The sequence below is a fragment of the Stenotrophomonas sp. NY11291 genome (assembly GCF_023277365.1).
Taxonomy (GTDB): domain Bacteria; phylum Pseudomonadota; class Gammaproteobacteria; order Xanthomonadales; family Xanthomonadaceae; genus Stenotrophomonas; species Stenotrophomonas geniculata.
The window spans coordinates 1,625,236-2,075,744 of the sequence record NZ_CP096975.1; the positions used below are offsets into that span (position 1 = coordinate 1,625,236).

427 protein-coding genes, 14 tRNA genes, 1 other RNA gene, 4 pseudogenes and 1 riboswitch (2 of these 447 only partly in view) are annotated in these 450,509 nt (G+C 64.2%); of the genes and pseudogenes, 266 read left to right on the plus strand and 180 right to left on the minus strand.

The genetic code is table 11. The features are described from left to right. The 9 genes from M1L61_RS07560 to M1L61_RS07600 form a co-directional block, all read left to right on the plus strand. Positions 1-1,356: the 3' end of a TonB-dependent receptor gene (locus tag M1L61_RS07560; protein WP_248854517.1), read on the plus strand. Its footprint begins 1,893 nt before the window's first position; the window shows 1,356 of its 3,249 coding nt (coding positions 1,894-3,249); the start codon falls outside the window, past its left edge; the stop codon is at positions 1,354-1,356. 252 nt (positions 1,357-1,608) lie between these two features. After that, entirely contained in the window at positions 1,609-2,997 is a 1,389-nt protein-coding gene (gene ppnN, locus M1L61_RS07565; RefSeq protein ID WP_010486098.1) for a nucleotide 5'-monophosphate nucleosidase PpnN, read from the plus strand. Positions 2,998-3,158: 161 nt separating this feature from the next. After that, positions 3,159-3,674 (plus strand): Tfp pilus assembly protein FimT/FimU, encoded by a 516-nt coding sequence (locus tag M1L61_RS07570; protein ID WP_248854518.1) that lies wholly within the window; start codon positions 3,159-3,161, stop codon positions 3,672-3,674. Then, the gene (pilV, locus tag M1L61_RS07575; protein WP_043400479.1) at positions 3,671-4,141 is read left to right on the plus strand and encodes a type IV pilus modification protein PilV; all 471 of its coding nucleotides are present in this window, start codon (positions 3,671-3,673) and stop codon (positions 4,139-4,141) included. Before M1L61_RS07570 ends, pilV begins: the two co-directional genes overlap by 4 nt. Positions 4,142-4,149: 8 nt before the next feature. Further along, positions 4,150-5,322: a PilW family protein gene (locus tag M1L61_RS07580; RefSeq protein ID WP_308822315.1), complete on the plus strand. Its 1,173-nt coding sequence runs from the start codon at positions 4,150-4,152 to the stop codon at positions 5,320-5,322. A 7-nt stretch (positions 5,323-5,329) separates the two neighbouring features. Continuing rightward, the gene (locus tag M1L61_RS07585; RefSeq protein ID WP_043400485.1) at positions 5,330-5,821 is read left to right on the plus strand and encodes a PilX N-terminal domain-containing pilus assembly protein; all 492 of its coding nucleotides are present in this window, start codon (positions 5,330-5,332) and stop codon (positions 5,819-5,821) included. Next, positions 5,818-10,497, plus strand: a complete 4,680-nt coding sequence (locus M1L61_RS07590; protein ID WP_100051432.1) for a PilC/PilY family type IV pilus protein — start codon at positions 5,818-5,820, stop codon at positions 10,495-10,497. Before M1L61_RS07585 ends, M1L61_RS07590 begins: the two co-directional genes overlap by 4 nt. Positions 10,498-10,520: 23 nt before the next feature. Continuing rightward, complete coding sequence (locus M1L61_RS07595) at positions 10,521-10,934, plus strand: type IV pilin protein (RefSeq protein ID WP_043400488.1); 414 nt, start codon at positions 10,521-10,523, stop codon at positions 10,932-10,934. A gap of 73 nt (positions 10,935-11,007) precedes the next feature. Next, positions 11,008-11,084: transfer RNA gene (locus M1L61_RS07600), tRNA-Asn, on the plus strand. Positions 11,085-11,144: 60 nt separating this feature from the next. On the opposite strand, the gene M1L61_RS07605 is transcribed toward M1L61_RS07600, so the two are convergent. Continuing rightward, positions 11,145-11,669, minus strand: a complete 525-nt coding sequence (locus M1L61_RS07605) for a GspH/FimT family pseudopilin (protein ID WP_043400494.1) — start codon at positions 11,667-11,669, stop codon at positions 11,145-11,147. Between the two features lie 128 nt (positions 11,670-11,797). Between M1L61_RS07605 and uvrB the strand changes: the two genes are divergently transcribed. The 3 genes from uvrB to M1L61_RS07620 all read left to right on the plus strand — a co-directional run bounded on the left by uvrB (position 11,798) and on the right by M1L61_RS07620 (position 14,177). Continuing rightward, positions 11,798-13,822 (plus strand): excinuclease ABC subunit UvrB, encoded by a 2,025-nt coding sequence (uvrB, locus tag M1L61_RS07610; RefSeq protein ID WP_057503595.1) that lies wholly within the window; start codon positions 11,798-11,800, stop codon positions 13,820-13,822. A gap of 107 nt (positions 13,823-13,929) precedes the next feature. Next, positions 13,930-14,004 (plus strand) — tRNA-Val (locus M1L61_RS07615). 98 nt (positions 14,005-14,102) lie between these two features. Further along, positions 14,103-14,177: transfer RNA gene (locus tag M1L61_RS07620), tRNA-Val, on the plus strand. A 96-nt stretch (positions 14,178-14,273) separates the two neighbouring features. Here the strand turns inward: M1L61_RS07620 and M1L61_RS07625 are convergent. From M1L61_RS07625 to M1L61_RS07635, 3 genes are all read right to left on the minus strand, one after another. Next, positions 14,274-14,606, minus strand: coding sequence for a hypothetical protein (locus tag M1L61_RS07625; protein WP_134958928.1), 333 nt, complete (start codon positions 14,604-14,606; stop codon positions 14,274-14,276). A 259-nt stretch (positions 14,607-14,865) separates the two neighbouring features. Beyond that, on the minus strand, positions 14,866-15,054 hold the full coding sequence (locus M1L61_RS07630; protein ID WP_019337168.1) for a hypothetical protein: 189 nt from the start codon (positions 15,052-15,054) through the stop codon (positions 14,866-14,868). 110 nt (positions 15,055-15,164) lie between these two features. Then, positions 15,165-15,734 (minus strand): TlpA disulfide reductase family protein, encoded by a 570-nt coding sequence (locus M1L61_RS07635; RefSeq protein ID WP_109813805.1) that lies wholly within the window; start codon positions 15,732-15,734, stop codon positions 15,165-15,167. A 162-nt stretch (positions 15,735-15,896) separates the two neighbouring features. On the opposite strand from M1L61_RS07635, the gene M1L61_RS07640 reads away from it, so the two are divergent. Beyond that, positions 15,897-16,037, plus strand: coding sequence for a hypothetical protein (locus tag M1L61_RS07640; RefSeq protein WP_010486087.1), 141 nt, complete (start codon positions 15,897-15,899; stop codon positions 16,035-16,037). Between the two features lie 45 nt (positions 16,038-16,082). Here M1L61_RS07640 and M1L61_RS07645 read toward each other — a convergent pair whose 3' ends face one another. Together M1L61_RS07645 and M1L61_RS07650 are read right to left on the minus strand one after the other, a co-directional pair. After that, a complete protein-coding gene (locus M1L61_RS07645; protein WP_010486086.1) occupies positions 16,083-16,367 on the minus strand; it encodes a hypothetical protein in 285 nt (94 codons plus the stop codon). A 30-nt stretch (positions 16,368-16,397) separates the two neighbouring features. Then, the gene (locus M1L61_RS07650) at positions 16,398-17,165 is read right to left on the minus strand and encodes a MipA/OmpV family protein (protein ID WP_248854519.1); all 768 of its coding nucleotides are present in this window, start codon (positions 17,163-17,165) and stop codon (positions 16,398-16,400) included. A gap of 145 nt (positions 17,166-17,310) precedes the next feature. Between M1L61_RS07650 and M1L61_RS07655 the strand changes: the two genes are divergently transcribed. The 19 genes and pseudogenes from M1L61_RS07655 (at position 17,311) to M1L61_RS07750 (ending at position 37,112) form a co-directional block, all read left to right on the plus strand. Beyond that, positions 17,311-17,982, plus strand: coding sequence for a response regulator transcription factor (locus tag M1L61_RS07655; protein WP_010486084.1), 672 nt, complete (start codon positions 17,311-17,313; stop codon positions 17,980-17,982). 1 nt (position 17,983) lies between these two features. Next, positions 17,984-19,327, plus strand: a complete 1,344-nt coding sequence (locus M1L61_RS07660) for a HAMP domain-containing sensor histidine kinase (protein WP_126560704.1) — start codon at positions 17,984-17,986, stop codon at positions 19,325-19,327. Positions 19,328-19,386: 59 nt separating this feature from the next. Next, the gene (locus M1L61_RS07665; protein WP_248854520.1) at positions 19,387-21,783 is read left to right on the plus strand and encodes a DNA internalization-related competence protein ComEC/Rec2; all 2,397 of its coding nucleotides are present in this window, start codon (positions 19,387-19,389) and stop codon (positions 21,781-21,783) included. Between the two features lie 3 nt (positions 21,784-21,786). Continuing rightward, positions 21,787-22,449, plus strand: coding sequence for a MotA/TolQ/ExbB proton channel family protein (locus M1L61_RS07670; RefSeq protein ID WP_019337175.1), 663 nt, complete (start codon positions 21,787-21,789; stop codon positions 22,447-22,449). 3 nt (positions 22,450-22,452) lie between these two features. Continuing rightward, on the plus strand, positions 22,453-22,875 hold the full coding sequence (locus M1L61_RS07675; RefSeq protein WP_010486080.1) for a biopolymer transporter ExbD: 423 nt from the start codon (positions 22,453-22,455) through the stop codon (positions 22,873-22,875). Next, positions 22,872-24,620 carry a lipid A export permease/ATP-binding protein MsbA gene (gene msbA, locus M1L61_RS07680; protein ID WP_010486079.1) on the plus strand — a complete coding sequence of 583 codons (1,749 nt, stop codon included), beginning with the start codon at positions 22,872-22,874 and terminating at the stop codon, positions 24,618-24,620. Before M1L61_RS07675 ends, msbA begins: the two co-directional genes overlap by 4 nt. Beyond that, a complete protein-coding gene (gene lpxK / locus M1L61_RS07685; RefSeq protein WP_248854521.1) occupies positions 24,620-25,639 on the plus strand; it encodes a tetraacyldisaccharide 4'-kinase in 1,020 nt (339 codons plus the stop codon). The genes msbA and lpxK overlap by 1 nt, the downstream gene beginning before the upstream one ends. Positions 25,640-25,713: 74 nt before the next feature. After that, positions 25,714-26,487: a 3-deoxy-manno-octulosonate cytidylyltransferase gene (gene kdsB / locus M1L61_RS07690; RefSeq protein WP_248854522.1), complete on the plus strand. Its 774-nt coding sequence runs from the start codon at positions 25,714-25,716 to the stop codon at positions 26,485-26,487. Continuing rightward, positions 26,484-26,972, plus strand: coding sequence for a low molecular weight protein-tyrosine-phosphatase (locus tag M1L61_RS07695; protein WP_248854523.1), 489 nt, complete (start codon positions 26,484-26,486; stop codon positions 26,970-26,972). Before kdsB ends, M1L61_RS07695 begins: the two co-directional genes overlap by 4 nt. Beyond that, positions 26,969-28,381: a hypothetical protein gene (locus tag M1L61_RS07700; RefSeq protein ID WP_248854524.1), complete on the plus strand. Its 1,413-nt coding sequence runs from the start codon at positions 26,969-26,971 to the stop codon at positions 28,379-28,381. Before M1L61_RS07695 ends, M1L61_RS07700 begins: the two co-directional genes overlap by 4 nt. Continuing rightward, a complete protein-coding gene (uvrC, locus tag M1L61_RS07705; RefSeq protein WP_010486074.1) occupies positions 28,378-30,222 on the plus strand; it encodes an excinuclease ABC subunit UvrC in 1,845 nt (614 codons plus the stop codon). Before M1L61_RS07700 ends, uvrC begins: the two co-directional genes overlap by 4 nt. A gap of 18 nt (positions 30,223-30,240) precedes the next feature. Continuing rightward, a complete protein-coding gene (gene pgsA, locus M1L61_RS07710; protein WP_010486073.1) occupies positions 30,241-30,867 on the plus strand; it encodes a CDP-diacylglycerol--glycerol-3-phosphate 3-phosphatidyltransferase in 627 nt (208 codons plus the stop codon). 114 nt (positions 30,868-30,981) lie between these two features. Continuing rightward, a tRNA-Gly gene (locus M1L61_RS07715) sits at positions 30,982-31,057 on the plus strand. 138 nt (positions 31,058-31,195) lie between these two features. Continuing rightward, positions 31,196-32,295: pseudogene (locus M1L61_RS23155) on the plus strand (NAD(P)/FAD-dependent oxidoreductase). A gap of 116 nt (positions 32,296-32,411) precedes the next feature. Next, positions 32,412-32,487: transfer RNA gene (locus M1L61_RS07730), tRNA-Gly, on the plus strand. Between the two features lie 369 nt (positions 32,488-32,856). Then, complete coding sequence (locus M1L61_RS07735) at positions 32,857-34,320, plus strand: efflux transporter outer membrane subunit (protein WP_248854527.1); 1,464 nt, start codon at positions 32,857-32,859, stop codon at positions 34,318-34,320. Continuing rightward, on the plus strand, positions 34,317-35,456 hold the full coding sequence (locus M1L61_RS07740) for an ABC transporter permease (protein ID WP_248854528.1): 1,140 nt from the start codon (positions 34,317-34,319) through the stop codon (positions 35,454-35,456). Before M1L61_RS07735 ends, M1L61_RS07740 begins: the two co-directional genes overlap by 4 nt. Before the next feature lie 10 nt (positions 35,457-35,466). Continuing rightward, positions 35,467-36,195 (plus strand): ABC transporter ATP-binding protein, encoded by a 729-nt coding sequence (locus tag M1L61_RS07745; RefSeq protein WP_010486064.1) that lies wholly within the window; start codon positions 35,467-35,469, stop codon positions 36,193-36,195. Then, on the plus strand, positions 36,192-37,112 hold the full coding sequence (locus tag M1L61_RS07750; protein ID WP_191851032.1) for an HlyD family efflux transporter periplasmic adaptor subunit: 921 nt from the start codon (positions 36,192-36,194) through the stop codon (positions 37,110-37,112). Before M1L61_RS07745 ends, M1L61_RS07750 begins: the two co-directional genes overlap by 4 nt. Positions 37,113-37,134: 22 nt before the next feature. Here the strand turns inward: M1L61_RS07750 and M1L61_RS07755 are convergent, their stop codons facing one another. Both M1L61_RS07755 and M1L61_RS07760 read right to left on the minus strand, forming a co-directional pair. Further along, positions 37,135-37,563 carry a hypothetical protein gene (locus tag M1L61_RS07755; protein WP_010486062.1) on the minus strand — a complete coding sequence of 143 codons (429 nt, stop codon included), beginning with the start codon at positions 37,561-37,563 and terminating at the stop codon, positions 37,135-37,137. Beyond that, positions 37,556-37,957: a hypothetical protein gene (locus tag M1L61_RS07760; RefSeq protein WP_010486061.1), complete on the minus strand. Its 402-nt coding sequence runs from the start codon at positions 37,955-37,957 to the stop codon at positions 37,556-37,558. The genes M1L61_RS07755 and M1L61_RS07760 overlap by 8 nt, the downstream gene beginning before the upstream one ends. A gap of 130 nt (positions 37,958-38,087) precedes the next feature. Here M1L61_RS07760 and M1L61_RS07765 point away from each other — a divergent pair. From M1L61_RS07765 to M1L61_RS07775, 3 genes are all read left to right on the plus strand, one after another. Next, positions 38,088-38,163 (plus strand) — tRNA-Gly (locus M1L61_RS07765). Between the two features lie 142 nt (positions 38,164-38,305). Continuing rightward, positions 38,306-38,381: transfer RNA gene (locus M1L61_RS07770), tRNA-Gly, on the plus strand. Positions 38,382-38,447: 66 nt separating this feature from the next. Further along, positions 38,448-38,521 (plus strand) — tRNA-Cys (locus tag M1L61_RS07775). Between the two features lie 72 nt (positions 38,522-38,593). Here M1L61_RS07775 and M1L61_RS07780 read toward each other — a convergent pair. After that, the gene (locus M1L61_RS07780) at positions 38,594-39,052 is read right to left on the minus strand and encodes an NUDIX domain-containing protein (protein WP_029380061.1); all 459 of its coding nucleotides are present in this window, start codon (positions 39,050-39,052) and stop codon (positions 38,594-38,596) included. Positions 39,053-39,109: 57 nt separating this feature from the next. Here M1L61_RS07780 and M1L61_RS07785 point away from each other — a divergent pair, with 57 nt between their 5' ends. Together M1L61_RS07785 and M1L61_RS07790 are read left to right on the plus strand one after the other, a co-directional pair. Beyond that, entirely contained in the window at positions 39,110-39,508 is a 399-nt protein-coding gene (locus M1L61_RS07785; RefSeq protein WP_010486059.1) for a GNAT family N-acetyltransferase, read from the plus strand. 154 nt (positions 39,509-39,662) lie between these two features. Next, positions 39,663-40,193, plus strand: coding sequence for a GNAT family N-acetyltransferase (locus M1L61_RS07790; protein ID WP_224329178.1), 531 nt, complete (start codon positions 39,663-39,665; stop codon positions 40,191-40,193). 4 nt (positions 40,194-40,197) lie between these two features. On the opposite strand, the gene M1L61_RS07795 is transcribed toward M1L61_RS07790, so the two are convergent. Continuing rightward, positions 40,198-40,752: a flavin reductase gene (locus M1L61_RS07795; protein ID WP_248854529.1), complete on the minus strand. Its 555-nt coding sequence runs from the start codon at positions 40,750-40,752 to the stop codon at positions 40,198-40,200. Positions 40,753-40,857: 105 nt separating this feature from the next. Between M1L61_RS07795 and M1L61_RS07800 the strand changes: the two genes are divergently transcribed. The 3 genes from M1L61_RS07800 (at position 40,858) to M1L61_RS07810 (ending at position 41,956) form a co-directional block, all read left to right on the plus strand. Then, complete coding sequence (locus tag M1L61_RS07800; protein ID WP_248854530.1) at positions 40,858-41,343, plus strand: winged helix-turn-helix domain-containing protein; 486 nt, start codon at positions 40,858-40,860, stop codon at positions 41,341-41,343. A gap of 16 nt (positions 41,344-41,359) precedes the next feature. Beyond that, the gene (locus M1L61_RS07805) at positions 41,360-41,563 is read left to right on the plus strand and encodes a hypothetical protein (protein WP_248854531.1); all 204 of its coding nucleotides are present in this window, start codon (positions 41,360-41,362) and stop codon (positions 41,561-41,563) included. A gap of 123 nt (positions 41,564-41,686) precedes the next feature. Next, on the plus strand, positions 41,687-41,956 hold the full coding sequence (locus M1L61_RS07810) for a hypothetical protein (RefSeq protein ID WP_029380059.1): 270 nt from the start codon (positions 41,687-41,689) through the stop codon (positions 41,954-41,956). Between the two features lie 15 nt (positions 41,957-41,971). Here the strand turns inward: M1L61_RS07810 and M1L61_RS07815 are convergent, their stop codons facing one another. From M1L61_RS07815 to M1L61_RS07825, 3 genes are all read right to left on the minus strand, one after another. Beyond that, positions 41,972-42,736, minus strand: a complete 765-nt coding sequence (locus M1L61_RS07815; protein WP_248854532.1) for a thioesterase family protein — start codon at positions 42,734-42,736, stop codon at positions 41,972-41,974. 118 nt (positions 42,737-42,854) lie between these two features. After that, complete coding sequence (locus M1L61_RS07820) at positions 42,855-43,055, minus strand: hypothetical protein (protein WP_043402170.1); 201 nt, start codon at positions 43,053-43,055, stop codon at positions 42,855-42,857. A gap of 90 nt (positions 43,056-43,145) precedes the next feature. Further along, the gene (locus tag M1L61_RS07825; protein ID WP_248854533.1) at positions 43,146-44,219 is read right to left on the minus strand and encodes a hypothetical protein; all 1,074 of its coding nucleotides are present in this window, start codon (positions 44,217-44,219) and stop codon (positions 43,146-43,148) included. Between the two features lie 261 nt (positions 44,220-44,480). On the opposite strand from M1L61_RS07825, the gene M1L61_RS07830 reads away from it, so the two are divergent. Next, the gene (locus M1L61_RS07830) at positions 44,481-44,987 is read left to right on the plus strand and encodes an ATP-binding protein (protein ID WP_241874929.1); all 507 of its coding nucleotides are present in this window, start codon (positions 44,481-44,483) and stop codon (positions 44,985-44,987) included. Positions 44,988-45,005: 18 nt separating this feature from the next. On the opposite strand, the gene M1L61_RS07835 is transcribed toward M1L61_RS07830, so the two are convergent. Beyond that, positions 45,006-45,500 carry a DUF6265 family protein gene (locus M1L61_RS07835; protein ID WP_248854534.1) on the minus strand — a complete coding sequence of 165 codons (495 nt, stop codon included), beginning with the start codon at positions 45,498-45,500 and terminating at the stop codon, positions 45,006-45,008. Positions 45,501-45,634: 134 nt separating this feature from the next. Between M1L61_RS07835 and M1L61_RS07840 the strand changes: the two genes are divergently transcribed. Further along, complete coding sequence (locus M1L61_RS07840) at positions 45,635-46,465, plus strand: AraC family transcriptional regulator (protein ID WP_248854535.1); 831 nt, start codon at positions 45,635-45,637, stop codon at positions 46,463-46,465. A 4-nt stretch (positions 46,466-46,469) separates the two neighbouring features. Here the strand turns inward: M1L61_RS07840 and crcB are convergent, their stop codons facing one another. Both crcB and M1L61_RS07850 read right to left on the minus strand, forming a co-directional pair. Then, positions 46,470-46,862, minus strand: coding sequence for a fluoride efflux transporter CrcB (gene crcB / locus M1L61_RS07845; RefSeq protein ID WP_010486048.1), 393 nt, complete (start codon positions 46,860-46,862; stop codon positions 46,470-46,472). An 82-nt stretch (positions 46,863-46,944) separates the two neighbouring features. Next, positions 46,945-47,008: riboswitch (Fluoride riboswitch) on the minus strand. A 22-nt stretch (positions 47,009-47,030) separates the two neighbouring features. Further along, entirely contained in the window at positions 47,031-47,432 is a 402-nt protein-coding gene (locus tag M1L61_RS07850; protein ID WP_010486043.1) for a transcriptional regulator, read from the minus strand. 111 nt (positions 47,433-47,543) lie between these two features. Here M1L61_RS07850 and M1L61_RS07855 point away from each other — a divergent pair, with 111 nt between their 5' ends. Together M1L61_RS07855 and M1L61_RS07860 are read left to right on the plus strand one after the other, a co-directional pair. Next, a complete protein-coding gene (locus tag M1L61_RS07855) occupies positions 47,544-47,753 on the plus strand; it encodes a hypothetical protein (RefSeq protein WP_010486042.1) in 210 nt (69 codons plus the stop codon). 353 nt (positions 47,754-48,106) lie between these two features. Then, a complete protein-coding gene (locus M1L61_RS07860; protein WP_019337197.1) occupies positions 48,107-48,343 on the plus strand; it encodes a hypothetical protein in 237 nt (78 codons plus the stop codon). Position 48,344: 1 nt separating this feature from the next. Here M1L61_RS07860 and M1L61_RS07865 read toward each other — a convergent pair whose 3' ends face one another. After that, on the minus strand, positions 48,345-49,394 hold the full coding sequence (locus M1L61_RS07865) for a 4Fe-4S dicluster domain-containing protein (protein WP_248854536.1): 1,050 nt from the start codon (positions 49,392-49,394) through the stop codon (positions 48,345-48,347). Continuing rightward, positions 49,391-49,678, minus strand: coding sequence for a hypothetical protein (locus tag M1L61_RS07870; protein WP_010486039.1), 288 nt, complete (start codon positions 49,676-49,678; stop codon positions 49,391-49,393). The genes M1L61_RS07865 and M1L61_RS07870 overlap by 4 nt, the downstream gene beginning before the upstream one ends. Before the next feature lie 179 nt (positions 49,679-49,857). Here M1L61_RS07870 and M1L61_RS07875 point away from each other — a divergent pair, with 179 nt between their 5' ends. After that, on the plus strand, positions 49,858-50,298 hold the full coding sequence (locus M1L61_RS07875) for a group III truncated hemoglobin (protein WP_248854537.1): 441 nt from the start codon (positions 49,858-49,860) through the stop codon (positions 50,296-50,298). Between the two features lie 44 nt (positions 50,299-50,342). Continuing rightward, entirely contained in the window at positions 50,343-51,752 is a 1,410-nt protein-coding gene (gene hemN, locus M1L61_RS07880) for an oxygen-independent coproporphyrinogen III oxidase (RefSeq protein WP_049455351.1), read from the plus strand. A 23-nt stretch (positions 51,753-51,775) separates the two neighbouring features. On the opposite strand, the gene M1L61_RS07885 is transcribed toward hemN, so the two are convergent. Continuing rightward, positions 51,776-51,862, minus strand: a tRNA-Leu gene (locus M1L61_RS07885). A 131-nt stretch (positions 51,863-51,993) separates the two neighbouring features. Between M1L61_RS07885 and M1L61_RS07890 the strand changes: the two genes are divergently transcribed. The 4 genes from M1L61_RS07890 (at position 51,994) to M1L61_RS07905 (ending at position 56,103) form a co-directional block, all read left to right on the plus strand. After that, positions 51,994-52,428: a BLUF domain-containing protein gene (locus M1L61_RS07890; RefSeq protein ID WP_010486035.1), complete on the plus strand. Its 435-nt coding sequence runs from the start codon at positions 51,994-51,996 to the stop codon at positions 52,426-52,428. Positions 52,429-52,570: 142 nt separating this feature from the next. Then, the gene (locus M1L61_RS07895) at positions 52,571-53,857 is read left to right on the plus strand and encodes a nucleotide sugar dehydrogenase (protein WP_248854538.1); all 1,287 of its coding nucleotides are present in this window, start codon (positions 52,571-52,573) and stop codon (positions 53,855-53,857) included. A 55-nt stretch (positions 53,858-53,912) separates the two neighbouring features. After that, on the plus strand, positions 53,913-55,535 hold the full coding sequence (locus M1L61_RS07900) for an FMN-binding glutamate synthase family protein (RefSeq protein WP_248854540.1): 1,623 nt from the start codon (positions 53,913-53,915) through the stop codon (positions 55,533-55,535). 106 nt (positions 55,536-55,641) lie between these two features. Then, positions 55,642-56,103: a GNAT family N-acetyltransferase gene (locus M1L61_RS07905; RefSeq protein WP_071305438.1), complete on the plus strand. Its 462-nt coding sequence runs from the start codon at positions 55,642-55,644 to the stop codon at positions 56,101-56,103. 122 nt (positions 56,104-56,225) lie between these two features. Here the strand turns inward: M1L61_RS07905 and M1L61_RS07910 are convergent, their stop codons facing one another. Then, positions 56,226-57,473, minus strand: coding sequence for a TIGR03862 family flavoprotein (locus M1L61_RS07910; protein WP_248854541.1), 1,248 nt, complete (start codon positions 57,471-57,473; stop codon positions 56,226-56,228). After that, positions 57,460-57,894 (minus strand): FKBP-type peptidyl-prolyl cis-trans isomerase, encoded by a 435-nt coding sequence (locus M1L61_RS07915; RefSeq protein WP_049430655.1) that lies wholly within the window; start codon positions 57,892-57,894, stop codon positions 57,460-57,462. Before M1L61_RS07915 ends, M1L61_RS07910 begins: the two co-directional genes overlap by 14 nt. 70 nt (positions 57,895-57,964) lie before the next feature. Here M1L61_RS07915 and M1L61_RS07920 point away from each other — a divergent pair, with 70 nt between their 5' ends. From M1L61_RS07920 to M1L61_RS07935, 4 genes are all read left to right on the plus strand, one after another. Then, positions 57,965-58,330, plus strand: a complete 366-nt coding sequence (locus M1L61_RS07920; RefSeq protein ID WP_010486017.1) for a DUF6164 family protein — start codon at positions 57,965-57,967, stop codon at positions 58,328-58,330. Between the two features lie 185 nt (positions 58,331-58,515). After that, positions 58,516-59,283, plus strand: a complete 768-nt coding sequence (locus M1L61_RS07925) for a sulfurtransferase (protein WP_010486015.1) — start codon at positions 58,516-58,518, stop codon at positions 59,281-59,283. Positions 59,284-59,476: 193 nt separating this feature from the next. Beyond that, on the plus strand, positions 59,477-60,472 hold the full coding sequence (locus M1L61_RS07930; RefSeq protein ID WP_248854542.1) for an LLM class flavin-dependent oxidoreductase: 996 nt from the start codon (positions 59,477-59,479) through the stop codon (positions 60,470-60,472). A 69-nt stretch (positions 60,473-60,541) separates the two neighbouring features. After that, positions 60,542-61,039, plus strand: a complete 498-nt coding sequence (locus M1L61_RS07935) for a pyridoxamine 5'-phosphate oxidase family protein (RefSeq protein WP_241874935.1) — start codon at positions 60,542-60,544, stop codon at positions 61,037-61,039. Between the two features lie 57 nt (positions 61,040-61,096). Here M1L61_RS07935 and M1L61_RS07940 read toward each other — a convergent pair whose 3' ends face one another. Together M1L61_RS07940 and M1L61_RS07945 are read right to left on the minus strand one after the other, a co-directional pair. Next, positions 61,097-61,756: an exopolysaccharide biosynthesis protein gene (locus tag M1L61_RS07940; RefSeq protein WP_010486010.1), complete on the minus strand. Its 660-nt coding sequence runs from the start codon at positions 61,754-61,756 to the stop codon at positions 61,097-61,099. After that, complete coding sequence (locus M1L61_RS07945; RefSeq protein ID WP_032952709.1) at positions 61,740-63,044, minus strand: hemolysin family protein; 1,305 nt, start codon at positions 63,042-63,044, stop codon at positions 61,740-61,742. Before M1L61_RS07945 ends, M1L61_RS07940 begins: the two co-directional genes overlap by 17 nt. A 292-nt stretch (positions 63,045-63,336) precedes the next feature. Between M1L61_RS07945 and M1L61_RS07950 the strand changes: the two genes are divergently transcribed. Then, the gene (locus M1L61_RS07950; protein ID WP_004152833.1) at positions 63,337-63,963 is read left to right on the plus strand and encodes a DUF47 family protein; all 627 of its coding nucleotides are present in this window, start codon (positions 63,337-63,339) and stop codon (positions 63,961-63,963) included. 13 nt (positions 63,964-63,976) lie between these two features. Next, positions 63,977-65,098: an inorganic phosphate transporter gene (locus M1L61_RS07955; protein ID WP_019338433.1), complete on the plus strand. Its 1,122-nt coding sequence runs from the start codon at positions 63,977-63,979 to the stop codon at positions 65,096-65,098. 330 nt (positions 65,099-65,428) lie between these two features. Here the strand turns inward: M1L61_RS07955 and M1L61_RS07960 are convergent. The 3 genes and pseudogenes from M1L61_RS07960 to parE form a co-directional block, all read right to left on the minus strand. Beyond that, positions 65,429-66,862, minus strand: a pseudogene (locus M1L61_RS07960) (S10 family peptidase). A gap of 172 nt (positions 66,863-67,034) precedes the next feature. Then, positions 67,035-67,610 (minus strand): GNAT family protein, encoded by a 576-nt coding sequence (locus M1L61_RS07965; protein WP_049447770.1) that lies wholly within the window; start codon positions 67,608-67,610, stop codon positions 67,035-67,037. A 153-nt stretch (positions 67,611-67,763) separates the two neighbouring features. Next, complete coding sequence (parE, locus tag M1L61_RS07970; protein WP_010486000.1) at positions 67,764-69,653, minus strand: DNA topoisomerase IV subunit B; 1,890 nt, start codon at positions 69,651-69,653, stop codon at positions 67,764-67,766. Between the two features lie 172 nt (positions 69,654-69,825). Between parE and M1L61_RS07975 the strand changes: the two genes are divergently transcribed. From M1L61_RS07975 to truD, 10 genes are all read left to right on the plus strand, one after another. Continuing rightward, a complete protein-coding gene (locus M1L61_RS07975; RefSeq protein WP_010485998.1) occupies positions 69,826-70,059 on the plus strand; it encodes a hypothetical protein in 234 nt (77 codons plus the stop codon). Positions 70,060-70,459: 400 nt separating this feature from the next. Beyond that, positions 70,460-72,124 (plus strand): CTP synthase, encoded by a 1,665-nt coding sequence (locus tag M1L61_RS07980; RefSeq protein WP_019338186.1) that lies wholly within the window; start codon positions 70,460-70,462, stop codon positions 72,122-72,124. Between the two features lie 89 nt (positions 72,125-72,213). Beyond that, positions 72,214-73,044, plus strand: a complete 831-nt coding sequence (gene kdsA, locus M1L61_RS07985) for a 3-deoxy-8-phosphooctulonate synthase (protein ID WP_010485995.1) — start codon at positions 72,214-72,216, stop codon at positions 73,042-73,044. Then, positions 73,041-73,388, plus strand: coding sequence for a hypothetical protein (locus M1L61_RS07990; RefSeq protein WP_049482990.1), 348 nt, complete (start codon positions 73,041-73,043; stop codon positions 73,386-73,388). The genes kdsA and M1L61_RS07990 overlap by 4 nt, the downstream gene beginning before the upstream one ends. Then, positions 73,388-73,717, plus strand: coding sequence for a hypothetical protein (locus tag M1L61_RS07995; protein ID WP_049435948.1), 330 nt, complete (start codon positions 73,388-73,390; stop codon positions 73,715-73,717). The genes M1L61_RS07990 and M1L61_RS07995 overlap by 1 nt, the downstream gene beginning before the upstream one ends. Positions 73,718-73,812: 95 nt before the next feature. After that, complete coding sequence (gene eno, locus M1L61_RS08000; RefSeq protein ID WP_019338190.1) at positions 73,813-75,105, plus strand: phosphopyruvate hydratase; 1,293 nt, start codon at positions 73,813-73,815, stop codon at positions 75,103-75,105. 4 nt (positions 75,106-75,109) lie between these two features. Then, entirely contained in the window at positions 75,110-75,463 is a 354-nt protein-coding gene (ftsB, locus tag M1L61_RS08005) for a cell division protein FtsB (RefSeq protein ID WP_019338191.1), read from the plus strand. Further along, positions 75,460-76,158 (plus strand): 2-C-methyl-D-erythritol 4-phosphate cytidylyltransferase, encoded by a 699-nt coding sequence (ispD, locus tag M1L61_RS08010; protein ID WP_019338192.1) that lies wholly within the window; start codon positions 75,460-75,462, stop codon positions 76,156-76,158. The genes ftsB and ispD overlap by 4 nt, the downstream gene beginning before the upstream one ends. Positions 76,159-76,192: 34 nt before the next feature. After that, positions 76,193-76,690, plus strand: a complete 498-nt coding sequence (ispF, locus tag M1L61_RS08015; protein ID WP_043402123.1) for a 2-C-methyl-D-erythritol 2,4-cyclodiphosphate synthase — start codon at positions 76,193-76,195, stop codon at positions 76,688-76,690. Continuing rightward, positions 76,687-77,718, plus strand: a complete 1,032-nt coding sequence (gene truD, locus M1L61_RS08020) for a tRNA pseudouridine(13) synthase TruD (RefSeq protein ID WP_248854543.1) — start codon at positions 76,687-76,689, stop codon at positions 77,716-77,718. The genes ispF and truD overlap by 4 nt, the downstream gene beginning before the upstream one ends. 99 nt (positions 77,719-77,817) lie before the next feature. Here truD and M1L61_RS08025 read toward each other — a convergent pair whose 3' ends face one another. Then, complete coding sequence (locus M1L61_RS08025) at positions 77,818-78,357, minus strand: Smr/MutS family protein (RefSeq protein ID WP_005409007.1); 540 nt, start codon at positions 78,355-78,357, stop codon at positions 77,818-77,820. Positions 78,358-78,566: 209 nt separating this feature from the next. On the opposite strand from M1L61_RS08025, the gene surE reads away from it, so the two are divergent. The 4 genes from surE to M1L61_RS08045 are packed head-to-tail and all read left to right on the plus strand — an operon-like array spanning position 78,567 to position 81,435. Next, entirely contained in the window at positions 78,567-79,346 is a 780-nt protein-coding gene (surE, locus tag M1L61_RS08030) for a 5'/3'-nucleotidase SurE (RefSeq protein WP_248854544.1), read from the plus strand. Next, the gene (locus M1L61_RS08035) at positions 79,343-80,020 is read left to right on the plus strand and encodes a protein-L-isoaspartate(D-aspartate) O-methyltransferase (protein ID WP_049435940.1); all 678 of its coding nucleotides are present in this window, start codon (positions 79,343-79,345) and stop codon (positions 80,018-80,020) included. The genes surE and M1L61_RS08035 overlap by 4 nt, the downstream gene beginning before the upstream one ends. Before the next feature lie 18 nt (positions 80,021-80,038). Then, the gene (locus tag M1L61_RS08040) at positions 80,039-80,653 is read left to right on the plus strand and encodes a YqaA family protein (RefSeq protein ID WP_043402113.1); all 615 of its coding nucleotides are present in this window, start codon (positions 80,039-80,041) and stop codon (positions 80,651-80,653) included. After that, the gene (locus tag M1L61_RS08045) at positions 80,650-81,435 is read left to right on the plus strand and encodes a peptidoglycan DD-metalloendopeptidase family protein (RefSeq protein ID WP_049455329.1); all 786 of its coding nucleotides are present in this window, start codon (positions 80,650-80,652) and stop codon (positions 81,433-81,435) included. The genes M1L61_RS08040 and M1L61_RS08045 overlap by 4 nt, the downstream gene beginning before the upstream one ends. 143 nt (positions 81,436-81,578) lie before the next feature. Here M1L61_RS08045 and M1L61_RS08050 read toward each other — a convergent pair whose 3' ends face one another. Next, a complete protein-coding gene (locus tag M1L61_RS08050; RefSeq protein WP_010485970.1) occupies positions 81,579-81,953 on the minus strand; it encodes an Mth938-like domain-containing protein in 375 nt (124 codons plus the stop codon). 13 nt (positions 81,954-81,966) lie between these two features. After that, on the minus strand, positions 81,967-82,272 hold the full coding sequence (yhbY, locus tag M1L61_RS08055; protein WP_004152868.1) for a ribosome assembly RNA-binding protein YhbY: 306 nt from the start codon (positions 82,270-82,272) through the stop codon (positions 81,967-81,969). Between the two features lie 65 nt (positions 82,273-82,337). On the opposite strand from yhbY, the gene rlmE reads away from it, so the two are divergent. From rlmE to M1L61_RS08130, 15 genes are all read left to right on the plus strand, one after another. Then, positions 82,338-82,970, plus strand: coding sequence for a 23S rRNA (uridine(2552)-2'-O)-methyltransferase RlmE (gene rlmE, locus M1L61_RS08060; protein ID WP_005409014.1), 633 nt, complete (start codon positions 82,338-82,340; stop codon positions 82,968-82,970). 69 nt (positions 82,971-83,039) lie between these two features. Then, a complete protein-coding gene (ftsH, locus tag M1L61_RS08065) occupies positions 83,040-84,974 on the plus strand; it encodes an ATP-dependent zinc metalloprotease FtsH (protein WP_057502978.1) in 1,935 nt (644 codons plus the stop codon). A gap of 102 nt (positions 84,975-85,076) precedes the next feature. Continuing rightward, entirely contained in the window at positions 85,077-85,262 is a 186-nt protein-coding gene (locus tag M1L61_RS08070) for a hypothetical protein (RefSeq protein WP_005416039.1), read from the plus strand. A 581-nt stretch (positions 85,263-85,843) separates the two neighbouring features. Then, positions 85,844-86,740: a dihydropteroate synthase gene (folP, locus tag M1L61_RS08075; RefSeq protein ID WP_248854545.1), complete on the plus strand. Its 897-nt coding sequence runs from the start codon at positions 85,844-85,846 to the stop codon at positions 86,738-86,740. Then, a complete protein-coding gene (miaA, locus tag M1L61_RS08080; protein WP_049412635.1) occupies positions 86,740-87,693 on the plus strand; it encodes a tRNA (adenosine(37)-N6)-dimethylallyltransferase MiaA in 954 nt (317 codons plus the stop codon). Before folP ends, miaA begins: the two co-directional genes overlap by 1 nt. A gap of 95 nt (positions 87,694-87,788) precedes the next feature. After that, positions 87,789-88,064: an RNA chaperone Hfq gene (gene hfq / locus M1L61_RS08085; protein WP_004152891.1), complete on the plus strand. Its 276-nt coding sequence runs from the start codon at positions 87,789-87,791 to the stop codon at positions 88,062-88,064. A 14-nt stretch (positions 88,065-88,078) separates the two neighbouring features. After that, on the plus strand, positions 88,079-89,389 hold the full coding sequence (hflX, locus tag M1L61_RS08090) for a ribosome rescue GTPase HflX (protein ID WP_019338214.1): 1,311 nt from the start codon (positions 88,079-88,081) through the stop codon (positions 89,387-89,389). 103 nt (positions 89,390-89,492) lie between these two features. Beyond that, positions 89,493-89,987, plus strand: a complete 495-nt coding sequence (locus M1L61_RS08095) for a nicotinamide-nucleotide amidohydrolase family protein (protein WP_005409020.1) — start codon at positions 89,493-89,495, stop codon at positions 89,985-89,987. Between the two features lie 34 nt (positions 89,988-90,021). Beyond that, positions 90,022-91,704 (plus strand): 2-polyprenylphenol 6-hydroxylase, encoded by a 1,683-nt coding sequence (gene ubiB, locus M1L61_RS08100; RefSeq protein WP_248854772.1) that lies wholly within the window; start codon positions 90,022-90,024, stop codon positions 91,702-91,704. Positions 91,705-91,869: 165 nt separating this feature from the next. Then, positions 91,870-92,505, plus strand: coding sequence for a transcriptional repressor LexA (gene lexA / locus M1L61_RS08105; RefSeq protein WP_010484251.1), 636 nt, complete (start codon positions 91,870-91,872; stop codon positions 92,503-92,505). Positions 92,506-92,709: 204 nt separating this feature from the next. Beyond that, positions 92,710-93,747, plus strand: coding sequence for a recombinase RecA (recA, locus tag M1L61_RS08110; RefSeq protein WP_010484252.1), 1,038 nt, complete (start codon positions 92,710-92,712; stop codon positions 93,745-93,747). 110 nt (positions 93,748-93,857) lie between these two features. Continuing rightward, positions 93,858-94,349, plus strand: a complete 492-nt coding sequence (recX, locus tag M1L61_RS08115; RefSeq protein ID WP_248854546.1) for a recombination regulator RecX — start codon at positions 93,858-93,860, stop codon at positions 94,347-94,349. A gap of 110 nt (positions 94,350-94,459) precedes the next feature. Then, a complete protein-coding gene (alaS, locus tag M1L61_RS08120; protein WP_010484254.1) occupies positions 94,460-97,108 on the plus strand; it encodes an alanine--tRNA ligase in 2,649 nt (882 codons plus the stop codon). A gap of 147 nt (positions 97,109-97,255) precedes the next feature. Then, positions 97,256-97,459 (plus strand): carbon storage regulator CsrA, encoded by a 204-nt coding sequence (gene csrA, locus M1L61_RS08125; protein WP_004152909.1) that lies wholly within the window; start codon positions 97,256-97,258, stop codon positions 97,457-97,459. 78 nt (positions 97,460-97,537) lie between these two features. Continuing rightward, positions 97,538-97,630: transfer RNA gene (locus M1L61_RS08130), tRNA-Ser, on the plus strand. 95 nt (positions 97,631-97,725) lie between these two features. Here M1L61_RS08130 and M1L61_RS08135 read toward each other — a convergent pair. Both M1L61_RS08135 and M1L61_RS08140 read right to left on the minus strand, forming a co-directional pair. Then, positions 97,726-98,181, minus strand: coding sequence for a DUF4189 domain-containing protein (locus tag M1L61_RS08135; RefSeq protein ID WP_032953406.1), 456 nt, complete (start codon positions 98,179-98,181; stop codon positions 97,726-97,728). A gap of 114 nt (positions 98,182-98,295) precedes the next feature. After that, positions 98,296-100,626 (minus strand): TonB-dependent receptor, encoded by a 2,331-nt coding sequence (locus M1L61_RS08140; RefSeq protein WP_248854547.1) that lies wholly within the window; start codon positions 100,624-100,626, stop codon positions 98,296-98,298. Between the two features lie 139 nt (positions 100,627-100,765). Here M1L61_RS08140 and M1L61_RS08145 point away from each other — a divergent pair, with 139 nt between their 5' ends. Further along, entirely contained in the window at positions 100,766-101,701 is a 936-nt protein-coding gene (locus M1L61_RS08145) for a helix-turn-helix transcriptional regulator (protein ID WP_248854548.1), read from the plus strand. Positions 101,702-101,812: 111 nt separating this feature from the next. Next, complete coding sequence (locus tag M1L61_RS08150; protein WP_248854549.1) at positions 101,813-103,984, plus strand: TonB-dependent siderophore receptor; 2,172 nt, start codon at positions 101,813-101,815, stop codon at positions 103,982-103,984. 17 nt (positions 103,985-104,001) lie between these two features. Here M1L61_RS08150 and M1L61_RS08155 read toward each other — a convergent pair whose 3' ends face one another. The 4 genes from M1L61_RS08155 to M1L61_RS08170 form a co-directional block, all read right to left on the minus strand. Then, on the minus strand, positions 104,002-105,108 hold the full coding sequence (locus tag M1L61_RS08155) for a YdcF family protein (RefSeq protein ID WP_248854550.1): 1,107 nt from the start codon (positions 105,106-105,108) through the stop codon (positions 104,002-104,004). After that, positions 105,108-107,603 (minus strand): TonB-dependent receptor, encoded by a 2,496-nt coding sequence (locus tag M1L61_RS08160; protein ID WP_248854551.1) that lies wholly within the window; start codon positions 107,601-107,603, stop codon positions 105,108-105,110. Before M1L61_RS08160 ends, M1L61_RS08155 begins: the two co-directional genes overlap by 1 nt. A gap of 86 nt (positions 107,604-107,689) precedes the next feature. Continuing rightward, positions 107,690-108,847 (minus strand): ROK family protein, encoded by a 1,158-nt coding sequence (locus tag M1L61_RS08165; RefSeq protein WP_126560112.1) that lies wholly within the window; start codon positions 108,845-108,847, stop codon positions 107,690-107,692. Further along, positions 108,844-110,073 carry an MFS transporter gene (locus tag M1L61_RS08170; RefSeq protein ID WP_248854552.1) on the minus strand — a complete coding sequence of 410 codons (1,230 nt, stop codon included), beginning with the start codon at positions 110,071-110,073 and terminating at the stop codon, positions 108,844-108,846. The genes M1L61_RS08165 and M1L61_RS08170 overlap by 4 nt, the downstream gene beginning before the upstream one ends. Before the next feature lie 191 nt (positions 110,074-110,264). Between M1L61_RS08170 and M1L61_RS08175 the strand changes: the two genes are divergently transcribed. Next, on the plus strand, positions 110,265-110,747 hold the full coding sequence (locus M1L61_RS08175; protein WP_010484263.1) for a hypothetical protein: 483 nt from the start codon (positions 110,265-110,267) through the stop codon (positions 110,745-110,747). A 51-nt stretch (positions 110,748-110,798) separates the two neighbouring features. On the opposite strand, the gene aceE is transcribed toward M1L61_RS08175, so the two are convergent. Together aceE and M1L61_RS08185 are read right to left on the minus strand one after the other, a co-directional pair. Further along, positions 110,799-113,471: a pyruvate dehydrogenase (acetyl-transferring), homodimeric type gene (aceE, locus tag M1L61_RS08180; protein WP_248854553.1), complete on the minus strand. Its 2,673-nt coding sequence runs from the start codon at positions 113,469-113,471 to the stop codon at positions 110,799-110,801. A 244-nt stretch (positions 113,472-113,715) separates the two neighbouring features. Next, a complete protein-coding gene (locus M1L61_RS08185) occupies positions 113,716-114,015 on the minus strand; it encodes a hypothetical protein (RefSeq protein WP_043402433.1) in 300 nt (99 codons plus the stop codon). A gap of 139 nt (positions 114,016-114,154) precedes the next feature. Here M1L61_RS08185 and M1L61_RS08190 point away from each other — a divergent pair, with 139 nt between their 5' ends. The 4 genes from M1L61_RS08190 to M1L61_RS08205 all read left to right on the plus strand — a co-directional run bounded on the left by M1L61_RS08190 (position 114,155) and on the right by M1L61_RS08205 (position 120,370). Beyond that, positions 114,155-114,670 (plus strand): sigma-70 family RNA polymerase sigma factor, encoded by a 516-nt coding sequence (locus tag M1L61_RS08190; protein WP_043402430.1) that lies wholly within the window; start codon positions 114,155-114,157, stop codon positions 114,668-114,670. Then, positions 114,667-115,689, plus strand: coding sequence for a FecR domain-containing protein (locus tag M1L61_RS08195; protein ID WP_191851096.1), 1,023 nt, complete (start codon positions 114,667-114,669; stop codon positions 115,687-115,689). The genes M1L61_RS08190 and M1L61_RS08195 overlap by 4 nt, the downstream gene beginning before the upstream one ends. A gap of 141 nt (positions 115,690-115,830) precedes the next feature. Further along, on the plus strand, positions 115,831-118,764 hold the full coding sequence (locus M1L61_RS08200) for a TonB-dependent receptor (RefSeq protein ID WP_248854554.1): 2,934 nt from the start codon (positions 115,831-115,833) through the stop codon (positions 118,762-118,764). 10 nt (positions 118,765-118,774) lie between these two features. Beyond that, complete coding sequence (locus tag M1L61_RS08205; RefSeq protein WP_241877072.1) at positions 118,775-120,370, plus strand: alkaline phosphatase D family protein; 1,596 nt, start codon at positions 118,775-118,777, stop codon at positions 120,368-120,370. Positions 120,371-120,470: 100 nt separating this feature from the next. On the opposite strand, the gene M1L61_RS08210 is transcribed toward M1L61_RS08205, so the two are convergent. Both M1L61_RS08210 and M1L61_RS08215 read right to left on the minus strand, forming a co-directional pair. Beyond that, entirely contained in the window at positions 120,471-122,579 is a 2,109-nt protein-coding gene (locus M1L61_RS08210; RefSeq protein WP_248854555.1) for a phospholipase C, phosphocholine-specific, read from the minus strand. Positions 122,580-122,587: 8 nt separating this feature from the next. Then, complete coding sequence (locus M1L61_RS08215) at positions 122,588-124,966, minus strand: TonB-dependent receptor (RefSeq protein ID WP_248854556.1); 2,379 nt, start codon at positions 124,964-124,966, stop codon at positions 122,588-122,590. A gap of 150 nt (positions 124,967-125,116) precedes the next feature. On the opposite strand from M1L61_RS08215, the gene M1L61_RS08220 reads away from it, so the two are divergent. Further along, on the plus strand, positions 125,117-126,643 hold the full coding sequence (locus M1L61_RS08220; protein WP_248854557.1) for an OmpA family protein: 1,527 nt from the start codon (positions 125,117-125,119) through the stop codon (positions 126,641-126,643). Between the two features lie 12 nt (positions 126,644-126,655). Here M1L61_RS08220 and M1L61_RS08225 read toward each other — a convergent pair whose 3' ends face one another. Together M1L61_RS08225 and M1L61_RS08230 are read right to left on the minus strand one after the other, a co-directional pair. Further along, positions 126,656-127,582: a c-type cytochrome gene (locus M1L61_RS08225; RefSeq protein ID WP_248854558.1), complete on the minus strand. Its 927-nt coding sequence runs from the start codon at positions 127,580-127,582 to the stop codon at positions 126,656-126,658. Further along, positions 127,579-128,925, minus strand: coding sequence for a cytochrome c (locus M1L61_RS08230; RefSeq protein WP_248854559.1), 1,347 nt, complete (start codon positions 128,923-128,925; stop codon positions 127,579-127,581). Before M1L61_RS08230 ends, M1L61_RS08225 begins: the two co-directional genes overlap by 4 nt. Positions 128,926-129,108: 183 nt before the next feature. Between M1L61_RS08230 and M1L61_RS08235 the strand changes: the two genes are divergently transcribed. After that, on the plus strand, positions 129,109-130,227 hold the full coding sequence (locus M1L61_RS08235; RefSeq protein WP_049434734.1) for an alpha/beta fold hydrolase: 1,119 nt from the start codon (positions 129,109-129,111) through the stop codon (positions 130,225-130,227). 81 nt (positions 130,228-130,308) lie between these two features. On the opposite strand, the gene M1L61_RS08240 is transcribed toward M1L61_RS08235, so the two are convergent. Beyond that, the gene (locus tag M1L61_RS08240; RefSeq protein WP_010484275.1) at positions 130,309-131,448 is read right to left on the minus strand and encodes an MFS transporter; all 1,140 of its coding nucleotides are present in this window, start codon (positions 131,446-131,448) and stop codon (positions 130,309-130,311) included. A 184-nt stretch (positions 131,449-131,632) separates the two neighbouring features. Here M1L61_RS08240 and M1L61_RS08245 point away from each other — a divergent pair, with 184 nt between their 5' ends. Beyond that, positions 131,633-132,328: an alpha/beta hydrolase gene (locus M1L61_RS08245; RefSeq protein ID WP_043402402.1), complete on the plus strand. Its 696-nt coding sequence runs from the start codon at positions 131,633-131,635 to the stop codon at positions 132,326-132,328. Between the two features lie 132 nt (positions 132,329-132,460). Beyond that, the gene (locus tag M1L61_RS08250) at positions 132,461-134,659 is read left to right on the plus strand and encodes a TonB-dependent siderophore receptor (RefSeq protein ID WP_043402399.1); all 2,199 of its coding nucleotides are present in this window, start codon (positions 132,461-132,463) and stop codon (positions 134,657-134,659) included. A gap of 113 nt (positions 134,660-134,772) precedes the next feature. Here M1L61_RS08250 and M1L61_RS08255 read toward each other — a convergent pair whose 3' ends face one another. Further along, a complete protein-coding gene (locus M1L61_RS08255) occupies positions 134,773-135,474 on the minus strand; it encodes a pirin family protein (RefSeq protein ID WP_043402397.1) in 702 nt (233 codons plus the stop codon). Positions 135,475-135,614: 140 nt separating this feature from the next. Between M1L61_RS08255 and M1L61_RS08260 the strand changes: the two genes are divergently transcribed. After that, complete coding sequence (locus M1L61_RS08260) at positions 135,615-136,535, plus strand: LysR family transcriptional regulator (RefSeq protein ID WP_248854560.1); 921 nt, start codon at positions 135,615-135,617, stop codon at positions 136,533-136,535. Positions 136,536-137,072: 537 nt separating this feature from the next. Here M1L61_RS08260 and M1L61_RS08265 read toward each other — a convergent pair. From M1L61_RS08265 to M1L61_RS08310, 10 genes are all read right to left on the minus strand, one after another. Beyond that, a tRNA-Arg gene (locus M1L61_RS08265) sits at positions 137,073-137,149 on the minus strand. 32 nt (positions 137,150-137,181) lie between these two features. After that, a tRNA-Arg gene (locus M1L61_RS08270) sits at positions 137,182-137,258 on the minus strand. Between the two features lie 58 nt (positions 137,259-137,316). After that, positions 137,317-137,393, minus strand: a tRNA-Arg gene (locus M1L61_RS08275). After that, entirely contained in the window at positions 137,384-138,310 is a 927-nt protein-coding gene (locus M1L61_RS08280; RefSeq protein WP_248854561.1) for an alpha/beta fold hydrolase, read from the minus strand. Before M1L61_RS08280 ends, M1L61_RS08275 begins: the two co-directional genes overlap by 10 nt. Beyond that, on the minus strand, positions 138,307-139,116 hold the full coding sequence (thiD, locus tag M1L61_RS08285) for a bifunctional hydroxymethylpyrimidine kinase/phosphomethylpyrimidine kinase (RefSeq protein WP_019338316.1): 810 nt from the start codon (positions 139,114-139,116) through the stop codon (positions 138,307-138,309). Before thiD ends, M1L61_RS08280 begins: the two co-directional genes overlap by 4 nt. 65 nt (positions 139,117-139,181) lie before the next feature. Beyond that, complete coding sequence (locus M1L61_RS08290) at positions 139,182-139,850, minus strand: YoaK family protein (RefSeq protein WP_010484284.1); 669 nt, start codon at positions 139,848-139,850, stop codon at positions 139,182-139,184. 12 nt (positions 139,851-139,862) lie between these two features. Further along, complete coding sequence (locus tag M1L61_RS08295; protein ID WP_248854562.1) at positions 139,863-140,369, minus strand: hypothetical protein; 507 nt, start codon at positions 140,367-140,369, stop codon at positions 139,863-139,865. Next, entirely contained in the window at positions 140,366-141,766 is a 1,401-nt protein-coding gene (locus M1L61_RS08300) for a PhoH family protein (protein WP_010484287.1), read from the minus strand. Before M1L61_RS08300 ends, M1L61_RS08295 begins: the two co-directional genes overlap by 4 nt. 84 nt (positions 141,767-141,850) lie before the next feature. Continuing rightward, on the minus strand, positions 141,851-142,330 hold the full coding sequence (locus M1L61_RS08305) for a peroxiredoxin (protein ID WP_054171461.1): 480 nt from the start codon (positions 142,328-142,330) through the stop codon (positions 141,851-141,853). Positions 142,331-142,409: 79 nt separating this feature from the next. Then, positions 142,410-142,970: a glycine cleavage system protein R gene (locus tag M1L61_RS08310; RefSeq protein WP_005409051.1), complete on the minus strand. Its 561-nt coding sequence runs from the start codon at positions 142,968-142,970 to the stop codon at positions 142,410-142,412. Between the two features lie 164 nt (positions 142,971-143,134). On the opposite strand from M1L61_RS08310, the gene dapA reads away from it, so the two are divergent. Both dapA and M1L61_RS08320 read left to right on the plus strand, forming a co-directional pair. Further along, positions 143,135-144,028: a 4-hydroxy-tetrahydrodipicolinate synthase gene (gene dapA / locus M1L61_RS08315; protein ID WP_049434211.1), complete on the plus strand. Its 894-nt coding sequence runs from the start codon at positions 143,135-143,137 to the stop codon at positions 144,026-144,028. A gap of 32 nt (positions 144,029-144,060) precedes the next feature. Continuing rightward, positions 144,061-144,576 carry a hypothetical protein gene (locus M1L61_RS08320; protein WP_010484296.1) on the plus strand — a complete coding sequence of 172 codons (516 nt, stop codon included), beginning with the start codon at positions 144,061-144,063 and terminating at the stop codon, positions 144,574-144,576. Between the two features lie 196 nt (positions 144,577-144,772). Here M1L61_RS08320 and fdxA read toward each other — a convergent pair whose 3' ends face one another. Next, complete coding sequence (gene fdxA / locus M1L61_RS08325) at positions 144,773-145,096, minus strand: ferredoxin FdxA (RefSeq protein ID WP_004153066.1); 324 nt, start codon at positions 145,094-145,096, stop codon at positions 144,773-144,775. 192 nt (positions 145,097-145,288) lie between these two features. On the opposite strand from fdxA, the gene M1L61_RS08330 reads away from it, so the two are divergent. Further along, positions 145,289-146,713, plus strand: coding sequence for a sugar porter family MFS transporter (locus M1L61_RS08330; RefSeq protein ID WP_053442820.1), 1,425 nt, complete (start codon positions 145,289-145,291; stop codon positions 146,711-146,713). A gap of 448 nt (positions 146,714-147,161) precedes the next feature. Here M1L61_RS08330 and M1L61_RS08335 read toward each other — a convergent pair. Continuing rightward, positions 147,162-147,236: transfer RNA gene (locus M1L61_RS08335), tRNA-Glu, on the minus strand. A gap of 52 nt (positions 147,237-147,288) precedes the next feature. On the opposite strand from M1L61_RS08335, the gene pcnB reads away from it, so the two are divergent. From pcnB to M1L61_RS08380, 9 genes are all read left to right on the plus strand, one after another. Next, a complete protein-coding gene (gene pcnB, locus M1L61_RS08340) occupies positions 147,289-148,668 on the plus strand; it encodes a polynucleotide adenylyltransferase PcnB (RefSeq protein WP_032128849.1) in 1,380 nt (459 codons plus the stop codon). A gap of 3 nt (positions 148,669-148,671) precedes the next feature. Next, positions 148,672-149,157: a 2-amino-4-hydroxy-6-hydroxymethyldihydropteridine diphosphokinase gene (gene folK / locus M1L61_RS08345; protein WP_043402536.1), complete on the plus strand. Its 486-nt coding sequence runs from the start codon at positions 148,672-148,674 to the stop codon at positions 149,155-149,157. A gap of 34 nt (positions 149,158-149,191) precedes the next feature. After that, the gene (panB, locus tag M1L61_RS08350; protein WP_004153072.1) at positions 149,192-150,007 is read left to right on the plus strand and encodes a 3-methyl-2-oxobutanoate hydroxymethyltransferase; all 816 of its coding nucleotides are present in this window, start codon (positions 149,192-149,194) and stop codon (positions 150,005-150,007) included. Beyond that, a complete protein-coding gene (gene panC / locus M1L61_RS08355) occupies positions 150,004-150,843 on the plus strand; it encodes a pantoate--beta-alanine ligase (protein ID WP_043402539.1) in 840 nt (279 codons plus the stop codon). Before panB ends, panC begins: the two co-directional genes overlap by 4 nt. Before the next feature lie 66 nt (positions 150,844-150,909). Continuing rightward, positions 150,910-151,407, plus strand: coding sequence for a hypothetical protein (locus M1L61_RS08360; RefSeq protein ID WP_248854563.1), 498 nt, complete (start codon positions 150,910-150,912; stop codon positions 151,405-151,407). Positions 151,408-151,494: 87 nt separating this feature from the next. Next, positions 151,495-151,875, plus strand: coding sequence for an aspartate 1-decarboxylase (panD, locus tag M1L61_RS08365; protein ID WP_005409061.1), 381 nt, complete (start codon positions 151,495-151,497; stop codon positions 151,873-151,875). Then, positions 151,872-153,386 carry a glucose-6-phosphate isomerase gene (gene pgi, locus M1L61_RS08370; RefSeq protein WP_248854564.1) on the plus strand — a complete coding sequence of 505 codons (1,515 nt, stop codon included), beginning with the start codon at positions 151,872-151,874 and terminating at the stop codon, positions 153,384-153,386. The genes panD and pgi overlap by 4 nt, the downstream gene beginning before the upstream one ends. 315 nt (positions 153,387-153,701) lie before the next feature. Continuing rightward, entirely contained in the window at positions 153,702-153,908 is a 207-nt protein-coding gene (locus M1L61_RS08375; RefSeq protein WP_043402549.1) for a DUF6229 family protein, read from the plus strand. An 82-nt stretch (positions 153,909-153,990) separates the two neighbouring features. Further along, positions 153,991-156,888 carry a type 2 lanthipeptide synthetase LanM family protein gene (locus M1L61_RS08380; protein ID WP_248854565.1) on the plus strand — a complete coding sequence of 966 codons (2,898 nt, stop codon included), beginning with the start codon at positions 153,991-153,993 and terminating at the stop codon, positions 156,886-156,888. Positions 156,889-156,909: 21 nt separating this feature from the next. Here the strand turns inward: M1L61_RS08380 and M1L61_RS08385 are convergent, their stop codons facing one another. Next, positions 156,910-157,473, minus strand: a complete 564-nt coding sequence (locus tag M1L61_RS08385; RefSeq protein WP_005409063.1) for a response regulator transcription factor — start codon at positions 157,471-157,473, stop codon at positions 156,910-156,912. After that, entirely contained in the window at positions 157,470-158,696 is a 1,227-nt protein-coding gene (locus tag M1L61_RS08390) for an ATP-binding protein (RefSeq protein ID WP_049453348.1), read from the minus strand. The genes M1L61_RS08385 and M1L61_RS08390 overlap by 4 nt, the downstream gene beginning before the upstream one ends. A gap of 114 nt (positions 158,697-158,810) precedes the next feature. Between M1L61_RS08390 and ispG the strand changes: the two genes are divergently transcribed. The 3 genes from ispG (at position 158,811) to M1L61_RS08405 (ending at position 161,655) form a co-directional block, all read left to right on the plus strand. Beyond that, on the plus strand, positions 158,811-160,076 hold the full coding sequence (gene ispG, locus M1L61_RS08395) for a flavodoxin-dependent (E)-4-hydroxy-3-methylbut-2-enyl-diphosphate synthase (RefSeq protein ID WP_049483053.1): 1,266 nt from the start codon (positions 158,811-158,813) through the stop codon (positions 160,074-160,076). Next, the gene (locus M1L61_RS08400) at positions 160,057-160,806 is read left to right on the plus strand and encodes a phosphatase PAP2 family protein (protein WP_019338327.1); all 750 of its coding nucleotides are present in this window, start codon (positions 160,057-160,059) and stop codon (positions 160,804-160,806) included. Before ispG ends, M1L61_RS08400 begins: the two co-directional genes overlap by 20 nt. Before the next feature lie 201 nt (positions 160,807-161,007). Continuing rightward, a complete protein-coding gene (locus M1L61_RS08405) occupies positions 161,008-161,655 on the plus strand; it encodes a response regulator (protein ID WP_004153112.1) in 648 nt (215 codons plus the stop codon). Positions 161,656-161,753: 98 nt separating this feature from the next. Here the strand turns inward: M1L61_RS08405 and eda are convergent, their stop codons facing one another. The 5 genes from eda to zwf form a co-directional block, all read right to left on the minus strand. Beyond that, complete coding sequence (gene eda, locus M1L61_RS08410; protein WP_054171470.1) at positions 161,754-162,413, minus strand: bifunctional 4-hydroxy-2-oxoglutarate aldolase/2-dehydro-3-deoxy-phosphogluconate aldolase; 660 nt, start codon at positions 162,411-162,413, stop codon at positions 161,754-161,756. A 205-nt stretch (positions 162,414-162,618) separates the two neighbouring features. Next, positions 162,619-164,535, minus strand: a complete 1,917-nt coding sequence (gene edd, locus M1L61_RS08415; protein WP_248854566.1) for a phosphogluconate dehydratase — start codon at positions 164,533-164,535, stop codon at positions 162,619-162,621. A gap of 58 nt (positions 164,536-164,593) precedes the next feature. Then, positions 164,594-165,316, minus strand: coding sequence for a 6-phosphogluconolactonase (gene pgl, locus M1L61_RS08420; protein ID WP_248854567.1), 723 nt, complete (start codon positions 165,314-165,316; stop codon positions 164,594-164,596). After that, entirely contained in the window at positions 165,313-166,320 is a 1,008-nt protein-coding gene (gene glk / locus M1L61_RS08425; RefSeq protein ID WP_010484331.1) for a glucokinase, read from the minus strand. Before glk ends, pgl begins: the two co-directional genes overlap by 4 nt. Beyond that, entirely contained in the window at positions 166,317-167,753 is a 1,437-nt protein-coding gene (zwf, locus tag M1L61_RS08430) for a glucose-6-phosphate dehydrogenase (protein ID WP_010484333.1), read from the minus strand. Before zwf ends, glk begins: the two co-directional genes overlap by 4 nt. A 352-nt stretch (positions 167,754-168,105) precedes the next feature. Between zwf and ugpC the strand changes: the two genes are divergently transcribed. Beyond that, complete coding sequence (ugpC, locus tag M1L61_RS08435) at positions 168,106-169,188, plus strand: sn-glycerol-3-phosphate ABC transporter ATP-binding protein UgpC (protein WP_248854568.1); 1,083 nt, start codon at positions 168,106-168,108, stop codon at positions 169,186-169,188. 103 nt (positions 169,189-169,291) lie between these two features. Here the strand turns inward: ugpC and M1L61_RS08440 are convergent, their stop codons facing one another. Beyond that, on the minus strand, positions 169,292-170,167 hold the full coding sequence (locus M1L61_RS08440) for a folate-binding protein YgfZ (protein WP_019338329.1): 876 nt from the start codon (positions 170,165-170,167) through the stop codon (positions 169,292-169,294). 39 nt (positions 170,168-170,206) lie between these two features. Between M1L61_RS08440 and M1L61_RS08445 the strand changes: the two genes are divergently transcribed. From M1L61_RS08445 to M1L61_RS08490, 10 genes are all read left to right on the plus strand, one after another. Continuing rightward, the gene (locus M1L61_RS08445) at positions 170,207-170,377 is read left to right on the plus strand and encodes a DUF1674 domain-containing protein (RefSeq protein WP_005409075.1); all 171 of its coding nucleotides are present in this window, start codon (positions 170,207-170,209) and stop codon (positions 170,375-170,377) included. A gap of 56 nt (positions 170,378-170,433) precedes the next feature. Then, positions 170,434-170,826, plus strand: a complete 393-nt coding sequence (gene sdhC, locus M1L61_RS08450) for a succinate dehydrogenase, cytochrome b556 subunit (protein ID WP_005409076.1) — start codon at positions 170,434-170,436, stop codon at positions 170,824-170,826. Further along, complete coding sequence (gene sdhD, locus M1L61_RS08455; RefSeq protein WP_005409077.1) at positions 170,823-171,209, plus strand: succinate dehydrogenase, hydrophobic membrane anchor protein; 387 nt, start codon at positions 170,823-170,825, stop codon at positions 171,207-171,209. Before sdhC ends, sdhD begins: the two co-directional genes overlap by 4 nt. A 31-nt stretch (positions 171,210-171,240) precedes the next feature. Beyond that, positions 171,241-173,031, plus strand: a complete 1,791-nt coding sequence (gene sdhA, locus M1L61_RS08460) for a succinate dehydrogenase flavoprotein subunit (RefSeq protein ID WP_010484342.1) — start codon at positions 171,241-171,243, stop codon at positions 173,029-173,031. A 66-nt stretch (positions 173,032-173,097) separates the two neighbouring features. Beyond that, positions 173,098-173,883: a succinate dehydrogenase iron-sulfur subunit gene (locus M1L61_RS08465; RefSeq protein WP_005409079.1), complete on the plus strand. Its 786-nt coding sequence runs from the start codon at positions 173,098-173,100 to the stop codon at positions 173,881-173,883. Positions 173,884-173,956: 73 nt separating this feature from the next. Beyond that, positions 173,957-174,205, plus strand: coding sequence for a succinate dehydrogenase assembly factor 2 (locus M1L61_RS08470; protein ID WP_005409080.1), 249 nt, complete (start codon positions 173,957-173,959; stop codon positions 174,203-174,205). Then, complete coding sequence (locus M1L61_RS08475; RefSeq protein WP_049434178.1) at positions 174,156-174,605, plus strand: hypothetical protein; 450 nt, start codon at positions 174,156-174,158, stop codon at positions 174,603-174,605. Before M1L61_RS08470 ends, M1L61_RS08475 begins: the two co-directional genes overlap by 50 nt. 23 nt (positions 174,606-174,628) lie before the next feature. Beyond that, positions 174,629-175,870 (plus strand): lipoprotein-releasing ABC transporter permease subunit, encoded by a 1,242-nt coding sequence (locus tag M1L61_RS08480; protein WP_019338333.1) that lies wholly within the window; start codon positions 174,629-174,631, stop codon positions 175,868-175,870. Then, positions 175,863-176,576, plus strand: a complete 714-nt coding sequence (lolD, locus tag M1L61_RS08485) for a lipoprotein-releasing ABC transporter ATP-binding protein LolD (RefSeq protein WP_005409083.1) — start codon at positions 175,863-175,865, stop codon at positions 176,574-176,576. The genes M1L61_RS08480 and lolD overlap by 8 nt, the downstream gene beginning before the upstream one ends. Before the next feature lie 221 nt (positions 176,577-176,797). After that, on the plus strand, positions 176,798-177,256 hold the full coding sequence (locus M1L61_RS08490; protein WP_049434174.1) for a DUF6491 family protein: 459 nt from the start codon (positions 176,798-176,800) through the stop codon (positions 177,254-177,256). A gap of 74 nt (positions 177,257-177,330) precedes the next feature. Here the strand turns inward: M1L61_RS08490 and M1L61_RS08495 are convergent, their stop codons facing one another. The 3 genes from M1L61_RS08495 to ftsY form a co-directional block, all read right to left on the minus strand. After that, positions 177,331-177,600: an oxidative damage protection protein gene (locus M1L61_RS08495; protein WP_014036808.1), complete on the minus strand. Its 270-nt coding sequence runs from the start codon at positions 177,598-177,600 to the stop codon at positions 177,331-177,333. 5 nt (positions 177,601-177,605) lie between these two features. After that, positions 177,606-178,730 carry an A/G-specific adenine glycosylase gene (gene mutY / locus M1L61_RS08500; protein ID WP_109814987.1) on the minus strand — a complete coding sequence of 375 codons (1,125 nt, stop codon included), beginning with the start codon at positions 178,728-178,730 and terminating at the stop codon, positions 177,606-177,608. Between the two features lie 91 nt (positions 178,731-178,821). Continuing rightward, entirely contained in the window at positions 178,822-180,144 is a 1,323-nt protein-coding gene (gene ftsY, locus M1L61_RS08505; RefSeq protein ID WP_248854569.1) for a signal recognition particle-docking protein FtsY, read from the minus strand. Between the two features lie 129 nt (positions 180,145-180,273). Here ftsY and M1L61_RS08510 point away from each other — a divergent pair, with 129 nt between their 5' ends. Next, positions 180,274-180,573: a hypothetical protein gene (locus M1L61_RS08510; RefSeq protein WP_043402581.1), complete on the plus strand. Its 300-nt coding sequence runs from the start codon at positions 180,274-180,276 to the stop codon at positions 180,571-180,573. Positions 180,574-180,741: 168 nt separating this feature from the next. On the opposite strand, the gene htpG is transcribed toward M1L61_RS08510, so the two are convergent. After that, positions 180,742-182,631: a molecular chaperone HtpG gene (gene htpG, locus M1L61_RS08515; protein WP_248854570.1), complete on the minus strand. Its 1,890-nt coding sequence runs from the start codon at positions 182,629-182,631 to the stop codon at positions 180,742-180,744. A 647-nt stretch (positions 182,632-183,278) separates the two neighbouring features. On the opposite strand from htpG, the gene rsmD reads away from it, so the two are divergent. The 6 genes from rsmD to M1L61_RS08545 all read left to right on the plus strand — a co-directional run bounded on the left by rsmD (position 183,279) and on the right by M1L61_RS08545 (position 188,094). After that, complete coding sequence (rsmD, locus tag M1L61_RS08520) at positions 183,279-183,857, plus strand: 16S rRNA (guanine(966)-N(2))-methyltransferase RsmD (protein WP_019338335.1); 579 nt, start codon at positions 183,279-183,281, stop codon at positions 183,855-183,857. Between the two features lie 26 nt (positions 183,858-183,883). Continuing rightward, entirely contained in the window at positions 183,884-184,393 is a 510-nt protein-coding gene (coaD, locus tag M1L61_RS08525; RefSeq protein WP_010484372.1) for a pantetheine-phosphate adenylyltransferase, read from the plus strand. Between the two features lie 60 nt (positions 184,394-184,453). Further along, positions 184,454-184,945 carry a hypothetical protein gene (locus M1L61_RS08530; protein ID WP_004153167.1) on the plus strand — a complete coding sequence of 164 codons (492 nt, stop codon included), beginning with the start codon at positions 184,454-184,456 and terminating at the stop codon, positions 184,943-184,945. 132 nt (positions 184,946-185,077) lie between these two features. Next, positions 185,078-185,359 (plus strand): YfhL family 4Fe-4S dicluster ferredoxin, encoded by a 282-nt coding sequence (locus tag M1L61_RS08535; protein WP_004153175.1) that lies wholly within the window; start codon positions 185,078-185,080, stop codon positions 185,357-185,359. Further along, positions 185,356-187,086 (plus strand): gamma-glutamyltransferase, encoded by a 1,731-nt coding sequence (gene ggt / locus M1L61_RS08540; protein ID WP_248854571.1) that lies wholly within the window; start codon positions 185,356-185,358, stop codon positions 187,084-187,086. Before M1L61_RS08535 ends, ggt begins: the two co-directional genes overlap by 4 nt. A 120-nt stretch (positions 187,087-187,206) precedes the next feature. Beyond that, a complete protein-coding gene (locus M1L61_RS08545; protein WP_019338337.1) occupies positions 187,207-188,094 on the plus strand; it encodes an MBL fold metallo-hydrolase in 888 nt (295 codons plus the stop codon). Positions 188,095-188,178: 84 nt separating this feature from the next. Here the strand turns inward: M1L61_RS08545 and M1L61_RS08550 are convergent, their stop codons facing one another. Next, positions 188,179-188,472, minus strand: a complete 294-nt coding sequence (locus M1L61_RS08550) for a PsiF family protein (RefSeq protein ID WP_019338338.1) — start codon at positions 188,470-188,472, stop codon at positions 188,179-188,181. Between the two features lie 57 nt (positions 188,473-188,529). Here M1L61_RS08550 and M1L61_RS08555 point away from each other — a divergent pair, with 57 nt between their 5' ends. Together M1L61_RS08555 and M1L61_RS08560 are read left to right on the plus strand one after the other, a co-directional pair. Continuing rightward, the gene (locus M1L61_RS08555) at positions 188,530-188,964 is read left to right on the plus strand and encodes a metalloregulator ArsR/SmtB family transcription factor (RefSeq protein ID WP_224329208.1); all 435 of its coding nucleotides are present in this window, start codon (positions 188,530-188,532) and stop codon (positions 188,962-188,964) included. Then, positions 188,936-189,415, plus strand: coding sequence for an SRPBCC family protein (locus tag M1L61_RS08560; protein WP_248854572.1), 480 nt, complete (start codon positions 188,936-188,938; stop codon positions 189,413-189,415). The genes M1L61_RS08555 and M1L61_RS08560 overlap by 29 nt, the downstream gene beginning before the upstream one ends. A 59-nt stretch (positions 189,416-189,474) precedes the next feature. Here M1L61_RS08560 and upp read toward each other — a convergent pair whose 3' ends face one another. After that, on the minus strand, positions 189,475-190,107 hold the full coding sequence (upp, locus tag M1L61_RS08565) for a uracil phosphoribosyltransferase (RefSeq protein WP_004153184.1): 633 nt from the start codon (positions 190,105-190,107) through the stop codon (positions 189,475-189,477). A 167-nt stretch (positions 190,108-190,274) separates the two neighbouring features. Here upp and M1L61_RS08570 point away from each other — a divergent pair, with 167 nt between their 5' ends. The 6 genes from M1L61_RS08570 (at position 190,275) to M1L61_RS08595 (ending at position 198,280) form a co-directional block, all read left to right on the plus strand. Beyond that, a complete protein-coding gene (locus tag M1L61_RS08570; RefSeq protein ID WP_248854573.1) occupies positions 190,275-192,836 on the plus strand; it encodes a TonB-dependent receptor in 2,562 nt (853 codons plus the stop codon). Continuing rightward, the gene (locus M1L61_RS08575; RefSeq protein WP_043399245.1) at positions 192,836-193,951 is read left to right on the plus strand and encodes a phytase; all 1,116 of its coding nucleotides are present in this window, start codon (positions 192,836-192,838) and stop codon (positions 193,949-193,951) included. The genes M1L61_RS08570 and M1L61_RS08575 overlap by 1 nt, the downstream gene beginning before the upstream one ends. Before the next feature lie 14 nt (positions 193,952-193,965). Beyond that, the gene (locus M1L61_RS08580) at positions 193,966-195,315 is read left to right on the plus strand and encodes a metallophosphoesterase family protein (protein WP_224329389.1); all 1,350 of its coding nucleotides are present in this window, start codon (positions 193,966-193,968) and stop codon (positions 195,313-195,315) included. Positions 195,316-195,325: 10 nt separating this feature from the next. Continuing rightward, positions 195,326-195,940: an inorganic diphosphatase gene (locus M1L61_RS08585; RefSeq protein WP_109813845.1), complete on the plus strand. Its 615-nt coding sequence runs from the start codon at positions 195,326-195,328 to the stop codon at positions 195,938-195,940. A gap of 89 nt (positions 195,941-196,029) precedes the next feature. After that, positions 196,030-197,445, plus strand: coding sequence for a deoxyribodipyrimidine photo-lyase (locus M1L61_RS08590; protein WP_043399254.1), 1,416 nt, complete (start codon positions 196,030-196,032; stop codon positions 197,443-197,445). A gap of 139 nt (positions 197,446-197,584) precedes the next feature. Then, positions 197,585-198,280: an OmpA family lipoprotein gene (locus tag M1L61_RS08595; RefSeq protein ID WP_010484399.1), complete on the plus strand. Its 696-nt coding sequence runs from the start codon at positions 197,585-197,587 to the stop codon at positions 198,278-198,280. A gap of 330 nt (positions 198,281-198,610) precedes the next feature. Here M1L61_RS08595 and M1L61_RS08600 read toward each other — a convergent pair whose 3' ends face one another. Continuing rightward, the gene (locus M1L61_RS08600) at positions 198,611-199,642 is read right to left on the minus strand and encodes a LysR family transcriptional regulator (RefSeq protein WP_005409107.1); all 1,032 of its coding nucleotides are present in this window, start codon (positions 199,640-199,642) and stop codon (positions 198,611-198,613) included. A 147-nt stretch (positions 199,643-199,789) separates the two neighbouring features. On the opposite strand from M1L61_RS08600, the gene M1L61_RS08605 reads away from it, so the two are divergent. The 6 genes from M1L61_RS08605 (at position 199,790) to M1L61_RS08630 (ending at position 207,599) form a co-directional block, all read left to right on the plus strand. Further along, positions 199,790-200,017, plus strand: a complete 228-nt coding sequence (locus M1L61_RS08605; protein WP_248854575.1) for a hypothetical protein — start codon at positions 199,790-199,792, stop codon at positions 200,015-200,017. Then, positions 200,014-200,784 carry an SDR family NAD(P)-dependent oxidoreductase gene (locus M1L61_RS08610; RefSeq protein ID WP_019338346.1) on the plus strand — a complete coding sequence of 257 codons (771 nt, stop codon included), beginning with the start codon at positions 200,014-200,016 and terminating at the stop codon, positions 200,782-200,784. The genes M1L61_RS08605 and M1L61_RS08610 overlap by 4 nt, the downstream gene beginning before the upstream one ends. 91 nt (positions 200,785-200,875) lie before the next feature. Further along, positions 200,876-202,099: an efflux RND transporter periplasmic adaptor subunit gene (locus M1L61_RS08615; RefSeq protein ID WP_005409110.1), complete on the plus strand. Its 1,224-nt coding sequence runs from the start codon at positions 200,876-200,878 to the stop codon at positions 202,097-202,099. 112 nt (positions 202,100-202,211) lie between these two features. Further along, positions 202,212-205,382 (plus strand): multidrug efflux RND transporter permease subunit, encoded by a 3,171-nt coding sequence (locus tag M1L61_RS08620; protein WP_248854576.1) that lies wholly within the window; start codon positions 202,212-202,214, stop codon positions 205,380-205,382. A gap of 64 nt (positions 205,383-205,446) precedes the next feature. Continuing rightward, positions 205,447-206,184 carry an SDR family oxidoreductase gene (locus tag M1L61_RS08625; protein WP_049483068.1) on the plus strand — a complete coding sequence of 246 codons (738 nt, stop codon included), beginning with the start codon at positions 205,447-205,449 and terminating at the stop codon, positions 206,182-206,184. Continuing rightward, on the plus strand, positions 206,178-207,599 hold the full coding sequence (locus M1L61_RS08630) for an efflux transporter outer membrane subunit (RefSeq protein ID WP_248854577.1): 1,422 nt from the start codon (positions 206,178-206,180) through the stop codon (positions 207,597-207,599). Before M1L61_RS08625 ends, M1L61_RS08630 begins: the two co-directional genes overlap by 7 nt. A 41-nt stretch (positions 207,600-207,640) precedes the next feature. Here M1L61_RS08630 and M1L61_RS08635 read toward each other — a convergent pair whose 3' ends face one another. Continuing rightward, entirely contained in the window at positions 207,641-208,018 is a 378-nt protein-coding gene (locus M1L61_RS08635; protein ID WP_071305806.1) for a VOC family protein, read from the minus strand. A gap of 139 nt (positions 208,019-208,157) precedes the next feature. Here M1L61_RS08635 and M1L61_RS08640 point away from each other — a divergent pair, with 139 nt between their 5' ends. Then, positions 208,158-208,421, plus strand: coding sequence for a hypothetical protein (locus tag M1L61_RS08640; protein WP_010484415.1), 264 nt, complete (start codon positions 208,158-208,160; stop codon positions 208,419-208,421). 19 nt (positions 208,422-208,440) lie between these two features. On the opposite strand, the gene M1L61_RS08645 is transcribed toward M1L61_RS08640, so the two are convergent. The 6 genes from M1L61_RS08645 to M1L61_RS08670 form a co-directional block, all read right to left on the minus strand. Further along, positions 208,441-209,304 (minus strand): endonuclease/exonuclease/phosphatase family protein, encoded by an 864-nt coding sequence (locus M1L61_RS08645; RefSeq protein WP_248854578.1) that lies wholly within the window; start codon positions 209,302-209,304, stop codon positions 208,441-208,443. Positions 209,305-209,442: 138 nt separating this feature from the next. Then, positions 209,443-209,688: a hypothetical protein gene (locus M1L61_RS08650; RefSeq protein WP_071305804.1), complete on the minus strand. Its 246-nt coding sequence runs from the start codon at positions 209,686-209,688 to the stop codon at positions 209,443-209,445. A gap of 26 nt (positions 209,689-209,714) precedes the next feature. Beyond that, positions 209,715-209,954, minus strand: a complete 240-nt coding sequence (locus tag M1L61_RS08655; protein WP_019338353.1) for a hypothetical protein — start codon at positions 209,952-209,954, stop codon at positions 209,715-209,717. 87 nt (positions 209,955-210,041) lie between these two features. Beyond that, a complete protein-coding gene (locus M1L61_RS08660; RefSeq protein WP_010484423.1) occupies positions 210,042-210,746 on the minus strand; it encodes a PA1136 family autoinducer-binding transcriptional regulator in 705 nt (234 codons plus the stop codon). Between the two features lie 5 nt (positions 210,747-210,751). Beyond that, positions 210,752-211,624 (minus strand): glyoxalase III HchA, encoded by an 873-nt coding sequence (gene hchA, locus M1L61_RS08665; protein ID WP_248854579.1) that lies wholly within the window; start codon positions 211,622-211,624, stop codon positions 210,752-210,754. A gap of 70 nt (positions 211,625-211,694) precedes the next feature. Beyond that, positions 211,695-212,627 (minus strand): AraC family transcriptional regulator, encoded by a 933-nt coding sequence (locus M1L61_RS08670; RefSeq protein ID WP_239519153.1) that lies wholly within the window; start codon positions 212,625-212,627, stop codon positions 211,695-211,697. 98 nt (positions 212,628-212,725) lie between these two features. Here M1L61_RS08670 and M1L61_RS08675 point away from each other — a divergent pair, with 98 nt between their 5' ends. Continuing rightward, a complete protein-coding gene (locus M1L61_RS08675) occupies positions 212,726-213,418 on the plus strand; it encodes an alpha/beta hydrolase (RefSeq protein ID WP_248854580.1) in 693 nt (230 codons plus the stop codon). A 75-nt stretch (positions 213,419-213,493) separates the two neighbouring features. Here M1L61_RS08675 and M1L61_RS08680 read toward each other — a convergent pair whose 3' ends face one another. Then, positions 213,494-215,515, minus strand: a complete 2,022-nt coding sequence (locus tag M1L61_RS08680) for an alpha/beta fold hydrolase (RefSeq protein WP_248854581.1) — start codon at positions 215,513-215,515, stop codon at positions 213,494-213,496. A gap of 153 nt (positions 215,516-215,668) precedes the next feature. On the opposite strand from M1L61_RS08680, the gene M1L61_RS08685 reads away from it, so the two are divergent. Further along, entirely contained in the window at positions 215,669-216,130 is a 462-nt protein-coding gene (locus M1L61_RS08685) for an isoprenylcysteine carboxylmethyltransferase family protein (RefSeq protein WP_248854582.1), read from the plus strand. A 14-nt stretch (positions 216,131-216,144) separates the two neighbouring features. Here the strand turns inward: M1L61_RS08685 and M1L61_RS08690 are convergent, their stop codons facing one another. The 9 genes and pseudogenes from M1L61_RS08690 to ssrA form a co-directional block, all read right to left on the minus strand. Then, entirely contained in the window at positions 216,145-216,630 is a 486-nt protein-coding gene (locus M1L61_RS08690; protein WP_248854583.1) for a hypothetical protein, read from the minus strand. Between the two features lie 143 nt (positions 216,631-216,773). Further along, the gene (locus M1L61_RS08695) at positions 216,774-218,273 is read right to left on the minus strand and encodes a S8 family serine peptidase (protein WP_227200222.1); all 1,500 of its coding nucleotides are present in this window, start codon (positions 218,271-218,273) and stop codon (positions 216,774-216,776) included. A 368-nt stretch (positions 218,274-218,641) separates the two neighbouring features. Next, on the minus strand, positions 218,642-219,886 hold the full coding sequence (locus M1L61_RS08700) for an HlyD family efflux transporter periplasmic adaptor subunit (RefSeq protein WP_019338362.1): 1,245 nt from the start codon (positions 219,884-219,886) through the stop codon (positions 218,642-218,644). Further along, a complete protein-coding gene (locus tag M1L61_RS08705; protein WP_237707043.1) occupies positions 219,883-222,003 on the minus strand; it encodes a peptidase domain-containing ABC transporter in 2,121 nt (706 codons plus the stop codon). Before M1L61_RS08705 ends, M1L61_RS08700 begins: the two co-directional genes overlap by 4 nt. Positions 222,004-222,179: 176 nt before the next feature. Further along, positions 222,180-222,899, minus strand: a complete 720-nt coding sequence (locus M1L61_RS08710; RefSeq protein WP_329834583.1) for a type II CAAX endopeptidase family protein — start codon at positions 222,897-222,899, stop codon at positions 222,180-222,182. Beyond that, the gene (locus tag M1L61_RS08715) at positions 222,899-223,102 is read right to left on the minus strand and encodes a hypothetical protein (protein WP_019338366.1); all 204 of its coding nucleotides are present in this window, start codon (positions 223,100-223,102) and stop codon (positions 222,899-222,901) included. Before M1L61_RS08715 ends, M1L61_RS08710 begins: the two co-directional genes overlap by 1 nt. 32 nt (positions 223,103-223,134) lie before the next feature. Beyond that, positions 223,135-223,335: pseudogene (locus tag M1L61_RS08720) on the minus strand (hypothetical protein); the annotation flags it as partial. 70 nt (positions 223,336-223,405) lie between these two features. Continuing rightward, complete coding sequence (locus M1L61_RS08725) at positions 223,406-223,735, minus strand: Arm DNA-binding domain-containing protein (protein ID WP_019338367.1); 330 nt, start codon at positions 223,733-223,735, stop codon at positions 223,406-223,408. A 165-nt stretch (positions 223,736-223,900) separates the two neighbouring features. Further along, positions 223,901-224,293, minus strand: a transfer-messenger RNA (tmRNA) gene (gene ssrA / locus M1L61_RS08730). A 510-nt stretch (positions 224,294-224,803) separates the two neighbouring features. On the opposite strand from ssrA, the gene M1L61_RS08735 reads away from it, so the two are divergent. After that, on the plus strand, positions 224,804-225,235 hold the full coding sequence (locus M1L61_RS08735; protein WP_248854584.1) for a GNAT family N-acetyltransferase: 432 nt from the start codon (positions 224,804-224,806) through the stop codon (positions 225,233-225,235). A gap of 141 nt (positions 225,236-225,376) precedes the next feature. After that, entirely contained in the window at positions 225,377-225,949 is a 573-nt protein-coding gene (locus M1L61_RS08740; RefSeq protein WP_010484444.1) for a hypothetical protein, read from the plus strand. A 126-nt stretch (positions 225,950-226,075) separates the two neighbouring features. On the opposite strand, the gene smpB is transcribed toward M1L61_RS08740, so the two are convergent. Further along, a complete protein-coding gene (smpB, locus tag M1L61_RS08745; protein WP_099560525.1) occupies positions 226,076-226,579 on the minus strand; it encodes an SsrA-binding protein SmpB in 504 nt (167 codons plus the stop codon). Positions 226,580-226,636: 57 nt separating this feature from the next. Here smpB and M1L61_RS08750 point away from each other — a divergent pair, with 57 nt between their 5' ends. Then, positions 226,637-227,062, plus strand: a complete 426-nt coding sequence (locus M1L61_RS08750) for a type II toxin-antitoxin system RatA family toxin (protein WP_010484449.1) — start codon at positions 226,637-226,639, stop codon at positions 227,060-227,062. Between the two features lie 3 nt (positions 227,063-227,065). After that, entirely contained in the window at positions 227,066-227,323 is a 258-nt protein-coding gene (locus M1L61_RS08755; RefSeq protein WP_010484451.1) for an RnfH family protein, read from the plus strand. A gap of 36 nt (positions 227,324-227,359) precedes the next feature. Here M1L61_RS08755 and bamE read toward each other — a convergent pair whose 3' ends face one another. Next, positions 227,360-227,752 carry an outer membrane protein assembly factor BamE gene (gene bamE, locus M1L61_RS08760; protein WP_010484453.1) on the minus strand — a complete coding sequence of 131 codons (393 nt, stop codon included), beginning with the start codon at positions 227,750-227,752 and terminating at the stop codon, positions 227,360-227,362. Between the two features lie 103 nt (positions 227,753-227,855). Between bamE and fur the strand changes: the two genes are divergently transcribed. Continuing rightward, positions 227,856-228,263, plus strand: coding sequence for a ferric iron uptake transcriptional regulator (gene fur, locus M1L61_RS08765; protein WP_005409235.1), 408 nt, complete (start codon positions 227,856-227,858; stop codon positions 228,261-228,263). Positions 228,264-228,321: 58 nt separating this feature from the next. On the opposite strand, the gene M1L61_RS08770 is transcribed toward fur, so the two are convergent. Further along, the gene (locus M1L61_RS08770; protein ID WP_248854585.1) at positions 228,322-229,566 is read right to left on the minus strand and encodes an SGNH/GDSL hydrolase family protein; all 1,245 of its coding nucleotides are present in this window, start codon (positions 229,564-229,566) and stop codon (positions 228,322-228,324) included. A gap of 97 nt (positions 229,567-229,663) precedes the next feature. On the opposite strand from M1L61_RS08770, the gene M1L61_RS08775 reads away from it, so the two are divergent. Continuing rightward, positions 229,664-230,581 carry a LysR family transcriptional regulator gene (locus M1L61_RS08775; RefSeq protein ID WP_241873883.1) on the plus strand — a complete coding sequence of 306 codons (918 nt, stop codon included), beginning with the start codon at positions 229,664-229,666 and terminating at the stop codon, positions 230,579-230,581. Positions 230,582-230,681: 100 nt separating this feature from the next. Here M1L61_RS08775 and recN read toward each other — a convergent pair whose 3' ends face one another. Beyond that, positions 230,682-232,343 (minus strand): DNA repair protein RecN, encoded by a 1,662-nt coding sequence (gene recN / locus M1L61_RS08780; protein ID WP_049483096.1) that lies wholly within the window; start codon positions 232,341-232,343, stop codon positions 230,682-230,684. 115 nt (positions 232,344-232,458) lie between these two features. On the opposite strand from recN, the gene hrcA reads away from it, so the two are divergent. The 4 genes from hrcA to dnaJ all read left to right on the plus strand — a co-directional run bounded on the left by hrcA (position 232,459) and on the right by dnaJ (position 237,486). Next, positions 232,459-233,523 (plus strand): heat-inducible transcriptional repressor HrcA, encoded by a 1,065-nt coding sequence (gene hrcA, locus M1L61_RS08785; RefSeq protein WP_010484463.1) that lies wholly within the window; start codon positions 232,459-232,461, stop codon positions 233,521-233,523. A 63-nt stretch (positions 233,524-233,586) separates the two neighbouring features. After that, positions 233,587-234,102 carry a nucleotide exchange factor GrpE gene (grpE, locus tag M1L61_RS08790; RefSeq protein ID WP_010484465.1) on the plus strand — a complete coding sequence of 172 codons (516 nt, stop codon included), beginning with the start codon at positions 233,587-233,589 and terminating at the stop codon, positions 234,100-234,102. A gap of 182 nt (positions 234,103-234,284) precedes the next feature. Further along, positions 234,285-236,210: a molecular chaperone DnaK gene (dnaK, locus tag M1L61_RS08795; RefSeq protein ID WP_010484469.1), complete on the plus strand. Its 1,926-nt coding sequence runs from the start codon at positions 234,285-234,287 to the stop codon at positions 236,208-236,210. 154 nt (positions 236,211-236,364) lie between these two features. Continuing rightward, on the plus strand, positions 236,365-237,486 hold the full coding sequence (dnaJ, locus tag M1L61_RS08800; RefSeq protein ID WP_241873885.1) for a molecular chaperone DnaJ: 1,122 nt from the start codon (positions 236,365-236,367) through the stop codon (positions 237,484-237,486). A gap of 59 nt (positions 237,487-237,545) precedes the next feature. Here dnaJ and M1L61_RS08805 read toward each other — a convergent pair whose 3' ends face one another. Further along, positions 237,546-238,343: a helix-turn-helix transcriptional regulator gene (locus M1L61_RS08805; RefSeq protein ID WP_053442852.1), complete on the minus strand. Its 798-nt coding sequence runs from the start codon at positions 238,341-238,343 to the stop codon at positions 237,546-237,548. Positions 238,344-238,415: 72 nt separating this feature from the next. Here M1L61_RS08805 and M1L61_RS08810 point away from each other — a divergent pair, with 72 nt between their 5' ends. From M1L61_RS08810 to M1L61_RS08820, 3 genes are all read left to right on the plus strand, one after another. Continuing rightward, on the plus strand, positions 238,416-239,615 hold the full coding sequence (locus M1L61_RS08810; RefSeq protein WP_043399330.1) for an MFS transporter: 1,200 nt from the start codon (positions 238,416-238,418) through the stop codon (positions 239,613-239,615). Between the two features lie 581 nt (positions 239,616-240,196). Beyond that, a complete protein-coding gene (gene pdxY, locus M1L61_RS08815; protein WP_049411460.1) occupies positions 240,197-241,105 on the plus strand; it encodes a pyridoxal kinase in 909 nt (302 codons plus the stop codon). Next, complete coding sequence (locus M1L61_RS08820; protein WP_010484480.1) at positions 241,102-242,226, plus strand: prephenate dehydrogenase; 1,125 nt, start codon at positions 241,102-241,104, stop codon at positions 242,224-242,226. Before pdxY ends, M1L61_RS08820 begins: the two co-directional genes overlap by 4 nt. A 227-nt stretch (positions 242,227-242,453) precedes the next feature. On the opposite strand, the gene M1L61_RS08825 is transcribed toward M1L61_RS08820, so the two are convergent. From M1L61_RS08825 to M1L61_RS08845, 5 genes are all read right to left on the minus strand, one after another. Beyond that, positions 242,454-242,648: a hypothetical protein gene (locus M1L61_RS08825; protein WP_005409247.1), complete on the minus strand. Its 195-nt coding sequence runs from the start codon at positions 242,646-242,648 to the stop codon at positions 242,454-242,456. A 70-nt stretch (positions 242,649-242,718) separates the two neighbouring features. Next, complete coding sequence (locus tag M1L61_RS08830) at positions 242,719-244,491, minus strand: ABC transporter transmembrane domain-containing protein (protein WP_010484484.1); 1,773 nt, start codon at positions 244,489-244,491, stop codon at positions 242,719-242,721. Next, positions 244,484-245,080 carry a YigZ family protein gene (locus M1L61_RS08835; protein ID WP_043403374.1) on the minus strand — a complete coding sequence of 199 codons (597 nt, stop codon included), beginning with the start codon at positions 245,078-245,080 and terminating at the stop codon, positions 244,484-244,486. Before M1L61_RS08835 ends, M1L61_RS08830 begins: the two co-directional genes overlap by 8 nt. Positions 245,081-245,120: 40 nt before the next feature. Continuing rightward, complete coding sequence (locus tag M1L61_RS08840) at positions 245,121-246,128, minus strand: hypothetical protein (protein ID WP_049411455.1); 1,008 nt, start codon at positions 246,126-246,128, stop codon at positions 245,121-245,123. Further along, complete coding sequence (locus tag M1L61_RS08845; protein WP_229301621.1) at positions 246,125-246,643, minus strand: RNA polymerase sigma factor; 519 nt, start codon at positions 246,641-246,643, stop codon at positions 246,125-246,127. Before M1L61_RS08845 ends, M1L61_RS08840 begins: the two co-directional genes overlap by 4 nt. A gap of 247 nt (positions 246,644-246,890) precedes the next feature. Between M1L61_RS08845 and M1L61_RS08850 the strand changes: the two genes are divergently transcribed. Continuing rightward, positions 246,891-249,731, plus strand: a complete 2,841-nt coding sequence (locus tag M1L61_RS08850) for an EAL domain-containing protein (RefSeq protein ID WP_248854586.1) — start codon at positions 246,891-246,893, stop codon at positions 249,729-249,731. Positions 249,732-249,750: 19 nt separating this feature from the next. On the opposite strand, the gene M1L61_RS08855 is transcribed toward M1L61_RS08850, so the two are convergent. Continuing rightward, positions 249,751-250,344 carry a TIGR00730 family Rossman fold protein gene (locus tag M1L61_RS08855; RefSeq protein ID WP_010484495.1) on the minus strand — a complete coding sequence of 198 codons (594 nt, stop codon included), beginning with the start codon at positions 250,342-250,344 and terminating at the stop codon, positions 249,751-249,753. A gap of 264 nt (positions 250,345-250,608) precedes the next feature. After that, a complete protein-coding gene (locus M1L61_RS08860; RefSeq protein WP_248854587.1) occupies positions 250,609-252,105 on the minus strand; it encodes an aminotransferase class III-fold pyridoxal phosphate-dependent enzyme in 1,497 nt (498 codons plus the stop codon). A 210-nt stretch (positions 252,106-252,315) separates the two neighbouring features. On the opposite strand from M1L61_RS08860, the gene queA reads away from it, so the two are divergent. From queA to fabV, 6 genes are all read left to right on the plus strand, one after another. Next, positions 252,316-253,383, plus strand: coding sequence for a tRNA preQ1(34) S-adenosylmethionine ribosyltransferase-isomerase QueA (queA, locus tag M1L61_RS08865; RefSeq protein WP_010484499.1), 1,068 nt, complete (start codon positions 252,316-252,318; stop codon positions 253,381-253,383). A gap of 177 nt (positions 253,384-253,560) precedes the next feature. Beyond that, positions 253,561-254,691, plus strand: a complete 1,131-nt coding sequence (gene tgt / locus M1L61_RS08870) for a tRNA guanosine(34) transglycosylase Tgt (RefSeq protein ID WP_029379947.1) — start codon at positions 253,561-253,563, stop codon at positions 254,689-254,691. A gap of 134 nt (positions 254,692-254,825) precedes the next feature. Next, on the plus strand, positions 254,826-255,170 hold the full coding sequence (gene yajC, locus M1L61_RS08875; protein WP_005409257.1) for a preprotein translocase subunit YajC: 345 nt from the start codon (positions 254,826-254,828) through the stop codon (positions 255,168-255,170). 61 nt (positions 255,171-255,231) lie between these two features. Next, positions 255,232-257,088, plus strand: a complete 1,857-nt coding sequence (secD, locus tag M1L61_RS08880; protein ID WP_010484504.1) for a protein translocase subunit SecD — start codon at positions 255,232-255,234, stop codon at positions 257,086-257,088. 16 nt (positions 257,089-257,104) lie between these two features. Then, positions 257,105-258,085, plus strand: a complete 981-nt coding sequence (secF, locus tag M1L61_RS08885) for a protein translocase subunit SecF (RefSeq protein ID WP_010484505.1) — start codon at positions 257,105-257,107, stop codon at positions 258,083-258,085. 669 nt (positions 258,086-258,754) lie between these two features. Beyond that, positions 258,755-260,014 (plus strand): enoyl-ACP reductase FabV, encoded by a 1,260-nt coding sequence (gene fabV, locus M1L61_RS08890; RefSeq protein WP_248854588.1) that lies wholly within the window; start codon positions 258,755-258,757, stop codon positions 260,012-260,014. Between the two features lie 114 nt (positions 260,015-260,128). On the opposite strand, the gene M1L61_RS08895 is transcribed toward fabV, so the two are convergent. From M1L61_RS08895 to M1L61_RS08905, 3 genes are all read right to left on the minus strand, one after another. After that, positions 260,129-262,198: an EAL domain-containing protein gene (locus M1L61_RS08895; RefSeq protein WP_248854589.1), complete on the minus strand. Its 2,070-nt coding sequence runs from the start codon at positions 262,196-262,198 to the stop codon at positions 260,129-260,131. Between the two features lie 91 nt (positions 262,199-262,289). Then, on the minus strand, positions 262,290-263,474 hold the full coding sequence (locus tag M1L61_RS08900) for an NAD(P)/FAD-dependent oxidoreductase (protein WP_197646834.1): 1,185 nt from the start codon (positions 263,472-263,474) through the stop codon (positions 262,290-262,292). Then, positions 263,471-264,019, minus strand: a complete 549-nt coding sequence (locus M1L61_RS08905; RefSeq protein ID WP_043403207.1) for a YaeQ family protein — start codon at positions 264,017-264,019, stop codon at positions 263,471-263,473. The genes M1L61_RS08900 and M1L61_RS08905 overlap by 4 nt, the downstream gene beginning before the upstream one ends. A gap of 124 nt (positions 264,020-264,143) precedes the next feature. On the opposite strand from M1L61_RS08905, the gene M1L61_RS08910 reads away from it, so the two are divergent. Then, the gene (locus M1L61_RS08910; protein ID WP_241872504.1) at positions 264,144-265,022 is read left to right on the plus strand and encodes a pseudouridine synthase; all 879 of its coding nucleotides are present in this window, start codon (positions 264,144-264,146) and stop codon (positions 265,020-265,022) included. A 6-nt stretch (positions 265,023-265,028) separates the two neighbouring features. On the opposite strand, the gene M1L61_RS08915 is transcribed toward M1L61_RS08910, so the two are convergent. Then, complete coding sequence (locus tag M1L61_RS08915; RefSeq protein ID WP_248854590.1) at positions 265,029-265,517, minus strand: YaiI/YqxD family protein; 489 nt, start codon at positions 265,515-265,517, stop codon at positions 265,029-265,031. A gap of 302 nt (positions 265,518-265,819) precedes the next feature. Between M1L61_RS08915 and M1L61_RS08920 the strand changes: the two genes are divergently transcribed. The 4 genes from M1L61_RS08920 to M1L61_RS08935 all read left to right on the plus strand — a co-directional run bounded on the left by M1L61_RS08920 (position 265,820) and on the right by M1L61_RS08935 (position 269,650). Further along, the gene (locus tag M1L61_RS08920) at positions 265,820-266,029 is read left to right on the plus strand and encodes a cold-shock protein (RefSeq protein WP_004153307.1); all 210 of its coding nucleotides are present in this window, start codon (positions 265,820-265,822) and stop codon (positions 266,027-266,029) included. A 185-nt stretch (positions 266,030-266,214) separates the two neighbouring features. Then, on the plus strand, positions 266,215-266,904 hold the full coding sequence (locus M1L61_RS08925; protein WP_010484523.1) for a glutathione S-transferase: 690 nt from the start codon (positions 266,215-266,217) through the stop codon (positions 266,902-266,904). A gap of 32 nt (positions 266,905-266,936) precedes the next feature. Beyond that, positions 266,937-268,502: a protein adenylyltransferase SelO gene (locus M1L61_RS08930; protein ID WP_248854591.1), complete on the plus strand. Its 1,566-nt coding sequence runs from the start codon at positions 266,937-266,939 to the stop codon at positions 268,500-268,502. 611 nt (positions 268,503-269,113) lie between these two features. Continuing rightward, positions 269,114-269,650: an adenine phosphoribosyltransferase gene (locus M1L61_RS08935; RefSeq protein ID WP_197577345.1), complete on the plus strand. Its 537-nt coding sequence runs from the start codon at positions 269,114-269,116 to the stop codon at positions 269,648-269,650. Positions 269,651-269,728: 78 nt separating this feature from the next. Here M1L61_RS08935 and dbpA read toward each other — a convergent pair whose 3' ends face one another. Beyond that, positions 269,729-271,105, minus strand: a complete 1,377-nt coding sequence (gene dbpA / locus M1L61_RS08940; protein WP_248854592.1) for an ATP-dependent RNA helicase DbpA — start codon at positions 271,103-271,105, stop codon at positions 269,729-269,731. Positions 271,106-271,218: 113 nt separating this feature from the next. Beyond that, complete coding sequence (locus tag M1L61_RS08945) at positions 271,219-272,298, minus strand: YeiH family protein (RefSeq protein ID WP_248854593.1); 1,080 nt, start codon at positions 272,296-272,298, stop codon at positions 271,219-271,221. A 102-nt stretch (positions 272,299-272,400) separates the two neighbouring features. Here M1L61_RS08945 and M1L61_RS08950 point away from each other — a divergent pair, with 102 nt between their 5' ends. Beyond that, entirely contained in the window at positions 272,401-273,276 is an 876-nt protein-coding gene (locus M1L61_RS08950) for a LysR family transcriptional regulator (RefSeq protein WP_049454745.1), read from the plus strand. Positions 273,277-273,622: 346 nt separating this feature from the next. Further along, a complete protein-coding gene (locus M1L61_RS08955; RefSeq protein ID WP_010484548.1) occupies positions 273,623-275,506 on the plus strand; it encodes an ATP-binding cassette domain-containing protein in 1,884 nt (627 codons plus the stop codon). Positions 275,507-275,748: 242 nt separating this feature from the next. Here the strand turns inward: M1L61_RS08955 and M1L61_RS08960 are convergent, their stop codons facing one another. Both M1L61_RS08960 and M1L61_RS08965 read right to left on the minus strand, forming a co-directional pair. Next, positions 275,749-276,210, minus strand: coding sequence for a cytochrome c (locus tag M1L61_RS08960; RefSeq protein ID WP_019661289.1), 462 nt, complete (start codon positions 276,208-276,210; stop codon positions 275,749-275,751). Between the two features lie 9 nt (positions 276,211-276,219). Continuing rightward, positions 276,220-276,609, minus strand: coding sequence for a c-type cytochrome (locus tag M1L61_RS08965; RefSeq protein WP_005413034.1), 390 nt, complete (start codon positions 276,607-276,609; stop codon positions 276,220-276,222). 206 nt (positions 276,610-276,815) lie between these two features. On the opposite strand from M1L61_RS08965, the gene M1L61_RS08970 reads away from it, so the two are divergent. The 3 genes and pseudogenes from M1L61_RS08970 to M1L61_RS08980 all read left to right on the plus strand — a co-directional run bounded on the left by M1L61_RS08970 (position 276,816) and on the right by M1L61_RS08980 (position 284,562). Further along, positions 276,816-277,967, plus strand: coding sequence for a MexH family multidrug efflux RND transporter periplasmic adaptor subunit (locus M1L61_RS08970; protein WP_010484552.1), 1,152 nt, complete (start codon positions 276,816-276,818; stop codon positions 277,965-277,967). A 62-nt stretch (positions 277,968-278,029) separates the two neighbouring features. Further along, a pseudogene (locus M1L61_RS08975) lies at positions 278,030-281,485 on the plus strand (efflux RND transporter permease subunit); the annotation flags it as partial. Next, entirely contained in the window at positions 281,482-284,562 is a 3,081-nt protein-coding gene (locus M1L61_RS08980; protein WP_248854594.1) for an efflux RND transporter permease subunit, read from the plus strand. The pseudogene M1L61_RS08975 and the gene M1L61_RS08980, both read left to right, overlap by 4 nt. A gap of 163 nt (positions 284,563-284,725) precedes the next feature. On the opposite strand, the gene M1L61_RS08985 is transcribed toward M1L61_RS08980, so the two are convergent. The 6 genes from M1L61_RS08985 to ykgO all read right to left on the minus strand — a co-directional run bounded on the left by M1L61_RS08985 (position 284,726) and on the right by ykgO (position 289,225). Next, a complete protein-coding gene (locus M1L61_RS08985; protein ID WP_010484557.1) occupies positions 284,726-285,958 on the minus strand; it encodes a TraB/GumN family protein in 1,233 nt (410 codons plus the stop codon). Continuing rightward, positions 285,951-286,481 carry a GNAT family N-acetyltransferase gene (locus M1L61_RS08990; RefSeq protein ID WP_005409279.1) on the minus strand — a complete coding sequence of 177 codons (531 nt, stop codon included), beginning with the start codon at positions 286,479-286,481 and terminating at the stop codon, positions 285,951-285,953. Before M1L61_RS08990 ends, M1L61_RS08985 begins: the two co-directional genes overlap by 8 nt. A gap of 13 nt (positions 286,482-286,494) precedes the next feature. Beyond that, positions 286,495-287,382, minus strand: a complete 888-nt coding sequence (locus M1L61_RS08995; RefSeq protein WP_014646847.1) for a carbon-nitrogen hydrolase — start codon at positions 287,380-287,382, stop codon at positions 286,495-286,497. A 165-nt stretch (positions 287,383-287,547) separates the two neighbouring features. Continuing rightward, positions 287,548-288,585: an agmatine deiminase family protein gene (locus M1L61_RS09000; protein WP_010484562.1), complete on the minus strand. Its 1,038-nt coding sequence runs from the start codon at positions 288,583-288,585 to the stop codon at positions 287,548-287,550. 39 nt (positions 288,586-288,624) lie between these two features. Further along, on the minus strand, positions 288,625-288,954 hold the full coding sequence (locus tag M1L61_RS09005) for a hypothetical protein (protein WP_005416228.1): 330 nt from the start codon (positions 288,952-288,954) through the stop codon (positions 288,625-288,627). Positions 288,955-289,099: 145 nt separating this feature from the next. Further along, positions 289,100-289,225, minus strand: coding sequence for a type B 50S ribosomal protein L36 (gene ykgO, locus M1L61_RS09010; RefSeq protein WP_005409283.1), 126 nt, complete (start codon positions 289,223-289,225; stop codon positions 289,100-289,102). A gap of 197 nt (positions 289,226-289,422) precedes the next feature. Here ykgO and cmk point away from each other — a divergent pair, with 197 nt between their 5' ends. The 8 genes from cmk to galU all read left to right on the plus strand — a co-directional run bounded on the left by cmk (position 289,423) and on the right by galU (position 297,709). Continuing rightward, the gene (cmk, locus tag M1L61_RS09015; RefSeq protein ID WP_010484566.1) at positions 289,423-290,100 is read left to right on the plus strand and encodes a (d)CMP kinase; all 678 of its coding nucleotides are present in this window, start codon (positions 289,423-289,425) and stop codon (positions 290,098-290,100) included. A 198-nt stretch (positions 290,101-290,298) separates the two neighbouring features. Next, a complete protein-coding gene (gene rpsA, locus M1L61_RS09020) occupies positions 290,299-291,984 on the plus strand; it encodes a 30S ribosomal protein S1 (protein ID WP_005416230.1) in 1,686 nt (561 codons plus the stop codon). An 87-nt stretch (positions 291,985-292,071) separates the two neighbouring features. After that, entirely contained in the window at positions 292,072-292,377 is a 306-nt protein-coding gene (locus M1L61_RS09025; protein ID WP_005409286.1) for an integration host factor subunit beta, read from the plus strand. A gap of 77 nt (positions 292,378-292,454) precedes the next feature. Then, positions 292,455-292,739 carry a LapA family protein gene (locus tag M1L61_RS09030; RefSeq protein ID WP_049423675.1) on the plus strand — a complete coding sequence of 95 codons (285 nt, stop codon included), beginning with the start codon at positions 292,455-292,457 and terminating at the stop codon, positions 292,737-292,739. A 6-nt stretch (positions 292,740-292,745) separates the two neighbouring features. Further along, positions 292,746-293,924, plus strand: a complete 1,179-nt coding sequence (gene lapB / locus M1L61_RS09035; RefSeq protein WP_005416232.1) for a lipopolysaccharide assembly protein LapB — start codon at positions 292,746-292,748, stop codon at positions 293,922-293,924. A gap of 3 nt (positions 293,925-293,927) precedes the next feature. Next, entirely contained in the window at positions 293,928-294,917 is a 990-nt protein-coding gene (locus tag M1L61_RS09040) for a glycosyltransferase family 4 protein (protein ID WP_053442862.1), read from the plus strand. A 3-nt stretch (positions 294,918-294,920) separates the two neighbouring features. Further along, the gene (locus tag M1L61_RS09045) at positions 294,921-296,834 is read left to right on the plus strand and encodes a nucleoside-diphosphate sugar epimerase/dehydratase (protein WP_043397011.1); all 1,914 of its coding nucleotides are present in this window, start codon (positions 294,921-294,923) and stop codon (positions 296,832-296,834) included. Continuing rightward, positions 296,831-297,709 carry a UTP--glucose-1-phosphate uridylyltransferase GalU gene (gene galU / locus M1L61_RS09050; RefSeq protein WP_019336276.1) on the plus strand — a complete coding sequence of 293 codons (879 nt, stop codon included), beginning with the start codon at positions 296,831-296,833 and terminating at the stop codon, positions 297,707-297,709. The genes M1L61_RS09045 and galU overlap by 4 nt, the downstream gene beginning before the upstream one ends. A gap of 637 nt (positions 297,710-298,346) precedes the next feature. On the opposite strand, the gene M1L61_RS09055 is transcribed toward galU, so the two are convergent. From M1L61_RS09055 to M1L61_RS09065, 3 genes are all read right to left on the minus strand, one after another. Beyond that, positions 298,347-299,555, minus strand: coding sequence for an acetyl-CoA C-acyltransferase (locus tag M1L61_RS09055; protein ID WP_005409292.1), 1,209 nt, complete (start codon positions 299,553-299,555; stop codon positions 298,347-298,349). Positions 299,556-299,664: 109 nt separating this feature from the next. Beyond that, complete coding sequence (locus M1L61_RS09060) at positions 299,665-302,037, minus strand: 3-hydroxyacyl-CoA dehydrogenase/enoyl-CoA hydratase family protein (RefSeq protein ID WP_111174251.1); 2,373 nt, start codon at positions 302,035-302,037, stop codon at positions 299,665-299,667. A 39-nt stretch (positions 302,038-302,076) separates the two neighbouring features. Next, positions 302,077-302,730 carry a TetR family transcriptional regulator gene (locus M1L61_RS09065; protein WP_019338406.1) on the minus strand — a complete coding sequence of 218 codons (654 nt, stop codon included), beginning with the start codon at positions 302,728-302,730 and terminating at the stop codon, positions 302,077-302,079. Between the two features lie 346 nt (positions 302,731-303,076). Between M1L61_RS09065 and ndk the strand changes: the two genes are divergently transcribed. The 7 genes from ndk (at position 303,077) to der (ending at position 309,708) form a co-directional block, all read left to right on the plus strand. After that, positions 303,077-303,502, plus strand: a complete 426-nt coding sequence (gene ndk / locus M1L61_RS09070; protein WP_008265389.1) for a nucleoside-diphosphate kinase — start codon at positions 303,077-303,079, stop codon at positions 303,500-303,502. Positions 303,503-303,512: 10 nt separating this feature from the next. After that, positions 303,513-304,718: a 23S rRNA (adenine(2503)-C(2))-methyltransferase RlmN gene (rlmN, locus tag M1L61_RS09075; protein WP_005409296.1), complete on the plus strand. Its 1,206-nt coding sequence runs from the start codon at positions 303,513-303,515 to the stop codon at positions 304,716-304,718. Beyond that, positions 304,705-305,490, plus strand: coding sequence for a type IV pilus biogenesis/stability protein PilW (pilW, locus tag M1L61_RS09080; protein WP_248854595.1), 786 nt, complete (start codon positions 304,705-304,707; stop codon positions 305,488-305,490). The genes rlmN and pilW overlap by 14 nt, the downstream gene beginning before the upstream one ends. Before the next feature lie 18 nt (positions 305,491-305,508). After that, a complete protein-coding gene (locus M1L61_RS09085) occupies positions 305,509-306,381 on the plus strand; it encodes a RodZ domain-containing protein (protein ID WP_019338408.1) in 873 nt (290 codons plus the stop codon). 65 nt (positions 306,382-306,446) lie between these two features. Further along, entirely contained in the window at positions 306,447-307,085 is a 639-nt protein-coding gene (locus M1L61_RS09090; RefSeq protein WP_010484590.1) for a tetratricopeptide repeat protein, read from the plus strand. Further along, positions 307,085-308,293, plus strand: coding sequence for an outer membrane protein assembly factor BamB (gene bamB / locus M1L61_RS09095; RefSeq protein ID WP_010484593.1), 1,209 nt, complete (start codon positions 307,085-307,087; stop codon positions 308,291-308,293). Before M1L61_RS09090 ends, bamB begins: the two co-directional genes overlap by 1 nt. A 17-nt stretch (positions 308,294-308,310) precedes the next feature. Further along, on the plus strand, positions 308,311-309,708 hold the full coding sequence (der, locus tag M1L61_RS09100) for a ribosome biogenesis GTPase Der (protein ID WP_197602307.1): 1,398 nt from the start codon (positions 308,311-308,313) through the stop codon (positions 309,706-309,708). A 132-nt stretch (positions 309,709-309,840) separates the two neighbouring features. On the opposite strand, the gene M1L61_RS09105 is transcribed toward der, so the two are convergent. The 3 genes from M1L61_RS09105 to M1L61_RS09115 all read right to left on the minus strand — a co-directional run bounded on the left by M1L61_RS09105 (position 309,841) and on the right by M1L61_RS09115 (position 312,222). Then, entirely contained in the window at positions 309,841-310,602 is a 762-nt protein-coding gene (locus M1L61_RS09105) for a lysine transporter LysE (RefSeq protein ID WP_134958375.1), read from the minus strand. Between the two features lie 94 nt (positions 310,603-310,696). Next, the gene (locus M1L61_RS09110; protein ID WP_049483138.1) at positions 310,697-311,332 is read right to left on the minus strand and encodes a LysE family transporter; all 636 of its coding nucleotides are present in this window, start codon (positions 311,330-311,332) and stop codon (positions 310,697-310,699) included. 74 nt (positions 311,333-311,406) lie between these two features. Further along, positions 311,407-312,222, minus strand: a complete 816-nt coding sequence (locus tag M1L61_RS09115) for an AraC family transcriptional regulator (protein WP_100050096.1) — start codon at positions 312,220-312,222, stop codon at positions 311,407-311,409. Positions 312,223-312,311: 89 nt separating this feature from the next. Between M1L61_RS09115 and moeB the strand changes: the two genes are divergently transcribed. The 12 genes from moeB to M1L61_RS09175 all read left to right on the plus strand — a co-directional run bounded on the left by moeB (position 312,312) and on the right by M1L61_RS09175 (position 329,122). Continuing rightward, positions 312,312-313,448 (plus strand): molybdopterin-synthase adenylyltransferase MoeB, encoded by a 1,137-nt coding sequence (gene moeB, locus M1L61_RS09120; protein WP_049410936.1) that lies wholly within the window; start codon positions 312,312-312,314, stop codon positions 313,446-313,448. A 304-nt stretch (positions 313,449-313,752) separates the two neighbouring features. After that, positions 313,753-315,585 carry a monovalent cation:proton antiporter-2 (CPA2) family protein gene (locus M1L61_RS09125; RefSeq protein ID WP_248854596.1) on the plus strand — a complete coding sequence of 611 codons (1,833 nt, stop codon included), beginning with the start codon at positions 313,753-313,755 and terminating at the stop codon, positions 315,583-315,585. A 168-nt stretch (positions 315,586-315,753) separates the two neighbouring features. After that, the gene (gene folD, locus M1L61_RS09130; protein ID WP_010484605.1) at positions 315,754-316,629 is read left to right on the plus strand and encodes a bifunctional methylenetetrahydrofolate dehydrogenase/methenyltetrahydrofolate cyclohydrolase FolD; all 876 of its coding nucleotides are present in this window, start codon (positions 315,754-315,756) and stop codon (positions 316,627-316,629) included. A gap of 327 nt (positions 316,630-316,956) precedes the next feature. Continuing rightward, entirely contained in the window at positions 316,957-318,414 is a 1,458-nt protein-coding gene (gene guaB / locus M1L61_RS09135) for an IMP dehydrogenase (protein ID WP_005416248.1), read from the plus strand. 107 nt (positions 318,415-318,521) lie between these two features. Further along, positions 318,522-319,001: a hypothetical protein gene (locus tag M1L61_RS09140; RefSeq protein ID WP_308822328.1), complete on the plus strand. Its 480-nt coding sequence runs from the start codon at positions 318,522-318,524 to the stop codon at positions 318,999-319,001. Next, entirely contained in the window at positions 318,998-320,563 is a 1,566-nt protein-coding gene (gene guaA / locus M1L61_RS09145; protein WP_014646866.1) for a glutamine-hydrolyzing GMP synthase, read from the plus strand. Before M1L61_RS09140 ends, guaA begins: the two co-directional genes overlap by 4 nt. Positions 320,564-320,757: 194 nt before the next feature. Further along, complete coding sequence (locus tag M1L61_RS09150; RefSeq protein ID WP_248854598.1) at positions 320,758-320,970, plus strand: helix-turn-helix domain-containing protein; 213 nt, start codon at positions 320,758-320,760, stop codon at positions 320,968-320,970. Further along, positions 320,967-322,526, plus strand: coding sequence for a type I restriction-modification system subunit M (locus M1L61_RS09155; protein ID WP_248854599.1), 1,560 nt, complete (start codon positions 320,967-320,969; stop codon positions 322,524-322,526). Before M1L61_RS09150 ends, M1L61_RS09155 begins: the two co-directional genes overlap by 4 nt. Then, positions 322,523-323,797 carry a restriction endonuclease subunit S gene (locus M1L61_RS09160; RefSeq protein WP_248854600.1) on the plus strand — a complete coding sequence of 425 codons (1,275 nt, stop codon included), beginning with the start codon at positions 322,523-322,525 and terminating at the stop codon, positions 323,795-323,797. Before M1L61_RS09155 ends, M1L61_RS09160 begins: the two co-directional genes overlap by 4 nt. A 1-nt stretch (position 323,798) precedes the next feature. Then, on the plus strand, positions 323,799-324,917 hold the full coding sequence (locus M1L61_RS09165) for an anticodon nuclease (RefSeq protein ID WP_248854601.1): 1,119 nt from the start codon (positions 323,799-323,801) through the stop codon (positions 324,915-324,917). A 3-nt stretch (positions 324,918-324,920) separates the two neighbouring features. Beyond that, positions 324,921-328,019 (plus strand): type I restriction endonuclease subunit R, encoded by a 3,099-nt coding sequence (locus M1L61_RS09170; protein ID WP_248854602.1) that lies wholly within the window; start codon positions 324,921-324,923, stop codon positions 328,017-328,019. A gap of 182 nt (positions 328,020-328,201) precedes the next feature. Next, positions 328,202-329,122: a restriction endonuclease gene (locus M1L61_RS09175; RefSeq protein WP_283102631.1), complete on the plus strand. Its 921-nt coding sequence runs from the start codon at positions 328,202-328,204 to the stop codon at positions 329,120-329,122. Positions 329,123-329,213: 91 nt separating this feature from the next. On the opposite strand, the gene M1L61_RS09180 is transcribed toward M1L61_RS09175, so the two are convergent. Both M1L61_RS09180 and M1L61_RS09185 read right to left on the minus strand, forming a co-directional pair. Continuing rightward, positions 329,214-329,570 (minus strand): hypothetical protein, encoded by a 357-nt coding sequence (locus M1L61_RS09180; RefSeq protein WP_248854604.1) that lies wholly within the window; start codon positions 329,568-329,570, stop codon positions 329,214-329,216. Between the two features lie 556 nt (positions 329,571-330,126). Further along, entirely contained in the window at positions 330,127-331,044 is a 918-nt protein-coding gene (locus M1L61_RS09185) for a LysR family transcriptional regulator (protein WP_248854605.1), read from the minus strand. A gap of 96 nt (positions 331,045-331,140) precedes the next feature. Between M1L61_RS09185 and M1L61_RS09190 the strand changes: the two genes are divergently transcribed. The 4 genes from M1L61_RS09190 to M1L61_RS09205 all read left to right on the plus strand — a co-directional run bounded on the left by M1L61_RS09190 (position 331,141) and on the right by M1L61_RS09205 (position 334,249). After that, on the plus strand, positions 331,141-331,980 hold the full coding sequence (locus tag M1L61_RS09190; protein ID WP_248854606.1) for a type 1 glutamine amidotransferase domain-containing protein: 840 nt from the start codon (positions 331,141-331,143) through the stop codon (positions 331,978-331,980). Between the two features lie 98 nt (positions 331,981-332,078). Then, positions 332,079-332,816 carry a hypothetical protein gene (locus tag M1L61_RS09195; protein ID WP_248854607.1) on the plus strand — a complete coding sequence of 246 codons (738 nt, stop codon included), beginning with the start codon at positions 332,079-332,081 and terminating at the stop codon, positions 332,814-332,816. A gap of 85 nt (positions 332,817-332,901) precedes the next feature. After that, complete coding sequence (locus tag M1L61_RS09200; RefSeq protein ID WP_248854608.1) at positions 332,902-333,381, plus strand: hypothetical protein; 480 nt, start codon at positions 332,902-332,904, stop codon at positions 333,379-333,381. 85 nt (positions 333,382-333,466) lie between these two features. Next, positions 333,467-334,249, plus strand: a complete 783-nt coding sequence (locus M1L61_RS09205) for a 3-hydroxybutyrate dehydrogenase (protein ID WP_248854609.1) — start codon at positions 333,467-333,469, stop codon at positions 334,247-334,249. Here M1L61_RS09205 and M1L61_RS09210 read toward each other — a convergent pair. The 7 genes from M1L61_RS09210 to M1L61_RS09240 form a co-directional block, all read right to left on the minus strand. Next, complete coding sequence (locus tag M1L61_RS09210) at positions 334,246-335,010, minus strand: hypothetical protein (RefSeq protein ID WP_248854610.1); 765 nt, start codon at positions 335,008-335,010, stop codon at positions 334,246-334,248. The two genes, M1L61_RS09205 and M1L61_RS09210, sit on opposite strands and share 4 nt — an antisense overlap. Positions 335,011-335,107: 97 nt before the next feature. Next, positions 335,108-335,485, minus strand: coding sequence for a DUF4180 domain-containing protein (locus tag M1L61_RS09215; RefSeq protein WP_053442876.1), 378 nt, complete (start codon positions 335,483-335,485; stop codon positions 335,108-335,110). Further along, a complete protein-coding gene (locus M1L61_RS09220; RefSeq protein ID WP_248854611.1) occupies positions 335,478-336,344 on the minus strand; it encodes an alpha/beta fold hydrolase in 867 nt (288 codons plus the stop codon). Before M1L61_RS09220 ends, M1L61_RS09215 begins: the two co-directional genes overlap by 8 nt. Further along, on the minus strand, positions 336,341-336,760 hold the full coding sequence (locus tag M1L61_RS09225; protein WP_248854612.1) for a helix-turn-helix domain-containing protein: 420 nt from the start codon (positions 336,758-336,760) through the stop codon (positions 336,341-336,343). The genes M1L61_RS09220 and M1L61_RS09225 overlap by 4 nt, the downstream gene beginning before the upstream one ends. A 133-nt stretch (positions 336,761-336,893) precedes the next feature. Further along, positions 336,894-337,352 (minus strand): SRPBCC family protein, encoded by a 459-nt coding sequence (locus M1L61_RS09230; protein WP_235651676.1) that lies wholly within the window; start codon positions 337,350-337,352, stop codon positions 336,894-336,896. Positions 337,353-337,354: 2 nt separating this feature from the next. Further along, entirely contained in the window at positions 337,355-337,669 is a 315-nt protein-coding gene (locus tag M1L61_RS09235) for a metalloregulator ArsR/SmtB family transcription factor (RefSeq protein WP_010484635.1), read from the minus strand. 11 nt (positions 337,670-337,680) lie between these two features. Then, positions 337,681-338,136: an SRPBCC domain-containing protein gene (locus M1L61_RS09240; RefSeq protein ID WP_248854613.1), complete on the minus strand. Its 456-nt coding sequence runs from the start codon at positions 338,134-338,136 to the stop codon at positions 337,681-337,683. A 163-nt stretch (positions 338,137-338,299) separates the two neighbouring features. Between M1L61_RS09240 and M1L61_RS09245 the strand changes: the two genes are divergently transcribed. Further along, the gene (locus M1L61_RS09245; RefSeq protein WP_248854614.1) at positions 338,300-338,824 is read left to right on the plus strand and encodes a GNAT family N-acetyltransferase; all 525 of its coding nucleotides are present in this window, start codon (positions 338,300-338,302) and stop codon (positions 338,822-338,824) included. A 140-nt stretch (positions 338,825-338,964) separates the two neighbouring features. Then, on the plus strand, positions 338,965-340,734 hold the full coding sequence (locus tag M1L61_RS09250; protein ID WP_248854615.1) for an oleate hydratase: 1,770 nt from the start codon (positions 338,965-338,967) through the stop codon (positions 340,732-340,734). Between the two features lie 43 nt (positions 340,735-340,777). Here the strand turns inward: M1L61_RS09250 and ftrA are convergent, their stop codons facing one another. Then, on the minus strand, positions 340,778-341,779 hold the full coding sequence (gene ftrA, locus M1L61_RS09255; protein WP_248854616.1) for a transcriptional regulator FtrA: 1,002 nt from the start codon (positions 341,777-341,779) through the stop codon (positions 340,778-340,780). Between the two features lie 316 nt (positions 341,780-342,095). Here ftrA and M1L61_RS09260 point away from each other — a divergent pair, with 316 nt between their 5' ends. From M1L61_RS09260 to M1L61_RS09305, 9 genes are all read left to right on the plus strand, one after another. Further along, positions 342,096-344,672, plus strand: a complete 2,577-nt coding sequence (locus tag M1L61_RS09260) for a TonB-dependent receptor (RefSeq protein ID WP_248854617.1) — start codon at positions 342,096-342,098, stop codon at positions 344,670-344,672. 52 nt (positions 344,673-344,724) lie between these two features. Then, entirely contained in the window at positions 344,725-345,306 is a 582-nt protein-coding gene (gene msuE / locus M1L61_RS09265; RefSeq protein ID WP_029379957.1) for an FMN reductase, read from the plus strand. A gap of 157 nt (positions 345,307-345,463) precedes the next feature. After that, entirely contained in the window at positions 345,464-345,826 is a 363-nt protein-coding gene (locus tag M1L61_RS09270) for a DUF3088 family protein (protein WP_010484654.1), read from the plus strand. Positions 345,827-345,840: 14 nt separating this feature from the next. Then, entirely contained in the window at positions 345,841-346,818 is a 978-nt protein-coding gene (locus tag M1L61_RS09275; RefSeq protein WP_248854618.1) for an MsnO8 family LLM class oxidoreductase, read from the plus strand. Between the two features lie 18 nt (positions 346,819-346,836). Further along, positions 346,837-348,180: an LLM class flavin-dependent oxidoreductase gene (locus M1L61_RS09280; RefSeq protein ID WP_248854619.1), complete on the plus strand. Its 1,344-nt coding sequence runs from the start codon at positions 346,837-346,839 to the stop codon at positions 348,178-348,180. A gap of 4 nt (positions 348,181-348,184) precedes the next feature. Then, positions 348,185-349,405, plus strand: a complete 1,221-nt coding sequence (locus M1L61_RS09285; RefSeq protein ID WP_248854620.1) for a M20 aminoacylase family protein — start codon at positions 348,185-348,187, stop codon at positions 349,403-349,405. Then, complete coding sequence (locus M1L61_RS09290; RefSeq protein WP_248854621.1) at positions 349,402-349,953, plus strand: GNAT family N-acetyltransferase; 552 nt, start codon at positions 349,402-349,404, stop codon at positions 349,951-349,953. Before M1L61_RS09285 ends, M1L61_RS09290 begins: the two co-directional genes overlap by 4 nt. Further along, positions 349,950-351,695, plus strand: coding sequence for an amino acid ABC transporter permease/ATP-binding protein (locus M1L61_RS23120; RefSeq protein ID WP_283102632.1), 1,746 nt, complete (start codon positions 349,950-349,952; stop codon positions 351,693-351,695). The genes M1L61_RS09290 and M1L61_RS23120 overlap by 4 nt, the downstream gene beginning before the upstream one ends. A gap of 16 nt (positions 351,696-351,711) precedes the next feature. Next, positions 351,712-352,689: an ABC transporter substrate-binding protein gene (locus tag M1L61_RS09305; protein WP_248854622.1), complete on the plus strand. Its 978-nt coding sequence runs from the start codon at positions 351,712-351,714 to the stop codon at positions 352,687-352,689. Positions 352,690-352,748: 59 nt separating this feature from the next. Here the strand turns inward: M1L61_RS09305 and M1L61_RS09310 are convergent, their stop codons facing one another. Further along, the gene (locus tag M1L61_RS09310) at positions 352,749-355,868 is read right to left on the minus strand and encodes a discoidin domain-containing protein (RefSeq protein ID WP_248854623.1); all 3,120 of its coding nucleotides are present in this window, start codon (positions 355,866-355,868) and stop codon (positions 352,749-352,751) included. 165 nt (positions 355,869-356,033) lie between these two features. Then, entirely contained in the window at positions 356,034-357,110 is a 1,077-nt protein-coding gene (locus tag M1L61_RS09315; protein ID WP_053442892.1) for an MBL fold metallo-hydrolase, read from the minus strand. A 104-nt stretch (positions 357,111-357,214) separates the two neighbouring features. On the opposite strand from M1L61_RS09315, the gene M1L61_RS09320 reads away from it, so the two are divergent. Further along, positions 357,215-357,826: a TetR/AcrR family transcriptional regulator gene (locus tag M1L61_RS09320; RefSeq protein WP_053442893.1), complete on the plus strand. Its 612-nt coding sequence runs from the start codon at positions 357,215-357,217 to the stop codon at positions 357,824-357,826. On the opposite strand, the gene M1L61_RS09325 is transcribed toward M1L61_RS09320, so the two are convergent. From M1L61_RS09325 to M1L61_RS09335, 3 genes are all read right to left on the minus strand, one after another. Beyond that, complete coding sequence (locus M1L61_RS09325; RefSeq protein ID WP_248854624.1) at positions 357,823-359,769, minus strand: EAL domain-containing protein; 1,947 nt, start codon at positions 359,767-359,769, stop codon at positions 357,823-357,825. The genes M1L61_RS09320 and M1L61_RS09325 overlap by 4 nt on opposite strands. A 96-nt stretch (positions 359,770-359,865) precedes the next feature. Then, a complete protein-coding gene (locus M1L61_RS09330) occupies positions 359,866-360,582 on the minus strand; it encodes an SDR family oxidoreductase (protein WP_049410845.1) in 717 nt (238 codons plus the stop codon). 28 nt (positions 360,583-360,610) lie between these two features. Beyond that, positions 360,611-360,793, minus strand: coding sequence for a hypothetical protein (locus tag M1L61_RS09335; RefSeq protein ID WP_053442896.1), 183 nt, complete (start codon positions 360,791-360,793; stop codon positions 360,611-360,613). Between the two features lie 75 nt (positions 360,794-360,868). Here M1L61_RS09335 and M1L61_RS09340 point away from each other — a divergent pair, with 75 nt between their 5' ends. After that, a complete protein-coding gene (locus M1L61_RS09340; RefSeq protein WP_053442897.1) occupies positions 360,869-361,672 on the plus strand; it encodes an APH(3')-II family aminoglycoside O-phosphotransferase in 804 nt (267 codons plus the stop codon). Here M1L61_RS09340 and M1L61_RS09345 read toward each other — a convergent pair. Next, a complete protein-coding gene (locus M1L61_RS09345) occupies positions 361,645-362,070 on the minus strand; it encodes a DoxX family protein (RefSeq protein ID WP_029550851.1) in 426 nt (141 codons plus the stop codon). The genes M1L61_RS09340 and M1L61_RS09345 overlap by 28 nt on opposite strands. A gap of 143 nt (positions 362,071-362,213) precedes the next feature. Between M1L61_RS09345 and M1L61_RS09350 the strand changes: the two genes are divergently transcribed. The 3 genes from M1L61_RS09350 to M1L61_RS09360 all read left to right on the plus strand — a co-directional run bounded on the left by M1L61_RS09350 (position 362,214) and on the right by M1L61_RS09360 (position 364,942). Beyond that, entirely contained in the window at positions 362,214-362,804 is a 591-nt protein-coding gene (locus M1L61_RS09350; RefSeq protein WP_019338464.1) for a TetR/AcrR family transcriptional regulator, read from the plus strand. Beyond that, on the plus strand, positions 362,801-363,835 hold the full coding sequence (locus M1L61_RS09355) for a heparan-alpha-glucosaminide N-acetyltransferase domain-containing protein (RefSeq protein WP_248854625.1): 1,035 nt from the start codon (positions 362,801-362,803) through the stop codon (positions 363,833-363,835). Before M1L61_RS09350 ends, M1L61_RS09355 begins: the two co-directional genes overlap by 4 nt. 99 nt (positions 363,836-363,934) lie before the next feature. Then, on the plus strand, positions 363,935-364,942 hold the full coding sequence (locus tag M1L61_RS09360) for an aminoglycoside phosphotransferase family protein (protein WP_043397135.1): 1,008 nt from the start codon (positions 363,935-363,937) through the stop codon (positions 364,940-364,942). A 142-nt stretch (positions 364,943-365,084) separates the two neighbouring features. Here M1L61_RS09360 and M1L61_RS09365 read toward each other — a convergent pair whose 3' ends face one another. From M1L61_RS09365 to M1L61_RS09470, 22 genes are all read right to left on the minus strand, one after another. Continuing rightward, a complete protein-coding gene (locus M1L61_RS09365) occupies positions 365,085-365,972 on the minus strand; it encodes a DMT family transporter (protein WP_248854774.1) in 888 nt (295 codons plus the stop codon). A 32-nt stretch (positions 365,973-366,004) separates the two neighbouring features. Further along, the gene (gene murB / locus M1L61_RS09370) at positions 366,005-367,066 is read right to left on the minus strand and encodes a UDP-N-acetylmuramate dehydrogenase (protein WP_248854626.1); all 1,062 of its coding nucleotides are present in this window, start codon (positions 367,064-367,066) and stop codon (positions 366,005-366,007) included. Between the two features lie 8 nt (positions 367,067-367,074). After that, on the minus strand, positions 367,075-368,130 hold the full coding sequence (locus M1L61_RS09375) for a quinone-dependent dihydroorotate dehydrogenase (RefSeq protein ID WP_019338469.1): 1,056 nt from the start codon (positions 368,128-368,130) through the stop codon (positions 367,075-367,077). 8 nt (positions 368,131-368,138) lie between these two features. Then, positions 368,139-368,909 (minus strand): class I SAM-dependent methyltransferase, encoded by a 771-nt coding sequence (locus M1L61_RS09380; protein WP_248854627.1) that lies wholly within the window; start codon positions 368,907-368,909, stop codon positions 368,139-368,141. A gap of 5 nt (positions 368,910-368,914) precedes the next feature. Then, positions 368,915-369,199, minus strand: coding sequence for a DUF4190 domain-containing protein (locus tag M1L61_RS09385; RefSeq protein ID WP_010484694.1), 285 nt, complete (start codon positions 369,197-369,199; stop codon positions 368,915-368,917). Positions 369,200-369,359: 160 nt separating this feature from the next. Next, positions 369,360-370,169, minus strand: coding sequence for an SDR family NAD(P)-dependent oxidoreductase (locus tag M1L61_RS09390; RefSeq protein ID WP_248854628.1), 810 nt, complete (start codon positions 370,167-370,169; stop codon positions 369,360-369,362). A gap of 40 nt (positions 370,170-370,209) precedes the next feature. Then, entirely contained in the window at positions 370,210-371,742 is a 1,533-nt protein-coding gene (locus tag M1L61_RS09395) for an aldehyde dehydrogenase family protein (RefSeq protein WP_049436290.1), read from the minus strand. Between the two features lie 158 nt (positions 371,743-371,900). Further along, complete coding sequence (gene galE, locus M1L61_RS09400) at positions 371,901-372,944, minus strand: UDP-glucose 4-epimerase GalE (protein ID WP_248854629.1); 1,044 nt, start codon at positions 372,942-372,944, stop codon at positions 371,901-371,903. Positions 372,945-372,993: 49 nt separating this feature from the next. Next, positions 372,994-373,920 carry an acyltransferase gene (locus tag M1L61_RS09405; protein ID WP_248854630.1) on the minus strand — a complete coding sequence of 309 codons (927 nt, stop codon included), beginning with the start codon at positions 373,918-373,920 and terminating at the stop codon, positions 372,994-372,996. Beyond that, the gene (locus tag M1L61_RS09410) at positions 373,917-375,119 is read right to left on the minus strand and encodes a glycosyltransferase (RefSeq protein WP_248854631.1); all 1,203 of its coding nucleotides are present in this window, start codon (positions 375,117-375,119) and stop codon (positions 373,917-373,919) included. Before M1L61_RS09410 ends, M1L61_RS09405 begins: the two co-directional genes overlap by 4 nt. Next, a complete protein-coding gene (locus tag M1L61_RS09415; RefSeq protein ID WP_248854632.1) occupies positions 375,100-376,860 on the minus strand; it encodes a heparinase II/III-family protein in 1,761 nt (586 codons plus the stop codon). Before M1L61_RS09415 ends, M1L61_RS09410 begins: the two co-directional genes overlap by 20 nt. Before the next feature lie 64 nt (positions 376,861-376,924). Beyond that, positions 376,925-378,214, minus strand: a complete 1,290-nt coding sequence (locus M1L61_RS09420; protein ID WP_248854633.1) for a Gfo/Idh/MocA family oxidoreductase — start codon at positions 378,212-378,214, stop codon at positions 376,925-376,927. Positions 378,215-378,235: 21 nt separating this feature from the next. Further along, positions 378,236-379,093, minus strand: coding sequence for an aldo/keto reductase (locus tag M1L61_RS09425; protein WP_248854634.1), 858 nt, complete (start codon positions 379,091-379,093; stop codon positions 378,236-378,238). After that, entirely contained in the window at positions 379,083-380,447 is a 1,365-nt protein-coding gene (locus M1L61_RS09430; protein ID WP_248854635.1) for a hypothetical protein, read from the minus strand. The genes M1L61_RS09425 and M1L61_RS09430 overlap by 11 nt, the downstream gene beginning before the upstream one ends. Then, the gene (locus tag M1L61_RS09435; RefSeq protein ID WP_248854636.1) at positions 380,447-382,117 is read right to left on the minus strand and encodes a lipopolysaccharide biosynthesis protein; all 1,671 of its coding nucleotides are present in this window, start codon (positions 382,115-382,117) and stop codon (positions 380,447-380,449) included. The genes M1L61_RS09430 and M1L61_RS09435 overlap by 1 nt, the downstream gene beginning before the upstream one ends. Before the next feature lie 49 nt (positions 382,118-382,166). Further along, positions 382,167-383,063: a glycosyltransferase family A protein gene (locus tag M1L61_RS09440; RefSeq protein ID WP_248854637.1), complete on the minus strand. Its 897-nt coding sequence runs from the start codon at positions 383,061-383,063 to the stop codon at positions 382,167-382,169. Then, the gene (locus tag M1L61_RS09445; protein ID WP_248854638.1) at positions 383,060-383,959 is read right to left on the minus strand and encodes an NAD(P)-dependent oxidoreductase; all 900 of its coding nucleotides are present in this window, start codon (positions 383,957-383,959) and stop codon (positions 383,060-383,062) included. Before M1L61_RS09445 ends, M1L61_RS09440 begins: the two co-directional genes overlap by 4 nt. Before the next feature lies 1 nt (position 383,960). Continuing rightward, positions 383,961-384,539 (minus strand): dTDP-4-dehydrorhamnose 3,5-epimerase, encoded by a 579-nt coding sequence (gene rfbC, locus M1L61_RS09450; RefSeq protein WP_248854639.1) that lies wholly within the window; start codon positions 384,537-384,539, stop codon positions 383,961-383,963. A gap of 27 nt (positions 384,540-384,566) precedes the next feature. Further along, entirely contained in the window at positions 384,567-385,634 is a 1,068-nt protein-coding gene (gene rfbG, locus M1L61_RS09455; protein ID WP_248854640.1) for a CDP-glucose 4,6-dehydratase, read from the minus strand. Between the two features lie 4 nt (positions 385,635-385,638). Continuing rightward, a complete protein-coding gene (rfbF, locus tag M1L61_RS09460) occupies positions 385,639-386,415 on the minus strand; it encodes a glucose-1-phosphate cytidylyltransferase (protein WP_248854641.1) in 777 nt (258 codons plus the stop codon). 133 nt (positions 386,416-386,548) lie between these two features. Next, positions 386,549-387,715 carry a glycosyltransferase gene (locus M1L61_RS09465; RefSeq protein ID WP_248854642.1) on the minus strand — a complete coding sequence of 389 codons (1,167 nt, stop codon included), beginning with the start codon at positions 387,713-387,715 and terminating at the stop codon, positions 386,549-386,551. Between the two features lie 81 nt (positions 387,716-387,796). Beyond that, positions 387,797-389,218, minus strand: a complete 1,422-nt coding sequence (locus M1L61_RS09470) for an undecaprenyl-phosphate glucose phosphotransferase (protein ID WP_248854643.1) — start codon at positions 389,216-389,218, stop codon at positions 387,797-387,799. 315 nt (positions 389,219-389,533) lie between these two features. On the opposite strand from M1L61_RS09470, the gene M1L61_RS09475 reads away from it, so the two are divergent. Both M1L61_RS09475 and M1L61_RS09480 read left to right on the plus strand, forming a co-directional pair. Next, positions 389,534-389,974, plus strand: a complete 441-nt coding sequence (locus M1L61_RS09475) for a low molecular weight protein-tyrosine-phosphatase (protein ID WP_010484736.1) — start codon at positions 389,534-389,536, stop codon at positions 389,972-389,974. Between the two features lie 38 nt (positions 389,975-390,012). Beyond that, a complete protein-coding gene (locus tag M1L61_RS09480) occupies positions 390,013-392,241 on the plus strand; it encodes a polysaccharide biosynthesis tyrosine autokinase (protein ID WP_248854644.1) in 2,229 nt (742 codons plus the stop codon). A gap of 182 nt (positions 392,242-392,423) precedes the next feature. On the opposite strand, the gene M1L61_RS09485 is transcribed toward M1L61_RS09480, so the two are convergent. The 6 genes from M1L61_RS09485 to M1L61_RS09510 form a co-directional block, all read right to left on the minus strand. Beyond that, the gene (locus tag M1L61_RS09485; protein WP_248854645.1) at positions 392,424-394,544 is read right to left on the minus strand and encodes a YjbH domain-containing protein; all 2,121 of its coding nucleotides are present in this window, start codon (positions 394,542-394,544) and stop codon (positions 392,424-392,426) included. Further along, complete coding sequence (locus M1L61_RS09490; RefSeq protein ID WP_248854646.1) at positions 394,544-395,317, minus strand: capsule biosynthesis GfcC family protein; 774 nt, start codon at positions 395,315-395,317, stop codon at positions 394,544-394,546. Before M1L61_RS09490 ends, M1L61_RS09485 begins: the two co-directional genes overlap by 1 nt. Continuing rightward, on the minus strand, positions 395,314-396,006 hold the full coding sequence (locus tag M1L61_RS09495) for a YjbF family lipoprotein (protein WP_010484744.1): 693 nt from the start codon (positions 396,004-396,006) through the stop codon (positions 395,314-395,316). Before M1L61_RS09495 ends, M1L61_RS09490 begins: the two co-directional genes overlap by 4 nt. Before the next feature lie 13 nt (positions 396,007-396,019). Further along, a complete protein-coding gene (locus tag M1L61_RS09500; RefSeq protein ID WP_010484747.1) occupies positions 396,020-397,126 on the minus strand; it encodes a polysaccharide biosynthesis/export family protein in 1,107 nt (368 codons plus the stop codon). Positions 397,127-397,214: 88 nt separating this feature from the next. Beyond that, complete coding sequence (locus tag M1L61_RS09505; protein WP_010484749.1) at positions 397,215-397,523, minus strand: hypothetical protein; 309 nt, start codon at positions 397,521-397,523, stop codon at positions 397,215-397,217. 109 nt (positions 397,524-397,632) lie between these two features. Beyond that, complete coding sequence (locus tag M1L61_RS09510) at positions 397,633-398,223, minus strand: phosphatase PAP2 family protein (RefSeq protein WP_010484750.1); 591 nt, start codon at positions 398,221-398,223, stop codon at positions 397,633-397,635. An 869-nt stretch (positions 398,224-399,092) separates the two neighbouring features. On the opposite strand from M1L61_RS09510, the gene M1L61_RS09515 reads away from it, so the two are divergent. The 6 genes from M1L61_RS09515 to M1L61_RS09540 all read left to right on the plus strand — a co-directional run bounded on the left by M1L61_RS09515 (position 399,093) and on the right by M1L61_RS09540 (position 404,566). Beyond that, positions 399,093-400,262, plus strand: coding sequence for a DUF6161 domain-containing protein (locus tag M1L61_RS09515; protein ID WP_138927572.1), 1,170 nt, complete (start codon positions 399,093-399,095; stop codon positions 400,260-400,262). A 180-nt stretch (positions 400,263-400,442) separates the two neighbouring features. Beyond that, positions 400,443-400,823 carry an H-NS family nucleoid-associated regulatory protein gene (locus M1L61_RS09520; protein ID WP_248854647.1) on the plus strand — a complete coding sequence of 127 codons (381 nt, stop codon included), beginning with the start codon at positions 400,443-400,445 and terminating at the stop codon, positions 400,821-400,823. Between the two features lie 56 nt (positions 400,824-400,879). Then, complete coding sequence (locus M1L61_RS09525) at positions 400,880-401,554, plus strand: hypothetical protein (RefSeq protein ID WP_180872409.1); 675 nt, start codon at positions 400,880-400,882, stop codon at positions 401,552-401,554. Between the two features lie 120 nt (positions 401,555-401,674). Continuing rightward, complete coding sequence (locus M1L61_RS09530; RefSeq protein WP_161771355.1) at positions 401,675-402,400, plus strand: hypothetical protein; 726 nt, start codon at positions 401,675-401,677, stop codon at positions 402,398-402,400. A gap of 691 nt (positions 402,401-403,091) precedes the next feature. Then, a complete protein-coding gene (locus M1L61_RS09535; RefSeq protein WP_138927569.1) occupies positions 403,092-403,283 on the plus strand; it encodes a hypothetical protein in 192 nt (63 codons plus the stop codon). A gap of 77 nt (positions 403,284-403,360) precedes the next feature. Then, positions 403,361-404,566 (plus strand): hypothetical protein, encoded by a 1,206-nt coding sequence (locus M1L61_RS09540; RefSeq protein WP_138927568.1) that lies wholly within the window; start codon positions 403,361-403,363, stop codon positions 404,564-404,566. Between the two features lie 97 nt (positions 404,567-404,663). Here the strand turns inward: M1L61_RS09540 and M1L61_RS09545 are convergent, their stop codons facing one another. From M1L61_RS09545 to umuD, 5 genes are all read right to left on the minus strand, one after another. Continuing rightward, positions 404,664-405,407 carry an NYN domain-containing protein gene (locus tag M1L61_RS09545; protein ID WP_217497379.1) on the minus strand — a complete coding sequence of 248 codons (744 nt, stop codon included), beginning with the start codon at positions 405,405-405,407 and terminating at the stop codon, positions 404,664-404,666. A 59-nt stretch (positions 405,408-405,466) separates the two neighbouring features. Further along, on the minus strand, positions 405,467-406,297 hold the full coding sequence (locus M1L61_RS09550; protein ID WP_161771351.1) for a hypothetical protein: 831 nt from the start codon (positions 406,295-406,297) through the stop codon (positions 405,467-405,469). Positions 406,298-406,395: 98 nt separating this feature from the next. Further along, on the minus strand, positions 406,396-407,685 hold the full coding sequence (locus M1L61_RS09555) for a Y-family DNA polymerase (protein WP_161771349.1): 1,290 nt from the start codon (positions 407,683-407,685) through the stop codon (positions 406,396-406,398). Then, positions 407,682-408,452: a hypothetical protein gene (locus M1L61_RS09560; RefSeq protein ID WP_161771347.1), complete on the minus strand. Its 771-nt coding sequence runs from the start codon at positions 408,450-408,452 to the stop codon at positions 407,682-407,684. The genes M1L61_RS09555 and M1L61_RS09560 overlap by 4 nt, the downstream gene beginning before the upstream one ends. A gap of 3 nt (positions 408,453-408,455) precedes the next feature. Continuing rightward, entirely contained in the window at positions 408,456-408,911 is a 456-nt protein-coding gene (gene umuD, locus M1L61_RS09565; protein ID WP_161771345.1) for a translesion error-prone DNA polymerase V autoproteolytic subunit, read from the minus strand. 137 nt (positions 408,912-409,048) lie between these two features. Here umuD and M1L61_RS09570 point away from each other — a divergent pair, with 137 nt between their 5' ends. The 7 genes from M1L61_RS09570 to M1L61_RS09600 all read left to right on the plus strand — a co-directional run bounded on the left by M1L61_RS09570 (position 409,049) and on the right by M1L61_RS09600 (position 415,320). Further along, positions 409,049-409,273, plus strand: a complete 225-nt coding sequence (locus tag M1L61_RS09570; protein WP_161771343.1) for a hypothetical protein — start codon at positions 409,049-409,051, stop codon at positions 409,271-409,273. Between the two features lie 32 nt (positions 409,274-409,305). Continuing rightward, positions 409,306-409,884 (plus strand): hypothetical protein, encoded by a 579-nt coding sequence (locus tag M1L61_RS09575; RefSeq protein WP_161771341.1) that lies wholly within the window; start codon positions 409,306-409,308, stop codon positions 409,882-409,884. A 3-nt stretch (positions 409,885-409,887) separates the two neighbouring features. Next, positions 409,888-410,832 carry an SOS response-associated peptidase family protein gene (locus M1L61_RS09580; RefSeq protein ID WP_161771339.1) on the plus strand — a complete coding sequence of 315 codons (945 nt, stop codon included), beginning with the start codon at positions 409,888-409,890 and terminating at the stop codon, positions 410,830-410,832. Next, positions 410,829-411,383: a hypothetical protein gene (locus M1L61_RS09585; protein WP_161771337.1), complete on the plus strand. Its 555-nt coding sequence runs from the start codon at positions 410,829-410,831 to the stop codon at positions 411,381-411,383. Before M1L61_RS09580 ends, M1L61_RS09585 begins: the two co-directional genes overlap by 4 nt. Beyond that, on the plus strand, positions 411,380-412,021 hold the full coding sequence (locus tag M1L61_RS09590; protein ID WP_248854649.1) for a hypothetical protein: 642 nt from the start codon (positions 411,380-411,382) through the stop codon (positions 412,019-412,021). The genes M1L61_RS09585 and M1L61_RS09590 overlap by 4 nt, the downstream gene beginning before the upstream one ends. Before the next feature lie 84 nt (positions 412,022-412,105). Beyond that, positions 412,106-413,986: a DUF262 domain-containing protein gene (locus M1L61_RS09595; RefSeq protein ID WP_248854650.1), complete on the plus strand. Its 1,881-nt coding sequence runs from the start codon at positions 412,106-412,108 to the stop codon at positions 413,984-413,986. Continuing rightward, on the plus strand, positions 413,983-415,320 hold the full coding sequence (locus M1L61_RS09600; RefSeq protein WP_248854651.1) for an RES domain-containing protein: 1,338 nt from the start codon (positions 413,983-413,985) through the stop codon (positions 415,318-415,320). Before M1L61_RS09595 ends, M1L61_RS09600 begins: the two co-directional genes overlap by 4 nt. 19 nt (positions 415,321-415,339) lie before the next feature. Here the strand turns inward: M1L61_RS09600 and M1L61_RS09605 are convergent, their stop codons facing one another. Genes M1L61_RS09605 through M1L61_RS09615 form a run of 3 tightly spaced genes read right to left on the minus strand, consistent with a single transcriptional unit; the run spans position 415,340 to position 417,140 of the window. After that, positions 415,340-415,888, minus strand: a complete 549-nt coding sequence (locus tag M1L61_RS09605; RefSeq protein WP_138927558.1) for an ankyrin repeat domain-containing protein — start codon at positions 415,886-415,888, stop codon at positions 415,340-415,342. After that, positions 415,885-416,925, minus strand: a complete 1,041-nt coding sequence (locus M1L61_RS09610; protein ID WP_138927557.1) for a zincin-like metallopeptidase domain-containing protein — start codon at positions 416,923-416,925, stop codon at positions 415,885-415,887. Before M1L61_RS09610 ends, M1L61_RS09605 begins: the two co-directional genes overlap by 4 nt. Then, positions 416,922-417,140: a hypothetical protein gene (locus tag M1L61_RS09615; protein ID WP_248854652.1), complete on the minus strand. Its 219-nt coding sequence runs from the start codon at positions 417,138-417,140 to the stop codon at positions 416,922-416,924. Before M1L61_RS09615 ends, M1L61_RS09610 begins: the two co-directional genes overlap by 4 nt. Before the next feature lie 222 nt (positions 417,141-417,362). On the opposite strand from M1L61_RS09615, the gene M1L61_RS09620 reads away from it, so the two are divergent. Continuing rightward, positions 417,363-417,548: a hypothetical protein gene (locus M1L61_RS09620; RefSeq protein WP_138927555.1), complete on the plus strand. Its 186-nt coding sequence runs from the start codon at positions 417,363-417,365 to the stop codon at positions 417,546-417,548. A 55-nt stretch (positions 417,549-417,603) separates the two neighbouring features. Here M1L61_RS09620 and M1L61_RS09625 read toward each other — a convergent pair whose 3' ends face one another. Beyond that, the gene (locus M1L61_RS09625; protein ID WP_138927554.1) at positions 417,604-417,843 is read right to left on the minus strand and encodes a hypothetical protein; all 240 of its coding nucleotides are present in this window, start codon (positions 417,841-417,843) and stop codon (positions 417,604-417,606) included. A 26-nt stretch (positions 417,844-417,869) separates the two neighbouring features. After that, positions 417,870-418,334 carry a hypothetical protein gene (locus tag M1L61_RS09630; RefSeq protein ID WP_138927553.1) on the minus strand — a complete coding sequence of 155 codons (465 nt, stop codon included), beginning with the start codon at positions 418,332-418,334 and terminating at the stop codon, positions 417,870-417,872. A gap of 490 nt (positions 418,335-418,824) precedes the next feature. Here M1L61_RS09630 and M1L61_RS09635 point away from each other — a divergent pair, with 490 nt between their 5' ends. Then, on the plus strand, positions 418,825-419,745 hold the full coding sequence (locus tag M1L61_RS09635; protein ID WP_161771326.1) for a hypothetical protein: 921 nt from the start codon (positions 418,825-418,827) through the stop codon (positions 419,743-419,745). 477 nt (positions 419,746-420,222) lie between these two features. Here the strand turns inward: M1L61_RS09635 and M1L61_RS09640 are convergent, their stop codons facing one another. After that, on the minus strand, positions 420,223-420,369 hold the full coding sequence (locus tag M1L61_RS09640; RefSeq protein WP_248854653.1) for a hypothetical protein: 147 nt from the start codon (positions 420,367-420,369) through the stop codon (positions 420,223-420,225). A 151-nt stretch (positions 420,370-420,520) separates the two neighbouring features. Here M1L61_RS09640 and M1L61_RS09645 point away from each other — a divergent pair, with 151 nt between their 5' ends. The 4 genes from M1L61_RS09645 (at position 420,521) to M1L61_RS09660 (ending at position 424,397) form a co-directional block, all read left to right on the plus strand. After that, positions 420,521-420,688 (plus strand): hypothetical protein, encoded by a 168-nt coding sequence (locus M1L61_RS09645; protein ID WP_175422529.1) that lies wholly within the window; start codon positions 420,521-420,523, stop codon positions 420,686-420,688. Between the two features lie 8 nt (positions 420,689-420,696). Then, positions 420,697-421,275, plus strand: coding sequence for a ParA family protein (locus M1L61_RS09650; protein WP_248854654.1), 579 nt, complete (start codon positions 420,697-420,699; stop codon positions 421,273-421,275). A 999-nt stretch (positions 421,276-422,274) separates the two neighbouring features. Next, positions 422,275-423,333 carry an ankyrin repeat domain-containing protein gene (locus tag M1L61_RS09655; protein WP_161771318.1) on the plus strand — a complete coding sequence of 353 codons (1,059 nt, stop codon included), beginning with the start codon at positions 422,275-422,277 and terminating at the stop codon, positions 423,331-423,333. Next, the gene (locus M1L61_RS09660) at positions 423,333-424,397 is read left to right on the plus strand and encodes an ankyrin repeat domain-containing protein (protein WP_248854655.1); all 1,065 of its coding nucleotides are present in this window, start codon (positions 423,333-423,335) and stop codon (positions 424,395-424,397) included. The genes M1L61_RS09655 and M1L61_RS09660 overlap by 1 nt, the downstream gene beginning before the upstream one ends. A gap of 51 nt (positions 424,398-424,448) precedes the next feature. Here M1L61_RS09660 and M1L61_RS09665 read toward each other — a convergent pair whose 3' ends face one another. Then, positions 424,449-425,684, minus strand: a complete 1,236-nt coding sequence (locus M1L61_RS09665) for a HEPN domain-containing protein (RefSeq protein ID WP_248854656.1) — start codon at positions 425,682-425,684, stop codon at positions 424,449-424,451. 343 nt (positions 425,685-426,027) lie between these two features. On the opposite strand from M1L61_RS09665, the gene M1L61_RS09670 reads away from it, so the two are divergent. From M1L61_RS09670 to M1L61_RS09680, 3 genes are all read left to right on the plus strand, one after another. After that, the gene (locus tag M1L61_RS09670) at positions 426,028-426,261 is read left to right on the plus strand and encodes a hypothetical protein (protein WP_248854657.1); all 234 of its coding nucleotides are present in this window, start codon (positions 426,028-426,030) and stop codon (positions 426,259-426,261) included. Positions 426,262-426,353: 92 nt separating this feature from the next. Next, complete coding sequence (locus tag M1L61_RS09675; RefSeq protein WP_138927545.1) at positions 426,354-426,572, plus strand: hypothetical protein; 219 nt, start codon at positions 426,354-426,356, stop codon at positions 426,570-426,572. Between the two features lie 13 nt (positions 426,573-426,585). After that, positions 426,586-426,939, plus strand: coding sequence for a hypothetical protein (locus tag M1L61_RS09680; RefSeq protein WP_138927544.1), 354 nt, complete (start codon positions 426,586-426,588; stop codon positions 426,937-426,939). An 84-nt stretch (positions 426,940-427,023) separates the two neighbouring features. Here M1L61_RS09680 and M1L61_RS09685 read toward each other — a convergent pair whose 3' ends face one another. Next, positions 427,024-427,437 carry a hypothetical protein gene (locus M1L61_RS09685; RefSeq protein WP_138927543.1) on the minus strand — a complete coding sequence of 138 codons (414 nt, stop codon included), beginning with the start codon at positions 427,435-427,437 and terminating at the stop codon, positions 427,024-427,026. A gap of 183 nt (positions 427,438-427,620) precedes the next feature. Here M1L61_RS09685 and M1L61_RS09690 point away from each other — a divergent pair, with 183 nt between their 5' ends. The 5 genes from M1L61_RS09690 to M1L61_RS09710 all read left to right on the plus strand — a co-directional run bounded on the left by M1L61_RS09690 (position 427,621) and on the right by M1L61_RS09710 (position 431,905). Then, complete coding sequence (locus M1L61_RS09690; protein ID WP_161771307.1) at positions 427,621-428,037, plus strand: hypothetical protein; 417 nt, start codon at positions 427,621-427,623, stop codon at positions 428,035-428,037. A 1,006-nt stretch (positions 428,038-429,043) separates the two neighbouring features. Beyond that, positions 429,044-430,447: an RES family NAD+ phosphorylase gene (locus tag M1L61_RS09695; RefSeq protein ID WP_138927541.1), complete on the plus strand. Its 1,404-nt coding sequence runs from the start codon at positions 429,044-429,046 to the stop codon at positions 430,445-430,447. A 41-nt stretch (positions 430,448-430,488) separates the two neighbouring features. Further along, positions 430,489-431,001, plus strand: coding sequence for a hypothetical protein (locus M1L61_RS09700; RefSeq protein ID WP_138927540.1), 513 nt, complete (start codon positions 430,489-430,491; stop codon positions 430,999-431,001). 176 nt (positions 431,002-431,177) lie between these two features. After that, the gene (locus M1L61_RS09705) at positions 431,178-431,465 is read left to right on the plus strand and encodes a hypothetical protein (protein ID WP_161771303.1); all 288 of its coding nucleotides are present in this window, start codon (positions 431,178-431,180) and stop codon (positions 431,463-431,465) included. Further along, positions 431,462-431,905: a hypothetical protein gene (locus M1L61_RS09710; RefSeq protein ID WP_248854658.1), complete on the plus strand. Its 444-nt coding sequence runs from the start codon at positions 431,462-431,464 to the stop codon at positions 431,903-431,905. Before M1L61_RS09705 ends, M1L61_RS09710 begins: the two co-directional genes overlap by 4 nt. Here M1L61_RS09710 and M1L61_RS09715 read toward each other — a convergent pair. Then, positions 431,902-432,972: an HNH endonuclease signature motif containing protein gene (locus M1L61_RS09715; protein ID WP_248854659.1), complete on the minus strand. Its 1,071-nt coding sequence runs from the start codon at positions 432,970-432,972 to the stop codon at positions 431,902-431,904. The two genes, M1L61_RS09710 and M1L61_RS09715, sit on opposite strands and share 4 nt — an antisense overlap. A gap of 383 nt (positions 432,973-433,355) precedes the next feature. Between M1L61_RS09715 and M1L61_RS09720 the strand changes: the two genes are divergently transcribed. The 11 genes from M1L61_RS09720 to M1L61_RS09770 all read left to right on the plus strand — a co-directional run bounded on the left by M1L61_RS09720 (position 433,356) and on the right by M1L61_RS09770 (position 445,886). Beyond that, a complete protein-coding gene (locus M1L61_RS09720) occupies positions 433,356-433,811 on the plus strand; it encodes a hypothetical protein (protein ID WP_161771297.1) in 456 nt (151 codons plus the stop codon). A gap of 14 nt (positions 433,812-433,825) precedes the next feature. Then, positions 433,826-434,437 carry a hypothetical protein gene (locus M1L61_RS09725; protein WP_161771295.1) on the plus strand — a complete coding sequence of 204 codons (612 nt, stop codon included), beginning with the start codon at positions 433,826-433,828 and terminating at the stop codon, positions 434,435-434,437. A 43-nt stretch (positions 434,438-434,480) separates the two neighbouring features. Continuing rightward, positions 434,481-435,296 (plus strand): hypothetical protein, encoded by an 816-nt coding sequence (locus M1L61_RS09730; RefSeq protein WP_248854660.1) that lies wholly within the window; start codon positions 434,481-434,483, stop codon positions 435,294-435,296. Between the two features lie 17 nt (positions 435,297-435,313). After that, positions 435,314-435,856: a hypothetical protein gene (locus M1L61_RS09735; protein WP_161771291.1), complete on the plus strand. Its 543-nt coding sequence runs from the start codon at positions 435,314-435,316 to the stop codon at positions 435,854-435,856. Then, a complete protein-coding gene (locus M1L61_RS09740; RefSeq protein ID WP_180872402.1) occupies positions 435,853-438,666 on the plus strand; it encodes a type IV secretion system DNA-binding domain-containing protein in 2,814 nt (937 codons plus the stop codon). The genes M1L61_RS09735 and M1L61_RS09740 overlap by 4 nt, the downstream gene beginning before the upstream one ends. A 103-nt stretch (positions 438,667-438,769) precedes the next feature. Continuing rightward, positions 438,770-439,276, plus strand: coding sequence for a hypothetical protein (locus M1L61_RS09745; protein WP_248854661.1), 507 nt, complete (start codon positions 438,770-438,772; stop codon positions 439,274-439,276). Positions 439,277-439,377: 101 nt separating this feature from the next. After that, on the plus strand, positions 439,378-439,947 hold the full coding sequence (locus M1L61_RS09750) for a hypothetical protein (RefSeq protein WP_248854662.1): 570 nt from the start codon (positions 439,378-439,380) through the stop codon (positions 439,945-439,947). Next, the gene (locus M1L61_RS09755) at positions 439,944-440,573 is read left to right on the plus strand and encodes a hypothetical protein (RefSeq protein WP_248854663.1); all 630 of its coding nucleotides are present in this window, start codon (positions 439,944-439,946) and stop codon (positions 440,571-440,573) included. Before M1L61_RS09750 ends, M1L61_RS09755 begins: the two co-directional genes overlap by 4 nt. A 478-nt stretch (positions 440,574-441,051) precedes the next feature. After that, positions 441,052-442,425 carry a type IV secretion system DNA-binding domain-containing protein gene (locus tag M1L61_RS09760; RefSeq protein ID WP_248854664.1) on the plus strand — a complete coding sequence of 458 codons (1,374 nt, stop codon included), beginning with the start codon at positions 441,052-441,054 and terminating at the stop codon, positions 442,423-442,425. Between the two features lie 91 nt (positions 442,426-442,516). Next, positions 442,517-445,339 (plus strand): MobF family relaxase, encoded by a 2,823-nt coding sequence (gene mobF, locus M1L61_RS09765; RefSeq protein WP_248854665.1) that lies wholly within the window; start codon positions 442,517-442,519, stop codon positions 445,337-445,339. A 61-nt stretch (positions 445,340-445,400) separates the two neighbouring features. Then, entirely contained in the window at positions 445,401-445,886 is a 486-nt protein-coding gene (locus M1L61_RS09770) for a hypothetical protein (protein WP_161771277.1), read from the plus strand. Positions 445,887-445,931: 45 nt separating this feature from the next. Here M1L61_RS09770 and M1L61_RS09775 read toward each other — a convergent pair whose 3' ends face one another. Beyond that, a complete protein-coding gene (locus tag M1L61_RS09775) occupies positions 445,932-446,354 on the minus strand; it encodes a hypothetical protein (protein WP_161771275.1) in 423 nt (140 codons plus the stop codon). Between the two features lie 1,001 nt (positions 446,355-447,355). Here M1L61_RS09775 and M1L61_RS09780 point away from each other — a divergent pair. Then, positions 447,356-447,541, plus strand: coding sequence for a hypothetical protein (locus tag M1L61_RS09780; RefSeq protein ID WP_248854666.1), 186 nt, complete (start codon positions 447,356-447,358; stop codon positions 447,539-447,541). Beyond that, positions 447,534-447,881: a hypothetical protein gene (locus M1L61_RS09785; RefSeq protein ID WP_161771271.1), complete on the plus strand. Its 348-nt coding sequence runs from the start codon at positions 447,534-447,536 to the stop codon at positions 447,879-447,881. The genes M1L61_RS09780 and M1L61_RS09785 overlap by 8 nt, the downstream gene beginning before the upstream one ends. Positions 447,882-447,971: 90 nt before the next feature. Here M1L61_RS09785 and M1L61_RS09790 read toward each other — a convergent pair whose 3' ends face one another. Together M1L61_RS09790 and M1L61_RS09795 are read right to left on the minus strand one after the other, a co-directional pair. Further along, on the minus strand, positions 447,972-448,964 hold the full coding sequence (locus tag M1L61_RS09790) for a hypothetical protein (protein ID WP_248854667.1): 993 nt from the start codon (positions 448,962-448,964) through the stop codon (positions 447,972-447,974). A 261-nt stretch (positions 448,965-449,225) separates the two neighbouring features. Further along, positions 449,226-450,509 carry the 3' portion of a YadA-like family protein gene (locus tag M1L61_RS09795; protein WP_161771267.1) on the minus strand. 774 nt of this gene lie beyond the right edge of the window, so 1,284 of the gene's 2,058 nt are visible here — the last part of the coding sequence; its start codon lies beyond the right edge, outside the window; the stop codon is at positions 449,226-449,228.

Consider the following 450,509-nt stretch of genomic DNA (forward strand, 5'->3'; position numbering starts at 1 on the left):
ACCCAGCTGCGCGGCGGCGTGGGCCTGTTCGGCGGCGCCGCCCCGAACGTGTGGCTGGCAGGTGCCTACCAGAACACCGGCCTGAACTACGTCGAGTACAACGTTCCGGGTAATCCGGGTGGCTTCAGTGTCGATGCCGATAATCCGTTCATTCCGGACCCGTCGCGTATCGTTGCGCGCCAGAACGTCGACATCATCAATCCGGGCACCCGCCTGCCGTCGGTGTGGAAGGCCAACCTGGCGTTCGATCACGAGCTGCCGTGGTACGGCATCGTGGCGTCGGCCGAACTGCTGTTCACCAAGGTCAAGGATGGCCTGTACTTCGAGCGTCTGGACCTGACCAATGGCAAGGGCAATGGCCCGACCTACGTGTCCGCACAGGACGGTCGTGAGATCTACTGGAACGACAAGGGCCTGAACCAGGCCAACAGCAAGATCGACAGCCGCACCGGTGACAATCTGGGCATGGAGAACGGCACCAATGGCGTGCTGAACCGCAACTACCGCCCGAACAACATCGGCGACGTGCTGCTCCTGCGCAACACCAACAAGGGCCGTGGCAGCCAGGCGACCTTCTCGCTGGCCAAGCCGCTGACCGAGAACTGGGGCTGGTCGCTGGGTTACACCTACACCCAGTCGAAGGAAGTGAGCCCGCTGACCAGCTCGCAGAACACCTCGAACTGGAACAACACCCAGATCCTGAACGCCAACGAGAACATCGCGTACAACTCGCGCTATGCGATCAAGGACCGTATCACCGGTACCCTGGAGTGGAAGCACAACTTCTTCGGTGACAACGCCACCCGCGTCGGCCTGTTCTATGAAGGCCGTTCGGGCCGTCCGTACAGCTACGTGTTCTACAACGATGCCAACGGTGACAGCGCAATCGGCAACGACCTGTTCTACGTGCCGAAGGGCCCGGGTGACGTGCTGTTCGTGGGCGGCGTGGACATGGAGAAGAAGTTCTTCGACTGGCTGGCGCAGAACCCGGAACTCGATGCCTATCGTGGCAGCACGGTGCCGGCCAACCAGCACCGCGCCAAGTGGGTCAACAGCTTCGATGTCCGCATCAGCCAGGAGTTCCCGGGCTTCGCGAAGACCCACAAGGGTGAGATCGCGCTGGACATCATGAATGTCGGCAACCTGCTCAACAAGAAGTGGGGCCTGATCGACGACTACGGCTTCTATGCCACCCGTCGCGTGGGCAACTTCGCGGGTATCGATCCGGCCACCGGCAAGTACGTGTACTCGTTCACCGGTGCGGACGATTCCTCGGTCCAGGAAAACAACAACGACAAGGGCAACACCGCCGTGTCGCGCTGGTCGATGCAGCTGACCGTGAAGTACAAGTTCTGATCCATCAGAGCTTGAAGCAGTAAGTGAAAACGGCCGGGGAAACCCGGCCGTTTTCCGTTCAGGCGAAAGTCCTTGCAGGTCACCTGGCATCGGCGTAGCATCCAGAGATGTGCGCGGTGCCAACGCCGCCGATGCGGTCCCGGAAAGGCGAACGCGGGAAGCACACATCCAACGGTCGGGCTTCCCGGCCGTTTTGCTTTTTAAGGGGGCGGCAGTACAGTCGGAAACCTTGAAGGAAGCGAAAAATTGGACATGACCACGAACGAAAAATCAGCCCGTGCACTGCCGGTGCAGGACGCGCGGATCTACCCGCGCGGTGGGCTGGATGTGCTGTCGCGGGCCGAAGTGGCCCGGCTGCGCGATGCGTCTGCCGGCGGCATGCACGAGCTGCTGCGCCGCTGCGCACTGGCTGTGCTGACCAGCGGCAGTGCTTCTGACGATCCGCGCGCGGCGCGCGATCTGTATCCCGATTTCGACATCCAGGTGGCGCAGCAGGATCGAGGCGTGCGCATCGACCTGGTCAATGCACCGGCGATGGCTTTCGTCGACGGCGAGATCATCCGCGGCGTCGCCGAACTGTTGTTCGCGGTGGTGCGTGACCTGGCCTACATGGCCATCGAGATGGGCCCGGCCTACGCGGCCGAGCTGGAGTCGTCCGAGGGCATCACCAATGCGGTGTTCGGCCTGCTGCGCAACGCGCGCATCCTGAACCCCGGTGACCCGAATCTGGTCGTCTGCTGGGGCGGCCACTCGATCTCGCGCGACGAGTACCTGTACACCAAGCAGGTGGGCTATGAGCTGGGCCTGCGCGGCCTGGACATCTGCACCGGCTGCGGTCCGGGCGCGATGAAGGGCCCGATGAAGGGCGCCACCATTGCCCATGCCAAGCAGCGCCGTACCGTGACGCGTTACATCGGCCTGACCGAGCCGGGCATCATCGCGGCCGAGTCGCCGAATCCGATCGTCAACCACCTGGTGATCATGCCGGACATCGAGAAGCGCCTGGAGGCCTTCGTCCGCATCGGCCACGGCATCATCGTGTTCGCCGGTGGTGTAGGCACGGCTGAGGAAATCCTGTACCTGCTCGGCATTCTGCTGCGCGAGGAAAACAAGGACCTGCCGTTCCCGCTGATCCTGACCGGCCCGACGGTGGCGGCGCCGTACTTCGAGCAGATCGACCGGTTCATCCGCCTGACCCTGGGTGATGCGGCCGCCGAGCGCTACGAGATCGTCATCGGCGACCCGGTGGCGGTGGCAAAGAAAATGGCCAACGGCATCAAGCGCGTGCGCGAGCACCGCCTGGCGCAGAAGGACTCGTTCTTCTTCAACTGGTCGATCGAGATTCCGTGGGAGTACCAGCAGCCGTTCGTGCCGACCCACGAGGCGATGGCCGCGCTGGACCTGCACCACGGGCGTGCCCCGCACGCGCTGGCGGCCGACCTGCGCCGGGCGTTCTCGGGCATCGTGGCCGGCAACGTGAAGGAAGACGGCATGCGCCGCATCGAGCAGTTCGGGCCGTTCCAGATCCATGGCGACCCGGACATGATGCAGGCCCTGGACGCGCTGCTGCGTGCCTTCGTCGAACAGCGCCGGATGAAGATCTCCGGCGAATACCAGCCCTGCTATCAGGTGCTGGCCTGAGTCTGCGCCGGCGCGATGGGGATCGCGCCGGTACAGGCAGGGGAGGGCGGGTCGTCAAGGCCTTGACGCCCGTCGCCCCGGAATGACCGTTCATCCTGCCGCCGCTTGCCGGTGGCAGGGCGATGGCCCATCGTGGCCATCAACACGCTGGGGAGCGTCCAATGTCTTTGCGCCGGCAAAACGGCTTTACGCTGGTTGAGTTAATGGTCACGGTTGCCGTCCTGGCGATCCTGAGCACCATCGCGTATCCCAGCTTCCAGAGTACGATCCGCTCAAATCGTGTGGCCACGACGACCAACGAACTGATCGCGTCGCTGGCACTTGCCCGTTCCGAGGCAATAAAGAACACGCGTGGCGGGGCTGTATGCGCATCCACAGCGGGCAAAGAATGTGATGGCAGCAGCTGGGCCGACGGCTGGATGGTCTGGGAGGATCGCAACGGGAACGGGTCGCTTGATTCCGGTGAGAACGTGCTGCGCTACAGCGAAGGTCGCCCAACGATGAAGTCCGCAACCGAAACGTTGAGCATCGGCTTCGATGGCCGTGGCCGCAATCGCGCCAACGCGGAAGTGGATGTGACACTGCGCCCTGAAAAGTGTGGCGACCAGCCCCTGCAGCGAACGCTGCGCATATCGCCTACGGGACAGGTGAGGCTGTTGAAGGAGAGTTGCTCATGAGAAAGATCGGCTTCCAGCCGCACCGTACGGCGCAGGGCGGTTTCACCCTGATCGAGGTCATGATCGCGATCCTGGTGATGGGTATCGGCCTGCTGGGCTTCGCGCTGCTGCAGACGATGAATGTGCGGTTCGTCCAGAGCGCGAACTACCGCACCCAGGCCACCAACCTGGGGTACGAACTGCTTGATCAGATCCGGGCTAACCGGATCAACGCGCTCAGCTATGCCGGTACCTATGCTGCTACCACCGGCAAGGGTGACTGCGCGCCGTCCATTGGCAAGGATATCGGCAAGGATGACTTCACCCGCGACTGGCGCTGCCGCCTGGGCCGCGCACTGGGTGACTCGGCATCCGGAACGGTAACCGTCAATGACGGCCGGGTACGGGTGTCGGTCAGTTGGGGCGATGAGCGTTGGAATCCCGATTCGAAGGCTGACACCACCTTTGCTGCGGAGAGCCTGCTGTGATGACCAGAATGCGCTCCCGCCAAACGATGAGTGGCCTGTCGCTGATCGAGTTGATGATCGCCCTGACCATCGGCCTGATCATCATGCTGGGCGTGGTCCAGGTGTTCGCCGCTTCACGCACGGCCTACCAGCTGTCTGAAGGGCTGGCGCGGGTCCAGGAGAACAGCCGTTTCGCGATGGATTCCCTGCAACGCGAACTGCGCATGGCGGGACACTTCGGCTGCGTGAACGATCAGGCGCATGATCCGCAGGGCACCTTGGCAACCACCTTCGCTGCGGGAGGCCACCCCGCGCTGGACTTTGCGCGGTCGATCCAGGGCTACGAAGCAACGAATACCAAGCCGGGCGACGCGGTGACGTTGGCGGCAACGCCGTCAACGGGGGGCGACAAGTACTCCCCGGCGTTGCCGAGTGAGTTCGCCGCGGCCATCAAGAACCGGGTCGACGGCAGCGATATCGTCGCTCTGCGCTATCTGGTGCCCACCGGTGTGCCGGTCACGGCGGTAGCCGGTACGGTTGCCCAGCCGGTTTTCAGCTTTGATCCCAAACGTCTTGCCGTGCTTGATAGCGGAGTTACCGACCCGGGGCTGTTCGGTGTGGCCGACTGCATTTCCGCCACGGTCTTCCAGGCTCGTGCGATCGATGCAAAGGCCGGCACCGTGACGGTGGGCACCGCACCCAACAACGACGTGGCCATCGCCCGCAACTACCAGCCCGGCCAGGCGGTGCTGTATCGCGCCGAGACGTCGATCCTGTACGTGGGCTACGACGCTACGACCAAGCAATCGTCGCTGTATCGCCTTCGATTCACCGCCAAGCCCGGTGCTGCCTTGGTCGCGGGACCAGCAGAGGCGCTGGTCGAGGGCGTGGAGAACATGCAATTGCTGTATGGCCAGGATCACGGTCTGAGCACGGTGTCGCCGACCGGCTACATTGATCGCCAGGGTACCGCGACCGATGTTCAGGCCTCCATCGTGCCGGCCTCGCGTGGCTGGCAGCGCGTGGGCACGGTGCAACTGGGGCTGGTGGTGTCCAGTCCAGACCCGGCCGCATCTGTCCAGGCCAGTTCAAGTACGCCGCTGACCGCGCTCGGCGTGACCTACACCGCGCCTTCTGACGGCCGCATGCGCGCCGCCTACCAGAGCACGATCGCTCTGCGCAATCGCCTGTATGGCAACTGAGGCCACCATGCGTACCCATCCCGCCCGCCGCCATTCTCTGCATTCACCGCGTTCCCAGCGCGGCGCGGTGCTGTACGTCGTGCTGATCATGCTGGTGCTGATGGCCCTGCTGGGCATCGCCGGCATGCAGGTCACAAGCATGCAGGAACGGATGGCTGCCAACTATCTGCGCAGCAACGTTGCCTTCCAGAACGCTGAGGCCGACGCCCGGCAGACCGAGAAATCCATCGAGAAGGCGCTGGCTGACGGGGGCATCTTCAAGGCCAGCCAGGAGGAATGCAGTCCCTCCTACGATCCGCAGACGTGGGCCGATGGTCTCAGTGAGACCAAGTCCACCTATACGCGTCGCATCGACAAGTGCTTTGCAGCGTCCAGCCGGCGCACCGGCGGCCGACAGAACGAAGAAACCGGGAACATCTACCAGGTCACGGCGCTTGCCAGTGACGATCCCTCCAATGCGTCCGCCAGTGCGGTCATCGATACGATCTTCATCCCATGAACAGCGAGCGCCGTTTCCTTCGACTTCGTTCCTCCACCTGGCTGCGGGCCGGTGTGGGTGTTGCTGCGCTTGCCGGCCTTGCCGCGTTGATCATTCCGCTGCAGGCTGCGCTTGGTGACTACGACATCGCGCAGGAGCCGCTGTACAGCAAGCAGAGCCAGCCGCCATTGATGATGATGGTGATGTCGCGTGACGAGCAGCTGTTCAACAAGGCCTACAGCGATTACAGCGACCTGGACGGGGACGGGGTGCTGGACACCACCTACCAGGACAAGTTCGATTACTCAGGCTACTTCGATTACAACCTCTGTTACTCGTACAACAGCGGTGTCTTCAAGGCCAGTGCAGAGGCAAAGGGCGCCAACAAGCACAGCTGCAGCGGCGCGTGGTCGGGCAACTTCCTCAACTGGGTGACGATGAGTCGCCTGGATGTGATGCGCTACGTGCTGTACGGCGGCCAGCGCTTCACCGATACGAAGGAAAAGACGGTGTTGGAGCGGGCGCCGATCCCCAGCGATCTGCATGCGTGGGTCAAGGTCTACAGTGGATCGGATCTTCGCGAGTTCGCCAACCTTGCTGGAAGCGGGACAACCTTCAGCTTCTGCAGTGTGACCCGTTCTGCAACCGGGGCGCCGCTGATGCGCGTGGCCGAAGGTGCACTGGGCGAGTGGGCCTCGACAGCCAGCAACCAGTGCGATACCGGACGAGCCAGCAACGCCGATGGCTACGCGGACATTCCCCGCTCAGCCACGGACTACACCGTGCGCGTGGAAGTGTGTGATGCCAGCTCAACGGTGCGTGAGAGTTTCTGCCGGAAATACAACGATGGCATCACCGACCGTTTCAAGCCGGCCGGGCTGCTGCAGACCTACGGTGAGAGCGGGCGACTGCGCTTTGGGCTCGTGACGGGAACCTACGCCAATCCGCGGGATGGCGGTGTCCTGCGGCGGAACATCGGCAAGATCGCGGGCAACGGGACGAAGTTCTGCGGCGTGGGTGATGAAATCGACCTGTCTACGGGGCAGTTCTGCTACCTGAATCTGACGGGAAACGCCAAGGCCGACGATGAGGGCGTGATCAACGCGATTTCAAGCTTCCGTCTGGACAACTGGAACTGGTCCAACAACTGGAATGACTGCAACACCTACGGCATTCTCAATCGCCAGGACCAGAAGGGAAATGGCAATCTGACCGATCCGGGGACCGGAGGCCAGAAGTGCAGTGCCTGGGGCAATCCATTGGCGGAAATGTATGCGGAGGCGCTGCGCTACATCACTGCGGGTTCCAAGGTCTATAGTGACAGCGGAGATCTCAGTGGGCTGCCAACCAATATCAGCTGGAAGGATCCCTACCGCCTGCCCGCAGAAGGTGGCAACTCTTATTGTGCGACCTGCAATATCCTGGTGCTATCGTCGGGCCTGCCGTCCTTTGACAGCGACAACGTCGGTTCCGTGACCGGCCTTGCGTCTGCGGTGTCCGCGACGGATGCAGTCGGCACGGCCGAAGGAATCGCTGGCAAGAGCTACATGATCGGTCGCGTGGGTGATACACCGCGCGGTGCTTCGCTTGATACCCACAGTGATATCTGCCAGGGCCAGACAATCGGTAGCCTCAGCAAGGCGCGCGGCATCTGCCCGGACATTCCCTCCATGGAAGGCAGCTTCCTGATGGCGGGGCTGGCCAAGGCGGCCGCGGAGACCGATCTGCGTCCCAACGTGCAGAACAAGCCAAGCACGTACAAGGTCACCGCCACCACCTACGCCGTTGCCATGGCGGAAAATCTCCCGCAGTTCGAAATTGCGGTGGGCAACAGCAAGATCGGACTGGCCCCGCTCTGCCAGGCGAACAACACCGGCGGCGCAACGGCAACAAGTGCTGGCTGGCGCAGCTGCTTCCTGGGCTCGGTCGGCATTGGCACCAAGCAGGCCAACGACACTGGCGGGAAGCTGGTCTATGGCCGTCCCTACCGGACAGATGCGAAGTCCGGCAGCTTCTCGCTGGTGTGGGAAGACTCGCTGTGGGGCAATGACCATGACAACGACGTCGTTGCCATGCTGAGCTACTGCGTGGGCGCCGCGTGCAACGATACCGGCACCTTCAACAACATCTGCTGGCGTGCTGATGCGAAAGTGAGCAACAGTGCCGCGGGCAATACGCGACTGTGCGACTACACAACTGCAAACAAAGGGGTGGATTGGATCGGCACGACTTTGGCCGGCAAGGTCGAGGAGGATGAAGTGCTCATCCGGATCGAGAACCTGTCGGCGTACGCTGGCAACGCAATGCTGACGGGCTACACGATCACAGGGTCAAATGCCTCCAGCACCGTGCAACGTCTGGCGCTGCGTCCTGGCAATAGCAATGGCTCCGTGCTGACCAGCACAAACAACTTCCCGAGCAACTGGCAGAGGCCGGTAGTCATCAAGTACAAGGCCTCTACCACTGCGGCGGGCCAGCTGCAGAGCCCGCTGTGGTATGCCGCCAAGTACGGTGTCCCGGCCGGTAAGAAGTGGGACAGCAAGAAGCCAGGGGTGCCGGATAACTACTTCCTGGCACGCAATCCGACCAAACTGAAGGAGGCGCTGGAGGCGATCTTCAACAGCGCAGCGGAAGGTGATGCGCCGGTCGGTGGTAGCGGCAGTGGCGCGCGCATTTCGACCAACTCGTTCACCGTATCGTCCCATTACAGCGTGCCCTCTGGCACTGTGGACTGGACCGGTGATGTCATTGCCACCCAGGTCGACGGCCAGGGTGCGGACGGAGCCGTGCTGTGGAAGGCGTCCAGCAACATCGGCAGTGCCACGCGCCGCATCTACATGGCGACGTCCCCGACCAAGACCGCGTCCGATGGCACGGTGACCCCGGTCAATGCGAACGAGTTCCTGGCCACCAATCTGCCGGGCAATGATGAGCGGGCGAAGCTGTCGGCATTGGGATTCAGTGACTCGATTCCTGCATGGTTCGCGAATCAGACCTCGACCACCCTGGTCAACTATCTGCGCGGCGCGGCGGTGAGCGGGCTCCGTTCGCGTACTTCGCCGTTGGGTGACATCGTCAATTCCACCACCGAGATCGTCTCCAAAACGGATGACTTCGGCTATGCAGGCTGGGCGAGGCAGTCGACAGTCAAGTGGAAGGCGACGCTGGGCACGTCTTATGACGTCTTCCTGAAAGCGAAGCGCGCGACATCGGGGCCGCCGACGATGATCTATGTTGGCGCCAATGACGGCATGGTGCATGGTTTCAACGGTTCGAATGGAGCATCCGGCGGTACCGAAGAACTGGCCTTCATTCCGTCAGCTGCCATGCAGCACATTGCCGAGCTGGCCAACCCCAAGTATGGGCATCGCTACTACGTGGATGGCCCACTGACGTCGTCCGACGTCTACTACGGGGATGCCTGGAACACGGTGCTGGTGGGCACCACGGGTGGTGGTGGTTCCAGCAAGGCGCCCAATGCGACGAGCGTAGGCAATGGCTCCGTGTTCGCGCTGAATGTCAGCGATCCGACCGCGTTCGGTGCATCGAGTGTGTTGTGGGAAGTCTCGGGGAAGACAGAGTCGGATCTCGGGTTTGTGCTGGGCAAGCCGGCTGTGGTGGCGGTAAAGGGCGCCGATGCCAACGCTTCGCCACGCTTCGTTGCGATCTTCGGCAATGGCGTCAACTCCACCAGCGGCAAGGCAGCGCTGTTCGTGGTTGATATCCAGACCGGCAAGGTGCTCAAGCGGCTTTCGCCGGTAGGTGCCAAGTACGCGGCACGCAATGGCCTGATCAACATCGCCACGGTGGCGTTGAAGAACAATGATGGCATCACCGACACTGTGTATGGCGGTGACATGCAGGGCAATATCTGGAAGTTCGATCTTTCCAGCACCGATCCGACCGATTGGAACATCGCCCTGTCTGGAACGCCGCTGTTCACCGCTACGCGCAATAACAGCCCGCAGCCGATCATGAGCGGCATCGAGATCAGCACGGGTCCGGGCGGCGGCATCAGTCTGTTCTTCGGTACCGGCCAGTATTTCGCCGCCGATGACAATGCGGTGAGCAGCACCTCGCCAGTGCAGTCGCTGTATGGCATCTGGGATAACCTTGCCAGTGCGGTTGGCACGCGCGACAACCTGGTACAGCAGGTGATCACTACCGGCACATCGGCCAGCGGCTATCAATTGCGTGATGTCACCCGCAATGCGGTGAACTACGGTTCGGCCCGCGGCTGGTATGTGGACCTGCAGGCTGGATCGGCAGTCGAAGGCGAACGCTTCGTCGGCAACCCCCGTGTGCAGAACGGCATCGTGTTCTTCACGTCCTATGTGCCAGGTACCGCCATCTGCGGCAGCGGCGGTGGCGTGAACTGGCTGTACGGTCTCAATCTGCTGACCGGTGGTGGCCAGATGTCCGGCTTGAGCCCAACCATCGGCGGGGAAGCGCTGTGCACAGGCAACTGCGGTGGTGTCGCCCTGACCAAGAAAGGTGACCTCAGCCAAGGGCCGCCAGTGAAGGACACCAACATCTTTGTGCCCAAGCTTACGCCCTGCAAGCCTGGCGACACGGGGTGCACGGTCGACAAGATGCTGCAGGCCAGCCAGTGTACGTTCGTGCTGCGTGCGGCCGGCGCTGATCCGCTTTACATGCCACGGCCCTGTGGGCGGCAATCGTGGCGGCAGATCCGTTGATGAATCCGATATCGAGGTTGCCCATGCATCTGTACAGCAGGCGTCGAACCACCGCCGGCTTCACCCTGATCGAGCTGATGATCACCGTGGCCGTGGTCGCCATTCTTGCTGCCATCGCGTTGCCTTCGTACCAGGCCTATGTGCGCAAGGCCAATCGTGCCCAGGCCAAGGCCGATCTGGTCGAGCTGGCGCAGATGCTGGAGCGGCGGCATACCGTGGAGAACACCTACGCGGGCATGACGCTGCCGTTCTCGCAATCGCCACGGGACGGTGCCGCCAGATACACGCTTTCCTACGTGGGAACGCCGAATGGCACCTCCTTTACCCTCCAGGCGGCACCGACCGAGATCCAGAAGAAGGACGACTGCGGCACACTGACCCTGGACCAGGCCGGACGAAAGACGCCGAATGCCAGCAAGGGGCCCGGATGCTGGTGAAGGGCGGGCCGTTTCGCCACATCGCATAAAAGGCTTGCACTCTCCGGCGAACGCTGGCTAAAATGCGCACCCCGCCCGAATAGCTCAGCCGGTTAGAGCACTTGACTGTTAATCAGGGGGTCGTTGGTTCGAGTCCAACTTCGGGCGCCAGATTCGAAAAAGCCGCGAGAAATCGCGGTTTTTTTCGTTTCCGCGATGGCATTTCAGTTTTCAGCAGGGGATCGGCCTGCGCGGGCGCTGGCTCCTGACCCGCCCGGGGACGCTGATGATGACGCGGCTGTGCTCCTGTCCATTCATGCACAGCACGATGGACTGGTTGGTGCCGGCATTGCGGCCGTCGGGCCGGAACCGGATGTCGGGCCGATGATCGCTGGTGCGCAGGTCGACATGACGCCGGCGTGCCCTGTGCACGCGGAGTTCCCTTGCGGCGCCGGTCGCGCTGTTGGCCGGTTCGACCTGCACCCGCCAGCCCTGGCTCCATGCCTGGTCACATCTCATGCCGTCCGACGAACCGCAGACCGTCACACGGCGGCGTTCGGTGATGGCGGCGTTGCGTGCCATCGACAGGCTGGCGACCAGTTCGGCGCGCAGCGTTTCCGCCTGGAAGTGCCGCAGCGTGCGTTGCCAGGGGCCCCACGCCAAAGCCAGCAGGACCGACAGCACCATGACAGCGATCAGCAGCTCGATCAGATGGAGGCCGCGGTGGAGCCGGGCAGGGCGAAGATGAAGGGACATGCCTCCAGCCTCGTTCCGTGCTCGCGCATTCACCATCGGCCAACGCCGCGGCTGCCTGCCCGGAAACCCCTCAGCTGGCCGTCACCGCTTGCCCCGTATACTCACCCTTCCCGGGAACTGGCAACACCATGAGCGACCGTTTTGAACTCGTCTCGCCGTATTCGCCGGCGGGCGACCAGCCTGATGCCATCGCAAAGCTGACCAGCAACTTCGAAGCGGGCATCGCCAAGCAGACCCTGCTGGGCGTCACCGGTTCGGGCAAGACCTACACCATCGCCAACGTCATCCAGAACGTGCAGAAGCCGACGCTGATCATGGCGCCGAACAAGACGCTGGCGGCGCAGCTGTATGGCGAGTTCAAGGCATTCTTCCCGCACAACGCGGTGGAGTATTTCGTCAGCTATTACGACTACTACCAGCCGGAAGCCTACGTGCCGTCGTCGGACACCTTCATCGAGAAGGACAGTTCGATCAACGAGCACATCGAGCAGATGCGACTGGCGGCGACCAAGACCCTGCTGTCGCGCCCGGACGCGATCGTGGTGGCGACGGTATCGGCGATCTACGGCCTGGGCGCGCCGGAAGACTACCTGTCGTTGCGCCTGATCCTGTCCAAGGGCGAGCGCATCGACCAGCGCGACCTGATCAACCACCTCACCCAGCTGCAGTACACGCGCAACGAGTACGAGCTGCAGCGCGGTACGTTCCGCGTGCGTGGTGAAGTGATCGACGTGTTCCCAGCCGAGTCGGACAGCGAAGCGCTGCGTCTGGAACTGTTCGATGGCGAGGTCGAGAAGATCACCCTGTTCGACCCGCTCACCGGCGAGACGCTGCGCAACATGCAGCGCTTCACGGTCTACCCGAAGACCCACTACGCCACCACGCGCGAGCGTGTGCTGGCAGCGATCGAGACGATCAAGGTCGAGTTGAAGGAGCGGCTGGAGCAGCTGTACGCGCAGAACAAGCTGGTCGAAGCGCAGCGCCTGGCGCAGCGCACCCAGTTCGACCTGGAAATGATGGCCGAAGTCGGCTTCTGCAACGGCATCGAGAACTATTCCCGGCACCTGACCGGCAAGAATGCCGGCGAACCGCCGCCGACCCTGTTCGACTACCTGCCGGCCGACGCGCTGCTGGTGATCGACGAATCCCACGTGACCATTCCGCAGATCGGTGCCATGTTCAAGGGCGACCGTTCGCGCAAGGAGACGCTGGTCGAATTCGGGTTCCGTCTGCCCTCGGCGCTGGACAACCGGCCGCTGCGCTTCGAGGAGTGGGAAGAGCGCTGCCCGCGCAGCATCTATGTGTCGGCCACGCCGGGCCCCTACGAGTACCGCGAGGCCGGTGACGAGATCACCGAGCTGGTCGTACGTCCCACCGGCCTGATCGACCCGGTGGTGGAGATCCGCCCGGTGGGGACCCAGGTCGACGACCTGATGAGCGAAGCCAACGCGCGCATCAAGGCCGGTGACCGGGTGCTGGTCACGACGCTGACCAAGCGCATGGCCGAGAACCTCACCGAGTACCTGACCGAGCACGGCATCCGCGTGCGCTATCTGCACTCGGATGTGGACACGGTCGAGCGCGTGGAGATCATCCGCGACCTGCGCCTGGGCAAGTTCGACGTGCTGGTGGGCATCAATCTGCTGCGCGAAGGCCTGGACATGCCGGAAGTGTCGCTGGTGGCGATCCTGGATGCCGACAAGGAGGGCTTCCTGCGCTCGACCGGCTCGCTGATCCAGACCATCGGCCGTGCCGCGCGCAACGTGCGCGGCAAGGCGATCCTGTATGCGGACAAGATCACCCGTTCGATGCAGGCCGCGATCGATGAGACCGACCGTCGTCGCGCCAAACAGGTCGAGTACAACGAGGAGCACGGCATCGTGCCGCGCTCGGTGGCGCGCCCGATCGTCGACGTGCTGGAAGGGGCGCGTTCGGACGCCGCCGAGAAGGAAGCAAAGAAGGGCAAGGGCAAAGGCAGGCCCGGCGTTGCCGAGGAGGGGAGTGACTATCGATCGCTCAGCCCGGCCCAGCTGGCGTCCCGTCTCAAGGCACTGGAACAGCAGATGTACCAGCACGCCAAGAACCTGGAGTTCGAGGATGCCGCCCGCGTGCGTGACCAGATCCGGCAGCTGAAGGAAGCGAGTCTGGGCTGAACGCGGCAGTGCAGCATCTTCTTCACAAAAGTGTTGCGCTTCACGGCCGGCATCCGTAATATACGCGGCCTGCACCGACGCAATCGCGGACGTTCAGAAGCAAAAACGGGCGGTTAGCTCAGCGGTAGAGCACTACCTTGACATGGTAGGGGTCACAGGTTCGAACCCTGTACCGCCCACCACGAAGTCTCCGAAAGGGGGCTGTCGTGAACAGCAAAGCCCGGCCCTGGCGCCGGGTTTTTACGTAGCAAGGCCAGCTTTCGGGCGGCAAGAACAAGATGGGCGGTTAGCTCAGCGGTAGAGCACTACCTTGACATGGTAGGGGTCACAGGTTCGAACCCTGTACCGCCCACCACCTGGCTCCCGGCATTGCCGGTGCAGCGGTGGATCACGATGGAAGCCGGCCCTGGGCCGGCTTTTTTCGTTTGCGCCGGTGGGTTGCAACCCGCGATCAGTGTTGGGCCACCCATTCGTCGATGCTGATCATGCGCTGCAGCCGCCAGTGCCCGTCCACGCGTTCCCAGACCTGCGCGAATCGCGCCGAGCCGGCGTGCCGCTGTGGGGCGTCGGCCTGCAGCGGCTGATTGCCCACGCGCAGTACGCGATCCTGGCGCAGCCGGTACAGCTGCAGGGGGGCCGGGGCCGCTTTCCGATCCGGCATCGATGATGTTTCTGCCTGCCCAGCGTCGGCCTGCAGGATCTGGCTGCGCAGGGAGGGATCCCCTGCGTCGGTATCGCAACCGAACAGGCCAGCGCACAACAGCAGCAGGGCAAGCATCGGCATGGCACGGTGCTCCGGAGAAGGGAGTCCAGCGTGGCACTGCCCCCTGCGGTGTGAAACCGGTATGCGACGAAAGCCGGTAAAGCGCGCGCCAAGGCGCCCGGGGAAGGATGAATCCGGGGCCGGAAGTGCCGGGCCGCCCCTGGAGGCGGCCCGGCGCGGTGCCCAATGTGCGGGTGGGCACCGATCATCGCCGCAGGGCTGGCTCAGCGCTGCGGCACCTGCAGCAGATCAGCGGGGCCGACCTGCGGTGCGGCTTCGATTACAGCGGATCACAGCACAGCAGCTGGCCAGGCTTGCCCGAGTTGCCGAACGGGCAGCTCGGATGCGGCTCGCACCCGGGCGCATAGCCGGTTTTGGGGGCGACGGCGAAGGCCTGGCTGGCACCGAATGCCAGGGCCGCAACAACGACGATACCGGCGACGGACGAAAGTACGTTCTTTCCGATCATGTGTATCTCCTTGGTTGGCGTTGTGGTGTTGCAGTTGCCGCAGGCACCGGGGTGCCGGTTGTGGCGCGGATGCGGTGAACGATGACGCGCGCCGACGCGGCGCGCGGCAATCAGGGCAGTGCAGGGGCTGGCGTCAGCGAGTTCATGGCGGCGCGCACCACCTGCTCATCGAGCTGGCCCACATGCTTGTAGGTCACGCTGCCATCGGTGGCCAGCACCATCAGCATCGGCGTGACCGTGGCGCGGTAGCGCTTGGACGCATCGCCTTCACTGTCAATGGCGATCGGGAACTGCAATACATGCTGTCCGGCGTAGTCGGCCAGTTGGTCGTAAGGGGGGAGTCCCACGCCGATCAGTTCACTGCGGCCGCGTGCTGCTGCGATCTGTTGCAGCTGTGGCATCGAGGCCAGGCAGTAGCGGCAGGTGGTGGAGAAGAAGTAGAGGATCTGAGGTGCGTCGCGCGCGCCGCCGATGTTGACGTGAGTGTGCTGGGTCGTGCGCAGCGCCAGTGCTTCCGGGCGACTGCCCAGGCCGAGACCATGTGCTTCCAGCCGCATGTTCTGCAGTTGGGCAGCCATCTGCGCGTTGATCTGCCGGAGCTGGTGGTTCTGCCATCCCAGCGCGACGATCAGCGCGGACAGCAGCAGGGCGACAACGGGGAACAGGACGCGCTTGAGCATCGATCATCCTTGAACACAGCGTTGGGCCGAACATACCGGAACGGGCGCGCGGATTGTTAAGGTGATGTTGCCCGCACGTCCGCAGAGGCGCCGCGTGTACTAGAGTGGTGCCTGCGCGGTCAGGCACGCGCACCCCGCAACCACCACCAGGACCAAACACCGATGAGCGATCACGTTCCGGTTTCCCGGCCCAATCCCATCCTTGAGCTGCTGTTCGGCGGCAACATGCTGGAGGGTACCTTCAAGGCGGTGATCTGGGTGGCCCTGCTGGCGGCCGTGCTGGCGTGGACCACATTCCGCTGAGTCTTCCCGCTGCCCTGCAGCGCCGGCGGCGTTGCTGGCCTGCGCTCAGGCGCTGAAGGCCTGGCGCAGACTGCGCAGGGTGGCCTGGCGATGTTCCTTTGCGGTTGCTTCGCCCATCTCAAGCTCCTGCAGGCGCAATCCCACCAGCATCATCGACAACGCATAGCCGCGTGCCGCATCGGCAGCACGCGAAAGGCCAAGTGCGCGGCGCGTCAACGCGTTTACGTGTTCCAGGTCCGGCAGCAGCCCCAGGTAGGCGCGCTCGGCGCTGTCCAGGTCCGGGGCACGCAGGATCGCGTGCGCTTCAGCAGCAGGGGAGACGGAGGCCATGGGGGGTCCTTGTCCGTTGCGGGCGCTCGATCAGAACGAGCGCATCAGGGAAATGAAGGCCGACGTCTGCGTGCCGCGACGGGCCATCGGGCTGTCCTCTACGGCATCGCCGAACCACTGGTTGGCGACGACGCCGGTCGCGCGCCACTTCGTGCCCAGGGGCGTGCTGACCGCGATCTGCAGGTTCGGTGATGTCGCGCTGCCCGGGTTGTACGCGGCAAGTCCCGAGCGCAGCGCTTCTTCGTCGGTGATGCCGTAGTAGTAGTCGAGCAGGCGCGCACTGGAGTGCACCACGCCGACCTTGGGCACCCAGGTGAAGCGACCGGCCTGGATCGGATAGCTGTAGTGCAGGCGCGATTCCATGCCACCTCCGTGGCCCGTGACCTCGCGCATCACGCTGGCCTCGACGATGCCCCAGTCGGCGCTGTATTCACCATTGATGCCGGCCATGGCGGACATCTGCCGGCTGTGCAGGCGACGCAGCTGAGGATCGTTCACGTCGTCGGTCTTGAAGCGCAGCGTGTAGGGCGTGACCGCCGCCGACAGGCGCAGGCCTTCGCGCTTGTACAGATACATGTCCAGCGAGCCCGGGCTGGCGAAGAAGCGCTCGCCCTGCCAGGCAATGGACGGTACGACCAGCGGCTTGACGTCGTAGTGGGCGTAGGCCCCTGAGGTCGCGCCGGCACTGATACCGGCCTGCACCCCCGGGTTCCGGTCGGCGGCGTGGGTGATCAACGGGAGGCCGATGGCAGCGGAGAACAGCAACGGGCGCAGCAGGGTCGGGGACAGCGACGGCATCGATCAGCCACTTTGCGGGGGATGGCTGTGCATGGTGCGGGCATAACATTGTCAGAACATTGCGCCTTGGCATTCGGCACGCGAAGGCGCCCAAAGCCGGCGCCAGGCACTATGATCGGCACCGTTTCCGGTAGCCGAGCCCCTGATGCGCATCCTCCTGGTCGAAGACGATCCCGATCTGTCCCGTGCCCTGCAATCGGGCCTGGAGCGGCAGGGCGTGGTCGCCGACGTGGTCGGCAGCCTGGCCGAAGCCGCGATCGCGCTGCGCGAGCCGGTGCACCAGCTGATGCTGCTCGACCGCCAGCTGCCCGATGGCGATGGCGTGGCTTTCGTCGCCACCGCGCGCGCGCTGCGCCCGAACCTGGCGGTGATCATGCTGACCGCCAAGGGCACGCTGTCGGACAAGGTCGAGGGGCTGGACGTCGGTGCCGATGACTACCTGGTGAAGCCGGTGGCGATCGAGGAGCTGATGGCGCGGATCCGCGCGGTCTCGCGCCGGCCCTCGGCGATGGTGACGCCAAGCCTGCATCTGGGCCGGCTGGAATTCGACTTCGAATCGCTGCAGGCGCAGGTGGAGGGCCAGCTGTTGGCGCTGCCCCGGCGCCAGGTGCTGGTGCTGCAGGCGCTGGCGATGCGACAGGGACGCACCGTCACCCGCAGCGCGTTGGAGGCGGCAGTGTACGGCTTCGATGACGAGATCCAGTCCAATGCACTGGACGCGCATATCTCCAAGCTGCGCAAGGCGCTGCAACAGGCCGGGGCCGGCGTGGAGATCCATGTGATCCGCGGCGTCGGCTACCTGCTGGCGGAGGCCTGAGATGGCACGTCCGATCCGCTCCATCACCCTGGGCCTGGCCTGGCGATTGTTCCTGGCGCAGGCCTTCACCGTGCTGTTCGCTGTGGTTGCGTTGATCCTGACCTGGGGTGACAAGGACACTTGGGGCATGGACATGTTCATGGCCGAGGCGGTGGCCAAGGCGGTGCACAGCGATGGTGGCCGGCTGGTGCTGGACCAGGCGCGCTGGGAAAAGCTCGATGCCAGTGCCGGCGGCAACCTCTGGTTCGCGGCAGTCGACGACAAGGGGGGCTGGTTGGAGCGCGGCACGATTCCGGCGATCCACGCGCCGCTGCTGGCGCGGTTGCCGACGCTGGGCGCGACCGAACTTGGTTCGCTGGTGCCGCCCTACCTGGATGTGGCGCGGGTGATGATCCGCAACGAGGATGGACGGCGCATCACGGTGATGGTGGGCGGGGCACCGAAGGGCGGGCTGCTGGATGGCGCGCTGATGGTGCTGCGTCTGATCGGCCTGTGGTTCTTCCTGCCGCTGATCGTGGTCACGCTGCTGGTGATGCCGACCGTGATCCACCGCGCGATGCGTGGCGTGCGCCGCTCCGCGCAACAGGCCAAGGAGCTGGATATCGGCCAGCCGGGTGCGCGGCTGGATGCGCAGCTGGTGTCGACCGAGGTCGCGCCGTTGGTCGAAGCCTTCAACGACGCGATCGACAAGGTGCAGCAGGGCTATGCGGCGCGTGACAAGTTCCTTGCCGATGCCGCGCACGAGCTGCGTGTGCCGATCGCGGTGGTGCAGGCGCGTCTGTCGCAGCTGCCGCAGGGCGAGCTGAAGTCGCAGCTGCTGACCGACGTAGCGCGGCTCGGCAACGTCGCCGAGCACCTGCTTGACCTGCAGCGACTTGATCGCAATGTCGGCGCACTGCAGCGGCTGGATCTGGCGCTGCTGGTGCGTGAAGCGGCCGCCGATCTGGCGCCGCTGGTGGTCGGTGCCGGCTACGGCTTCGAAGTGGATGCACCTGAGATGCCGGTGTGGATCCACGGCGACAGCCTGGCGTTGGGACGGGTGATCGCCAACCTGGTGCACAACGCCATTGTCCACGGCGGCGGACGCGGCACCATCTGCGTGCGCCTGGATGCACGTGGCCTGCTGGAAGTCAGCGATCAGGGTGCCGGTATTCCGGTGAGCGATCGTGAAGCGATCTTCGAGCCGTTCCATCGCCTGCGCGCGGCGGGCAGTGGCAGTGGCCTGGGCCTGCATCTGGTGAAGGAAATCGTGCAGCACCACGGCGGCTCGGTCAGTGTCGGCGAGGCCGCTGGCGGTGGTGCCAGCTTCCGGGTCAATTTCCACCGCGGCACCGTCCGGCGCTGACAGCCGCGCGGGGAAAACCCCGATAGGCAACCTGTCGCGCCCGGCGGCAGGCTGCTGGAATGGTTTCCGAACGTTCCGCGCCGGCCCTGTTCGGCCCCGGCTGCGCCGCCGGCCTGGTGCTGGGCGCGCTGGCCTGCGTGCAGATGCCGGCGTTGCTGCCGCTGTGGCTGAGCGTGCCGATGGCGGTTGCAGGCGGCGCTGGCTGGCTGCTGCGCTGGCGAGGCCGCACCTGGGCTGCAGTCATGCTCGGCCTGGCATGGGCAACAGTGCAAGGGCAGTGGGCCCTGCACGACCAGCTTCCACCCGACGCGCCGCCGCAGGATGTGCAGGTGCGCGGGCGGGTGGCCGATCTTCCGCAGAGAGGCCCCGGTTACACGCGTTTCGTGCTGCACGTGGAGGAGGCCGATACGCTGCCAGTGCTGCGCGGCAAGCGCCTGCAGGTCACCTGGAACGACCCGTGGCGCGGATCGTCAGCGCACGAGGCCGGCGGGCGCCATGCGGTTCGTGCCGGGGCGCATTGGCAGTTGTCGCTGCGCGTGCGTGCGCCACGCTCGCGGATCAATCCCGGCGGCTTCGATGGCGAACGCCATGCATTGCTGCGTGGTATCTCCGGCAATGGCACGGTGCGCGACCCGGGCGCTGCCCGTGAGCAGGCGCCTGCGCAGGGCCTGCCGGCCTGGCGCGAGCGCAGCAGTGATGCCATCGCCACGCAGGTGGCACATCCTGCCGCGCGGTTCGTGCAGGCCTTGGCCCTGGGCGACACCCGCGGCCTGTCCGATGCCGACTGGGAACACCTGCGCGCGCTGGGCCTGACCCATCTGGTCGCCATTTCCGGGTTTCACGTGGGCGTGGTGGCGGGTTTCGGCGTGCTGCTGTGCCGCGTGTCGTGGTGGCTGTGCCCAGTGCTGGGACGGTACTGGCCACGGCCGCAGGCGGCGGCATGGGGCGCGGCGCTGGCCGCAGCCGCCTATGCCGTGGCAGCCGGCGGCGCGCTGCCAACGGTCCGTGCGGCGCTGATGATCGGGCTGGTGGCACTGGCCCGTGCCGGACGTCGCCCGGTGGGTGCGGGGCAGGGGCTGGCCCTGGCCGCGATGGTGATGCTGCTGCCGGCGCCGCTGTCGGTGCTGTCGGCAGGCTTCTGGCTCAGCTTTGGCGGCGTGCTGTGGCTGCTGTGGTGCCTGCCGCGAACCGGGCCGGAGGGCGCCGGTGGGGGCCTGCGTGGCTTCCTGGCCGCCCAGGGCGTGGCCAGCCTTGGCCTGTTGCCGCTGTGCGTGGCCCTGTTCGGCGGCACCGCGCGCTTGGGGCCGCTGGTCAACCTGCCGATCATTCCGTGGTGGACCCTGCTGGTGGTGCCGTTGTCGTTGCTGGGTACTGCGCTGCAGGTGCTGCACGACGGTGCCGGGCGCTGGGCCTGGCGTGCCGCGGCCTGGCTGTTCGAGCTGAGCTGGCAGGCGCTGCAGCCACTGGCGCTGCATCCGCAGGCGATGTGGTGGTTGGCCGAGGCGCCGCGCTGGGCGGTACCGGCGGCACTGGCCGGGGTGTTCTGGTGGCTGCTGCCACGCGGCGCCGGCGGTGGCCTGGCGGGCCTGCTGCTGTGCCTGCCGCTGCTGTGGCCCGCCCGGCATGCACCGGCCGAAGGAGAACTGGAGCTGCTGGTGCATGACGTAGGGCAGGGCACTGCGGTGCTGGTGCGTACGGCGCGGCACGCGCTCTGGTACGACGTGGGGCCGCCGACCGGCGGCGAAGGCAACGAACGGATTCTGGTCCCGGCCCTGCGCGCGCTCGGCCAGGGGCCGCCCCGGCAGGTGATGCTCAGCCATGACCATCTTGATCACACCGGCAGCCTGTCCAGCCTGCGACGGCAGCTGCCAGGACTGCAGCTGCTGGCGCCACCGGGCAGCACCATCGCTGGCGCCACGCCCTGCCAGCAGGGGCTGCGCTGGCGGTGGGACGGGGTTGATTTCCAGGTCCTGCACCCGGCGCCGGGCAGCCGTCAGGCCGAAAACGAGGACAGCTGCGTGCTGCGCATCGCCAGCCGCCACGGCGTGGTCCTGCTGCCGGGTGACATCGGCCGGCCGGCCGAGCGGACGCTGCTGGAGGCGTCTCCGGCAGCGCTGAAGGCGGATGTGGTGCTGGTGCCGCACCATGGCAGCGGCGGCAGCTCCAGCGCGCCGTGGGTCGAGGCTGTGGCGCCACGGCTGGCGGTGGTCTCGGCCGGGCACCGCAACCGCTTCGGGCACCCTCGCCAGGACGTGGTCCAGCGCTGGCAGGCGCAAGGGGCCGAGGTACTGGCCACGGCCGATTCCGGGGCGATCCGCATATGGCTTGGCGCACAAGGGCTGCAGCTGCGTGAACAGCGCATCGACGCATTCCGCTGGTGGGATGCCGCTGGGCGGGCGCGGTCGGCTGCTATCCTATCGCCGATCGAACAAGCGGCCGTTGGGCCGGAGGGTTGAAACGTGTGGGAACTGGTCAAGGCCGGTGGCTGGCCGATGGTGCCGCTGCTGCTGTTGGGCGTACTGGCTTTGGCGATCATCCTGGAGCGTTTCTGGTCCCTGCGGCGTACTGAAGTGCTGCCGCCCGGCCTCGGCCAGGAAGTGCGCAACTGGGCGGCACGCGGCAAGCTCGACCCGGCCCACCTGCAGACCCTGCGCGCGAACTCGCCGCTGGGCGCGCTGCTGGCTGCCGCACTGGAAGCCCGCAACCGCCCGCGCGACCAGATCCGCGAGCGCATCGAAGACACCGGCCGCCACCTGGTGCACCGCATGGAGCGTTTCCTCAACGCGCTGGGTACCATCGCTTCGGCCGGGCCGCTGCTGGGCCTGCTGGGCACGGTGATCGGCATGATCCAGATGTTCCTGGGCATCCTCGACCACGGCGTGGGTGATGTGAACCAGCTGGCCGGTGGTATCGGCAAGGCGCTGGTGTGCACCGCCACCGGCATGATCGTCGCCATTCCGGCGCTGATGTTCCACCGCTACTTCAAGGGCCGCATCCACGGTTACGTGGTGGAGATGGAGCAGGAAGCCAGCGCGCTGCTGGATACGCTGGATGGCCGACCCGGGGTGATGAATCCTGCCGCTGCCACGCGCCCGGCCGGCGCGGCGACGGCGAAGGCCTGATCGATGCGTATCGGCAACGACCGATCCCAGGATGAGCCGCATATCGACCTGGTGCCACTGATCGACGTCATCCTGGTGTTGATCATCTTCTTCGTGGTCACCACCACCTTCGACGCGCGCTCGACACTCCAGGTGGAGCTGCCCACGGCCAGCCAGCAGCCCAGCAATGAGCCACCGCGCTCGTTGAGCGTGCTGATCAACGCCGAAGGCCGCTACTTCATCAATGACCAGGAAGTGCTGCGCAACGACGTCGAGTCGGTCAAGCAGACCATCGCGGCCGTTGCCGGCAGCGACCGCACCCAGCCGGTGCTGTTGCGTGCCGATGCCCGCACGCCCTATCAGGCCGTGGTGACCGCGCAGGATGCGCTCGGTCAGCTCGGCTTCCGCCGTATTGCCATTGCAACAGCACCCGAGGTGCGTCCATGAGTTCCAAACACGCGCCGGTGTGGCCGATCTACAAACGTCTGCTGGGATACACCCGTGCCTACTGGGGCATGATGGTCGCCGCTGTCATCGCCATGGCAGTGGAGTCGGTGGCCGGCTACCACTTCACCAAGCTGATGGAGCCGCTGGTCAACCGCGGCTTCGTCAACCCCGAACCGAAAATGGCGGTGATCCTGCCGCTGACCATCCTTGGTCTGTTCCTGATGCGCAGCGCCGCCACCTGGGTGAGCGACTACGCGCTGGCCAAGACCGGTCGCAGCGTGGTGCGTGACCTGCGTGAACAGGTGCTGGCCAAGTACCTGCACCTGCCGTCCTCGCATTTCGATACCGAATCGACGCCGGTGATGGTCAGCCGCCTGAACTTCGATACCGAGCAGGTCACCCAGGCCAGTGCCGATGCGCTCAAGACCGTGGTTGCCGACACCCTGACCATCATCGCCATGCTGGCGGTGATGCTGCAGATGAGTGTCAAGGTGACCGTGGCCATGCTGGTGGTGGTGCCGATGATCGGCGTGATCGTGTCCTACGTCGGCAAGCGCTACCGGCGCATCAGCCGTGGCATCCAGGACGGCATGGGCACGATGGCGCAGACCGCCGAGCAGTCGCTGGCGGCCCAGCAGGAAGTGAAGGTGCACGGCACGCAGCAGCACGAAATGTCGCGCTACTCGCGCTTGGCCAACCGCATGCTGGCGCTGAACATGAAGGTGGAAATCACCCGTGCCGGTGCCTCCAGCGTGGTCCAGTTCCTGGCCGCGCTGGCGCTGGCGGTGATCGTCTGGGTGTCGACCCGCGAAGCACTGGCGGGCCGCCTCAATGCCGGCCAGTTCATGGGCCTGATGATCTCGATGACGGCGATCATCCCGTCGCTGCGCCGCCTGACCAGCGTGCAGTCCTCGATCTCCCGCGGTGTGTCCGCCGCCGAGCGCCTGTTCGACATCCTCGACATGCCGGTCGAGCGCGACGATGGCCGCAACACGGTGCAGCGCGTGCGTGGCGAACTGGCCTTCGAGCACGTCATGCTGCGTTACCGCGAAGACAGTGGCATCGCCCTGGACGACATCAGCTTCGTGGCCAAGCCGGGTACGGTCACCGCCATCGTCGGTCGGTCCGGCAGTGGCAAGACCAGCCTGATCCGGCTGGTGCCGCGCTTCTACGAACCCAGCGGCGGGCGCATCACCCTCGATGGGGTGGCGCTGGATGACTATCCGCTGGCCGACCTGCGTCGCCAGGTGGCGATGGTCGGGCAGAAGGTCATGCTGTTCGATGACACCATTGGCGCGAACATCGCCTATGGCATGGACGCGACCGATGAACAGATCCGAGCGGCGGCCGAAGCCGCAAACGCCTGGGAGTTCATCGCGCGCATGCCGCAGCAGCTGCAGACCCCGGTGGGCGAGAACGGCGCGCTGCTGTCCGGCGGCCAGCGCCAGCGCCTGGCGATCGCCCGTGCGATCCTGCGCGACGCGCCGATCCTGATCCTCGATGAAGCCACCGCAGCGCTCGACAACGAATCGGAGCGCCTGGTGCAGGACGCGCTGCAGCGATTGATGCCCGAGCGCACCACGCTGGTCATCGCGCACCGCCTGTCGACCATCGAGCATGCAGACCAGGTGCTGGTGATGGACCACGGTCGCATCGTCGAGCGCGGTACCCACAAGGAGCTGCTCACCATGGGTGGCCTCTACCAGCATCTGCACAGCATGCAGTTCCGCGAAAGGCAGGACTGATGGCCGGCAAGGGTACCCAGACCCCGCCGTACTGGTACGACGGCAGCCCGGTTCCGTGGGCGATGCGCCTGCTGGCGCCGCTGTATGCCGGCGTCACCGCGCTGCGCCGGCGCGCCTATCGGCGTGGCTGGCGCAAGCGCTACACGCTGCCGGTGCCGGTCATCGTGGTTGGCAACATCACCGCCGGTGGTACTGGCAAGACGCCGCTGACCATCGCGCTGGTGGAGCGCCTGCGTGCCGCCGGCTGGAAGCCGGGCGTGGCCAGTCGTGGCTACGGCCGCGAAGATGCGGACAAACCGCTGTGGGTGAAGGCGGATACGCCGACCGCCAAGGGCGGCGACGAACCGGTGCTGATTGCCTGGAAGACAGGCGTACCAGTGCGCGTGGACCGTGATCGCGTTGCTGCCGGCAGGGCGCTGATCGAGGCCGGCTGCGATGTGATTGTCTGCGACGACGGCCTGCAGCACTACCGGCTGGCGCGCGACATCGAGATCGAAGTGGTCGATGCGCAGCGCCGCTACGGCAATGGCCGGATGATTCCGGCCGGACCGCTGCGCGAGCCGGTCAGCCGCGCCAGCGAGTGCGATTTCCGTGTGGTGAATCTTGGCCAGGCCAATGAGGAATCTGCGGCCCAGGCCTGTGGTTTCGGCCAGTGGCCGATGGCCCTGCACATCGACAGCGCGCAGCCGCTGGCCGGTGGCCGTGCCCGTCCACTGTCGTACTTCAAGGGCCAGCGCGTGCACGCCGTGGCCGGCATTGCCCACCCGCAGCGCTTTTTCGACATGCTGCGCGCGCGAGGCATCGGCGTGGTGCCGCACGCCTTCGCCGACCATCAGGCCTATCAGCCGCAGGACCTGTCCTTTGGCAGCCAGCTGCCGGTGCTGATGACCGAAAAGGACGCGGTGAAATGCCGGGCGTTCGGCAATGACTGGCACTACGCGGTCCCGCTGCGCGCCGAGCTGCCTGCCGCGTTCTGGGTGGCGCTGACCGACCGCCTGGACAAGCTGCGACCGAACTGAGTGGCACGGCGGCGCTTGCATTCATGCGCCGCCGGCCGCATTCCCGTTGTAACGAGCCTGCCGAGTACCGCCCCATGACCGAATTCGTCGTCGCCATCCCGGCCCGCTATGCCGCCTCGCGGCTGCCGGGCAAGCCGCTGCGCCTGCTGGGCGGTGAGCCGCTGGTGCTGCATGTGGTGCGCCGCGCGCTGCAGGCCGGTGCCGGCGAGGTCTGGGTCGCGACCGACGATCAACGCATTGCCGACGCACTGTCCGGCCTGGCCGAAGTGAAGGTGGCAATGACCGCCACCTCGCATGCCTCCGGCACCGATCGCCTGGCCGAGTGCGCGCGCATCGCCGGCTGGGCCGATGACACCGTGGTGGTCAACCTGCAGGGCGACGAGCCGTTTGCACCCGCTGCGGGTATCCGTGCGGTGGCCCAGGCGCTGGTTGACGGCAATGCGCCGATGTCGACCCTGGCGACCGCGGTGGAGGATGCAGAAACCCTGTTCGATCCGAACGTGGTGAAGCTGGTGCGCAACGTGCGCAACGAGGCGATGTACTTCAGCCGCGCACCGATCGCCTGGCACCGCGATGGTTTCGCGCGCAGCCGCGACACGCTGCCGGAAGGGCATGCCTGGCTGCGCCACATCGGCATCTATGGCTACCGCGCCGGTTTCCTGCAGCAGTTCGCGGCGATGCCCCCGGGCCAGCTGGAGCAGGTCGAATCGCTTGAGCAGCTGCGCGTGCTGGAAGCGGGCCATCCGATCAGTGTGGCGATCTCGCCGGAACCGTTCCCGCCCGGCATCGACACGCCCGAGGATCTGGAACGCGCTGAAGCGCTGCTGCAGACGCTGGCCGCGCGATGAGGCTGCTGGTCGTCTGCCTCGGCAACATCTGCCGTTCGCCGATGGCCGAAGGTGCGCTCCGCGCACGCCTGGACGCTTCACCGCTGGCGGGGCGGGTGCAGGTGGATTCGGCCGGCACCGGTGACTGGCATGTCGGCGAGCCGCCGGACCGGCGTGCCATAGCTTGCGCAGCCGGGCACGGTGTGGACATCGGCGGCCTGCGTGCGCGCCAGCTGCACGCCGCGGATTTCGACCGCTTCGACTGGATCCTGTGCGCCGACGAGGCGAACCTGCGGGATGCGGGACGCTTGGTGGCACCTGCCCAGCGTGAGCGGCTGGCGCTGTACCTGCCCTGGTCGGGCGGGGAGGGGCAGGTGGCCATCCCGGATCCCTACACCGGCGGCAGCGATCACTTTGAACAGGTCTGGACGCTGGTCGACAATGCTGCAAAACGTGCAGTGGCACGACTGTTGCATGACGCCGACTCCGGCATAATCGGGCCATGAACGTCCAGCCCGTCCCGGACCTGCCCGAGTTCGCCACCTGGCTCAATGCCGCCCCCTGCACCCTGACCGAACTGCGCGGTCGGCCGGTGGCACTGTTGTTCGTCAACGCCGCTTCTGCCTGGAGCGCACAGCGCCTGGCCGAATTCGGTCAATGGCTGTCGCGTCACCCCGGCATGCTGCAGCCGCTGGTGTTGCAGGTACCCCGCTTCGATTTCGAGCGTGACGCCGGCGCCGCACTGAAACTGCTGCGTCGCCAAGGGCTGTCAATGCCGGTCCTGCTCGATGCCGACTGGGATGGCTGGCGTCGCTTCGGCATCACATCCTGGCCGACCGTGGTGCTGCTGGACGCGCAGGGGCGCGAACAGCAACGGCTGGTCGGGCTGGGGGCTCCAGGAGACCTTGAGCGTGCGTTGAATGCGCTGTGCCACGGAGCGCCGTCGGCACCGCCGCGCGGCGGTACCGAGCTGCATCCGGAGCCGCGCCAGGCACTGCGTTTCCCGCTGGGCCTGGCGGTCAGCACCGAACGCCTGTACATCGCCGACAGTGGCCATCACCGCATCCTCGAATGCAGCCACGGCGGGCGCATCCTGCGCCAGTTCGGGTTGGGGACCGCCGATTTCATGGACGGCAACCTCGCCGAAGCGGCGTTCCATCGTCCGCATGCGCTGGTGCTGGAGCGCGACGCGCTGTACGTGGCCGACACCGGCAACCATGCCGTGCGTCGCATCAACCTGCTGACCGGCATCGTCGACACGCTGTGCGGCAATGGCCGCCCCGGCGCGCCGGTGGAGGGCCCGGTCGCGCAGGCACGGCAGGTCTCGCTGGACCACCCGGTCGGCCTGGCCATCGCTGACAACCAGCTGCACATCGCCATGGCCGGCGACAACCGCATCTGGAGCTACCACCTGGGTCAGCGCAGCCTGCAATGGCGCGCTGGCAGCGGTGCCATCGACGAGCGTGATGGCAGCGGCCATCTGGCCGCGTTCGCACAGCCGACCGCCCTGGCGGTGGTGCAGCAGGTGCTGTACGTGGCCGATGCGCTGGGCTCCTCGATCCGCGCACTGCAGCTGCGCGGGGATCTGGTGCAGACGCTGGTCGGGCAGGGCCCCTGGCGTTTCGGTGACGAAGATGGCCCGCGCGCACAGGCCAGCCTGCAGTTCCCACAGGCGATCGCGCTGAGTCCGGATGCACCGTTGCTGTGGATTGCCGATACCGGCAATGGCCGCCTGCGCACGCTGCGCCTGGGTGGTGGCGAACTGACCACCCAGCCGCTGCCGCGCCGCCTGCATGGCCCGGCTGGACTGGCCGTGGGCGCAGGTGCGGTGTGGATCGCCGAGACCGACGCCCATGCCGTGCTGCGCTTCGATCCCGACAGCGGCGTGCTCAGCGAAGTGCCGATCAGCGAATGACCGACGTTCCCGCTCCGGTCTTCGACGGCAAGGCCTTCGCGGCCCAGCTCAGCACCGCTCCCGGCGTGTACCGCATGTACGCGGCCGACGACACCCTGCTGTACGTCGGCAAGGCGCGTGCGCTGCGCAACCGCGTCGGCAGCTATTTCAACGGCAGCCCGAAGAACGCACGGATCATGTCGATGATCTCGCAGATCACGCGCATGGACGTGACCGTGACGCGCTCGGAAGCCGAGGCGTTGCTGCTGGAAAACCAGCTGATCAAGTCGCTGTCGCCGCGTTACAACGTCTCGCTGCGCGACGACAAGACCTATCCGCATGTGCTGTTGACCCGCGAGGACTGGCCGCGCATCGCCCTGCATCGCGGCCCGCGCGCCATTCCCGGTCGCTATTTCGGGCCCTATCCCGGCGTTACGGCGGTGCGCGAAACGCTGAACCTGATGCACAAGCTGTTCAAGCTGCGCAGCTGCGAAGACAGCGTGTTCCGCAACCGCTCGCGGCCGTGCCTGCAGTACCAGATCGGCCGCTGCAGCGCGCCCTGCGTGGAGCTGGTACCGGCGCCGGACTACGCCGAGTCGGTGCGCCGCGCTGCGCTCTTCCTGGAAGGCAAGAGCGACGAACTGACCCGCGAGCTGGGCGAGCAGATGCAGGCCGCCAGCGAGGCGCTGGAGTTCGAGCAGGCCGCGCGCCTGCGCGACCTGATCTCCTCGCTGCGCAGCATGCAGACCCGCCAGTACGTGGACGGCCGCGCCGCAGATCTGGACGTGCTGGCGGTGGCCATGCAAGGGTCTCAGGCCTGCGTGCTGCTGCTGGCCTTCCGCGATGGCCGCAATCTCGGCACCCGCCCATTCTTCCCGCGCACCAACGGTGAGGAGAGCCCGGAGGAAGTGCTGGCCGCCTTCGTCTCGCAGTACTACATCGAATTCGAGCCACCGCGCGAGATCCTGCTGGATCGCGAGATTCCCGACGCCGACCTGCTGGTCGCCGCGCTGTCCGCCTCGGCCGAGCGCAAGGTGCAGTTGAAGTGGAACGTGCGCGGCGAGCGTGCCGGCTACGTGGAGCTGGCCAGTCGCAACGCGCAGCTGACCCTGGCCACCGAGCTCAACAGCCGCAACGCGCAGCACGCGCGCAGCGATGCACTGCGCGACATGCTGGGCCTGGCCGAGCCGGTCAAGCGTGTCGAGTGTTTCGACATCAGCCATACCCTGGGCGAGGCCACCGTGGCCTCATGCGTGGTGTTCGATGCCGCCGGCCCGGTGCGCGCGCAGTACCGCCGCTTCAACATCAGCGGCATCGAGCCGGGCGATGACTACGCCGCCATGCGCCAGGCCATCGACCGCCGTTTCCGCCGCGCGGTGGAAGAGCAGGGCGTGCTGCCGGATGTGCTGCTGATCGACGGCGGCGCCGGCCAGCTGGCACAGGCGCAGGCCGCACTGGCCGACCTGGGCGTGGAGGGCGTACTGCTGGTGGGCGTGGCCAAGGGCGTGGAGCGCCGCGCCGGCCACGAGGCGCTGGTGATGCCCGACGGCCGCGAGCTGCGCCCGGGCGCGGCCAACCCGGCGCTGCAGTTCATCCAGCAGGTGCGCGACGAGGCGCACCGCTTCGCCATCACCGGCCACCGCGGCCGCCGCCAGAAGGCGCGGATGACCAGCAAGCTGGAGGACATCCCCGGTATCGGCCCCCGCCGCCGCGCCAGCCTGCTCAAGCATTTCGGCGGCCTGGTCGGCCTGAAAGCCGCTGGCGAAGCGGAAATCGCCAAGGTGGAAGGCATCAATGACGCCCTCGCGGCACGTATCTACGCTAACCTGCACGGGTTGGCCACGCCTGATGCGGCCGAGTAGAGAGAGAAGCACGCAAGCATGAAGTTGACCCTGCCCACCTGGCTGACGTTGTTGCGGATCGTGATGATCCCGGTGCTGGTGCTGGTGTTCTACCTGCCCTACACCTGGACCAACTTCGCTTCGGCGGCGATCTTCGGCCTGGCCGCGATCACCGACTGGCTCGATGGCTGGATCGCACGCCGTTACCAGCTGGAGTCGGCCTTCGGTGCCTTCCTCGACCCGGTCGCGGACAAGCTGATGGTGGCAGTGGCACTGTTCCTGATCGTGCAGGGCCACCCGACGCCGTGGATGGCGTTCTGGGCGGCGGTCATCGTCGGCCGCGAGATCGCGGTGTCGGCGCTGCGCGAATGGATGGCCGAACTGGGCCAGCGCGCGAAGGTACGCGTGGCGATGATCGGCAAGGTCAAGACCACCGCGCAGATGGTCGCGCTGCTGTGCCTGCTGTATTCGGTGGCCCCCAACGTGCCGGTGGAAGACATCTGGATGGGCTGGCCGGTGTTCCACATCGGCGACTGGACCCTGGCGATTGCCGCGGTGCTGACCCTGTGGTCGGGCCTGCAGTACCTGCACGCCGCCTGGCCGAGCCTGCGCGAAGACGAGCGCGCCGCACGCGAGCGCTCGCGGCAGAAGAAGCTGGGCAACTGACCCCATCGATGCGCGTATCCACGCATGGCGCGGATACGCGACGCCGGGCACCTCGCAGACCCTGAAAAAAGCGCTTGACGGCATCCTTGGAATAGGTAAAATTTCGCCTCCCAAGCGGGAATAGCTCAGTTGGTAGAGCGCAACCTTGCCAAGGTTGAGGTCGCGAGTTCGAGTCTCGTTTCCCGCTCCAGATTCAAGAAAGACGCTCCCGCAAGGGGGCGTTTTTCGTTTGCGTAGAACCCGCTTCATCCCCACTTCACCGTCACTCCTTCGCCTCACCACGCGGCAGTTCGAAGCTGCATCTCCGTTCCTCCAGGACGATGCAGCCATGCTCCACACTCCTTCCGCCTACGATCACGACGTGGTCATCGTTGGCGCCAGTTTTGCCGGTGCCGCCTGCGCACTGGCTGCTGCCCAGTACGGCCTGCGCGTCTGCGTGCTGGAACGCAAGGCCGACCCCGGCGAGCGCCTGCACACCACCGGCATCGTGGTGAAAGAGGCGATGGAGCAGACCTGGCTGGGGCGCATGCCCGAACATCTCGCGCAACGCGTCGCAAACGTGCGCCTGTATGCGCCGAATCTGCGCAGCGTGTTGCTGGCCGCGCCGGGCTATTACTTCCTCACCACCGATACGCCGAACCTGATGCGCTGGCTGGCCAGCGAGCTGCGCGCGAACGGTGTCGACCTGCGCCTGCAGCAGTCCTTCACCGATGCACATCGCAATGGTGACGGCTGGCTGGTGGATGGCGATGTGCCTATCTGGTTGGCGCTGATGGCGCACGCTCACGTGTAGCACAGCGCACCGGGCTCGGCCAGGTGCGTGACAACCTCTACGGCGTCGAACGTGAGTTCGCCGGCCTGCAGGTCGCGCAGGGCGACGCGCTGCATTGCTTCGTCAGCAAGTGCTACGCGCCGGGTTACATCGGCTGGGTCGCGCAGAATCCGACCGGCCTGCAGGTCGGGTTGGCGTTGCGTCATGACCCGCAACAGGTGCGGCCGCCGGATATTGAAGGTTTCCTCGGCCACGTGCGCGATGGGGTCGGCATTCCGCCTTCGGCGCGTCCCTCGGCCACCCGCGCCGGACTGGTGCCCTGCGGCCGGCCGGATGGGCCGATCACCGGCCAACGCGTGATCCTGACCGGCGACGCGGCGGGCATCGTCTCGCCGCTCTCCGCCGGGGGCATCCACTCCTCGTGGCGGCATGGCTGGGCGGTCGGCGAGGCGATGGCCCGCCATCTGCGTGGGCAAGGACCGGAAGCGGAACGGGTGGCGCGGCAGGTGGCGCCGGCGTTCCATGGCAAGCGCATGCTGCGCTGGGCGATGGATCATCTGCAGGCCGATTGGCCGCTCGATGCACTGCTGCATACAGCGGCCATGCGCCGCATCGCCGAACAGGTCTACTTCCATCGCCGCGGGCTGCGCACGTGAAGGGAACAGGCAGGCGCGCCTGAACGCCATCCTTCACGTCACGTGAAAATTCCTGTTGACGCCGTGCAGCAATATCGACACAATAGCGCTCCTTCGACGCAGGTCGAACGAAATCTGCGGGAATAGCTCAGTTGGTAGAGCGCAACCTTGCCAAGGTTGAGGTCGCGAGTTCGAGTCTCGTTTCCCGCTCCAGATTCAAGAAGAACGCTCCCGAAAGGGAGCGTTTTTCGTTTGTCATGAAGTTGGCCGGCAGGGCCGCTACAGTCGCGCCACGGCATCTTCATGGCGGGCGTGATATCAGTGGCCCGGCGTGACGAATCCGACGTCAGTGTCGCAATCGGAATGGCGGGGCGTATCGGTCGTGGGGATGGCCGCAGGCGCGGGGCTCGGGGAAGGTGGCAACAAGACGCAATGGCCTGGATGTCGCACCAGCGTTCCGTGCGTCGCATGCAGTGAAAGGCTGGCGAAAGGCCAATGCCATCGTTGCCTGAACCGCACGCGTGCTGTGACCTTTTTCGGACCATTTCTCCATGTTCGCTCCACAATCGCACGGTAGCCTTCATGCTCCTTCTACACGTTGGCGGGCTGGTGGTCAGGCGTATCACTTCAGTGGCAGTGCCCAGGACAGGGCGTGGACTCTCCCTGCAGGCAGTGCTGCGCCCCGGCGCGTTGTTGGCAACCCTGGCCCTGGCGGGTTGCATGTCGGTGTCCGTCCCGGACCTGCCTGATCGCACACCCAGCGCCTGGACCCAGGTGCCGCAGGGGCAGGGTGTGGCGGTGGACGCCAGGCAGTGGTGGAAGGTGCTGGCCGACCCGGCGCTGGACGGCCTGGTGGACCAGGCCATCGCCGGCAACCTCGACCTGCAGCAGGCCACGCTGCGGCTGCAGGCCGTGCGGATCGTCGCCGGCACCTCCGACTCGCGTTTCCTGCCGGAAATCTCGGCCAGCGCCAAGCAGGTGCAGGACGCCGCCGCCGTCGATACCTACTTCCATGCCGGCATCGAAGCGATCTGGGACCTGGGCCTGTTTGGCGCCGCCGAGAGCGCGCAGCTCAGCGCGCAGGCCTCGGCCGGCAATGCCGAGGCGCTGCGCAATGCCGCGCAGGTGGCGGTGATTGCCGACGTGGTGCGCAGCTATCTGGACCTGACCGTGGCACAGGCCCAGCAGGACCTGCTGGCCCGGCAGCAGACCGTGGACGACCGCGGTGAACAACTGGCCCTGGTCCGCCAGCGCCTGCGCCTGGATGAGCCCGGCGAGCTGGACCGCCTGCGTGCACGCCAGGCCGCCACCCGTGCCGCCATCGCGCAGGCTCGGGAAAACGCCGACAACGCGGCTCGCGCGCTGGCATTGCTGCTGGGCCGTGACGGCCCGGATCCGGCCTGGCGCGCGTATCGCACGCCGCCGAAGCTGGGCACGTTCTCGCTGCAGCAGGTTCCCGCGGATCTGCTGCGCCATCGTCCGCAGATCCTGCTGGCCGAGTCGGAGGTGATGCAGGCTGCGGCCAGCAAGGGTTCGGCACGCGCCGCGATGTATCCGCGGGTCAGCCTTGGCGGCTCCATCCTGTATGCCTACAACCTTACCCAGAACGCCCGCTCCAATTCCGATTCCAGTCCGTCGATCGGCCCGTACGTCGATATTCCGCTGTGGGACTGGGGTCAACGCCGCGCGCGTTTCCAGGCCGATGAGAAGCAGCTGGACGCCGCATTGCTCGGTTACCGCAAGGCGGTGCTGGAAGGCGTGAGCGAAGTGGAAGGTGCGCTCGGCAGCCTGGCGCGCCAGGGCAGCAGCATCCAGTCGCTGCGTGTGGCCAATGATGCCGCCGACCAGCAGGTCAAGCGCCATGCGCGGCAGGTGCAGCTGGGTTTGTCCAGCGAGTTCGATGGGCTGGACACGCAGCGTGCGGCAATCGCCTCGCAGGCCGACCTGATCGGCGCGCAGGGTGCACGCGTGCTGGCCTTTGCGTCGCTCTACCGTGCCCTTGGCGGCGCACCGCTGCCGGTCGAGGGGGAGGGCGAGCAGCAATGATCGCGCTGGCCCGCAAGACCCTGGTCTATGAGTGGCGCCGGTTCCTGCCGGTGGTGCTGGCGATGTGCTTTGCAGGTGTGCTGCTGATCGTGCAGGCGGCACTGGTGCTGGGCATCTTCGGTACCGCCGCGATCTATGTGAAGGCATCGTCGGCCGACATCTGGGCCGGTTTCCCCGGCACCCAGAGTGTCAACTACGGTCATGCGATCAGCGCGGATGTGGAAAGCCACCTGCGCATGGATCCGGATGTCACCCGCGTCGAACCCTACGAGTGGGTTGATGGCGAATGGCGTTCCAGTGCGCAGGGCACCGGCAATGTGTCGGTATACCTGTCCGGCATTTCCACCCGCGACGACGCGATGATGTTCGCTCGCATCCTGCCGGCCGATCTGCGCGCGCAGCTGCGCGAGCCGGGTGCGGTGATCGTCGACAGCGCCGATCTGGATACGCTCGGCGTGGACCTGCAGAACAACCGTGCCTGGATCAATGGCAAGGCCGTGCGCGTGGTTGCCGCGCAGCCGGGCCTGCGTGGCCTGGGTGGCGTAAACGTGCTGGCCTCGCTCGACACCGCGCGCGCCATCGCCGGTACCGACCCGCATGAAGGCAGTACCTACTTCTTGGCCGGGCTGCGCTCGCCCGATCTGGCTGACCGGGTGCGAGACCGCTTGTCCGCGTCGATGGGCCGGGCCATGCCGGTCGAGTTCTGGACCGCGCCGGCGTTCGCCAGCCGCTCGCAGCAGTACTGGCTGTTCGATACCGGCGCCGGCATCGCGGTGTTGTTCATGGCCGTCATCGTCTGCTTCGTCGGCGCGGTGATCACCAACCAGTCGTTCGCCTCTGTGGTGGCCGGCTCGGTGCGTGAGTACGCCACGCTCAATGCACTCGGTGCAGGCCGCTATGCGCTGGCGCGGGTGGTGTTCGAGCAGGCCTTGCTGATCGGCGGCGTGGGTATGTTGCTGGCGGCGGCCTTCAGTACGGTGGTGCTGTTGATCGCGCAGACCCAGCGCGTTCCGGTGCAGCTGACACCAATGGTGATCCTCGGCTGCGTAGCGCTGGTCGCCGTGATGGCCATGCTCTCGAGCATCATGGCGGTACGCAGTGTCGTCCGCTCCGATCCATCGTTGCTGCTGCGTTGAGGACCGGCCAATGACTTCCTTGCGCGCCGTCGCCCCGACCCTGCAGGCCGATGCACTTGAAAAGGGCTTCATGTCCGGCGACGTGCAGGTGCCGGTGTTGCGCGGGCTGTCGCTGGACATCTACCCCGGCGAGCTGACCCTGGTATCGGGCCCGTCGGGTTGCGGCAAGAGCACGCTGCTGTCGCTGCTGTCCGGCCTGTCATCGCCCGATGGCGGTCGCGTGCACGCACTCGGCCACGATGTGGGCCACATGAGCCGCAGCGAAGTGGAGCGCTTCCGCCTGCATCATGTCGGCTTCGTGTTCCAGGGCTTCAATCTGTTCCCGGCACTGACTGCGCTGGAGCAGGTGCAGCTGCCGCTGGGCTACCGCGGGATGAGCAATCGCGAAAGCGAGCCGCTGGCCCGCAAGGCGCTGGAAGAAGTGGGCCTCAGCCATCGCAGCCACATGCGACCGGCGCAGTTGTCCGGCGGTGAGAAGCAGCGTGTAGCCGTTGCCCGCGCCTTCGCCAAGTCGCCGACGCTGATCTTCGCCGACGAACCCACCAGCGCGCTGGACGCCGAGAACGGCCAGCGCGTGATCGACATCCTGCATCGCTACGCACGTGCGCATGGCGCCACCGTGCTGTGCGTGAGCCACGATCCGCGCCTGATCCGGCATGCCGATCGGGTGATCGCCATGGAAGACGGCATGGTCCGTGGTGACCGCCGCCAGAATCAAACTGTAGAGTCCGCCCCATGACCAAGATGTCGCACCTGCTTCCCCTCAGCCTGGCCCTGTCGGCGGCATTGCTGCTCGGTGCCTGCTCCAGGGAGGCGCCCACCCCGGCATCTGCACCCTCAGGCAAGGCGGACACTGCCGTCGCCAGCAAGGTCGCCGTAGCGCGGGGCATCATTGACGTCGAAGGCGGGCTGATCGCACTGGCGCCGCCGGTGGATGGCTCGATCACTGCCGCACCGGTGAAGGAAGGTGCCACGGTGAAGAAGGGGCAGCTGCTGCTGTCGCTGGATGGCGCCCTGCTGCAGCAGGAAGTGGCAATGGCCACCGCCGATCTGGCGTTGGCCAATGACCGCCTGAAAGGCAGCCAAGTGCAGCTGCGCGAACTGGAGCGCAACGCCACCCGCCTGTCCACGGGCGCCAGCGAAGGTGTGTCCTCGAACCAGCAGGCCGATGCGGCCAAGCAGCAGTTGGCCGGTGTGCGCGCCGACGTCGACGTGGCCGGTGCGCAGGTCGACATGGCCCAACACAAGCTGGAACACGCCAGGCTGAAACTGCAGCAGATGTCGTTGAGTGCACCGGAAGCCGGCACCGTGGTCGGCCAGGTACCGGGCCTTGGCGCATTCGTGCAGGCCGGCAAGCCGGCGATCTCGCTGTTGCCGGCGCGTCCGCTGCAGGTGCGTGCCGAACTGAGCGCCGCCTATGCCGATGCCGTGCAGGTGGGCATGAAGGCTACCGTCGTGCCGGACAGCGATGGCGCCGAGAACACCGGCACGCTGCCGCCGGCACGCGTGGTGCGCATCAGCCCGGTGTTCGCGCAGGCGCGCCTGCCTGAAGACGCAGGGCGTGGCGTGGCCAAGGTGGTGGAGTGCGTGCTGGAGTTCGACGGGCAAGCCAAGGCGCGCTTCGGCCAGCACGTGCGGGTGGAGTTCCTGAAGTAGGCCTGGCGTTGGGTGGGGCCGTCTATGGGCCCTTTCGATGCCTGAGTGCCCGCCACGCGCTCACCGCCGACACCGCGCACAGCGCCAGTAGCAGGCCCACGTCCAGCAGCAGCAACCACAGCAGGTGCATGCCATGCACCGGCGGCTGGTGCATGGCCGACAGCATCCACGGTACCGACCACGCCAGCAGCAGAACGAAGGCGATCAACAGGCGCAGCCACAGTCGTTTCAGTCTCCACGGCCGCACGATCAAGGCGGCCACCACCAGTTCAACCGTACCCAGCAACGCGAACACGATGACGGTGCTGGTCGGGTAGGGCAGCTCGGCGCCTTCCAGGTGATGCAGCAGCCAGTAGTCCGGGGTGAAGCCGGCATTGACCAGCGCGGCGATCAGCGCCAGCCATGTGAGCGCGACCAGCAGCCAGAACAGGCGGACGTAGCGTCTAGGCATCGGCGGTGCCCGTGGTGGTGGGCAAGTGGCTACGTGATGCATGGCGCACGGATATGGCGATCGCGGCCAGTGCCAGCAGGCCGGGCCCGACCGTGAAGTACAGCAGACGCAGCGGGTGGTTGTGCATCAGTGTCCAGGTTGCGAATGCCAAGGGAATGGCCAGCACCAGCAGCTTGGCGAAGAGCGGCCGCAGCACTGCGATCAGCGGCTGCGCGCCAATGAACATCCAGAACAGATAAAACTGGGCGATGCCCAGGCCGATGTCCCGATGGGAAGTGAAGCCGAAATGGTCGCGATACCCGTTCATTCCCAGTGGTATCAGTGCCCAGTACAGCAGGGCCACCAGCAGATGCAGCAGCAGGGCGATCAACAGGGGCGAGCCGCGAAGGAGCATGGGCGCAAGGGGCTGGGCGGGGCAGCGTACCTCAGTGCGGACGCCTGTGACCGCATGGTGTGAAGACTGTTGACGGCGTGAAGGAATTTGGACACAATAGCGCTCCTTCGACGCAGGTCGAACGGAATCTGCGGGAATAGCTCAGTTGGTAGAGCGCAACCTTGCCAAGGTTGAGGTCGCGAGTTCGAGTCTCGTTTCCCGCTCCAGATTCTACAGGGCCCCGGTAGGGGCCTTGTTTTTCTCCCGCCATGGCAAGGCGGGGCACGTTGGGCCACAAGGCTTTACGCGCAGTCAGAAAAGTGAAATCGCTGGTGTGTTTTCCGGATTTCCGGTAGCATGTCGGCTTACGCGGGAATAGCTCAGTTGGTAGAGCGCAACCTTGCCAAGGTTGAGGTCGCGAGTTCGAGTCTCGTTTCCCGCTCCATGTTCCGACAGGCCCCATCTTGGGGTTTTGTCTTGTCAGGGCTACGTTCCTGGCGTGAAGTACGTTGGCCTCATGGCAGAGTGGCTATGCACCGGATTGCAAATCCGTTTACAGCGGTTCGATTCCGCTTGAGGCCTCCAATTGAAAAGCCCTGACCTCGGTCAGGGCTTTTTGTTTGCCTGGATACCGGCACGCGCCCGGATCGATACCCGCTACAGCCGGGCCAGCGCCTGCACCGTGGCCTGCGTGAGCGGCTGGGGCAGAGCATCCAGCGCGAACCAGCCCAGCCCGGTCTGAACCCCCGGCTCTTGGATGGAGGCCTCGGCACCCGCAGCTGCCCGAGCCTCGAAGATCGGCGCGACCCAGTGCTGCGCGAGCGCAGGCTCGAAATGATCGGCCACGCACAGCAGGCGCAGCAGCGTCACTTCCAGCGCCGTTTCCTCGCGGATTTCGCGGACCACGGCGGCCTCCACCGTTTCCATCCAGTCGACTTTGCCGCCGGGCAGGCCCCAATGCCCGCGCTCCGGATCGCGTCCGCGCTGGATCAGCAGGATGCGGCCGTCGGCATCACGGACGACGGCGCCGCATCCAACGCGGGGAATCTGCAGTTCAGTCATGGCGGAGAAGGAGAATGAAAAAGGACGTTCCACATTCTTGCATGCACGCCGCATCAGTGGACCCGCGCTACGCTGGGCACCTGTGCATCAACAGCTTCACGAGGGTGTCGCATGCTTATCCGGCAACTCAGCGCTGAAGACGCCGAGATTCTCTGGCAAGCGCGGTTGCAGGCGCTTTGCGAGTCGCCTGCGGCGTTCCTGTCCACGCTGGCCGAGGCGCAGAATGACTCGGCGGAGGTGATGCGCGCCCAGCTTGCTGATCCCGGCACGCGCTACTTCGGCGCTTTCATCGACGGCATGCTTGCGGGCTTCCTGCGTTATGTACGCCCGATGCGAATGGCGCGACGGCATACGGCAAAAGTGCACAGTATCCACGTGGGCACCGACCATCGTGGCCAGGGTGTCGCCCGCCAGCTTCTTCTTGCAGCGTTCGCGGCTGCGCGCGCGGAAGGCATTGAATCGCTCTCCCTCACGGTGCTGGCGGACAATACTGCCGCGCGCGCTGTATGAATCGCTGGGCTTCAGCGCAATTGGCACAGAGCCGCGGGCAGTCAAACGCGCGGGCAGCTACGCGGTTATCGTCTCGTACTGGATCTCGCTGCACTGACGGTGAAATGTTGCCGCAGGCACGGTCATGTTTCCGTGGCACGATGAGGCTGGACACATGTTCCAGGAAGACAGGGCAATGCACGTTCAGGTATCCAGCAGGGAGCGCGTGGCGCCGGATCACCGTCACCAAGCGGAGGATCTGCTCCGCGAGGCGTTCCCGGACATGCAGGGCGACGGCTATGCCATCCCGGGGCCGGTCGCTCTGGTCCTGGCGATGGAAGGTGATCAGGTGGTCGCCCACCTCGCACTGTACGAACGCAACGTACTGCTGGACGGCGAGCCGGAACGCATAGGCTTGATCGGCGGCGTGGTGGTACGCGTTGACGTTCGCAGGAAGGGCATCGCGTCACGCTTGATCGAAGCTGCGCACGCCGAGTTGCGCCAACGCGGTATCGATTTCGCCGTGCTGTTCGCCCTGGATCATCGGCACTACGCCTCTGCGGGCTATGTGCCAATGCAGAACGAGACCTGCTTCATCGAAGACGGTCACGCGCGCCGTTTCGTCTATCGAGGCGGCATGGTGGCCGCGCTGGGGGAGCGCCGCTGGACCACGGCCTTGCTCGATCTGCAGGGCGAAACGGTCTAGAGAGCTAGACAGAAGCCCCCACGGGCGTCTCCGCGCGGAAGTTGCGCCCGACCGGTTCGCTTACGCCCAGGTAGTGGCGGAACAGGTAGATCAGCGGTTTCCAGTGCGCAACGTCGATCTCGCCGGGCGGGTGCATCGCCATCACGCTGACTTCCACCTGCAGCGGGCACTCGGCAATCGCCTCTGGCGCGACGTGGGTGGAGGCGACTGCACTGAATCCACCCAGCGCGAACTTGTCGCGCACGTGCACGTAGCCCATCGCCTGTTTGGCAGTGGGCACCGGATCGCAGCCTGTCGCCCGCGCGATGGCCTCGACCTGTGCGGCCTGTGCGGATGAGGGGAAGTTCAGTACGCACTCGTTGCGCAACTGCAGGTTGCGATAGCCCTGACCCTGCACGCCGAGGCCCAGCACCACCCGGTCGCCCAAGGCCCAGAATGAAGACAACGGACTGATGTTGCTGCTGCCATCGTCGTTCAGCGTGGTCATCAGCAGCACTGGTGTGCCGGGATACAGGACCGAAGGGGTGATGCGGCGGCGGGGGATCGGAGCGGCTTTCACGGCAGGCCTTGCGCTATCGGGGTGTCCACTGTGCCGTGGCAGCGGGTGCCGATGCTTCGGCCTGCATCGAACTGTCGGCGCGCAACGGCGTGCCACAATGCGGGCATGGTCCACACCTCCGGTTCCCTTGTCAGCGTCGGTGCCCTGGTCGGTGACCAGGCACGCGCGGCCATGCTGCTGCAGCTGATGGATGGGCGTGCGTATACCGCGACGGAGCTGGCTCGTGTGGCCGGAGTGACACCGCAGACGGCGAGCACGCATCTGCGCAGGCTGATTGAGGGCGATCTGCTGGTCGCCGTCGCGCAGGGGCGACACCGCTACCACCGGCTGGCCTCGCACGAGGTTGCCGACATGCTGGAGGGCATCCTGCGCGTTGCCGACCGCACGCCGTCCTGCACGGTTTCCGCATCACGCAGCATGCCGGCGTTGTGTCAGGCGCGGAGCTGCTATCGGCATCTGGCTGGCGTGCACGCAGTGGCGATCACCGACCGCTTGCTGGGGGGCAGGACACCTGGTCCCGCACGAGGGGCATTGGCAGGTGAGTGTGGAGGGTGCAGCGTTCCTGCGGGAGCTCGGCCAGCCGCTGACTGAACTGTTGCGGCTTCCCGTGACGGTCAAGCCTGCACGCTATTGCCGAGGATGCCTGGATTGCACCGAGCGGCGCCCGCATCTGGCCGGGCTGGTCGGCGAGGCGATGCTGGACAGCTTCGTGAAGAACGATTGGCTTCGGCGGATTGAGGGCCGACGCGAACTGCGGCTGACGCAGCCGGGGCGCGAAGCACTGTGGAAGCGGTTCGGCCTGGCGACATAAGTGCCCTGCCAGTCTCATTCGCCCACGACATGGCAAGGCGCTATGGTCGAGTTCCAAGTCTTAGGGAGCTGCAATGGCGAGCAAGGACATGAACGATCGCGGCACGCTGGCGGTACGTCGGCAATGAGCAAATCTTCTGTGGAAGTACGTTGGCTGACGTTCCGGCTGATGAACGGCCAGTCGATTGGACCGGATCGACTGAAGGATGGATGGGTGATTGCTTCGGAGACCCGCCACTGCGGGGTGCGCCGCGAGTCCATCGAAGGCGCGGGCGTGGTTTACGCGCTGTATGCACCGGCCAACCTCGCCTCACCGCGGCGCGCTGAGATGCGCATGCGCGAATTCCTGATGAGCTCCGGCTACACCTTCACCATGGGCACGCTGGGCGGCTGACGCCGCCCGTTGGGATCACGGGCGCACGGTCAGTGCCTGGCCGAGCATGCCGATCGGACCGCGTGCATCGTGCAGCACCGTGCTGGTCAAGCCGAGACCCTGGTGGCCAAACGACACCGACGTGTCGAAGCCCAGCCACTCGCTTTCGGGCATGCCGAACAGGTGCGCGGTCAGATCGAGGTTGGGGAAGGCGACCTCCTTCGGATCGGCGCGCACGGCCATGCCATTGGACAGATCGAACAGGGTGGCGGCACGGGCCAGTGGACTGACCGGCTCGCCGTCCAGCAGCGCATGCTTCGCGCGCGCCCAGTAGGTGGCACGGCCTGGCCCCTGATCGTGCCGGCGGATCTCCACGCTCTTGATGAATCCGCCTGGCCAGACCGTACCTGGATCCCATGCGGGCATTGATTCCGGCGCTGCAATGGCAGCGATCGGCGTGCCGGCGATGGCCTGCGTATCGTTCGGGCGCATCAACCATGCACGCACGCGCAGCGCCGGGCGATCGTCATGACGCAGCGTAGCTTCGACCAGTTCGATGGTGCGACCAGCGCGCAGCACCTGTACGTTGGCCTCCATCGCTTCGATCGGAATGGTGCCAAGGATGTCGTAGGACAGGCGTGCGATCAGGAAACCGTGCCCGCGCGCTGCGGCGTCGCGTTCCAGGTGGTGCGCCAGCAGTCCGATCGCAGGTGCGATGTGTTGTTCGCGGATGTTCCAGGCGCCGCCAGTGTGTTCGGTCGGCAGGTAGCGGGTGTCGCTCAGTCGTTCGAAGAAGGCCATCGTATGCGTTGTGTCAGCAGGGAAGGGCGGCGGCAGGCATTGCACCGATCCCTGCATCGTAAGCGTTTGGCCGCATGGCGGGCTGAGCCGGCCCCCGAAGGAGCCGGCCGGACACCGGTCAGGGCGACGGGCAGTCCATTTCACGGCACAGCTTGTACTCGGCCAGACACTGCTCGGAGGTCTTTCCCAATGGCCCATGGGTTGCACGCAGGCACTGTTCGTACCTCAGGGTGCAGAACTCGCAGGAGTCTGCGGCGAAGGCCAGGCCGGTCACGGCCATGCCAAGGAGCATCACGGTCTTCAAGGTCGTCTTGATCATCACGTCAGTCCTTTGTGTGCCCGTCAATGGGCCGGGCCACCATAGCAGCACTTGCTGGATGGTCCTGATGCGCTGCGGCACGCGGTGGTCTCAGTGCTGTACCGCCTTCAAGGCGTCGACCACCTGCGCTTCCGAAAAGCCACAATGCCCTTCGCCCACTGGCGGCAGCACGCGCGGCAATGGTCGCGCGCCAACCCGTGCGGCCATCTGCGGATACACCGCCTGCATGTGCGGCACGATGGTGGGGTCGTTGTGGTTGAACTGGATCGCCAGCGGTCGCTTCACCGCGCCGGTCAATGCGAGCGCATTGCGGACATGCGCCTGCGCCGCAGGCACGGGATCGATGCGTTGCACGCCGGCATTGAACGCGGCGTCGTCACCGAATCCGCTGTACATCACACCAAGGTTGCCGACCGGCATGCCGCCGCTGCGCGTGGCCAGTTCATGCAGGACCAGTGCGTGCAGGCTGATCGTGCCGGCCAGTGCATCAGCGGAGACCTGCAGCCGCTGCGCCAGCAATGCAGCGTGCAACGGATCGTGTTGCAGAGCATTGGCGATGCCCTGGTACAGCTCACCCTGCGGCAGCATGGCGGCTTCGCGCGATACCAACCCGGTGCCCGGCAGCCCCTCCGCCTTGGGGAAGAAGTAATCGAATGCGACCAGCGTGGTCAGCAGATCGGTCGCGATCTGTTCGCCACTGAGATTGGCGCCGCATAGCGACACACCACCGGCGTAGTGTTGCGGGAAGCGCTCGAGGCTGCCAATGGTCACGGCACCGCCCATCGAGAATCCCAGCATCCAGGTGTGGCGTACATGCTTGAGTTCAGCCACTACCTGCTGGCGCAGGCGTTCCGTATCGGTGATCGCATCGGCCACCGCCCAGCCCTGGCTGGCATAGGCACTCTGCGCGACCGCGTAACCTGCTGCCAATAGTGGCGCAGTGCTGTCATTGGCCGCCATGGGTACGGTGCGCGGCACGCCGACCGGTTCATAGCCATGGGCCAGCATCACCAGCTCGCCATTCCAGTTCGCTGGCACATCCAGCCGCCAGGGCGCGCCCTGCAGTTCGCCGCTGAGCATGCGTGCCGCCGTCGGCGGTGCAGCCAGCGATGTCATCCAGGGCAGCAGGCAGAGGGCAACAGCGCATCGAAGCAAGGGACGCATCGGGGTCATTCCATGCGGGAATGGCGCCGAGCATAGATCCCCGAGCCACCTTGCGCGCGCTGCACTGCCGCAGGGCATTGCCGGCCGACCGTGCTGCGCTCTACGCTGGCGGCATGGCCCTGCACAGCACTGCGTCGATTATCCGCATTCCCCACGGGAAGGCGGGGTAGCGCGCGGTCGTCACGGCCATGCAGCCCGCCCGGGAAGGCGGGCTGCACGCAGCGCTCTCCGGGGTAGATGAATCCACCAAGGAGAACGCAGATGCACGACTCTTCATCGAACGACCCTGCGCCGACCCTGCACCTGGTGTGTGGCAAGATCGGTGCCGGCAAATCCACCCTGTCTCAGCAGTTGGCATTGGCGCCGCGCCACGTATTGATCAGCGAAGACGCATGGCTGGCGGCGCTGTACCCGGGCGAAATCCATTCCATTGCCGACTATCTGCAGCGCGCAGCTACGTTGCGCACCGCGCTGGCCGATCATCTGCGTGCATTGCTGCAGGCGGGTGTTTCGGTGGTGCTCGATTTTCCATTCAATACGCCAGCCAGCCGCGCGTGGGCACGTGAAGTGTTCTCGCCGGCTGGCGCTGCATATCAACTGCATTTCCTCGATGTTGCCGACGAGGTCTGCAAGGCGCGGCTGCGCGCGCGCAATGCACTCGGCGAGCATCCGTTCCAGGCCAGCGACGAGGAGTTCGCACAGATCACCCGCCACTTCGTGGCACCGGCCGCGGAAGAGGGCTTCGTGGTGATCCGCCATACGGCGTAGGACTGGGCGCGGTGCCGGTCAGGTGGTGGGCGCCGGTCCACCGCAGGCGACGCGATGCATGGGAAAGTCCATTGCCTGCTTCGGATTGTCCTGCGCGATCTCGATGCGCGCATGCGCGCGCTGGTCGTCGAGGCGCCGATAGTGGATACGCTGCGGGAAGTCGTTGGCGGGATTCTCGAACACGGCTTCATTGCCATCGACCCGGGTAGCGTTGAAGTCTGTGGCGTTCTGGCCGGAGGACAGGGCGGTCAGCACCAGGCGGCCGTCGTCATGCTGGCGCAGCTGCATGAACTCGAAACCCACCGTGCGGCCGTCCCGCAGGCTGCGGCTGCTGCCGAACAGGGTGTTGCCAGCCAGGGTGGACCACTGCTCGCCGGCACCGGCCGGCTGGCCATCAAGCTGCCAGCAACCGGCCAGCCAGGCCAGGTGTTCGATCTTCGACGGTGGAGCGGCCTGTGCGTGCGCGGCCGCGAGCAGCAGTGGCAACAGGGCCAGGGCGATGCGGAGCGACATCGGTGCCTCCATGCGCGGGGATGTGCGGCCTGTATAGCGCCCGGGGGGCGAGGCGGCCAGTGCCGTCCTTTCCGGTGTCGATTCCGATACGATCTGTCGCATTGAGCCATTTTTGATTGACCCGGAGTCCCGCCATGGTCGACCGCCTCGCCATCCTTCTTGAACGCTTCGCGGTCACGGCTTCGGTGTTCCATGCCGGCGCGCTGTGCGGCATCAACACGCTGGGTGAGGATGAGGCGGGTCAGTTGCACCTGGTGCGGCGCGGGCCGCTGCAGGTCAGTCACGGGCAGCAGACCGTGCAGGTCGAAGTGCCGAGCCTGCTGCTGTATCCGCGGCCGATGCCACATCGCTTCAGTACCGACCCGCAGCAGGGCGCCGACATGGCCTGCGCCAACCTGCATTTCGAGGGCGGACGGCTCAATCCGATCAGTGCTGCGCTGCCCGATTTCATCTGCTTGCCGCTGGCCGACCTGTATGGAGGCAACGCGGCGCTGGAACTGCTGTTCGAAGAGGCGTTCGAGCAGCGCTGCGGGCGGGCAGCGATGGTCAACCGGCTGTTCGAGGTGGTGATGATCCAGGTGCTGCGCCAGCTGATGGAAGGTGGCGAGATGCGCGGCGGCCTGTTCGCCGGGCTGGGTCATCCGCGGCTGCGGCTGGCATTGGTGGCGATGCATGAAGCGCCCGCACAGTCCTGGACCCTGGAAGACCTGGCCGAGGTCGCCGGCATGTCACGCAGCGTGTTCGCCGCCAGCTTCCGCGAGGCGATGGGCACCACGCCAGGCCAGTACCTGCAGGGGTGGCGGGTTGGGCTCGCGCAACAGGCGCTGCGGCAGGGGCGGCCGCTGAAGCGGATCGCCGACGAAGTGGGCTATGGCAGCGAAGCGGCGTTGTCGCGCGCGTTCAAGGCGCATACCGGGCAGTCGCCACGGGAATGGCGCGGGCAGGCGCGGGCCAGCGCGGCCTGATCGGTCAGCCCAGCGCCAGCCGGGCCAGCTTCATGCCACCAAACAGACCGGCCAGGCCCAGCGCCACCGAGCCACCGGCATACAGTGCCGCCAGCCCATGCTGGCCACGCTGCAGCAGCAGGCCGATCTCCAGCGCGTAGGTGGAAAACGTGGTGTAGCCGCCGAGGATGCCGGTGGCCAGCAGCAGGCGCAGCTGCGGCGAGGCGCCATTGCGCATGGCAAAGGCCTCGACCACCACGCCCATCAGCAGCGCACCGCTGATGTTGATCAGGAAGGTCGACCAGGGCCAGGGACTGCCGACCGCCACCCGCGCGCCGATCAGGTTGCAGGCGTGGCGCAGGCAGGCGCCGATGCCGCCGCCGACGAAGACCAGGAAATAATTGTTCAATGCTTGCATGGCGTGCCTCGAATGCGGGTTCGCAGGGTCAATGGCGAACGCCGAGGGCAGGCACGACCTGCCGTCGACGAACACCGGGTTCGTCCTGGCAGGAGCCATCAGCCTTCTCAGGCGGTTATCGGGGGAGCCCCATCCCCATCGCGGTCCATGCTACCAGCGGCGGTGCATTCACGTCATCGAGGTCGTCAGAACGCGAGCCACCTTGCTGCGGCTGAAGCCATCCATCAGCAGTTCGAACGCGAGCAGATCCAGCGCCGCATGGCGGCGGTGGTCGATCTCCAGCCCGTTCTCGGCCACCAGATGGCTGACCAGCTCGTAGGCGTCCTGCCAGACATCCAGATGGGCCTGGCTGGGGATGTAGGCACTGCCGGGCTCACCGACGCCGAGCCCGCTGACCCCGTACAGCAGCTCGCGGGCGTCCAGCTTGGCCGCATCTGCGATGCGGAACAGCTGTTCGGCTTTCACGTGCGAGGCGCTCACGTGATCGTTGAGCCAGTTGCTGATGGTTGCTGTCGTTGATTTGGCGGCGCGTGCCAGATCGGCCGGGCGTGGGTGCCCGGCTTTCTTCATGGCTGCCGCGAGTCGTTGGCCGAGAGTATTCATCTATGCAAGCCAGCTTAACGCGTGGATTGCGAAGAAGCCTTGTCGCAAGAATCAGTCTGGTTAACAGAAGGACCGCCCGTGACCGAATTCTGGAGCAAGCGGCAGGTGCGCACCCGGCTGGGATTCCGCACCGACGCCGAACTGGCACGCTTCTTTGGCATAAGCCGTTCCGCAGTGTCGCAATGGCCGAGGGACTTCCCGATTCCGGCCCTGCGGCAATACATCCTGCATCAGCGCTATCCGAACCTGTTCCCCACGACAGAAGCGTCGGCGGGCGAATCCATCTGACTTGCGCCGCCTTTTGTCGCATCTAGCACGCTAAGCGCCTTTTGCTAAGTATGCTTAGCAAAATAGGTAAGATCGATCGATCTGAGAATCACAATTGGCGCCATCTACTGGAGGTGACGGTTCCTGGGTCCCGCTTACTGTCGGCTTCACCCCATCCGGGGGGGGCGGGTCCCCGTATGTAGTTTCGTGAACGATTAATAATTTCAATCACGAAAGTCGCTGCATGTAATTGACCTGTCGTGAAATCTATGACTAATTGGAGTCAACCAAGCGTGAAGCCTGGGAGTCTTTCAGTAGCACGCAAGTGAGTCGGTAGACCGTCAACAATGCAGAACAAGTCCAACGGAGGTCGTATGGAATACGGCATGCATGGCTTGGCTGAACGGGTACGCCGCGAACTGGAAGCCAGTTACCACAAACACGGATGCGGTCCGGCGTTCTGGGATACCTACCAGCAGGTGCTGGACCGTCTGGTCCCGCAGGGGACCGAGCGTACCGAAGTCACCAACGAAATGGCGCTGATCATCGAACAGCTGGGCATCGTCCGGCGTGCGCAGCTTGTGCCGCCGCACGCCAACGGGTCGCGTTGATTCAGAGCAGGCGCCAGGCGCCGCAGGCAAGCAGCGCCAGCAACAAGGACAGCAGGGCCAGGGTCCGGGGTCGCCACAGGCGCTTCGATTGTCCAGCCATCGCCTGCGGACTGCAGTAGCGCACCAGCCCCGGACCGAAACCGGCCCGGTGCTGTTGTTGTGCGCAGGCCTCCAGGCAGGCGCCGCAGGCCAGGCAATCGGCCTGCGGCCCCTGGCGGATGTCCAGCTGCATCGGGCAGGCGCTGACACAAGCAGCGCAGTCGATGCAGTCACCGAGGCGGTCGGCGCTGAAGGTCGGCATCGGTCCGGCCAGCAGCGGATGCGCGGCGCGGAATACGTAGTCCTGCGCAGTGGTCGGGTCGAGCAGGCCGCGGCCACGGCCCAGTACTCCGCCAAGCCCGGACGGACGTGGCCCGCGCGGCTCACCGCGACGGGCGTCGTACAGCATGCGCGGTGTGTGCGGATCGGTCAGCAGCGGCTGCATGCGTGCGAACGGGCACAGCGAACGGCAGACCTGCTCGCGCAGGAAACCGGCATTGCCCCAGGTCGCAGCTGCATAGAACAGCACCCAGAAGGTTTCCCAGCGGCTCCAGCCGACGTGGGGCGCAGCGGTCACCAGTTCGGCGATGGGGCTGAACAGGCCGACGAAGGTGATCCCGGTCCACAGCGACAACAGCCCCCAGGCCAGCTGGGTGGCCGGGCGTACAGCAGGTGCAGGCAGCATGCGGGCCGCGCTGCGGGCGATCCCGTCGAAGGCGCGCCGCCACAGGGTCTGCGGGCAGGCATGGCCGCACCAGATGCGCCCGGCGAGGTGGGTAAGCAGCGCAAGGCCCACCGCCAGCACCGCCAGCAGTCCGATCAGCACGCCGGCGTCGCTGGGCCACAACGTCCAGCCAAACAGGTCGAATCGCCGCGCGTTGATGTCCAGCAACAGCGCCTGGCGACCCTCCCAGCGCAGCCACGGCAGTGCGTAGAACAGCGCCAGCAAGGCGGCGCTGAGCGTGCCGCGCCAGTGCCAGGGACGAGGGATCCGGGTGCAGGACGTGCTCATCCCAGCGGCAGCTCGTCGTCGTCATCGCTCGGCATCGGCCGCTGCAGGTACCAGGTGACCGCGCTGGACAGTGCCGTCACCGACCAGAACATGAAGAATCCCGCCGTATAGCCCAGTTCGCGACTGATGGCCGTGCCCGGGAAACTGATGGCCTGCAGGCGCAACGGATCGACGAAGGCGAAGAACACCACGCTGGCAACGCCGGCGGCGATGAAGCTGGGCCAGAGGATGGCGCCCCACTGCTGGATCAGCCTCTGGCGGCGGTTGGGAGAAGGTCTGTTCATGCTGTCCCGGATCGAAAAGTGGGCGGCGCGTATACTTCGCCAAGGCTGGCGCGGCATCCGCAGGGCATGCTTCCTGCAAGCGTGCCAGCCTAGGTGCAGCGGACTGCGCCGACATTGATCTGGATCAACGGCGCTGCCGCCTGGGTGCGGCACACTGCCGGCACGCTTTGGGTACCCCGATGAACGCAACACCGCCGCCTGTCCTCCCCGTCGCCTCGCCCGGGTTGTGCACCGAGCAGGAAGTGACCCGCCTGGTTCACGATTTCTATGCCCGCGTGCGTGAGGAAGAACGGCTGGGACCGGTGTTCGAGGCGCACGTCCACGATTGGCCTGAGCATCTGGCGCAGCTGGTCGACTTCTGGTCGGCGATGCTGCGCGGTACCCGCCGCTTCAAGGGCTCGCCGATGTCCAAGCACATGGCCATCGAGCTGGACAAGGACCTGTTCGACCGCTGGCTGGTGCTGTTCCGGATCACCACTGCCGAACGCAACAACCCGCCGATGCAGGAACTGGCCAACGACGTGGCCGCGCGCATCGGTGACACCTTCTGGAAGCGCTACCAGATGCTGCGCTGGCCGCAGGTGGGTCTGCCGGTGCTGGGGATCCCCGGCAAGGATTGATCTGGGTCAAGGCGGCGCAGGCCGCCCGGCGCGATGCTGGCGGCATGGACACGTTCTCTCCCGCCGCCGGTGGCCTGGCCTGGACCTTCGACCCCGACCTTCTGCGCCGGCACGACCGGCCGGGCCCGCGCTACACCTCGTATCCGACCGCGCCGCATTTCCATGATGGCTTCGACGCGCCGGCGCTCCGCCAGGCGATCTCCGACAGCAACCAGCTGGCCCGCGCGCTGTCGCTGTATGTGCATGTGCCGTTCTGTTCCAGCCCCTGCTTCTACTGCGGCTGCAACCGGGTGATCACCCGCGATCGCGGTCGTGGCCACAGTTACGTCTCGCGCGTGCTGGCCGAGGCCGACCTGTTGGCGCCGCAGTTCGATGACGGCCGCGAGGTGATCCAGCTGCACCTGGGTGGTGGTACGCCGAACTTCCTCGATGCCGAGGCGATGACCACGCTGGTGGAAGGGTTGCGCCGGCGCTTCGATTTCAGTGATTCGCCGCAGCGCGATTTCTCGATCGAACTCGATCCGCGCTTCATCGACACCCGCGACGTCGCCATGCTGGCGCGGCTGGGCTTCAACCGGGCCAGCCTGGGCGTGCAGGATTTCGACCCGCAGGTGCAGGAATCGATCAACCGCATACAGGGTGTGCAGCAGACGCTGGACATCCTGCGCGCCTGCCGCGACAGCGGCATGCGTTCGGTCAACGTCGACCTGATCTATGGCCTGCCGGGGCAGAGCCTGGAAGGATTCGGCCGCACCCTCGAACGGGTGCTGGCGCTGCGCCCGGATCGCCTGGCGGTGTATGGCTACGCGCATCTGCCGCATCTGTTCCGCGCGCAGAAGCAGATCGACGAAAGCCGCTTGCCTTCGCCGGAAGACAAGCTGGCGCTGCTGGGCCTGGCGGTGGAGAAGCTCTCCGCGGCTGGCTACCAGTACATCGGCATGGATCACTTCGCACTGCCGGAAGAGGATCTGTCGCGCGCGCAGCGTGCCGGCCAGCTGCATCGCAACTTCATGGGCTACACCACTCACGCCGATACAGATCTGCTCGGCCTGGGCGTGAGTGCGATCAGCCACATCGGTGCCACCTACAGCCAGAATCCGCGCGATCTGCCGTCGTGGGAGGATGCGGTGGACCAGGGCCAGCTGCCGGTCTGGCGCGGCGTGGCGTTGAGTGCCGACGACCAGCTGCGTGCGGAACTGATCCAGCAGCTGATGTGCCAGGGCGAGGTGGATGGCGTGCTGCTGGGGCAGCGTCACGGCGTGGATTTCGAGCAGTACTTCGCCGAGGACCTGCGTTCGGTGCAGCGGCTGCAGGAAGACGGCCTGGCCGAATACCGCGATGGCGTGGTGCGTGCCAGCGAACCTGGGCGGCCATTGCTGCGGTTGCTGGCGATGTGCTTCGACCCGTATCTGCGTGCCGCACATGAGCAACCGCGTTACTCGCGGGCGATCTGAAGGTAGCGTGTGCTGCGCTCGCGTGGTGCCCGGAGCCGGAATCGAACCGGCATGGGGTTGCCCCCGGCGGATTTTAAGTCCGATGCGTCTACCAGTTTCGCCATCCGGGCCTGCAGCGCGGCGCCGATTGTAGCCCACCTGCGGTGCCGCGACCGGATTGCATCACGGCGGCGGCGTGCTTAACTGTCGATCGCATTCATGTCATAGTCCCTGCCATCGTTCCCAGGGGGGGAGCCACCTGATGTCGCTGCACGCGATTGCCTATGCCAGTGAGGCCCGCGCCGATCTGCAGACAACCGATCTTGACCGCCTGCTGGCCGACGCCACGGCATTCAATCGTGTAGCCGGTGTCACCGGTGTCCTGATGTTCGACGGAGCACGCTTCCTGCAGTATCTCGAGGGCCCGGAGGATGGCATCGATTCGGTGTTCCAGCGCATTCTCAACGCGCGCAGCCACGTGCAGCTGAAAGTGCTGTGCCGTGCACCCGTGGTGCAGCGCGCATTTCCGCGCTGGTCGATGGGCACGCGGCGGATCGAGCCGGAGCTGCTGGCGCAGATTGTCGATGCCGCGTGGCCCGGCTTCCTGCTTGGCAGTGGTGGATTCGAGCGCCTGCTGCAGGCCTGGACCGGCGCCGACGGTGAACTGGAACCGGCCGCGGTGGCGTTGGGGTCCTGAGCCTGCCTTGGCGGCAGGGCGCCGGGGCCGGTAGGCTGTAGCCTTTCTGGCGCAGGTTTTCCGGAGTGGTGCAGCAGATGAGTGTGTTGGCCGAAGCCATGGCAGCGTATGTGCGATCGCATCCGTTGCACGGGATGTGCCGATGAGTGCGCCGGTTGCGGCGGCCAGCGCCCCCCGGTTTGCCGTGATCGGCCTGGGTTATGTCGGCCTGCCTTTGGCGGTGGCGTTTGGCCGGCAGTGGCCGACGTTGGGCTTCGATATCGATGCCGGTCGCATCGCCGAGCTGCGCAGCGGCCAGGACCACACGCTGGAAATGGAAGCCGACGAGCTGGCCAGTGCGCAGCGGCTGCAGTTCGGCAGTGATCCGGCATTGCTCGATGCCTGCAATGTCTACATCGTCACCGTGCCGACCCCGATCGATGCATACGAGCAGCCCGACCTGGAGCCCCTGCGTTCGGCGACACGACTGATTGCCAGTCATCTTCGCGCCGGCGATCTGGTGATCTACGAGTCCACGGTGTACCCCGGCACCACCGAGGAAGTGTGCGTGCCGCTGCTGGAGCAGGGGTCGGGCCTGCGCTTCAACGAAGACTTCTATTGCGGCTACAGCCCGGAACGGGTCAGTCCCGGCGACCGCCAGCGGCGCCTGGCCGACATCCGCAAGATCACGTCCGGCTCGACACCGGAAGTCGCTGCGGTGATTGATGGTCTGTACCAGCGCATCATCGCCGCCGGTACGTTCCCGGCACCTTCGATGCGCGTGGCTGAGGCGGCCAAGGTGGTCGAGAACATCCAGCGCGACGTCAACATTGCGCTGGTCAACGAGCTGGCCCTGATATTCGATCGGCTCGGCATCGATACCCAGGACGTGCTCGACGCCGCCGGCAGCAAGTGGAATTTCCTGCCGTTCCGGCCGGGGCTGGTCGGCGGTCACTGCATCGGCGTCGATCCGTATTACCTGCTGCACAAGTCCGAGAGCGTGGGCTACCACCCGGACCTGATCCACACCGCACGGCAGGTCAACAACCGCGTCGGCGAGCATGTGGCGGCGCGGGTGCTGGCGATGCTGGCCGAGCGTGGCCGTGTGCCGGCGCACGCACGCATCCTGGTGCTGGGCGTGACCTTCAAGGAGGATTGCCCGGACCTGCGCAACAGCCGCGCGCTGGAACTGGCGCAACGGCTGCGCGATGCCGGCGCGCAGGTAGAGGTCAGCGACCCGTGGGTCGGCCCGGCGGCATTGACCGGCGAGGGCCTGGATTGGGTGGCCGAGCCCGGGGCAGGGCGCTATGACGCAGTGGTGCTGGCGGTGGCCCACGCCCGTTTCAAGGCGATGGATGAATCCGCAATCCGGGGGCTGTTGGCGCCGGGTGGCCTGGTCTACGACGTGAAATCGGCCTGGCCGCGCAACGTGGTTGACGATCGCTTGTAAGCCCGGGCAGTGAACGGCGCGGTAGACTCGGGGGCAGTTGCAACCGAGGAAAGCCATGCACCGGTATATCGTCTACCTGCTCGCCATCCTGATGTTCCCGATATGCCTGTGGCTGGCCACGATCTGGCCGGCCTGGTATTGGGGCGTCGGCCTGACTGCCGCGATGGTGGCGCTGGGGACCTGGGATCTGCTGCAGAAGCGCAGCACGCTGCGCCGCAACTATCCGGTGATGGCGCACTTCCGCTACGGGCTGGAATCGATCGGCCCGGAGATCCGCCAGTACTTCGTGCAGAGCGACCTGGAAGACGTGCCGTTCTCGCGCCAGCAGCGGGCACTGATCTACCAGCGCGCCAAGAACGAGATGGACACGGTGCCGTTCGGCACCCTGCGCAGCACCTATGCGGTGGACTACGAGTGGATCAATCATTCACTGGCACCGACCGCCATCGCCAAGCATGACTTCCGCGTGTTGATCGGCCCGAACTGTGCCAAGCCCTATTCGGCCAGCGTGTTCAACATCTCAGCGATGAGCTTCGGTTCACTGTCGGCCAATGCCATCCGCGCGCTGAACGAAGGCGCGCGCCGGGGCGGCTTCTATCACGACACCGGCGAGGGTTCGATCTCGCCCTACCACCGCGAGATGGGCGGTGACCTGGTATGGGAGATCGGCTCGGGCTACTTCGGTTGCCGTGACGAGAAGGGCGGTTTCAGCGAGGAGCGCTTCGTTGCCAATGCCACCCATGACCAGGTCAAGATGATCGAGATCAAGCTGTCGCAGGGCGCCAAGCCGGGCCACGGTGGCGTGCTGCCGGCGCCGAAGGTGACCGCCGAGATCTCGGTGACGCGTGGCGTGCCGATGGGGGTGGACTGTGTGTCGCCGTCGCGTCACTCGGCGTTCTCGACGCCGGTCGAGCTGCTGCAGTTCGTCGCCCGCCTGCGCGAGTTGTCCGGTGGCAAGCCGGTCGGCTTCAAGCTGGCCATCGGCCATCCGTGGGAGTGGTTCGGCATTGCCAAGGCGATGCAGGAAACCGGGTTGCTGCCGGATTTCATTGTGGTCGACGGCGCCGAGGGCGGCACCGGTGCGGCACCGGCGGAATTCGTCGACCATGTGGGTGTGCCGATGCACGAGGCGCTGCTGCTGGTGCACAACACCCTGGTCGGCCTCGATCTGCGCGATCGCATCCGCATCGGTGCGGCTGGCAAGATCACCAGTGCGTTCGACATCGCGCGGACCATCGCGCTGGGGGCTGACTGGTGCAATGCCGGCCGAGGCTTCATGTTCGCGCTGGGCTGCATCCAATCACTGAGCTGCCATACCGACAAGTGCCCGACCGGTATCGCGACCCAGGATCCCGCGCGCTGGAGGCATCTGGATGCACCGGACAAGGCCACCCGTGTGTACAGCTACCACGAGCACACGCTGCATGCCTTGAAGGAACTGTTGTGTGCCGCGGGCCTGAATGATCCGGCTGAACTCGGGCCGGAACACATCCTGCGCCGTGTTTCGCCGGTGGAGATCCGTTCGCTGGCCTCGCTGTACCGTTACCTGGAACCGGGCGAGCTGCTGCACAAGGTGCCGGACCATGCGGTGTTCCATGCGTTCTGGGCCGATGCGCGCAGCGATTCCTTCCAGCCGCCGCCGAAGATCCAGGCACTGCGTGCCAGCAAGTCGCGATAACGTGATGTTGTAGAGCCGAGCCCATGCTCGGCTGCTTCTCGATCACGCATCGCGATGTTGGAACGAAGATCAGCCGAGCATAGGCTCGGCTCTACAAGGAGATGTCATGCAGTTCAGGACCGGCACCATGGATGACGTGGCCATGTTGTGGGCGCTGCGCACGCGTTGCGTGCGGGAGACCTGCAGCAGTCATTACCCGCCTGAGGTCATTGCGCCCTGGTCTGCCTCGCCGCCACCGTCGCAGTACGCGCGGCTGTTGTCGCAGGGTCGCTGCGTGGTGGCCGAGGACGAGCAGGGCGGTCTGCTCGGCTTTGGCGTGTTCGATGCCGATGCCAATGAAGTCGATGCGTTGTTCGTCGATCCGGATCGTGGCGGCAAGGGCATCGGCCAGGCGCTGATGCAGCGCCTGCTGGCGATGGCCGATCCTGAGCGCGAGGTGGTGCTGTCAGCCTCGCTCAACGCCGTGCCGTTCTATCAGCGGCAGGGGTTCATCAGCGTGCGCGAAGAGGCCTACCCGCATCCCAGCGGCGTGGCGCTGGCTTCGGTGAGCATGCGCCGGCCGTGGTGAGCGCCCGTTTTCTGCGTTCTGTAGAGCCGAGCCCACGCTCGGCTGCTTTTGATTCAAGCCGAGCGTGTGCTCGGCTCTACAGGTAGCGCAGTCGAGCATGGCTCGACGCTACAAGGCAGGCGTCACCGCTCCGCCAGCCACCCGATCACGCCTTCCGCAGCACGCAGGCCACTGGCGTAGCACGCGGTCAGCAGGTAGCCACCCGTTGGTGCCTCCCAGTCCAGCATCTCGCCGGCACAGAACACCCCGGGCACTGCCCGCAGCATCAGGCCATCATCCAGCGCACCCAGGCGCACGCCACCGGCGGTGCTGATCACTTCGGCCATTGGCCGGGGACGCAGCAGGCGCAGCGGCAGGCGCTTGAGCGTAGCCGCCACAGCCGGCAGGTCGTTGCCCGCTTCTTTACCCAGAATCTCGAACACCAGTGCGGCTTTCACTGCATCCAGGCCGGCCTGGCGGCGCAGGTGCTCGCCGAAGCTGCGGCCCTTGCGCGGGCGTGACAGATCGGCCAGCAGGCGCGTCTCGTCACGGCCCGGCACCAGGTCCAGCCACAGCATCGCGTGGCCATCGCGGTTGATGGTCTCACGCAGGTCCGCCGCCAACGCGTAGATCAGGCTGCCTTCGATGCCGTACTCGCTGGCCACGCATTCGCCCTGCAGCGACTGTGGCTGTCCGGCCAGGTCGATCCAGTGCGCGACCACCGGCTTCAATGGCGCGCCGGCATTGCGCTGGGCGAAGAATGGGGTCCAGCCCACGTCGAAACCGCAGTTGGCCGACTGCAGCGGTGCGATGTCCACGCCATGGGCCTGCAGTGGCGCGACCCAGGCGCCGTCGCTGCCCAGCTGCGGCCAGCTGCCGCCGCCCATGGCCAGCAGGGTGGCATCGGCATGTACTTCAACGGCGCCGTCTTCGGTTTCAAAGCGCAATGCGCCTTCATCACTCCAGCCGATCCAGCGGTGGTTGGCGTGCAGGCGCACACCCTGCTCCTTCAACCGACGCACCCAGCCGCGCAGCAGCGGCGCTGCCTTGCGGTCGACCGGGAACACGCGGCCAGAGCTGCCCACGTAGGTCTCCACGCCGAAGCCGGCGGCCCAGTCACGCAGTGCCTGCGCGTCGAAGCCATCCAGCCAGCTGCCGACCACGGCAGCCTGCTCGCGGTAGCGGCTGTCGAACAACGGCCGCGGATCGGAATGGGTGAGGTTGAGCCCGCCCTTGCCGGCGATCAGGAACTTGCGGCCGGGTGACCCCTTGGCCTCGTACAGGTCGACCTCCAGCCCAGCGGCGCACAGGCGCTCGGCGGCGAACAGGCCGGCTGGGCCGCCGCCGATGACGGCGACCCGCTGGGGCAGTGCAGTATTACGGTTTGACATCGAGCAGCTCGACGTCGAACACCAGCGACGAGCCAGCCGGAATCGGGCCAACCCGGCGGTCGCCGTAGCCGTAGTCCGGCGGGATCATCAGCGTGCGCTTGCCGCCGACCTTCATGCCGGCCACGCCCTCATCCCAGCCGCGGATGACCTGGCCGGCGCCGAGTGCGAAGGTGAACGGTTCGCCACGGCTGACCGAGCTGTCGAAGGTCTTGCCGTGCTTGGTTTCGGTGCGGTTGTCGTAGATCCAGCCGGTGTAGTGCACGGTCACCTTGCTGCCGGAGACGGCTTCGGCGCCGGTGCCGGGCACAGTATCGATGCGCTCGAAGGTGGTCAGGGTGCCGCCGGGCGGCGGGCCGGACGGTTCGGTCGTGCAGCCAGCGGCGGCGAGGGACAGCAGCAGGGGAAGCAGCAGGCGGCGCATCGGGCGTCTCCGGAAGGGCGCAGGGCGAGGGCGGCAAGGGTAGCGCATCGGCGCCGGGTATCATGGGTACATGGCAAAACTCCTGCTCAATCTGCGCAATGTCGGTGACGACGAATATGCCGATGTCTGCACGCTGCTCGACCAGCACGGCATCGCCTGGTATCGCACCGAACCCAGCCCCTGGGGCATTTCCAACGGCGGCCTGTGGCTGCGCGAGGACGCCGATCATCCGCGTGCGAAGGCGCTGATGGCGGAGTATCAGGCCGAACGCGGGCCGCGGATCCGTGCCGAGCGCGAGCAGGCGTTGCGCGAGGGGACGGCGGAGACGTTCGGCAGCCTGTTCCGGCGCCGACCGGGGTATGTGGTGCTGGTGCTGCTGGCGATGGCCGGTGCGGCGGCGCTGGTGCTGCTGCCGTTCGTGTTATTGCGGGGGTAAGGGGGTTCGGCCGGGTTGCACCCGGCACCCGCAGAGGCAACGGCAACGTCAACGTCAAAAGCTGGTTCCCGTGGGATGGCGCGGCTGTTGGTAGGTATCGACCTTGGTCGACACAGCAGACCCACCCCATGCGTGGATGAACGGGTAAATCTGACCCTGGGGCACTCTGGCGCTAAAATGGCGGGATGATCGCCAATACCGCTGCCTACCATTTCGCCGTCATCGACGCTCCCCAGGCCCTCTGCGACCAGCTGCTGGCGTGTGCCGAGGCGGCGGAGCTGCGCGGCACGATCCTGGTGGCGGGCGAGGGGCTGAACCTGTTCCTGGCAGGTGCGCCAGAGGCGGTCGAGGGTTTCTACGTGGCACTGCGTTCCGACGCGCGCTTTGCCGATATGCGGGTCAAGACCAGCCTCAGTGAGCACCAGCCGTTCGCGCGGCTGAAGGCCAAGGTGAAGGACGAGATCATCAGTTTCCGCCGCAATGATGGCCAGCCGCTGGACTATCCGCGTGCGCCGGCGGTCGATCCGGCCACGGTGCAGCGGTGGCTGCGCCAGGGGCATGACGACGCCGGCAAGCCGGTGGTGATGCTCGACACGCGCAACCTGCAGGAAGTGGAGTACGGCACCTTCAAGGACGCGCTGGTGCTGCCCATCCACAAGTTCACCGACCTGCCCGAGGCGTTGGCGCCGCATCGCGAGGCGCTGAAGGGCAGCACCGTGGTCAGTTTCTGCACCGGCGGCATCCGCTGCGAGAAGGCCGCGCTGTGGATGGTCAATGACGGCATGGACAATGTACTGCAGCTCGATGGCGGCATCCTCGGCTACTTCGAGGAGGTGGGCGGCGAAGGCTACGAAGGCCGCTGCTTCGTGTTCGATGAGCGCGTGGCGCTGGACGCCGAGCTGAAGCCGATGGTGGACCAGCCGCTGCCGGAGCCGCGCCCCAGCGCGTTCTGACCGCGCCTCTGTAGCGCCGAGCCCATGCTCGGCCGCTGTTGGTCGACGAACGGCAGCCGAGCATGGGCTCGGCTCTACACGATCCGGTGGGCGCTGAACCTGCCCCCACGGGAATCAGCATCCCGCCACCGTCACTGGCCGCGGCGCCGGGCCGTCCCCATGCATGGGGGATCCTGTGACGGAAAAACGCCTGATGATCCCGTTGTCGATCCTTGACCTGGCCCCGGTCTGCGAGGGCAGTGACACCACAGCCGCTTTCGCCAACATGCTGGAACTGGCCCAGCACGCCGATGCGCTGGGCTACCGCCGCTACTGGCTGGCCGAACACCACAACATGCCCGGCATCGCCAGCGCGGCCACCGCTGTGCTGATCGGCCATGTGGCCGGGGGTACAAAGCGCATCCGCGTCGGTGCCGGCGGCATCATGCTGCCGAACCATGCCCCGCTGCAGGTGGCTGAGCAGTTCGGCACGCTGGCCTCGCTGTATCCGGATCGCATCGACCTCGGCCTGGGCCGCGCGCCGGGCACCGATCAGCCGACCGCGCGTGCACTGCGCCGCTACTTCGACAGCGCCGACCAGTTCCCGCAGGATGTGCGCGAGCTGCTGCACTACTTCGAGCCGGTACAGCCCGGGCAGGCGGTGCAGGCGGTTCCAGGTGGTGGCCTGCGGGTGCCGACCTGGATCCTCGGTTCCAGCCTGTTCGGTGCGCGCATGGCCGCCTCGATGGGCCTGCCGTATGCGTTCGCCTCGCACTTCGCGCCCGACGTGATGGACGAAGCGCTGGCGGTGTACCGCCGCGAGTTCCGCCCTTCGGCCACGTTGAAGCAGCCGCACGCGATGCTGGCCCTGAACGTTGTCGCCAGCGACAGCGAAGCCGAGTCACGCCGCCTGTTCACCAGCCAGCAGCAGAGTTTCGTCAATCTGCGCCGTGGCCGGGCGGGCAAGATTCCGGCGCCCATCGACGACATCGAATCGTTCTGGGAACCGCATGAAAAGCTGGGTGTGGAGCGGGCATTGGCCTGCACCGTGCTGGGTGATCCGCAGCAGGTGGCCGAGGGCATCGCCGCCTTCGTCGAACGGCACAAGCCCGACGAACTGATGCTCACCGCCAATCTGTACGACCACCGCGCACGCCTGCGTTCGTTCGAACTGGCGATGCAGGCCTGGCACGCCCGCCACGCGGGCTGAACAATTGCGTCACGGCCTGTTGCGGCCGATCCGCGTCTGATGGGGGCTCCCACTTCTGGAGTCCCCACCATGGCCGAGACCCGTGCCGAACACATTGCCCAACTGGCCGAGCTGATCAAGGACGTGGAGGTGGCCATGTTCACCACCACCGGCGTCGACGGGCGACTCTACAGCCGGCCGCTGGCCACCCAGCAGGTCGCCTTCGACGGTGACCTGTGGTTCGTGATCACCGGCGATAGCCCGAAGGTGGCCGAGATCGCGCTCGATCCGCGGGTCAACGTGGCCTACGCCTCGCCCTCGAAGAACACCTACGTGTCGGTGGCGGGGCGGGCACGCGTGGTCGATGATCGCGCGAAGATCGAGGAGCTGTGGTCACCGGTGATGAAGCTGTTCTTCCCCGGTGGCAAGGATGACCCCAACCTTCGCCTGATCCATGTGCGCGCCGACAGTGCCGAATACTGGGATGGCCCGGGCACTCTGCTGGGCACGGCGCTGAGTTTCGTTCTGTCGGCGGTGCAGGACGAACCGGCGGCGTTGGCCGACAACGGGTTCATCGACCTTCGGTGATGGCCGATGTCCGGTAGTGGTAGTGCTGGCCAGCGGCCGGCTCTACCGGCTTCCGGCTCAGAACCAGCGCTGGAACAGTTCCACCGTATAGCCCACCAGCTGCCCCGAACTGAAACCGAAGAATGCGATCGCTGCCAGCGCCGCGATCCAGTTGAACAGCATCAGCGCGCCATCGCGTTCCAGCAGCGCCAACGAGAACAGCAGCAGCTGGAAGCCGAACAGGAAGTTGGTGAAGGGAATCGGCAGCGACAGCAGCAGGCCCAGCAACACCAGCAGCAGGCCGCTGAAGGCGTGGGCGGGCAGCGGTGTCAGCAGTTGCGGCATGCGTGGTTTCAGCATCTTGTCCAGGCGCCGAAGCGGGCGGTCGATGCGGTCCAGGAAACGGTGCATGGTGCCGCGCTTTGGCCCGCGGCGGGCGATGAAGCCCGGCAGCCAGGGGCGGCGCAGGCAGCACAGCATCTGCAGGCCGATCAGGATCACCAATGGACCGCTGACCGCGCCGCCCATGCCCGGAATCGGAATGAACGAGGGCAGGATCGCCACGAACAGGAACACGCCGAACGCGCCCTGCTGCAGGTTGCACAGGATCTGGCCCAGCGGCATGTGCTCGGCCGGATCGCCGGAGGCGAACATCTCCAGCAGGGTGCGGATGCCCTCGTTGCGGTAGGCCGGGCGCTGGGCGCCCGGGCCCTGGCCGGCCTCAGGCGGTGAGCTCATCGGCCTGCTCGTCGGACAACGTGCGCAGCAGCAGCTTGTCCACCCGCGCACCGTCCAGGTCGACCACCTCGAAGCGCCAGCCGGCCCAGTCGAAGTACTCGCCCGCGTGCGGAATGCGGCCGAAGTAGTGGATGCACATGCCGGCCAGCGTGTAGTAGTCGCCGTCCTCGGCGTCGGGCAGGTCGTTGCTGCCGATCAGTTCGCGCACGTCTTCGATCGGCAGTGAGCCGTCCACCAGCAGCGAGCCGTCCTCGCGGGTCACCACCAGTGCATCTTCGTCGGCGTTCTCCACCGCCTGCAGGCGGCCGACCACGGCACCCATCAGGTCACTGATGGTCACCAGGCCCTGGATCTCGCCGTACTCGTCCACCACCAGCGCCATCGACTGCTGTTCCTCGCGGAAGATCTCCAGCAGCTTCATCGCGTGGGTTGATTCGGAAACGTACAGCGGTTCCCGCAGGGTCTGGAACAGCGCGTTGTCGCCGCGCGCCATGCGCGTGGCCAGCGATTTCAGTTCGAGCACGCCGACCACGTCCATGTCGTTGTCGCGGTACACCGGGTACCGCGAGAACTCGTGCTCGGCCATGATTTCCAGGTTGCGCTCCAGCCCGGCCTGGGTGTCGAGCCAGGCGATGCGGTTGCGCGGGGTCATCAGGCTGTCGGCGGTGCGGTCGCCCAGGCGCATCACGCGGTTCATCATGTCGCGCTCGTGGGCGTCGATCACTCCGGCCTCGTGGCTCTCGGCCACCAGCATGCGGATCTCTTCTTCGGTCACCGAGGCGACTTCATCCTTGCCCAGGCCGAACAGGCGCAGGACCAGCTGGGTCGTCTTGGACAACAGCCAGACGAAGGGCAGGGCCAACCTGGCCAGCCAGCTCATCGGCATGGCGACCAGGCCGGCAATGGCCTCGGAGCGGGTCAGGGCCAGGCGCTTGGGAACCAGTTCGCCGAAGATCAGCGTGATGAAGGTGATCAGCGAGACCGCCAGGGCGGTGCCTACCTCGCGCGCGTACGCAAAGCCGGGCATCAGGCCCTGCAGCCAGCCGGCGATCGCGTCGCCGATCGCATCACCGCCGAGGTAGCCGGTCAGCACGCCGATCACGGTGATGCCGATCTGCACGGTGGACAGGAAGCTCTCCGGCTTCTCCGACAGCTCCAGTGCCTTGGCGGCGCGCTTGGAGGTGGCGGCCATCTGCTTCAGGCGGCTCTTGCGCGAGGTCATGACCGACATCTCGGACATGGCGAAGAAGCCGTTCAGGAGAACCAGCGCGAAGACAATCAGGATCATTTCAAACACGGGCATCGTCCCCGGTTGGTGGCAGGGAGGGCGGGTGCTTGCGATGGCGGCTGGCGCTCAGGAACAGGGTCCGGCGCGGCGCAGGGGGATAAGGGTCGTCGTCCATAAGGTGCGCCCGAGGGCGCGCTGGCATCTTAGCAAAGGGGCGTGGCAGGGTGGCAACCGCCTGTTCAGGTTGGGGGCTCCAGAGCCCCGAAAGGGTACGGGGATACCCGTGATGGTCATCTAGCCGTCATAATTCCGTCTGGTGCCGTCCTTCCCGCGACGGCTGACAGGTTTCTCAATGTTCTCTCTGCAGACCATTTTCGGTTCCGGCAAACAGTTCTACACCCTGCTTGATGAGGCTGCCGTCGCGGCCTCCGACGCCGCCAAGGCGCTGCATTCCATGCTGCGCGAGGCCGACCGCCAGCCCGCGCTGGACGCCTTCAAGCTGGCCCGCCTGCGCGAGCGCGCGGCCTCGGACAAGATCAGCCAGGCGCTGGTAGACAGCTTCATGACCCCGATCGAGCGCGAAGACATCGAAGCGCTGGGTTCGGCCCTGTACAAGATTCCGAAGCAGATCGAGAAGTTCGCCGATCGCTATTCGCTGGCCACGACCCACCTGGAGCACATCGACTTCGCTCCGCGCGCGGCGATGCTGGAACAGGCCGCCGGCGTGGTGGTGGAGATGGTGGCCGACCTGCGCCACATGAACCTGGACCGGATGACCGCGCTCAACGAGAAGCTGCGCTCGCTGGAGAACGAGGCCGACCGCCTGATGCTCGAGCTGTACCGCGACATCTATTCGGGCCGCCTGGACAACCTGCAGATGTTCCTGCTGAAGGAATTCTTCGAGATCCTGGAAAAGGCCATCGACCGTTGCCGCGAGGCCGGCGTGGTGGCGTACCAGATCGTGTTGAAGAACAGCTGACGGACGCCGCCGCATGTTGACCCTTGTCCTGGTGGTGATCCTGGCCGCGCTCGTTTTCGAGTTCATCAACGGCTTCCACGACACCGCCAACTCCATTGCCACCGTGGTGGCGACCAAGGTGCTCTCGCCCGGCTGGGCGGTGATGCTGGCCGCCTTCATGAACCTCATCGGCGCGTTGACCGGTACCGCGGTGGCGCTGACCATCGCCTCGGGCCTGCTCAACACCAACGTGGTCGACGTCACCCCGCAGGTGATCCTGTGCGCCCTGCTGGGCGGCATCATCTGGAACCTGATCACCTGGTGGAAGGGCCTGCCGTCCTCGTCCTCGCACGCCCTGATCGGTGGCCTCTGCGGCGCCGGCCTGGCTGCGGCCCACAACAACTGGGACGCCCTGATCTGGTCCGAGCGGCTGGGCAGCTGGGCGCAGAACAAGGGCCTGCTGTGGAAGGTGTTCGTGCCGATGATCACCTCGCCGATCGCCGGCTTCCTGCTCGGCATCGTGGTGATGGTGCTGCTGTGGGCGCTGATCGCCGGCCTGGCCAAGATCGGTGGTGCCATCGGCCGCCTGGCCCGCCCGCGCATCGTCAACGCGTTCTTCGGCAAGGCGCAGATCGCCTCGGCGGCCTACATGGGCTTTGCCCACGGCCACAACGATGCGCAGAAGACCATGGGCATCATCGCCATGACACTGATCGGTGCAGAAGCCACCGGCGCACTGAACGACCTGCCGTCCTGGCTGGCCTTCATGCACCCGGATGCGCATGCCGGTGACGGCATCGCGATGTGGATCGTGCTGACCTGTGCGGTGGTGATGGCTGCCGGTACCGCCTCGGGGGGCTGGAAGATCATCAAGACCCTGGGCCACAAGATGGTCAAGCTGCACCCGATCCACGGCTTCGCCGCGGAGACCAGCTCGGCCACCATCCTGACCCTGGCCGCCCACTTCGGCATGCCGGTCTCGACCACGCACAGCATCTCCACCGCGATCATGGGCGTTGGCTTCGCCAAGAACCCGCGCTCGCTGAAGTTCGGCGTGATCGAACGCATCGTCTGGGCCTGGATCCTGACCATCCCGGCAGCAGGCGGTTGTGCGTACCTGATCCTGAAGCTGTTCGAGCTGGTCGGCTGGACCTGATCTGCACGCACACGTTGCACAAAAAAAGCCCGCCGTATTCCGGCGGGCTTTTTTCATGGGCAGATCATTCTTCCGTATCAAGCGTGTCGACCAAGGTCGACACCCACCAGAGCAGTGCACGACGCCGTTCCGACAGTTCGCGGAGATCTGTCGAAGGCGGGGCGGGGCCGGTTGTGGGGGTGTCCGCGGCATGGATGCCGCGGCCAAGCCCCCAGGGACGGGTTTACGGCGTCCCCCGCAACCGGCCCCACCCCGCCCAACCACGGAAAGCCCGCTTTTGCCGTTGCCGTTGATTCGGCGGGTGCCGGGCCGCAGGCCCGGCCGAACCCCTCAATTACGCTGGAACAGCGCCTGCACATCCTTGCGGAACGCCGCCTGGCTGTCGGCCCGGCTGTAGAACATGTGCCCACCCGGATAACTACGCACCTGCACCCGGTCCGGATTGCTGCCCATCGCCGGCATCTGGTCCACTGTCAGGATCGACCCCATGAACGGGCACGACAGGTCGTTCCACCCATGCACGATCAGCACCTGGAGGTGCGGGTCGATCGCCACCGCCTGGCGCAGCTGGGTCACCGCGCCCTGGCGCAGCTCGCCGTTGCGGTCCCACAGCCGGTTAACGTCGTAATTCAGCGCCTGGTAGCGCGCATCCACCTTCCAGCCGACCACGCGCGTCACGAAGTCGACCATCGCCGTGGTGGTCGGCGCAATGATGCTGTCCAGCAGCGGATCATTGGCGCGCTGCTCCGGATCATTCGGGAACGGATCGAACGCGGTCACGTTCGAGTCGTAGCGGCTGCCCAGCGTGCCCTTGTCGCGGAACACCTCACGCAGATAGGCCTGCGTCTCCAGGCGGCCACCGGCGCGGCGCACGAACTGCGGGTCCAGCCCGGTCAGCTCGGTTACCCGGCGCAGCATCGCCTCGGTCGCCTGCGGGTCGCTGCGGCCCTTCATCAGCGCGGTGGCGTAGTCGCCACGGGTGTACTCCACCACGTCACGCATCGCTGCATCGGTCAGCTTGCCCTAGCGCTCCAGGTGCGCGGCGGCGATCGACGGCAGTGTCTGCATCCATGCCATCGGCGAGACATCGGCGTTGTCTTCCAGGGTCGGGCTCAGGTAGGGCGAGACCAGCACCAGGCCATTCATCGCCACGCCCAGCCGCGTCTGCAGAAAGTGGGTGATGCGGGGGCCACGGTAGCCACCGTAGCTCTCGCCGGTAAGGTACTTGCGTGCGCCCATGCGCTGGTTGCGCAGCAGCCAGTCGTAGATCGAGCGCGACAGGTACTCGATGTCAGCGCTGGGGTTGTACAGCTGCTTCTTCGCTTCGTCATCGCCGATGCGCGCGCGGCTGAAGCCGGTGCCGACCGGATCGATGAACACCAGGTCGGTGAAGTCCAGCCAGGTGCCGGGGTTGTCGTGCAGCGTGGCGGGTGCCGAGGCGCTGTCACCCTCGGAGCCGAAGGTCACCACCTTGGGTCCGATTGCGCCCATGTTGAGGTAGACCGACGATGCCCCCGGGCCGCCGTTGAGCGCGAAGGTCACCGGCCGGTCCTTGCCCGGCATCGTATAGGCGGTGAACACCACATCGGCGACCACCTTGCCTTTCGTATCACGCACCGGCAGGGTGCCGACGGTGGCGGTGTAGTCCAGGGTGCGGCCGGCCAGGCGCATGCTCTGGCGGACCGACGCATCGGCGGGCAGCGCAGGCGCTTCGGTCTTGTCGTCCTTCGGGTCGGGCTTGGCGTCGGCGGCGGGCGCGGCCAGTACCGTGGCAGGGGCGATGAGCAGGCCGACGCAGAGCGCGGCAGTGTGCAGCAGGGACTTCATGGCACCGGATTGGCAGCGGAAGGGGGTTCCGATGCTAGGCCGGTGGCGGGCATGCCGTATGTGTCCAAAGGCATGCCCGCCGGTCGAGGCCGCCACTGGCCAGATTGGGTCAAGCGGGCAGGGGTGTGCGCACGTCGTCGGCCAGCAGGCCGTATACCGCCGAATCGGACAGTTCACCCTGGATGCGCCAGCGCTGCCGCAGCACGCCCTCCAGGTGGAAGCCCAGCCGTTCAAGCACGCGTGCCGAGGGCTGGTTGCGCGGGTCGACCTCGGCTTCCACGCGATGCAGGTGCAGGGTCTGGAACAGGTAGTCCAGCAGGTGCTGCAGCGCTTCGTGCATGTAGCCCCGGCCCTGCCTGTCGGGGGCCAGCAGGTAGCCGATCTCGGCACGTGCGGCATCGCGGTCCAGGGCGAACACCACGCAGATGCCCAGCAACGGACCGTCCAGCGTTTCGCGCACGGCCAGCTTGAGCTGGGTGCCAGTGGCCTGTGCGGCCAGATCATCGTCGATCTGCGCGCGCGACTCGGCCGGTCGTGTCCACGCCGGGTGGTTCCAGAACCGCATCACGTCCGGATCGGACTGGATCGCGAACAGGGCGGCCGCATCGTCGCGGCGGATCGGGCTCAGGACCAGGCGTGCGCTGTGCAGCGGCAGGCCCGGGAACAGCAGCGAGTGGCTGGCCAATACGATGGTCCACGCGGATGGACGCGCATTATGGCGCCGCCGGGTTTGCCGATGGGGGCGGGATCTCTGTAGAGCCGAGCCGATGCTCGGCTGCCCGGCACGGCGCGGAATGCAGCCGAGCGTGGGCTCGGCTCTACAGGAGGGCTGCGGGAGTCAGACTTCCAGGGAGGCGAGATCGCCCTTCGACTCCAGCCAGCCCTTGCGGTCGGACGCACGCTTCTTGGCCAGCAGCATGTCCATCAGCGAGCTCGTCTGCTCGCGATCGTCCACGGTCAACTGCACCAGACGGCGGGTGTCGGGGTGGATGGTCGACTCGCGCAGCTGTGGCGGATTCATCTCGCCGAGGCCCTTGAAGCGGGTGACGTTGATCGCGCCCTTGATCTTCTCGCGTTCGATCTTGTCCAGCATCGAGCGCTTTTCTTCCTCGTCCAGGGCGTAGAACACCTGCTTGCCCACGTCGATGCGGAACAGCGGCGGCATGGCCACGAACACGTGGCCGGCATCGACCAGCGCCGGGAAGTGCTTGAGGAACAGCGCGGTGAGCAGGGTAGCGATGTGCAGGCCGTCCGAGTCCGCGTCGGCCAAGATGATGACCTTGCCATAGCGCAGGCCGGCAATGTCGTCCTTGCCCGGGTCGCAGCCGATGGCCACGGCCAGGTTGTGCACTTCTTCCGACGCCAGCACGCTGTTGGAGGACACTTCCCAGGTATTGAGGATCTTGCCGCGCAGCGGCAGGATCGCCTGGAAGTCCTTGTCGCGGGCCTGCTTGGCGCTGCCGCCTGCCGAGTCACCCTCCACCAGGAACAGCTCGGTGCGCGACAGGTCCTGGCTGATGCAGTCGGCCAGTTTGCCGGGCAGGGCCGGGCCTTGGGTGACCTTCTTGCGGACCACCAGCTTTTCGGTCTTCAGGCGCGCACTGGCGCGTTCGATGGCGATCTGGGCGATCTTCTCGCCCAGTTCCACGTTCTGGTTCAGCAGCAGGCTGAAGGCATCGTGGGCGGCGCCTTCGATGAAGCCAGCAGCCTGGCGCGAGGACAGGCGTTCCTTGGTCTGGCCGCTGAACTGCGGGTCGGTCATCTTCAGCGACAGCACGAACGACACGCGGTCCCACACGTCTTCCGGGGCCAGCTTGACGCCACGCGGCAGCAGGTTGCGGAAGTCGCAGAACTCGCGCAGCGCCTCGGTCAGGCCGGTACGCAGGCCGTTGACGTGGGTGCCGTGCTGGGCAGTGGGAATCAGGTTGACGTAGCTTTCCTGCACCAGCTCGCCTTCCGGCAGCCAGGCCACGGCCCAGTCAACAATTTCGGTGTCCTTCTTCAGGTTGCCGACGAACAGCTCGGCCGGCAGCATCTCGCGATCGCCCAGTTCCAGCTTCAGGTAATCGCGCAGGCCGTCTTCGTAGTACCAGGTATCGACTTCACCGGTGGCTTCGTCGGTCAGCTTCACGGTCAGGCCCGGGCACAGCACGGCCTTGGCGCGCAGCAGGTGCTTGAGCGCGCGCACCGCGAACTTGGGCGTGTCGAAGTACTTCGGGTCGGGCCAGAAGCGCACGCGGGTACCGGTGTTCTTCTTGCCGACGCTGCCGACCACTTCCAGCGGGGTGGCACGGTCGCCGTTGCGGAAGGTGATGCGGTGTTCGGCACCTTCGCGCTTGATGTGCACTTCCACCAGGGTCGACAGCGCGTTGACCACGCTGACGCCGACGCCGTGCAGGCCGCCGGAGAAAGTGTAGTTGTTGTTGCTGAACTTGCCGCCGGCGTGCAGGCGGGTGAGGATCAGCTCGACGCCCGGGATTTTCTCTTCCGGATGGATGTCCACCGGCATGCCGCGGCCGTCATCGCTGACCTCCACGCTGCCGTCCTTGTACAGGGTGATCTCGATCGAGCGGGCGTGGCCGGCGAGGGCCTCGTCCACCGAGTTGTCGATCACTTCCTGCGCCAGGTGGTTCGGGCGCGCGGTGTCGGTATACATGCCGGGACGGCGCTTGACCGGGTCAAGGCCGGACAGGACTTCAATATCGGCGGCGTTATAACGGGCGTTCATCTGTCTTCGAAAGCTTGGAGCGACGGGCAAGTGTGGGGTCTGGCACGGGATTTTGCACGCCTGCGGTTCAGTCTCGGCGACGCAGAGGGGGTAAAATGGCAGCCGCTGGAATCTGAACGCCGGCGACCCCCGTTGGGTCGAAACATCCAAGCCACACCGCGAGGAGGACCTCATGAAGAAGTTGCTGACCATTGCGATCCTGGCCGCTGCCGCCGTTGCTGTGCCGCTGGTGATGGCGCAGAACGCCGGCCAGCCGGCCCCGCAGCAGGGTGACCAGGCCGACAAGGCGCAGGCCGAGGCCGATGCCAAGGCCAAGCGTCGGGCCCAGGCCAATGCCGAAATGAAGGCGCAGGGCCAGCCGGCCCCGCAGCAGGAAGAGGAAGAGGAAGCGCGCAAGAAGCGCTGATCCCGCAACCTGCCAGGCGCCCTTGCGACAAGGGCTGCGCTCCGGAACGCCCCGCATTGCGGGGCGTTTCTTTTTAGTGGCGTGCCATCTGCCTCTTGGGTTGGCGGCCATCAATCTGTAAACTATGGCTTTCCGGGAGTAAGTGCGTGTCCACCCTTTGCGAATGGGCTGGAGCGGCCAAGCGTGGCTTCCAGCATGGCGGGTCGCAGGTGACGGTCGATTTGGCCGGCACGGCCGCCCCGACCTCGCACGATGGTTCCGGTCCGGCGCCTGCCGCCGCACGGATCCGCACCTCCCTCGCTGCCTCAGCGAACCGGAAAACCCCCTCTGAGCACCATGCCCGCCCTCCGGGTGCGCGTGGTGCTGCCGTTTTCCATTTCCAGACAGGATGCTTGCAGCCATGACTCCCTTGATTTTCGTAACCGGCGGCGTGGTGTCCTCGCTCGGCAAAGGCATTGCCGCTGCGTCACTGGCCGCCATTCTTGAAGCCCGTGGCCTGAAGGTCACGATGATGAAGCTCGACCCGTACATCAACGTCGACCCGGGCACCATGAGCCCGTTCCAGCACGGTGAGGTCTACGTCACCGACGACGGCGCCGAGACCGACCTCGACCTGGGCCACTACGAGCGCTTCGTGCGCACCCGCCTGAGCCGCAAGAACTCGGTCACCACCGGCCGCATCTACGAGAACGTGATCCGCAAGGAGCGCCGCGGCGACTACCTGGGCGCGACCGTGCAGGTCATTCCGCACATCACCGATGAAATCCGCCGTTGCATCGACGAAGCCACCGAAGGCTACGACGTGGCGCTGGTCGAGATCGGCGGTACCGTCGGCGACATCGAGTCGCTTCCGTTCCTGGAGGCGATCCGCCAGGTGCGCACCGAGCGTGGCCCGGAGAAGGCGCTGTTCATGCACCTCACCCTGGTGCCGTACATCGGCGCCGCCGGTGAGCTGAAGACCAAGCCGACCCAGCACTCGGTGAAGGAACTGCGCTCGATCGGCATCCAGCCGGACGTGCTGCTGTGCCGCTCCGAGCAGGCGGTGCCGGATTCGGAGCGCCGCAAGATCGCCCAGTTCACCAACGTTTCCGAGCGCGCGGTGATCAGCGTGCCGGACGTGGACGTGCTGTACCGCATTCCGTCGGGCCTGCACGCGCAGGGCCTGGACGAAATCGTGGTCAACCAGCTGAAGCTGGCTGACAAGGCGGGTCCGGTCGACCTGTCGATGTGGGAAGACGCGGTCGACGCGACCCTGCATCCGTTGGACGAAGTGACCATCGCCGTAGTCGGCAAGTACGTGGACCATCAGGACGCCTACAAGTCGGTCGGTGAAGCACTCAAGCATGGCGGCCTGCGCCAGCGCACCAAGGTCAACCTGAAGTGGCTGGAAGCACAGGACCTGGAAGGCACCGACATGGCCGCACTGGCCGATGTTGACGGCATCCTGGTGCCGGGTGGCTTCGGTGACCGTGGTTTCGAAGGCAAGGTGCAGACTTCGAAGTTCGCCCGCGAGCAGCACGTGCCGTACTTCGGCATTTGCTACGGCATGCAGGCGGCCGTGGTCGATTACGCGCGCAACGTGGTCGGCCTGGAGGGCGCCAACAGCACCGAGAACGACCGCCAGTCGCCGAACCCGGTGATCGGCCTGATCACCGAATGGCGTACCGCCACCGGTGATGTCGAGAAGCGCGACGACAAGAGCGACCTGGGTGGCACCATGCGCCTGGGCCTGCAGGAGCAGCGCCTGAAGCCGGGCACGCTGGCCCGCGAGCTGTACGGCAAGGACGTGGTCGCCGAGCGCCACCGCCACCGCTACGAGTTCAACAACCGTTACCGCACCCAGCTGGAAGACGCCGGCCTGGTGATCGCCGGCAAGTCGATGGACGACACCCTGGTGGAAGTGGTTGAGCTGCCGCGCGATGCGCACCCGTGGTTCCTGGCCTGCCAGGCGCACCCGGAATTCCTGTCCACGCCGCGTGACGGCCACCCGCTGTTCATCGGTTTCATCCGTGCCGCGCGCGAGCGCAAGGCCGGTGGCAAGCTGCTTTCCGAAGCGCGCGCCTGACTTGTGAATGGGGGCTTCGGTCCCCATCCTGCATGCTTCAACCCCCATCGCACCGGCCCGGCCGGTGCTGCGGACAACAAGGAAACGCCATGAAACTGTGTGGATTCGAGGTCGGGCTGGACCAGCCCCTGTTCCTGATCGCCGGCCCCTGCGTAATCGAGTCGATGCAGCTGCAGCTTGATACCGCCGGCAAGCTGAAGGAGATCACCGACAAGCTCGGCGTCAACTTCATCTTCAAGTCCAGCTTCGACAAGGCCAATCGCACCTCGGGCACCGCCTTCCGCGGCCCGGGCATGGAAGAAGGCCTGAAGGTCCTGGCCGAAGTGAAGAAGCAGATCGGCGTGCCGGTGCTGACCGACGTCCACGAATACACCCCGATGGATGAAGTGGCCTCGGTGGTGGACGTGCTGCAGACCCCGGCGTTCCTGGTCCGCCAGACCGACTTCATCCGCAAGGTGTGCTCGGCCGGCAAGCCGGTCAACATCAAGAAGGGCCAGTTCCTGGCGCCGTGGGACATGAAGCCTGTCGTGGAGAAGGCCAAGGCCACCGGCAACGAGCAGATCATGGTCTGCGAGCGCGGTGCCAGCTTCGGCTACAACAACCTGGTCAGCGACATGCGTTCGCTCGCGGTGATGCGCGAGACCGGTTGCCCAGTGGTGTTCGACGCCACCCATTCGGTGCAGCTGCCGGGCGGGCAGGGCACCAGTTCCGGTGGCCAGCGCGAGCACGTGCCGGTGCTGGCCCGTGCCGCGGTGGCGGTGGGCATCTCCGGCCTGTTCGCCGAGACCCATCCGGACCCGTCCAAGGCGCTGTCCGATGGCCCCAATGCATGGCCGCTGGACCAGATGGAAGCGCTGCTCGAGACCCTGATGGAGCTCGATGCGGTGACCAAGAAGCACGGCTTCTCGCGCTTCGCGTGAGTCGTGACCCGTGGCTGGCGCTGGAAAACCAGCGCCGCCGCCGGCACTGGAAGCAGTGGCCGTGGGGCCTGATTGCACTGGGCCTGGCCGTGCTGTTCACCGTGGGCATGTTCGGGCTGGTGCTGATCGGCGCAGCGTCTGTGCGGCCACCGGGTGATGGCGGCAGCGCGCTCAATCTGCGCGCGTACTTCATCGCGCTGCTGGTGGCGGAGCTGCTCGGCGCCGTGGGATGCGTCGCTGCCGCCGTGCTGGCCTGGCGCCTGAATCGCGGCAAGGTGGCCGCTGGCCTGGCGATCATCCTGCTCTCGCTGTGGCTGGGCGCCCTGTTCTACGGAGTGCTTTGATGAATACGACCACATCGGCGCGCGGCTGGCCTTGGGGCCTGATCGCCCTGGGGCTGTCCGTGTTGACCTGGATCGCGCTGGTGGTGGGCGTGCTGGCCTTCACCGCCAGTTTCCGGCCGCCGGGGGACGGGAACAGCGGCGTGCAGGCCACGCAGTGGTGGTTGCTGGGCGCGCTGGTCACGATGGTGTTGTCCTTCCTGGGCAGTCCGGTGGCGATGGTGCTGGCCTGGCGACGGCGGCGTGGCCCCATCCTGGCGGCGATTGCCGGTGCGTTGCTGGTGATGTTGGTGTCGCTGGTGCTGATCGTGATCGGGTCCAGCTGGGGCTGAAGCCGCCCATTCCATTTGGCAAGTGGCGGGCAGCCGGGGATAATCACGCGGCATTCGTTTTGTCGCCCCTCTCCAGACAGGTAACCGGCCCGACCATGAGTACGATCCGCAGCATCCACGCCCGTGAAATCCTCGACAGCCGTGGCAACCCCACGCTGGAAGCCGAAGTCATCCTGGAGGACGGTTCGTTCGGTCGTGCCGCGGTTCCCTCCGGCGCCTCGACCGGCACCAAGGAAGCGGTCGAGCTGCGTGACGGCGACAAGACCCGTTACCTGGGCAAGGGCGTGCGCAAGGCCGTCGACAACGTCAACACCACGATTGCCGCCGCGCTGAAGGGCTTCGAGGCCACCGACCAGGCCGGCCTCGACCGTCGCCTGATCGACCTCGATGGCACCGAGAACAAGGGCCGCCTGGGCGCCAACGCACTGCTGGGTGTTTCGATGGCCGCCGCGCACGCCGCCGCCGCATCGAGCAAGCAGGCACTGTGGCAGTATCTGGCCGCCAAGACCGGCGTGAGCCCGTCGCTGCCGGTGCCGATGATGAACATCATCAACGGCGGTGCGCATGCCGACAACAACGTCGACTTCCAGGAGTTCATGGTGCTGCCGGTCGGCTTCACCTCGTTCTCCGAAGCGCTGCGCGCCGGTACCGAAATCTTCCATTCGCTGAAGTCGGTGCTGAAGGGCCACGGCCTGAGCACGGCGGTCGGCGACGAAGGCGGCTTCGCGCCGGACTTCCGCAGCAACGTCGAAGCGCTGGACACCATCCTCGAAGCGATCGGCAAGGCCGGCTACACCGCCGGTGAAGACGTGCTGCTGGGCCTGGACGTGGCTTCCAGCGAGTTCTTCGAGAACGGCAAGTACAACCTGGTCGGCGAGAACAAGCGCCTGACCTCCGAGCAGTTCGTCGACTTCCTCGCCGACTGGGCCGCGCAGTACCCGATCATCACCATTGAAGATGGCCTGGCCGAGAACGACTGGGCCGGCTGGAAGCTGCTGACCGACCGCATCGGCAAGAAGGTGCAGCTGGTCGGCGACGACCTGTTCGTGACCAACCCGAAGATCTTCCAGGAAGGCATCGACTCGGGCACCGCCAACGCGATCCTGATCAAGGTCAACCAGATCGGCACCCTGAGCGAAACCCTGGAAGCGATCGCCATGGCCGATCGCGCCGGCTATGCCGCCGTGGTCTCGCACCGTTCGGGCGAAACCGAAGACACCACCATCGCCGACATCGCCGTGGCCACCACCGCCACCCAGATCAAGACCGGCTCGCTGTGCCGCAGCGATCGCGTGGCCAAGTACAACCAGCTGCTGCGCATCGAGGAAGCCCTCGGCGCCGGCGCGCGTTACGCCGGTCGTGACGCGTTCGTTTCGCTGAAGCGCTGAGCCGATGCGCGACTGGCGCTGGATGCTGCTGGTGCTGGCCCTGCTGCTGGGCTGGCTGCAGTACCGCTTCTGGTTCGGTCCGGGCAATTCGGGTGAAGTGATGATGCTCGAAGCCCAGGTCGCCAACCAGGAGCGGGACAATGAGGGCCTGCAGCAGCGCAATGATGCGCTGGCTGCCGAAGTGAAGGACCTCAAGGAAGGCCAGTCCGCCATCGAGGAACGCGCGCGCAGCGAGCTGGGCATGATCAAGCCTGGCGAAAAGTTCTACCGCGTGGTCGAGGATGCGCCGGTGCATCCGGCGCAGCCTGCGGCGAGCGTCAGCGCGCAGGTCGGCGAGCACCCGGCGGACGTGCCATGAGTGCGGCCATCTGGGTCGTGGTTCCGGCTGCTGGCCGTGGCACCCGCTTCGGCGCGCCGTTGCCCAAGCAGTACCTGCAGGCAGGTGGACAGATCCTGCTCGCCCATACCCTGGACGCCCTGCTGGCGCACCCGGCTGTGGCCGGTGCGATGGTGGTGATCGGCCAGGACGACGCCGACTGGCCGGGCTGGAACGAGTGGGCGGGCAAGCCGGTGCTGACCTGTGTCGGGGGGGCGACCCGTGCAGCCTCGGTGCTGGCCGGGTTGCAGGCGCTGCCGGAGTCGGTGCGCGCCGATGAGTTCGTGCTGGTGCATGACGCAGCCCGACCGAACCTGTCCCTGGCCGATCTCGGCCGCCTGCTTGAAGTCGGCCGTGCCGACCCGGTTGGCGCGATCCTGGCCGCCCCGGTGCGCGACACCCTCAAGCGTGCGGGTGACGACGGTGGCATCGACCGCACCGAGCCGCGCGAGCGCCTGTGGCGCGCACTGACCCCGCAGCTGTTCCGTCGCCATCAGCTCAGCCGCGCGCTGTCCGAAGCTGCCGCCGCCGGTGTTGAAGTCACCGACGAGGCCATGGCCATGGAGCGCCAGGGCCAGCGCCCGCTGCTGGTGGAAGGCAGCGAGGACAACTTCAAGGTCACCACCCCGGCCGATCTGGACCGGTTCGAATTCGTACTTTCCCGCCGCGCCAGCTGATTGCCCGCGCGGCCCTGCTGCAAGGGTTGCATCCATGAGCACCGCACCTTTCCCGCCCGTCCGCATCGGCCAGGGCTATGACGTCCATGCCTTCGGTGAAGGCGATCACATCATGCTCGGCGGCGTGAACGTACCGCACAGCTGCGGCGTGCTCGCACACAGCGACGGCGACGTGATCCTGCACGCTCTGTGCGACGCGATGCTGGGCGCACTGGCGCTGGGTGACATCGGCCAGCATTTCCCGCCAAGCGACAGCCGCTGGAAGGGCGCCGACAGCAGTGATTTCGTGCGCCACTGCGACAGCCTGCTGCGTGAGCGTGGCTGGCGTGTCGGCAACACCGACATCACCGTGATCTGCGAGCGGCCCAAGGTTGGCCCCCATGCGCTGGCCATGCGTGAGCGCATCGGCGAGCTGCTGCAGTTGCCGCTGGATGCGGTCAGCGTCAAGGCCACCACCTCGGAAAAGCTGGGCTTCACCGGCCGTGGTGAAGGCATCGCCGCGCAGGCCGTGGTGCTGCTGGTGGCCGCATGATTCCGCTGCCGCTTGCATTCGGTGCGCCATTGCTCACGGCGCGCATCCGCACCACGCCGGACGATTTCCAGGTGGACGAACTGCCGGCCTTCGAGGCCACCGGCGAAGGTGAGCACCTGCTGCTGCACATCCGCAAGCGCGGTGCCAACACCGTGCATGTGGCCAAGGTGCTGGCCAAGTGGGCCGGCCTGCCGGAAATGGCGGTCAGCTACGCCGGCATGAAGGATCGTCACGCGGTCACCACCCAGCGTTTCAGCGTGCACCTGCCCAAGCGCATTGCGCCGGACCTGGCCGAGTTGGCCAGTGATGAGATCGAAGTGCTCGAAGCGACTTGGCATAACCGCAAGCTGCAGCGTGGCGCACTGGCCGGCAACCGTTTCAAGCTGGTGTTGCGTGAAGTGCAGGGCGATGCCGCAGCGATCGGCGAACGCCTGCAGCAGGTTGCCGAGCGCGGCCTGCCGAACTGGTTCGGCGAACAGCGCTTTGGCCGCGACGGCGGCAACGTGCCGGCGGCACTGGCGATGTTCGGTGGCCGCCGCATGCGCAAGGATCAGCGTTCGCTGCTGCTGTCAGCCGCGCGTTCGGCGCTGTTCAACCGCGTGCTGGCCGCGCGCGTGGAGCAGGGCAACTGGGATCAGCCGCTGGAGGGCGAAGTGTGGATGCTCGATGGCAGCCGCAGTGTGTTCGGACCCGAGCCGTACACCGACGTGCTGGCCGAGCGCCTGGCGCGTTTCGACATCCATCCCAGCGCGCCGCTGTGGGGCGAAGGCGAGCTGCGCAGCACCGATGCGGCACGCGAGCTGGAGCTGGCCGCGCTGGACGACGAAGAGTCGAAGGCACTGCGGGCCGGCCTGGAAGACGCGCGCCTGAAGCAGGAGCGCCGCGCGCTGCGCCTGCGCCCGGCGCTGCTGCAGCACCAATGGCTGGCCGATGACGTGCTGGAGTTGTCGTTCGCGCTGCCGCCGGGCTGCTACGCCACCGCCGTGCTGCACGAGCTCGGCCCGGTCGAAGACGCCTCGCAGGCCTGACAGAAAAAGGGGACGGAGGCGAAGAGCATCCACGCATGGCGTGGATCTACTTTCCTCCGCTCACCACAGTAGATCCACGCCATGCGTGGATGCGTTACCTCACCGCCGTGCCAGCAGCACCAGTACCGCGCCGGTGCCGCCTTGCCCGGTTGGCGCCGAGTGGAACGCCAGCACATCGTTGCGCAGCCGCAGCAGGCGGTCGACCAGGTTCTTCAGTACCGGCGCACCGCCATCGGACTGCAATCCTTTGCCGTGGATGATGCGCACGCAGCCATACTCGTGTGCATGCGCCTCCAGCAGGAACTGGCGCAGCAGCGTCTCCGCCTGCGCGGCGGTGGCGCCGTGCAGGTCCAGTTCGTCCTGTACCGAGTACTGGCCACGCTTGAGGCGCTGGAACAGGCGTGGTGGCAGGTTGTCGCGGCGATAGCTGGCCACGTCGCCGGCTTCCAGCGGCGTGCTGTCGCGCAGCAGCCGGGCGAACTCGCCGGCGGCTTCGGCCTCGTCACGTTCGGCCATGCGCGCGCGCGGCTTCGGCCGGGGCGCAGCCGGTGCCGGCTCGGCATCCTTGCGCAGCGGCGTCACTTCGCCGATGGCTGCACGGAACAATGCGGCCGGATCTTCATCTTCAGGGTGCGACATGCGCACAGGGTAAACCGCCGGCGCAGGTCTGCCTATGACGGTTCGATGTCGGCCGTGACCGCCGGCAGGGTAGGACCAGCGGCTCGCATGCGGCACAATAGACGATGCCCTTGCAGGGTCGACGGCTTCCGCAGGGGAGTACGACGGTCCCGCCCACACTGCACGGTGATGGAATCGAATTCTTGGAAAATCAAGCGGTTAAATCGAAGATGCGAATCCTGGTCAGTAACGACGATGGCGTCGACGCCGCAGGCATCCGGATGCTTGCTTCGGTGCTGCGCGAGGCCGGACACGAAGTCACGGTGGTGGCACCCGACCGCGATCGCTCCGGCGCCAGCAACTCGCTGACCCTGGACCTGCCGATCCGCCTCAAGCGCATCGACCATTACACCGTCTCGGTGGCCGGCACCCCGACCGACTGCGTGCACCTGGCGCTGACCGGGCTGCTCGAGTTCGAACCCGACATTGTCGTGTCCGGCATCAACAATGCCGCCAACCTCGGCGATGACGTGATCTATTCCGGCACCGTCTCGGCGGCGATGGAAGGTCGCTTCCTCGGCCTGCCGGCGGTGGCGGTCTCGCTGGTTACCCGCAACCATGATCCGAAGCACTTCGAGACTGCTGCGCGCGCCGCGGTGGAGATCGTCGCCCGGCTCAAGACCGATCCGTTGCCGGCTGACACCATCCTCAACGTCAACGTGCCGGATCTGCCGTGGAGCGAGGTCAAGGGCTTCGAGGTCACCCGCCTGGGGAACCGCCATCGCGCCGAAGGCTGCATCGCGCAGAAGGATCCGCGCGGCAACGAGGTGTACTGGATCGGCCCGGCCGGTCGTGAGCAGGACTCCGGTCCCGGCACCGATTTCCATGCGGTGCGCACCGGCCACATCTCGATCACTCCGATCCAGGTCGACCTGACCCGCTACCAGGCACTGGAGAAGGTGGCCAGCTGGGTTGGCGGCCTCAGTGCGGCGCTGGACCAGCCGGCATGAGCCCACGCCTGCGCCTGCAACCGGAAGCCGTCGGTATCGGCATGACCTCGCAGCGCGTGCGTGACCGCCTGGTCGACCGCCTTCGCGAAGCCGGGATCGTCGACGAGCCGACCTTGAACGCGATCCGGGTGGTGCCGCGCCATCTGTTCATCGACGAGGCACTGGCCTCGCGCGCGTATGAAGACACCGCGCTGCCGATCGGCCACGGCCAGACCATCTCGCAACCCTGGGTGGTCGCGCGGATGACCGAGGCGGTGCTCCAGGTCGCGCCGAAGCGGGTGCTGGAAGTCGGCACCGGTTCCGGTTACCAGGCCGCCATCCTCGGTGCGCTGGGCCTGGAGGTCTACACCGTGGAGCGCATCGGCGATCTGCTGCGCCAGGCCCGCAAGCGCTTCCGTGCGCTGGGCATGAACATCCGCACCAAGCATGACGACGGCCGCGTCGGTTGGGCCGAGCACGGTCCGTTCGATGCCATCGTGGTCACTGCGGCGGCGCCGGCACTGGTCGACGCCCTGATCGAGCAGCTGGCCGGGGGCGGCCGCCTGGTGGCGCCGGTCGGTGGCCCCGGAGCGCAGTCGCTGGTACAGCTGGACCGCAAGGCCGACGGCAGCATCGAACAACACGTGCTGGCGCCGGTCACGTTCGTGCCGCTGCTGTCTGGCATGCTCGACTAATCCACGGAGCAGGGTTGCATGAAGATTTTCGGGCCGCTGTACGAGCGGGCGATGAAGTGGGCGGCGCACGAACGCGCGCCGACCTACCTGACGGTGTTGAGCTTCTTCGAGGCGATCATCTTCCCGGTGATGCCGGAGGTGATGCTGGCGCCGATGTGCGTGGCCCAGCCCAAGCGCGGCTGGTGGTTCGCCACCCTCAGCCTGGCCGGCTCGATGGTCGGCGCGCTGGTTGGCTATGCACTGGGTCATTACGCCTTCGAGGCGATCAAGCCGCTGTTCGAAGCGCTGGGCATGCTGCCGGCGATCGAGCAGGGCATCATCACCGTGCAGGCGAAGATGGCCGAGTCGCCCTGGGCGGTGTTCACCTTCCTGGTGCTGGGCGGATTCATGCCCATCCCGATGAAGGTCTTCACGTGGGCATCGGGTATCGTCGGCGTACCGATGCCGCAGTACCTGCTGAGCATGCTGATCGGTCGCGGCAAGCGCGTGTTCGTGCTGGCTGCGGTCATCCGTATCGGTGGTGCGCGTGCCGAAGCGGCACTGCGTCGCTGGATTGAACCGCTGGGCTGGATCGCCACCGCGTTGGTGGTGGTGCTGATCGCCTGGCTTGTATGGAGGTCGAAGTTCGCATGAGTCCTGATCGTCAGAGCAAGGGAGTGCGCATCGGCGCGCTGGCGTTGCTGGTTTCCACCCTGGCCGCCTGCGGCACCGCCACTGTGGTCCGCCCGGGTGGTGGCAGCACCGCCAGTGGTGTGACCACGCCGAAGACCTCGGTGCCCAAGCCCGGGCAGACCGTGGTGGTGCGCAAGGGCGACACCATCTATGCGCTGGCCCGCATCCATGACATCACCCCGGCCGACCTGATTGCCTGGAATCGTCTGGACAACCCGTCGACCATCTACCCCGGCCAGGTGATCCGCCTGTATCCGCAGGGGGCCACCAGCGGCCGTGCGCCGACCACGGTGGTCACCCCGCCGCGTTCGGCTGGCAGCAGTGGCGGCAGCACCGCGCCGGCCCCGGCGCCGGTCGGGCCGGTGAAGAGCAACATCGCCTGGCGCTGGCCAGCCGATGGCGCGATCGTCGGCCGCTACGTGGCCGGTGACGCGACCAAGCAGGGCGTGGACATCGCCGGCACCAGCGGCCAGCCGGTCAAGGCCACCGCCAATGGCGTGGTGGTGTACTCCGGTGCCGGCCTGGTCGGCTACGGCGAACTGATCATCATCAAGCACAGCGACCAGTGGCTGTCCGCCTATGGTCACAACCGCAAGCGCCTGGTCAATGAAGGGCAGAGCGTGAAGGCTGGCGAGCAGATCGCCGAAATGGGCCGTACCGGTGCGAACCGCGACATGGTCCACTTCGAGATTCGTTACAACGGCAAGCCGGTCGACCCGCAGCAGTATCTGCCGGCACGCTGATCACCGTGTGATCGGGTAGCGCCGGGTCACGCCCGGCGGCTTTCCGCGCCGCGCCGCGACGCGGCGCCGCCCGAGCATGGGCTCGGGCGCTACAGAGTAGGTGTGATCCAGGGCACTGCCGGGCCATGCCCGGCGACGCCACGTCAGCCTTCGAGAATGAAGGCGGCGGCGACCTTGCGGCCTTCGCCAGCCAGGATGTTGAAGGTGCGTGCGGCGGCCGGATTGTTCATCACTTCCAGGCCGATGCCGCGTGACAGGCAGGCGGCCATCACCACCGCCGGCGGGAACACCTGGCGGTCACCGGTGCCGAGCACGATCAGCGCCGGGTTCAGCGCCAGGATCGGCTCCAGGTCGGCCAGCTGCAGTTCGGTGGCCTGCTTCACCGGCCAGCGCTCGACCAGCTGGTCCGGGGTCAGGAAGAAGCTGCTGCCCAGCACCAGCTCGTTGACCCGGGCCGAGCGGCCATCGGCGGCGCGCAGGCTGTAGGCGTAATCCGGCGGTTCGTGGTTCAGCTGCATGGCAGTAGGGCGATCAGCCGCGCGGCAGCACGATCTGTCGCTGTTCCTTGCTCGGGCGGTACAGCACGGCGACGTGGCCGATGCGCTGCACCAGCGCGCTTTCGGTGGCTTCGACGATCTCGCCGATCATCACGTCACGGGCGTCGCGGTCTTCGGCAGCGACCTTCACCTTGACCAGCTCGTGGCGCTCCAGCACTTCGTTCAGCTCAGCGATGAAGGCCGGGGTCACACCCTTGCCGCCGGTCTGCAGCAGGGCCTTCAGGTCGTGGGCTTGGCCGCGCAGGAAACGGGTCTGGGAAGCGGTCAGGGCGATGGACATGCAGGAAAACACGGTTGAATGGGGCGATCAGGGTATCATGAGGACCCCATCAGCCCCTATTTTCAATGGCTACCCGCAGCAAAAGCAGCCAGCGCTGGCTCAAGGAACACTTCTCCGACCCCTTCGTGAAGAAGGCCCAGGCCGAAGGCATGCGCTCGCGCGCCGCCTACAAGCTCGAAGAGCTGCTGGAACGTGACCGGTTGCTGAAGCCGCACATGGTGGTGGTCGACCTTGGCGCGGCCCCGGGCGGCTGGTCTCAGCAGGTGCGGAGACAGATCGGCGACACCGGCCGCGTGCTGGCCCTGGACATCCTGGACATGCCGCCGCTGGCCGGTGTGGAGTTCCTTCATGGTGACTTCAGGGAAGAAGCGGTTCTATCGCAGTTTGAAGCCATGCTCGGGGATCAGCCGGTAGACCTTGTGCTGTCGGACATGGCCCCCAATAAGAGTGGTGTGGGCGCGGTCGACCAGCCGCGGATGATGCACCTGGCGGAGCTGGCCTTGGATTTTGCCGACAACCACCTGAAAACCGGTGGGGCATTCCTGATCAAGCTGTTCCAGGGCGAGGGCTTTGACGACTACGTGCGCGACATGCGCCGCCGGTACGACAAAGTCTCCATCCGCAAGCCGGAGGCCTCGCGCAAGCGCTCTCCCGAGGTGTATGCCTTGGGTCAGGGAAAACGCGCCCACATGAAGTAAGCTCGCAACGTACGCAAGTTCGACCCCAACGCAACGCCAGCACTGAGAGGAACACCGGAGCCAATGAGGATGAACGACTTGACCAAGAACCTCCTGCTATGGGTGGTCGTCGCCGTCGTGCTGATGGTGGTCTTCCAGAGCTTCTCGCCCAAGTCCTCCGGGGCCGGGGCGCAGGGCGCGTCGTATTCGCAGTTCCTGGACCAGGTGGACAGCGGCAACGTGCAGAAGGTCGCCTTCGGCGGCGACATGCGCGGCGGCACCAGCCAGCTGACCTACACCACCCGCGGTGGGCAGTCGTCCACCATCACCGCGCCGTTCGATCGTGACCTGATCAACGTGCTGCGCACCAAGAACGTGGAGATCGTGCAGGAGGAGCCGTCCAGCGGCATTTCCCTCGGCGCGATCCTGATGAATTTCCTGCCGGTCATCCTGATCATCGGCTTCTGGTTGTTCATCATGCGCCAGATGCAGGGCGGTGGCGGCGGTGCCAAGGGCGCGATGTCCTTCGGCAAGTCGCGCGCCAAGCTGCAGGGCGAAGACCAGATCAAGGTCACCTTCGCCGACGTCGCCGGCTGCGACGAGGCCAAGGAAGAAGTGGGTGAACTGGTCGACTTCCTGCGCGACCCGTCCAAGTTCACCAAGCTGGGCGGCAAGATTCCACGCGGCGTGCTGATGGTGGGCCCGCCGGGTACCGGCAAGACGCTGCTGGCCAAGGCCATCGCCGGCGAAGCCAAGGTGCCGTTCTTCTCGATCTCCGGTTCGGACTTCGTTGAAATGTTCGTCGGCGTCGGCGCCAGCCGCGTGCGCGACATGTTCGAGCAGGCCAAGAAGCACGCGCCGTGCATCATCTTCATCGACGAAATCGACGCCGTCGGTCGCCACCGTGGCGCCGGCCTGGGCGGCGGTCACGACGAGCGCGAGCAGACCCTGAACCAGCTGCTGGTCGAGATGGACGGGTTTGAAGGCGGCGAAGGCGTGATCGTGATCGCCGCGACCAACCGTCCGGACGTGCTGGACCCGGCGCTGCTGCGTCCGGGCCGTTTCGACCGCCAGGTCGTGGTCGGCCTGCCGGACGTGAAGGGCCGCGAGCACATCCTGAAGGTCCACATGCGCAAGCTGCCCCTGGCCGACGATGTCGAGCCGATGGTGATCGCGCGCGGTACCCCGGGCTTCTCCGGCGCCGACCTGGCCAACCTCTGCAACGAGGCCGCCCTGTTCGCTGCGCGTGGCAACGAGAAGGAAGTCCGCATGGACCACTTCGACCGTGCCCGCGACAAGATCCTGATGGGTGCCGAGCGCCGCTCGATGGCCATGAGCGAAGAAGAGAAGACGCTCACCGCGTACCACGAGGCCGGTCACGCCATCGTCGGCCGCCTGGTGCCCGAGCACGACCCGGTCTACAAGGTCACCATCATTCCGCGCGGCCGTGCGCTGGGTGTGACCATGTACCTGCCGGAAGGCGACAAGTACTCGATGAATCGCGTGGCGATCAAGTCGCAGCTGTGCTCGCTGTACGGTGGTCGTGTGGCGGAGGAGCTGATCTTCGGTGCCGACAAGGTCACCACGGGCGCTTCCAACGACATCGAACGCGCCACCAAGATGGCCCGCAACATGGTCACCAAGTGGGGCCTGTCCGACCAGCTCGGCCCGATCGCCTACGGCGAAGAGGATGACGAGGTGTTCCTGGGCCGTTCGGTCACCCAGCACAAGAGCGTGTCCAACGACACCGCGCGCCGCATCGATGAGGAAGTGCGCAAGATCCTCGACGAAGCCTACGCGCGCACCACCGAGCTGATGACGGCCAACCTGGACAAGCTGCACGCGATGTCCCAGCTGCTGCTGCAGTACGAGACCATCGACGCGCCGCAGATCGACGCCATCATGGAAGGCCGCGATCCGCCGCCGCCGGCCGGCTGGAGCAAGTCGAACAAGGATGGTGGCAACGACAAGGGCGGCGACGCCCGTCCGCTGCCGCCGATCGCAGGCCCGGCCGAATCGCACTGACGGCCCGCTGCACGTGACACCAGACGAGGCCGGGGTAACCCGGCTTCGTTGTTTATGGGCCATCGGCCCATCCTGAAGAACCGATCTGACGCTGGAGCCCGCATGTCCGCCCCGAAGCCCGAACCGATTTCCCACACCGCCGAAATGGTCATCGCCACCGTGGTCGGCGTGGGTGTGGGCCTGGGGGCCGACAATCTGCTGCTGGGCTGCGTGGTGGGTATCGCCGTTGGCATCGTGCTGAGCATCGCCAGGACCCTGTACGTGGATCGCAAGCGCCGCCGCCGTTGAGGGGTATCGGCAGGGCTGCGCCCTGCACCCGCGGTAGTGCCGGCCGCTGGCCGGCAACCTCAGCAGCAACAGCAACAGCAACAGCAACATTCCGTGGTTTGGCGGGGCGGTGTCGGAGGGCGGGGACGCCGTGAACCCGTCCATGGGGGCTTGGCAGCCGCATCCATGCGGCTGACACCCCGCCCTCCGACACCGCCCCACCTCTGACAGATTTCTGCTGCTGTTGGTGGGTGTCGACCTTGGTCGACACGGTGGATCCACGCCATGCGTGGATGAATTTCGATTCCAATTCGAAATATTCGATTCCGATGGAGATTCATCCACGCATGGCGTGGATCTACTGCAGATCGCGGAAATCTGTCGAAGGCGGGGTGGGTCCGGTTGCGGGGGCGTGAGCCGCATGGATGCGGCGACCGAGCTTACATGGACGTACTTGCAGCGGCCCCCGCAACCGGACCCACCCCGCCATTCTTCAGTGAACCCGCTGTTGCTCCGGCTGTTGCTGTCGCTCTGGCCTCTGCGGGTGCAGGGCGCCGCCCTGCCGAACTAAACTACCTTTCGTTGTCCCAGCAGGATTGCCCATGTTCGATACCTCGCCCCAGCTCGACTGCGCCGGCCGCATCCTGCGCCTCGACCGTGCCCAGGTCATGGGCATCGTCAACGTCACCCCGGACTCGTTCTCCGATGGCGGCGCGCACGACACCACCGAGGCGGCCGTCGCCCACGGTCTGAAGCTGGTCGAGGAGGGCGCCGACCTGCTCGACATCGGCGGCGAATCGACCCGCCCGGGCGCTGCGCCGGTGTCGATCGAGGATGAGCTGCGCCGGGTGATTCCGGTGATCGAGCAGCTGGCCACCCGCACCCAGGTGCCGATCAGCATCGACACCTTCAAGCCGGAGGTGATGCGCGCGGCGGTGGCCGCTGGCGCCGGCATGATCAACGACATCTTCGGCCTGCGTCAGGACGGGGCGCTGGACGCCGCCGCTGAAACCGGCGTGCCGGTGGTGCTGATGCACATGCAGGGCGAACCGGGCCACATGCAGGCAGATCCACACTACGGCGACGTGGTCGCCGAGGTGCACGGTTTCCTGGTGCAGCGCCTGTTCGCCGCCGAGATGGCAGGTATCGCGAAGAAGAACCTGCTGATCGACCTCGGTTTCGGCTTCGGCAAGACCACCGCCCACAACATGACCCTGCTGGCGCGCTCGGAACGCTTCCTGGAACTGGGCGTGCCGATGTTGGCTGGCCTGTCGCGCAAACGCAGCCTGGGCGAACTGACCGGCCGCGATACGCCATCCGAACGGGTGGCGGCGTCGGTAGCCGCACATCTGATCGCGGTGCAGCGCGGTGCGCGCATCGTGCGCGTGCATGACGTGGCGGCCACCGTTGATGCGCTGAAGATCTGGCAGGCCGTCGACGCCGTGCCGACGCCGCGCGCCGATGCCACGCCGTCGATCCGCTGGCCGGACGAAGACTGATGGGCATCGACCGGCGGCCGCTGGCGATCGCCGTGATGGGGCCGACTGCCAGTGGCAAGACCGCCACGGCGATCGCCCTGGCGCGGCAACTGGACGGCGAGATCGTCAGCGTCGATTCGGCGCTGGTCTACCGGTATCTGGATATTGGTTCGGCCAAGCCCGACGCCGCCGAGCGTGCGCAGGCGCCGCATCATCTGCTGGACCTGCGCGATCCGTGGCAGACCTATTCGGCGGCCGAGTTCGCCGCCGATGCCAGCCGGGTCGTGGCCGACATCGTGGCGCGTGGCAAAACGCCGATCCTGGCAGGTGGTACGGGGCTGTACTTCCGGGCCCTGCTGCAGGGCCTGTCGCCGATGCCGGAGGCTGACCCGGTGATGCGCGAGGCGCTCAGCGCCGAGGCGGCCGAGCGTGGTTGGGCGGCACTGCATGCGGAGCTGGCCGAGGTCGATCCGGCAGCGGCCGCGCGCATCCATGCCACCGACCCGCAACGCATCCAGCGGGCGCTGGAAGTCTACCGCCTGACCGGTACCCCCATCACCGAATGGCAGCGTCGGCCGGGCGTGGCGCCGTTGCCGGTACGCACCCTCAAACTGATCCTGGCACCGCGTGACCGCGCCGTCCTGCACCAGCGCATCGAGGCCCGCTTCGACGCCATGCTGGCGCAGGGCTTCCTGGACGAGGTGCGGGCACTGCGTGCAATGCCGGAAATGGCCGCCGTGACGGCGCCGCTGGACCTGCCGGCGGTGCGTGCGGTCGGCTACCGCCAAGCCTGGGAATACCTCGACGGCGAGGGCGATGCCGCCCGTTTCCGTGACAAGGCGATCTTCGCCACCCGCCAGCTGGCCAAGCGCCAGCTGACCTGGCTGCGTGGCGAGCTTGATGCGCGCTGGTTCGACCCCCATATGGACAGGGAGCGCCTGGCCGGCGCGGTGTCGACCTTCGTCGCACGCTGAACCCCGCCAGCCGTGTAACATCATCGGTCGGCGGGCGGCTCGGGGGCCGTGGCAACCGTCGGCAACCCAATAAGAACAATAATCAGGAGTGTGCAATGTCCAAGGGGCAATCGCTGCAGGATCCTTTCTTGAACGCACTGCGGCGCGAACGCGTGCCGGTTTCGGTGTACCTGGTCAACGGCATCAAGCTGCAGGGCACAATCGAGTCGTTCGACCAGTTCGTGGTCCTGCTGCGCAACACGGTCAGTCAGATGGTCTACAAGCACGCCATTTCCACGGTCGTTCCGGCACGCAACGTGAAGGTCGGTCCGGGCGGTGGTTACGTGCAGTCGGGTGAAGGTGGTCAGGCAGGTGATGAAGCAGACGAGTAATACCGGAGCGGTGAATGTTTGACCGCTCGAAGAAGGGCGAACACGCCCTGTTGATCCAGCCCCATTTCGGCAAGCTGGAAGACGATGTGCTGGAAGAATTCGGTGATCTGGCCCGCTCGGCTGGGGCCAGCATTGCCGCGACGATCACCGCGCGCCTGGACCGTCCGAATCCGTCGACCCTGATCGGCAGCGGCAAGCTGGACGAGATCAAGGCGGCGGCCGACGCCAGTGGTGCCGATCTGGTCCTGGTCAACCATGCGTTGAGCCCGGGCCAGGAGCGCAACCTGGAACGGTTCCTGGAGCGCCGGGTGATCGACCGTACCGGCCTGATCCTGGACATCTTTGCCCAGCGTGCGCACAGCCACGAGGGCAAGCTGCAGGTCGAGCTGGCGCAGCTGCGTCACCTGGCCACGCGGCTGGTGCGCGGCTGGACCCACCTGGAGCGCCAGCGCGGCGGTTCGATCGGCCTGCGCGGCCCGGGTGAAACCCAGTTGGAAACCGACCGGCGCCTGCTGCAGAAGCGGGTCGAGCAGCTGCAGAAGCGCCTGGAAAAGGTCGAGGTGCAGCGTACCCAGATGCGCCGTGCGCGTGTGCGCAGCGAGCTGCCGCGCGTGGCCCTGGTGGGCTACACCAACGCTGGCAAGTCGACCCTGTTCAACGCCATGACCGGCGCCGAGGCCTATGCCGCCGACCAGCTGTTCGCCACGCTGGACCCGACCGTGCGCCGCATCGCGGTGCCCGGTGGCAACGTGGTGCTGGCCGACACTGTCGGTTTCGTCCGTGACCTGCCGCATGACCTGGTTGCCGCCTTCCGCTCGACGCTGTCGGAGGCACGCGAGGCCGATTTCCTGCTGCACGTGGTCGACGCCGCCGATCCGCACCGCGAGGAGCGCATCGCCCAGGTGGACGAGGTACTGACCGCAGTCGGTGCCGGTGATCTGCCGCAGTTGCTGGTGTTCAACAAGATCGACCGCATTGAAGGCGCCGACGTCCGTCACGACGGCCAGGACGGTATCCCGGACGAGTCGCGCCGCGAGCGGGTGTGGATTTCCGCGCGTGACGGGCAGGGCCTGGACCTGCTGCAGGCGGTGCTGGGCAAGCGCCTGGGACTGCAGCACGTCACCGGCGAACTGCGCCTGCCGCCGGATGCGGGCCGCCTGCGCGCGCGCCTGCACCAGCTGGAAGTGATCCGCAGTGAGCAGGCCGACGAGGAAGGCTGGCTGCTGCAGGTCGACCTGCCGATCGCCGAAGCCGAAAAGCTGGCCGCCAGTGCCGACGGCGCACCGATCCGGGCGCTGCTGCCGGAGAAGCTGCCGGAGTGGTGAGGCAGCGCCGGGCCATGCTCGGCGACTGCTATCGCGGCGGCGCGCGACATCAGCCTGTCATCTGCGGTACAACGTGCAGGCTCTTCACCCCACCGTCATGCCGATGTCCATTCCCACCGACGCCGATCTCAATGCCCAGTCCGCCGCGCTCGGGCAGCGCCTGCAGCAGGCCTCGCTGCAGCTGGTGACCGCTGAAAGCTGCAGTGGTGGCTGGATCGCCAAGTGCATGACCGACATTGCCGGTTCCTCGGCGTTCTTCGACTGCGGCATGGTGGTCTACAGCTACGAAGCCAAGCAGCGCCTGCTGGGCGTGCGTGCGCAGACCCTGGAGCAGTTCGGTGCGGTCAGCCGCGAAACCGTGCTGGAAATGGTGTCCGGTGCCCTGGTCAACTCCGGCGCCGGTATCGCCGTCGCGGTGACCGGGATCGCCGGCCCCGGTGGCGGGAGCCCGGACAAGCCGGTCGGCAGCGTCTGGATCGGCTGGAAGCGCCGTGGCGGCTACGCCCGCGCCGAGCTGTTCCAGTTTGATGGTGACCGCGAAGCCATCCGCCGGCAAACCGTGGCGGCGGCATTGCGCGGTATCGACGCCCAGCTGTGACATGCTGCTCCGGTAATCGTCCGGAGCACGCATGATGTGGGAAACGCTGGGCACGGTCCGTGACCTGGGCCGACTGCAGGAAATCGCCGTTGTCCTGATCCGCTATGGCTTCGGCGACGTGGTGCGGCGCATCGGCTTGGCCACCACGCTGGAGCGGGCAGGGCGCCTGCTGCACTGGAACGAGGACCGCCAGGAGCTGCTGCGGATGACCGCACCGGTGCGCGTGCGCAGCGCAATGCAGGATCTTGGTCCGACCTTCGTCAAGCTCGGCCAGGTGCTGGCGACGCGCGTCGACCTGCTGCCGCCGGAATGGATCGCCGAGCTCTCCGAACTGCAGAACGCAGTACCGGCGCTGCCATATGCGGATATCCGCGAGCAGCTCGAAGCCGATCTTGGTGCGTCTCCGCAGGACGTGTTCGCGTTCCTCGACGAAACCCCGATGGCGGCCGCCTCGCTGGCGCAGGCCCATCGTGCGCGCCTGCATGACGGTCGCGAGGTGGTGCTGAAGGTACGGCGCCCCGGCATCCGCGATGTGGTCGAGGCCGACCTGCGGTTGCTGGCCCGTCTGGCCGAGATCGTCGAGGCCCGACTGCCGGATCTGCGACGTTACCGCCCGGCCGAAGTCGTGCAGCAGTTCACCGTGTCGCTGCGCCGCGAGTTGGATTTCGCCGCCGAATGCCGCAATGCCGAGCGCATCGCGCGCAACTTCAACGGCCGTGACGACATCCTGATACCCAGCGTGCACTGGCAGTGGACCTGCGAGAGCCTGAACGTGCAGGATTTCGTCGACGGCATTCCCGGCCGGGACCTCGCCGGTGTCGATGCGGCTGGGCTGGACCGCCGCGAACTGGCGCGACGCGGTGCCGACATCGTGTTGAAGATGGTGCTGGAGGACGGCAGCTTCCATGCCGACCCGCACCCGGGCAACATCATCTACCTGCGTGACGGCCGCATCGGCGTGATCGATTTCGGCATGGTCGGCGCCTTGTCGGAAGTGCGGCGTTTCCAGGTGGCTCAGCTGCTGCACGGGCTGGTCGAGCAGGACCCGCAGGGCGTGGCCGACGTGCTGCTGGACTGGGCCGGCGGTGTCGAGGTGGACGAGAACCGGCTGCAGCACGACATCAGCCAGTTCGTCGACCAATACCGTGGCGTGCCGCTGAAGGACCTGCGCATCGGCCTGATGCTGGGCGACATCACCCAGCTGCTGCGCAGCTACAGCCTGACCCTGCCGGCTGACCTGGCGTTGATGATCAAGGCGTTCCTGACCCTGGAAGGGATGGGGCGGCAGCTGGACCCGGATTTCGACATGGCCAGCGCCGCGCGCCCGTTCCTGGAACGGGTGGTGCTGCAGCGCTATGCCCCCAAGGCGCTGCTCAAGCGTGGCCGACGCAGCTTGTTGGGCCTGGTCGACTTCGCCGGCGAACTACCGCGCGACCTGCGCAAGCTGGTACAGGCAGCGCGCCGTGGGCGCCTGCAGCTGAAGGTGGAAACCACCGCACTGCAGGGCTTTGGCGAACAGGTGAACCGGGCCGCGAACCGGCTGGTGATGGGCATCGTCACCGCCGCGTTGATCATCGGGTCGTCGATCGTGATGCACAGCGTCGGCGGCGTCTCCAGCCGCTGGCTGCTGGCGTTGGGGGTCTGCGGCTTCATCGGCGCCGGCTTCTGCGGTGTGTGGATCCTGTTCTCGATCTGGAGAAGCGGCAAGCACAACTAGTGTGCTTGCCGCAGCGATTCCTGTAGAGCCGAGCCATGCTCGGCTGCTCTCGCCCAGGTCAGCCCAGCCATTCGCCACATTGCCGAGCACGGCTCGGTACTACAGATGTCGCCGTGTCGTCTCCGGCACTTGCAGTCCTGTGAGTTAGTAGTAATACTACTAATCATGGACCTGACCGACACCCAGCAGGCGATCCTGCAGTTGATCGCCGAGCGTATCGAGAGCGAAGGCGCACCGCCGTCGCAGACTGAAATCGCACGTGCGTTCGGCTTCAAGGGCGTGCGCGCGGCCCAGTACCACCTGGAGGCCCTGGAGCAGGCCGGTGCGATCCGTCGCATCCCGGGCCAGGCCCGCGGCATCCGCCTGGTGCAGGCGCCGCCGGTCGAGAAGCTGGCCGAGCCAGGCCTGCCCGACAGCGTGCTGCGCCTGCCGGTGCTCGGCCGGGTTGCGGCGGGCCTGCCGATCGGCGCCGATATCGGCTCGGACGATTTCGTGGTGCTGGACCGGGTGTTCTTCTCGCCAGCGCCGGACTACCTGCTGAAGGTGCAGGGCGATTCGATGATCGACGAGGGCATCTTCGACGGTGACCTGATCGGCGTGCACCGCACCCGCGACGCCCATTCCGGGCAGATCGTGGTGGCCCGCATCGATGACGAGATCACCGTCAAGCTGCTGAAGATCGCCAAGGATCGTATCCGCCTGCTGCCGCGCAACCCCGACTACAAGCCGATCGAGGTGCAACCGGACCAGGACTTCTCGATCGAAGGCCTCTATTGCGGCCTGTTGCGACCCAACCGTTGACCCGTTCCATAGCGCATTACCCCGCGGTCTTTTGTGGCGATTCTCTGGTTCCACTGAGGTTGGTACGGATGTCCGATAATTCTTTTCAGAGCGCCGGGCAGAATCTCAGCCTGTGCGATACGTCCGACTTAAAGTGAGCCCATGGCAAAGAAGACCCCCAAAGACAGCACCTCGAACGACACGACCTCTGCAAGGACCCAACCGATGGACGAGAACAAGAAGCGCGCCCTCGCTGCAGCTCTGGGCCAGATCGAAAAGCAGTTCGGCAAGGGCTCGGTGATGCGCATGGGCGACCGCGTGGTCGAGCCCGTCGAAGCCATCCCGACCGGTTCGCTGATGCTCGACATCGCACTAGGCATCGGCGGTCTGCCGAAGGGCCGTGTCGTCGAGATCTACGGGCCGGAATCCTCGGGCAAGACCACGCTGACCCTGCAGGCCATCGCCGAATGCCAGAAGATGGGCGGCACCGCGGCCTTCATCGATGCCGAGCACGCGCTGGACCCGATCTACGCCGCCAAGCTGGGCGTGAACGTGGACGACCTGCTGCTGTCGCAGCCGGATACCGGTGAGCAGGCGCTGGAAATCGCCGACATGCTGGTCCGCTCGGGTTCGGTCGATATCCTGGTGATCGACTCGGTCGCCGCACTGACCCCGAAGGCCGAAATCGAAGGCGAGATGGGCGATCAGCTGCCGGGCCTGCAGGCCCGCCTGATGAGCCAGGCGCTGCGCAAGCTGACCGGCAACATCAAGCGCTCCAACACCCTGGTGGTCTTCATCAACCAGCTGCGCATGAAGATCGGTGTGATGATGCCGGGCCAGAGCCCGGAAACCACCACCGGCGGCAACGCGCTGAAGTTCTATGCCTCGGTGCGCCTGGACATCCGCCGTATCGGCGCGATCAAGAAGGGTGACGAGATCATCGGCAACCAGACCAAGATCAAGGTCGTCAAGAACAAGCTGGCGCCTCCGTTCAAGCAGGTCATCACCGAGATCCTGTACGGCGAGGGCATCAGCCGCGAGGGCGAGCTGATCGACATGGGGGTGGATGCCAAGCTGGTCGAGAAGGCCGGTGCCTGGTACAGCTACGGCGAAGAACGCATCGGCCAAGGCAAGGACAACGCCCGCGGTTACCTGCGCGACAACCCGACAGTTGCTGCGAAGCTCGAAGCCGAGCTGCGCGAGAAGTTCCAGCCGACCGAAGCCAGCCGTGAGGAAGGCGACGACGAAGGCGACGACGAGTAAAGCTTGCTGTGGGGCAGGGCGGCGCCGTCAGTGACGTCGCCCTGTCCCGCAGGTTCGAATCGCCCAGGGATGGGCTGGGCGCCACGGATGGCGCCACCCTTGGAGTACGCATGTCCGACGCCGACGACATTCCCAACGGTCGCAAACGCCGGCCGCGTGAGCAGACCCCCGTGCAACGGGCGCTGGGCCTGCTGGTTCGCCGCGAGCACTCGCGCAAGGAACTCACCCGCAAGCTGACCGCACGCGGCATCGAAGACGATGCGGCGCAGGCGGCTGTCGCCAAGCTCACCGAGGCCGGCTGGCAGGACGACACCCGTTTTGCCGAGAATCTGGTGCGGATGCGTGCCAACACCGGCTATGGGCCGATCCATGTCCGCGCCGAGCTGGGGACCCACGGCCTGGACAGTGCCGCGATTGCCGCGGCGATGGACAGCTACGAAGGCCACTGGCAGGAAAACGCCCGTGACCTGGTCCGCCGACGCTTTGGCGAGGCCGGCCCGCAGGACCTGACGCAGCGGCGCAAGGCCGCCGATCTGCTGGCCCGACGCGGCTTCGACGGCGACAGCATCCGCCGCGCGACCCGCTACGACCCGGATGACTGAGACTGGCGGCGCCGGGCCTGATACCCTTTAGGTTTTCGGCGGTCCCTCGCGACCCTGGCCAATGCGGCCGGTGGTCCGGGCCCGCCGGCCCGCAGACTGCCAGCCCCCCAATGAACGCATCCGCCAAATTCACGACTTCCCAGATCCGCAGCGACTTCCTTGAATTCTTCAAGGGCAAAGGCCACACCATCGTGCCGTCGGCGCCGCTGGTGCCGGGCAATGATCCGACCCTGCTGTTCACCAACTCCGGCATGGTGCAGTTCAAGGACGTGTTCCTTGGTGCGGAGAAGCGCAGCTATGTGCGCGCGGCCGACGTCCAGCGCTGCCTGCGCGCCGGCGGCAAGCACAACGACCTCGACCAGGTCGGCTACACCGCACGCCACCACACCTTCTTCGAAATGCTGGGTAACTGGTCCTTCGGCGACTACTTCAAGAAGGACGCGATTGCCTGGGCCTGGGAACTGCTGACCCAGGTCTGGAAGCTGCCGGCCGAGCGCCTGCTGGTCACCGTCTACCAGACCGATGACGAAGCCTACGAACTGTGGCGCGACATGGTCGGCATTCCGGAAGCGCGCATCGTGCGCATCGGTGACAACAAGGGCGCGCCGTTCGCTTCGGACAACTTCTGGCAGATGGCTGACACCGGCCCCTGTGGCCCGTGCACCGAGATCTTCTACGACCACGGCGACCATATCGCCGGTGGTCCCCCGGGTTCCCCGGATGAGGACGGTGACCGCTTCATCGAGATCTGGAACCTGGTGTTCATGCAGTTCGACCGCCAGCCCGACGGTACCCTGGTGCCGCTGCCGGCGCCGTGCGTGGATACCGGCATGGGCCTGGAGCGCCTGGCGGCGATCCTGCAGCACGTGCACACCAATTACGAGATCGACCTGTTCCAGGCCCTGATCCGCAAGGCCTCCGAGCTGACCGGCACCGCCGACCTGGAAAACAAGTCGCTGCGTGTGATCGCCGATCACATCCGTGCCTGTTCGTTCCTGATCGTCGATGGCGTGCTGCCTTCCAACGAAGGCCGTGGCTATGTGCTGCGCCGTATCATCCGCCGCGCCCTGCGCCATGGCTGGATGCTGGGTGTGCGCCAGCCGTTCTTCAGCAAGCTGGTGCCGACCCTGGTCGAGCAGATGGGCGAGGCCTATCCGGAACTGCCGGCAGCGGTTGACACCGTCACCCGTGCGTTGCAGGCCGAGGAGGAGCGTTTCGCTGAAACCCTCGACGCCGGCATGAAGATCTTCGAAGACGTCGCGGGCAAGGCCAGCAATGGCGTGATCCCGGGCGTTGACGCCTTCCGCCTGTACGACACCTATGGCTTCCCGCTCGACCTGACCCAGGACATCGCCCGCGAGCGCGACCTGACCGTCGACATCGCCGGCTTCGATGCTGCGATGGAACAGCAGCGCGAAACCGCACGTGCGGCCGGCAAGTTCGGTGGCGGCGTGACCCTGCCGGCCGAGCTGGTGGCGACCCTGAGCCCGACCCGGTTCCTCGGCTACGACCGCCTGCAGGCCGACGGCCTGACCGTGCTGGCCGTGCTGAAGGACGGTCGTCCGGTGCAGTCGGCCGATGCCGGTGACGCAGTCATCGTGATCACCGACCAGACCCCGTTCTACGCCGAATCCGGTGGCCAGGTCGGCGACACCGGCGTGCTGACCGGCAACGGAGTGCGCCTGGCGGTGGACGATACCCAGAAGTTCGCCGGCCAGTTCCATGGCCACGTCGGCACCCTGTCCGACGGCGGCCTGAAGGTCGGCGACGTGCTGTCCGGCCAGGTCGATGGCGAGCGCCGCGGCGCCACCATCCTCAACCACTCGGCCACCCATCTGCTGCATGCCGCCCTGCGCGAAGTGCTGGGCACCCACGTGCAGCAGAAGGGCTCGCTGGTCGCTCCGGACCGCCTGCGTTTCGACTTCTCGCACTTCCAGCCGATCAGCGCGGAAGAGCTGGCTGTGATCGAGCGCAAGGTCAACCAGCAGGTGCGCGCGAACAACGCTGCCGAAGTGCACAACATGGGCATGCAGGAAGCGCTGGACTTCGGCGCCATGGCCCTGTTCGGCGAAAAGTACGGTGAGCACGTGCGCGTGCTGAAGATGGGTGACTACTCCACCGAGCTGTGCGGCGGTACCCACGTCAACCGCACCGGCGACATCGGCCTGTTCAAGATCACCTCCGAGGGCGGTGTCTCGGCTGGCGTGCGCCGTATCGAAGCGGTCACCGGCCAGGGCGCCCTGGACTACGTGGACGCCGAAGAGGCCCGCCTGGCCGAGGCCGCCGACCTGCTCGGTGGCAGCGCTGCCGACGTGGTCGAGAAGATCCGTGCCCTTGGCCAGCGCCAGAAGCTGCTGGAGCGCGAGCTGGAGGCCGTGAAGGCCAAGGTCGCCGCCGGTGCCACGGCCGACCTGTCCGGCCAGGCTGTCGAGGTTGCCGGCGTGAAGGTGCTGGCTGCCCGCCTGGAGGGCTTCGATGCCAAGGCCCTGCGTGACGCCATGGACCGCCTGAAGCAGCAGCTGGGCGATGCGGTGATCGTGCTGGCCGGTGCCCAGGACGGCAAGGCTGCCCTGGTTGCGGGCGTGAACGGCAGTGCAATGGGCAAGGTCAAGGCCGGGGAACTGTTGTCCCATATCGCCAGTCAGATCGGGGGCAAGGGCGGCGGACGCCCGGACCTCGCCCAGGGTGGTGGCGAGGACGGGCCCGCCCTTGCCACTGCGCTGGCTGCAGTCGTCGAGTGGGTCAGCCCCCGCCTGTGATGAACCTGGCCGTCCCCCTCCTTGTAGGAGCGGGACGGCTGACGGTACCATTGCGAATCTTTTCCCTTTGTCGTGGTAGCGCTTCTTGACGGAGCGTCAAGCCGGTGGGGGATACCCTTCCACACGGTTCCATGGAGACTTACAAAAATGTTGATCCTGACTCGCCGCGTCGGCGAAACCCTGATGATCGGTGACTCGGTGAGCGTCACCGTGCTTGGCGTCAAGGGTAACCAGGTGCGTATCGGCATCACCGCGCCGAAGGACGTCGCTGTGCATCGCGAAGAGATCTATCAGCGCATCCAGCGTGGTGATGAAGCCGGTGGCACCGGTAGCGAAAATTCTGCCGAATAACGCTTTACCTTCGCACTCGATTAACGTTATGATTCACGCCCCGCTGAGGTGCAACGCACCAGACGCGGAGAAAACCCCGGAGTGATGCCCGAGTGGCCGAAGGGGCTCCCCTGCTAAGGGAGTATAGGGTCAAAAGCTCTATCGAGGGTTCGAATCCCTCTCACTCCGCCAGATACAAAGAAGCGCCTGCAGATCCTCGATCTGCAGGCGTTTTTCTTTGTTCAACGCGGTAACACACGGCCGCGCCGCACGGGCGATGTGCAGGCCTAGTGGGTGGTGCCAGCCGCGTCCTGCCCGACTTCGGGCGAGGAATAGAGCCTGGGCTCCGGCACCGCATGACCCGGATGAGCGGGCGGCGCAATGCCGCTTGGCGTTTCGCGCCAGAGAATTGCCAGTGTGCAGTCATTGGCACGTTGCCTGCACATTCTTTCCGCTTTGCGTTGTGCTGCGTCCGCCGTCTTTTCCCCGAGTGCAAAGCCCATGGCGACGGTGCCGGTAGCGATCGCCGAATATCCCACCGCGGTGGTCGTGGCAGTCTGCGCGCAGTTGCGGGACCGAACGGCGCAGTGCTGCAGTGCGCGCTGCATCGCAGCCGACAGCGTGCTGTGGTTCATGGCGTAGCCGTAGCGGCCATCGTCGTCGTAGACGATGGCGGAGGCCGCGTTGGCGCCGGATGACAGGCACAGCAACAGGCCAAGTGACAGGGGGCGCATCCAGTTCATTCCCATCTCCATTTTCTGCTGATGGTGGATCAGACCGGGTTTGAAGCGCAACGTTGCCGCCACTACGCCGAGCCCGCAGTTCATCGAACCGCGGGCGGCGCCATCGGTTGACCGTCAGAGCCTCACCGTCACCCCCACCTGGAAACCACGCCCCGGCAACGGCGCGATGTACTTCAACGGCGAGTTGTGCGGGCGTGCTTCTTCATTGAGCAGATTGCTGCCGTTGACGAACACCTCCATGCCGGCGATGTAGCTGTTGCGTACCGGCAGCTCACGGCTGACCTGCAGGTCGACCAGGTTGAAGGCATCCAGTGGCACTTCCTCGCTGACGTTGCGGCCGAGGTACTTCTGCGTGTCGTAGTAGGTGCTGGACAGCTGCGCCTTCCAACCCTCGTGTTGCCACTGCAGATTGGCGCCGTAGCGGTTGGTCGGCATGTTCGGCAGGTACTCGCCGTCGTTGTGGGCACGCAGCGAATCGGGGTGATCGGCCTTGTTCTTCACCAGGTCGGCGAAGGCGGAGATGTTCAACGTGCCATAGCGGCCAAGGTCCAGGGCCTGCGATGCGTCGATCTCGAAGCCCTTCACCGTGGTGTCGGTCTGCTTCCAGTATTTCAGCGGCAGGCGGTTGGCGGTCTGCACGCCCGAGTAACCCAGGTACAGATAGTTCTCGTACTTCATCCGATACGCGGTGGCCGACAGTTCGAACCCTCCGATATGGAACAGGCCGGTCAGCTCCAGGTTTTTCGCGCGCTCTGGCTCGAGGTTCTGGTTGCCTTCTTCCTGGGTCATCACCGAGTAGTGCGCGTTGCTCGCATACAACTCATTGATCTCCGGTGCGCGCTGCGAGGACGAGTAGCGCACCTTGGCGGCGAACAACGGACCGAGCTCGACGTACGAACCCAGGCCGTAGCTGTTGAGCCGGTAGGAACGATCCTGCAGTTTCGTGTTGGCGGCATTGCGCGCGGTCTTGAAGCGGCTTGGTTGCAGGTCATGGTCAATGCGCTCGTGGCGCACGCCAGCGTCGAAACTGGCCCAGCCGAAGTCCAGCGTCTCCTTCAGGAACACCGCGTTGCTGCGGGTGTCGACGTCAGGCAGGTAGCGCAGCGAGCCGCTGCCGGTGACATCGCGCGACTGGTGGCTGTAACCGAGCAGGCCGCTGAGTGGACCGACGCGCTGATGGCTCAGCAGCAGTTCGGCCTGGGTGCTCTCGAAATCGTAGTCGTTGGCCCGGGTGGCACCCAGCCGTTCGCCCGAGGTGTTGTCCAGCTTCGAAACACGCAGTTCGGCGCGCTCGAACCACGGCAGCGGGTCGCGCAACAGGGCTTCCAGTGCGTAGCGTTCCTGCTTGATCACCACGCCCACCGGCAATGCGTTGGCGTAGTTGGAACCGAACGACAGGTTCTGCATCGAGAACCCGGGCACGCCGTATTCGCTGTCCTTGGCATCGATGCTGACACCCACGTAACCACGGTCGAAGAACAGGGTCGACCCGAACGCCACCTGCGAATTGCGCGCGTAACTGTTGCCCAACCGGTGATGGTAATCGGGCGTCACATCATTGTTGATCTGCTTCTGTACGTATGACGGCGTGCCGGCGACATAGGCCGGATTGACCGGATTGATATAGGTACGGCGTTGCCAGACCGAAGTCGGGTTGTTGGTGTAGAACGAGAAATCACCATCGGCCCAGTCCGGGTTTTCGGTCATGAACTGGTCGATGTAAGGCTGCGAGGCCTTGTTGTAGATCTGCTGGACGCGCGCCTCCTTCTGGCAGCTGTCGGCCAGCGCCGAGTTGACGCCGCCGGTCGGCGGAAACAGTCGGGTGTTGCAGACACTGGCCTTGCTGTTGCCGGGGATGTCGTAGTGCGAGATGCGCTGCCGAGAGACCTGCAGGTTGGTCGAGAGGTTGCGCTGGTTGTTGAAGTTCATGCGGAAGCCCTGCGCGTCGGCGGCATTGAAGCCCTTGCGCAGGACCAGTTCCATCGACTGGTCCCTGTCTTCCATGCTGCGCGAGATCAGGCCCGGATCGATCTCCACGCTGCCGCCGATCGCATTGCCGCCGTAGCGCACGGTGTCGGAGGACTTGTTGACGGTCACACTGCGTACGAACAGCGGATCGAACGGAATGTTGATGTCGCCGCTGATCGCGTTCATGCCGAGGATGGACTGGCCGTCCTGCAGGATCTGCACGCGGTTGCCGCTGAGGCTGCGGATGACCGGAGCGCCCGCGTTTGGCCCGAAGGCGCTGCTCTGCACGCCGGAGACGTGTTCGAGCAGGCCGCCGAGGGTGCGGTTCTGCGCCTGTGGGTTGTCGACAGTGACCCGGGTGTCGATGCGCGAGGGCTGGGAGGCCTGGACTTGGAGGGTGGGGAGGGTGGGTTCGTCCGCGGCCTGGGCGGTGTGGACGGCGAACAGAATGGCAGCAGCAAGCAGGTGGCGACGCATGGCATGATCCGTGAAAACAATGTGAAATGTTATAACGTAACTATTTGTATCGACAAGGGCGAAATGGGCCTTGCGGCAGGCGGTGGATATGAGAATGGTTCTCATATGAAAATGCGGGACGATCCCCTCTGGTCCCATCATGCTCAACCTCACCCTTGCCGACCTTGATCGCCTGGGCCGCAGCAGCGGCTTCCGCTATCGCCTGCCGGTGTCGGCCGCCGATCTGTCGGGTGAACAGTGCGTGGTGCAAGGCAGGGTGGAGCAGCGTCGCCTGCGCCCGGGCATGACCCTGGCGCTGTCGGACGTGATCGCCCATCAGCCGTTCGAGGCAACTTCGGAATCGCCGCCGGCCTTCTCGGCGATCGTGATGCTGGAGGGACGCGCAGGGGCGCGGCTGGCGGGGCAGGCAGTGATCGGCATGAACCCGGGTGCCGGCACGATGGTGCTGGCCGAGGCAGCACCGATGACCGCGATTCATCCCGCCGGGCAGCGGATGCGCAGCCTGAATGTCTCGTTGGACGCACCTGCCGGGATTGACGACCCGATGATCAGCGAACTGCTATCCACCGCGCATCGCACCGGTCACCCGCGGTTGCGTGGCTGGCAGGTTCCCGGGCATCTCGAGCACGCCGCTGACCAGCTGCTGTCGGGCAGCTGGCACGGCGCGATGCATGCACTGCTGTGCGAGAGTATCGGCCTGCAGATGCTGGCCCTGGCGCTGGGGGCGCCTGCGAGGGAGGCATCGCCGGACCTGCGTGTTTCAGCACGTGACCGCCGCATGCTGCAGCGGGTGATCGATTGCCTGCAGGCGGCACCGGCCGCCGAACACAGCCTGGAGGATCTGGCGGGCCTGGCCTGCATGAGCCCAAGCAGCCTGCGCCTGAAGTTCCAGCAGGTGTATCAGTGCTCGGTGTTCGGCTGGCTGCGCGAGCATCGCCTGCAACTGGCCTGCGCGCAGCTGCGGCAGGGCTGCAGCGTACAGCAGGCCGCGCATTTCGTCGGTTACCGGCATGCCACGAATTTCGCCACCGCGTTCCGTGCGCGCTACGGCATCGCGCCCAGCCAGCTGCGCTGACGCCGGATCAGCGTCGGCAGTGCGCATACATCTGCTGCGTCTACGCATACGTGTGCTCACGCTCAAATGACAATAATTCTCATCCAGCCTTTCTCTCCTGCTGGATCTCCCATGCCCGCCTGTATCCGCCCGCGCGCCCTGGCAACCGCCATCGGCACGACCCTGGCGCTGTTCAATACTGCCCACGGCGCCGAGCGCGCCCCCGCCGCGAACACCTCGCAGCTGCCCACCGTGCAGGTCACGGCCGATCTCGATGGCAGCACCGAATCCTCACGTTCCTACACCACCGACTCCATGGGCACGGCGACGGGGTTGTCACTGACCTCGCGGCGGACGCCGCAGTCGGTCAGCGTCATCACCCGCCAGCAGATCGAGGACCGCGGCCTGCTCAGCACCGCCGATGCGCTGGCCACTGCTCCGGGCATCTCGGTCACGCGCAGTGATGCCAACCGCTACTCATTCTCGGCGCGCGGCTTCGACATCGACAACTATCAGTTCGATGGCGTGGTGATGCCGGTGCTGTCGCCGTGGAATTTTGGCGAGAACAACCTGGACATGGTGGTGTACGACCGCATCGAGATCGTGCGCGGCGCCAATGGCCTGATGACCGGTGCCGGCAATCCGTCGGCGGCGGTGAACTACGTGCGCAAGCGCCCGCTGCGCGACGTTGCTGCCAGTGGCGGCATCAGCCTCGGCAGCTGGGACGCGCGCCGTGCCTGGGTGGACGTGTCCAGCCCACTCAGCCGGGAAGGGCGCGTGCGTGGCCGCATGGTCGCTGCGCAGGCCGAGGGCGACAGCTACACCGCTGGCCTGGACAGCACCACGAAGACGCTCTACGGCGTGGTCAGCGTGGACCTGGGCGAGGACACCGGATTGATCGCCGGTATCTCCTACCAGGCCAACGACAATCGTGGCTTCGGCAGCGGCTTTGCGCTGTTCAACGCCGACGGCACGCGTACCCGCTTCGACCGCTCGGCATCGGCCACCGCGCCGTGGGCACGGATGAGCACCGATACCCGCAACGGCTTCTTCGATTTCAACCATCGCTTCGGCAACGACTGGCAGGCACGCGTGTCCTACAGCCGCTCGCATACCGATATGGAGATGAAGCATCTCTACCGGGGCGGCTATCCCGATCCGGTGACCGGGGCGATGCCCAATGGCAACAGCTTCACCCGCTACGACGGTCCGGTGCGCCGTGAGGCGGTCAGTGTCAGCCTGACCGGTCCCTTCCAGCTGTTCGGCCGCCAGCACACGGCGTCCGTCGGCTGGTCGCGCTCACGCGACGAGATCGCACTGGGGCAGTACCGCGCACTGGCCCCGTTGCCGCCGTTGGCCAGCTATTTCGAATGGCACGGGCCGGGCACGCCCGAGCCGGTGTGGGCCAGCAACAAGACCCAGGCCGATGATCTGGACAATCATCAGAGCGGTGCCTATGCCGTGGCGCGGCTGTCGCTGGCTGATCCGCTGCATGTGATCGTCGGTGGCCGCCTGAGCAACTGGGAGACCGACCAGGTCTACTTCGGCAGCAAACGGAAGTACCGCTACCGCAACGAGTTCGTGCCGTATGCCGGCGTGGTCTGGGACCTCAACGACTACAGCAGCGCCTACGCCAGCTACACCGGCATCTTCAAGCCGCAGAACAACCGCAACGAATCCGGGCAGATCCTCGACCCGGTCAGCGGCCGCAGCTATGAGCTGGGCGTCAAGGGCAGCTGGCTGCAGGGGCGCTTGAATGCGTCGGTGGCGCTGTTCCGCACCCAGCAGGACAACCTGGGCGAGGCCACCGGTGGTCTGGTCGAAGGCAGCACGCAGGCGGCCTACCGCGCAGTGAAGGGCGCAACGGTAGACGGCCTGGAACTGGAACTGGCCGGTGAGCCGCTGCCGGGGTGGAGCCTGGGCACCAGCTTCACCACCTTCATCGCGCAGGACGCGCAGGGCAGGGCGATCAACACCGCCAAGCCGCGCAGCCTGTTCAAGCTGTTCACTACCTGGCGGCTGCCGGGTGCCTGGGACCGGCTGACCATCGGCGGTGGCGTGGACTGGCAGAACCGCATGTACCAGACCGCCACCGCACCCGGAAATCGCCGGGTGCCGGTGCAGCAGCCCAGCTATGCGCTGGTCAACCTGATGGCGCGATACCAGTTCAGCTCCAACGTGTCGGCGGCGGTCAACATCAACAACCTGTTCGATCGCCACTACTACTCGCAGATCGGCTTCTACAACCAGGGCTGGTACGGGGCACCGCGAAACGTGATGTTCACGGTGAAGGTTGGCTACTGAGGATGCCGTCGCGCGGTTCAGGGATCCAGCGGATCCATCGGGTCGATGCGCAGCGATTCAAGAGCCGGCACGAACGGGATCGCGTAGGGCGAAACACGTGAACCGACCTTGCCCGGAACGTAACCCAGTTCATGGCGGTTGCGCTCGCTGAAGGCGCTGCTGGCGACCGAATCGATATGCGACGGACTGCTGACCACCAGTGCCGGTTGCCGCGGCGGTGCCTGCAGGGCCGCCAGCAACCGGGCTGCATTGCGCAGGTTGGTGGTGGTGTGGCGGGCATACGGCTCGATGATGATTGCATCTGCGGGAATGCCGAAGCGTGCCATCAGCGCTTCGCGCATCTGCACCGCTTCGACGCTGCGGGTGCCGCGTGGGTGTACCGCACCACCCGAGACGATGAGGAAGGGTGCATCACCTGCCGCGTAGCGCTGCGCGGCCGCCTTCAGGCGCAGCTTGCTGCCGGCGCTGAGCGGGGTGGTCAATTCGTCCGGTCCCTGGCCCAGCACGATGATCGCGGTGTACGGATGCGCATTCCAATCGAGCTGCCGCGCACGCGCAAACGGCGCGGCGTTCATTCCCGCGCTGATCGGCTCGAAGCGGATCGCATCGAGGCGGTCATTGGCATCGAGCAGGCCTACCGCCACCGCGATGCTGCGATCGAAGGCGGTGTAGGCCGCGCTGGCGTCCACCTCGCTCATTTGCACGGCAATGGCGACGTCGCCGGCCAGTCGCGTGCTGCCCGCCGCGCCGACCGGGCCGTCGATGGCGTCGTAGCGGGGCGGCTGGCCCTGGCCATAGACGGAGAGAATGTTGTTGAGGCCTGCCAGTTCCCGTTCGATGGCTTGGGCGTGCGCGGGAGCCGCGGCGATCAACAGGCCGGCCTGCGTGGGCGTCCAGTGTGCGGACGCGAGCGTGCAGGTGGCGGTCCGGCAGTCGGCCAGCTGCTGCATGCGTTCGGCCAGGAGGGCGCGCGCATCACCGGGCAGCGTATCGGGCTTCAACTGCATGAGGGTCGGGAACAGTCGTGCGGCCAGCGCGGCGCTGTCGCGGTCGTCGGCCGCCGCCGCAAGCGGCAGCGCCGCCGCGGCAAGCAGGGCAAGGGACAAGGCAAATCGTCGATGCATCACCAGCTCCTGCTCACCATCAGGCGGACGTTGCGGCCGAACAGCGGCCGTCCATAGATTGCCTCGGCCGAACCCTGTCCGGCCAGGGCATCGGTGCGGGTGTTGCCCTCGGTGAGTCCCTTTTCATTGGTCAGGTTGTCGCCCACCAGCTGTGCGCCCCAGTTGCCGCGTTTCCATGAAACGCCCAGCCCCAGGGTCTGGTAGGCAGGCAGCGCCGTCTGGTTGAACAGATCAACATAGGATTTGCCGACCACGTCATAGCGCAGCCAGGTCTCGAACTGGTCCTGGCCGTGCTGGAAGCTGAAGGTCGGGCGGAGGTTGCCGTAGAGCTTGGGCTCGCGAACGATCTGCTTGCCGTTGACGGCGGCCGGATCGGCGCCGGAATCGTTCTGCAGGCTGTCGTACTGCGGATCGCTGACCGTGATCGAACCGGCAATGCTGAACCAGTCGAGCGGCCGGAACAGCCCATCCAGTTCGATGCCCTTGGAGACGGCGGTACCGATGAACGGCACCGACTGGTCATTGCGGCCGGTCGTCGGGTTGAACGCCACGAACGAGGCGTTGAGCGGGTCGAACTTCGTGTAGAACGCAGTCAGGTACAGGTAGGACCGGGCGAATCCGGCCTTCAGGCCCAGCTCGTACTGGTCCAGCTGGGTCTGCACGATGGTGGGATCGATCGAGCGTGCCACTGACGAGTTGGGAACGATCTCCATGTGCGAGACGCGGGCGTAAGCACCCACCGAAGAGGTGAAATCGAAGTTCGCACCGACGGTCCAGTTGGTCGCGGACGGATCCAGGCGATGGTTCTGGACGACGCCGGTGAACTGGCGCGTGGTGTTGTCGGCCAGTGTGGTGCGGTCGCCGAGGTCGACCTGGGCGGTCTGCTCTGCATAGCCTTCATAGCGGTAGCGTTCATGGCGGATACCTGCGTCGAGCTTGAAGCGGTCCGTCAGTGCCCACGTGTCATTGGCATACACCGCGAACATGCGGGCATCCACTTTGCCGCGATTGAGGGTAGTGGTGTAACGCAGCGCGCCCTTGTCGGTGACGTATCCCAAGGGGGCGCCATCGTTGCCGTAGGCCACCAGATCCAGCAGGCGTGGCTTGCCGCGCATCTCCATCAGCATATCCTGGTACAGACTGAAGGCCGTGGTGCCGAAGAAGGCCGTATATGCGCCGATGTTCAGATCGTGGCTGCCCCAGGCCGTTTCAAACAACCGCGTCGCACTGAAGTCGGCCTGGCCGGAGTAGAAGTCCGAATCTGCGGCCCGGTACTGGGCCGAGATCACCAGGCCGGAGTCGGCATAGGGGTCGTAGGCGCTCGCCCCGTTGCTGCCGGCCAGAGCGTAGCCCATCCGCGCGACGCCGGCGCCGAAGGCGCTACGGGCCGCGCCCAGATAGCCGTTGGCGAAAGTGCGTGCGTCGACCGGGTTGGTGGTCGAGTACAGTGCGTCGAAGGTGTTGCGGCCCTTGGTGTAACCGGTTTTCAGCGAGATCGTCCAATCGCTGGCGGTATTCTCGTACTGGAAGCCGATGTTGCCGAAGCGCATGTGCCGGCCATCGGCCAGGTCGCGGTTCATGCCCTGCAGGACGCCGCCGCCATCGAGGTATTTCAGGTTGACACTGCGCAGCGACGGCGAGTTCAGCGTACCGTCGAAGTAGTCGATGTACGGGTCCAGCGGGACGCTGGGATTGCGCGGATCGGCGACCGGGATCGGCAGGTAGAACGTATTGTGGTCATCGACGAAGGTACCGCTGACCTTGAACCAGCTGGTGTCATCGAAGTAGTGCTTGATGTTGCCCCTGATCTGCCCGCCCTTGTCGTTCGGGAAGCCGTTGTCGCGGTAGCCATCGTGCTGGCGCAGGAATCCACCGACCGCATAGAAGGTGTCCTTGCCGAGGGCGCCGGACTGGTACATCTCGCCACGGTACAGCCCGGTGTCACCGACGGTCAGCTGGGCCTTGCCGTGGGTCTGTTCCGAGCCCTCGGCCAGGATGTTGTTGACGATGGCGCCGCCACTGCTCGCATAGATCGGCGCCGGACCACCACGCACGATCTCCACCCGCTGGTTCATCACGTCGAACCGGTTCATGCCGTCGCCGGAATTGAAGAAGTGGCCATCCAGCTCCTGGTAGAGCGGCAGGCCGTCCTGCTGGAAGGCGATGAAGCCACGATCGGTGGGAATGCCGCGCAGCCGGGTGATGTTCTGCACCTCGCCGCCGGTGGCTTCGACATGGATGCCGGGCACGGACCCGAGCAGGTCGGCATAGCTTTTCGGTGCGAGTTTCTGCACGTCTTCGCGGCTGAGCGAATTGACTGCGAAGGACGCATCGAAACGACGCTGGGTGCGCGCCGCACCGGTGACGACCACCGCATCCAGCGTTGCGGCGTCGACGCTGCCCTGGTTCTGGACCGGGGCGTCCTGCGCAGAAGCGTTGCCGTGCAGGGATATCAAGGCCAGGGAGATTCCCAGGACCAGGGGGCTGATGTTCATCGGAGGGCGGCCATGCAGGGAAGGGGGACCGCTGCACGGTAGGTCCGGGCGATGACGGAATTGTTTACTTCGGCGGAAATAAACAATTAAACGATGGCATCGGCGCCCAGCTGGTGGATCGGCAGCAGCGCCGCGCCCACCGATACCGCAGATCCTCCCAGCCGTGACACATGCACCTGCGGCAGGCGCAGGCTGTCCAGCGCGCTGCTCCAGCGTGCCGGCTGCTGCAGGTGTTGCCCCAACGCTTCCAGTACCTGGCGGGGCAGCGAACCGGACAGGATCACGGCGCCCGGATCGAGCCACGCCACGCCGGTATTGGCCGCTGCGCCCAGCTGGTTTCCCGCGCGTTCGGCCCAGGCACTGATGATGCCGGCATGGCTTTCCAGGCAGGCCTCCAGCTCGAACAACGAAGGAATTCCGGCGCCGGCCTCGCGCAACGTGGCCAGCAGGTCGATACCCGAGGGGCGCGGTGCGTCCATGCGGAACAGGCGGCCGATGTCGCCTGCATTGCCGAACTCACCGCGCATCACATCACGCCGGTGGATCACGCCGCCACCCACGCCGTGGCCGACATACAGCAGCAGCGCCGAAGCGCAGTCGCGGATCAGACCGCTGTCGTAATACTCTGCCAACGCCGCCAGGGTTGCATCGTTCTCCACCCACACCGGGAAGCCGAAGTAGTCTTCGAAGAACTGGTCGTTGTCGATGTCGCGCCAGCCATGCAGCCAGTCCACCGCGTGCCGGCGTGCCGGACCGGTTTCGACCACGGGCCCCGGAACGGCCACGCCGAGGCCAAGGAACCGCGCGCGCATCAGTCCGGTGCTGCTGGTGAGGCTGCGCAGGCGCTGGTCCACGCAATGGACGAAATCGTGGGGATCTGCGCTGTCGAATGCGGTGGCATCACGGGCGATGAGCTGACCGGCGAAATCCACCAGTGCGATCTCCAGCCAACCGGGATGCACCGTGGCACCGGCGGCATAGCCGCCCCGGCCGGACAGCGCTAGTGGCACCGACGGACGGCCGCGCTGGCCATCGGACAGCTGTTCCTGCTCCTCGATCACTTCCAGCATCAGCAGCTCACGCGCCAGGCGGGTCAACGCGCCGTTGTGCATGCCCAGCTGGTGGGCGATGGTGATGCGGGGAACCGCGCCCATCGTGCGCAACAGCCAGATGATGCGCTTATGGTCGGCCTCCAGCGCGATCAGCGGCTTGCGGCGCAGCCGCGATGTCGGGGCCAGGCTCACGGGCGCAGGCCCTCGGTGCGTGCTGGAGGGATGGGCCAGGCCAATGCAGCCAGCGAAAGCAGGCTGCCGATGGCGACCAGCGAGACCAGGGTGACCGAGGTGTCCAGATCGCCCGCCTGTATACCGGGCAGCACTTCGCCCAGCAGCAATGAAGAGGCCGCGATGGATAGCTTCATGGTTCCGGTGAGCAGTGCAAAGCAGCTGAGGTCATCGTCGCGTCCGCCATGGATGGCGTGGCGACGGGCGATCAGCGCGGTGCGTCGCCACAGTACCAGGCCGACGCTGGCCACCGCCGTCCCGTGGGTCGCGGCACATGCAATCGCTATGGGCGTGGAGGGGAGGGCCAGGTACACGCCGACGGCTCCGACGGCCAGCACCGACATCAACGCGAGCATCCCGGTCTCGCTGTGCAGCGTTGTACGCAGGCGCAGGCAGAGCCAGGGGGCAACCACCATGCCCGCCACCATCGCGAAGGTCAGCGCTGCCCCATGTTCGGCGAAGGGGAACAGACGCCCTGCCAGGCCGACCAGCGTCGTCTCCGCCGCCGCGGCCAGCAGAACCGGCAGCAGCGCTGGCAGGGGCAGGGCAAAAGCAGCGGGCGTCCTGGTTGCGCTGGGCCGTGGGGGCGTTGCGACGCAGGCCAAAGGAAGCGCAGCGGCCGCGATCAGCACGCCGATGACCATGCACATCAGCAACGCGTTGCCACTGCCCTGGGACGCAGGCGTACCGACCACGACGAACAGCGCCGAGGCAATGCACAGCTTGGAGATCGGCACTACCACGGCGCGGGTGGAGACATAGCGCATGGCCTCGACCTCGTCACGGGGCAGCAACGACGTCAACGCGTTCTGGGCCACGTCGTAGACTGCATAGCAGGTACGGAACAGCAACGATGCGACCAGCAATGGCAGGAAGGCGGGCTCGGTTGCGTTGCCCGGGCTGAACAGCAGGCAGGCGCTGGCCGCCGTGCCGAGCCCGCCGATGAGCTGCAGGCGCAGGGCGAGGCGCTGCTGGTTGCGCAGGCGGGTGAACACGGCGGCCAGCAGCAGATCGAGCAGGCTGCTGTAGGCCAGTGAAATGGCCAGCAGCTGGCCGGTGTGGGCCGCCGACAGCCCCAGCCGGGCGTGCAGGTAGTAGCCCAGCACCAGATCCACGAATGACCAGGCCAGGGTGCGGGCAAAGTGGCCGGCGGCATAGAGGTGCCGTGGCGAGGGCTGCGCGTTCAACGCCGTGTACTGGGGGAGAAGAGCCGGAGATGCTGGATCGTTCTACTACCCCTGTGTGACATGGTCCTGACATGGCGGGTGGCCGGGCATTCAGCGCGTGGCTTGCACCCCCTGCCGCGGGCGTGCAGCATTTGCCCTGCTGCCCCCACCACGCGTCACGCAGCGCTTTCTTCACTGGAACGGAGCAACGTATGAAACTGTTGTCCGCTGTGTTGTTGTCTGCGCTTTCGCTCTCCGCCGTTCCGGCGCTGGCAGTGGAAGCTTCGCCCTCACCGCTGCTGGGGCGCTGGTCGCTGGATATCGCCACGTCTGCACTTCCCGAAGCGCAGCGCCCGAAGCATGTGGTGCTCGAGTTCAAGGACGCCGGTGCAGGGCGTTGGAGTTCACATGTGGACATCGTCCTGCACGACGGCAAGACCATGAAGTCCGACGGCACGCTGGCGCTGGACGGCACGCCGGGGCCCTTGTCCGGTACTTACGGCGCGGACAAGGCCAACCTGAAACTGCCGGCGCCGAACACCCTGGTGATGCAGCTGGTGGACCACGGCACGCCGGCCTCCACCCGCATCTATACCGTGGCGGCCGACCGTACGACGATGACCGAGACCAAGGCGTTCTACGGCCACGACGGCACGCCGATCCTGCAGACCAATCTGTTCAAGCGGATACCGTAGCGGCACCGCCTGGACCACGCCCGCACAGCGGGCGTGGTGAATGCAGCAGCCTTATACCGCGGCCGGGTCGCGCTTGCCGGCGTCGATGTCGTACCTGTCGATGGCCTCCTGCATCCGCGAGCGTTCGATGCGACCTTCGTCAGCCAGTGATTTCAGGGCGGCCAGCACGATGAAGTGGCGATCCACTTCGAAGAAGGTGCGCAGCGATTCACGTGTGTCGGAACGGCCGAAGCCATCGGTGCCGAGTGCGGTGAAGCGGCGGTCGTTGATGAAGGGACGGATCTGGTCGCCTACGATCTTCATGTAGTCGGTGGCCACCACCACCGGGCCTTCATGGCCCTGCAGGCACTGCTGCACGTAGGGTACGCGCGGCTCCTCGGCCGGATGCAGCAGGTTCCAGCGTTCGGCGGCCAGGCCGTCGCGGCGCAGTTCGGTCAGGCTGGTGGCGCTCCACACATCGCTGGCGACGCCGAAGTCCTGCTGCAGCAGTTCTGCCGCGGCTTCCACTTCGCGCAGGATCGAGCCGCTGCCCATCAGCTGCACGCGTGGCTGCGAGGCGGTATCGGCGGCTGCCGGATGCAGCAGATACAGGCCCTTCAGGATGCCCGCTTCCACGCCCTCCGGCAGCGCCGGCTGCGGGTAGTTTTCGTTGAGCACGGTGATGTAGTAGTAGATGTCTTCGTGGTCGACATACATGCGGCGCAGGCCGTCATGGATGATCACCGCCAGCTCGTAGTTGTAGGTCGGGTCGTAGGACACGCAGCTCGGAATCACCGACGACAGCACGTGGCTGTGGCCGTCATCGTGCTGCAGGCCTTCGCCCATCAGCGTGGTGCGGCCCGACGTGGCACCGAGCAGGAAGCCGCGGGTACGTGCATCGGCAGCGGCCCAGGCCAGGTCACCGACACGCTGCAGGCCGAACATCGAATAGAAGATGTAGAACGGAATCGTGGCCAGGCCGTGGTTGCTGTAGGCGGTGCCGGCGGCGATCCACGAACAGATCGCTCCGGATTCATTGATGCCTTCCTGCAGGATCTGGCCGTCCTTGGCTTCCTTGTAATAGCTCAGCTGGCCGGCATCCTGCGGGGTATACAGCTGGCCCAGGTAGGAGTGGATGCCGATCTGGCGGAACAGGCCTTCCATGCCGAAGGTGCGCGATTCATCAGGCACGATCGGAATCACCAGCTTGCCCAGGTCCGGGTCCTTCAGCAGGCTGGTGAGGATGCGCACGAAGCCCATCGTGGTGGACTGGCCACGATCGCCGCTGCCCTGCAGCTGGGTGTTGAAGATCGACAACGGCGGCAACGGCAGCGGATCGACCTTCGCCAGCCGCGCCGGCAGCTGGCCGCCCTGGATGCGGCGGCGCTCGGCGAAGTAGGCGGCCTCGGCGCTGCCCGGCTCCGGACGCAGATAGGGCATCTCCTCCAGCTGCTCGTCGCTGACCGGCAGGTTGAAGCGGTCGCGGAAGGCGCGCACCGCATCGGCGCTCATCTTCTTCAGCTGGTGGTTGATGTTCTGGCCTTCGCCGGCTTCGCCCATGCCGAATCCCTTGACCGTCTTGGCCAGGATCACCGTCGGCCGGCCGCGGGTGTTCACCGCCTGCTGGTAGGCGGCGTACACCTTCTGCGGATCGTGGCCACCACGTGCCAGCGCCCAGATCTCGTCGTCGCTCATGTGCGCGACCCGCTCCAGCAGCTCGGGGTAACGGCCGAAGAAGTGTTCGCGCACATAGGCGCCGCTCTGCGACTTGAAGGTCTGGTAGTCGCCATCCACGCATTCCATCATGCGCTGGCGCAGCAGGCCGCTGTGGTCGCGGGCCAGCAGGTCGTCCCAGCCGCTGCCCCAGATCAGCTTGATCACGTTCCAGCCGGCCGCGCGGAAGGTGCCTTCCAGTTCCTGGATGACCTTGGCGTTGCCGCGTACCGGACCGTCCAGGCGCTGCAGGTTGCAGTTGACCACGAACACGAGGTTGTCCAGCCGCTCGCGGCCAGCCAGGGAAATTGCCGCCAGCGATTCGGGCTGGTCCATTTCGCCGTCGCCGAGGAAGGCCCAGACCTTGCGGCCCTGGTGTTCTTTCAGGCCGCGGTATTCCAGGTAGCGCATGTAGCGCGCCTGGTAGGCGGCGGTCAGCGGGCCCAGCCCCATCGATACGGTGGGGAACTGCCAGAACTCCGGCATCAGGCGTGGGTGTGGATACGAGGACAGGCCTTCGCGGCCGGCTTCGCGGCGGAAGTTGTCCATCCGTGCCGGATCGATGCGGCCCTCCACGTACGCGCGGCCGTAGATGCCCGGCGCGGAGTGGCCCTGGATGTAGATCATGTCGCCGTCGAAGGTGTCGGTGCGGCCACGGAAGAAGTGATCGAAGCCGACGTCGTACAGCACTGCCGCGGACTGGTAGGTGGCGATGTGGCCGCCGACATTGGAATGCTTGCCGGCACGCAGCACCATCACCATCGCGTTCCAGCGGATCATCGCGTTCAGGCGGCGCTCGATGGCCAGGTCACCCGGGTAGGCCGGCTGGCGCTCGGGCGGGATGGTGTTGACGTAGGCGGTCCAGGCACGGGTATGCAGGTCGCCGTGCTGCTGCGCGTCCAGATCGCTCAGCTGGTCGATCAGGTAGTGCGCGCGCTGCCGGCCGCCGGCCTGCATCACCGCCTCCAGCGATTCACGCCACTCCCGCGTTTCCAGCGGGTCGGTATCGAAGGGGATCAGGGCTTGGTTCATGACGGTCTCCAGAGGGCGCCGGTCGGACTTCTGCCTGGGCGACAACACCGGCAGGGCGCACAGCACTGGAGCGGGGTCGCAACGGCGGGGCCGTGACGCGAAGGGCGACCGTGGCGGCCACCGAGAAGACAAGCGTAGGCCGGGCCCCCTGGCTTCGATAGGCGGGCCCGGCTTGGGTCTCTGGCAAGCAAGGGTTGGCACCGCGCGCCGTATCATGCGCGCATGCGCTGGGTGCGGCCGCTGATCAGGCCGGGGACAGCCCAGGCAGGAACACCGGGATGATCGCCACGCCGACGCCCAGCAGGCACCAGGCGACAATGGGCAGCCAGCGCGCCAGGCGTTGGGCGGGTTCCGGTGCACGACGGCCACCGATCCACAGCAGCAGCGTGAGCAAGCCCAGTGCATAGGCGAGAGCGACGATCACCGGATGCACATGGATGACCCGGCTGGGCGGCCACATCTGCTGCTGGTAGGCGGTGGTGTGGGCGACCAGCAGCAGGAACAGCAGGCTGCTGAGGGTGTTGATGGCGGTGCGTGCGTTCATTGCTGGGCACTCCTTGTGCCGGCTGCCGGGACATTGCAGGGGCGGCATTCTAGCGGCTGCCTGCCGGTCGTTGAAACGCCACTGTCATCGATGGCGGTCACCCTGCGGGGCTTTCCAGCCTCGGGGTGGTTGGCCGGCCGTGAACAGCGTGAGGATCTGGGAGAAGAGCTACGCGCTGCGGCGCCGGCTGCTGCGTGGCTTCTTCCTGCGTCGCGGTTCGGCCAGCGAGGATGCCGAAGACCTGGCGCAGGAGGTCTACCTGCGCCTGCTGCGCAGCACCGGCGAAGATGCCGATGCGGTCGAGAACCCGGAAGCCTACCTGTTCACCGTGGCGGCCAACCTGGCGCGCGAGCATGCGCGCGCGCGGTCGTCGCTGCCGCCGCTGGAAGACGTCGACCTGCTGGCCGAAGTGCTGAAAAGCGAAGAAGACATCGAAGGCGAATTCGAGCGTGCGCAGCGCTGGAACGATATCCGCAGCACCATCGCACGACTGCCGGCGACCACGCGTCGGGTGATGGAGCTGCACTACCGCGACGGGCTGGATTGCCCGGGAATCAGTCAGCAGCTGCAGGTGTCGGTGCACATGGTGCGCAAGCACATCGGCAAGGGGCTGGAGGCCTGCAGGAACGCGCTGGGCGCCAGGGAGCACACATGAGCCGGAACTCATCGACCGTGGCCGACGACACGATCACCTGCGAGGCCATGGACTGGTTCCTGCGCAATCGCGACGGAACACTGGGTGAGGCCGAGCGGGTTGCGTTCCTGGACTGGATGAAGTGCTCGCCGGAGCATGTGCGCGCCTATATGCACGCCCTCGCGCTGCACCGGCAGGTCGGTGAGGCGCTGCAATCGCCGTTGCCTGAAGAGGCGCCGGTGCCACCGCGGCAGGTCGCCGCCAAGGTGGTGCCGCTGTTCGGTAGCATGCATGCGCCGCCGCGCGCTGTGCGGCCTCGGGGGCGTGCGCGCTGGTGGGTGATGGCTGCCGCAGCCTGTACGGCCCTGCTCGGCGTGGGCCTGGTTCCGCAGCTGATGCCCACCGCGCAACTTTACAGTGCCGGACAGGGTGAGCTTCGCGACCTGGTGCTGCCCGACCAGACCCAGGTGCGGCTCAACGCGGACAGCCGCCTGCGGGTACGCATGGGCTGGCTCAGCCGCAAGGTGGAGCTGTTGCAGGGTGAGGCCACGTTCGACATCGCCCGCGACCGCCGTCCGTTCGAGGTGGAGGTGAACGGCCTCGAGATTCGAGACATTGGCACGGTGTTCGATGTCGCGCGACGGTTGAAGAGCACGCGCATCGGCGTGGTTTCCGGCGAGGTGGAGATCTGGAGCCAGGGTGCGGACGCCCGGCGTCTTGCGCAACTGGGCGAAGGCCGGGTGGTGCAGGTCGACGCGCGCAGCCATGCGGTGGAGTCGCTGGATGTACCGTTGTCGATGCTGCTGGACTGGCAGCAACGCAAGGTGTCCTTCCTGGATGAGCGGCTGGACGAGGTAGCCGCGGCCTTCAACCGGCACAACCAGGTACAGGTCCGCGTGCTGGACGAAGGCGCGGCATCGGCACGACTGTCGGGCAGTCTCGATGCGCATCGCATCGGTGCGCTGCAGGCCTTCCTCGAACGCGACCCGCGTTTCCTGGTGAGGCGCGAAGGCGACACCGTGCGGGTCGGAAGTCGCTGAGGCCGACGTGGCCGTGGACTGTCAGAAAAAATTCATCGAATCCGCGTTCTCCACTTCGGTGGATGCCGGCTCTTACTTGGGAGAAGCCGCTGCCGAGCCACGCAGCGGCGCCTGCTGCCTTCTCTCTTCCAAGGACCCGTGATGCGCAACACGCTCTACCTGTCGATCATCCTTGCCCTGTCTCCCTGCAGCGTGCCGCTGGCGGTCGCGGCCACTGCCGATGGCCTGGAGGCCCGCGTTTCGGCGCCCATCACGGCGCAGCCGTTGGCACGTGCGCTGGAGCAGTTGTCGCGCAGTTCCGGTGTGCAGTTCCTGTATTCGGGCAGTGGTGAAGTGCACATGGCCGGTGCGGTGCCGCGCGGTGCCACCGTCAAGCAGGCGCTGGACGCACTGCTGGCCGGGACCGGCCTGGGCTACACCGTGGTCGATGGCAACGTCATCGCCATCGATCCGGCGCCCGTAAGCAACGCGCCGAAGCCGGCCGCGCCGAAGCCGCGCGAGGCAGAGGCGGTGGTGGCGCCGACCCTGGACACCGTCAAGGTGATTGCCGCGCACGAGGTGATCGACCAGAAGAAGTCGTCGCCAGTGATCAAGGATTCGGTGGTCTACGACGAGATGGACAGCTACGGCGACGAGACCCTGGCCGAGAGCCTGATGGCCGCTCCAGGCCTGAGTGCGGTGGAGGATGCCGGCGAGCCACGTTACGTGACCGTGCGCGGCGTACAGGCCAACCTCAACTACACCACCATCGATGGCATCGCGATTGCCAGCGTGGGAGGCAGTGGCTCCGGCGAGCGAATGAACAACCTGCAGCTGATTCCCAGCGACATCGGCACCCGTACCGACATCTACAAGAGCTTCAGTGCGGAGCAGGCACCGGATGCGATCGGCGGCGTGATCGACATCATCAGCCGCAGTGCTTTCGACCGGTCCGGCAAGTACGTGTTTGCCGATGTGGCGGGCATCTATTCCACCGCCGAGACCAACGTCGAGCGCAGCGCAGGCGGAAACCACGAGACTCTGGGCCACTTCGGCAAGAGCGCCAAGATGGTGTTCTCCAACCAGTTCGGCGCCGACCAGGAGTTCGGCATCGTTGCGGTGGCACGCTACGAGCAGCGTTCACGCAACAGCGTCAAGCGCTGGGTGGAGTCGAACTACTACTACAACGACGCTGGCAAGTACCTCACCGACGGTACCACCGGTCCGGACGAGGCCAAGGGCTGGAACGGGCTGCGTGCGCCTGGCAACTTCAGCACCGGCACCTATACCAACTTCATCACCAACTTCGGTGGCTCCGCCAAGCTTGAGTGGAAGCCCTCGGATGATCCGTTCTACGCATCGCTGCTGCTGTACTCGTACCGGTTCTACGAGAACTCGACGATGAACAAGACCGATCTGTACGGCAATGCCAAGTTTCCGATCCGCAACCAGACCGAGGACAGCGGCACCACCCAGATCAACAGCATCTACATCAAGAACCGTCACGACCGCTGGGATCGCAGCAACCGTGGTGCCATCGCCAGTTTCAACTGGGACATGGGCGACCGTTCGCGGCTGACCCTGCGTGGCGGCCATACCGAAGAGACCTTCCACAACAACCAGGTCTACTGGGGTGTGCGCGCCTACCCAAGCAATCTGTTCGTCGACTACGAGAACGACAGCCACGGGTTCCCCAACGCGGTGGCGGTTTCCGATTCCAGCCTGCTGACCAGCTCCGCGTTCAAGCTCAATCCGGCGCAGGCCTATGTCTCCCCGCGCGATGCCAAGGAGAGCATCGACAACCTGCGCGCGGATTTCAGCTACAACATCGACGCCGATGCGCGTGGCTTCGGCCTGGCCACCGGCGCCGAGTACCGCCATCTGAAGATCTGGCAGGACATCGACTTCGACTACTTCAAGAGCAATGCCACGCTCAACGATTACCTGTATCCGGGTTCGACGCTGCTGGGCAGCGTGCCGGGCTTCCCGCTGATCGACAACCGCAAGTGGAACGAGGAGCTGCTGCCGAAACTGGGCAACAACAATGCGGCGTATCCGAATGCCAACTTCACCAGCGACTACACGTATGTGGAGGACATCACCAATGCCTATGTATCCGCGCACTACGCCTGGGACCGGCTGCTGCTGATCGGCGGCCTGCGCTACGACCACACCCGCTTCGATGCCTACAGCCCGTTCAGCGATGATGGCGGCACTACCTATACCTCCGCCTTCCGCAATACGAGCGGTGGCTACAACAACCTGCTGCCTTCATTGAATGCGACGTTCAGGCTGAGCGAGGACCAGCGCCTGCGCTTCTCCGCCAGCCGCACGCTGGGCCGGCCGACGCCGAGCAACATCGCCCAGGCCACCAGTACCAGTTGTGGCGATGACGAGGAGGGCAGGGGCTTCTGCAGCATCAAGCAGGGCAATGCCGATCTGCAGCCGCGACGTTCCACCAACATCGACCTGGCGTGGGACCTGTACTTCAACGGAAACAACGGCCTGGTCTCGGTGGCGCTGTTCGACAAGGTGATCAAGGACGACATCTACACCCTGACCACCTTCGAGAACGTGGGCGATGCCCGCTACCGGGTCACCCAGCCGATGAACACCGACGAGTCCACGCTGCGCGGCGTCGAGTTCGCGGTGGCCAACCGCAACCTGCAGTGGGGACGCCAGCGCTTCGACATGTACTTCAACGCTACACGGCTGGAAGGCCAGACCAACTACCGCATCAGCGATGGCACCGAGCGCCGCCTGGATCGCCTGCTGTACCAGCCGGACTGGTCGCTCAACGGTTCGGTGATCTGGCGCATGCCCTGGAAAAGCGCGCAGCTGCGCCTGTCCGGCACCTACCGCAGCCGGATGCTGGTCGACTTCGGTGACACCGAATGGCTGGATTCGTACTACGACCCGTACATGACCTTCAACATGGCCTTCAGCCACAAGGTCAGCAGGCACGTGACGCTGAAGTACGAAGCCAAGAACCTGTTCAACACCCAGCCGACCTACAGCACCGGCCCGAACGGGCGCTTCCGTACCGAGATCGACGACTACGGCCGCTTCTTCTACTTCCACATCATCTACAACTGAGGGCACAGCCGTGGAGACGATCAATCGCAGGCGATTCCTGGCCCTGGCCGGCCTGTCCGCTGCCGGTGCCTGGATGGGCACGGCACACGCGCTGGCCGCGCAGGCCGATGCCACCGCGCTGAACCCGCGCAACCTGCTGGCCAAGCCGCGTTTTGCCAGCACACCCTTCACCCTGGGCGTGGCCTCGGGTGATCCCTCGGCCGATGGCATGGTGCTGTGGACGCGCCTGGCGACCGAACCGCTGGTGTTCGGCGGTGGCATGCCGACCCGGCCGATGGCGGTCGAGTGGCAACTGGCAGCAGACGATGGCATGCGCAAGGTGGTGCGCCAGGGTTCGGCAATGGCGCATCCCGAACTCGGCCACGCCGTGCACGTGGAGCTGGACGGGTTGGCGCCCGGACGGCCCTACTGGTACCGCTTCACCGTAGGCGGCCACGCCAGTGCGGTCGGTTGTACCCGCACGCTGCCCGCAGCCACGGCCGCAGTGGATCGTGTGCGTTTTGCGGTGGCCGGTTGCCAGCACTACGAAGAAGGCCACTACACCGCGTGGCGGCGCATCGCCGAGGAACCGCTGGATTTCGTCTTCCACTACGGTGATTACATCTACGAAGGCGAAAGCCAGCCGGGCCTGCGGAAGATGAACGGCCAGCCGTTCACCAACCTGCGCAACCACGTCGGCCCGCAGATCTACACGCTGGATGATTACCGCCGCCGCTACGCCCAGTACAAGAGCGATCCCGACCTGCAGGCCGCGCATGCGGCGGCACCGTGGTTCGTCACTTTTGACGACCATGAAGTGGACAACAACTGGGCTGGTGCCGAAGACCAGGATGACACGCCCAGCGAAGTGTTCCTGCTGCGTCGCGCACAGGCGTTCCAGGCCTACTACGAGAACATGCCACTGCGCCGCTCGGCATTCCCGCGCGATGGCCACATGCAGATGTACCGGCGCGCACGCTACGGCACGCTGATGGACCTGCACCTGCTCGACACCCGCCAGTACCGCAGCAAGCAGGTGAACATGGCGTTGCGTGAGGAGGTGGAATCGCCGGAGCGCAGCATTGTGGGGGCGAAGCAGGAGCGCTGGCTGTTCGACGGCCTGGCCGATGCTGCACCACGCTGGCACACGATCGCCCACCAGGTGGCGCTGGGCAACTACATGCGCGAGAAGGACGGCGTGGTGCAATCGTCCGACGACCAGTGGTCAGGCTATCTGGACAGCCGCCGGCGCCTGCTTGACCACATCCAGAAGGTGGGCTTCGGCAACGTAGTGACTGCCTGCGGTGACGCGCATCGCCACTATGCGAGTGATCTGGTGCAGGACCACCGTGACTCGGGCGTGATCTCCAGCGAGTTCCTCGCCACGTCGATCACTTCCGGCGCCGATGGCCAGGGTGTGGACGCGTATGCCAGGAACCAGCTTGCGCACAGCCCCTATCTGAAGGCGACCATCGACAAGCGTGGCTACGTGCTGTGCGATGTCACCCGCGATGCGTGGATCGGCGATATGAAGACGCTGGATACCGTGATGCAGCCGAATGGCGCGGTGCAGAGCTGGAAGCGCTACGCGGTGGAGCACGGCCGGCCGGGGCTGCAGGAGGCCTGATCCTACCGGTCTGGCCTGTAGAGCCGAGCCCATGCTCGGCTGCTTTTCCGGTCAGTTATCGAAGAGCAGCCGAGCATGGGCTTGGCTCTACAGAGATCCTTCAATCGTGCTCGAACCGCAATGGCTCGCTGCCCATCGCCGGATCACTGGTGCCGGGGCGCCCATCCTCGGCGCGGCCGGCCAGGCGCAGGGCACTGTCGCCCGCACCGACGAGCAGGTCGTACCAGCCTGCGGTGGGCGTTGCGTCCCACGCCAACGCGGTCTCTGCATGTGCGGGCAGCACCAGCGTCTGCTCGGGCATATGCCCGGCATAGGCGCCCGGCTGCACACGCACCTGCTGCGCGCTGTCACCCAGATTGCGCAGGCGGAGCCGCAGTTGGCCATCCGCACGATCGGTTGAAGCCTGCACGGCAGGACCCGTGGCCGCTCCCTGGAAGTGGCGGTGGAAGCCGTTCGGGCCCAGCAGCCACAGGTCATAGCGACCCTGGGCGTCCAGCGGCCAGCGCTCGCGCAGCGGCATGCCCGGCAGCAGCGTGTAGCGGCGTGGCACCGCATCCAGCCGCAGCCGGTCGTAAACATGCAGCACTGCTGCTGCGCCTTCGCAGGACAGCGCCAGATCCACACCCGAGGCGTCGACAGCGGCAATCGATGCCTGCGGCCGGTAGGGCAGGGCACGCGCCGGGCGCACGCCGCTTTCCTGTTTCGCCGGCTTCAGTCCCTCGGGCAACGCGGGCACGGTGCGTCCCGGCAGGGCGGCGGCGCGCGCGGCCACCGCGCTCACGTCCGGCAGGCCGCGTACGAACGGGCGGGTATCGCGCTGGGCGAAGTCGAACGCGTTGCTCAGGTCGCCGCAGACCGCGCGGCGCCACGGCGAGATGTCCGGTGCGGCCACACCGAAGCGACGTTCGATCAACCGTATGACCGAGGTGTGGTCGTACACCTGCGAATCGACCCAGCCACCGCGGCTCCACGGCGAGATCACATACAGCGGCACGCGCGGACCCAGCCCATATGGGCGGCCACGCAGTTCGGCGAGGTCGTACTTCTCGTCGCCCGGTGCCGGATGGCGGTGGTACTCGCCCTCGGTACTGACCGAAGACGCACCGGCCCAGCCGGAGCCCAGCGGTGAAGGCGGTGCCGGTGGCGGCATGTGGTCGAAGAAGCCGTCGTTCTCGTCGAACATCAGCAACAGCGCGGTGCGGCTCCACACCTCTGGATCGGCGGTCAGCGCGTCCAGCACGCGCGCGGTATAGGCCGCGCCCTGGGCGGGGCTGGAGGGGCCGGGATGCTCGCTGCCGGCCGCGTCGGCAATGATGAAGCTGACCTGCGGCAGGCGCCCACCGATCACGTCCTGGCGCAGCTGCGCCAGGCCACGGGTGCTGACGCCGCGTGCGCGCAACTGCGGGTCATGCCCCGGCGCGGCGCGATGGGCCTGGCGGAATACCTCGAAACCGGCCAGCGGGTTGTCGGTGAAGTTGTCGGCCATGTCCTGGTAGATCTGCCAGGACACGCCCGCCTTCTGCAGGCGCTCGACATGGCTGGTCCATCGGTACGACGCCGGATGCCCGCCCTGTTCCGGGAAGTTGTCGTGCGAGTTGGCGATCACCGGGCCACCTGCACGCGCGTGTGCATCATTGTGGCCAGTCCACAGGAACACCCGGTTCGGGTTGGTGCCGGCCTGCATCGCGCAGTGATAGGCGTCGCAGATGGTGAAGGCGTCGGCCAGCGCGAACTGGAACGGCAGGTCGCTGCGCTGGAAGTAGCCCATCGAGTGGTTCTGCTTGGCCTTCGGCCATTGCCCCATGCGCCCGTGGTCCCAGGCACGCTGTGCGTCCGGCCAGGTGTGCGGTGTGCCTTCCACCCGCATGTAGCCGAAGTGCGCGGCGGTATCCAGCGGGAACGGCGCGATCGCGCGCGCGCCGCTCGCGTCGGGCTGCAGCCACAGGCTGCGGGTGCGGCCACCGGCCAGCAGGGCCGCGGCAGGGGCCACGAAGCGATCACCGAAACCACGTACCCCAGGCAGCGTGCCGAAGTAGTGGTCGAACGAACGGTTCTCCTGCATGAACACCACGATGTGCTGCAGGTCTTCGAGGCTGCGCGTCTGCGCCGCAGGCGCGATCGCTGCGGCCCGGGCGATGCTGGGCAGCAGCGGGGAAAGGCCGGCGGCAACGCCGGCCTGCAACAACCGGCGTCGGCCGATATCGGTCACGGGCTCACTCACAGGTCCACACGGAAGGAGATGCCGACGGTGCGCGGGGCGCCGATGAAGGCGTTGTCGCGGCCGTCCACCCCTGCAAGATACCGCTTGTCGGTGAGATTGCTCACCACCAGGTTGGCACCCATGCCCTTCAGGCGCGGCGACAGCCCCTGCAGGTCGAAGCCGATGTTGGCGTTGAACACGGTGGCCGAGGGCAGCTTGTTGACGTTGGCGGCGTCGAGATAGCGCGTGCCCAGGTAACGGCCGGACAGGCCGAAGTTCCAGTTCTCGCCCTGCCAGTCCGCCGACAGCACCAGGGTCTGTTCGGGCTGGCCGATCACCTTGGCGCCATCGACGATGCCCAGCTGGGTATCGCGTGCTGCATCGCCACTGCCCAGGTACTTGGAGCGGTTGTAGGTGTAGGCGGCGTTGAGCCGCCAGCCGTTGTCCCAACCATAGCCGAACGCGGCTTCCAGGCCGTTGCTTTCCACGCCGCCGAAGTTCTCGTAGACACCATCGGTCTCGCCCAGGTAGTCGATGCCGCTGACGAAACCTGCCGGCAGATAGACGATGCGGTTGTCGAACTTGATGTTGTACAGGGTCACCGAGGCGGTCAGCGGCCAGCGGCTGATGCGCATGCCCACTTCGATGTTGTCGGCGGTTTCCGGTTCGACGTTGCGGAAGCGCTGCGGGTCGGTCTCACCGAGCACACCGGACGGGATGGCGGCGAAGTTCTGCGAGAAGCCGGCGAACAACTCCATGCCTTCCACGCCTGGCGCCCAGGTGAAGCCGGTGGACAGCAGCGGATCTGACCTGGAATCGGAGGTCACGTGCTCGCTGGCACCGATCACGCGGCGGCGCGACTGGTCGACGAAGAACTGCTTCACGCCCAGGCGCGCGCTGAACGGACCGAAGCGGGCCATGTCCTCGACGTAGTACATCTGCTCGTCGACCTTGTACTTGTCCTCGAACTGCACCCAGTACGGCTGGTGGTCGAAGTCGATGCTCTGGCCGACAGCGAGCAGGCGATGCCAGTCGCGGCGCGCCGAACGGTCCAGCTTCTCCACCCACAGGCCGCCACGGATGGTGTTGTCGACCGCGCCGAAGGTCTGGCGCCACTCGACGTCGGCGGTCACGCCCATGCGGTCGTTGTCGTAGTGGGTATGGCGATACGACTGCGCGCCCAGCACGTTGCCGGCGTAGCAGTTCGGATCGTACTCGGCGGTGAAGGCCAGCCGCGGCGTGCAGCTGGCCAGGCGCTGTGCGGCGCTGCCATCGGGATTGACGAAGAAGATCTGGCCACGGTTGCTGCCGCCGTACACGGTTTTTCCACCGATGTACTCCGACTCGGGGCGGCCCGCGCCATCGTCGTTGACCTGCGCCAGGTACGGCGGCAGCCAGTCGCCGCGGCCCTGCATGCGGTGGCCATAGGCGGCCACCGAGGCTTTGAAACCATTGCCGCCGTCAAAGGCCGCACGCAGGTAGCCGAAGGTGTTCTCGCGCAGGGCGCGTGAACCGGAGCGGTAGTTCTGGTCCAGGTAGGGAATGCCGGTGAGGGTGCCGACCAGGTTGTCGCGCTCCGGGTTGGTTGCGAAGCCCGTCGGCGAAACGCTGGTGTATTCGGGCTCGTCGGCGTCGTTGTAGGACAGGTAGCCGGTCAGCGTCCAGCGGTCCAGTTCGGTGATGAACTTGCCGGCGATGTGGTCGTTGCTGGCGTGGCCGGTGCCGTCGATCCAGTCGTGCACCTTCGACGAGGAGGCACTGACCCAGGCGCGGGTGTGGCCGCCGAGCAGGCCGGTGTCGTAGCGCACGTAGTACTTGCGTGCCTCGTTGTCACCGGCACCGACCACGAAGCGCAGGCGGCTGTCCTGCAGCGGATCGCTGGTGAGGAAGTTGAGCGTGCCGCCCAGCGCCTCGTTCGAGCGCGAGGAGATATCGGCGGTGCCCTGGCTCACTTCCACCGTCTCCAGATCAAGGGTGTCGATGTAGCGGTTGGCCAGCGATCCACCGCCGTAGCCCGAACCACCGTTCGGCAGCCCGTCGATGGTGGTGCCGATCTGCTGCGTATCGCGGTTGGTGACGAAGCCGCGCATGCTGATCTGCGTGCCCCACACCGACGAACCGGTGGCATCGGCCTCGCTGACCACCACGCCCGGCACTTCATTGAGCGCATCGTTGACGCTGCTCATCACCGTCTGCCGGTTCAGTGTTTCTGCGCGCACCGACGTCTTGGCGTAGCTGGTGGCCTGGCCGATCACCTGCACCTGGTCGAGGGTGCGGGCATCGCTGCTGCGCGCTTCGGCCGTCTCGCCCTGCGGTGCTTCGGCCAGGGCGTCCAGGGCGGGGGCGATCAGCAGAGCCAGCAGCGAGACACGGGGAAAACGCGCAATCGTTCGCATCGAAACCGGACCTTCAGAGGGAGGAAACCCCGGAGTGTCGGCAGCGGCAATGACATCGGCATGACGTGCCGGCGCAGGAACGATGGCACTGTGGGGGCGGTCACGGCGTTCGGGTATGCTCGGCGCTTCAATGGACCTGAGGTGGTGGCGATGCAGAAGCGATCGAAGATCTGGCTGGGCGGTGCAGCCCTGGTACTGCTGGCAGGATGCAACCGGACGCCCTCGGATGGAGGAGTGGCACCGCCTGCGCCAGCCACGGCGGATGAGACCGCAGCAGCGGCCGCCGCCCCAGTCGGTTCAACAGCCGCCGCCGATGGCGCCGCACTCACCGACCGTGAGGGCAAGGCTGTGCCGCTGGTGTCCTTCGACCCAGCCAGCGTGCCGCTGAGCGACGCCCCGCTGGGCAAACTGCCGTTCTTCAGCTTGCCGCAGGGCTATGCGTCGCAGAACGCCCACCCACGCGCCTGGGCGCGCTTCCCGTTCCGGATGGGCAACGGCGTGCATTGGGTGGAAGGCCCGAGCTGGTCGGCACGTATCGTGACCGACGGCGATGGCGCACCGGACAAAACGTTTTCCGCACTGGAAGTGCAGCGCAACTTCGACGGTGTGATCACCGCCGCCGGCGGCCGCAAGGTTTTCGAAGGCGCGCTGCTGCGCGACATCTACTACGGCCCGCAGCTGGAAGCCGAGATCGGAGGTGGTTTCATCGATGCGGTGAACGGTGAGCAGGAAGCTCCCACTACGGTGTACGTGCTGCGCCAGGCCAATCGCACCGTGTGGGTGCAGCTGGCAGTGGACAGCAATGGCGCTGGACTGGTGGTCGTGGATGAAGTGCCGTTCAAGGCCACCGCGCAGTGGTCGGACAGCTTCCCGCACCTGTCCCCGCCGGCCGGTTATCGTGACCGGAACAAGCCCGAGCAGCGTGATTTCGATGCCTTCCCGTTCTGGACCGGCGATCAGTTCGAACAGGTTGAGGGCCGCACCTTCGCTGCCGATTTCGACAAGGGCGAGCGCGAGTACTCGATGCATGAAGTACGTCGCAACCTGCAGGCGATGATGGCCCAGGTCAACGGCACCAAGGTGTTCGAGGGGCGCATCCCGCACGAAGCGGCCGAGGGCGTGCCGAAGCAGGTGCAGTCGTCCTACGGCAATGCGGCCAGCTACAGCTGGGACAACTACGACACCGTGGTCTACCGTGTCGATCTGGCTGATGGTCGCCAGGTGTGGGTGCACGCGCGCCTGGAATACCTCAGCGCAGGCTGGGTGGTGGCCGAGCGCAAGGGCTTCACCCAGACCGCGGCGCTGCTGCCGGCCGATGCGTTGAAGAAGAAGCTGGACAGCGACGGCCGCGTGGCGATCCAGGTCAACTTTGCCACCGACAAGGCGCAGATCCTGCCAACGTCCGAACCACAGCTGGCGCAGGTGCTGGACCTGCTGCGTGCCGATCCCTCGCTGAAACTGTCGATCGAAGGTCACACCGACAACAGCGGTGCCGCGGCACGCAACCGTAGCCTGTCGGAGGATCGCGCGGCCTCGGTGGTGGCCGCGCTCACCGCAAAGGGCATCGCCGCCGACCGCCTGCAGGCGGCCGGCTTCGGCGCCGACAGGCCGGTGGCTGACAACGGCAGCGAAGAAGGCAAGGCACGTAACCGGCGCGTCGAGCTGGTCAAGCGCTGACCCACGGGGTGGTCAGTATCGCGCGTCCTTGGGTTTCGGGTCGCGCGGCCAGTCCTTGGCCTTGTTGGCGAAGTCCGGCCGGGGCTGGTTGATGAAGTAGCTGGCGATGTCCACCGCATCCTGGTCGGGCATCGCCTGCTGGCCCAGTGGTGGCTCGCGGGTCACCGCCGGCGGCATGTTGTGCTTGACGAAACCGGCGGCCTTGTAGAGGCGTGCCATGCCGGCGCCGATGTTGAAGCTGTGGTCACCCCACAGCGGCGGGAAGGCGATGTCACCGCTGGCGTCGCGCCGGCCTTCGCCGTTGTCGCCATGGCACGCTGCGCACTGCACGGCGTACAGCGCCTGGCCACGGATCGGGTCCGGGGTCAGCGTGCTGTCGATGGGCCCCTCACTGGGGGCGGCCACCTTTGCACCCTCTGGCACAGGACTGCTCAACCACGCCATGTAATCGAGCATCGCGCGCATCTGCGGCGAGTCCTTCGGCAGCGGTTTGCCGTTCATTGAACGCTGCAGGCAGCCGTTGATGCGCTCGGTCAGCCCGATCATCTTGCCCGGGCGCGGCATGTAGCGCGGATAGGCGCCGCCGCCGGTATTGAAGTAGTGATTGCCGAACGGCCGCTTGCCTTCGGCCATGTGGCACGAGTTGCAGTTCAGATCGTTGCCGACATTGTCCGGCAGCAGCCGTGCGGTCTCGTTGAGGATGCGGCGGCCGAGCATCACCGATTCGGCATTGCCGAGCCCGGCGATCTCTTCGGCGCTGGGCGCGCGGTAGTGGCCGACCACCTTGCCCTGCGCATCGAGGATATCGATCGTGCTGGCCACAGCGGCATCCAGGTCCGGGTACAGGTGGCGATAGGCGAGGGTACCGGCGCCGGCCAGCACCACGAGGCTGATCGCACTGCCGATCAGCAGGCGGGAACGCGTGCGCGAACGCTTCATTGTGCGGCCTCCTGCGGAACGTAGTGCACCGGCTTGTCGCGCACCACCCGGCGCATGCGCGCCACGTCGACCTCGCTCACCGCGCTGGCCTGGTTGCCCCAGCTGCTGCGGATGAAGGTCAGGATCTGTGCCAGCTGCGCGTTCGGCAGCTGCTCGAAGCCCGGCATGGTGAAGGCCATGCGGTCATGCGGGGTATGCGGCGTGCGGCCGCCGATCAGGGTCACCTGCACCAGCGAGCTGGGGTCATCGGCGAACACGATCGAGTTGCCGGCCAGGGCCGGATAGACGCGGGGCATGCCGCGCCCGTCGGCACGGTGGCAGGCCTGGCAGTGCTCGGCATAGGCCAGCGAACCGGCGACACGGTAGTCGCCGCTGCGCAGTGCGGCGGTGGTGGTGTCGGTACCGGGGGACCACTGCGCACTACGGCCCTCACGCGCTGGCAGCTGCTTCAGGTAGCGGGCCATGGCCAGCAGGTCGGCGTCGGACAGGTACTGCGTGCTGTGCTCGACCACGTCGGCCATGCCACCGAAGGCCGCCGATCGATCGGTGCGACCGGTGCGCAGGAAGTCGACGATCTCGCCCTCGCTCCAGCTGGCCAGGCCGGTCGATTCATTGCGCAGGTTCTTCGCATACCAGCCTTCCAGCACCGAGCCGGACAGGAACTGGCGGCTGCCATCATCGGCCATCGCCTTTTCCTGGAACGCCAACCCGCGTGGCGTGTGGCAGGCGCCGCAGTGGGCCAGGCCTTCCACCAGTTCGGCGCCGCGCTGCTGGCTGGCATCCAGCGACGGATCAGGGTTGAACGTGCGCGGGCGTGCGAACAGCAGCTGCCACCAGGCCAGTGGCCAGCGCATGTTGGCCGGCCACGGGATCGTGCTGTCGGCGTTGTCCTGCTTCACCGGTTGCACCGAGCCCATGAAGTAGGCGTACAGCGCCTTGATTTCGGCGTCGCTGGCGATCACGTACGAGGCGTACGGCATTGCCGGATACAACGGCTGCCCATCGTGACGGATGCCGCGACGTACCGCGCGCTCGAAGTCGGCGTAGTCGTAGGCGCCAATGCCGGTGTCCGGATCGGGCGTGATGTTGGTCGAGTAGATCGTACCCATCGGCGTCTGCATGCCGAGGCCACCGGCGAACGGCTTGCCGCCTGGCGCGGTGTGGCAGGCCGCGCAGTCGGCCGCGCGCGACAGGTACTGTCCCTGCGTGATCAGCGTCGGATCGTGGATGTCGACCTGCGCCGTCTGTCGCGGTGCGAACCAGTAGGGCGTGGTGCGGGCGATGCCGTAGGCGGCGGCCAGCGTCGCGGCCAGGGCAATGGCGAGCTTGAACGAGGTGCGCATGGCGGCACTGTGGGCAATCCCGCGCGCGCGTTCATTGATCCGGATCAATGACTGAACGGATACAGCTTTTACACCAAGCTGAATCGTTCCTGCGTTGTCATCAAGCCGTCATCCGCGCGCGATAGATGGCCCACGCCCGCGTCGCTAACCTGCCACGCTGTCGCACCCTTTCCCCGATTGCCCATGAAGCGCCTGCTGCTGTTGTTGCTGGCGTGCGCCGGCCTGTGGCTGGCTGCATGCTCGTCCTCGATCAATGCCTCGTCCACCTCGCTCGCCGATCGGCTGATCGCACCGGGTGGCGTATCGACCCTGCTTGATCGCCCGCGCATCGCTGCGGCCATCGCCGAACTGCCCAACCGCCACGGCTTCGCGCCGGGCCGCGATGGCGTGCCGATCTTCTGGCGTGTGTTTGATCCCGGCGATTACGGCGCGCGTTACCACTATCTGCCGCAGCGCCACGAGAACGGCTTGCCGCTGGATACCGGCCTGAGCCTGGCAGTACCGCGACCGTTCCGCGCGCAGGCACCGCGCGGCACCGTGGTGCTGCTGCACGGCTGGATGATGAACGGTGATTCGATGCTGCCGTGGTCGTTGCAGCTGGCCGAATCCGGCTACCGCGTGGTCACGCTCGACCTGCGCAACCATGGACAGTCCGGCGCTGGCCCGTCCGGCTATGGCACCTATGAATCGGATGACGTGGTCGATGTGATCAGCGAGCTGCGCGCACGTGGTGAAGTGACCGGCCCGCTGTACCTGTTCGGCGTGTCCTATGGCGCGGCCACAGCGGTATTCACCGCCGACAAGCTCGGCGACCAGGTGGAAGGCGTGGTGGCGATGGAATCGTTCGCCAATGCCGGTGTGGCGATCCGCACGATGATCCCGCACCTGATGGGACTGCAGCCGGAAGGCCTGAAGGCGCAGGCGGTGGCGTCGTACGCGCGCTGGCGCTACGGCGGCCAGGACATCAACCAGGTGATCGCCGCCGCCAGCCGCCGCATCGACGTCGATCTGGACCGCGTGGATGTAGCGCGCGCGCTGGCTGATACCCGCGCCTGCGTGCTGCTGCTGCACGGGCAGGGCGACCAGCACATACCCGTCAGCCAGGGCCGCGAGCTGGCCCAGGCCAATCCGCGCGCCCACTACATCGAGATGCGCGGCGAGGACCACATCACCCTGCCGCTGCGGCTGGATCTGCTGGCCGGAGTGGTCGGCGACTGGATGGCGCGCGACGAGCACCATCCGCAGAGCGCCTGCCCGGCACCGCAACTGCCGGCCCAGGCCGAGTGGCTGACGCGCAGCTGAGAAAAGGGGACGGAGGGGATCAAGTCGTTTCCCGCACACCAAGGCAGGAAACGACTTGATCCCCTCCGTCCCCTTTTTCTGTCAGGCCACCCGTCGTGCCAGTGCTCGCGCGGATGCGGCTACGCCCAGCAGCAGCGCGGCCACGCAAAGGAAGGCGAATCCGAGGCTGGTGCCGTGTGCCAGTGCACCGATCGCTGCCGGGCCGGCGAGGATGCCGGCGTAACCCAGCGTGGTCACCGCAGTGATGGCGATGCTCTCCGGCATCACCCGTTGCTGGCCGGCCATCGAGAACAGTGCCGGTACGATATTGGCGCAGCCCAGCCCGACCAGCACATAGCCCGCCAACGCCACCGGGAACGACGGTACCAGCGTGGCCAACGTGAACCCGGCTGCGGCGGTGATGCCGCCGAAGACCAGGGTGCGGGTGCGGCCGAGGCGCTCGACGATGCCGTCGCCGAACAGGCGCATCGCGGTCATCGCCAGCGTGAACAGCGCGAAGCCGGCGCCGGCCTGGTCACGCGGCACCTGCCGCACTTCGGCCAGGAACACCGCGCTCCAGTCCAGCATCGAGCCCTCGGCGAGGAACACCACGAAGGCCAGCACGCCGATGAACAGCACCACGCCGTGCGGCAGCGCCAGCAGTGGGCCTTCGTGCAGGATCCGTTGCGGTCGCCAGTGCGGCGCCGACAGCACCGCAACCAGCAGCAGTGCCGCCACCGACACCAGCGCGGCCAGCCACAGCGGTGTACCCAGGATCAGCAGGCCGGTCATGCAGCCGGCGCCGACGAAGCCACCGATGCTGTAGAAGGCGTGGAAGCCGGACATCATTGCGCGCCCGGCGTCGCGCTCGACCGCGACCGCCTGCATGTTCATCGCACAATCCAGCGCACCGACGCCGGCGCCGAACACGAACAGGGCCGCGCCCAGCGCCACCGGCGAGGGCGCCAGCACCAGCAAGGGCAGGGCGCACAGCATCATCGCGCAGGTGATCACCATCACCCGTCGGCAACCCAGCCGCCCGGTCAGCGCGCCCGCCAACGGCATCGCCAGCAGCGAGCCGAGCCCGAGGCACAGCAGCACGGCGCCAAGGCTGGCGTCGGACAGCCCGGCCTTGGCCTTGGCGTAGGGCACCATCGGCGCCCACGCGGCGGTGGCGAATCCGGGAATGAAGAAGGCGGCACGGGTGGCGTGCTGCTGGGCACGTGGGGATGAAGGCGTCATGCGCGATGCGAAGCTCCAGGGGGTTTTTATGAAAACGTTTTCAGGCCGGATCGGCAAGTGCCATGCGTGACATCGGGCGACGCATACGATTGCAGTGACCCGATCGCGTCACCAGCGATTAACGTCGCCCACGGACAGTGGCTGCACGGTCGGCACCCCGCCGGCCGCTGCCGGAGATCCGTACATGAGCACGACACCGACCATCCTCCTCGTCCATGGATTCTGGGGCGGGGCCGCACACTGGGCCAAGGTGATCCTGGAACTGCATCGCAACGGCCACGACCGGGTGCAGGCGGTGGAATTGCCGCTCACGTCGCTGGCCGACGACGCAGGACGCACCCAGAAAATGATCCGGCAGATCGACGGTCCGGTGCTGCTGGTCGGCCACTCCTACGGCGGTGCGGTGATCAGCCAGGCCGGTAACGAGCCCAACGTGAAGGGCCTGGTCTACATCGCTGCCTTCGCGCCTGATGCCGGCGAGAGCCCGGGTGGCATCACCCAGCAGCACCTGCCGGAGGCGGCGCCGAATCTGGCACCGGACAGCGATGGCTACCTCTGGCTGCGTGCGGACAAGTTCCATGAGAGCTTCTGCCAGGACCTGAGTGCCGACGAGGGCCGGGTGATGGCGGTGACCCAGAAGGCGCCGCTGGCCAGCACTTTCGGCGACACGGTCAGCGATCCGGCGTGGAAGCACCGGCCGAGCTGGTACCAGCTGTCCCGCCACGACCGCATGATCGCGCCGGAAAACCAGAAGGCCATGGCCGCAAGAATGCAGCCCAAGCGCCTGCTGGAGCTTGATGCCAGCCATGCCTCACTGGCCTCGCAGCCGAAGGAAGTGACCGCGCTGATCCTGGAGGCCTGCGCCGCCATCGGCGCCTGATCCCGCACCAGCACACCGCACGACAGCCGGGGCGCAGGGGAGTACACTCCTGCGCCTGCGGCCATCCGGCCGCGTCCCTCTCTTCCCTCCAGCCGCCGCCAGAGGATCCCACCCTATCGTGGAGGTCCCGCCGTGCTGTCTGTGCCTGTCCGTTTTCCGCGCTTGTTTCCGCGTCGCCTGCCGCTGCCGCATGCACTGGCTCAAGGCCTGCTACTGCTTGCACTGAGCAGCGGCACCGCTGCTGCCCAGTCCACCCAGGACGAGGACAAGGCCAAACCGGCACCCGCCTCGCAGACCCTGCAGACCGTGCAGGTCACCGCCAACCTGCTCGGTACCATCACCGAGGGCAGCGGCGCCTACACGCCCGGCACCATCGCCACCGCCACCCGCCTGGTGCTGACGCCGCGACAGACGCCACAGACCATCAGCGTGATCACCCGCGCACAGATGGATGACTTCGGCCTGCACGGCATCGATGACGTGATGCGGGTGACCCCCGGCATCAGCATCGTCACCTACGACAGCGAACGCACCGAGTACTACGCGCGTGGTTTCGCGATCCAGAACTTCCAGTACGACGGTATTCCGATGTCGCGTGACTCGGCCTACTCGGCGGGCAACACGCTCAGTGATACCGCGATCTATGACCGCATCGAAGTGCTCAAGGGCGCCACCGGCCTGCTGACCGGCATGGGTGATCCGGGCGCGACCATCAACCTGGTGCGCAAGAAGCCGGGCGAGGACTTCGCCGGCAGTGCCTCACTGGGTGTCGGCCGCTGGGATGACTACCGCGCCGAGCTCGATGTCGGTGGTCCGCTGACTGCCGATGGCCGCGTGCGTGGCCGAGCAGTGGGGGCCTGGGAAGACAAGCACTCCAACCTGGACAACTACCAGCGCACCAGCAAGGTCGGCTATGCCGTGCTGGAAGCCGATCTGGGCGAACGCACGCTGCTGTCGGTCGGTGGCGACGTGATGGACAGCGACCCGAAGGGCTCGACATGGGGCGGCATTCCGCTGCTGGACAGCGCCGGCAACTTCAACCGCATGCCGCGCTCGTTCAACAATGGTGCGCAATGGGCCGGCTGGCGCCAGTACGTGCGTACCGGTTTCGCTACGTTGGAGCACACGTTCGCCAACGATTGGATCGCCAAGCTGCAGCTCAACCACCAGGTCAACGGCTATGACGCCGCACTGGCCGGTGCCGCCGCCGGCAATCCCGATCCGTTGACTGGCGAGGGCGTCAGCCTGTGGCTCGGCAAGTACGTCGGCAAGACCGTCAGCAATGCCGCCGACTTCTATGTGAGCGGGCATTTCGGCCTGTTCGGCCGCGAGCATGAGCTGGTGGTCGGTGGCAGTGCCTCGCGCAAGCGCTGGACCAATACCGGCTACGGCCCGCAGGCGGGGTTCCCGGATACGGTGCCGGACTACCGCAGCTGGAATGGCGACATTGCCGAGCCGCAATGGCAGCGCAGCTACGAGAACAATGAAGTGACCCGCGAAAACGGCCTGTACGTGGTCGGCCGCTTCGACGTGGCCGATCCGTTGAAGCTGATCGTCGGCAGCCGTCTGGCCAGCTACCGTTCGCCGGACACGCGCGAGACCGGCGTCTATGTGCCATATGCCGGCGTGGTCTACGACCTCGGCGAGCACTATTCGGTGTATGCCAGCTACAGCACCATCTTCAAGCCGCAGGGCCAGCGTGACGAGCAGGGCAAGGCACTGGATCCGCTGGAAGGCCGCAGCTACGAGATGGGGCTGAAGGCCGAGTTCTTCGATGGACGCCTCAATGCCAGCGCGGCGCTTTTCCAGCTTGATCAGGACAACTTCGCCCAGCCCACCGGCGGCAAGACGCCGGATGGCCAGGATGCCTACCGCGCGTTGATGGGCGTGCGTACCAAGGGCTATGAGCTTGAAATGTCGGGTCAGCTGGCCGAGGGCTGGCAGGTGCAGGGTGGGTTCTCCCACAAGATCGCCCGCCAGGCGGGAACCAAGGTGACCACGCTGGAACCGGAGAACCAGTTCAGCCTGCACACCAGCTACCGCCTGCGCGGTGCCTGGCAGGGGCTCACGCTGGGCGGTGGCGCGCGCTGGCAGGATTCCACGTTTGGCGAGATCACCAACCCGGCCACCAGCGCGCAGGTCGTGCATCGCACCCAGCCGTACTGGCTGCTTGATGCGATGGCGCGCTACCAGTTCAACGATCGCCTGTCGGCCACGGTCAACGTCAACAACCTGCTCGACAAGCGGTACTACACGATCTTCAACTGGTACAGCACCTACACCTGGGGTGAGCCGCGCAATGTGCGGCTGACCTTGAACTACAGGTTCTGACACGGGTTTTGTAGAGCCGAGCCCACGCTCGGCTGCGGTTTGACAACCAGCCGAGCGTGGGCTCGCCTCTACTAGTACGCCCGCGATGCTGGATGGCATCGCGGGCGTTGTCGTTACAGCGGCAGGTCGAACACCAGCACTTCGGCATCATTGCCGTTTTCCAGCGTCAATTGGGCTTCGTCGCTGACCTGCAGTGCATCGCCGGCTTCCAGGGTGATGCCGTTGACCTGCAGCTGGCCACGCGCCACCTGCACATAGGCGCCACGGCCGTTGCCGAGCGCATGGTGCAGTTTCTGGCTGCCATCGAGGATGGTGGCGAAGATGCGGGCATCCTGGTGGATGCGCAGCGAACCGTCGGCACCGTCCGGCGAGGCGATCAGGCGCAGCTGGCCGCGCTTGGTCTCCGGCGCGAAGTGGGTCTCCTCGTAGGACGGCGTGATGTTCTCGGTGTCCGGGAAGATCCAGATCTGCAGGAAGTGCACGGTTTCGTCGGCCGAGTGGTTGAATTCGCTGTGGGTGACGCCGCTGCCGGCGCTCATGCGCTGCACGTCGCCATAGCGCAGTACCGAGCCGGTGCCCATCGAGTCCTTGTGTTCCAGCGCACCGCCCAGCACGTAGGAGATGATCTCCATGTTGCTGTGGCCGTGGGTGCCGAAGCCCTGGCCGCCGATCACCTTGTCTTCGTTGATCACCCGCAGCGGGCCGAAGCTGACGTAGCGAGGGTCGTAGTAGTTGGCGAAGGAGAAGGTATGGCGCGAGGACAGCCAGCCATGCTCGGCCAGGCCACGGGTAGCGCTCTTGCGGATCTGCAGCATGATGGAATCTCCTTGTTCGATGGTTTCGATAGGGCGGGGTGGGCCGGTAGCCGCTGTGTTTCCCCGTTGAAGAGAAGTATCCGCTTGCGCCCGGGGTTTGAAAAACGGATAGTTTTGACAGCCATCATCGAAAAATTCGAATGCTCAAGCTCAGCCTCGATGCCCTGCAGATCCTGGATGCCATCGACCGTCGCGGCTCCTTTGCCGGCGCCGGCAAGGCCCTGCACAAGGTGCCCTCGACCATCTCCTACACCGTGGCCAAGCTGGAGGAGGACCTGGGCGTGCAGCTGTTCGACCGGGTTGGCCCGCGCGCCGAGCCGACCGACGCCGGCCGCGCGCTGCTGGACGAGGGGCGGCACCTGCTGCGCGCCGCCCGCGAGCTGGAACTGCGGGTACGCAGGGTGGCGTCGGGCTGGGAGACCGAACTGACCCTGGCGGTGGACTCGGTGTTCCCGACCTGGCTGCTCGGCCCGGACATCGCCGCGTTTCGTGAGGCCGAGGCACCGACCCGGCTGCGATTGATCGGCGAGGCCCTGTCCGGCACCTGGGAGGCCCTGCTGGACCGCCGTGCCGACCTGCTGGTCGGTGCACCGGGCGAGGGCCCCAGTGGCGGTGGTTACGTGGTCGAGCCGCTGGGCACGGTGGAGTTTGTGTTCGCGGTCGCACCCGAACATCCATTGGCTGCAGTACCGGGCGTGCTCGGGCGCGAGCAGCTGGTCGAGCACTGCGCGATCGCCGTCTCCGATTCGGCGCGCCGGCTGTTGCCACGCACGGTCGGCCTGTTGATGGGGCAGGAGATGCTGACGGTGCCTGACATGGCCAGCAAGCTGAAACTGCAGTGCGAAGGCGTGGGCTTCGGTTTCCTGCCCGAGCCGTGCGCGCGCGCCGCGGTCGCGCGCGGCCAGCTGGTGATCCGTGAGGTGGAGGAGCACAAGCCGGAAGAGACCTTCTGGCTGGCCTGGCGCACCGGTGAAGATGGCGCGGCACTGAGCTGGTGGCGCGAGCGCCTGCGCAGGCCGGAGCTGCTGTCGCAGTGGTGGCAGTCAATGGCACGGGGTTAGGGGTACGGCAGGGCTGCGCCCTGCACCCGCCGAAGCAACAGCCAAAGCCGAAGCAAAAGCTGGTTTCCTGAGGGATGGCGAGGTGGGTCCGGTTGCGGGGGCCGCTGCAAGTACGTCCATGTAAGCTCGGTCGCCGCATCCATGCGGCTCACGCCCCCGCAACCGGACCCACCCCGCCTTCGATAGTTTTCCGCGAACTGTCCGCACTTCGGTAGAGCCGATCTGACGGATATCGAAACATTCGAATTCGATGGAGATTCATCCACGCATGGCGTGGATCCATCAGATCGCGGAAATCTGTCAGAGGTGGGGCGGCATGGGCAGGCAGGACCGTTGGCGGCATGGATGCCGCCATCGAGCCCCCATGGATGGGTTTACGGCGTGTCCTGCCTGTCCATGTCGCCCCGCCAAACCACGGAATGCCAGCTTTTGCTGTTGCCGTTGCCTTGGCTTGAAGCCTCTGCAGGTGCAGGGCGCAGCCCTGCCGAAAAACACACATAAAAAAACAGCAGGCCGAGGCCTGCTGTTTCGGTGTAATGGTGCGCCCGGAGAGATTCGAACTCCCGACCGCCTGGTTCGTAGCCAGGTACTCTATCCAACTGAGCTACGGGCGCCAATTACATAAACTTGTTGTGTTGACTGTGTATGGTGCGCCCGGAGAGATTCGAACTCCCGACCGCCTGGTTCGTAGCCAGGTACTCTATCCAACTGAGCTACGGGCGCGCGGTACACAATCAAATTTTAAAACATTTCCAGCGGCGGATGCTGAAAACCTGTCGAGTGGTGCGCCCGGAGAGATTCGAACTCCCGACCGCCTGGTTCGTAGCCAGGTACTCTATCCAACTGAGCTACGGGCGCCCTGCGACAGGAGCGGAATTATGCGGATGTCGGCGCGAACCGTCAACAGTTTTGTGAAAATTTTCATCCAACTGAATGAAAAAGCTGTCAGCCACGGCGTCCGGCGCCTTCAGCCACGCGAAATGATCGGCGCGCGTGCCCAGTTCCTGCGCGGACAGCACGCGCAGCTGCGCGTCCACATTCGGCAGCTTCGCCAGCAGCGTCTGCATCGATCCGGTGGGCGCCAACCAATCGTGCTCCATCAGCACGGCCTGTGCGCTGCCATGCACGCGCGCCATCTGCGCATCGAGGTCTTCGTCCATGCCGGTCGCGGCGTAGTGGTTGTTCAGGCCCACGCGCGCCCAGTCGGCAATCAGCCCGCGCGCTTCGGTGCCACCAAAGCCGAGGCGACGACCATGCAGCACGCCCTGGCGCCGCGCGATCCACGGCAGGAAGCGGTAGACCAGTGGCAGCAGCCAGCCACGCGGTGGCGGGAACCCGCGCCAGAACGGTGAGCCACTGGCGGCCAGCCATAGCCGGTTGAAGTAGTGCGGGTTGCGGCCGGCATGCACGCAAGCCAGCTGCCCACCGAGACTGTGTCCACCGATGATCCAGGGCAGGGCGCCGGCGTCGTCATCCGCTGTGGCCATGACCGCCTGGCTGGTTGGCAGATCCTGTTCGAGTACCTCGCGATAGCCCCAGTCCTGCGTGCGCGACGGGCGCAGTGAACTGCTGCCGTTGCCGCGCCACTCGTGCAGGTAGACCGCCACGCCCTTCGCCGCCAGCGCCCATGCCAGTGGCAGGTAGTGGCGCGCGGCCACGCCCAGTGCCGGCAGCCACAGCAGGCGCGCGACGGGATGTGCAGGCACGCAGGCGATCACTTCGTAGCGATGGCCATCAGCGCACTGCACGGCAAGGACGTCCGGTGTGAGGCTCATGCGTGTGGCGCCGCGCCGAAGTGATCGAGCACCAGCACCTCGCTGCGGCCGGGGGCATAGCCCTGCTGCAGGCCGCGCGCAACGTAGTCGATGCCGGCTTCGCAGGCATTGGCCAGGCTCAGGCCGTTGCATAGCTGCGCGGCGATGGCCGAGGCCAGCGTGCAGCCGGTGCCGTGTGCGTCCAGCGGCAGGCGGGCGTGGATGAATTCTTCGCTGCTGACGCCGTCGAAGTAACGATCGATCACGCGATTGCCCTCATGCAGGTGGCCGCCCTTCAGCAGCACGGCGCCGGCACCGAGGTCGAGCAGGGTGGAGGCAGCCTGTTCGGCGTCATCGCCGTTACCGATCTTCCGGCCGATCAGGAGTTCCGCTTCCGGCGTATTCGGCGTAACCAGCGTCGCCAGCGGCAGCAGGCGCTCACGCATGGCCTTGAGCGCACTTTCCTCCAGCAGGCGCGCGCCGCTAGTGGCGACCATCACCGGGTCCAGAACCACGTGTGGCGGGCGGTGCTTTTCCAGTGCGTCGGCAACGGCATGGATCACCTCGGCGTTGGCCAGCATGCCGAGTTTCACCGCATGGATATCGAAGTCATCGAAGCAGGCTTCGATCTGCGCCTGCAGGAATGCGATCGGTGGCACATGCACGGCGGTGACGCCACGGGTGTTCTGTGCGGTCAGTGCGGCGAACACGGCCAGACCATGCACGCGGTGCGCGGCGAAGGCCTTGAGATCGGCGGGGATGCCAGCGCCGCCACCGGAGTCGGAGCCGGCGATGGTGAGGGCGGAAACGGGGGTGGTCGGGCTCATCCAACGATTGTGCCGTGGTCCCGCAGGGGAAGGTAGACCCACGCCATGCGTGGATGCGCTTCACCTCAATGCCGCCAGCGCGCCCACTGCTGGTACAGCACATAGCCCAGCCCGGTCAGGCCGGTCAGCAGGGCGGGGGCGAGCAGGGCGTCGTACTGCCAGCGCATGAACAGCCAGGCGCCGATGATGCCGCCGGCGAGGAAGCCGCTGATGATCAGGCCGCTGAGGGTCAGGCGTCGTACCTGCAGCGGCAGCCCACGCAGCAGGTGGCCCAGGCCGATGCCGAGGTCGGTGAACATGCCGCTGAGGTGGGTGGTGCGTACCACCGCGCCACTGAAGGTGGTGGCCATCGCGTTCTGCAGGCCGCAGGCCATGGCGGCGGCCAGTGCGCCCCAGATCTGGTGCTGTTCGAACAGCGGAATGGCCACCAGCAGCAGCGCCGATTCCAGTGCCAGGGCCACGCCGTAGCGACGGCCCAGCTGCAGGGTGCTGTCCTGGATCAACAGGCCGCTGAGCATCGCGCCCAGCGAGAACGCGATCAGCAGTCCCCACAGGTGGCCGACCGCGCGCCAGTCACCCTGGGCCAGCGCCATGCCCAACTGGCTGGTGCTGCCGGTCATGTGGCTGACGGCCTGGTGTTCGAAACCGAGGAAGCCGACGACATTCACCATGCCGGCCACGCACGACAGCGCGACCGCGCCGATCCAGACCCAGGTGGGCAGGCGAATTCCCATCGGCGGGGCCCCTCAGGGCCCGCCGAAGCCGCCGTTGAACTGCAGCTCGCTGAAGGTGTTGTTGGCCGGGTCGAACACCGCGCCCCAGAACTGCGTGCCGCCGTCACAGACGCGGATCGCTTCCCGTGCCGGATTGATGCCGCTGTCGTCGGGCAGGTGGAAGGCGTTGATATAGATCAGCCGCTTGCCGGCGCTTTCGATGCCGACGTACTGGCGGTCGAAGTCCAGCACCTTCGGTACCTGTGCTTCCAGCGAGGACAGCTGCGCTTCCAGCTGGTCGATCTGCTGCCGGCTGGGCGCCCAGTAGCCGCTGACCCGCCCGGCCTCGCGGCCGGGGCTGGCGCGCGAGCAGGTGTCGAGCACCTGCGCGGCGATGATCGGGCGGGTGACCACCCATGACTGGCCGGTACGCTCGGCGGTCGGCACGCTGGCCGGGCCGCGTGTGGTGGTGCAGGCGCCGAGCACGGCTGCGAGGGTGATCGCAGCCGTGGGCAGCAGCAGGCGGGTGCAGCGTTTCACAACACCTCCGAAGCGTAATCGGCCAGGCGCGAGCGCTCGCCACGGCGCAGGGTGATGTGTGCGCTGTGCGGCCAGTTCTTGAAGCGATCCACCGCGTAGGTCAGGCCCGAGGTGGTCTCGGTCAGGTACGGCGTGTCGATCTGCTCGACGTTGCCCAAGCAGACGATCTTGGTGCCGGGGCCAGCACGGGTGATCAGCGTCTTCATCTGCTTCGGGGTGAGGTTCTGCGCCTCGTCCAGGATCAGGTAGCGCGACAGGAAGGTGCGGCCGCGCATGAAGTTCATCGAGCGGATCTTGATGCGGCTGGCCAGCAGGTCGTTGGTGGCCTGGCGGCCCCAGGTGCCGCCTTCCTGGTTGTGCGTGAGCACTTCCAGGTTGTCGGTCAGCGCGCCCATCCACGGCGTCATCTTCTCTTCCTCGGTGCCGGGCAGGAAACCGATGTCCTCGCCGACACTGACCGTGGCGCGGGTCATGATGATCTCGCGGTAGCGCTGCTGGTCCATCGTCTGCGCCAGGCCGGCAGCCAGCGCCAGCAGGGTCTTGCCGGTGCCGGCGGTGCCCAGCAGCGTGACGAAGTCGATCTCCGGGTCCATCAGTGCATTGAGCGCGAAGTTCTGCTCACGGTTGCGTGCGCTGATGCCCCATACGGCGTGACTGCCGTGGCGGAAATCATCCACCAGCGACAGCACCACCTTGCCGTCGCCGACCACGCGGCTGACACGCAGTTCGACCTCGTCTTCGCCGGGCAGGTAGACGTACTGGTTCGGGTACCACTCCTCGCCATCCTGCGCGAGGATTTCGTAATGCGTGCGGCCCTTGTCGCTCCAGCTGCGCAGGTCGTCGCCGTGGCGCTTCCAGAAGTCTTCCGGCAGCTCGGTGGCGCCGGTGTAGAGCAGGCTGAAATCGTCCAGCGCACGGTCGTTCTCGTAGTCTTCGGACACGATGCCGGCGATGGCGGCCTTGATCCGCAGGTTGATGTCCTTGGAAACGAACACCACCGGCAGGTCCGGGGTTTCTTCCTTCAGCGCCAGGATCGCGCCGAGGATGGCATTGTCGGGAATGACCTTGCCAAAGCTCTTGCCCGCGTCGAAATGACTGGTCTGGAAGCGCAGCTTGCCGGCGCTCTGCTTGCCGCGCAGCTGCAGGCCATTGGGGCGCTGCAGCGGAATGCCGTCGGCCAGGTTGTCCAGGCCGGATTCCTGCACCAGTTCGTTGAGGAAGCGGCTCACCTGGCGGGCATTGCGGCTTGCCTCGGAGGTGCCCTTCTTGCCGTTGTCCAGCTCTTCGATCACCTGCATGGGCAGGTAGACGTCGTGCTCCTCGAATTTGAACAGCGCGGTGGGATCGTGCATCAGCACGTTGGTATCCAGCACGTAGATGCGCTTGCCTCGGGTCATCGTCGATTCCTGGTTACGGACAGGGAAAAACCACCACGGCCTGCTGCGGGGCAGGGTGATGGCAGACACAGTAGGCAGTGGGACTCACTTGGACTGGGAGGCCTTCAGTTCGGCGAGAACCGCATCGGCATGGCCGGCAACCTTGACCTTGCGCCAGGACTGCACGATGCGGCTGTCGGGGGAAATCAGGAAGGTGCTGCGTTCGATGCCACGTACCTGCTTGCCGTACATGTTCTTCATCCTGATCACGTCGAAGGCGCTGCACAGCGCTTCGTCGCCATCACTGACCAGCGGGAAGTTGAAGCCCTGCTTGGCACAGAAGTTGTCGTGCGACTTCACTGAGTCGCGCGAGACACCGAGTACCACCGCGCCTGCCTTCCTGAACTTCGGCAGCAGCGCGTTGAAGTCGATGCCTTCGGTGGTGCAGCCGGGGGTGCTGTCCTTGGGATAGAAGTACAGCACCAGCCAGTGGCCGGCGTAATCGCCGAGAGTGGCCTGTTCGCCACCGGACAGTGCCAGCGGCAGGGAGAGGGTGGTGCTGTCCAGGGTATCGCCGTTGTTCATGAGGTCCTTCTGTCGAGCCTGGGTTCTTTCTACGACAATTGCATGAAACGCCACGCGCCCGTGAGGGACGCGCGAAAAATCAGAACTTCATCGGGTCCATGATCGCGTCCAGGTTCAGGTGGTCGCAGAACTCGAGGAAATCGTCGCGCAGCGCGGCGATGTGCATGTTGGCCGGCACGCCGATGGTGACCTGCGCGCTGAACATTTCCGCACCGGTCTGCATGGCGCGGTAGCGCGTGCTCTGCAGGTTCTCGATGGTGATGCCCTGGCGGTCGAAGAAATCGGCCAGCTGGAACAGGATGCCCGGCTTGTCGGCGGCGATCACCTCGACGATGTACGGCAGCAGGTTGGACTGCGCCTGCTTGGCGGCGGTGCGGTACCAGACCAGCTTCAGGCCTTCCTCGCGCTCGAGCCGGGTCAGCATCGCTTCCAGCTTGGCCACCGAGTCCCACGAGCCGGTGGCCAGGGCGGTGACCGAGACATCGCGGCCGACCGTGGCCAGGCGTGCGTCCACCAGATTGCAGCCGCTGTCGGCGATGCGGCGGGTGACGGACAGCAGGGGGGACTCCGGATGCGTCGTATAGGCGTTGATCAGGAGGTGGTTTTCGCTCGGCGCGGGGCGCGGGGTGGTGTCGGTCAAGGCGATTCCGGGTAATGCATGCGTTAGTCTGAATGCCCGCCAGAGGCGGGGATCCACCGGTGTCCAGCATACTTGCCCGTGCTTTCGCGCCGCAAGTAACATTCAAGTCGCCCCCGGCCTTTCGTGGCGGGCGTTTTCCCTTCCCAGCCAAGAGCAGCACGTCCTTGTCCCTTTCCGGCCTCATCACCGCGCTGGCGACCCCGTTCCGGGCCGACGGCGCCCTCGATCCCGACGGTTGGCAGCGCCTGCTGCACCTGCAACTGGAAGGTGGCGTCCATGGCGTTGTCGTTGCCGGCTCGACCGGCGAAGCGGCGACCCTCACCGATGCCGAGTACGACCTGCTGCTGGCCAGCGCGGTCGAGCGCATCGGCGGTCGCATCCCGGTCATGGCGGGAACCGGCCTTTCGGGCACCGCCAAGACCATCGAACAGACCCGTCGTGCCGCCGCGCTCGGCGCCAGCCACGCGCTGGTGGTCACCCCGCCTTACGTGCGGCCGACCCAGGCCGGTCTGATCGCGCACTACCGCGCGGTGGCCGACCAGGGCGGGCTGCCGGTCGTGCTGTACAACGTGCCTGGCCGCACCGGTTGCGACATGCAACCGGAGACCGTGGCCGAACTGGCCAGCCATCCCAACATCGTCGGCATCAAGGAGGCGGTGGGCGACACCGGCCGGGTGCAGGCGCTGCTGGCCCTGCGCAGCCCGCAGTTCGCCGTGCTCAGCGGTGACGACGGCACGGCGGCCCGGTCGATCCAGGCCGGCGTCGATGGCCTGATCTCTGTCGGTTCCAACGTGCTTCCGGGCGCCTACCGCCGGATGTGCGAACTGGCCGCCGCGCACGATCACGAAGCCACCGCGTCGTGGGATGCGCGCCTGCATCCGTTCCATGATTTCTGTGGTGTCGAACCGAACCCGATTCCGGTCAAGGCGCTGCTGCGCCGCATCGGCATCGGTCACGACCTGCGCCTGCCGCTGCTGCCCCTGTCGGCGCCGCATCATCCGGCGGCCGACCACCTTGCCGGCGACATCGCCGCCCTCGAAGCCCTTTCCAGCCACTGACCTTCCGTCTTGGTCTGACCCAGGAGATTCACATGCGTCAATCCGTATCCACCGTCCGCGTGCTGTCCTACGCCCTGCTTGCGGTGGCCGTTGCCGCCGGCACCACCGGCTGCTTCAAGCGTGGTGTCAAGGGCGACTACGCCCTGGCCCCGGAAATGCGTCCGCTGGAAGTGCCGCCGGACCTGAACCTGCCGACCACCACCGGTGACAACAAGGTGCCGACGCTGGCATCGGCGACCAAGCCGGCCGCGCCTGCGGCTGCGGCCCCGGCCGTGGGCAACACCGGTTTCACCATCGCCGGTGGCAAGGACGAGGCTTTCGCCAAGGTCGGCACCGCGCTGGAAGGCGTGGAAGGTGTGACCATTGCCAGCCGCGCGCAGCTGCTGGGCTCGTATGACGTGGCCTACGAAGGCAGCAACTTCCTGGTCCGCGTGGTCGCCGTCGATGCTGGCGCCTACATCTCCGCGGTCGACCCGCGTGGCCTGCCGGCCACCGCCGAAGCGCCGGTGAAGCTGATCGCTGCGCTGAAGGCGAAGCTGGCGCAGTAAGGGCTGGTCGGGTGGGGGCGGGCCTTGGTCCGCACCCGCTCTGGTGGAGGCCGACCTTGGTCGGCGCTTCTGTGCCAACCAAGGTTGGCACCTGCCGGATCGCAAGGTTGGCATACCGGATCTTGCGGTTGGCGTTTACCGGAAAACAGAAAAGGGCGCCCGTGGGCGCCCTTTTCGTTGCCGCCGTGGGCGCTTCTCAGCGCTCCAGCAGCTTCAGCTTGTCCGGCTTGCCGTCCCATTCGCCGGCATCGGCGGGCGGGTCCTTGCGCACGGTCAGCACCGGCCACTCCTTCGCCAGCTCGGCGTTGAGGGCCACGAAACTTTCCTGGCCGGCAGGAACATCGTCCTCCGGGAAGATCGCGTTGACCGGGCATTCCGGTTCGCAGAGGGTGCAGTCGATGCACTCATCCGGGTCGATCACCAGGAAGTTGGGGCCTTCGTGGAAGCAATCCACGGGGCACACTTCCACGCAATCGGTGTGTTTGCACTTGATGCAGTTTTCGGTGACGACAAAGGGCATGGGCTGGGGGTGGATCGATTCCTGAACCCCCCAATTCTAGAACAGGTTGGCCCCCGGTGTCGGTGCGGGGCGGAAATCGGGCGTCTGGCAGGCGCGGCCGTGGCGGTCATTGGCGGCAGGGCGAGGCCTGTGCGACGCTGCGGGTCAGCCGGCTGCGTCGGATGGCCGGACCCCTTCCCAGCAGGATCGTCCATGTCCCCAGCCCAGCCCAACATCGCCTCCCATGGCGGTGAGAACACTGCATTCATCGTCCTGATCAGCTGCGTGGCCACCCTGGGTGGATTCCTGTTCGGCTTCGACAGTGGTGTCATCAATGGCACGGTCGATGGCCTGCGCCAGGCTTTCAACTCCAGTGAGGCGGCGCTCGGTTTCGAGGTCGCCTCGATGCTGCTGGGCTGCGCGATCGGTGCCTTCCTGGCCGGCTGGCTGGGAGATCGCCTGGGCCGTCGTGGCGTGCTGATCGCCTCGGCGCTGATGTTCCTGGTTTCGGCGCTGGGTGCCGGTGCCGCACACGCCTCCTGGTTGTTCATTGCCGCACGCGTGCTCGGCGGCTTCGCGGTGGGCGCGGCCAGTGTAATGTCGCCGGCCTACATTGCCGAGGTGGCTTCGGCGCGCTATCGCGGGCGTTTGGCCACGGTGCAGCAGATGGCGATCATCTGCGGCCTGTTCGCCGCCTTCCTCAGCAATTACCTGCTGGCCCGTGCCGCTGGGGCGTCGACCGAGCCGCTATGGCTGGGCCATGAGGCCTGGCGCTGGATGTTCTGGATGCAGGCGCTGCCGTCGGGGCTGTTCCTGCTGTTGTTGCTGGTGATTCCGGAAAGCCCGCGCTTTCTGGTCGTGAAAGGGCGTCAGCAGCAGGCGAGGGCGGTACTGTCGCGGCTGTACGGCGAGGCCGCTGCGGCGGCCAAGCAGGCCGAGATCGAAGCCAGCCTGGCGCAGGACCAGCACAAGCCGCGCTTTGCCGACCTGCGCGACACGGTCAGCGGCAAGCTGCGCCCGATCCTCTGGGTGGGCATCGGCCTGGCCATGTTCCAGCAGCTGGTCGGCATCAACGTGGTGTTCTATTACGGCGCGGTGCTGTGGCAGGCGGTGGGCTTCTCGGAAAGCGATGCGCTGCTGATCAACGTGCTGTCCGGCGCGCTGAGCATCGGCGCCTGTCTGCTGACGGTGCTGTTGATCGACCGCATCGGGCGCAAGCCGCTGCTGTGGATCGGTTCGGTCGGCATGTCGGTGGCGCTGGTGCTGATGGTGGTTGCCTTCGCCAGTGGCAGCCTGGCCGACGGTCGCCTGCAGTTGTCCGACGGCATGGGCCGACTGGCGCTGGTGGCAGCCAACGTCTACGTGGTGTTCTTCAACATGTCCTGGGGCCCGGTGATGTGGGTGATGCTGGGCGAGATGTTCCCCAATCAGATCCGTGGTCCGGCGCTGGCGGTGGCCGGCGCCGCGCAATGGACCTCGAACTTCGCGATCACCGTGACCTTCCCGATGCTGCTGGCCGGCATCGGCCTGGCCGGCGCCTACGGCATCTATACGGTGGCGGCCATCCTCTCGATCTTCTTCGTGGTCCGCTACGTGCGCGAGACCAAGGGCAAGGAGCTGGAGCAGATGGAAGGCTGACGGCGACTGGCTTCGGTTGCATTCCGTTGGCGCCTGCCTGTCCAGAGTGTGAGGGGGCAGGCCGCCCTCTCCAGGACACGCAAAAGCCCATCCATGGTGCTCGATGGCGCCATCCATGGCGCCAACGGTCCTGGAGAGGGCGGCCCGCCCCCTCCTGACAGTTTCATGGTGCGTGCGGATGCGGCGAAGTGCTGGTCGGTTATTGCCGCAGCTCGCGGGAAACCGTCCAGAGTCGGTGGGGTCACCCAGGGCAGGACCGTTGCGCCAAGGATGGCGCCATCGAGCCCCCATGGATGGGTTCACGGCGTGTCCTGCCCTGGGTGACCCCACCGGCTCAAGCCGATTGCAGGCAGGCGCCAAAGCGACCAAGCCGATCGATGCCATTGCAAACCCCGGAAAACAGAAAAGCCCACACAAGGCGGGCTTTTTCGGTTCCTGCTGCGGCGACTGGCGCTCCCTAGGGGACTCGAACCCCTGTTTTAGCCTTGAGAGGGCCACGTCCTAACCACTAGACGAAGGGAGCGTAACTGTGTCGCTGCCGAGGCAGGAGCGCTAGTATATGCACCTCGATGCCATTGGGCAATCCCGAAACTTCAACCGGAAGCGCCAACATCATTTCCTCTGCTACATCACCGTTCAGCCTGCGCGTCATCCCGCGCGACCAGCACACGATCTCCCGCAAGGACATCAGCCCGAACGCCCTGCGCGTGCTTTATCGCCTGCGCGATGCCGGCTTCGGCGCCTACCTTGTCGGCGGCGCGGTGCGCGATCTGCTGGTCAATGGCCAACCCAAGGATTTCGACGTGGCCACCGATGCCACGCCCGAACAGGTCAAGCAGCTGTTCCGCAACTGCCGCCTGATCGGTCGTCGGTTCCGCCTCGCCCACGTCGTGTTCGGCCGCGAGATCATCGAAGTCGCCACCTTCCGTGCCAACAGCGATGACGGCAGCGGCGACCGCGAGATGGAAAACGGCATGCTCGTGCGCGACAACGTGTACGGCACCATCGAAGACGACGCCATCCGCCGCGACTTCACCTGCAACGCCCTGTACTACGCCATCGAGGACTTCTCGGTGCGTGATTACACCGGCGGCTTCGAAGACGTCCAGGCGCGCCTGATGAAACTGATCGGCGACCCCGAGCAGCGTTATCGCGAAGACCCGGTGCGCATGCTGCGTGCGGTGCGCCTGGCGGCCAAGCTCGGCTTCCAGATCGAAGAGGGCACCGCCGCGCCGATCCCGCACCTGGCTGGCCTGCTCAACGAAGCCGCACCGGCACGCCTGTTCGAGGAGGTGCTCAAGCTGTTCCTGTCCGGGCACGGCGTGGCCAGCTTCGAAGGCCTTGAGCGTTACGGCCTGCTCGACGTGCTGTTCCCGGAAAGCGCCAAGGCATTGAAGTCCAACCGCACCGGTGCGCTGCGCCGCATGCTGGTCGAGGGCCTGGCCAACACCGATGCGCGCGTGGCCAACGACGAGCCGGTCTCGCCGGCGTTCCTGTTCGCGCTGCTGCTGTGGCCGGCGTTCTGCCGCGCGCAGGCGACCCTGCTCAAGCAGGGCGTGGCACCGGAGGAGGCACAGCGCCGTGCTGCCGACCGTGTGACCGTGCAGCAGCTGAGCACCATCGCATTGCCGCGCCGCTTTTCGCTGCCGATGCAGGAAATCTGGCTGCTGCAGTCGCGCTTCAGTTCGCGCCAGCGCAAGCGCGTGTTCCGTACCCTGACCCACCCGCGCTTCCGCGCCGCGTTCGACTTCCTCAGCCTGCGTCAGGTGGCCTCGGCCGAGCACGCCGCCGATGTCGAGTTCTGGCGCGAGGCACAGGCGCAGTCCGGCCGCGAGCTGGAATCGTCGCTGGACGTGATGCACAGCGAAGAGGGTGATGACGAGAGCGGGGCACCGCGCAAGCGCCGCCGTCGCCGCCGTCGTCCGGGCGCCCCGGCCGGTGCGGCTGGCGAGTAAACGATGACTCTTGCCTGGATCGGCCTCGGCGCCAACCTTGGCGACGCGGCCGCGACCGTGGGCGCGGCGATTGCCGCGCTCGACGCGCTGCCCGGTACCCGCCTGCGCCAGGCCTCGCGGCTTTATGCCACGCCGGCCTGGGGCAATGAAGACCAGCCGCCGTTCGTCAACGCGGTGGCCTCGGTCGAAACCACATTGCCGGCCGATGAGCTGCTGCAGGCGATGCTTGCGCTGGAGCAGGGTTTTGGCCGCGTGCGCGACCCCGCGATGCACTGGGGCCCGCGCGCGCTGGACCTGGACCTGCTGCTGTATGGCGCGCAGGTGCTCGACCATCCCGGCCTGCAGGTACCGCATCCCTACATGCACGAGCGTGCCTTCGTGCTGGTGCCGCTGGCCGAAATCGCGCCGGATCTGGCCATTCCCGGCCATGGCCGCGTGCAGGATGCAGTGATGCGGGTGGATGCCTGCGGGATCGCGCCGATAGGGTGATAATGCCCGGGTTATCTCCCCCGGTTATCAGCACATGAGCACCCACGCAGACAGCAAGCCCTGGACCGTTCCCGCCCTGGCCGAGGCCAAGCGCAATGGCCAGAAGCTGGTCATGTTGACCGCCTACGACGCCGGCTTTGCCCGTACCTTCGATGCCAATGGCGTCGACCTGATCCTGATCGGCGATTCGCTGGGCATGGTCGTGCAGGGCCATGATTCGACCCTGCCGGTGACCGTGGCCGACATGGTCTACCACACCCGCGCCGTAGCCCGCGTGCTGCAGCGTGCGCTGCTGGTGGCCGACCTGCCGTTCGGTGCCGATGCCACCCCGGAACGCGCGCTGGATGCATCGCTGCAGCTGCTGCAGGCCGGTGCCGAGATGGTCAAGATCGAAGGTGCCGGCTTCAAGGTCGACATCATCCGTTACCTGGTCGAGCGTGAGATTCCGGTCTGCGCTCACCTGGGCCTGACCCCGCAGTCGGTGCTGCGCCTGGGCGGCTTCAAGATCCAGGGCCGTGGCGATGCCGCGCGCCAGCTGGTGGAAGATGCCAGGGCCGTGGCCGCTGCCGGCGCCAGCATCATGGTGCTCGAATGCGTGCCGACCCCGGTCGCCGCCGAAGTGACCGCGGCGGTGGATGTTCCGACCATCGGCATCGGTGCCGGCCCGCAGTGCGACGGCCAGGTGCTGGTGCTGCACGATTTCCTCGGCCTGGACAGTGGCCATCGCCGTCCCAAGTTCGTCAAGGATTTCCTTGCCGAAGGCGGTTCGGTGGCCGGTGCCACCCGCGCCTATGCCGACGCCGTGCGCGACGGCAGCTTCCCCGACGAACAGCACGCCTACGCCCAATGATCCAGACCTTCAACGAGCTCGGCGCGCTGCGCGAGCAGATCGCCCAGTGGAAGCGCGAGGGCCTGCGCGTGGCGCTGGTGCCGACCATGGGCAACCTGCATGGTGGCCACCATTCGCTGGTGACCCTGGCCCGCCAGTACGCCGACAAGGTGGTGACGAGTATCTTCGTCAACCCGACCCAGTTCGGGCCGAACGAGGACTTCAGCCGCTACCCGCGCACGCCCGAGGCTGACGTGGCCGGGCTGGAGCAGGCCGGCTGCGATGCGGTGTGGCTGCCCAGCGTCGAGGCGATGTATCCGCTGGGCGTGGACAAGACCACGCAGATGCACGCGCCGGGTGTCAGTGAAGTGCTGGAAGGCGCCAGCCGCCCGGGCCACTTCGACGGCGTGTGCACGGTGGTGGCGCGCCTGTTCCTGCAGGTGCAGCCGGATGTGGCCGTGTTCGGCCGCAAGGATTACCAGCAGCTGGCCGTGATCAGGCAGATGGTGGCCGAGCTGTCGTTCCCGATCCAGATCGTCGGTGCCGAGATCGTGCGCGACGAGGATGGCCTGGCCAAGAGTTCGCGCAACCAGTACCTCAACGCCGAACAGCGACCGGTTGCGACGACCATTCACCGCACGCTGCTGGGCATGCGCGAAGGCTACGTGGCCGGGCACACGCGGGTGCAGATCGAGGCCGACGCCACGGCGGCGCTGCAGGCGGCCGGTTTCCAGGTCGACTACGCCGTGCTGCGCACGCCCGAGCTGGCCGAGCCGACCTTCGACGGCGGTGGCCGCGTGGCGCTGATCGCCGCGCGCCTGGGCACGACGCGCCTGATTGACAACCTGGAGTTCTGAGCCGCACGCGGCTTGGGGGCGCCCGCAACGGGCGCCTCTGCACTTCCCACGGACGGGAGACCGGAAATGAAAGCCCCCAGCACTGATACCGGCCGCCTCGCCCAGGCCTCGATCCTGGCGGTGCTGGCGGCAGGCATGTTGCCGGCCCAGCTGTTTGGCGGCCTGTTGTTCGCGCTCGAATTCAGGCGTACGCCGATGCCTGCGCTCACCGGTGGTGGGCTGATGTTCGTACTGGCCGTCTGCAATGCCATCGCGGTGTTGCTGCCGATGGCGCTGATCCTGCAGTCTCAGCAGCCCCTGCGCCGGGCCGGCTTCGTGCTGGTCGGCTTCGGGCTGGGCGCGCTGGCCATGGCCACCTGCGCCTGGCCGGGAGAAAACCAGGGGCCCTGGCTGCAGCGCCTGCGCTACGTCGATACCTTCGATGTGATCAGCTATGCCTTGCAGGTGCTGGCCGCGGGAGGCTTCGGGCTGGTCGCCGGGCTGGCCTTCCATACGGTGTTCCGGCTGTCTCTGGAAGGCAGTTCCGGGCACGCAGCGCCGCCGCCGCCGCGGGAGGGCACCTGAACAGCCTTCAGCGTCCTGCTGCAGCCCCCTGACGATGGTCAAGCGGGTGCTAGAATCCGCTCTTTCCTTTGCCGTTGCAGCGCCCCCATGCACCTGTCCCTGCTCAAGACCAAGATCCACCGCGCCACCGTCACCCATTCCGAGCTGAACTACGAAGGCTCGATCGCCATCGATGACAACCTGCTGGCTGCCACCGGCATCCGCGAGTTCGAACAGGTGCACATCTGGGACGTGACCAACGGTGCGCGCTTCTCGACCTATGCCATCCGCGCCGAAGCCGGCAGCGGCGTTGTCTCGCTCAACGGTGGCGCCGCGCGCCACGTGCAGGTCGGTGACATCATCATCATCGCCGCGTTCGCCAGCATGACCGAGCAGGAAGCTGACAGCTTCAAGCCGAAGCTGGTGTACGTTGATGGCAAGAACCAGATCACCCACACCAACGACACGATCCCGACCCAGGCCGCATGACAACGAACAACGGATTCGACTCGCTGCATTCCCATGCCCAGCGCCTGAAGGGCGCAAGCATCCCCAGCCTGCTCGCCGCCGAACCCGGCCGCGTGCAGGATCTGGCGCTGCGGGTCGGTCCGTTGTACGTCAACTTCGCCCGGCAGAAATACGATGCCGCGGCGCTACAGGCATTGCTGGCTTTGGCCGCCGAGCGTGATGTCGGCGGTGCCATCACCCGCCTGTTCCGTGGCGAGCAGGTCAATCTGACCGAACGTCGCGCCGCGCTGCACACCGCGCTGCGTGGCGATGTGGTCGATGCGCCGGTGGCAGCCGAGGCCTATGCCACCGCGCGCACGATCCGCCAGCGCATGGGCGTGCTGGTGCGCGCGCTGGAAGACAGCGGCGTCACCGACGTGGTCAGCGTCGGCATCGGCGGTTCCGATCTCGGTCCGCGCCTGGTCGCCGATGCGCTGCGCCCGGTCAGCGGCGCGCGCCTGCGCGTGCATTTCGTGTCGAACGTGGACGGCGCCGCCATGCAGCGCACGCTGGCCACGCTGGATCCGGCCAGGACCGCCGGCATCCTCATTTCCAAGACCTTCGGTACCCAGGAAACCCTGCTCAACGGGCAGATCCTGCACGACTGGCTGGGGGGCAGCGAGCGCCTGTACGCGGTCAGCGCCAACCCCGAGCGTGCGGCCAAGGCCTTCGCCATCGCCGCCGATCGCGTGCTGCCGATGTGGGATTGGGTCGGTGGCCGTTATTCGCTGTGGTCGGCCGTCGGTTTCCCGATTGCACTGGCCATCGGTTTCGAGCGTTTCGAACAACTGCTGGAAGGTGCCGCGCAGATGGACGCGCATGCACTGGATGCGCCGCTGGAGCGCAACCTGCCGGTGCTGCACGGCCTGACCGACATCTGGAACCGCAACGTGCTGGGCCATGCCACGCACGCGGTGATGACCTACGACCAGCGCCTGGCGTTGCTGCCGGCCTACCTGCAGCAGCTGGTGATGGAAAGCCTGGGCAAGCGCGTGCAGCGTGATGGGCAGCCGGTCACCACCGACACCGTGCCGGTGTGGTGGGGCGGGGCGGGCACCGACGTGCAGCACAGTTTCTTCCAGGCGCTGCACCAGGGCACCAGCATCGTGCCGGCCGATTTCATCGGCTGCGTGCACAACGATGATCCCTACACGATCAATCATCAGGCGCTGCTGGCCAACCTGCTGGCACAGACCGAGGCGCTGGCCAACGGCCAGAGCAGCGACGACCCGCACCGCGATTATCCGGGCGGCCGCCCGAGCACGCTGATCCTGCTCGACGCGCTGACCCCGCAGGCGCTGGGCGCACTGATCGCCATGTACGAACACGCTGTGTACGTGCAGTCGGTGATCTGGAACATCAATGCCTTCGACCAGTTCGGTGTCGAGCTTGGCAAGCAGCTGGCCAGTGGCCTGTTGCCGGCGCTGCAGGGTGAGGATGTGGCGATTGCCGATCCGATGACCCGCGAGATCCTGGCGCAGCTGAAGGGCTGATACGGGGTGCGGATGGGCCGGCGCCAGCCGGCCATCCCATGTCTCTCCGGTTGCCTTCGATCCGGTCGCGCATGAAGGCTGCGCGGCCACTCATTCCGTCCTGTTTCCGTGCTGCACATGCCGCGCTTCCGCGTGCCTGCCGCAGCGCAGCTTGACTGTGCATTGCGTGCCAATGCAGTGTGCACGGGCGGCTGTACCTGTCATCCAGTATCGCTCGCAGCATGATGTTGATGCCAGGGACTGGCCGTATCCGAAGGAACGTGGAATCGATCCACGTTCTCAACGCCTCATGTTGTGAATGACAGGAGATTGCGAATGGATCTGAATGACGATGTTGTGTCCGGCTGGCTCAACGGCGCGGACGATGTGGATGGGTGCGCCAACCCTGCGGGTTCGCTGTTCATCTACGGTGCGGCAGCCACCGAAGCGGCCCTCACCGGAGCTTCGGACACCATGATCACCGGGGGCACCAACGAGTGCACCACCACGGTATCGGTGATCAACCACTGCCTGTGTTGCTGATGTAACCCGAGCCGGCACGCAGAGGCATGCAGCTGCGTGCCGGCGACTGGAACAGACTTCCCGATACCTTGCAGGGGGCGTAATGACCGCTTCTCCGGCTGCGGCTGCGTTTGCGCGCATCACCGAACATTTCCTTGCCCATGCGCGCGCCGCGTTGGCGACTGGCCTGCATGACCCTGCCATTGCGCTGCAGCCCGGTGAGCGTGAACTGCTGCACGCGCAGGGCGACGCGGCGCTGCGTGAGCATGCCCAGCTCAAGCTCAACCGCGTGCTGCTGCTGGAACTGCACGCCGCTGCACGCAGTGGTGACATCGGCCCGCTGGGCAGTGCGGGTGCGCTGGACGAATTCGTTGCCCTGGCCACGAGCGAGGGCTTCCGTACGCATCTGCAGCGACGCTATCCGGTGCTGCTGCCGCGCCTGACGCGCATGCTCGAAGGACAATGTGCGGCGGTGGTGGAGCTCGCTGTGCGCATCGGCAGTGATCGTGCGGCGCTGGCGGGGTTGCTGGGCGCGCCGGCGGGCACGCTGCATGCCGTTGCATTGGGACGGGGTGACCTGCATGGTGGCGGCCGGACTGTGGCACGGCTGCAGTTCGAAGGCGGCACGGTGATGTACAAGCCACGCTCATTGCGCATCGATGCGACGCTCGACGGCCTGTTGTGCACGCTCTTCGGTGACGGCCCTGACCGCGTATGCGTGCCGAAGGTGATTGATCGTGGCAGCCACGGCTGGGCCGCCTTCGCCGCGCACCGCTACTGTGCCGATGACGTTGAACTGCGTGCCTACTATCGCGGTCTTGGCCATTGGCTGGCGATCCTGCGCCTGGTGGGTGGCACCGACATCCATCTGGAGAACCTGATCGCGGTCGGGCCGGTGCCGGTTGTGGTCGACGCCGAAAGCGTGTTCTCCCGGGTAATCGAAATCGAGCCATCAGGACTTGGCGATGCGTACGACACCGCCGTCAAGCTGATGCGCAATTCAGTGCTGCGTACCGGAATCGTGCCGTTCCGTACTGCCGGCCTGGGCATGGAAGGCGTGGATCTGTCTGCAGCCGGCGCACTGCCGGGCGAGCAGCCGCGGGTGCAGGTGCCGGTGATTGTCGAGGGCGGGACGGAACCGGCCCGGTTGGGCATGGTCGAGGCCGAGGTCTCCGTTGCGCAGAATCATCCCAGCGCGCAGCCCGATGTGTCGTTGTACTGGGACCACATCAGCGAGGGCTTCATCGACGCCAGTGGGCGCCTGCGCGCGCTCGATGCCAAGGGCGAACTGATGCCACTCCTGGCGGCTTTCGAAGGCTGTCAGGTGCGCGACGTGCGGCGGCCGACAATGGCCTACGCAGAGCTCGGGCGGATGCTCTGGCATCCAGCCTCGCTGCACAACGAAGCCCAGGCGGTTGAACGCGCGATCGATCTGCTGGTGCGCAATGCGGCGGTGTCGCCGGCTGCGCCATCGGACCTGGACACCGTCCGCGGCGAAGTGGATGACCTGCGCCACGGCGATATTCCGATTTTCACCTCGCAGCTGGATGCGGCCCGTATCCGCGCCATCGCCGACAACTGGCGCGCGATGCGCATCGACCTGGAAGACGTGACCATCCGCAGCACGCTGGTGGCCACCGACCTGAACCAGCATGCGCTGGCCCGCGCCGAGGCTCGATCCGGCTACAGCTATGCCGCACAGCATCCGCGTGCGGACGACCTGGACGCGCGCCGTCGTACGCTGGCCGCGCGCGCGGTGGAGAGCCTGCTGCGGCTGGCGGTGCATGGTGAGGACGGTTCGATGACCTGGATCACCCCCGAGGTGACCCGTACCGGATGGACCGTCCAGCCGGTGCAGCCCGACCTGTATTTCGGGCTGGGAGGTATTGCATTCGCATTGGCGGCTTATCACCGGGAAGTGGAGCAGGGGCGTGCCGACCCGGTAGCGGGGCTGGGCCCGGCCATCGATGGCGCCCTTGCGGTGTTCCAGACCATGTGTGAGCAGCACCCCGCCGAGATCGATGGTGGATTCGTCGGAACCGGTTCACAGATATGGACATTGCTGGCATTGCACGACCTGTTGCAGCGACCGGCGTTGCTGGTGCTGGCGGAACGTTGTGCGGAAGCCGCAGAGCGTCGCGGCTTCCAGGAGGCGACAAAGTTCGAACTGATTGATGGCGTGTCCGGCATGATCCTGCCGTTGCTGTCGCTGGCCGCGGCTACCGGGAACGCACGCTGGCTGGAGCTGGCCGCCGCAGCGGGGCGTCGCATGCAGGAAGCGGCGATCGTCGATGCCGACGGCGCACGCTGGCCGACGCCACAGTTCCGCGAGCCGATCGGTGGCTTCGGCCACGGTGCGATGGGCATGGGCTGGGCGCTGGCACGGCTGGCGCGTTCGGATGCCGGCAGCGTGCCTGAGCGAGCGGCCTGGCGGCAGTTGGCTGAAGGAGCGTTTGCGTTCCAGGCGGCGCTGTTCGAACCGCATACCGGGCACTGGCGTGACATCCACCTGCAGGATGGGCAGAAGAACTTCCCGACCTGGTGCCATGGCAGCGTTGGTATCGGTCTGGCGGCGGCGGATCTGTATGCCCGCACCGGCGATCCCGCGCAGTTGCGTGACATGCGGCGGGCTGTGGCCGACGCGCGCGGCAAATGGGGGTTCAGCCACACCCTGTGCCACGGCGATGTGTCCACCCGGGAGCTGCTGGTGCTGGCGGCTGCGCTGGATCCGGAGGGATGTCCCTATCCGCAGGATGAGGCGGCCATCGAGATCGTTTCTTCAATCGAGGAGCACCAGGGCATGGTCGGCGGACTGACCCGCGCGGCCTTCACTCCGGGCCTGATGATCGGCCTGGCAGGTGCGATCTATGGTTTCCTGCGCATGCATCCGGCCTGCGCGCTGCCGTCGCCGTTGCTGCAGGAGACGACAGTGGCCCGGGTCGATGCACCGGCATCGCGTTCCATTACCGCGCAGGACCGAGCGGTGCTGGCCGAGGTCTGAGCCGGACGGGGCCGGCCGCGATCAACGGCTGGGATCGCGTTCCGGGCTCGGTCGCTTGGCCAGCTTGCGCTGCAGCGAACGCCGGTGCATGCCGAGCAGGCGTGCGGCCGCCGATACGTTGCCACCGGTCTCGTGCATCGCCTGCTGGATGTGTTCCCACTGCAGGCGGCTGATCGGCGTCATCGCGTCCGGCACTTCCATTTCGCCATCGTCGGCCGGGCCGTCATCTTCCTCGCCGAGGGCGCGCAGGATCATCGGCACCGTGGCCGGCTTCGGCAGGTAGTCGTCGGCGCCGAGCTTGATCGCCTCCACGGCGGTGGCGATGCTGGCGTAGCCGGTCACCAGCAGGATGCGCATGTCCGCGCGCAGCGCGCGCAGTGGTTGGATCAGTGCCAGGCCGGAGTCGCTGCCCAGCTTCAGGTCGATCAACGCGAAGGCGGGCGGATGCTGGCGGGCCAACGCCAGTGCGCTGGCGGCATCCTGCGCGGTCTGCGTTTCCAGCCCCTTGCGGGCCAGGCTGCGCTGCAGCGTGCGCAGGTACAGTTCGTCGTCGTCGACCAGCAGGCCGAGGGTTGAGGCGCTCATGGGGTTTCCTCGCGTAGGGCCAGCGGCAGGCGGAAGCCGACGCGGCTGCCGGCCCCTTGGGCCGGGCGCATCCACATCTCGCCGTCGAGGCGTTCGATGGTGGCATGGGACAGGGCCAGGCCGACCCCCATGCCTTCACTCTTGCTGCTGCCGAACAGCTTGCCCGGCAGCACCGCGGCGCGCGCGTTGAAGCCGTGGCCGTAGTCACGCACCTCGCCGATCAGATCGTTGCCTTCGATGCGCAGGTCCAGGTCCACGCGCGGCCGGCCGGCCTGTTCGCCGGCATCGGCGGCATTGTTGAGCAGGACCATCAGCAGATGGCCCACGCCGGGATCCAGCGGCAGCCGCAGCGGTGCATCGTCGTTGCGGTGCAGATCGATGGTCGGACGCACCAGTCGCCACTGTTCCAGCACCTGCTGGGCCGTGGATACCGCCCGGCCCGGGCCGTCCGCCGAGGCCGGTGCGGCCAGCGCCAGCACACGCTCGCGGCACTGCACCAGCAACTCGCGCAGGGTTTCCATGTCCTCGCGCACTTCCGGCTCTTCACTGCGCTCGGCCACGTCGTCGGCGAGCAGGGTCATGGTGGCCAGCGGTGTATTCAGTTCGTGCGCCACCGACGCGGCATGGGTCGCCAGGGCGACGATGCCCTCGTTGCGGGCGAAGCGTTCGCGCAGCGCCGACAGTTCCAGTTCGCGCTGGCGCAGCGCCAGTGCCAGGCGGGTGGAGAAGGCCAGCACCACTGCGGCGGAAATCAGGAAATTGGCGACCACGCCCCAGCGGTTGAGGTCCTGCGCACGGAAATAGCCATCCGGCAGCGACTGGCCGAAGATGCCGCTGGCGGCGTAGCCGAGCAGGCAGGCCAGCGCGACCGCCAGCGCCCAGCGCAGGGGCAGGGCGAAGGCGGCCAGTGCGATCAGGATCAGGAACAGTGAACTGAACGGGTTGGCCATGCCACCGCTCCAGCCCACCATCCAGGTCAGGATGATCACATCCACCAGGATGTGGCCGAATGCGGTCAGCGGCGCGGTGTCGGCCGCTTCCGGGCGCAGCTGGGTATAGACGTTGAACAGGGTCAGCACGGCCACGCCGGCCCACAGCGGCAGCTGCGGCAACGGCAGGCCCAGCACCCAGGTGGCGACCAGGATGGTGGCGGCCTGGCCACCTACGGCAAGCCAGCGCAGGCTGCACAGGGTTCGGAGAAACGGGGCGTCGGGACCGGTCATTCACGCTCATCCTATGCGTTCACGCGTGACCGTGCCTGCGACAATCGGCCGCAGCCGTGCCGCCGGCTGAATGCGAGTCACCCGGAATGCGGGAGCGGGCGGTAGAATGCGCCCATGCACGACGCCGTCACCCGCCCGACCCCCCCCTCCGATGCCACCTCCTGGCCCCGCCGCCAGACCCATGCCGTGCAGATCGGCGGGGTCACCGTAGGTGGAGGCAAGCCGGTGGTGGTGCAGTCGATGACCAACACCGACACGTCCGACGTGGCCTCCAGCGTGAAGCAGGTGGCCGAGCTCTGGCGTGCCGGTTCGGAAATGGTGCGTTTGACCGTCAACACCGTTGAAGCCGCTGCGGCGATCCCGCGCATCGTCGACAAGCTGGCGATGATGGGCATCGACGTGCCGCTGATCGGTGACTTCCATTACAACGGCCACCAGTTGCTGACCGCCGAACCGGCGTGTGCCGAAGCGCTGGCCAAGTACCGCATCAACCCGGGCAACGTCGGCTTCGGCAAGAAAAAGGACCTGCAGTTCGCCCAGCTGATCGAGTTCGCGATCCGCTACAACAAGCCGGTGCGCATCGGCGCCAACTGGGGCTCGCTGGACCAGGCCCTGGCGGCGAAGCTGATGGACGAGAACAACCTGCGCGAACAGCCCTGGGACGCCGGTCGCGTGCTGCGCGAGGCGCTGATCCGCTCGGCGCTGGATTCGGCCGAGCAGGCAGTGGAACTCGGCCTGCCGCGCGACCGCATCGTGCTGTCGGCCAAGGTCAGCGGCGTGCAGGAGCTGATCGCGGTGTACCGCGACCTGGCCCAGCGCTCGGACTTCGCCCTGCACCTGGGCCTGACCGAGGCCGGCATCGGCAGCAAGGGCATCGTCGCCTCGTCCGCGGCGCTGAGCGTGCTGCTGCAGGAAGGCATCGGAGACACCATCCGCATCTCGCTGACCCCGGAACCGGGCCAGTCGCGCACGCAGGAAGTGATCGTCGCCCAGGAACTGCTGCAGACCACCGGCCAGCGTGCCTTCACGCCGCTGGTCACGGCCTGCCCGGGCTGCGGCCGCACCACCTCCGAGTTCTTCCAGGAGCTGGCCAAGGTGGTGCAGAACCACGTGCGCGAGAAGATGCCGCTGTGGAAGATCCACCACCCGGGGGCGGAGAACATGACCCTGGCGGTGATGGGCTGCATCGTCAACGGGCCGGGTGAGTCGCGCCATGCGAACATCGGCATCTCGTTGCCGGGCACGGGTGAAACGCCTGCAGCGCCGGTGTTCGTCGATGGCGAGAAGAAGGTGACCCTGCGTGGCGACAACATCGCCCAGGAGTTCGTCGCCCTGATCGACGATTACGTCGAACACACGTATGTCCGAAGCGCCGGATAAGCCTGCGATCCTCGCTGCACCGGAGTCCGCCTCCGGCTTCCGCCACTGGATGGCGCGCAACGCCTGGCGCCTGGTCCTGCTGTTCGGCGGTGTGTTGCTGCCGCTGGCCGGCTTCGTCGCCCTGGCTGACGAGGTGCACGAGTTTGAATCGTTCCATTTCGACGCGCCGCTGCTGTGGCAGATGCATGGCCTGCATTCGCCGCTGCTGGACCGCTTCTTCATGCTCATCTCCAAACTGGGCTACGAATGGTTCCTGATCCCGGCCGACGTGCTGATCATCGGCGCGCTGCTGGGCTACCGGCGTTGGCGCGAGGCCACCTTCGTGGCGGTCAGCTTCGTCGGCTCGGCGCTACTGAACATGGGCAGCAAGCACTTCTTCCAGCGCCAGCGCCCCAGCCTGTGGGAATCGATCGCGCCGGAATCGACGTTCAGCTTCCCCAGCGGCCACGCGATGGGCTCGATGACCCTGGCGGTGACCCTGGTACTGCTGGCCTGGAACACCCGCTGGCGCTGGCCGGTGCTGCTGCTGGCGCCGGCATTCAGCCTGCTGGTCAGCGTGTCCCGGGTCTATCTGGGGGTGCATTACCCCTCCGATATCCTGGCCGGGTGGTGTGCCGCGCTGGTTTGGGTGGTAGGGTGCTATCTGGTCATGTTCAGTCGCCGGCACCCTTGGCGACGTCACGGCCCGCCGCCAGCGAAGGCCAGCGAAGCATCATCACAGGGGGATTGACGTGGATGGCCCTTGAGGGACGTCTACGTGATAGATCAGTTGTTTCGTTGCAGCAGGTTCTGCAAGACAGGGGGCAAGCACAACGCGCGGTACTGTGATGCGCAGGGCAGATTGCCGGGGTCGCATTCCGAACGCGCTTGCAGGGGTATCGGCACCCCACCTAGCTTGACCTGCAATGGCCGCATTCGAAGAGGTACGTGAATGACGATTCGAGTCTACCTGGTGGATGACCACGCACTGGTCCGCACCGGTATGAAGATGATTCTGTCGGGGGAAACCGACATCGAGGTGGTGGGCGAAGCCGAGACCGGCGAGGACGCGCTGCGCGAGGTCCGCCAGCTGCTGCCGGACGTAGTGCTGTGCGACCTGCATCTGCCGGGTGTGAGCGGCATGGAAGTGACTGAGCGCATCGTGCGCAGCCACCGCAATACCCGCGTGGTGATCGTGTCGGTGCTGGAAGATGGCCCGCTGCCGAAGCGGCTGCTCGAGGCTGGTGCTGCCGGTTACATCGGCAAGGGCTGCGATGCGCAGGAGCTGCTGCGCGCGGTGCGCGACGTGGCCGGTGGCCGTCGCTACCTGGGTACCAGCATCGCGCAGAACCTGGCGCTATCGACGGTGGAAGGCAACGGTTCGCCGTTCGACAGCCTGTCGCCGCGCGAGCTGGAAGTGGCGTTGCTGCTGACCCAGGGCCTGCGCCAGGAAGACATCGCCCGCCGTCTGAGCCTGAGCGCGAAGACGGTGAACACGCATAAGGCGCGGTTGTTCGAGAAGATGGGGATCCACGACAACATCGCGTTGGCGCGGATGGCCAGCCAATACGGGCTGGTGGATCCGGCACGGCCGCTGTAAGGGATTCGGCCTTCGGTAGAGCCGAGCCCATGCTCGGCTGCGCTTCATTCCGCTGGAGTGGAGCCGAGCGTGGGCTCGGCTCTACAGCTGCGTTGGGCTCAGTGGCCGCGAACGCGCTGGATGATCTTCGCGGCGTCGGCGGCGCTGGCGCGCACCTTGTCCCATTCGCCGCCGGCGATCCAGTTGCCCGGCACCATCCACGAACCACCAATGCAGACCACGTTCTTCTGTTCGAGGTACTCGGCGGCGGTGTTTTCGGTGATGCCGCCGGTCGGGCACAGCTTCAGGTCGGCGACCGGGCCGGCCAGGCCCTTGATCATCGCCAGGCCACCCACGGCCGTGGCCGGGAACAGCTTGCACACGCGGAAGCCGCGCGCATAGAGCGACAGAAGCTCGGTCGGCGTGGCCGCACCCGGCACCACCGGTAGCGGCGCAGCGGCCAACGCATCGGCCAGCGTCGGCGGCGTACCAGGCGTCACCAGGAAGTCCGCGCCCGCATCGATCGACTGCTGCATCTGCTCCACGGTCAGCACCGTGCCCGCGCCCACCACCACATCCGGCAGCTCGCGCTTGAGCATCGCCAGCGCTTCCATCGCCACCGGTGTCCGCAGCGTCAGCTCGATGGCCGGCAAGCCACCTTCCAGCAGCGCCGCACTGACCGCCCGCGCCTGGTCCAGCGTATGAATCGTTACCACCGGCAGGATGCCCGCCGCATGCAACAGCTCCGCCGCCTTCACCTGATGTTGTTCGATACCCATGCTTTTGCCCTTGCCTTTGCTCTTCTTGATTCAGTGGCCGCAGCGCAGATGACGCGTCGGGAATTGTCCAAGGGCAGTAGAGCGCCCTGGCCGGGACCGTGAGCGGCATGGATGCCGCGATCGAGCCCCCATGGATGGGTTTACGGCGTGTCCCGGCCAGGGCGCTCTACTGCCCAAGCCGGGAAGCCTGCCGCGGCTTTTCGCTTCAGGCGTCCTTCGCCTCATGCGGCGCTGCCGCCGCCGCGGCATCGTGTCCCAACTCATACTCCGCGTCGTAATCCCACGGCCCGCCATCAGCCGCCGCCGGCCCGCACGAAATCGAAATCGCCCCCTGGTCGGCCGGACCCACCACGCGGCGGTTGATCGCGAACAGGTTGCGGCCCAGGTCATGCGCGGCCGGCGCGGTGTTCGGCGCCAGCGGACGTGCTGCCCATTCCGCCGCATCCACCAGCACTTCCAACGTGCCGGCCTCGCCATCCAGGCGGATCATGTCGCCCTCGCGGACCTTCGCCAGCGGACCGCCGCGGGCAGCCTCCGGCGTCACGTGGATCGCCGCCGGAATCTTGCCCGAGGCGCCGGACAGGCGGCCGTCGGTAACCAGCGCCACGCGCCGGCCCTGGTTCTGCAACAGGCCCAGCAGCGGCGCCAGCGAATGCAGTTCGGGCATGCCGTTCGCACGCGGGCCCTGGTAGCGCACCACCGCCACAAAATCCTGCGGCAGCAGGCCACCGGCGTGCAGCTTGTTCAACACCTGCGGTGCATCCACCACCACCGCCGGTGCTTCGATCGTGCGGTACTGCGGCTTCACCGCCGACAGCTTGATCAGCGACTTGCCCAGGTTGCCGCGCAGCAGGCGCAGGCCGCCCTGATGCTCGAACGGATTGTCGACACCACGCACCACTTCGTCATCGGCGCTGCGTTCCAGGCCCGGCAGATAGACCAGCTGGCCATCGCGCAGCTGCGGTTCGCGTGCGTAGTCGGCCATGCCGCCACGCGCGACGCTGACCAGGTCGCCATGCATCAGGCCCGCCTTGATCAGCTCGCCGAACACGAAGGCCGGGCCGCCTGCGGCCGCAAAACGGTTCACGTCGGCGTCGCCGTTCGGATAGACGCGGGCCAGCAGCGGGATCAGCTGCGACAGCTCGTCGAAGTCGTCCCAGGTCAGCACGATGCCGGCGGCGCGTGCCACGCCGATCCAATGGATGGTGTGATTGGTCGACCCACCGGTTGCCATCAGCGCGATGACCGCGTTGATGATCGCGCGCTCGTCGATGATCCGGCCCAGCGGACGGAAGTCATCGCCCAGCGCGGTGATGTCCAGCGCACGTTCGGTGGCTTCGCGGGTCAGTGCATCACGCAGCGGCGTGCCCGGGTTGACGAACGACGCACCCGGCAGCTGCACGCCCATCGCTTCCAGCAGCACCTGGTTGGAATTGGCGGTGCCGTAGAAGGTGCAGGTGCCAGCGCCGTGGTACGACGCGGACTCGGCTTCCAGAAGCTCTTCGCGGGTAGCTTCGCCGGCGGCGTAGCGTTCGCGCACTTCGGCCTTCTGCTTGTTCGGAATGCCCGGGGTCATCGGGCCGGCCGGCACGAACACCGCCGGCAGGTGGCCGAAGGCCAGTGCACCGATCAGCAGGCCCGGCACGATCTTGTCGCACACGCCGAGGTAGACGGTGGTGTCGAACATGTCGTGGCTGAGACCGATGGCGGTCGCCTGTGCGATCACATCGCGCGAGAACAGCGACAGTTCCATGCCGCCTCGGCCCTGGGTGACGCCGTCGCACATCGCCGGCACGCCGCCGGCCACCTGTGCGGTGGCGCCCAGCTCGCGGGCGATTTCGCGGATCTGCTCGGGATAGGTCTCGAACGGCTGGTGCGCCGACAGCATGTCGTTGTACGCGGTGATGATGCCCAGGTTCGGCGTCACGCCACCGCGCAGGCGGCTCTTGTCGGTGCCGCCGCAGGCGGCGAATCCGTGGGCGAGGTTGCCGCAGCTCAGGCGGCTGCGGAACGGGCCCTCACGCAGGGAGGCATCGATCGCGGCCAGATAGGCGGCACGCGAGGCGGCGCTGCGGCGGATGACACGCTCAGTGATGGCTTGCAGTTGCGGATGGAGGCTCATTGGCTACCGGCGTTCGTGGTGGCGAGAGGCAAGCGGCGGCGCGGCGCCGCCGCCGACATCAATCAGCCCAGTGCACGCGCAGGCGCGCGCCGTCCAGGTTGATTGCATTGAGGATCGGGTACTGCTGGGCGTCGTTGCTGTCCAGCGCCTGGCGCAGCACCTGCAGCTTCTGCTTGCCGCGCAGCAGCAGCAGGCGCTGGCGGCACTGGTCCAGCCCGTGCGGGGTCAGCGTGATGCGCAGCGGCCACTGGTTCGCGCCCGGGCAGCCGGTGGCGTCCAGTGCCGCGTAGGGCAGGGTGCTTTCCAGTGCGCGGGCCAGGTCCTTCGAGCCCGGGAACAGCGAGGCGGTGTGGCCGTCGTTGCCCATGCCCAGTGCCACCAGGCTCGGCGGCTGGCTGTGCTGGGCCTGCAGGTTGGCGGTGTAAACGCATTCCGGCAGCGGCTTTCCGATCCGTACCAGCGGATCGAAATGCGCACCTTCGGCGCGCTTGAGCAGGTGCTCGCGCACCAGCCAGGCGTTGCTGTCGCGATCCTGCGGCGACAGCCAGCGCTCGTCGGCCAGGCTCACTTCCACCCGGTCCCAGTGCACGTCCAACTCGGCCAGCGCCTGGTAGACCGGCGCCGGCGTAGTTCCGCCCGACAGCAGGATGCGGGCGCGGCCCACTTCGTTGATGTCGTGGTTGAGAGTCTGCGCCATCTCGGCGGCCACGGCTTCGATCCAGCCATCGGCATCGCCGTGCGGGATGAACTCGATGCGGTCGTCGTGGAAGCTGGGGCTCATGCGGCAACTCCTGGTGCGTCACGTTCGGCGTCGGCGGCATAGGCGGCAGCGCCCAGCAGTCCGGCGTGGGGATGCATCACGGCCAGCGAGGGAACCCGCGCCATGATCGAAGAGAAGCGGCCCTTGTGCTCGAAGCGCTGGCGGAACCCGGAGTGCTGCAGCGAATCGAGCATCTTCGGGGTCAGGCCGCCGGTCAGGAACACGCCGTCCCAGGCGCCCTGGGTCAGCACCAGGTCACCGGCGATGGCGCCGAACACCGCGCAGAACACATCCACGGTGCGCATCGCCTGCGGATCGCCGTGCAGGGCGCGCGCGGTCACGTCCACCGGCTGCAGCTGGCCGGGATCGATACCGGCCATCTCGCACACCGCGCGATGGATGTTGACCAGGCCGGGGCCGCAGATCAGTCGCTCGTTGGAGACGCGGCCGAACTGCTCGGACAGGATTTCCAGGATGCGGATCTCCTCCGGAGTTCCCGGCGGGAAGCTGACATGGCCGCCTTCGGTTTCCAGCGGATAGCAGCGTCCGTGGCGCAGGATCAGGCCACCGACACCCAGGCCGGTACCCGGGCCGATCACCGCGTAGTTGCGCGGCTGGCCCGGCTTGCCCGGCACCCAGGCGGCACCACCGACCTGGACCACGTCATCGGGCTGCAGCAGTGAAATCGCCATCGCCTGTGCGGCGAAATCGTTGATCAGGTGCAGTTCGTCGAACCCGAGCATCGCTGCGGTGCGGCTGCGCGAGATCACCCACGGATGGTTGGTGATGCGCGCTTCGTCACCATCAACGCGACCGGCCACTGCGAACACGCCGCGGCTGGCGGTGGCGCCGATCTGTTCCAGATGGTGGCGCGCGGCATCACCCAGCGATGGGAACTCCGCCACCGCGTACTCGCGGATGCTGTCCTTCTGCAGCGGTGCGTCCTGCGAGGTGTCGGCCAGGGCGAAGCGGGCGTTGGTGCCGCCAATGTCGGCGACCAGCACCGGCTGCGAGCTGGCACTCATGCCGAGGCTCCGCTGTCCGGCGCGTCCACGCCCTGCGGCAGGAACTCGCCCGCATTGCTCGGGCCCCATTGGCCGGCGGGGTAGGGCTCCAGCGGCAGCTTGGCGTCCTTCCAGGCATCGGCCACGCTGTCGATCCACGCCCAGGCGGCGCGCACTTCGTCATCGCGCACGAACAGCGTGTGGTTGCCGTTGAACGCATCCAGGAACAGGCGCTCGTACGCGATGCGGCGGTGCAGGCCGGTCGGCACCGACAGCTCCAGCTCCAGCGGGTGCAGTTCCAGCGCGCCCCATTCCGGGCCGGCCAGGCTGCTCATCAGGCCCAGTTCGATGTTTTCCTGCGGCTGCAGCTGGAACACCAGGCGGTTTGGTGCGGCCTGCGCGCGCTGCGGGCGCTCGAACAGCCAGTGGGTGACCGGCTTCAGCGTGACCACCACGCGGGTGGTGCGCTCGGGCAGGCGCTTGCCGGTGACCAGGTGGAACGGCACGCCGCTCCAGCGCCAGTTGTCGATGTGCGCGGTGACACCGGCGAAGGTCTCCACGTCGCTGCCTTCCGGCGGCTGGTAGGCCTGTGCCGGCTGGCCGTTGATGGTGCCGGCGGTGTAGCGGCCGCGGATGCTGTCACGCGCGGCGTGCTTGGCATCAAGCGGACGCAGGGCGCGCAGCACCTTGACCTTCTCGTCGCGGATGCGGTCGGCTTCCAGCGACGCCGGCGGTTCCATCGCCACCATGCACAGCAGCTGCAGGATGTGGCTCTGCACCATGTCGCGCAGCGCGCCGGAGCGGGCGTAGTAGGCGTCGCGGCCATCCACGCCTTCGCTCTCGGCCACCAGGATGTGCACCGATTCGATGTAGTTGCGGTTCCACACTGCCTCCAGCAGCGTATTGCCGAAGCGCAGCGCGATCAGGTTCTGCACTGCCGCCTTGCCCAGGTAGTGGTCGAGGCGGAACACGCGGTCCTCGTCGATCCACTGGCCGATGGTAGAGATGATCTCCTCGGCGCTCTCGCTGTCGCTGCCGATCGGCTTCTCCAGCATCAGGCGTGCCGGTGCGGCAAGTGCGCCGCCCTTGGCAAGGCCTTCGCAGGTGGAGATGTACAGACCCGGCGGGATGGCCAGGTAGCTGACGCACTTGCGGTGCACCAGGTCGGAGACCGCGGCGGCAACCGAGTCGACGTCGCGCAGGTCCACCGAACGGTAGTCGATGCGGCGCAGCAGGGCACTGATGTCGTCCTGCGTGGCCATCGGCATGGCCTGCTGCAGGCGCGGGCGCAGGATGTCATGGAAGGCTTCGGTGTCATGCCCGGACAGGGCCAGTGCGCGGATGCGGAAGTCCTCCGGCAGCAGGCCGTCGCCAAGCAGGCGAAGCAGCGAAGGGAACAGGTAGCGCTGGGCCAGATCACCTGTGGCACCGAACAGGAAGAGGGTGTCGTGCATCGCTCGAGTTTCAGATCCGGGTGACATCGTTGTCAATCGCTTCATGGCTGGGTTCGGGGGACATCCGCGCAACTGCCTGTCCGAGGTTCGTCAGGGGCGATCTCCGGGGTAGCGGGAGACCGTTCCATTCGAAACCACTGCCCCGGCGGAAGCTTCGTTCCACCGCCGACGCAGATCGGTGCGCACCGATCATCGGATAGTGCCACGTGAAAACGTTTACATGGCAGAATGGGCAACTGTATTCGATTGCAGTGCTCGCCGTCATGCCGCAAGCGCGCAATCATCACTGCCATCGGGAGGGCCGAGGCAGTCCCAAAAGACAGCCCGGCTTCGGGCGGACCGGATAGGTGATATGGCAAAAGTGCAGTTGCAGGGTGTGCGCAAGGTCTATGACAACGGCCAGGTCGCGGTGAAGGACGCCAGCTTCGAGGTCGCCGATGGCGAGCTGATGGTGCTGGTCGGTCCGTCCGGCTGTGGCAAGTCGACCCTGCTGCGGATGGTGGCTGGCCTTGAAGAAATCAGCGGCGGCACGCTGACCATCGGTGATCGCGTGGTCAACGACGTGGCGCCGAAGGATCGCGACATCGCGATGGTGTTCCAGAGCTACGCGCTGTATCCGCACATGACCGTGGCCGAGAACCTGGCCTTCGGCCTGAAGCTGCGCGGGCATGACAAGGCGACCATCGACAAGCGCATCGCCGAAGCGGCGCAGACGCTGGGCCTGACCGAGATGATGGACAAGCTCCCCAAGGCGATGTCCGGCGGCCAGCGCCAGCGTGTTGCGCTGGGCCGGGCGCTGGTGCGCGAGCCGGCGGTGTTCCTGCTCGACGAACCGCTGTCCAATCTGGATGCCAAGCTGCGCCACAGCGTGCGCACCGAAATCGCGCAGCTGCATCGCAAGCTGGGCACCACCATGATCTACGTGACGCACGACCAGGTTGAAGCGATGACCCTGGGCCAGCGCATCGTGGTGCTGAAGGACGGCATCATCCAGCAGATCGATACGCCGATGGCGCTGTACGACCGCCCGGCCAACTTGTTCGTGGCGGGTTTCCTCGGCAGCCCGGCGATGAACGTGCTGCGTGGCACGCTGCAGGGCGATGCCGGTGGCGTGACCGTGGTCGACGGCGACTGGCGTGCACCGCTGGGCCAGGCCACGATCGATCCGGCGTGGCTGCAGAAGCCGATCGCGGTGGGCGTGCGCCCTGAGCATCTGCAGCCGGCGGGCGCTGATGATGCGCATGCGTTCAGCGCGCGCATCGAAGGCATCGAGCCGGTCGGCAATGAAATCTTCGTCAACCTCAGCAGTGGCCAGCATGCGCTGACCATGCGCGTGGCGCCGCAGGCGCTGCCGGCGGTGGGCGAGCAGATCCGCGTGGCGATCCACCCGCAGGGGTTGCATTTCTTCAACCCGGAAACCGGCGAGCGGCTCTGACTCTGTAGAGCCGAACCCACGCTCGGCTGCTTCGTTGCGGTGCGGACCAACGGTCCGCACCCACCATGGCGGCGGTAGCGCCGGGCCGTGCCCGGCGTGAACCTCAGCGCGCCAATCCATCCAGTAGCGGCACACGCTGCGCCACCGCACCACCCACCTGCAGCTCGGCGTCGCTGGCCTCCAGCGGCAGCACCGCCAGCGCCAGTTCACCGGCCACGCTGGCAATCGTGCCCAGCGCTGCGCCGTCCTGTTGCACGCCATCGCCGGCCTGCGCCGGTGCTGCGGCATGCAGCAGCTGCACCGCGCGCTTGGCCTTGCCGAGGAAGTGGGTGCGCGCGACGATTTCCTGGCCGGGATAGCAGCCCTTCTTCACGCTGTAGCCGTTCAGGCGGTCCAGGCCCAGCTGCTGGGGGGTCCACACTTCGCGCTGGCTTTCTTCCAGTCGCGGCAACCCGTAGCGCAGGTCGGCCTGGCGCCAGGCCAGGGCGAAAGCGGCCTCATCGGTTTCGCTGCCGGCGGCAAATGCATCAGCTGCGCCAATGCGCAGGGTGCGCGGCAGCGCATCGCTGCCCAGGTCAAGTTCCCAGCCGTCCGCTGCGGCGTGCGCAATCGCGGCGTTGCTGGCGGCTTCGGGCGCGGTGAAGGCGCCGGCCACCGCCAGATCGCTGCGCACCTGCACCTTCACCTTGCGACGGAACACGAAGCGCTGCAGTTGCGACGCAATCGCATCGGCATCGCCGTCGGCCAGCACCAGCATCACGTGGTCGTCGGCCAGCCGAAGCAGCTGGAACACCGCCAGGGTGCGGCCTTTTGCGCTCAGCCAGGCGCTCCACTGCCAGTGCAGCAGGGGCAGGGCAGTGACGTCGCCGCTGAACTGGGCGTGGGCGAAAACGGCCGCATCCGTGCCCTGCAGGCTCAGCAACTGGTGGCCGGGCAGGCGCGGATATCCGACGAAAGCAGGGGGCAGGTTGTCAGGCACGTGAACGAGGTCTAAAATTTGTGCGTTGCGAGACCGAACATGATAGGCCAAACAACCCCCACTCCCGACGACGAATCTGAAGCCCCGCTGGTCCCCGCGGCACCCGTGCCCGTGGAACAGGAAAAAGCAGAGGAATTCGGCGGCCGCGGCGGACTTGATCCGGTGCGGTATGGCGATTGGGAGAAAAACGGACGCTGCATCGATTTCTGATCAGCATTGAGCCAACGCGGCCGTGTGCCGCCCAGCCGAGACAACGAGCCCAGCGAATGGCGACCAGACAACGCCCACTTTCCCCGCACCTTCAGGTGTATCGCTGGCAGATTCAGATGGCCACCTCGATCCTGCATCGAGCCACTGGCGTCTTTCTGTCTGTTGGTGCCCTCATCATCGCCGCCGGCCTGCTGGCCCTGATGATGGGGCCCGAGTCCTGGAACTGCTTCACCGGCCATGCCGGGGCCTGGTATGGCCGCGTGTTCCTGTTCGCGTGGACATGGTCGTTCGCCTATCACCTGTGCAATGGCATCCGCCACGTGGTGCAGGACTTCGCTATCGGCTTCAGCATCCCCGCCTTCATCCGCAGCAGCTGGCTGTCGGTCACCGGCAGCCTGGTGATCACCCTGCTGGTGTGGGCCTATGTGATGTTCGGAGGTGCCGCGTGAGCAAGTTCCGTACCCCGCTGAAGAACGTGCGCGGCCTTGGCTCGGCCAAGACCGGCACCGAGCACTTCGTGCACCAGCGCCTGACCGCCGCCGCGCTCGTGGTGCTGGGCATCTGGTTCCTGGTCTTCGTGCTGGGCCTGCTGGGCTCGGACTACGCGACCGCCGCCGCCGCCGTGGCCAAGCCGTGGAACGCAGTGCCGCTGATCGGCCTGCTGATCGCCATGTTCTGGCACGCGCAGCTCGGCATGCAGGTCGTGCTGGAAGACTACATCCACGAATCGCTGCTGGCCCTGGTGCTGCAGACCGCGGTGAAGTTCGTCGCCGTGCTCGGCATGATCGTCAGTGTGTTTGCGGTGGGCCGCATCGCCCTCGGCGTTGCCTGAGCCCAGGCACCAACACAGGAATCCAGATTAGATGTCCGCTTACAAGATCACCGAACACAAGTACGACATGGTCGTGGTCGGCGCCGGCGGCGCCGGCCTGCGCGCCACGTTCGGCCTGGCCGCCAAGGGCCTGCAGACCGTGTGCCTGACCAAGGTCTTCCCGACCCGTTCGCACACCGTTGCCGCCCAGGGTGGTATCTCGGCCGCACTCGCCAACATGGGCGAGGACGACTGGCGTTACCACTTCTTCGATACCATCAAGGGTTCGGACTGGCTGGGCGACCAGGACGCCATCGAATACATGTGCCGTGAGGCCATCCCGGCCATCATCGAGCTCGAACACTACGGCGTGCCGTTCTCGCGCACCGCCGAAGGCAAGATCTACCAGCGTCCGTTCGGTGGCATGACCACCAAGTACGGTGAAGGCCCGGCGGCGCAGCGTACCTGCGCGGCGGCCGACCGTACCGGTCATGCGATGCTGCACACCCTGTACCAGCAGTCGCTGAAGCACGACGCGCGCTTCATGATCGAGTACTTCGCGCTCGACCTGATCTTCGACGAGGAAGGCGCCTGCCGCGGCGTGCTGGCCCTGGACATGTCCGATGGCACGCTGCATCTGTTCCGCGCCCAGGGCGTGGTGCTGGCCACCGGCGGCTACGGCCGTGCCTACTTCAGCGCCACGTCGGCGCATACCTGCACCGGCGACGGTGGCGGCCTGGCCATGCGTGCCGGCATCGCCATGCAGGACATGGAGTTCGTGCAGTTCCACCCGACCGGCATCTACGGCGCCGGCTGCCTGATCACCGAGGGTGTCCGCGGTGAAGGTGGCATCCTGCGCAACAGCAGTGGCGAGCGCTTCATGGAGCGCTATGCACCGCACTACAAGGATCTGGCCTCGCGCGACGTGGTCAGCCGTTCGATGACGATCGAGATCCGCGAAGGCCGCGGCGTCGGCGAGCACAAGGATCACATCCTGCTCGACCTGACCCACCTCGGCCCGGGCGTGATCGACGACAAGCTGCCGGGCATCGCCGAAAGCGCCCGCATCTTCGCCGGCGTCGACGTGCACAAGCAGCCGATCCCGGTCATCCCGACCGTGCACTACAACATGGGCGGCATCCCGACCAACTACCACGGCGAAGTGGTGCAGAAGGTCGGCGACAACGACAATGCCGTAGTGCCGGGCCTGTACGCGATCGGTGAAGCGGCCTGCGTCTCCGTGCACGGCGCCAACCGACTGGGCTCGAACTCGCTGCTGGACCTGGTGGTGTTCGGCCGTGCGGTGGCCAACCGCTGCGCCGAGACCATCAAGCCGGGCGCGTCGCACAAGCCGCTGGCGTCTGATGCCTGCGACAAGGCGCTGGGCCTGCTGGACAAGCTGCGCCACGCCAACGGCGATACCCCGACCTCGGTCATCCGCGATCGCATGCAGCGCACCATGCAGGCCGACGCCGCCGTCTTCCGCACCAGCCAGACGCTGAAGGAAGGCTGCGAGAAGATGGACAAGATCTTCGATTCGTTCCAGGACGTGAAGGTCTCCGACCGTTCGCTGGTGTGGAACTCGGACCTGATCGAGACCTACGAGCTGAACAACCTGCTGCTCAACGCGGTGGCGACGATCAACTCGGCCGAACAGCGCAAGGAAAGCCGCGGCGCGCATGCGCACGAGGACTTCCCGGACCGCGACGACGTCAACTGGCAGAAGCACACCCTGGTCAGCGTCGACGAGAAGGGCAAGTGCAGCTTCGACTACCGTCCGGTGCACATGTACACGTTGACCGACGACGTGTCCGTGGTGCCGCCGAAGCCGCGCGTGTACTGATCCGACCCCGCCTACCATGCAATCCGCGCCCAAGGGCGCGGGCCGCCTGAGCCAACGAGAGCAGCCATGGCCGAGTTTTCACTCCCCAAGAATTCCAAGATCACGAAGGGCAAGCACTTCCCCGTCAAGAACGGCGGCAAGAACGTGCGCACCTTCAAGATCTACCGCTGGAGTCCGGACGACGACAGCAACCCGCGCACCGATACCTATGAAGTCGATCTGGACGCCTGTGGCCCGATGGTCCTGGACGCCCTGATCAAGATCAAGAACGAGATCGACCCGACCCTGACCTTCCGCCGCTCCTGCCGCGAAGGTATCTGTGGTTCGTGCGCGATGAACATCGACGGCACCAATACCCTGGCCTGCACCCGAGCCATCTCGGACTGCGGCAAGAAGGAAGTGCCGATCTACCCGCTGCCGCACATGAACGTGGTCAAGGATCTGGTTCCGGACCTGACCCACTTCTACGCGCAGTACGCCTCGATCAAGCCGTGGATCCGCACCCAGACCCCGGCACCGCCGGACCGCGAGCGCCTGCAGTCGCCGGAAGACCGCAAGAAGCTGGACGGCCTGTACGAGTGCATCCTGTGCGCCTGCTGCTCGACCAGCTGCCCGAGCTACTGGTGGAACGGCGAGCGTTACCTGGGCCCGGCGATCCTGCTGCAGGCCTACCGCTGGATCATCGATTCGCGCGATGAGGACACCGGTGCGCGCCTGGACGACCTGGAAGATCCGTTCAAGCTGTACCGCTGCCACACCATCATGAACTGCGCCCGGACCTGCCCGAAGGGCCTGAACCCGGCGTTGGCGATCGCCGAGATCAAGAAGCTGATGATGGAACGCCGCGCCTGATACGGCGCAGGGTAGTTGCATGACCCCAGTAGAGCCACGCCATGCGTGGCTTTGCTGTGTCTGGAGAAGCACGATGGAAGAAGACGTTCTGCTGAAGAAGCTGCGCTGGCGCTGCCGCCGCGGCATGCGCGAGCTGGACCAGCTGTTCGGCCGTTACCTCGACCACGAATGGAGCACTGCGCCGACCGAAGAGCGCGAGGTTTTCCTGTTCCTGCTCGACTGCGAGGACGATAAGTTGTGGCGCTGGTTCATGGGTTATGAGGCCTGCCCGCATGCGCACGCGATCCCCCTCATGCAGAAGATCCTCGCCCTCAAGCCTTGAGTGGCGCCCCTCGCGGCTGCAGGCCGCCGCCCAGCTGGCGGTGCTGCTGGCCGCACCCTGGCTGCTGCGCGCATCGGATCTGCCGCCGCGGCTGTTGATTCCCGCGGTGTTGCTGGCCTGGGGCATCGGGTTGGCCGAACTGGCCTGGCGCCAGCGCAGGCCACGCGTGCAGGTGCTTCTGCCGGTACCGTCCGAGCCGCTGCAGGTGGCCGGGCAGGACGTCGATGCACCACAACTGGTCGTGCGCGGCCCCTGGCTGCTGTTGCTCTGGCGTGAGGATCGGCGCCGCCGGCGCCTGCTGTTCTGGCCGGATGTGCTCGATTCCGGGCAGCGACGTGAACTGCGACTGGCCGTCGCCGCACGCAGCGTTTCCCGTCGGCCCCGGTCGATGGCACCATAAGCTGAATTGACTGGCGTGCCTGCATGTTCAAACCCATTCCCGTGGCGATCGGCCTGCGCTACCTGCGCGCCAAGCGCCGCAACGGCTTCATCTCCTTCATCTCGATGGCATCGATCCTGGGCATCGCGCTCGGCGTGACGGTGCTGATCACCACCTTGGCCGTCATGAGCGGTTTCCAGAAGGAAATCCGCAGCCGCCTGCTGCAGATGACCGCGCACACCACCATCAGCCGTGACGGCGAGCCGATGCCGGACTGGATGCGGGTGGTCGACGTGGCCAACAAGGATCCGCGCGTGGCCGGTGCCGCGCCGTACATCGAGATCCAGTCGATGATCAGCGGTCCGCGCGTGCAGGGTGCGATCATCCAGGGCATCGATCCGGCGCTGGAGCCGAAGGTGTCGGTGATCGACAAGAAGATCACCAAGGGCAGCTATGACAGCCTCACGCCGGGCAGCTTCAACGTGCTGCTGGGCAAGGAGCTGGCGCTCTGGCTGGGCGTGGACGTCGGCGACCAGGTGCTGGTGACCTTTGCAGAAGTGCAGGGCACGCCTGCCGGCGCGGTGCCACGGATGAAGCGCTTCACCGTCAGCGGCATCTTCGAGGCCGGTTACAACGAAGTCGACCGTGGCGTGGGCTTCGCCAACATGCAGGACCTGGAGCGCGTACTGCGCAGCGACGGTGCCACCGGCGTGCGCCTGAAACTGCACGACATGGACCGCTCGCTGGAAGTGGGCGTGGACCTGGCGCAGAACCTCGGCGGTGCCTACCGCGTGAGTGACTGGACCCAGCAGAACGCCAACCTCTACCACTCGCTGCGCATGGAGAAGGTGGTGATGGGCATCCTGCTGTCGCTGATCATCGCCATGGGCGCCTTCAACCTGGTGTCCTCGCAGGTGATGCTGGTGACCGACAAGCAGGCCGACATCGCCATCCTGCGCACCCTCGGCCTGACCCCGGGCGGCGTGATGCAGGTGTTCATGGTGCAGGGCTCGCTGATCGGCATCTTCGGCACGCTGGCCGGCCTGATCGGTGGCATCACCCTGACCCTCAACCTGGAGCGCATCCTCGGCGCCATCGAGAGCGTGTTCAACGTCAAGCTGATGCCGGAGGATGTCTACTACATCACCGGCCTGCCGACCGACATGCAGACCGGCGACGTGGTGGCGATCACCGTGGTCGCACTGCTGATGAGCTTCCTGGCCACCCTGTACCCCGCCTGGCGGGCAGCACGCACCCAGCCGGCGGAGGCCCTGCGTTATGAATAAGGTCTTCAACCGCGGCGATGAAGTGATCCGCGCCGAAGCACTGGGCAAGACCTACGCCGAAGGGCGCATGCAGACCCCGGTGTTCGATGGCCTGGACCTGACCGTGACCGCCGGCGAAACCGTGGCGATCATCGGTGCCTCCGGCGCCGGCAAGAGTACGCTGCTGCACCTGCTGGGTGGCCTCGACATTCCGACCGCGGGCGAGGTCTATGTGACCGGCCAGCGCATGTCGGCGCTGTCGGACACCGCGCGCGGCCTGCTGCGCAACCAGGCGCTGGGCTTCGTCTACCAGTTCCATCACCTGCTGCCGGAGTTCACCGCGCTGGAAAACGTGATGATGCCGGTGCTGCTGGCTGGCACCGCGGTGGCCGAAGCGAGCAGCCGCGCCACCACGCTGCTGGAAGCGGTTGGCCTCGGCCATCGCCTGGACCACAAGCCGGGCGAGCTGTCCGGCGGCGAGCGCCAGCGTGCTGCGGTGGCGCGAGCACTGGTCAATCATCCGGCCTGCGTGCTCGGTGACGAGCCGACCGGCAACCTGGATGACCGCACGGCTGCAACGGTGTTCGAACTGATGCTGGAGCTGAATCGTGCACGTCACACCAGCCTGGTGCTGGTAACCCATGACCGCAGCCTGGCGCGTCGCCTGGACCGGGTGCTGGAACTGCGCGAAGGGCGCCTGCACGCACTGGCCCACGCCGACGTCTGAGCGGTCGGACGGACTCTGGTAGAAGCCGACCTTGGTCGGCTGCTCCTGCAGGGCAAGCGCCAACCAAGGTTGGCGACTACCGGAATCCGACGTTCTGGACCCGCTTTGGCAGAGGTCGACCTTGGTCGACCGCCGACCGGCGCCTGAATGGGGCCGTCGGCCGTCGCGCCGGCATTGCCAGGCCAGGCGCATGATGGCGACAGTTCCCCGAGGAGATCGCCATGAAGACCCCGCTTCTGCTGGCCGGCCTCTGCCTGGCCCTGGCCGCCTGTGCCACCACCGGCCGGCTCAGCAGCGCCGAGAAGCTTGACCTTTACCGTGCCCACGCCGGTGCGCCGCAGAACGACATGCAGTTCTTCGGCACCCTCAATGGCTGGACCGAGCTGGGTGACAGCGCGCTGGCGGTGTGGACGCGTCCCAGCGAGGCCTACCTGCTGGAGCTGAGAGGCCCCTGCCAGGACCTGCCGTATGCCACCGCCATCGGCCTGACCAGCCAGATGAACCGTGTCTCGGCGCGCTTTGACAAGGTGCTGGTGCGCGACCCCACCGGCGGCCCGCGCATGCCGTGCTTCATCAACAGCATCCGCAAGCTGGACGTGAAGGCACTGCGTGCCTCCGAGCAGGAGCTGCGCCAGGCGCAGGTGCAGGAGCGCGAGGCGGAGACCTCCCCGGCCAAATGATCAAAAAAGGGGACGGAGGGGATTAAGTCGTTTGTGCCACAAACGACTTAATCCCCTCCGTCCCCTTTTTGTTGTCAGGCTTCCGGAGTGAAGCCGGCCGGCTTTTCCGCGTCCTTCTCGAACAGGAACTTGACCAGTTCGCCTTCAAGGAACGCGCGATGCTCCGGCGTGCGCGGTGACAGCCGGTTCTCGTTGATCAGCATGGTCTGGTGCGCCAGCCACGCGGCCCAGGCCTGCTTGCCGATGTTGTTGAAGATGCGCTGGCCCAGCTCACCGGGGTAGGGCACGAAGTCCAGGCCCTCGGCATCGCGTTGTTCGTACTGGCAGAAGACGGTTCGGGGCATGGCACTCACTCGTGGTTGCGGGATTTCTTGGAGGTTCGTTTCGGCGTCTTGATCGTGGCGCCGTCGAGCAGCTTGCGGATCGGCGCCGGAAGGCCCAGCGCGGGCAGTTCGTCGGCAGCCACCCAGCGCAACGTGGGTTCTTCCACGCGCAGGCCGTGTACCTGCCGCGACAGTACCTGCAGATGCAGCTTGTAGTGGCTGAAGGTGTGCTGCAGCACCGGCAGTTCGTCGGCATCTTCCAGCGAGCCGTCCACATGTGTGTCGAACCAGTCCTGCAGGTCGCTGCCCGTCTCGGCCTGCGGCAGCGTCCACAGCTGCGCCCAGATGCCAGTATCCGGCCGCTTCTGCAGCAGCACGCGCTGCTGGGCGTCGCGCAACAGCAGGGCGACCGCTTCGCGTTCGGGCAGGGTCTTGCTGGGCTTGGGCGTCGGTAACTCAGCGGTGCGGCCTTCGCGGCGTGCCACGCAGTTGTCCTGCAGCGGGCAGATCACGCATGTCGGCTTGGCCCGACTGCAGACGGTGGCGCCCAGATCCATCTGCGCCTGGGTGTAATCGGCCATGCGCCCGGCCGGGACCTGCGCAACGTGCGCCTCGGCGATGGCCCACAACTGCTTCTCGATGGCCGGCAGGGCGGGAAACCCGTCGATGCCGTGGTAACGGCTCAGCACGCGCTTGACGTTGCCATCCAGGATCGCGAACGGGTCGTTCCAGGCTTGGCTGAGGATCGCGCCGGCAGTGCTGCGGCCGATGCCGGGTAGGGCGTGCAGTGCATCGAAATCTCGCGGCAGGTCGCCGTCATGCAGTTCCACGCAGCGCTTTGCGGCGGCATGCAGGTTGCGTGCGCGGGCGTAGTAGCCGAGCCCGGCCCACTGCGCCATCACCGCGTCGTTGCTGGCGGCGGCAAGGTCGGGCAGGGTCGGGAAGTGCTGCAGGAACCGCTGGAAGTACGGGATGACGGTGGCCACCTGGGTCTGCTGCAGCATGATTTCCGACAACCACACCCGGTAGGGGCTGCGCGGGTGTTGCCAGGGCAGGTCGTGGCGGCCGTGGTCGTCGAACCAGTGCAGCAGGCGGGCGACGAAGTCGTCGTGCTGGGCAGTGTCGGCGCTGGCGTGCGGCTGGCGGGGCATCGGTGTTCCAGAGAGGCAGCCACCCGTGGGTTCACCCTTGTAGAGCCACCCCATGGGTGGCTGCACCAGAGTGCGGTGGCTGCACGGTATATCAGGCACCCAGCGCTTCAGGCAGCAGGGCGTCGACGAAGGCTTCCGGATCGAACACGCGCAGGTCTTCCGGGCGCTCGCCGATGCCGGCAAAGCGGATCGGAATGCCGAACTCGCGGGCCAGCGCGAACACCACGCCGCCCTTGGCGGTGCCGTCCAGCTTGGTCACCACCAGGCCGGTCACGTTCACTGCGGCATTGAACTGGCGCAGCTGCGACAGCGCGTTCTGGCCGGTGGTGCCGTCGATCACCATCAGCACTTCGTGCGGTGCGGTGGGGTCGATCTTGCCGAGCACGCGGCGGATCTTGCCCAGCTCGTTCATCAGGCCGGACTGGGTATGCAGGCGGCCGGCGGTATCAGCGATCAGCACCGAGGTGCCGCGGGCCTTGCCGGCCTGCAGTGCGTCGAACGCCACCGAAGCGGCATCGGCGTTCTGCCCCTGGGCGACCACGGCCACGCCATTGCGCTCGCCCCAGGCCTGCAACTGGGCCACGGCGGCGGCGCGGAAGGTGTCACCGGCGGCCAGCATCAGGCTGTGGCCTTCGTCCTTGAAGCGCTTGGCCAGCTTGCCGATGGTGGTGGTCTTGCCGACGCCGTTGACGCCGACGGTCAGCACCACGAAGGGCTTGGCAGTGCGGTCGATCACCAGCGGCTTGGCCACCGGCTGCAGGATTGCGATCAGCTCGGCGCGCAGCGCGGCCAGCAGTGCATTGGCGTCGGCGAACTCGCGCGACTTCATGCGCTTGCGCAGGCCCTCGACCAGATCGGTGGTGGCACCTACGCCGACATCGGCGGTGATCAATGCAGTTTCCAGCTCGTCGAGCAGGTCGTCGTCGAGCTTGGGATTGCGCGAGAACAGGCCACCGAAGCTGCGCGCGATGACGCTGTTGCGCAGGCGCTCGCGCCAGCCGGGTTTGCCGGCCGGGGCCGGAACGGCGTCGACCGACGCGGCGGCAGGCAGATCGTCGGTGACCGGTGCCGGTGCCGGGGTGGGCCCAGGCAGCGGCGCGGGTGCCGGTTCGATGGCCGGGGGCGCGATGGGGGCGACGTCGATCTGCGCCGTCGGCGCTGGAGCTGCCGGAACCGGTGCGGCTGGAGCCGGAATCACCAGGGTGGGTTCGACAGCGACTGGAACGACGGCTGCGGGGGGCGACTCGACCGGTGCAGGCTCGGCCGCTACGGCTGCCGGTGCCGGCTCTTTGTCCTCGACCGGCGCGGCCGACGGAAACGCCGCCGCCAGCTCTTCAGCCGAGTAGTGCTGGGTCTTGGGTGCCTCCGCTGCGGGGGCATCCTGGGGCTTCTTGCGGCGGAAAAAACTGAGCATTGGCAAAAGGCGCTGAAATCAGAGGGATATGCTACCACTCGGGCCTGTCGGGCCGATGTAGGCTCAAGGTTGCGGCCTGCCGGCCGTTAACCGGTCCGGAGGGCTGCGCAGTGCGGCCCGGAGACCGCCATGAACAACGTGATGGGAATCGCCCTCGGCGGGATGCGTGCGGCCCAGCAGGGCGTGCAGGTGGCCGCGCACAACGTGGCCAACCTGGCGACCCCCGATGCCCGGCGTCTCCAGTTGCAGCGCAGTGCCGCCGAGCAGGGTGGGGTGCAGGCCTCGGTGATTCCCACCGGCACCGATGCCGCCGCGCCGCTGGGTGATCTTCTGGCAGCGAAAGCCGAGGTGGTGGCCTTCGCCGCCAATGCCACGGTGATCCGCCGCCAGGACCAGATGCTGGGCTCGCTGCTGGATCGCGAAGCCTGAACCCCCTCGGCAGGCGCGAACCGCCACCCCTGGTGGCTGCCACCCCTGGTTGGCATGCTTGACCCGCCCTGGTAGGTGCCAACCTTGGTTGGCACGCTATTGGGGCGCCAACCAAGGTGGGCCTCTACCAAGGCACCGCCGGGCCATGCCCGGCGACCACCGCCTCGATCAGGCCGACAGCTCCAGCAGCAGTTTGTTCAGGCGCGCCACGTAGGCGCCCGGGTCCTTCAGGCTGTCACCGGCGGCCAGCGCGGCCTGGTCGAACAGCACCCGGCCCAAGTCGTCGAAACGTGCGCCATCGCCTTCGGCATCCAGCTTGGCGATCAGCGGGTGGCCCGGGTTGATCTCCAGCACCGGCTTGCTGTCGGGCACCTTCTGCCCGCTGGCCTCCAGGATCTGCCGCATCTGCAGGCCCAGGTCCTGTTCGCCGATGGCCAGGACCGCCGGCGAATCGGTCAGGCGGTGCGACACGCGCACCTCGGCCACGTCATCGCCCAGCACCGTCTTCAGGCGCTCCACCAGGCCCTGCTTGTCCTTCGCGGCCGCTTCCTGTTCCTGCTTGTCGGCCTCGCTTTCCAGCGCGCCCAGGTCGAGGTCGCCACGGGCGATGTCAACGAAGCCCTTGCCGTCGAAATCGGTCAGGTAGCCCATCAGCCACTCGTCGATGCGGTCGGTCAGCAGCAGCACTTCCACGCCCTTCTTGCGGAACACTTCCAGGTGCGGGCTGTTGCGCACCTGGCTGTAGCTCTCGCCGGTCAGGTAATAGATCTTGTCCTGGCCTTCGGTCATGCGGCCGATGTAGTCGGCCAGCGACACGGTCTGCGCATCGGCCTCGCCACGGGTGGAGGCGAAGCGCAGCAGGCCGGCCACCTTCTCGCGGTTGTTGTAGTCCTCGGCCGGGCCTTCCTTCAGCACCTGGCCGAATTCCTTCCAGAACGTGGCGTACTGCTCCGGCTTGTCGTTGGCCAGCTTCTCCAGCATGTCCAGCGAGCGCTTGGTCAGCGCCGCCTTCATCGAATCGATGACCGGGCCGGACTGCAGGATCTCGCGCGAGACGTTCAGCGACAGGTCGTTGGAATCGACCACGCCCTTGATGAAGCGCAGGTACAGCGGCAGGAACTGCTCGGCCTGGTCCATCACGAACACGCGCTGCACGTACAGCTTCAGGCCCTTGGGCGCGTCACGGTGGTACAGGTCGAACGGCGCGCGGCCGGGCACGTACAGCAGCGAGGTGTACTCCAGCTTGCCTTCAACCTTGTTGTGGCTCCACGCCAGCGGGTCGCTGTGGTCATGTGCCACGTGCTTGTAGAACTCGGTGTACTCGGCGTCGCTGATCTCGGTGCGCGGGCGGGTCCACAGCGCGCTGGCACGGTTGACGGTTTCCCATTCCAGCGCGGCGCCTTCTTCGCCTTCCTTTGGCATCTGGATCGGCAGGCCGATATGGTCCGAGTACTTCTTGAGGATGCTGCGCAGGCGCCAGCCATCGGCGAAGTCATGCTCGCCTTCCTTCAGGTGCAGCACGATGCGGGTGCCGCGCTCGGCCTTGTCGACGGTGGCCACTTCGAAATCGCCTTCGCCACGCGAGGTCCAGCGCACGCCTTCGCCTGCAGCCAGGCCGGCGCGGCGCGAGGTCACTTCGACTTCGTCGGCAACGATGAAGGCGCTGTAGAAGCCGACGCCGAACTGGCCGATCAGCTGCGAATCCTTCTTCTGGTCGCCGGACAGCTGGCGCAGGAAGTCGCCGGTGCCCGACTTGGCAATGGTGCCCAGGTGGGCGATGGCTTCGGCGCGGCTCATGCCGATGCCGTTGTCTTCGATGGTGATGGTGTGCGCGGCGGGGTCGAAGCTGACGCGCACGCGCAGTTCGCTGTCGCCTTCCAGCAGGGCCGGCTGGGTCAGGGCCTCGAAGCGCAGCTTGTCGGCGGCGTCGGCGGCGTTGGAGACCAGCTCGCGCAGGAAGATCTCCTTGTTGGAGTACAGCGAGTGGATCATCAGCTGCAGCAGCTGCTTGACTTCGGTCTGGAAGCCAAGGGTTTCGGTCTGGGTGGTCTCGGTCATCGATTAAGGCTCCATGTGCAATGCCGCGCCAGCGCGTGCGGCCTCGCCAAGGGGTATGGCTGATTGTCCCGAAATCAAGGGGTTGTTCGGCAGGGCTTGCAGCCCTGCACCTGCAGAGGCCGAAGCAACAGCAACAGCAACAGCGGGCTATCCGTGGGATGGCGGGGTGGTGTGGGTTGGCAGGACACGCCGTGAACCCGTCCCTGGGGGCTCGATGGCGCCATCCATGGCGCCAACGGTCCTGCCAACCCACACCGCCCCACCTCTGACAGGTTCACGCGGCTGTTGGTAGGTGTCGACCTTGGTCGACACCTCTGTCAGATATCGAAATAAAACTGGGGTCAGATCCGTTTTCCGCAGGAAAACGGATCTGACCCCAAGAGCCGTTCCGACAGATCGCAGGAAACTGTCGAAGGCGGGGTGGGTCCGGTTGAGGGGGCGTGAGCCGCATGGATGCGGCGACCGAGCTTACATGGACGTACTTGCAGCGTCCCCCTCGACCGGACCCACCCCGCCAACCCACGGATAGCCGGCTTTTGCCGTTGCTTCGGCCGTTGCCGTGGCTTCGACGGGTGCCGGGCAAAGCCCGGCCGAACTACAATCCCGCTCATGCTGAAATTCTCGAATACCTCCCGCCGGGGGCGCCGGTGAGCGGCCGTGGGGGCAATGACGGTCAGGTCCGCATCATCGGCGGGCGCTGGCGCAATACCCGCCTGCCGGTGCCGACCCTGCCAGGGCTTCGGCCCAGCAGCGACCGCGTGCGCGAGACCCTTTTCAACTGGTTGATGCCCAGACTGGGCGGCGCGCGGGTGCTGGACCTGTTCGCCGGCAGTGGCGCGTTGGGCCTGGAGGCGGTCTCGCGCGGCGCCGCCCACGCCACTCTGGTCGAGCGCGACGCGCAGCTGGGACGCAATCTGACCGCGGCCGTGGCCAAGCTGCAGGCCTCCGGCCAGGTCACCGTCGTGCAGGCCGATGCCCTGCGCTGGCTGCAGGGCGCACCGGCACAGCAGGCCGATCTGGTGTTCATCGACCCACCGTTCGCCGATGGCCTGTGGCAGGACGTGCTGGCCCAGCTGCCGCGGCATCTGGCTGCCGATGCCTGGCTGTACCTGGAATCGCCGGCCGGCCACGTGCCGGTGCTGCCGTCGGACTGGCTGCTGCACCGCGAGGGCGGCACCCGCGAGGTGCGCTTTGCCCTGTACCGCCGCGCCACTGCTACACTTTGACCTCATCTGAACATCTGCAACCGCCCATGACCGTGGCCAACCGCCGCATTGCCGTTTATCCCGGCACGTTCGACCCCATCACCAACGGTCATATCGACCTGGTGAGCCGGGCCGCGCCGCTGTTCGAAAAGGTCGTGGTCGGCGTGGCGCAGAGCCCGTCCAAGGGCCCGGCGCTGCCGCTGGAGCAGCGCGTGCAGCTGGCGCGTGGCGCACTCGGCCACCACAGCAACGTCGAGGTGATCGGTTTCGATACCCTGCTGGCCCATTTCGTACGTTCGGTCCAGGGTGGGGTACTGCTGCGCGGCCTGCGCGCGGTGTCCGACTTCGAGTACGAGTTCCAGATGGCCAGCATGAACCGTCACCTGATCCCCGAGGTCGAGACCCTGTTCCTGACCCCGGCCGAGCAGCACAGCTTCATTTCGTCCTCGCTGGTCCGCGAGATCGCGCGCCTGGGCGGCGACGTGTCCGGCTTCGTGCCGGCCGCGGTGCTCGAAGCCCTGCGCAAGGTCCGCGAAGCGAAGGCGGCACAGTCGTAAGCCCTGCTGTACCCGCACCCCATTACGTACAACACCACGCACCATTCCGGGAGGAAACCCATGAACACCACCATGCGCGCGATGCTGATCGCTTCGTTGGCCCTGGCCTTCACCGCCTGCAAGAAGGAAGAGGCCGCTCCGGTCGACGAGGCCAAGCAGGCCCTGGTCGCTCCGTCCAAGGACGACGATGCAGGCTGGAAGAAGTACCTGCAGGAAGTGGCGATCCAGAACATGGGCAACATCACCAACAGCCCGTTCCTGTACTACCTCTCGCCGGAATCGGACCCGGACTTCCAGGCCAAGTACGAGCGCCAGACCGAGAGCGCGACCCAGGCCGTGGCCCGTGGCGTGCAGCCGGGCAACATGCTGGCCTTCGGTTCCTCGGCCTCGGGCAAGATGGCTGACATGATCCAGGCCGTCTTCAAGGACGTGTCGCCGGATTCGATGAAGGGCGTGCGCGTCGTCTTCATCGGCCAGTCGGCCGACAACGCCCGCGTGCAGGCTGCCATCCAGCCGACCGGTGCCGAGTACATTTTCGTCGAAGCCAAGTAATACCGAGCCATGGCGGCCATGCTCCGGCATGGCCCGGGCGGCGTCCTGCAAGGGTGCCGCTGATGACCTGACCGGCCCGCGCGCCCGCGCTGGCCGGTCCTTTGTCCCAGGGCGCGGGCGAGGAGTATCGCCGTGTCGCTGAAAATCAACGAGCTCTGCGTCAACTGCGACGTATGCGAGCCGGCCTGCCCGAACCAGGCCATTGCGATGGGTGAAACCATCTACGTGATCGACCCTGCGCGCTGCACCGAATGCGTGGGTCATTTCGACGAGCCACAGTGTGTGGTCGTCTGCCCGGTCGAGTGCATCGACCCGGACCCGGAGATCGTGGAAACGGAAGACCAGCTGCTGGCCAAGCTGCGCCAGCTGCAGCACGATCACCCCGAACTCTACGCGGAGCCCCCATCCGAATGAAGACGCTGATCGTCCGCCCCCTGTTGCTGCTCGGCCTGCTGCTGAGCCCGATGGCCTGGGCCGACAGCCCGGCCCGTGCCGAGCGCCCCGACGGCGCAGCCATTGCCAGCGGCCACGCGCTGGCCACCCAGGCCGGCATCGACATCCTGGCGCAGGGCGGCAACGCCTTCGACGCCGCGGTGGCGGTATCGTCCACGTTGGCGGTGGTCGAGCCGATCAGTTCCGGGCTGGGCGGCGGCGGCTTCTTCCTGCTGCATGACGCGGCCACCGGCAAGGACGTGATGCTGGATGCGCGCGAGACCGCGCCGGCAGCGGCGACCCCGCAGGCCTTCCTCGACAAGCAGGGCAACCTGGACCGCGACCGCTCGGTCAACGGTGCCTGGTCGGCCGGTATTCCCGGCCTGCCTGCAGCGTTGGTCGAGCTGTCGGCCAAGCACGGCAAGCTGCCGTTGTCGGCTTCGCTGCAGCCGGCGATCCGCGTCGCGCGTGAAGGCTTCCCGGTGTACGACCGCATGGCCAAGGGCTATGCGTCGCGCCGAGAAGTGATGGAACGTTATCCCGGCACCCGTGAGGTCTACCTGCGCAACGGCAAGCCGATCGCCACCGGTGACCTGTTCAAGCAGCCGGAGCTGGCACAGACGCTGGAGCGCCTGGCCGCGGGTGGCTTCGATGGGTTCTACAAGGGCCAGACCGGAAAGCTGTTGCTGGCCGGCGTGAAGCAGGCTGGCGGCAAGTGGAGCGCCGAAGAGCTGGCCGGCTACCGCGTGAAGCAGCGCGAGCCGATCGTGTTCAACTACAACGGCTGGAAGATCACCACCGCGCCGCCGCCGTCGTCCGGTGGCATCGCACTGGCCAGCATGCTGCAGATCCTGGAAGGCTGGGACATCAGGAAGATGGACCCGGCGCACCGTACCCACCTGGTGGTGGAGTCGATGCGCCGCGCGTACCGCGACCGCACCTTCTTCCTCGGCGATCCGGACTTCGTGCAGATCCCGCAGAAGGTGCTGACCAGCAAGGACTACGCACAGGGCCTGCGCGCTACCATCCATCCGGAGAAGGCCACGCCCAGCGACCTGCTGTCGGGCAATCCGACCCCGCTGGAAGACGACGAGACCACGCATTTCTCGATCATCGACCGCGACGGCAACCGCGTCGGCGCCACCCAGACCGTCAACCTGCTGTACGGCTCGGGGTTGATTCCCAAGGGCACCGGCGTGCTGCTGAACAACGAGATGGACGACTTCGCGCTGAAGCCGGGCACGCCCAATGCGTTCGGCGTGATGGGCTACGAGGCCAATGCGCCGAAGCCGGGCAAGCGCATGCTCAGCTCGATGACCCCGACCTTCATGGAGAACGCCGACAAGGTGGTGGTGCTGGGCACCCCGGGTGGCAGCCGCATCATCACCATGGTGCTGCTGGGCATCCTCGGCTACGACGACGGCCTGGATGCGCAGCAGGTTGCCGCGCTGCCGCGCTACCACCACCAGTGGCTGCCGGACCTGATCGAAGCCGAGGACGATGCGTTCGACGCGGCGACGGTGAAGCAGCTGCAGGCGATGGGTCACAAGATCGACCTGCCGGGCAATGTGGCCGCAGGCGGCCGCGGGTCCAGCCATGTGTGGGGCAACCTGCAGACCGTGGAATGGGACCGCAAGGCGAACAAGCTGTTCGGCGGCAGCGACCCGCGCAATCCGGTGGGCAGTGCCCAGGTCGTCCCGGCGCGCTGATCCGGTCGTGCCGGCTGCTGGCCGGCAATCCGGCTGATTATCGAAACCCCGCCTTTGCCGGCGGGGTTTTCTGTTTCCCTTCTAGCGATTATTTAACGAGCCGGCGCCGATAATCGACACATGAAACTCTGGTCAATTCGTGGAAACTCGCAGCGCCTCGATGGCGGCGCGATGTTCGGCAACGCGCCGCGCGCGTTGTGGGAAAAATGGGCGGCACCGGACGAGCTCAATCGCATCGAGCTGGCCTGCCGTGCGCTGCTTGCCAGCCCGCTGGAAGGCAAAACCGTGCTGTTTGAAACCGGTATCGGCGCGTTCTTCGACCCGCGCATGCGCGAGCGCTACGGCGTGCAGGAAAGCCAGCATGTGCTGATCGATTCGCTCCGCGAAGCCGGCTTCGAGCACGAGGATATCGACGTGGTGGTGCTCAGCCACCTGCACTTCGATCATGCCGGCGGCCTGCTGGCGGCGTGGAGCGAAGGGCGTGAGCCCGAGCTGCTGTTCCCCAACGCAACCTATGTGGTCGGCGCGCAGCATTGGCAGCGCGCCGTGCAGCCACACCCACGCGACCGCGCCAGCTTCATTCCGGAACTGCCGGGCCTGCTGCAGGCCAGTGGCCGGCTGGAAGTGGTGGACGGGGAGTACTCGAAGGCGCTCGGTCGCAGCGTACGCTTCAGCTACAGCGACGGGCACACGCCGGGGCTGATGCTGGCCGAGATCGTCGGTCACGCGCATGCCGGCGAAAGTGCGCACGGTGGCGTGGTGTTCTGTGCCGACCTGATCCCGGGGCGCTCATGGGTACACGTGCCGATCACCATGGGCTACGACCGCAATGCCGAGCTGCTGATCGACGAAAAGCGGCAGTTCCTTGAAGACAAGCTGGCGCGCAACGTGCGGCTGTTCTTCACCCACGACCCGCAGGTGGCGTTGGCGCAGCTGGGCAGGGATGACAAGGGGCGTTTCGTGACCCTGCACGAACAGGGCGAGCTGAAGGCACGCGCCCTGGGGTAATGGAAAGGCCGGGCAACGCCCGGCCTTCACTGATGGCGGCAGGTCCACGCCATGCGTGGATGGCGTTTCATCCGGATGCGACCGTTACGATGCCTTCAGGCAACTGCTCATGAAGGTCTTGCGCGCATCACCGGTCAATTTTTTCGTGCCGGCATCGGCGTTGCATTTGCGCATGCGTTCCTGCGGCGTTGTCGCGGCCTTGGTCTCGGCGGCATGGCCGCTGAGGCAGGAGCTCTGTGCAGTCTTGTAGGCATCCCCCTTCAAGCCCTTGTTCTTGGCTGAGCATTCGGCCATGCGCTGCTGCTGCGGCGTGGTGGCATTGGCAGCCAGGGGCAGGCCGACCAGCAGGACGGCGGCCAGCAGGAAAGAGGCTTTCATCGGGAGCTCCAAGGGGGGCGGGTGCGCGGAGCATTCGCTTCCAGACTGCAAGGCCACGTGAAGAACCACGCCATTGCCGCGCCTGCTTGCGGCAACGTTCAGATCGGCGTATTACTTAGCCATATGGGTAAGTATGATCCCGCCATTCAAGACGTCTTCCAGGCATTGGCCGACCCGACCCGGTGCGCGATCGTGGCTGTGCTGGGGCAGGGGCCGCGCACGGTGTCGATGCTGGCCGGGCCCTTCGAGATGGCTTTGCCTTCTCTGATGAAACATCTGGCCGTGCTGGAGCGCAGCGGCGTGGTGCGCAGCCACAAGCGGGGGCGCGTACGCACCTGCGAACTGGTGCCGGCGCGGTTGGGCGAGGCCGAGCAGTGGCTTGCCGAACAACGTGCCGTATGGGAAGCGCGCGCCGACCGCATGGTCGATTTCGTTGAAACCCTTCACCGACAGGAGCAGGCCCATGGCCGTAGACGCAGGCAACAACCCTGACACCGACCTGGTCATCAGCCGTGTGTTGAATGCACCGCGTGCCGCCCTGTGGCGGGCCTGGACCGATCCGGAACTGCTGCGCCAGTGGTGGTGCCCGAAGCCGTGGACCACCGAGGTACGCGCATTCGACCTGCGCCCCGGCGGGGCCTTCCACACCTTCATGCAGGGCCCCGATGGTGGCAGCAGCGACAATCCGGGCAGTTTCCTGGAGATCGTGCCGCAGCAGCGCCTGGTGTTCACCTCGATGCTGGGCGCAGGCTGGCGACCGCAGTCACCCTGGCTGGGCTTCACCGCCGTCATCATGATGGAGGATGACGGGCAGGGCTGCCGCTATACCGCGCGGGTGATGCACCCGGACAAGGCCCTGCGTGACCAGCATGAGCAGCTGGGCTTCTTCGACGGCTGGAACACGGTCATCGGCCAGCTGGAAGCCTTCGCGGCCGGCCTGTAGGCCGCGCTTGGGGTCAGATCCCTTCCGCTGTGAAAGGGCGCTGACCCCGGTTCGCCGGATCAGCCGACGCGGGTCCCGAAGATACGGTCACCGGCATCGCCCAGGCCTGGCAGGATGTAGCCCTTGTCGTTGAGCTGGGCGTCGATGGCCGCGGTGTAGATCTCCACGTCCGGGTGCACGGCCTTGACCGCCTCGATGCCTTCCGGCGCGGCCACCAGGAAAATGCCCTTGATGCGGCGGGCGCCGGCACGCTTGAGCATGTCGATGGTGGCGATCAGCGTGCCGCCGGTGGCCAGCATCGGGTCCAGGATCAACGCGTCGCGCTCTTCCAGGCGGCCGGTCAGGCGCTCGAAGTAGGGCACCGGCTGCAGGGTTTCCTCATCGCGCTGCAGGCCCACCACGCTGACGCGGGCGGCCGGGATCAGCGACAGCACGCCGCTGAGCATGCCCAGGCCGGCGCGCAGGATCGGCACCACGGTGATCTTGGCGCCCGCAATGCGCTGCACGGTGACCGGGCCGGCCCAGCCGGGCAGGGTGTGCGGCTCGGTTTCCAGGTCGGCGGTGGCCTCATAGGCCAGCAGCGTACCCAGCTCGTTGGCCAGTTCGCGGAAATCCTTGGTGCTGAGCGCAGCGTTGCGCATCAGGCCGATCTTGTGCTGCACCAGCGGGTGGCGCACTTCGACGATCTTCATGGTCGGGAAGGGGAAAAGGAGAGAGGGCGCCATTTTGCCGGATTGGGCGGCCAACCCCAAACCGGGGCCGGAGACGGCCAGCATGAAATGCGCAGGCGCATGTCACGGCCATGCAATCTTGCGGACATACCGTGCAGACCCATTCTTAACAGGAATGGGGATTCCCAGTGCATATCAAGACTCCGTTGGCCGTTGCCATCACCCTGACCCTGGCGATGGGGGCCGCAGCACCGCTGCAGGCCGCCGGGCAGCAGGCGGTCGCCGCCACCGGCGCGGTGGCCACCGATGCGGTCGACCTGGACCGCATCGAAGTGCGCGCCCAGCTCGAATCGCAGATCCGTGCGGTGGACCTCAAGCGCAGCAGCGACGCGATCGAGGACGCGGTGTCCTCCGATGCCCTGGGCCAGTACCCGGACAAGAACGTGGCCGAATCGCTGCAGCGCCTGCCGGGCATCAGCGTCACCCGCGACCAGGGCGAGGGCCGCTTCGTGGTCATTCGTGGCCTGGATGCCAATCTCAACAGTGTGAGCGTGGATGGCATCGCCATCGGCACGCCGGAGGATTCCAGTCGCGCTGCCCCGCTGGATGTGATCCCGTCCGACTCCACCGAACGCCTGCGCGTGGTCAAGTCGCCGACCCCGGACATGCCCGGTGATGCCATCGGCGGCGCCGTGCTGGTGGAATCGGCCTCGGCCTTCGACCGCGACGGTCGCAGCCTGCGTGGCAAGATCGAAGGCAGCCACCAGCAGTTGTCCGGCGAGACCAGCCCCAAGGCCGCCTTCAACTACAGCGAAGTGTTCAACGACACCTTCGGCGTGGCCCTGGGCGTGAACTACCAGAAGCGGAAGTTCGAGTCGGACAACACCGAAGTGGAGTATGACGGCGAGGATGACGCCGCACCTGGCGACGTCACCGCGATCAACCTGCAGCACCGCAAGTACGAGATCGAGCGCAAGCGCATCGGCGCCAACCTCAACCTCGACTGGCGCCCGAACGAAGACAGCAAGTACTACCTGCGCACGCTGTACAGCCAGTTCGACGATGCCGAAACCCGCCAGCGTGTGATCTTCAACTTCGACGACGCCAAGATGGTCAAGACCGGCACCGACCAGTACCGCCTGGATGGCATGCCGAAGGATTCCATCGACAAGCGCATGCGCTACCGAACCAAGAAGGAAAACACCTTCGCGGCCAGCCTGGGGGGCGAGAACAAGCTGACCAACGCCGTGGTCGACTACAGGGTTGGCTACACCCGTACCGAAGAGCGCGTGAATGACGAGATGGAGGCGCGCTTCAAGCTCAACGGCAAGGCCTTCAACGGCACCCTGGACCAGAGCAGCCGCTTGCCCAGCTACAGCTTCGACAATCCGCAGTGGCTGGACAACAGCAACTACGCGTTCGACCGCTTCGTGCTTTCGCCCAAGCAGGTGAACGACAAGGAGCACAGCGCGCAGGTCAACGTGCGCTTCGACGGCGACAGCAGCAGCATCAAATTCGGCCTGCTGGGCCGCTGGCGTGACCGCGACGTCAATGTGGATGAGCGCGAACTGCGTGTCGGCCCGAAGGTGGCGCTGTCGAGCTGGAGCACCTCCTCGCCCGAACACCGCCACGGCAACCTGGGTGATGGCATGGATTCGGCCGCGATGCGTGCCTTCTGGGCGGCCAATGGCGGCCAGTACAGTGCCCGTCCGCAGGACGTCGGTGGCAACGCGATGACCTCGCTGGAAGAGGACTACGTGGCCAGCGAAGACATCTTCGCCAGCTATGCGATGGGCACCTGGGATGTGGGCGCGCTGCGCATCATCGGCGGTGTTCGCGTGGAAAACACCCAGTTCAAGGCAGTCGGCAACCAGGTGGACGTGGCCGCCAACGGCCGCAGCTTCACCGTCACCCCGCGCGTGGCCAACAGCAGCTACACCAACGTGCTGCCGGGCCTGCACCTGCGCTATGACGCGGCCGACGACTGGGTGCTGCGCGCCTCGGCCAACAAGACCGTGTCGCGCCCCTCGTTCGGTGACATTTCACCGCGCGTGGGCTACAGCCGCGGTGACGAGGAAGTGCGCCTGGGCAATCCGGAACTGGACCCGTACGAGTCGAAGAACATCGACCTGTCGGTGGAGAAGTACATCGGCAGCAGCGGCATCGTCTCGCTGGGCCTGTTCCACAAGTCGATCGATGGCTACATCGTGGAGACCGTGCGCACCAATGATCCGGCCTACGGCGGCCTGGACGTGACCCAGCCGATCAACGGCCGCAAGGCCACCGTGCGCGGTGCCGAGTTCAACTGGCAGCAGCAGCTGGCCTTCCTGCCGGAGGGCCTGGATGGCCTGCTGGTCGGCGCCAGTGGCACGTGGCTGGATACCGAGTTCGATGCCGGCATCAAGGATCGCCCAGGCGAGGACTTCACCCTGCCGCGCGCCTCCAAGCACGTCTACAGTGCCCACATCGGCTATGAGAAGTACGGTCTGAGTACGCGGCTGGCGGCGGTGTACCGCAGCGAGTACCTGGACAGCATCGGCAAGGGCCGCGCCTTCGACATCTACGTCGCGCCGAACACCCAGCTCGACTTCTCGCTGGACTACAAGTTCACCCCGCGCGTGAGCATGTACCTCGAAGCGCAGAACCTGCTGGACAAGCCGCTTGAGCTGTACCAGGGCACGCGCTCGCGCACCCTGCAGATGGAAGAGTATGGCCGCACCTACGCTCTGGGCCTGAAGGTGGCACTGTGATGGGGCGTCGCATCACTGCCTTGGCCACCGCGCTGGCGATAGCGCTGGCTGCCGGCTGCACGCCGGCCACCGGCAATGACCCCGCCATGGCCGCGACGTCAGCGAAGGCCAGCGGCGAGCGAGCGGTGACCACCATCGCCGAGGCCTTCCTTTCGCCGATGACCCCGGCTGACAACATCGACTCGCCTGCGGCCTGGCGAGCTCCGGATGGCAGGCTGTGGCTGATCGCCACCGCAAAGGCCACCGACAAGCTGGTGGTCTACGACGGCAGCACCGGCCAGCACCTGCGTGACGTGGGCAGCAGCGGCACCGCACCGGGGCAGTTCGACCGCCCAAACGGCATCGCGGTGATCGACGATCTGCTGTGGATCGTGGAGCGCGACAATCATCGCGTGCAGGTATTGAGCCTGCCGGACTTCGCACCGCTGGCGACGTTCGCTGCGGAGGACCTGCGCAAGCCGTACGGGCTGTGGGTAGACCGCCGCGCCGATGGCTACAGCGTCTACGTCACCGACTCCTGGGACAACGGCGAGGATGCGCAGGGCCGTGACATCCTGCCGCCGCTGGCCGAGCTGGACAAGCGCGTGCGCCAGTATCACGTGACCCGCGATGGTGCGAAGGTCGAGGCGAAGCTCGTCGCCAGCATCGGTGACACCAGCGAAGCCGGTGCACTACGCGTAGTCGAATCGATCTGGGGCGACCCGGATAACGACCGCCTGCTGATTGCCGAAGAGGACGAGAGCTACGCCAGCGAGTTCAAGGTCTACACCCTGTCAGGTCGCTTCACCGGTACCACCTTCGGTCGCGACGTGTTCAAGGCCCAGGCCGAAGGCGTGACCCTGCGCACCTGTGGCAAGGACGGCTGGTGGATCACTACCGAACAGGGCAAGCAGCGCAGCGTGTTCCACCTGTTCGACCGGCATACGCTGAAGCCGGTCGGTGCGTTCCAGGGCAATACCGTGGCCAACACCGATGGTATCTGGATGATGCAGCAACCCAGCGCGCGCTTCCCGCACGGTGCGCTGTATGCCGTGCACGACGACCAGGGCGTGGTTGCGTTCGACTGGGAGAGCATCGCCAAGCAGTTGGCGCTGCCGCTGGAGTGTGGCGCATGAGCGGGCACTGCGTGATGCGTACGCTGGCGCTGAGCTTGCTGCTGGCGTTGCCGTCATTGTCGTTCGCAGCGGCCGAACCGAATACCCAGGTGCCGGCGGGCAGCCGCCACTACGCAGCAACGACGGTACCTGACCGCATCGTCGCCTCGCCGGCGGTCGATCCCAGCCATGGATTCGCTGTCGCCTGGCGTACCGACGGCAGCGTGCAGGCACCGCTGCTGGAGATTGCCCTCGCCGGAGATTCGCCGGCCATCGAGGGCATCCGCCAGGTGCGCGCAACGACCCGTTCGCTACAGACCGAGAATGGTCTGTCGCATCATCATCGCGCCGACATCAGCGGCCTGCAGCCGGATACCCAGTACGTCTACCGCGTGCAGGGCAACGGCAGCTGGAGCGCCTGGAACCAGTTGCGCACACTGGCCGCGGCCGACCAGCCGCTGACCCTGCTGTACTTCGGTGATACCCAGAACAAGAACGTCAGCCATGTCAGCCGGGTAGTGCGCGCCGCGCAGAAGGCCGCACCGCAGGCGCGCATGAGCCTGTTTGCCGGCGACCTGGTCAGCGGCGGCGACAACATGGATGACAGTGAGTGGGGCGAGTGGTTTGCTGCGACCAGCTGGCTGGCGCAGGAAACCCTGGTGGCCCCGGCCATCGGCAACCACGAGTATTTCGAGGAGTTCGAGGACACCCCGCAGGAACGCCGCGTGCTGGGCAAGCATTGGCCGGTGACGTTTGCGCTGCCGGGCAATGGCGCCAGCGCCGCGCAGCAGACCAGCTACTGGTTCGATGCGCAGGGCGTGCGCGTGGCCGTGGTCGATGGCACTTCGGCACTCGACCTGGGCACCGCCAAGGCACAGGCACAGTGGCTGGACAAGGTACTGGGCGGAAATCCGCAGCCGTGGACCATCGTGCTGCTGCACCAGCCGTTCTACTCGCCGCGCGAAGGACGCGAGAACGCCGCGTTGCGTGACGTGCTGCTGCCGGTGGTACGCCGCCATAACGTCGACCTGGTGCTGCAGGGCCACGATCACACCTATGGTCGCCGTGGTGAAGGGCAGGCCGCGACGCCGCAGTATGTGGTCACCGTGGCGGGGCCGAAGCAGTATCGCCTTTCCGACGAAGCGCGCAGGACGATGGACCCGGTGGCCGAAGACACCCAGCTGTTCCAGGTGTTGAACATCGATCCGCAGCACCTGCGCTATGAAGCACGCACCGTGACTGGCCGTCTCTACGATGCCTTCGAACTGCGCCGTGATGCCAAGGGTGGCAAGCAGCGCACGGAGCTGACCGAAGGCCGCATCACGCCGCGTGACTGCCCGCGCGCGCAGACTGCCAAGGGCCGCGCTGATCGCTGCTGGGAATGAGGAAATCCAGATGAAAACCGTACGCCGTCTTGTCCCCATGGCTGCCATCGGCGGGGCCCTGCTCCTGCTCGCGACGGCGGTGACCGCCGCCGATAGCGTGCTGCATCCGTTCCTGGCGGCGCAGCCGGAGCAGGCCCCGCAGGAAGTGAATCTGGCGGTGGAGATTCCGGCCGGCAGCTTCACCAAGTACGAGATCAAGGAAGACGGCCTGGTGCATGTGGACCGCTTCCAGTCGATGCCGGTCGCCTATCCGGCCAACTACGGTTCGATGCCGCGCACCCTGGCCGGTGACAACGATCCGCTGGATGCACTGGTGCTGACCCGCGAACCGCTGCATCCGGGCGTGATCGTGCGCTTCCGGCCGATCGGCTACCTGAAGATGATCGACGGCGGCGAGCACGACGAGAAGATCATCGGGGTGCCCACCGACAAGGTTGATCCGAGCTACGCCAACATCCGCGATCTGGCCGATCTGCCGGAGATCGAACGGCAGCGCATCGAGGCCTTCTTCCGGGTCTACAAGGACCTGCCGGCCGGGCGCAACCCGGTGCGGCTCAACGGTTGGGGCAACGCCGCCGAGGCGCGCGGGCTGATCAGTGAAGCGATGGAGCGATTCAAGCAGTAGACCCACGCCATGCCTGGATGGCCGGGCGCGCGCATCTCCTTCACCACCGCTGGCTATCATGTGCGCCTTCCACAACAAAGGCAGTGCCTGTGTCGGTAGCGTTGGTATGGTTCCGCCGTGATCTGCGGCTGCAGGACAATCCGGCCCTGCAGGCCGCGCTGGATGCCGGTCACGACGTGGTGCCGGTCTACATCCATGCGCCGCACGAAGAAGGCGGGTGGGCGCCGGGTGCCGCCTCCGATGCGTGGCGCCACCGTTCACTGGCCGCGCTGGATGCGGACCTGCGCACGCGGGGTTCCTCGCTGGTGCTGCGCAGTGGTGACAGCCTGCCGGCCCTGCAGTTGCTGATCGAGCAGACCGGCGCCGGGGCGGTCTACTGGAACCGCAAATACGAACCGGCCACCCAGCCACGCGACGCCACCATCAAGCGCATGCTGCGCGAGCAGGGCATCGACACGCAGAGCTGCAATGGCAGCCTGTTGTTCGAGCCTTGGGACATCGCCACCCAGCAGGGCCAGCCGTACAAGGTATTTACGCCGTACTGGCGCAACGTACTCAGTCATTGGCGCCTGCCTTCGCTGCAGGCCGCAGCGAAGGCACTGGCGGCACACGCGGTCGACAGCCTCGCACTGGATGATCTCCAGCTGGCACCGACGCTGGACTGGGATACCGGCTTCTGGGAACACTGGCAGCCGGGTGAAGCCGGTGCGCTGGAAGCACTGTCCGTCTTTGAAGATGGTGCCCTGCGCGGGTATCGCGAGCAGCGGGACCTGCCGGACCGTGTCGGTACCTCGCGGCTGTCACCGCACCTGCATTTCGGCGAAATCGCCCCCTGGCGGATTGCCCATGCGCTGGAAGGGCTGCGTAGTGCCGGCACCGACGCCGACATCGACGGCTACCTGCGCCAGCTGGGCTGGCGTGACTTCGCCTACCACCTGCTGCATCACTTCCCGAAGACGCCCACCGACAATCTCAACCCCCGTTTCGATCGCTTCCCATGGGCAACGCCCAGTGACGCGCAGCTGCACGACTGGCAGCGCGGCAACACCGGCGTGCCGATCGTCGACGCCGGCCTGCGCGAGCTGTGGCACACCGGCTACATGCACAACCGGGTGCGGATGATCGTTGCCAGCTACCTGTGCAAGCACCTGCGTGCGCACTGGCTTCACGGCGCGCGCTGGTTCTGGGACACCCTGGTCGATGCCGACCTGGCCAACAACACGATGGGCTGGCAATGGGTGGCCGGGACCGGCGCCGATGCCGCACCGTACTTCCGCGTGTTCAACCCGGTCACCCAGGCCGAGAAGTTCGACCCGCAGGCCCGCTACATCAGCCGCTGGGTGCCCGAACTGGCGGCGCTGCCGGTGAAGGCGCGCTTCGCGCCGTGGCAGCATCCACAGTTGCTGGCGGCGCATGCCCCGGGCTATCCGCGTACGCCGCTGGTGGATCTGGCGGCTGGCCGCGATGCCGCGCTGGCTGCCTACCGGCAGTCAGGAGCGGGGTAAAGTGCGGGTTGAGTGATCCGGTCAGTTAGCTGAACGCGGCCCTGTCGGCGTGCCCGATCATCATTCCGGCATCGCATCGGGCTGTTTATTCTCTTTGCGCCCGCAGGCCGCCGGCCAACCGGAAACCAAGGAGAACCTCATGATCCGCAACACCACCCGCAACGTCGCATTGGCCCTGATGAGTGCGGCCGTCCTGTCGGCCTGCGCCACCGGCGGCTCCTACGTACAGAGTGACCAGTACGGCAACCCGACCGAGCAGCAGAACCGCACCGGCCGCAACGCCCTGATCGGTACCGCCATCGGCGTGGCCGCCGGCCTGCTGACCGGCGACAGCGCCACCGAGCGCCGCCAGCATGCCCTGATTGGTGCTGGTATCGGCGCGCTCAGCGGCGCCGCGGTCGGCCAGTACCAGGATCGCCAGGAACGCGCACTGCGCGAGCGCACCGCCAATACCGGCATCGATGTGCAGCGCCAGGGCGACAACATCATGCTGAACCTGCCGGACGGCATCACCTTCGATTTCGGCAAGTCGACCCTGAAGCCGCAGTTCTATGGTTCGCTCAACGGCGTCGCAGGCACTCTGCGTGACTACAACCAGACCATGATCGAAGTGGTCGGCCACACCGACAGCATCGGCAGCGACGCGGTCAACAACCGCCTGTCGAAGGAACGTGCCGACTCGGTCGCGCAGTACCTGATCGGCCAGGGCGTGCAGAGCGTGCGTATCGAAACGCTGGGCGCCGGCAAGTCGTACCCGATTGCCGACAACAGCACCGACGCCGGCCGCGCCAAGAACCGCCGTGTCGAAATCCGTGTGATTCCGCTCAAGCAGTAACGCTACGCGTTACTGCTTGAGCCGTTCCGGCCATCGGCCGGAACGAAAATGCCGCCCTTGCAGGCGGCATTTTTGTGGGTGCCGAGCATTGCTCGGCACGCCGATAGCGCCTGTAGAGCCGAGCCACGCTCGGCTACCTCTTCTGGTAGATGCCAACTTTGGTCGGCGCCGTTCGGAAGGCAGTCGAGCATGGCTATGCCGGTCGTCCTGACCGGCACCCGTCGGGCCGTCGCAAGCGACGTTGGTAGCGGCTCCTGCCGCTACCTTCGACGCTACAGAAAGCGGCATCGCGCGCTCGGGTAGATCCACGCCATGCGTGGATACCCTCGGTCATGCCGCCGAGGCGGCCACCTTCTCCAGGATCCGCTTGCCGCTGCTTTCCAGCGCAGCGTCTTCCTTTTCTTTCTGCTGCTGTGCCAGCTTCGCGCCCGGGCATTGCGCCAGCATGTAGTTGGCGTCGAAGTTGAGCTTCTCGACCAGGAAGTCGACGAACGCACGCACCTTCGGCGAGACCAGGCGGCCACCGGCGAACACGGCGTTGAAGTCCACTTCCGGGCCGGTCCAGCCGGCCAGCACGCGGCGCACCATGCCCGATTCAACGAACGGCTTGGCCATCACGTCGCCGGTCAGCAGCAGGCCTTCGCCGCACACCAGCGCACCATTGAGCGCAGACATGTCGTTTGCGGTCATCAGCGGGGTAACAGGGAAGTCGCGCAGCTCGCCGCCGTTCTCGCCCAGCTGCCAGGTGAAGCGCGGCGAGTTGCCGGTGTGGTAAGGCTTGCGCATCGCCAGGATGCGATGGAACTGCAGTTCTTCCGGATGCAGCGGCTCGCCATAACGTTCGATGTAGGCTGGGCTGGCGAACACCTGCGTGCGCAGGCTGCCGAGCTTGCGCGCGACCAGATTGGAATCGGGCAGGGCACCCACGCGCAGCGCCAGATCGGCTTCGCCGGCAATCAGGTCCAGCTTCTCGTTGCCCATATGCATGTCCAGGCGGATCTCTGGATACTGGGCATGGAACTGGCCCAGCAGCGGCGCAATCCAGGTGATGCCGATCGAGTAAGGCACAGTGAAGCGCAGCCAGCCACGCGGCCCGGACTGCAACTGGCTCACTGCGCTCTCGGCTTCTTCAAGCTCGCGTGCGATGCGTTGGCAATGTTCGTGATAGATCGAACCGGCTTCGGTCAGGCCGAGGCGGCGCGTGGTCCGGTGCAGCAGGCGCGCACCCAGGCGCGTCTCCAGTTCCTGCACCTTGCGGCTGACCGTGGTCTTGGGCAGGCCGAGCGATTTGGCAGCGGCAATGAAGCTGCCTTGCTCGACCACTTTGACGAAGATCAGCGTCTCGTTGAGATCGTGGGACATGGTCTGGGATCCTGGACGTCGGGGATGGGACAATCGTGACAGAACGATTGGACCGGGAGCGGGATGATTATTCCCCTTAATCAGGACTAATCAAGTAAAGGTTTGAGGTCTATCGTGGCGCCATTCGTTAATTGGAGCCCGTCCGCCATGAGCCTGCGCAACATTCTTGCCTGTCTCCGGAACGCCGGCCAGAGCAGCCTGGACCTGGCAATGACCGTTGAAGTCCGCCCGAGTTCCTTGGTACACAAGGACTTTCGTGAGTTTACCGCGCCCATGCGTCAGCAGCGTGGCGGTGCCATCCGCCTTGTCCCGCACAAGGGCGACCGGCTGCGTCGAATCGGGACTATCCCGGATTTGGGAGGAAATGTCCCGTGAATGGGATGCTGACGCCCGAAGTCCTGGTCCTCGGCGGCACCGGTGCCGTCGGCCAGGGCGTGGTTGGCGCATTGCTGGAAGCCGGCAGCCCGGTGCTGGTGGTCGGTCGCGATCCGGGCCGACTGGCGGCGCTGCATGAGCAGTTCGCCGACGAGCCGGGCCTGGAGACGCTGCTGGGTTCGCTCAGCGATGACGGCTCGGCGCGCGCACTGGCCGAACGCATCGCGCATCGCCCGCGTCCGCTGGCCGCCGTGATCGCCGCAATGGGTGGTCCTTATCGTCGCGGCCGGGTGACCGACCGCAACGGCGATGAACTGCTGGGCGCGATGCAGGCCGACCTGATGCCGCACGTGCACGCGGTGCGTCACCTGCTGCCGCTGCTGCAGGACAACGTGCACGCACGACGCTACGTGATGATCGGCAGCCCGGCCAACGCCAAGCCGTGGGCGGGCTACGGCGAGACCTCGATTACCACCGCCGCGCTGCGCATGTACGCGCAGGTGGTGCACCAGGAAGCGCAGGCGCTGGGCGTGCGCGCGCAGATGCTGGAAGTCTGCAGCCCCGTCTGTACCCCGGCCAACGCGGCCAATGCCTGCATCGAGTGGCCCAGCTCGCTGCTGGTCGGCCGTCGCGTGGTCTCGCTGCTGGATGGTTGCCGCGACAACCGCGCCATCGTCCGCTGTGACAGCAGCGATGCCGAACTGCCGCGTGGCCTGCTGCACTTGGAAGTTCCCCCTTTGTGGCGCGATACCGCAGGCGTCGCTTGACCTCGACCATGGTTGAGGTCGCAGTATGCGGCGCCGATTTTTGCAACACGTTCTCATCTAGCTGTACCACCCCTCCGTACGGATGCATGCCATGACTTCCCCCAATACCACCCCACATCGTTTCGGCCATCGCATCGCGATGGTCGGCGTGTCGATCCTCGCCGCGGCCGTGCTGGCGGCCTGCAGCGGCGGCCATGCCGAAGAAGCCGGTGCACCGCCTCCGCCGCAGGTCAGCGCAGCGCCGGTGCTGGTCAAGCAGGTCAGCCAGTGGGACGAATTCAGCGGCCGCGTCGAAGCGGTACAGAGCGTTGAACTGCGTCCGCGCGTGTCCGGCTACATCGACAAGGTCAACTACGTCGAAGGCCAGGAAGTGAAGAAGGGCGAAGTGCTCTTCACCATCGACGCGCGCAGCTACCAGGCCGAGTACGATCGCGCTGCCGCAGAACTGGCCCGTGCCCGCACCCAGGCTACGCTGGCCCGCAGCGAGTCCGAGCGTGCCAAGCGCCTGTCCGAGCAGCAGGCGATCTCCACCGAGACCGCCGAACAGCGTCGTGCGGCGGCCGACCAGTCCGGTGCTGCGGTGCAGGCCGCGCAGGCGGCGCTGGACGCGGCCCGGCTCAACCTGGAGTTCACCAAGGTGCGGGCACCGATCGACGGCCGTGCCGGCCGCGCGATGGTCACCGCTGGCAATCTGGTCACCGCCGGCGACAGCGCCAGCGTGCTGACCACGCTGGTCTCGCTGGACACGGTGTTCGTCTACTTCGATGCCGATGAGAGCACTTTCCTGCGCTACGCCCAGATGGCGCGCAAGGGCGAGCGCCCGAGCGAGCGGGACAGCGAGCTGCCGGTGAAGGTCGGCCTGTCCGGGGAAGAGGGCTATCCGCACTCGGGCAAGGTCGATTTCCTCGACAACCAGGTGGCGCGCAGCACCGGCACCATCCGCGTCCGCGCACTGCTGGACAACGCCGACCGCCAGTTCACGCCGGGCCTGTTCGCCCGCGTGCAGCTGCTCGGCAGCGGCCAGTTCCAGGCCCTGCTGATCGACGACAAGGCCGTGCTGACCGACCAGGACCGCAAGTATGTGTACGTGGTCGACAAGGATGGCAAGGCCCAGCGCCGCGACATCCAGCTCGGTCGCACCGCTGATGGCCTGCGCATTGTCGAACACGGCCTGGCTGCGGGCGACAAGGTGATCATCGACGGCGTGCAGAAGGTCTTCATGCCGGGCATGCCGGTGCAGGCCAAGGCGGTGGCGATGCAGCCACAGCCGGCGCCGGCACCGGGCCGCGATGCCACCGCCGCCCTGAAGCACTGATCCGCGTCCCCGCTTAGCTGCCGGCGCCAGCGGCAGCCGTTCCTGCCTTCGTCAACGTGACGAGGGGCAGGGCGGCTGTTGCCCGCCGAATGCCTTTCCCAGGAATTCCTCCATGGACTTTTCCCGTTTCTTCATCGACAGGCCGATCTTCGCGGCGGTGCTGTCGATCGTGATCTTCGCCGCAGGCCTGATCACGATTCCAATCCTGCCGATCAGCGAGTACCCGGAAGTGGTGCCGCCGTCGGTGGTCGTGCGCACGGTGTATCCGGGCGCCAACCCCAAGGTCATTGCCGAGACCGTCGCCACGCCGCTTGAAGAAGCGATCAACGGCGTCGAGGGCATGATGTACCTGAAGTCGGTGGCCGGCTCGGACGGCGTGCTGCAGATGACCGTCACCTTCCGCCCGGGCACCGACCCGGACGCAGCGGCGGTGAAGGTGCAGAACCGCGTGGCGCAGGCGCAGGCGCGCCTGCCCGAGGACGTGCGCCGGCAGGGCGTGACCACGCAGAAGCAGTCACCGACCTTCCTGATGGTGGTGCACCTGACCTCGCCGCAAGGCAAGTACGACACCCTGTACCTGCGCAACTACGCGCGCCTGCACGTCAAGGATGCGCTGGCGCGTATTCCGGGCGTGGGTGACGCGCAGATCTTCGGCGGCGGCGACTACGCCATGCGCGCCTGGCTGGACCCGGACAAGGTGGCTTCGCGCGGCCTGACCGCCAGCGACGTGGTGCGCGCCATGCGCGAGCAGAACGTGCAGGTGTCGGCCGGCCAGCTTGGCGCCGAACCGCTGCCGGACAGCAAGTTCCTGACCCTGATCAACGCCCAGGGCAGGCTGAAGACCGAAAAGGAATTCGGCGACATCGTGCTCAAGAGCGGCACCGATGGCGAGATCGTGCGCCTGTCCGACGTGGCCCGCCTGGAGCTGGGTGCGGGCGACTACACCCTGCGCTCGCAGCTGGACGGCAAGAACGCGGTCGGTATCGGTATCTTCCAGTCGCCGGGTGCGAACGCGCTGGAAATCCGCGACCAGGTCATCTCGACGATGGACGAGATGCAGAAGACCATGCCGGCCGACGTGAAGTACGAAGCCGTGTATGACACCACCATCTTCGTGCGTGACTCGATCAAGGCCGTGGTCTCCACGCTGCTGGAAGCCATCGCCCTGGTAGTGCTGGTGGTGATCCTGTTCCTGCAGACCTGGCGTGCCTCGATCATCCCGTTGATCGCGGTGCCGGTGTCGGTGGTGGGTACCTTTGCCGCGCTGTACCTGCTGGGCTTCTCGATCAACACGCTGAGCCTGTTGGGCCTGGTGCTGGCGATCGGCATCGTGGTCGACGACGCGATCGTGGTGGTGGAGAACGTCGAACGCAACATCGAGGAAGGGCTGTCGCCCACCGCAGCGGCCCACCAGGCCATGCGCGAGGTCTCCGGCCCGATCGTGGCGATCGCGCTGGTGCTGTGCGCCGTGTTCGTGCCGATGGCGTTCCTGTCCGGTGTCACCGGCCAGTTCTACAAGCAGTTCGCGGTCACCATCGCCATTTCCACGGTGATCTCGGCGATCAACTCGCTGACCCTGTCGCCGGCCCTCGCCGCGCGCCTGCTGAAGGCCCACGGTGCCCCGAAGGACGGCCCGAGCCGCCTGATCGACCGCCTGTTCGGTTGGGTGTTCCGTCCGTTCAACCGCTTCTTCAAGTCCAGCTCGGAGAAGTACGAGCGTGGCGTGGCCCGCATCCTCGGCCGTCGCGGTGCGGTGTTCGTGGTCTACGCGATCCTGCTGGTCGGTACCGGCGTGATCTTCAAGCTGGTGCCGCCGGGCTTCATCCCGACCCAGGACAAGCTGTACCTGATCGCGGGTGTGAAGCTGCCGGAAGGCTCCTCGATCGCGCGTACCGATGAAATGTTGCGCAAGGTCGCCAAGATCGCCCAGGAAACCGATGGCGTGGCCCACACCATCTCGTTCCCGGGCTTGAACGCGCTGCAGTTCACCAACACGCCGAACACTGGTGTGGCGTTCATTCCGCTCAAGCCGTTCGCCGAGCGCCATGGCCGCACCGCCGCGCAGATCAACGCCGAGATCAACCAGAAGATCGCCGGGCTGCAGGAAGGCTTCGCCTTCGCGATGATGCCGCCGCCGATCCTCGGCCTGGGCAACGGCAACGGCTACCAGATGTTCATCGAGGACCGTGGCAACCTGGGTTACGGCGCGCTGCAGAATGCCGTACAGGCGATGCAGGGCACCGTGGCGCAGACGCCGGGCATGGCCTTCCCGATTTCCAGCTACCAGGCCAATGTGCCGCAGCTGGATGCCGAGGTCGACCGCGTCAAGGCCAAGGCGCAGGGCGTGCAGCTCACCGAACTGTTCGACACCCTGCAGACCTACCTCGGTTCGGCCTACGTCAACGACTTCAACCAGTTCGGCCGTACCTGGCAGGTGATCGCCCAGGCCGACGGTCCGTACCGCGAGACGGTCGAGGACATCGGCAAGCTGCGCACCCGCAACGACCGCGGCGAGATGGTGCCGATCGGTTCGATGGTCACCATCAAGCAGACCTTCGGCCCGGACCCGGTGCTGCGCTTCAATGGCTATCCGGCGGCTGACCTGGCCGGTGAAGCCGACCCGCGCCTGCTGTCCTCCGCCGAGGCGATGAACAAGCTGACCGAGATCGCCGGCAAGGTGCTGCCGGTGGGCATGACCACTGAATGGACCGACCTGAGCTACCAGCAGGCGACCCAGGGCAAGGCAGCCTTCATCGTGTTCCCGGTGGCGATCATGCTGGCCTTCCTGGTGCTGGCCGCGCTGTACGAGAGCTGGTCGCTGCCACTGGCGGTGATCCTGATCGTGCCGATGACCCTGCTGTCCGCGCTGTTCGGCGTATGGCTGACCGGTGGCGACAACAACGTGTTCGTGCAGGTCGGCCTGGTGGTGCTGATGGGCCTGGCGTGCAAGAACGCGATCCTGATCGTCGAATTCGCACGCGAGCTGGAGATGGGCGGCAAGGGTATCGTTGAAGCCGCGTTGGAGGCCTGCCGCCTGCGTCTGCGCCCGATCGTGATGACCTCCATCGCGTTCATCGCCGGCACCGTGCCGCTGGTGTTGTCGCACGGTGCAGGCGCCGAAGTGCGCTCGGTGACCGGTATCACCGTGTTCGCCGGCATGCTGGGCGTGACCCTGTTCGGCCTGTTCCTCACCCCGGTGTTCTACGTGGCCCTGCGCAAGTTCGTCACCCGCAACGGTGGTGGCCAGCTGGTGCAGCACGGCGAGCCGACCATCCACCACTGATATGGAACCCCGTCGCCGCCGGTCATTGGCCGGTGGCGGCTTTCCCCTCACAAGGCATGCATCCATGAACACCCATCAGAACAAGATCGCGCTGGTCACCGGCGCCACCCGTGGCATCGGCCTGGAAACTGTGCGCCAGCTGGCCCAGGCTGGCGTGCACACGCTGCTGGCCGGTCGCAAGCGTGAGACCGCCGTGGAGCTGGCACTGAAGCTGCAGGCTGAAGGCCTGCCGGTCGAAGCCCTGCAACTGGACGTGACCGACGCGGCCAGCATCGCCGAAGCGGTCGAGCAGGTGCGCCAGCGCCATGGCCGCCTCGACATCCTGGTCAACAACGCCGGCATCATGATCGAGAACCCGGCGCAGGCGCCGTCGGAGCAGTCGCTCGAAACCTGGAAGCGCACCTTCGACACCAACGTGTACGCGCTGGTGGCGGTCACCCAGGCCTTCCTGCCGCTGGTCAAGCAGGCCAAATCCGGGCGCATCGTCAACGTGTCCAGCATGCTCGGCTCGCAGACCCTGCACGCCGACCCGACGTCGGGCATCTACGATTTCAAGATCCCGGCCTACAACGCCTCCAAGGCGGCGGTGAACAGCTGGACCCTGAGTCTGGCCTACGAACTGCGCAATACCCCGATCAAGGTCAACACCGTGCATCCGGGTTACGTGAAGACCGACATGAACGGCGGCAACGGCGAAATCGAAATCAGCGAAGGCGCACGTTCCAGCGTGGAAATGGCGTTGATCGGTGAATCCGGCGCCAGCGGCAGCTTCACCTACCTGGGCGAGGTGCTGCCATGGTGATCCGCACGTTGGCGATGGCCGTCTCCAGCCTGGTGCTGGCAGGCTGTGTCAGCGTCGGCCCCAACTACAAGGCGCCGGTACAGGAGCCTGTGGTGCTGCGGGGTGCGCAGCAGCCGGTGTTCAGCACCACCTCGCCGGTGGCCAGCTGGTGGGCGCAGTTCGATGATCCGGTGCTGGAACAGCTGGTGCATGGCGCACTGTCGGACAACCTGGATCTTCGCGTGGCCGTGGCCCGCGTCAGCCAGGCCCGCGCGGTGTTCGTCGAAAGCCGTTTCGACCAGGCCCCGCACATCACCGCAGGCGGCAGCTACGACCGCCGCAAGCAACCCGATCCGCAGCTGGGTGGGCAGCGGGTGTTCAGTGAAAGCTACCAGCTCGGCTTCGACGCCGGCTGGGAGCTGGATCTGTTCGGCCGCAAGCGCCGTGCTGCAGAAGCCGCGCGCGCCGACCTCGACGCCGAGCAGGCCAACCTGGCCGATGCGCAGGTGCTGGTCGCCGCCGAAGTGGCGCGCAACTACTTCGAGCTGCGCGGTACGCAGAAGCGCATCGCCGTGGCCCAGCACACGCTGGTCAACCTGCGCGATACGCAGAAGCTGACCGAGGCGCGCTGGGAGCTGGGCGCCGGCAGTGAGCTGGACGTGCAGAGCAGCCGTGCACGGCTGAAGGCGATCGAGGCCGACATTCCGCTTCTGGAAGTGGCCGAGACGCAGTCGCGTAACCGGCTGGCGGTGCTGCTGGGCCAGCGCCCGGAAACGCTGACCGCCATGCTGGCACCACATGACGTGCCGGCATTCGCCAAGGCACTGCCGCTGGGCGATACCCGCGAGCTGCTGCGCCAACGCGCCGACGTGCGCGTGGCCGAGCGTCGCCTGGCCGCTGCTACCGCACGCGTGGGCGTGGCTACTGCGGACCTGTTCCCGCGGCTGTCGCTGTCCGGTTTCGTCGGCTTCCTCGGCGGCGATGCAAGTGGCCTGGTCAATGGCAACAACAAGGCCTGGTCGCTGACCCCGTCGCTGAGCTGGGCAGCATTCGACTTCGGCACCGTGCGTGCACGCCTGCGTGCCAGCAAGGCCGAGGCCGAAGGCGTGGCAGCACAGTATGAGCAGGCCGTGCTGCTGGCACTGGAAGACACCGAAAACGCGCTGACCCGCTATTCCAAGCAGCAGGCGCGATTGGCGATCGTGGTCGAGCAGGCGCAGGCGGCACGCCGCGCTGAGTCGCTGGCGCAGATCCGCTACCGCGAGGGCTCGGAGGACTTCCTGACCCTGCTGGATGCGCAGCGCACGCAACTGGCGGCCGATGATGCGTTGGCGGCGGCTGAGTCCGAGGTCAATGTCAGCGTGGTGGGCGTGTACAAGGCGCTGGGGGGATGGGGGCAATCACCGCAGCCGCCGAGCGTGGCGCAGGTGGAGTAACCGCAGGGGACGGAAGCAGTGGCTTCCGTCCCTTTCTTCTGTCAGGGCCAGTGATTGGCCGGTGCGTCGCGCTCGCGCATGCGCACGATGCAGAAGCGATGGCCAGTGGGCGCTTCCATCACCCACCAACGTTTGACGAAGCCGATCCGGCGCGCGCCGAGCCTCTCCAGGCGGTCGGCCTCGGTGTCGATGTCGTCGCTCTCGATGTCCAGGTGCACCCGTGAAGGGTGATCGACGCGCTGTACTTCCACGTTCAGGCCAGCGGGAGCGCCCTGCAGGTCGGCGTACTCGGCGCCATCTTCGGCATACGATGGCTGCGCCTGCAGGCCGAGTGCGGCCGCCCAGAAGCGTGCGCCTTCGTCAGCGGGCGTGTCCTGGCAGTCGATGATGAATCCGGCCAGACGGCTCTGGTGCGCCATGACGTCCTCCGCAGATTGGGAATGGAGGAAGGGTAGCGCGTCGCGTGCTGTGGACGTTGTCACAGTCATGACGTTTCTGACTCTGCCAGAACCGGGGCCTGCGGTGTAACTAGTGGGGCAGAATCCAGGAGGGAAGGCGATGAGCGATGACAAACGCGATACCCAGCGCATGCTGTTTGGTGATCCGGGACCGCCTGGCGCAGGTCTGTCGGTAGCGGTCGTAGTGCTGATGGTGCTGGCGACGATGGCCGCTGCCATCGGTTTCCTGCGGCTGCCCGATCCGATGCTGGGGCTCGGGCTGATCGGCGTTGCCGTGTTCCTTGCCGTCGGCGCCCGCATCTGCCAGGCGCGCAACCAGCACCAGGCGTTGTACCGGCTGTTGTCGCGGCAGCCGCCGCCGTAGCCACGGCTGCCGCAGGGAGTCAGTGCTTCGGCCAGTCCAGCTCGACCACCAACGGGAAGTGGTCCGACGGCAGCACGCCATCGATGCGACGATCATCGGTAAGGAAGCTGCGCGCATGGAAGCCGCGCACCAGTACCCAGTCCAGCTGCACGGTGGCCTTGCCGGTGAAGTCGTGGAAGGTCAGGCGCGGACCCTGCGGAACCTTCACCTGGGTACGGGTGTCCTGCAGGAGGCGGGTGAACGCCTTGTAGGTGTCACCGCCTGGCTCGCTGTTGAAGTCACCGGTCAACACCACCGGCAGGTCGGCCGGCAGGGCTTCCAGGCGCTTGCTGATCAGCTCGGCACCCTTCACCCGGCGAGGTTCGTCCTCGTTGCGGTAGGGCAGGTGGGTATTCATGAAGTAGAAGCGACGGCCGTCGTCCAGGCGCCGGAACAGGGCCCAGGTGACCATGCGCGGGTACAGGTTGCCCCAGGTGATGCTGCCGGGAACATCGGGCGTATCGGACAACCAGAAGTTGCCGGATTCCTCGATGGCCAGCACTTTGCTGTCGTAGAACACGCCCATGTGTTCATCGCCGCTGCCACCGCGGCGGCCTTCACCGAACCAGCGGTAGCCGGGCAGGTGCCCTGACAGGTAGTCGGCCTGTTCCTTCACCAGCTCCTGCGTGCCGATCACCGCCGGATGCGCGTCGAGGATCACCTTGACCATGGCATCGCGACGGTCGGGCCAGCGCTTGCCCGGTTCGGTATCGGCCGGAGTGCGGACATTGAACGACATTACTTTCAGCGGCGCCGGTGCAGCAGCCCAGGCGACGGCAGGCAGAGCAAGCGCCAGCAGCGCAGACAGCGCAGACAGCGCAGGGCGACGGAAACGCGACAACATCGTGGAATCCCTCCATTCCATGAAAACGGTTTCACGAAGCATGCCATGGAAGGCGAGGGCAGCGGTATGCCGGGATGGGCGGCTGGGAGATGCCGGGCGGGCGGTGAAGGCGCCGCCCGGCGGATCGCGCGGACGCGATCAGGGGTCGTAGATCATCCCGTTCTCGTCACGGTTGTAATGACCGGTGGCTTCGCGGGTGCCGTTGTCGTAGACCACGTACGACGTGCAGCGCTGGTGGAATACGTTGCCAGCGATGCGGAAGGGCACGCATTCCTCCTGGACCTCGACGACTTCGGCCGCCATCGTGGTGCCGACCGGAGCCAGTGCGGCCACGGCCAGCACGGCGGCAAACGCACATGCCGGAAAACCTTGATGCAGTCTCATCCTCACGTTCCTTGTCGATGGGGGGCTTACATCAGATAGGGATTGCCGTACTCGTCGACCCAGTACTCGCTGAGGAAGATCTCACCGTCCACGTCGGGCATGGTCACGATGCAATGCTGGTGGAAGCGATAACGCTCCACTTCAAACGGTTCGCAGCGGGTTATGCTGCCGGGCGGGGTCGGCACCCCCGCGCTCGCCGTGCCGGACGACATCATTCCAGCGAACGTCACAATCAGTGCCGCCATCGAAGCCAGTTGCAGTTTCATAAGCATCATCCTTGCTTTCTGCAATCGCGCACATGCGCATGGCTTGTGTAACACGCGAACCAGGCCGCCGGAAGTGTCTCGCCCGGATCAGTCCTCGATCTCGCCGCGCCGACTGGCAGCGCGTACCGCCTGCGCGGTGGTTGCCACTCCCAGACGCTGGCGCGCGCGACGCAGGTGATTTTCCACTGTACGAGCGGAAAGCCCCAGCGTGGCCGCGATCTCCGCCTGGCGACGGCCGGCGGCGACCCAGCGCAGCACCTCGCGTTCGCGCGTGCTCAACGTCCGTCCGGAAAGTTCGCTGGGTGTCTCTGCAAGCCGGCGTGCGGCACGGAATGCTGCAGCTGCAGCAGCATCCAGCAGCAGCCGCGCGCTGGCCGATGCATCGATCGCTGTCCCGGCAAAACTGATCGCGCCTTCCAGGCCGGTGGTGCCGAACACCGGCACCTGCAGGCCGTGCAGGCCTTCACCACGAGGCTGCTTCACCACCTGATAGCGTTCGCCGCGAACGCCCTGGCGCTTGCTCCAGAAGAACGGCGCGTCACTGTCCAGCACGTGGCGATTGACCGGACAGGCGTGCAGGTAGCGCGCGAGGTCGGTACTGCTGCCGTCGCCGAACCAGTCGCCCTCGATCCAGTACACGCGCTGGGTACCGCGCTCCAACCCCGTGCCGGTGGCGAACACCAGCACGCGATCGTAGCCGAGTGGTGCAGAGATGCTGCGCAGTACCGCGCCCACCGAACTCAGTGAGCGAGCGCGTTCCAGTTCCAGCAACGCCTGCACCAGATCGCCCATCCCGATCAGCGCCCGGCCAGTGCGTCGAGCAGCGTGCGCGCGGCCAGCTTGCCCAGCGCATTGCCGGCCAGCGGGCTGTCACCGGTCAGCAGCAGGCGGTCCTGCAGCACGCTGCCATCGATGCCGTCATTGACGATCTGCACGCCCTGCTGCGCCAGGCGTTCACCGAAGAACCACGGCAGCTGCCCGGGCATGTAGCCGATCTCCGGCGTCTGCCGGTCCATCGCATCGGGGAAGGCACAGATGCGGTAGCCGCGGAACAACGAACCACCGTCGGCCTCGTCGACGCCTGCGGCCAGCAACGCGGCCGGGCCGTGGCAGAGGGTGATGATGTGGCGTTGCTCGGCCATCGCCCAGTGCAGGGCTGCCTTTACCGCGCGACTCTGCGGCAGTCCGATAAGGGCGCCATGGCCACCGGGAATGAACACGGCTGCATAATCCGATGCGGCATCGAGGCCTGCCACCACCTCAGCCAACGGCAGTGGCTGGCGGAAGCGGGCTTCGTAGCGGTCGTACAGTCCGCCGATCTCCTTGTCCTCGCGCGGGAACGCCCACCACTCGAACTTTGCGGCGTTGCCGGACAGCGTGGCCACATCGATGTCGAAGCCGGCCTTGTCCAGGTGGTACATCGGCAGCAGGGTTTCCACCGGATGGTTGCCGGTGGAGAACAGGTGGCCGTTGGCAGTAGGCAGATAGCGTTCGTCCGCAGCGATCATCAGCACCTTCCAGCGGCCATCACGGCGCGCGTCGGGATAGTCGGCACCGGACAGGTCGCTCTTCGCCGACGTGAACTGTGACAGCGAGTACGGAGACGGGAAGAAGGCGTCGCGCTCGGCCGGGTCGGGGCTGGGATGGCGGCTGGGCTCTTGCATGTTCATGCGGACCTCCAGTGGGGTAGTGGAGCCAGCATAGAAGGGCTGATGCGTACGTGCGATGAGGGTTTTCCCCTCATTCTCGCGACGCTGCCATCTGTTGGCGCCAGGCATTCGGGCTCATGCCGAAAGCACGGCGGAACGCACGGCTGAATGCTGGTTCGGAGAGATACCCGACGTCTCCGGCGATCTGCGAAACCCGCCGGTTTCCGCTGCGCAGCAGCTCCGCGGCCAGCTGCAATCGCGATCCAGCGAGATAACGCATCGGTGACATGCCGGTGGCCAGGCTGAACCGCTGCGCGAAGTTCGAGCGGGACTGATTCAGGCTTGCCGCCAGAGACTCGACCGTCCATGCCTGTGCGGGGTGTGCCTGCATCAACGCCAGTGCCCGCCCGATCAATGGGTCGGCCAGTGCGTGCAGACGCTGGCAGTTGTGAGGGCTGGAGGTTCCCAGCCAGTAGCGCAACGTCCAGACAAACAACAGGTCGAGCAGGCGTGACAGCATCAGCCCACTACCCAGCGTGGGCCGGGCCGCTTCAACCTGGATTGCGCCCAGGGTTACCGCCACCCAATCGGCTGAGCTGGCGGGAAATCCGTTCGGCATCCGGTCAACCCCGGGAACATGCAGCCAGCCGGGCAGGGCATCAAGCAGCAGCTGGCTGCCTGGGCCATCAAATCCAAAGGACGCCGTGGTCAGATGGGCAGGTTGCGAGGCGTCGCCGGCACAGTCGATGCGATGTGTCCTGCCATGCGGCATCAACAGCAGCTCGCCGGTCTGCAGGGGCACCACCGTGGCATCCGCATGCAGGCGTGCCGTGCCCTGTTCGATGAAATGGAAGCAGCCGCGCCCCACGGCAATGATGCGGGCCCCACCGGGCTGCACGACGTGGCGGGTGATGTCGCCGCCGTGCATGCGCGAGGACTGGAAGATCGCAAACAAGGCGTCGGAGCCGGCCTGAAGCGATTCGGTGGTGTGGAGCCTTGGCATGGTTTTCAGGAGTCCGTGCATCGCCGCTGGCAGGGGCGATCCGTAGTCTGGTCGGGTGGCTTCAGGCAGCGCTGATGGCTGTCGGGCAACGATCCCATCCAAGTGAGGAGTTCTGCAAGATGAGCAAGCCAAGCATCATTCTGGTTCATGGTTTCTGGGGCGGCGCCGCGCATTGGGCCAAGGTGATCCTGGAGCTCGATCGCCGGGGCTTCCACGATCTGCATGCCGTGGAACTGCCGTTGACGTCGCTGGCCGACGACGCAGAGCGGACCCGGCGCATGATCCGCCAGGTTGCGGGGCCGGTGCTGCTGGTCGGCCATTCGTATGGTGGCGCGGTGATCTCCGAAGCCGGAAACGAACCCAACGTGACCGGCCTGGTCTTCATCGCCGCGTTCGCGCCGGATGCGGGCGAGAGCCCTGGCGGCATCACCCAGCAACAGCTACCGCAGGCGGCGGCCAATCTGGCACCGGACAGCGACGGCTACCTGTGGCTGCAGCCCGGCAAATTCCACGAGAGTTTCTGCCAGGACCTGCAGGCCGACGAGGCGCGGGTAATGGCGGTCACCCAGAAGGCGCCGCTGGCGAGCATGTTCGGTGATGCCGTCAGTGTTCCGGCGTGGCGGCATAAGCCGAGCTGGTACCAGGTCTCCAGCGCTGACCACATGATTCACCCTGATAACCAGCGGCGCATGGCGGCACGCATGCAGCCACGTGCCAGCATCACGCTGGATGCCAGTCATGCATCGCTGGCATCGCAGCCGGTAGCGGTGGCCGAACTGATCACCGAAGCTGCGTCCGACGGACAAGGCTGAGTTTCCCGGTCTTGCCGCGGTGGTGGTGTCCCGGCCGGCCAGAGCACCGCTGCCGTGATGCTGCCACGCCTAGCGTTACTTGTACTGCCGGTCGTGTTCCTGCATGTCTTCATGCAGGATCCGCCGCAGTTCGACGATGGCCGGCGTGGCTTCCTGCACGCTGTGCCCGGACACGATCACCTTCTGCGAATCCGCGTGCGGCAGGTGCGAGCTCCAGTAGGGCACCAGCCCGTCGTCGGTCTTTTCCAGCGGACCATCGGCCTTGGCCCGCGCGATGATCGAGTGGTAGTGCACCTTCGGCGACATCGGCAGGTCCGCCACGGCGCGGACGAAGGGATCGTCCTTGTCCAGATTCTGGATGCTGTTCATCTGGTAGCCGTGCTTGCCGTCGTTGCGATCGATCTGGCCGTCGTTGGCGATGGTGGCGACGTCTTCCAGCACGGTCAGCGGCAACCGCACCAGGCGACCGATCCAGCGGCCCAGGCGGGTGCCCGCCACATCGGTGCCGCGGTGTGGCGTGGCGATGAATACCACGCGCGATACTTCCGGCTCCGGCAGGAAGGTCAGTACCGGTGCGCCCTTGGTACGCAGCAGTTCACGCTGTGCCGGCGTCATCTGCGCAGTCTCCAGCAGGGTGTCGACCAGATGATCGCCGGAAGAGGAGATCATCAGCCGCGCGATCACGCCACCCATGCTGTGCCCGACCAGCACCATGTCATGCGAAGCCTGCGCCTTGCCGCTGGGGTCGAAATGCTTGAACACCTCATCCAGCGTGTGGCGCATCGAATCGTGGCTCATCGCGATGGGCATGTTGGTGGGGTAGTAGAACTGCCAGACCTGGAAGTCCTGGCGGATCTCGTCGTCGCGCATCAGCTCGTTGGCGACGTTGACCCAGGCTTCCGGACTGCTGGCCAGGCCATGGATCATCAGCAGCACGCGGCGGTTCGGATCGTAGGGCTGCATCATGTACAGATGCGGCGTGTCGATGCCGCCCTTGCCGCCGAACAGCGAACGCAGTGATTGGTGGCTGAAGTTGGAGCGCGCCAGCCACAATGCGTAGCCTGCGGTGAAGTTCGCGGCCAATGGCACCTGCTGCCCATGCAGGGTGACTTCCGTGACCTGGTAGGGATCGTGGATCTCCAGTTCCGGCTCGTCGTCGTGCAGCACTTCCCACAGGTTCTTTCCGGAGAAGCGCAGCAGTACCGTCATCGATGGCGACGGCATCTCGCTCCAGCTCTGCGTGACCGGTGTGGCGGCCGGCGCGGCGGGTGTTGTGGCCGGCGGCGTGGTGGCCGTGGCGGCGGCCGGATCCTCCATCACGGCCACCAGTTCGGCACCGAAGCCATCGCGGCGATGCACGCTGCGCAGCGTGCCCGTGAACGACAGCGAGGCCGCCGGCACCAGTTCGGTGGGGGTGCGCGTATCCAGCGGCGATGCCTCACCTGAAGGTGCCAGCACGAAGGTCCAGCGGCCCAGCTGGAAATGGCTGGCCTGGCTGTGCACGCGCCCGGTGGCATAGGCGTTGTACAGCTGCACCGAGGCTTCCTGCACGGCCAGGTTGTAGTAGTCGCGCACCTGGGTCTGGCGGTCCTCGAAACCGCGCTGGTTGGCCGTTCGCTCGGTGAAGAACAGGTAGGCGTAGGCCTGCCGCGCGACCTGCATCCACGCGTCCAGGCGCGGCTGGAAGTCGGCATCCAGCTCGGTGATCGCACTCTTGGCACGGCCGGAGGTGGAGTACTCGCGCTTGGGCGCGGGCAGGGTCATCGCATACTGCAGCCACAGCTCGGCCAGGCTTGAGCGCTTGTCCTCCTCGCGCACCACGATGCTGCCTTCCATGGCCTCGATGCAGGGCAGGCCGGGCTTGGCGCAGACGCCTTCGTCGAGACCGGCCACGCGCAGGGTTTCCATGGTGGCCGAACTGAGCTTGCCGGTGGTCAGGATGTCGCCGCGCTTCAGGGCGATGTACTGGCCGGGGGTGACCGAGGCCACCTGCACCGACGGCCCGAACTGGCGCAACGTGGCGCAGCCGCCAAGGGTGAGCAGCACGGTGATGATGAGGGTCGTGCGGCCGATGAAGCCCAAGCCCGTGGTTGCCATACGATCCTCCTGCGCGGTGGCGCCACTCTAGCGGTCGGCATGTCAAAGCGGAAGATACCGGGCGGTCGGTTTGGAGCACGGAAGCGCCGCCAACCGGGCGATTCAGGCATTTCCGTGTGACACTGGGGTGAACAGGATGAATGCAGGGCTGCGATGCGCTGGCTTGAGACCCGTGTTCCTCCGCCTCTTGCGATGCTGTTGTGCGCCGCCATCGGTTATATGGGTAGCCGATGGCAGCCGGGCGGGGCGTTGCAGCTACCGATGCCTGAGTTGCTTGCGGGTCTTGTGATGGTCTTCGGCGTGGTCTTGAACCTGCTGCCGAAGCTGGCCTTCCGTCGCGTGGGCGCCACGGTCAATCCCCTGCGGCCGGCGGCGTCGAGCGTGCTGGTCACGCACGGCGTGTACCGCTACACACGCAACCCGATGTATCTGGGCCAGGCCACTGTCCTGGCAGGTGCCATGCTGTACCTGCAGAACCTGGCCGCACTGCTGGCTGTGCCGCTGTTCGTGCTGTACATCAACCGGTGGCAGATCGTACCGGAAGAGCGGGCACTGTCGGCCCGCTTTCCTGAGGCATACGCAGCCTTCCGCCAGCGAGTACGGCGCTGGCTGTAGCGCGGGTCAGGCCGTTACGGCGCGATCTGGCACTTCACGGCGGCGGAATAACCTTCGTAATCGTCACCGGCAATCACGTGCAGGGTGTGGCGCTTGTCGATGCGCTTCACGTACGAGGGCTCTTCGGTGTTGGCGTATTCGTTGACCGTGGTCACCGACCAGGTCTTGGCGAGGCGCTTCGGATCGACACCGTTCAAGTAGACGAAGACGCTCTTCTCGCCCTCGGCGACATTCACATCGGCATGGGTGACGGTACCGCCGAACAGGGCGACTGGCGTGGTTTCCGGCTCGAACGTGCCGCCAGGCTTCCTGGTCAGGCCGGCTGCCTGCAGGGCATCGATGGCCTCGGCTTCGCTGAAGTTCGAACCTGCCTTGCAGGCCAGCAGGGCTTCCAGCGTTGCGGTGCCGGCGGGGGCAATGGCAGGCGGGGCTGCGTGGGTAGCCGAGCTCGCGGCCAGAGCGGTCATGACCACGGCGAACGCGGTGTTTCTGGTTCTCATTGCAGGTCCTTCTGTACGTGACGGAGCAGCGCGCCCGGCACCGGGCGCGGAACCGGATTATGGGCCTGCTGATGTTGCCTGCGTGTACAGATCGGATGCGCGACGAAGGCGCAGCGACCTTGCCGGGCCGCTGCGCCATGCCATCAGTTGCTGGCCGCCTTCACCGCTTCTGCGGCGTCGACAATGCCTGGCCCGCAACCCCCCGGGCAGTTTGCTGCGGCGATCGGGCGCGCAGTGCGACGCAGGATGTCCTTGACCTGGTCGGTGGTCTTGGGCACCGGCGCCACCGCCTGCATCAGCGCGACGATGCCGGCGACGTGCGGCGCCGCCATCGAGGTGCCGGACATGAAGTCGAAGGCGTTGTTGCCCACGGTGGACAGGATGCCCTGTGCCGGATGCTGGCGGGTCGGTGCGCAGTTGGTCTGGTTCGGCGGCGTGGCCAGCGGCAGGAACTCGCCGACGGACGCGCGGCAGGACCAGGTTTCACCACCGGGTGCGGTGATGTGGATGCCTGCGCCGTAGTTGGAGTAGAACGCACGACGCCCGCCCTGATCGTTGGCAGCAACCGCGATCACGCCCTTGCAGTTCGCCGGAGCAAACTCGGACACATCCAGATTGCTGTTGCCGGCGGCGACCACCACGATCGTGCCCTGTGCGGTGATGTCGTCGATTGCATCCTGCTCGGCCGGCGAACAGGCCCGGCGGCCGCCCAGGCTGAGATTGATGACTTCAGCCGGGTTGGCATTGGCCGGGACGTTGGGCACGTTGATACCCGCACTCCAGAGCATGCCGTCGATGATGTCGGCGGAACCGCCATTGCCCTGGTTGCCGAGTACGCGTACCGGCACCACTTTCGCGTTGTAGGCCACGCCGGCGACGCCGATCTGGTTGTTGGTCACCGCCGCGACCGTCCCAGCGACGTGCGTGCCGTGAGCGATGCCCGAGGCATCGAAGGCATCGGCGTCGCGTCCGTCGCCATCGTCGGAGCCACCACAGCCGGGATTCATTCCCCCGATGATGCACTGCCAATCACTGAACGGGCGGGTGGACGAGATCATGTCGTAACCCGGCAACAGGTTCGCCTGCAGGTCGTTGTTGTTCAGATACCCCGAATCGACCACAGCCACCACCACACCCTGGCCGGTGGAGCGGTCCCACGCGGCCGGCAGGCGCGCACCACTGGTCGGATTGCTGTAGTGCCACTGCTCGCCGTAGCGCGGATCGTTCGGTGTGGCGAACGCGCTCATCATGTAGTTGGGCTGCACATACTCGACATCCGGATCGTCGGCGATGCGCTGCATCAGGATCTGCGCTTCCGGAAGATCCAGTGCCTTGTCCGTGGTGACAACGTCGGCGCCACCGCCCATGCGGCGCTGATGGGTCACGGCTGGGGCCGGCGCAGCGCCGATCGAGCGCTTGCTGCGTTGCTGGATGCCGAGGCGCTTCTTCAGCGCATCCTGTGCGGTGGTGGCGGAGACGCGCTTGCTGCTGCCGTCCCGGTACTTGACGATGAAACTGCTGTACTGCTCGTTGCTGGCCATGCCTCGTGTCCATACCCGTTCGGTGGGTTGGGCGAAGGCGGGGGCGCTGACCAGAACCAGGGTGATGGCGCTGGCAAGGGAAACCCGAAGCGACGTACGCATGGATACAGTTCCTTTGTGAAAGATGTGTCGAACAGGCCGTGCCCCTCGGGCGCGGCTTGATGTGAAGGGTGCAGGTGCTCCGTGGTCTCCTCTTGATGGCGACCAAGGACGAACGGCTTCGCGGACACATCCCCCCCAATGGGAGGCTGGGAAAATTCTGAAGTGATTTAGTGATGTCGAAGGTGAGAGAAGATGCCGGTGTCGACATTGCTTGACGGCATCGGATCGCGACCGCGCCTGGGCGGTGAGTTTCGCGACGAGGCGAGGCGGACAATAAAATAGCCCGGAAACCCACGTTGGTGGAGTTTCCGGGCTTCTCCAGTTCTTGATCAGCCGTTTATTAACGCGGGTCCAATCGAGCCCGCGTACTAGCTCTTCAGCCTTCCGGACACGGAATAGAGCGGTTCCAGCAGCCATTCATAAAGCTTGCGACGCTCCCCAATGATATCTGCCTCGAGCTGCATGCCGGGGCGAAGCGGCTCCATCTTCCCGTATGCCAGCACTCCCTGCTGATTCAACGTGACTAGGACTCGATATAGAGACTGCTTCGTGTCGCCGTCCTTCTGGTTCCCCGTCAAGGCGCTGCGAGAGATGCGGATGACCGTTCCTTCGTGGGCTCCAAATTTCTGATGGGGATAGGCCTGGTAGCGCAGCAGAACCCGGTCGCCTGATTTAACGAATCCTATGGCCGAGCTGGGCACCAGCAGCTGTGCTCGAAGCTCGGACCCCTTGGGAAGCAGACTGAGAATGGGTTGGCCAGGCTGCACCGCCTGGCCAGCCTCAACGAGTCGATTTGCAACCAGTCCAGTTACCGGGGCTCGAAGGAGCAGCTCTCCGTCTGCCTCCATCCGGATGAATTCCTGATTCAACGCGGCAAGGTCACGCTCAGACACTGCCTTGGCGGATAGCCTTTGATGGGGAATTTCTGCAAGCCGCTGCTCAAGTTCGGCCAGGTTCCGCCGAATCGAGGTCGCTTGGCGTTGAAGGGCTTGTTGCGCATTGACGGCCTCAAGCATCGATTGCTCTTGTTGGCTAATCTGAATCAGGCTTACGTAGCGCTCATCCTCGACGCTCCGATAGCGGGCGAGGGTCTCGCGCCCGATTCTCACCTGCTCGCCACGGGTACGGATCTCCGCGTGAATCTGCGAAAGCTCACGCAACATTGCAGAGCGCTGGGTCTTGGCGCCATCTTGTTGAGCTTCCAGCTGTCTATCCTGAAATTCGGTCATCGCACCCACACTGGCTATGCGGGAGCGTTGTGCGTCGAGCAATGTTGATACGGCGTCCTGCCCCGAGGACGTTACCCGAGGCACGTTGATCGTCAGCAGCCCATCCTTGCGTTGCACATGATCACCTTCTTCGACGTCCAGTCTTGCGACCACTCCAGCGGCTGGGGCGACGACCGTGGAAAGCCCGAGGTCGGGCACAAGCTCACCAGTAACTCGCGATCTACGCGAATACTCGCCGATCCAGAAGAAGCTGACGATGCTTACGGCCGCTATCGCTGCGAACACCGCCAGAAGCCAGAACCGGAGTGGCTGTACGAGGGACATCTCGCCCAACCAGCTTCGCCGCTGGGCATCAATTGCCTCCTTGCGGAAGAGGCCGCTCATGCAGTGAGCTCCGCTGCACCACCTCGCTCCGGCGCCAGGGAGCTGGATGTGTTCTGGGTCAGCACGTGCGCTACTCCTCCCGCATGCATGATCAGCACGCGGTCGGCGCTGGCGATGGTTTCCGGCCGATGGGCGATGATCACCCGAGTCAGTTCAAGCTGTTTTACTGCCTCATTCACCAGTCTTTCGCGCTCCACATCAAGGTGGCTGGTTGCCTCGTCGAGGAAGAGTAATTGAGGTTTGCGATACAGAGCGCGAGCGAGGATCACCCGTTGTTTCTGGCCTCCAGAGAGGGTCGTTCCCATATCGCCGATCAGGCTGTTGTAGCCCATGGGCATGGCCGCGATTTCGTCATGCACAGCAGCCAACTGCGCCGCCTCAAGCACTTTTTCTTCATCATGGTGATCATCTTCGAAGGCAATGTTGTCTCTGACACTTCCTGCGAAAAGCTGGTCATCCTGCATCACCGCTCCGATCATGCGGCGGTAGTCGCTCATGCTGATCCTTGATAGGGGCACGCCGCCAATGCGGACCTGACCCTCGGTCGGCTGTAGGAGCCCAAGGAGTATCTTGACCAGCGTAGTCTTCCCGCAACCCGAAGGGCCAATAATTGCGACCGACTCACCGGCGTCCACCACAAAGCTGCAGTTCTTCAGCACCCATGGCTCCCCAGGGGCATAGCGGAAACCAAGATCCTCGACCTCAATGCGGAGTCCATCTGGCAACAGGGCGCTCCCGTTGGAAGCGTTGTCTTCTGGCTCGGTGAGAACAATGTCGGAGAGTCGCTCGCCGTGAAGGCGAAGCATGCGGAACTCTATCCACTTATCGATCAACGCTCCGACGCGCTGCGAGAACTGGTCCTTGTAGGCAAGGTAAGCAATCAGCATGCCGACGGAGAACACATTGTCCATGGCCAGTAGTGCCCCCAGCCAGATGACCGCAATGCGCTCCAGGCCAAACAGCAACTGATTCGCCCCCCCGAAGCTCAGCCCAAACTTCGAGAGCCAAACGTCTTGATTGACAGTCTCGTTCATGAGGTTGAAGTAGCCAGCTTGGCGAACGGATTCGCGGCCAGCGACTTTCACCGACTGCACTCCCCGAATCGATTCAAGAAGATGGCTCTCCTGTCGTGCCCCAGCGATCAATTGCTTCTCTGTGCCTCGCCGCAGGGGAGGGAATGCACAGGCACGTGCAATTGCATACAGAACAACCGCGAGCAGCGTGATCAGCGCCAGCTTCCAGCTGTACAGCAGCATCATTCCCAAGGTCACAACTGCCATGAGGCCGTCAATGAGCGCCTCAACGAAGCTGGTTGTCAATGCTTGCTGGATGGCTTGGACGCTCCCCATGCGCGATGTGACGTCGCCCAAGTGGCGCTTCTCAAAGAATTCCAAGGGTAAACGCAGGAGGTGGCGGAAGACGTTGCCAGTCCATTGCAGGTTGAGTCGGTTTGACAGATAGATGACCGCCCTGCCTCGAATCTGCCCAATACACACCTGCAGCAAGAGCGCCAGAGCGAACCCCGTGCCCAGCACGGTCAGCAAGTCTCTGTCATAGGCGACGAGCGCTTGATCTACGGTCCACTGCATGAAGAACGGTGCTATCAGGACGAATACCTGAAGTGCAACGGACAAGAGCGCCAGTAGCCCCAAAGCTCGCCAGAGTCCCTCTACCTTTCCTGTCAGCTGTGCGAGCGAGACCGCTGGCGGGCGAGGGGTTACCTGGAACTCGGCAGTTGGATGCAACTCCAAAGCAATCCCGGTGAAGTGGCGCGAGACCTCCTCCAGGGAAAGCCTACGCTTGCCATAAGCAGGATCCAGAAGGGTGACGCCGTTGCGATGAACTTTGCTGATTACAACAAAGTGGTTGAGATCCCAGTGCGCGATGCACGGCAACTGAAGTTGGCTCAGGTGCTTCAGGTCCAAGCGCAGGGGCCGGCAACGGAATCCGAGATTTCCCCCGATCTCTACTATCTGGGCGAGGGTGGCGCCTTTGAGGGAAAGTGCATGGCGGCGGCGAAGCTCCCGGAGTCCGATGTTGTTGCCATGATGCGAGGCGACCATGGCCAGGCAGGCGATTCCGCATTCAGCTGCCTCGGATTGAATCACGACTTCAATGGGCTAGACCCTCAATAATGTAATCTTGGGATGGAAAGAGAGGGCGGCGGAGACGCAAAGCGATGGTGCTGTCAGAATCGCCAAGCGGGCAAAAGCAGGGAAGGTAATTGTTGGTTCCCGTTCCCCATGCGTTAGCGATAAATTATTCTAAAAGAGCGCCAGCCCCGCTCCTGCGGTTACGATGACGAACCAAAGGTTGACTGAGTAAATTCACGGAGTGTCGGATACAGAAGAACCCAATGCAGCATAGATAAATTGATGATTCCGTGAATTATTGATCGCTGCGCTGAGTTGAGATTGAAGAATTGCGTTCCGATGCAGAGGGTTACCGAGACGAGGAAGGCCGAAATCATTCCATCGACATGAACCGCTGCAAATAGCGCGCTTACGCCGATGGTGGCTGCCAGTCTCCCAAAGTAATGGGAGGCTCCATCCCAAAGGAGATGCCTCACAGTCTTTTCCTCAAATAGTGGAGCTACGATGCAGCTTGTCACTAGACCGAGGATATAGAACTTCAAGGGCACGTCCGATAGGGAGGGGAAGTTGGTTTCGTGCCTCTGGGGAAATCCAATGAAAAAAACCCAAATTGCCCCCCCCAATAGCCCGATAGTCACCAAGCTCAATCCAAGAGGGAATGTCCATTTTCTCCCGGGCTCATTGGGGAAAAGCCAAACGCAGACAAGGAAGGCTAGCAGTTCGGTCATGGCTTTCGAGCCGAAAACGTCGAAATGGTTTAGAATTCCTTGCGCCGCACCGACGCTAACTATTGCGATCGCCGCCGCGAATATTTTGTTTTCTGCGATGGGGCGGGGCTTCCAGCGAGTCATTCTATTGAGCACAGATTTCGTTCTCCTATACCCCGGCCCAGGCGAAAGCCTTGGCCGGGGCTGTTTCATTACCTCATCATGATGTGCTTCCAGATCATGCCTGCGGCGCCGACTCCGCTAAAGGGCGCGATTCTTCCATAGCGATACGCCATCTCTCCGATGTCGCGGAAGTTTCCACGCACGTGAGTGCCGTTGCTCTGACCAATCTGGAATTGAACGCTACCCGAACCACCCGAAATCTCTGCAACTTCAATTCTATTTAGATCGCGCATATGGAATCCTTGTTTCCCCGTTGTTGGGATGGTCATCCTTGCGAGCCCCCTCTGGACCTGTCAACCGTGTTGTGAGATTTCGTTTCTCGCAGCGCCGCCGCCGAGACATGAACTTCGCCGAAAATGATCTGAAATCTCCGCAGCGATGGCTTCAGAACATGGGGCGAGTTCCAATTCTGCGATGCTCGATGGAATTCGAGATGCAGCGACTTTAGTGCTGAATCCTCGTTGGGGCGGCAGGGTGGATGTGGTCGAAGGCGACACCAAATGGTTCTGAAGCCTAATTAGTAGGCGCGCCTAGGGTCAGAATTGATGTCGGAGATCATGAGTTTCGGCGACAACGAAGTGCAGGCCTCCCGTCAGGCGTGAAGTGGGAGGGTGTGTGAGAGCGACCGAAGCTGGTGCAATGGTCGTAGGGATTGACCAGCTGGAGGCGGGCAACCGACTCAGAAATTGGTCCGGCTGCAGGCCAATCGACAGCGGCTTCTCCTTGCCGGCGAAGCGGTACTTCCAGCGCCTGCTGCGTGCATCGGTCGGGGTGAGGTAGAAGAGGTACAGGCCGCCGCCGTCGGTGATCTTCTGCGGCTTGTCGCTGGGCTTGGCGCGCCTGATGGCTGCGCCGGTCAGAGGCATTGGGGGTATCGCTTCAGTGGGTGTGGTCGGATACCCCTTGATACACCCCCACCGTCTCATGGATTGAAACGGATTGCCTCGGTCTGCTGCGGACAATAAAAAAGCCCGGAAACCCTTGTGATGCGGGGGTTCCCGGGCTTCTCCGGTCCTTGACGAACCGTTCGTTGGTGGAGGTGGGCGGAATTGAACCGCCGTCCGAAGGCACTCCATCCCCAGCACTACATGCTTAGCTCACCGTTGAATCTCATCCCCGAGCAGCACGGTGTGCAAAGCGCACCCGGGAACCAGCCTGTTGTGTTCTAGTGCCGGACTGACAGGCAGCCGCCCAGCGCGATTCCATGATAATGACTCTACGCTGCGAGCATGGACACAAGCAGTTTCGAGGCTCCGCCTAAGTCGGCAGAAGGTCACGCACCGCAGTTTTTAGGCTGCGAGAGCGACCGGAGCGTAGTTGTCGTCGTTGGCAACTAGAGTTTTGCAGCTGGATTTACGAGGAAAGCTACCCCCTCGGCATGCGCCAGGCGACTTCACAACCCCCGTCGAAACCAATGCACCCCCGGTTTCTTCAAGTGCTGCAAGGCTTTGCGGCCAATGCCGTCATAAACGCTGACACTGACCCTGCCCAACGAAACGGATCTTACGGCAATCTTCCTGAACAGTCACGCGGGTAGCTGCCCCGCCCCCTGCTGTTTGGCACGTTGCCATCCCTCGGGAGGCCGTGCTCGAATTTCCGGACGCTATTCCACGGGGGTCTCATGGCCATTTCCATCAGCCCTGGCAACTGGTGACAGTACCGGTTCGAGCATGAGGTGCGCGGTGGCATGCTGTCGGCTGAATCGTCCTGGTACATCCAGCCGCATGCAGACCGTGCGGCGAAGGCCCTCGCGGCAGCGTTCCCGGCAACAGGTCCCGCACCAGGGCTGAGGGCCGATCCGTTGTTGAAGGCAGCGGCATCGGTCTGTGCTCAAGTCAGGCCGCAATAGCGCCGAAGGTTGAAGCGGGCCGGCGTAGGGGCGGGCAGGCTTGATAGCATCCAGAATCCTGAGGTGGAACCGTTGGAAGGACGCCATGACGCTTGACGTTGCAGTAACAGATGCACCCAGCGACGAAGCGCTGGAGGTGATTGGCGCTGGCTTGGATCAGTTCAATCTTGACGCTGCCGGTTACGCCGATCGGCGCACGCTGGCGGTGCTGGTCACCGACCCGGCCAGTGGCGAGGTGGTAGGGGGCCTTACCGGGCGAACCTCACTGGGCCTGTGGTTTGTGGATCTGTTCCATCTGCCAGCGGCCTACCGCGGCAACGGGCTGGGGTCGCGAGTGCTGAAGGCCGCAGAGGATGAAGCGCGGCGTCGTGGTTGCCGTTCCGGCGTGCTGTACACCCTCAGCTTCCAGGCGCCCGACTTCTATGTGAAGCATGGATGGGTCGTGTTCGGCCGGGTGCCATGCGATCCGGTCGGCACATGCAGGGTGTTCCTCAGCAAGGATCTGTCGGCGGGGTGAGTGCTGCGGGCGAGTCGCGCGTCCTGTCAATCCGCAACTTGTTGTAGAGCGTCTGTCATAGCGGATTGCTAACTTCGTGGGCACGAATTTGCGACACACTGGCGACGACCATCCAGGCCAAGACAGACACGGAGACGGTGGGTGACCGATGCAAGCCAACAACGCAGCCTGCGGCAGCTGATCGGACCGGTCGGTGCCGATTACCAGCGACGCGCGTTGCCGCCGGGCTGGGTATGGGCGGTGCTGGCGGTGCTGCTGGCGGCCACCTGGGTGACCGAGTTGCCGGCCACGGCCGCTGCGGCACTGGTCGCCAGCGCGGTGGTGGTGCACTGGTCGCAGCGTGGTCGCATCCATTGGCTGGGGTGGCGCCTGCCGGGCCTGGCGGTGCTGGCGGCCTTGTTGTGGGGGCCGGAAGTGCTGTCGCAGTGGTTCGAGCACGGGTTGGCCGTGGTGCTGATGTCGCTGGCCAGCCTGAGCATTGGTGTGCACGTGTGGCAGTCGCGACAGATGGCCCGCCGGCTGCAGGGTGCGGCCGACGCGCTGGACGATGCGCAGCTGCTGGCGCTGCTGCCCGCTGATGCCGCACAGCTGGCCCAGCAGTGGCGCTCGGGCGATGATCGTTACGCGCCGGAGCTGGCAGTGGTGATGCATCTGGCGGTGATGCACGCGGCACTGGCGCCGCGGGTGCGCAGGCAGGGCATGCTGGCGGGGTGACCAGCGTCTTGTAGACCTGAGCCTGCGCTCGGCTGCTCTTCTTGCCGAAGCCGAGCGTGGCTCGGCTTTACAGACAGCCAAAGCAGTCGAGCATGGCTCGACTCTACAGGGTGATGCGCAACCGCCTTATGCGTCGCGGTTGCCGCGACGCATGACACGCTGCTTCTCGATCGCCCAGTCGCGGTCCTTGGCGGCATCGCGCTTGTCGTGGGTCTGCTTGCCCTTGGCCAGCGCGACTTCGAGCTTGATCTTGTTCTTGCTCCAGTACATCGCGGTGGGCACGATCGTGTAGCCATCGCGCTCGACCTTGCCAACCAGCTTGTCGATCTCGTTCCGGTGCAGCAGCAGCTTGCGATCGCGCCGGTCGTTGGCCACGACATGGGTCGAGGCCTGGATCAACGGCGTGATCTGCGCGCCGATCAGGAAGATCTCACCATCCTTCACGTAGGCGTAGGCGTCGACGATGTTGCCGCGGCCAGCACGGATCGATTTCACCTCCCAGCCCTGGAGGGCCAGGCCGGCTTCGAAGCGATCTTCGATGTGGTACTCGTGGCGGGCACGCTTGTTCAACGCGATGGTTTTGTTGGCCGTCGCGCTCTTTGCTTTATCCTTGCCGCTGTTCTTGCTCATTTCCGTATTGTCTCCGATTCGGGCCCGCCCGGTCGATTGCCGAAACGTCCTGTATTCATGCCTACTATCCGCCGCAGCGCCCTGGTCGAACATTCGGCCGCGCGCATGTTCGACCTGGTCAATGATGTCCAGGCCTATCCGCGCCGTTTCCGCTGGTGTTCGGCTGCCCAGATCCTGGAGCAGGGCGAGGACCGACTGGTAGCGCGCCTGGATCTGGGCCTGGGCTCGTTCAGCACCTGGTTCCAGACTGAAAACACCCTGCAGCGCCCGCACAGCATCGACATGCAGCTGCGCGATGGTCCGTTCAAGCAGCTGCATGGCCGCTGGGAGTTCCATGCGCTGGCCGAAGATGCCTGCAAAGTCACCCTGACCCTGGACTTCGAGCCCAGTTCGCGCCTGCTGGGGCCGGCGCTGGCGTTGGGCTTCCAGAGCCTGGCCGACCGCATGGTCAACGACTTCATCCGCGTTGCCGACGAGGCCTGAGCAATGATCGAGGTCGAGGTGGTGCTGGCCTGGCCGCAGCGGGTGCTCTCGCGCCGGTTGCAGCTGGACGAGGGCGCGACCGTGGCCGAGGCCATTGCCGCTGCTGCGCTGGAAGGCAGTGCCGGCTGCCCGGCGGCGGCCGTGCATGGGGTACTGGCTCGCCCGCAGCAGGTACTGCTGGATGGCGACCGCATCGAGCTGCTACGCCCGTTGCAGGCCGACCCCAAGGACAACCGCCGACGTCGCGCGCTCGGCGGTTGATTCCTGCCGCCCGTCCGTGCGGACGGGCAGGGGGCGTCAGCGACCCTTCTTCTTCTTGTCCTTCGGCAGATTGCGGCCGAACTGGCGCACGGTCTGCTGGGCCAGGGCCTTGTCGTTACCCGGGAAGTAATCGCCTTCCCAGCGGGTCACGTTGTCATTGTCGAAGAACACGGTGAAGTTCTTCACCTCGGTGCGGCCCAGGCGGTTCACGCGCTGGCTGGAGGTGTAGTCCCAGCGCTGGGCGTGGAACGGGTCCGGAATGGACGGGGTGCCCAGCAGCGCAGTGACCTGCTGCTTGCTCTGCCCGACCTGCAGCTTGGCCACGGCATCTTCCCGGATCAGGTTGCCCTGATAGATGGGTTGCTTGTAGATGATGCCGCACCCGGTGGTGGACAGGGCGACGGCGGCGACCAACAGGAGATTGCGCATCGGGACTGGCGGTTGGGGAAATCAAACCGATGATACACTCCCGGCGTGCCACCGCGACCCAATCCGAGGCAGCTGGCGCTAAATCGCCAATGAACGGAGACCTATGGAAACCCACGACCTGCGAAAAGTCGGCCTGAAGGTGACCCATCCACGGATGCGGATCCTGGCGCTGCTTGAACAGCGCAATGCCCAGCACCACATGACCGCCGAAGATATCTACCGCCAGCTGCTTGAGCATGGCGACGAGATCGGCCTGGCGACGGTCTACCGGGTGTTGACCCAGTTCGAGGCCGCCGGTCTCGTGCTCAAGCACAATTTCGAAGGCGGCCAGGCCGTCTACGAGCTGGACCGTGGCGGCCACCATGACCACATGGTCGACGTGGACAGCGGCAAGATCATCGAGTTCGAGAGCCACGAGATCGAGGAGCTGCAGCGCAAGATCGCTGCCGACCACGGCTACGAGCTGGAAGAGCACTCGCTGGTGCTGTACGTGCGCAAAAAGCGCAAGTAAGCCGTTCCGGCCAGCTGGATGCGACGAAACCCCGGGCTTGCCCGGGGTTTTTCGTTGCTTACGGTAGATCTACGCCATGCGTGGATGGCCCCATGAGCACCTCAAGATCGACCGCCTCGGCCATGGCCCGGTTACCCGCATCGCCCGGGTGCAGGTGGTCACCGGAGTCGTAGGCGGCCGCCATCTGTGACGGATCGGCTGGGTCCCGCAGCGCGGCGTCCAGGTCGATCACCGCGTCAAAGGGGCTGTCCGTGCGCAGCCACGCATTGAGCTGCCGGCGCAGGACATCCTTGTCCGGGTGGTAGTAGTCATCCAGCGGCGTGTCGGGCAGGGCGCCGGCGAACGGTGCCAGGGTGGCGCCTACGATCCGGATACCTCGGCCTCGGGCCTGCTCGGCCAGGGCGCGATACCCCGCCTGTAGTTCCGCCAGCGCGGGCCGGGCCTGGTTGCGGGCGAACGCGGTGCCAGGCCAGCTGATGTCGTTGATGCCGATCAGCACGATCACACTGGCCACGCCGGGCTGATCCAGTGCATCGCGCTGCAAGCGGGCCAGAACCGACTCACCCATGCCGTCGCGCAGCAGCCGCCCCCCGGATATACCGGCGTTGACCACGGCGATGCCCCGCGGTGCCAGACGCGCGGCCAGGTGGTCGGTCCAGCGCTGGTCCTGGTCGAGGCTGGCGGTGGCGCCGTCGGTGATCGAGTCGCCGATCACCACCACGCTACGTGCGCGGGCGGCGGCCTCGACCTCGATGCCGGCCAGGAACAGGCGGGCAGTGGTGCTGCTGGCCGCGCTCAGAGCCTGGGCCCTGCTCTGGTCGCCGGGCGCAGTCCAACTGGTCTGGCGGCCTTCCCAATGGAACGTCTGCACCGGCGTCGGCCCCGGCACGAAGACACTGACCTGCAGTGCCTGCCGGTCATCCGTGACCAGTGGCAGCGGGTCGCTCAGCCGTTCCTGCCCGGGGGAGATCAGCACCCCGGGCTGGCCGTCGAAACTGAGCGGCTGCGGTGTGTCCCCCGCCCGGGCAGCCACGCTCGCTGCCCCGATCCGCAGCGGCTGGGTGCCGTAAGCATTGCTCAGCCGCACCCGCAGCCGAGGCCCGCCCAGGCTGATGCGCGCGGTCTGGCGGAAGGTCTGGTCATGCAACGTGGCCGGGACCAGGGTCGGGAACAGAAAATCCGCGCCCCAGACCGGTTGCGGGCTGGCCTGCCAGCTGGCAACCCAGTGCGGGGCGGATGCGGCACTGGCGACGCCGGACAGGGCGAGCAGGGTGGTGGCGGTAAGGTGGCTCAGGCGGTTCATCGGGCGGTCCCGGGTGGAGGGAACACCATGGTGATTCCGTGGTTATCTGTGAACTAGACTGCGCATGGATAATCATCTGTGAACTGGATTCATTGCCATGGCGCGACCAGACATCAACCGATCCGGCGAGCTGGAAGTGTTCGTGCGGGTGATCGAGACCGGCGGCTTCTCCGCCGCCGCCCGCACCCTGGACATGACGCCCTCGGCGGTGAGCAAGCTGGTGGCCCGGCTGGAACAGCGGCTGGGCACGCGCCTGCTGCAACGCTCCACCCGCCAGCTACAGCTGACCCCGGAAGGCTGCGCGTTCTATGAACGTGGCCTGCGCGTGCTGGCCGACCTGGAGGAGGCCGAACGCTGCGCCAGCGCACATGCCGAGCCGCGCGGACGGCTGCGGGTCAATTCCAACGTGCCGTTTGGCCAGCACTTCCTGTTGCCGCTGCTGCCGGCGTTCCTGGAGCGCAACCCGCAGGTGGGCGTGGACCTGACCCTCAACGACGAGGTGATCGACCTGCTGGAGCAGCGCACCGATGTGGCGGTGCGGGCCGGGCCGCTGAAGAGCTCCAGCCTGGTGGCGCGGCGGCTGGGCGCGACGCGGATGATGATCGTGGCCGCGCCGGCCTACGCGCAGCGGCATGGGCTGCCGCGCGACGTTGAGGAGCTGCAGTCGCACAATCGGCTGGACATCGGCCATGCCCGGGCGATGCAGGGCTGGCCATTGCTGCAGGACGGACGCGAGCGGATGGTGCTGCCCAGTGGCAATGCCCGCGCCAGCAACGGTGATGCACTGCGGCAGCTGGTGCTGGGTGGTCTGGGCATGGCACGGCTGGCAGCGTTCCAGGTGCAGGCCGACATCGCTGCCGGACGCCTGCTGCCGGTGCTGGAGGAAGCCAATCCCGGTGACCTGGAAGAGGTGCACGCGGTGTTCCTGGGGCAGGGCGGCTACCTGCCGCTGCGGGTGCGCGCGTTCCTGGATTACCTGGTGGAAACGGTGGACCTGGCACGGCCCTTGGGGTGAGAGCGCCGGCGGACAGAAGCCGAGCATGGGCTCGGCTCTACATGTCGGTTTCGTTCGGGACGTTCCTGTAGAGCCGAGCCCATGCTCGGCCCGGTCGGCGTTACACCTGCAGCAGCTTGCGTGCGGCGGCGCGCGCTTCCTTGCTCACTTCCACGCCGCCGAGCATGCGTGCCAGCTCTTCCTCGCGCGCCTTGCTGTCCAGCTTTTCCACTGCGCTCTGGGTCATGCCTTCCACTGGCGCCTTGCTGACCCGGTAATGCGCGTGGCCCTTGGAGGCGACCTGTGGCAGGTGGGTCACGCACAGCACCTGGCGCTTCTCGCCGAGGGCGCGCAGCTTCTGGCCGACAATGTCGGCCACGGCGCCGCCGATGCCGGAGTCGACCTCGTCGAACACCATGGTCGGCACCGCATCCAGGTCCAGCGCGGCGACTTCGATGGCCAGCGAGATACGCGACAGTTCACCGCCCGAGGCGACCTTGCGCAGGGCGCGCGGCGGTTGGCCGGCATTGGCCGCGACCAGGAACTCCACGCGCTCGGCACCCTGCGGATCGGGCTTGCCGGCATCCTGCGGCTCCAGCTCGATCAGGAACTGGCCACCGCCCATGCCGAGCTCGGCGATGATGCCGGTGGTGGTGGCCGACAGTTCGGCAGCAGCGCTGCGACGGCTGGCGGTCAGCACTTCAGCCTGCACACGCCAGTCGGCGGCGGCCTTGTCGATCTCGCCGGCCAGGCGCTGCAGGCGTTCGTCGGCGCCGCGCAGCTGCTCCACTTCGGCGTGCATGCGCTCGCGCTGCGCGCCCAGCTCGTCCATCGGCACGCGGTGCTTGCGGGCCAGGTCGTGCAGGCGGCCGAGACGGCGCTCGTTCTCTTCGAACTGCTCCGGGTCGGCATCGAGGTCATCGTGCACCCGGTCCAGCAGCGACAGGGCTTCGTGCAGCTGGATCGAGGCGTTCTCGATCAGGCCGTCCACCTCGCCCAAGCGCGGGTCGTGTTCGATCAGGCGCGACAGCTCGTGGCGCACCTGCTGCAGCAGGTCCAGCGCGGAGCTGCCGTCATCGCCGTTGAGCTGGTTGCTGGCGGCCTGGCAGGCGCTCAGCAGGGCGCTGGCGTGGGCCTGGCGGCGATGGCTGGCACCGAGCGCCACGATCGACTCCGGCTCCAGGTCTTCGCGGTCCAGCTCGCGCAGCTGGTGTTCCAGGAAGCCGATCCGGTCACTCACGTCGCCCTGTTGCGACAGCGCCAGCGATTCATCGACCAGTGCCTGCCATGCGGCCGCGGCGCGGCGCACCTGGCGGCGCTCGTTCTCGTTGCCGGCATAGGCATCCAGCAGGGCCAGCTGCGACGGGCGCGCCAGCAGGGCCTGCTGTTCGTGCTGGCCGTGGATCTCCACCAGCAACGAGGCCAGGTCGCCCAGCTGGGCCAGGGTCACCGGGCGGCCATTGATCCACGCCCGCGAACCGCCGTCTGCACGGATCACGCGGCGCAGCTGGCATTGTTCTTCGTCGTCCAGCTCGTTGTCGGCCAGCCACTGGCGCGCGGCCTGCAGCTGGTCCAGCGTGAACTCGGCCGAAAGCTCGGCGCGCGCGGCGCCGTGGCGGACCACGCCGCTGTCGGCGCGCAGGCCGGACAGGAAGCCCAGCGCGTCGACCATCAGCGACTTGCCGGCGCCGGTCTCGCCTGAAACGACGGTCATGCCTGGCCCGAACTCCAGTTCGGTGGCGCGGACGACGGCAAAATCCTTGATCGAAAGATGTCTGAGCATGGGTAAGGGGGTATCAGCAGCCGCGCAACGCTAGCACGTGGGCGAGGGAGGTCCAATGACTTGCCAAGGTGATGCGCCGCCATTATCTAGTGTCCGTGTCTCACAGGTTGATTCCATGCACGGTTCTCCCGACCAGCTTGCCCCGCGTGCGCGCCATCTGCTGCGCACGCTGATCGCGCGTTACATCCAGGACGGTGAGCCGGTCGGCTCGCAGACGTTGGCGCGCGTGGCCGGCCTGGAGGTCAGCCCGGCCACCATCCGCAACATCCTCGGCGACCTGGAGGACCTGGGGCTGCTGGCCTCGCCGCACACCTCGGCCGGGCGCGTCCCGACCGCACACGGCTACCGGGTGTTCGTCGACAGCCTGCTGCAGATGCAGCCGCCGGGCGAGGGCGAGCTGGCCCGGTTGCGTCAGGAACTGGCTGGCGGCGGCAGCACCCAGGCCCTGCTCGGCAGCGCCTCGGAGCTGCTGTCGGCCATGAGCCACTTCGTCGGCGTGGTCAGCGCGCCGCGGCGCGAGCAGTTCGCCTTCCGCCAGATAGATTTCGTGGCGCTGGATGGGCGCCGGGTGCTGGCGATCCTGGTGTTTGCCGACAACGAGGTGCAGAACCGCGTCATCGAGACCCGCCAGGAGTTTGCGCCGGGCCAGCTGGAGCAGGTGGCCAACTACCTCAATGCCCATTTCGCCGGCCTGCCAATGGCCGAGATCCGCACCCGCCTGCTGCTGGAACTGCGCGACGCCCGGTCCGAGCTGGAGCAGCTGCTGGCGCACAGCATCGAGCTGGCCGAGCAGGCCCTGCAGCCGGCGGCCGACGACATGCTGGTGGCCGGCCAGACCCGCCTGATGGGGGTGCAGGACCTGTCCGACCTGGAGCGCCTGCGTGAACTGTTCGAGCTGTTCTCCAGCAAGCGCGAGATCCTGCAGCTGCTGGAGCGGACCATCCAGGCGCCGGGCGTGCGCATCTTCATCGGCGAGGAGACGGGGATGATGCCGCTGCAGGGCGTCTCGCTGGTCACCGCCCCGTACACCGCCAACGGCCAGGTGCTGGGCGTGCTGGGCGTGATCGGCCCCAAGCGGATGGCCTACGACCGCATGATCCCGCTGGTGCAGGCCACCGCCGATGTGCTCGGCGCGGCCTTTTCACCCGCCGGGCGCACTCCCGGAACATCCGACGCTTGAAACGCAGCATCCCGCCCACACTAGGGTGGGTGGAGGCGGAGAGTGACCGCCAGGGACCCAGACATGAACCACGAACAGCCAGATATCGAATCCCAGCAGAGTGCCGCTGATGCGGCTGCCGCCGCCGGCGTCAACGACGAAGTGGAGCGCCTGCGCGCCGAAGTCGAGCAGATCAAGGCCGATGCGCTGCGTGAGCGCGCCGACCTGGAGAACCAGCGCAAGCGCGTGGCCCGTGACATCGAGCAGGCCCGCAAGTTCGCCAACGAGAAGCTGCTCGGCGAGCTGCTGCCGGTGTTCGACAGCCTGGATGCCGGCCTGAAGGCCGCCGGCGACGACCCGCACCCGCTGCGCGAAGGCCTGGAGCTGACCTACAAGCAGCTGCTGAAGGTTGCCGCCGACAACGGTCTGGTCCTGCTGGACCCGACCGGCCAGCCGTTCAACCCGGAACACCACCAGGCCATCAGCCAGGTGCCGGCCCCGGGCGCGGCCCCCGGCAGCGTGGTGACCGTGTTCCAGAAGGGCTACCTGCTGAACGAGCGCCTGCTGCGGCCGGCGCTGGTGGTGGTGGCCGCCGATTGATTGACTGGGCCGGGTGATGCCCGGCCCCGGTCGAGCCAGGCCATGCCTGGCAAGGTTTTCCAGGCGCTGAACACAGCGTTCGGGAGATGGCTTGAATGTTCCACGAGCCTCCCCCACATCGTATTCATCCACCGGCCGAACGGCCGGACTGACCCCAACAAGCATCCTCAGGAGTCTCCCCCATGGGCAAGATCATTGGTATCGACCTCGGCACCACCAACTCGTGCGTGGCGATCATGGACGGCGGCAAGGCCCGCGTCATCGAGAATTCGGAAGGCGATCGCACCACCCCGTCGATCGTCGCCTACACCAAGGACGGCGAAGTCCTGGTCGGCGCCTCGGCCAAGCGCCAGGCCGTGACCAACCCGAAGAACACCTTCTACGCGGTGAAGCGCCTGATCGGCCGCAAGTTCACCGACGCCGAAGTGCAGAAGGACATCGCGCACGTCCCCTACAGCATCCTCGCCCATGATAATGGCGATGCCTGGGTGGCCACCAGCGACGGCAAGAAGATGGCGCCGCAGGAAATCTCGGCCAAGGTGCTGGAAAAGATGAAGAAGACCGCCGAGGACTTCCTCGGTGAGAAGGTCACCGAAGCGGTCATCACCGTGCCGGCCTACTTCAACGACAGCCAGCGCCAGGCGACCAAGGACGCCGGCCGCATCGCCGGCCTGGACGTCAAGCGCATCATCAACGAGCCGACCGCGGCCGCGCTGGCCTATGGCCTGGACAAGGGCGACAACAAGGATCGCAAGATCGTGGTGTACGACCTGGGCGGTGGCACCTTCGACGTCTCGGTGATCGAGATCGCCAACGTCGACGGCGAAAAGCAGTTCGAAGTGCTGGCCACCAACGGCGACACCTTCCTGGGCGGCGAAGACTTCGACAACCGCGTCATCGAGTACCTGGTTGAAGAGTTCAACAAGGACCAGGGCATCGACCTGCGCAAGGATCCGCTGGCCCTGCAGCGCCTGAAGGACGCTGCCGAGCGCGCCAAGATCGAGCTGTCCAGCGCCCAGCAGACCGAAGTGAACCTGCCGTACGTCACCGCTGACGCGTCGGGTCCGAAGCACCTGAACATCAAGCTGACCCGCGCCAAGCTGGAAGCGCTGGTGGACGACCTGATCAAGAAGTCGATCGAGCCGTGCCGTGTCGCCCTGAACGATGCCGGCCTGCGTTCGAGCGACATCAGCGAAGTGATCCTGGTCGGCGGCCAGACCCGCATGCCGAAGGTGCAGCAGGCGGTGACCGAGTTCTTCGGCAAGGAACCGCGCAAGGACGTCAACCCCGACGAGGCCGTGGCACTGGGTGCGGCGATCCAGGGCGGCGTGCTGGGTGGCGACGTCAAGGACGTGCTGCTGCTGGACGTGACCCCGCTGTCGCTGGGCATCGAAACCATGGGTGGCGTGTTCACCAAGATCATCGAGAAGAACACCACCATCCCGACCAAGGCCTCGCAGGTGTTCTCCACCGCCGAGGACAACCAGTCGGCCGTGACCGTGCACGTGCTGCAGGGTGAGCGCGAACAGGCCCGCTTCAACAAGTCGCTGGCCAAGTTCGACCTGTCCGGCATCGAGCCGGCGCCGCGTGGCCTGCCGCAGGTGGAAGTGTCCTTCGACATCGACGCCAACGGCATCCTGCACGTGTCGGCCAAGGACAAGAAGACCAACAAGGAACAGAAGGTCGAGATCAAGGCCGGTTCGGGTCTGTCCGAGGAAGAGATCGCACGCATGGTCGCCGACGCGGAAGCCAACCGCGAAGAAGACAAGAAGTTCCAGGAACTGGTGCAGGCCCGCAACCAGGCCGACGCCCTGATCCACGGCACCCGCAGCGCGATCACCGAGCACGGCAGCAAGGTCGGTGGCGAAGTGATCGGCAAGGTCGAGGCGGCCCTGGCCGATCTGGAAACCGCGATGAAGGGTGACGACAAGGCACAGATCGAAGCCAAGTCGAAGGCGCTGGAAGAAGCTGGCCAGTCGCTGTTCGCTGCCGCTTCGGCCGACCAGGGCGGTGCTGCCCCGGGTGCCGACGCCGGCAACGCAGGCAAGGCGCAGGATGACGTGGTCGACGCCGAGTTCACCGAAGTCAAGGACGACAAGAAGTCCTGATCCGGACCGACACGGGACGCTGGCCATCAGCGTCCCGTTGTCGCATCAGGGTCCTGACCGCCCACCGGCGTGTCGGGGCGCCCGACGCAAGAGCGGACCTGGTTCCGCTCTTCCGCTTTGACGAATCCCGACTTTCCGGAACCCGATTCACGATATGAGCAAGCGCGATTACTACGAAGTGCTGGGCGTTGCCCGCACCGCCACCGACGACGAGCTGAAGAAGGCTTACCGCCGCTGCGCGATGAAGTTCCACCCGGACCGCAACCCGGGCGATACGGCGGCCGAAGCCTCCTTCAAGGAGTGCAAGGAAGCCTACGAAGTACTGTCCGACGGCAACAAGCGCCGCATGTATGACAGCCACGGCCACGCCGCGTTCGAGCACGGCATGGGCGGCGGTGGTCCGGGCGGCCCGGACATGAACGATATCTTCGGTGATATCTTCGGCAACATCTTTGGTGGCGGCGGTGGTCCGCGCCAGGCCCGTCGCGGCGCCGACATCGGCTACGTGATGGAGCTGGACCTGGAAGAAGCCGTGCGCGGCGTCGAGCGCCGCATCGAGATTCCGACCCTGGCCGAGTGCGGCGACTGCGATGGCAGTGGCTCCGAAGACGGCAAGGTCGAGATCTGCAACGTCTGCCATGGCCGTGGCCAGGTGCGCATCCAGCGCGGCATCTTCGCCATGCAGCAGGCCTGCCACAACTGCGGCGGCCGTGGCCAGATCATCGCCAAGCCCTGCAAGACCTGCCATGGCAACGGCCGTGTCGAGGAAGACAAGGTGCTGTCGGTGAAGGTGCCGGCCGGCGTCGACACCGGCGACCGCATCCGCCTGCAGGGCGAGGGCGAAGCCGGTCCGGCCGGTACGCCGCCGGGTGATCTGTACGTGGAAGTGCGCGTGCGCGAGCATGCGATCTTCCAGCGCGATGGCGACGACCTGCACTGCGAAGTGCCGATCCGCATCTCGCAGGCCGCACTGGGCGACACCGTGCGCGTGGCCACGCTGGGCGGCGAGGCGGAGATCCGCATCCCGGCCGAGACCCAGACCGGCAAGCTGTTCCGCCTGCGTGGCAAGGGCGTACGTTCGGTGCGCAGCCGCAGCGAGGGCGACCTGTACTGCCGTGTGGTGGTGGAGACCCCGGTCAACCTCACCAACGAGCAGCGCAAGCTGCTGGAGCAGTTCGAAGCCACCTTCGTCGGCGAGGAAGCGCGCAAGCATTCGCCGAAGTCGGCCACCTTCATCGATGGCGTGAAGGGCTTCTGGGACCGGATGACGTCCTGAGTTTTTAACCCAAGCGTTGAACGCTAGCGCCGGGCCATGCCCGGCGTTTTTGTATGCCGTCAGCGGAAAAACGCCGCGGGTGTCTGCCCCAGCTGCCGCTTGAACATGCTGGTGAACGCGCTCGGGCTGTCGTAACCCATCGCCAGCGCGACATCGATGACCTTGTCGCCGACCGCCAGCCGTTCCATCGCGGCCAGCAGCCGCGCCTGTTGTCGCCACTGGCCGAACGTCATGCCCAGTTCGCTGGCGAAATGGCGCTGGATGGTTTTCACGTCCACCTGCAGCGCCTGCGCCCAATCCTGCAGCGTGGCGTCGTCGCCGGGATGCTTCTGGATGTGCTGGCAGATCCGCTGCAGGCGCGGGTCGGTGGGGGAGGGCAGGTGCAGCGGCAGCACGTCCATGCGGTGCAGCTCGTCCAGCAGCAGGCGCACCAGGCGGCCGTCGCGGCTGTCGTCCACATGCGCGGTCTCGATCAGGCTGGCGGCCAGCAGCAGCTCGCGCAGCAGCGGTGCTACCTGTACTGCGAACGCCTCGTCCGGCAGCTGCGGCGCGAAGTCCGGCTCCACGTACAGGCTGCGCATGTGTACTTCGGCGATGCAGTCCACCGCATGGGCCATGCCGGCCGGGACCCAGATCGCGCGGGTCGAGGGCACCACCCAGCGGCCGCCGTCCGCACGCACCACCATCAGTCCGGACATGGCGAACACCAGCTGGTGACGGCGGTGCCGGTGGGGCGCGATGTGGGTGCCGGGCTTGTAGTGGCGGGCGCGGCAGGTCACTGGGCGGTGCACCGGAACCTCGTTCCACGGCGCAGTCTCGCGGACCGGGCAGGGGGTGTCCTTTTTGCGATATGCCATGACCCGAACGCGGCAGAAGGGAGGGGGAGGTCACCGTAGCATGCGTGGCTCGCCCCCAACCTGACTGTATCCATGTCGACCCTAGCTTCTCCCGCAACCACCTCACGCCCGGTGGCCCCCGGCGTGCTGGCCGCCATCTCCACCTCGCATGTCGTCAACGACATGATGCAGTCGCTGATCCTGGCCATCTATCCAGTGATCAAGGGCGGCTTCAACCTCAGCTTCACCCAGATCGGCCTGATCACGCTGACCTACCAGCTCACCGCCTCGATCTTCCAGCCGTTGATCGGCATGGCTACCGACCGCCGCCCGGCGCCGTACTCGCTGCCGATCGGCATGGCCTCGACCCTGTGCGGCATGCTGCTGCTGGGCTTCGCACCGAACTACGCGGTGGTGCTGATGGCGGCGGCGATGGTCGGCATTGGTTCGGCCATCTTCCATCCGGAAGCCTCGCGCATCGCGCGGCTGGCCTCGGGCGGTCGCCATGGTTTCGCGCAGTCGGTGTTCCAGGTCGGTGGCAACTTCGGTACCGCGCTGGGCCCGCTGATTGCAGCGGCGGTGATCGTGCCGTATGGCCAGCATGCCGCATCGTGGTTTGCCGGCGCCGCCCTGATCGGCATCGCGCTGCTGACCTATGTCGGCCGCTGGTACGCGCTGCACCTGGGCATCCCGCGCCCGGCCAGCACCGCCTCGACGGCGCCGCGGCATCCGTCGCGCACCGTGGCCAAGGTGCTGGCGATCCTGCTGGTGCTGATCTTCAGCAAGTACTTCTACATGGCCAGCATCGGCAGCTACTTCACCTTTTACCTGATCCACCATTTCGGCATTCCGGTGGCACAGGCGCAGCTGCACCTGTTCGCGTTCCTGGTGGCATCCGCCGCCGGTGGCTTCCTCGGCGGCCCGCTGGGTGATCGCATCGGCCGCAAGCCGATCATCTGGACCTCGATCTTCGGCGTGGCCCCGTTCGCGTTGATGCTGCCGCATGCGGATCTGTTCTGGACCACGGTGCTGGCGGTGCTGATCGGCTTCGTGCTGTCGTCGGCGTTCTCGGCGATCGTGGTCTATGCGCAGGAGATGATGCCGCACCGCATCGGCATGGTGTCCGGCCTGTTCTTCGGCTTCGCGTTTGGCATGGGCGGACTGGGTGCTGCCGTGCTCGGCCTGCTGGCGGACAAGACCAGCATTGAGTACGTCTACCAGCTGACCGCGTTCCTGCCGCTACTCGGCATCGTGGCGGCGTGGCTGCCGCCATCTCGGCCTGCTGCTCACTGAGGGGTTTTGGTTTGCAGGGCTTGCAGCCCTGCACCCGCCGAAGCAACGTCAACGTCAACAGCAGAAGCTGGCTATCCGTGGGTTGGCGGGGTGGGTCCGGTTGAGGGGGACGCTGCAAGTACGTCCATGTAGCTCGGTCGCCGCATCCATGCGGCTCACGCCCCCTCAACCGGACCCACCCCGCCTTCGACAGTTGGCCGCGATCTGTTGGAGCAGCACTCTGCTCTGGTGGGTGTCGACCTTGGTCGACACATCTGTCAGATATCGAATGAATTCATCCACGCATGGCATGGATCTACCGTGTCGACCAAGGTCGACACCCACCAACAGCCGCAGTTACCAACAGCCGCATGAATCTGTCGAAGGCGGGGCGGTGTGGGTGGGCAGGACCGTTGGCGCCATGGATGGCGCCATCGAGCCCCCATGGATGGGTTTACGGCGTGTCCTGACCACCCACACCGCCCCGCCAACTCACGGAATGCCGCTCTGGCTTTTGCCGTTGCCGTTGCCGTTGCCGTTGCATAGAGCAGGTGCAGGGCTGCAAGCCCTGCCGAAAACCCCCTTGGGCGTAGAATGCGGCCATGAGCGAATCCCTTGATAACCACCTGGTCCACGGCCGCCGCCAGCGGCCCGACGGCCCGTCGCCGATCGATGTCATCTCGGTCCAGTCGCAACTTGTCTACGGCCATGCCGGCAACAGCGCCGCCGTACCGCCGATGCGCGCGCTCGGCGTGCGCGTAGCCGAAATTCCGACCGTGCTGCTGAGCAACGCGCCGTTCTACGACACCACCCGCGGTCGCGTGCTGCCCGCCGACTGGTTCGCCGATCTGTTGCGGGGCACCCACGAGCGTGGCCTGCCGCAGCGGGCGAGGATGCTCGTCTCCGGCTACTTTGGCAGCACGGCCAATGGTGCCGCCTTCGCCGACTGGCTGGACGACATCCTGCCGGCCTGCCCGCAGCTGCGTTACTGCCTGGATCCGGTGATCGGTGATACTCACACCGGCCCCTACGTGGAACCGGGCCTGGAAGCGATCTTCGCCGAGCGGTTGTTGCCGCATGCCTGGCTGGTGACCCCGAACGCCTTTGAACTGAATCGCCTGACCGGTATGCCGGCGCTCGCCGAGGCCGATGCCATCGCCGCCGCACGCACGCTGCTGGATCGTGGCCCGCACTGGGTGATCGCGCACAGCGTAGGCGGCACCCCGGGTGAACTGGTGACCCTGGCCGTTGGCCGCGAGGAGACCTGGCGCTGGACCTCGCCGCTGCTGCCGGTGGACGTGGCCGGTACCGGCGATGTGCTGATGTCGCTGGTGGTGTCGTTCCTGCTGCGCGGCGAATCGATGCAGCAGGCGATCTCGCGTGCGATTGCCGGCACCCACGCGGCGCTGGAGGCGACCCTGGACAACGGCTTCGAAGAGTTCGACGTGATTGCTGCAGCGCCTGCCGCGCTGGCCGAAGGGTCGCGCTTCCGCGCCGAACGCGTGGCATGAGCGGCCTGCTCGAACGTACGCCGCGCACGGTCGGCATCATCGGCAGTGCCGGCGCCTACGGGCGCTGGCTGACCCGCTTCTTCCAGCAGCACATGCAGCTGAAGGTGATCGGCCACGATCCGGCCGATCCGGACTCGCATACGCCGGAAGAGCTGCTGGCGCAGGCCGACGTGCTGGTGTTCTCGGCGCCGATCCGGCACACGCCCGCGTTGATCGCCGAGTACGTGCGGCAGTCCGCAGGCCGTGAACGCGACCGACTGTGGCTGGACGTGACCTCGGTGAAGGAAGCGCCGGTCCAGGCGATGTTGGCCTCTCAAGCCGAAGTGGTCGGCCTGCACCCGATGACGGCTCCGCCCAAGGCGCCGACCCTGAAGGGCCGGGTGATGGTGGTCTGCGAAGCGCGGCTGCAGCACTGGCAGCCGTGGGCCGATACGCTGTGCACGGCGTTGCAGGCTGAGTGCGTGCGCGCCACGCCGCAGCACCACGACCAGATGATGGCGCTGGTACAGGCGATGGTGCATGCCACCCACCTGGCCCAGGCCGGCGTGCTGCGCCAGTACCAGCCGCAGCTGGGCGATCTGGCCGCGATGATGCCGTATCGGTCGGCATCGTTCGAGCTGGATACGGCGATCATCTCGCGCATCCTGTCGCTCAACCCGGCGATCTACGAAGACATCCAGTTCGGCAACCCATACGTAGCGCCGATGCTGGAGCGGCTGGTCGGCCAGCTGCAGTCCCTGCAGGCGCAGGTCGGTCAGGGTGACGACGGTGCACGTGCTGCATTCCGGGAGCAGCTGCTGTCGGCCAATCGCACTGCCTTCGGCGAGCAGGCGCTGGCGGACGGCAATTACACATTCGAACGCGTGGGCTATCTGCTGGCTGACCTGACCGAGCGCAATGCGTTGTCAGTGCACCTGCCGGAAGACCGGCCGGGGTCGTTGCGTGAACTGCTGAACGTGTTCGAGCAGCACCGCATCAGCCTGGCGTCGATCCATTCTTCGCGAACGCCTGGCGGCGAAGTGCATTTCCGTATCGGATTCGTGGCCGGCAGCGATCCGGCGGCGATCACCCGGGCGGCGGCCGAGGTGGACGCCACCGGCATCGGACGGGTGCTGGGCTGAATTCATCCACAGGCGATGTGGATGGTTTCTGAGCAAAGGTGTGGATAACCGCGCGCAGCCCTTGGAAGCCAAGGCTGTCAAGATGCTTGGTGAAAAATTGACCATGCTTTTTTGTAGCGTCGAGCCATGCTCGACCGCCTTTGGCAAAAAGCATGTCGACCAAGGTCGACACCCACCAGAGCGGGGCGGAATGAAATCCGGTAGCGCCGGGCCATGCCCGGCGAACCTCAGATCGTCAACCTCAACTCGCCGCCACTGGTGGTGAACTCGCGGCCATCGCGCACCAGCGGCCGCCCATCATCCAGCTCGTAGCGCGGCGTGGCTTCGGAATGGTGCCCGCTGCCATTCGCCTCGGGCTTGAACTCGATGATGATGTGACTTTCGCCGTTGCTGTCGACGGCGGGGAACTGACGGAACGACATCGTGCACCTCCTTCAGCGGATGCTGCAGTTGCGCGGCCAGCTTGGCCGCGCCGATGTTAGCCGGACGTCATCAATCGATGAACTGCAGGCGTGCCAGTTCAGCGTACAGTCCGTCTTCGGCCAGCAGCTGTGCGTGCGTGCCCTCGGCGACGATGCGGCCCTGGTCCATCACCACGATGCGGTCGGCCTTGAGCACGGTGGCCAGGCGGTGGGCGATGACCAGCGTGGTGCGACCCGCCATCAACCGTTCCAATGCCTGCTGCACGCTGTGTTCGCTCTGTGCATCCAGCGCGCTGGTGGCTTCATCCAGCAGCAGGATCGGCGCATCCTTCAGCAGCGCACGGGCAATCGCCACACGCTGCTGCTGCCCACCGGACAGGCGGGCACCGCGCTCACCCAGCTCGCTGTCATAGCCCTGCGGCAACGCGCGCAGGAAACCGTCGGCCTCGGCCGCTCGTGCGGCATCCTCGACCTCGGCGTCGCTGGCCTGCAGGCGGCCATAGCGGATGTTGTCGCGGGCACTGGCAGCGAACAGCGTAGGCTGCTGTGGCACCAGCGCCAGCTGCGCACGCAGCTCGGCCGGGTCGACCTGGCGCACGTCGATGCCGTCCACGTCGATGCGGCCGCTGGCCGGGTCATGGAAGCGCAGCAGCATCGAAAGCACCGTGCTCTTGCCCGCCCCTGACGGACCCACCAGCGCTACGGTCTCGCCGGGGCGCACATGCAGGTTGAAGTGGTCCAGTGCGGCCTGGTCCGGTCGCTGCGGGTAGTGGAACACCACGTCGTCGAACCGGATCTCGCCACGCAGCGGTTGCGGCAGTGCATGCGGCTGGGCCGGCGCGCGGATCTCGATGTCTTCCTGCAACAGTTCGCCGATGCGGCCCATGCCGCCGGCCGCGCGCTGCAGCTCGTTCCATACTTCGGCCAGCGCGCCCACCGAACCGCCGCCGATCAATGCATACAGCACGAACTGACCCAGCGTGCCGGCGCTGAGGCGGCCGTCGATGACGTCGTGCGCACCCAGCCACAGCACACCGACGATGGCGCCGAACACCAGCAGGATGGCGCTGGCGGTGACCAGCGACTGTGCACCGATGCGGCGGCGGGCGGCGCCGATGGCGTCACCGAGCGCCTTGTCGAAGCGACCGCGTTCGTATGGTTCGCGTGCATGTGCCTGCACCGTGCGCACCGCGCCCAGCGTCTCGCTGGCCAGGCTGTTGGCATCGGCGATGCGGTCCTGGCTGTTGCGTGCGACCGTGCGCAGCTTGCGCGCACCGATGATGATCGGCAGCACCGCCAGTGGAATGCCGAGCAGCGACCATGCGGCCAGCCGCGGGCTGGTGACGAACAGCATCGCCAGGCTGCCGATGACAGTGACCGTGCTGCGCAATGCTACGGACATGGTCGAGCCGACCACGCTGCGCAGCAGTTCGGTGTCCGCGGTCAGGCGCGAGACCAGTTCGCCGCTGCGGCTGCGGTCGTGGAAGCCGGCGCCCAGCTGGATCAGGTGGGCATACAGCTGGCTGCGCAGGTCGGCCACGACTTTTTCGCCGAGCAGCGACACGAAGTAGAAACGCGCGGCCGTGCCCAACGCCATCACGACCGCCACCAGCATCAGCAGGGCGAAGGCGCGGTTGATCTGGCCGCCACTGCTGAAACCATGATCGATCATCTGCTTCACCGCCGGCGGCAGGCTCAGCGTGGCGGCCGAAGACACCGCCAGGGCCAGCAGCCAGGCGGTGAACAGCCCGCTATGGCGGCGCACGAATGGCCACAGCGTGCGCAGGCTGCCGAGGCGCCGCAGCGGCGGGGTCGAAGCGGGGGCGTCGTCCTTGTCAGTCATCCTGGTCGTCGTCTTCTATGCGGATACGGTCACGGGTGGCGTCGCGCAGGCGGATTTTCAATGCGTCGACCTGATCGGCAGGCAATTCGATCCGCAGGCACACGCCATTGGCATCGAACTGTTCATCGCGCTTTTCGGCACCGAAGGCGGGCAGGGTGGCGTGCAGGGTACCCAGATCCTCGAAGCCGGCCAGCAGCTGCAGCCGGGCCATCACTAGCAGCGGCAGGCGCGGCGCGGTACGCAGGCACTCGGCGGCGGCGCCACCGTAGGCGCGTACAAGGCCACCGGCGCCGAGCTTGATACCGCCGAACCAGCGGGTCACCACCACCATCACCCGGTCGAAACCCTGGCCGTCGATCGCCGCCAGGATCGGACGTCCAGCCGTGCCGGCCGGCTCGCCATCGTCGCTGGAGCGATAGTCCTGCCCGTGCCGGTAGGCCCAGCAGTTGTGGGTGGCATCGGCCACCGCGACCTGCTGCAGGAACGCCATGGCCGCTGCGGCGCCTTCGATCGGCGCGGCATGGGCGATGAAACGGCTGTGTTTGACTTCCAGCGTGTGGCTGACCGGCTGGGCGAGAGTATCGAGCATTCCCGCCATTCTACGGGGTTGCCGGGTATTCCCGTCCGCTTCAGTCGTCCAGCAGTGGGCGCAGGTCGCGTGGCAGGCGCGCTTCCGGGTACTGCTGCATGTAACGCTCCAGGCTGGCACGGGCCAGATCGCGCTGGCCGTCGTCGCGTCGTGTACGGATTTTCTGCAGCCACTGCCGACGCGGCAGTCGTGCGTCGGCGTCCACCTCGGCCTGCACGGCGTCCGCGCTCAGGCCCGCATCGGTGCTGCGGCGCATGATGCCTGGTGCGGAACGGCTGGGAGCCTCACGCTTCATCGAGGTGATTTCTACCCGGTCCAGCGCCTGCGCCCGCTCGACTTCGGCGGCATTCGCTGCCGGTGCTGCGGCCGTGCGTGCTTTCAGCGCCCCGGACGCTACCGGCGCGAATGCCGGTGCCGGTGCCGAGTAGGCGGCGGGTGCCGGTGGCGCAGGCGGCGCCGCTGCCGGCGCTGCGGCCGGAGCGGGCGGAAGGGCCGCAAAGGAGGTATCGGCGGCGGCATCTGCAGCCATCGATCGTGCAGCCTGGGCCGGCGCGTCAGCGGACTCGGCCGGCGCAGGCTTGCGCGTGCGCGCGATGACCGGTGCCGGTGCCGGGGCAGCGGCAACAGGGCCTGCCTCGGGCGCTGCGGGCGTAGCGGCCGGTTCCGCAGCCGCCACCGCGCTGTCGGCCGCACTGCTGTCAGCGGCCTGATCGGCAGCCGCAACGTCTTCTGCAGCAGCCGGTGCCGCAGCAACAGCGGCCTCACCGGCCGGAACCGGCGGCGGTTCCGGACGCAGCTGCCAGGCGATGCCAATGGCGAACACCATCGAGGCGGCGATGCCGAACACCGCCGGCCAACGCGGGCGTGCGCGCTGCGTGGGCGGCGCCTCGGGAGAGGCGACCGCATCGGCAGCCGGAGCGTCCACGGCAGCGCGGGCCGCGGCCAGGATGGCGGCGTCCAGTGCGGCGGGCGGTGCCTGATCGGCGCGACGGCCGAGCAGGCGGGACAGCTCGCGTTCTTCCGGCGTCAGCGGTTCGTCTCGGTTCATGCGTTCAATCCCGCACGCAGCTTGTCCATCGCATAGCGCAGCCGCGATTTCACGGTTTCCCGGCCTACGCCGGTGATCTGGCCGATCTCCTCCAGGCTCAGTTCCTGATCCAGCCGCAGCTGCAGCACTTCGCGCTGCTCCGGCGGCAGTTGTTCCATCGCCAGCTGGATGCGGCGACGTTGTTCGAATTCGGAAAGCTCACCTTCCGGGGTCTGCCCATCCTCGATCGCGGCCAGGCGCAGATCGGCGTCGGCCGGCGCGGCGGGGCGATGACGGGCGGCACGCCAATGGTCATTCAGGCGGTTGTGCGCAATGCGGAACAACCAGGTGCTGAACGCCGCCTCGGGCTGCCAGCCGGCGCGGGCGCTGATCACCCGCTGCCAGACGTCCTGGAAGATCTCCTCGGCCAGCGCGTTGTCGCGCAGTTGCCGCAGCAGGAAGCCGAACAGGCGCTTGCGATGGCGCGCATACAGGCTTTCGAATGCGCGCAGGTCGCCACCGGCCCAGGCCAGCATCAAGGCTTCATCGGTTGGCAGTGCGCTGGCTTCCACGGCGTACAGGGTAAGGCCTGCAGGCGATGGCGCATAGCCGGTGGCAGGGGCGGGCAGGGCGAGGGTCATGGCTCGGAAGGGGCTACGGACAGCAGGAAAAACGTACGGGCGCACGATTCGGGGTTTACGGGCTTCCATTGCCCCCCGGGTGGCGCGCTATGCTCGGCGGCTCAGGGGAGGCGACGCACCGACGGCGCCAAGAGATTGTCATTTGTCCACGCATGCTGAACCGGCGGAAGAGCCACCACACGAGGCCGTGCTGAGCACGGCGCTGGTGCGCGCGTTGCATGCGCTTTTGCCGGAAACGGCCGTGGTCCGCGTCGGCTGGGATGACCCGCAGCTCGGTCGTGGCCAGGGGGGCTGGCCGACAGCGGCTGCCGGAGGTGATGCGGCGGCACCCGGCGCGGGCGATGGCCAGCACGGCTGGGAACATGATGGTGCGCGCCTGCTGTTGTCGGTCGAAGGCGCAGTGCCTTCGGCGGCATGGTGGGGCGTTGCCCGGCAGGCGATGGAGCTGGCGCTGCAGCGCGGCCGCCAGGCCGGCCAGATCAAGGCACTGGAAGAGGCCGAGCGGTTGCAGCAGGCCCTGTTCCAGATTGCAGACCTGGCCGGTGCCGACCTTGAAATGCCCGAGATGCTGCGCCACGTGCATGGTGTGCTGGGCACGCTGATGTATGCCGAGAACTGCTACATCGTCGAATACGACGATGTGCGCGACCAGATCCGGTTCCTGTACTTCGCCGATCAGGTCGATGACTTCGTCGCCGATCCCACGCAGAGCCATGACGCCAGCGAGATGCCGCGCAGCCTGACCGTGGCGCTGCTGCGCCATGGCAAACCGCTCAGTGGTCCCTCGCGCAAACTGCTGGCGCAGGTGATGGAACAGGAGCACGACCCGCAGCGTGGGCCGGAAAGCCTGGACTGGCTGGGCGTGCCGATGCTGCGCGATGGCCGTGTATGCGGTGCCATCGTGGTTCAGAGCTATGAACAGGCGGCCCGCTATGGCGAGGCCGAGCGCGCATTGCTGGGTTTCGTTGCGCAGCATGTGCAGACCGCGATGGACCGGCGCCAGGCGCAGGTGCGGCTGGAGCAGCAGGTAGAGCGGCGTACCCAGGAACTGCAGCGCGCCAACCACAGCCTGCAGGACGAAGTAACCGAGCGGCGTCGCGCCGAACAGCTGCAGACCGCGCTCTACAACATTGCCGAGATGGCGATGTCGGCCGACAGCCTGGCCCAGTTCTACGGACAGGTGCATGGCGTGGTTGGGCGCCTGCTCGACGCACGCAATTTCTACATCGCCCTGGTCAACCCGGCCGGCAACGGCCTGGATTTCGTGTATTCAGTGGACGAGCACAATGCCAGCCGCGCGCCACGGCCCTTCAGCCGGGGCCTGACCGAATACGTGGTGCGCAACCGGCGCCCGCTGCTGGCCTCGCGCGCGCAGATCGATGCGCTGCTGGCCAGTGGCGAAGTGCGTGAATCCGGTGCGCGTTCGCACTGCTGGCTGGGCGTACCACTGCTGCGCGACGACGAAGTGGTCGGCGCGATCGTGGTGCAGAGCTACAGCGAGAACAGCATTTTCAGCGTGCATGACCAGCGCCTGCTGACCTTCGTCGCACAGAACATCGGTACCGGCCTGGCCCGTCAGCGCGACCAGCAGCGGCTGCGCTCGGCGCATGCCGAGCTGGAAAAGCGCGTGGAAGAACGTACCCGCGAGCTGGCCGAGGTCAACGAGAAGTTGCTCGGGCAGATTGGTGAACGCCTGCGGGCCGAGCAACGCCTGACCCACCAGGCCATGCACGATGCGCTGACCGGCCTGCCCAATCGCCTGCACCTGCTGGACCGCCTGCAGGATGCGCTGGCGCTGGCCAAGCGTGATGGTGGGCCGGTGTTCGCTGTGCTGTTCCTCGACCTGGACCGCTTCAAGCTGGTCAACGACAGTATCGGCCACGCTGCCGGTGACCGCATGCTGGTGGAGGTGGCCAAGCGCATCGTATCGATGGCTGGCGCCGAGGACGTTGTGGCGCGGCTGGGCGGTGATGAATTCGCGGTGCTGCTGCAATGCCCGCAGGGCCTGGCACAGGCGCTGGACTTTGGCCAGCGCCTGCTGCTGGCGCTGCAGGAATCGATGTGGATCGCCGGGCGCGAACTGTTCCCGTCCGGCAGCCTGGGCATCGCCCTGTGGAACCCGCGCTACCGCACCGGCGAAGAGCTGCTGCGCGACGCCGACGCGGCCATGTACCGGGCCAAGGCGCAGGGTCATGACCGCTGCGCGATCTTCGACGAAGACATGCGCGAGCAGGCCATGCGCAGCCTCGACCTGGAGGCCGACCTGCGTCGTGCGATCAACAACCGCGATTTCGTGCCGTTCTACCAGCCGATCGTGCGCCTGTCCGATGGCGAGGTGGTGGGCTACGAGGCGCTGCTGCGCTGGCAACATGAGCGCCGCGGCCTGCTGCTGCCGGGCGCGTTCCTGGAGCTGGGGGAAGAGAGCGGCCTGATCGAACAGGTCGACTGGCTGATCTACGAGCAGGTCATCGCAGGGTTGGCGCAGGGGGGCGAAGGCTACGTCTCGGTGAACGTCTCACCCCGGCATTTCCGCTCCGCCGAATTCAGTGACCGCCTGTTCGGCCTGCTCGACAGCTGCGGTGCCGATCCGCGCCGGCTGCGCCTGGAGATCACCGAGGTGGCGCTGCTGGACGATGGCCCGCACACGCTGCGCATCCTGCAGGGGCTGCGCGAGCGCGGCATCCAGGTGCAGCTGGACGATTTCGGTACCGGCTTCTCCGCGCTGTCCTACCTGCACCGTTTCCCGATCAGTACGCTGAAGATCGACCAGAGCTTCATCGCCGGCCTGCATGGACCGGAAGTGCAGAGCACGCGCGCGCTGGTCGAAGGCGTACTGTCGCTGGCGCGCACGCTGGGCATCGAGACCATCGGTGAAGGCATCGAGACCGAGGCGCAGCGGCAGACCCTGCGCGAACTGGGCTGCGATTACGGCCAAGGCTATCTGCTGGGGCGGCCTGCCCCGTGGTCGCACGCGGCGGCCTGAGCCACCGCGTGCGGCTGCATCAACGCAGGGCGGCCCGGCGCTTCTCGTCGATCCACTTCGAGGCCTGGGCCGGCTGGTAGTTCTTCATCCACTCCAGCATCGCTTCGATGTCCGAGCCGTACCACAGGTCCTGGCGCTGGTCCGGGTGCAGGAAGCGCTCTTCCACCATGCGATCGATCATGCCGATCAGCGGGGCGTAGAAGCCTTCCACATCGAGGAACGCGCACGGCTTGTTGCCGATGCCCAGCTGGCGCCAGGTCAGCATCTCGAAGATCTCTTCCATGGTGCCGAAGCCGCCGGGCAGGGTGACGAAGCCATCGGCGAGGTCGAACATGCGCGACTTGCGCTCATGCATCGAACCGACGATCTCCAGTTCGGTCAGGCCGCGGTGGGCCACTTCCCAGTCGGCCAGCTGACGCGGGATCACGCCCGTCACTTCGCCGCCAGCGGCAAGCACGGCATTGGCCACGGTTCCCATCAGGCCGACGTTGCCCCCGCCATACACCAGGCGCAGGCCGTCGCGGGCGATGCGGTCGCCCAGTGCAATGGCGCGTTCGGTATAGGCCGGCTTGCTGCCAGCGTTGGAACCACAGTACACACAGATCGATTTCATGGATCTTCCTGTCTCTTGGCCGGAAACGAAAACGCCCCGTCGCCGACCGCAGGGCGGTCAGGGACGGGGTGCCCAAGGATTATGAGGCCTTGAGAGGCCTTCTGTAGAGCCGAGCCGCGCTCGGCTGCTCTTCGTTCAGATCGCGGCAAAGGCGCCAGCCGAGCATGGGCTATGCCGGTCGTCCTGACCGGCACCCTTCGGGCCGTCGCCAGCGACGTTGGCAGCGGCTCCTGCCGCTGCCTTCGGCTCTACCGAAGCGGGGGTTTACGCCGCCGCCGCCTGCTCGCGGCGCGGGCCTTCACGCAGGGCGCGGCCGACCATGCCCACCAGCAGGTCCAGCTCTTCGCTGTCCATGCCGAAGTGCGGGGTGAAGCGCAGCGAGTTCTCGCCACCGTGGATCACGTTGATGCCGTGCTGGCGCAGCCATTCCTCGGTGGAATTGGCGCCGTAGCACTTGAACTGCGGGGCCAGCTCGCAGGAGAACAGCAGGCCGGTGCCCTGCACCTTGGTGATCAGCCCGCCCAGCTCGTTCTTCAGCTGTTCCAGCTTACGCACGGCCTCGGCACCGCGTTCGGCAATGTTGGCACGCACCTGCGGGGTCAGCTGGGCCAGGGTGGCGCAGGCCACGTCCAGCGCACGCGGGTTGCTGGTCATGGTGTTGCCATAGATGCCCTTGCGGTACAGCTGCGCGGCATGCTCGGTTACCGCCAGCACGGACAGCGGGTACTGCGCGGCGTTGAGCGCCTTGGAATAGGTCTCCATGTCCGGCGGGTCCAGGCCTTCGAAGCCCGGGTAGTCCACCACCGAGAGCACGCCATGCGCGCGCAGGCCGGCCTGGATCGAGTCGAGCAGCAGCAGGCTGCCATGGGCACGGGTCAGTTCACGGGCCACGGCATAGAACGACGGCGGCACCGAGCGGCCGGGGTCGCCTTCGCCCATCACCGGCTCCAGGAACACCGCTTCGATGAACCACTGGTTGCGTGCGGCATCCTCGAACACCTTGCGCAGGCCGGCCTCGTCGTACGGCGCCACGGTGATCACCGAGTCCTCGCCGCGATAGCTGGCCAGGTGCTGCATGTAGCTCTTGCGGCTGGAATCGGAATACAGCGCCGGGCGGTCGGTACGGCCGTGGAAGCTGCCCTTGACCACCACGCGCTTGATCGCGGCGCCGGCGTGGCGCGCGCCGGGGTCGGTCTGCAGCTTGGCGTTGACGTCGGCGATGCGGGCGGCCAGGCCGACGGCCTCGGAACCGGAATTCAGGCACATGAAACGGGCGAACGGGCAGCCGCCACGGCGGTGGCCGATCTCGGCGCGCAGGGCGGTGATGAAGCGCTGCTGCGACAGGCTGGGGGTCATGATGTTGGCCATCACCTGCGGGCGGGCCATCACCTCCAGCACGGCATCCGGGGTGTGCCCGAAGCCGAGCATGCCGTAGCCGCCGGCGTCGTACAGCACGGCGCCCTTCAGGGTGACCACCCACGGGCCGCGCGCGGCCAGTGCCACGTACGGGGTCACCGCGTCATCGGCATAGAAATTGACGAAACCGTCCTGCATCGCGTCGATCTGCGCCTGTTCGTCCTGCGCCAGCAGCGGCCCCAGGTCGGCCTGCACGCGCGCGAATTCCTCGGCGGCGGCGTCCACCGCGGCGATCAGCTGCGGGTGGTTGGCGGACAGGGTGGTCAGGGTGGCATCGTCCAGGCCGGAGGTGAGGCGGGTGCCGGGCTGGTTGCGCAGGGGGGCGAGGCGTTCGATGAAGCTCATTGCAGATCTCCTGAAACAATGGGTCGCACGGGTCTTCAAAAGCAAAACGCGCGTCATCACGCGCGCTTGGGGCAGGCTCGTGCAGCGGACTTCCGGCTCGATGCTAGCACTTGTTTTTTTGCGCGATAACCCCGCAGAAACCTGCTGCATAGCAGCATTTTGCGCGACGTTCGCCGCGAAGCGCGCCGGCTCGCAGACGCTGGACGTACAATGCGCGCCATTGTCGACCTGTTGCCGCCCACTGCCTTGAAGAAGTCCGATTTCCACTACGACCTGCCGGCTGAACTGATCGCGCAGGCGCCCCTGGCCGAACGTTCCGCAAGCCGCCTGCTGCTGGTCCCGCCGGCGCCCGATGGCTTCACCGATCTGCAGGTGCGTGATCTGCCATCCCTGCTGCAGCCGGGGGATTTGCTGGTGTTCAACGACACCCGGGTGATCCCGGCGCGCCTGTTCGGGCAGAAGGCCAGCGGTGGCCGCGTGGAGATCCTGATCGAGCGCCTGCTCGGCGGCCAGCAGGCCCGTGCCCAGGTCGGCGCCAGCAAGTCGCCGAAGGCCGGCAGCCGCATCGCGCTGGATGCCGGTGGCGAAGCCGAGGTGCTGGGTCGCGATGGCGAGTTCTACGTGCTGCAGTTCCATGTGCCGGAATCGCTGGAACAGTGGCTGCTGCATGCCGGCCGCCTGCCGCTGCCGCCGTACATCCAGCGCGAGCCGGGCGTGGACGACCGCGAGCGCTACCAGACCGTGTTCGCGCGCGAAGTGGGCGCGGTGGCGGCGCCGACCGCCGGCCTGCATTTCGACGAACCGCTGCTGGCCGCGCTGAAGGACAAGGGCGTGGACTTCGGCCATGTCACCCTGCACGTCGGCGCGGGCACCTTCCAGCCGGTGCGCGCCGATGACCTGAAGGATCACGTGATGCACCGCGAGTGGCTGAACGTGGGCGCGGAGCTGGTGCAGCAGGTACGGCGCACGCGCGCGGCCGGCGGCCGGGTGATCGGCGTCGGCACCACCGTGGTACGCGCGTTGGAAAGCGCGATGCGCGATGGCGAGCTGCTGCCGTTCGCCGGTGAAACGCAGATCTTCATCACCCCGGGCTACCGCATCCGCAGCGTCGACGCGATGGTGACCAACTTCCACCTGCCGGAAAGCACGCTGCTGATGATGATCTCCGCGTTCGCCGGCAAGGAAAGGGTGTTCGAGGCCTACCAGCACGCGATCGAGCAGCGCTACCGCTTCTTCAGCTACGGCGACGCCATGCTGCTGTTCCCGCAAGCGGGGTAGGGCGCTGACCTCTGCCTGCTTGTGGTGGGTGCGCACCGTTGGTGCGCACTTGCAGGTGCCTGGAGACCAGGAAAGCCACGCATGGCGTGGCTCTACTGCCGTGCCGTTCAGGCCTGAATGGGCGGTCGAGCCGGTTTTGGGAGACAATGAGCGACTATTTGCCCGAATGACCGCTCCATGTCCCGATTGCAGTTCCAGCTCCAGACCCGCGACGGCCGTGCCCGCCGTGGCCGCCTGACCTTCCCGCGTGGCACGGTGGAAACGCCGGCCTTCATGCCGGTGGGGACCTATGGCTCGGTCAAGGGCATCCTGCCGGACCAGGTGCGTGCGCTGGGCGCCGAGATCATCCTCGGCAACACCTTCCACCTGTACCTGCGCCCGGGCCTGGACATCATCGCCGACCACGGCGGCCTGCACGGCTTCTGCCGCTGGGATGGCCCGATCCTGACCGACTCCGGCGGCTTCCAGGTGTTTTCGCTGGCCCACCGCCGCAAGATCACCGAGCAGGGCGTGACCTTCGCCTCGCCCACCGACGGCGCTCGCGTGTTCCTGGGCCCGGAGGAGAGCATGAAGATCCAGAAGGTGCTCGATTCGGACGTGGTGATGATCTTCGACGAGTGCACCCCGTACCCGGCCACCGAAGACGTCGCCCGCCGTTCCATGGAACTGAGCCTGCGCTGGGCGCAGCGCAGCCGCAACGCGCATGACGAGCTGGGCAACGACGCGGCCCTGTTCGGCATCGTCCAGGGTGGCGTGCACACCGACCTGCGCAGCCGCTCGGCCGAGGCCCTGCAGGCGATCGGCTTCGACGGTTACGCCATCGGCGGCCTCGCCGTGGGCGAGCCGGAGCACGAGCGCAATGCCATGCTCGACCACCTGGACCCGGAGCTGCCGGGTGACCGCCCGCGCTACCTGATGGGCGTGGGCCGGCCGGAAGACCTGGTCGAGGGTGTCGCACGTGGCGTGGACATGTTCGATTGCGTGATGCCCACCCGCAACGCGCGCAACGGCCACTATTTCACCTCGTTCGGCACCGTCCGCATCCGCAACTCGCAGTACGCGCGCGACATGGATCCGATCGAGCCCGGCTGCGGCTGCGTGGCCTGCACCGGTGGCTACACCCGTTCCTACCTGCGCCACCTGGACCGCTGCAACGAGATGCTGGCGCCGATGCTGGGTACCCTGCACAACCTGTTCTATTACGAAAAGCTGATGGCCGACATCCGTGCGGCCATCGAAGCGGGAACCTTCCTGGCCTTCCGTGAGTCTTTCTACGCGGCACGCGGGGCGGTCGCGCCGCCCCTGTAAACCGAGTACCCCCTGCCAAACGGCCCAAGGACGAACGCCCGGGGCCGTGGCATACTTCAAGGCTGACCCAGATCCGCGGTCGACACCCCTTGCCCGTGAAAGGGCCGGAGCGCCGCCCAACCAAAGGACCAACGATGAACCTGCTTGCTTTCCTGATTCCCGCCGCCCACGCCCAGGCCGCCGGCGGCCAACCGCAGGGCATGGGCCTGACCACGCTGCTGTTCCCGGTCATCCTGATCGCCATCATGTACTTCCTGATGATCCGCCCGCAGATGAAGCGGCAGAAGGAGCACAAGGCCATGCTGGAGAAGATCAAGCGTGGCGATGAAGTGCTGACCAATGGCGGCATCGCCGGCATCGTCACCGACATCGGCGACAACTTCATCACCATCGAAGTGGCTGACAACGTGCGCATCCGCGTGCAGAAGGGCGCTGTCGGCAACGTGCTGCCGGCCGGTACCCTGAAGTCGGCCCAGTAAGCCACTCCCTTTCCGATGCACAACCGCGGCGCCGGGGATGGCGCCGCGCGGGACCCAAGCAATGCTCGAATTTCCACGCTGGAAGTACGTCGTCATCCTGATCGTACTGGCGCTCAGCGCGCTGTACGCGCTGCCCAACATCTACCAGAAGGACCCGGCCGTCCAGATCACCGCCAACCGTGGCGGACAGGTCGACGACGCGCTGCGCGACCGTGTGCTGGCCGACCTGAAAAAGGCCGGTGTGGACGCCCTCGGTGCCGAGAAGGAAGGGGAGAGCCTGATCGTCCGCCTGCCGGACCTGAAGGCGCAGTCCGCTGCCAGCGACGCCCTGCGTGACACCGTCGGCGAGAAGTACACCGTGGCCCTGAACCTGGCCTCGACCGTGCCGGACTGGCTGGCCAACCTCGGCGGTCGCCCGATGGTGCTGGGCCTGGACCTGCAGGGCGGCGTGCACTTCGTGCTGCAGGTCGACCAGAAGGCCGCGCTCGACAAGCGCCTGGATGCCTACACCGAAGACGTGCGCAGCACCCTGCGCGACGCCCGCATTCCGTACCAGTCGGTGGAACGCCGTGCTGACAACAGTATCGTGGCCAACCTGAGCCCGTCCGCCGGTGACGACGCCGCGCAGCGTGCCCGCACTGCCCTGGTCAAGGCGCAGCCGACCCTCGGCTACGACGTCAGTGGCAATCGCATCACGGTGACCGTGCCGGAAACCGAGATCACCCAGATCGCCAACGGCGCCATCGAGCAGAACATCAACACCCTGCGCAACCGCGTGAACCAGCTGGGCGTGGCCGAGCCGATCATCCAGCGCCAGGGTGCCGACCGCGTGGTCGTGCAGCTGCCGGGCGTGCAGGACACGGCCGAAGCCAAGCGCATGATCGGCGCCACCGCTACCCTCGAGTACCGCGCGGTGGTTGACGGCAATGCACAGGACGCCATCAACTCCGGCCGCATTCCGCCGGAAGCGAAGGTCTACCAGCGTCGTGATGGCGGTGGTCCGGTCCTGCTGAACAAGCGCGTGATCGTCACCGGTGACCAGATGGTCGGCGCGCAGGCGGTGACCGATTCGAACAGCGGCTCTCCGGCGGTCAGCGTGACGCTGAACAATGTCGGCGGCCAGCGCATGTTCGACTTCACCAGCGCCAACGTGAACAAGCCGATGGCGGTGGTCTACACCGAGCGCGTGCCGACCGTGACTGTTGTCGACGGCCAGGAAGTGCGTGGCTTCAAGGTCAACGAGGAAGTGATCTCGGTGGCCAACATCAACGGCGTGTTCGGCAAGAACTTCCAGACCACCGGCCTTCAGAAGAAGGAAGCCGAGGACCTGGCCAAGCTGCTGAAGTCCGGCTCGCTGGCCGCGCCGATGGACTTCGTCGAAGAGCGCGTGGTCGGCCCGAGCCTGGGTGCCGAGAACGTCAAGAACGGTATGCGCGCGGTGGTGTTCGCCTTCCTGTTCACCCTGGTGTTCTTCAGCGTCTACTACCGTATGTTCGGCGTGATCACCTCGATCGCGATGCTGTTCAACCTGCTGATCGTGGTGGCGGTGATGTCGCTGTTCGGCGCGACCATGACCCTGCCGGGCTTTGCCGGCCTGGCGTTGTCGGTCGGCCTGTCAGTGGACGCCAACGTGCTGATCAACGAGCGTATCCGTGAAGAACTGCGTGCCGGCGTGCCGGGCAAAACCGCGATCGTGACCGGTTACGAGCGTGCTTCGGGCACCATCCTCGACGCCAACCTGACCGGCCTGATCGTCGGTGTGGCGCTGTTTGCATTCGGTACCGGTCCGCTGAAGGGCTTCGCGCTGACCATGATCATCGGTATTTTCGCCTCCATGTTCACCGCGATCACCGTGTCGCGTGCGCTGGCGACGCTGATCTACGGCCGTCGCAAGAAGCTCCAGAACGTGGCCATCTGACGGGACGACACGCACAATGAAACTGTTTCCGCTGCACATCCTCCCGAACGACACCAAGATCGACTTCATGCGTTGGCGCCATGTCGCCATGGCAGTCACCATCGTGGTGTTCCTGGCGTCGATCAGCATCATCGCGTTCAAGGGCTTCAACTACGCGCTGGACTTCACCGGCGGCACCCTGATCGAAGCCCGCTTCGACAAGGCGGTGGACGTCGAGCAGGTCCGCACCAAGCTCGAGCAGAATGGCTTCGACGGCGCCCAGGTACAGAGCGTCGGTGGCAACACCGACCTGCTGATCCGCCTGGCGCCACACGGCGAGCATGCTCCGGGCACGGGTGCTGCCGCCACCGAAGACAAGGCTACCGCTGCCGCTGTAGTGAAGGCACTGTCCACGGCTGATAATCAGGCAACCGTACTGCGCAACGAGTTCGTCGGCCCGCAGATCGGCAAGGACCTGGCGATGAATGGCCTGTACGCCACCATCTTCATGCTGGCCGGCTTCCTGATCTACATCGCCGTGCGCTTCGAATGGAAGTTCGCGGTCACCGCCAGCATCGTGGCCATGTTCGACCTGATCGTGACGGTGGCTTACGTGTCCCTGCTGGGCCGTGAGTTCGACCTGACCGTGCTGGCCGGCCTGCTGTCGGTGATGGGCTTTGCGATCAACGACATCATCGTGGTCTTCGACCGCGTCCGCGAGAACTTCCGCAGCCTGCGCGTGGACTCGATGGAAGTGCTGAACCGTTCGATCAACCAGACGCTGTCGCGTACGGTGATCACCGCAGTGATGTTCTTCCTGTCGGCACTGGCCCTGTACATGTACGGCGGCAGCTCGATGGAAGGCCTGGCCGAGACGCACATGATCGGTGCGGTGATCGTGGTGCTGTCCTCGATCCTGGTGGCGGTGCCGATGCTGACGATCGGTTTCCTGCGCGTGAGCAAGCAGGACCTGTTGCCGAAGGCGAAGGACGTCGAGGCCCTGGCCCGTCGCCCGTAAGCGTTCGCGCTGCACGCAATGCACAGAGAACCCCGCGCAAGCGGGGTTTTTTGTTGGCAGGGCTGGTACGCGTCATCGCATGCGCGCTGTCGCTCCCACGCTTCGCTGCGCGAACCGTGGGCCCCACTTACCAGCTCCCAGACCCCCGCCGCTTCGCGGCCGCCCCCTGACTCAGGGGGCTCTGCCCCAGATCGTTTCCTGCGGCTGTTGGTAGGTGTCGACCTTGGTCGACACACCTGTCAGATATCGAATGAGTCATCCACGCATGGCGTGGATCTACCGTGTCGACCAAGGTCGACACCCACCAGAGCAGAATGCCGTCCTGACAGATCGCGGAAATCTGTCGAAAGCGGGGTGGGTCCGGTTGAGGGGCGTGAGCCGCATGGATGCGGCGACCGAGCTTACATGGACGTACTTGCAGCGTCCCCCTCAACCGGACCCACCCCGCCCACCCCCAGGAACCCAGCTTTTGACGTTGCTCTGGCTCTGGCCGTTGCTCAGGCCTCTGCGGGTGCAGGGTGCAACCCTGCAAAAGAAACACCACCCTACGGCAGCGTCGGTTGTGCATTCGGCCCCCGCGCACTACGATCCTGCGGTTCGCGCGCGCATGCGCGCACCCATATTCCTGCTGAGCGCCCCGCGCGCCGCATCTGCCAACCCGAGGTATCCATGGTCATCAAACCGCGCGTCCGCGGCTTCATCTGCGTCACCACCCACCCGACCGGCTGCGACGCCGCGGTCAAGCAGCAGATCGACTACATCCGCGCGCGCCCGCCGATCCAGAACGGCCCCAAGCGCGTGCTGGTGATCGGCGCCTCCACCGGCTACGGCCTCGCTGCGCGCATCACCGCTGCCTTCGGCAGTGGCGCCGCGACCCTGGGCATCTTCTTCGAACGCCCGGGCAGCGAGACCAAGCCGGGCACGGCCGGCTGGTACAACTCGGCCGCGTTCCACAAGTACGCCGACGAAGCCGGCCTGTACGCCAAGAGCATCAACGGCGATGCCTTCTCCGATGAAGTGAAGGCCAGGGCCATCGAGATGATCAAGGCCGATCTCGGCCAGGTCGATCAGGTCGTCTACAGCCTGGCGGCGCCGCGCCGCAAGCACCCGAAGACCGGTGAAATCATCAGCTCTACGCTGAAGCCGATCGGCGAGCCGATCACGCTGCGTGGCCTGGATACCGACAAGGAAGTGCTGACCGAGACCCATCTGCAGCCGGCCACCCCGGAAGAAATCGCCGGTACCGTCGCGGTGATGGGCGGTGAGGACTGGCAGATGTGGATCGACGCGCTGGCCGATGCCGGCGTGCTGGCCAACGGCTGCACCACGACCGCCTTCACCTATGTGGGCGAAGAGATCACCCAGGCGATTTACTGGAACGGCTCGATCGGCGCCGCCAAGAAGGATCTGGACAACAAGGTGCTGGGCCTGCGCGAGAAGCTGGCGAAAATTGGTGGCGACGCGCGCGTGTCGGTGCTGAAGGCGGTGGTCACCCAGGCCAGCTCGGCCATTCCGACCATGCCGCTGTACCTGTCGCTGCTGTTCAAGGTAATGAAGGAGAAGGGCACCCACGAAGGCTGCATCGAGCAGTTGGATGTGCTGTACGACATCCTATACGGCGGCAAGGCCGACGGCGTGGCGATCGATCGCCTGCGCCACGACCTGGTCGATGGCGAGGGCCATACCGTTGCGCTGGTCGATGAGGAAGGCCGCCTGCGTGCCGACTACAAGGAAATGGCGGCAGACGTGCAGGGCAAGGTAGTTGCGCTGTGGCCGCAGGTGACCAACGAGAACCTGTACGAGATCAGCGATCTGGCCGGTTACAAGGCCGACTTCCTGCGCTTGTTCGGCTTTGGCGTGGAGGGCGTCGACTACGAGGCCGACGTCAACCCGGACGTGAAGATCGACAATCTGGTCGACATGACCTGATCAACGAAAAGGCCGGCGAAAGCCGGCCTTCTCGTTTGTGTAGAGCCGAGCCATGCTCGGCTGCTCTTCGCTTGAGTCCCGCAGCCGAGCATGGCCCGGCTCTACAGAGAGGCGTCAACCAAACTCGAAACCCATCTCCGGCAACGCCGGACCGACGAAGTCGCCCTGCACGTAATCCACGCCGGCACTGAACAGCAGGGTCATCGAGTTGGCATCGCTGACGAACTCGGCGATGGTGCGGATGCCGGCTTCCTGCGCGCGCGCGGTGATCTGGCTGATGCGGTCGATGTTTTCTCGGGTGGCGGCCAGATCGCTGGTGAAGCCGCGGTCCAGCTTGAGGAACTGCGGCTGGAAGTGGGCCAGCAGCTGGAACGAATCCAGCCCCGATCCGAACTGCTCCAGGCCGATGCGGCAGCCCAGCGGCGCCACTTCGGCAAGGAACTGCTGCGCACTGCGCAGATGGGTGAACACCTTTGCTTCCGGCGCATGCAGCCACAGCCGTTCGCCGGGCACGCCCTGTGCCTGCAGTTCCCGACGCAGGGTGGCGATCATCTGCGGGTCGTCGAACGACTCTGGTGTCACCTTCACCAGCATCTGCGTGGCATGGCCTTCGCGTGCACGTTGGCCCAGCACAGCGATCGCCCGTGACACCACCCAGCGGTTGATGTCGGCCAGCAGGCCGTGTTCCTCCGCGATGCCCAGGAACGCAGTCGGGCTCAGCAGTTCACCATTGTGCTCAAGGCGCAGGTAGGCCTCATACAGCTCCAGCGACCCCCCCTGCAGGTTCAGCACCGGCTGGTAGTGCAGCTGGAAGCCATCACCGGCCAGTGCTTCACGGATTCGGGTGACCCAGCGCAGCACGCGTTCTTCCTCCACGCGGTCGGCAGCGGCCGGGTCGAAGATGCGGCAGGTGTTGCCCAGTTCGGCGGCGGCCTGCGTGCATTCGCTGGCGCGTGCCAGCACCTGGCCGATGCTGGCGATCTTCTCGCCCACCTGCACGCCACCGATGCTGACCGTTACCGTGGCCGAACGCGCGCCGATGCTGAAGACGTGTGCGGCGTAGGCTTCGCGGATGCGCTCGGCCAGTGCCACGGTCTGCGCGTAGGGCCCGGCCTGCAGCACGGCGAAATTGTGTTCGCCGAAGCGGGCCAGCTGCGCGTCCTCGCCAACCACCTCGGCCAGCAGGGAGGCGAGGGCGCCGATCAGGATGTCGGCCGAGGCCAGGCCGATATCCGGCAGCAGGCGCGCGTAGTGGTCCGGCTCGATCAGCAGCAGGCCGAACTGGCCTTCGCTGCGCCCGGCCTGGGCCACCGCGCTTTCCAGCTGCAGCATGAAGGTCGGTCGGTTGAGCAGGCCGGTGACCTGATCGCGCTGGCGCAGGTCCTCGACCTCGCGCGCCAGTTCCGGGTCGAATTCCATGCGGCGGCGGAGTACCACCTGCAGGCAGGATTCGCCCTCGTAGGTGGCGGGGGTGAATTCCATCGTTGCCGGGAACGCGCTGCCATCCTCGTGGCGCGCGTCAAGCTGATACTGCGGCGGCGGCGCCTCGCCACGGCTGAGGCCCTTCAGCAGCTGCTTGAAGCCTTCCACATGCTGGGCGGCGACCATGTCCAGCAGCGAGATGCCTTCGATATCGTCGAAATGCTCGTAGCCGAACATCTCCAGATAGGCGTCGTTGGCGCGGATGTGCATGCCTTCATGCACGTAGGCGATGGGGTCGCGCGAGGAAGCGATCAGGGCATCGCAGCGGCGCTCGGTCTCGCGCATCTGCGCCTCGATGCGGCGCAGGCCACGACGCGCCTGCAGGTCCACCCACTGATCACGGACCACGGCGAGCAGGTGCTCGGAACGCTGGCGCAGGGCGAGGGCACGGATGCCGTGGCTGCTGGCTTGTACCAGCTCGTCCTCGTCGATGCGTTCGGCCAGCAGCACCAGCGGAATGTCCTTGCCGCTGGCAGCAATATGCTGGGCCACCAGTGGCAGCGGGATCCCCTGCGAGGGCGAAGCCAGCACCAGGTCGATGGCCTGGCTGGCCAGCACCTGGGACAGCTCGGCAGCATCCTGCGGGCGCCACGGACGCACCGCGATGCCGCTGTTGCGCAGGGTGCTGACGATGGCCTCGGCGTTCTCGCCGCTGTCATCGACGATCAGCAGGCGGATGGTGATGTCGTTCGCGTTCTGCATGCACTGCTCCCCAATCTGCAAATCTAGATACACGATGCGCGCCGAACCGTCCATGCGCGCACCCCTTGCACGCATCGAACGGCGATGTGGTTCACACCACGCCACCGGCCGCGTGGCCGCTGGCCCAGGCCCACTGGAAGTTGTAGCCGCCCAGCCAGCCGGTCACATCCAGCACCTCGCCGACGAAATGCAGGCCGGGTACGCGCTTGGATTCCATCGTCGAAGACGAGACCTCGGCGGTGTCCACGCCGCCGAGCGTGACCTCAGCGGTACGGTAGCCCTCGGTGCCACTGGCCACCAGCGGGAACGCGCCCAGCAGCTGCGCGGCCTGGCGCAGCACCGGCTCGTCCAACTGGCGCACGGGCCGGTCGGGCAGCCAGTGTTCGCACAGCCGCTGTGCCAGCCGCTTCGGCAGTACCTCGCCCAGCACCGTGCGCAGTTCGGCGGCGGGTCGTTCGCGCTTCATCTGGCGCAACCACTCGCCGGCATCCTGGCCGGGCAGCAGGTCCAGCTCCAGCGCATCGCCGGGTTGCCAGAACGAGGAGATCTGCAGGATCGCCGGGCCACTCACGCCGCGATGGGTCAGCAGCATGAAGTTCTGGAAGCTCCTGCCGTTGCAGCGCGCCTCGATCGGCAGGGCGACACCACTCAGATCGGCCAGCCGTTCCTGGTGCTTGCCGCTGAGCGTCAGCGGCACCAGCCCTGCGCGGGTCGGCAGCACCTGGTGGCCGAACTGTCGGGCCACTTCATAACCAAAGCCGGTGGCACCCATGCTGGGAATGGACAGGCCGCCGGTGGCAACCACCAGCGAGGCGCAATGGAACAGGCCATGGGTGGTATGCACGCGGAAGCCATCGCTGCCGTGCTCGATGCGCTGCACGCTGCACTCGGTGCGCACCTGCACGCCGGCCGCCTGGCATTCGTCCACCAGCATCTTCACGATCTGCTTGGACGAGACATCGCAGAACAGCTGGCCCAGCTCTTTTTCGTGATACGCGATGCCGTGCTTGTGCACCAGCTCGATGAAGTGCCAGGGTGTGTAGCGCGCCAGCGCCGACTTGCAGAAGTGCGGGTTGGCCGACAGGAAGTTGGCCGGGGTGGTGCCGGTGTTGGTGAAGTTGCAACGGCCACCGCCGGACATCAGGATCTTCTTGCCGACCTTGTTGGCATGGTCGATCACCTGCACCTGGCGGCCGCGCTGGCCAGCCGTGATTGCGGTCATCAGCCCGGCCGCGCCGGCGCCGATGACCACCACATCGCAACGGATGGTGCTCATGCCTTGGCGCGCTTGCGCCAGTTCGGGATCACGTCGAGCTGGATCTGGTCGTTGAGCAGCTGCACTTCGCCGTCCTGGATCAGCACGCTCCAGCGCATGGCGCGCTGGATCTGCTGGCCCCACAGTTCGACGAAGGCACCATCGAGGTCGACCACCGACAGGTTGTCGAAGCGCGCCAGGCCCTTGCTCTGCTTGCTCCACCAGATGTCCGAAGCGTTGCCGCCGTAGTTCACCACCTGCACCTGGCGGCTGCGGTTGCTGGCCTTGCGGATGCGCGATTCGTCTGGATGGCCCAGGTCGATCCATTGCAGGATGTCGCCGGTGTAGTCGTGCTCCCACAGGTCCGGCTCGTCATCGGTACTCAGGCCGCGGCCGAATTCCAGGCGGTCGCCGGCGTTCAGCGCGAAGGCGAGCAGGCGCACCATCAGGCGATCGTCGGTCTCGGACGGGTGCTGGGCCAGGGTCAGGTTGTGGGTCACGTAGTAGCCGCGATCCATGTCGCTGATCTGCAGTTCGGCCTTGCGGATGGTGGCGGTGAGAGCCATGGGGGGTCCGTGGACTAAAGACGACAATGATAGAGGTTTGCTCCAGAGGTGTCCGTTGCCGGTCTGTCTGCGCAGCGTCAACGGTGGCACTCTTGCGCTCTTTCCTGCCGCAGGAGTGCCACCTATGATCCTGCCCAGCCGCCTGCAGCTGCCGCCCGGCCACTGGCGCAGCCTGCTCGATGGCCTGTGTGCGCGCTTCCCGCGCATCGACCGTGCGCAGTGGCAGGACCGCTTCGCCCGAGGCCGTGTGCAGGATCCGCAGGGCAGGGCACTGGCGCCGGACATGCCCTGGCAGGTGGGGTTGGAAATCCAGTACTTCCGCGAGGTGGCCGACGAACCGGTGATTCCCTTCGCCGAGACCATCCTGCATCTGGATGCGCACCTGCTGGTGGCGGACAAGCCGCACTTCCTGCCGGTGACGCCGGCCGGTGGCTATGTGCGCGAAACCCTGCTGGCGCGCCTGGTCGTACGCACCGGCAACACCGAACTGGCGCCGTTGCACCGCTTGGACCGGCTGACCGCCGGCCTGGTGCTGTTCTCGACCCAGGCAGCCACGCGTGATGCCTATCAACGGCTGTTCCGCGAACGGCGCATCGAGAAGACCTATGAGGCGCTGGCACCGGCGCTGCCCGGGCTGGCGTTTCCGTTGCAGCGGGACAGCCGCCTGGTGCCGGGGGAGCCATTCTTCCGCATGGCCGAAGTGCCGGGCGAGCCCAATGCGCGCAGCCGGATCGAGCTGATCGAGGCTGAAGGGCCGGTCTGGCGCTACCGGCTGCTGCCGGAAACCGGCCGCAAGCACCAGCTGCGCGTGCACATGGCGGCGCTGGGCGCGCCGATCGAGGGCGATGACCTGTATCCGCTGCTGAGGCCGCGCCCGGATGAAACGGTCGAGTCGCCCCTGCAGCTGCTGGCGCAGGGGCTGGCCTTCGATGACCCATTGAGCGGGGAGCCCCGGCGGTTCAGCAGCCGGCGCCGCCTGTGCCTGCCCGGCCAGGGCGGGTAGGGCCGTTCAGCGAACCGGGCGTCGGGCCAACCAGCGGTCCAGCTCGGCAGCGAACAGCTGCCGGTCGCACGGGCCCAGCGGCGGCGGGCCACCGGTCTGCACCCCGGCGCCGCGCAGCTCTTCCATGAAATTGCGCATCGACAGCCGCTCGGCCATGTTGTTCGGGGTGTACAGCTGGCCGCGCGGGTTCAGCGCCACGGCCTTCTTCTCCAGCACCAGGGCGGCCAACGGGATGTCCTGGGTGACCACCAGGTCTCCGGCGGCGACCCGCTCGACGATGGCGCTGTCGGCCACGTCCAGGCCCTGCGGCACCTGGATCGAGCGCAGCCAGCGCGATGGCGGGGTGCGGATCCACTGGTTGGCAACCAGGGTCAGCTCGATCCCAACGCGTTCAGCGGCACGGAACAGGATGTCGCGAATGACGGTGGGGCAGGCATCCGCGTCCACCCAGATGCGGGGCAGGGCGGGTTCAGCTTGGGTTTCAGCTTCAGTCATTTACCCAGTGTAGGGTAGGAAAAACCTGAATGGGGACTCGGAGTTAGGCTTGATCGGCTGCCAAGCCTTGTCACGCCTAGCGGGCAGGGTTTGCCCATGAACGTCCGGGCTATCGCTTTTTGCAGAAAACACGCGTATCGTTCGACCCACTGTGTTTGCTAGGGTCACCGTGAATCGTGGCCTGGTGCAGTTGATCTCACGATCCGCTCATCGATCCGCTTTACCAACGCCTGCAACTCAGTCTCGGCCCCGATACCCGGTGGCTGCGATTTTTTTCAACATGTGTTTCAGGAGTTAGTCAAATGTCTGATCGTCAGACCGGCACCGTCAAGTGGTTCAACGACGCCAAGGGCTTCGGCTTCATCACCCCGGAAAGCGGCCCGGACCTGTTCGTGCACTTCCGTGCCATCCAGGGCACCGGCTTCAAGACCCTGCAGGAAGGCCAGAAGGTTACCTTCATCGCCGTCCAGGGCCAGAAGGGTATGCAGGCTGACCAGGTGCAGGCGGTCTAATCCGTCTGCTACCGTTTGGTAGCCAGAACGCCGGAAGCGAAAGCTTCCGGCGTTTTTTGTTGCCTGCTGTTCTGTAGCGTCGAGCCATGCTCGACTGCTTTCCAAAGGCAGTCGAGCATGGCTCGACACTACATGGGGCATGCACTGCTCGCGGTACGATGCGGGCCTCCCCAAGGATCATCCCCATGCGCATCGTCCATCACCTGGAAAACTCCCGTTCCCTGCGTGTGCTGTGGATGCTGGAGGAGCTGGGGCTGGACTACGAACTGCGCCGCTATCCGCGCGATCCGAAGACGCTGCTGGCGCCGCCGGAGCTGCGCAACGTGCACCCGCTGGGCAAGTCGCCGGTACTGCAGGATGGCGAGCTGGTACTGGCCGAGTCCGGTGCCATCCTCGACTACCTCGCGGATCGCTATGACACCCAACGCCAGCTGTCGCCGTCACCGATGCCGGCCGATGGCGCCGAGCGCATCGCCTACCGCTATTGGTTGCACTACGCCGAAGGCTCGGCGATGCCGCCGCTGCTGCTGACCCTGGTGATGGGCCGCATCCGCAACGCGCCGATGCCGTTCTTTGCCCGTCCGATCGCGCGCAGTATCGCCGACAAGGCCGAACGTGGCTTCATCGGCCCACAGCGGCGCCTGCACCTGGACTGGATGGAGCGCCGCCTGGCCGAAAGCCCGTGGTTTGCCGGTGAACGCTTCAGCGCGGCCGACATCCAGATGAGCTTCCCGATCCAGGCTGCGGCCGCGCGCGGCGGTGGTCTCGACGACAAGCCGGCACTGCGTGGCTTCCTCAAGCGTATCGGTGAGCGACCCGCCTACCAGCGTGCCGAGGCCCACGGCGGCCACCTGCAGGCGCTCAGCGGCAATTGAGGAGGGCGGCCGTCGCCCCCATCTTCAGCACCATGGATACCGACAGCCCCCGTTTCAACAACCGCCTGCTGCAGACCCTGCCGGGCGATCCCGAATCCGGCCCGCGCCGGCGCGAAGTGCTGGGTGCGGCCTGGTCGCCGGTGATGCCGACCCCGGTGACGGCGCCCACGTTGCTGGCCTGGTCGCCGGATGTTGCCGCGATGCTTGGTTTCGATACCGCTGAAGTCGAAAGCGAAAGCTTCGCGCAGGTGTTTGGCGGAAACGCGCTGTACGCCGGCATGCAGCCTTGGGCGGCCAACTACGGCGGCCATCAGTTTGGTCACTGGGCCGGCCAGCTCGGCGACGGTCGCGCGATCTCGCTGGGTGAACTGGTCGCGCCCGATGGCCTTCATTGGGAGCTGCAGCTGAAGGGGGCGGGGCCCACGCCGTACTCGCGCGGCGCCGATGGTCGCGCGGTACTGCGCTCGTCGATCCGCGAGTTCCTGTGCAGTGAAGCGATGCACCACCTTGGCGTGCCGACCACGCGTGCGCTGTCGCTGGTTGGTACCGGCGACGACGTGGTGCGCGACATGTTCTACGACGGCCATCCGCGTGCAGAGCCCGGCGCCATCGTATGCCGCGTGTCGCCGTCGTTCCTGCGCTTTGGTTCCTTCGAGCTTCCGGCATCGCGCGGGGAAACCGCACTGCTGCAGCATCTGGTTGATGCCTGCATCGCCCGCGACTTCCCCGAACTGCAAGGGCAGGGTGAGGCGCTGTATGGCGACTGGTTCGCGCAGATCGCGGTGCGCACCGCCGAGATGATCGCGCACTGGATGCGCGTCGGCTTCGTGCATGGCGTGATGAATACCGACAACCTGTCCGTTCTTGGTCTTACGCTCGACTACGGTCCCTATGGCTGGGTCGAGGATTTCGATCCGGACTGGACGCCGAACACCACCGATGCGCAGGGTCGCCGCTACCGCTTTGGCACCCAGCCGCAGGTGGCGTACTGGAACCTGAGCCGATTGGCACAGGCGTTGTCACCGTTGTTTGCCGATGTCGAACCATTGCAGGCTGGATTGGCTGCATACCAGTCCACCTTCGTGGCCTGCACGCGCCGCGATGCCGCAGCCAAACTCGGCCTGGCTGCGGCAGATGATGAAGACCTGCAGCTCTACCTGCGCTGGCAGCAGTTGATGCAGGACGGGGGTATGGACATGACCCTGGCCTGGCGTGCGCTGATGCGTATCGATCCGGTGGCACCGGATGTGGCGCTGCTGGATGCGGTGTACTACGACGAGGCGCGCCAGCAGGCGGTGCAGGCGCCGTTGCAGCAGTGGCTGCAGGACTATGCGGTGCGGTTGCAGGCCGATCCGCTGTCGGCCAGCGAACGCCTGGCGAAGATGACAGCGGCCAACCCGCTGTACGTGCTGCGCAACTGGCTGGCCCAGGAAGCCATCGATCGCGCGGAGCAGGGCGACCTCGGCGGTGTTCATGTGTTGCAGGACGTACTGCGCAATCCATACACCGAGCGTGCCGGTCTGGAACACTTCGCCAGCAAGCGCCCGGCGTGGGCCGACAATCGCGCCGGCTGCTCGATGCTGTCCTGCAGTTCCTGAGGGTAGGTTTCGGCAGGGCTGCGCCCTGCACCTGCAGAGGCAAGGGCCGAATCCAAAGCCAAAGCCAAAGCCAAAGCGGCGTTGGATTGCTGATGGTCTGGTGGGGCGGTGTGGGGCTGCAGGACACGCCGTAAACCCGTCCCTGGGGGCTCGATGGCGCCATCCATGGCGCCAACGGTCCTGCAGCCCCACACCACCCCACCTCCGACAGATTCCCGCTGCTGTGGGTAGGTGTCGACCTTGGTCGACACGGTCGATCCACGCCATGCGTGGATGCTTTTCGTTCAATTCTCGAAATATTCGATCTCGATTGAGATTCATCCACGCATAGCGTGGATCTACGACAGATCGCAGGAATCTGTCGAAGGCGGGGTGGGTCCGGTTGCGGGGGCGTGAGCCGCATGGATGCGGCGACCGAGCTTACATGGACGTACTTGCAGCGCCCCCCGCAACCGGACCCACCCCGCCATCCCTCGGAATGCGGCTTTTGTTTTCGCTTTTGCTTGCGCGGTGGCCTCTGCAGGTGCCGGGCGCAGCCCGGCCGACACCCCCAACAGGCAGCCGGCGCCCGGAACAGGTACCCTATGCCGCCATCAGACAACCAACGTGACATGACCGACGCCCTCGTCGCTCCGCAGTGGGCCTCCCGCCTGCGCGACATCGCCGACTTCCCCAAGCCCGGCATCCTCTTCAAGGACATCATGCCGCTGCTCGCCCATGGCGAGGACTTCCGCGGTGCCATCACCGCGATGGCCGACCGTTGGCGCGACCAGAATCTGGACGCGGTGATCGGTATCGAATCGCGTGGTTTCATCCTCGGTGCCGCCATGGCGCTGGAACTGGGCGTGGGCTTCGTGCCGGTGCGCAAGCCGGGCAAGCTGCCGGGTCAGGTGCTGCGCGAGGAATACACGCTGGAATACCGCAGCGACTGCATCGAAGTGCACGCCGATGCCCTGCCGGCCGGTGCCCGCGTGGCGATCATCGACGACGTGCTGGCCACGGGCGGCACGCTGGTCGCCGCGTTGTCGCTGGTGCGCCGCCTGGGTGTCGAGGTGGTGGGTGCCGGCGTGCTGGTCGAGCTGGACGGCCTCGGCGGCCGCGCACGCTGGGAAGCGGACCTGCCGCTGCACACCGAACTGGTGTTCTGAGTCTGTCGCCGGGCGTGGCCCGGCGCTACACACGGCATGCAGGTAGTGCCGGGCCATGCCCGGCGACTACCTTGCCAATCACATCATCCGCACGCGGAAGCGACGGCCCTTGATCTTGCCGGCTTCCAGCCTGGCCACGGCCTTGTTGGCCTGCTCTCGGGCGATCGCCACGTAGGAGCGGGTCGGGAAGATCGCGATCTTCCCGATGAACTTGGCTGACAGGCCGGCATCACCGGTCAGCGCGCCAAGGATGTCGCCCGGGCGCAGCTTGTCGGTCTTGCCACCATCAATGCGCAGGGTGCGCATCGCGGCCTGCGGCAATACGGCCGGGCGCGAGGTCGCCAGCGGCGTCTTCTGCCAGTCCAACGGCTGCCCCATCTGCGCTTCGATGGCTTCGGCGCGGGTCTTCTCACGGCCGGCCACCAGGCTGATCGCCAGGCCGCTGGCACCGGCACGGCCGGTACGGCCCACGCGATGCTGGTAGCTCTCTACGTCGGTCGGCAGCTCGTAGTTGATCACCGCCGCCAGCTCTTCCACGTCCAGGCCACGTGCGGCCACGTCGCTGGCCACCAGCACGTTGCAGCTGCGGTTGGCCAGCAGCAACAGCACTTCCTCGCGGTCGCGCTGCTCCATGTCGCCATGCAGGGCGAGCGCGGAGAAGCCGAACTGCTGCAGGGAATTCGCAACCTCGTCCACGTCCTTGCGGGTGTTGCAGAACACCACCGCTGATTCCGGCGTGTACTTCAGCAGCAGGCCCGCCAGCGCCTTCTGGCGGTGCGCCGGTTCCACCTCGCAGAACAGGTGGCGGATGGCCGGCGCCTGATCGGCGCCTTCCACGGTCACTTCCACCGCGTCGCGCAGCAGGTCACGCGCCATGGCGCGGATGCTGTCGGGGAAGGTGGCGGAGAACAGCAGGCTCTGGCGGTCCTTGTGGGTGCGGCCGGCGATCTCGCGGATCGGCTCCTCGAAGCCCATGTCGAGCATGCGGTCGGCTTCGTCCAGCACCAGCGTGCGCACCGCGCCCAGGTTCAGCGCGCGCTTGCGTGCCAGCTCCTGCACGCGGCCGGGTGTGCCGACCACCACATGCGGGTCATGGCCTTCCAGCGACGCCAGCTGAGGGCCCAGCGGCACGCCGCCCACCAGCAGCAACAGCTTCAGGTTGGGGATGCCGGTGGCCAGCTTGCGGATCTGCTTGCCGACTTGGTCGGCCAGTTCGCGGGTCGGGCACAGCACCAGTGCCTGCACGCGGATCAGGCTGGGGTCGATGGCCTGCAGCAGGCCCAGGCCGAAGGCGGCGGTCTTGCCGCTGCCGGTCGGCGCCTGTGCGATCACATCGCGGCCATCCAGAATGGCCGGCAGGCTCTGCGCCTGCACGGGGGTGAGGGTGGTGTAGCCGAGGGCATCCAGGCCGGGCTGCAGGGCCGGGCTCAGCGGCAGGGTCGAGAAGTCAGTCATGGCGCATTGTACCCGTCCGGTCGCGCGCGGCTGCCCTTTGTAGAGCCGAGCCGATGCTCGGCTGCTTCACCTCTGAAGCCGAGCGTCGGCTCGGCTCTACATCGGGGGTAGGCTCAGCCCAGCACCGCCAACACGCCCTGATGAATCGCCAGGCAACCGAACAGCAGCCAGGCGAACAGGATCAGCGCCAGCAGCAGCGGCTTCAGGCCGGCCTGGCGCAGCGCCGAGACGTGGGTGGTCAGGCCCAGCGCGGCCATCGCCATCGCCAGCAGCACGGTATCCAGCTGCACCAGCCCGGCCTGCAGGCCAGCCGGCAGCAGATGCAGCGAGTTGAAACCGGCCACCGCCACGAAACCGAAGGCGAACCACGGCACCACGATGCGCGCCTTCCTGCCGTCGGCGCTGGCCTTGCCGCCACGCGCCAGCCACAGCGACAGCGCAACCAGGAACGGCGCCAGCAGCATCACCCGCACCATCTTGGTGATCACCGCCGTATCAGCCGCCGCTTCATTGACCGCACGGCCTGCCGCCACCACCTGTGCGACTTCATGCACCGTCGCACCGGTGAAAAGGCCGTACTGCCGCGCATCCATCGCCAGCCAGCCGTGCGACTGCACCAGGGCATACAGCGCCGGGTACAGGAACATCGCCAGCGTGCCGAACACCACCACCGTCGACACGGCCACCGTGACCTGTGCCGCGCGGCCACGCACCACGGGTTCGGCGGCCATCACCGCTGCCGCGCCGCAGATCGCGCTGCCAGCACCGATCAGCATCGCTGCCTCGCGCTCCATCTTGAACACGCGCACACCCAGCCAGCAGGCCAGGCCGAAGGTGCTGGCGACCACCAGCACGTCCATCAGCACGCCGCTGACGCCGACGTGGCCGATGTCCTGGAAGGTCAGGCGCAGGCCGTACAGCACGATGCCGGCGCGCAGCAGCCAGTGCTTGGAAAAGCCGACACCGGCCGCGCTGCTCGGCGCCAGCCGCGGGTAGAGGGTGTTGCCGATCACGATGCCGGCGACGATGGCCACGGTCAGCGCACTCAGGCCGTGTGCCTGCAGCCACGGCAGCTCGGCCAGGTACAGCGACGCCGCTGCGATCAGGCCGACCAGCAGCAGGCCGGGCAGGCGCGGCTGCCAGCGTTGGCGCAGGGCGGGCAGGGACCAAGGGGAGAGGGCGGGGGCGTTCATGGCACGGGCAGCGCTGGAGAGATGGGGCAAGCGTGCGCCTGAGACGATTACCTGTAAAACAAATAATATAGGTGAAACCTACCCATCAAGAAGGTAAGTGCCATGCGCCTGACCTTGCGCCAGCTGCAGGTCTTCGTCGCCATCGCCGATCACGGCAGCACTACCGCCGCCGGCCAGGCCATCGCGCTCTCGCAATCCGCCAGCAGTGCCGCCCTGCAGGAGTTGGAAGCCCACTTCGGCACCCCGCTGTTCGACCGCATCGGCCGCCGCCTGGCGCTGAACGGGCACGGCCGCGCACTGCTGGAGCCGGCGCGTACTTTGCTGGTCAACGCCGCCGATCTGGAGCGGCAGCTGGCCGCCGGCGGCGACCCGTCGCAGGGCGCGCCGCTGCGGCTGGTGCTGGCGGCCAGTACCACCATCGGCAATTACCTGCTGCCGCCACGCATCGCCGAACTGCTGCGCCAGGCGCCACAGGCCGAGGTTGATCTGCGCATCGACAACAGTGCCGGCGTTGTCGCCGCCGTGCAGCGCCTGGACGTCGACGCCGGCCTGATCGAAGGCCCGTGTCACGAACGCGGCCTGCAGGTGACCGCCTGGCAGCAGGATCCGCTGGTGATCGTCGCCGCCGACGACGCTCCGCCGCGCTGGACGCTGGACGAACTGCGCCGCGCCCGCTGGCTGCTGCGCGAGCCCGGCTCGGGCACCCGCGAGGCGGTGGAGCAGGCGTTGTTGCCGCATCTGCGTGGCTTCGCCCAGACCCTGCAGCTGGGCAATACCGAAGCGATCAAGCAGGCCGCCATCGCCGGCCTCGGCCTGGCCTGCCTCTCGCGCCACGCGCTGGAAGAGCCGCTGGCGCTGGGCCACCTGCGCGTGCTGGACACCCCGCTGCCTCCCCTGCAGCGCACGCTGTGGCTGGTGCGCCACCCGGGCAAGCAGTGGCTGCCGGGGTTGCAGGCGTTGCTGGGGCAGGTGGAGTAATCCATCAGACCCCCAGTCGAGTCCATCCATCGACACTTCTTGTAGCGCTCATCCACGCATGGCGTGGATCGACCGTGTCCACCAAGGTCGCCACCTACCAGAGCAGAATGCCGTTCCGACAGATCGCAGAAATCTGTCGAAGGCGGGATGGGTCCGGTTGCGGGGGTGTCCGCGGCATGGATGCCGCGGCCAAGCCCCCAGGGACGGGTTTACGGCGTCCCCCGCGACCGGACCCATCCCGCCATCCCACAGGAAACCAGCTTTTGACGTTGCTTTGGCTGCGGCGGTTGCCTCTGCGGGTGCCGGGTGCAACCCGGCCGACGCCCCCAACCCGTACAATATCCGGATGCCTCTGATTACTCTGCAGAACGTCGACTTCAGCGTCGGCGGCCCGTTGTTGCTGGAAAAGGCCGAACTGTCGATCGAGCCGGGCGAACGCATCGCCCTGATCGGCCGCAACGGCGCCGGCAAATCCACCCTGCTCAAGCTGCTGTCCGGCGACCACAAGCCCGATGACGGCGAAGTCCGCGTGCAGCAGGGCGTGCGCGTCACCCGCCTGGAGCAGGAAGTGCCACACGGCGCCGCCGGCTCGGTGTTCGACGTCGTCGCCGATGGCCTCGGCGAACTGGGCCAGTGGCTGGCCGAATTCCACCACCTCAGCCATGCCGAGGTGTTCGATGGCGAAGCCCTCGGCAATGTGCAGGCCAAGATCGACGCCGCCAACGGCTGGGGCCTGGACCAGCGTGTCAGCGAAACCCTGACCAAGCTCGACCTGGACGGCGAGGCCGAGTTCGGCCGCCTGTCCGGCGGCATGAAGCGCCGCGTGCTGCTGGCCCGCGCGCTGGTGTCCAGCCCGGATGTGCTGCTGCTGGACGAACCGACCAACCACCTCGACATCGAAGCCATCGACTGGCTCGAAGCGTTCCTGAAGGGCTGGAGTGGCAGCGTGGTGTTCGTCACCCATGACCGCCGCTTCCTGCGTGCGCTGGCCACCCGCATCGTCGAGATCGACCGCGGCCAGGTCACCAGCTGGCCGGGCGACTGGGCCAACTACGAGCGCCGTCGCGAGGAACGCCTCAACGCGCAGGCGCAGGAAAACGCACGCTTCGACAAGCTGCTGGCGCAGGAAGAAGTGTGGATCCGCCAGGGCATCAAGGCCCGTCGTACCCGCGACGAAGGCCGCGTGCGCCGCCTGAAGGCGATGCGCACCGAGCGTTCGCAGCGCCGCGATCTCAGTGGCAACGTCAAGATGGAAGCCGCGCAGGGCGTCAGCTCCGGCAAGAAGGTCATCGACGTCAAGGACATTTCGTTCGCCTTCGGCGAGCGCACCATGGTCCGCGATTTCACCACGACCATCCTGCGTGGCGACCGCATCGGCCTGATCGGCCCCAACGGCAGTGGCAAGACCACGCTGCTGAAGCTGCTGCTGGGTGAACTGCAGCCGGCCAAGGGCGAAGTCAACGCCGGCACCAACCTGCAGATCGCCTATTTCGACCAGTACCGCGCGGTGCTGCGCGAAGACTGGAGCGCGATCGAGAACGTGGCCGAAGGCCGCGATTTCCTCGAGTTCAACGGCAAGCGCAAGCACGTGCATGCCTACCTGCAGGACTTCATGTTCACCCCGGAACGTGCGCGCGCACCGATCACCCGCCTGTCCGGTGGCGAGCGCAACCGCCTGCTGCTGGCCAAGCTGTTCGCGCAGCCGTCCAACCTGCTGGTGATGGACGAACCGACCAACGACCTCGACGTGGAAACCCTGGAGCTGCTGGAAGAGCTGCTGGGCGACTACACCGGCACGCTGCTGCTGGTCAGCCACGACCGTGACTTCATCGACAACGTGGTGACCTCCACGCTGGTGATGGAAGGCGATGGCGTGATTGGCGAGTACGTCGGCGGCTACAGCGACTGGCAGCGCTATGCAGCCAGCATCGCAGCGCCTGCTGCGGCTCCGGCAGCCAAGCCGGCGGTTGCTGCGCCGGCCACCCCGACGGCCGCAGCTCCGGCCGCACCGAAGCGCAAGCTGGCCTACAAGGAAGCACGCGAACTGGAGCAGCTGCCGAAGACCATCGAGAAGCTGGAAGGCGATGTCGAAGGGCTGACCTCGGCGATGAACGATCCGTCGTTCTACACCCGCAGCAGCGCCGAAGTGACCGCGCACACCCAGCAGCTGGCCAAGGTGCAGGCCGAGCTGGATGCCGCGTACGCACGCTGGGAAGAGCTGGAAGGCTGAGTATCGGCCGGCGCCAGCAGTGCGCCGATTGATGTAGACCCGAACCCGCGTTCGGCTCATCGTGATCTGACCTGAGAGCAGCCGAGCGTAGGCTCGGCTCTACCGAGGCATGCCAGCAGACGTTGTAGAGCCGAGCCCACGCTCGGCTCGTAGATCCACGCCATGCGTGGATGTCTGCATCAGTGCGGACCATGGTCCGCACCCAACAAAGCGGATTCCACACCCACCGGGGGGGCTGGGAGTCATTTGACCCCGTGCAGATCCCGCAACTGGCTCGGCCGGCTACCGAAATACGCCGCCAGATCGGCGATGTCCTGATCACTGAGGTCCTTCGCCTGCGGCGTCATCAACATGTGCTGGCGGTCACCGGCACGGTAGGCCTGCAGGGCGTGCGCCAGATAGTCGCCGTACTGCCCTCCCAGCTTCGGATAGGTCGGGTCGATCGGCGCATTGCCGTCAGCCCCGTGGCAGTCGATGCAGCTCTGGTTGGTGGCCTTGCCCTTCACCTTGGCGCGGGCTTCACCGGCGGCCTCGCGGCCTGCGGGCAGGCCGGCCGAAGAAGAAGAGCCGTGTTCGCCGCTGGCATGGCCCGGGTCGGCGGCGGATTTCTCGCTGTTTTCCACCTGCGACTGCGAACAGGCCGCCAGCAGCAGGGCAACGGACAGGGCGATGGCGTGACGCATCGGATGCGCGGCTTTCGACATGGGCGGGCCTTACTTGACGGTGGACAGGTAAACAGAGAGATCGGCGATCTCCTGTTCGCTGAAACTCATCGACTGCGCCTGCATCGTCGGATGCCGGCGCTTGCCCTGGCGGTATTCGGTCAGGGCCTGGGCCAGGTACTGCTGGGTCTGGCCGCCGATCTTCGGCACCCGGTAGCTGGGGTAGGCGTTCTTGTAGCCGGTGATCCCGTGGCAGCCCTGACAGGTGTAGGCCAGGACACGGCCATTGTCGAAGTTGCCGGTGGGGGCGGCGGGCGCCGGGGCAGCGGCGGGAGCCGGGGCCGGGGCCGGTGTGGCAGGAGCAGGAGCGGGCTGTGCGGCGGCCCCAAGGGGCAGGAGGACGGCCAGAGCGAGACAAGCGGCGAGCGGCTGCGGGCGCATGGTGTCGTTTCCGGGGATTCGGGTCTGGTCGTTCCGGCGTGGGGTACGGAACGACCCGAGTATAGCCCCAGGTTTCATCTAGCTGAAATGGGGGGCGGGCCGACCAGTGGCGTGAAGGCACCATGACCTTTGGGATATGGTGTTGCCGTGAAGTGGTGCATTACTTTGCTACCACACCTGTCCACGCATCCTCCAGGGACCTGACGATGTCGCACCCAACCTTCCTGTCCGGCCGTCGCAGCGGAATCTGCGCTGCCGCACTGCTGATCTCCACCTCCCTGCTGCTGGGCGGTTGCGCCGCAGGGCCCAATTCCGAAGCCAAGGCCGCCGAGACCAAGGAGGAGAAGAAGGTCGACGCGGTCCCGGTCGAAGTGGCCGTGGCCAGCCACCGTGCCGTCGCGGCCAGCTACACCGGTACCGCCGCGTTGGAACCACGCGCCGAATCGCAGGTGGTCGCCAAGACCTCCGGCGTGGCGCTGGCGGTGCTGGTCGAGGAAGGCCAGCGGGTGACCGCTGGCCAGCCGCTGGTGCGCCTGGACCCGGACCGCGCACGCCTGGCCGTGGCGCAGAGCGAAGCGCAGATGCGCAAGCTGGAAAACGACTATCAGCGTGCACAGAAGCTGGTCGTCCAGCAGCTGGTCAGTGCGGCCAGCGTTGACCAGCTGCGCTACGACCTGGAAAACGTCCGTGCGCAGTACCGCCTGGCCACGCTGGAACTGTCCTACACCACGGTGGTGGCGCCGATCTCCGGCGTGATCGCCTCGCGCTCGATCAAGACCGGCAACTTCGTGCAGATCAACACGCCGATCTTCCGCATCGTCGACAACTCGCGGCTGGAAGCCACGCTCAATGTGCCCGAGCGCGAGCTGGCCACGCTGCGCGCCGGCCAGCCGGTGACACTGGCTGCCGATGCACTGCCGGGGCAGAGCTTCACCGGCACCGTCGACCGCATCGCGCCGGTGGTGGATTCGGGCAGCGGCACGTTTCGCGTGGTCAGCGCCTTCGATGGCGCCGCGCATGCGCTGCAGCCCGGCATGTTCGGCCGCATCCGCATCGATTACGACCAGCGTGCCGATGCGCTGGTGGTGCCGCGCCTGGCGCTGCTCGACGACGGTGAGCCGGCGGTGTTCCGGGTGCGCGAAGGCAAGGTCGCACGCGTTCCGGTCAAGCTGGGTTACGCCGAGGGCCCGTGGGTGGAGATCCGTGATGGCCTGGCGGCCGGTGATCAGGTGGTCACCGCCGGCAAGGTCGCGCTGCGCGACGGCACCGCAGTGCAGGTGATCGCCGATCCGAAGGCAAAGGCGAAGACGGTCGCAGCGGCCGCCAAGCCGGCAGACAAGGCCGGGAGCAAGCAATGACCGCCCCGGGCCACGACCACGGTGCCTCGCCGGCGAGCGACGGCGCCGCCGCGGGCATGCGCGGCGGCCTGGTGGAATTCGCCACCCGCCGCCGCGTGACCATCGCCATGTGCACGGTCACCCTGCTGCTGTTCGGCCTGATCGCGCTGGGCAACCTCAAGGTCAACCTGCTGCCCGACCTGAGCTACCCGACGCTGACCGTGCGCACCGAGTACACCGGTGCGGCGCCGACCGAAATCGAAACCCTGATCACCCAGCCGGTCGAAGAAGCGGTGGGCGTGGTCAAGAACCTGCGCAAGCTGAAGTCGGTCTCGCGCACCGGCCAGAGCGACGTGGTGCTGGAGTTCGCCTGGGGCACCAACATGGACCAGGCCAGCCTGGAGGTGCGCGACAAGATGGAAGCGCTGAACCTGCCACTGGAGGCCAAGGCCCCGGTGCTGCTGCGCTTCAATCCGTCCACCGAGCCGATCATGCGCCTGGTGCTGTCGAACAAGGTGGCACCGGCCAGCGATGCCGATGCGATCCGCGAGCTGACCGGCCTGCGCCGCTATGCCGATGAAGACCTGAAGAAGAAGCTGGAGCCGGTCACCGGCGTCGCAGCGGTCAAGGTCGGCGGTGGCCTGGAAGACGAGATCCAGGTCGACATCGACCAGCAGAAGCTGGCGCAGCTGAACCTGCCGATCGACACCGTCATCAAGCGCCTGAAGGACGAGAACATCAACATCTCCGGCGGTCGCCTGGAGGAGGGTTCGCAGCGCTTCCTGGTGCGCACCGTCAACCAGTTCGCCGACCTGGAGGAAATCCGCAACCTGCTGGTGACCACCCAGGCCGCCAATGGCAGCGCGGCCGACTCGGCACTGCAGCAGATGTTCAACATCGCCGCATCGACCGGTTCGGCGGCCGCGATCGCGGCGGCGTCGGCGGCGCAGAGCGCGTCCTCCGGCGGTGGTTCCAGCGTGGTCGCCAACGGTGTGCCGGTGCGCCTGAAGGATGTGGCCACCGTGCGCCAGGGCTACAAGGAACGCGAAGCGGTGATCCGCCTGGGTGGCAAGGAATCGGTTGAACTGGCCATCTACAAGGAAGGCGATGCCAACACCGTGTCCACCGCCGAAGCGCTGCGCAAGCGCCTGGAGCAGATCAAGGGCACCTTCCCCTCCGATGTCGAGATGACCACCATCGAGGACCAGTCGCGCTTCATCGAGCACGCCATCGCCGACGTCAAGAAGGATGCGGTGATCGGCGGGCTGCTGGCCATCCTGATCATCTTCCTGTTCCTGCGTGATGGCTGGAGCACGTTCGTGATCAGCCTGTCGCTGCCGGTCTCGATCATCGCCACGTTCTTCTTCATGGGCCAGCTCGGCCTGAGCCTGAACGTGATGTCGCTGGGCGGTCTGGCACTGGCCACCGGCCTGGTGGTGGACGACTCGATCGTGGTGCTGGAGAGCATCGCCAAGGCCCGCGAGCGTGGCCTGGGCATCCTGCAGGCGGCCATCGTCGGTACCCGCGAAGTGAGCATGGCGGTGGTCGCCTCGACCCTGACCACCATCGCGGTGTTCCTGCCGCTGGTGTTCGTCGACGGCATCGCCGGCCAGCTGTTCCGCGACCAGGCACTGACCGTGGCGATCGCCATTGCGATCTCGCTGCTGGTGTCGATGACGCTGATCCCGATGCTGAGCTCGCTGAAGGGACGGCCGCCGCTGGCGTTCCCGGAAGAGGCACCGAACGAGCCGTGGCAGCCGCAGAACCGTTGGCAGAAGCCGGTGGCGCTGGGTCGCCGTGGTGCCGTGGCGACCGCGCGCTGGAGCTTCTATGCACTGGCCTGGCTGGTCGTGCGGGCGTGGCGTGGCGTGGTGGCGGTGGTTGGCCCAGTGATGCGCAAGGCCAGCGATCTGGCGATGAAGCCCTATGCCGGTGCCGAGCGCGGCTACCTGCGACTGCTGCCGAGCGCGCTGGCGCACCCGGGCAAGGTGCTGGGCGTGGCCACGATCATCTTCGTGGCGACCATGGCGCTGGTGCCGATGCTCGGTGCCGACCTGATTCCGCAGCTGGCACAGGACCGCTTCGAAATGACGGTGAAGCTGCCGGCAGGCACGCCGCTGAAGCAGACCGATGCGCTGGTGCGCGAGCTGCAGCTGGCGCATGGCAAGGGTGAAGGCGTGGCCTCGCTGTATGGTGTCAGTGGCAGCGGCACCCGCCTGGATGCCAGCCCGACCGAAAGCGGCGAGAACATCGGCAAGCTGACCGTGGTGATGGAAGGCGGCGGCAACGCGCGCACCGAGGCGGAGATCACCGAGCGCCTGCGTGACACCATGGGCCAGCATCCGGGTGCCCAGGTCGACTTCGCGCGGCCGGCGTTGTTCAGTTTCTCCACGCCGCTGGAAATCGAGCTGCGCGGGCAGGACATGGCGACGCTCGAAGTGGCCGGCCAGCGCCTGGCGGCGATGCTGCGCGGCAACGCGCACTACGCCGACGTGAAGTCGACGGTGGAGGAGGGCTTCCCGGAAATCCAGATCCGCTTCGACCAGGAACGCGCGGGTGCGCTGGGCCTGACCACCCGCCAGATCGCCGATGTGGTGGTGAAGAAGGTGCGCGGTGACGTGGCCACCCGCTACAGCTTCCGTGACCGCAAGATCGACGTGCTGGTGCGTGCACAGGAAGGTGATCGTGCCAGCGTGGAAAGCATCCGCCGCCTGATCGTCAATCCCGGCAGTACCCGTCCGGTGACGCTGGACGCGGTTGCCGACGTGGTTGCCACCACCGGCCCCAGCGAGATCCATCGTGCCGACCAGACCCGCGTTGCGGTGGTCTCGGCCAACCTGCGCGACATCGATCTGGGTGCGGCCATGCGTGAAGTGCAGCAGATGGTCGCCGAGCAACCGCTGGGCGCGGGTGTCGGCCTGCACATCGGCGGCCAGGGTGAGGAGCTGGCGCAGGCGGCGAAGTCGCTGATCTTCGCCTTCGGCCTGGCGATCTTCCTGGTCTACCTGGTGATGGCGTCGCAGTTCGAGTCGCTGCTGCATCCGTTCGTGATCCTGTTCACCATCCCGCTGGCGCTGGTCGGCGCGATCCTGGCACTGATGCTGACCGGCAAGCCCATCTCGGTGGTGGTGTTCATCGGCCTGATCCTGCTGGTGGGCCTGGTCACCAAGAACGCGATCATCCTGATCGACAAGGTCAACCAGCTGCGCGAGTCCGGCGTGGCCAAGCATGAGGCCCTGGTGGAAGGTGCGCGCTCGCGCCTGCGGCCGATCATCATGACCACGCTGTGCACGCTGTTCGGCTTCCTGCCGCTGGCGGTGGCGATGGGCGAGGGTGCTGAAGTGCGTGCGCCGATGGCGATCACCGTGATCGGTGGCCTGCTGGTGTCGACCCTGCTCACCCTGCTGGTGATCCCGGTGGTGTACGACCTGATGGATCGCCGCGGTGATGCCTACTACCGCGAGCGTGGCCGCAAGCACGCCGGTGAGATCGAGCCGGGTGCAGCAGGCAGCGCGGCGGGTGTGGAGGAGCCGGCATGAGTGTTGCCGAGTTCTCCATCCGCCGTCCGGTCACCACCATCATGTGTTTTGTGTCACTGGTGGTGATCGGCCTGATCGCCTCGTTCCGGCTGCCGCTGGAAGCGCTGCCGGACATCTCCGCGCCGTTCCTGTTCGTGCAGATCCCGTACACCGGTTCAACCCCGGAGGAAGTGGAGCGGACCATCATCCGCCCGGTGGAGGAATCGCTGGCGACGATGACCGGCATCAAGCGCATGCGCTCGTCGGCCACCTCCGAGGCGGCGCTGATCTTCATCGAGTTCAGCGACTGGGACCGCGACATCGCCATCGCCGCCTCCGATGCACGCGAACGCATCGATGCGATCCGCAGCGACCTGCCCGATGACCTGCAGCGCTACAACGTGTTCAAGTGGTCCAGCAGTGACCAGCCGGTGCTGAAGGTGCGGCTGGCCAGCACCACCGACCTGACCACTGCCTATGACATGCTCGACCGCGAGTTCAAGCGGCGCATCGAGCGCATCCCCGGCGTGGCCCGCGTCGACATCACCGGCGCGCCGCCGAACGAGGTGGAGATCGCCATCGATCCGAACCGCCTCAACGCGCACGGTCTGAGCATCAATGAGCTGAGCGAGCGCCTGCGCACGCTGAACTTCTCGATCTCCGCCGGGCAGATCGATGACAACGGCCAGCGCGTGCGCGTGCAGCCGGTGGGCGAGATCACCGACCTGCAGGAAATGCGCGACCTGGTGATCAACGCCAAGGGCCTGCGCCTGGGCGACATCGCCGACGTGCGCCTGAAACCGGCGCGGATGAACTACGGGCGTCGCCTGGACGGCAACCCGGCGGTCGGCCTGGACATCTTCAAGGAACGCAGCGCCAACCTGGTGGAAGTCTCGCGCGCGGCGCTGGCCGAGGTCGAATCGATCCGTGCGGAGCCGTCGATGCGCGACGTGCAGATCAAGGTGATCGACAACCAGGGCAAGGCGGTGACCTCCTCGCTGCTGGAACTGGCCGAGGCCGGTGCGGTCGGCCTGATCCTGTCGGTGACGGTGCTGTTCTTCTTCCTGCGCCATTGGCCGTCCACGCTGATGGTCACCCTGGCCATCCCGATCTGCTTCACCATCACCCTGGGCTTCATGTACTTCGTCGGGGTGACGCTTAACATCCTGACCATGATGGGCCTGCTGCTGGCCGTCGGCATGCTGGTCGACAACGCCGTGGTGGTGGTGGAGAGCATCTACCAGGAGCGCGAGCGCCTGCCCGGGCAGCCGCGGCTGGCCTCGATCATCGGCACCCGCAACGTGGCCATCGCGCTCAGCGCCGGCACGCTGTGCCACTGCATCGTGTTCGTGCCGAACCTGTTCGGCGAGACCAACAACATCAGCATCTTCATGGCGCAGATCGCGATCACCATCTCGGTCTCGCTGCTGGCCTCGTGGCTGGTCGCGGTAAGCCTGATCCCGATGCTGTCCGCGCGCATGGCCACGCCCAAGCTGGTGCACTCGCAGACCGGCATGATCGCGCGCCTGCAGCGCCGCTACGCCAGGCTGCTGGACTGGTCGCTGCACCATCGTGGCTGGAGCCTGCTCGGCATTCTGCTGGTGGTGCTGGTCAGCCTGGTGCCGATGAAGCTGACCAAGATCGACATGTTCGGTGGTGACGGCGGCAAGGACATCTTCATCGGCTACATGTGGAAGGGCGCCTACACCTACCGGCAGATGTCCGAGGAAGTGGCGCGGGTGGAGAACTGGATCGATGCCAACCGTGAACGCCTGCACGTCAAGCAGGTCTATTCCTGGTACAGCGAGCAGGAAGGCAGCTCCACCGTGGTCACCCTGGACGAGAAGTACGCCAAGGACATCAAGGCGCTGCAGGAAGAACTGCGCAAGGGCCTGCCGAAGTCGGCGCGCACCGACTACTTCGTGGGCAACCAGGGCGGCGATGGGGGTGGCGGCGGCAACCAGGGCGTGCAGGTGCAGCTGGTCGGCGACTCCAGTTCGATGCTGCAGGAGATCGGCCAGGAAGTGGTGCCGCTGCTGGCCCAGCGTGCCGAGCTGCGCGATGTGCGCATCGACAATGGTGAGAAGGGCGGCGAGCTGAAGGTGCGCGTCGACCGCGAGCGCGCCGCCGCATTCGGCTTCAATGCCGAACAGGTGGCCAGCTTCGTCGGCCTGGCCCTGCGCGGTGCGCCGATGCGCGAGTTCCGCCGCGGCGACAATGAAGTGCCGGTGTGGGTGCGCTTCGCGGGCGCCGAGCAGAGCAGCCCGGAAGACCTGGCTGGTTTCAGCGTGCGCACCGGCGACGGCCGCAGCGTGCCGCTGCTGAGCCTGGTCACCGTTGACGTCGGCTCGTCGGCCACCCAGATCGGCCGCACCAACCGCCAGACCACGCTGACCATCAAGGCCAACCTGGCCGAAAAGGTCACCGCACCGGATGGCCGCAAGGCGATGGAGGCGGTGCTCAAGCCGATGAACTTCCCGGCCGGCTATGGCTTCACCTTCGATGGTGGCGATTACGGCAACGACGATGAGGCGATGCAGCAGATGGTGTTCAACCTGCTGATCGCGCTGGTGATGATCTACGTGGTGATGGCGGCGGTGTTCGAGTCGCTGCTGTTCCCGGCGGCGATCATGAGTGGCGTGCTGTTCTCGATCTTCGGCGTGTTCTGGCTGTTCTGGATCACCGGCACCTCGTTCGGGATCATGTCCTTCATCGGCATCCTGGTGCTGATGGGCGTGGTGGTGAACAACGGCATCGTGATGATCGAGCACATCAACAACCTGCGGCGCGGCGGCATGGGACGCACGCAGGCGCTGGTGGAGGGCTCACGCGAGCGATTGCGCCCGATCATGATGACCATGGGCACGGCGATCCTGGCGATGGTGCCGATCTCGCTGACCAACACGCAGATGTTCGGCAATGGCCCCGAGTACGCGCCGATGGCGCGCGCGATTGCCGGCGGCCTGGCGTTCTCGACCGTGGTCAGCCTGCTGTTCCTGCCGACCATCTATGCGGTGCTGGATGACCTGCGCAATGCCGTGACGCGGCTGATCCGCCGCGCGCGCGGCCTGGAGGTCGTGGCGGGTACCCCGGTGTAGTGGTCGAGCTTGCTCGACCGTAATGCGCGACAACGTGTTGTGGTGTGGGGGAGGCCGGTCGTAGTGGGGCGGCCTCCCCCTTTTTTTGCCGGGCATGGCGTGCCAACCAAGCTTGGCACCTACCAGAGCGCAGTCGAGCTTGGCTCGACGCTACACGGAACAATCAACCCGCCACCTTGCCCCACACCTTGAACGTGGTCAGCCACAGGCCGAGCATGCTGCCGATGTTGGTCAGCATGAAGGTCAGCACCACGCGCGTGACCCGATTGCGATACCAGCCCTTCAGGCTCTGCGCATCGTCGCGCAGCTTGAGGAAGTCCTCATACGCCGGCTTGCGCAGGCGCGCTTCCACCAAGGCCGAGAATGCGCCGGTCGGGATGCTCAGGCGGAACGGCTTGAACGGGGCCACCGCGATTGCAGTGAGGATGCTCAGCGGGTGGCCACCGGCCAGCAGGCAGCCCAGGCCCGCCAGGCCGCCGGTATACATCGCCCAGGTCGCCAGCAGCTCGGTACCCACGCCGAGGCCGCCGCGATAGAAGCCCACGCCGATGCCGGTCGCCACGATCGCCAGGATGCCCAGCGTGAACCAAGGGATGTTGCGCTTCTTCGGTACCGCTTCCAGCTCGGCACGCAGCGGCGCCGGTGCTTCGGTGTCGGTTTCCAGGTAGCGCGCCAGGCCTGCAAGGTGACCCGCACCGACAACCGCCAGCACTTCACGCTGCTGCGGGTTGTGCTCCTCGCGCAGGCGCGTGGCCATGTAGCGGTCGCGCTCGCCGATGATGGTCTCGTACAGCGCTGGGCTCTCGCTGGCGAACTCACCGAAGCTCGATTCCAGCATGTCGCCCTGCTTGAGCTTCTCGATCTCGTTCTCGCCCACTTCCTCGGACGAGAACAGGCCGGCGCCGAGGCCGGCGACCAGCTTCAGCTTGCCGAAGAAACCCAGCCGCTGCGAGGCGCGGCGGAAGGTCAGGCCGACCTCGCGGTCGATCAGGTGCACCGGCAGGTCGCGTTCGCGGGCCAGTTCCACCGCGCGCTTCAGTTCGGCGCCCGGCTCGATGTCCAGCTGTTCGGCCAAGCGGCGCTGGTAGGCGGACAGCGCCAGGTTGGCCGCGAACAGGGCGACGCGGCCCTTGCGGATCACCTCGACCAGGTCGAGCTTGGCCAGCGTGTCCGGATCACTCAGTGCCTGCAGGCGCTGCGGGTCCAGTTCAACGGCAACGGCATCGAAGCGGCCGCTGTCGATGGCTTTCTCCACCGCCTCAACGCTGGCGCGCGAAACGTGGGCAGTGCCCAGCAGGGTGTAGCGCACGCCGTCGCGTTCGACGACGCGTACCGGCTGGCCGGCGAACAGGTCGTCGCCGGTTTCGGGAAGGGTTTCGGTCATGGGTTCATTCATTGGAAGGTGCGGTGTCGGCGCCATCGCCGAGCGCGCGCTGCATCTGCACGGTATCCAGCCAGCGGCCGTGCTTGCGGCCGAGGCCACGGAACACGCCGACCAGCTCGAAGCCGAAGCGTTCGTGCAGCTTGATTGAAGCGGTATTGGTCGGTTCGCCGATCACCGCCACCATCTGCCGGTAGCCACGCGCCACGCAGGCATCGATCAACGCCTGCAGCAGGCCGGTGCCAACGCCCTTGCCCTGGAACGCGGCATCGACGTAGACCGAGTTCTCCACGGTCCACTGGTAGGCAACGCGGGTACGGTAGGTGTTGGCGTAGGCATAGCCGGCCACCTGGCCGTCGATCTCGGCGACCAGGTAGGGGAAGCCGCGGTCGATGATGTCGCGCATGCGGCGCAGCATCTCGGACGCGTCCGGGATGTCGTACTCGTAAGTGTTGACGAAGTCGGTCACTTCCACCGCGTAGATCGCGGTGATCGCGGCGATGTCGGCCGGGCCGGCATCACGGATGAGGACGGCCATGCGCGGCTCCGGCTCAGTCGATGTAGCGCTTGAGCAGGTCACCGTACGCGTCGATGCGACGGTCGCGCAGGAACGGCCAGATGCGGCGCACGTGCTCGCTGCGCTGCAGGTCGACATCGCACAGCAGCACGGTGGCTTCGGTGCCGGCTTCGGCCAGGAACTCACCCTGCGGGCCGAGCACGTGGCTGTTGCCCCAGAACTGGATGCCCGACGCGCCCAGCGGCGAAGCCTCGTGGCCGACGCGGTTGCAGCTCAGCACCGGCAGGCCGTTGGCCACGGCGTGGCCGCGGTGGCTCAGCACCCAGGCGTCGCGCTGGCGGGTCTTCTCGTCCTGCACGTCGTCCGGGTCCCAGCCGATCGCGGTCGGGTAGAGCAGCAGTTCGGCACCGGCCAGCGCCATCAGGCGTGCCGCTTCTGGGTACCACTGGTCCCAGCAGACCAGCACACCGAGGCGACCCACCGAGGTGTCGATCGGCTTGAAGCCGATGTCGCCCGGGGTGAAGTAGAACTTCTCGTAGAAGCCCGGGTCGTCCGGGATATGCATCTTGCGGTACTTGCCCAGCAACGTGCCGTCCTTCTCGAAGACGACGGCGGTGTTGTGGTACAGGCCGGCAGCGCGGCGCTCGAACAGCGAGCCCACCAGCACCACGCCATGCTTCTTCGCCAGCGCGCCCAGGCGCTCGGTGCTCGGGCCCGGAATCGGCTCGGCCAGGTCGAACTCGTCCACCGACTCGTGCTGGCAGAAGTACGGACCGTTATGCAGTTCCTGCAGCAGCACCAGCTTGGCACCCTGCGCAGCCGCCTCGGCCACGCGTGCTTCGATCACCGCCAGGTTGGCGGCGGCATCACCGTGGTTGCGCTCCTGGATCAGGGCGACGGTAAGGGGGCTGCGCGAGTTCATGCGGGGCGTTCCTGCGGGGGAAAACCAGCATGTTAGCGCGGATGGGCGGCGACGGCGTGTCGCGCGCTGAATGGGTGCACGCAATCGGTAGCGCCGGGCCATGCCCGGCGGATTTTCCAGATGCGGCAGCGTTCGCCGGGCATGGCCCGGCGCTACCGGTTCGGCTTACGCCTTCAACAGCCCTTCCGGCAGCTGCATGGTGATGCAGTGCAGGCTGCCGTTCTGCCAGATCAGCGAGCGGCAGGGCACCTGCACGATCTCGCGGCCCGGGTGCGCCTGCGCCAGCACATCGCGGGCCAGGTCGTCGGCCGGATCACCGTAGGCCGGCATCAGCACCGCACCATTGACGATCAGGTAATTGGCGTACGACGCAGCCAGGCGGCGGCCTTCGTCGATCACTGGCTGTGCCCACGGCAGCGGGAACAGGCGATACGGCTGGCCGTCCTTGGTGCGCAGCGCGGCCAGTTCGTTGCCCATCGCCTGCAGCTCGGCGTAGTGCGAGTCGCTCGCGTCGTCGCAGGCCTGGTAGACGATGCTGTCAGCCGAGGCGAAGCGGGCGAGGGTGTCGATATGCGCGTCGGTGTCGTCGCCTTCCAGGTAGCCGTGGTCCAGCCACAGCACGCGGTCCTGCTGCAGCCAGTCGGCCAGGTCGGCGCTCAGGCTGGCGCGGTCGCGGTCCGGGTGGCGCTCGTGCAGGCACTTCCAGGTGGTCAGCAGGGTGCCTTCGCCGTCGGTCTCGATGCCGCCGCCTTCCAGCGCGAACGGGATGCTGCGCACCGGCGCGTCGTTGAACACACCGGCCTGGTCGAGCACGCCCACCAGCTGGTCATCCAGGGTGGCGTCGAACTTGCCGCCCCAGCCGGTGAAGCGGAAATCCAGCAGCTGGAAGCCGCCGTCGGCGCGGCGCAGGGTGATCGGGCCGGAGTCGCGCAGCCAGGTATCGTCGTAGGCCGCCGTGGTGAAGTGGACCTTGTCCATGTCGATGCGGTTGGAGCGCAGCCGCATCTCGGCATAGGTCTCCACATCATCGTCGGCCACGCAGATCAGCACCGGCTGGAAGCGGGTGATGGCCGCGACCAGGGCGATGTAGGTCTCTTCCACCTGGCCCAGGCGGTCGGCCCAGTCGGTGTCGGCGGTGGGCCAGGCAATCAGGACGCCGCTCTGGGCTTCCCATTCGGCAGGAAAACGAAGGGTCTGGTTCATGGTCTCGCTACACAGGCCCGCCCACGGCGGGTAAAGGGATCAACGGATCGGCGGTTTCGGGCCGATTTCGTTCGGGTCCGCCTGGTTGGCCACCACGTCGATCACCTTCTGCTTCTCGAAGTAGACGGTGAACTGCGGGTACACCCAGCGGTTGATGGTCGGCCACTGCCGCTTCTGCCCGCCACGTGGCTGCAGCTGCTCGCTGGGCGCGCCGAACTGCGCCTGCACCTGCTGCATGCTCTGGCCGCGCACGGGCAGGGCACCGGCCGGCTTCTCGCGGGCACGGTCGACAAGCAGGGTATCGGCCAGTGCCGGTGTGGCGGCGGCCAGGGTGGCCATCACGGCCAGGGCGGACAGGTAACGCTTCATCTCGATCTACTCCCCAGTGGTCAAGAAAGGCGATTACAGCAAAAACGGCAGGAAAAAGCCGCATAAACAAAAAACCGCCCGAAGGCGGTTTCTTGCATCGGGTCGGCCCCGCGTAGGGCCAGCCGCAGCCGTAAGGCTGTGAGGCTTAGCGCTGACGCGCCTTGAAACGCGGGTTCGACTTGCAGATGACGAAGATCTTGCCACGACGACGCACGACCTTGCAGTCACGGTGACGGGCCTTCGCCGACTTCAGGGAGGACAGGACTTTCATGGCATACCTCGGCGTAAACAGTAGTTGTTCGGGTGGAGCGTGGCCGCGATATGCGAAAGACAATCGGCAGTTGACGCTCGTTCAAGCCCGCCATTCTACCGGGCTTTTCCTCGTGGTTTCAAGTGGTTGCACAAAAGATCCCGCTGGGGGTGTCCGGCAGGGGCTAGAATGACCCCTTCACACGCTCTGGGAACCCCATGAATCCACTCGCTCCCGTCCTGACCATCGACGGCCCTTCCGGGGCCGGCAAGGGTACCATCAGCCGCATCATCGCGCGCCGGATGGGCTGGCATTACCTGGATTCGGGCGCGCTGTACCGGGCAGTGGGCGTGGCCGCGAGCTGGGCCGACATTGATACGTCCGATGCCTCGGCACTGGTGCGCTGCACCTTCGACACCCATGTTCAGTTTGTTGAACAGGGCGAGTCGATGCGGGTCATGGTCAACGGCACCGATGCCACCGACGAGCTGCGCCTGGAGACCACTGGCGCCCTGGCCTCGGCCATTGCCGCCATTCCGGAGGTCCGCGCGGCCCTGAAGGAGCGCCAGCGCGCATTCAGGGAGCTGCCCGGCCTGGTTGCCGATGGCCGCGACATGGGTACGGTGATCTTCAAGGACGCCCCCTATAAGGTCTTCCTGACCGCCAGTGCCGAGGAGCGCGCCGAGCGCCGGCATAAGCAGTTGAAAGACAAGGGGGTTTCTGTTAACTTTGATGACCTCCTGCGCGAGATCATGGCCCGCGATGCCCGTGATGCTCAGCGTACCGTGGCGCCCCTGAAGCCGGCAGACGATGCTGTCCTCATCGACACCACAGGCATCGGCATCGCAGATGTCGTTGCCAGAGTGATGGATCTGCTTCCGGTTCCGGCTGCCTGATCCGTTCGCGCGGGAGCACTGCCAGCAGCATCGGCGGTGGTCGCGCATAACAGTGCTGTACCAGCTCCGTCGCGCAATGATGCGTGGCGGTTTTCCTACTACACACGACCTGCGTTTCCGGGGTCGACCAACAGGCGGGCGGTCGCCATTCCCCTGAAGGGGACGCCACCGACCCATGTGTCCAACAGAGTAAATCTAATGACCGAATCATTTGCCGAACTGTTTGAAGCCAGCCAGGCCAACCTGGCCAAGCTGAAGCCGGGCGCCATCGTCAGCGGTACCGTTGTTGAAGTCCGCGGCGATGTCGTGGTGATCAACGCTGGCCTGAAGTCCGAAGGCATCGTGCCGATCGAACAGTTCCGTAACGACGCTGGCGAAATCGACGTCGCCGAAGGCGACATCGTCAAGGTCGCCCTCGACTCGATCGAGAACGGCTTCGGCGAAACCGTCCTGTCGCGCGAGAAGGCCAAGCGCGCGATGGTGTGGGACGAGCTGGAAGAAGCGTTGGAAAAGAACGAAACCATCACCGGCCGCATCAGCGGCAAGGTCAAGGGTGGTTTCACCGTGGACATCAAGGATGTCCGCGCCTTCCTGCCGGGTTCCCTGGTCGATGTGCGCCCGGTGCGCGATCCGGCCTACCTGGAAGGCAAGGAGCTCGAGTTCAAGCTCATCAAGCTGGACCGCAAGCGTAACAACGTCGTGGTCTCGCGCCGCGCTGTCGTCGAAAGCGAGCACTCGGAAGAGCGCGAGCAGCTGATGGACAAGCTGCAGGAAGGCGCGATCCTGAAGGGTGTCGTCAAGAACCTGACCGATTACGGCGCGTTCGTGGACCTGGGCGGTATCGACGGCCTGCTGCACATCACCGACATGGCGTGGAAGCGCGTGCGTCACCCGTCGGAAGTCGTGAACGTTGGCGACGAGCTGGACGTCCGCGTGCTGAAGTTCGACCGCGAGCGCAACCGCGTTTCGCTGGGCCTGAAGCAGCTGGGCGAGGATCCGTGGGACAACATCGGCCGTCGTTACCCGGCCAACAGCCGCGTCTTCGGCAAGGTCTCCAACGTCACCGATTACGGTGCGTTCGTTGAGATCGAGCCGGGCGTCGAAGGCCTGGTGCACGTCTCCGAGATGGATTGGACCAACAAGAACGTCAACCCGTCCAAGGTTGTCCAGGTTGGTGATGAAGTCGAAGTGATGGTGCTGGACGTCGATGAAGAGCGTCGCCGTATCTCGCTGGGCATGAAGCAGGTTGCCGCCAATCCGTGGGAAACCTTCGCTGCCACCCACAAGAAGGGTGACAAGGTGTCGGGCCAGATCAAGTCGATCACCGACTTCGGCATCTTCATCGGCTTGGACGGCGGCATCGACGGCCTGGTCCACCTGTCCGACATCAGCTGGAACACCACCGGCGAAGACGTCGTTCGCAACTTCAAGAAGGGCGATACCCTGGACGCCGTCGTCCTGGCTGTCGATCCGGAGCGCGAGCGCATCTCCCTGGGCGTGAAGCAGCTGGAGCAGGATCCGTTCGGCCAGTACATGGCTGCCAATCCGAAGGGCTCCAAGGTCGAAGGCGTGGTGAAGGAAGTCGACGCCAAGGGCGCGATCATCGAGCTGGCTGACGGCATCGAAGGTTACGTCTCGGCCCGCGACATCGCCAACGAGCGCGTTGACGACGCCACCCAGCACCTGAAGGTCGGCGACAAGGTCGAAGCCAAGTTCGTGGGCATGGACCGCAAGGGCCGTACCCTGCAGCTGTCGATCAAGGCCAAGGACGACGCTGAAATGCGCGAAGTGCTGGAGGAATACCAGTCCTCTTCGGCTTCCAGCGGCACCACCCAGCTGGGCGCGCTGCTGCGTGCACAGCTGAACGGCAACAAGTCCGAGTAATCGGCCTTACGCTGTTCGTTGTTTCCTGGACGGCCCGGGCATTGCCCGGGCCGTTTCAGGCTGGGATACCCCTGATGTGAGCCGGTAATGACCAAATCCGAACTGATCGAAATCCTTGCGCGCCGCCAGGCGCACCTGAAGGCCGATGATGTCGATCTGGCGGTGAAGTCGTTGCTGGAAATGATGGGCGGATCGCTGTCCGCCGGGGATCGCATCGAAATCCGTGGTTTTGGCAGCTTCTCGCTGCACTATCGTCCGCCGCGCCTGGGTCGCAACCCGAAGACCGGCGAATCGGTTGCCCTGCCGGGCAAGCACGTCCCCCATTTCAAGCCGGGCAAGGAACTGCGCGAGCGGGTCAGCAGTGTGCTGCCGCTGGACGCCGATCCGGCCTGAGCCTCCCGTCGCGCCACCGCGTGCGAATCCAGCCGCGAGTCGGATAAGCTACGGACTCCTGCCACTGGAGCTGTCGCATGAAGGTTTTTCGTCTGCTGGTCCTGCTGGCGGTACTCATTCTTGGGTTGATCATCGGTGCCATGAACATGGACGAGATGACCATCAACCTTGTTTTCACCCAACTGAAGACCTCGGTCGGCGTGGCAATCATTGCCGCATTGCTGATCGGTGTCATCGTCGGCGCTGGCCTGGTGCTGGTGAGCGTGGTCATTCCGCTCTACAGCCAGTTGCGCCGCGCCAACAAGTCCGCTGTCGCCACGCCGGCACCGGTTGCTTCCCCCCAATCTTTTGATGGACGCTGATCGAAGATGGATTTCGTCACCGAGTGGTTCTGGTTCTTCCTGTTCGTTCCGCTGGCCGCACTGGCCGGGTGGGTGATCGGACGGCGTGGTGGTCAACGCCACGGTGACAGCCAGGTCAGCCGCCTGTCGAGCACCTATTTCCGTGGCCTGAACTACCTGCTCAACGAGCAGCCGGACAAGGCCATCGAGCTGTTCCTGCACATCGCCGAGCTGGACAAGGAAACCTTCGAGACCCAGGTCGCGCTGGGCCATCTGTTCCGTCGCCGCGGCGAAGTCGACCGCGCCATCCGCCTGCATCAGGGCCTGGTCAACCGCCACGACCTCAGCGATGCGCAACGCGTGCAGGCGCTGCTGGCGCTGGGCGAGGACTACATGAAGTCCGGCCTGCTGGACCGCGCCGAAACCGTGTTCACCGAACTGGCCCAGCTGGACCAGCGTGCTCCGCAGGCACTCAAGCACCTGATCGGCATCTACCAGGCCGAGCGCGACTGGGAAAAGGCGATCGACAACGCCACCCGTTTCGAGGACGTCACCGGCGAGCCGATGGGCAAGCTGATCGGGCAGTTCGAGTGCGAACTGGCCGAACGCTTCCGCGGTGCCGGCAAGCTGGAAGAGGCGAGGGCAGCGATTGCCCGGGCCTACCAGGCCGATGCGATGTCGGTCCGTGCCGGCATCATTGAAGGCCGCCTGGAAACCGATGCCGGCAATCCGGAAGCGGCCGTGCGCGCCTTCGAGCGCGCGGCGCGCAACGATCCGGAGTACCTGCCGGAGCTGCTGCCGGCGCTGATGCAGAACTACCGCAAGGTGGGCGATCTGGCCGGCGCGCGCGCCTTCCTGTCGGAGATGACCGAGCATTACCGTGGCATTGCCCCGGTGCTGGCGCTGACCCGTCTGATGGAAGAGCAGGAGGGCGTGGCCCCGGCCCGTGCCTACCTGGGCCGCCAGCTCAAGGATCGCCCGTCGGTGCGTGGCGAGTCCGCGCTGATCGACCTGACACTGGCTGAAGGTGCCGATTCCACGGCGACCTTGCACGACCTCAAGCACATCACCGACCAGTTGCTGGTGCGCAATCCGGCCTATCGCTGCACCCGTTGTGGTTTCGGTGCGCGCACCCACCACTGGCAGTGCCCGAGCTGCAAGGAGTGGGGTACGGTCAAGCCGCTGCTGAACTACGCGGTGCTCTGATCCATGCCGTGGCTCGTGATGGGCGCGCTGCTGGGTCTGGCCCTGCTGAGTGCGGCACTGACCTGGGCAGCGCGGGGCTACGCGCTGCGCCGGCAACTGTTTGACCAGCCGGGCGAACGCCGCAGTCATAGCGTGGCGACCCCGCGTGGCGGCGGCATCGCCATCGTCATCAGCCTGATGGTGACCGCCGGTGTTGCCATGTGGGCCTGGCCCGAAGCGCGTCCGAGCCTGCTGGTCGCCAGCCTTGGCCTGGCGCTGGTGGCGGGTATCGGCTGGTGGGACGACCACCGGCCGCTTCCGGCCATGCGCCGCCTGATGGTGCACTTCATCGCCGCCGCGCTGCTGGCCGCGCTGGTCAAGGTCCATGGCGGCAGCTGGCTGCTGGCCGTACTGGTCCTGCTGTTCACCGCTTCGCTGATCAACATCTGGAATTTCATGGATGGGATCAACGGCATCGCCGCCAGCCAGGCCATCGTGGTCGCGCTGGGACTGGCGCCGCTGCTGCCTTGGCCGTACTCGCTGGCGGCGGTCGCGTTGGGGCTGGCCTGCCTTGGCTTCCTGCCGTTCAACTTCCCGCGGGCCCGGATCTTCATGGGCGATGTCGGAAGTGGCGCGCTGGGCTACGCCGTGGCGGCGGTGCTGGCACTGGCCAGCGTAAAGACCGACATTCACTGGATCCTGCTGCTGGTGTCGGCATCGCCCTTCCTTGTGGACGCGGGCTTCACACTGCTGGCGCGCATCATTTCCGGACAACGCTGGATGGAACCCCATACCCAGCACGTTTACCAGCGCGCGGTGCAGGCAGGAGCCAGTCACGCCCAGGTAACAGGGATGTACTTTGCTTTGGGCCTGTTCAGTATTACAGTGCTTAATGTCTGCTCCAATTTGCAGCCGAGGTGGGAGGCTGCCGTGGCGATCGCGTGGTTCACCGCGCTGAGCGTCCTCTGGCTCCTCCTGCGCAATGGATTGCGCCACCCAAAAGGAAATACCTGACTTATGGCTTCACCCTGGCGGGACAGAATCCTCGGCCTGATGCCGCGTTCGGCCATCGTCTGCCATGACCTGTTCATGGTCTGGGCGTGCTGGCAGCTGCTCCACGCGGGGCGGTACTCGATCCTGGCCAACGCCCCCGAGCTCCCACTCTGGAACGTCGACACCACGCTGGTGCTGCTGCTGCAGGGCATGGTGTTCTGGCGCGTCGGCCTCTATCGCGGCCTGTGGCGGTTCGCCAGCGTCAGCGACCTGCTGAACATCTTCAAGGCCAGCTTCATCGGCATGGTCGCCATCGTGCTGGTGCTGATGTGGAAGCGCTTCGACGGCGTGCCGATGTCGGTGCTGGTGATCTATCCGTTCGCGCTGTCGGCGCTGCTGGGCGCGCCGCGCCTGCTGTACCGGGCCTGGAAGGACTATCAGGCGCTGCAGTCGGACTCGTCCGCGCGTCGCGTGCTGATCCTGGGTGCCGGCCAGGCCGCCGAGACCCTGGTCCGCGACCTGCGCCGTTCGGGCAATTTCGAGCCGGTCGGCCTGCTGGACGACGCGCCGCACCTGCGCGGTGCCAAGCTGCAGGGCCTGCCGATCCTCGGCACCCTGGACGATGCGCCGACAGTGGTCCGCGAGACCGCGGCCAAGCTGCTGGTGATCGCCATTCCGTCGCTGGACGCTGCGGGCATGCAGCGCATCGTCGCCATCTGCGAAAGCACCGGCGTGCCGTTCCGCACCGTGCCCAAGCTCAGCGATATCCTGCAGGGCCAGTCGCTGCCGGGGCAGTTGAAGGAAGTGGCGATCGAGGACCTGCTCGGCCGCAAGCCGATCATGCCGGACTGGAACCTGATCCGTGGCTGGTTGGGCGGGCGTACGGTGATGGTCACCGGCGCGGGTGGTTCGATCGGCTCCGAGCTGTGCCGCCAGTGCGCGCGTCACGGCGCCGGCCGCATCATCCTGCTCGAGATCAGCGAGCTGCTGCTGCTGACCATCGAGGGCGAGCTGCGGCGCAGCTTCCCGGATGTCGAGGTCGAAGCGGTGCTGGGCGACTGCGGTGACCCGGCGGTGATCCGCCACGCCCTGTCGCTGCACCCCGTCGACACCGCCTTCCATGCCGCCGCCTACAAGCATGTGCCGGTGCTGGAGCGGCAGCTGCGCGAAGCGGTGCGCAACAACATCCTGGCCACCGAGAACGTGGCCCGCGCCTGCCTGGAGGCACGCGTGGAGCATTTCGTGTTCATCTCCACCGACAAGGCGGTCGACCCGGTCAATGCGCTGGGCGCCAGCAAGCGCTATGCGGAGATGATCTGCCAGAGCCTGGACCAGAAGTCCACGCATACCCGTTTCGTCACGGTGCGCTTCGGCAACGTGCTGGCCTCTGCAGGCAGCGTGGTGCCGTTGTTCCGCGAACAGATCCTGCGTGGCGGGCCGGTGACCGTCACCGATCCGGAGGTCAGTCGCTACTTCATGACCATCCCGGAGGCCTGCCAGCTGATCCTGCAGGCGGCCGCTTCGGCGTCGCACGGTGCGATCTATACGCTCGACATGGGCGAGCCGGTGCCGATCCGCGTGCTGGCCGAGCAGATGATCCGCCTGGCCGGCAAGCAGCCGTACAAGGACATTCCGATCATCTACACCGGGCTGCGTCCGGGCGAGAAGCTGCACGAGACGCTGTTCTATTCGGACGAGGACTACCGTTCCACCGCGCACCCGAAGATTCTCGAGGCCGGTGTACGCACGTTCTCGCGTGATCTGGTGTTGGGCAATGTTCCACGTCTGCGCGATGCCGTGGCTGGTTACGACACCACCAGCATCCAGGAGATCCTGTTCGCGACGATGCCGGAGTTTTCTCCTATCGAACAGGATGCTTACATTTCATCCGCTAAAGTCGTACCTTTTCCGGCACGTGAGGCCAACAGGCACCAATGAGCAAGCGAATTCGCAAGGCAGTTTTTCCAGTGGCAGGGCTCGGGACGCGCTTTTTGCCGGCAACCAAGACGGTTCCGAAGGAAATGTTGCCGATCATTGATCGTCCGCTGATCCAGTACGCGGTCGATGAGGCGATCGAAGCGGGCTGTGACACGCTGGTGTTCATTACCAACCGCTACAAGCACGCGGTCGCCGACTACTTCGACAAGGCCTACGAGCTGGAGCAGAAGCTCGAGCGCGCCGGCAAACAGGAACAGCTGGAGATGATCCGCCACGTGCTGCCCAACGGCGTGCGTGCGATCTTCGTGACCCAGGCCGAGGCCCTGGGCCTGGGCCATGCGGTGCTGTGCGCCAAGGCCGTGATCGGCGACGAGCCGTTCGCGGTGCTGCTGCCGGATGACCTGATCTGGAACCGCGGCGACGGCGCACTGAAGCAGATGGCCGATCTCAACGAGGCCAGTGGTGCAAGCGTGATCGCCGTTGAAGACGTGCCGCACGACAAGACGGCCAGCTACGGCATCGTGGCCACTGACGCGTTCGACGGCCGCAAGGGTCGCATTTCGCAGATCGTGGAGAAGCCGAAGCCGGAGGACGCGCCGAGCGACCTGGCGGTGGTCGGCCGTTATGTACTGAGCCCGAAGATCTTCGAGCTGCTGGAGCAGACCGGCAGCGGTGCCGGTGGCGAGATCCAGCTGACCGACGCGATCGCGCAGCTGCTGAAGACCGAGGAGGTTGATGCCTATCGTTTCGAGGGCACCCGCTTCGACTGCGGCACGCATCTGGGGCTGGTGGAGGCGACGATCCGCTTTGCGCTGGACAACCCGAAGCTGGCAGGGCCGGCGCGGGAGAAGCTGACGGCGATGTTGGCGGAATAAGGTTTATCAAGCGTTCCGTGCAGCGCCTTGATTGATACGTGATGGGCGGGACGGGTGGGCCGTTGCAGGACACGCCGTAAACCCGTCCATGGGGGCTCGATGGCGCCTTGCTCGTGTGCGCTGTCCTGCGCACACGGCAAGACCGGGGTTGGGCGTCCTGCCCAACCCGCCCGAGGCATGCCTCGGGCCCATGGCGCCAACGGTCCTGCAACGGCCCACCCGTCCCGCCTGGCAGGTTTCCTGCGGGCGCGGACGGGAAGGGCGGAATCAAAGGCAGAAGCACAATCAAAAAAGGCAGCCTATGGCTGCCTTTTTTGATTGTTGGGGTCAGAGCCCTTTGCGCAGCAAAGGGCTCTGACCCCGGCCTTTGACCCTGCCTTGCTCATCCCTCCGCAGCGCGGAATGTTGGGTGGCGCGGGTGGGTGAGGCTGACCGGGACTGTCAGCGGCATGGGCCAGGCGCATGCGCCTGGCGGGTTGGGCAGGACGCCCAACCCCGGCCTTGCTGCGTGCGCAGGATTGCGCACGCTAGCAAGCCGCTGCCAAGCCCCCAGGGACGGGTTTACGGCGTGTCCCGGGCAGCCTCACCCACCCGGGCCCCACAGCCAACCAACAATCAGCCGGCAACGCTTTGAACCTTACAGCGCTTCGAAAATACCCGCCGCGCCCATGCCGGTGCCGATGCACATCGTCACCATGCCGTACTTCTGCTGGCGACGACGCAGGCCGTGCAGCAGGGTTGCGGTACGGATCGCGCCGGTTGCACCCAGCGGGTGGCCCAGGGCGATCGCGCCGCCCAGCGGGTTGACCTTGCTCGGGTCCAGGCCGCAATCGCGGATCACCGCCAGCGACTGCGCGGCGAACGCTTCGTTCAGTTCAATCCAGTCCAGCTGGTCCTGGGTCAGGCCCGCCTGCTTCAGTGCCTTCGGGATCGCGGCGATCGGGCCGATGCCCATCACTTCCGGGCGCACGCCGGCCACCGAGAAACTGACAAAACGGGCCAGCGGGGTCAGGCCGTAATCCTTGATCGCCTGCTCAGAGGCCAGCAGCACGGCACCGGCGCCATCGCTCATCTGCGAGGAGTTGCCGGCGGTGACGGTGCCGCCGAACTGGCCGTTGCGGAACACCGGGCGCAGCTTGGCCAGGCCTTCGGCGGAGGAGTCCGGGCGCGGGCCTTCGTCGGTGTCGGCGATCTTGTTGCGGGTGATGATGCGCTGGCCATCGGCCAGGTCCGGCAGGTGCGAGACGATCTCGTACGGGCTGATCTCGTCCTTGAACTCGCCGTTCTGGATCGCCGCCATGGCCTTCTGGTGCGAGGCGAGGGCGAAGGCGTCCTGGTCTTCGCGCGAGACCTTCCACTCTTCGGCCACCTTCTCGGCGGTGATGCCCATGCCGTAGGCGATGGCCACGTGGTCGTTGTCGAACACGCTCGGTGCCATGGCGATCTTGTTGCCCATCATCGGCACCATCGACATCGACTCGGTGCCACCGGCCAGCATCAGGTCGGCGTTGCCCAGGCGGATCGCGTCGGCAGCCTGCGCCACGGCCTGCAGGCCCGAGGAGCAGAAGCGGTTCACGGTCTGTGCGGCGATGGTGTTCGGCAGGCCGGCCAGCAGCACGCCGATGCGGGCGACGTTCATGCCCTGCTCGGCTTCCGGCATCGCGCAGCCGATGATCGCGTCATCGATGCGGTTGACGTCCACGCCCGGGGCCTGCGCGACGACGCTGCGCAGCACGTGCGCAAGCATGTCGTCGGGGCGGGTGTTGCGGAACATGCCCTTGGGCGCCTTGCCGACCGGAGTACGGGTGGCGGCGACGATGTAGGCGTCCTGGATTTGCTTGGTCATTGCAGTGATCTCTCGAAGTTTTTTGCCGGTGTGCCCACCACGGTGGGCACCTACCAGAGGCGGAGGAGTGCCCACCAAGGTGGGCACCCACCAAAAGCAGTGATGGCGATCAGTTACGCAGCGGCTTGCCGGTCTTCAGCATGTGCGCGATGCGGGCCTGGGTCTTTTCCTGCTGGGCCAGTTCGACGAAGTGCTTGCGCTCCAGGGTCAGCAGCCACTCTTCGTCCACCAGGGTGCCGCGGTCGACCTTGCCGCCGCACAGCACGGTGGCGATGCGCTCGGCGATCTCGTAGTCGTACGGGCTGATGAAGCGGCCTTCCAGCATGTTGACCAGCATCATCTTGAAGGTGGCGATACCCACGTCACCGGCCACCTGGATGCGGCGTGCCGGCAGCGGCGGACGGTAGCCCGCTTCGGCCAGGGCGCGAGCTTCGGCCTTGGCGATGTGCAGCGCTTCGTAGCTGTTGAACACCACCTTGTCGGTGCTGCGCAGCAGGCCCAGTTCCTTGGCGTTGACCGCGGAGTTGGACACCTTGGCCATCGCCACGGTCTCGAAGGTCTTCTTCAGTTCGGCGAACACGTCACCGCCCGGGCCTGCGGCCTGCGAGGCGCGCACGGCCAGTTCCTTCAGGCCACCACCGGCCGGCAGCAGGCCGACGCCGGCCTCGACCAGGCCGATGTAGCTTTCCAGGAAGGCCACGGTCTTGGCGCTGTGCATCTGGAACTCGCAGCCACCACCCAGCGCCAGGCCACGCACGGCGGCAACCACCGGCACCAGCGAGTACTTGATGCGCTGGCTGGTGCGCTGGAAGTTGGCAACCATTTCTTCGAACTGGTCGACCTTGCCGGCCTGCAGCAGGCCCAGTGCACCGGCCAGATCGGCACCGGCAGAGAAGGGCTCCTTCTGCTGCCAGATCACCAGGCCCTGGAAGTCCTTCTCGGCGCGGCTGACGCATTCCTGCAGGCCGTCCAGCACCTGGTCGGACACGGTGTTCATCTTGGTCTTGAAGCTGACCACGGCGATGCCATCACCGTCGTGCCACATGCGCAGGCCGTCGTTCTCGAACACGGTCTCGCCCGGCGCGAACTTCTCGCCCAGCAGCGGATCGGGGAAGCGCTGGCGCTGGTACACCGGCAGCGACGAGCGTGGCAGCTTGGCATTGCGCGACGGGCTGTAGCTGCCTTCGGCGGCATGCACGCCGTCGCGGCCATCGAACACCCAGTCCGGCAGCGGGGCGTTGCTCATGCTCTTGCCGGCCACGATGTCATCGGCGATCCACTGTGCGACCTGCTTCCAGCCGGCGGCCTGCCAGGTTTCGAACGGGCCCAGCGACCAGCCGTAGCCCCAGCGGATGGCCAGGTCCACGTCGCGCGCGGTCTCGGCGATGTCGGCCAGGTGGTAGGCACTGTAGTGGAACAGGTCGCGGAAGGTCGCCCACAGGAACTGCGCCTGCGGGTGCTGGCTTTCGCGCAGCTTGGCGAACTTCTCGGCCGGGTTCCTGATCTTCAGGATCTCGACCACTTCCGGCGCGGCAGCGCGATCGGCCGGGCGGTAGTCCTGCTTCTCCAGGTCCAGCACCACGATGTCCTTGCCGACCTTGCGGAAGATGCCGGCGCCGGTCTTCTGGCCCAGCGCGCCCTTGGAAATCAGCGCGTCCAGCCACTTCGGCGACTTGAAGAACTCATGCCACGGATCATTCGGCAGGGTGTCGCCCATGGTCTTGATGACGTGCGCCATGGTGTCCAGGCCGACCACGTCGGAGGTGCGATAGGTCGCCGACTTCGGGCGACCGACCAGCGGGCCGGTCAGGCCGTCCACTTCATCGAAGCCCAGGCCGAACTGCTGGGTGTGGTGGATGGTCGACAGGATCGAGAACACGCCGATGCGGTTGCCGATGAAGTTCGGGGTGTCCTTGGCGTACACCACGCCCTTGCCCAGGGTGGTGACCAGGAAGGCTTCCAGGCCTTCCAGCACGGCGGCATCGGTGGTGGTGGCCGGGATCAGCTCGGCCAGGTGCATGTAGCGCGGCGGGTTGAAGAAGTGCACGCCGCAGAAGCGGTGACGCAGCTGCTCGGGCAGCACGTCGGCCAGCTTGTTGATGCCCAGGCCCGAGGTGTTGGAGGCCAGCACCGCGTGGTCGGCCACGAACGGCGCGATCTTCTTGTACAGGTCCTGCTTCCAGTCCATGCGCTCGGCAATGGCCTCGATGATCAGGTCGCAGTCCTTCAGCTGCTCCAGGCCCGACTCATAGTTGGCCGGGGTGATGGCTTCGGCCAGCGACTTGCTGGCCAGCGGCGCCGGGCTCAGCTTGCCCAGGTTGGCGATCGCCTTCAGCACGATGCCGTCGGCCGGACCTTCCTTGGCAGGCAGGTCGAACAGCACGGTGTCGACGCCAGCGTTGGTGAGGTGGGCGGCGATCTGGGCACCCATGACGCCGGCACCCAGCACGGCGGCGCGGCGGACTAGCAGGGAATTGGACATGGTGTAGGGCCTTTGTTGGTCAGCAGTTACTGGGTGGAATCAAAGGGAAGCGGGCAGGGCGCTGGCGCGTGCGGCGGCGCGGAACCCGGCTTCGGCGAAATGGATCAGTTCGTGGGCGGCATGGGCACGATGCGCCGCTTCGGTGACACCGGCGGGACGCTTGATCAGCCCGAAGTCGGCCATGGCATAGGTGAGCGAGCCGGCCAGGAAGTCCAGGCGCCAGTACAGCTCTTCCTTGCTCAGGCCGGGCACGCACTCGCCGATGGCCTTGCCGAACGCACGCAGCACGTGGCCGTAGTGGTCAGACAGGAACTTGCGCAGGTTGTCGTTCTTCTCGGCATAGGCGCGGGCGATCACGCGCACGAAGGCGCCGCCGTTCTGGCGGTCCTGGGCCAGCGCCAGCGCCGGTTCGACGAAGGCGGCCAGCACCGGGCGCAGTTCACCGGGGTGTTCGCTGCGGGCCCGCTCCAGCTGCGACAGGCGGGCACCGGTCATCTCGTCCATGCGGCGGCGGAAGACCTCGTTGACCAGGTTTTCCTTGGAACCGAAGTGGTAGTTGACCGCGGCGATGTTGACGTCGGCCTGGCTGGTCACCTGCCGCAGCGAGGTGCCGGCGAAGCCGTGCTGGGCGAACAGCTCCTCGGCCGCGCCGAGGATCCGGTCCTTGGTCGAGAAGTGGGCGGGCTTGGCCATCGATGGGCGGACCTTAATCAAACGATTGTTTGATACTAGAACCAGACGGTACCGTATGGCATTTTGCAGTGCAGCAAAATCGGCCGGCTCGGTCAGATTTCACTCAGGTGGGTGAATGGGTGGACCTGAACCTGTAGAGCCGAGCCCGCGCTCGGCTGCTGTTCGGCCCAAAGGCCAGCCGAGAATGGGCTTGGCTCTACTACAGGGCCACATGGCCCTCTACCACCCGGCCACGTTATCTTTTACAATTCGCCTACGTTTATCAGGCTAAGCCCGCGTCCCGACGCGGGTTTTTTTCATGTTACCCTTCGGGCCATCAGCGGCCCGATTCCATTGGAGACATCCCATGGCGCTGGAGCGCACCCTTTCGATCATCAAGCCGGACGCCGTTGCCAAGAACGTCATCGGCGAAATCTACGCCCGCTTCGAGAAGGCCGGCCTGAAGGTCGTGGCCGCCAAGTACAAGCAGCTGTCGCGCCGTGAAGCCGAAGGCTTCTACGCCGTGCACCGCGAGCGTCCGTTCTTCAACGCGCTGGTCGAGTTCATGATCTCCGGCCCGGTGATGATCCAGGCCCTGGAAGGCGAGAACGCCGTCCTGGCCCACCGCGACCTGCTGGGCGCCACCAACCCGAAGGAAGCCGCTGCGGGCACCATCCGCGCCGACTTCGCCGAATCCATCGATGCCAACGCCGCCCACGGCTCGGACTCGGTCGAGAATGCCGCGATTGAAATCGCCTACTTCTTCGCCGCCACCGAAGTCGTCTCGCGCTGAGAGTAATGCCGTGAACGAGGTCGTACAGTCCCCCGCCATCCAGCCGCTGCCGAAGTCGGCACCCACGGCTGGCAAGCAGAACCTGCTCGACCTCGATCGCGCGGGCCTGGAGAAGTTTTTCGTCGAGGTGCTTGGCGAAAAGAAGTTCCGTGCCCATCAGGTGATGAAGTGGATCCACCATCGCTACGTCACCGACTTCGATGAAATGACCGACCTCGGCAAGGTCCTGCGTGCCAAGCTGCAGGCCCATGCCGAGGTGCTGGTTCCCAACATCGTGTTCGACAAGCCCTCCGCCGACGGCACCCACAAGTGGCTGCTGGCGATGGGCGTGGATGGCAAGAACGCCATCGAGACCGTGTACATCCCGGACAAGACCCGCGGCACGCTGTGCGTGTCCTCGCAGGTCGGTTGCGGCCTGAACTGCACGTTCTGCTCCACCGCCACCCAGGGCTTCAACCGCAACCTGACCACCGCCGAGATCATCGGCCAGGTGTGGGTTGCCGCGCGCCACCTGGGCAACGTGCCGCACCAGATGCGCCGCCTCACCAACGTGGTGATGATGGGCATGGGCGAGCCACTGATGAATTTCGACAACGTCGTGCGCGCCATGAGCGTGATGCGCGACGACCTGGGCTACGGCCTGGCCAACAAGCGCGTGACCCTGTCGACCTCCGGCCTGGTCCCGCAGATCGACCGCCTGTCTGCCGAAAGCGACGTGTCGCTGGCGGTGTCGCTGCATGCGCCGAACGATGCGCTGCGCGAGACCCTGGTGCCGCTCAACAAGAAGTACCCGATCGCCGAGCTGATGGCCTCGTGCGCACGCTACCTGCGCGCCAACAAGCGCCGCGAATCGGTCACCTTCGAATACACCCTGATGAAGGGCATCAACGACAAGCCCGAGCATGCCCGCGAGCTGGCCCGCCTGATGCGCCAGTTCGACAACGCGGTGCAGGCCAAGGATTCGGGCAAGGTCAACCTGATTCCGTTCAACCCGTTCCCGGGTACCCGCTACGAGCGCTCGGAAGAGGCGCATATCCGCGCCTTCCAGAAGATCCTGCTCGACAGCAACGTGCTGACCATGGTCCGCCGCACCCGTGGCGACGACATCGACGCTGCCTGTGGCCAGCTCAAGGGCCAGGTGATGGACCGTACCCGCCGCCAGGCCGAATTCAACAAGACGCTGCAGGCGGGGAAGGGGAGCGATGCCGCGGCCTGACCGCCTCGGGCTGGTTCTGCTCGCAGGCGTGCTGGCCGTTGCGGTCGGCGGCTGCAAATCCCAACCCAAGGCCAGGCTGGGCCCCAGCGAAGCGCCGGTCTACTCGGTCCGCGATCCGGACAACGTGCGGCGTCAGGTGCGCCTGCAGGACCTGCTGGCACTGGCCGCGCGCGACATGCAGGTCGGCAACCTCGATGCGGCCGAACGCAAGGCGCGCGAGGCGCTGAAGCTGGCACCCGAATCGCCTGATGCGCTGGTGCTGATGGCCGGCATCGACGAGCGCCGTGGCCGTACCCAGCAGGCCGGCGAAAGCTTCCGCAGGGCTGCCGAACGGGCGCCGCAGCGCGGGGACGTCCTCAACAATTACGGCGCGTGGCTGTGCCAGCAGGGCCGGCCGGCCGAGTCGCTGGCCTGGTTCGATCGTGCGCTGCAGGCGCCGGGCTACGCCACACCGGCCGAGGCCCAGGCCAATGCCGGGGGCTGTGCCCTGGACGCTGGCCAGCTTGAACGTGCCGAGCGCGACCTGCGCGCGGCGCTGTCGACGCTGCCGGGAAACCCGGTCGCGCTGGAGGCGATGGCCCAGCTCAGCTTCCGCCAGGGCCGCTACATGGAGGCCCGGGCCTTCGCCGAACGTAGGATTGCGGCTGCACCCGCAACGCGTTCCGTGTTACAACTTGCGTCTCAAATCGAAGCGCGGCTGGGTGATCGGGCGGCATCTGATCGCTATATTCAGCGGATTCGACAGGAATTTCCGCAGGAAGCGGGCTCCTAACTCCAGGGTTGATGCATTGTGATTGATGACCAGACTGTGAGCGCTCTCGAGACTGCGGCCGGCTGCGGCAGCCGCCTGCGCCAGGCCCGCGAGGCGGCCGGACTGACCCTCGAAGATGTCGGCTCGCGCCTGCGCATGCCGGTCCAGGTGGTCAGGTCGCTGGAAGAAGAACAATGGCAGAAGCTTGGCGCGCCGGTGTTCGTGCGCGGCCAGCTGCGCAGCTACGCGCGGCTTCTGGATGTGGACGTGGGAGAGCTGCTGGAGCAGGCCCAGGTCGGCCCGGTGGTTCCGCCCACCCTGGTCAGCCATACCCATACCCCGCGTGCGCGCCGCATTGCCGAGAATCTCGGCCGTCGCGTGCTGTATGTCGGCATCACCGCGGTGCTGGCGGTGCCGGTGTGGTTCGCCACCCGTGGCCATTTCGATGGCAGTGCCACCCCGTCGCCGAATACCGCCTCGCTGGACGCCATCCCGGCCGCCGTGCCGGTAACCCCGTCCGCTGCGGGTGTCGAGCCCTCGGCGCCGGCTGAAGTGGCGAGCGCCCCGGCCAGCAAGCCGGCCGCCACCCCGTACGTGGCCTCGCTGGCCCCGGTGCCGCGTTCAGCCCCGGCGCCAGCGGCTGCCGCCAACACGCTGGACATGCAGTTCAGCGGCGACAGCTGGGTCGATATCGGTGGCCCGGACGGCGCTACCGTCGAGAAGGCGCTGATCAAGTCCGGCGAAAGCCGCAGCTTCACGCCGGGCCAGGTGACCCGGGTGACCCTGGGCAACGCCTCGGCGGTCCAGGTTCAGCAGAACGGCGCTATCGTCGATCTGACCCCCTACCAGCGAGCCAACGTGGCACGCTTTCAGGTATCCTCTGAAGGCTCCGTAGTCCCGGTTTCGCACTGAGGCGCGGTTTCACCACCTTCGATTAATCCCAATGGTCCCTCCCGATGGGCGGGGCGAGAGTACGCATGGCGATCGACGATCTGCTCGACGAGCACGAACAAAGTGAACGCGTCCGCAGCTGGCTGCGGAAGAATGGCGCCAGCATCCTCGGTGGCGTAGTCATCGCCATCGGTGCCATTGCCGGCTGGCAGTGGTACCAGAAGGATCAGGGCGGCAAGCTGGCCTCGGCCAATGTCGAGTACCAGAAGGCGCTCGTTGGCCTGCAGCAGAACAAGCTCGACGACGCCTCCAAGGCGGTCAAGGCGCTCGAAGCCGGCCCGTCCAGCATCTACGGCGACCTCGCGGCGCTGCAGCTGGCCAAGGCCCAGGTCGACGCCGGCAAGAACGAAGAAGCCCTGGCCACCCTGCGCGGCGTGAAGGTCGAAGGTGACCTGCAGCGCGTGGTCGACCAGCGTGTGGCCCGCCTGCTGGTGGCCACCGGCAAGAGTGACGAGGCGATCAAGCTGCTGGGCAGCGCCACTGACAGCAGCAGCCTGGAAATCCATGGCGACGCGCTGATGGCGCAGGGCAAGCGCGATGACGCCCGGAGCCAGTACGAGAAAGCGCTGAAGTCGCTGGACGTGGCAGCGCCGCAGCGGCGCCTGCTGGAAACCAAGGTTATGGACGCCGGCGGCACCGTTGCCGCCCCTGCGGAGTCGGTTTGATGAGTCAGAAGGTCATGATCACCCGCGTCGCCACCGTGCTCCTGATGGGCATGGCCCTGAGCGGCTGCAGCACCGTGAAGGGCTGGTTCGCCGGCAAGGACGCGGCCGCGAAGAAGGCACAGGAACCGGCTGAGCTGGTCAAGTTCGAGCCGACCCTGAAGGTCAACAAGGCCTGGTCGGTCAACCTCGGCAAGGGCGAGCGCCGCATCGGCGTGCGCCAGGGCCCGGCGGTGGCCAACGGCCACGTGTTCGCTGCGGCGCTCACCGGTGGCGTGCACGCCATCGACCTGCAGACCGGCAAGAAGGTCTGGACCTGGGAGCCGAAGAAGGAAAAGAAGAAGGCCAAGCTGCGCCTGTCCGGCGGCCCGGGGGTCGGTGAGAACCTGGTCGTGATCGGCACGCTGGATGGCCAGGTCATCGCCCTGGACATCAACGACGGCAGCGAGAAGTGGCGCGCCCGTGTTCCGGGTGAAGTCATCGCCGCGCCGGCCATCGCCCAGGGCGCGGTCTACGTGCGCAGCAATGACGGCCGCATCACCGCGTTCGATGCCGGCAACGGCACCCAGAAGTGGTTCAACCCGAGCGAGCTGCCGGCACTGACCGTGCGTGGCAACGCGCCGGTGGTGACCGGCCCGGGCGTGCTGTTCATCGGCAAGGACGAAGGCGCGGTTGCCGCCCTGGCCCAGCAGGATGGCCGCACCCTGTGGGAACAGAACGTGGGCAACGGTGAAGGCCGGACCGAGCTGGAGCGCATGGCCGATGTCGACGGCGCGCCGGTGCTGGATGGCAACACCCTGTTCGTGAGCAGCTTCAAGAACCAGACGATGGCCATCGAAGGCCCGACCGGTCGCCCGCTGTGGGCGCGCGACCATGGCGGTGCCGGTGGTGTGGCGGTCTCGTCTGGCAATGTGTTCGTCACCGACAACAAGGGCGGCGTGTTCGGCCTGGACAAGGCCAGCGGCGCAGCGATGTGGTCGCAGACCGCACTGGCCCGTCGCTCGCTGACCGGTCCGGCACTGCACGGCGACTACGTCGTGGTCGGCGACTACAAGGGATACGTGCACTGGTTGCAGACCTCCGATGGTGCGATGGCGGCACGGGCGAAAAGTGGCGGCGACGCCCTGCTGGCCCAGCCGGTCGTCGTAGACGGGGTGCTGCTGGTGCAGAACGTTGATGGCAAGCTGACCGCCTTCCGGTTGGCAAATTAAAAATTGGAGTAATCGCGATGCTGCCTTTGGTCGCCCTGGTTGGACGGCCGAATGTCGGCAAGTCGACTATTTTCAATGCGCTTACGCGCACCCGTGACGCGCTGGTCCATGACCAGCCCGGCGTCACCCGCGACCGCAACTACGGCGTCTGCCGCCTCGACGAGGACAACCATTTCCTCGTCGTGGATACCGGCGGTATCGCGGAAGAGGAAGAGGGTCTGGCAGGGGCTACCACCCGCCAGGCCCGCGCCGCTGCGGCGGAAGCCGACCTGATCCTGTTCGTGGTTGACGCCCGTGAGGGTACGTCGGCGATGGACGACGAGATCCTGGCCTGGCTGCGCAAGCTGTCGCGCCCGACGCTGCTTCTGATCAACAAGATCGACGGCACCGACGAGGACACCGTGCGTTCGGAGTTCGCCCGTTACGGTTTCGGCGAGATGCTGACCGTGTCGGCTGCGCACCGCCAGGGCCTGGACGACCTGCTGGACGAAGTGGTCCAGCGCCTGCCGGAAGAAGGCAGCGGCGAAGAGCTGGACAACGATCCGAACCGCATCCGCATCGCCTTCGTCGGCCGCCCGAACGTGGGCAAGTCGACGCTGGTCAACCGCATTCTTGGCGAGGAGCGCATGATCGCCTCCGACGTGCCGGGCACCACCCGTGACTCGATCGCGGTGGACCTGGAGCGTGACGGCCGCGAATACCGCCTGATCGATACCGCCGGCCTGCGCCGTCGTTCGCGCGTGGACGAGGTCGTCGAGAAGTTCTCGGTGGTCAAGACCATGCAGTCGATCGAGCAGTGCCAGGTGGCCGTGCTGATGCTGGACGCCACCGAAGGTGTGACCGACCAGGACGCCACCGTGCTCGGTGCCGTGCTCGACGCCGGCCGCGCGCTGGTGATCGCCATCAACAAGTGGGATGGCCTGACCGAGTATCAGCGCGAGCAGGCCGAAACCATGCTGTCGCTGAAGCTGGGCTTCGTGCCGTGGGCCGAGTCCGTGCGCATCTCGGCCAAGCATGGCTCGGGCCTGCGTGAGCTGTTCCGTGCGGTGCACCGTGCTCACGAATCGGCGAACAAGACCTTCACCACCAGCGAAGTGAACAAGGCGCTGGAAGTGGCTTACGAGACCAACCCGCCGCCGACCATCCGCGGCCACGTCTCCAAGCTGCGCTACGTGCACCCGGCCGGTGCGAATCCGCCGACCTTCATCGTGCACGGCACGCGCCTGAAGGATCTGCAGGAGTCGTACAAGCGCTACCTGGAGAACTTCTTCCGCAAGCGTTTCAAGCTGATCGGTACGCCGGTGAGCTTCATCTTCCGCGAGGGTACCAACCCGTACGAGGGCAAGAAGAACGTCCTCACCGAGCGGCAGGTCAAGGCCAAGCGGCGCTTGATGAAGCACGTCAAGGGCAAGTGATTCACGGGGAGGCGGCCGCAGGGCCGCCTTTTTCGTTGCGGCGAACCGGTCTGTAGAGCCGAGCCCATGCTCGGCTGCTTTTCGCGGATTGACGAGGCGCGCTGCGTGCGTCAGCCGAGCATGGGCTCGGCTCTACAGATCTCGATCTGGGCGACCGCCGCGACGTGCGCGGCAATGTGGCAAGGCGCATGGGATGCTGCGGGGTGCGGCCATCATCGATTCCGGCAGCCGCGCCTGCCCCGTGATACTTGCCCAGACCAGGGTGGTACCCAATGCTCCTGCCAGGTACGCCACCGACACCGCCCCGGTCACCAGGCCTGCGGCATGCTCCAGCCACGGAAGGAGTCGGCAATACCTCCGTGCCCAGCGCAGATGGCTGCCGAGCCATGCCATCAGCAGGCCGAGCGACAGCGCGACGCCGCTCAGGCCGGCCACGTAAGCGGCCTTGGTGCCAGTGTCGGCAACGAGGCCGGTAAGCAGGGCAGCCACCGCGAACTGCAGCATCCAGTTGCTGGTGCTGGCGAGCGCCAACAGGCATCCAGCCTCGGCGTGCGGCCAACGGGAGCGGGCCCTCAGGCCCCAGGGCATCTGCAGGGAAAGCGGAGAGAGGGTGGTCAGCCCGGCATCGCGCAGGCACATGCCCGCCAGGCGCAACAGCAGGAGGCAGCCCGTGCACTGCATCGCCAGCGTCCACAGGCCGCGGTTTCCCAGCATGGCCGCTGCAACGAAAGCCATGGCGCAGATGACGCCCGTACCGATGGCGATACCGAACGACGCGGCCATGGCGGCGTGCCCGCCCGCGCCCATTGCGGTGCGCAGGATCTTCGCGTGATTGGAAGCAGGCAGGAGCATGGCGAAGCCGTACAGCACCGCGACGATGAAGAACTGCTGCACGTAAACCTGCCACCGACCTACAGAAAGTGCCGAGTGTGGGCTGGTGCGGACGCGCCGTATTGAACGCTATTGCGACAGGCGCGAATCGCCGGCATCAGCCCACCCACAGCGACACGACGATCCATAGCGCCAGCGCAATCATCAGGAGCCCTGCGGCGCGCTCCAGCCAGGGCAGGGCGCGTGCGAATCGGCCCAGCACCCACGGGTGGCCGACCAGCGCGGCTACCAGCAGATCCCATAGCAGGACGATGCCGAACATCCATGCGCCATAGAAGAATTTTGTTGCGGCATTGGCCTGCGGACCGTTGAGCATTGCCGCCAACGTTGCGTAGAACAGCGCATTCTTCGGGTTCAGCAGCGCGGACAGGGCGCCCAGCCCTGCCGCCTTCCACCATCCGTGGGCACCACCCGCTGGCGATCCGGGGGCAGCGGCAGATGCCTGCAGCGTCGTCGAACCCGCATGGCGCAGGAACAGCGTGCCGAGGTACAGCAGGAACCCGCAGCCCGCCAACTGCACCGCAATGAACCCTGCGCTACCTGCGCGCAGCATGGCCATTCCGGTGAAGGCGGCCACGATGAAGACGCCATTTCCGAGGGCGATGCCTGCGCAGGCGCCACTGGCGGTGCGCCAGCCAGAGGTGATCGCAGTGCGCGCAACAAGGAAGAAGTCGGGGCCGGGTGAGAGCAGGGCGAGAAAATGTACGGTGGCGATGACCAGGAACTGTTCCATCGGGTCCGGCGGCGGCTGGCGGGGGCGCCAGTGTGGGGATGCGCCGCGCGATGGTATTGAACGTTATTGCAGGCTCAACGCCGGTACTGGCCCGGGGTCGCACCGGCGTGGGCCTTGAAGACCCGCTGGAAATGGCTCTGGTCGGCGAACCCCAATGCATGGGCGACCACGGCCAGTGCCTGCCCTTCGCACAGCCGCCGCCGGGCCTCTTGGATGCGCTGGTCGATCTGCCAGGCGTGCGGGGTCAGGCCCGTGGCACGCCGGAAGGCGCGGATCAGCTGGTAGCGGCTCATGCCTGCCAGCGATGCCAGCTCCTGCAGGGCCGGGGTGTGTTCGAGCCGCTGGCGCAGAACGTCCATCACCGGCTGCAGCCGCTGCTGTAATGCGGCATCTTCAGGCGGGCCAGCCACGGCTACACCATCGTGTTCATCCAGATCGCCGACGAACGCGATCAGGGCAGCTTCCTTGACGCTGACCGGATCGTCGGAGAACAGCGTCTGGTTGAGCTGGCAGTACTGCTGGTAGCGCGCGCGATGGTTGGAAATCCGGATCGGTTCCTGCTGCCAGTCCGGTTCGGGCAGGTCGTCATACTCAGCGCGGACCTCGGCCATCCAGTGCGCGTCCAGATGCAGCATCTGGTAGCTCCAGACCTGGCCGGGCAGGGGGTTGCAGGCATGCACGCGGCCTGCAGGTACGCCGACCAGGCTGCCAGGCTGCAGCAGGCGCGGTCCTTCCACAGCACCGGTGAACAGGCTGCTGCCGGCGTCCACGGCGCCGATCGAGAAGGTGTCATGGCTGTGCGGGCGATGGCAGGCGCGGCTGTCGCACGCCCGTCGGCTTTCGACGAAGGGCATGCGCGGGTCACGCCAGAATTCGGTGGCAGAGCGCATGCAGCGGTTCCGGGATGCAGGGGGCAACGCCCGCATGGTGCCATGTTCGGGGCAAGGCGCGGCGAAGGTGTCTGCGTGATAATGCGGCCATGAGCATCCAAGAGCTTTCCCCCGCGCAGGCACGCGAGCGCCTGGCCCACGGCGCGGTGCTGATCGATGTGCGCGAGGCCCACGAACGGGCTGGAGGCATGGCCGAGGGCGCGCGCGGCGTGGCCAAGGGCGAGCTGCAGGCCGACCCGGCCGCGCACCTGCCGCGGCACGACCAGGAAATCCTGCTGATCTGCCAGAGCGGCAAGCGCTCGGCCGATGCCGCGCAGTTCCTGCTGGAGGCCGGCTACACAAACGTCGCTTCCGTGACGGGCGGCACCGTGGCCTGGCGCGAGCAGTCGCTACCGCTGGTGCAGCCGCTGGCCAGTGCCGCCGACCGCGATTTCTATGATCGCTATTCGCGGCATCTGCTGCTGCCGCAGGTGGGCGAGGCAGGGCAACGGCGGCTGCAGCAGTCGCGCGTGCTGGTGTTGGGCGCGGGCGGTTTGGGGGCGCCGGCCGGCTTTTATCTTGCTGCGGCCGGGGTGGGGCGCCTGCGCTTCGCCGACCATGACCGCGTGGAGCGCAGCAACCTGCATCGGCAGATCGTGCATACCGAAGCCAGCGTCGGCCAGCTCAAGGTCGATTCCGCGCGCGAGCGGCTGCTGGCGCTGAACCCGTCGATCGAGGTCGAGGCCGTGCCCGAGCGGGTCACCTCCGAAAACGTGGATGCGCTGCTGGACGGCGTGGACGTGGTGCTGGACGGCTCGGACAACTTCCCGCTGCGCTACCTGCTCAACGACGCCTGCATCAAGCACGCCAAGCCGCTGGTGTATGCCGCCATCGAGCGCTTTGATGGCCAGGTAAGCGTGTTTGACGCCGGTCGCCAGCGTGGCGTGGCGCCGTGCTATCGCTGCCTGTTCCCGGAACCGCCGCCGCCGGAGTTCGCGCCGAACTGTTCCGAGGCCGGGGTGCTGGGTGTGCTGCCCGGCCTGGCCGGCGTGCTGCAGGCCACCGAGGTGCTGAAGCTGCTGCTGGGCATCGGCGAGCCGCTGGTGGGGCGGCTGCTGCGCTTCGATGCGCTGGGCATGCGCTTCCGCGAGACCGGCATCCGGCCGGACCCGCATTGCCCGGTGTGTGCGCCGGGCGTGCCGTTCCCGGGGTATATCGATTACGCCGCGTTCTGCCGGGGTGGGTGAACCCGGCCGGGGATCCATCCACGCCATGCGTGGATCTACCGGGGCGCGGCGGCTGTGCGTCATCCACGCATGGCGTGGATCTACTGTAGAGCCGAGCCCATGCTCGGCTGCTTTTCGCACACAGCAGAAGCAGCCGAGCGTGGGCTCGGCTCTACAGCGACTTGCAACGATTTCGGGATGATGCCGGGGCGGGCGCCCATCATCGTTCCACTTCCAAGACAATCCGGCGCAACATGCGTGCTATTGCCGTCATCGGCATTGCTCTATTGTTGAACTCGATTCTGGATCTTGGGGAACACACCGCATGGCGGTAGAAGCAGCGACCAGCGAGCTGGTCAAGGTCGTGGCCCTGCTGGGCGCGGCGGTGGTGATGGTGCCTTTGTTCCGCCGGGCCGGTCTGGGCTCGGTGCTGGGCTACTTCGCCGCCGGCCTGGCGATCGGACCGTTCGGACTGGGCTGGTTCTCCGACCCGCAGGCCATCCTGCATACCGCCGAACTCGGCGTGGTGATGTTCCTGTTCGTGATCGGCCTGGAAATGCGGCCCTCGCACCTGTGGAGCCTGCGCAAGGAGATCTTCGGGCTGGGCACGCTGCAGATCGTCACCTGTACGCTGGTGCTGACCAGCATCGCCAAGCTGTTCGGCCTCCCGTGGCAGGTGGCCTTCATTGGCGCCACCGGCTTCGTGCTCACCTCCACCGCAGTGGTGATGCAGCTGCTGGCCGAGCGCGGCGACATCGCGCTGCCGTCGGGGCAGAAGATCGTCTCCATCCTGCTGTTCGAAGACCTGCTGATCGTGCCGTTGCTGGCGCTGGTGGCCTGGATGGGCCCGAGCGCGGGCAGTGCCGATGGCGAGGGTTCGCGCTGGCTCTCGGTGGCAATCGGCGTGGGTGCCATCGTCGGCCTGGTGCTGGTTGGCCGCTTCCTGCTCAATCCGCTGTTCCGCGTGCTGGCCGAATCGAAGGCGCGCGAGGTGATGACTGCCGCCGCGCTGCTGGTGGTGCTGGGTGCGGCGCTGCTGATGCAGCTGTCCGGCCTGTCGATGGCGATGGGCGCGTTCCTGGCCGGTGTGCTGCTGAGTGAGTCGACCTTCCGCCACCAGATCGAAGCGGACATCGAACCGTTCCGCGGCATCCTGCTCGGCCTGTTCTTCCTTAGCGTGGGCATGGCGCTGGACCTGGGCGTGGTGGCCGGCAACTGGCAGCTGATCCTCGGCCTGGTGCTGGCGTTGATGGCGGCCAAGGCGCTGTGCATCTACGTGGTCGCGCGCATCATGGGCAGCGACCACGCGCAGGCGCTGGACCGTGGCGTGCTGATGGCGCAGGGCGGCGAGTTCGCCTTCGTGTTGTTCTCCGCCGCGGCATCGGCCGGCGTGATCAACCTGGAGATCAATGCCAACTTCACTGCGGTGGTGGTGCTGTCGATGGCGCTGACCCCGCTGGTGGTGCTGCTCTACAAGCGCATCGCGCCGAAGCCGACGGTGAACATGGATGGCGTGGACGAGGCCGAGGGCCTGTCCGGCAGCGTGCTGCTGATCGGCTTCGGCCGCTTCGGCCAGGTTGCCAGCCAGTCGCTGCTGGCGCGCGACGTGGACGTGACCATCATCGACAACGATGTGGAAATGATCCAGAGCGCCGCGCGCTTCGGTTTCAAGATCTACTACGGCGACGGCACGCGGCTGGATGTGCTGCATGCGTCCGGCGCCGCCACTGCACGCGCGATCGCGGTGTGCGTGGACAAGGCCGAAGCCGCCGACCGCATCGTCGAACTGGTGTCGCACGAGTTCCCGCAGGCCAAGCTGATGGTGCGCTCGTTCGACCGCGAGCATTCGCTGCGGCTGATCCATGCCGGTGTCGATTTCCAGATCCGCGAGACGTTCGAGTCGGCGGTGCTGTTCGGCCAGGCCGCGCTGGTGGAGCTGGGTGCGGACGAAGACGATGCAGTGGAGATTGCCGAGCAGATCCGTCGCCGCGATGCCGAGCGCTTTGAGCTGGAAATTGCCGGTGGTGGTCTGAATGCCGGCGCGCGGATGATCTACGGCAACAGCCCGCAGGGCGTACCGACGCCGACGCCGTTCACCGCGCCGAAGCGGGAGAGCAAGACACTGAACCCGCAGGATGTGCCGGAAGAGGAAGAATGAGGTGCCGCGCACCGCGCTCGCCGGGCGTGGCCCGGCGCTACCGTGGTGCGCACGGGTGGGGTAGCGCCGGGCCATGCCCGGCGAGCGCAGCGGCCGCCCGGATTGGCGGTGGGCGAGGGGGCCTGAATCGGGGACAATAGCGTCCCCGCCGCCCCACGCCTGCCTCCGATGACCGATTCCGCCCCCCAGCATCCTGCCCGCATCCTTGATGGCCGCCGTATCGCCGAGGACCTGCTCGACAGCCTGAAGGTGCGCGTCGACGCCCGCGTGGCCGCCGGTGGCAGCCGTCCGGGCCTGGCCGTGGTGCTGGTCGGTGGCGACCCGGCCTCGACCGTGTACGTGCGCAACAAGCGCCGTGCCGCCGAGAAGGTCGGCATCGAGGCGCATGACTACGATCTGCCGGCCGGTACCACCGAGGCCGAGCTGCTCGACCTGATCGACCAGCTCAACGCCGATCCGAAGATCAACGGCATCCTGATCCAGCTGCCGTTGCCGGGCATCCCCGACGCGCGCCGGCTGATCCAGCGCATCGACCCGCGCAAGGACGTGGACGGTTTCCACCCGGAAAACGTCGGCCACCTGGCCCTGCGCGAGTTCGGTCTGCGCCCGTGCACCCCGCGCGGCATCACCACGCTGCTGGGCCACACCGACCAGCCGGTACGTGGCCGCAACGCCACCATCGTCGGCGTGAGCAACCACGTCGGCCGCCCGATGGGCCTGGAGCTGCTGATTGCCGGCTGCACCGTGACCAGCTGCCACAAGTTCACCCCCAAGGACGTGCTGGAACAGGCCGTGCGCAACGCCGACATCCTGGTGGTGGCGGTGGGCCGCCCGGGCATCGTGCCGGGCGAGTGGGTGAAGCCGGGCGCGGTGGTGATCGACGTGGGCATCAACCGCTTGGATGACGGCCGGTTGGTGGGCGACGTCGGGTTTGAGGCGGCGGCCCAGCGGGCGAGCTGGATCACCCCGGTGCCGGGTGGTGTGGGCCCGATGACCGTGGCTACGTTGATGCAGAACACCCTGGAAGCGGCGGAAGCCTCCTGAGGGTAGCGCCGGGCCATGCCCGGCGGATGTTTGCGGCGCCGCTGCGCTCGCCGGGCATGGCCCGGCGCTACCGGGGTTGCATTGATGCCCCGCGATTCCCGGCGACCCGCTCCTGGTAGGTGCCAACCTTGGTTGGCACACATCCATCGGGGCCATCGGCCCATCTGGGGTACCGGTGCCGGACGGGTTGTGCCAACCAAGGTTGGCACCCACCCAAACCCCCCTGAACCAATCACCGCCCGCGCGACACTGCGTCGCATCTACCCCCTGCCACGCGGCGCGAAAACAGGGTAAAATGTCGCGCTTCCCCACATCTCGGGTATGCCGATGCTGCGCATCCAGGCTGAAGCACTCACTTACGACGACGTCTCGCTCGTCCCCGCCCACTCGACCATCCTGCCCAAGGACGTCAACCTCGAAACGCGGTTGACCCGAGACCTGAAGCTGAAGCTTCCGATCCTGTCCGCTGCCATGGATACCGTCACCGAAGCCCGCCTGGCCATCGCCATGGCCCAGCTCGGCGGCATGGGCATCATCCACAAGAATCTCAGCCTGGAACAGCAGGCCGCGGAAGTGGCCAAGGTCAAGAAGTTCGAGGCCGGTGTCATCCGCGACCCGATCACCGTCGGCCCGGAAACCACCATCCGCGACGTGCTGGCCCTGACTCAGGCGCACAACATCTCCGGCGTGCCGGTGGTGGGCAGCGACGGCCAGCTGGCCGGCATCGTGACCCACCGCGACATGCGCTTCGAGACCGAGCTGGACGATCCGGTCCGCCACATCATGACCAAGAAGGATCGCCTGATCACGGTCAAGGAAGGCGCCGCGTCTGATGAAGTGCTGCAGCTGCTGCACCGCAACCGCATCGAAAAGGTGCTGGTGGTCAACGATTCGTTCGAACTGCGTGGCCTGATCACCGTCAAGGACATCCAGAAGAACACCGACTTCCCGAACGCTGCCAAGGATCTGTCGACCCGCCTGCTGGTCGGCGCTGCCGTCGGCGTGGGTGGCGATACCGATCGCCGCGTGGAAGCGCTGGTCGCCGCCGGCGTGGACGTGATCGTGGTCGATACCGCGCACGGCCACTCGCAGGGCGTGCTGGACCGCGTCAGCTGGGTCAAGAAGAACTTCCCGAACGTGCAGGTCATCGGTGGCAACATCTGCACCGGCGAAGCCGCACTGGCGCTGCTGGACAGCGGCGCGGACGCAGTCAAGGTCGGCATCGGCCCGGGCTCGATCTGCACCACCCGCGTCGTCGCCGGTGTCGGCGTGCCGCAGGTCACTGCCATCGACCTGGTGGCCGAAGCGCTGCAGGACCGCATCCCGCTGATCGCCGACGGTGGCATCCGCTACTCGGGCGACATCGGCAAGGCGCTGGCCGCCGGTGCCTCGACCATCATGGTCGGTGGCCTGCTGGCCGGTACCGAGGAATCGCCGGGCGAGACCGAGCTGTACCAGGGCCGTTCGTACAAGAGCTACCGCGGCATGGGTTCGCTGGCTGCGATGGAGAAGGGGTCGAAGGACCGCTACTTCCAGGACGCCGCCACCGCCGACAAGCTGGTGCCGGAAGGCATCGAAGGCCGCGTGCCGTACCGCGGCCCGGTGGGCGGCATCATCCACCAGCTGATGGGCGGCCTGCGCGCCACCATGGGCTACGTGGGCTGCGCCACCATCGAAGACATGCGCAGCAAGCCCAAGTTCGTGAAGATCAGCGGCGCCGGCCAGCGTGAGAGCCACGTCCACGACGTGACCATCACCAAAGAGCCGCCGAACTACCGCGCCTGATGCGCTTGCGAACTGCTCTTGCGATTACGGGCAGCCTGCTGATGGCAGGCTGTTCGTTGTCCGAACCGCCGCCGCGCTCCGGGTTTCCGGGCGCGGCGGTTTCGCAAGTGAAGGACGTGCAGGCGTGCCAGAACGCGTTCTCGCTGCCGAAGGGCTGGCAGGTGCAGGCCGCTGGCGAACAGCGCTGGCTGCTGAAAGGCACCGGCGAGCGCCCGCTGCAGGTGATCCTGCGGTGCGTTACCGATCTGAGTGAGAGGCTTGAAGATCCTGTGGTCACCGCCGAGCTAGGGCCCCTGGAGCCGAAACGGATGAGCGTGCAGTCCGCGTTCTGGGGCAACGCCGTGGATTCCGGTTACCCGATGCACACGCTGCAACGGCGCATCGTGCCTGGCACCGAAGTGCAGGAAATCGCCGAGCTGCCGCGCGCCGACCGCGCCAACCCCAACGCACCGCACGGCCTGCTGATGCTGCGCTGGGACGAGGAAGACCCCTCACATATTCAACAACGCGAGGCGTTCATCGCCACGCTGACGCAGAGCCTTGAAGCGCCGGGCGCTGCGAAAAACACCACTGGAACGGCACCATGACCAACATCCATAACGACAAGATCCTCATCCTCGATTTCGGCGCGCAGTACACGCAGCTGATCGCCCGCCGCATCCGCGAGCTGGGCGTCTACTGCGAAATCTGGGCGTGGGACCACAACCCGGCCGAGATCGCCGCGTTTGGCGCCAAGGGCATCATCCTGTCCGGTGGCCCGGAATCGACCACGCTGCCGGGTGCCCCCGCCGCGCCGCAGGAAGTGTTCGACAGCGGCCTGCCGATCTTCGGCATCTGCTACGGCATGCAGACCCTGGCCGCGCAGCTGGGCGGTGCCACCGAAGCAGCGGATCAGCGCGAGTTCGGCCACGCCGAAGTAAACGTGATCAATCCGGATGCACTGTTCAAGGGCCTGAGCGACCATGGCGGCGAGCCGAAGCTGAATGTCTGGATGAGCCACGGCGACCACGTCTCCGTTGCACCGCCGGGCTTCACCATCACCGCCACCACCGACCGCATTCCGGTGGCCGCCATGGCCAACGAAGAAAAGCGCTGGTACGGCGTGCAGTTCCACCCGGAAGTGACCCACACCCTGCAGGGCCAGGCACTGCTGCGCCGCTTCGTGGTGGACGTGTGCGGCTGCCAGACCCTGTGGACCGCCGCCAACATCATCGACGACCAGATCGCCCGCGTGCGCGAACAGGTGGGCGATGACGAAGTGATCCTGGGCCTGTCCGGCGGCGTCGATTCGTCCGTGGTGGCTGCGCTGCTGCACAAGGCCATCGGCGAGAAGCTGACCTGCGTGTTCGTGGATACCGGCCTGCTGCGCTGGCAGGAAGGCGACCAGGTGATGGCGATGTTCGCCGAGCACATGGGCGTGAAGGTGGTGCGCGTGAATGCCGCCGACCGTTACTTCGCCGCGCTGGAAGGCGTGAGCGACCCGGAAGCCAAGCGCAAGATCATCGGCAACCTGTTCGTTGAGATCTTCGACGAAGAGTCGAACAAGCTGAGCAACGCCAAGTGGCTGGCGCAGGGCACCATCTACCCGGACGTGATCGAGTCGGCCGGCAGCAAGACCGGCAAGGCCCATGTGATCAAGAGCCACCACAACGTGGGCGGCCTGCCGGAGCACATGAAGCTGGGCCTGGTGGAGCCGCTGCGCGAGCTGTTCAAGGACGAAGTGCGCCGCCTGGGCGTTGAGCTGGGCCTGCCGCGCACCATGGTCTACCGCCATCCGTTCCCGGGCCCGGGTCTGGGCGTGCGTATCCTGGGCGAGGTGAAGCGCGAATACGCCGAGCTGCTGGCCAAGGCCGATGCCATCTTCATCGATGAGCTGCGCAAGGCGGACCTGTACGACAAGACCAGCCAGGCGTTTGCCGTTTTCCTGCCGGTGAAGTCGGTGGGCGTGGTGGGCGATGCGCGCGCTTATGAGTGGGTGATTGCGCTGCGTGCCGTGGAGACGATTGATTTCATGACGGCGCATTGGGCGCATCTGCCGTATGAGTTCCTGGGTACGGTGAGCAACCGGATCATCAATGAGTTGCGGGGGGTGTCGAGGGTTGTTTATGACATCTCGGGGAAGCCGCCGGCGACCATTGAGTGGGAATGAGTTGAGAGAACGAGGGCGCCGAGAGGCGCCCTTGTTGCATATGGAGCCTTCCCTCGTCTTTCAGTTCGGTCAGAAACTGCTGGATCCCCTTGGGCAAGGTATAAGGCTCCACTCCTGATTCAGCCCCGCCCGGCTCTGATAGACTTTCAACGACTCTCATCGACTTTGATGCATGCCAATGGTGCGTAATTGCCATGACCACTGAGCCGTGGGTAACCGCTGGTCAGGTCGCCCAGCATCTGGGCGTGGCCAAGGACACCGTTTATCGTTGGCGGGAGCGTAAAGGCCTGCCAGCGCACCGTGTGGGACGACTTTGGAAATTCCAGTTGTCCGAGGTGGATGAATGGGTGCGTGAGGGCGGAGCAGATGAGGAACAATTGAACGATTCGACAGGAAATAAGTCATGACCGGTGCTCAGCAGCGCGCTGCGCTGCAAAACCAGATCTGGAAGATTGCCAACGAAGTTCGCGGTGCGGTCGATGGTTGGGACTTCAAGCAATACGTGCTCGGCGCCCTGTTCTATCGGTTCATCAGCGAGAACTTTGTCGACTACATCACCGGGGGCGATTCCAGCGTTGATTACGCCGGCATGGCTGATGATGACAAGAACATCGCCGCAGCCAAAGACGATGCCATCAAGACCAAGGGCTACTTCATCTACCCCAGCCAGCTGTTCGTCAACGTAGCGGCCAGCGCCGGCGCCAACGGAAGTCTGAACACTGATCTGGCCAGGATTTTCTCGTCCATCGAAGCGTCTGCGAGTGGCTACCCGTCAGAGCAAGATATCAGCGGTCTGTTTGCCGACTTTGATACCACCAGCAACCGGCTTGGTAACACTGTAAAGGAAAAGAATGCTCGCCTGGCTGCTGTCCTCAAGGGCGTTGCTGGTCTGGATTTGGGTAGCTTTGACGACAGCCATATTGATCTCTTTGGCGATGCTTACGAGTTCCTGATTTCAAACTACGCCGCCAATGCCGGAAAATCAGGCGGCGAGTTCTTTACGCCACAGCAGGTCTCCAAACTCATCGCGCAGTTGGCAATGCACGGCCAGGCCAGCATCAACAAGATCTATGACCCCGCGTGCGGCTCGGGCTCGCTGCTGTTGCAGGCAAAAAAACAATTCGACGACCACCTCATCGAAGATGGCTTCTTTGGGCAAGAAATCAACCACACCACGTACAACCTGGCGCGGATGAACATGTTCTTGCACAACATCAACTATGACAAGTTCCATATCCAGCTGGGCAACACTCTGATTGCCCCGCACTTCGGTGACGACAAGCCTTTCGACGCTATCGTTTCCAATCCGCCCTACTCGGTGAAGTGGATCGGAAGCGATGACCCCACGCTGATCAACGATGACCGCTTCGCACCAGCTGGCGTACTCGCGCCCAAGTCCAAAGCCGACTTTGCTTTTGTGCTGCATGCGCTGAGCTACCTCTCGGCGAAGGGTCGCGCGGCCATCGTGTGCTTCCCCGGCATCTTCTACCGGGGGGGCGCCGAGCAGAAGATTCGCCAGTACTTGGTGGAAAACAACTATGTGGAGAGCGTGATCTCGCTCGCGCCCAATCTGTTCTACGGCACTGCCATCGCAGTCAACATTCTGGTGCTGAGCAAGAACAAGCAAGACACCGCTATCCAGTTCATCGATGCCAGTGGTTTGTTTAAGAAGGGCGTCAACAACAACATACTGCTGGATGATCACATTAAGGAGATCATGGCGGTATTCGGCAATAAGACGAACGTCGAGCACTTTGCGTTGTCGGTACCGTTTGAGAAGGTAGTGGTCAATGACTTCAACCTGTCGGTCAGTAGCTATGTGGACCTCAAAGATACTCGCGATGCGGTGGATATTGCCCAACTCAATGTTGAATTGAAAGCTACAGTGGCCAAAATCGACCAACTGCGCAAGGATATTGATGCCATCGTTGCGGAGATTGAGGGTGGGGAGCTGGAGGCATGAACTACCCACGCTTCCTGGAGGCGCTGCTAGGTGGAGAGGGAGTGGAGTGGAAGGCTCTGGGCAGCCTTGGCGAGTTGATTCGTGGGAATGGATTGCAGAAGAAGGACTTCACCGAAAAGGGAGTTCCAGCCATTCACTACGGCCAGATTTATACCCGCTACGGGCTTTCAACCACAAAGACAATATCCTTCGTTTCCCCCGAATTGGCAAAGCAGCTCCGAAAAGTTGACAAGGGTGATGTTGTCATCACGAATACAAGCGAAAACCTTGAGGACGTTGGGAAGGCTCTGGTCTATCTCGGTGAGGCCCAGGCAGTCACAGGTGGGCACGCGACCATCTTAAAGCCTGGGAAGTGCTTGCTAGGCAAGTACTTTGCATACTTTTCGCAAACGGATGAATTTTCTGTCGAAAAGAGAAAATATGCCAAAGGCACAAAGGTGATTGATGTTTCTGCTGCGGATATGGCAAAGATTTCTATTCCAATTCCCTGCCCCAATAATCCTGAGAAATCTCTTGAAATCCAAGCCGAAGTCGTTCGTATCCTTGATTCGTTCGCCGAGCTGACCGCCGAGCTGACCGCAGAGCTGACCGCAGAGCTGTCCGCTCGCAAAAAACAGTACAACTACTATCGGGATCGGTTGTTGAGTTTTGATGAGGGAGAGGTGGAGTGGAAGACGTTGGGAGATGTCGCGAAGATCCAGCGTGGCGCCTCGCCTCGTCCAATCGCCAAGTTCATCACCGATGACGAGCTTGGCGTTCCGTGGATCAAGATTGGAGATACATCACCAGGGTCAAAGTACGTTAACGAAACAGCTCAAAGAATCACTCCAGAAGGGGCAAAAAGCTCTCGTATTCTGGATAAGGGTGACTTCATTTTGTCCAATTCGATGAGTTTCGGTAGGCCGTACATTCTTGGTATCAGAGGGGCGATACACGACGGCTGGGCGTCGATTAGCGAATTCTCCGCGGTCTTGAGTGCGGATTTTCTGTATCACTATCTATCGTCAAATGCGGTTAAGAGTTACTGGTCCGGGAAAATAAATAGCGGCTCGGTGAGCAATTTGAATGCGGATATCATCAAGGCCTTGCCGGTGCCGGTTCCAAGTCTTGCTCAACAGAAAGAAATTTCGGTACTTCTGGATAGATTCGATGGGCTGACCAGTTCTATTAATGGCGACTTGCCACGAGAAATCGAAATGCGCCAGAAGCAATATAGGTACTATCTCAATCTGCTGTTGAGCTTCCCAAAGGAAGAAGGGTTAAAGGCATAGTATGAGAAGGACACTCGCGGAGGTCGCGCAGCAGCTGAAGGACACTGGCAAGAAGGTGCAGCTAATCTACGCCTTTAACGGCACAGGCAAGACGCGCCTGTCGCTGGCGTTCAAGCAGCTGATCGCGCCCAATGGCGAGGTCGATGAGGCCGCGCCGTCGGCATTGGCCGATAAGAGGATTCTTTACTACAGCGCCTTCACCGAGGATCTCTTCTATTGGGATAATGACCTGAGGCTGGATGCTGAGCCCAAGCTTATGATCCAGCCCAACGCGTTCACCAAGTGGGTGTTGGAGGAGCAAGGTCAGGACCAAAGCATCATTACCACCTTTCAACGCTACACCAGCGACAAGTTGACGCCGCATTTCGGTACAGATTTTGCCTCTGTTAGCTTTTCGTTCGCACGCGGTAACGAGGCACATGAGCCTCACGTAAAAATCTCCAAAGGTGAAGAAAGTAACTTCATCTGGAGCGTCTTCAATGCCTTGCTAGAACAGGTGATTGCCGAGCTCAACATCCCGGAAGTGGCCTACCGTTCCACCGATGTCTTCAACAAGCTGACCCATGTCTTCGTGGATGACCCAGTGAGCTCACTGGACGAGAACCATTTGATCGAGCTCGCGGTCAACCTGGCTACGCTAATCAAATCCAGTGAATCGCCCGACCTCAAGTTCATCATCACCACGCACAACCCGCTGTTCTATAACGTTCTGTTCAATGAGCTCAATGCAAAGACGTGTTACATGCTTGAGCGTTTCGAGGACGGCAGCTACTCGCTAAGGGAAAAGCACGGCGATTCCAACAAGAGCTTCTCTTACCACCTACACCTCCTGCAGACCATCGAGCAGGCCATAGCGGACGGCAAAATCGAGCGTTATCATTTCACTCTGCTGCGTAACCTCTACGAGAAAACCGCTGGCTTCTTGGGCTACCCGAAGTGGTCTGAGCTTCTGCCAGACGACAAACAGCTGTATTACGGCCGTATCATCAATTTCACAAGCCACAGCACGCTGTCCAACGAGGCCGTTGCACAGCCATCGCCGGCCGAGAGCGCCACAGTCAAGCTGTTGCTGGACCACCTGAAGAACAGTCATGCCTTTTGGCAGCCACAGAGCGCCTGACCAATGAACGACTACAAGGTGATTGCCGAGTCCAAGACCTTCATCGTCCTCGACCAGTACACCCGCGAGTGGAACGTTGCCGAGAACTACCAGAGCGAGGATGATCTGGAGCGGGAGCTGATCCAGGATCTGGTCAATCAGGGCTATGAGTTCTCTTTGTCCATCAAGACCCAAGCTGACCTGCTGGCCAACGTGCGCGTGCAGCTGCAGGAGCTTAACGCGGTTCAGTTCGCCGATGGCGAATGGCTTCGATTCGTTGAGTCCTGGCTGGACAAGCCAAGCGATGGCATCGTCGAGAAGAGCCGCAAGATTCACGACGACTACGTTCATGACTTTGTCTTTGATGACGGGCGCATTCAGAACATCTATCTGCTGGATAAGAAGGCTGTCGCCCGCAATAAGATGCAGGTGATCAAGCAGTTCGAGCAGGCGGGCGCGCACGCCAACCGCTATGACGTAACCATTCTGGTTAATGGCCTGCCTTTGGTGCAGGTGGAACTCAAGAAGCGTGGCGTAGCGATTCGTGAAGCTTTCAACCAAGTGCACCGCTACAGCAAGGAGAGTTTTAACAGCGAGCAGTCCTTGTTCAAGTACCTGCAGCTGTTTGTGATCTCCAACGGCACTGACAGTCGCTACTTCGCCAATACCACGCAGCGCAACAAGAATAGCTTTGACTTCACCATGAACTGGGCGAAGGCGGATAATACTCTTATCAAGGATTTGAAGGACTTCACGGCGACCTTCTTCCAAAAGCACACGCTGCTCAACGTGCTGCTGCGTTATTCGGTGTTCGACGTCAGCAATACTCTACTAGTGATGCGGCCCTATCAGATAGCAGCCACAGAGCGCATCCTATGGAAAATCAACAGCAGTCATAAGGGCAAGAACTGGAGCGGCGAGGAGAGTGGTGGCTTCGTCTGGCATACCACCGGCTCAGGCAAGACGCTGACTAGTTTCAAGGCGGCGCTTCTGGCTACAGAGCTGGACTTCATCGACAAGGTGATCTTCGTAGTTGATCGCAAGGATCTGGATTACCAGACCATGAAGGAATATCAGCGTTTCTCGCCGGACAGCGTGAATGGCTCGGAGAGTACGGCTGGCCTAAAGCGCAACCTGGAGAAGGACGACAACAAGATCGTCGTGACCACCATCCAGAAGCTCAACAACCTGATGAAGAGCGAGGTGGACTTGCCCGTCTACGGCAAGCAAGTAGTGCTCATCTTCGATGAGTGCCACCGCAGTCAGTTTGGTGAAGCCCAAAAGAATCTGAAGAAGAGGTTCAAGAAGTTTACCCAGTTCGGCTTCACCGGCACGCCCATCTTCCCGGAAAACGCTTTAGGAGCCGAGACTACGGCAAGCGTATTCGGCCGAGAGCTGCACTCGTATGTGATCACCGATGCCATTCGCGACGAGAAGGTGTTGAAGTTTAAGGTGGATTACAACGACGTACGCCCGCAGTTCAAAGCCATCGAGACCGAGAAGGACGAGAAGAAGCTGAGTGCGGCCGAGAACAAGCAGGCCCTTCTGCACCCGGACCGCATCCGCGAGATCACACAGTACATTCTCACCCACTTTCGGCAGAAGACCCACCGCCTGCACGCGGGCAGTAAGGGCTTTAACGCCATGTTTGCGGTCAGCAGCGTGGACGCCGCCAAGCTATACTATGAATGCTTCAGGAATTTGCAGAAGGCCAGCGACAAGCCATTGAGGGTGGCCACCATTTTCTCGTTCGCAGTCAACGAGGAGCAGGACGCGATTGGCGAGATCCAGGACGAGAGCTTTGACGTGTCGGCCTTGAATAGCAGTGCCAAGGAGTTCTTGAGCGCAGCTATCGCCGATTACAATGCGTTGTTCAAGACCAACTTTAGCGTAGATAGCAACGGCTTCCAGAATTACTATCGGGACCTGGCCAAACAAGTGAAGGCCAAAGAGATCGACCTGCTCATCGTGGTGGGCATGTTCCTGACGGGCTTTGACGCGCCTGCGCTCAATACGCTGTTCGTCGACAAGAACCTGCGCTTCCACGGGTTGATGCAGGCTTACTCTCGTACCAACCGCATCCTCGACGCTACCAAGACCTTCGGCAACATCGTAACCTTCCGCGACCTTGAACAGGCCACCGTCGATGCCATCACCCTGTTCGGTGACAAGAACACCAAGAACGTGGTGCTGGAGAAGAGCTACTCCGAGTACATGGACGGTTTCACCGACGCGGTCACCGGTGAGGCGCGACGCGGCTTTAAGGACGTGGTGCAGGAGCTTGAGGCACGCTTTCCAGATCCCACAGCGATTGAAAGAGAGGCCGACAAGAAGGCCTTCGTCAAGTTGTTTGGCGAATACCTACGCGTTGAGAACATTCTGCAGAACTACGACGAATTCGCCAGCCTGAAGGAGATTCAGAGCGTCGACCTGACGGATGCCGCTGCGGTGGAGTCCTTTAAGGCCAAGCACTACCTGAGCGACGACGATCTGACTGCTCTGCAAGCCATCACTCTCCCCACGGAGCGGAAGATCCAGGACTACCGCTCAACCTACAACGATGTGCGCGACTGGCTGCGGCGGGAGAGGGCGGGGGCCGAGAAGGAGCAGTCGACTATAGACTGGAATGACGTGGTTTTTGAGGTCGATCTTCTCAGGTCGCAGGAAATCAATCTGGATTACATTCTGGAGCTGATTTTCGAGCACAACAAGAAGATCAAGAGCAAGTCAGAGTTGGTCGAGGAAATGCGGCGCGTGATACGTGCAAGCCTCGGGCAGCGCGCAAAAGAGGGCCTGGTGGTTGATTTCATCAATCAGACCGACTTGGACAAGATTGGCGAAAAGGCGAGCGTGATTGAGGCCTTCTACACTTTTGCCCAGGCGGAACAGCACCGTGAAGCGCGCGAGTTGATCGTTGCCGAGAACCTCAACGCTGATGCTGCCATACGCTACATAACTACCTCACTCAGGCGCGAGTTCGCCAGTGAGAACGGCACGGAACTCAACGCTGTGCTGCCCAAGATGAGCCCTTTGAATCCACAGTACCTAACCAAGAAGCAGAGCGTATTCCAGAAAATCGCCACGTTTGTCGATAAATTTAAGGGAGTAGGTGGGCGCGTCTGACGAGCGGTGAACGTGGCAGGGGCGAAGCCTGTATGGCGTTCCGCTGCTGGACGCCGCTGATCAAAGCCTTACGTCAGTCATTGGCTTTACCCTCAAAACCTACCTGGGTTAGAGGCGAACCCCCGGGCCATTGTCTGGATCAGGCAACAATTGCGGAAAGTACACGGTAAGGGACAGATTTGATGATTCCAACCTATGACAAGTTCATCGATCCCGTATTGCGCTTCCTGGAGCGAAATTCTGGAGGCGTTGCCGCCGCCTTGGCATATGATGCTGCGGCCAATGCCCTAGGGTTGACCGAGGAACAGAAGCTCCGGGTATTGGATAGCGGTGCGCAGATCTATAAGAATCGAGCGGCTTGGGCGCATGATCGGCTGAAGCGCGCTGGCCTTTCGTCCAGCCCGAGGCGCGGCGTCTGGCAGTTGACGGAGGCCGGGAGAAGTTACGTCGGCGATCATCCGTTCCCGCTGGACGACGAGCAGGTTGGGAGGATCGCAAATGGCTATCTCGCGGTTAAGCTTCGATCCCCGGCGGATGCTGCAGTGCTAGATGGCCATGACTCAAGCGACCTACCTCATGGGTCCCCCGCTCTGAGCCCCGATGATCGACTTGATAGTGCGCTTGCTGAATTGAAATCCGCGACAGCGGCAGAGCTTCTGGACTGTCTGCTGCGCGTTTCTCCCGGACGGTTCGAGATCATCGTTCTTGATATCCTGCATCGACTGGGATACGGCGCGAGCCGCTCTGATTTGCTACGCGTCGGCGGAGCGGGAGATGGTGGAATCGATGGCGTGATCTCGCTGGATAAGCTCGGGCTGGACAAGGTCTATGTGCAGGCGAAGCGTTGGAAGAGCACGGTTGGTAGGCCCGAGCTACAGGCCTTCTATGGGGCGCTTGCCGGGCATAAGGCCAAACGCGGAGTTTTCATAACCACGTCTGGCTTCACGCCTCAGGCAGTTGAATTCGTTGGCTCTGTTGAGGGCATTGTGATCGTCGATGGAAATCGATTAGTTGGTCTCATGATCGACAATGAGGTGGGTGTGAGCTCGCGTATTCTTCGGGTCCCATCCGTGGATAGCGATTATTTCGACGAAGATGCTTGATTTGCGGTATTTGCAGTCAGAGGACATTTTCGAGGGAGCAGTTGCGAGTCCTGTTGGGGTTGATTTCCGGGCCTTGTGAGCGGATCCCGCCTCATTCCGGCCTCACCTCCCGGCAAGCCCACTCAACCAACCCCCGGCAAGCTAGAAACAGCCCATCCACAACCCCTTCATCCAGATGCCGCTCTGGATCCGCTGCCACCCGACAGCGGTCCGCCGAATGCAGCACCTCCAGCACCGTCAGCACTCCCACCAGCGCGCGCTCGGTCCTCGCCAGGCTCACGCGACGACCGGGTGACACGTCGTTCTCCGGCCAGGGCAGCCCATCAGCCCCCTCGCAGCCGCGCATGCGCTTGAGGATGCCGAGCAGGGAGTTCAGGTCGGGTAGAGGGGTGTCGTCGTTGATGGGCTCAACAACGGTGTACGAAGAGAAGGTGTCGGACTCGTTCATGGCGTCGGTTTCCTTGGCTGTGCTTAACAGCGCCACCGCGTGAGCGGGGTGGCGGACGATGCGTGGCTGCAAACCGGGATGAAATAGCACCATAGACCGGTGGGCCCGAGGGCCCCCACGCACCGCCCGCCAGAAAGGCCGACGGATTGCCCGCCGGCACCGGTTAAGGACGGTGCCGACGGGCAAGCGCAAACTACAGGTGCATCTCTCATCACGGGTTTGCAGACCCGCTGCCACCCGTTTTCGGTGGCGCGCCATGGTGTTTACGCAGCCGCTCCGAATGCCAATAGAAATTCGCGAAGGAATCGCGGAATCCGAGAGCCAAGAACTATTGTTGCACGCACCCTTCGTGCAGCACGCGACGCCAGCAGACGCATTCGCGCAGCTGATCTGTTGATTGCGAATCAACGTGGCGCAATCGCCCATGCCACAAGCGAATAGCGCGACGACCTGCTTTGCAACAGTTCTTAGTTCGCCTCGCCACGCAACGGCGCGCGATCAGCCGCACACCCCAAAAATCGGTTCAAACCCGACACAGTTAACAGGCATCGCAGCTTCAGCCAACGCCATCCTCAGCCGCATTCCCCACCAGCAACTCAATCATTGCCCGCGCCGCCGCCGACTGCCGCCGGTGCGGCGCGTAGATCACCGAGAACGGCCGCGACCGTCCCCGCAGCTGCGGCAGCACCTCCACCAACTCCCCACGCAGCAACCGCTCGCGCACGATGAATTCATAGCTCTGGCAGATGCCGATGCCCTGTTCGGCCAGCGACACCACGCCCAGCACATCGTCGGAAGTCTCGATGGACGAACGCGGCAGCCAGTCCACGTCGCGCCCGCCGTCGCGGAAGATCCACGGCGCCAGCCGCCCGGTACGCGGCATCACGAAGGGCAGGCACAGGTGCTGCTGCAGGTCGTCCAGCGTCTGCGGCGTGCCACGGCGCTGCAGGTAATCGGGCGAAGCCACCAACAGCAATGCCGCATCCTCCAGCTTCCGCCCCACCAGCCCGCTGTCCGGCAGCTGGCCCAGGCGGATGGCCAGGTCGAAGCCTTCGGCCACCAGGTCCACGTTGCGGTTGGTGATGTTCAGTTCTACCTGCACCTGCGGGTGCTGCTGCGCAAAGCGCGCCAGCACAGGCGGCAGCCGGTAGTGGCCATAAGTGGTGGGCACGCTCAGGCGCACGCGGCCGGCCAGCGCACCGTCCTGGGCCAGTACGTCGCGCTCGGCGTCGTCCAGCAGGCCGAAGGCGGTGCGCACCTGTTCCAGATAGAGCCGCCCGGCGTCGGTCAGGCCCACGCGGCGGGTGGTCCGCTGCAGCAGCTGCCGGCCCAGCCGCGCTTCCAGGCGGGTGACCGCGCGGCTCAGCACCGAGGGCGTGGTGGACAGCGCCACCGCGCCGGCCGTGAATGAGCCATGCTCGACCACCGCCAGGAACACCTCCACATCGCCCAGGTAGTCGAACTTGCGGCTCATTTGGCTCTCCGGCGAACAGATGTTTTGCGATGGGGCCAATTTATCGCCGCTGGGGCGATGAATAAAGTGACCGCCATTCCCCGATAGGAGCTCCCCATGAACCTGATGACCCGACTGGCCGCAGCGCTGGCCCTGACCCTGGCCGCCAGCGGCGCGCATGCCGCCAACGTGCTGGTGGTGCTGTCCGACGAAAACCACCTGGACCTGAAGGACGGCAAGGTGCTGTCCACCGGCTTCTATCTCAACGAGCTGATGCAGCCCGTCAAGCTGCTGCTGGACGCCGGCCACGAGGTGACCTTCGCCACGCCGCAGGGGCGGGCGCCGACGGTGGATGCGTCCTCGGTGACGCCGGCATACTTCGGCAACGATGCCGCGCAGCTGACGCTGCACAAGGATCTGCTGGAGAAACTGGCGCTGACCTCGCCGACGGCCTCGCCGGTGGTCAGCCTGGCGCGCATCGAGCAGCAGGGCTACGCGCGTTTTGATGCGGTCTACATTCCCGGTGGCCACGCACCCATGCAGGACCTGCTGAAGAGCCCGGCGCTGGGCCGGTTGCTGGCCGATTTCCACCAGCGCAACAAGACCACCGCGCTGGTCTGCCATGGGCCGATCGCACTGCTGTCCACGCTGCCGGATGCGGGTGGTTTCGTGGCGAAGCTGGAAGCGGGTGCGACGCCCGCAACGCCGATGTGGATCTACAGCGGCTACCAGATGACGGTGATCAGCAACCAGGAAGAAGAACAGGCCAAGCCGCTGCTGGGTGGCGGTGAGATGAAGTTCTACCCGCAGACGGCGTTGCAGCGGGCGGGGGCGACGTTCAGCAGCAACACCACGCCGTGGACCGGGCATGTGGTGGTGGACCGCGAGCTGATTACCGGGCAGAACCCGGCTTCGGCGCTGGAGGTGGGGCAGCGGTTGGTGCAGCGGTTGAAGTAAGGCGGGCTCTGCATCGCATGCGGTGCCGTGGCACCATGGTGGATCGGCTTCGTCCTTATCGGCGAGGCCGGTTTTCCAGGGAAGCCCTTCACTACGACATGCGAACGTCCATCTTCTTCATTCTCTCTGCCCTGTGCCTTGGTCTGCTGTCTGGCTGCGCCAGCGGGCCGGACTACCACCATTCCAATCGCGAGATCACCGGCGCGTTCGTGGCTGACGACGGCAAGCTGTACCTGCTGCCGGTCTATGACGAGCCGATGCGCTTCGACGCCGCGCCGTTCCGTGATTACCGCGCCTTGATGGACAGCCCGCTGCGTGAGGCTGTGGTCTGCGCGCAGCTGTACTTCCGTGAGGACTGGCGCGTGCCGGCCGACAGGGCCAAGGTGCATGGCAGCTACGCGCTGCTGCTGCGGCCCGAGCAGGTGACGCCGGAACAGGCGGCGCAGTTCAAGCTGGAGCGGTTGGAGATCAGCCCGCGAGTGGCCAAGGCCATCGATTCGTTGACGCGCCAGCCGTACATCCTTGAAGCCCGCACCCGCTACGAGCTGGCGGCCAACCCGGACTGCAATCTTTCCAGGCAGGGCGGCAGCTATTACAGCGCGCTGTTCGAGAGTGATGGCGAGCGGGTGAAGCTGCCGGATGCCGCTGCGCTGGCCGCGAAGGCGAAGCTGCCGCAGTCGATTACCGCGCGGGCTGAGCGGATCCGGCCGGACGATACGGACAAGCCGGGGGTTGGGACGGCGGCCGGCAAGGTGCTGGGCGCTGCGTTGGTGCCGGTGGCGGTGCCGGTGTTTGTGTTGAGCCTGCCGTTCCTGGGGCCGGATCATTGGAAGTGATGGGGCGTTGAAGCCAGAGCATCCACGCGTGGCGTGGATCTACTTGGGCATCGCCAATGCCTGAACGTTCATCCTGGAGATCTGTGTGCCAAACACACTGGAAGCTGTTTTGAAGACCGCAGGCTTCATTGTCCTTGCGGCGCTTCCGTTGGTGATCCTCTGGTTCACCCTTCGGCGAATGGCAGCAACTGCTCGCTCGTCCGTGAAATCGGGGCTGCGTTTGGATCCCCCTCGCCGGATTTCCGGTACGTCCATGACCTTGGTGATGGTGGATGGCAAAGAGGATCGCGAGCACTACTTCTTTGATACAGAATCCTTCTACCTGCGGCGGGGCCCGGTGCCCACGGCAGTTCCGCTTTCGCAGATCACCTCAGTCACTCGAACGTCCGACGTCATCTATGCGCGCTATGTCTGGCAGGTGTGCTTCAGCAGAGCATCGGGTAGAAAGTGCGTAACGTTCACCAACAACCTGTCGCTGTTCAACCGTGATTTCCTGCTTTTCCTGGAGGCGGTGCGGAAGGCCAATCCGCTGGCGACCGTTGATCGAGCGAGCGTCATCTTCTAACCCTGGGCTGACATGGGCCGTGCCATTCAAAAGGGGCTGGCCCTTGGAGCTACACTGGCGGCATACGCCCAATGGAAGCTCGCCCATGTTCAGTGGAAAGGTTGCGGTGGTCACCGGCTCCACCAGCGGTATCGGTCTTGGCATCGCCACGGCGCTGGCGCGGCAGGGCGCGGACATCGTGCTGAATGGTTTCGGCGATGCGGCGGAGATCGAACGCATCCGTACCGGACTGGAAGCCGAGTTCGGCGTACGGGTGGTGCACGATGGGACCGACCTGTCCCGCGGCGAGGCGGTGCGTGGACTGATCGACCGTGCCGTCACGACGATGGGCCGCATCGATATCCTGGTGAACAACGCGGGCATCCAGCACACCGCGTCGATCGAGGAATTCCCGGTCGAGAAGTGGGATGCAATCCTGGCGTTGAATCTGTCGGCAGTGTTCCATGCAACGGCGGCGGCCTTGCCGCACATGAAGCAGCAGGGCGCCGGCCGCATCATCAACATCGCGTCGGTGCACGGGCTGGTGGGCTCGGTGAACAAGTCGGCCTATGTGGCGGCCAAGCATGGCGTGGTGGGGTTCACCAAGGTGACCGCGCTGGAGAATGCGGGCACGGGCATCACCGCCAATGCGATCTGCCCGGGGTGGGTGCGAACGGCGCTGGTGGAGCAGCAGATCACCGCATTGGCAGAGAAGGACGGCACGGATCAGGAATCCGCTGCCCGTGCGCTGCTGGCTGAAAAGCAGCCTTCGTTGCAGTTCGTGACGCCCGAGCAGCTGGGCGAAATGGTGGTGTTCCTGGCTTCGGATGCGGCAGCGCAGATCACCGGCACGGCGTTGCCGGTGGATGGGGGCTGGACGGCGCGCTAGCTGGCCGGCTGCGCCTTACGCTGCAGCATCGGCAGGGCCACCAGTGTGGCGAGGAGGGTGAACAGCACCAGCGACGAGCCGATCGTGCCGAAGCCCAGCCCGCCCTTTTCCAGCGGCTTGGTGAGCAGATCACCGAAGGTGGCGCCGAACGGGCGGGTGAGCACGAAGGCGATCCAGAACAGGATGACCCGGTTGATGCCCTTGATGCGGCTGGCCAGTGCGGTGAGCGCGATGAGGCTGCCGATCAGCAGAGCGCCGCCGGTAAAGCCCAGCCCGGAATCGTCGGCGAGGAAGTCGCCCAGCGCGGTGCCGAGCGTGTTGGAGAACAGCACGGCGGTCCAGTAGAAGCCTTCGGCGCGGCGCGATGCGATGTTGCTGACCGAGATCGACTTTTCCGACACCCGCCAAGCCAGCAGTACCAGCGCCAGGCAGCCGGCCAGCAGGCTGGTGCCGGTGGCGTAGCCCAGCCCGAGCGTGCGGTCGATCAGGTCCGACATGGTGGTGCCGGCGGTGCTGGTGGCCAGCACCACCGACCAGAACAGCACCGGATGGAAGCGACGTGCCGACAGCTGCATGCCTAGCAGGCCGGTAAAGATCACCAGCAGAATGGCCGAGCTGGCCACGTAGCCGAGGTTGAGCGTCATCGACAGCAGGTCGCCTGCGGTCTCGCCGAGGGTGGTGGCAGCGATCTTCATCACCCAGAAGCCGAGGGTGACCGCCGCCACTTTGCTGTGCAGGGAATCTGCGTCTGAAGCACGCATCGAACGTCGCCTGGGGAGCCTGCGGGTGATGCTGTGGCGGCGGGCGTCGGAGCGCGGTCGGAACCGGGTTCGGTGAGGGTGAGTGTGGGGCTGGCGTTCAGCCGGCGCTGGCGGGGGCCGAAAGGCGCGCCAGAAGGGCATCCCAGTCGGCAACGAAGCAGCCGTTGTGGCCGCGGTTGCACTCAATGATCCACGCGTCCAGCGATTCGCTCTGTGCGCGGTAGTCGCTGACATCGCCCAGCACGGCGAAGTGCAGGCGGTAGTTCACCAGCATCTGCAGCCACTGACCGGCCATGCCGGAGCGAAGCTCGAAGAAGTCTGCCGAAAGGCGCTGCACCGGCACGGCAATCCACTCGGCCTGGTGCCCAAGGGCGTCGCCGACCAGATCGCGCAGGCCGTTGGCATCGAGTGCGGGGCCCTGCGGCGCGATGCGCAGGAGGCGGGTGGTGCCGATGTGTTCAATGGAATCATTCATGCTGGAGGTTCTGCAGTTGACGCAGCCGGGCGAGGATGTCTTCTCGCAGGCCGGGGATGTAGTGATAGGCGTCTGCGAGCAGCGTGACGTCCGCCGTCGGGACGAGCCGTTTCATGCGTTCGGCGGCGGCAGGGGTGTCGATGAGGGCATCACGCGCGCCCATGACAAGCGCTGCCGGCGGATTCAAGGTAGCCAGGCGCTCGTCGCTGATGCGGGGAATGCGCAGCGGACGTGGCCGAACCTCGGCACGGATCAATGCCAACAGGTCGAGCAGCGGCCGCGCACGTGCAGGTGCATGCAGTGGCGCGGGACCCATGACCGCACGGCGAAGGCGCTCGCGTCCCCATCGGCCAAGCAGCAACAGTGGCAGCGCCTTGAGCATGAATGCACGCTGGCGCCCGATACCCGAGGGGCTGACCAGGACAAGTGCGTTGACCCGGGCAGGCCTTCGCAGCGCGTAGTCCAGTGCCAGGAAGCCGCCGAACGACAGGCCCACGAATGCTGCACTTTCCACGCCAAGTGCGTCGAGGACATCATCCAGCCATTGCGCATGCGCATCGCTGTCCAGCGCAGGTTGCGTGCCTTCGCTGAGGCCCGGTTCGCCAATGATGTCGACGGCATGCACGCGGTAGTACTCGCTCCAACGTTCGGCATCGAGCATCCAGCTGGCGGCATTGCTGAGGGTGCCATGCAGCAGGACCAGGGCAGGGCCGTGTTCCGGACCGCAGCTGACCACGAATGTCGAACCGGCGCGGGTGGCGAGATGGTGCGATTCGTGGGGTACCGGCCAGTCCGAAAGCACCTGGCGGTAGGCGGCAAGCACGTGCTGCGTGGGAATGCCCGGGCGCTGCCGCTTCATGCGCTGCGGTCCTGCAGCAGACGCTGCAGGCTGACCAGCAGCGCCGTGGACCCTGCCAGGCCACCGATCACGATCAGCTTGAGCACATCGTGCTCAGGCGAATAGATCGTCTCCATGCGCAGCGGCTCATCGTCGGCCTCGCGGCCGGTGACGCGCGCATGCAGGGCACGGACCAGGTCGGCGGCACGTGCCGCACCGCATCCGGGAATGTCCACCACCGTGGTGAGCTGTGGGCGCGCAGCGGAGGGCTCACGCACGGTGCCGGTGAACATGTCCAGGTCTTCGGCGGTGATGCGATAGGACTTGCCGATGCGGGTCGCGCGCAGTTGGCCGCTACGGATATGCCGCAGGACGGTTTTGGGGTGCAGGCTGAGCTGCTGGGCAACCTGATCGACGGTTAGCAACGCGGGGGACATAACGGAACTCGAGAACCATGTGCTCCCTATTGTTCCATGAAATGCAATTTGTGGGAGCGATTAGGGATTGCGCGGCGGCGGCAACAGGGGCCATCTCCCCGGTGCCGCTCGCGCGGGCCAACCCTCCCGACGACTAAGCTGGCTTCGCGAACACATCCAGCCCCTTGCCCGTCTCCAGCAGCGACTTCAGGCTCGACAGCACGATCGGCCAGCCCTGGCGGATGCCGGTATCCATGCCGCTTCCCGGCTCCAGTTCGTCGTGGGTGACGGTCAGCCGCACCATGTCCTGGTAGGGCACGATGTCGAAAGTCACCCGGCTGTAGGCAGCGGGATTGTCGGCCTGCGAGGCGGCGGCCCAGGTGATGACCAGACGCGAGGGCGGGGTGCTTTCCACCACTTCGCCGACCAGCTCTACCGAGCGGCTTTCGTTGGCGCGCACGTGCTGCCAGCGCGAGCCGGGTTTCCAGTCGGAGACGTTCTCGTGGCCCCAGTAACGGCTGGCGATCTCGGGCCGGGTGATGGCCTCGAACACCTTTTGTGGGGTGGAGGCGATGTAGATCACGTGGATGAAGCGGGTGGACTCTGCGGACATCGTCATTCTCCTTCCAGTTCGCGTTTCAGGTCATGCAGCAGGCTCAGGCGCTGCTGCTCGAACTTGCGTACCCAGCGCTCGTAGACTTCATGCAGCGGCACCGGGTTGATGAAGTGCAGCTTCTCGCGGCCACGGCGCACGGTGCTGATCAGGTTGGCGTCTTCCAGCAGGCCCAGGTGCTGGGTGACCGATTGCCGGGCCATGTCCAGGTGCTCGCAGAGCTGGCCCAGGGTCTGGCCGTTGTCTGCGCAGAGCAGGTCCAGCAGGGTTCTGCGCGTGGGGTCGGCCAGGGCCTTGAACACCTTGTCTGCATTCATGCGGGGCGTCTTCAATTCCAGTTGTCGATCCTGACGTCGTGTGGGTTGGGCTGGCCCCTGCCGGTTTCCAGCAGGGCTTTGAGGCTCATCAGGAACACCGCCCACTTGGTGCTGCAGTGGGAGGTGAACTCGACGCGTTCCTTCCAGCCTTCGTGGGTGAACAGCACGATGCAGTAGTCGCCTTCCTGTTTCAGTGCGAAGCGTGCATGCGTGCCGATCCATTCGGCGGGGCCGGCCAGGAACTTCCAGAGCACCAGCTCGCCGGGAACGAGCTGTTCGAGCAGCATTTCCATGGCGCCGATTTCCTGGCCGTTGTTGGTGAAGCGGACCTTGACCGTGCCACCGGTCTGGCGGTCGCCATGGGTGTCTTCAGCCCACCAGGCGGCGACGCCCTCGGGGGTGGCCAAGGCTTGATACACCTGGCTTGCGGGGGCCTTGATGCCGACCCTGTGTGCGATATCCACCATTGCAGGTTCCTCGCGTGGGCGGGCAGGCGCCGCCGTCGAGCGGACTATATGCAGGTAAATGCCTGCATGTCAAATCCGGCCCACGGACTTCCGGCCCTGGCAGTGCTGGCCGCTGGCCGGCATCCTCGGTGCAGCCGATTGATGCGTTGGAAGGAGTGCGTGCATGACTGAAGCTGGAAAGGACACCTTGACCATCCGCCGCGCCAGCGTGGCCGACGCCCCTGCGGTGCTGAGGCTCTTCGACGAGGTGATCGGATGGTTCGTGTCGATCGGTAATCTGCAGCAGTGGGGCAGCGAGCCGTGGTCGACGGTGCCGCGTCGGATCACCCAGGTGACTGATGCCTGCGCGCTGCCCGGCGCGTGGGTGGCGCAGAACGAGCTGGATGAGGTGCGTGCGTTCCTGGCGCTGGGTGAGTCGATGCCCTATGTACCGGCGCCCGATGGGCCAGAGCTGTACGTGCGCGTGCTGGTGGCTTCGCGCGATGGCCGCGTGCGTGGCATCGGCCGCCGCTTGATGGCGTTTGCCGATGAGCAGGCGCGCGCTGCCGGGCTCGACCATCTGCGCGTGGACTGTTACGGCGGTGGCAGCGGCGATCTGGTGCGCTTCTATGAGTCCTGTGGCTACACACGCATCGCGCCGTTCAACGTGGATGGATGGCCAGGCATGCTGCTGGGCCGGCAGCTCTGACACGGCTGCGTCATTCGGTCGCAGCGTGTGTGCAGGAAACGGTACATCGGTTCGGCGCTAGAGTAGGGCCATGACCTGCACGGGATGGCTGTGTCATCCCGCTGCGGGTTCCTGATGACCCCTCCAGGAAGGAGCAGTGCATGTACTACAGCAGTGGCAACTACGAAGCCTTCGCGCGCCCGCGCAAGCCCGCTGGTGTCGATGGCAAGCGGGCCTGGTTCGTCGGTTCGGGCCTGGCCTCGCTGGCCGGTGCCGCGTTCCTGGTGCGCGACGGGCGCATGGCCGGTGAACGCATCACCATCCTTGAACAGCAGCAGATTGCCGGCGGCGCGCTGGATGGCCTGAAGGTGCCGGAAAAGGGTTTCGTGATCCGCGGTGGCCGCGAGATGGAGAACCATTTCGAGTGCCTGTGGGACCTGTTCCGCTCGATCCCCTCGCTGGAGATCGACGACGCCAGCGTGCTGGACGAGTTCTACTGGTTGAACAAGGACGACCCGAACTATTCGTTGCAGCGTGCCACCATCAACCGCGGCAAGGATGCGCACACCGATGGCCTGTTCACGCTGACCGAGCAGGCGCAGAAGGACATCATCGCGCTGTTCCTGGCCACCCGGCAGGAGATGGAGAACAAGCGCATCAACGAAGTGCTGGGCCGCGATTTCCTGGACAGCAACTTCTGGTTGTACTGGCGCACCATGTTCGCGTTCGAGGAATGGCATTCGGCGCTGGAGATGAAGCTGTACCTGCACCGCTTCATCCACCACATCGGCGGCCTGCCGGACTTTTCAGCACTGAAGTTCACCAAATACAACCAGTACGAATCGCTGGTGCTGCCGCTGGTGAAGTGGCTGCAGGACCATGGCGTGGTGTTCCAGTACGGCACCGAAGTGACCGACGTCGACTTCGATCTACAGCCGGGCCGCAAGCAGGCCACGCGCATCCACTGGACGCGCGAGGGCGTGGCGGGTGGCGTGGATCTGGGCGCGGACGATCTGCTGTTCATGACCATCGGTTCGCTGACCGAGAATTCGGACAACGGCGACCACCACACTGCGGCACGCTTGAACGAAGGCCCGGCGCCGGCCTGGGACCTGTGGCGACGCATTGCCGCGAAGGATGCAGCGTTCGGGCGCCCGGACGTGTTCGGCGCACACATCCCGGAAACCAAGTGGGAATCGGCGACGGTGACCACGCTGGATGCGCGCATTCCGGCTTACATCCAGAAGATAGCGAAGCGCGACCCTTTCAGTGGCAGGGTGGTGACCGGCGGCATCGTCAGCGTGCGCGACTCGCGCTGGCTGATGAGCTGGACGGTGAACAGGCAGCCACATTTCAAGAACCAGCCCAAGGACCAGATCGTGGTCTGGGTGTATTCGCTGTTCGTGGATACGCCGGGCGACTACGTGAAGAAGCCGATGCAGGAGTGCACCGGCGAGGAGATCACCCGCGAGTGGCTGTACCACCTGGGTGTGCCGGTGGAGGAAATCGATGAACTGGCCGCAACCGGCGCCAGGACGGTGCCGGTGATGATGCCGTACATCACCGCGTTCTTCATGCCGCGCCAGGCCGGTGATCGCCCGGACGTGGTGCCGGAAGGTGCGGTGAACTTCGCCTTCATCGGCCAGTTCGCCGAATCGAAGCAGCGCGACTGCATTTTCACCACCGAGTACTCGGTGCGCACGCCGATGGAGGCGGTGTACACACTGCTGGATATCGAACGCGGCGTGCCGGAGGTGTTCAATTCCACCTACGACGTGCGCTCGCTGCTGGCCGCCACCGGTCGTCTGCGCGATGGCAAGGAACTGGATATTCCCGGGCCTGCGTTCCTGCGCAACCTGCTGATGAACAAGCTGGACAAGACCCAGATCGGTGGCCTGCTGCGCGAGTTCAAGCTGGTACAGGACGACTGAGCGGGGTGTGGGGGCGCCGGGCATGGCCCGGTACTACCGGGAATCAGCAGCCGACCAGGCGGTCTGCGCCGATCCCGTTGCGATGCTGGCTGCGGTATTCGGTCGGGCTGGCGTCGGCCTGGCTGCGGAAGTGCCGGCGGAAGGATTCCTGTGAACCAAAGCCGGCCTGCTCGGCGATCCACTGCAGCGGCCGGTCGGTGGTTTCCAGCAGCTCACGCGCGAAGGCCACGCGCTCGCGGATCAGCCAGTCGATCGGCGACAGGCCGGTGGCTTCCAGGAACTGCCGCTGCAGCGTGCGCTGGCTGAGCGCGGCCTGCTCGGCGAGGCTGCCAAGGGAATGTGGCTCGCGCAGGTTGCGGCGCATCCATTCCATCAGCTTTGCCAAGCGCGTGGGCTCGCCATTGGGAATGGCCCGGCTGACGCGCTGGCTGCGGCCGGCATCGCGCCACGGTGCCAGCACCAGCCGTTCGGCCACCAGGTTGGCTACCCGTGCGCCGTAATCCTTGCGCACCATGTGCAGCATCATGTCCATGCCGGTGGCTGAACCAGCGGAGGTGATGATGCTGCCGGTATCCACGTACAGCACATCCTCGCGCACGTCGATGCGCGGGAACGCATGCGCCAGCGCTTCGGTGAGGCGCCAGTGGGTGGTGGCCTGGCGGCCATCGAGCAGCCCGGCCCAGGCCAGCACGAATGCACCGGAGCAGATCGAGGCGATGCGTGCGCCACGTGCGTGGGCACGGATGAGTGCATCGAGCAATACCTGTGGCGGGCGTTCGCTGGGTTCGCGCCAACCGGGGATGACGATGATGTCGGCGTCATCAACAGTGCTCAGATCGTAGGGAAGCTGCACCTGCGTTCCGCCGAGCATGCGCAGTGCACCCGGTTCGCCTGCGCACAACTGGGTGCGGTACCAGGCCACGCCGAGTTCCGGCCGCACCGGCGCGAACAAGCCTACCGCGCAGCCGAATTCGAACAGCCCCTGGCCGTGGCAGGCGACGATGGCAACGAGCGGCGCGGTGGGATCGGCGGGTGGGCTGGGCATGGCTTGATGCTACGGGTGCAGATGCATGGCGCTGAGTGGTGCGCGGGCATGAGGTGATGCTCGCGGGGCATGTAGAGCCGAGCCATGCTCGGCTCAATGCTGGCAGAAGGAGATGTACTTGACGCCGTCACGAAGAGCAGCCGAGCGTGGGCTCGGCTCTACAGAATGCAGGGCACCGGTGCTGCGGCCTAACGTCATTACCAGCGGTCATGTGGGTGGCCGGATATGACGGTTGGGTGACGTGATCCCGCCTGTCGCGCCAGGTGAACAGGCCCTTGAATGGAAACGTGTTTCCGGCCCACCCCCACGAGCCCCCATGCCTGCCGCCCACGCCCCTGTCCTGAGCACTCTCGCTGTTCTGATCACAGCTATCCTCGCCGCGTCGCCCACCCATGCGGCGGAAGCCGATGCCGATCCTGCCGCCACCGCCGCGACAGCCAACGTGGCAGCGTCCACGCTGGATGCGGTGGTAGTGACCGGTTCGCGCACCAGCACGCGCACGGTAAAGAACAGCTCCACGCCCATCGATGTGATCTCCGCCGAGGACCTTGCCGCTACGGGGCAGGGCAACCTGTTGGAAGCGTTGCAGCGCAGCCTGCCGTCGCTGAGCCAGATTGGTGGCTACCAGAGCGACCAGGAAAGCCTGATCCGCGGCTACCAGCTGCGCAACCTGTCGCCGGGCTACACGCTGGTGCTGGTGAACGGCAAGCGTCGCAATGCCAGTGCCTATGTGAGCGGGGCAAACGGCGGCGGCTATCCGGGCCATGCCTGGGCCGATCTGGCGTTGATTCCGGTCTCGGCCATCGACCATGTCGAAGTGCTGCGCGATGGTGCCTCGGCCATCTACGGCTCGGATGCGATCACCGGCGTGGTCAACGTGATCCTGAAGTCGCAGGCGCACGGCGGTGAGTTTGCCGTGGAGAGCGGGCAGAGCATCGACGGTGATGGTTCGCGCACCAGCGTGCGTGCCAACGTGGGCCTGCCGTGGGGACAGGATGGCTTCGTCAATCTGTCTGGCGAGACCACGCGCCAGCATCATGCGATCCGCACCCGCCGCTACATCGATGGCTATCTGAGCTACCCGGCGGTGGACGGCAACGGCAATCTGGTGGCATTGCGCCCGAACAACCGGTTGCCTGCGGGTGCGTCGCCGAACCCGGCTGAGGCCAACCGCGATGCCGAGGCCAACACCATCCTCAGCTCGCCGTCGTACGCGTTGAAGGCCTTCGCGGTGAACGTGGGCCATGGCCTGGGCGAAAGCGCGCAGTTCTACGCTAACGCTACGGCCAGTGACCGCACCGCGCAGGCGATCCAGAACTTCCGTCTGCCGGCGACCATCTTCACCACCTACAAGGCACCCGGCGTGCTGAGTGTGTTCCCGGATGGCTTCCTGCCGGTACTGGAAACCAAGGAGAAACAGTACACCGGCACCGCAGGCGTGAAAGGCCAGATCGCGGGCTGGGACTACGACGCCAGCCTGACCGGCAACCGCAGCACGGTGCGTACCTACACCCGTAATTCGGTGAACTATTCGCTGCCGTACCCGGGATCGCCCACCGATTTCTATGACGGCAAGCTGGACTACCAGCAGGGTATCGCCAACCTCGATCTGCGCCGTGGCTTCGAGGTGGCGGCATTCGCCTCGCCGCTGGAAGTGAGCGCGGGCGCCGAGTACCAGCACGAAAAGTACGAACGCGGGGCCGGGCAGTGGGAGTCGTATACCGGCTTTGGTGCTGCGGCCTTCGTCGGCTATTCCACTGCGGACGCGGTGAAGGCTACCCGCAACAGCAAGGCGGTCTATGTGGGCGCGGCCACCAACGTCACCTCGCGCTGGTACCTGGATGCGGCCGCGCGCTGGGAAGACCATTCCGACTTCGGCAGTGTCTCCACGGGCCGCCTGACCACGCGCTTCGACTTCACCGATGCGCTGGGTGTGCGGGCCACGGTCAGCAACGGCTTCCATGCGCCCAGCCTGGGTGCGCAGTTCTACCAGGCCACTGGCAGCTGCCCCTGCGGCACCACGCTGGTGGCGCAGGTGTCTTCGCCGGCGGCGATCGCACTGGGTGCCACGCCGCTGAAGCCCGAGAAAGCCACCAACTACAGCCTGGGCGTGACCTGGGACCCGAGCCCGGCGTTCCATCTGGCCGTGGATGCGTACCAGATCGATATCCGTGGCCAGCTCGGGCAGTCCAGCCAGATCGGCTACAACGCACAGGATCCGGCGCGCATCACCGACAACAGCGGCACGGTGCTGAGCGCAGCGCAGAAGAACACCATCGATGCACTGCTGGGGTCAGCCGGCATCAGCATCCTGCCGGGTGATGCGTTCTACGCGAGCTACTTCACCAACGTGGGCAATACCCGCACACGCGGCGTCGAGCTGACCCTGGAAGCGAACCAGGAGACTGCGTGGGGCAAGCTGCGCTGGAGCTACGCGGCCAACGTGGGGCGCACCACCATCCAGAAGGTCAGCGACATTCCAGGGGCGCTGCAGGGGCTGCCGAACATCAACCTGCTGACCAGGACCAGCGAATACGCACTGCGCTTCCGCACGCCGAGCTATACGCAGGTGGCCGGCCTGGGGTGGCAGAACGGGCGCTGGCGCTCGAATGTCGACTTCACGTACTACGGCCCGATCAAGCGCCTGAACAACGGCGTGGAGTACAAGCAGCCGCCCGTGCTGGTGACCAATCTCTCCGGTGCCGTGGAACTGGGGGCGGGCTGGAGTGCGGCGCTGGGCATCAACAATGTGTTCGACAAGCGCACCCGCAAGGTGCCCGAGTACGCGCGCAGTGCCACCGACGTGGCCAGCATCGAGACGACCTGGGACAACGGCGATGTGCTGGGCAACGTTGGGGCGTACTGGTATGGGCGGGTCAATTACCGGTTCTGAGCTTCAGGCGAAACGTCGCCGGGCATGGCCCGGCGCTACCGAGGAGAGGGTCATGTCTTCTGCATTGAGGGTGGTTGCAGTGGTGGGGTCGCCGACCAGTTCGGCGACGTCGCGCACGTTGCTGCTGGTGCGGCATCTGCTGGCGTCGCTGCAGCAGCGGGTGCATGCCAGTGTGGATCTGGTGGAGCTGGCGCCAATCGCGCGCTCGCTGGGGCAGTCGTTGTCGCGCGATGAAGTGGAGCCCGCCGTGGAGCAGGCGCTGCAGACGATCGAGGCGGCCGGGCTGCTGGTAGTGGCTGCGCCGGTCTATCGGGGATCGTATCCGGGGCTGTTCAAGCATCTGGTCGACTTCATCGGGCTTGAAGCGTTGGTGGATACGCCGGTATTGCTGGCAGCGACCGGCGGCAGCGAGCGCCATGCGCTGGTGATCGACCACCAGTTGCGGCCGTTGTTCAGTTTCCTGCAGGCGCACACGCTGCCGATCGGGGTGTATGCCACGCCTGCCGACTTCGATGGCGAGCACATCAACAGTGCCGCTTTGCAGGCGCGGATCGCGCTGGCGACCGAGCGTGCGGCCGGCCATCTGGCTACGCAGGCGCTGGCGGTAGCGGCGCCGCTGCGACGCATCGCCTGACGGCATAACCGGCGGCGCTTTGCTTATGGCCAAGGCGCATCTGCGTGGCCGGATCTGACCGCCGATTGTCGTCTGGCATCGCCGTGCCGACCGCCGTCATCTCTAGCATCGATATCGAAGCGGCATCGCATTGCCGCCCCCCGATGAGGACGACCCCGTGAGTCTGGACGCAACCGACAAGCCCATCCTGTTCCTGCTCGACCGTGAGTTCGAGGACGGACAGATTCCCGGCCAGCGCTTCTTCTGTCGGCACAGCCTGCTGCTGGAAGGGGCGCTGTCGAGCATCGACGGCCTGGACGCGCAGCTGGACGTGCGCCGCATCGGCTTCGCGCGGCCGCGCCGCGAGGTGATCGCCGAGATCGGCGAGCAGGACCAGTCGCTGCCCAAGCTGGTGCTGCCGCAGGGCGTGCACAGCGAACTGGCCAGTGGCGCGCACCAGAACCGCCAGTACATCTCCGGCGCCGAGCCGATCCTGGCCGCGCTGAACGGGTTGCTCGGCATCCCCGTGGCCCATCCCTGAGCGAGGACGCGACGATGAGCTATCAGATCAGCGTGTTGGACAAGAGCCCGGTGGCCGAGGGCGCCTCGCCGGAAAAGGCGCTGCGCAACAGCCTGCAGTTGGCCCAGCACGCCGAACAGCTGGGTTATCACCGTTACTGGTTTGCCGAGCACCATGCCGCACCGACGTTGGCGAGTCCCGCACCGGAGGTGCTTGCGGCGTGGGTGCTGGCGCAGACCCGGCGCATCCGTATCGGCAGCGGCGGGGTGATGCTGCGCCACTACGCGCCGTACAAGGTGGCGGAGAACTTCAACCTGCTGGCAGCGTTGGCACCAGGGCGCGTGGATCTGGGCGTGGGCAAGGCGCCGGGCGGCCTGCCAGCGTCGACTGCCGCGCTGGCGGCCGGGCGCCCGGCGTTCGCCGACTTCGACCAGCAACTGCGCGACCTTGAGGGCTATCTGTCCGGCGCCGAAGCCGATGTGCTGGCGCGGCCGATTCCGCAGCAGGCGCCGGAGCGCTTCCTGCTCGGTGCCAGCCCGCAGAGTGCGAAGCAGGCGGCCGCGCTGGGCTGGCGCTTCGTCTACGCCGCGCACTTCGATGGTGATCCGAAGCACATCGAGGCCGCGTTCGAAGCCTACCGCAGCGTCTCCTCGCAGCCCCCGCTGCTGGCCACGGTGGCCTTCGCCGCACCTACGGCCGAAGCGGCTGCGCGGCATATCGGTGCGCTACGCGTCTACAAGCTGCACCTTGGTCCCGGGCAGGCGGTGAACCTGCCCAGCCCCGAGGCGGCTGCCGAGTACGCACGCCAGGTAGGCGTGGCCGACTTCCGCATCGAGGAAACGCGCCCCAGCGTGCTGTCCGGTGATGCGCAGCACGTGCGTGATGAACTGGATGCGCTGCATCGGCGCTTCGGCGTGGGCGAATTCGTCCTCGACGCGCCGGTGGCCGACCTCGACGCACGCCTGACTTCCCTTGAGCTGCTGTCGCCCGCGCCACGCGCGGCGGTGGCCTGACCTGCAGGAGCGATTCCCATGAGCACCACCCCGCGCCAAATTCCGTTCGGCATCATGCTGCAGGGCCCCGGCAGTCACATGCATGCCTGGAAGCATCCGTCCAATCCGGCCGATGCCAGCGTCAACCTGCAGTTCTACATCGACATTGCGCGCACCGCCGAGGACAACGGCATCGCCTTCGGCTTCGTGGCCGATGGCCTGTACATCAACGAGAAGTCGATCCCGCACTTCCTCAACCGCTTCGAGCCGATCTCGCTGCTGTCGGCGCTGGCCACGGCAACGAAGAAGATCGGCCTGGCCGGCACGCTGTCGACCTCCTACAGCGACCCGTTCACCGTGGCCCGCCAGTTCGCCTCGCTGGATCTGCTCAGCGGCGGCCGTGCCGGTTGGAATGTGGTGACGTCGCCGTTGGAAGGTTCGGGCCGCAACTACGGCCGGCCACACCCGGAGCACGCGCTGCGCTACCAGATCGCCGATGAGTACCTGGATGTCGTGCAGGGGCTGTGGGATTCGTGGGACGACGACGCCTTCGTGCGTGAGCGCGACAGCGGCACCTTCTTCGCACCGGAGAAATTCCGCCGCCTCGACCACAAGGGCCGCTTCTTCCAGGTGGAAGGCCCGCTCAACATCCAGCGTTCGCCACAGGGCCAGCCGGTGATCTTCCAGGCGGGTTCGTCTGACGATGGCATCGCGCTGGCCGGCAAGTACGCCGATGCGGTGTTCACCCATTCGCCGTCGCTGGAAGAAACCCGTGCATTCACCCAGAAGGTGAAGAACTCGGCGATCGCGCACGGCCGCAGCGGCAACGATGTGAAGATCTTCCCGGGCATCGGCCCCATCGTCGGCCGCACCGCCGAGGAAGCCGAAGCCAAGTACCAGGCGATTGCCGCACTGGCCACGCTGGAAGATGCGCTGGCGTACCTGGGGCGCTTCTTCGATCACCACGATTTCAGCCAGTACGACCCGGATGCACCGTTCCCGGAGCTGGGTGACATCGGCAGCAACGCGTTCCGTTCCACCACCGACCGCATCAAGCAGGATGCGCGTGAGAAGGGCCTGAGCCTGCGCCAGGTGGCACTGGAAGCGGTGAGCCCACGGCCGAACTTCATCGGCACACCGGAGCATGTGGCCGATGAGCTGATCCGCTGGTTCGATGCCGGTGCCAGCGATGGCTTCATTCTCGGCTTCGCCGCGCAGCGCGAGGGCCTGGACGATTTCGTGACCCAGGTGCTGCCGATCCTGCAGGCGCGCGGCTACCACCAGCGCGAGCTGGAAGGACAGACCCTGCGCGAGCATCTGGGTCTGCCGTACAAGGCCAGCCGCTATTCGACCGACGCCGAACCGGCGCGGAAGGTGGGGTAGGGCGATGAGCGGAGAAACTGCGGCAGCACCGGGCCACGCCCGGCGGAATCCCGCGTCCATCGGCGTGCTGCCGGAAATTGCAGCACGCGCCGAGGCCGCCATCGCGATCCGCCATGACCTGCACCAGCACCCGGAGCTCGCCTTCGAGGAGCACCGCACCAGCGCCCGCGTGGCCGAGCTGCTGCAGCAATGGGGCTATGAGGTGACCACCGGGCTCGGCGGCACCGGTGTGGTCGGCACGCTGCAGCGCGGGCAGGGCAGCCGTCGTCTCGGCCTGCGCGCCGACATCGATGCACTGCCGATCCATGAGGACTCCGGCCTGGCCTACGCCAGCCAGACCGAGGGGCTGATGCATGCCTGCGGCCACGATGGGCATACCGCCATCCTGCTGTCCGCTGCACACTACCTGGCCCACCACGGGCGCATCGACGGCACCCTGCAGCTGGTGTTCCAGCCTGCTGAGGAGACGGGTTCGGGCGCGTCGAAGATGATTGCCGATGGCCTGTTCGAGCGTTTCCCGGTGGATGCGATCTATGGGCTGCACAACTGGCCGGGCGTGCCGGTGGGCCACTTCGGTTTCGTCGATGGCCCGGCGATGGCGTCGGTGGATTGGGCACGGCTGAAGGTGATCGGCAAGGGCGGCCACGGCGCCGAGCCACAGGGCAGCGTCGATCCGATCCTGGTGGCGGCGCACATCATCACCGCGCTGCAGAGCGTGGTGTCGCGCAATGTCGATCCGCGGCAGATGGGCGTGGTCACCGTGGGCTCGATCCACGGCGGGCAGGCCGCCAACGTGATTCCGGACGTGGTCGAGCTGAAGCTGACCGTGCGCGCCTACCTGCCGGAAGTGCGCGACACCCTGCGGCGCCGGGTCACCGAGATTGCCGAACAGACCGCCGCCGCGTTCGGTGCGCGCGCCGAGATCGAGTTCCCGCGCGGCTTCCCCAGTGTGATCAACCATCCGCAACAGACCGCCTACATCCGCGAGGTGGCCGTGCAGGGCTTCGGCGCCGCACAGGTGGTGCCCGAATTCGCGCCGCGCACGGCCAGCGAGGATTTCGCCTTCCTGCTGCAGGCACGACCGGGCAGCTTCGTGTTCGTCGGGAACGGCGAGAGCGCGCCGCTGCACAGCCCGCGCTACGTGTTCAACGATGCGGCCATTGCCCCCGCCGCCAGCCTGTGGGCGCGACTGGCCGAAGACTATCTGGTGAAGGATGCGACATGAGCAGCAACGAACGCTTCCTCTATACCTCGGTGGATGATCCGCTGGCGCGGCCCCTGTTCGACGGTCTTGAACAGGAGTACGACAGCCGCTACGCCGACGTGCGCCGACGCATCGGTGGCAGCGCTCGCGAGGAGCTGCAGCGCTATCCGGCGCAGGCCTTTGCGGCCCCGGTAGGTGCCTTCGTGCTGCTGCTGCGCGACGGTGTGGCGATTTCAGGTGGTGCCTTCATGCCGCACCGCGATCCGGATACCGCCGAATTCAAGCGCATCTGGACGCTGCCCGGGCTGCGTCGCCAGGGCATTGCGCGGCGCGTGCTGCAGGAGCTGGAAGAGCAGGCGGCGCGGCAAGGGTACCGGAGGGTGTTCCTGACGACCGGCTTCCGCCAGCCTGAAGCTGTTGGCCTGTACCTGAGCCACGGCTACACCGCGCTGTTCGATATGGAGGCCGACCCGGAAACGGTTGCGCATCTGCCGTTCGAGAAGCAACTGCGAGCGACGACGCCCGTCGTTGCACCTGCACAGGCACTGCTGCACGGAGCCCACGCATGAGCACACCGTCGACCGCGCTGGAGGGCATCGCCGCTCGTCCGGCGCCCGGACAGGCACTGAAGATCGTGCCGGCCCGGCATCCGCTGCAGGTCTTCGGCACGGTGCTGGCACTGGCGCTGATCCTGATCGGGCTGCAGTCCGTGCTGGGCAATCCGCGCTGGGGTTGGGGCACCTTCGCCGAGTGGTTCTTCGCACGCCCGGTGCTGGAAGGCCTGGGTCGCACGCTGCTGCTGACCGCGCTTGGCACCGGCCTCGGTTTCGCGCTGGGTACGCTGCTCGCGCTGGCACGCGTCTCCGGTTCGCCGCTGCTGTCGGCGGTGTCGTGGGGCTATGTGTGGCTGTTCCGTTCGATCCCGTTGCTGGTGCTGTTGCTGCTGTTGAACAACCTGGGCTATCTGTACAGCACCATCGAACTGGGCGTGCCGTTCACCGGCATCAGCCTGTTCTCGTACCCGACCACACAGCTGATCGGTGTGTTCACCGCCGCGGTGCTGGGCCTGACCCTGAACCAGGCCGCGTTCTCGGCCGAGGTGATCCGCGGTGGCATCCTCTCGGTCGACCACGGCCAGTACGAGGCCGCGGCCGCGCTCGGCCTGCCGCGCGGTCGCCAGGTGCGCCGCATCATCCTGCCGCAGGCGATGCGTTCGATCCTGCCGGCGGCGTTCAACGATGTGATCGGCCTGGCCAAGAGCACCTCGGTGGTCTACGTGCTGGCGCTGCCGGAGCTGTTCTACACCGTGCAGGTGATCTATCGGCGCAACCTGGAAGTGGTGCCGCTGCTGATGGTGGCCACGGTCTGGTACCTGGTGATCCTGACCGTGTTGTCGCTGCTGCAGCGGCGCGTGGAACAGCGCTTCGCGCGCGGCCAGCTGCAGCGCGAGCGCTCGGTGTCGCGGGTGTCGTCACCGGTGCGGACATCCAGTGATGCTGCGCCGCGCGTGGCCAACCGCCCGCGCATCGCCACCCAGGTGGAAGCGGGCGAGGGTGCGGCGGTATCGCTGCATGGCGTGGGCAAGGTGTTCGGCGATCAGCCGGTGCTGGAAGACGTGAACCTGGACCTGCGCGCCGGCAGCGTGACGGTGCTGATCGGACCGTCCGGCGCCGGGAAATCCACGCTGCTGCGGTTGATCAACCACCTGGAACGTGCCGACAGCGGCTACTTGACTGTGGGCGGCCAGCTGATCGGCTACCGCCGCGAGGGTGACACGTTGTACGAACTGCCCGAGCGCGAGATCCGCCGCCGTCGTGCGGAAGTGGGCATGGTGTTCCAGGGCTTCAACCTGTTCCCGCATCTGACCGCGTTGGAGAACATCATCGAGGCACCGATCGCGGTACGTGGTGTATCGCGCGCGCAGGCCGAGCAGCAGGCGCGCACACTGCTGGAGCGGGTCGGCCTGGCCGACAAGGCCGATGCCTTCCCGCGCCAGCTGTCCGGTGGCCAGCAGCAGCGCATCGCGATCGCCCGCGCACTGGCGCTGCAACCGAAGGTGCTGCTGTTCGATGAACCGACCTCGGCACTGGACCCGGAACTGGTGGCGGAGGTGCTGAGCGTGATCGAGGAACTGGCCCGTTCCGGCACCACGCTGGTGATCGTCACCCATGAACTGAGTTTCGCCCGCCGCGTGGCCGACCACGTGGTGATGATGGACCAGGGGCGGGTGATCGAGCAGGGCACGCCCGAGGCGTTGTTCGAGCGCCCGCGCCAGCAACGCACCGCCGAATTCCTGGCCAAGACCCTGTAACCCCGGTAGGAACATCATGAGCCCTGCAGCACCGCGTCGCCCCTCGCGCAGCACCCTGTTGATCGTAGGCGTGCTGGTCATCGGCATCGCCGGCATCGTCTATTCGCGCGTACGCCAGGCCCCGGAGGCTGCGGCGGTGGCTGCGACCAGCCTGGCCGGAGCGAACACGGCCGTGCTGAAGGGTACGTTTGACCCGAAGGCTCAGGCGTTGATCCCGGCCGACTATCGCTTCGTCACCCCCGGCACATTCACCGTTGCCACTCATCCGGGGCAGCTGCCGCTGGCCGACTATGGTGCCGACAGCAAGGACGTGGTCGGCATCGAGCCGGACATCGCGCGGCTGATCGCCGATGGGCTGGGCCTGAAGCTGGTGATCGTACCGGTGGCCTGGCCTGACTGGCCGCTGGGGCTGGAATCGGGCAAGTACGATGCGGTGCTCTCCAATGTGACGGTCACCGAGGAGCGCAAGAAGAAGTTCGATTTCTCCAGTTATCGTTACGACCTGCTGGGCATCTACACGCGCACCGATGGGCCGATACAGAAGATCGAAAAGCCCGCCGACGTCGCCGGGCTGAAGGTGGTGGTGGGCGCCAGCACCAACCAGGACCAGATCCTGCGCCAGTGGGACCAGCAGAACATCGCTGCCGGCCTGAAGCCGGTGGAGTACCAGTACTTCGACGACGCGGTGGTCGGCCGCTTGGCGGTGATCACCGGCCGCGCCGATGTCTCGTTCGAGCCCAATGCCACGGGCGCTTATTCGGCACGCGATGGCAAGGTGCGGCGTGTTGGCCTGTTCCCAGGGGGATGGCCGAACGCTGCGGCGATTTCGGTGACCACGCGCAAGGGCAGCGGCCTGGCCGACGCGGTGACGCAGGCGCTGAATACCCAGATAGGCAGCGGCACCTATGCGCAGGCGCTGAAGCGATGGAATGTGGCCGAGGAAGCCGTGCCGCAGTCGCAGACCAATCCGCCGGGGTTGCCGACGCTGCAATGACGCCGGGCGTGGCCCGGCGCTACCTCCGTCTTTGTAGAGCCGAGCGATGCTCGGCTGCTCTACCAACGCGCCTCCAGTGTCCGGAACGGTTTCACCAGCCGCACACCCTCGGCATCGAAGTCGGAAACGCTACGTCCATCCACACGCACCGTCTTCGGCATGGTGCGCTCCGGCCACCAGACCTTCACCGCCGTCCCGCTGCGCAGCCCCTCACCAAGCGCCACCGTCAGCACCCCGTCGCGTTGCCGCGCCTGCATCTGCAACGTGCCATACGCTGTCGGCAACCGCTCCACCGCCAATCCATCGCCTGCCACCCACGAGGGCGGCGTACCCGGCAGCAGTGAGAGGGCATCATCGTCTTCGCGCATCAGCATGCCGAACAGCGTGCGGCTGTACTCGGCACCAATCCAGGTATGCGGCATGTCGCCCAGGTAACGCGGAAAACGTAGGCGTGAGTGCACGACCTCAGCCAGCACCTGCCACTCAAGCGGGCGCCGATCATGCAGCAGTCCCTGCAGCAGCTCATCGGCCACCTGCGGCTGGCCCAGGTGCACATAGCTCAGCACATTGCGGATCTCGTACGGTGTGTACGCGTACAGCGCACCGGGCTGGCTGCGCTTGCGGACGTCCTCCAGGTAGCGCGCGAAGGTGGTCCGCAGCGCCTCGGCGGGCAACACGCTCTGTGCGCCGGTCGGGTCCAGTGCGATCGAAACGCCGGTGGGATCGCCATCGCCCAGGTCGGCCGAGGAGGGAATGAAGTCGATGCCCTTCCACGCCATCGTCGCCCGGATCGAGGCATGCAGCGCGTCGTAAAGCAGTTTGTACTGTTCGCGTGCCCACGCTGCGGTCTCGTGGTCGCCCAGCGATTCGGCCAGCCACGCGCCGTCGTGCCAGCCCTTCAGGCCCCAATAGTCGTCCCAGTAGCTGTGGGTGGGAGACGGATAACCCTCATGGCTGATCGACGGCGCAAGAATGCCCGCGAAGCGCTCCGGCGCTGGCTGGTCGGCCTTGTAGCCGGGCACCAGCGTGCGTTCGCGTAGTTCCTGCAGGAAGCGCAGCGCTGCCTTCACTTTCGGCAGATAGGCACGTACCGATTCGGGTCCGCCATCGAGGCGCGCGACATCGGCCACCAGCGCCACGTACTGGCCCTGGCTGTCGTACTCGATATCCGAACCGAAACCGGTGTTGACGCTGCCATCGTCGTTGAGGATCGGCGAGACCAGGCCGTTGGCATGCACGCCGTGTTCGCTGTACCAGCCCAGGTAGTCGCGCGCGACCTTGGCTTCACCCATGCGCAGCAGCACCGCCGAGGTGGCCATGCCGTCGCGGATGAAGGAGCGGTTGTAGTTGCGCGGGCCGGGCTGCATGGCCGGGCCGGTCTGGTTGATCAGCATGTAGGCGGCCTGCGCACGCAGCATGTCGACCAGTGAGGGATCGGGCAGGCGCAGGCCGACCTGGCCCAGCCGTGCCTGCCAGTCCGCGGAGGCCTGCGTGGCCAGGGAATCGAACGCCGCATTGGCATCGCGGGGCAGCGTGGCTAGATCGAGCGCAGGCGCTTCGGGCAGTGCGCCCTTGGTATCGGCGGCGGTAGTACCCAGCGGGAACGCGACCACGATGGCATCGCTGGCCCCCGGTGCCAGTGATACGCGGTAGTTCAACGCAGCCGAGGCAAGACCCTCGTCGTCGCGCGCCTGTTGCGTGGAGGGCAGCTGGCCGGCAGCGAGGGTCGCGGTGATTTCCGTTGCGCCATCCTTGCCGAACGGCGCCGCGCCGGACGCAGCCACCGGCGTGAGCGACTGCAGCAGCGTGCGTCCATTGATGCGCACCGCCTGCCCATCGATGGTCACATCGCGGATCGGTGACAGCCCGCCGTTCTGCCACGGCGGATTCATCTGCATCGGGCGCACGACCAGGCTGAGCGTGCCTTCGATCCTGGCGCTGCCCGTGTTGTGCAGGCGATGCCGCAAGAACGTTACCGGCTGGCCGTCGCGCTCGATGGCGAAAACCTCGCTGCGCAGCTCCAGGCCGGGCTGCGGTGACCAGGTGGCGGAGGGCATCGGCTTCCAGCCATCCCGCAACGCGTGCTGTATCGGCTGTCCTGCCGCGCCAGCGGCACGCCCGTCAGCGCCACGCCAGATCGGCTGCACCAGCGGCGCGCCCTTGAAGGCTTCCAGATTGCCGTATTCGTCGAAGATCGATTTCTGTCGTCCTGCGTGCACACCGACGGCGGTCCAGTAGGTCTGCTGCATCTGCAGCGATGCCGGGAACAACGCGCGCTGAGCGCCGCTGGCGGTGATCTGGTATCGCTTCATCGGCGTCATTACCGCCTTTGGCCCGAGCAGGCGCAGTCGCGCGACCTGCGGTGCGGGGCCGTCCACGCTCAGCCGGAACGCACGCAGGGGTTTTGCCGTGTCAGCAGCCAGCCAGCTTTGCCGATGATTGGCCGCCTGTGCATCGTGTGCGAGGTCCTGCCAACGGCCCTGTGCATCCTGCGCCTGCAGTCGTGCAGCGCCGCGCGCGCCATCGGCCCAGTCGACCACCAGGCCAGCCGAGGATTGAGCCTGCGGCAGCGTGATCTCGAGCGCATGGGATCCACCTTTTCTGGTCGGAACCGCAATGGTGCCGCCGCCTTGCCAGAGCGCGGCTGCCTGTGTTGCATCGACATCGGCGATGCGTGCGCTGAGCGTGCTGTCCAGCGGCTCCATTTCGAAGATCGACACACCCCAGTCGGAGGTGCGCTGCGGACTGGCCAGTCGTAGATAGCGCGCCTGCCGCGGCGCGAAGTACAGCGTTTCCACATCGCCCAGTGAATCGGCCATCGTGTACGCGGTCTGCCACTGCGTACCATCCATTGAGGTCTGCAGTGAATAGCCTTCCGGGTTGGAGACATCCCAGGTGAGTCGTGCGCCAGCCAGCAGGGTTGGCGTGCCCAGATCGATCTGGAACCAGTGGCCGGGGCTGAAGGCGCCGCCGGTGACGGTCTTCGGGTCGCCGTCGATCAGGTGGCTGATCGCCATCGCTGGCACCTGCTGCGAGGAACTGCTGGCCTGCCATTGGCTGCGCGGGGGAAGGGGCTGTGCCTGTGCGGCAGCGGCGAGGGCGGCCAACAGCAGGGTGGCGGCAGCTCGCCATGGAATGGCTGAGCGGGAGACCTTGGAGCGTTCGGCGCGCAATGTCATTACGTACAGCCTCGCAGGTTCGGCCGGTGTCGGGCGAGCGCTACGCTAGCAAGGGATGTAATCGGTTACATGACGCACTGCAGCGTCGCAGGCCGCTTCTGTGGTTGACGCAGCCGAGCATGGCTCGGCTCTACATGGTTTCCGGCAGGTCAAGCGCACCGCACGCTACAACTCCACCGTCTCCCACCAGCGCGTACCCGCCTGCGGCGCCTGCATGTCCAGCGCTTCGCCCATCATCGGCGTGGCCACCGGCACGTTCTTCGCGGCCGCCAATGCGGTGATGCGCTCGAACGGCTGCTGCCATGCGTGCAGGGCCAGGTCGAAGGTGCCGTTGTGGATCGGCAGCAGCCACTTGCCGCGCAGGTCCAGGTGCGCCTGCAGCGTCTGTTCCGGCTGCATGTGCACGAACGCCCAGCGCGGATCATAGGCGCCGGTCTCGATCATGGTCAGGTCGAACGGGCCGTACTTCTCGCCGATGGCCTTGAAGCCGTCGAAGTAGCCGGTGTCGCCGCTGAAGAAGATGCGGAAGTCGTCGTCCTGGATCACCCACGACGCCCACAGGCTGCGGTCGCTGTCGCCCAGGCCGCGGCCGGAGAAGTGCTGGCCCGGGGTGGCGGTCAGGCGCAGGCCGCTGGCCTCGGTCGATTGCCACCAGTCCAGCTGTTCGACCTTGCTGGCGTCCACACCCCAGGCAATCAGCTGGTCGCCGACGCCGAGCGGGGCGATGAAGCGCGCGGTCTTGCCTGCCAGCTGCATCACGGCGGCATGGTCCAGGTGGTCGTAGTGGTTGTGCGAGAGGATCACGCCAGCGATCGGCGGCAGCTCTTCGATGCTGATCGGCGGTGCGTGGAAGCGGGCCGGGCCCATCCACTGCACCGGCGAGGCGCGCTCGGAGAAGACCGGGTCGGTCAGCCAGTACTGGCCGCGCAGCTTCAGCAGGATCGTGGAGTGCCCAAGCCGGAACAGGCTGCGGTCCGGCGCGGCGTCGAGGGTGGCGCGGTCCAGCGGCAGCACCGGAATCGGGTGCGCAGGCACGGTGCCCTTGGGTTTGTTGAAGAGAAACGTCCACCAGATCTCCGCACCGTCGCGCAGGCCCATCGCCGGACGGGGCAGGGCATTGTGGAACTTGCCGTCGCGGTACTGCGGCGAATCGGGGAAGTCGGGGAGGGACCAGGATTTGCAGAAGGTGTAGGCGGTCACGGCGAGGATTCCAAGCAAAAGGACAAGGAGCAGGCGCTTCATGGGTGACGTCCGCTGGGTACACTACACAGTGTAGTTTCGTGTTTTTCAAAAGTACACTGTCCGGTGTAAAATGTGCGCATCCGTTCAGTTATCCGGTTTCTGCCATGCCCCGTGCCCCGCAACGCCTGACCGACCGTAAACGCGATGCCATCGTGCGCGCGGCGGTGGAGGAGTTCCGTGCCTCGGGCTACGAGGCCACCAGCATGGACCGCATCGCCGAGGCGGCCGGGGTCTCCAAGCGCACCGTCTACAACCACTTTCCCAGCAAGGAAGCGTTGTTCTCGATGATCCTGGAGGAGCTCTGGGAACGCAGCGTGGCCAGCGACGCGTTACCGTACCGCACCGACCAGCCGCTGCAGGCGCAGCTGCTGCAGTTGCTGGGCCAGAAGCTGGAACTGCTCAGCGATGCCAACTTCATTGACCTGGCGCGGGTGGCGATGGCCGAGATCATCCACTCACCGGAGCGCGCGCAGGCCATCGTCTGCCGCATGGGCGAAAAGGAAAGCGGCGAGAGTGCCTGGATCCGCGCGGCCATCGCTGATGGCCGGCTGCGCGAGGTCGATCCGGAATTTGCTGGCCACCAGCTGCACGGGCTGGTGAAGAGCTTTGCGTTCTGGCCACAGGTGACGATGGGGCAGGCGCCGTTGAACGCACAGGAGCGTGCACGCGTGGCCGAATCGGCGGTGGCGATGTTCCTGGGTTTCTACGCGGCCTAGCCGGCAGCGAAGCGGCGGAACTCGTCGGCCGGCAGCGCCGCCGAGTACAGATAGCCCTGGCCGACATCCACACCCAGTGCGCGCAGTTGCTGTTCCTGCGCCAGGGTCTCGGTACCTTCGGCCACCACGATGGCACCGCAGCGGTGCGCGACTTCGACGATGAAGCGCACGATCGACTGCGACTTGGCGTCGGACAGTGTGGCGATCAGCGCCTGCTCGATCTTGACCTCGGCGATGGCCAGCTGCGAGAGCAGGATCAGGGTTGAATAGCCAGCGCCGAAATCATCCAGTGACAACGTGACCTCCGCTGCCAGCAGCTGTGCGATGTTGGCATCGACCACGTCGCGCTCGACGATCTCGGTCCATTCGACGATCTCCAGGCGCAGCATCACGCCAGGCACATCGTGCAGTGCCAGCAGTTCCTGCAGGCGCAGGCCGAAGTCGGGCCGGCGCAGTGACTCGGCCGAAACATTCACGGCGATTTTCAGCTGCGTGCCATCGCGTCGGCACTGCTGCAGGAAGTGGGTGGCCGACTGCAGCGTGGCCCATTCCAGTTCAGCCAGCCGCCCCTGCCGGCGCAGCAGCGAGATCACCCGCATCGGCGCGATCAGCCGACCCTCGCCGTCGCGCATGCGCAGCAGTGCTTCGGCGCCGACCAGCTGGCGATCCTGCAGGCGATGCTTGGGCTGGTAGCACAGCGGGGCGTCGCCCTGCTGCAGCCAGCGATCAAGGGCGACTTCAATCAGGGCGTCGATCTCGCTGTCGCGCTGGATCGGGTCGTCGAAGAACACGACGCCGGATTCGATCGCACTCAGCGCCACGGTGATTGCCCGGAAGGGCAGGTGGCCATCGTCTGCCGCGGCCGGTGGCTTCAGTTCGACTACCGCGCAGCGGAACAGCGGCCGGAAGCCGGGCCAATCGCGGCCGACCTGATCGGCCAGGTTGCTGGCCAGCTCGGTGATCTGCGGTTGCGTGCGCAGTTCGGACAAGGTCAGGTCGCGCACCAGGATCGCCAGCGCGGCATCGCCGAACTGGTAGATCTCCAGTTGCCCGGCCGGCAGCGAGGGCAGCAGCCGATGCACCTCTTCGGTGCTGTCGCGCTGCCACAGGCCGTTGTCCTGCAGCGGACCGTAGCGCAGGCGCAGGTCGCGCAGGTTGCCCATCTCGGCCACGATCAGGCAGGCCTTGCCGATACCGTCGTTGTCGCGCCAGTAATGCTGCAGGCGTTCGCCGAGCGCACGCATGTTGGGCAGGCCACTGATCGGATCGATGCGCAGCCAGGCGTGTTCGCGCTGACGCTGTGCATCGATCTGCGCATCGTTGTAGACCAGTGCGAACACCGCGCCCAGCATCAGCAGCGATAGTGGCAGTGCCAGCAGGCACTGGATTGCCAACTCCTCCACGGGTAGCTGATTGGCGCCGATGATTGCGACGCCCAGTGCCAGGCCCAACGCAGTGACGACGATACGCACGCCCCAGGCCTGCAGGATCATGCGCAGCGAGAGTTCATTGAGCATGCGCGGGTGCAGGCGCCTGCGCAGCCAGACGCCGGCCAGCATCTGCAGCGTGGCCTCGAGGCCGGCTGGCAGAAAATACTGGGTGCCGGCGAACTGGTATCGGGCCAGCAGGCTGGCACCCAGGCAGGCCAGGCCGCCGCGCCAGCCGCCGAGCAGTCCGCTGACCAGCAGGATGTCGAAGCCGAGGTGCAGCTTGACCACGCCTTGGGTATAGCGGGCCACGAACCAGGCGTTGAACAGGTAGATCAGGCCCAGCGCCACGCCCACGTACAGGCGGCGGCCTTCAATGGCATGGCCAGCGCGACGGGTGGCGATCAGCAGCACGCCGATCATGCCGATCACCGCCGTGGCCTGCAGCAGGTACAGCGGCAGGCTGGGCAGGGCGCTGTCCAGGACCTGGGCCGAGACCCGTGAAAGCGCATCCATAGCAGGTTCCCGCCTGTGACCGACGGCCAGTGGGGAGCAGGGTAAACCACAGGCGCCCGAGCGGCCACCAAGGGCCCCGGGCCGAGGCCTCTGCAGTCAGTAGCGCGGGTCGGCGATGGCCGGCAGCACCAGTTCGCGCACGAAGCCGGACGGTGACAACTGCAGCAACGCGCGCACCATTGCAACGACGTCGTGCACCGGCACCAGCTCGCCGTCGCCGCGCGCTGCGGCCTCTGCAGCTGGCACCGACAGTGCATCGTCGGTGTTAAGGTAGCCCAGCTGCAGGCTGGTCACCGCCAGGCGGCGATCGCGGAAACCCTCGCGCAGTGCATCGGCGATGCCGTTGAGTGCGAACTTGGATGCGCCGAACGCCACTTCCGGGCGGCCACTGCGCGGCAGCGCCGAGGTCGAGCCGGTCAGCACCAGCTGCGGGCGTGGCGCCCCGAGCACCCGCGGCAGCAAGCGCTGCAGCAGCACCAGGGTGGCGGTGATGTTGACGTCGACCAGTTGAGTAAGCGCGGCATCGCTCTCGTCGAGGAAGGCGTACTCGTCGCTGAAGGCGGTCTCTTCCCAGATGCCCAGGTTGTGGATCAGCACATCCAGATCGGCCGGTGCCTGCGCTGCGATGTGATTGGCAGCCAGGGTGGGCTGGGACAGATCGGCCTCGATCCACTGCAGAGTGACACCCTCGGGGCATTCAAGATCGCGCGGACGGCTGCGCGAAACGCCGATGACGGTGTCGCCCGCACTGCACAGGCCTTCCACGAACGCCCGACCCAGGCCCCTGCTGGCGCCGATGACCATCAATTTCATGTTGCTTCCTTGTTGTACTGCGGCGGCCTCAGTCGGCAGCCAGAATGGTGTCCCAGTCGGCGAACGCGCGCAGGTTGCTGCGTTCAGCGGTAATGATCGAGGCGATGTTGTCGAGCTGGCAACGGTACTGTGGTAGTAGCCGTCGCAGCTGCTGCAGGTGCTGGGATGTACTGACCACTGACAGCCGGGTCAGTTTGGTCAGGCCTTCCATTGCGCGCTCTGCTGGGCGGTGTGCTTCGGGATCGGCGAGAATCCGTAGGGTCCCCAGCAACAGGAGCATCCCGACATGGGAGCACCCGATCCCTTCACTGATGGCCTGCCGCTGCCGCGGGCGTGGCAGGAAGCGTTGGCCGATGCGCGCATCGAGCGGCAGTCGATCGGCGTGTCTCGTGCGGATGTCGCGCGAGTGCATCGTCCCGGGCAGGCTGACGCCTTCCTGAAGTCGGAAGTGATCGACGCCTTCAGTGAGCTGGGCGATGAGATCGCGCGCCTGCGCTGGCTGCAGGCACAGGGAGTGCCGGCGCCAACGGTGATTGCCACCGCCGAAGAAGCGGGCCGGCGCTGGTTGCTGATGAGCGCGCTGCCCGGCCGCGACCTGGCCTCGTCGCCGGAACTTGCGCCGCAGCAGTTGGTGGAACTGCTGGCTGACGCGCTGCGCAGGCTGCATGTGTTGCCGGTGGCAGCCTGTCCGTTCGACCAGCGATTGGCCTCGCGCCTGCAGGCCGCGCAGGCAAGGGTGGAGGCGGGCCTGGTCGACGCCGATGACTTCGATGACGAGCGCCTGGGGCAGAGCGCACAGCAGGTGTTCGCCGAACTGTGCAGCACCCGGCCCGAGCATGAAGATCTGGTGGTCAGCCATGGCGATGCGTGCCTGCCGAACCTGATGGCGGTCGAGGGGCGTTTCAGTGGTTTCATCGACTGTGGGCGGCTGGGTGTGGCCGACCGCTACCAGGACCTGGCGCTGGCCGCGCGCAGCCTGGTTCACAACTTCGGCGACACGCGTTGGGTGGCGCCGTTGTTCCAGCGCTACGGCGCGTTGGTCGACGAGCGTCGGCTGGCGTTCTACCGGTTGCTCGACGAGTTCTTCTGAGCCCGCGCATGGCTGGCGATGCCCGCGCAGATCAGGCCGCCGACCACGCTCAGGTGTTCCAGCGCGAAGAACATCGCCAGCTGCTGTTCCGCGCCGTGCTTGGTCCAGAAGGTATGCACGATGACGATGGTCAGCAGCATGAACACCGCCAGCGCGCCGCTGCCCAGCCATAGCAGGCGATCGAGCAGCAGGCACAGTGAGCCACCCAGCAGCACCACGGCGCTGGCGATGTTGAACAGCGCGGGCGGTTGCAGCCCGGCCGCCTGCATTTCGGCCACGCTGTTGTCCCACGCCAGCAGCTTGGCCAGACCCGAGGACAGGAACACCACGGCCAGCAGCAGTCGGGCGAGGAACCACAGCACGCGGCTGTCGAGCAGGGTGGAGATCATCCGTGGCATGCAGCAACTCCGGGTTGAGCGTTGGGCGGGGCGGGCAGCATCGGGCCTCAACAGCGGTTGAGGTCAAGGCTGCCTGAACGAAGCCCGGTGGTGGCCGGGTTACCCTCTTCAAAATGGACGAACGTGCGTTCACTATTTGTGGCATGAGCAGAATCGACCGCAATGAGCAGCGCATGATCCTGATCCTGCAGGCGGCACTGCAGTGCTTCGTCGCAAGGGGATTCCACCAGACCAGCATGCGTGACATCGCGCAGGCGGCCGGTGTCAGCCTGGGCAATCTCTACAACCACTTCCCGGGCAAGGAAGCGATCATCCTTGCAGTGGCGGTGGCCGAGAGCGAAGAACTGGCACCGTTGCTGCAGCGACTGACCGCGTCCGATGGCGAGCGTGCACAGGTACTGGTTTTCCTTCAGGACTTCCATGCACTGTGCCGCCAGCCGGAATGGGCGACGCTTGCCGTCGAAGTGCTGGCCGAGAGCGCACGCAATCCGGCCGTGGCCGAGGCATTTGCGGCCAATCGCAGGCAATTGCAGGCGACGCTGGCCGAAGCCCTTCAGCAGGTGGCGCAACGCGAGCGGCGGCGCCCCGTGCTGGCAGCGGCACTGCAGGCGCAGGTGCTGCTGGATGCCATCGAAAGCGATGCGCTGCGTCGGGGGCTGGGCGAAGCCGATGGCACCGAGGAGGCATCGCTGGATCTTGGCCTGCTCGCGCTGCTGCTCGGGGCACGCGCATGAGCGCCGTTGACCGGCGATTGCACGGCCTTGATCTGGCGCGCTACCTGGCCTTGGCCGGCATGGTGCTGGTCAACTTCCGCCTGGCGATGGCCGTGCCCGCAGAGGGTGAGGGTTGGCTGGCAGGGTTCTTCCATCTGCTGGAAGGCAAGGCCTCGGCGACCTTCGTCACGCTGGCCGGCCTTGGCCTGGTGCTGGCCACGCAGCGGCAAGGGTGGTGGCCGGCCAGTGTGCAGACCTGGCGCCGCGCGGTGTTCCTGCTGGCGCTGGGCCTGCTCAACCTGACCCTGTCCCCAGCCGATATCCTGCACTACTACGCGGTGTATTTCGCGTTGGCGGTGCTGTGGCTGCGGGCCTCGCCGCGGGTGTTGCTGGCCAGCATCATCGCTCTGGCGGCCGGTTCGTTCTGGGCGTTGCTGCACTGGGACTACAGCCAGGGGTGGAACTGGCAGACGCTGGAGTACGCCGGTCTGTGGCAATGGCCGGGCGCGGCCCGCAACCTGCTGTTCAATGGCTTCCATCCTCTGCTGCCGTGGCTGTGCTTCTTCCTGCTGGGGATGTTGCTGGCACGCCTGCAACTGTCGCAACCGCGGGTCCAGCGTGCGCTGCTGGTGCTGGGCCTGCTGCTGATCGCGGCTGGACATGGCGTGCAGCAGCTTGCACAGGGAACGCCCTGGCAGGCGTGGCTGGGAACGCAGCCGATGCCGCCGGGGCCCGCCTACGTACTCACCGGTGCGGGCGCAGCGTGCAGTGTCATTGCCGCCTGCCTGTGGCTGACGCGTGCGCGACCGGGTGACTGGCTGGAACCGTTCACCGCGGCCGGGCGCATGACCCTGACCCTGTACGTCGGCCACATCCTGCTGGGCATGGGTACGCTGGAAAGCCTGGGCCTGCTCGATGGCCGTGCATCGCTCGCGTCGGTGCTGCTCTGGGCACTGCTGTTCCTGATGCTGGCTACGGGCGCGGCCTGGCTATGGTCGTGGCAGTTCGCACGCGGCCCGCTGGAGGCGGTGATGCGGCGCATCGCAGGCTAGTTCTCTGCTCGTGCCGAGGCGATGTTGTGACGGACATGTCTGTGTCGTGGCGAGTGCATCTGCGATAGTGGCGGCAGGTAACACTTTCCGCTTGCATCCATGTCATTCGCTTCGGCGCAGCATCTCGGCGAAGTCCTGCAACAATCCTATGGCATCACCCCTACCGCCGTGGTGCCACGCCCGGTGGGTGCCGACGCCAATGCCAGCGTGTATCGCGTCGATGCGCGGCACGGGCAGTGGTGGTTGAAATGCCGCACCTACCAGGTCGACCCAGCAGTGTGGGACAGCCTGCATTGGATGCGCGGCACGCTGGGCATCGATGAGATCGTCGCGCCGTGGCCGGCACTGACCGGTGGTGCGTCGGTGCAGCGTTGGGGATTGCAGTTCACCCTGTTCCCTTATGTGGAAGGCCAGTCCGGGTTCGAGGCGGCGTTGAGCCGCACGCAGTGGAAACGGCTGGGGGAGGTGCTGCGGCGCCTGCACGGCGCGCAGCTGCCAGCGGAACTGCTGCAGGCGCTGCCGATCGTACGGCTGGAAACCGCGGCGCTGGAAACCGTCGGGCAATGGCTGGCTGGCGAGGGCCTGGCGGCCGCGAAGGATGGGCTGGGCCGCGCTTTCGTTTCGGTATGGGACCGGCAGCATGCGCGCATCGCGGCGCTGCATGCGCAGGCACGGGAGCTGCTCGCGGCATTGCAGGACGCGCCGGTAGAGCTGCATCTGTGCCACACCGATCTGCATGCCGGCAACCTGCTGATGGGCAATGACGGGGGCCTGCACCTGATTGACTGGGATGGCCTGTCGCTGGCACCGCGCGAGCGCGACTTGATGTTCATCGGTGCGGCTGTCGGCGGGCGCTGGGGGCGCGAGAATCCGCTGGGCTTCGAGGACGGCTACGGCAGCGACCGCGGCGACCCGCGCTGGATCGCCTGGTACCGGCACTGGCGTATTCTCCAGGACCTGATCGAGTTCCAGCAGGTGCTGCTGGGCAGCGATGGTGAGGAGCGTTCGCCGCAACTGCGCAGGCAGTCGCTGCACTACCTGGGCGAGCAGTTCGCACCGGGCAATGTGTTCGATGCGGCGGAGCGGGTGTATCGCGCGCTGGAATAGGTACTGGGCCGTTGCCAGGATCGCCCCGGGTAGAGTCGACTGTTAGTCGACTGCTCTTCGATTGGAATAGGCAAAGCCCGCGCTGCGCGCGATAGTCGACTAACAGTCGACTCTACCAAGGGCTTGTCCATCGAGGCGGTTTTCATTCGGCGGGCTTGGCCGCTGCCGAGGCCGCTGCACTTGCGGCACGCCGCGACAGTACGGCTTCGCGGTGGGCGATATAGGCGTTCGCGGCAAGGATGATGCCGGCGCCGATGATCGTCCAGCGGTCCACCGTTTCGTTGAACAGCAGCCAGCCGCACAGCGTCACCAGCGGCAGCTGCAGGAAGCTGATCGGGGTCAGCGCCGAGACTTCGCCCAGGCGCAGCGCCCGCGTCCACAGCAGCTGGCCGACCGTGCCGAGCACGCCGGTGGCCAACAGCCACAGCCACGCCACGCCGGTGGGCCAGACCCAGACGAACAGGGCAGGCAGCAGCGACAGCGGCACCCAGAACACGTAGGTATAGAGCACCACGGTATCGGCGCTGTCGATACGGGTCAGCTGCTTGATCTGGATCGCCACCAGCGAGCTGAGCACGGCGGCAGCCACTGCCACCAGGCTGCCCGCAGTGAAGCCGGCGGTACCGGGGCGCACGATCACCAGCACGCCGATGAAGCCGACCACCACTGCAGCCCAGCGCCGTACGCGCACGGTCTCGCCCAGCCACAGCACGGCAGCGATGGTGACGAACAACGGCGTGGAGTACGACAGCGAAACCGCCTGCGCCAACGGCAGGTGGCCCAGTGCCCAGAACGCGCACAGCATCGAGCCCAGGCCGATCGCACTGCGCACGAAATAGCGTGGCAGCTGCTGGGTCTTCAGCGGCGCGTGGCCGGGGCGCAGCAGCATCGGCAGCAACGCGAGCAGGCCGAAGGCATTGCGGAAGAACGCCACTTCCTGGGTCGGCACGTAGTGCGTGGCATAGCGGATGGCCACCGCCATCAGGCCAAATGCCATGGTGCTGCCGAGCATCAGCAGCGCCGCCCGCATCGGGGTGGCGCTGGGGGAGAGGGCGGGGCTGTTCACCACTGTGCGCCGAGCAGGCGGGGCTCCGGTTCGATCGGTACGCCGAACTTCTCCAGCACCGAAGCGGAAATACGTCGCGCCAGCGCCAGCAGTTCAGCACCGGTGGCGTTGCCGTGGTTGACCAGCACCAGTGCGTGGCTCGGCGCCACGCCGGCATCACCTTCGCGGAAGCCCTTCCAGCCGCAGGACTCGATCATCCATGCCGCCGAGACCTTGCGCTTGCCGTCCTGGTCGGACGGGAACACCGGCAGTTCGGGGAAGTGCTGCAGCAGCACGTCGACCTGTTCCAGCGGCAGCACCGGGTTCTTGAAGAAGCTGCCGGCGTTGCCGAGTACATCCGGGTCGGGCAGCTTGCGGCGGCGGATTGCGATCACCGCGTTGGCCACGTCCACCGCGCTCGGCAATTCCACGCCCTGCGCCTGCAGTTCCTCGCGGATGCCGGCGTAGTCCATGCGCAGATCGTGCAGCAGCGGCAGCTTGAGCTCGATGGCGGTGATCAGGTGGCGATCCGGCTGCTGCTTGAAGACGCTGTCGCGGTAGGCGAAGCCACACTGTTCGTTGTCCAGCCGCACCCAGGCCTGTTCCTGGCAGTCCCAGGCTTCAACGGCCTGGATGAACTCGCCGACCTGCGCGCCGTAGGCGCCGATGTTCTGGATCGGCGCGGCACCGGCGGTGCCGGGAATCAGCGCCAGGTTCTCCAGGCCGGACAGGCCCTCCTGCAGGGACCACATCACCAGCCCGTGCCAGGGCACGCCGGCACCGGCGCGGATCACCGCATGGTCGGCGCGGTGTTCAAGGAAACTGATGTCACGGTTGCCGAACACCAGTACCGTGCCAGGCAGGTCCTCGGCGATCAGTACGTTGCTGCCGCTGCCCAGCACCAACAGCGGGCCGTTGGCCACCTCGGGCAGCGCGAGCACGTCCGGCAGCAGCACGGGATCGTGCAGTTCCAGCAGCTGCGCTGCGCTGGCCTGCACATGGAAGGTGTTCAGCGCCTGCAGCGGCGCATTGCGGGTGAGCGTCCAGCGCAGCGGTGAGTTGCCGTCGACGGTATCCATGGGCGCGCTCACAGTGGGGCCACCGCGCCGCGGCTCGGTGCTTCGCGGCGGCGACGGATCGCCTCCACGCATTCGGAGACAAGCGCCGGGCCACGGAAGATCAGGCCGCTGTAGCACTGCACCAGCGCCGCACCGGCGGCCATCTTGGCCACCGCATCGGCACCGGACAGGATGCCGCCGACACCGATCAGCGGTACCGATTCGGGCAGGCGCGAACGCAGGCGGCGCAGCACCAGCGTGGACTGCTCCAGCACCGGCGCACCGGACAGGCCGCCGGCCTCGTTGGCCAGCGGGTCGCCGGCCACCTTGCTGTGGTCGATGGTGGTGTTGGTGGCGATCACGCCGTCCACCTGCAGCTCGCCGAGCACGCGGGCGGCGGCATCGATGTCGCGCTCGCTCAGGTCCGGCGCCACCTTCACCAGCATCGGCACGCGGCGACCATGCTGCGCAGCCAGGGCTTCCTGGCGGTCACGCAGCTGGCTGACCAGTTGGCGCAGCGCGGTTTCTTCCTGCAGCTCACGCAGGCCGGCGGTGTTGGGCGAGGAGATGTTGACCGTGATGTAGTCGGCCAGCGGATAGACCTTGTCCAGGCAGGCGATGTAATCGTCCACCGCCTGTTCGTTGGGGGTGTCCTTGTTCTTGCCGATGTTGATGCCGAGCAGGCCGCGACGGTTGCGCGCGCGTTCGACGTTGCGCACCAGCGCGTCCACGCCCGCATTGTTGAAGCCCATGCGGTTGATGATTGCGTTGTGCGCCGGCAGGCGGAACAGGCGCGGCTGCGGATTGCCGGCCTGCGGACGCGGGGTGATGGTGCCGATCTCGACGAAGCCGAAACCCAGCGCGAACAATGCATCGATGTGCTCGCCATTCTTGTCCAGGCCGGCGGCCAGGCCGACCGGATTGGGGAAGGTCAGCCCGAACACGGTGCTCGGCATCGGCGCGATGCGTGCGGCCAGCAGCGGCGTGGTGCCGGTGCGATAGGCCAGGTCCAGTGCGGACAGGCCAAGGCCGTGGGCGCGCTCGGCGTCGAGCGAGAACAGGAAGGGGCGGGCAAGCGAATACATGCGTCGGTTCAGTCCAGCGTGCCGAGGAAGGCTCGGGTTCGATATTCAAAAGCAACCTGGCCGTCGACCGCGTGGGCGGCGAACAGGTCCTGCAGGGCGGCGATCATCGGCGCATGGCGCGGATGACCGGCTTGGGGTGCGTAGGAGGAGGACAGCAGGCGCCCGCGCAGGGCGTCGAAATCCAGATATTGCACGTTCGGCAGCTCCACCATGCCGCGCAGGCCGGGGCCGAACCACGCCTGCATGGTGGCGTCGTCCTGGTAGCGCTCGGCAACGGCGGTGTAGTCGGTGCCGTAGTCCAGCAGCAGCTGCTCGTAGCCGATCAGGAACGGGCTGGCGTCGAGCAGGCGCGAGTTCCAGTAGATCAGTGCCAGGCCACCCGGACGCAGGATGCGCTGCCACTCGGCGCGCACCGCCACGGTGTCGAACCAGTGGAAGGCCTGCGCAACGCTGACCAGGTCAACGCTGGCATCGTTCAGCCCGGTGGCCTCGGCGCGGCCATCGACTGCGCTGAACCGTGGGTACTGCGGTGCGAGCCATTCCTCGGCGGCGCCACGCATGGCCGCATTCGGTTCAACGGCAACCACCGGATGGCCGGTGGCCAGGAACAGGCGGCTGGAGATGCCGGTGCCGGCGCCGATGTCGGCGACCACGGCCTCGTGGCTGACGCCCATCGGGCCATGCAGCCACTCCAACAGGGCGGGCGGGTAATCGGGCCGGTAGCGGACGTAGTCGCCGACGCGGCTGCTGAAGCGTTCAGTGCTGTCGGAAGTGGTCATGATGATCAGTTCGACATCGCGGCGAGCCAGGCCAGGCCACCGAAGAACAGGATGAAGACCAGGATGGCGGCGATCACGGCGCCGACCATCACCCAGCCCAGCACCAGGCCGGTGACGGCGAGGCCATCGCCTTCCAGTTCATGCGGGCGGCGGCGGATCTCGGCGCGGGCCATGTGGCCGGTGATGATGGCCACGATGCTGGCCACGAAGGGCAGGACGGTCCAGCTGGCGATGCCCATGACCAGGCTGACCACGGCCAGGGCGCTTGTCTGTCGGGGTGCCACGCTCATCGGGGTCCTCCTTGGCAGTGTGCACATGATAGTGCCTCTGCCCGGGCAATCCCATGGGCAGTGCCCTGTAGAGCCGAGCCCATGCTCGGCTGAACTCTGGGCCGATGCGGTATGGACCGCGTCTTGCGCGCAAGCCGAGCATGGGCTCGGCTCTACAAATTCAGCCCATCAACACCTGGCCGCCATCCACGTTGAGCACATGACCGGTGATCCAGCGCGCCAGCGGCGAGCACAGGAACAGCGCGGCGTCGGCGATCTCGCGCGGGTGGCCGAAGCGGCCGAACGGGATCTTCGCCAAGGTGCCGTGGTACAGCGCGGGATCTTCGGTGCGGCGGCGATCCCACAGGCCGTCATCGAACTCGATCGAGCCCGGGGCGATGGCATTGACCCGGATCCGGTCCTTGGCCAGCGCCAGTGCCTGCGAGGTGGTGTAGTGCGACAGCGCGGCCTTGGCGGCAGCGTAGGGCGCGCCACCGGGACGCGGCTGCTGGGCGGCGATCGAGGACAGGTTGAGGATGCAGGCATCGTTGGATGCGCGTAGCCACGGCAGTGCCAGGCGCGAGGCCCGTACCGCCGCCATCAGGTCGATCTGCAGGCTGGCGGCCCAGCCGTCCTCGTCATCGGCCATGCCATAGCCGGTGGCGTTGTTGACCAGCACATCGATGCCGCCAAGTGTATCGGCGGCAGCCTGCAGCCAGGCCTGGATCTGGTTGGCCTCGCCCAGATCGGCAGGAAACGTGTGCAACTCGACGCCCTGTACCTTTGCATCGGCACGCAGGGCATCCAGGCCGGCCTGGCCGCGGGCGCAGACCGAGACCCGCGCACCGGCGCCGGCAAAGGCCAGCGCCATCTCACGGCCAATGCCCTTGCTGCCACCGGCGATGAGCACGCGGCGGCCGGTGAAATCAATCACCGGCTTGCCACCCTGTAGCGCCGAGCCATGCTCGGCTGCATTTCCTGCGGTGTTCATTGCACATCCTGCCGAGCATGGCCCGGCACTACAGAAAGCGTTACAGGTCGAACTTGATGCCCTGGGCCAGCGGCAGCGAATCCGAATAGTTGATGGTGTTGGTCTGGCGGCGCATGTAGACCTTCCACGCGTCCGAACCGGACTCGCGGCCACCGCCAGTGTCCTTCTCGCCACCGAAGGCACCACCGATCTCAGCACCGGACGTGCCGATGTTGATGTTGGCGATGCCGCAGTCGCTGCCGGCCGCCGACAGGAACTTCTCGGCGGTCTTCAGGTTCTGGGTGAAGATCGACGAGGACAGGCCCTGCGGCACGCCGTTCTGCATGTCGATGGCTTCGTCGAGGCTGTCGTACGGCATCACGTACAGGATCGGCGCAAAGGTCTCGTGCTGGACCACGGCATCGCTGTTCTTCAGGCCCGAAACGATCGCCGGCAGTACGAAGTTGCCGGCGCGGTCGATGCGGGTGCCGCCGGTCTCGATGGTGCCGCCGGCGGCCTTGGCCTGGGCGATGGCATCGAGGAACTGCTGCACGGCGCCGTCGCTGTTCAGCGGGCCCATCAGGTTGGCGGCATCGGTCGGGTCGCCGATCTTGCCTTCAACCTGCTTGTAGGCCTTGACCAGGGTAGCCAGCACGTCGGCGTAGATCGAGCGGTGCACGATCAGGCGGCGGGTGGTGGTGCAGCGCTGGCCGGCGGTACCGACGGCGCCGAACACGATGCCCGGCACGGCCAGCTTCAGGTCGGCGGTTTCGTCCAGGATGATGGCGTTGTTGCCACCCAGTTCCAGCAGGCAGCGGCCGAGGCGGCGTGCGACCTTTTCGTTGACGGTGCGGCCGACCTGGGTCGAGCCGGTGAAGCTGATCAGCGGCACGCGACGGTCATCGACCATCTTCTCCGACAGCGCGGTGCCGGCATCGTTGATCAGGAAGAAGATGTCCGGGAAACCGGCTTCGCGCAGGGCGTCGTTGCAGATCTTCAGCGAGGCGATGGCGGTCAGCGGCGTCTTGTTGGACGGCTTCCAGATGCAGACGTCGCCACAGATGGCCGCCAGGAACGAGTTCCAGCTCCACACTGCCACCGGGAAGTTGAAGGCCGAGATGATGCCGACCAGGCCCAGCGGGTGGTACTGCTCGTACATGCGGTGGCCGGGGCGCTCGGAATGCATGGTGTAGCCGTACAGCATGCGGCTCTGGCCCACGGCGAAATCGGCGATGTCGATCATCTCCTGCACTTCGCCATCGCCTTCCGGCTTGCTCTTGCCCATTTCCAGGGCAACCAGCGAACCCAGCGCATCCTTGTGCTTGCGCAGTGCTTCGCCGCACAGGCGCACGGCCTCACCGCGACGCGGGGCAGGCGTGGTGCGCCAGATCTTGAAGGCTTCCTGGGCGCGGGCGACGACGGTCTCGTACTCGGCCTCGGTGGTCGCGCGGACCTGCGCGATCGGCTCGCCGGTGGTCGGGTTGACCGGGGTGATCAGCTCACCGCTGGTCGCGCTCGACCACTCCCCGTTGCCCAGGTACGTGCCAGCGTTGATCGCGTCCAGGCCAAGGGACTTGAGCAGCTCGGAAGACATGCAGACTCCTGTGTTTCGTTACGTTGTTTGGCGCCATCGCGGGCAGGTGGGGGACGCGATGAACAGAACCGCCGATGGTAGCAGAGGGTGGTGGTTGGGCTTTGGTGCGGTGCGGGGTGAGGCCACGCCGAGACGCTTTCCCAGTGCGGGACGCCTGTTCAGGCAGGCAGGGCTTCGTCCAGGCCGCGCGCGGTGCCAGGAATGACCGGCTGCGGCGACCATGCGGGCGGGTTGCGATGCCACTGCCAGGCACTGGCGATGATTGGTGCCAACTCGGTCCAGCGCGGCTGCCAACCCAGGATCTCGCGAGCGCGGGCAGAGGACGCCACCAGGCTGGCCGGATCGCCCGGGCGGCGTTCCGCCATCTCAAACGGAACTTCGCGTCCGCTGACCGCTGCCGCGGCTGCAATCACCTCATGGACGGAGAAACCCTGCCCATTGCCCAGATTGAACGCGTGCGCACCGGGCGTGTGCTCCATGTACTCAAGCGCCAGCGCGTGGGCCTGCGCCAAGTCCTGCACGTGTACGTAGTCACGCACGCAGGTGCCATCGGGCGTTGGGTAGTCATCGCCGAACACCTTCATGGCGTTGCCGATGCCCAATGCGGCACGCAGGACATTGGGGATCAGGTGGGTTTCGCAGGCATGAGCCTCGCCAATGCCGTGGTCGGGCAGGGCGCCTGCGGCATTGAAGTAGCGCAGGCAGGTTGAACGCAGGCCGTAGGCTGTGGCTGCGTCAGCGAGGATCCGCTCTGCCATCAGCTTGCTGGCGCCGTAAGGGTTGATGGGCACCTTGGGGTGGTCCTCATCGATCACATTCGACTGTGGATTGCCGAATACCGCAGCGGTGGAGGAGAACACGATGCGATCGATGTCGTGGCGGCGCATGGCCTCCAGCAGGTTCAACGTGCCAGTGACGTTGTTCGCGTAGTAGGCGTAAGGATCAGTAACGGACTCACCGACGAGCGAGCGGGCAGCGAAGTGCATCACTGCACCGAAATGGCGGCCCTGGAGGGCGCGCTCGAGCGCCTCGGGGTCCAGCAGGTCAGCTTTCAGCAGTTCACCCCAGCGGACGGCATCGCGGTGACCAGTAGACAAGTTGTCGAGCACGGTTACGGAGTGGCCGGCTTCGGCCAGATACTGGGCCATGTGGCTGCCGATGTAGCCGGCGCCGCCGCAGATGAGGATGCTGGAAGTACTCAAGGAACAAGCTCCAAGTGCGACAAATCGTAAAATGAAGGGGCACCAAGTGTCAGGCGACGGGCAGTGCCGGTTGCTTCAGCCATGCCCTCAGGCGCTGGTAGGCGATGACGAAAAGGGCCGAAGTCACGAATGCCACTGTGACCCGAAGCGCCACATGGATTGGAAGCTGTTTTGCCGCACCGAGGAAAATCGGGTGGCACAGGTAGATGCCGAACGTCGCATTGGCCAGCGTCTGTATCACGTGCGACGTGGGGATCCGGTCTCCCCAGCGCAGTGCGGCCAGCAGCACCAAGGCGGCAATCAAGTGTGGCAATGCCACGCCAGGCAAGGGGAAGAGCATCCATGTCGCAGCCACCAGCATGAGTGCAACAGCAAGCGCTTGCACACCCCACCGCGTGCTTCGGTGTAGGCCTATCAACAGCCCGATCAGTACGGCAGTGGAGGCCTGCATCCACTGAGCCAAGGGATAGCCAACCTGGCGCGACCAGGGTTCCCATTGCCAGACCGTTGCCAGATTCACCACGATCGCCATCATTGTCAGCCAGAACAGCAGCTGGCGATCAACGGAGCGCTTTATCACCGCAAGTGTCACGATCAGAGCAAAGATGAATGGGATGTACCAGAGGTGGATGCTGCTGCCAGCGAGTACCCCAGCGACCCAGCCTCCGCTGTAATCCAGCGACATGAAGGGCTGATGGCGTGCAAGGTTGATGGCACCGAACACCCCAAACCAGAATGCCCAAGGAATCAGTAGACGGCGCGCCAGCTCTGCGATCCGGGCACGACGCGACCAGTTGCCGCCCACCTCGAACAGCATTGTGAGGATAAGGAATGCCGAGAGACCGCTGTAGCTGATCTCACTTCCCGGCGCTTTCGAGTGGTACCAGACAATGGCGAACGCGGCGAGGATGCGTACCAGCTCAATGCCCTGATTGCGCCTGGAACCCTGCGGTACCGTCGTCAACTGTGCAGTCACTGGTCTGCGTCCAGCGCCTTCAGAAAGCGCACGCCACGATCGGTCCAGTCGAAGCATCCCTGGGTACCCTCATAGGCATTGTTCTGCAGACTGTTGAGGTAATCGAAATCATCAATGCGCTCGCAAACCCCCTGCGCCAGCGCCGTAAGGTTGTTGAATTCGACGAATGCGCTGGGCGCGCTCACTCCCAATCCGGAAACGGCGCCTTTCATGGCAAAAATTGGCAGACGGTTGAAGACGTAGGTCAGCAGGCGCACCTTGAATCCGCCGCCCAGGAAGTCGGCGACTACACTTGCACGGCAGGTAGCAAGGAATGCGTCGATATCGTCGACAAAGCCCATGAAACGCACAGTCGGGTAGCGGCCGGACAATGTGTCGCCGAGCGCATCATCGATCGGCCCAACCACGGCCATTTCGACGCCTGCACGATGGAAGATGGGCGCTGCATGCTCTAGCCAGCGCTCCAGGATCACTTGCTTCTGACGGGATTCACGCCCGCCCAGTAAGACGACGCGCCGAGGAACCGAGGCGTCAATCCGGCGTTGGACCATGCTGTTGCCCTGGTAGCCCGGGGTCAGGGTGACGTGTTGCAAGCTTGGCACCTGGGCCTTATAGAGCGCGGCATCATCTGGATTGATCAGTGACACAAGGTCCACCGATCGCACAAGGTCAAGCTCAGCCTTGCCAACCTTGATGCCATCAAGTTTCAGGGCAAGGCGCAGCAGCGGATTGCCACCATACGCTGCGTACTTCTCCACGCGCACCGAGGCTTCGTGCTCATGTGAAATATAAGAGATGCGTGTTGCCGGGTGACGGGTGCGGTACGTCAATACTTGGGGGAGAACATGGTAGGAGCCAATGTGATCGATGACGATTACGTCCCACTCTTCCTGAAGGGCCAGTGCCACGGCCCTCGTGTAAGCAGTGGTCTGTCCGCGCCAGGCAATGTTGGGCAGATGGGTGGCGACCGATCCGATGCGTCCCTTGCGTGGGGCGCCTGCGATGATCCAGCGGACCCCGTCTTTGTCTACCGGACCATCAGGCTGCACGCCATTGGTGGCAACCACTGCGGTCACATCCGCAACCTGCGCAAACGAGGTGGCTAGCCCCCTGGAATAGCTCATGTCGCCCCCGCGCGCTGGTGCGTATGGGAAGAGACGGCTGAGGATGAGAATGCGCTTACGGCGAACGGACGACATCGTGTTGTTCCTTGGTGCAGATTGTGGACGGAACCGGGCTACTCACGTCCCAGTCCAGCTCGGCTGTATCGCCGGGCTCCAGTGTGATCAACCATCCTTGCCGATCCTGCAGGTAGTGGCTGGCCCAGATTGAAGCGCGGAGATCTGCCACGCGGCCCTTGCGGATCACCAGATCGACGATGATCCCATCCTGCGAGAACTGCAGATAGTTCTCTTCGCGCGAGACCACGCGCCAATCGGCGGCGACTAGCAGGTTGGTGCGCGGCCGGGGAAGATCCCCGTGCCAGCGGTCGCTCACATGCAGGCAACCGTTCAGAAGCATGACACTGCGCTCTGCGCTGCCATGCTTGAGATTCAGTGACCCGGATACACGATGTCCGCCCGCGAGCGGGCCACACTCGGTCAGCTGCGCCTCGCTCATCCGTCCCACTTTGAAACATCCGCTGTACTCGACCGGCTCGACCTCGTGCCAGCCTGGGCCATTGTGGCTGGCCGCTGAGCGCTCGAAGCGTCTGCGCTCGCCTGTGGAATACTGGTATGTGCCCGGATCCACAATAAACCTTTTGCCGTGCAGATCGATTTCCACTGCCAGGAAGTCGGCATGCCCGTGCCCGGGATTCCAATGCGGCCCAATCGCACCGGCGTCAAACAAGGCAAAGCAGGTTTCATCCTGCAGGCGGGCATAACCGGCGTGCGGCAACACTTCAAGCGGCTGCAGTGAAGGGGGCTCCGTCAGTGCAGCGAGTGGAGGAACTTCGCCGAACCAGCTGTCGTTGAACAGTGCAATTTCGCCATCCGGATGAGACATTACCGCCCACGCATGCTCGGCTAAAGCGAGACGCTCGCAGGCAAGTCTGCGCGTTGTGTCGTCTAGGAACGGCGTGTCCCGGAACACGCGCAAGGCCATGACGGTCAAGCCTTGGTACATGGCCGAGCGCTCGGAAAGCAGTCCATCTTCGAGGACGCAATCCAGAATGATCCGGCGCACGTCGTGGTTCAGGCGCGCCGTGATCGACGTCGGAACCTCTTCTGCATGGCTGTAGTACAGACACAGCGCCGCCAGATTGCGTTCGACGTGATTGTTCTTGAGCTCATGCTCGATGGTGTCCAGTACGAAGGCGACATCGCGACGGAGAAATGCCTCGATGGCGGCGACCAGTGAAGGTGCGAGCGTACGTTCCTGGCGTGCGACAAGGTAGCCACTGAGTACACTGAGTATCCGGTGCGACGCGCTGTACGGGAACCAGTAGGAACTGAAACATCCGCTCACCGCGAAGCTGCTGCTGGCATTGAAGCGGGCTAGGATTGCTTCAATGGCCTGGTGATGGGTGGCCGTGCCGGAAACCAGCATGGGGCAGATGAATCCCAGGTGCGCCAGCTTCATCCGCCAGAGATGAAGATCATTCTCTACGGCAATGGTGTGATGCCAGTTGATTGCTCCAACGCTGCCGAAATCTACGGATTGACCAAAGAAGGTGAAGCGCCCATGGGCCACTTCATCCATATCGTCCAGGTATTCGTCCCGATAGAACCGGGAGACGAATGCCACGGCCGTTCCAGTTGCTTCGATGCCGCGGGAGGCAATGGTCGGCACACGCGTACTGAGCCGGTCAAGGCGTCGCGCGTAGGCATTCGGAAACTGCCGGGCAAGGACGTTGCGAAGCACGCGCTTGAGATGATATCCAAGCATCTTCGCATCAAGCCGCGATGCGGCTTGCAAAGTTCGTAGATTGATTTCCAAAGTAGTCGTCCAGTTGCATCCGTCCTTGGAGAGCGCCGATAGAATGTCATCGGCGTCACGTTCTTCATCGGGATGCGATCCGCTCCAGCAGGGTGGGGTGGAGGCGCTCCAGATACCGGGTTCCGTAGTCCTGCGTACCTGGCAGCGGGCCAAGCGGCGCGAACGATGTGGTAGGGCGCGTCGCCAAGCCCTCAGGACCTGCGCCCTGGATCAGCAGCGTCAGTTCGTTCAGATGGGCGATGAAGTCGGGTGACAGATACTGCGGCTGACCGCTTCTTATCTCGCGCGCCATCTCGGCAATGCCGACGAACTTGTCCTGTGCGTAAACTTCCTTGCGCCGGATCCATTCCTTGACGCGTGTTCGTAGAGAAGAACGCACCGACTGGTCCTTTTCCACCGCGTCGGACTTCCAGTTCCGTACCAGCCGCATGCGATCCCCGCCGATGCCGAACAGCTTGCCCAGCAGGCGGCTGTTGCGCAGCACCTGCAGCTTCCGCGCGCTCAGGCTGCCTTTGGAGTAACGCTCCAGGTGGACCGGGGAACGGTACTGGCGGTAACTGTCGGTCGATACCTCTCCTTCGGTGCCGATCACGCGCATGCGATGGTCGCGGGGCGCCACCACGCTACAGGTGATCCGTGCCGACGCGCCACTGGCGAACGTCAGGCAAGCAACCGAATAGTCCGGCGTCCCAGAGCGGCCGGGCATGGCTGCTGACTTGGTCTCGATCAGCTCATTGGAGTAGGCGGTAACCGCCGTTGCTGGGCCTAGCAAACCACAGATCCAGACAAGGTGGTAGCCCACGTGCTCAAAGGTGCAGCCTTCAAGGATCTCCTCCTCAAGCGGCCACGGGGCACCCGTAGGACTCCTTACCTTCTCGAACTCCATCAGGTGGATGGGGTTGTCATCCAGCTCGGCGTACACCAGAAGCGGTTTTCCGATGGCGCCGTCGCCGACTGCCTTGAACAGCGTCCTTACCGAGTCGCTGTAGATGTTGCAGGGCGCTCCGTACATGCGCACGCCTTTGGTCGCGGCGATGGCGAACAGTTCCTGGGTTTCACCCAGACTCCGGGTTATAGGCTTTTCACTGTAAACGTGCTTTCCAGCCATCAATGCCCGACGGCTCACGTCGAAATGCGCGCCGATATTGGTCAGGTTTACCACGATATCCACTCGGACGTCCTCCAACAGGGCGTCCAGTGAGGCATAGCGCTCAAGGCCATAGTAGGCACACACGCGATCCATCCGATCGGTCTTGAGATCGAAAACGCCTACGATGGTCAGCTCCGGATGAGCCTTGATGGTCCGCATGTAGATGTCGAAGACAAATCCACAGCCCACGATTGCAATGTTCACGTTTCAGCTTCCGCGTTGCAGTCAGGCAGGCATGCTGGCGGTCAAGCCAGCGGCCCGCGCAGCGACCTTCATATTGGAGATCTTGGTGGTGCCTACCAAGACAGTGGCGATACGGGGATCATCGTGCAGCTCCTGGATGCGTGCCGTCGCGAATGCCGAGGGATCCTGTGCGGCGGCTATCCCGCTCTGACCTCCCAGAACTTCACGAGCGATGATCTTCACGTGCTGCTGGAGGGCCTGTGCCATCACCTGATCGTATTCATGGCTGCCTGGATGGAGCGGGAGCTGCAAGGCGCCTACTCGCGGATCCGCCAGTGCCGCCATAGCCGTGCGGACGTCATCGACCGATACGCCAACAACACGAATCTTGCCGGCTTGCTGGGCGTTGTGCAGCGCCTGGATGGCTTCCCCATTGCGCAGTGTGCTTTCCTGCGGGCTGTGCAACAGGTAAACATCGATCGCGTCACGCCGCAGTCGACGGAGACTGCCGTCGATTGCCGCAGAAATGAAATCAGTGTCCCAGCGCGTCGGCAGCGGCTGACTACGCAGACTGCTTACGCCGTTTCGTGCTGTGTTGGATCCGCGTGCGACAAGCCGGATCAGGCCTTTTACCGGTACCAGGATGCGCTTGGAGAAGGGAAGATACTTGCCACCCTTGGTGCACACCAAGCAGTCACTGCGGTTGCCGATAGCGTTGCCAATCAGGCGCTCGCTATCGCCTTGGCCATAGACGTTAGAGGTATCGAAGAACCGATAGCCCTCGTCCAGTGCGGCCGCGAGCAGGCGGGTGGCATCTGGGCCGGCTAGCCCATTGATCGATCCGAGTCGGCTGCATCCGAGACCCAACTGTGCATGCTGAGTGCGGGAACTATCGCGCATGTATAGCTCCTCGCACGATAGAAGCGCGATCGAGGTTCGAGAGGTCGGTTCTAGATTCGACATTTATGCGTGGCGGAATACAGAATATGGCCAGTGTGAACCAGGAGATTGGATCGACGAACGCCGCACCGGCGTACCAGACAATCCACGCACACACGATCGCCCGGAACGGTAGGACCACCCCTATCGTGCGCAGCAATGCCTTGGTCAGCGCCATGAATAGAAGACCACCAACTGCCCCCATATAGATCCACTGCCACCAGAATCCGTTCGACATCAGATCATTAGCGCGCAGTGTCGGGTCTGCGAACCAGGGGAACAGGGCGAAAGCTCCCTTGTTTAGCCAGTTGTTGTCGATGATCGGGCGCGCAGCCTCTGCATTACCGACTCCTACGCCCAGCAAAGGATAGCGCTCCAGAACATCGATGCCGACGCTTGGTCCAACAGCGATGCGTCCAAAGAAGCTGCCGGTGGCGCCGTGATCACCAAGCACTAGCTTGCTGAGGGCGGCCAACTGGGTCATGTACGACTGCGCGATCAGTGTCGAAACCAACGCGCCGCCGAGAAGAAACAGGACAAATGCACGGCCTTTCTTCGTCCGTGGCCAGTACATCCACGTTGCGATGGCGGCCATGAAGAAGACGATGATCATGCTGGGGCAGACAAGGTAAGTTGCCGCCAGCATGAGCAGGCCGTTCCTCACCGCGTGGGGGTTGCCTGCCGAGCGCATACTGAGGGTCGCCATGGTAGACAGGCAGAGCAGAGTGGTGGCGAGAAACGAGGGTTCGGTGGCCATGACTTTGGGTCGGATCTGGCCATACAAGAACTGATCCCGCTCGATGCCGTTGTACACACTACGGCCAGATGCGGAATAGATAGCCTGACTGACGATCTCGAAGACTTCGCGCAAGGCAATGAATTCAAGAAGTGCAAGCAGCATGAAGAGAAACCACAAACGCGTGGAAATTCTGGCGAGTCGCTCTGGCGCTACGGTGGTTATCAGTGCGACAACGGCGAGCATTAGCGTCATAGACACCAATAACTGAATGCTGCCCTTGTACGTCTCAAATACTGCGGAGGTGGAGAGAAGCGGATAGTTCAGAATTGGAGCAAGTACCAATGCCGCAGCAAGTAGAAGCATCAGCGGCAGCGTCTTAAGAAGCACCTTGTGATATAGAGCTACAAGCACAGCGCCGGCCGTTAGGCAGATGAACTGAGGGACCAGTACGCTGCCGCCGCTATAGATCGACAATCTGAGGTGTGCGCCGATGAAGAACGCGACCAGCAGAGCTAGCCCTACTGAAGAGCGGCTGAAGCTCCCGTGCGCGTTGGACTTTGCGTAGACAAGGTTCATCATGAGGTGATCAACTTAAGAGCGTTGTGCGATGAGAGGAAGTCACCGGCCATTTTCCCCCAAAGATGATTTGCGAGGGAGGCTGAAAGAAAGGTCGCGGCCAGAGCCAGCAGATTCCACGGCTGTGCGACGCCGGCACTCGACCAGGCGGGGGCCGGGCGATTGAATATGGCAGGCAGAATGTCACCGATCGCTTTGCCGGCGAGGATGCCAATCACTGCCGCAGTTGGACTGTGCTGGTTGCCAAGAAGGTAGGCCAGGGCAGGAGAGAGGATGCCGGTGAGAATCTGGCCGCCGATGTTCGCATTGATGGTGCCGTGCGCTATTCCCCAAAAATAGGAGGGTGCACAGAGGATGTTGATCAGCCAGCATACCGAGATCATCGCGACCAGTAACATGAACTCGCTTGAGTATGTCTGCAACCAGAGAACGGAGACCAATGGCGCTACGCCAATGGCCGCGATCATGAGCGATCCCCCTGCTAGGGCGGCAACTCGATTGCTTTTGGTGAACAGGGCCCCGCTTGCTGTGGAATCGCGCTGTGAGAGCTCGGCAAAGGCAGGAACGAGGTTCTGGAGTGCCATGATCGCGACTGTCCGGATCTGATAGACCATTCGATATGCCATTTCGAAGATGCCGACCGGCGCGGGGCCTGCTACTGCTCCAAGAACCAGTTTGGAGAGGGGTTCAAAGAGAAGGTTGGCGATCGTACCGATCTGCAGCTTTGCGCCAAAGCCGAACAACTCCTTCAAGATCAGGCCTGAGAGCCGGGGAGGGCCCTGGATGGCGCGGGATCTGCGCGCAAAAATCGCCGATGCCGCAATGGTAAAGAGGTATTGGGATGCCTGTGCCCAGGCAAGTCCGAGCAATCCGTGTGACTTGACCAGGAGATAGGATGCGACCACCTGGATGATCATGCCTCCAATGGCGGAGAGGGCACGCAGGTCTGACCGCTGAATGCCGAGCAGCGTCGCTGCCAGCCCGGCATTGATGTTGAGCAGCCAGAACGTGAACAACGCCCAGGGGAGCAGTTGCCGGGCCGCATCTAGCTCTACGCCACTCAGGGCAAATCCCAGCGCGGCATTCAATGGCAGCCAACCGAGAAGGGCGATGACGGCCATGAGAGCGGCGATGGTGGAAAGCGCCGTCCAGAAGTAGAGCGACACCTTGGCATGCTCCCCACGCCCACGTGCAGCAGCAATGAACCTGGATAGGCCAGCAGCGATGCCGACATCGGCTATCCGCCCAAATGCCGTTGTAGCAAGCACAATCGACCAGACGCCAAGCATGGCGACGCCAAGCTCAGCGACTACGCTTCGGTAGATCAGGAATAATCCAATTCCTCCGATCAGGACCTCTGCGGCTGAGAAGAGTGAATTTCTTCTGAGATTCAATTGAAGGTGCTCTCGTGAACTACTTAGGTTAGCGTCGATGCAGGAGCCATATTGTGTGCTTACGCTAATCGCCACGGGCTGACGGCTGCTATCGCCTCTTCTATCGTCTTGCGGCGCTTCAGACAATTGAATGCAGCCCTTCAGCAGGGAGCCTGAATCGCGGCATAAGTGATTGATGGAAGTGGTGCGAGAAATGCAAGGTGGATAGTGAGGGTGATGGGAAAGGCTGTAGGTGAGATTGCCCCACTTCCAATAGAGCGCATAGTCCGGTGCCAAGAGTCCAGTGAGGCAACGTGCACGTTTGGTAGGAGCTCGATTCTGGCCATTACCGGCTACCCTGGAGCGCCTTGTCCACTGCCTTGGCAAGTGCGAACAGGCTGCTAGCTCCCTTCCATTTCCATTTCAACAACAGTAGAAGCTGGATCAGATTGAGTCGCGCAACACGAAGTCGTGAAGCCCTCCATGCGCTGCGGGGAAGGTGGGCCTTCAGGGCCTGCGAAAGAGGCAATAGCGGAAGGAACCAGGATAGGCGTCCGACCAGGCCCGTATCGCGGACGAAATGACGGTCGTACCGCTCGAAGTACTTCCCGGGGGCATGTCCGCTGCGGAGCAGCTGCACGCCGTCAACCTGCAAGTGGTGGCCGTGAAGCATGCTCAGGCATACCACCAGCCAGTCATAGCCAAACATGTTCAATCCGGCGGGATAGCTGGCCTGGAGAGCCTTGGTGCGGTACACGCCGTAAAGCCGGGCGCTGTCGCGCGGATTGTGCAGGTAGGTGCGCACGCGCTCATCGGGCGTGCCGACGATGGGAAACGTACCGCGTGCACGGCGAACATCGCCATCGGGGTAACGGAAGTTCACCTCGGTGCAGCACGCCACCGCATCGGGGTTGGCGTCGAGCTGGGCGATGCACAGCTCGGCGAACTGCGGCGACCAGATATCGTCATCCGCTGCCCACATGTAGTACTCGCTGTCCGCAGACATCAGCACGCCGCGGAAGTTATCGCTTTGCGGAATGGTCTGCGGGTGTCGCACGTGTCGCACGCGAGGGTCACGTGCGGCGTACTCGGCGCAGATTTCGCTGGTGCCGTCGGTCGACCCATTGTCATGAATCAGCAGGAGGAAGTCTGTGTAAGTCTGCGAGATCAGGCTGTCGATACAGCGGCGTGCAATGTCCACGCCGTTGTAGATGATAAGGCCGATGGTCAGGCGCGGCGTCATGGCGTGGCCTTGAGCAGCAGCTGGCTCATCAATCCACGGGCGAATTCGTCAATGGACTGACGAGCCGTGGCTGGTTGCAGGATGGAAGCGTACTCGAAGTCGTCCCCGGTCTGCGGTCCATTCGGCTGCTGACGCTCGACGATGCAGGTGCCTGCGACCAGTTCATCGGAGATGGCAGCGCACCGCTGGGCGAATTCGAATACCGTGCAGGAGGTTCCGCCGACAGGGTTGATCACCTGCCAGGCCGAAGATGAGGCATCCAGCCAGTGTCGTACGCTGTCCGCGATGTCGTTGGTTCCCACGAAGTTGCGTCGCTGCTGCCCGGTCGAGCGGATGACGATGCGACGATCCATCACCGCTTCGCGAGGGAAGGAGAAGGGGATCAGCGTCCATCGACGAAATGCGTCGGGATCACCCAGGGTGCCGAACACGGCGCATGGCCGGAATGCGGCAGCAGTCACTGGGCCCTGTGCGTACCGTCGGAAGACCTGTTCGGTGGCGTAGTGCGAGATCGCATAGTCCGATACCGGATTAGGCGGTGAGCGCTCGTCCATGTGGCCCAGCATCGGACCGTACACGTGGGCCGAGGAAATGTAGGCAAGACGTGTGGCGCCCGCAGCGACGGCCTGGCGCGCGAGGGCGCCAGCCCCGAACATTGCCATTCTGGCGGCACGGACGGGATCGTCGCGGAAGTCTTCGTCGACGATGCCGGCGCAGTGGACCAGGGCATCCGCCGGTGGCAGGGCCACTGAGTTCAGTCCGTCTACGTCAGCCAGGTCGAGGCGTACGTCCGCGCTTGCGCTGCGGCCGAGGGTGACTACCTCGTTGTCCCGGGAGAGATTCTTGTGCAGGGCCTGTCCGATCAGGCCGCTGGCGCCGGTGAGCAGAACGCGCATTTCAGCTCCGCGGGAATGGGGTGTTGGTGACGGCAGTGTTCAGGTGCCATGCCGGGTCGAAGTCCGGGGCGGTTGCGTCCTTCTCGGAGATCGAGAGCGGTGTTTGCGGGAACTCCACACAGAAACGTGGGTCGTTCCAGCGGACGCAGCGCTCGTTCTGGCCGTTGTATGCCGCACTGACGAAATAGAGCATTTCAACATCGTCGGTGAGGGACATGAAGCCGTGGGCGCAGCCGCGAGGCACATACATCATCCGGCGGTTCTCAGCGCTTAGTTCTGCGCCGAACCATTTGCCGAAGCTGGGCGAGTCCGGGCGTAGATCAAGCACGACGTCGTACAGGCTGCCGGCCGTGCATTTAACGACTTTCACCTCGGCAGACTCGCCGAGCTGATAGTGGAGACCGCGCAAGGTGTGGCGCGCCCGGGTGAACGAGGTGTTGAACTGCAGAAAGTTCGTCTCCAATCCATGCGCGGCGAACTCGTCCTGACAGAAGAGGCGCGAGAAGAAGCCGCGATCATCGCTGCGGGGCTCCAGATCGATCAGGTACACGCCATCCAGTGGGGCGGGGGTGAACTTCATGGTGTCATTTCCTTTCCGGGCGCGCGCTCAGTGCGTCGCCAGCCCTTCGTATTCAGCGATCTGGGCAAGGGTTAGGGTGGTCGCATCCTGCCCTTGGTGTTGCCGGATGTACCAATCGGCAGACCATTCGACGGCTTGGCGCCCGGTCAGGCGCGGATGCCAGCCGAGCACACGGGTTGCCAACGAGGCGTCCAGGGTCAACATCTTCATTTCGGCCGGATTGTCACTTTCGTCCAGGCGCCATGTCTCGTGCATGCCAAGTGCCTTTCCGAGCGTCTCAGTGACCGCCTGAACATTCATGGGCGAATCTGTCGCGGGCGCAAGGTTCAGCGCATTGGGGAGCAACGCGGCAGAGTCCGATGCCAGTGCCTCGGCATAATCCAGGTAGCCGGACACCGGGTCCAGGACATGCTGCCATGGCCGGGTGCTGCCGGGGTTGCGCAAGGTAACTGGCTGGCCGGCGAGCATGGCCCGCCAGATGTCGGGGATCAGGCGATCCTCTGACCAGTCACCGCCACCTACCACGTTGCCGGCACGCGCAGTGGCCAGACGGATCCCGGCTTCTTCGAAGTAGCTCTGCCGGTAGCAGGAAACCAGTTCCTCACACGCCGCCTTGGAGCTGGAGTACGGGTCGTGACCACCCAGTGGATCGGTTTCAATGAACGGACGGCCCGAGTCGTCGTTCATATAGACCTTGTCCGTGGTGACGACGAGGATCGCGCGCAGATGAGGTGCGCGGCGAAGCGCATTCAGCACGTGCAGCGTACCCATGACATTAACGTCATAAGTTTCTGTTGGCTCCCGATAGGAGCGACGCACCAGGGGCTGAGCCGCCATATGGATCGCCACGGTCGGGTCGCAGGTATCCACCGCTTGCTGGACTGCGAGAGGGTCGCGGATGTCGCCGATGGTGGAGGTCATGCCCGTGGCGTTGCCGATCAGGTCATGAAGACTAGGGGTGGTTTCGGGCGCCAACGAGTAGCCGTGTACCTGCGCGCCCATGCGGGCCAGCCAGAGCGCAGTCCAACTGCCCTTGAAGCCCGTGTGCCCGGTGAGGAATACGCGTTGCTTGCTCCAAAAATCACGGTTCGGCATATGCTTAGTCCCAGATCTTCCATGGGGCCTTGCCGGCGTCCCAAAGCGCTTCCAGGGACTGCTTGTCCCGGAGCGTGTCCATGGGCTGCCAGAAACCCTTGTGTTCGAAGGCGGCCAGCTGGCTGTCGCGTGCTAATCCTTCCAGCGGCTCGCGTTCCCATATCGTGCTGTCACTCGCGATCCGGTCGATGACGCGGGGGTGCAGTACGAAGAACCCGCCGTTGATCTGCGCACCATCACCGGCCGGTTTCTCGGTGAACTCTGTGACCTTTCCGTCTCGGATGACAGTGGCACCAAAGCGGCCCGCAGGGCGTACCGACGTCAGCGTGGCGTCCCTGCCATGGGCGTTGTGGAACTCCAGTAGAGAGGTGATGTCGATGTCGGCAACGCCATCACCGTATGTCATGCAGAACGGCTCATCCTTGTCGAGGTAGTCGCGAACGCGGCGGAGTCGGCCGCCGGTCATCGATTCTGTACCGGTATCCACGAGGTGAACTTTCCAGGGTGGAAGTTGCGAATCGCCCTTGAATTCAAGTGAGCGGTTGGCAATGTCGACCGTGATCGAGGAGTTGTGGAGGGCATAGTTCGCGAAGAATTCCTTCACGTAGTAGCCCTTGTACCCTAAGCAAACGATGAACTCGTTGATGCCATGTGCCGAGTAGATCTTCATGATATGCCAGAGGATCGGATGGCCGCCGATCTCGACCATCGGCTTTGGTCGCACGGCCGTCTCTTCGGCCAGACGCGTTCCCAATCCTCCCGCGAGGATGACTGCTTTCATGCTTTCTCCTGGAAAATTCTCGACAAATCGTGTGCAGCTGTGTTGCTTCCGTGCGGCAGCCCGCGTCTACGCAGCTCCCAGGCGTGGAATTCTCGCACCATCGCCATCTTTCCGTCTGGCACGCGTCCGGCTTTCAACGTGATTTCGCCGGATTCCACACTGCGAACGTCTGACCTCGTATTGCACGCGCCACCCCCTGCAGCGTGGCCAGCATGGCGAGCACGACCTCCACAAGTGAGGAGAGAGGCCCCCTGGTCGTCTTCGTGCCTGCGATAGCCACGGCGATGAGTGCGAGCACGCTCACCATTCCAAGCACGGGCGAGATCAGGCTGAGGGTTGCCACGCCTGCCGCTGTGCCCGCCAGCAGGAAGGCCCCGCCGAACCAGCGCAGCGTCTTGTGCGAGAAGTAGCGGAATCGGTTGCCGAACTTCAGATTGCGACGCCTTGAGGTCAGTACGGTGTGGGTATGAAACGCGCGCGCGGAAATGCGCACTTTGCGCGCAAACTCGTCGGCGCGCACCGAAACCAGTTGCTCATAGGCAACGACATCGTTGCACTTGATCAACCGCAAGCCCTTGAAGACAACTTCCATTGAGACCGTGAAATCGTCGAGCACGGTATCGGGAAAGCTCGGATACAGCGCCGTGCGGATTGAGAAGATGGAGCCATCTGCGCCCATCACGCTGCCGCTCCGGGACTCAAGGTCCTTGATCTTCTCTTCCAGCCGCCAATAAAGGCCGCCCACGGCCGCAGTTGCCGATCCATCTGCGCCAAGATAATGCAGGGCGCCGCAGATGCCGCCAACCTCCTCGTCGGCATAGCATGCGAAGAGCGCGTGCGGTGCCTGAAGATCCAGTAGCACATTGGCGTCAGTAAAGATGAGGTAGCGGGACGTTGCCCGGCCGGCCATCAGCTTCATCCCGTGCGCCTTCCCGTTCCTGCCGCCGCCGCGCACCAACTTGACGAACGGCGCACCCTGCTCGATCAGGTCGGCGGTTCCATCGGCGGAGCCATCGTCGAAAGCCATGAACTGCATCGCGGGGTACTGCTTGCGCAGTTCCCTTAGATTGGCCAGCTTCTGTGGCATGGCGGATGCTTCGTTGTAGGCGCAGAACAGCAGGGTGAAGTCAGCGCCATCTCCGCAATCCGGTGGTCCCTGGCGAACGGGCCGAACCTTCCAGGCAGCCAGCACTGCGGGGTAGATGAGGTAGGGGTAGATCACTGCCAGAACGCAGGCGGCTGTGAACAGGATGAGCAGGGTAATAAGCATGTCGGGCAATAAAGGGACGTTGGCAGGCATGCCGGAACATCGAAAGAACTCGCGCTGTAACACACCGTCATGTGTGCTAACTCAGTCGGTAGGTCCGGCGTGACAGGTTTCTCAGTATGCGTTCTTGTGCACGAATCCCTTGAACATAGTCATGAGAACGATCTTCAGATCAAACGCAAGCGACCAGTTCTCAATGTAGAAAAGGTCACATTCGATGCGCTTGTGAAGATCGGTCGAACCTCGCCAACCGTTGACCTGTGCCCAGCCGGTGATGCCCGCCTTCACCATGTGTTTTTTCATGTAGGACGGAATCTCGTGCTTGAACTTGTGCACGAACACCGGCCGCTCCGGCCGCGGTCCAACGATCGACATGTCGCCCAGCAGGACGTTGATGAACTGTGGTAGTTCGTCCAGGCTGGTCTTGCGAAGGAAGCTGCCCACGCGGGTAGCGCGATTCTCGCCCGCTTTCGCCCACACTGCGCCAGACGCGCCTTCAGCGTCGACCGGCATCGAGCGGAACTTCAGCATCCAGAACGTCTTGTTGTTCCAGCTCATCCGCTCCTGCCGATAGAAGATCGGGCCTGGGGAGCTCAGCTTCACCGCCACCGCAATCGCGAGCATGATCGGTGAGATCATGAGCAGGATGAGGCCGGCAAGGATACGGTCTTCCAGGGCCTTGATCAGGCGGGCGCCGCCCTGAAGGGGGGTCTGCTGAAGATTGGTGACGGGAAGGCCCGCGACCTGCTCGACGGAGTGGTTCAGCAGGTGCAGCCCGAACATGTCAGGCACGAACTTGATATCGGCAGTGGAATGCTGCAACTGATTCAGGGCAATCGCGATGTTGTCTTCGTCGCGCATCGGCAGGGCAATCCACACCTGGTCGATATGATTGGCCTCCACGTACGCGCCGAGCCCATCCAGTTCCCCCAGCTTGCTTGCATGCTGCACGCTGCCGCGGTCAGACGGGGTTCCGAACCAGCCGCGCACCTCAATTCCTGCCCAGGATGCCGACCTCAGGGAGCTGACGATGTGCTGCGAATCGGTCGTGGCGCCCACGATGACGGCGCTCCGCAAGTCTGCGCCCCGGGCCCGGATCCAGCCGGCGATGCCGCGAACGCCAATGCGGAGTGCGATTACGCCCGCCAGGCTCATGCCAAACCACGAGGCAAGCCATATGCGTGAAAGCTCATCGGTTACCTGGATCGCGGTCGAGTAGGCGAGAAGGCCGCCGAAAATCACGGCGAGCTTCATCAGGACCTTGCCGAACTCTGCGAGCAGCCCGCGCCCACGCCAGCTCTCGTACAATGATGAGGATCCAAGGACGAGAAGTGCGAAGAGAACGGTGATGGAGACCAAGCGGGCATAGTTCATCGGCATGTGCAGATCGCCGAATCTCATCGCGTAGGCGGCCAGCGCGGCTACCACCAGAACAATCGGGTCTCCGACCCGCAGAGCTAGGCTGAGCGCAGGAGCAAACCTGTTTCCTGAAGCGTTCCAGAGCCCAGTGTGGTGCCGTGCAGGCATGTAAGACATGTCGATTTCTTCCTTGTAGAGGATCCGTGCATCCAGCAATCGCCTCGCTGTCCGGCCGGCTGGCGGCGCCGATCCGGCCGTCAGTCCAACCCGTTAGCTGTTACAATCGATCACAGGATGATAACAGAACCTTCACCAAGGCGTGACCTGCGTCCGGATTTCCGGGGGTAGGGCTAGGGGCGCCGCCCCATCGGCCTGGTAGGGCTGGGTTCAGTTACACCCTCATGTCAGGTATGCTGCTTGGCTAACTTTCGTATGCGAAGCGTTGGTGGCTGACGTTATGCACCTCACGTCGCCCCGCCAGAGGATTGGCCCATGTTCAACAAGGTGCTGTTGGTCTGCATCGGAAACATCTGTCGAAGCCCGACCGCAGAAGTGCTCATGCGGCACCAACTCAGGGATCGCACAGGGGTAGATGTCTCTTCCGCAGGGCTTCAGGCATTGGTCGGTCGGCCGATAGATGAGACCGCGGGAGAGCTGCTTCGGGAGAAGGGGCATGATCCGAGCGCGCATCGAGGGCGTCTGGCGACGCCATCCGTGCTGGCGGCGGCTGATCTGGTGCTGGTGATGGAGCAGTCCCACGTGGCGCGAATCGCCCGCGAGGTTCCTCAGGTAAGCGGCAAGACATTCCTGCTGGGGCATTGGGATGGAAGGGTGGAGATCCCCGACCCCTACCGCCAGCAGAGGATCGCGTTCGAACACGTTTACGGTTTGATCGAGCAGGGCGTTGCCCGCTGGGCCAGCCACATCAAGTAATTGCCGCACTGGTGCGGTTTTTTCACGAAACGGAAGCTATGACCAAGGAAACCAGTGCGCGGCCCACCCGCGAAGACGACGAGATTGATCTGCGGGATCTGCTGGGCGTTCTGATTGACCGCAAGTGGTGGATCCTGGGAACAACCTTCCTGTTTGCGATGGTTGGCGCCGCCTACGCGATCCTGACGCCGCCGGTGTATCGGGCAGAGGCCACGGTGCAGGTTGAGTCGAAGATGCCGACCATTCCGGGTCTTGCAGATCTGACCTCTCTTGGCGGCGGCGGCAGTACCGCGTCCACCACTGAGGTTGCGCTGCTGACCTCGCGCACGATCGTCGGTACCGCGGTCGACAAGATGCAGCTTGAGACGGTCATCGAGCCCCGGCGTTTCCCATTGGTGGGAGGGCTGATTGCACGTCGTTTCTCGGGTGAGACCGAGGGGGAAGTGGCGGCTCCGGTTCTGGGGCTTTCCAGCTATGGCTGGGGCGGCGATGAACTGAAGATCCATCGCCTGGATGTTCCGGCACGGCTGCTCGACGAGCCGATGATGCTTGTTGCAGGTGACAAGGCTGGGGAGTACTCGCTGCTTGATGACGAGGGCGAAACCATTCTTGCCGGCAAGGTCGGCATGCCCGCCGAGGCGCGCGGGATCAAGATTGAAGTCGCGAGCCTGAATGCCAATCCGGGCATGCGCTTCACGCTGACCAAGCAGCGTCGCCTCGATGTCATCGCCGGGCTGCAGGAAGACATCCGCGCGTCCGAACAGGGCAAGGACTCGGGCATCCTTCGCGTCAGCTATGAAGACACCGATGCGGATCGTGCGCAGGCGCTGGTGCAGAACATTGCTGAAGCCTACGTCCGGCAGAACGTCGACCGCGGCTCTGCCGAGGCCGCGACGCAGCTTGCCTTCGTGAAGGATCAGCTCCCAACCGTGCGCAAGCAGGTGGAGGACGCGCAGGCGGCAATGGCGGCTTACCAGTCCCGTTCGAATTCCGTCGACATTACGATGCAGACCAAGGGTCTGCTCGAGCAGGAGGTCGCCGTTGAGGCCAGCATCCAGCAGCTGCGCCTGAAGCAGGCGGAGATGGATCGCAGCTTCACGCGCGAGCATCCGGCCTACCGTGCGATGCTGAACCAGATCGGCGAGCTTGAGGCACGCAAGAGTGGCTTCCGTCGTGAAGTGAGCGCGCTGCCTGATACGCAGCAGGAACTGCTGCGACATACCCGCGATCTGCAGGTCAGCAACGAGCTGTACACCGCGCTGTTGAACCAGGCGCAGCAGTTGGATGTTGCGCGGGCCGGTACGGTTGGCAATGTCCGGATCGTTGATGATGCGATCGTTGATATCAGCAAGCCGGTGAAGCCTCGCAAGCCGCTGATTGTTCTTGTGTCGTTCCTGTTGGGCGCATTCCTGTCCACGGCCGCAGTTTTCCTGCTCCGCATGCTCAATCCTGGCGTGGAGGATCCGGCGCAGATCGAGGAACTGGGGTTGCCCGTCTATGCCGCCATTCCGCTCAGCAACTCGCGGAATCTTCTGAAGGTTCAGAAGGGCAAGGGTGGCAAGAAGCGCGTGGTGGCAGATGGCCGGTCCCACCTTCTGGCCGCTGCCGAGCCCGCCGACCTGGCGGTGGAGGCATTGCGCAGCCTCCGCACAAGCCTGCACTTTGCAATGCTTGAGGCCAAGAACAACATTCTGGCCATCTCGGGCCCGCGGCCCGGTGTCGGCAAGACCTTCATTTCGGCTAACCTGGCGGCTGTCGTCGCTCAGGCGGGCCAGAAGGTCCTTGTCGTCGACGTTGATATGCGAAAGGGTACCCTGCACAAGGTGCTGGGCGTGTCGCATTCCGGGGGCTTGTCTGACGTGCTGGCCGGCAAGGTGACGCTGCAGGATGCGATTCATTCCGTCCCGGGCCTGGAGAACATGCATTACATCACCCGCGGTGATATTCCGCCGAACCCGTCCGAGCTGCTGATGCACCCGCGCTTCCTGCAGCTGCTGGAGGGCCTGGCCAAGGAATACGACCTGGTGATCGTCGATACGCCGCCGATTCTTGCGGTCACCGACGCCGCAATTGTGGCCAACCACGCCGGCTCTACCCTGATGGTGACGCGATTCGGCGTGAACCAGCCGAAGGAGATCGAGCTGTCGATGAAGCGCTTCGAGCAGAATGGCGTGAAGGTGAAGGGCGCGATCTTCAATGCGGTGGAGAAGCGTGCCACGGGCTATTACAGCTATGGCTACTACGAGTACGCTTCAAGCGAGAAGTGATTGCTCCAAGGGGTGAGCTGAAGGGCTTTCACCTCCGGGAGAGAGGAAGGGTCGGTTGCATGTGCAACCGGCCCTTTCTTTTGGCTGCAGGACACCAGGTCAGCGCAGGCATACGAGAAGGGCCGGCTGCGCTGGCAGCCGGCCCTTCCTTGGTCTCTGTCGAGTGGGGTGGATGCCCGTCGTCAGTCGTCGATTCTGTCGAGATTGTTGAAGAAGAAGTCCGGATCCCGCTCTGAAGTCAGCTGGTACAGCGCATAACTTCGGCTCAGGCGCGCGCCACCATCCCGATACAGCGGATTCCAAGCGAACGTTGCACGCGCGCGGGTTGAGCGTGGCAGCAGGAAGTCGAAGGGGATCGAAATGAAGATGCCCTTATCGAAACTGCCTTCGCCAAAGTCCTTGGATGAAACATCGGTCTTGGTGGCGTATGCGCCCATGTTGACGCCATTGTCGAAGGCGCGAGCGACCGAGACCGTGGCGCCCCAGTCCTTTGCCAGGTAGCGACCGGCGCTGATCATGCTGGTGATCTTGTGCTCATCGCCCCACTGATAATAGAAGCTGGCGTGGCCGGTGGTGGTGCTGTAGTCGCGGAAGCTGAAGCGTTGATCGAAATCGCGCTGCTTCACCCAGTTCAGCTCGGCACCCACGGCCCAGCGCTCATTGAGGGGGCGGTAGAGGATCTCACCTCCCACACCGCCGTACATGGCCTCGAACAGCCCGGCGTAGGCCGAGCCATACAGGTCTTTGCCCAGCTGATGATTGCTGGTGAACTGCAGGTTGGTCAGGGTCAGGTCTTCCGTAGTCAAGTACTTACGGATGTTCGTGCGGACCCGGGGCAGGTTGCTTGGGGCGTCGTAGCGGAAGCGGTCGTAGTTGTTGTACGCGTTGTAGCTGAGCGTTCCGCTCAGCCAGGTATTCCGAGTGAAGTGGAAATTGGCCGAGTAGGTGCCTGCGACCTGGAACAGGAAGAAGCCATCGGGACCGCCGAGTTGCTGCTGGTACCCAATATTGAACGCGCCATCGTAGCGCCGAAGTGGCGCCGCATAAAGGCTCTCACGGCGCTGCTGCGCAGGTGCTGCCTGCTCGATGTGGCCGGCCAGTTCGCTCAGCGGGGTACGATTGTCGAGGTAGCTGTTGAAGGTGCTGCGCTCGATGCTGCTTTCTACGACGGGTACGCCCAGGCGGGTATTCTCGATCGTGAACCAGGTGGTATCGGATGGCAGTTCGGAATCCAAGATGCGCGCCGCGCGGCCAACTCCCTGCGCCGGGTAGTAGAACCGGCGCTGTTCGCCGCTGACGATGACTTCCGATCCACGTCGGCTGATGCCCGTGACACGAAGGCCGGCATTCTCTTCCAGGGTTCTGCTCAAGGCGGGCCAATCGATGTCATCCATTGATTGCGCAGAGGGTGCTGCGGACGCTCGCGCAACCGGAGGCGGATCCAGCAGCTTGGGCGTGGATTTCGCTCGTGCCACATTGCCGCGCAGGGTAATGCCGAACATGGCTGTATCGCCGCGTTCCCAGCCTAGGTGCAGTTGCACGTTGGGATTCACGGCATAGCTTGCGCCCAGGTTGATCGGGCTCTTCTGCGCTTGATTGTTGTTCTGTGGTTCGCGCTTGTAGTCGTTGCCGTCGTACTCAAGCTTCAGCTGCAGCGGCTCCCAGGGGGTCTGGTAAGCGATGCCGCCGAAGATGCCGACGGGACCGCGGAACATGCCCTTGCTGTTGAAGTTGCCAGTGCCCTGCGCGCGCGGGCGCTCTTCAAAGCGATCGCTGATCACCCGAAGTGGGTTCGAGAAATCGCCTCGATTGCCGATGTAGCCGGTGGCGAGGCCGAGGCTTGCATCGATGGGCCCGAATCGCTTGCTTGCAACCAGATACTCGCTGGAGAACAGGCCAGTACCGCCGATATCGCGGAAGCCTGCGGACAGCTCGGGCGCCCATCGGCTTTCCTGCCACAGCCGGACCTTCAGGTCGATCGACTTGTCCTTGTAGTTCTGCTTGCCGCTCAGCCATTCCGGGCCATAGCGTCGGTTCGCTACCGATACATAGCGGAACGCGCCTTCGACCCAGGGCAGGGGCTGCATCACCACGTTGTAGCGACTGTAGGGCGAGGTATGGCTTGCGGTGAAGCTCACCTCGCCGTCGTCGGCCATGCGTGCGGTGGGGGTCTGCAGCAGGCCAACGCCGCCCCAATCGCTGGCGGTGGGAGCTGGGGCAGTTTGTGCGTGCAATACAGCACTGACGCTCAGGCTGAGAAGGGCAACACCGGCGCGTGCCAGTGGGATGGAACGATGGCGCATCAGTATGAAACTCCGGGTGCATCCAGCACCTGGGTGGCAAGGAAGCGCACGGCATCCTCGTTGACATCGGGGGCAATCGTGCGGATCTTCGCGGTGTCCAGCGGCACGTAGATCACCGCCCCAGGAGCAAGGTGCACGGGCGTGCTGCGGTTCCACAGGGCCACGCCGAGTTGCTGCACTTTGCCGTCGGGCTGGATGACGTAGAGATCATCCCGGCTCGCCGCTGGCAAGATGGGGCAGGCGCTGCGATAGTGTCGTGCGTCAAGCGAGAACTGATGTTCGAGCTTGCACGGTTGTGCTACGGCACCAGTCACCTGCACAGTATCGGGTCGGCCGGGATAGACAACGCGGTCGCCCTCAAGTGCGGGCCGATTTTCCGTGATGCTTGCTTCAAGGCGGCGCGGATCAAGCAGCTGTGGCTCACGCCCCGTTACGGGTAGATCCCCGAGTTCGCGCGCCAGTAGAGCGGCTGCTTCGGCAAGCTCCGGGGCGTCCTGCTGAGAAGCGAGCGTTTCAAGGTCGAAGAGCAGGCCGGCCTTGAGGCGGGTCTGAGGCAGCAATGAGCGTTGTCGCAGAAGCGCCGCTCCCGGCATGTAGGCTTCTGTATCCGGTGCTGCTGCGAGTGCTGCCGCGCTGAGGCGGGCCCGGGCAGGCAGGGTGTGTGCGCCAGGGTTACGGACATGGCCGACCGCTTCGACGCCAATCGGCGATGAGGCGTGCGCATGGGTGGCCAGCGCCAGTGCCAGCCCAAGGATGATCGGTCGCAGTGTCATCGGTTCTGCAGGTCCTGCGAGTAGGGCTTGAGCTGGACAACTTCAAGGCTGGTGTCGGGTGCGATGGCCTGGATGCTCTTCCAGATGAACCCGTTGGCAGGATCGACCCAGTAGTGGTTGTCGCGCTTCCAGCCTTCGCCCTGAAGCTGCTCCCGCACGTGCAGCAGCTCGCGTTCGCTCTCCAGGATATGGACCTTCTCTTTGCCCAGGGTGGTCAGGGTGCCGATGACCTTCATTCCATAACGATAATCAGGCATCACGTCGTATCGGCGTTGCACGGTCGTGCCGTCTGCTATCCGGTGCAGCGCGTGGAAGGGGGAGTCCCCTTCGAGCGTCATGTCCTGAAGCTCCGGGCTGCTGCCGTGGGTTCCGACGACGACACCATCACGGAGGAAGACGATGCTTCGCTCGGAGCTGTACCAGGCCTGGCGCCCGGAGTCGATGTTGCCAAGCACCAAGACGGCGCCGCCTGCCGGACCGGTGACCTTGATCTGCGGGAATCGATTGGCGGCTACCTCGGCGGCCGTGGGGTCCACGTCGGGCTTGCCCTGCAGCGCCATCTGGACCGACTTGACGCTGGTCTTGCCCACCACGCCGCAACTGGTTGCGGTGATGAGTACAAGCAAGGCCAGCGCCACGGGGCGCTGGCGGTTTGCGTGTCGGGTGGCGGCCTGAGCGATCCTGCTCATGGTGCGGGCCACCTTACTTGTCCAGGTCGCTGCGCGCGCTGGCGGCGTTGCTGATGATGGAGGTGAACGGCAGCAGCTGGTTCACGAACCGGCTCCAGCGGGTCACGCCAGCGGCGCCGACGAACACGACATCGCCGGGCTGCAGGTCGAACTGGCTGGCCACGGCAAATGCGGTCGGTGACTTGGCTTCCAGATGGAACACCTGCGACGGAGTGCTCTGCAGGTCGTTCGAGCCGCGGATCACGTAGACAGCGTTGCCATTCGACGTGGTCTGCAGCAGGCCGCGCGCACGTCCAAGGGCCTGGCTCAGGGAGATTTCGCCGGTCTTGAAGTTCATTGCACCCGGCTGATTGACCTCGCCAACCACGAATACTTCCTTGTGGTCGAGATAGGGCACGTAGATGTGATCGCCGGACTTGAGGAACACATTGGTGTCGCCGCCGCCGCTGCGACCCAGCCGATCGAGATCGATGGTGTAGGTGGTGCCATCACGTGTTAGGCGAATGCCGGAGAGGTCGGCCTGTGCCGGGTCAAGGCCTGCCTGGCTGATGGCATCGCCCATCGTCAGCGGCGTTACCGTCAGCGGAACGGTGGCGGCCTGGCGCGAGGCGCCGGTGACCCAGACGCGCTGGCTGGCATAGGTCAACATGGAGACGTCCACCTGCGGCGCTTCGATGTAGCGTGCCAGCTTGGTGGAGATCTCTTCGCGCAGTTCGCCGGGCGTCTTGCCCGTTGCGGTGATCTTGCCGATGTAGGGATAGAACAGCGTTCCGTCGGACTGCACGAGGCGGCCTGCGGCGTTCAGCTGCTGCTGCGGGCCCGCTGGCACGGTCAGTTCGGGGTGATCCCAGACGGTGATGTAGAGAATGTCGCCGGCACCGATGCGGTAGGGGCCTGGCTGATACTGGGTCAGGGCAGCGGGCAGCGCCGCGACGTCGCGGGTGGCGCGCTCCATGGCGATCAACTTGGGCGTGATCGGAATCAGTTCGATCTGGTCGTTGCCAATGGGCTGATCATCGCGAGCGAAGGTGCTCGAGCGAAGATGCTGGCCTGGCGCCCACATGCAGCCGGTCAGGGTGAGTGCCACCGTCATTGTGGCTACGAAACGCTTGCAGTCCATCGAAATCTGTTCCTGGCCCGATCGGGCATGAAAAAGCCCTCGCCGAACGTCGCCCGGCGAGGGCGGGGTTACTGCTTCGGCGGACCGATCAGTTGGTGCCGGTGGTGCCGGTGGTGCCGGTCGTACCGGTGGTGCCGGTCGGCGGGTTGGTGGTGCCGGTACCGCCGTTGTTGCCCGCGTCGTCCTTGCTGCTGTCCGCAGCAACGCTGTACAGCACGCCAGCAGCGGCAATGCCCAGGCCCACGGTAGCGACGGTGGTCAGGGTGCCGGTGGCGGCAGCGCCAGCAGCTTCAGCACCAGCAACTTCGGCGCTGGTTTCGGCGGCGACAGGAGCTTCCTGGGCGAACACCGGCGAGGACAGGCCCAGCAGGGCCAGGGCGGCAATCATCTTCTTCATCTACGGGGTCTCCTACTCCGTGAGGGAAATTTTTCCACCGCTATGTTGGCTGCTATTCATTTGCTCTGTCAAGGAACGTGAAGAAATTGTGCAGTCGCGTTGGCGGTTCTCAGAAATGCTGGAAGATCTCGGCCCTGCCAGAGATGAGCTTTGCCAGCGCGATGACGAGTTGGTGCGTGTGGACATCGGGCAAGGCGAGGGGCAGGACCATTCCCGCGAGTACGGCAGCAGCGGCTGCCACTGCGTTAGGACGAGACGAGGGGCCCGCGGTGTGCATTGCCCACGTGCTGCAGCCCAGTCCAAGCATCAGCCCGGCAATGACCTCCGAAAGGCTATGCGCATGCAACGGGATTCGTGACCAGGCAATGGCGGTGGCCAGCAGCACGCCGATGACCAGGCCGATTCTCCGGGGGAGCTTGCTGGTCCCCGCCAGCAGCGCGCCAACGACCGGATAGATGACGCTGGACATCGCGGCGTGCCCGGAGAAGCCGGTGAAGTGCACGCTCTTGATGCCAATCCCCCAGCCCATGAAGGCCAGCTTCGAAGCAAGCGTGACGCCGGCGGTGACGGCGATGGCCAGCAGCCATCGCCATTTCAGGCGTGCGTCTGCGCGGGGCAGGGTGATCAGCAGCACCAGGGCCATCGGCAGCAGCCAGCGGCTGTCGCCGAGGGCGGAGAGGGTTCGCCAGACGTCGGACATCCAGTTCACAACGGGTCGCGGCGGGCCAGCATATCGAGTCCGGGCGCTGTGCAGAACGCCCCGCGCTTGGTCCATTCAGCCAGACGCGGTATCCTTCCCTGCTGCCAATGGCCCCGTAGCTCAGCTGGATAGAGCGTCCCCCTCCTAAGGAAGAGGGCTTTCGTGACCATCCTGCAACCCATTGAATTGTAAGGGTGCGTTGAGTGGGGTTAACGCTCGAATGCATCAAAACACACCCAGAAACATCATCAGACACCCTTTTATCGCCACAGTTTTGCCACAGCATTAGGTCTCCCTGGGAGCACTTCAAGCTGGCATGCTTGAGCACACAAACAGGGGCGATGATTGGATGTCAGAGACGGCTCTTAGAAGGCTTGAACAGCTCTACCCACAGCGATACGCGCTGCTACCCGATGAGGTGGCGCATGTTCTCAAGGGCTCTAGGACCAGGGGCGTAGTTCAGACGGTCCGGGAAGGCATGAAGTCCGGTCGGTATCCCGGTGCTAGAAAGATCGACGGACACATGCAGCTTCCTCTCGAGGATCTAGCGGAGATCTTGGACCCAACGCCGAATCCTGGGCCTGTCGTGCCGGCTGCTACACCGAGGCCTTCGAGAAGACGCTCGTCAATTGGCCCTCGCCTGACCTTCGTTCGCCAAGGCGGATTTTGGGAAGAAGTCTTCCGGGCCATGGGCGAATCGGAGGAGGCGAATTCGCTGCATTTGGAGTGGGGTGCGGTGATAAGAGATCTCAGGTATGAGGAAGCTAAAGGAAAGGCTGAGCGAGTCAGGCTTGAATTGATCAAGGACAAGTGCGGACCCGCTAAAAGGTAGGTCAATAATTCATGGAAGTAATGCGATAGGGGGAGCGATGATCGAGATAAGTCTTTATGGCGAAAACAACGTCCTTCAGTTTGAGTCTAAGGCTGACTTGCAAGATTGGATTGACAAGGAAACGCAAGCTTGGGAGTCTCTTGAAATTGACGCGGGCGATAAAATTGCCATGCCGTATGTCACTGAGCATTCCAATTTTGTTGAATCACTAGCTCGTTTTATTGAGTCGTCTGACCTTAATGAAACGCTCACTGATTTATTTGCGCCCGTTAAAAAGGGGCTGATTTTTACGCACAGTTCTTTTAATTTCCCGGCGCTGAGAGCGATGTCCAGGCGGGGCGCGGGCTCTTTTGGGATGGCTTATGCTGCATTTCGCTCCGACTTCGCTAGACAATGGGCGCGGTCAGGCTTTGCTCCACCTCAACTGAATTGGCTCCGCAGCATAGTCTTACTTTCATCAAGTCGTTTCGATCCTGACATCGACCAAGTTGAAGAGGTTAGGCAGGCGAGCGAGAGGCTGAACAGGAAACAGGCTGAACTCATCGAGGGGCTCGAAGCTCGTATTCAAGAGCAGGCTCAGCTCATTGAAAAAATCACTAGCGACTTCGAGATCAGTGAACATCAGCGTGATGAGTCATGGGGAGAAGACCACGCCAGGATCAGAGGGGAGTGGGAGAAGGAATCCATCACTCGATCCGATGAATGGAGCGAACTGAAAAGAGTTTACGATACTGAGCTTGGCCTCAGGGCGCCTACAACTTATTGGAAAGAACGAGCGAAAACTCAGCTCAAAGCGGCAGCGAGTTATGGATTTGCGTTTGCCCTAGTCATGGGTCTTTTCGCTTGGTTGTTTGTCGTCGAAGGTGTTCCTTATCTTGCGGCGATCAATGAAAAGAAAAATGTCTTTGTTGCCCTCGCTCCATTGGTGATACCCGCTTTTGCAGCTGTCTGGATATTGCGCATCGTCGGGAGATTGCTTTCAGAGAGTTTGACGCTCATGCGTGATGCAAGTGAGCGCAGAACGTTGGTGATGACTTTTCTGGCGCTCATGAAAGATGATTCAACAGGAAAGTCGGTGATCAAGGATGAGGACCGAATCTTGATTTTGCATGCACTTTTCCGACCCTCTAGTGGCGCTGTGATTGATGATGCTCCGCCAGTTCACTGGTTCGATCTTCTTTCAAGTCGAGTGGGTAACAAAAAGTAGCAACGCGCCAAAGCCGGTGGACGTGTCGAGATGTCTTCGAAAATTTTCGCGATTGCGACATTGCGCGAATTACTCAGCTTTTCGTTGAGTTGATAAGCTGTCTGCTCAGTGGAGTTGCAGGCGAAATAAGATGCATATAAGATAACATTGCCGAGCGGGCAAATTACATGGGAAAAAGAGATGGCACTGAGCTACGCTGATATTCAGAAGAAAGAAAAAGAGCTTCGCGATGCATTGGCGAAGCTTGAACAGGACAAGGAGAAGTTGCTCGCTGCCGAGGCAACAAAGCACTTTGAAGACATCCACGGCAAGATGTCTGAGTTCTTCCAGCACTTCACTGCCGAACAAAAGGCTGAATTGAAGTCTTTCTTCCCGTCTGACAAGGTGCGCGGAGCCAAGAAGGGCGGTAAGCAGTCACAGGAAAAGGGCAGTGTGCAGCCCAAATATGAGCTGCCGACCGGCGAGAAGTGGAGCGGTCGTGGCCGCACCCCCATTGCCTTCCAGGAGTGGAAGAAAGCGAATCCGGATCACGAATATCCGGCATACCCGCACAAGTCATGATGTCTCATTGAACCTAGGAAAGCCGGCAGCAATGTCGGCTTTTTTATATGCCGAGAATGACAAACGAGAAGGCTGAGGAAGAAGGCTTCAAGAACGCCTTGGAGTCGATCTTTGCAGATCAGGATAAGCGCGATGAGTTATTAGAAAGCCAGGACTATGCATCAGTGCGCAAGAAGCTTCATGAGATGAGCGGTGATGCTCTATTCACGCTATCAATGACGTCGTTCTTCCTTGGAATCACCAGTAGTGCTTTGCGAGAAGCCCGGAAGAAGTATGACGATCCTTTCTTCCTGTCCAAAAGCCACACGGCTCGCAAAGATCAGATCTTGCGATGGTGGGCCACGGTCTTGAAGAAAAAGAGCGGGCTCGAAGAGGAAATCGAAGGCAGCGCTGGACTCGATCTTCGTCCCAGCCCAAACCTCTTTATCGTTTTCAAAGACAGGGAAACGGGTAGTCCCGTTGTTCTTTGCAACAGCCTGATCACTTCTGTCTCAGACGAGCTTCTTTCCGACACGCTCCGAACTGGTTGCCGTGTCGTTGCCCTTACGCCGGAGAAGGCAATTGAGAAGCCCTGGGCGTTGCATGAAGAAAAGGCCGCTTACATTGAGGCCTACCGCAAGCATCTTGAAGCCCAGCATCGCGTGGCTCTCTTGTGGCTTGATCGAGAGGAGGCGCAAAGCAAAGCGATTGCGGATCGGACAGAGCTTGGCACTTCAACGGTAAGAAGGTAGTTGCACCTACCCATGTCCTGCATTCGAAGCCTCTGGAAAGGGGCTTTTTTTGATCGTCAAACATTGACTTTATTGGGCTGAGCCTTTTGATAAGAACATACACTTATTCAAGGAGCTCCAATGTTCGGATGGTTAGCTAAGAAGAACGCAAAGATACGGGAATTCCCGAGTTCATACTATGACCAAAGTGGCACGATCAACGCCAATGATCATTTGATGACAATACTCATGCCAAAGTTCAACGCGTGGATCGCTCAATTTCCGGCCGAAGAAAAGCAGCGCGTTGCCGCATGTGAACGGTTGATAGCGGCTGGATCGCTCGAAGAGTTGAAGGTTGCACTAGAGGAGGGTGCTTTCGTTGATTGCTATACCGGCTATCATAAATATCCCACGCCTTTGACGAACGCTGCTTGTTCTGGAGATCTTGATCAGATCAAGCTGCTTTTGGACTATGGCGCTGACATCAATGACATGAGTGGAATTTATTTTGGCTTTGGCAGTCCCGTCGATACGGCGTATTCCCACAAACAATTTGGTGCAGTCGCTCTGCTGTTGAAAAGTGGGGCAAATTTTGAAGAGGCCGAGTTCTTCCACTTCAAGAGCGACAATGAGCTTCATGATTTGTTGGATCTTTACCTTCACAGTAGCCCCGCAGATGAAGATCGACCATGCCTGGAATTTTTAATTGAATTCTTGCTTGATAACGGGGCATGCTTGGTTGTGCGTTCTGACGAATCTTACACTGACTTTTATTCGCTTAAAGCGACAGTAGAGGAGCTTGGGACGCTCCCGCCTCCGCGTTTCGAGGAATTCTTGCATCGTGGACACGCCGCCGCTTCGCAGTGAATGCGTAACGCTTGCGGATAACGCTTGACACCTGTGGAAAATGCCTTCTGATGGGTGTGAGGGGCTTCTCTCCTTGTCCTCTCACCCGGGGTGTGCGTGTTTGCGCACGCACACCCTTATCTATCTCAGCTATTGATCGTCCATAGCCATTGCCAACTCTACATTTTCTGTTTTGCTGGTTCTAACTCAGCAAATCAGGATATCCAGTGCGGTATAAGCGTGATCAGAAATACCATGCCAGGGAGCGTCATCTATACGCTCTCAAATTTAGAAGTGGGGCAGTCTACATCGGTCAGACCGTTGACATGGCCCGGCGGCAAAAGGAACACGAGTCAATCGCTGGTGGTTGGCCAAGCGCTTTCGAGTTCCAGCACTTATCGACGATTCAAGGCACTCAGCTTGAAGCCGAAGATCATGAGAGAGCTTGGCGCTATGTCGCAGCCTCTCACGGGCATCGCATCTTCGCTAAGCCCCCAGGGATCGTCGTGGACTGCAGGCGTCAGCAGACGCCTAATAGTTTGAAGCTCTCGAAGACCATCCGCTGGCCCACTGCTAGAAGCCCATTCGGTCATAGAGTCCGAAAGGCCGTGCGTGAAGTGTTAAATAAACTAGGTCTTTGAAATTAAATTTGCGACACTTCGGAAAACCTAGCCCTATATAAGTCATGTAACACCAATCGAGAAAAAATTACATGAAAAACATAATTGAGCTAGGAAAACAGTATCGCCTGAAATTGCAAGACCAGAGCATCGCAACTTTGATTGTCCATGGCGCGAGGCCGGGGCTCGTTGAACTAACCTTCGACGGCATCTATCAAGAGCATCCGGACCTCGGATTCGTGATTTTGCTCAGTATTGAGGAGGTTGAGGCTGGAATCGACTAAAGGTTGAGCGCCGCACGGAGTTGCGGACCGATGAGCTCCTACTTCACGGGCAAAGGGCGGGGCGTTAAGCTCGCCCGATGCTAACCGTCCTTCACCCCGAGATTTACCACCAGGTCTTGAGCTTCCCCATTGGCATGATGGCAGCTCCTGATCCTGATGGCGGTAACCCTTTCTTGATCGTCAAAGCGACGAAGGAGGTCCTTCTAGCCGCGAAGCTTAGTGGCTTCTTCAAGGTGTATGTGTGCCCTGCGGACCTTGGCGGACGAGAGACGCTAGCTTTGGTCTTCGCGTTCTTCGACGACGAAGACGAACCACTTATCATTCGCACACCTCTGGTCGATGACGCCGAGAGTCGCCAGCTGTTGGCGGCGCTGACGAGTCCTTCCGTCAACGTCCATTTCTTCGATGAGCATGGACGAGAGTTCTTGGTCTACGAAGCCGAGATTGATGTCCCAGCCGTCGCCAAGAAGCGTCTGGATGGGTTGAAACTGCTTGGGTCGGACTTCGTCGAGGCTCAGAACATGCTGCATGGAGTCGGCGACTGGTTCGGCCTTCGAACCCCCCAGGACGATGAAGAGGCGCTGACAGTCAAGCTGGTCAACAACTCGTTTGGGGAGAGCCTCGCGATACAAGATGCTCGGTATCCGCTCCATCAACACCATGGGGCTAAGGGATACAGCATCTCCACGTTAGAGAGGGAGGAGCCTGGGAACTTTCAGGAAGAAGACATCATCAAGTGCTTGGCGATGTGCTTTCCCCAAAGCCAGATCTACCACGGACCGCTACGAACAACTGACAAGGAAGAGATTTGTGACGTTTTGGTGGTGGCAGATGATCGAGTGCTCATCATCCAAGCCAAGGACAGTCCGAACGTTGAGCGCATTGCAAAGCAGAAGCTTAGTCGGAAGCAAACCAATGCGATGACCGCTTTCAAGAAAGCTGTGGCACAGGTTCGGGGTGCACAAAGTTACATCAAAGCAGGGAACGGAACGCTTCGCTACATCCTCAACGGCGAAGAGAAGTCAATCGATATCAGTCAGAAGCAGCTCTTTGCGATCACGATCATCAAAGAAGTCTTCGAACGAGAGAGCGAAGAATACGCGAAGATCCTCAATGTGCTGATGGTGGAGCGCAGCATCCCTTGCTACGTGATCTCATATGGCATGTTCTATGAGCTCTGCTATCGAGTCCGTGACCCTGAAAAGTTCTTTCAGTTTTCAGAAGAAATAGTTGAAAGCATCAAGCGTCTGCAAGACCTGCCTGTGATCGACTTTCACGGCTAGTGGCCGCATCGTGTAGACCGACGACCCCACAGGCATCGTTGGCCTACGGAGCAGCTGGCATGCTGCTGCAAGTCGATCCCGTGCTCCTACCTCGTGACTATTCCGCGTCAGGCTCAGCAGCGAGACTCACCGTCCAATGCCCACCTTCCTCCAAGTGAGGGGTGAGCAGGTCATAGGTCTTCAACATGTCTACAAGCCCCGAATGTCCGTATGCACTGGGCGAAAAGGCAGAGTCGGCACGCTTCAAATACTGGCTCAGCGAGCTTACGCTGACCCGGCCATCGGGCGTGCCTGCGGCCAGGAGGGACACGGCTTCCACGACGAATCGTGGCCTACGCTTGATCTTGGCAGACGGGGTGGAAGCAGCGGCGTGCTTGGGCTGGGCAGGGGCCCGAGGTTTGGCTTCCGGGGTCTCGGCGTCCGGTGCTTCCGCAGTGGCTTGTTCAGGGCTCCATTCGAAGAACCGGTCGCACGAATTGCGCAGTGCATCTGGTGTCTTTGCTTCGCCCACAATGAAGACCGTAGCGCCGCGTTCTCTCAGTCTGCGGCTGAGATACGCAAAGTCCGAGTCACTGGTGACCAGGCAAAAGACCTCGGCACGCTTGTCGAACAGTGCTTCTTGAGCATCAAGAGCAAGCGCAATGTCAGCTGTATTCTTCTTTGACGCGTATTGGTATTGGAGGCAGGGAGTGAACGCCTGACGGACCAACGCTTGTTCCCAGGAATTGCTGAGCGTAGCTTTGTTGCCATAGCCCCGGCGAAGGATCACACGACCGGCTTGAGCGGCCATGAGAAGTGCAAAGTCGATGATTGCTGGGGCTACGTTATCGCAGTCGATCATGACTGCAACTGTCACTTCATGTGATGCTAGGGCCACTGTCATTCCTTGAAGTTGGTGGTTTAGACAACTGCTATGGGGACCGCAGACTCCCACTCTTTTGTCAGCTCAATGATTGCTTCTTGTGCTCTGAGAAGATCGTGGTGAGCCTTCTTCAAGTGGGGAATGATCTCCTTGAGTTTGATGGGATCCTGAGTCCCAATTCCCCATGAAAAGGAACCATCAGCATGCTTGGTCCACTCAGTGTGCTCCGTCAGCCCAATGACGAGCTGGCGAGGCGCGCCGTGCTGAAAGCTGTTCCGGAAGTGTCCGCTTGCCTCGTTGAGTTCCTGGGCCTCAAGGAGGGTCAGCTTCTCTGCCAATTCCGGCCACCCTTTCCAATTCTCAGCCACGGACTTTGCAACCTTCATGGTTACATGGGTGCTACCGTCCCAGCGGAGCGGCTGCCCGATGATGCTGTTGATCAGTGCGCCACACTCGACCGTGGCGTAGATCATTTGGCCTCGGATTGCTTGTGTCGCCGAAATGGCGAGATTGGCAAGCGGCTCAATGTGCTCAATCGCGAGGGAAAAAATCTGCTTGTAATCTAGGTCTTCTATTACGAGATCCCATGCTTCAAGGCTGCGTATCATCTGCCCGAAGCTATTGATCTGGTTTGCAATCTCTTTCATGGCTCTCGACAGGGCGTTATCGAGAACCATGGCTTTACCTGGGATGCTCTCAAAGCTACCAAAGGGCGGGTAATATGGTGCGTGCGGGAGCTGCGGAATGTGATGCCTGATGGCCAAGAACATTTTGTATCTGGCAACTTGAAAGCTGTCAGCCCCATGCAGCTGAGCCTCAATGTCATTCAGCACTAGGTTACGAATACGAAAGCGTTCCATGTCATCCATCGTGAGCACCTTGTGCAATTGCAGTGGGGCCTATCCGACCCGTTGCCGTCATCGGGAAGCTGTGATCGAAGCAGCAACCGACCCAGCTCAGGTTGATCTTATCTCACGCGAATGAGCTGCTTCCAATCCGTGGTGTAAGCCGGCGAGAGCATGTCCCTCTTGACTGACCAGGCGGGCTTCTCAAGGGTCTTTCCCCTTGGACGCCAAGCCGTGGAAGCAAAGCCCATAGAGCCTCGGCCGAACTTCTGGTTGGTCCGGTCCATCACCTCCATGATGGCCTTACTGCGCTGATCAATCCCGGCAAACAGATCCCCCTGCTGGACATCCGTATGGCTCAGATCAAGCAAGCTGACACCTGCTTTCTTGTAGCCGTAGCCCGGACGGAACATGGCCTTTGCCAGCCCCTGGGCGACCATCAAAATTTCCCTCGTGTCCGCAGATGGCATCAGCAGACGAAACGACTTTGATGGGTTGTATTGCGTCAAATTGTGCTTGAAAGGGTTCGTCTGGATGAAGACCCAGACACCGGCTGCTTGCAGCTGTCTTGAACGAAGCTTCTCGCACGCCCGTTGGGCAAAAGTGGCAATGGCTTGCATCAGCTCGGTCTGTGACGTGATGTCTTTGCCAAACGTGCGAGACACCATAATTTCTTTGCGTTGCGGCTCGTGTTCTTCGAGTTCTGCACACGAGATGCCTTGCAACTCCCGCTGCGTGCGTGCCAGCACAACACCATACCGAGAGCGCAGTGTGTCTACGTCAGCCGCAGCCAGATCACCTGCGGTCAGGATGCCGTCCGCACCCAATCTTGCAGTGAGCTTCCTCCCCACACCCCAAACATCTTCAACGGGATAAGTGAGCAGGGCAGGGTCGTCAGGCATCGTCGTAACGACACCTTCCACGGTGGACTTGGCCCTCTTGTTGCTGAGCTTCGCGAGCGTCTTCGTCGGACCAATGCCGACGCATGATGGGATGCCGGTCCACTTCAAAATTCGGGCGCGGGCTTCCGCTGCGAGGCGCTCATGGTCCCTAACAGGGATGCCAGTCAAATCAATGAAATTCTCATCGATGCTGTATTGCTCAATTGCAGGGAAGAGGCCTCTCAAGATCGACGCGATCCGGCCGCTGATGTCACCGTAGAGCGCGAAATTTGCAGAGCGAAAAGTGATCTGGCGGCGCACTTCTGGCGGAATTTGGTGGATTGGTGCACCCATCGGCACACCGAGCTTCTTGCTCAATGCGTCCCGGGCAATGACACAACCATCCCCGCTACTTGCAACGCACACAGGCTTTCCGCGAAGCTTCGGATCGAAGCTTGCTTCAACAGAGCAGTAGAAATTATTTCCATCTTGCAGGGCAATGGAGCTATTCGGCTGATGTTGAGCGCTCATTGGGGCGTGTCGCCGAAGAGTCGATCTACTTCCAGGCGATCCTGATCGGAGTAGATTTTTCCGTGATAGCGCTCAGCGAAGTCCATTGCTGTCCGCAGGAATTTATGATTGACGGCGTTGCACTCACCGATCCTGCTGTCTAGGAAGATGGCGAAGGCAAACCCAGCACGCACTGCAAGCTCACCCATCTCTTCCAACACCGCTCGGAGAGCCGTGATGTCGGGGAAAGGGCCGCACCTGCTGTCCATGCCTTTTGGGCGAAGCATTGCAAAGCCCTCTACGCTCGGATGCGCGGCGTAGTGTGAGAACTTCTTATAGATCTCTTCTCTGCGGCTCTTTCCCTTGCCTGCCGCTTTGTCCAGCTCCTTGCGCACCTTTGCCGGTCCAAACTCCCTGATCAACGTTGCCTGATCTGCAACCTTCCAGCGTTCAAGATGTTGCCTGTCGAGCTGGAAAAGCTCGACAAGCTCCGAGGTCTCGATAACATCTCGCATGACCATCACACCGGCTTGGTAGTAGCCCGAGAGGGAAAGTTTGATGGCAGATGCAAAGGCGTTGAACACCCGAATTCCTAGGTGACTAATCGCCAGCTCATCGCTGTTAGCAGTGAAGTGCTTTCGGAGCATGTCCAGCACGTCCATCGCTCGATGAGTGATTTCGAGATGGACCAGCAAGTCTGGAGTGTTCTCTATGGCCTGGATTGCAAGTCCTCGAAGACGCTCTTCTTCGCCGTGAAGCGTGATGAAGTTGGTCGCTATCGTCGTCATGGCTTAACGCCTCAATTGCTTTTTAAAAGACCAGGTCACCACACCCCAGACATCCAGTTCAATGTCTGGGGGCACCAGGATAGGAGGGTGGTCCGGGTGTCCCGAGTGGAGCGCCAAGCGATTCCGGCTCATCGCAAGCCGTTTCACCATAAAGCCTCCTTCCCAAAGGACCAGGACGATGTCCCCGTGCTTGGGTTCCAGGCTGCGGTCGATGACGAGGGTGTCGCCTTGATCGATCCCGAGCCCAATCATGCTGTCCCCCTCGGCCGTGGCAAAGAACGTAGCCACTGGATTGCTGATGCAGTGCTGGTTTAGGCAAAGCGTGTCCTCCGCCCCGAAGAAGTCCTCTGCTGGGCTTGGGAAGCCGCACGAGACGCGCATGCGCAGGACGGGTAGGGCATGGGTAGGTGCGTTGGGGCTGAAAGCGCCCAGGGGGCTTGGAGGGGCGATGGGGTGCATAGTGGGAGAGTCCGACAAAGCTGAATCACGGGCTGAGACTGACAGGCCTCAGCATGCTGCTACGGCGCTAGCTTAGAACTCAGTTAGTGAAATTACTAACAAATTTCATAAGTCATTGATGAAGAAGGACCAGCCCGATGACTGCGAACCTGAATACGCTGGAAGCTCAGCTCAACGCCCTTGAGACCGACCTTCCCGTGCTGATCCAGGTCCACTCCAGCTCGGGCGGCCTCTGGGCAGCATTCGTAGGCCTTGCAGACATCATTGAGGACAACGCGGGAGCTCACCAGGAGTTGGTCGCTCAACGCATCAGTGCCATGCTTACCAGGCACGGCATAGCCTGCGAAGATGAGCCGGACTAGGCGGTCTAGGGAAGAGGGGCGCACGGATGGACATGGAAGAATCGAAGACTGTGGTGGTCTATCGCCTGATCACTTCTAGGCTCGTAGATACACGGCAGTCATACGCGATTAGCAAAGCACTCAATCTTGCATTGGGAGAAGACAGCCCCAGGCGACTGACCGACCGGCTCAGCGGTTTGGAGGACGTTACGCTGCCCATTCTTTGGTCATGCCAGCTCGCTACGTTCGTGGGATTGGTGGCGGTGTTGGAAGACAGCAAGGGGAGTGCTTCGATCCCCGAGCTCGCTCGTTTGATCCGAGCAGATGGCACAGAAGTGCCGGCTGAGCTGGAAGCAGAAGCTGCGGTGATCTACGAGAAATATCGCGTCTTTCGCAACAAGCTCTTCTCTCATAATTCGACCCAGCGCGAGCAGCATCGAGAGCTCTTTGACGAAGCTAAGATCAGCTGGGAGCAGCTTGATGCCGACTTCGACGCGGTGACGCGGATCCTTTTTCAAATTGCGGACAAGAACCGAGAGCTCTCGCTCGATCTCGCGCCACTCATGGCGTTCAATGATGTCGAAGCAACTGAGACTTGCATAAAGAAAATCCTGTCAGAACTCGGAGCATAGGCCATGTGCTACTCAGCAGAAGTTTGGACGGACTACCACGGCTATGTCGATCAGTTCAACGCTGACGTCGACACCAAAGAGTTCGCCAAGCTCTACCTCGCTCGGCAGAGTTCCCCAAAAATCAAAATACCGAAGGGCATGGATCGCGCCTTCGACAAGCCGAAGACCGATCTGGAGAAGCAGATCCAACAACTTGTGCAGGACTACAAAAGCAGCTTGATCAGCGACAGCGAACAAGAGATGTTCAAGCAGGCAAAGCGCTTGGCGGATGCCGAAAGGAAGCTTGCAGTCAAAGAGACGAAGACGGCACTCAATGAGCAGCGCATTGCAACGAACAAGATCAAGCAAATGAAGCGATGGATCGCCGACGCTAAGCGTGTTGAGCTCGATCCGGTCAAGGACAATCGCATGTGGCCGGACTGGTATGTGCCCGTGCTGATTTTTGAGCACGGGAAGCTTGTCGTGCGGCCAATGCGCTATCACTGCCGTCCTGCTGGCAAACCGGCCAGCGTTGACCGCACAAAAGATGGCAAGGTCTCGGGCACCTACAACGCTCGCCGGGACAACTTGAACCGCTTTTGGCGCAAACAATTTGGATACACCCACGGCCTCATCGTTGCCAGCCAATTCTATGAGATGGTCGAACGAGACGGTGTCACTCGTGAAGTTCAGTTCAACCCAAGCACTCACGAGCCGATGTTCATCGCGTGTCTTTGGTCGCATTGGACAGACTCAAAAGGTGAAGCGCCTGATCTTTACAGCTTTGCTGCTGTGACTGACGATCCGGAGCCTGAGGTTGCAGAGGCAGGGCATGACCGCACCGTCATCAATCTCAAGCCAGAGCAGATCACGGCTTGGCTCAATCCCGACCCAAATAATTTACAGAGCATGGAGGACATCATGGACGATAAGCAACACCCCTTCTACGAACACAGGCTTGCTGCATGATTATTCGCAGAATTCTTTCGTTACGAGACGCCCACGCACTTCGTGCACGACGCGAACGTCTGAAAGCCCTTGTGAAAAAATCTAAGACAGTGACGAAATTCTGCATCCTTGATCTTGACAGCGAGACCATTGAGGAGATTCGCTGGGCGTTGAATGATGACTTTGCTTACTGGGCTGCACTCTGCAATGAAGTAGGTAAGTTTGGCGTATGGGGTGCGGTTGGAGCGAAGTCGTTTCGTTCAATCGGACTTAGGATTGGTATCCTGGATGCTGGTCACATTCAGAACTTTGTTTTTGTTGACCAAGGGACGGAGCTGCAAATCGGCCATTTCGCGACATCCAAGATGCAAGATCGCAAGGGGTTTGGCACAGCACTCTTGCTTGGTCTCATGAGAAACGTAAAGGAGCACCATCCTCGGTGTAAGACGGTTACCTTGCTGGGCGGTGGAGAAACGGGTGTGGGCATCGCTCATCTGGCTAAAAAGTTCAACGGGGCACGGTTTCGAGGGAAGGGCGACGTGGCTGAGCGATATAGGATCGTGATTCCGTGACGAGAAGCCATGGCAAGTCGTTGCAAGTCAACAACGCTTTAAACCGTGCGGGCGAAATTCGTGGGCGATTGCAGTTGGCTCAGCATGCAACCCTTGCTCACCGAATTGCCGTATCCCTTCTCGCTGCGGCTTATGATGATGCACGAGCAGCCACCCTATTGATCGGGAACTATGGGCCGGACCTGGTTGGCAGCGCGCTGAGTCTGGTGCGGCCCATGAATGAGAAGCTGAGGCGAGGCTGTTGGTTCTTCCTTGCGGCGACCGAGGAGCAGTCTGACCAATTTCTCCAGGATGATCGACTTCCGCCCTCCAACGTGATGGTCGAAGCCATAGAGCGAGAAGAGCCGTTTCGAAGCTTCCCGATCTTTTCCATGCAGCACCAGAACGGAATTAGCCACCTGCATAGCTTCACACATGGCGGAAATCAGATTGCGCTGCCTTACATGGTTACCAACGAGATCGGTGCCTCATATGCAGATGTGGATGTTTTCCATGCTCTTGAGAGCATCGAAGCAATCGGGATCACTTCGGTCCTTGTGACAATCATGGTTGCGGGTGAGAGCAACCCTGAACTGGCGCAAGAGGTGCTGGAGAGGTTTGGTCGCGAGTTCAACATACCGACCGGGCTGGGCGGCTGACCCGCTCAGGCCGCAGCAAGAATTAAAACTTCTAGTATCGCGTTTCGCGCGGCAGGCGCGGATTGCAACAACTGAGCATAAATAATGGAAGCGACAACACGAAATCTTAGGAAGCTCTTGGAGCCTTCGGTCCAGTATCAAGTCCCGCTCTTCCAGCGTCCCTATGTGTGGAAGCAGGAAGAGAACTGGACGCCCCTTTGGGAGGATATCGAAGCGCTGTTGGACAAGCATCTCTACCATGGCAGTGCCCATCCGCATTTCCTGGGGGCAGCAGTGTTTGAGCTGGCAACCAGCCAGTCCGGCGCTGTGCAAACCCGCTTGGTGATTGACGGCCAGCAGCGTTTCACGACGCTGCAGCTCTTCTTGATGGCTGCACGCAACCTCTCCAGGAAGGTGGGGAGTGAGAAGCAGACTCATAGACTTGGCGCGTTGGTTGAGAACGGTGCGCTCGATATCGATGGAGAGGTCGAGAAATATAAGCTCCTTCCGACAAATGCGGATCGAGCTGCGTTCATGGCTATCCATGCCTGCTCGTCTGACGATGAGGTCAGAGCTCTGGTCAAGGCTGACAAGACTCTGGCTGAAAACCGACTGGTAGAGGCTTATCTCTTCTTCGCTGCGAACATTGCTGCTTGGGTCAATGGCGATGATGTGGATGTGGATCGTGCCGATGAATTTGCAAAGACCAAGCCGGAAGACCGCATCGAGTGCATCTGGAAGGTCGTAACCGAAGGGTTGCTCCTAGTAGTCATCGACCTTACCGCTGGGGATGAGAGCCAGTTGATCTTTGAGACGCTCAACCATCGGGGTGAGCCGCTTCTTCCTGCTGACCTGATCAAGAACCTCCTGTTCCGTAAGGCGATCCAGCAGCCAGGGGCTAAGGAGGGAGACGTTGAAAAGCTCCACGAGAAGCACTGGCGTCGGATCGATTCCGATTACTGGCGTGAGGAGGTGACCCAGGGCCGGTTGAAGCGGCCACGAATCGATCTCTTCATCAACCACTATCTGAGCATGATGCTCAGAGAAGAAGTGCGAGCAACGCACTTGTTCAACGAATACAAACGATTCTTTGAGAACTCGGCCGATGTGTCGGTGGTCGGCATTGATACGCCGAAGACTCCGTCAGAGCACATCATCCAGCTTGCGAAGTTTGGCGACATCTTCCAGGAATTCTACAGCCCAGATCATCATCCAGAGCTTGCCCTGTTCCTGCGTCGCTTGAGTGCGATCAACACCGCAACTGTCTACCCCTTCTTGCTCTACAGCTATGCGCGGTTGATGCCGGACAACCAGGCTGAGTTCAACAAGATCCTGGTAGTCCTCGAATCGTTCCTGATGCGTCGATGGATTGTCAATCTCACACCGAAGAACTACAACCGATTCTTTGTTGACCTCATCAAGGCCGTAGAAAGGTCGGGCGAACTCACGGCAAGGTCCGTGAGCGAGCAGCTGATCCGTGGTGTCGGGGATAGCAGTAAGTTCCCCACGGACGATGAGCTGCGTGTGGCGGTGTTTGAGAAGCCGCTCTACACCAGTCGCACTGTCACGAAGTCTAGGACGGTCCTGGAAGCGCTGGACGACCGTTTCCGGTCGGGTAAGAGCGAGGCGCTGACCATGCCTACAAATCTCACAGTTGAACATGTCATGCCGCAGAAATGGGAGAAGCACTGGCCCCTCCCTGCTTCATTGACTGATGATGTGGAGAGGATGAAGTTTGCTGCGAGGCGCAACCTACTCATTCATACCCTGGGCAATCTCACACTCATAACGGGCGAGTTCAACAGTGGTCTCCAGCACAAGGCCTGGGGCGAGAAGAAGCCGGAGTTGCTGAGGTATTCGAAGCTCAACCTAACCCAGTATTTCCACAAGATGGAGTCCTGGGGCGAAGATGAAGTCCGTGCTCGCGGTGAAGTGCTGTTCTCTGAGATGGTCAGGATGTGGCCTATGCCCGAGGGCACGCCATGACAGCTGCAAATCGTGTTTGCGCCAAGCATATCGGTGAAACATATCTAGCGGGCCTCATCGCCAAAAGCGCGGCGTCAGTCTTTTCGTGCAGCTACTGTGGTTCGGTTGCACCGACACTGACCCTTGAAGAGATTGCAGATCGGTGTGTCTATGTCCTTGAGAACTTCTACGAGTCAACTGGCCTGGCTGAGAAGGTTGTGGAATACGGTGCCGATCCTGACGGAGACCCGCTAAACGTCTGTTTGGAAGAACTGCTCCAATCCACTGACCCTGTTGTCAATGACCTATCGGAGCTCATCCTGGACGGTTATGAATGTGATCCTGGTGAGAACCCTGATCCATTTTTTATCCGGCGACATGAGCTCGGCGACAGGATTAGTGTTCAGTGGCGACGGATGTCGGAAAGCCTCAAGAATGAAGCTCGGATGTTCAACCCTGATGCCCTGGAAACCTTGGAGATGGTTTTCGGAACGGTAGGTGATGACCACACCTACTACGGACAAGGGGTGATCCAGCTTGCAGGTCCAGGGATGCCACTTCACCGGTTGCACCGTGCGAGAGTCCTGCAAAGCGACGAGTCACTTGAACATGCCCTAGAACATCCCGCACGGGAATTGGGCCCGCCCCCAAAAGGGAGGGGCAGAGCGGGGCGGATGAACGTGGCCGGCGTATCGGTGTTCTACGGTGCAACAACCGCTAGCATTGCATTGGCAGAAGTGCGTCCGCCGGTAGGAAGCAAGGTGCTAAGCGGTGAGTTCGAGATCATCCGCGAGCTGCGTCTGCTTGATCTTGATGAGCTGAGTATGGTGGACACTGGAACTGACATGAGCCTATTTGACCCCAGCGCACTTGAGCAGATTGCGCGCTGCCACTTCCTTTCTGATTTGACGAATCGGGTGACCATGCCTGTCATGCCGGAGGATGAGGGTATGGGCTACATCGTTACCCAGGCCATTGCTGACTACCTCGCTACGAACAAGGACCTCAACCTTGATGGGATCTACTTTAAGTCGGCCCAAGTTCCTGCCCACGGTCATCAGAGTCAAGGGAGGAACGTTGTGCTGTTCCACAAGGCCTCACGAGTTGCAAGGGCGGAGTCAGTCTATCGAGAAGGTATGACCGCGTATTTGATGGAAGAGGACGAGGATGGAAGCAGGATTGAGCCCTGTATTCATTGGAATGGGAAGGAGCCCGTTCGAGCAGTGGATTGGCGAGAGCATGATGCGCGCGAAGTCACTCTTGAGGTTGACCTGGCGTCGCTGGTGGTGCGCGAGGTTCAGGCAGTCAGCTTCGGCGTTCTAGATCATGACGTCACCTACGTAAAAACAGCATAGTGGTAGAGAATTCGCCTGCCTATTTTCTCGCGATTACGCCGTGCCCGGTCAGATACTTGTATTTCACCATCAGGTGCTGAGCATCGCGATCACCGCGCTCCATAGCCGCTTGCATCGGCGTGTTGCCATAGTCATCGACGATGTCTTGCTTCGCCCCAAAGCGAAGTAGGGCATCGATCACTCCGGGGTCGTCAGCCAGGTGCAGCGCGGTCTGTCCGAACGCGTTGATCGCGTTGACGTCTACATGTGAGCGGATAAGACCCCTGGCTTCGTTCCAGCGCTTGTTCTTAACAGCGTCTAGTAGGGTATTTCCAGGCAGCGTATCATCCGGCTCAGACGTATAGACAAGCTGTTCTTTGTCACCCCGGATGCGGGCCAGAAGTAGTGCGTGGTCGATGAGGTGATCGAAACGCGATCCGGCGCGGCTTGCATCATAGATGGCCTGGCTTTCCGGGCTCAGGTTGCCAAAGTCGAAGAGCTTGGGGCGGGGTTCCTGCCCGGGCTGTGTGTAGCACTGCCGGCTCTCTTCCCGGTCTGAATTATGGATCTGTGGCAGTCGTTCAGTCATAGCGCTACCGCCAGTTCTTTGGCCTTGCGCCGGGACTTCATGTCTTTGATCTGATCGTCGAGCAGTTCGGGTGCAAGAGGATCGACAGGTTTCGCCCTTGCCTTAGGCACCAGCCGTTCTTGACGGGGCTCTTGACCCGCTAGCTCCCGCGCCTGGACATTGTTCTGCTCAAGCTCTTGATAGCGCTCGACCTTCAAGAAATTGCAGATCTTCTCTGCATCCGCACACGCGCGGAGGATCTCTTTGGGATCATCTTTGAGGACCTTGATCCAGGATTTGATGTAGGCCGTGTGCTGACCAGGGTCATGTCCAATACCCAAGCGTTCGCCGCACATGAAAGAGAAGATCTCGGCTCGCAGCTCTTCAATAGCGTAGCTCTCACTACCAAATTTGCCCGATAGATCGCGTCCCAAGCGATCCTTGTGGCCGGTGCTGTGCCCGAGCTCATGGAGGGCTGTTGCATAGAAGCCGTCCTGGATTTCAAACGCTACTTTCGATGGCATGAAAATCTGATCGATGTCGGGACGGTAATAGGCCCGATCTCCACCATTGAAATTGAAGGGCACTCCTGAATCGCTCATCAGCTGCTCGCACTTCTCATGTCGCCATTGCTCAGGAACTTGAAGCTGAGCTTTCGGCTCAGGCAAGCCATCACATTGATCGCGGTTAAAGACTGTGAAGTAGAAGACTTGCATGCGCTTCTTTGCCGTTGGATCCTCAGCCAGTTGCTCTGCACTTGGCTCTGTCGTCTTCCAGAACTGGATCGACGTGCCTTTCTGGCCCTTACGCACTTTGCCACCGGCTTCCGCGATCTGCTTGAACGTCAACCACTCAGCAGACTGATAGCCGCGTTCGTGCTGTGTCATGAGCAAGTTCATGTAATTGCCGCCGCGGTAACTCCGGTTAGTTACCCCATTGTGTGGCCCTGCTGGCACTTCGCCTGGTTTCCAAGGCTTCGTCCAGGGCGCTGTGTGGCTCTCCAGGCTGCGGATCACGAGATCAACAAATTGGCGCGCGTAGTCGTCTGTCTTGCTCATGCGCCAATCCAAATACTGCGGTGTTGCATGAGAGCGAGATCGACAAGATCGATGATCTCGAAGTCATTGAAATGGCCTTCGGCCTCTGTCTGATCAGTGGCTAAGCTAAAGAGCAGGCCGTCCCCGTGCCGTTCTGCGACGAATCGCTTGAAGGGCGGGTAGATATCCTCTGGTGTTACCGCCGTCTCTTCGAAATACAGATCTTCATCAGCCATAAATTGCCTCCTGTTTTTAAGCTAAGGCAACTGACTCGTTTGGCAAGGGGTTTCTAGCACAATTTATTTGGTCCAATTTGCAAATGGCTAGCGACAACGATCGGTCGCTAAACGCATTGCAAGCGCAAGCGCTCCTCCACTTTGTTCCGGCTTTCAGTGCAATGCGTTCTCACCGCTTCCCTTGCTCTTATCGCGAGCAATTGGCTCAATTGGAGCAGGATGATGAGCACGAAATTCTTCAACGAAGCAAACGAGCACTTCACCAAGATGTTTGGCATCAGCATCGACGAAGCGGGCTTCTCAGAAGCCGAGTTCAAACAGCGTTATGGCGATCTTTCAGCTCTTGAAGCTGCTCACCAAATCGGTCGCGACTACGATCTTGATCGAGTTGACCTCGGCTGGAACTGAGCAACAAAAAAGCCCCGGAAATCCGGGGCTTTCTTCGTCTGCATCACGGCATGCTCTACCAGAATTTCTGCAGGACAGTCTTACCTTCCAAGTCAGTTCTAACGGCCTTATGCGTCACTTTGAAGCCCTTGATTGCCATATCTTCTGTATATTCGACCTTGCCGACGACATCGCCATGGGCGTCAAGAACAGAGTAGTTGGTGATGTCAATGTTGCCTAGCGGTCCAGTTTCTCGCGAGCTTTCCCGGCGAAGTGTTTCGCCGTTTTTCAGGTCAAGTTGTTCAGTCAAGGACATGAAAGTTCTTCTTTAGTGTGTGTGGATCAGTCAATGGGTGGATCAAACGAAGCGAGCTTCTGAGGGACTTTGACACCAGCTTGCGCCATGCATGCAGCGTCGCAACCTTCCTTCTCACTGATCGGCGTGAGGCTCACTGCATCATAGGCCTTGAAGTAGCGCGTAGCGGGTGCCTTGTCCTCGATGACAAGCAGAGTCTTCCGAGACTCACCCAGACAGGCTGCGCTAATGCGTCCAACGCCCAGGGGAGGGGTGATGACCTTCCGCCCGGATGTGACCTTCATCGTCATGTCGCCACCGTAGTTCCATCCCCCTACGCGGCCATCAGTTGCGTTCTGATCAACACCTGTCAATTCGACGATACCTGGGCCGCAGAACCCCTTGGCGGAGCTGTTGGACCTATCGAAGGCCAAGTTCCCAAGATCCTGGGCATGAGACGAGTGCGTTACGCTCAGCAGGAGAATTGTTGCGAATACGGTATGTGATTTCATCCTTGATCCCATCGTCGCTCAAAGCGAGCAAGCAGATCACAACGTAGATCACACCCGACTGCAACCCCCCTGCGCCAACGCCCCCCCAGGGGGCTGGCTGTGGAACGGGCTATCGCCCATCATCAGGCCGAGCCAAGCGGCCCTCATAGCTCATGCGGGCGAAGCCGCAGCGCAGCTGCCGGGTGAAGCGATAGCCCCGGCTTACCCGCCGCCCCTTGCAGGGGGCAAAGGCGGAAGGGGTGACAAGAGATTACTGCTTTGCTTTTGGCTTTTGATTTTTCCCTGAGCGATAGCGAAAAAAGCGCGAAGCGCCCTTTAACCTTTATACCTTAAAGCCTTAAGCGAGCGCAGGCCTTATGTGCCAAGGCTTTCGGCGGCATTGGGTCCGCGTAACTGCGCATTTGGTCCGAGCAAGTGCGCATTTGGTCCGCACAAGTGCGCATTGGGTCCGCACAAGTGCGCATTGGGTCCGCGTAACTGCGCAGTGTCAATGAAGCGCTGTCTCCACTTTTTAAACCTTTCGTTATTGACAAAAATCATATTCGCCTTATTTGTGATTGGAACAGATAAGGGGATAAAAATGAAAGATAAAAAACAGCTTGCGCTTGCGCCGGTTCCAATGGGACTTGTAAGGTCTGCACTTTTCGGGACGGCACGGTTTAATGGTGAGCGGATTGAGTCCGGAAGCATAGCCGCGCATCACGTTCTGGGGACTAAGATCGCATATAAAGGGCCACGACTGAATCAGCTGCACGCGATTGTATGGCAATCGATCTTGCTTCTCACGAGAGAGCAGGGCTCATGCGTCGTGAGAGTCAGCGGAGATCGTCTCATCGACATGCTTGGCATGTCTTCAAGAAGCGGCACGAACAGAGATCTTATTCTCCAGCGGCTTGAAGATCTTGTCGGAGCGACAGTCAGGTATCAAACGGACACGCACCGATATTTTGGAACGATGCTGGTTGGAGCACTGCGTCACGAGAAGACCGGCCATTTCGAGATCGAAATCAACCCGAAGGTTATGGATCTGCTTGGCAACGAAGTCATCTGCAATGACTTGGAAAGAAAGGTCGCACTCGGAAAAAATCAGTTGGCGCTTTGGCTGCACGACTACTTGTCATCTCACAGAGTGATCTATCCCGTCTCGGTTGATGAGTTGCGGGTTCTGAGCGGCTCTGAAAAAGAGCTCAAGAAGTTTCGTTATGAGCTTAAGAAGTCTATGGCCATTGTCAGCACAGGTAACGATCCTTTGGTCAAGTCCTGGGCCATTAACGGCGACGACAAGCTGACAGCTGAGAAGGGCGCGACAAAGGTAGTGCTAATTCCTAAATCTACCGAATTGAAGCTTGCACACGCCAGGAAGCGCAACCTGATTGATCAGGCCCGGAACCAACGGGTCAACCCACTATGAAGCGCATGACTAGGAACAAGAAAGCGAAATTGGTCTCACGGCTAAAGAATGGAAAGGAAAAACATTCAGACCTTGCCCGCATGTTTGGATTAAGCAGGCAGCGTGTGCATCAGATCGCGGCGAGGTCTAATGCTTGCATGCGGAGGGAAATAATTAAGGAGACTCGTATCACGGTAGCGAGGTTTATTGCGGATCATCCGTCTATGCCCTACGCAGAGGTTCGTCGGCGGTTCTCTGTCTCTCAATCGCTCGTTGCTTCTGCACTGAATTTGAGACTCCCGCTTGAGAGAGATCCTTGAATTCGAGATATCCAATGCGCTAGGAACAAAGGCCACTTAGAGTGGCCTTTAGTTTATCTGGATCCAATTCTCGCAAGATTTGACTCAATAGTTCGGATACTTCCAATAGCCTTCGCCGAGAAGTAGTCAAGTCCGATCACCAAGCAAGCGATAAGAACTAGCCATGAGATCAGGCGTCTCATGCGCCCGTTCCCAGGCCACTACTGATCAAGCGGCCAATTCCGGACAGCGCTGCGTAGCACCCAAGCAAGGCAAAGGCCGCTAACGTTGCCATCGAGCCTAGTGAAATTAAGAGGCTTTCGTGATTGAAAAGATATTTGAACATGATGATCTCCTTTTGATGATGAGGCTTTGAGTGCCTTTCATGTATTGAAAAGCTGATCGCAATTTTGTCAAGTATTTGGAGTCAAAACTGTTGACAAAAGTTTGAACTGCCTTTTCTTCAATATAGGGAATAACCCCGATTGGAGATTAGTATGAAAATCAAATATGACATTGACACAACGATCAAGTTCTATCAGATGTATTTCAATCAAAAAGAGGAGCGTGCATCGCGTTTAAAGAACAGAGCTAAAGATCGTAGCCGTCGAACCATGCATTGGAACCGCCAGAAAGCGTCTAAAGAGCAGGCGGTGCTCGCATGAAGATCTGCATGTTGAACGGTAAGGGAGGGGTGGGGCGCACAACCCTCGCACTCAATCTATCTCACTGCTTGCAGTGCACTTACCCAAGTTCCAGCGTCTATGTCGCTGACTTGGACATCCAAGGTTCATCCCTCGCCTGGGCAAGGCTGGCCGGGGAGACGGCCTTCACGGTAGGTGTCGTGAAGTCACAGGCACAGCACGACTTCCATATCTTCGACACCGCCCCAAAGCTTCCTGAAAATGGCGTTCTTCCTGAGGCTGACGTCTATGTCATCCCAACGCTGCTAGACGCGGTGAGCTTTGTCGTGTTCTTGAAAACGATGGAGCTCGTGCGCAAGAAAAGCTTGCCTCACATCATTGTGGCCAACCGTTTCAATCCGGACCGATCAGAGCATCGCCAGCGCTTCGCACAGCTTCCGCCCGGGGCATTGATCGTGAGGGATCGGGCCATCTTTGCTTCCTCGTATGGTTACGGGGAGACGGTCTTTGATCGTGTTGGGGTCAGAGCCAGCCACGCTCAGCAGGATATCAAAGCGATTGCTCGTGCTCTCAGAGGCTTTGACAGTCAAAGATGGGGCGATCTATGAGCAAGATGCCAGACCTCGGCGCTGCCCTGGATGTCATCCATCAGCCTGGGCATTGCAGCAAGAAGCGGGTCAACGTCGAGCTCAGGTCTGCACCGGAGCCAGGGGATCACGAGTGCCGGCCGTCCTACTTTGACCTGGTTGTCCACAGTCGGAAAAGAGCAGAACCCCAGTTGCAGCTCCATCGCACGGCCCGGCTCCGCGACTACCGCACTCCTGAGGGCGTTCGCACAAATCGGTCCATGATTACCGTGCCGCCGCGCCTCAAAGCGACGATCCAGGAGCTCCTGGAAGACACTAGCGAGCCTTGGACAACCGGGCTGATAGCCCTTGCGGAATACGGGGCGCAAGTGCTGAGGAGCGAGCGGAAGATCTTGAAGGTCACTCGTGCTCGATCAGGGGATGAGGAAGGTGAGTAGCCCAGCGGAAGAGCAGTTCATCGAGGCAGCTAGGACAGGTGACCTGAGCACGTTGCGTGCCCTGCTGGCCCAGGTTGACCCCAGGGCTCAGCAATCGAAAGCTCTGGCGGTCGCAGCAATGAACGCTCGACTCCAAGCCGCCCTGGTGCTCTATCCACTCTCTGACTCGGAGGCTATCGAACACTGGTGCCATCTGCGGCGGGGCACAGACCCTGAGTTGATCCTTCGGATGTCCGAGTGGGCAAGGACAGGGAGCGTGGGGCCAGGCAGCCCAAGCGAATACAGCAGGGCCATGGCGATTGCTGCGGTGGAGGAGCATGAGGGACTGATGGGAATTCTCTATCTCCACTGCTGTCCTGCAGAAGCAGTCGCCTATTGCCAGGAGAGGGCCTGGTTCGCCGCATCTAGGCGGCTGGAAGCCTATTTTCTGCATCGTGCGACACCAATTGCAAAAGTGCGAGTTGAGGTGCGGCGGTTGTGAGGACAGTCTTTGCTCTGGTTAGCCGGTATTGGTTGAGGTTTTTATATTAATGGGTATTGACAAAAATGCGATTGGCCTTTTACTAGCAAAAAGGAGATCACTATGACTAATGAAGAAAAACTAATTCGATCTGCGGACTATGGGCAGATTGATGTCGTTAAAGCCCTAATTCCAGTATCAAATCCTAAGGCAAATAATTCGCAGGCCTTGCGGGATGCGGCTTACAAAGGGCATAAAGAAATTGTTGAAATGCTGATTCCCGTTTCAGATCCAAAGGCAGATGGCTCAGCGGCCTTGCGCAATGCGGCTTGCAATGGGCATAAAGAAATCGTTGAAATGCTGATTCCCGTTTCAGATCCAAAGGTCTATGACTCGCATGTCTTGCGGATTGCGGCGGAAAATGGGCACAAAGAGATTGTTGAAATGCTGCTTCCTTTTTCAGACCCAATGGCAAATGAATCAGGCGCATTGAGGCGTGCCGCAAATAACGGGCATAAAGAACTTGTTGAATTTCTGCTTCCTTTTTCAGATCCAAAGGCAAATGCGTCTGAAGCACTGAGGTGTGCCGCAGATAAGGGGCATAAAGATGTTGTTGAAATTCTACTTCCTTTTTCAGATCCAAAGGCAAATGCGTCGGAAGCAATAACGCGTGCCGCATTTAAAGGGTATAAAGAAATTGTTAAAATTCTAGTTACTTTTTCAGATCCAAAGGCAAATGACTCGGAAGCACTGATACATGCCGCATCTTGCGGGCACAGGGAAATTGTTGAAATGCTAATCCCTATTTCAGATCCCAAGGCAAATGACTCGGGTGCATTGAGGGGTGCTGCATCTTGCGGGTATAGGGAAATTGTTGAAAAGCTGCTTCCTTTCTCAGATGCAAAAGCTAATGAATCATATGCATTGGCTCTGGCCGCGCGTTACAGACAAAACGAAATTGTTAAATTGTTAATTCCCGTGTCTGATGTGGACGCTGCCTGCGAACGGCTTGATGAATCAGGAAAATCACTTCTGAAAGCTATGGAGGCGGATTTCAGGATGAGAGACCTTCAAGCCTCAACTGTCCAAATCCCACAGAGCTTTAAAGGATGCGTTGATCAAGCACGGTCTGACAGCCAAGGCACGGCGACAATTCAAAGAGCCCAGGCCAGGAGGCTCTGATGAGCCTGCCTTTAACGAATGAGCGTCTGCTGATTGAAGCCGTGGCAGAGGGGCGAGCCGACGACGTTCGACGGCTCCTTCCGATATCAGACACGCGAGCGGGCCACTCCGCAGCGCTTCGTTGCGCAGTCGCCACCCAAAGAACTGAAATCATCCAGTTGCTTCTTCCTTATTCGGATGCCAAAGCAGACAACTCTTACGTGCTGCGACATGCCGTAGAAATAGGTCACAAAGATTTGGTCGAAATGCTTATTCCATACACTGATCCTAAGGCTCTGGATTCGGAAGCTCTGCGTTATGCAGCTCGACATGGAGACGTCGACATGGTCGAGCTGCTACTACCAGTCTCGGACCCATACGCAGATCACTGCTGCGCACTGCCGGCAGCTGCGGAAAAAGGGCATAGCAGGGTCGTTGACATGCTTCTTCCTTTTTCAGATCTCAAAGATCGCTCACGAGCATTAGGCTGGGCTGCTTTTTTTGGGCATAGCGAAATCGTTGAAATGCTTCTTCCTATCTCAGATCCCAGGGCAGATAGTTCAAGGGCCTTGCTGAATGCGGCAGAAAGGGGACACAAAGAGATCGTTGAAATGCTCCTTCCTGTCTCAGATTTCAAAGAAAATGGTCCGAGGGCACTGATGTATGCGTCAGAAAATGGACACAAAGAAATCGTTGAAATGCTCATCCCTGTCGCTGACCCTGAGTCAATTCGCTATGCTTTATGGGATGCCTCGAAATTAGGATATCTGCAAATCGCTGAAATTCTAATTCCTGTCTCAGATCCTAAGTCTCATAACTCGCAAGCATTGGGTTGGGCTGCTTTTGGTGGGCATCAAGAAATTATTGAGTTGCTCATTCCTGTATCTGATGTAGACGCCGCTTGTGAGAGTCTTGATGAAACGGAGTTGGCGATGGTAAGAGCTGTCGAAGCGAAGTTAAAGTTGAAAGAGCTTCAAGCATCCACTACCAGAATCCCTCAGAGCTTCAATGAATGCGTTGATCACGCTAAGTCTGACTGCCAAGGCACGGCGACAGTTCAAGGGGCCCAGGCCAGGAGGCTCTAATGAGCCTTGCCATAATTACGCAAGAAAAATTGCGTGGCCCAAAGGATATAGCTAGTAAGAGTTCTGCGCGGCTTTCACCATATCGTACAGATCGTCAATTTTCTTGATGTCCTTATACTTGTCGGATGTTAGCAGCTCAGCGATAGCGGCTCTCGAATATTGAATTATTGTGGCATAGCTCTGATCTATCTCCTTATTTCCGCCGTGAACAAGGGCGGACCTCATTCGATACACTTTTTTTAGCAGTTTGCTCATCTCAATTCTTGATTCTTTGTCCTTCGCAACGATGAAGACGAACGTCTCCGCCAAACGATCACCAATACTCTTTTGGAAGAGGCTCCCTTCGTCGTAGGACAATAAGATTTCCAGGGCAATACAGGTGTGGATCACTGAGTCTTTTTCTGTTTGGGTCTTAAGGGCTTCGCCAAGGGAGATTGAGCAATTCAATATCCTGGATCCAAAATCAGAGAGTTTTTTTCCATCCTTTCTATTTTTATATAGATCCCATAGTGCGCCAAAGTTCTTATTGGCTGCGAAGAATTCATTGTCTAAAGGGACTTTCTCCACAATCATGTTTTTAATTGAGGTGGATGGGAAATCAATATTCTTTTTGAGGATTTGATAGGAGCTTGTTTCAACATACATCTGTTGATGTGAGATGCTGTCATAGGAGGGGAGGCCGGTTTTGACAAACATGGAATCATCTTTCCTGCCGGCAGTGAAGAAGATTAAGTTGATAAATTCTTGAAACTCATCATGAGCAATCGAGATTGATTTTTCGTTGTCATAGCTATCCTTAATTTCCGAGCTTATGTAGTAGCCATTATCGTTTGCTATGGGGAGTTTGAGTGTGGATGAAAGGCCAAGTTCAAACGGGCCGATGGATATTGGCCCTTCTGAATCAATCCTTATTCCTGATATCGGGGCAATTACCTTTACGTCCTCTGGCTTGGCATCTGTAAAAACCTTGAGTAGCTCCATCGTGCCCACGTCCGAGAAATCACCTCCCGCAACCTTTTTATCAAAGATTGCCTTTTCAATTATCTTTAAAGCCGTTGCTCTGCTGAATCGTGAGCTGATTTTTTTGTGTCCGCTGTAGATTGAGTCTAATGAAATGTAAAATGAAATGGCATCATTGATGCAATATCCTTTATTGTTTTTTGTATCAATCGTAAATTTCTTTGATTGGACTGCGTCATGTGGGCTGCACTCATGGATTAATTCCAGGGCGGAATTTAAGAGCATCTTAGTGTCCACGGTCTTTTCGTTCTTATCGGTTGAAGTCATTTGTAGCGTCCTTTTACTCGGTTTGGAGATCCAGCGTTAAGGGTTCTATGAACGTTGGAGCCGTAATTGTCCTCTATCTTGCCACGTCATAAGTGGCATTGCCATTACCTCACTCAAGTGCATGTCAAGATAACAGATTACACGACGAGCTGCCGTTGCGAGCTATATGAATCATGTGAGGTGGCGAGAGCCCTCGGTCTTCCTGCACCAACGTTCACAGGAGCTTGCTGTAATTGCAGCAAGCATCGGTGCACCCAGTTAAGGATGCTAATTCGATCTTAAAAGCTTGACAAAAGTTGGATCTGCCTTTTGCTTGATTTATCCACTCAATAAAGGAGATCACATGAAAATCAACGCAATTCAGAGACTCATCTGCAACGCTCGTGAGGTAGGAGTTATTTCAATCAAAGAGGGGGTTTTTCTTTCAACGGGAAAGAGCATCAAAGAGAAATTGCTTGTCTGGGATGAGGCAGCGTCTACAAATGTCGTAGACGAAGAGCTATGGATCTACACAGAAAAAGGGCTGTTTATGCCACTGGGTCAAAGGCCAGAGCACGAGCTCAATTGCTATGTATAATAAAAGACCGCCGAAAGGCGGTTTTTTAATGGCTGCTTCTATTGACAAAAGTTCGATCTGCCTTTCAATGAATTTACAAAGGGAGATCACTCATGAACACTCAAATTAAGCTCAAAGACATCACGACCGCCGAGCAGCTGAGAGAGCGCATCGGCAAAGACGGTTTGGGACTTCCCAAGCTTTCGCTAGGAATTTATTGGAAGCGCTTCAAAGGGTTGATGACGACCAACCGGACAAGTGAGGCGCAAGTAGAGACTCGTGTTGAGTTCTGTTGCTTCGATGGCACCAAATCCGTCCGCCGATTCGTCTAACTAAGGAGATCCAATGAACGCTTATATTTCAGATGTCCAGGTTTGCGTTGCCGCTAAAGAGAGCTTTGGTCTTTGCTCCACAGCAAACTTCCTTCACGAACTAACCGGCTACGCTCAGTCTGACTTCGAGCATGCTTTTGACAGAGCAGCACGGAAGGGCCTGGTCAACGTCTACGGACGAGACACGGTGCTCATTTCAGGAAAAGGCTCTCTGTTCTTGCAGAGCCAAGCGATTGAGGATCATAAATGGCGTGCCGTTGAACGGGTCAAGCAGCGGCTGGTAGAGAGAGAAGAACGTCGGCGTTGGGATGTCCGGCAGCTCATCAAATCAAAGATGGACTTCGCTCGAGAGCTTCGAGCGGCTTGACCATGAACATGGGCCGCTGGCCCACCGCGCCTTGGCTGCTTCGGACGCGATCATTGATCGCCCCGGCGGGCCCGAGTCGCTTGCTCACGAACCAGAGCTCTTCCGCTCAATGGCGTCCCATCGATCCGCTGCCGCACGGTAGATGAAGCCTAAGGCAGGAAACGTCAGTAGCACTGCTGCCGCAACCGCGAAGTAGGATCTAAGTGGCTGAACATCTCCGTCATCGTCTGTCCAGCCCCAATCGTACGGAATCCAAAACAATGCGGTTTTGGTGCCCCCGTAGATGAAGATGGCAACACCCAGCCACGCCAGGCCAAAGTAGATCCACTTTAGGGGTGACATGCCCGAGTGGATGTGGGCTCGGCGAACGAACGCTTGTGGCTCAAAGTGAGCACTCCAGACATAGTGAATCACGGCGACGAGTGAGGCGGTGCTGATAGCGCCCGCGATCACAGATGCAACTGACATAGTTGGCTCCGGAGCCTCATTGGCATCCATCTACTCTACCTCCTCAGCGCACGCAGCGTGATCCTGCGAGCCAAGCGGGCAATTCAATCCTGCTGTGGACATTAGTTGGGTTTGAGTATGAGAAATTAAATTAAGAAAGTTACCCTGGGGTTATTGACAATAATCGAGCCTGCCTTTTACTGGATTTATCCCATCCAATAAAAGGAAGTCGTTATGAAAATCATTGAAAAATTCGAAGCTAAGGATCATGTTTACGCCATCACCGAGTCTGCCTCTTCAGGCGGCGGATGGAAAGACCCATCTTACGTCCGGTTGATAAAAGTGGACCGTGATGTTTTCGAGGCTGGCCTTGAAGGCAAGCGCCTCCCAAATACTCGGGGCGTAGAGATCCTCGGCGAGTCGTTCGAAGACAGACGCTACACAGGCCCAAATTCGAGCTACGGGAGAACTGTGGAAGAGTTCAGAGGCCAGTTGGCAGAGGACGCCAAGGCGCAGGCGGAGATCATAGGGTTTGAACTTCAATCATCCACCGTTAAAATTCCTCCAAGTTTTAAGGAGTGCGTGAGTGCTGCTAAGGCCGAAACACCCGGTGCTGAGGTGGCTCACCAGCGTCAGTCACGGAGGATTTGATGTGACGGACCATCAAGGTTCGTCGTCTTTAAGCTAATGAGTGTTTCCAGGCATGTCAGACTATTCTGACCCATGCCTGGAATGCCATCGCGTCTACACTAGAGCGGTCATCAGTAGGAACAGGGGAAGTTCGTGCGGCACGTGAAGATGCTATCCATCGGGGCAGATGTTGCATCATCAGACAGTCGGGCCGAGATGCGGTCACCGGCCTGCGGCCATGGAGCAAGGTCTGTCGTCCAGGACATGGGGCTGAGCTCTTGAAACGGACCAATCAAGACAAGATTAGGATCGCTGCTCGTAGCCGAGGGGTTGAGTGCCTATTGCACTTTACGCCGCTTCCCAACTTGGCATCAATCGTAGAACACGGCATCCTTTCGCGAGAAGCGCAGTATGCCAAAGAGGCGTCTGGCTACACGAGCAGCGCCCATCGACTTGACGAAAACCATTCCGCCACGTCGATTTCCGTGTCCGCGATCAACCATGACATGTTCGCTTCCAAACGGAAGGATTCGGGACGGAGTGACTGGGCGGTGCTGTTCCTGTCGCCCGAGATCCTTTGGACTCATCCCTGTCGGTTCTATGCGAGAAATGCCGCGCGGCGAGAGATGCGAGATCACCGGGGATTCCTGGGTGGGCCATGGGCTTTCCAGGAGATGTTCAGTGAAAGCACCACACGTGTAGGCTCGAGGGAGGAGCATGGCTTGCCTTCCGTCCTCACCACCCATCCGGACGCGGAAATTCAGGTGCTGTCTCCGATATCACCTTCTCTCATTCTTGGAGCCTGGGTCAGCCAGCCATCCCACCAAAAGATTGTGGAGTCTCAGCTCGCTTGTCTGACTCTTGAAGATGGACGGGCAAGAGAAGTTGTCGTTCGTGACTTCTCACCACGATTCGTTGCAGGATCTGAAGCCTGGGGCTAAGACCAAAGTTAGGTGAAGCGCGTGATTCAGCCTCATAGAGTGCAGCAGTGACTGCTCCACAACATGCCTATTGATCAGGGATCATCATGTATAGAAATACTGCGGAAATTGCCGCCTTCAATGCGAAGCAAGTCTGTGCGGACTGCCTTTATGAGACCTATTTGGTTGCGCAGTTTCCAGTCGATCCGCACGGCCGTCGCTTGAATTGCGACTACTGTGGTGAACTGATGATGACGGTCAGATTGGAGTGGGTCGCCAATCACTGCGAGTCTGTTTTTGAGGATTTCTACCAGCCCACTGGGCACGAAATGAAGGTTGTGATCTATGAGAGAGATCCTGATGGCGACGACATGTATACGTGTGTCACTGGCCTCCTTCCCGCTGCGCACTCTGATCTTCTTGACGATCTAGCCCAGCTCTTGCTGCTACGCCTAGATCAAGAAGATGGAAATGACCCTGATCCTTACTACATCCAGCGCAGCCGCCTGGGGCATTTTTTCAGCGCCGACTGGCAACGGATGTCTGAGAGCCTGAGGAGCGAAGCACGGCTGTGTAACCCATTGGCAGTTCAAACCCTGGAACGTGTTTTCGGTCCCGTCATTAGAGATTCGACGTTGCAAGGCAGGCAGGTGATCAAGGTTGCTGGTCCTGGCACCGATATGACAGAGCTTCATCGTGCACGCGTCTTTCAGAGCTTGGAAGTGTTGGAAGATGCCATGGAGCATCCAGAGGCACAGTTGGGCCCTCTCCCCAAAGGCATGGGTAGGGCGGGTCGGATGAACGCGTCAGGGGTGTCTGTATTTTACGGTGCTACCTCAGCAGAGGTGGCAAGAGCAGAGGTTCGCCCACCAGTTGGCAGCACTGTGTTGCTTGGGCGATTTGCCTTGGTCAGGCCGACGCGCTTACTGGACCTTGATGCGCTGAGCGAGCTAAAACCAGATCCTGCGCTTAGTCTCTTTGATCCAGCTGCACGGACCGTTCATGGCCGTTGCGACTTCCTTGCAAAACTCGTGACCCGTCTCACCATGCCTGTCATGCCACAGGATGAAGAGAACAGCTACCTCATCACGCAGGCCATTGCGGACTACCTAGCCACTGATGCTGATCTCAATCTGGATGGCATCGTTTTCCGTTCTGCCCAGGTGTCGAAGACCGAGGAAGGGGAGGTTGGACGAAATGTCGTCCTTTTCCACAAGTCGTCTAGAGTGGACAAGGCTGAGCTGCGCTACAAGAAGAACCGAACTGCACAGATCACGGAAGAGGATGAGGACGGTCTTCGCTGGGAGCCTTACATTTGGTGGGGTGCACCACCAGATCGAGTGACATGGTCTGATCCATCACAAACTGACCAGCGGCTCGTGAGCTTGTCGATCATCCACGATTCACTTGAGTTGCATCGAATTGAAGCCGTCAAGTTCACTGCTGAGATCCATGAGGTCAGATCCATCCCCAACAGCTTGGTGGATGCAGCGGAACATCACTCGATCTAAGAATGATGAAATGTGCGGAGATCATAGGTTGGAGGGATGCTATGGAAGAGCGTAGGTCGGGCAGTGCGGATGACTTGATGGAGCCTAGCTCGATCATCCTTAGCCCAAACTTTGCAGTGCTGACAACCAAACACGAATGCTGGACATGCGCAGCCGTGGTGTCGATCAGTGCTCTGTGGGTGCCATGCTTCGTTGAGCGCTTCGATGACAGCGAAGAGCTGTCCATCCCAGATCCTGCGGTCTTGAGGTATGTGGAGTCGCTCAACCTCCCAGCCAAACAGCACATCACAGCAGTTGCCCCCTGGATGGTTATGGCGACGACCAAGGGATCGGGCACGCGCTACCTTGCCAACCATTGCCAAGCCTGTGGCGCTATCCAGGGCGACTTCCAGCTGTTCGGAGTGGATGGACCGTTTGGGTTGGTCACGTTGGAGAAGCGGGGGACAGAGCACATAAGTGTTCGCAATGTCGATTGCGCGATTGAAGCAGCTGCCGGCATTGCCCAAGCGACTTGGATAGATCAAATCTCTGCAAAAGCTTTGCAGACATTTTAGTTTTTCGGCCCTCCAGCTGAACTGATAGCCTCGCTTTTGCGGGGCTTTTTTTATGCTCGGCGGCGAATGCTGAACAATCATTTATGAAAAGGGACGGCGTTCGCGTGGACGTTTTTTAATGCGGTGCATATCTTTGTATCCGAAGCTTAGCAGCCCGCTAAGTATCGGAGACAAAAATGAGTTTTATTGATTTGACTGAGTTGCAGTCCGAAGATTTTAGCGTCCTGATGCACTACGATTTGGCTGGCCTCATTCAGCGTTTCCTTCCGCTGGATATTGAAATCGAAGATGTTTATTGTGAAATCCTGCGTCATGCTAAGTGGGCGATTTGCGTGGGGGTGTTGCGCACTCGACAAATTGTAAATGCCATCATCGGGTTTAATTTTTTTGGGCACTCAATTCGTGTTGAAGTCTGCCTCTCCGCTTGTGGGATCATCTTGGATGTCGCGGAGGATGGTCAATGAGTTTTTATTTTGAAAGTGTGCTTGAAGATGCATGTCGCTGTGGTGAATTTATCGAGTTTTGGTTGGAAGAAGAAGATGAGTCGGCGAGGGCCGAAATCCTTGGGTTTGCAGCGATCTATTCAAAGAAGAACCCGTTTCAACTCTTTTTTGACGAACAGGTGATCTCGGCAGCCATTCTTGCTCAAGCTCTTCATATCACTTGTTGTTACGGAAAAAGATCCAGCACTCGAATTGTGCGCTTGGCTCAGAACAGACGATTGCTCGTTGGGCACGGCGCGTATTTGCTCTCGCGCAATAGTCGAACGATGTTTGAGCGCGCATACAGTTATCGATCAATTTCGGATCGTCACTTGAAAATGCTTTACGAAAATTCTGATCTTGCTGAACTCTCTCGATGCGAGAATCTGATGGGTTCTGTCATGAAAAGGAGTGATGCTTAGCTGAGGTGGAGAGATAAAAGGCGAGCTTCCAGGACGGCGTAAGCGCTGTCCTGGGAAGCCTCCTCAATACGCTTTTGGTGATAGAGAGCGAGCCTCTGGCTGCGGTTTCGCTCAACCCTCGCGGCACTTTTCCGACGCTTCCGCAGTGCGTCAGGCTTCTCAGATAGCGCCCGTCTTGCATCAGGGCAGCGGGCGAGCTCACCGAACTTGCTCGCATGATCAAGCCGTATGCGCGATCTGAGAGCAGCGACAGACCGCACATGGTCCGGCCAGAAGTCTTGCCACTGGTTACCGGGAGCCAGTGCGTCTTTGCCTAGGGGGCGCACAGACACGATGAGAGCATTGAGATCGATGAGTGACCAAATAAGCCTCAGGAAGTGCTTCGGGTCTACTTGGTAGACGCTCTCAGCTTCTCCCACCAGCGCCAGGCGGGCACCCTGAAACTTGGTCAGCATCTTGGCCACACCCAAGCTCTCTGCATCACCAGAGTGCCGTGCAAATCCGATGAGGGCCAGGTCAGAAGAGTGGTGGGCGAAGACACGAAAGCGCGGCTCGGCCCAACGCCTGGCCAAGTGCTTCAACACTGTGCTCTTCATCGAATTGCGAGTATGGGGCGTCCAGTGGTTGGCAGAGCGAGCTAGCAACTCAAGACGGCGCTGCATCAGGTCTGTTGGCGAAAAGCCCAGGGCGCAGCCGTGCGAAGGAAGGGGCGGGGCAGTGGTTGCGCTGCAGAACGGTTCGCCAAGGCTGAGCAAATCTGAAGTGCCGCGCTTGCGATTGCAGCGCTCACAGCACAGGAAGCAGTTTGAGAACTCATCCGGTCCCCCCAGCTCAACAGGAACGATCTGAGCAACGACGATAGATGATTGCTGGGAGAAGTCACACGCGCAGATGGGGCAGGAGGTCTGCATCGATCTCAACTGCTGGCGAAGCTTTGCTGGCAGATTGAATGACTGTCGAGCTGATAGTTCAGAGATGGCTTGGCTGAAAATCGCAATCGGATCATCAAGAGAACTTTGCTTCGCTTCGTTCACTTGCTCGATCCCAATTTTGTCTGCTGTCTCCATAAAAGCTGTCGTCTCCCGTTGATGCCTGATCTCATTTCAGTGAAGCAGAAATCGAGATCGGCGCAAGAGTCAGCATCGAAAAGAAAGACCAGGAGCGAAAAGAAAAGGCAGAAGCGTCGGCGGGCGGAACGGCAAAGTCATCGTCATTTTCACAAGTCTAGATCATACACATGACGCACCTTGGGGTGTTCCGCGCTGATCCCCGCGCGCCCTGTGTAAATCGATTGAGAGCTTTGCACCGCAAGGATTGAAGGAAGCCCCCGAGTAGGGGCTTTTTTAATGCCTTCAAGTCCACTCAGCGTCTTTCGCTAAATAATTCTAAGCAGACCCCTTGCCAATTGACGGAATCGCCTTACGGTCAATTTATTCCAAACGGAGAATTTATGAAGCTGATCAAGAGAAATGTATTGCTTGAGGGTGATCAATTGAGATCGCTCACCGCAATGGCCATTCGCAAAAGAACAAGTGTCAATGAGCTGGTGCGGATGGCGGTGGATGGACTGTTGGACGATCAAATGTTCAACGAGCTCCATGAAAAAACGATGCAAGAGCTTAGGAATTTTGCTGATCGCGAGGAAAAGCGACTGACAGGAGTTCGTAAGGAGCTTCTTGCAGATCTAAGTGCGGGAGTCCAAGCAATGAACCAGGCATCAGAGCGGCATATCGAACGAAGCACTGATCTGACAAAGGCCTTTGTTCGAAGTCTTACAGATGCATTGAACGGTGAGCCGATCCAAGAAAAGGCAATGCCGGCAGTGTCGGACAAGAGGTCGAGTCGAGAAATATTGAACGGGATGCAGAGTCAAGGCGTCACCAAAACTAACAACAACACTAACTAACAAAGGAGAAATAAATGAAACAACAAAAATTAACGATGATCGCAATGCTTGCTTTCTCGCTCGCCGGATGCGCCACCATTGACCAACTTGCCGGTGGAAGCGCATCTCCGATCAACAAAGGCACAGTCGCGAAAGGTGCAGGAATTGGCTGTGCAGCTGGTGGTGCACTCGGGGCCATCTTCGCAGGCAAAGACGGTGCACTGAAAGGCTGTGCGGCGGGCGGATTGATCGGTGGAGGCTTTGCTTACAAGCAAGAGCTCGCACGAGCACGTGAAGCCGCCGATGCAGCTCGCTTGGCCGGAATGAGAGCCACTGTGGACGTGAAGACTGAGACCTCTGCTGATGGAAAGGCTACGGAGAAATTCCAAGGCCTAGTGATCGAGTATGACCCCGCATCGGTGGTCAAGCCTGACGAAAAGACCAAAGCCTTCTTCGACAAGCTGAGCGCGATCTTGAAGTCTTCAAAAAATGAGCTGACTGTTCGAACCGAAGGTGGAGCAGGGTGCTTGGCTGTTGTCGGCGAGTTGAACGGACGCAATGCTTTGACTAAGCACAAGCTCGACAACCAGTGCGGCAAAGTTCCGAATCACCGCATCTTAGTCTCCCCACTGCCGGAGCTGAAATAAGTGGAGCCCTTCGGGGCTCTTATTATCTCAAAAGGAGATCAAGATGAGTATTAGTGATTACGAACGAAGAAAACTTTTGGAAAAAGCTGCAAAGCTTAAAGCTGAAAAAGAAGGTGGACCATCTTTTCCAAGTCCTCTAAACAAGCAGCAAGTTCAAGATCGGGAGATGGATCAGCGCTTGGAGCAGACCCAGGTTGCAGCCAAGGCAATTGCACAAGCCACGAGCAAATTTGCCAAAGAGGTTGCGGCCACGACTGCCAAGCTGGCCCAGGATCAAGCGCAGCGGGCCAACGCAAAGGCAGGTGCATGGAAGCAAGCACTGGATGAGAAGCGAGCAGAACAGGAAGAGGTCAAGCAAATCGAGAGTGCTAAGCCTGATCAGGAGGAACCTAATCCGGCCATCGATAACACACCTGTTGTCCACCCCAAAGTGCTATCGAAGCCCACCGTCAAAGTCCTGGTTTCCGTAGCGATCTTGACGTCTCTTGCAGTAGCTGGCGCATGGCTCTGGGCTCATCACGACAGCAAAGAGGCTACTGAGAAGCACCAGGTCACAACGACGCCTCAGCTACCAACCTCAGCACCTCAGGTCCAGGAAGCGCCCGAAGCGGCCGACCCCGTCCTGGTCGTAGAGCCTGTGCAAGAGGTGCCTGTGACGCCCATTGTCGATGAGCAGCCAAAGTCGGTTGAAACGAAGCCCCAGAAGTTAGAACGATCACCTGCACCGAATGTGGTCGTTCGCGCACCCGAAAAACGATCAGAGTTGCGACAACAGATTGAACAACCCAAGGCAAAGGAGAGTGATTGGGTAGACAAAGCTAACAATGATCTCGATCACTTCGCAGAACAATTAAAATAGAAAAAAGCGCAGCCTTCGTGTTGCGCTTTTTGCTTTTTGGCTTATTGCTGATCTACCACTCAAAAAAACAGGAGATCAGTGTGTTCGAAAGTCTATTCAGTCAATTCAGAACAAAGGTGAAGAGCGCAGACGGCTCGCGTTGGATGCACCTTCATGGAAGGTTGCTTATCGGAAGCGTTGAAAGCAAGGGTCTGGGTCCGTTGCACCCCGATGTGATTCGCACTTACTACTACTTCCACAAGGACCGCTACCCGCTAGACGGGGTCATGACTCAGGCGGGATGGGGGAGAGACTGTCAAAGAGCTGACATACGTCGCCGGGTTGAGACGGGTTATGTCGGTGTCTATGCATGCTTGCTTAGCACAGCCATGATCACTGCCATGCTACTTGCCTTCATGATGATGCTGGGCCTGGGTTCTCTTGGAAGCAAGGTAGGTAGTGCAGTTGGTCTCGCGCCGTCATATCAAGCTTGCAAGGCGCAGTATCAGAAATCAATCGAAACTGGATCAGATGTTAATCCGAAGTGCCAAGAGGTGATGGAAAAGGCGGGTGAACTATGATCCCGACTATCTTTCAGGTGCTGAGTGTTCTCGGCAAAGTCCCAGGCTTGAAGCGATTTGTTGATGTTGAAGCGTCCATCCAAGAACGCACCAGTGAAGAAATTCATGAAGTTGTCGGCGCGTTCGATGACTTCATCAAAGTTCCAAGCAACATCTTGGTCGATGTCAGAGAGGAAGATCAGGCCATTGTTGAGGCGTATGGGGCGATCCAATTTCCGGATGGGTCCTGGCACGTAAGCGATGATTTGAAGCATTCGAAGGATCTTGAACCGTGGATGCCAGACGCCACTGATGACATGATCGTTCGCTTTGAGAATTCCAAGATCACGCGCTCTGGCAAGCCGATGGACGGCGTAGTGCTACCTCAAGACACGATAACTGGATCCGTCTCCTCGGCGATGCCATTAATGTTCGCAGCACTTCCCGTTATCGCTTGCGCGGCCTTCATTCTCAGTCGCTTCTTCGGTATCTATGGATACCTGGCTCTTCTTGCAGCAGTGCCGTATCTCAAAGCTATTCGTGTAGACAAGTCAGCTTCTCATGCCATTGGTTCATTCTTTTGCTTGCTGATCGGTCCGCTACTTGTTGGCATTCAATCGCTGGGCGGTGCAGGCGTGACGGCCCTAAGAAGTCTCCTGTCCGGTCCCGGTTTGATTCCTCTAGGAATAGTGTTTTTGGTGGTTGTTACCCTCACGTTTGCTTGCTGCTATTTCAGTAGCAAGCAAGGAACTAAGCATGAGAAAGCACTCGATTTGTTCGCGAGAGCGTTGAAGGTCGAAGTCTCATTCGTTGTCTATGCCGTGGCTGTGTCGCTCCTCCCCGCTCCATTGAGCTTGATCTTTATCTTTGCAGTGCCGAACTTGTATTGCATCCGCTACACACAGATTGAGCGCGAAACTCGCACGTCTGAGACATCGTCAAACAGCAATCACTTTACGGTCGGTCGTCACGAGAAGACTGCTCGCGGAATGATGAAGAAGCAGTGGATCGCTCAGGCGCTGCGTGCACTCAGTGATAAGACGCCTCTTATCCCTTTGGGAAAAGCCACTGGCTTCTTGTTCAACAAGATGTATCGTTTTGCGCCAGTTCCAGGAAAGATGCTTGTTGCTTCGCTAAAGGACACTTCTCAGCACATCCTAGTCATCGGAAAATCCGGTGGTGGCAAGACCTTCTGGTTGAGAAAAATCATGGCATTGGTGAAGCTGACGAAATGGGCCGGGGCCATTGTCGGCGACGGCAAGAACGTCCTCGTTCGCGAAGTGATCAGCTTGATGGATATCGTGATTGAGCCAGGGATTAACCTGTCCCTCAGCCAAGGAATGAACGCTCAACAGCTAGTTCAAGCGTTCAGAGAATTGAAGCGCAAAGGCAAGATGTCGGAGGATGAAAGCAGCTTCTGGACAAGCATGGGTTTCATCGTCTTAGAGCACGTTGCCATGATTGTTGAAGCGGCATGCGAAGCTGAAAAGTTTGTTCGCAGCAACAAGGCACTGCTGATCTCAGACGAAGAACAGCAATTGATCAAGTTCACTGCAATTGAGCGATTGGCTGAGTTGGAAGGTGATCAAGAGCGATTGACGCATGCAAGGAATGCAATTGCTGAGACCAGAGCAAACATTCGCATGCTGGAAGCCTCTCTGCAAAAACCACGCTCGTGTTACTGGACTATTGGGCAGATCCAGCGCTTCTTAAACGTGGTCAATCAGATCAAGCAGACCAAGGAGGGTTTTGAGCTTCACGAGGAATTCCGGGGTGCGTTCGACTTCATAGAACAGTCCGGTTACTTACAAGTCGCCGATGCAGCTAATCAGATCAACGGATCAGTCTCGTATTTTGTGAATACGTGGGCTGTGATGGCTCCTGAAACCCGCACGAGCATCACTTCAAACATCGACAATGCATTGAACGATGTCTTCCGTGGGCGACACCTCAAGAACGCTGATGGAGTTCTGTGGGCTGACACAGAGACAGGCATCGACTTCCAAGGCGTATTGACCGAAAAGCTCTGGATCGGTGTCAACTTGCCAACCATGGTCCATGGCGTGGGTGGACAGATCACAGCGGACATCGTGCGGATGCGAGTCTACAACCTCATCAAAAATCGACCAGTTAATTGGGCCGATCTAGAAGGGCATAATCCAGTGTTTAATTTCATTGATGAAGCACAATCTGTCATCGGAGAAGCGGAACGTGACTTGATCGCAATGGCCCGAAGCTTGGGCTGCTATTTCGTGTTCTTGACGCAGAACATCAGCTCATTCCTCGCCAATTTCAGCGAGCACGGGGCGCACAACTTGTTCGAGCTCTTTGCTACCAAAGTTCTTATGCAGAATGAAAGCTCACATAGCACCTATAAGTATTTCCAAGAAATGCTGGGCAAAGCTAGGCTCACGCCCTACAAGACCGCGTCAGTGGGGATCAACAACCAGGCTATGCTCCAGCGCTACGCCAACAGCGCTCTGGTTGACCCCGAGCATCCCGATGCTGTCTTCATGCAGAAGTTGAGAGAGAAAGGAGTCGGCGCGATACAGAACTCCTATGTCCACTCCGCTCCCAGAGAAATCGACGTAAAGGACGCTGCGCACCGCTTTGAAGACATCGCACGAATCAAGAACTTTGATCTTGAAACAGTGCAGGGCACTGAGTTGTCTTGGGTGATGGACGATGACGACTTTGCCAACACGCTGTTCCAGGGCCAGGCATTGATCGTCGTGTCTCGCGCTGGTTCAACGCGAACAGAGATCTGTGAAGTCGGAGGACTAGAGGCAGATCAAGTGGAGGATTTCATGAGAGAGAACAGTAGGGCCTGATTGCTCAGTCTCCATAGAATTAGCCCCGATTTCTCGGGGCTAATTGCTTTACAAGATCCCAAATTGTATTACGTTGGTTACACCCCAACATTGGAGATCATTCATGACAAGCTTTGCAGAAGCACAAAAGAGACGCAACGAGTTCTATCAAAACAACCCCGGTCCACAGGTGACAATGACTGATCAAGTCAAGTCATTTAAACAAGAAGAGCACAAGATCACTTCACATGTGAGCGATGCTCTGAGAACTGAACTTACTTCACTGTCTAAGAGTTCCGATCCGGAGTTGCTTAAATCCAAGGTTAGTCAGGTTGAATTCCAAAGCAAGCTGTCGGTCTATCGCTCTGACCAAATTGAAGAAATCATACATGCGCAAACGCAGAACGCGGAGCGCGTGTCACGCAGTCAGAACAACGACGGCTATCAGAAGCAGTTCATCAACAGAGATGGCATTGACGAAGAGAAGCAACACGAAGAGAAATTCAATGCTTTCATGCGTGAAAATGGACGTGTTCCGGTTGAAGGCGAGATGGAGAAATTCACTGCCAAGCCAACGCTGACTCAGTCGGAAAAGCCCTGGGAACAAAAGCCCAAAGCACAGTCAATATAAAATAAGGCCCTTCGGGGCCTTTTTCTTATACCTCCATCTCTTGACTTTAGTTGCATCTGCCTTTGACTGATTTTACTCAAACAAAGAACGGAGATGCACAAATGATCAATGCTATCGAACGCGTGCCAATCATGCAGCGTGACCTTGTCAGGATGATTGCCTGTTCTAATCCTTGGCAACAAAAGCTCTTTGAAGTGGCAAACACAGTGTGCTTGGGTAGGTCGGATGGTCCCCATGCCGTTGATGACATCACATGCGTTTTCCTCCATAACCTTTCGATGCTTGATCATCCGAGCGAGTGGATGGGTGATCATCGCTATGATTCATCTCGATATGTTGATGTGCTCACCAAGTTGATCGGCAGAGCGGACCTAAATGCCCGCTTAAGCAATGGTCGCAATCTCATGGACGTTCTTACGGCTGGAAATCGCTACCAGTTGTGGAAGTCAGTTAGTGAAGATATCCCTGATCTGGCAATAAAAGCCTTCAACCATGGCGCAAATGCATCACCTGAGGCCGCAAAAGCTATGATTTTGCCCATCTATTGGATGGTAAGCCCGGAGCACATTGACTACGAGTCAGATCATCTGAACTCAATTATTGATCGCTCGGCGTTGGAGGCAGAAGTGCCGAAATATCAAGTGGCTGTTAAAAAGCCGGTGCGCTTATGAAAAACACCCTTAAAAGGTTGCTTAGTGCGCGCAGGGTGTCGAACTGGGGCGGCTTTTGGATCCTTCGTCATAGTCATGACGGACGGCTTATCGACGTCATGGGTGGTTCGAGGCAGGTGAGCTGGCGTGGGCCTGAGAGGGCGCTCGTCGTTGAGGAGCTCGCTGAAAAGCTGTCAATGTGCTGTCCAGAGCTACACCCCGAAGAAAAGAACATCGAGTTAGCCGAAATGGCTGCCAAATCCCAGCATCAGGGCCCTGAGTCCTGCTTGTTCCGTGAAATGAGGGATCTGGTCGTTGATGGTGCCAATCCCGAATTTATGACTGAGCAAGGCAGCTATTTTCAACTACTCATGCGGTATTACTCCATAGCGCGTTCGCTAGAGCACGAGTATGACGCGGATGTTGTTGGGGACCTACTGCTCTGCCTGTCAAAGATCGATAACCTGGATGTCTCCTCCGGGAATGCGGATCTCGTCGCCGCCTTACTGAATTGCGAGAGTCTGGCAGGGTCACCGTTGATCACTGCTGACGATGTCAGGTCGTTGGCTGCAAGCAATGATCGAGCCGCTCTTGAACGATCCACTTTGCATGTGTTGGCGCAGCCACAAGCTTCCAGGCGTCTATGAAGGCTGCGGTCTACAACGCGTTCGGCAAGGTCCCGACCTCCATCCCGCCCAGCCAGCCAGTGCGGCGGGTTGACCATGGCGTAGCCCTGTTCCTGATCCTGCTCCTGACAACCTATCCAGGCCTCACCTGGATAGCCTGGCAGCTGCCCGGTAGCCCAGCGACCCCGAGTCTGGTCTTCGACCTCCTTGGCGCGCCAGCTGCGCTCCTACACTGGCTGTCTCTCGGCTCGCTCTTCAAAGCTCCATCTCACGAATACCTAAGCTTCCTGTGGGAGCCATGGAAGGTCTGGATCCGTGTTGGTCCATCCCTCGCACTAAGCCTTTCGCTTGCAACTTGGGTAAGTGCAAAGGCCCTGCAACCCCGATCAAACACATGGCATGTATCGGGCCCAAGGCTCCTGGAAGGGAGGGAGGCAATCCGAGAGGCACGTCGCCGGTCGATGAAGCCACGGATGATTAAGGAGGATGGATGGCTAGGATGAGCTTGAAGCTCCATCCGGAGCTGCACCTACCCAAGTCCCATTGGTCGAGGCACACGCTTTTACAGGGCTCGGTGGGAAGCGGTAAGACCCAGATCATGTTGCCGATCATTGAGCAGATCATCCGGGCCGATCACAAGCTGTTTTTGTTCGACACGAAGGGCGACTTCACGAGCTACTTCAAAAAGCCGATCATTGTTTGTCCCTTCGACGAAAGGAGCTATGTATGGGATATCGCAGCGGACTGTCGCTATCCACTTCAAGCTGCAATGTTGGCCGAGATCCTAATTCCGGGTAATGCAGACCAGAAGAACGGAGACTTCTGGACTATGGCAGCAAGGCAGCTACTTGTCGGTGCCATTCGATCTCTACAAGCCGAGAGGCCTCTCAAATGGACATTTGCTGATCTTGCTGAGCTCAAGAACCGCAACGCTGAGGACATGCTTCCAACGATCCAGGAGCACTTCGCGACTGCGACAAGCTTGGTGGAGAACACTGAGAGTCAGACCACAGCTTCTTTGCTTTCTACGCTTGTGGCTCAAACGAAGCTGATTGACGACCTTGCAATGGCCTGGCCTGTCAGGAAGGAGAATCGCCGATTTTCCATCACGGAGTGGGCTCAGGACGGTTACAAGGGGCGTAAGCAAGTGATCGTTCAGAGCGGCCCGGAAGAGGCTATGACGAAGGCCTACATCAGTGCCCTGGTCAACCTTGCCGTCCCCGAGATCATCTCGCCCAAGCTTCCAGATGCGGAGAAGGATCGCTTCATCGGTTTCGTGTTCGATGAGCTGGCGACGGCCGGTAGGCTCAACATTGGTCCACTGATCGACAAGGGCCGAAGCAAGGGTGTGGTCTTCATAGGGTGCTATCAGAACATCGCCCAAGTAGCCCAGGTCTATGGCGATAAATTCGCCGAAACGATGTCGTCTATGGTCGGCACCCACGTCATCTGTCAGTTGCAGATCGGTGAGACAAGAGAGAAAGCCGCCCAACAACTTGGCAAGCATCGTGTTGCGTATCGAACGCACGATGACAACGCTGTTGTTCATGAAGAGAGCAGGGCACTGATCAGCCCGGGTGAGCTTACAGACCGCCTTGGCCCGCGCAAAGGCAAGCAATACGGCCCGCATGGGTTTGGGGTGAGGGCAATTGTCCAGATGGGGGGAGACCCACTACTCCTAGACTTCCCCGGGGTCGTCATGAAGACCAAGCGTCCTGGGCAGATCCCCGCTCGATGGATGACTCAGCCGCACCAGCGCAACAGCAACACTCCGGCGCTTCCCGCACCTACCCAGGTTGCTGCATCTTCCAGTGCTCAGCCAAAGCGGGTGGGGATGACGAAAGAGGAGATCGATCAGTTCTTCCGAGAATGATGCAGAGCATACATACCCAACAACTGCCTTTGATCTTGACGTTTCCTGTGGATGCCTTTGACTGATCCCATTAAATTATGGGAGATCAGGCTTGATTGGAATTACAGGAATCACTGCGCAGGGCAGGAACAAAGACGGCAAGGCAGTCGTTGAATACCTGCTCGCTACCGAAGGCCTAATTCGCTACTACAACGGCGAGGTTCAAGAGATCTCGGCGTCATATTGGGGCGGTAAGCTCGCGCATGAAATGAAGCTCGCTGGCATTGCAGTAGACGGTAAGCACATGCTCTCTCTATGCGATGGCTTTCATCCCTTCACTCATGAACCGCTTTGCCAGAATGCCGGCGAAAAGCCGGTCCTGAAACCAAAGTTCGACGCTAAGGGCGCTCCGCTCCTGGATGAGGATGGCAACCAGGTCATGATTGAACAGGGCGGTCACCGAGTGGGATACGAGCTAACTTTCAGCGCTCCCAAGTCGCTCTCAACTGTCTACGCCTTGGGTGATCAAGAAGAGCGAGAGAAGATCTTGGAGGTTCAAAGGTTGGCCGTTGAAAAGGCATTTGCTTTTATCGAGAGCAAGGTTGAAACACGAAGGGATCACGCCGGCAAGACTGTTATCGAAGTTGAGGGCTTGATCGGCTCCTTACACCAGCATCTCAGTTCGAGAAATTTGGACCCTCAAGTCCACACGCACGTCCTGATCTATGCCGTTGCGAAGGGGGTCGATGGGAAGTGGGGGACTTACGACAGTCATGAGATCTTTGCTCACCGCAAAGCAGCAGATGAGATCTACAAGAACGAACTGGCAGCAGGCCTCAAAGCGCTTGGCTACGCCATCGAACAGCATGTTGAAGTCAATGCACTCGGTGAGAAGACCGGCGTTAGGACATGGGAAATCCCTGGCACTGATAAATTATCGAAGCTCTGGTCAAGTCGTCGCGAAGACATCTTGAAGCATCAACAAGAAAACGGCGGGACGATGCAGCAAGCGTCTCTTGCCACACGCAAGCATAAAGATGAGCCTACTTTTCTTGAGCTGGTTGAAGCCTGGAAACAGGATGCTATTGAGTTGAAGAAGCAGCACCCCGAGCTTCTGACGACCGTTGCCGAGATCAAACAACAGAAGATCACCACGGAATTCGTTCCAGCTACGGACGAAGAGATCTTGGAGCTTCTCCATGAGAACGAAGCAATCTTTGATGAAAAAGAGCTCCGTTTTCGGTTGGGACAGGCTAACTCGGGAATGATCGATTCAAGCCAACTGGACGTCATGGTGTCGGACTTCATCCAGCGCAACAATCTTGTGCGTGTCTGCCCGGAGCGGATTCACGTTGACGATATGGGCTCATCGCTGGCACGCCGACACACGGAGGAGCGCTTTGCAGCACCCTGGATGGTGTCCATGGAGCAGGAGATCTTGCACAAGACACTGAGCCGTGAAGGCGAGTTTTCCCAACATGTGCCGCTCGCCAAGCTCCAGGATGCTATCCAGGCCTTCGAGGCAGCTAAGGGCTTCCAGATCAGTCCAGAGCAGCGGGAGGCCGTGGAGCACCTCACCATCAACACGGGCGGTGTTGGCGTGCTTTCAGGGCTTGCTGGGACTGGTAAGACGACAGTGAGCCAGATCTATGCTGAGGCCTTCAAAGCTGATGGCCGCACAGTGCTTGGTGCTTGCGTTTCCAACGATGCGGCCGAAAAGCTCCACCAGGAATCGGGCCTTGCGTGCACTAGTGTTGCCAAGCTGATCAGTGACCTGGGCAAATCCAAGCTCAAGTTGACCGAGAAGCATGTTGTCGTCCTGGACGAAGCTGGGATGGTGGACAGCCGCCAGACTCGTGACCTGATGGCCCACTGTCAAAAGGCAGGAGCAAAGCTCATCTTGCAGGGTGACCAGGAACAGATCCAACCTGTCGGTGCAGGCTCGGGCATGTCCATTGCAAAAGATGCCATTGGCGACGCAAAGCTCACGGAGATCCGCCGTCAGAAGAATGCCCAGGATCGGCACACTGCCGGCCTGTTCTACAACTATGGCGCTGACGGCAAAGTGCGGAACGCCGATAAGGTGCAGTCACGCAGTGACATCATTGAGAAGAGCAAGAAGATCTTCCAAGCGCTTATAGACAATGGTCAGGTGGACGAATGGGCAACGGGCGAGCAAGCGAAGAAGGCTTGTATCAAAGCCTATTTCAACAGCTCTGCACCTACCCAAGAGCGTATCATTCTTGCTCACTCGAACGAGGATATGCAGGATCTCAATCGACGTGTTCGGCAGGAATTGAAAGCACGTGGGCAGGTAGAAAAGGAAGATTTCACCTTCCGCTCGATTGGGAAGAACAAGGTGTTTCGTGATCTCACATTGAGTCGCGGTGATCAGGTCATCTTCAACGTCAAAGACGAGGAACTTGGAGTGATCAACGGGACCAAAGGGACGGTGAAGAGCATCAAGCGAAGCAGTGCGGGTGGGGTGAGCCTTGGCGTCGAGATCGAGCGCAACGGGGTCACGAAGATGATTCGCTTTGACTCCCACCAATACAGTGCTCTTGATCTGTCCTACTGCTCGACGATCCACAAAGCCCAGGGGCAGGGCAAGACTGACATCTTCCATCTGGGACACGCCGGGATGACCGACAACCAAAGCGCCCTGGTGGCTTTTACCCGCCTAACGAAAGGCAGCTACACCCTGTTTGCCGATTCGATGAGCCTGGACCAGATCAAAGGGAAGCTTGGGCAACAACGGCTCAAAGAGAATGCCATCGAGGTGAAGAAACCAATGCGGATGAAGCAGCCGGACCTGGAGAACGAGTTTGAGCAGCTGGGTCGGCAGCTGGGACAAAAATTGAAGGTCAATTCCGATTTCGTGGCACGCCTTACCGCTCGTCGGCAAAGACAAGCCCGGGTTGCTCTAACACGTTGATTCTGCTCTAGATCTAGTGCAGCATGGCCTTGCCGGGGTTGGCCTGGTCAAAGGAATGGACATGAGCTTTCTTACCAAGTTCTCCAACATCTTGAACCAGCAAAACAAGGAGGCGGTCGATCAGGGGCTCGATAGCATTCACCGCGACCAAGTTGCCCATCAAGCGGACCGAGCGCGTGACTACCGTGGACAAGCACAAACAGCGCAGTTCCAAAACGTCCAGCTTGCGAACCAAGTTCACGATGCAGCTGCGGAGCTTGCCGTGGTCAAGGCACAGCTGGCAAAAGAGCGAGTGAAGACAAAGCTCTTCGAAGAGTGCTTGATCGGGGACCATGCGGTCATTTCGATGCTCGAAAGCGTGATTCGTGTGCTTCAACCATCAGATCTGAGCGATGAAGCGCTGCGGGAGCTTGTCAACGACAAGGTGAGCAAGGCGCGGGTCAATTCCGAAGTTGTTCAGGGCGGTAAGAATCGACTCACCACTTTCCAAGAGGGTGATGAGTTCTCTGATCACCCCGATGGTGGATTCTTCTACGAGTTCTACTGAGCACCTTCTCAATGAAAAAACCGCCGAAAGGCGGTTTTTTTTGCGTCAGGCTCCTGGAACTCGTGCGCGTCCAACCATTACAACGTGCTCACGAACGCGGGGGATGGCTTCTGATACGCGGCCTGCGAGAAGGATCAACGCTGGATCGCTGTTATACATCTTGACCCACATGCGCTCTCTGATACACAGATCAAGCACCCGAACCTGCTTAAGCAGTTCTTCGTATTCGGGGATTGCAAGTCCGCGAAGCATCTTGACGCTACCGAACAGCGATGAGCCCATGTCTTCCCAGAGCTCCGCTGACTCAGGCTTGCCGAATGCGCCTTGAACTCCAGCATAGACCATCATCCAACGCGCAAAATCTTCCGTTACATTGAGGTCCTTGCTGTAACGGTAGTAGCCATAAGCCTTGGACAAAATCCAAATTCCAGCCGCGCACAGGGCAACGGTCCCAATCAATTCAAGCATCCTTGCAGCATCCATTGATAATTGTGGGGCACTATACAACAGGCTCGCTGCGGCTTGGAGCTTAAGTCTCTAACAATGATTGCACGCGCATATTGCGGCCAAAATATTGACACCTGGCTGATTCACCTTTTGATGAGAAGACTCATCAGAGGAGATCACAATGAAAAACATCCCACATCCACATTTGCTCGCATCCATTGTGGCGAGCTTGGTCACTATGCTTGTGTTTTGGCCGAGCTATGGAGCCACAGGTGCTCAACTCTCTGCATACATGGCATCAGCTGTCCTTGCACTGACCCTATGCTTCATGCGCTTCAAAAAGATCATGGTTGCAGAACGGGCAGGAGCGAAGAGATGAAGTCTCGCGGCTTCGCACTCGTCGAGCTCAGCCTTGTCGTTGGCCTTGCTGCGATAGCCGGTGTAGGTGCCTGGATGACGTTTGGCCCAACTTCCGCAGGCACTAGGATCCAACAGGAGACGGCGAGTCTTACCCAACTGGTTGACGCAATCGCTGCTGATTACGCAGTTGCAGAAGGGCGCTATCAAAGCGTCAGCACAGCAAGTGCCGTTGAGCGTAAGTTGGCCCCGACTGCCTGGGTAGTCGGCCAGGGACTGCACTCCCGAAGCTTAGGCAAAGTCGGGCTTTCACCCATCCAAGGAGGGCAGGGCTTCCGAATAACCGCGACTGCCGTCCAGGCCGCACTTTGCCTAGGGCTGGTGCAGAGCTCTGCCAGGCCGTTTTCGGAAGTCCACGTCAATGGCGTGCTGGTCTACTCTCGCCGATCTCTGAATCAGACCGCGTTAGCAGAGAGCTGTGCTGAGGGTGGGGAAGTCACGTTTGACCGGATCTAGCCTGTGACAAAGCTATAGCGATGGTGCCTGCATCCGTCTCGACGAGTGAGACTACGGCATCGTATGCTTGGGCTTCAACCAACAGTGGAAGTAGGGGGCGCGACGTGTCAGAAGGAACGGGGGGCTCGGGTTCGGGCGGAATTGTCGGAATGTTGATGCTGGTTTTCAGCATCATGATGAAAATTTGGGATTCCATCCCAGAGAAGCAGCGGGAAAGAATAATCGCAACTATAGTCGAAAGCTTTGCGAAAACATTCGAGGCTTTTTTTGACAAGTTCCACGCATGGGTTAAAAGCGACAGCGCCGATACTGCTTCGGAGATGACTCATGAATGATCGTAAATTCTCATTGTCGAGCTTCATTGCTGAAAGCAGTGCCGCAGCTGGTAAAGCGCTCCCAGGCCCATCGGCATCATCCAGTGGAGAGCTTGGACAGGTGGCGACAAGAATCACGGACGGCATTTCACCGATCTTGGCGATTTCTGGGCTCAAGAAATCTGAGCAGCAGAAGTTCGAAGAGTCAGCCGTTGATCTCGTCACGTCCTCGGAATTTATCGATGGACTTAGCGAAAAGGTCGGGGTTCCGCTTGAAGGCGAGACCAAAGAGCAGTTCGTTAGCCGAGCGAAGTCGGAATTGCGAACCCTCCTGACTCAGAAGTTGCTCAAAAAGAAGTAGAGAGCAAGTGCAGCTGCTTTCATAGAACCCGTCTTCACGACGGGTTTTTCTTTGCCAGACTTGCGACTGTGCGCAAGCAGAACGGTCGGCTTAGAGCAGTCCAAGCGCTTGACGAGCACGCACGATCAGCATGTCCGCCTCACCATTGGGCATGGTCTCAGCGGTGAATGGTGCGTTGACGAAGTAGCCTTCATCTTGGGGCCTGATGTTGACGCCGGCATTGATATAGCTCTCGATGACCACTTGCTTAAGCTCATCAAAGACAGCGAGTCCTGCCTTGTCATCCATCCGATTCCAAGTGCTTCGCAGTGCTGTCCAGAATCGAGGGATCAACTCAGTAAGCCCTGAATCGTCATAGGTCGGGCAGAGCACCTTAAGGTCCGTCTCGTCCTGGTTGGCATCAAGGTGACCGAGCAGATACGAGGCCAATTTGAGAGGCATCGCCGTGTGCGTGCCCGCTTGTAGCAGGAGCGTGTCAACGCTGCCGTGAACGCGGAAGTCCTTAATCTTGTCCCTTGCTCGCTCAAGATACAGCCCAGCTGACTCATCGAAGTTCTTCGCGTATTGCTCCTTCAATGCCTTAACATCACCGATAAATCCGGTGAGCCGACATGCAGCATATTCCTCCCAAACGGCCGTTGCGGTGTGTAGGAATAGGTTGTCGGCGAAGTTGCCGTCCTTAAGCTTTTCATCAAGCCCTGGGGCTGATTCGTCTCTCCATTTCAGCTCTGCAACGTGACCAAGCTCATGGGCAATCAAGTGCAGTGCTTGTTGGTAGCCAGGGCTCGTGTTGTCAACGATGTCCTGGATGAAGGCTGCGCTGTAGACGACATGTGTCTTCTCGATTCCGTCTCTCTTCACGGTGACGGCTTTTGCGATGCATTCGACTTCCGCAGTTGAAGTGAACGAGGGCGGTGATACGCCTGGCTCACCCATGTCAACGGATGCAATGGCCGATGCAAGGTCATACCCGACTGTCACACCTGCCAGTCTTTCGAGGTCCAGGACACGGCTGCATGCGGCTAAGGTAGAGCACAGATGCTCACCGAACGTCTGCGTAAATTCCTGATCTTGGAATCCCATGAGTGAGATCCTAAGATCCTTCGGGAGGGTAGGCGGTGGTAGGGTCTGCTCTGAGTGATCGTCCATTCTGATCTCCATCACCACGGGGATTGGCGCGCCTCTGTAGTGTATTTCAAAGTGTCCGGCCAGCGGAGCTCTGACTCAAAGGTGTTCTGGTCTTTCGTCAATGCTCTATGAAAGAAAGATGGGGGCCCCCTCACTCAAAAAGGGAACCCCCGCCTGGGAAGAAGGAGATCGGATCTCCCCAGGTTTGAACAGTAATTAGCGGCCGAGATTGACTGAGATACCGATGCCGCCTTGCATGGAACCGCCACCCATGCCCTTGGAGAATCCTGCTGAGAGGTTGACCTTCTCACTCACACGGACCTTCCAACCGACAGCCACAGCAGCTTTGTTGCCATAGAAGCCCACACCCGCTATCGCATGCACTTCGCCGATCACACCAGAATTTTGTGCACCCATCATGCTTGCAAATGCTGCGGACTGAGCCCCCTGAATCTTGACCTCGCGTTCCAGGTTGCCAACGCGTCGATTGGTGTCTTCCCATCGGTCAGACCACTGCTGCTGCAAGTCATAGAGCTGACCGCCATTGACCGCGTCCGTCGACCCCTGGGAGATCGAGCCGTTGCCCACTCCGGTTACACGGTTGCCACCGGCATTGATCCCCTCACCATTGATGATGGTCTTAGCTACCTTGATTGATCCTTGATCGCTCAGCTCGACTTGATCTGAGAGGCTCACAGAAGTGCTCCCGTCTGCTTTGGTCTGAATTTCGATGTTCTTGCCAGCTGCCACATTGGCCGAGCCGTTTTTCCCATCTTGACCTGGATCGCCCTTATCGCCTTTGTCGCCCTGCGCTCCTGTCTCACCTTTCTCGCCCTGCGGTCCAGGAGTGTTGGATCCACCGCCACCTGGTGCGCTCTCCAAGCCTGTCACCCTCCCATCCAGGTCAGCCAGCGCATCGCCAACAGTGTTGTAGCTAGCACCACTTAGGAAGTTGAAGCTTGGAGCTGCGATGGTGTTCGTGATCGCGTTGTAACTTGCGCCGCCGCCCAAGTAGCTGGTGGTCGATGAGAGCGCGCTTTGGGTGTTGGTGACTTGGACCGCCACGCTGTTGAGCTGACCCATGTTGACTGCGTCAGTTTCATCCTGGCCACTCGCGATGTTCGTCAACCGAACGGGCTGACCAGCCGCGCTACCAAAGCTTGCGGTCATTGACTCAGTGCACGATGCACCGTAGCCAATGGCAATGCAGTCCTGACCGGCCGTTGCGTAAGCACCCAAAGCGACAGACGAGTCGCCAGCAACGGTTTGATGTCCGCCCGCAAAGGCAGAATCACCCGCTGAACTCAGGCTTCCGATGACCGTCGATCCATAGAGCGAAGCCGCGCTGTCAGCACCAATCACCGTGTTGTAGGTGCCAGCTGCCTTCGCTCCGGCTCCTGCTGCTACGACTGACTGGCCTGTGGCTTGTGTGGCATCTGAGCCATCTGATACGGGAGATGTCGCCTTAAAATAGGGCGAGGCCGATCCGCTACTTGGCTT

Excerpts from the sequence above, each read along its gene's own strand:
- M1L61_RS09785 (WP_161771271.1), top strand. The coding sequence starts at position 447,534 with ATGAATGATCGTAAATTCTCATTGTCGAGCTTCATTGCTGAAAGCAGT.
- M1L61_RS09030 (WP_049423675.1), top strand. The coding sequence starts at position 292,455 with ATGAAGGTTTTTCGTCTGCTGGTCCTGCTGGCGGTACTCATTCTTGGG.
- M1L61_RS07860 (WP_019337197.1), top strand. The coding sequence starts at position 48,107 with ATGGAATACGGCATGCATGGCTTGGCTGAACGGGTACGCCGCGAACTG.
- M1L61_RS08770 (WP_248854585.1), bottom strand. The coding sequence starts at position 229,566 with ATGAACCGCCTGAGCCACCTTACCGCCACCACCCTGCTCGCCCTGTCC.
- umuD (WP_161771345.1), bottom strand. The coding sequence starts at position 408,911 with ATGCACCCCATCGCCCCTCCAAGCCCCCTGGGCGCTTTCAGCCCCAAC.
- M1L61_RS08025 (WP_005409007.1), bottom strand. The coding sequence starts at position 78,357 with ATGTCGCACCCTGAAGATGAAGATCCGGCCGCATTGTTCCGTGCAGCC.
- M1L61_RS09445 (WP_248854638.1), bottom strand. The coding sequence starts at position 383,959 with ATGCGCGTTCTGCTCACCGGCGCCAGCGGCCTGATCGGACAGGCCCTG.
- lexA (WP_010484251.1), top strand. The coding sequence starts at position 91,870 with ATGGACCTGACCGACACCCAGCAGGCGATCCTGCAGTTGATCGCCGAG.
- M1L61_RS09160 (WP_248854600.1), top strand. The coding sequence starts at position 322,523 with ATGAACTACCCACGCTTCCTGGAGGCGCTGCTAGGTGGAGAGGGAGTG.
- M1L61_RS09320 (WP_053442893.1), top strand. The coding sequence starts at position 357,215 with ATGCCCCGTGCCCCGCAACGCCTGACCGACCGTAAACGCGATGCCATC.
- M1L61_RS09350 (WP_019338464.1), top strand. The coding sequence starts at position 362,214 with ATGAGCAGAATCGACCGCAATGAGCAGCGCATGATCCTGATCCTGCAG.
- M1L61_RS08860 (WP_248854587.1), bottom strand. The coding sequence starts at position 252,105 with ATGAGCTTCATCGAACGCCTCGCCCCCCTGCGCAACCAGCCCGGCACC.
- M1L61_RS08375 (WP_043402549.1), top strand. The coding sequence starts at position 153,702 with ATGGATCTGAATGACGATGTTGTGTCCGGCTGGCTCAACGGCGCGGAC.
- M1L61_RS08235 (WP_049434734.1), top strand. The coding sequence starts at position 129,109 with ATGAAGCGCCTGCTGCTGTTGTTGCTGGCGTGCGCCGGCCTGTGGCTG.
- pilV (WP_043400479.1), top strand. The coding sequence starts at position 3,671 with ATGAGAAAGATCGGCTTCCAGCCGCACCGTACGGCGCAGGGCGGTTTC.
- M1L61_RS09045 (WP_043397011.1), top strand. The coding sequence starts at position 294,921 with ATGGCTTCACCCTGGCGGGACAGAATCCTCGGCCTGATGCCGCGTTCG.
- M1L61_RS09625 (WP_138927554.1), bottom strand. The coding sequence starts at position 417,843 with ATGTCCTTGACTGAACAACTTGACCTGAAAAACGGCGAAACACTTCGC.
- M1L61_RS07590 (WP_100051432.1), top strand. The coding sequence starts at position 5,818 with ATGAACAGCGAGCGCCGTTTCCTTCGACTTCGTTCCTCCACCTGGCTG.
- cmk (WP_010484566.1), top strand. The coding sequence starts at position 289,423 with ATGAATCCACTCGCTCCCGTCCTGACCATCGACGGCCCTTCCGGGGCC.
- M1L61_RS09710 (WP_248854658.1), top strand. The coding sequence starts at position 431,462 with ATGAGTTTTTATTTTGAAAGTGTGCTTGAAGATGCATGTCGCTGTGGT.
- yajC (WP_005409257.1), top strand. The coding sequence starts at position 254,826 with ATGAACCTGCTTGCTTTCCTGATTCCCGCCGCCCACGCCCAGGCCGCC.
- M1L61_RS09440 (WP_248854637.1), bottom strand. The coding sequence starts at position 383,063 with ATGACGCCGCGCCTGACCATCGGCCTTATCATCTACAACGGCGTGGAC.
- M1L61_RS07870 (WP_010486039.1), bottom strand. The coding sequence starts at position 49,678 with ATGAACAGACCTTCTCCCAACCGCCGCCAGAGGCTGATCCAGCAGTGG.
- M1L61_RS09750 (WP_248854662.1), top strand. The coding sequence starts at position 439,378 with ATGATCAATGCTATCGAACGCGTGCCAATCATGCAGCGTGACCTTGTC.
- parE (WP_010486000.1), bottom strand. The coding sequence starts at position 69,653 with ATGAACGCCCGTTATAACGCCGCCGATATTGAAGTCCTGTCCGGCCTT.
- M1L61_RS07905 (WP_071305438.1), top strand. The coding sequence starts at position 55,642 with ATGCAGTTCAGGACCGGCACCATGGATGACGTGGCCATGTTGTGGGCG.
- M1L61_RS08400 (WP_019338327.1), top strand. The coding sequence starts at position 160,057 with ATGTCCGAAGCGCCGGATAAGCCTGCGATCCTCGCTGCACCGGAGTCC.
- M1L61_RS08255 (WP_043402397.1), bottom strand. The coding sequence starts at position 135,474 with ATGCTGCAGATCCGCAAGAGCGCTACCCGTGGCCTGGCCGAGCATGGC.
- M1L61_RS08915 (WP_248854590.1), bottom strand. The coding sequence starts at position 265,517 with ATGACTGAAGCTGAAACCCAAGCTGAACCCGCCCTGCCCCGCATCTGG.
- hrcA (WP_010484463.1), top strand. The coding sequence starts at position 232,459 with ATGCACGGTTCTCCCGACCAGCTTGCCCCGCGTGCGCGCCATCTGCTG.
- M1L61_RS07875 (WP_248854537.1), top strand. The coding sequence starts at position 49,858 with ATGAACGCAACACCGCCGCCTGTCCTCCCCGTCGCCTCGCCCGGGTTG.
- M1L61_RS09475 (WP_010484736.1), top strand. The coding sequence starts at position 389,534 with ATGTTCAACAAGGTGCTGTTGGTCTGCATCGGAAACATCTGTCGAAGC.
- M1L61_RS09325 (WP_248854624.1), bottom strand. The coding sequence starts at position 359,769 with ATGGATGCGCTTTCACGGGTCTCGGCCCAGGTCCTGGACAGCGCCCTG.
- M1L61_RS09630 (WP_138927553.1), bottom strand. The coding sequence starts at position 418,334 with ATGAAATCACATACCGTATTCGCAACAATTCTCCTGCTGAGCGTAACG.
- panC (WP_043402539.1), top strand. The coding sequence starts at position 150,004 with ATGATCCAGACCTTCAACGAGCTCGGCGCGCTGCGCGAGCAGATCGCC.
- M1L61_RS08390 (WP_049453348.1), bottom strand. The coding sequence starts at position 158,696 with ATGACCGGTCCCGACGCCCCGTTTCTCCGAACCCTGTGCAGCCTGCGC.
- M1L61_RS09700 (WP_138927540.1), top strand. The coding sequence starts at position 430,489 with ATGGAAGAGCGTAGGTCGGGCAGTGCGGATGACTTGATGGAGCCTAGC.
- M1L61_RS08200 (WP_248854554.1), top strand. The coding sequence starts at position 115,831 with ATGCGCAACACGCTCTACCTGTCGATCATCCTTGCCCTGTCTCCCTGC.
- M1L61_RS08655 (WP_019338353.1), bottom strand. The coding sequence starts at position 209,954 with ATGAAACTGCAACTGGCTTCGATGGCGGCACTGATTGTGACGTTCGCT.
- M1L61_RS09150 (WP_248854598.1), top strand. The coding sequence starts at position 320,758 with ATGACCACTGAGCCGTGGGTAACCGCTGGTCAGGTCGCCCAGCATCTG.
- M1L61_RS07675 (WP_010486080.1), top strand. The coding sequence starts at position 22,453 with ATGCGTATCGGCAACGACCGATCCCAGGATGAGCCGCATATCGACCTG.
- M1L61_RS09285 (WP_248854620.1), top strand. The coding sequence starts at position 348,185 with ATGAGCGGAGAAACTGCGGCAGCACCGGGCCACGCCCGGCGGAATCCC.
- M1L61_RS08140 (WP_248854547.1), bottom strand. The coding sequence starts at position 100,626 with ATGCGTCGCCACCTGCTTGCTGCTGCCATTCTGTTCGCCGTCCACACC.
- M1L61_RS09245 (WP_248854614.1), top strand. The coding sequence starts at position 338,300 with ATGACTGAAGCTGGAAAGGACACCTTGACCATCCGCCGCGCCAGCGTG.
- M1L61_RS09395 (WP_049436290.1), bottom strand. The coding sequence starts at position 371,742 with ATGTCTTCCGAGCTGCTCAAGTCCCTTGGCCTGGACGCGATCAACGCT.
- rfbC (WP_248854639.1), bottom strand. The coding sequence starts at position 384,539 with ATGAAGTTCACCCCCGCCCCACTGGATGGCGTGTACCTGATCGATCTG.
- M1L61_RS09385 (WP_010484694.1), bottom strand. The coding sequence starts at position 369,199 with ATGAGCGTGGCACCCCGACAGACAAGCGCCCTGGCCGTGGTCAGCCTG.
- M1L61_RS07650 (WP_248854519.1), bottom strand. The coding sequence starts at position 17,165 with ATGCCGTCGCTGTCCCCGACCCTGCTGCGCCCGTTGCTGTTCTCCGCT.
- M1L61_RS09790 (WP_248854667.1), bottom strand. The coding sequence starts at position 448,964 with ATGGGATTCCAAGATCAGGAATTTACGCAGACGTTCGGTGAGCATCTG.
- M1L61_RS08095 (WP_005409020.1), top strand. The coding sequence starts at position 89,493 with ATGTCCATTCCCACCGACGCCGATCTCAATGCCCAGTCCGCCGCGCTC.
- M1L61_RS07760 (WP_010486061.1), bottom strand. The coding sequence starts at position 37,957 with ATGCTCCTTCGCGGCTCGCCCCTGTTGATCGCCCTGCTGCTGCATCTG.
- eda (WP_054171470.1), bottom strand. The coding sequence starts at position 162,413 with ATGGGTATCGAACAACATCAGGTGAAGGCGGCGGAGCTGTTGCATGCG.
- M1L61_RS09215 (WP_053442876.1), bottom strand. The coding sequence starts at position 335,485 with ATGAATGATTCCATTGAACACATCGGCACCACCCGCCTCCTGCGCATC.
- ykgO (WP_005409283.1), bottom strand. The coding sequence starts at position 289,225 with ATGAAAGTCCTGTCCTCCCTGAAGTCGGCGAAGGCCCGTCACCGTGAC.
- M1L61_RS08580 (WP_224329389.1), top strand. The coding sequence starts at position 193,966 with ATGCGTACGCTGGCGCTGAGCTTGCTGCTGGCGTTGCCGTCATTGTCG.
- M1L61_RS09410 (WP_248854631.1), bottom strand. The coding sequence starts at position 375,119 with ATGTCGTCCGTTCGCCGTAAGCGCATTCTCATCCTCAGCCGTCTCTTC.
- M1L61_RS08225 (WP_248854558.1), bottom strand. The coding sequence starts at position 127,582 with ATGAAGCGTTCGCGCACGCGTTCCCGCCTGCTGATCGGCAGTGCGATC.
- M1L61_RS08615 (WP_005409110.1), top strand. The coding sequence starts at position 200,876 with ATGACTTCCCCCAATACCACCCCACATCGTTTCGGCCATCGCATCGCG.
- M1L61_RS09065 (WP_019338406.1), bottom strand. The coding sequence starts at position 302,730 with ATGGCCAAGCCCGCCCACTTCTCGACCAAGGACCGGATCCTCGGCGCG.
- M1L61_RS09600 (WP_248854651.1), top strand. The coding sequence starts at position 413,983 with ATGACAGCTGCAAATCGTGTTTGCGCCAAGCATATCGGTGAAACATAT.
- kdsB (WP_248854522.1), top strand. The coding sequence starts at position 25,714 with ATGACCGAATTCGTCGTCGCCATCCCGGCCCGCTATGCCGCCTCGCGG.
- M1L61_RS08930 (WP_248854591.1), top strand. The coding sequence starts at position 266,937 with ATGGATACCGACAGCCCCCGTTTCAACAACCGCCTGCTGCAGACCCTG.
- M1L61_RS07655 (WP_010486084.1), top strand. The coding sequence starts at position 17,311 with ATGCGCATCCTCCTGGTCGAAGACGATCCCGATCTGTCCCGTGCCCTG.
- M1L61_RS09175 (WP_283102631.1), top strand. The coding sequence starts at position 328,202 with ATGATTCCAACCTATGACAAGTTCATCGATCCCGTATTGCGCTTCCTG.
- M1L61_RS08305 (WP_054171461.1), bottom strand. The coding sequence starts at position 142,330 with ATGAACAACGGCGATACCCTGGACAGCACCACCCTCTCCCTGCCGCTG.
- M1L61_RS07700 (WP_248854524.1), top strand. The coding sequence starts at position 26,969 with ATGAACGTCCAGCCCGTCCCGGACCTGCCCGAGTTCGCCACCTGGCTC.
- M1L61_RS07910 (WP_248854541.1), bottom strand. The coding sequence starts at position 57,473 with ATGTCAAACCGTAATACTGCACTGCCCCAGCGGGTCGCCGTCATCGGC.
- M1L61_RS08925 (WP_010484523.1), top strand. The coding sequence starts at position 266,215 with ATGCGCATCGTCCATCACCTGGAAAACTCCCGTTCCCTGCGTGTGCTG.
- M1L61_RS09430 (WP_248854635.1), bottom strand. The coding sequence starts at position 380,447 with ATGAACCTTGTCTACGCAAAGTCCAACGCGCACGGGAGCTTCAGCCGC.
- M1L61_RS09620 (WP_138927555.1), top strand. The coding sequence starts at position 417,363 with ATGAGCACGAAATTCTTCAACGAAGCAAACGAGCACTTCACCAAGATG.
- M1L61_RS09230 (WP_235651676.1), bottom strand. The coding sequence starts at position 337,352 with ATGTCCGCAGAGTCCACCCGCTTCATCCACGTGATCTACATCGCCTCC.
- M1L61_RS09115 (WP_100050096.1), bottom strand. The coding sequence starts at position 312,222 with ATGCGCTCTGCCACCGAATTCTGGCGTGACCCGCGCATGCCCTTCGTC.
- hemN (WP_049455351.1), top strand. The coding sequence starts at position 50,343 with ATGGACACGTTCTCTCCCGCCGCCGGTGGCCTGGCCTGGACCTTCGAC.
- M1L61_RS07595 (WP_043400488.1), top strand. The coding sequence starts at position 10,521 with ATGCATCTGTACAGCAGGCGTCGAACCACCGCCGGCTTCACCCTGATC.
- dnaK (WP_010484469.1), top strand. The coding sequence starts at position 234,285 with ATGGGCAAGATCATTGGTATCGACCTCGGCACCACCAACTCGTGCGTG.
- M1L61_RS08230 (WP_248854559.1), bottom strand. The coding sequence starts at position 128,925 with ATGCGCACCTCGTTCAAGCTCGCCATTGCCCTGGCCGCGACGCTGGCC.
- M1L61_RS09740 (WP_180872402.1), top strand. The coding sequence starts at position 435,853 with ATGATCCCGACTATCTTTCAGGTGCTGAGTGTTCTCGGCAAAGTCCCA.
- M1L61_RS08810 (WP_043399330.1), top strand. The coding sequence starts at position 238,416 with ATGTCGACCCTAGCTTCTCCCGCAACCACCTCACGCCCGGTGGCCCCC.
- aceE (WP_248854553.1), bottom strand. The coding sequence starts at position 113,471 with ATGAACCAAGCCCTGATCCCCTTCGATACCGACCCGCTGGAAACGCGG.
- M1L61_RS08175 (WP_010484263.1), top strand. The coding sequence starts at position 110,265 with ATGAAACTGTTGTCCGCTGTGTTGTTGTCTGCGCTTTCGCTCTCCGCC.
- M1L61_RS09680 (WP_138927544.1), top strand. The coding sequence starts at position 426,586 with ATGAACGCTTATATTTCAGATGTCCAGGTTTGCGTTGCCGCTAAAGAG.
- M1L61_RS08735 (WP_248854584.1), top strand. The coding sequence starts at position 224,804 with ATGACGCTTGACGTTGCAGTAACAGATGCACCCAGCGACGAAGCGCTG.
- M1L61_RS09000 (WP_010484562.1), bottom strand. The coding sequence starts at position 288,585 with ATGAACCAGACCCTTCGTTTTCCTGCCGAATGGGAAGCCCAGAGCGGC.
- M1L61_RS08965 (WP_005413034.1), bottom strand. The coding sequence starts at position 276,609 with ATGCGCCCGCAGCCGCTCGCCGCTTGTCTCGCTCTGGCCGTCCTCCTG.
- M1L61_RS08775 (WP_241873883.1), top strand. The coding sequence starts at position 229,664 with ATGGCGCGACCAGACATCAACCGATCCGGCGAGCTGGAAGTGTTCGTG.
- M1L61_RS08545 (WP_019338337.1), top strand. The coding sequence starts at position 187,207 with ATGAAACTCTGGTCAATTCGTGGAAACTCGCAGCGCCTCGATGGCGGC.
- M1L61_RS09490 (WP_248854646.1), bottom strand. The coding sequence starts at position 395,317 with ATGACACTGCGACCGATCATCCTTGGGCTGGCACTGGCGCTGGCCACC.
- M1L61_RS09125 (WP_248854596.1), top strand. The coding sequence starts at position 313,753 with ATGGCGGTAGAAGCAGCGACCAGCGAGCTGGTCAAGGTCGTGGCCCTG.
- ftsY (WP_248854569.1), bottom strand. The coding sequence starts at position 180,144 with ATGCTCAGTTTTTTCCGCCGCAAGAAGCCCCAGGATGCCCCCGCAGCG.
- M1L61_RS09725 (WP_161771295.1), top strand. The coding sequence starts at position 433,826 with ATGAAACAACAAAAATTAACGATGATCGCAATGCTTGCTTTCTCGCTC.
- msuE (WP_029379957.1), top strand. The coding sequence starts at position 344,725 with ATGTCTTCTGCATTGAGGGTGGTTGCAGTGGTGGGGTCGCCGACCAGT.
- ggt (WP_248854571.1), top strand. The coding sequence starts at position 185,356 with ATGAAGACGCTGATCGTCCGCCCCCTGTTGCTGCTCGGCCTGCTGCTG.
- M1L61_RS07840 (WP_248854535.1), top strand. The coding sequence starts at position 45,635 with ATGGTCGACCGCCTCGCCATCCTTCTTGAACGCTTCGCGGTCACGGCT.
- M1L61_RS09485 (WP_248854645.1), bottom strand. The coding sequence starts at position 394,544 with ATGCGCCATCGTTCCATCCCACTGGCACGCGCCGGTGTTGCCCTTCTC.
- M1L61_RS08900 (WP_197646834.1), bottom strand. The coding sequence starts at position 263,474 with ATGAGCACCATCCGTTGCGATGTGGTGGTCATCGGCGCCGGCGCGGCC.
- M1L61_RS08530 (WP_004153167.1), top strand. The coding sequence starts at position 184,454 with ATGAACACCACCATGCGCGCGATGCTGATCGCTTCGTTGGCCCTGGCC.
- folP (WP_248854545.1), top strand. The coding sequence starts at position 85,844 with ATGTTCGATACCTCGCCCCAGCTCGACTGCGCCGGCCGCATCCTGCGC.
- ispG (WP_049483053.1), top strand. The coding sequence starts at position 158,811 with ATGCACGACGCCGTCACCCGCCCGACCCCCCCCTCCGATGCCACCTCC.
- M1L61_RS07980 (WP_019338186.1), top strand. The coding sequence starts at position 70,460 with ATGACTCCCTTGATTTTCGTAACCGGCGGCGTGGTGTCCTCGCTCGGC.
- M1L61_RS08990 (WP_005409279.1), bottom strand. The coding sequence starts at position 286,481 with ATGGCCGTCCTCATCCGTGATGCCGGCCCGGCCGACATCGCCGCGATC.
- M1L61_RS07935 (WP_241874935.1), top strand. The coding sequence starts at position 60,542 with ATGGCCGAGACCCGTGCCGAACACATTGCCCAACTGGCCGAGCTGATC.
- M1L61_RS09310 (WP_248854623.1), bottom strand. The coding sequence starts at position 355,868 with ATGACATTGCGCGCCGAACGCTCCAAGGTCTCCCGCTCAGCCATTCCA.
- kdsA (WP_010485995.1), top strand. The coding sequence starts at position 72,214 with ATGAAACTGTGTGGATTCGAGGTCGGGCTGGACCAGCCCCTGTTCCTG.
- M1L61_RS09550 (WP_161771351.1), bottom strand. The coding sequence starts at position 406,297 with ATGGATGACATGGAACGCTTTCGTATTCGTAACCTAGTGCTGAATGAC.
- M1L61_RS08195 (WP_191851096.1), top strand. The coding sequence starts at position 114,667 with ATGAGCCGGAACTCATCGACCGTGGCCGACGACACGATCACCTGCGAG.
- M1L61_RS07975 (WP_010485998.1), top strand. The coding sequence starts at position 69,826 with ATGAAGAAGTTGCTGACCATTGCGATCCTGGCCGCTGCCGCCGTTGCT.
- pdxY (WP_049411460.1), top strand. The coding sequence starts at position 240,197 with ATGAGCGAATCCCTTGATAACCACCTGGTCCACGGCCGCCGCCAGCGG.
- M1L61_RS07735 (WP_248854527.1), top strand. The coding sequence starts at position 32,857 with ATGCTCCTTCTACACGTTGGCGGGCTGGTGGTCAGGCGTATCACTTCA.
- M1L61_RS09340 (WP_053442897.1), top strand. The coding sequence starts at position 360,869 with ATGGGAGCACCCGATCCCTTCACTGATGGCCTGCCGCTGCCGCGGGCG.
- M1L61_RS07830 (WP_241874929.1), top strand. The coding sequence starts at position 44,481 with ATGCACGACTCTTCATCGAACGACCCTGCGCCGACCCTGCACCTGGTG.
- M1L61_RS08845 (WP_229301621.1), bottom strand. The coding sequence starts at position 246,643 with ATGCTGGCCTGGGCCGGTGGCGACCTGCGCGCATTCGAAAGCCTGTAT.
- ndk (WP_008265389.1), top strand. The coding sequence starts at position 303,077 with ATGGCGCTGGAGCGCACCCTTTCGATCATCAAGCCGGACGCCGTTGCC.
- M1L61_RS09755 (WP_248854663.1), top strand. The coding sequence starts at position 439,944 with ATGAAAAACACCCTTAAAAGGTTGCTTAGTGCGCGCAGGGTGTCGAAC.
- M1L61_RS07890 (WP_010486035.1), top strand. The coding sequence starts at position 51,994 with ATGTCGCTGCACGCGATTGCCTATGCCAGTGAGGCCCGCGCCGATCTG.
- M1L61_RS08895 (WP_248854589.1), bottom strand. The coding sequence starts at position 262,198 with ATGCAGAACGCGAACGACATCACCATCCGCCTGCTGATCGTCGATGAC.
- M1L61_RS09640 (WP_248854653.1), bottom strand. The coding sequence starts at position 420,369 with ATGTTCAAATATCTTTTCAATCACGAAAGCCTCTTAATTTCACTAGGC.
- M1L61_RS08510 (WP_043402581.1), top strand. The coding sequence starts at position 180,274 with ATGAACAACGTGATGGGAATCGCCCTCGGCGGGATGCGTGCGGCCCAG.
- M1L61_RS08820 (WP_010484480.1), top strand. The coding sequence starts at position 241,102 with ATGAGCGGCCTGCTCGAACGTACGCCGCGCACGGTCGGCATCATCGGC.
- M1L61_RS09055 (WP_005409292.1), bottom strand. The coding sequence starts at position 299,555 with ATGACCAAGCAAATCCAGGACGCCTACATCGTCGCCGCCACCCGTACT.
- M1L61_RS09770 (WP_161771277.1), top strand. The coding sequence starts at position 445,401 with ATGAGCTTTCTTACCAAGTTCTCCAACATCTTGAACCAGCAAAACAAG.
- M1L61_RS09675 (WP_138927545.1), top strand. The coding sequence starts at position 426,354 with ATGAACACTCAAATTAAGCTCAAAGACATCACGACCGCCGAGCAGCTG.
- M1L61_RS08840 (WP_049411455.1), bottom strand. The coding sequence starts at position 246,128 with ATGAACCGAGACGAACCGCTGACGCCGGAAGAACGCGAGCTGTCCCGC.
- M1L61_RS08470 (WP_005409080.1), top strand. The coding sequence starts at position 173,957 with ATGGAAGAAGACGTTCTGCTGAAGAAGCTGCGCTGGCGCTGCCGCCGC.
- M1L61_RS08695 (WP_227200222.1), bottom strand. The coding sequence starts at position 218,273 with ATGCGTACGTCGCTTCGGGTTTCCCTTGCCAGCGCCATCACCCTGGTT.
- yhbY (WP_004152868.1), bottom strand. The coding sequence starts at position 82,272 with ATGTCCATCGCCCTGACCGCTTCCCAGACCCGTTTCCTGCGCGGCCAA.
- M1L61_RS09275 (WP_248854618.1), top strand. The coding sequence starts at position 345,841 with ATGAGCTATCAGATCAGCGTGTTGGACAAGAGCCCGGTGGCCGAGGGC.
- sdhA (WP_010484342.1), top strand. The coding sequence starts at position 171,241 with ATGTCCGCTTACAAGATCACCGAACACAAGTACGACATGGTCGTGGTC.
- M1L61_RS09040 (WP_053442862.1), top strand. The coding sequence starts at position 293,928 with ATGCCGTGGCTCGTGATGGGCGCGCTGCTGGGTCTGGCCCTGCTGAGT.
- truD (WP_248854543.1), top strand. The coding sequence starts at position 76,687 with ATGATTCCGCTGCCGCTTGCATTCGGTGCGCCATTGCTCACGGCGCGC.
- secF (WP_010484505.1), top strand. The coding sequence starts at position 257,105 with ATGAAACTGTTTCCGCTGCACATCCTCCCGAACGACACCAAGATCGAC.
- M1L61_RS07940 (WP_010486010.1), bottom strand. The coding sequence starts at position 61,756 with ATGAGCTCACCGCCTGAGGCCGGCCAGGGCCCGGGCGCCCAGCGCCCG.
- M1L61_RS09555 (WP_161771349.1), bottom strand. The coding sequence starts at position 407,685 with ATGAGCGCTCAACATCAGCCGAATAGCTCCATTGCCCTGCAAGATGGA.
- M1L61_RS08725 (WP_019338367.1), bottom strand. The coding sequence starts at position 223,735 with ATGCCTCTGACCGGCGCAGCCATCAGGCGCGCCAAGCCCAGCGACAAG.
- eno (WP_019338190.1), top strand. The coding sequence starts at position 73,813 with ATGAGTACGATCCGCAGCATCCACGCCCGTGAAATCCTCGACAGCCGT.
- M1L61_RS08935 (WP_197577345.1), top strand. The coding sequence starts at position 269,114 with ATGACCGACGCCCTCGTCGCTCCGCAGTGGGCCTCCCGCCTGCGCGAC.
- M1L61_RS09060 (WP_111174251.1), bottom strand. The coding sequence starts at position 302,037 with ATGTCCAATTCCCTGCTAGTCCGCCGCGCCGCCGTGCTGGGTGCCGGC.
- M1L61_RS09515 (WP_138927572.1), top strand. The coding sequence starts at position 399,093 with ATGATCGAGATAAGTCTTTATGGCGAAAACAACGTCCTTCAGTTTGAG.
- M1L61_RS08905 (WP_043403207.1), bottom strand. The coding sequence starts at position 264,019 with ATGGCTCTCACCGCCACCATCCGCAAGGCCGAACTGCAGATCAGCGAC.
- M1L61_RS09645 (WP_175422529.1), top strand. The coding sequence starts at position 420,521 with ATGAAAATCAAATATGACATTGACACAACGATCAAGTTCTATCAGATG.
- upp (WP_004153184.1), bottom strand. The coding sequence starts at position 190,107 with ATGAAGATCGTCGAAGTGCGCCACCCGCTGGTGCAGCACAAGATCGGC.
- M1L61_RS09225 (WP_248854612.1), bottom strand. The coding sequence starts at position 336,760 with ATGTCCCCCGCGTTGCTAACCGTCGATCAGGTTGCCCAGCAGCTCAGC.
- M1L61_RS07780 (WP_029380061.1), bottom strand. The coding sequence starts at position 39,052 with ATGCGGCGTGCATGCAAGAATGTGGAACGTCCTTTTTCATTCTCCTTC.
- rlmE (WP_005409014.1), top strand. The coding sequence starts at position 82,338 with ATGGCTACCCGCAGCAAAAGCAGCCAGCGCTGGCTCAAGGAACACTTC.
- uvrC (WP_010486074.1), top strand. The coding sequence starts at position 28,378 with ATGACCGACGTTCCCGCTCCGGTCTTCGACGGCAAGGCCTTCGCGGCC.
- M1L61_RS09165 (WP_248854601.1), top strand. The coding sequence starts at position 323,799 with ATGAGAAGGACACTCGCGGAGGTCGCGCAGCAGCTGAAGGACACTGGC.
- M1L61_RS08835 (WP_043403374.1), bottom strand. The coding sequence starts at position 245,080 with ATGCTCGATACTCTCGCCCAGCCGGTCAGCCACACGCTGGAAGTCAAA.
- M1L61_RS08150 (WP_248854549.1), top strand. The coding sequence starts at position 101,813 with ATGCCCGCCTGTATCCGCCCGCGCGCCCTGGCAACCGCCATCGGCACG.
- M1L61_RS08385 (WP_005409063.1), bottom strand. The coding sequence starts at position 157,473 with ATGAGCGCCTCAACCCTCGGCCTGCTGGTCGACGACGACGAACTGTAC.
- M1L61_RS07950 (WP_004152833.1), top strand. The coding sequence starts at position 63,337 with ATGTTCTCTCTGCAGACCATTTTCGGTTCCGGCAAACAGTTCTACACC.
- M1L61_RS08995 (WP_014646847.1), bottom strand. The coding sequence starts at position 287,382 with ATGAACTCGCGCAGCCCCCTTACCGTCGCCCTGATCCAGGAGCGCAAC.
- panD (WP_005409061.1), top strand. The coding sequence starts at position 151,495 with ATGCACCTGTCCCTGCTCAAGACCAAGATCCACCGCGCCACCGTCACC.
- M1L61_RS09610 (WP_138927557.1), bottom strand. The coding sequence starts at position 416,925 with ATGAGCAAGACAGACGACTACGCGCGCCAATTTGTTGATCTCGTGATC.
- M1L61_RS07750 (WP_191851032.1), top strand. The coding sequence starts at position 36,192 with ATGACCAAGATGTCGCACCTGCTTCCCCTCAGCCTGGCCCTGTCGGCG.
- M1L61_RS09470 (WP_248854643.1), bottom strand. The coding sequence starts at position 389,218 with ATGTCTTACATGCCTGCACGGCACCACACTGGGCTCTGGAACGCTTCA.
- M1L61_RS08830 (WP_010484484.1), bottom strand. The coding sequence starts at position 244,491 with ATGACTGACAAGGACGACGCCCCCGCTTCGACCCCGCCGCTGCGGCGC.
- M1L61_RS08330 (WP_053442820.1), top strand. The coding sequence starts at position 145,289 with ATGTCCCCAGCCCAGCCCAACATCGCCTCCCATGGCGGTGAGAACACT.
- M1L61_RS09685 (WP_138927543.1), bottom strand. The coding sequence starts at position 427,437 with ATGGATGCCAATGAGGCTCCGGAGCCAACTATGTCAGTTGCATCTGTG.
- M1L61_RS08215 (WP_248854556.1), bottom strand. The coding sequence starts at position 124,966 with ATGCGAACGATTGCGCGTTTTCCCCGTGTCTCGCTGCTGGCTCTGCTG.
- panB (WP_004153072.1), top strand. The coding sequence starts at position 149,192 with ATGAGCACCCACGCAGACAGCAAGCCCTGGACCGTTCCCGCCCTGGCC.
- M1L61_RS07895 (WP_248854538.1), top strand. The coding sequence starts at position 52,571 with ATGAGTGCGCCGGTTGCGGCGGCCAGCGCCCCCCGGTTTGCCGTGATC.
- M1L61_RS07815 (WP_248854532.1), bottom strand. The coding sequence starts at position 42,736 with ATGGCCTTCTTCGAACGACTGAGCGACACCCGCTACCTGCCGACCGAA.
- M1L61_RS08945 (WP_248854593.1), bottom strand. The coding sequence starts at position 272,298 with ATGAACGCCCCCGCCCTCTCCCCTTGGTCCCTGCCCGCCCTGCGCCAA.
- M1L61_RS09585 (WP_161771337.1), top strand. The coding sequence starts at position 410,829 with ATGATTATTCGCAGAATTCTTTCGTTACGAGACGCCCACGCACTTCGT.
- M1L61_RS09280 (WP_248854619.1), top strand. The coding sequence starts at position 346,837 with ATGAGCACCACCCCGCGCCAAATTCCGTTCGGCATCATGCTGCAGGGC.
- M1L61_RS08670 (WP_239519153.1), bottom strand. The coding sequence starts at position 212,627 with ATGCACGGACTCCTGAAAACCATGCCAAGGCTCCACACCACCGAATCG.
- M1L61_RS09535 (WP_138927569.1), top strand. The coding sequence starts at position 403,092 with ATGAAAAACATAATTGAGCTAGGAAAACAGTATCGCCTGAAATTGCAA.
- M1L61_RS09510 (WP_010484750.1), bottom strand. The coding sequence starts at position 398,223 with ATGTCCGACGTCTGGCGAACCCTCTCCGCCCTCGGCGACAGCCGCTGG.
- M1L61_RS08480 (WP_019338333.1), top strand. The coding sequence starts at position 174,629 with ATGTTCAAACCCATTCCCGTGGCGATCGGCCTGCGCTACCTGCGCGCC.
- M1L61_RS09390 (WP_248854628.1), bottom strand. The coding sequence starts at position 370,169 with ATGAACACCGCAGGAAATGCAGCCGAGCATGGCTCGGCGCTACAGGGT.
- M1L61_RS09260 (WP_248854617.1), top strand. The coding sequence starts at position 342,096 with ATGCCTGCCGCCCACGCCCCTGTCCTGAGCACTCTCGCTGTTCTGATC.
- M1L61_RS07755 (WP_010486062.1), bottom strand. The coding sequence starts at position 37,563 with ATGCCTAGACGCTACGTCCGCCTGTTCTGGCTGCTGGTCGCGCTCACA.
- M1L61_RS09375 (WP_019338469.1), bottom strand. The coding sequence starts at position 368,130 with ATGTATTCGCTTGCCCGCCCCTTCCTGTTCTCGCTCGACGCCGAGCGC.
- pilW (WP_248854595.1), top strand. The coding sequence starts at position 304,705 with ATGCCGCGGCCTGACCGCCTCGGGCTGGTTCTGCTCGCAGGCGTGCTG.
- rfbG (WP_248854640.1), bottom strand. The coding sequence starts at position 385,634 with ATGCCGAACCGTGATTTTTGGAGCAAGCAACGCGTATTCCTCACCGGG.
- M1L61_RS09210 (WP_248854610.1), bottom strand. The coding sequence starts at position 335,010 with ATGCGTGCTTCAGACGCAGATTCCCTGCACAGCAAAGTGGCGGCGGTC.
- M1L61_RS09090 (WP_010484590.1), top strand. The coding sequence starts at position 306,447 with ATGGCGATCGACGATCTGCTCGACGAGCACGAACAAAGTGAACGCGTC.
- M1L61_RS09155 (WP_248854599.1), top strand. The coding sequence starts at position 320,967 with ATGACCGGTGCTCAGCAGCGCGCTGCGCTGCAAAACCAGATCTGGAAG.
- csrA (WP_004152909.1), top strand. The coding sequence starts at position 97,256 with ATGTTGATCCTGACTCGCCGCGTCGGCGAAACCCTGATGATCGGTGAC.
- M1L61_RS09575 (WP_161771341.1), top strand. The coding sequence starts at position 409,306 with ATGGAAGAATCGAAGACTGTGGTGGTCTATCGCCTGATCACTTCTAGG.
- M1L61_RS07915 (WP_049430655.1), bottom strand. The coding sequence starts at position 57,894 with ATGCGCCGCCTGCTGCTTCCCCTGCTGCTGTCCCTCGCCGCCGCTGGC.
- surE (WP_248854544.1), top strand. The coding sequence starts at position 78,567 with ATGCGAATCCTGGTCAGTAACGACGATGGCGTCGACGCCGCAGGCATC.
- M1L61_RS09240 (WP_248854613.1), bottom strand. The coding sequence starts at position 338,136 with ATGGTGGATATCGCACACAGGGTCGGCATCAAGGCCCCCGCAAGCCAG.
- hchA (WP_248854579.1), bottom strand. The coding sequence starts at position 211,624 with ATGAACATGCAAGAGCCCAGCCGCCATCCCAGCCCCGACCCGGCCGAG.
- M1L61_RS08980 (WP_248854594.1), top strand. The coding sequence starts at position 281,482 with ATGAGTGTTGCCGAGTTCTCCATCCGCCGTCCGGTCACCACCATCATG.
- M1L61_RS09425 (WP_248854634.1), bottom strand. The coding sequence starts at position 379,093 with ATGCGCGATAGTTCCCGCACTCAGCATGCACAGTTGGGTCTCGGATGC.
- ftsB (WP_019338191.1), top strand. The coding sequence starts at position 75,110 with ATGCGCGACTGGCGCTGGATGCTGCTGGTGCTGGCCCTGCTGCTGGGC.
- M1L61_RS07745 (WP_010486064.1), top strand. The coding sequence starts at position 35,467 with ATGACTTCCTTGCGCGCCGTCGCCCCGACCCTGCAGGCCGATGCACTT.
- M1L61_RS09005 (WP_005416228.1), bottom strand. The coding sequence starts at position 288,954 with ATGAAGCGTTACCTGTCCGCCCTGGCCGTGATGGCCACCCTGGCCGCC.
- M1L61_RS23120 (WP_283102632.1), top strand. The coding sequence starts at position 349,950 with ATGAGCACACCGTCGACCGCGCTGGAGGGCATCGCCGCTCGTCCGGCG.
- M1L61_RS08825 (WP_005409247.1), bottom strand. The coding sequence starts at position 242,648 with ATGTCGTTCCGTCAGTTCCCCGCCGTCGACAGCAACGGCGAAAGTCAC.
- M1L61_RS09690 (WP_161771307.1), top strand. The coding sequence starts at position 427,621 with ATGAAAATCATTGAAAAATTCGAAGCTAAGGATCATGTTTACGCCATC.
- lpxK (WP_248854521.1), top strand. The coding sequence starts at position 24,620 with ATGGCCGGCAAGGGTACCCAGACCCCGCCGTACTGGTACGACGGCAGC.
- ftrA (WP_248854616.1), bottom strand. The coding sequence starts at position 341,779 with ATGCCCAGCCCACCCGCCGATCCCACCGCGCCGCTCGTTGCCATCGTC.
- M1L61_RS09580 (WP_161771339.1), top strand. The coding sequence starts at position 409,888 with ATGTGCTACTCAGCAGAAGTTTGGACGGACTACCACGGCTATGTCGAT.
- coaD (WP_010484372.1), top strand. The coding sequence starts at position 183,884 with ATGACCGTGGCCAACCGCCGCATTGCCGTTTATCCCGGCACGTTCGAC.
- M1L61_RS08405 (WP_004153112.1), top strand. The coding sequence starts at position 161,008 with ATGACGATTCGAGTCTACCTGGTGGATGACCACGCACTGGTCCGCACC.
- M1L61_RS09355 (WP_248854625.1), top strand. The coding sequence starts at position 362,801 with ATGAGCGCCGTTGACCGGCGATTGCACGGCCTTGATCTGGCGCGCTAC.
- M1L61_RS09570 (WP_161771343.1), top strand. The coding sequence starts at position 409,049 with ATGACTGCGAACCTGAATACGCTGGAAGCTCAGCTCAACGCCCTTGAG.
- M1L61_RS09635 (WP_161771326.1), top strand. The coding sequence starts at position 418,825 with ATGAAGCGCTGTCTCCACTTTTTAAACCTTTCGTTATTGACAAAAATC.
- guaB (WP_005416248.1), top strand. The coding sequence starts at position 316,957 with ATGCTGCGCATCCAGGCTGAAGCACTCACTTACGACGACGTCTCGCTC.
- M1L61_RS08495 (WP_014036808.1), bottom strand. The coding sequence starts at position 177,600 with ATGCCCCGAACCGTCTTCTGCCAGTACGAACAACGCGATGCCGAGGGC.
- folK (WP_043402536.1), top strand. The coding sequence starts at position 148,672 with ATGACTCTTGCCTGGATCGGCCTCGGCGCCAACCTTGGCGACGCGGCC.
- M1L61_RS09250 (WP_248854615.1), top strand. The coding sequence starts at position 338,965 with ATGTACTACAGCAGTGGCAACTACGAAGCCTTCGCGCGCCCGCGCAAG.
- M1L61_RS09290 (WP_248854621.1), top strand. The coding sequence starts at position 349,402 with ATGAGCAGCAACGAACGCTTCCTCTATACCTCGGTGGATGATCCGCTG.
- lapB (WP_005416232.1), top strand. The coding sequence starts at position 292,746 with ATGGATTTCGTCACCGAGTGGTTCTGGTTCTTCCTGTTCGTTCCGCTG.
- M1L61_RS08960 (WP_019661289.1), bottom strand. The coding sequence starts at position 276,210 with ATGTCGAAAGCCGCGCATCCGATGCGTCACGCCATCGCCCTGTCCGTT.
- M1L61_RS08040 (WP_043402113.1), top strand. The coding sequence starts at position 80,039 with ATGAAGATTTTCGGGCCGCTGTACGAGCGGGCGATGAAGTGGGCGGCG.
- M1L61_RS07810 (WP_029380059.1), top strand. The coding sequence starts at position 41,687 with ATGAGCAAATCTTCTGTGGAAGTACGTTGGCTGACGTTCCGGCTGATG.
- smpB (WP_099560525.1), bottom strand. The coding sequence starts at position 226,579 with ATGAGCAAGAACAGCGGCAAGGATAAAGCAAAGAGCGCGACGGCCAAC.
- M1L61_RS08475 (WP_049434178.1), top strand. The coding sequence starts at position 174,156 with ATGCGCACGCGATCCCCCTCATGCAGAAGATCCTCGCCCTCAAGCCTT.
- htpG (WP_248854570.1), bottom strand. The coding sequence starts at position 182,631 with ATGACCGAGACCACCCAGACCGAAACCCTTGGCTTCCAGACCGAAGTC.
- M1L61_RS09650 (WP_248854654.1), top strand. The coding sequence starts at position 420,697 with ATGTTGAACGGTAAGGGAGGGGTGGGGCGCACAACCCTCGCACTCAAT.
- M1L61_RS09500 (WP_010484747.1), bottom strand. The coding sequence starts at position 397,126 with ATGGACTGCAAGCGTTTCGTAGCCACAATGACGGTGGCACTCACCCTG.
- M1L61_RS09605 (WP_138927558.1), bottom strand. The coding sequence starts at position 415,888 with ATGACTGAACGACTGCCACAGATCCATAATTCAGACCGGGAAGAGAGC.
- M1L61_RS08710 (WP_329834583.1), bottom strand. The coding sequence starts at position 222,899 with ATGAAACAGCCCCGGCCAAGGCTTTCGCCTGGGCCGGGGTATAGGAGA.
- M1L61_RS08625 (WP_049483068.1), top strand. The coding sequence starts at position 205,447 with ATGAACACCCATCAGAACAAGATCGCGCTGGTCACCGGCGCCACCCGT.
- murB (WP_248854626.1), bottom strand. The coding sequence starts at position 367,066 with ATGGATACCGTCGACGGCAACTCACCGCTGCGCTGGACGCTCACCCGC.
- M1L61_RS08360 (WP_248854563.1), top strand. The coding sequence starts at position 150,910 with ATGAAAGCCCCCAGCACTGATACCGGCCGCCTCGCCCAGGCCTCGATC.
- M1L61_RS09480 (WP_248854644.1), top strand. The coding sequence starts at position 390,013 with ATGACCAAGGAAACCAGTGCGCGGCCCACCCGCGAAGACGACGAGATT.
- M1L61_RS08035 (WP_049435940.1), top strand. The coding sequence starts at position 79,343 with ATGAGCCCACGCCTGCGCCTGCAACCGGAAGCCGTCGGTATCGGCATG.
- ispD (WP_019338192.1), top strand. The coding sequence starts at position 75,460 with ATGAGTGCGGCCATCTGGGTCGTGGTTCCGGCTGCTGGCCGTGGCACC.
- secD (WP_010484504.1), top strand. The coding sequence starts at position 255,232 with ATGCTCGAATTTCCACGCTGGAAGTACGTCGTCATCCTGATCGTACTG.
- M1L61_RS08600 (WP_005409107.1), bottom strand. The coding sequence starts at position 199,642 with ATGTCCCACGATCTCAACGAGACGCTGATCTTCGTCAAAGTGGTCGAG.
- bamE (WP_010484453.1), bottom strand. The coding sequence starts at position 227,752 with ATGCGCAATCTCCTGTTGGTCGCCGCCGTCGCCCTGTCCACCACCGGG.
- crcB (WP_010486048.1), bottom strand. The coding sequence starts at position 46,862 with ATGCAAGCATTGAACAATTATTTCCTGGTCTTCGTCGGCGGCGGCATC.
- M1L61_RS08245 (WP_043402402.1), top strand. The coding sequence starts at position 131,633 with ATGAGCACGACACCGACCATCCTCCTCGTCCATGGATTCTGGGGCGGG.
- M1L61_RS08595 (WP_010484399.1), top strand. The coding sequence starts at position 197,585 with ATGATCCGCAACACCACCCGCAACGTCGCATTGGCCCTGATGAGTGCG.
- M1L61_RS09170 (WP_248854602.1), top strand. The coding sequence starts at position 324,921 with ATGAACGACTACAAGGTGATTGCCGAGTCCAAGACCTTCATCGTCCTC.
- zwf (WP_010484333.1), bottom strand. The coding sequence starts at position 167,753 with ATGCACGACACCCTCTTCCTGTTCGGTGCCACAGGTGATCTGGCCCAG.
- lolD (WP_005409083.1), top strand. The coding sequence starts at position 175,863 with ATGAATAAGGTCTTCAACCGCGGCGATGAAGTGATCCGCGCCGAAGCA.
- M1L61_RS08290 (WP_010484284.1), bottom strand. The coding sequence starts at position 139,850 with ATGGGAATTCGCCTGCCCACCTGGGTCTGGATCGGCGCGGTCGCGCTG.
- M1L61_RS07570 (WP_248854518.1), top strand. The coding sequence starts at position 3,159 with ATGTCTTTGCGCCGGCAAAACGGCTTTACGCTGGTTGAGTTAATGGTC.
- M1L61_RS08070 (WP_005416039.1), top strand. The coding sequence starts at position 85,077 with ATGTCCGCCCCGAAGCCCGAACCGATTTCCCACACCGCCGAAATGGTC.
- M1L61_RS09365 (WP_248854774.1), bottom strand. The coding sequence starts at position 365,972 with ATGCGGGCGGCGCTGCTGATGCTCGGCAGCACCATGGCATTTGGCCTG.
- hflX (WP_019338214.1), top strand. The coding sequence starts at position 88,079 with ATGTTTGACCGCTCGAAGAAGGGCGAACACGCCCTGTTGATCCAGCCC.
- M1L61_RS09190 (WP_248854606.1), top strand. The coding sequence starts at position 331,141 with ATGAACCTGATGACCCGACTGGCCGCAGCGCTGGCCCTGACCCTGGCC.
- M1L61_RS09760 (WP_248854664.1), top strand. The coding sequence starts at position 441,052 with ATGAGCTTGAAGCTCCATCCGGAGCTGCACCTACCCAAGTCCCATTGG.
- M1L61_RS09745 (WP_248854661.1), top strand. The coding sequence starts at position 438,770 with ATGACAAGCTTTGCAGAAGCACAAAAGAGACGCAACGAGTTCTATCAA.
- M1L61_RS08050 (WP_010485970.1), bottom strand. The coding sequence starts at position 81,953 with ATGCAGCTGAACCACGAACCGCCGGATTACGCCTACAGCCTGCGCGCC.
- M1L61_RS09465 (WP_248854642.1), bottom strand. The coding sequence starts at position 387,715 with ATGCCTGCCAACGTCCCTTTATTGCCCGACATGCTTATTACCCTGCTC.
- M1L61_RS08380 (WP_248854565.1), top strand. The coding sequence starts at position 153,991 with ATGACCGCTTCTCCGGCTGCGGCTGCGTTTGCGCGCATCACCGAACAT.
- M1L61_RS08465 (WP_005409079.1), top strand. The coding sequence starts at position 173,098 with ATGGCCGAGTTTTCACTCCCCAAGAATTCCAAGATCACGAAGGGCAAG.
- recN (WP_049483096.1), bottom strand. The coding sequence starts at position 232,343 with ATGCTCAGACATCTTTCGATCAAGGATTTTGCCGTCGTCCGCGCCACC.
- M1L61_RS07630 (WP_019337168.1), bottom strand. The coding sequence starts at position 15,054 with ATGATCGGAAAGAACGTACTTTCGTCCGTCGCCGGTATCGTCGTTGTT.
- M1L61_RS08605 (WP_248854575.1), top strand. The coding sequence starts at position 199,790 with ATGAGCCTGCGCAACATTCTTGCCTGTCTCCGGAACGCCGGCCAGAGC.
- M1L61_RS08700 (WP_019338362.1), bottom strand. The coding sequence starts at position 219,886 with ATGAGCGGCCTCTTCCGCAAGGAGGCAATTGATGCCCAGCGGCGAAGC.
- M1L61_RS08805 (WP_053442852.1), bottom strand. The coding sequence starts at position 238,343 with ATGGCATATCGCAAAAAGGACACCCCCTGCCCGGTCCGCGAGACTGCG.
- M1L61_RS08320 (WP_010484296.1), top strand. The coding sequence starts at position 144,061 with ATGCGTCAATCCGTATCCACCGTCCGCGTGCTGTCCTACGCCCTGCTT.
- M1L61_RS09780 (WP_248854666.1), top strand. The coding sequence starts at position 447,356 with ATGTTGATGCTGGTTTTCAGCATCATGATGAAAATTTGGGATTCCATC.
- M1L61_RS08490 (WP_049434174.1), top strand. The coding sequence starts at position 176,798 with ATGAAGACCCCGCTTCTGCTGGCCGGCCTCTGCCTGGCCCTGGCCGCC.
- M1L61_RS08260 (WP_248854560.1), top strand. The coding sequence starts at position 135,615 with ATGCTCAAGCTCAGCCTCGATGCCCTGCAGATCCTGGATGCCATCGAC.
- M1L61_RS09665 (WP_248854656.1), bottom strand. The coding sequence starts at position 425,684 with ATGACTTCAACCGATAAGAACGAAAAGACCGTGGACACTAAGATGCTC.
- M1L61_RS07740 (WP_248854528.1), top strand. The coding sequence starts at position 34,317 with ATGATCGCGCTGGCCCGCAAGACCCTGGTCTATGAGTGGCGCCGGTTC.
- M1L61_RS08630 (WP_248854577.1), top strand. The coding sequence starts at position 206,178 with ATGGTGATCCGCACGTTGGCGATGGCCGTCTCCAGCCTGGTGCTGGCA.
- M1L61_RS08145 (WP_248854548.1), top strand. The coding sequence starts at position 100,766 with ATGCTCAACCTCACCCTTGCCGACCTTGATCGCCTGGGCCGCAGCAGC.
- M1L61_RS09520 (WP_248854647.1), top strand. The coding sequence starts at position 400,443 with ATGGCACTGAGCTACGCTGATATTCAGAAGAAAGAAAAAGAGCTTCGC.
- M1L61_RS09220 (WP_248854611.1), bottom strand. The coding sequence starts at position 336,344 with ATGAAGCGGCAGCGCCCGGGCATTCCCACGCAGCACGTGCTTGCCGCC.
- M1L61_RS08985 (WP_010484557.1), bottom strand. The coding sequence starts at position 285,958 with ATGAATGAACCCATGACCGAAACCCTTCCCGAAACCGGCGACGACCTG.
- galU (WP_019336276.1), top strand. The coding sequence starts at position 296,831 with ATGAGCAAGCGAATTCGCAAGGCAGTTTTTCCAGTGGCAGGGCTCGGG.
- M1L61_RS07660 (WP_126560704.1), top strand. The coding sequence starts at position 17,984 with ATGGCACGTCCGATCCGCTCCATCACCCTGGGCCTGGCCTGGCGATTG.
- M1L61_RS08680 (WP_248854581.1), bottom strand. The coding sequence starts at position 215,515 with ATGGCAACCACGGGCTTGGGCTTCATCGGCCGCACGACCCTCATCATC.
- M1L61_RS08550 (WP_019338338.1), bottom strand. The coding sequence starts at position 188,472 with ATGAAAGCCTCTTTCCTGCTGGCCGCCGTCCTGCTGGTCGGCCTGCCC.
- grpE (WP_010484465.1), top strand. The coding sequence starts at position 233,587 with ATGAACCACGAACAGCCAGATATCGAATCCCAGCAGAGTGCCGCTGAT.
- M1L61_RS08240 (WP_010484275.1), bottom strand. The coding sequence starts at position 131,448 with ATGACGCCTTCATCCCCACGTGCCCAGCAGCACGCCACCCGTGCCGCC.
- folD (WP_010484605.1), top strand. The coding sequence starts at position 315,754 with ATGACCGATTCCGCCCCCCAGCATCCTGCCCGCATCCTTGATGGCCGC.
- M1L61_RS08855 (WP_010484495.1), bottom strand. The coding sequence starts at position 250,344 with ATGAAATCGATCTGTGTGTACTGTGGTTCCAACGCTGGCAGCAAGCCG.
- M1L61_RS07820 (WP_043402170.1), bottom strand. The coding sequence starts at position 43,055 with ATGATCAAGACGACCTTGAAGACCGTGATGCTCCTTGGCATGGCCGTG.
- M1L61_RS08045 (WP_049455329.1), top strand. The coding sequence starts at position 80,650 with ATGAGTCCTGATCGTCAGAGCAAGGGAGTGCGCATCGGCGCGCTGGCG.
- M1L61_RS09525 (WP_180872409.1), top strand. The coding sequence starts at position 400,880 with ATGACAAACGAGAAGGCTGAGGAAGAAGGCTTCAAGAACGCCTTGGAG.
- M1L61_RS09730 (WP_248854660.1), top strand. The coding sequence starts at position 434,481 with ATGAGTATTAGTGATTACGAACGAAGAAAACTTTTGGAAAAAGCTGCA.
- M1L61_RS08650 (WP_071305804.1), bottom strand. The coding sequence starts at position 209,688 with ATGAGACTGCATCAAGGTTTTCCGGCATGTGCGTTTGCCGCCGTGCTG.
- M1L61_RS09345 (WP_029550851.1), bottom strand. The coding sequence starts at position 362,070 with ATGCCACGGATGATCTCCACCCTGCTCGACAGCCGCGTGCTGTGGTTC.
- M1L61_RS07580 (WP_308822315.1), top strand. The coding sequence starts at position 4,150 with ATGCGCTCCCGCCAAACGATGAGTGGCCTGTCGCTGATCGAGTTGATG.
- M1L61_RS07800 (WP_248854530.1), top strand. The coding sequence starts at position 40,858 with ATGGTCCACACCTCCGGTTCCCTTGTCAGCGTCGGTGCCCTGGTCGGT.
- M1L61_RS09595 (WP_248854650.1), top strand. The coding sequence starts at position 412,106 with ATGGAAGCGACAACACGAAATCTTAGGAAGCTCTTGGAGCCTTCGGTC.
- M1L61_RS08715 (WP_019338366.1), bottom strand. The coding sequence starts at position 223,102 with ATGCGCGATCTAAATAGAATTGAAGTTGCAGAGATTTCGGGTGGTTCG.
- M1L61_RS09335 (WP_053442896.1), bottom strand. The coding sequence starts at position 360,793 with ATGGAAGGCCTGACCAAACTGACCCGGCTGTCAGTGGTCAGTACATCC.
- rpsA (WP_005416230.1), top strand. The coding sequence starts at position 290,299 with ATGACCGAATCATTTGCCGAACTGTTTGAAGCCAGCCAGGCCAACCTG.
- M1L61_RS08300 (WP_010484287.1), bottom strand. The coding sequence starts at position 141,766 with ATGACCCGAGGCAAGCGCATCTACGTGCTGGATACCAACGTGCTGATG.
- ubiB (WP_248854772.1), top strand. The coding sequence starts at position 90,022 with ATGTGGGAAACGCTGGGCACGGTCCGTGACCTGGGCCGACTGCAGGAA.
- msbA (WP_010486079.1), top strand. The coding sequence starts at position 22,872 with ATGAGTTCCAAACACGCGCCGGTGTGGCCGATCTACAAACGTCTGCTG.
- M1L61_RS07645 (WP_010486086.1), bottom strand. The coding sequence starts at position 16,367 with ATGGCCTCCGTCTCCCCTGCTGCTGAAGCGCACGCGATCCTGCGTGCC.
- dbpA (WP_248854592.1), bottom strand. The coding sequence starts at position 271,105 with ATGACTGACTTCTCGACCCTGCCGCTGAGCCCGGCCCTGCAGCCCGGC.
- M1L61_RS09715 (WP_248854659.1), bottom strand. The coding sequence starts at position 432,972 with ATGGAGACAGCAGACAAAATTGGGATCGAGCAAGTGAACGAAGCGAAG.
- M1L61_RS08660 (WP_010484423.1), bottom strand. The coding sequence starts at position 210,746 with ATGGGCGATCTGGTGCAGGCGTTGCTGGAACTGGAACGCGCTCGCTCA.
- M1L61_RS08445 (WP_005409075.1), top strand. The coding sequence starts at position 170,207 with ATGATAGGCCAAACAACCCCCACTCCCGACGACGAATCTGAAGCCCCG.
- M1L61_RS09660 (WP_248854655.1), top strand. The coding sequence starts at position 423,333 with ATGAGCCTGCCTTTAACGAATGAGCGTCTGCTGATTGAAGCCGTGGCA.
- der (WP_197602307.1), top strand. The coding sequence starts at position 308,311 with ATGCTGCCTTTGGTCGCCCTGGTTGGACGGCCGAATGTCGGCAAGTCG.
- uvrB (WP_057503595.1), top strand. The coding sequence starts at position 11,798 with ATGAGCGACCGTTTTGAACTCGTCTCGCCGTATTCGCCGGCGGGCGAC.
- M1L61_RS07930 (WP_248854542.1), top strand. The coding sequence starts at position 59,477 with ATGATCCCGTTGTCGATCCTTGACCTGGCCCCGGTCTGCGAGGGCAGT.
- M1L61_RS09195 (WP_248854607.1), top strand. The coding sequence starts at position 332,079 with ATGCGAACGTCCATCTTCTTCATTCTCTCTGCCCTGTGCCTTGGTCTG.
- M1L61_RS09540 (WP_138927568.1), top strand. The coding sequence starts at position 403,361 with ATGCTAACCGTCCTTCACCCCGAGATTTACCACCAGGTCTTGAGCTTC.
- M1L61_RS07665 (WP_248854520.1), top strand. The coding sequence starts at position 19,387 with ATGGTTTCCGAACGTTCCGCGCCGGCCCTGTTCGGCCCCGGCTGCGCC.
- pgl (WP_248854567.1), bottom strand. The coding sequence starts at position 165,316 with ATGAGCCCCAGCTTCCACGACGACCGCATCGAGTTCATCCCGCACGGC.
- pgsA (WP_010486073.1), top strand. The coding sequence starts at position 30,241 with ATGAAGTTGACCCTGCCCACCTGGCTGACGTTGTTGCGGATCGTGATG.
- edd (WP_248854566.1), bottom strand. The coding sequence starts at position 164,535 with ATGAGCCTCCATCCGCAACTGCAAGCCATCACTGAGCGTGTCATCCGC.
- M1L61_RS09360 (WP_043397135.1), top strand. The coding sequence starts at position 363,935 with ATGTCATTCGCTTCGGCGCAGCATCTCGGCGAAGTCCTGCAACAATCC.
- M1L61_RS07955 (WP_019338433.1), top strand. The coding sequence starts at position 63,977 with ATGTTGACCCTTGTCCTGGTGGTGATCCTGGCCGCGCTCGTTTTCGAG.
- sdhC (WP_005409076.1), top strand. The coding sequence starts at position 170,434 with ATGGCGACCAGACAACGCCCACTTTCCCCGCACCTTCAGGTGTATCGC.
- M1L61_RS09705 (WP_161771303.1), top strand. The coding sequence starts at position 431,178 with ATGAGTTTTATTGATTTGACTGAGTTGCAGTCCGAAGATTTTAGCGTC.
- M1L61_RS08135 (WP_032953406.1), bottom strand. The coding sequence starts at position 98,181 with ATGAACTGGATGCGCCCCCTGTCACTTGGCCTGTTGCTGTGCCTGTCA.
- guaA (WP_014646866.1), top strand. The coding sequence starts at position 318,998 with ATGACCAACATCCATAACGACAAGATCCTCATCCTCGATTTCGGCGCG.
- M1L61_RS09775 (WP_161771275.1), bottom strand. The coding sequence starts at position 446,354 with ATGCTTGAATTGATTGGGACCGTTGCCCTGTGCGCGGCTGGAATTTGG.
- M1L61_RS08620 (WP_248854576.1), top strand. The coding sequence starts at position 202,212 with ATGGACTTTTCCCGTTTCTTCATCGACAGGCCGATCTTCGCGGCGGTG.
- M1L61_RS09205 (WP_248854609.1), top strand. The coding sequence starts at position 333,467 with ATGTTCAGTGGAAAGGTTGCGGTGGTCACCGGCTCCACCAGCGGTATC.
- M1L61_RS08635 (WP_071305806.1), bottom strand. The coding sequence starts at position 208,018 with ATGGCGCACCAGAGCCGTCTGGCCGGATTCATCATCGACTGCCAGGAC.
- M1L61_RS07640 (WP_010486087.1), top strand. The coding sequence starts at position 15,897 with ATGAGCGATCACGTTCCGGTTTCCCGGCCCAATCCCATCCTTGAGCTG.
- alaS (WP_010484254.1), top strand. The coding sequence starts at position 94,460 with ATGAACGCATCCGCCAAATTCACGACTTCCCAGATCCGCAGCGACTTC.
- fabV (WP_248854588.1), top strand. The coding sequence starts at position 258,755 with ATGGTCATCAAACCGCGCGTCCGCGGCTTCATCTGCGTCACCACCCAC.
- M1L61_RS09530 (WP_161771355.1), top strand. The coding sequence starts at position 401,675 with ATGTTCGGATGGTTAGCTAAGAAGAACGCAAAGATACGGGAATTCCCG.
- M1L61_RS08910 (WP_241872504.1), top strand. The coding sequence starts at position 264,144 with ATGATCCTGCCCAGCCGCCTGCAGCTGCCGCCCGGCCACTGGCGCAGC.
- bamB (WP_010484593.1), top strand. The coding sequence starts at position 307,085 with ATGAGTCAGAAGGTCATGATCACCCGCGTCGCCACCGTGCTCCTGATG.
- M1L61_RS07995 (WP_049435948.1), top strand. The coding sequence starts at position 73,388 with ATGAATACGACCACATCGGCGCGCGGCTGGCCTTGGGGCCTGATCGCC.
- M1L61_RS09180 (WP_248854604.1), bottom strand. The coding sequence starts at position 329,570 with ATGAACGAGTCCGACACCTTCTCTTCGTACACCGTTGTTGAGCCCATC.
- M1L61_RS08155 (WP_248854550.1), bottom strand. The coding sequence starts at position 105,108 with ATGCATCGACGATTTGCCTTGTCCCTTGCCCTGCTTGCCGCGGCGGCG.
- M1L61_RS08585 (WP_109813845.1), top strand. The coding sequence starts at position 195,326 with ATGAAAACCGTACGCCGTCTTGTCCCCATGGCTGCCATCGGCGGGGCC.
- M1L61_RS07825 (WP_248854533.1), bottom strand. The coding sequence starts at position 44,219 with ATGCGTCCCTTGCTTCGATGCGCTGTTGCCCTCTGCCTGCTGCCCTGG.
- thiD (WP_019338316.1), bottom strand. The coding sequence starts at position 139,116 with ATGAGCCCGACCACCCCCGTTTCCGCCCTCACCATCGCCGGCTCCGAC.
- recA (WP_010484252.1), top strand. The coding sequence starts at position 92,710 with ATGGACGAGAACAAGAAGCGCGCCCTCGCTGCAGCTCTGGGCCAGATC.
- M1L61_RS08955 (WP_010484548.1), top strand. The coding sequence starts at position 273,623 with ATGCCTCTGATTACTCTGCAGAACGTCGACTTCAGCGTCGGCGGCCCG.
- M1L61_RS08160 (WP_248854551.1), bottom strand. The coding sequence starts at position 107,603 with ATGAACATCAGCCCCCTGGTCCTGGGAATCTCCCTGGCCTTGATATCC.
- M1L61_RS07790 (WP_224329178.1), top strand. The coding sequence starts at position 39,663 with ATGTTCCAGGAAGACAGGGCAATGCACGTTCAGGTATCCAGCAGGGAG.
- M1L61_RS08560 (WP_248854572.1), top strand. The coding sequence starts at position 188,936 with ATGGCCGTAGACGCAGGCAACAACCCTGACACCGACCTGGTCATCAGC.
- M1L61_RS08220 (WP_248854557.1), top strand. The coding sequence starts at position 125,117 with ATGCAGAAGCGATCGAAGATCTGGCTGGGCGGTGCAGCCCTGGTACTG.
- M1L61_RS08920 (WP_004153307.1), top strand. The coding sequence starts at position 265,820 with ATGTCTGATCGTCAGACCGGCACCGTCAAGTGGTTCAACGACGCCAAG.
- M1L61_RS08970 (WP_010484552.1), top strand. The coding sequence starts at position 276,816 with ATGTCGCACCCAACCTTCCTGTCCGGCCGTCGCAGCGGAATCTGCGCT.
- M1L61_RS08685 (WP_248854582.1), top strand. The coding sequence starts at position 215,669 with ATGCGCTGGCTTGAGACCCGTGTTCCTCCGCCTCTTGCGATGCTGTTG.
- M1L61_RS07945 (WP_032952709.1), bottom strand. The coding sequence starts at position 63,044 with ATGATCCTGATTGTCTTCGCGCTGGTTCTCCTGAACGGCTTCTTCGCC.
- M1L61_RS07785 (WP_010486059.1), top strand. The coding sequence starts at position 39,110 with ATGCTTATCCGGCAACTCAGCGCTGAAGACGCCGAGATTCTCTGGCAA.
- M1L61_RS07900 (WP_248854540.1), top strand. The coding sequence starts at position 53,913 with ATGCACCGGTATATCGTCTACCTGCTCGCCATCCTGATGTTCCCGATA.
- M1L61_RS09560 (WP_161771347.1), bottom strand. The coding sequence starts at position 408,452 with ATGACGACGATAGCGACCAACTTCATCACGCTTCACGGCGAAGAAGAG.
- miaA (WP_049412635.1), top strand. The coding sequence starts at position 86,740 with ATGGGCATCGACCGGCGGCCGCTGGCGATCGCCGTGATGGGGCCGACT.
- M1L61_RS07625 (WP_134958928.1), bottom strand. The coding sequence starts at position 14,606 with ATGCCGATGCTTGCCCTGCTGCTGTTGTGCGCTGGCCTGTTCGGTTGC.
- glk (WP_010484331.1), bottom strand. The coding sequence starts at position 166,320 with ATGAGTGCCAGCTCGCAGCCGGTGCTGGTCGCCGACATTGGCGGCACC.
- M1L61_RS09695 (WP_138927541.1), top strand. The coding sequence starts at position 429,044 with ATGTATAGAAATACTGCGGAAATTGCCGCCTTCAATGCGAAGCAAGTC.
- M1L61_RS08575 (WP_043399245.1), top strand. The coding sequence starts at position 192,836 with ATGGGGCGTCGCATCACTGCCTTGGCCACCGCGCTGGCGATAGCGCTG.
- M1L61_RS07605 (WP_043400494.1), bottom strand. The coding sequence starts at position 11,669 with ATGTCCCTTCATCTTCGCCCTGCCCGGCTCCACCGCGGCCTCCATCTG.
- fdxA (WP_004153066.1), bottom strand. The coding sequence starts at position 145,096 with ATGCCCTTTGTCGTCACCGAAAACTGCATCAAGTGCAAACACACCGAT.
- moeB (WP_049410936.1), top strand. The coding sequence starts at position 312,312 with ATGAGCATCCAAGAGCTTTCCCCCGCGCAGGCACGCGAGCGCCTGGCC.
- recX (WP_248854546.1), top strand. The coding sequence starts at position 93,858 with ATGTCCGACGCCGACGACATTCCCAACGGTCGCAAACGCCGGCCGCGT.
- M1L61_RS09380 (WP_248854627.1), bottom strand. The coding sequence starts at position 368,909 with ATGACCACTTCCGACAGCACTGAACGCTTCAGCAGCCGCGTCGGCGAC.
- M1L61_RS08280 (WP_248854561.1), bottom strand. The coding sequence starts at position 138,310 with ATGAGCCTCACACCGGACGTCCTTGCCGTGCAGTGCGCTGATGGCCAT.
- ugpC (WP_248854568.1), top strand. The coding sequence starts at position 168,106 with ATGGCAAAAGTGCAGTTGCAGGGTGTGCGCAAGGTCTATGACAACGGC.
- M1L61_RS09670 (WP_248854657.1), top strand. The coding sequence starts at position 426,028 with ATGAAAATCAACGCAATTCAGAGACTCATCTGCAACGCTCGTGAGGTA.
- M1L61_RS09545 (WP_217497379.1), bottom strand. The coding sequence starts at position 405,407 with ATGATCGACTGCGATAACGTAGCCCCAGCAATCATCGACTTTGCACTT.
- M1L61_RS08645 (WP_248854578.1), bottom strand. The coding sequence starts at position 209,304 with ATGTTGTCGCGTTTCCGTCGCCCTGCGCTGTCTGCGCTGTCTGCGCTG.
- hfq (WP_004152891.1), top strand. The coding sequence starts at position 87,789 with ATGTCCAAGGGGCAATCGCTGCAGGATCCTTTCTTGAACGCACTGCGG.
- M1L61_RS07850 (WP_010486043.1), bottom strand. The coding sequence starts at position 47,432 with ATGAAGAAAGCCGGGCACCCACGCCCGGCCGATCTGGCACGCGCCGCC.
- M1L61_RS08690 (WP_248854583.1), bottom strand. The coding sequence starts at position 216,630 with ATGAGAACCAGAAACACCGCGTTCGCCGTGGTCATGACCGCTCTGGCC.
- M1L61_RS09330 (WP_049410845.1), bottom strand. The coding sequence starts at position 360,582 with ATGAAATTGATGGTCATCGGCGCCAGCAGGGGCCTGGGTCGGGCGTTC.
- M1L61_RS07695 (WP_248854523.1), top strand. The coding sequence starts at position 26,484 with ATGAGGCTGCTGGTCGTCTGCCTCGGCAACATCTGCCGTTCGCCGATG.
- M1L61_RS07635 (WP_109813805.1), bottom strand. The coding sequence starts at position 15,734 with ATGCTCAAGCGCGTCCTGTTCCCCGTTGTCGCCCTGCTGCTGTCCGCG.
- dnaJ (WP_241873885.1), top strand. The coding sequence starts at position 236,365 with ATGAGCAAGCGCGATTACTACGAAGTGCTGGGCGTTGCCCGCACCGCC.
- M1L61_RS09025 (WP_005409286.1), top strand. The coding sequence starts at position 292,072 with ATGACCAAATCCGAACTGATCGAAATCCTTGCGCGCCGCCAGGCGCAC.
- M1L61_RS08185 (WP_043402433.1), bottom strand. The coding sequence starts at position 114,015 with ATGAACGCACGCACCGCCATCAACACCCTCAGCAGCCTGCTGTTCCTG.
- M1L61_RS08950 (WP_049454745.1), top strand. The coding sequence starts at position 272,401 with ATGCGCCTGACCTTGCGCCAGCTGCAGGTCTTCGTCGCCATCGCCGAT.
- fur (WP_005409235.1), top strand. The coding sequence starts at position 227,856 with ATGGAAACCCACGACCTGCGAAAAGTCGGCCTGAAGGTGACCCATCCA.
- M1L61_RS08640 (WP_010484415.1), top strand. The coding sequence starts at position 208,158 with ATGAGCGATGACAAACGCGATACCCAGCGCATGCTGTTTGGTGATCCG.
- M1L61_RS09305 (WP_248854622.1), top strand. The coding sequence starts at position 351,712 with ATGAGCCCTGCAGCACCGCGTCGCCCCTCGCGCAGCACCCTGTTGATC.
- M1L61_RS08675 (WP_248854580.1), top strand. The coding sequence starts at position 212,726 with ATGAGCAAGCCAAGCATCATTCTGGTTCATGGTTTCTGGGGCGGCGCC.
- M1L61_RS07865 (WP_248854536.1), bottom strand. The coding sequence starts at position 49,394 with ATGAGCACGTCCTGCACCCGGATCCCTCGTCCCTGGCACTGGCGCGGC.
- ppnN (WP_010486098.1), top strand. The coding sequence starts at position 1,609 with ATGACCACGAACGAAAAATCAGCCCGTGCACTGCCGGTGCAGGACGCG.
- M1L61_RS09495 (WP_010484744.1), bottom strand. The coding sequence starts at position 396,006 with ATGAGCAGGATCGCTCAGGCCGCCACCCGACACGCAAACCGCCAGCGC.
- tgt (WP_029379947.1), top strand. The coding sequence starts at position 253,561 with ATGTCCCGATTGCAGTTCCAGCTCCAGACCCGCGACGGCCGTGCCCGC.
- queA (WP_010484499.1), top strand. The coding sequence starts at position 252,316 with ATGCGCGCCATTGTCGACCTGTTGCCGCCCACTGCCTTGAAGAAGTCC.
- ftsH (WP_057502978.1), top strand. The coding sequence starts at position 83,040 with ATGAACGACTTGACCAAGAACCTCCTGCTATGGGTGGTCGTCGCCGTC.
- M1L61_RS09110 (WP_049483138.1), bottom strand. The coding sequence starts at position 311,332 with ATGGAACAGTTCCTGGTCATCGCCACCGTACATTTTCTCGCCCTGCTC.
- ispF (WP_043402123.1), top strand. The coding sequence starts at position 76,193 with ATGAGCACCGCACCTTTCCCGCCCGTCCGCATCGGCCAGGGCTATGAC.
- M1L61_RS08755 (WP_010484451.1), top strand. The coding sequence starts at position 227,066 with ATGATCGAGGTCGAGGTGGTGCTGGCCTGGCCGCAGCGGGTGCTCTCG.
- M1L61_RS09315 (WP_053442892.1), bottom strand. The coding sequence starts at position 357,110 with ATGAAGCGCCTGCTCCTTGTCCTTTTGCTTGGAATCCTCGCCGTGACC.
- M1L61_RS07920 (WP_010486017.1), top strand. The coding sequence starts at position 57,965 with ATGGCAAAACTCCTGCTCAATCTGCGCAATGTCGGTGACGACGAATAT.
- M1L61_RS07835 (WP_248854534.1), bottom strand. The coding sequence starts at position 45,500 with ATGTCGCTCCGCATCGCCCTGGCCCTGTTGCCACTGCTGCTCGCGGCC.
- rfbF (WP_248854641.1), bottom strand. The coding sequence starts at position 386,415 with ATGAAAGCAGTCATCCTCGCGGGAGGATTGGGAACGCGTCTGGCCGAA.
- M1L61_RS09615 (WP_248854652.1), bottom strand. The coding sequence starts at position 417,140 with ATGGCTGATGAAGATCTGTATTTCGAAGAGACGGCGGTAACACCAGAG.
- M1L61_RS07585 (WP_043400485.1), top strand. The coding sequence starts at position 5,330 with ATGCGTACCCATCCCGCCCGCCGCCATTCTCTGCATTCACCGCGTTCC.
- M1L61_RS08750 (WP_010484449.1), top strand. The coding sequence starts at position 226,637 with ATGCCTACTATCCGCCGCAGCGCCCTGGTCGAACATTCGGCCGCGCGC.
- M1L61_RS07925 (WP_010486015.1), top strand. The coding sequence starts at position 58,516 with ATGATCGCCAATACCGCTGCCTACCATTTCGCCGTCATCGACGCTCCC.
- M1L61_RS09505 (WP_010484749.1), bottom strand. The coding sequence starts at position 397,523 with ATGAAGAAGATGATTGCCGCCCTGGCCCTGCTGGGCCTGTCCTCGCCG.
- mutY (WP_109814987.1), bottom strand. The coding sequence starts at position 178,730 with ATGCCCCGCCAGCCGCACGCCAGCGCCGACACTGCCCAGCACGACGAC.
- M1L61_RS09655 (WP_161771318.1), top strand. The coding sequence starts at position 422,275 with ATGACTAATGAAGAAAAACTAATTCGATCTGCGGACTATGGGCAGATT.
- pgi (WP_248854564.1), top strand. The coding sequence starts at position 151,872 with ATGACAACGAACAACGGATTCGACTCGCTGCATTCCCATGCCCAGCGC.
- M1L61_RS09185 (WP_248854605.1), bottom strand. The coding sequence starts at position 331,044 with ATGAGCCGCAAGTTCGACTACCTGGGCGATGTGGAGGTGTTCCTGGCG.
- M1L61_RS09720 (WP_161771297.1), top strand. The coding sequence starts at position 433,356 with ATGAAGCTGATCAAGAGAAATGTATTGCTTGAGGGTGATCAATTGAGA.
- M1L61_RS09235 (WP_010484635.1), bottom strand. The coding sequence starts at position 337,669 with ATGAATGCAGACAAGGTGTTCAAGGCCCTGGCCGACCCCACGCGCAGA.